The following is a 453,006-nucleotide window of genomic DNA, read 5'->3' on the forward strand; positions in this document are numbered from 1 at the left end:
TGCTCTCCTTCTTCCACTTACTCAACCGACAGGTCCGGCGCCGCCATTGCAGCCTGCGCCTGACGCTTTCGGAAATAGATCGGCGCGAACGCCTGCTTCTGGTTGATCTCCATCTCGCCTTCGCGAACCAGCTCGAGGGCGGCAGCGAAGCTCGAGGCGAACACCGTCGCCTTCTGCTTGGGATCGGCGACGTACTTCATCAGGTACTCGTCGAGGCAGCTCCATTCCTCCGCAAGGCCGACCAAGCGCTCCAGCGAGGCGCGCGCTTCCGCCAGCGACCACACCGTCCGCTTGGCCAGATGCACCGAGGTCAGCACGCGCGACGCGCGCTGCGTGGCATAGGCCGACAGCAGGTCGTACAGCGTCGCGGTGAACTTCGGATGCTTGATCTCGGCGATCGATTCCGGATTGCCGCGCGGAAAGATATCGCGCTGGAACTGCGGTCGGTTCATCAGCCGGTTCGCCGCCTCGCGGATCGCCTCCAGGCGCCGCAGCCGGTTGGCAAGCGCGGTGGCCATTTCCTCGGCACTCGGCCCCTCCGCGGTCGGCGGCTCGGGCAGCAACAGCCGCGACTTCAGGAAGGCAAGCCAGGCCGCCATCACCAGATAGTCGGCCGCAAGCTCGAGACGGATTTTGCGCGCGGCCTCGATGAACGACAGATATTGGTCGGCGAGCGCCAGGATCGAGATCTTCGACAGGTCGACCTTTTGCTGCCGCGCCAGCGTCAGCAGCAGGTCGAGCGGGCCCTCATAGCCCTCGACGTCGACCACCAGCGCCGGCTCGCCGTCGGCGAGGTCAGCCGGCCGCCCGGTCTCGAATGATAGAATTTCAGCGGTCATGCCGTCCCTACCCGATCCAACAACGCATCCAGTTCAGCCCGTGCCGCCTGCCGGTCGAGCGGCTGAGGTGGCTTCCGCGCGGCGAGCGTCGCCTCGGCCCGCTCAAGCGCCTTGCCGGCCAATTCCGGCGTCTCTCGTGCGACCTCGCGCATTTCGTCGATGTTGCCGTTGCAGTGCAGAACCATGTCGCAACCGGCGCTGACGATGGCGCGGGTCCGCTCGGCAATCGATCCGGCCAGCGCATTCATCGACACGTCATCACTCATCAACAAACCCTGGAACCCGATCCACTCGCGAATCACCTGATCAATGATTGTCGCAGAAGTCGTCGCCGGATGGACGGGGTCGAGCGCGCTAAACACAACATGTGCAGTCATCGCCATCGGCAAGTCCGCCAGGGGCCGGAAGGCGGCAAAATCGGTCCGTTCCAGCTCGATTTTGGCGGTATCCACCGTTGGAAGCCGGAAATGGCTGTCCGCCGTGGCGCGGCCATGGCCTGGAATATGCTTGAGAACCGGCAGCACCCCGCCCTGTTCCAACCCGTCCGTGACCGCACGCGCGATCGTCGCGACCTGCTCCGGCTTGGTTCCATAGGCTCGGTTGCCGATCACCGCATCTGCGTCGGCCACCGGAACGTCGGCCAGGGGCAGGCAATCGACGGTGATACCAAGATCGATCAGGTCGGCCGCAATCAGCCGTGAGGTGAGGCGGGCTGCGGTCAGGCCGAGCTTCGGGGCGATGTCATAGAGCGCGCTGAAGCTCGCGCCGGGCGGATAGAGCGGCCAATGCGGCGGGCCGAGCCGCTGCACCCGCCCGCCTTCCTGGTCGATCAGGACCGGCGCATCGGCCGTATCGGCCGCCGACCTGAGTTCCCCAACAAGAGCCGCCACTTGAGCAGGACTCTCGATGTTGCGCTTGAACAGGATGAAGCCCCATGGCCGCTCGGCGCGAATGAATTCGCGTTCAGCGTCGTTGAGGATCAGCCCGGATACGCCCGTGATGAATGCGCGGCTCGCCATCCGGCCGATTAGGCCGTATGCAGCTCACGGGTCAAGGAAACTGCCCTTAATTTCTTTGGATGAGGCACTGCGGCCCACCGGCCGACATCAGGCTCCGGCACAGCTGGTTCGCCTCTTCCGACGACGCGAATGGGCCGGCAAAGGCGCGGTAGTAGACGCCTTTCTCACCGAGATCGACGCGTTTCACCACCAAAGGCTGCGATCCGAGTACGCTGCGATACTTGCCTTGCAGGGTCCGATAGGACGCCTGCGCGTCCGCCTCGTTCTTCTGCGACGACACCTGGACCAGATACCCCCCGCCACCAACCGAGGCGGTCGAGGTCGACGCCACCCGGGTCGGGGGCGCAGCGGGAGCCGCGTCAGCCTGACCGGGAACCAGCGACATCGGCGCGTTCACGCTGGCGTTGGCCGCCGAAGGGTTGCCATGCGACACCGGAGGCTTCCCAGCGACAGCGGGCCTCGCCGGCACGGCGGCCGCGGCCTGCGCGCCATCGGGCGAATCGCCCTTGACCGCGAGCGTGCGGATCTTGCGCGGCTCGTTGTTCGGCAGGGTTCCGTTCGCGGTGATCGGCGCCGGCGCGGGCTGCGCGGTCTGCACGCTGGCGGCCGGCGGCGGATTCGCATTGGCATTCAGTGCAGGAAACACGACGCGCGGTCCGGCAGTCTTCGAATTTACGTCGACCGGCGTCTCTTCCCGCGACACGATCTTCTCGGTGCCGTCGCCGGTCGCCATGCGGTCCGGCGCCTTCGCGGGCGCATCGGCCTGGGCCGGGATCACCTTGGTCGGCGTGTTGTCGGCCTTGATGATCGGCGGCTCACCCGTGCGGGGCGAGCCGACATAAGTCCGGTAGGCATACGCGCCACCGACGCCGAACACGCCAAGCGCCAGGACGGCGGCGACCGTCATCAGGCCGCTACTCCGGCGGCGCGGTTCGGGTTCTTCCTCGTCGGCCTCGTAGGCATAGGGATCATCCGGATAGGATGGATCGCGCTGCAGATCCTGTTCGCCGGCTTCCAGCTGGCCGTAGAGCGCATCGTCGTAGCGCGACGGATCATGGCCCTGGTCGCCGCTCTGGTAGGGCGGCTCGTCGTCAAAGGCCTCGGGTTGTCGAGGGGGCTCGACCGGCCGATAGGTTGCGACCGGCTCGGGCGCAGGCGGTTGCGCCTGCTGGGCCGCATACCGATGCAACGGATGCACCGGCTTCGGCTGGTAGTCCGGTTCGGGTTCTTCGTACTCGGTGCGCTGCACGGGCGGCGGAACGACAGTCTCCTGCCGTGCGCGCTGCATCCACGGCGGCGGACCCGCGGGCGGTGTGTCGTCCTCATCCGCTTGCGGCTCATATTGTTGCGGCCGCGCGTTGGCGCGCGACAGCGGACGCGGCGGCGGCTTGTTCGCGGAGCCGAACGGATCCGTCTGGCCGATCAACCGGGCCAGTTCGGCCAGCGGATCGCTCTCGGCCTTGTGGGCCGTGTCGGTGGAAAAAAGTCGGTCCTGATATCGATCAGCCATCGTGATGATGCATCCCCTTCGGGACAGCGCCAAGATCGCCGGCACAGCCGGTCCGAACGAGTTGGCCCCTGCCAGATGCCCTCACAAATCCCCACTCGTGAAGGCCTAATGCCCCTGCCTACCGCATCTCGGTTGGAGCGTGGACGCCTAGAACAGCTAAGCCCGATGCCAGAACCGAGACGACGCCCTGAACCATTGCCAGTCGCGCCCTCGTGATCTCTGCATCATTATTGATAATGAAGCGTAAATAGGGCAAATCGCGCCCCTTGGTCCACAGCGCGTGAAATTCACTGGCCAAATCATATAGATAAAAAGCGATTCGGTGCGGTTCATGTGCCACCGCGGCAGCCTCGATCATCCGGGGATAAAGCGCAAGCCGCCTGAGCAGGTCGAGCTCGGCCGGGTCGGTCAACCGTTCCACCGCAGCGCTCCGCAGATAGGCCAGCCGCGCCTCGTCGGTCTCGGGCAGATCGGGAACCGCCTCCTCCCGCGCGTTGCGGAATATCGAATGGCCACGGGCGTGGCCGTACTGGACGTAGAAGACCGCGTTGTCCTTCGACTGTTCGATCACCTTGGCGAGGTCGAAATCGAGCACCGCGTCGTTCTTGCGGAACAGCATCATGAACCGCACCGCGTCCGAGCCAACCTCGTCGACCACTTCGCGCAGCGTGACGAAATCGCCGGACCGTTTCGACATCTTCACCGGCTCGCCGTCACGCAGCAGCTTCACGAGCTGCACAATCTTGACGTCGAGTGTCGCCTTGCCGGCGGTCACCGCCTTCACTGCCGCTTGCATCCGCTTGATGTAACCGCCGTGATCGGCGCCGAACACGTCGATCAGGTTGGTGAAGCCGCGCTCGAACTTGTAGCGATGGTTGGCGATGTCGGATGCGAAATAAGTGTACGAGCCGTCCGACTTGATCAGCGGACGATCGACGTCGTCGCCGTACGCGGTGGCGCGGAACAGCGACTGCTCGCGGTCTTCGTAATCCTCGACCGGCTTGCCCTTCGGCGGCGGCAGGCGGCCTTCGTAGATATCGCCCTTGGCGCGCAGGAAATCGATCGTCTCGGCGACCTTGTTGTTGCCTGACGTGATCAGCGAACGCTCGGAGAAGAACACGTCGTGATGGATGTTGAGCGCGGCGAGATCGCCCTTGATCATCTCCATCATCATGGCGATCGCCTGGTCGCGCACGATCGGCAGCCACGCGGCTTCGTTCATGTCGAGCAGTTTCTCGCCGTAGTCCTTGGCGAGCGCCGCGCCGACCGGCACGAGATAATCGCCGGGATAAAGCCCTTCCGGGATCGCGCCGATATCCTGCCCGAGCGCCTCGCGGTAACGCAGGAACGCTGAGCGCGCGAGCACGTCGACCTGGGCGCCGGCATCGTTGATGTAATATTCGCGGCAGACGTCGAAGCCCGCGAATTGCAGCAGGCTGCACAGCGCATCGCCGAACACCGCGCCGCGGCAATGGCCGACATGCATCGGCCCTGTCGGATTGGCGGAGACGTATTCGACATTGACCTTCTCGGCCTTGCCGATGTCGCTCTGCCCATAGGCCGAGCCGGCGGCCAGCACGGCGCGCAGCGCGTCGGCCCAGACCTGCGGCTTCAAAGTCAGGTTGATGAAACCGGGTCCCGCGACGTCGACGGATGCCACCAGCGCATCGGCGCGCAGCCGCTCGGCGATCTTGTCCGCGAGCTCGCGCGGCTTGGCCTTGGCCTCCCTGGCGAGCACCATCGCGGCGTTGGTGGCCATGTCGCCATGGCTGGCATCGCGCGGCGGCTCGACCACGACGCGGGTGAGATCGATGCCCGCCGGCCAGTCGTCCTCGGCTGCGACAGCGGCACAGATCGCGTGCACGCGCGCCAACATGTCGGCAAAAAGGTGTGATGGTGCAGTGGTGTCGGCCATGGCAGGGCGCTAACGCAAATCCGGGGTCGAGTCAAAAAGCCTTTGGTGCTCGATCAGGGCAAAACGGTCGGTCATCCCGGCAATGAAATTGCCGATCCGCCTGTTCCGCGCGCTGCCGGTCTCCTGCACGCTGCCCTCGATCCATTCCGCCGGCAGGTCCCCCGGCGATTGCCGGTAGCGCTCATACAGATTGCGCACCACCTGCTCCGCCTCCCGCATCACAAGCATGACCCGCCGGTGGCGATACATCCGCCGGAACAGGAACGCCTTGATCGCCGCCTCCTGCTCGGCCACCTCGGGCGGAAACGCGATCAGTGGCGCGTTGTGGTGGCGCACGTCTTCAGCCGATTGCGGCTGGGCGGCCGCGAGGCGCCGGGTCGCCTCGTTGAAGACAGCGCTGATGAAATGTGAGATCAGCTCACGTACCAGCTCGGCGCCGCGCCGGACCTCGTCGAGCCCGGGATAATGGCGATCGATCTCGGCGATGATCTCCGCCGTCAGCGGCATCTCCTTGAGGTCGTCGACCGCAAACAGGCCGGCGCGCAGGCCGTCGTCGATATCGTGCGCGTCATAGGCGATGTCGTCGGCGAAGGCCGCGATCTGCGCCTCGAGCGAGGCATAGCTCCAGAGCTCGAGGTCGTAAGTCTGGTTGTAGTCGGCGATCCCGATCGGAAGGCCGCTATCGAGGTAACGACCGCGAGGTGCGCCGTTGCGTTCGGTCAGCGGCCCGTTGTGCTTGACGATGCCCTCGAGCGATTCCCAGGTCAGGTTCAGCCCGCCGAATTCGGGGTAGCGATGCTCCAGCGAGGTGACGACCCGCAGCGCCTGCGCATTGTGGTCGAAGCCGCCGTCCTCCTTGAGGCAGTCGTCGAGCGCCCGCTCCCCGGCATGCCCGAACGGCGGATGGCCGAGGTCGTGCGCCAGCGCCAGCGTCTCGGTCAGATCCTCGTCGACCCCGAGCTGGCGGGCCAGCGCGCGGGCGATTTGCGCGACTTCCAGCGAGTGGGTCAACCGGGTGCGGTAATGATCGCCCTCGTGGAAGACGAAGACCTGGGTCTTGTGCTTGAGCCGACGGAACGCGGTGGAATGGATCACCCGGTCGCAGTCGCGCCGGAATGGGCTGCGGGTCCGGCTCGGCGGCTCCGTGACAAGCCGGCCGCGGCTGCGGTCGGGGTCGCAGGCATAAGGCGCGCGGGGGGCAGCCATTCCGACCGACACGGTATTTTAGTCCTTATCCATTTGATTCCATGGTTCGACGCACTTAACTATGCCTGAGGCGGCCGACCAAATGAATTGGGCATGACGCCGGGCATGATCCGATCAGACCATGCTCAAATAAGGTTTCGGAGACCGACATGACTGCTGCCATCACCGTCAGCGAACGGGCCGCCCGCCGGATCGGGCAGATCCTCAGCAAGGAAGGCGCCGGCGCCAAGCTGCGCATTTCCGTCGAGGGCGGCGGCTGCTCCGGTTTCCAGTACAAGTTCGACGTCGAGCGCACCCAGGCCGATGACGACCTCGTGATCGAGCGCGACAGCGCCGTGGTGCTGATCGACCCCGCCTCGGTGCCGTTCCTCGCGGGCTCGGAAGTCGACTTCGTCGACGACCTGATCGGCGCCTCGTTCCGCGTCGTCAACCCGAACGCCACTGCTTCCTGCGGCTGCGGCACCAGCTTCTCGATCTAACGCTTCCGCATCCTGGGTGGTTTCTTCGCGAATCGTTTTGCGGCTCGCGCGGCACGGCTGACTATTCCGCCGCGACCACCTGCGGCCGCTCGACGTCGCCATCCGCCTGCGGATCGAGCTTGCGGCGCAGCCGGCGGTCGATGCGGTCGAGATAGATGTAGATCACCGGCGTGATGAACAGCGTCAGCAGCTGCGACACGCAGAGGCCGCCGACCACGGCGACGCCGAGCGGCTGACGCAGTTCGGCGCCGGCGCCGGCGCCAAGTGCGATCGGCAGCGTGCCGAAGATCGCCGCGAACGTCGTCATCATGATCGGGCGGAAGCGCAGCAGCGCCGCCTCGCGGATCGCGTGCTCGGCGCTGAGGCCGACGCGGCGGCGCTCCAGCGCAAAGTCGACCATCATGATCGCGTTCTTCTTGACGATGCCGACCAGCATCACGATGCCGATCATCGCGATCACGGACAGCTCCATCCCGAACAGCATCAGCGTCAGGATCGCGCCGATGCCGGCCGACGGCAGGCCGGAGATGATGGTGATCGGGTGGATGAAGCTCTCATAGAGGATGCCGAGGATCACGAAGGCCGCGAACACGGCGGCGAGGATCACGACACCCTGCCCGCGCAGCGAATCCTGGAACACCTGCGCGGTGCCGGAGAATCCGGTCGCAATCGTCGGCGGCAAATTCGCGTTCTGCTCGAGCTCGGTGATCTTGTCGACCGCGTAGCCGAGCGAAATGCCAGGCGCCAGATTGAACGAGATCGTCACCGCCGGCTGCTGGCCCTGATGGTTGATCTGCAACGGCCCGACCGTCGGCACCAGCTTCGCCACCGCATCGAGCGGAATGGTCTGGCCGTTCGCGGTCTTCATGTAAAGTTTCGACAGATCCGACGGGTCGACGCGGAACTGCGGCTGCACCTCCAGGATGATCTGGTAGTCGTTCGACGGCATGTAGATGGTGCCGACCTGCCGCGCGCCATAGGCGTTGTAGAGCTGGTTGCGGACCTGGTCGACGGTGACGCCGTAGACCGCCGCCTTCTCGCGGTCGATGTCGACCGTCATCTGCGGGTTCTTGATGTAGAGGTCGGTGGTAACGTCGAGCAGCCCTGCGATCTTCTCGATCTTGTCGCGCATCTCCGGCGCCAGCCGGTACAGCGCCTCGGTATCGCCGCTCTGCATCACATACTGGTACTGGCTCTTGGAGATGCGGCCGCCGATGTTGAGGTTCTGGACGCTCTGGAAGAACGCCTGCATGCCCGGGATCTCGCGCGCCTTCTGGCGCAACCGCCCGATCACCACGGCGGCATTGTCGCGGGTTTTCTGCGGCTTCAGCGCGATGAACAGGCGGCCGTAATTGGTTGTCGGATTGGGACCGCCGGAGCCGACGGTCGAATTGATGTAATCGATCGCCGGATCGGTGCGCATCACATCGACCAGCGCCTGCTGGCGCACCTTCATCGCCTCGAAAGAGGTGTCGGTCGCCGCTTCCGTTACGCCGATCAGGAAGCCGGTGTCTTCCTGCGGGAAGAAGCCCTTCGGCACGATCATGTAGAGATAGACGGTGCCGCCAAGCGTCGCCAGCGTCACGATCAGCATCAGGGCCTTCTTGGCCAGCACCCAGTCCAGCGCCCATTCATAGGCGCGCAGCCAGGCCTCGAACATCGCCTCGAACGCCCGCAGCACGATATTCGGCCGCTTGGTGGCGTCATGCGCGCGCAGCACGCGGGCGCACAGCATCGGCGTCAGGGTCAGCGACACGAAGCCGGAGACGATGATCGCGACCGAGATCGTGACGGCGAATTCGCGGAACACGCGGCCGACGATGCCGCCCATCAAGAGCACCGGGATGAACACGGCGATCAGCGAGAAGGTGATCGAGATGATGGTAAAGCCGATCTCGCGGGCGCCCTTCAGCGCCGCCTCGAACGGCTTCATGCCGTGCTCGATATGGCGCACGATGTTCTCCAGCATGACGATGGCGTCGTCGACCACGAAGCCGACCGAGAGCGTCAGCGCCAGCAGCGTCATGTTGTTGATCGAGTAATCCAGCGCGTACATCGCGGCGCAAGTGCCGAACAGCGAGATCGGCACCGCCAGCGCCGGGATGAAGGTCGCCGACGCCGAGCGCAGGAACAGGAAGATCACGAGGATCACCAGCGCGATCGCGATCAGCAGAGTCTCCTCGACGTCGCTGACCGCCTGCCGGATCGAGACCGAACGGTCCATCATGACCTGCATGGTCACCGAGGGCGGGATCGCGGCACGCAGCGACGGCAGCTTGGCTAGCACGGCGTCCACCACCGCCACGGTGTTGGCGTCGGGCTGCTTCTGGATCGCGAGCACGATCGCCCGCTCGTCGTTCATCCAGGTCGCGATCTTGTCGTTCTCGACGCTGTCATAGACCTTGGCGATCTCGTCGAGCCGGACCGGCGAGCCGTTGCGCCAGGCGACGTAGATCTGGCGATAATCTGCCGCCTTGTCCATCTGGCCGGAGGCCTGCAGCGCGACGTCCTGCTTGGGGCCGTTCAGCGTGCCGACCGGGGTCGAGGAATTGGCGCGCGACACCGCCGCGCGGATGTCCTCCATCGAGACGCCGCGGGCGGCAGCAGCCTCCGGATCGGCCTGGACCCGGATCGCGAATTTCTGCGCGCCGTAAATCAAGACCTGGGCGACGCCCGGCAGCTGCGACAGCGCCTGTCCGATCGTGATGTCGCCATATTCGTTGACCGACGACAGCGGCAGCGTCGCCGAGCCCAACGAGACGAACAGGACCGGGAAATCGGCCGGGTTCACCTTCCGGAAGCTCGGCGGAATTGTCATCTCGATCGGCAGCCGGCGCTGCGCGATCGTCAATGCGGTCTGCACGTCGAGCGCGGCGGCGTCGATGTTGCGGTTGAGGTCGAACTGGATGGTGATGACGCTCGTGCCCTGCGAGGAGTTCGAGTTCATCGAGGAGATGCCGGCAATGGTCGAGAGTTGGCGCTCGATGATGCCGGCGACCGAGGCGGCCATGGTGTCGGCGCTGGCGCCCGGCAGCGTGGCGGTGACCGCGATGGTCGGGAAATCCACTTTGGGCAGCGCCGAGACCGGCAGCAGACGGAAGCCGAACACGCCGAATGCGATGATCGACGCCGTGATCAGCGTCGTCATCACCGGACGGCGGATGCAGAGCTCGGACAGCGTCATCGGTCAGGCTCCGGCCTTGCGTGCCCGCAGCTCGACCCGCGATCCCTCCGACAGCAGCAATTGGCCGTCGACGACGACGCTTTCATCGCCCGCCAATCCGTCCGAGATCACCGACGAGCCCTGGAAGGTGCGATCGACCTTGACCGGCCGGACCTCGGCTGTGCCGTCCTGGACGACGAAAACGAAATTGCCGTTCTGGCTGCGCTGCACCGCGACCGTCGGCACCACGACGGCCTCCTCGCTGCGGATGATCAGCTTGGTCTGCACGATGGTGCCGGGCCAGAGCGTCTCGCTCGCATTGTTCATGATGCCGCGCACCGTGACCATGCCGGTGGTGGCATCGACGGCGTTTTCGACCATCGCGACCTTGCCGCTCTCGGAGCGCTGGTGGCCGGGAATGGTCGCGATCACCTGGGAATCGCCCTTCGCCATGGCGTCGCGCAGATCGACCAGCGCGCGCTGGGGAATGGCGAAGGTGACGTAGACCGGTGCCATCTGGTTGATGACCGCGAGCGGCTGGGTGTCGGCGGGGCGGACGAAGTTCCCGACCTTGACGTTGGCGGCGCTGATCCGGCCCGCGAACGGTGCGCGGATCACGGTGTAGCTCTTCTGGACGCGGAGGTTTTCCAGCGCGAACTGGTCGGCCTTGATGGTGCCGATCAGGACGTCGGACTGGGTTTTTGCGTTATCCAGATTGACCTGGGTGGTGGCGCCCTTGCCGACCAGATCGGTATAGCGGCGGAGGTCGCGCTGGGCGCCCTCGAGCTGGGCCTGGTCGCGGGCCAGCACGCCCTCGGCCTGCTCGATCTGGGCCTCGATCTGCCGCGCGTCGAGCATGAACAGCAGGTCGCCCTCATTGACCTTGGCGCCATCCTCGAAATGCACCGAGACGATGGTGGTCTCCAGCCGCGACTTCAGCGCCACGCTGGAGATCGGCGTGACCTGTCCGATCGCGTCGACATCGACCGGCACCGATTTGCGTTCAGCCTTGGCGAGATCCACCGAGACCACCCGCGGCCGCGGCGTCCCCTGCACGGTGGAGGCGTTGCCCCCCATCCATGAAGCGCGGATCACGTAAGCCGCCCCGGCCGCAATGCCGAGAACAGCGACAGTCAGAACCAAATTGCGTTTTTTCATACGTCTTGCACGTGCGCCGCCGACTATCCTTGAAGGCCGGGACGCCTCGCAACTCCCCCATCGGCAATTGTTACGCCTTGTTTCTGGGGAGGGTTAGCACAGGCGGACAGCCCATGGTATGCCACCTAAGAAAAATCCTGCGGCTCCCCCGAATCGCGACCTTATGTCCAGCTCCGTTCTTGTCTGCACCTGGGAAGAGGCCCGCCAACGCTCCCGTGCCATCCGCTACAGCGTCTTCGTCGAGGAGCAGCGCGTGCCGGTAGAACTGGAATGGGACGACTTGGACGCGTCGAGCTGGCATGCGCTGGCGTTTGCCGATGACGGCATGGCGGTTGCGACGGGCCGGCTGCTGCCCGATGGTCATATCGGCCGCATGGCCGTGCTCAAACCAGCGCGCGGCACCGGCATCGGCGCCCGCGTGCTGGACGCACTGATGGCCAAGGCGGCCGAACTCGGCTATCCCGAACTGATCCTCAACGCGCAGACGCACGCGGAACCGTTCTACGCGCGCGCCGGGTTCGAGCGGGTCGGCGATGAATTCGAGGAAGCCGGCATCCCACACATCGAAATGCGGAAGCGCTTGGTCTAAGCGGGGGCTCGGTCGCGTGTCCCATCAATGAAGGAAGTCCGATGGCAGTTCGCATCGCTACGTGGAACGTCAACTCGGTCCGGCAACGGATCGAACTTCTGGTCGCCTGGCTGAAGGAGTGCTCCCCCGATATCGTCTGCCTGCAGGAGATCAAATGCGTCGACGACGCGTTTCCCCGGCTCGAGGTCGAGGCGCTCGGGTATAATGTCGTCACCCACGGCCAGAAGACCTTCAACGGCGTCGCGCTGCTCTCCAAGCTGCCGTTCGACGAGACCAAATCGGGCCTCGCCGGCGACGACGAGGACGCCCATGCCCGCTTTCTCGAAGGCGTTGTCACGCTGAAGCAGGGCGTGGTGCGGGTGGCGTGCCTTTACCTGCCCAATGGCAACCCCGCCAATACCGACAAATACCCCTACAAGCTCAAATGGATGTCGCGGCTTCTTGAGTACGCGCGGGAACGGCTCAAGGCCGAGGAGCCGCTGATCCTGGCCGGCGACTTCAATGTCATTCCGGCCGCCCGCGACGTCTACAATCCGGCTGCGTGGGCCGACGATGCCCTGTTCCGGCCTCAGACCCGCGAGGCCTTCCAGTCGCTGCTCGGCCTCGGCCTGACCGATGCACTGCGCGCGGTCAATGACGAGCCCGGCCAGTACACCTTTTGGGACTACCAGGCCGGCGCCTGGCAGAAGAACTGGGGCCTGCGCATCGACCATCTCCTGATGTCGGCGCAGGCAAGCGACCGGCTGATCGATGTCGGGATCGACAGCTATGTCCGCGCCTGGGAGAAGCCGTCCGACCATGTCCCGGTCTGGGCCGATCTCGATTTCGAGACACCCTGAGCCTTGCGGATCAAACGATTGGGGCCGCCCGGAACATCAATCCCGGCCTCTAATCGCGACGACCCTGCACCCAATGCTCGAGCATCTGCAGCGCCATCGCCCGGTCGTCCTCGGACGCCTTGGCGATGGCCCGGTTGTAGCTTTCCTTGATCCAGGCCTCGTCGGGCGTTGCGCTGTCGCGCGCCAGGGTCAGCCACATCAGGCCACGGGCCCGCTGCGGCGGCAGCCGGTCGCCGTTGAACAGCATCTGGCCAAGCAGCGCCTGCGCCTGATGCTGGCCCTTCTGGGCCGCGAGCCCGAGCCAGCGTGCGCCATAGCGGAAATCGTCCCGCGAGGCGTCAGGCGTCTTCAGGTACAGCCGGGCAAGGTCGTACTGGGCGTCGGCATTGCCGAAATAGGACGCGGCATAGGAGAACATCTCCCGCGCCCGCTCGGTGTCCGCCTTCACCTTGGAATTGGGGATGCCGCTCAGATAATAGCGGCCGAGCGCCACGAACGCGTTGGCCACGATCGAGGCCTGCGGCGCCGACGGCGAATCCTCGGCATGCGCATTGGCGATCCGGCTGAAATACTCGAAGGCGCGCATGTCGTCCTGGATAACGCCGTCGCCCTCGGCGTACATCTTGCCGAGCTTCCACTGCGCCACGGGGTGACCGCCCTCGGCCTGGTACTGCAGCGTGCTGAAGGACGAGGTCGGCACGGTCGCCGCGGGGGCAACCGGCGTCGTGGCCCGCTTCAACGCGCTGGCCGTACCGGGCTGCGGCGCGACCACCGGAAGAACGGTATCCTGGGGGCTGACCGGGGCGCCGTCGAATCCGAATCCGGGGCCCGCCACCGGAATGGCCCCTAACGCAAACGCCAATATCGTACGCCTAAACGTCCGCATAACACTGTTTCTCGTGCGCGCCACCCGGATGGGTGACTGCGCCATCCACCGCCGGCCCCACTTGCTCGGCGTACTTCCACAGCGCACCAGATGTGTGGTTAGTCGCCCGAGGGGCCCATTTGGTCTTACGATTTGCGAGCTCGGCGTCGCTCAATTTTACGTCAAGTGTGCCGGCGACCGCATCGATCTCGATGATGTCGCCGTCCTGCAATAGCCCGATCGGCCCGCCGACGGCCGCTTCGGGTCCAATATGGCCGATGCAGAAGCCACGGGTGGCGCCGGAAAACCGGCCATCGGTGATCAGGGCAATCTTGCCGCCCATCCCCTGCCCGGTCAGCGCCGCCGTGGTCGCCAGCATCTCCCGCATCCCGGGACCGCCCTTCGGCCCCTCGTAGCGGATCACAATCACTTCGCCTTCCTTGTAGGTGCGCTTCTGCACCGCCTCGAAGGCGTCTTCCTCGCGGTCGAAGCACCGGGCCGGACCGGTGAACTTCAAGTTGGACATTCCCGCGACCTTCACGATCGCACCCTCCGGAGCGAGATTACCCTTCAGTCCGACAACGCCACCTGTCACGGTGATCGGATTGTCGGCGGGCCGCACCACGTCCTGGTGCGGATTCCATTTCACGCTTTTGAGGTTTTCGGCGATCGTTCGGCCAGTGACGGTCAGGCAATTCCCGTGCAGGTGGCCATTGTCGAGCAGCGTTTTCATCAGCAGCGGAATGCCGCCAACTTCAAACATGTCTTTGGCAACATAACGGCCGCCCGGCTTCAAATCCGCGACGTAAGGAGTCTTTTTGAAGATTTCGGCAACGTCGAACAGATTGAACTTGATGCCGCACTCATGGGCGATCGCCGGCAGGTGCAGCGCAGCATTGGTCGAACCACCTGAGGCTGCAACCACGGCCGCAGCATTTTCAAGGGCTTCCCGGGTGACAATGTCGCGGGGCCGGATGTTTTTCTCGATCAGCTCCATCACTTTCTCGCCTGCGGCGGCGCAGAAGGAGTCGCGGATCTCGTACGGCGCCGGGGCCCCGGCCGAATACGGCAGCGCGAGGCCAATCGCCTCGGAGACGGTCGCCATGGTGTTGGCGGTGAACTGGGCGCCGCAGGCGCCGGCCGACGGGCACGCCACCCGCTCGATCTCGTCGAGGTCCTCGTCCGACATGGCGCCGACCGAGTGCTTGCCAACCGCCTCGAACATGTCCTGTACGGTGACCGGCTGCCCGCGGAAGTTGCCCGGCAGGATGGAGCCGCCATAAATGAAGATCGACGGCACGTTGAGGCGGACCATCGCCATCATCATGCCCGGCAGCGACTTGTCGCAGCCGGCGAGCCCGACCAGCGCATCATAGGAATGGCCACGGACGGTAAGTTCCACCGAATCGGCGATGCATTCGCGTGACGGCAGCGACGAGCGCATGCCGTCATGGCCCATCGCGATGCCGTCGGTGACGGTGATGGTGCAGAACTCGCGCGGCGTGCCGCCGGCCGAAGCCACGCCCTTCTTCACCGCCTGGGCCTGGCGCATCAGCGAAATGTTGCAGGGAGCAGCTTCATTCCAACATGAAGCAACGCCGACAAACGGTTGATGAATCTGGGCTGTCGTCAGCCCCATCGCATAGAGATAGGAACGATGCGGCGCGCGTTCGGGGCCTTCCGTCACGTGACGGCTCGGCAACCTGCCCTTGATGTTCGTCTTGCCGTCCACCTTGGCGTCCATCGCGACCCTGTTCCCGACGCTCTTTCCTCCAACAACGCCGGAACCGACCAAAAGTCCCGTTGTCGCGAGCGCTGGCTATTCAGCTAGGTGAATATCCTTTCATGTCAGGGTGTGGCCAAAAAGCGGCGTGACTACGGACCAGCTGTGTTTAGGGTTAAATGCCGAGTAACTGTTGCGATGACGCAACAATCGTGGCTCCCGGGCAACCATGTATTATCGGTCCTTATGGGAACCTGACCGGTGCCTCGCCAAATGACCCTAACGTTGCCATCCCTCGAAGAAACGCGCCTGACTTGTGGATTTGTGCCCTCGCTACGCGGACAAGTAGCTCCACCCTTCCTGCAATCTACTCAGCCGCCAGCTTCGGCGGCGCCGGAGGCGCCCAGCACTCAACGCGATTCCGGCCGCGGTCCTTGGCCTGGTAGAGCGCCGCATCGGCGGCCTTCATCAGCGCCTCGATCCCGGGCATGCTTGTGATGGCCTCGGCAACGCCGATGCTCACCGTCAGTCGCATCGGACGATCGTCCGCCCGCAACGCCAACCCTTCCGCCCTCCTGCGAATGCGCTCGGCGACGGTTCGGGCGCGCGACAACGTCGTTTCCGGCAGCAGAACCGCGAACTCCTCGCCTCCGACGCGGCCGACAACATCGGACTTGCGCTTGCCGCGCGTGCAAATCTCGGCGACGGCCTTGATGGCCTCGTCGCCGGCCGCGTGACCGAACCGGTCATTGATGCTCTTGAAGTAGTCGATATCGACCATCAGGACGGAGACGGAGCGATAGTAGCGCTGGAACCGGCTCCACTCTGCATCCAGCGTGGTCAGGAAGTGCCTGCGGTTGAACAGCCCGGTGAGCGGATCGGTGGTCGCGAGCACCTCGAGCTGACGCGCGTTACCGACAAGATCTGTCACGTCGACAAAGGTCAGCATCCGGCCGCCGTTCGCCATCGTCGAGCAATGGATCCTGATGTTGCGGCCATCAGGCGTCTGCACGTCGCGCTTGTGATCGCCCGCCTTGATCTCCGCGATCCGCTTTGCCGGAAAGGCTCTGATCTGCTCCGGGGTCGAGCCCGTCGGGACTGCCCGGCGATTGCGCGTGAGCAGCGTCATGTAGGCCGGATGCCGCTCCACTTCCTCCTCGCTCACCTCCCAGAATTCACGCATTCGGCGGTTAAGGAAGACCGCATTGAGATCGCGGTCGAGGAGGACGACGCCGTCCTCCACGTTCTCGAGCGCGCCGGTGAGCACCTTCAACTTGTCCGATGCGCGCACGATATCGGTTACCGGCGTGTAGCTCACCATCCGGCCGCCGTCGGGCAGCGGCGTGCACTGACACCGCACCACATCGCCGTTGCTGCGCCTGAGATCGATCGGGTTTGCGTCGCCGACGGCGACGAGGCGGACGCGTTCGGCGACGTAGGCTTGAAGCTGCTCAGCCGGCAGCTCATAGGCCATGATCTTGCAGCCGTGATGCATCAGATCGGTGAAGCTGGGGTTGCGGTCGGCCACCGCGTCCGGAAGCTGCCACATGTTCCGGAACGCGCGGTTGATGAAGAGAGCTTTCAGCTCTGCGTCCAGGAGCAGGATGCCGACCGGGATCTGATCGAGCGCCGCACGCAGCGCCAGCATGTGCCCGCGCAAGATATCGCCGGCGCGCCGCTCCGGCATGGCCGATGGCGCAGGAACGGCAGACACGGCAGCCGCAGGAGCCGCAGCGGTCGCCTGCTGCGCCTCGAAGGCCAGGCCGAGCTGGCGGTCCGACTGCCACAACCGCTTGCATGGTCGCACCTGATTGGTGCCGACGATCAGCAATTGGACCAGGTCGGGAATGCCGACCACACTTTCGAGTTCCACGGTCGCGCCCGTATCGGTGAGCTGCCGGACCGTGCAATCGAAGGCCGAGCGGCCGAAATTGAAGACGATCTTTCCGGCCAGAAACGTTCGGCCGCGGGAAGCTGACACCTGTCCGGACATGGCGAGACGCACCTGGAGCAATTGCGAGCCCGCTCACATCAGCATGTTTGAGTCACCAAGCCATGAACGCTTTCGAGGCGTTTTGACCCAGAGCAAAAGGCGGTGTGCGCTGCAAAACAGGTTCCATCATTCGATTCCTGGAACCCGTGCGTTGGAGGACTACGACCCGCCGAGCCGCTTCCGCTTTGCGTTCAGCGCGCAGGCGACGCGGCTGACCGGCGGACGGCCGAGCAAGCCGGCGACCTCGTTCGTCGCAGCCAGCAGCTTCTCCATGTCGACACCGGTGTTCACGCCCATGCCTTCGAGCATATAGACGACATCCTCGGTCGCGACGTTGCCGGTGGCCCCGGGCGCGTAGGGGCAGCCGCCGAGGCCGCCGGCGGCGGCATCGATCACGCGAACGCCCTCCTCCATGCCGGCATAGAGATTGGCGAGCGCCTGGCCATAGGTGTCGTGGAAGTGCATCGCGAGGTTGGCGACCGGCAGCTCGGCGCCGACCGCGCGCAGCATCTCCTTGGCCTTGAGCGGCGTGCCGACGCCGATGGTGTCGCCGAGCGAGATCTCGTAGCAACCGAGATCCCAAAGGGTCACTGCGAGATCGGCGACCGCCTTCGGCTTGATCTCACCGTCGAACGGACAACCCAGCACGCAGGAGATATAGCCGCGCACCTTGACGCCATCGGCCTTGGCGCGCGCCAGCACAGGCTTGAAGCGCTCGATCGATTCCGCGATCGAACAGTTGATGTTGGCGCGCGAGAAGCCCTCGGAGGCCGCCGCGAACACCGAGACGATCTGGGCGCCGGCCGCGCGCGCGGCGTCATAGCCCTTCTCGTTCGGCACCAGCACGTGGAATTCGGCGCCCTTGATGTGGCTGACGCCGCGCAGCACCTGGTCGGAGCTCGCCATCTGCGGGATCGCCTTCGGCGACACGAAGGCGCCGACCTCGACGGTGCCAAGCCCCGCCGCCACCAGCGCCTCGACAAAGGCGATGCGCGCCTCGACACTGACCGGCGTCTTCTCGTTCTGCAGGCCGTCGCGCGGCCCCATCTCGACGATGTGGATCTGATCGCTCATGACGCGGCCGCAGCCTCGACTTCGGCAAGCTCGACGCCCTCGCCGACGATGTCGCCGACCTTGCATTTGAGCTTCTTCAGCACCCCGGCATAGGGCGCGCGCAGGGTCTGCTCCATCTTCATGACTTCGAGCGTGAGGATCGGGGCGCCCTTCTCGAGCGTCGCGCCCTCCTCGGCCAGCAGTGCGACCACGGTGCCCGGCAAGGGCGCCACGATCTTGTCCTCGCCGACCTGCTCCTCGCTCTCGCCGCCGAACGGGTCGACCCAGTGCAGGTCGAAGCGGCCGTTGCGGGTACGCAAGTAGAGCTCGTGGCCCTCGATCACAGAGGCGACGCGCGATTTGAGGCCGTCGAGCGTCAGGTCGAAGCCGTCATCACCGGATGACGAAATCGCAAGGGCAAGCTCGCGCCCGCCGACGGAGAGCGTCGACGGTCCGTTGCCATAGTGCAGCGTGATGGTGTGGGCGGGCTCGTGGCCCTGCCGGAACGAAAACACCCGCTGGCGACGGCCGACCGGCATCCAGCCGAACGCCTGCCAGGGCGAGTTCGCCTCGCGCCGCGCCGCCGTCTGCTCGGCGTTCACGATCGCAGCCGCCGCCGCGCACAGCTCGAACTCGCCGGCCGCGCCGGCGCCTGATGTCAGGTTCTTCAGCTCGCGCTCGATGAAGCCGGTATCGATCGCGTTGGCCCTGGTGGCGGGATGCGTCACCAGCGCCGACAGGAATGGGATGTTGGTGACGATGCCGCGGACGTCGGTCTGCTCCAGCCCACGGTTGAGCTTCTCGATCGCGCCTTCGCGCGTCGGCGCCCAGGCGATCACCTTGGCAAGCATCGCGTCGTAGTACGGCGAGACGTTATCACCACTGCGGTAGCCGGCATCGATGCGCAGGCCCTCGCCCTCGGGCGGCGTCCGCCAGGTCTTGATGCGGCCGACCGAAGGCATGAAGTTCTTCTGCGGATTTTCTGCGTAGACGCGCGCCTCGATGGCGTGGCCATTGAGCTTGATCTCGTTTTGCTTCAGCGGCAGCGCCTCACCGAAGGCGACGCGCAGCTGCCATTCGACGAGATCGACACCGGTGATCAACTCGGTGACGGGATGCTCGACCTGCAGGCGGGTGTTCATCTCGATGAAGAACACGTCCTTGCCGTCGGAGACGAACTCGATCGTGCCGGCGCCGACGTAGTCGACCGCACCGGCCGCCTTGCGCGCGGCCTCGCAGACCGTCTCGCGCTGCGCGGCGTTCAGCGTCGGCGACGGCGCCTCCTCGATCACCTTCTGGTGCCGGCGCTGCAGCGTGCATTCGCGCTCCCACAGCGAGAGCAGATTGCCGTGGCTGTCGCCGATGATCTGCACCTCGATATGGCGCGGGTTCTGCACGTATTTCTCGATCAGCATGCGGTCGTCGCCGAACGCCGCCTTGGCCTCGCGCTTGGCGCTGGTGATCGCGGCGGACAGTTCGCCCGCAGAATTGACCACGCGCATGCCGCGGCCGCCGCCGCCGGCCGACGCCTTCACCAGCACCGGGAAGCCGATCCGGTTGGCAGCCTCCGCCAGGATCGCCTCGTCCTGCGCCTCGCCGTGATAGCCGGGCACCAGCGGCACGCCGGCCTTCTCCATCAGCGCCTTCGAGCCGGATTTCGAACCCATCGCGGTCATCATCGCGGCGGTCGGGCCGACGAAGACCAGGCCGGCATCGAGACAGGCCTGCGCGAACTCGGCATTTTCGGACAGGAAGCCGTAGCCGGGATGCACCGCTTCCGCGCCGGTCTGCTTGGCAGCGGCGATGACGCGCTCGATGTTGAGATAGCTGTCGCGCGCCCGTGCGGGCCCGAGCAGCACGGCCTCGTCGGCGAGCGCGACATGCATCGCATCGCGATCGGCCTCGGAATAGACCGCGACGGTGCGCAGCCCCATGGCACGCGCCGAGCGGATGACGCGGCAGGCGATCTCGCCGCGGTTGGCGATCAAAAGCGTGCGGAAACGCCGGTAGAGTTTTGAGCGGTCCATGGTCAGATTCCGGGTCACATCCTGAACAGGCCGAACTTCGTCGGCTCGATCGGCGCATTGGCGGCGGCCGACAGGCCGAGCCCGAGCACCAGGCGGGTATCGGCGGGATCGATCACGCCGTCGTCCCAGAGCCGCGCGGTAGCGTAATAGGGATTGCCCTGCTTCTCGTATTGCGCGCGGATCGGCTCACGGAACTTGTCTTCCTCCTCCGCCGACCAGCTCTCGCCCTTGGCCTCGATGCCATCGCGCCGCACCTGACTGAGCACCATCGAGGCCTGCTCACCGCCCATCACTGAGATGCGGGCGTTCGGCCACAGCCAGAGGAAGCGCGGGCTGTAGGCGCGGCCGCACATGCCGTAATTGCCGGCGCCGTAGGAACCGCCGATCACGACGGTGAATTTCGGCACGCCGGCGGTCGCAACCGCCGTCACCAGCTTGGCGCCGTCGCGCGCGATGCCGCCGGCCTCGTATTTCTTGCCGACCATGAAGCCGGTGATGTTCTGCAGGAACACCAGGGGGATGCCGCGCTGGCAGCACAGCTCGATGAAATGAGCGCCCTTCAGCGAGCTCTCGCTGAACAGGATGCCGTTGTTGGCGATGATGCCGACCGGATAGCCCCATATATGGGCAAAGCCGCAGATCAGCGTGGTGCCGTAGAGCCTCTTGAACTCGTCGAATTCGGAACCGTCGACGATCCGCGCGATGATGTCGTGCACGTCGAACGGCTTGCGGCCGTCGGCGGAGACCACGCCGTAGATCTCCTCGGCGGGAAACAGCGGCTCCTGGACCGGACGCATGTTCAGCGGTGCCTTCGCCGGCTGCTTCAGCGTGCCGACGATGCGCCGCGCGATCCCGATCGCATGGGCGTCGTTCTGCGCGTAGTGATCGGTGACGCCCGACTGACGGGAGTGGACGTCGGCGCCGCCGAGCTCTTCGGCGGTGACCACCTCGCCGGTCGCGGCCTTCACCAGCGGCGGGCCGCCGAGGAAGATCGTGCCCTGATTGCGCACGATGATGCTCTCGTCCGACATCGCCGGCACATAGGCGCCGCCCGCCGTGCAGGAGCCCATTACGATGGCGATCTGCGGGATACCCTGCGACGACATCTGCGCCTGGTTGTAGAAGATGCGGCCGAAATGCCGCTCGTCGGGAAATATCTCGTCCTGCAGCGGCAGGAAGGCGCCGCCGGAATCCACCATGTAGACGCAAGGCAGATTGTTCTGCCGGGCGATGTCCTGGGCGCGCAAATGCTTCTTCACCGTCATCGGGTAATAGGTGCCGCCCTTGATGGTGGCATCATTGGCGACGATGATGCATTCGCGCCCCGAGATGCGCCCGACGCCGGTGACGACGCTGGCCGAATGCACGTCGCCGCCGTAGAGCCCGTTGGCGGCGAGCGGCGACAGTTCGAGGAACGCCGTACCCGGATCGACCAGCAGATCGACGCGATCGCGCGCCAGCATCTTGCCGCGCGAGGTATGCCGCTTGCGCGAGGTCTCGCCCCCGCCGCCGGCCACCTGCTTGAGCTTGTCGCGGAGCTCCGCGACAAGGCTGCGCATCACATCGGCGTTGCGGGCGAATTCGGAGGATGTGGGATCGATCGTCGAATGAAGCGGCATCGGTGTTGCACGTTTCGTTGGAGGAGCCGACAGGATTTTGGGAAGGCGGGCCGTCGCGCGAGAGGCGCGACGGTGCGCAGGTCAAGCGGTCTTGGCGAACAGCTCGCGGCCGATCAGCATGCGGCGGATCTCGCTGGTGCCGGCGCCGATCTCGTAGAGCTTTGCGTCACGCAGCAGCCGGCCGGTTGGATAGTCGTTGATGTAGCCGTTGCCGCCGAGCAGCTGGATCGCATCCAGCGCGCATTGGGTGGCCTTCTCGGCGGCATAGAGGATGGCGCCGGCAGCATCCTCGCGGGTGGTCTCGCCGCGGTCGCAGGCTTTCGCCACCGCGTAAACATAGGCGCGCGAGGCGTTCATCGTGGTGTACATGTCGGCGATCTTGCCCTGCACCAGTTGGAACGAGCCGATCGGCTCGCCGAACTGCTTGCGCTCGTGGACGTAAGGCAGCACCACGTCCATGCAGGCCTGCATGATGCCGATCGGTCCCGCGGCCAGCACCGCGCGCTCATAGTCGAGGCCCGACATCAGCACGTTGACGCCGCGGCCGACCTCGGAAAGCACGTTCTCCTCCGGCACCTCGCAATCCTCGAACACCAGCTCGCAGGTGTCGGAGCCGCGCATGCCGAGCTTGTCGAGCTTCTGCGCGGTGGAGAAGCCCTTCATGCCCTTCTCGATGATGAAGGCGGTGATGCCGCGCGGACCGCCGTTCGGATCGGTCTTGGCATAGACCACCAGCGTCTCGGCGTGCGGGCCGTTGGTGATCCACATCTTGCTGCCGTTGAGCACGAAGCGGTCGCCCTTCTTCTCGGCGCGGGTCTTCATCGAGACCACATCGGAGCCGGCCGACGGCTCCGACATCGCCAGCGATCCGACATGCTCGCCGGAGATCAGCTTGGGCAGATATTTGCGCTTCTGCGCCTCGTTGCCGTTGCGGCGGATCTGGTTGACGCAGAGGTTGGAATGCGCGCCGTAGGCCAGCCCGACCGAGGCGGACGCCCGCGAGATCTCCTCGACTGCGATGCAGTGCTCGAGATAGCCGAGGCCCGAGCCGCCGTACTCCTCCTCGACCGTGATGCCGTGCAGGCCGAGTGCGCCGATCTTGGGCCAGAGGTCGCGCGGAAAGGTATTGGAGCGATCGATCTCGGCCGCGCGCGGCGCGATCTCGTTGGTCGAGAAATCATGCACCGTCTCGCGGATCGCATCCGCGGTCTCGCCAAGGTCGAAATTGAAGATTGCCGCCCGGTTCGAGGCCATGATCCCTCCCATGAGATTCATCTTGCAATTAAACGATCATACGTTTTTTTCTTGGCTTCGCAAGCGACTGTGCTATGCTTTTACCTGTGAAATCCGCAGTTCATTGAATTTACTGGGATTTCATGCGATATACATACGGTCGTTTGCTTGTTTCCGGCTGTCCCTGGCAAGCCACATCCCTCCGAGGCCCTGATGGCACGCACGATCGGCTCACACGGCCCCACGACGCTGGAGGCGATCCGCAAGGCCGGCGTGCGCCTGATCTTCGAGCGCGGCTATGAGGCGATGAGCCTGCGCCAGCTCGCCGCCGAGGTCGGCATCCAGGCCGGCTCGCTCTACAACCATATCTCAACCAAACAGGACCTGCTGTTCGATCTGGTGCGGGAGCATATCAACGATTTGCTGCGCGAACTCGATCTCGCGCTGGAGGGCAAGGCCGATCCGGTCGAGAAGCTACGAGCCTTCGTGGCCTTCCACGTCAGCTATCACATGACCCGCAAGCGCGAGGTCTTCATCGCCAATTCCGAACTGCGCAGCCTCGAGGCCAAGAACTACGACGCCGTGGTGGCGTTGCGCGGCGCCTATGAGCACCGGCTGGCGCAGATCCTGACCGACGGGGTCTCGGAGGGCGTGTTCGAGGTCGTCGATATCCAGGTCGCGACCTTCGCCATCATCGCGCTGCTGACCGGTCTTTGCACCTGGTACCGCCCCGGCGGCCGCCTGACTCGCGACGCCATCATTGCCGCGCATGAGAAGCTGGTGCTGTCAGGCGTCACACCGCAAGCCGCGCTTGGTCGGGTCGGCAGCCCTCGGACCGCGGTGGCGGGCCTGTGACTGTGACAGAGCGCCCACGGCTCGATGACATTGATCTGCGGATCCTGTCCGAGCTGCAGCGGGACGGCCGGATCAGGATCAACGAGCTGGCCGAGCGCGTCGGCATATCAGCCCCGCCCTGCCTGCGCCGGGTCCGCGCCTTGCGCAGCCGAGGCGTGGTGCAGGCGATCCGCGCCACGCTCGACGAACGATTGCTCGGCTATGAGGTGACGACCTTCGTCCTGATCCAGCTCGACAGCCAGAACCGGGTTGCGATCGAGACGTTCGAGGCCGCGGTGGCCGCCGTGCCGCGCTTCCTGCAATGCTGGCGGATCTCAGGCGATGCCGATTTCATGCTGAGATGCGTCGCGCCCAGCGTCGACGACATGCGTCAACAGCTGCTGCAATTCGCCGGCCTGCCCAACGTGCGCAAAATTAGAAGTTTTCCGGTGCTCGGAGTTTCCAAGGACGCGCCGCTGCCGATCCCGGGGGCGCTGGCCGCGCCAAACCCTGCGAGCTGATCGCCTGCCCTAGTGCGTCCACGGCTCCCAGCGGCGGAACGCAAAGTTGTCGGCATAGGCGACCTGGCGGTGCGCCGAATCCTTTGGCTCGATCACCTGGTAGGCGATGCCCTTGCGCTCGCAATAGGCGACCGCCTCCTCCTTGGTCTCGAAGTGCAGCGTGAGCTGCTGCTTCATGTCGGTGGACGACGTCCAGCCCATCAAGGGCTCCACGGTGCGCGGCTGCTCCGGCTCGTAATCCAGTTGCCACGCTTTGGTCTTGGCACGTCCCGATTGCATCGCGTTTTTGGCGGGCTTAAAAATGCGTGCGGTCATGGATGGTCGGCCCCGTGGGATGTGCAATATGGAAGCGATTTGAAGGAAACCGCCGGGATAGTATAGAGACACCGTTCTACGCACTGATCGGTGATTCCTCGATCTCGGAGGCAGCCTTCGCCGGACCGGTATAGTCATTCTACCGCGCTGTGACAATCTGGCCCCGGGAGGCCTCCTTTGGAGACCCCTCGGGCCCGCGGCGCGTTCTCGACAGCATCACATCGAGGAAGCGGGGCTCCATGGAAATTCACGCTCATTTGCCCGAAAAAGGCCGTGACCTCCGGCTCGACCTGTTCCGCGGGATCGCGAACTGGGCGATCTATCTCGATCACATCCCCGACAACATCGTAAACTGGATCACGACGCGGAACTACGGCTTCAGCGATGCCGCCGACCTGTTCGTCTTCATCTCCGGCTACACCGCATCCTTCGTCTATGCCCGCATGATGCTGGAGCGCGGCTTCATCGTCGGCGCGACCAGGCTGACCAAGCGGGTCTGGCAGCTCTATGTCGCCCACATCATCCTGTTCGTGATCTACATCGCCTCGATCAGCTATCTGGCGCTGCGCTTCGGCGATTCCGAGATCATCAACGAGTTCAACGTCGCCGGCCTCGTCGACAACGCCACCGAGACGCTGCGCCAGGGCCTGTTCCTGAAGTTCAAGCCGGTCAATCTCGACGTGCTGCCGCTCTACATCGTGCTGATGGGGCTGTTTCCGCCGGTGCTGTGGTTCATGCTGCGGCAGCCGAACTGGGCCATGCTGGCCTCGCTCGCGCTGTGGCTGGTGTCGCGGCACATGGGCTGGAACCTGCCCGCCTACCCGGCCGGGACCTGGTACTTCAATCCGTTCGCGTGGCAGGTGCTGTTCGTGTTCGGCTCGTGGTGTGCGATGGGCGGCGCGCGCGCCAACATGCACATCATCAATTCGCGCTACACGCTGTGGTTCTGCGTCGCCTATCTGATCTTCGCCCTGATCATGACGATGGCCGGCCGCTTCCCGGACTTCGGCGCGATGTTCCCGGACTGGCTCTATTCGACCTTCAACCCGAACGACAAGACCAACCTCGCGCCCTATCGCTTCCTGCACTTCGTGGTGATCACGATACTCGTGATCCGCTTTGTCCCAAAGGACTGGTCGGCGCTGGAGTGGAAGGTGTTCGATCCCCTGATCGTCTGCGGCCAGCAGTCGCTCGCGGTGTTCTGCGTCGGCGTTTTTCTGTCCTTTGTCGGACATTTCGAGCTCTCGATGAGCTCGGGCTCGCTGTTCGCGCAGATCTTCGTCAGCATCTCCGGCATCGCGATCATGACGATCGTAGCCTATTACATCTCGTGGTCGAAGCGGCAGGACAAGCCGATCAAGCCGCCGGCGCAGAAACCCGCGGCACCGGCAAAGGCAGCGTAAGCCCTCTTACCTGAGCGTGGCCTACGCGCAAACGCTTCGCGTTTGTCGCGGGGAAAACCGCATCACACTTTTCCGGGTTACGCTGTAGCTTCAGGCGCCTCCCCGGCTGCCGTCCTGCGTCGTCGAGGAGACGATGGTGGCGACGTCGCCGAACGTCGTCATCACGGGCGTGACAACCTTGTGCATGGCGGTCTTCGACACCAGCGTGTCGTGCAGCACGAGGTTGTCGATGCCGGTGGTCAGGAAGCAGCTCACCGCATCCTGCGGCGTCTCGACGATCGGCTCGCCCTTGACGTTGAACGAGGTGTTGATCAAGACCGGTACGCCGGTCAGCGCCTCGAACTCCTTCAGCAGGCGATAGAGCACCGGGTTGGTTTCCTGCCGCACGCTCTGCACCCGCGCCGAGCCGTCGACATGCACGATCGCCGGGATCTTGTCGCGCCATTCTGGCCGCACCGGCTTGGCGATCAGCATATAGGGCGAGTCCTCCTCGCCCTCGAAGATCTCCCTCATGCGCTCGGCCAGTACGATCGGCGCAAACGGGCGGAAGGCCTGGCGGTGCTTGACGCGGCTGTTGAGGATGTCCTTCATCTCGGCGTTGCGCGGATCGGCGATCAGGCTGCGGTTGCCGAGCGCCCGCGGACCGAATTCGGAGGGACCCTGGAACCAGCCGATCACGCGCTGATCGGCGAGCAGCTTGGCGGTGTCCCGGCAGATATCGTCGCTGCGCTTCGCGTTGACCTGGATGCGCACCAGAAAGCTTTGCAACGCGGCCGCAACCTCGGCGTCGCTGTAGCGCCGGCCGACATAGGCATGGTCCATCACGAACGAGCGGCGCTGCTTGAGGATCTCGAGCCAGCCGTAATAGGCGCAGCCGATCGCGATGCCGTCGTCGCCGGCGGCGGGCTGGATCCAGACGTTCTCGAAGCCGGCCTCGCGCGCAATGCGCCCGTTGGCCACGCAGTTCAGCGCGACGCCGCCGGCGATGCAGAGGTTCTTCGCCCCCGTGGTCTCGCGCAGCCAGCGTGCCCTCGCCAGCAGCACGTTCTCGGTGTCGTCCTGCACCCGCCAGGCGATGTCCTCCCAGTGCCGCATCGTCGGGCTCTTTTCCCAGCTGCCGCTGTCGAGCACGAAGGGCTGCCGGTTCTCCTCGCCCCAGAACGGCACGTGGAGTTCGCCGTCCTTCATCTCGAGCAGATGGCCGACCTGCCCACGGCGGCCATAGGGCGCAAGCCCCATCAGCTCGCCGCACTTGTTCCAGTCGCCGAACACATAGGTCGAGACCCTGCTGTACAGCGCCCCCAAGCCGGGCATGTTGTAGAACTCGTCCGACAACAGGCCGCGTGCCGGCTCCATGAAGACCTTCTTCAGGCATTCGAGTTTGGTGTCGTCGAACCTGTAGTAACTCTCGGACTCCCGGGCGAGCGGCGAGGCCCCATCCTGCGGATAGGACTCCATCGCGTCGGCCCGATAGTTGCCGACGCCGTCGACGATCATCACGACGCCGTCCCTGAACGGCGACACCGCGAACGCGCTGTAGGCATGCGCAAGGTGATGCGAGACCGACACCACCTTGTCGGACTTGGAGCGAAACAGCGGATGCTTGATCGCCTCATTGCGTTCGGCGATCGGCAGGAAGCCCGGCATGTCCTGATGGAGCATCCGCTCCTCCATCTCGGGCACCGGCAGGATGTAGCTGTTGCGCACCACGAGGTCGACATCGTCGAGCGTGATGCCCTCTGCAGACAGGCAGTAGTCGACGACCTCCTTGTAGAAGCCGGAGGCGTGCTTTTCGCGGGTGATACGCTCCTTGGAGATCGCGTAGGCGATCGCGCCGTCACGCAGCAGGCAGGCGCTCACGTCATGGTCGTAGACGTTGAGACCAAGGACGTAGGTGTGTTGTTTCGGCATGGGCACTCTTCAGGGAGGATTCTCAACGCTCAGAGAACATGATCGTGTCGACTTCAAGTTCTCGACGGCATTTTCCGCGGCTCGCAAATCTCTGCTTCTGCGATGCACAAATCAAATCGGCGCCAAGTCGATGCAGTGCAAGATGAACAGAATGAACGGCGGATGAACGACAAGATGAGCGTAGCAACCACATCATCCTTTGCAGACAGGAACGTAACTTGACCTTACCTGTTGGTCTCAATAGAGTCGTTAAAGCTCGCAAGAACCTTAGTGAAAATATTGTCTTAGCATGCGCGAACCGGACGCCGGTCTCACGCGTCTAAGCGAGACAGCCAGCATCGGTTCTGATGTTTGGAAGTGACTGGAGATCTTCAGAATGACTAAACGCTACAATATCCTGACTCGTTGCCTCGCAGCGGTCGCTTTGTTGTTCGTCTATGTCGCAAGCACCTCCGCCATCCTGGTCGGCGCAACCACCTCTTCCGCGCAAGCGCAATGGCGTGGACGCGGCTACTGGGGTCGCGGCCGCGGATGGGGCTATGGCCGCGGATATTATGGCCGTGGCTACGGTTACTACGGCGGCTACGTCGGTCCCCGCTGCTGGTGGACCCCGCGTGGTGTTCGCGTTTGCCGGTGGTAACAGCCCCCGACGCACAAGCGATATTGAAGGCATGAATCAGGTGCGTCGGTTCCGGCGCACCTGATTTTCTTTGAGGGGTTGGTGCACGCGCCGTGGCTTGGCGCGCCTGCGGCACGCAAGAAAGAGCCCCGGAAGACGCCGGGGCTCTAGTCACGGGAGAGAACGCTTTCGGCAATCGGGACGCGAGGACGAGCCGCCGGCCCGATCACCCAATGCATCTACGACGTGCATCAGAGCAGATTCATCTGCCTTAGGCTGTAGCGGTGCCGCAACACCCGGCGGAATGAACGCCCTGTCCACCGGTTCCGACCGGCCGAAAAACCGATAGCGGCTAGCCGTCGAGGATCGCAACCGCCCTCGTCCACCCCGCCGATGCACGCTCGATCTTCACCGGGAAGCACGACACCATGAACCCGGTCGACGGCAGTTGCTCCAGATTGTGCAGCTTCTCGATGTGGCAGTATCCGATGTGGCGTCCGGCCTTGTGGCCTTCCCAGATCAGGCTGGCGTCCCTGGTCTCGGCATATCTCTTCGCGGTGAAAACGAACGGCGCATCCCAGCTCCAGCCGTCGATGCCGGTCAGCCGCACGCCGCGGTCGAGCAGATACATCGTGGCCTCGTAGCCCATGCCGCAGCCCGAATTGACGTAGTCGGCCTGGCCATACTTCGGGCCGGCACTGGTGTTGACGACGACGATCTCGAGCGGCGACAGCGTGTGGCCGATCCGCTTCAATTCGGCCTCGACATCGCCTGCGGTCGCGACGTAGCCGTCAGGCAGATGCCGGAAGTCGAGCTTCACGCCGGGCTGAAAGCACCATTCCAGCGGCACCTCGTCGATCGTCCACGAGCGTTCTCCGCGGTTCATGGTCGGATGGAAATGCCAGGGCGCATCGAGATGCGTGCCGTTGTGGGTGGAGAGCGAGACCTGCTCGACGGCCCAGCCCTGCCCGTCAGGCAGATCCGCAGCCTTCAGCCCATCGAAGAACTGCAGGATGCGCGGCAGCCCTTGTTGATGGTCGATATACTGGATAGTCGGATGGTTGCCCGGCGGATCGGCAGGAACATCGTTCTGCAAGGGAACCGAGATATCGATCAGTCTGCGCGCCATGGTGCCTCCTCGCGGATTGGTCTTGTCAGGCTGAAGCAACCTGCCAGTCCGCGCGCACCATCGGCAAGCCACATCCGCTCGAGATCAGGGCCTGCCCCGGTCGCCGGCAGCGGTAAGGCGCCGCGGCGTTGAACCTATTTCCCGCGCGGACGACCCATGGGCACTGGGGATTTCAGGGCCCAGTATTCGGCGACGCCGTCTGGGCGAATATATTCCGTCCAGGCGGCGTTGTTGCGTCCGGTGTGGCATCGCGGCCGAAGCATGGCTACCCCTGCCAGAACGCCGTTCACGCACAGAGAGCCGCAGAAACAATCCGTGTGCTGATGTCGGGCGGTTTGCCGGTGGTGTTGCCACGACGATACAGAGATACCCCTGCAACGATGCTAACCAACCTGCATCTGAACCAAGACGGGGTTGCGTCGTGTCGGGATTTGATCACTGGAACGGTGCAAATAGAGCCTACTCGTCCGCGGACGCGCCACATCTGCGCGATCAGCAGCAGCAGTTCGACCGCTATCACAAATTCGACGACGCGATCTCGCGACCATCGGCGAGCGGCTCAAGAACCGTGATCCTGGATCGCTACAACCCGCCGGCTCGTTGATCTGGTCAGCGCCCGGGCGGCTGGAGTTGCAGCGAGCGGGAGCCGCGAGGCTTCAGTCCGGCGCTCGATTTAAATGGTCGGGGCAGCTGGATTCGAACCAACGACCTGCAGTACCCAAAACTGCCGCGCTACCAGGCTGCGCTATACCCCGACATTTCCGAGAAGCCCGTGGATACACGCTTCAGCCAGCGCCAGCAAGGCACCGGTGCGGGACCTCCGGCTCGAAGATTGGCAGCGGTTTCCTGGCCGGAAAGCGCAAAGGAACAGAGAGCCTAGTGGCCGCCGAACAGCGGGTGGCCGACCCGGTCGCCGGGCTGGATGCCGTATTTCTGCGCGGTGCCGGCAATCACCTCAAGAACGCCCTTGGCGAGCCCGCGTGATGGAATGATCTTGGTCGACATCGGCTCGGTGTTTTCGGCGATCCGCAGGATGCGCCCGTCGGCGCGGATGAAGATCATGTCGAGTGAGATGTAGGTGTTCTTCATCCACATCGACACCTCCTGCTCCGGCGTGAAGTCGAACAGCATGCCTTTGCCGTCCGCGAGCTCCTTGCGGTACATCAGGCCGGTCTCCTTCTCCTGCTCAGTGGTCGCCATTTCGACGGAGAAGACGTGCACGCCTGACTTGGTGACGATCTCGAGCGGCTGGACGCTGGCCGCCTGCGCGGCCGGGACCAGCAGCGCGCCGAACACCATGACGAGGGAGGCCAACAGCCACGGGCGGAGCCGCCCAACCATGCAATCGAAATTCATCGACAAATACTCACACCGGGGAAGATTTTCCGGCGGACCCTAACCCGATGATTGCGGCAAATGCCAGAGCTCAGACGGCTCGCCGGAGGCTCACGTTTCCGTCAGGGCGTCCGGCTCCGGGCTCAGTGCGACGACAGCGCCGAGGGGCCGGTCTCCGGGTGGATCTCGGCGGCCATCATGCCCTTGGAGCCGGGCCCGAACCGCACCAGCACATACTGGCCGGGGCGCAGCTCGGTCATGCCGAAGCGGCGCAGCGTCTCCATGTGCACGAAGATGTCGGGCGTGCCCTCCCCGCAAGTCACGAAGCCGAAGCCGCGCAGTCGGTTGAACCACTTGACCTGTGCACGCTCGAGCCCGCTGGTCGCGGTCACGGTGACATGGGTTCGCGGCGGCAGCATCTGCGCCGGATGGATGGCGGTCGACTCGTCCATCGAGACGATGCGGAAGGCCTGGTAGCCCTTCGCGCGTTGCACGCATTCGACAACGAGCCGCGCGCCCTCATAGGCGGTCTGGTAGCCGTCGCGCCGCAGCACCGTCACGTGCAGGAGGATGTCAGGCCAGCCATTGTCGGGGACGATGAAGCCGTATCCCTTCGACGCATCGAACCATTTGATGACGCCGGAGACTTCGACGAGGTTGGCCGCGGCGTCGCCGAGACCGGAGAAGGCATCCAGCGCCGGATCGCGCGGCGCGCTGCCATACTCGCCTTGCGCAATCCTGCCTTGCCCAACTCCGCCGATCGGCGGTCCGCCGAGCTTCTTGGACTCAAATCCGTCCGACCCCATGACCCCGGACCCCACACGTCAAATGCAGAGCGCCGACGTTGCGGCGCACCCTGTACACGCTGCTTTCCATGACCAACTCATTTGGACGCTGCGCGAATCTCTCAACCAAAAGATAACACTCCCGCTTGCGGGGCATAGCTAAAAAACGATTCTTGCGGGAACTATGAACAGGCTTGCACAGCCGCGAATCAATCAGGCGTCAATTGCCTGCGAAAGGACCAAGCGTGTCGCCAATGTCATGGCGGATCACCAGGTCGGCGACGTCGTCCTGATCGGTCGGCTCGTTGTTGATGATCACGAGCCGCGCACCGCTCTCCTTCGCCATCATCGGAAAGCCTGCAGCGGGCCACACCACCAGCGACGACCCGATCGCAAGGAACAGGTCGCACTGCCGCGAGAGTTCCGCCGCGCGGCGCATCGCATCCTCGGGCATCGACTGCCCGAACGAAATCGTCGCGGTCTTCACCGGATCGCCGCACTCCGCGCAGTCCGGCGCACCACCGGTCTTGTCGAAGTGCAGCTTCACCCACGCAAGATCGTAGTCCTTGCCGCAACCGATGCAGCGGGCGTAGGTGGTGTTGCCGTGCAGTTCGATGACATCATCGGCCTTGAAGCCCGACGCCTGATGCAGATTGTCGATGTTCTGGGTGATGATGCCAGGAACCTTGCCGGCCCGGTAAAGCTGCGCGAGTGCGCGATGCCCGCGCCCCGGCTTGGCGGCCGCAAATGTCGGTTCCATCGCGAAGCGCCGCCGCCACGACTCGTCGCGCGCCTCCTGACTGGCCACGAACTCGTCGAACGGAATCGGGCGGTTGCGCGTCCACAGCCCGCCAGGCGAGCGGAAATCGGGAATGCCGCACTCGGTGGAGATACCCGCCCCGGTGAAGGGCACGATCGACGATGCCTCGGCAATCATGTTGCCGAGCTGCTCGACGCCGCTGCGCAAGTCTTTTGCAATCACTGGGAATGATCCGGTTGACCGGCGGCGACTATAGCATGGCCGGAGCGATTGCGCGCTCAACCCTCACGCGCGCGATCGGACTGCGACGACGAGCTGCTCCGCCGGCTCATCGGCTGCGTCGCTCCTCTGCCGCCCCAGCATCATCACAATCCCGCACTGCCCGCTCCGCATTGACGCCCAATTCATCGACGCCAATGCGCCGGGATAGGACCACGACCAAGAGGATGGGCAATGACCGATCTGGAAAACCGTGTCGCGCGCGAGCGCGAAGAGATCGTCGCACGCGTTGCCAGCTTCCGGGCGACGCAGCAGAAGTTCGAGCGCGATCGCCAGGAGTATTACGACAATACGCTCGGCAATGTCTGGAGTGGATTGCAACGCAAGAGCGCGTGACGTCGCGCCGACCGGGCGCTCGCCGGCGAATAGCTGCGAATGCGCTGACGCGCGATCACACCATGACGCGCAATTGAGAAAGCCCGGAGCGATGTGCTCCGGGCTCCTCGCCGTCACCAGTAATGGCGATAATAGTGGTGCCGATAGTACGGACCGCGATAATAGGCGTACCCGTCGTCGTAGTAGCCGTAACGCGGGCCATAATAATAGCCATAGTCGGGACCGTAATAGCGTGGGCCGTAATAAGCACCGGCCGCGCCTGCGGCCAGTGCGCCGGCGGCCAAGCCGAAAGCCAAGCCGGGTCCGATATGACGCGCCTGCGCCGGCGCGCTGACCATCGTTGCGCCCACCGTCGCAACCGTCGCCAAAACTGCCAATGTCTTTTTCATGGCAAACCTCCTCACGTGGTTATGGGCATCAACGCGGGCACACTGGGATGGTTGCAGCGAAATGGCGGTTCGGGTTCCGCAGCCATGCGATGGCGCAAATCTACCATCGGTTATCGTTGGAACAAAAACACAACCTCAATGGTAAGCTTGAGTTGAGTGAGGTTGGCATCGATGCCGGCGTGGATGGAACTGCTGCTGAACGTGATGGGCTTTGCCGGCTTTGTCGGCATCGCGATGTATCACGGGCACCCGAACGGGAAGCTGCCGGACTGAGCGCCGAGGGCGGCTCAGCTTGCCAATTCTAATTTGACTTGCGCGCCTCTCCCGCCGTGCGGACCAGCCGGTCCGCTTTCACCAGTATCTTGCCACCCTCAGGCTGCGGCCGAAGCCAGAAGCTGATCGCGACAAAGGCTAAGCAGAGCAGCAAACCCACCACCATCACGCGTCGGTGGGTCGGTCTGTCAGCGCTATGGAACGACGGCGTCATGGCTGTCACCTGCAGCCATCTCAACTGCAATTGCAGGTGGTGACAACGCGATGCCGCTCTTAACCTAACCCGGTAGGGTTAGCGGTGGCCCGGTATCGGGTCGCCGGGCGATGTGTCGCGACATTCCACAACGATATCCCGGGCCTGTCCGCAGCAAATCCACAGCTTCGGCGAAGCCTTTTGCCTAGCAAAATACGGAGCTTGCTGCGCACTCGTCCACAGCTCGCCGCAATCAGGCGTCGGCCAGCCTTTTCAGGGTTGCATGAAAGCTCAGGCTGCGGGTTCCAACCAGCACTGTCCCGAACACTTCGGCCCGGTCACCGCTGAAGGTGCCGGAAAAGCCGCTCGTCACTTCCTGCCCCGCGAACAGCGGCCGGGCAAACGGATCGGAAAGCGGGGAATGCTGGTTGGTCCTGAGATGCCCCTTCCAGGTGCCCTCACCCACCGTATAGGCGCCGATCGACCAGAAATACGGTCCGCCTCCGAGCAGCAGGCCATCGCGCAGGATCAGGACACCACTGTCGCGGCCCCGCACCCCGTCCAACATATGGATGTGGATCGAATAGAGCCCGTTCCTCATCGATCGCGCCGTCCGGTCCCAAACGGCCCCCAGTATGGCCCCAGGCAGGGCGGCAGGCGAGCGGCCGGCCGCCGATTCGAGCCGCAGGCGCCGGTTCACGCGCTTACAAATCGTTAAGAAAGCCCTGACAGGCTTCGACAGCCGGAGGGAGAGAGCCATGCTCATTTACCCCGTACCTGTCGAAGTCACGCAAGCCAGAGTGCACCTTGTCGTCGATCAAACGGCGAAGCAGCAGCCGCACGTCATCAGCGAGGACGTGCTCGACGTCTTCGCCGCCAAGAACAAGGCCGATCGCGATGCCGTCGAGACCCTTCTCGACATCAAGGTGTGAGATCGCAACCAGCTTTGCGGCGCTTGCACTGTACACCTGGCAGCGCGCCGACACATGGCGCGCGTGACCTCGGACCCACCGTCCCGGCAGCCGTTGGGCGGCGCCGCAAATCCCCTCGCCGGGCTTTCCTTTGAACCTTTTGCGCGGTGCCAAGACATATGTGCGCTGGGGATTTCAGGGCCCAGTGTTTGGCGCAGCGCTGTGGGACGAGGATATTCCGTCTACGCGGCGCTGTTGCATTTTGTAAATTCAACCTTAAGTTTGGTCCCCAACAGTTGACGGCTCACGCCCTGAGAGATCCCCAGTCCGTCAACTGGGAAAGCCCCGCATCCAGCCTGCGGGGCTTTCTATTTTTGGGATGCTGGAACCTGCCGGCGCGAGCATCGTTGAGTATTCGGTTGCCGGCACGATCTCCCCAAGGCCGGCCGGCATCAGACCTCGCGAGCCCCGCTCGCGGGGTTTTACTTTTAGATGAGGTCCAACTCGCGCATCCTTGATTGGCCGTGATGGGCATTCGATGAGATAGATGGCCGTGCCTCCAAGGCTCGACCACGAAAGCCCCGTTCCAGAATTTTCCTGGGCGGGGCTTTCTCGTATCGCGTGCGGCATGCGCACGTCGCCGGTCGCTCAATACAAAGGCTCGCGAAAGCTTGAGAGCCCAACCGCTGCGAACGGTCGGCAAAAGTCGTGCAAGCCCCTGCCCGGCGTCGCGTTTTGCTGCTATTTCTTGACCCGTCTCGCCCGAGCCAAACAAAATCTCGCAATTCCCAGGAGGACAAGAAAATGCGCTATCTGCACACCATGCTGCGCGTCCGCAATCTCGATGTCGCGATGAAATTCTATCAGGACGCGCTGGGGCTGAAGGAAGTGCGCCGCATCGACAATGACAAGGGCCGCTTCACGCTCGTGTTCCTCTGCGCGGAGGAGGACCTCCATCTGCTCAAGTCGCTGCCGCCAAGTCGCGGCGCGCCGCTGGTCGAATTGACCTACAATTGGGACGAGGAGAAATACGGCGAGGACCGCTATTTCGGCCATCTCGCCTACGAGGTCGACGATATCTACGCGACCTGCGAGAAGCTGATGAAGATGGGCGTCACCATCAATCGTCCACCGCGCGACGGCAACATGGCGTTCGTGCGTTCGCCGGACCTGCACTCGATCGAGATCCTGCAGAAGGGCGATCCGAAGGCACCGGCCGAACCATGGGCCTCGATGCCGAACACCGGGCACTGGTAAACGCCGCGCCCGCGCGCACGTTCCTAATCCGTGTCTTTCCATCGGCGATGTGCGGAGCGATCGCGAGGAACATGGCACTTTGGTTGACGTTGCCTCCTCACAAGAGGAATGCGAGGAGGCAATGAGATGGGAAAAGGACTTTTGCTTTGGCTGTTGGGTGTGCCGATCCCGGTGATCATCGTGCTGTGGTTGCTGTTCGGCCACTGACTGCGCTTTGACTGATCTCGACGAGGCTCTGCCGTACGCGGCGGAGCCTCTTTTTTTGCGCTCGGTACAATTCAACCCGCGATTTTCGGTGACGGTTCGGCTAACAACGCGCGCAAAGCGCAACAGCGGGAAGAAGACGCGTGATGGACAGCAAGCCGCAACTGACGATCTGGGGCCGGCCCAATTCGGTCAATGTGCAAAAGGTGCTCTGGTGTCTCGCCGAGCTCGAGCTGCCCTATCAGCGCATCGATGCCGGCATGCAGTTCGGCAAGAACGATCAGCCTGATTATCTCGCGATGAATCCCAACGGCCGCGTCCCGACGCTGGTCGACGGCGACTACGTGCTGTGGGAATCCAATTCGGTGATGCGCTATCTCTGCCTGGCCTACGGTCAGGGCTCGCCGATCTATCCGCAGACGCCGAAGACGCGCGCCGCCGTCGACCGCTGGCTCGACTGGACGCTGTCGACGCTGCAACCGGTCGAGCGCCCGCTGTTCTGGGGACTGGTGCGCACGGCGCCGGACAAGCGCGACATGATCCAGAGCCAGAAGGACGCCGATGCCGCCGGCCTTGTGTGGCGCGTCGTCGAGGCGCAGCTTGCAGGCCGCCGCTATGTCGAGGGCGATCAGTTCACGATCGCCGACATCGCGCTCGGCGCCTTTGCGCGGCGCTGGTTCGGTGTCGAGGGCGTGACGAGGCCGAAGCTGCCGCATCTCGAACGCTGGTTCGGAGAGATCGCGCAGCGGCCGGCCTTCGTTCGCATCGTCGCGCCGCCGATGTCGTGAGCGGCAAGCCGCTCAGCGTCCGCTGGACACCCCCGCACCGACACTAACGGCCCCACCGAGCTTCACGCAGGTGTCCGAGCCCTCGACCTTGACGAAGCCCGGTCCGAACGACGCGCAGGGATTGCTCCGCGTCGCGGATTTCGACGGCAGCGTCCGGCCGGCATCGGGCGGTGTCTGGAAGTTGCGGCGGTCGCCGGCTTGCGCGAACGCAGCGGCGGGAAGCAGCACGGCGAGGATGGCGAAGCAGCTCTTGCGCATCCCGCCTTTTATCGCGCGTCGGACGATCAGGCTAGCGCACGAATCTGACGCCGAACGTCCTGCCCTCGCGCCAGACCACTTCGCAGGCGCGCCCGGTGCGGGCATCGCGCGAAAACGCCAGCCGCAGCTTGGCCGGCAGCGTGTTGTTGTCCTCAACGGTGATCTTCGCGCCCGACGAGGAAATATCCTCGACCACGCAAGGCCGCGCGGCGAATCCGCCGTCGAGCGTGATCCAGCCGGATTGACGCAGCGATTTGCGCGTTTCGCGCTTCTTGGACCCTAAAGCCATCACATCATCCCCGGCCCAGCCGTATCGCCGCGGGCTTACCAAAGGGTTGAGAAAGATCGACGGATTGCAGTGATCGTACCGTTGTTCACAGCGAGCCGAACCGCATGGCAAGGCCTTCGCCGGCGCGATAATTCGTTGAGTCTGCTGGATTTCCCGTTTGGCGCTTGTGGCGCTCCCTAGCGGAATCGAACCGCTCTCTCCACCGTGAAAGGGTGGCGTCCTAACCGATAGACGAAGGGAGCAAAACTCCCGGCAAATCAATACGTTAGACGTGAGATAGGCCGGACTGGCCGTGACCTGCACCCGGCCGCGACGGGCGAACGTATAGTGGCGATTGGGCGGACGGGCAAGCGTTCAGAACGCTTTTCCGGGATTGCCGCCCGGATCACCCGCAGACCATCGCCCCTGAGGTCACTTGCAGGACAATCCGGCCTCGATCGAGGTCCAGAAGCCGCAATGCGACGGCACATGGGCATGAGCCCGCGAACCGCCGGCATGAATCAGGATCGCGGCCGCAAGCGCGACGACGATGGCGGGAACAATGAATCGACGGAACGACATGGGCCTGCGCATCGAACGATATCGTGGCCTAACTATGGCCTGCGGGCCGGATGGATGCCGGCAACGGCACGCGCGGTACGCAGCCGCTCACCCGCTGTGCCCGGCCGGCTAGTGATTGCTGGCGACGTCCTGACGATTGCTCGGCTGCGCTGCCGCCACCGCCGGCGTCTGCTTGATGCAGGTGCTACAGATCACGAGCTTGCGCGCCAACCGGTCGTCGGCATCCCCTTCCGACAATTGCGTCTCTGCGGCCGGTGACGCATTCCGGGTATGGCGTCGCGTTGGCGGGCGGTTGGGATCCTGCCCGGCGCCGTCCCAGGCGAGCGGACCGGCTCCCGGCGGCGGGGTCGTCATGCTGTATTGCTGCGAATATTGCGCGCAGGCGCCGAGCGCGATCGGAAGAAACAGCACAGCGGCCTTGCCGGCCCAGTTCCTGAATGCAGACATGATCACACTCACACGCTATTCGTACCGCGACATCAGTCCTGCGAACTAAGAGCAGAACCGCTAAGAAATCGTTCACCCTGATTGTTCCGTCGCATCCAACCGCGACCGCATCAAGACGGGATTGAGGCACCAAGACGCTAATCCGGAGTAGTCCAACCATGCCAGGCATCAACGGTCGCTTCGACGGCAAGCGCGTGCTCGCCGATCTCAATGCGCTGCGTGCGATCGGCGCCTACAAGACCGGCGTACACAAGCCGACATTTTCGGAGCCGCATCTGCGCTCGCTCGACTGGCTTGCGACGCACCTGCCCGATGCCGGTCTCACCGCGACGATCGACGGCATCGGCAACGTGTTCGGCACCAGCGCGAAAGCGGGACCGAAGCTGCTCGCTGGTTCGCATCTCGAAAGCCAGAACCATGCAGGCTGGCTCGACGGGCCGCTCGGCGTGATCTATGCGCTGGAGGCCGCGCGCGTCATCAACGGCGATCCCGGCATCGACGGCGCGGTCGAGGTCGCCGCTTGGTGCGACGAGGAGGGCCATTTCGGCAGCTTCCTCGGCAGCCGGTCGTTTGCCGGTGCGGTGACCGAGGCCGACATCGAGGCGGCGCGCGATCGCTCCAGCGATCGCACCATGCGAGGCGCGTTGCACGATGCGGGCTTCGCCGGCCGCCCGCGCGTCACCGCTGAACAAGGTCGCCATATCGGCTATCTCGAAGCGCATATCGAGCAAGGCGACACGCTGGAAAGCAGCGGACTCAAGATCGGCGTCGTCACCTCGATCGTCGGCATCTGGCAATATCGCATCACCTTCGCCGGCGAGCAGAACCACGCCGGCACCACGCGAATGGCGGTGCGCCGCGATGCCGGCCTGGCGCTGGCGCGGTTCTGCGTCGCGATCGACGACAGCTTCCCTGCCCTGTGCGGACCGCGCACGGTCTGGACCACCGGCCGCATCACGCTGGACCCCGGCGCGCCGAGTATTATCCCAGGCCGCGCCGAGATGCTGTTCCAGATCCGCGACGACAATCCTGCGGTGGTCGCGCGGCTCGAGGCGCACCTGCATCAGCTGGCGAAAGACGCCAACGCGCAGGGCCGCTGCGGCGTGAAGGTCGAGCGCATCCGCACCGGCGTGCCCGCGATGATGACGCCCGCCTTTCAGGATGCAATCGAGGCTGCGAGCGCGGCCTGCGCCGGCGGCAAATCAATCCGGATGCCGAGCGGCGCCGGCCACGACGCCCAGGTCCTCGCCACCATCATGCCGGCCGCGATGCTGTTCGTGCCGTCGATCGGCGGCATCAGCCATCACTGGAGCGAGAACACTGACGACGCCGATATCGTCACGGGCGCCGAGGTATTCGTCGAAACCTGCCGGCGCCTGCTGGCAGGTTAGAGCGCCTTCGCGCGAGGTGGAAAAGCTCTAGCCACCTTGCGAACGCCGCCCCGCGGCATTGTCGGCATCAGGTTGGGCCGCCCCTAGGCCGGATCTCATCGGCGCCAACGCGTGCGGGCCCTGCGCGATCCCTCTCCGCGCGGTGAAGAAGACATACAACAAGCAGATGTCGATCAGGATCGTGCCGGCCATGACGCTGTAGGCCCACGGGCTTCCCACCAAATTCACTTCGACCAACACGCGCGACAGACCGAATCCCACGACCCACGCATCGAAGCTCATGCAGATCCGGCGAAACGTCTCGGCATCCAGCCGCCGGATCATCCAGGCCCCGAACGGAATGCCGACGACCACGCAGGGAACGAGCACGAACAAGATGCTCCGGCTCTCCTCGATGAACAGACCGAGCTTGTAGTACGCGATCGCGGTCAGGCCGGACTCCGTCACCCGCACCAGTGCGAGACCGGCCCGAAACTCGTCTTTCACCAGGCCCTGATTGTTGAAGAGGATCGCCAGCGGCGGTCCCGAGATGGTCGTGACCGAGTACAGCACTCCGAGCGCCGTTCCGAACGGCAGGCCGACGAGCCACTTCGACTGGATCGGCTTCCGCCAGCCGGCTGCCTGCACCAGGATCAGCGGCAGAATGATCGAGTAGGTGGCGAATTTGATCCAGCCGGGTTGCAGTGACGTCAGCGCAAAAGCTCCGACGGCGATGCCGGGCAGCATGCCGATGAGAATGGGCAGCACGCGTCGCCACACCGCCGGAACGCCGCTCAGATTGATGCACAGAACATACAGATTGACGAAGACTTCGACGATGACGACCGCAGGATTGAGGACACGGTTGGTGTAGAAGACAAGCGCGACCGGCACGGTAAGCGAGGAAAACCCGTAACCCAGCGCACCGTTTACAAACGCCGCAAACAGGGCGATCACGGCAAGAACGATCACAGCGGAATCAATCGAAGACATCTTTAGCTTTTACCGGATCAGTCGCCTTGCCCGCGACATTATAGCCCACGGAAAGCCACGCGGTGCCGAAACTTGCCGCCACCACGTCGCGCTGCGGCCACGCGCCGTGAAGTTCGCCCCATCTGCGGGTCGGTGATCTCATCGTGCCGAGAGCCACCTCGCTGTGCCCCCGATCTCACCCCGACACGACGTCGGCGCGCCGCTCGCGGCATTCAAGCAAGCTGGCTGGCTGGACCGACGGATCGTCACCCGATCACAGTTCGGTGCTGAGGTTCTGCGCCTGGTACGCCGCACGGGGCGTTTCGCTGCCAGGAACTGCCCGGCAGCCGGCCGTCGGCCCTTGCTTTGAGCCGATCGAGGCTCACGCCGCGCTTTCGCCGGCAACCGTGGCATATTGGACACGAGAACGGCATCAGCCGAGCCGATTTCCCGGTTGTCTGATTTGCAATCCGCTGAACTTGCTGCCATTTCTTCAATACGCATCGCTTTGGTGCCATAAAAGGGGCCTTCCGGCTCATGTTGTTGCTTGAGTCGCTTCCGACTGTGATCGGCGCTGCCGCCATCGCACCCGCACTGCTAGTGCTGTGGCTGGTGATTGCCGCCGACGAGCGTCCGGGGCCGCCGGTGCAGGTTTGGCTCGCCTTCGTGCTCGGCGCGGCCAGCATCTCGCTGCTTGGGCTGGCGCGAATTCCTTTCAACGCGCTGCTCGCCATTCCCGACAATCCCTGGGCGACGCAGGCGGTCCGCGCGCTGTTCGGTGTCGCGGCGCCGGAGGAGATCGTCAAGGTTCTCGTCATCGTCGTGATTTCGACGCGGCGGCGCGCCTTCGCCGATCCGATGGATACGGTGGTCTATGGCGCGGCCGCGGGCCTCGGATTTGCGGCTTACGAGAACCTCGCCTATCTCGTTCAGCACAAGGACATGTGGCGCGCGCTTGCGGCGTTGCGCAGCGTGCTCACCGTGCCGTTTCACGGCGCGCTCGGCATCATCGCCGGCGCCTACCTTGCGATTGCGCGCTCGGGTGGCGCGCTTGGCGCGTACCGGGGTCACCGCGACTGGGCGCGCATCACCAACTGGACGCTGGTGCTGGTCGCGCCCGTCCTGCTGCACGCGGCCTTCGACTTTCCGCTGCTCTCGCTGCAGCGGATTCCCGATCTTAGCCCGACCACGCGCCTGCTGCTCGGTTCGGCGAGCGTCTTGGTCGGCTTCTCCTCGATCGGCTTTGCGATCCGCCTGGTGCGCCGCCTCGGCCGGCATCATGCCCCGCGCACCGACGTTGCGCGCGAGCGGCTCAGCCAGTTGCGGCGGATGTGGGCGCTGCTGCTGGTCGGCGGCGGCGCCGGTTTTGCAGGAGTCGCCTTCCTGCTCACGTCGCTGCATCACTGGTACGTCAATCCCGAGCGCAATGCGTCGTTCATCCTGGTCCCGATCGGCTTCACCTCGATCCTGATCGGGCTGGCGCTGCTGATCGCGACCACCGCCGTGTATTTCCTCGGCCGCAACCGGATGCGAACCGCCGCGGAGGGCTTTCCGTCCGCGCCGGGCCAGAGCTAGGATACGCTGCACGCCCGCAGACTTTGCCGTTGCAGACTTTTCAGTTGCAGATTTGGAGAGCCGTGATGACCCTGTCCAACGATCTCGACAAACTGCGATCGGAGATGCAGGCGGCGGTCAAGCAGCACTGGAAGGCGTTCCTGTTCGAAGGCATGCTGCTCGTCATCCTCGGCATCGCGGCGATGATCGTGCCGACATTCGCGAGCCTCGCCGTCACGGTCTTCCTCGGCTGGATGTTCCTGATCTCAGGCATCGGTGGGCTGATCGTGACCTTCTGGGCGCGCAACATACCGGGCTTCTGGTGGTCGCTGATCTCGGCCGCGCTCGCCGCATTGGCCGGCATGGTGCTGCTCGCCCACCCGATGCAGGGCGTGCTGACGCTGACTATCGTGATCGGCGCCTATTTCGTCGCCGAGGGCGTCGCTACCATTATGTACGCGCTGGAGCACCGCCGCGAATTGTCGGGACGCTGGTCCTGGCTCTTGATCGCCGGCCTGATGGATATCCTCGTCGCCTTCTTCATCATCGCGGGCCTGCCTGAGTCGGCGGGCTGGGCGATCGGGCTTCTGGTCGGCCTCAATCTGATGTTCGGCGGCGCCACCCTCATAGGTATGGCGTTGGCCGCGCGCAACACCTGACGGCGAACTGGCTCCCCTCCCGGATTTGAGGGGTGACAGGTCGAAATCCCTGGGCTATAGAGCCGCCCATGATCACCGTCGCCACCAGCTATTTTTGGTACTTTAGCTACGACAGCTCGCTGGCGGCAGGAGGATCGCGCTCAATCTGAAGAATTGCAGCAAACGTCCAAAACAAGCCGCCAGACCTGGCGGCTTTTTGTTTGCCGGCAGGTCCCAAAAATCCAAAGGAGCCAGCCGTGTTGAGTACGACAGACGATCTTCGCATCAAGGAATTGAAAGAGCTGAGCACGCCCGAAGAGGTGATGCGGGAGGTCCCGCGCACCCTGACGGCGACCCGCGTCGTGATGGGCGCCCGCAACGCCATCCACGCGATCCTGAACGGCACCGATGACCGCCTGCTGGTCGTCGTCGGCCCCTGCTCCATTCACGATCCCGCGGCGGCCGTCGATTATGCCGAGCGTCTCGCCAGCCTGCGCGAACGGCTCACCGACCGCCTCGAGATCGTGATGCGGGTCTATTTCGAGAAGCCGCGCACCACCGTCGGCTGGAAGGGGCTGATCAACGACCCCGATCTCGACAACAGCTTCGACATCAACAAGGGCCTGCGGCTCGCCCGCAACGTGCTGTCGGCCGTGAACAATCTCGGCCTGCCGGCCGGCACCGAATTCCTCGACATGACGACGCCGCAATACATCGCCGACCTGGTCTCCTGGGCCGCGATCGGCGCGCGCACCACCGAGAGCCAGATCCACCGCGAGCTGGCGTCCGGCCTGTCGTGCCCGGTCGGCTTCAAGAACAGCACCGACGGCGGTGTGCGGATCGCGGCGGACGCGGTGAAGTCGGCCTCGCACCCGCATCATTTCATGGCGGTCACCAAGGGTGGCCGTTCGGCGATCGCCGCGACCAGCGGCAACGAGGACTGCCATGTCATCCTGCGCGGCGGACGCGTGCCGAACTATGATGCAGCGAGCGTCGATGCGGCCGCCATCGAGCTCGGCCACGCCGGTGTCGCAGCGCGGCTGATGATCGACACCAGCCATGCCAACAGCAGCAAGAAGCCGGAGAACCAGCCGGTCGTTGCCGCCGACATCGCCAAGCAGGTCGCAAGCGGCGAGCAGCGCATCATGGGCGTGATGATCGAGAGCAACCTCGTTGCCGGACGTCAGGACGTCGTGCCGGGCAAGCCGCTGACCTACGGCCAGAGCATCACCGACGGCTGCATCGATCTCGCGACAACGGCGGATGTTCTGAAGCGGCTGGCCGATGCCGTCGACGCCAGGCGCAGCGTGCGGCGTGACGGACTGCAGGAGCGTTCGGCCTGACGTGGCCGGACGGATTGAGCGTTGCCGGCGGAGCGTGCGTGCATCGCGCTCCGCCGATCTCTTCCGCAGCCTAGCAGCCGCGGCAGATGCTCTTGATCTTTTTGTCGAGCGCCGCGTCTTCCTTGTTGGCCTGACTGTTCGGATCGCTGATATTCTTCTCATTGCCAACGTCGCCGCGGCGCGGCTGACGATGTCCGATCGGCGCTTCCGGTACGCCGCCCGAATTCTTCTGCATGGAGGACGATCCGCCCTGCTGCTGCGCCCATGCCTGGGACGTTCCAACCTGGGGCGCTCCAACCGCAACCGCCATCAGAGCCATCAACAAAACTGTCTTCCGCATCTCGCGTCTCCGCTTCTCAATCCTATCGCGCCCGTTCCGGCACCTCGACGGTAGCACAGTTGCGTCGCCCTTGCGCTGCGCAATCCTGGACCTTCCGTATATCGGCCATCGCGCCAAGGAGCCAGATTGCCGCGGCGACCAGCACCACAAAGAAGCCGAACATCACAGCATTTTCCACGCTGCGGCCGCCCTCGTCCTCGGGTGGCTGCTGCCGTCCATCCCCAGCCCCGCCCATCACCCCTCAGGATTGCGGCGGGTAGAGATGAACGTCGCCGCAATAATCGACGATGCGGTACTGCCTTTCCGGCGAATCTTCACGTTCGCGGGAAGCTGGCTGCGACAAATAGGTCGGACCGATCGGCGCCTTGCCGTAGCCGCCGGGAATGTCGAGCACGTAATCCGGCTGGCACAATCCGGAGACGCGTCCGCGCAATGCCCGCATCAAGTCCTGCCCGGCCTCGATCGTGGTGCGCAAATGCGCGGTGCCGGGCGCAAGGTCGCCGTGATGCAGATAATAGGGCTTGATCCGGCACTCGACGAAGGCGCGCATCAGCGCCGCGAGCGTCGCGGCATCGTCATTGACGCCGCGCAGCAGGACGGACTGGCTCACCAACGGGATGCCGGCGTCGGCAAGGCGCGCGCACGCCGCGCGGGGATTGGCGGCGAGTTCACGCGGATGGTTGGCGTGGATCGCGATCCAGGTCGTCGCCCCCTCGACCCGTAGCGCAGCGACCATGTCGGGCGTGATGCGTTCGGGATCGGCGATCGGGACGCGACTGTGCAGGCGGATGATCTTCACATGATCGATGGCAGCGAGATCGGCCATGATCTCGGACAGCCTGCGCGGTGACAGCATCAAGGGATCGCCGCCGGTCAGGATCACTTCCCAGACTTCCTGATGGGCACGGATGTACTCCAGCCCGGCGCGGTAGGCATCGTCGGACAAGGCCGAGGCCTTGCCCGGCCCGACCATTTCGCGCCGGAAACAGAACCGGCAATAGACCGCGCAGACATGGACGAGCTTGAACAGCACCCGGTCCGGATAGCGATGCACGATGCCGGCGACCGGCGAATGCGCATCGTCGCCGATCGGATCGGCGTTCTCGCCCGGCTGCTCCACGAGCTCGTCAGCGCTCGGGACAAACTGCCGCGCGATCGGGTCGTTGGCGTCGTCCGGGTCGATCAGCGCCGCGAGCTCCGGCGTCACCGCGACCGCGTAGCGCGCAGCCACCTGTTCGAGCTCGGCAAGTGCTGCGAGCGGCACGAGGCCGGCATCGGCCAGCTCTCGCGGCTGGCGCAGCGTCGCCGCAAGTTTCGGATCGATCCTGTTCATGGCTCTCCTGCAGGTGGCGTCCAGACCACCTGGTCAATTCTTGGCGCGCCGCTCGCCAGCATCACCAGCCGGTCGAAGCCGAGCGCGACGCCGCTCGCTTCCGGCATCTGGCCGACGGCGGCAAGGAAATCGTCGTCGAGCGGGTAACGCTCGCCGTAGCGGCGGGCCTTCTCGTCCATCGCTGCGGTGAAACGATGGCGCTGCTCGGCCGCATCGGTCAATTCGCCGAAGCCGTTGGCAAGCTCGACCCCGCAGGCATAGACCTCGAAGCGCTCGGCGACACGCGGCTCGCCCGCCTTGGTGCGCGCCAGCGCAGCCTCCGGCGATGGATACTCGAACAGCACCGTCAGGCGGCCCTGCCCGAGATGAGGCTCGACATGCTCGACCAGCACCTTGCTGAAAATATCAGACCAGGTGTCGTCATCGGCGATCCGCACCCGCTCCCGCGCGGCAGACGCCAGCACCGTTCGGTCGCCCTCGCCGCCCGAGATCGTGGCGAGCAGGTCGATGCCGGCGAAGCGCTCGAAACCTGCGGCAACCGTCAGCAGCTCCGGCTCGGCAAACGGATCGGCGGTCCTGCCGCGGAAGGAAAACCGGCCGATCCCGGTCGCCTGCGCCGCATGGGCGATCACCACGATCGTGTCGGCCATGATGGCGTCGTAACCGGCATTGACGCGGTACCATTCCAGCATGGTGAATTCAGGCAGATGCAGGTCGCCGCGCTCGCGATCGCGGAACACCCGCGCGAACTCGTAGATCTTTGGCTCGCCGGCGGCGAGCAGCTTCTTGCAGGCGAACTCGGGCGAGGTGCGCAGATAGCGCGGCGCAGCTGAGCCATCGGGGCGCCTGAGCTCGGTGCGCGGGGCGTGCAGATGCGTCTCGTTGCCCGGCGAGATCTGCAGGATGGCGGTCTCGACCTCGGCAAAGCCCTGCTCCTCGAACCAGACCCGGAGCGCCCGCGTGATCGCGGTCCGCGCCTGCAGGAAGGGCCTGCGGTCTGCGTACCTTGACGGCGTCCACCACGCCGAGGGCTGGTCATGGGCTGTCATCGACCGGCAACCCCGACGGTTGTGGATTCGACATCAACAAGCCACCGCTCCGAATGAAGAGCCCGGCGCAAATCCTTGATTCCATACGAATACATGGTCGACACGCCCTTGGTCGCAGCGGAACTCAGCGAAGCGTGTCCCTTCTTGTCGAAAGAAGCCCGCATTGTCCATGCGCAGCCTCGGCTAGCGGCCTGGATTCGGGCGGCTGGAACGGCCGGCAAACTGCCGAATTCGGCCGCAAAAGACTGGCATCTCAGGGACAAATCAGTATGTTGCAGCCCGAAATCGCCGCCACGGCCGAGGGGCTGCCGGTCCGGTTTGCGCCCCCGCTTCTCAAATTCAGGAAAACACCTTTGAAAGTCATCGCCAGTTCCATCCGCAAGGGCAACATCATCGAGCAGGATGGCAAGCTCTATGTGGTCCTCTCCGCCGAAAACATTCATCCCGGCAAGGGCACGCCCGTCAGCCAGATCGAAATGCGCCGCATCGGCGATGGCGTGAAGGTGTCGGAGCGCTACAAGACCACCGACCAGGTCGAGAAGGCCACCGTCGAGGACCACAATTACAACTACCTCTATGAGGACGCCGACGGCTTCCACTTCATGAACAACGACAGCTACGACCAGGTCCAGGTCTCCAAGGAGATCGTCGGCTCGTCTGCGCCGTATTTGCAGGAGAACATGACCGTGAAGCTCTCGATGCACGAAGGCAATCCGGTCGCGATCCAGCTGCCGCAGCGCGTGACACTGGAAGTGGTGGAGACCGAGCCCGTCACCAAGGGCCAGACCGCCTCCTCGTCGTACAAGCCCGCGGTGCTGTCCAACGGCATCCGCACCGGTGTGCCGCCGCACGTCTCCACCGGCACGCGCATCGTCGTCATGACCGAGGACGGTTCCTACGTCGAACGCGCCAAGGATTGAGCCACGGATCGAGCGCAAGGATTCGAGCGCGAGGCGCGGTGGTATTCGCAACGAACCTTCACCGCGCATCAGGCTGTTGTTAAAGCTCAAACTTTCCGGAAAACTGCTGCACACTTTTCCGAAACTTGCTCTAGTCTCTCACGATCAGACATGACCCGGGGAGTGCGGTGAACAGGACGGTCGTCAGCTTCATCAGTTGCTGGCTGGCACCCCTGCTCTTGCCTCCTCCCGGCGCTCATGCCGACGAATTCCGGACGCCTTCGATCTCGGCCATGCGGGTCGAATGGCGCTCGGTGCTCGACCAGCTCCGGCAAGAGATCACCTCCCGCCCGGCCATCGCCGCCAGCTTCACATTCGCCGGACAGCGCCGCGTTCCGGCCTCCGATCCGCGCGCCGTGCCCGCGCTGGTGCAGCTGAACGCGGTGACGTCGCCGCTGTTCCCCGGCATTGGGCGCAGCCCGATCCCGGTGTTGCTGCCGTTCGACCCCGCAGGCTATCTCGACGCCCGACAGAACGGCGCACCGGCCAGCCTGCCGGTCGCACGCTACCAGGCCGACTTCCGCGCGGCTGACGTCTTTCACGCCGGCGCGTCGGGCTATGACGCGGTGTTCTCGCTCGACCCGGGCGCTGGCGACGGCATGCCGCCGCGGACCTTTGCAAAACCGGTCGAGGTGCAGATCTCGGGCTCGATCCTGGTCTACGACTTCGCCGACCGGCTGGGCGGCAAGGGCGAACCGGTCAAGACGCTGGCCGCGCAGTTTCCGGACCTGCGCCGCTTCATCCGGGAAGGCTATGTCCGTTACGCCTTCACCCGCTTCGGGATTCCCTATGTCGTTTCGATCCAGTGCCTCGACAGCGCGCCGCGGCCGAAGCGGCTGGCCTGCCGCGAGGCCTATCCAGTCGCCGAGCGCTTCCTGAAGGCATTGCGCATCGCCGGCGGAGAGCCGTCGCGGCCGCGCAGCGACGTCGCCTCCGGCATCGCCGAGCGGCCGCTCGCTCAGTCGGCGGACTTCACCTACCGCCCGAGCGGCGACATCGTCGCGGGCAGCGGCAGCCGCAGGCAGCAAGGTGGCCACGCCGACTTCACGGTGTACTCGCAGATCCGCTTTCCGCTGCAGAAAGCGCCGGCCTTCGCGCACTCGCAATCCTTCGCCAGGCGCAAGGCAGGCGCTGTGGTCGACGAGTATCCCTGGCAGGACAATTTCTGCGAGGCGCGCAGCTTCGAGGTCGGCCAATGCGCCAGCGGCTACGGCCATCAGGGCCAGGATATCAGACCGGGCGCGTGTCCGGCCGACAGCAAGAACACTTGCGACCCCAGGCAGCAGGCGGTCGTCGCGGTGCGCGACAGCATCGTGATCCGCTCGGCGCAGCAACAGGCCGCGACATTGCAGGTCAACACCAGCACCGAGCATATCCGCTTCCGCTACATGCACATGAACCCGTCGGTGATGGATGCCGACGGCCTGCTCAACGGACGCCAGGTCAGCGAGGGCGAGAAGATCGGCGTGGTCTCGAACTATCTCGACCATCCCAACGGCACGTCGCGGCATCTGCATTTCGACGTGCAGGTGTTCACACGCGACGGCTGGCTTTGGGTCAATCCCTACACCACGCTGGTGTCGGCCTATGAGCGACTGATCCGCGGCCGCGGCCGCGAGATCGGACCGGAGCCGGGGCCTGCGGCCGCCGTGGCCCATGCCCTGCCCGACGATGTCGTGCATCGCATCGACACCCAGGAAGGCGGCGGCAATTAGGGCGAGCGAACCGCGGTTCGCGGGCGCACTGCCAAAATATCGAAAACAACCCCATGCAAAGTAGCCGGAGGCTGCCGTCATCGGACACGGCAACTTGACACGTCGGGCAACTCAGGGGTATTTTTCCATTATTCCGAAATCGTGCAGCCGCCGCTAGCCTGGGAGCCATGGCCATGGCTCCGTCGACACCACTTTCCGGAACTTCCGTTCCCGTGGGTCACATCGGCCTGCAGGATGGCTGCGGCGCGATCATGGACGATAGCCACGAAACATCACCCCCTATTCGCAGAGCGCTGATGAAGAAGCTCCGCGTGCCAGAGCGGTCACGGCGATCCTCGCAGCGTATTGAGCCGAGAGGCCGGCGCCCTGCTCTGCGAGAGCTGGAACGCGAAGATGTGGGCCGGCGGCGGCTCGGTCGATCCGCTGCCCTCGATCGACTATGCCATCAACGCCGGCTACACGTCTGCGAGACACTCGCGGAGATCCTCGACGGTTTGAGCAGTGGGCGCTCACATGCTGTCGTATTTTTTTTTGCGAAGAGCTCTTGACACTTTCTGAGCCCGATCTAATTCGTGACACGTCGGTCCGCGTGGCCGATCACCTGGACGCCGGTCGGGTCCAGGCGTAACGGGCACCGGTCGTGTCCGGTGCTTCTCATACCCATCTTGCTCTTTGGAGGATTTGGCTATGCGCACGCACGATTTCTCTCCCCTCTTCCGGTCGACGATCGGGTTCGACCGTCTCTTCGATCTGGCCGAGACCGCTCAGCGGGCCACCGAAGACAACTACCCGCCCTACAACATCGAACGACTTGCCGAAGATCGCTACCAGATAGCACTCGCGGTTGCAGGCTTCTCACCGGACGATATCTCGGTTACGGCCGAGCAGAACGTCCTGACGGTCGAGGGCAACAAGGTCGAACAAGCAGACCGCGACTATCTCTATCAAGGTATCTCGACCCGTCGATTTAGGCGGCAATTCAGCTTGGCGGACCATGTCCTGGTGAAGAACGCCGCGTTCGACAATGGTCTGCTCAGGATCGAGCTGGCACGCGAAATTCCGGAAGCGATGAAGCCGCGGCGGATCGCGATCAACGCAACGCAGCCGAACCGGCCGCAACAGCTCGAATCAGCTGCAGCGTGACACACAAGCAGCCGCGTTCGGAACGCCGAGCGCGGCCTCAACATTCAATTCTCGTCTTAGAACGGAGGCAAACATGCGGCCGACGACCGCCGAAGTCATTTGTTTGAGACCTGACCGCAGTAAGGCGCGGTTCAATCATCCCCGGGATGTCCTGGCAGATCTCTCGCTGACCACGGAAGAAAAACGCGCTCTCCTGGCGTCATGGGCCTCTGGTGCTGCCGCAGTCCGGTGTCGTCCGGACTTGCGGGCGCCAACAGAGCGATCAGCAGTAACCATCGACGCTGTTCTCGACGCGCTATGTCGTCTCGACAGCGATCCCCATCGTCCGCCGGGCGGCAAGCCCAATCGACTTCGCTCAACGGTGCGTCCGCTGGCGGCGTAGGAGGGTGATATGACCGACATCAATCTTCCGAAACACATCGTAGACAGAATCGAAGCCCGCTGGTGCGCAAGGCAGGAAAAGCGCGAGATCGTCGACCGCCGGCTCGAACAGCTTCGGGCGTATCGCAACAACATCCGACGGTATCGACGGTTACTCAGCACCAAGCTGAGCGACCTTGAGCGCCAGTTCATCGAACGACGTCTTTCCGAGGAATCCTCGGCGATGGGGGCGTGGCCGCCGACATGACACCTCTATTGCATGAACGGCCATCGCTGAGCGTCGGTAGATGGGAAGGCGCCTCGCCATGAGCACGACGCAGTTTCTGATACGCGGAAGCGAGAAGGTAATCAGTCACTATCAGTTCTTGCTCGACACTGCCAAATCGGATCAGGAACGGGAGAAGTTCGCAAGAAGGATCGACGAAGAGAAGCGCAACCTGGAACGGCTGTACGCTGATCTCCCTCGGGTGGCCCAGGCCGCCTGATCGGGTTGCCCAGGGACAACGTGTGGATGGCGAGGCTCAATGATGAGAACGCCAATTTCGGCAAGAGATCTCGAGTTGATTGCGCTGCGCGAAATACGCAGTCTTCCCGGCGGGGAGCACGTATGCCACGTGGAAATCGTCTCAGCGAATGCGGACTGGAGCCTTCATGCATCGGTACGGGACGGTGCAGATCTCAACCGGATCCAGCACGCGACGAGCGTCACGGCGACCCGCCTGAAGAATCGGTATCAACTGCGAACCGATTGGTGAGTAACGACACGCTATGGAGCGGGACGTCGGCAAACGCGGGGACCGATCCGGCCATAAAGCCGATCAGGACGAACGACGCACCCGCGAGCACGCGCTGGAGGGCGGCCCGCATGGTGAGCCGCGTTCGCCTATTTCTTCCAGGGCGTATCGCCGCGTGCCGCGGCGTCTGCGAAGATGCCCTGCTCGTAGTCGATGAAGGCGCGTACCATTGCGCGATATGCGGCTTCCGCAACCTTCGGCGACAGCCCGTCCGCTTCCGCAAGCGCCATCGCCTTCTTCACGACAGCCTCGGCGCGCTCCGGCGCCTCGACCTGCGCGGGGTTGGCCTTGAAGCGCGCGGCCTCATGGACGTAGCGGCCGCGCTCGGCCATCAGGCGGACGATCTCGCGGTCGAGCCGGTCGATATTGCTGCGCACCTCGCCGAGCGTCTTGCAGCAGGCGCCGTTGTCGACGGTGGGACTGCCCCACAACGCCGGCGCATTGGTCACGGGCTCCTCGGCCCACGCCATCGCGGGGATCAGAAGCGTCAACAGAACCACCGGCAATCGCATCGAACGCCTCCGTGTCAGCAAGCTCGCCTGTCGACGGTTATGCCGATTTTACGCACCGATGGAAGCCACCATGGCGGTCGAGCGACCGCGAACGCCCTTGCGAACCGCGTCGATGCGATCAACCGAAATCCATGCCGGCCAACACGTCACGGACCTTGTTCTGGGCATCCGGGGGCAACGGCAGGATCGGACGCGGAGGCTCTGCCGCACAGATCCTCCTGAGATTGGCGATCGCGTAAGCCACCCGCACGCTCGAGAATGTCTTGAACAGCTGCCAGACCGGTTGCAGCCTCGCGTCGAGCTGCCGGGCCCCGGCGGCATCTCCGCATTCCACGGCACGGACGATGTCGACGCAGATCTTGGGGAACACTCCCGCGAGAACGCTGTACCAGGTCTCGCCACCCGCCAGCAGCGCCTCGGTGCAGTTCCAGTCGGCGCTGTAGCCCAACGAGAAGCCGCTCGGCACCACAGCCCGCAATTCGGCGATATGGCCCGGCACTGCGGCCGCGTCCAGTGCGGGACTCTTCACCGCGACGATTCCTGCAACGTGACTCAAACGGCCGACCAGGTCAGGCGTAAATCGAAAATGCGTCGTGCCCGGATTGTCATAGATGCAGATCGGCAATCCGCTTTCACGCGCCACCGTTTGAAAGTGCTCGAACACCTCGTCATCGGTCAGCGGCGTATAGGACACCGGCGCCAGCAGGCCTGCCGCCGCGCCTGCATCGCGCGCATCCTGCGCCAGCTTCACCGCATCATCGGTGCGCAGCGCACCGACGCCGACCAGGAGCGGCGTCTTGCCATCTGCGAGCGCGGCGGCCACCTGCACCGCACGCCGCCGCTCGTCGCGGCTGAAATAGGGATATGAGCCGGTGCTTCCGAGCAGCCCGATCGAATCCACCTTCGCCGCGACCAACGGCTCCAGCAATGCGCGAAGCGCTCCCGCGTCGACCTGCCCATCCCGGTTCGAGGGCGTGATCGGAAAGGCGGAAAGCCCCTTGAGATTGGCCATCGGTTGCTCCTGTTCGGTGACCGCCGCGCGAACGGCGCCATCGCGTTGCGGTCGGCGCCGCAGCGCCATCAATCACCACGCCCAATTCCGCTTGCAAGGTCCAGTTTGCTGCGGACTTCACGGCAAACTGGTCCAGTGCGCAGCGATGGCTATTCCAGCATCGTGGTCAGTTGCGCGCCCTCGTCGGCGACGAACACCACGATCAGTTCCGCCGGCTCCGTGGTGCTGGCATTGGCCGAGACCATGTGGGTCGAACCCGGCGGCTCGAAGAAGGACTGGCCGACCTTGAAGGTTTCGACCGGCCCGCCGCCGAGCTGGGAGCGGATCTCGCCCTTGCTGATGTAGGCCGTCACCGAGCCCGAATGGCGGTGCGGCGGCGTGAAGCCGCCGGGACCATAGAACACGCGCACCACCGTGACGCGTTTGCCAGCCACGTTGGGCAGCGCATGCGAGGTGATGACCTCGACCTTGTCGAGCGGCGACGCCGCATTGGCGCTGGCGCAGAGCGGCGCGATCACCGCGGAGATCGCATCCATCGGGGTCGGCAAGGCTTTTCCGATTACGAAAGCTGACGCCAGCCCCGCAATCACGGCCAGCGAGACCGCGCGCGGCGGCCGCGCGAATGAAAGAGATGGTGTCATCGCCATCGAGGTCATCGGCCGTTCTCCCTTGTCGATTGCTTTCGCGCCGTCTCACGAAGCCGCCGCGGCCGTCCGCTGCCGGCGCGGCGGCGGCGTCCAGCGATAGGCGGCGCCGAACCGGTTCCAGACGTTGATCGAAGCGATCGCCGAGGTCAGGTAGGTCAGCTCCTTTTCCGAGAATTCAGCGGTGACCTCGGCATAGACCGCGTCGCTGACGCCGTTCGGCAAGGTGGTCAGCGCCTCGGTCCAGGCCAGCGCCGCGCGCTCGCGCGCCGAGAACTGCGCCACCTCGCGCCACACCACGACGAGGTTGAGCTTATCTGTGGGGACGCCGAGGCTCTCGCCTTGCAGGATGTGATACTGCACGCAGAAGGCGCAGCCATTGATCTGCGAGGCGCGCAGCTTGACCAGCTCCAGCAGCTGCTTGTCGAGACCGGCCTTCGCCGCGAACTGGCCGAGCTCACGCACGACGGCGAAGACATCGGGCGCGAGCTTCTCGAAGTCGAGATATTCCTTGCGGGCGTGTGACATCGGCCTGGCCTCATGTTATCAGTATACTGACATATTATCAGAGCTCTGATATAGAGCAAGACGCAGACATTCGCGAAGGCAACATGGCGGGAATGCACAAACGTGGGAAATCCGGTGCCGCTGCGCGGTGGCCGGCGGGAAAAGCACCGGCGGGCAAGGTCGCGAGCGGAGCAGAAGCGGACGCCCTGCCCGCCTCGGCGGTCCCGCCGCCGGGCGAAGGCAAGCGCGGCGAACAAGGCTATCTCGCCTATCTGCTGCGCCAGGCGCATGCCGCCTCGCGGCTGTCGATGGAGCGCGAACTCGAATACCTCGGCGTCACGTCCCCGCAATTCGTGGTGCTGACGATGCTGAAAGCCTATCCGGGGCTCTCCGGCGCCGATCTGGCCCGGGTGGCATTGCTGACGCCGCAGACCGTCAGCGTGATCATCCGCAACCTCGAGCGCGACGGCGCGATCCGCAAGACGCCGCATCCGGTGCACGGCCGGGTGCTGCAATGGACGCTGACCAGCCATGGAACCGGGCTGCTGGAGAAATGCCGGCATATCGCCCAGGCCCAGGAGCGGCGGCTCGCCGCCAGCCTCGATGCCAGATCGGAACAGATTGTCCGGCAATGGCTGTCAAAAATCGCCACAGATTTGCAGGATAGCTAGTTCTTGCGGCGTCATGGCTTTTGGCCCACCCGGACGGCGCCGCTAGACTGGGCGCATGAAACAGCCTGATTCTTTGAATTTCCCTGCCCGCCGCGCCGTGCTGAAGGCAGCACTTGCCGCGGGCGTGACACTCGCCAATCCATTCGGCGCACTGGCAGCCACGCCTGCTGGCTTCGACCAGTGGCGCGACAATTTTCGCGCCCGCGCACTGGCAAAGGGCATTTCGGAGGCGACCTGGAATCGCTGCATGGGACGGGTCGAGCCCGACATGAGCGTGTTCAAGCAGATGCGCAACCAGCCCGAATTCCATGAGCAGATCTGGCAGTACATCAACCGCCGCGTCTCCGACTGGCGCGTCATCCACGGCCGCGAGGCGCTGAAGAAGAACGAGGCGCTGTTCGGCCGGATCGAGCGCGACTTCGGCGTCGAGCGCGGCACGCTGCTCGCGCTGTGGGGTGTTGAATCCGCCTATGGCGATCCGCTGGTGCAGCAGAACCACATGACGCCGGTGTTTCCCTCCCTCGCCGCGCTCGCCTGGAACGAGCCGCGGCGCAAGGCCTATTGGGAAACCGAGCTGATCAACGCGATGAAGATCGTGCAGCGCGGCTGGAGCACGCCCGAGGAGATGAACGGCTCGTGGGCCGGCGCGATGGGCCATTCGCAGTGGATGCCGGAAGTCTGGCTCAATGTCGGCTTCGACTATGACGGCGACGGCAAGGTCTCGCCGTTCGGCCGTCCCGACGACGCGCTCGGCTCGACCGCGAAGTATCTGGTCAATCGCGGCAAATGGCACCGCGGCGAGCACTGGGGCTACGAGGTCCGCGCGCCGGGCGGTGGCGCCAGCGGCAGTCGCACCTATGCGGCCTGGGCCAGCGCCGGCGTCGTGCGCGCCGACGGACAACCGTTTCCGCAGCCGAACGCGTCGGCGCAGCTCTGGATTCCCGTTGCCGGCGGCCCGGCCTTCCTGCTCGGCCCGAACTTCAATTCGGTAAAGAGCTACAATCCGTCGATGAACTACGCGCTGGCGATCTGCCATCTCGGCGACCGCTGTCTCGGCGGGCCGCCCTTCATCCAGCCGTTCCCGGGCTCGGAGCGCGCGCTGACGCTGGCCGAGGTGCAGGAGATGCAGACGCGTCTGACCAAGGCTGGCTTCGACACCGGCGGCACCGACGGCCGCGTCGGCAACGACACCATGCAGGCGATCAAGGATTTTCAAATCAAGGCGGGCCTGCTGCCCGCCGATGGCTACGGCGGGCTCAAGGTGCTGGCGCGGCTGCGGCAAGGCGGATAGCCGCCGCCGTCATTGCGAGCGGAGCGAAGCAATCCATCTCTCCGCGTACGCGGGACTATGGATTGCTTCGTCGCTTCGCTCCTCGCAATGACGGAGACTATTTCGCAGGCTGCCGCACCACGCCGCCGGCGTTCATGCCGCCGTCGATCACGAGCTCGGTGCCGGTGACGTAGCGCGACGCATCCGAGGCGAGATAGAGCACGCCCTGCGCGATCTCGATCGCCTGGCCGGCGCGGCCGAGCGGCGTGGCGAACCTGGCGCGCTCCTCAGGATCGATCGGTGCGTTCTGGCCGGCGCCCGTCGCGCCTGTCGGAATCTTGCCCCAGATCGGCGTGTCGATGATGCCGGGATGCACGGAGTTGACACGGATGCCGTCATTCACCTGCGCGCATTCCATCGCGATCGACTTGGCGAACAGCCGCACCGCGCCCTTGGTCGCGCTGTAGCCGGAGAGCGTCGCTGCACCGCGCAGGCCGGCCAGCGACGACATCATGATGATCGAGCCGCCGCCAGTCTTGCGCATCAGCGGGAGCGAATGCTTTACCGACAGGAACACGCCGTCGATATTGATCGCGGTCTGCCTCCGCCAGTCCGCGAGCGACATCTCGACGATCGAGGGCGCCCCGATGCCGATGCCGGCGTTGGAGACCATGATGTCGAGGCGGCCATAGCGCTTGCCGATTTCGGCGACGACCTCGATCCAGCGCTCCTCGCTGGTGACATCCTGCGGCAGGAAAAGCACCTCGCGGCCGGCCTTCTTGAGCCGCGCGGCGAGCTCGGGTCCCCGCAACTCGTCGATATCGGTCGCAACGACCGTCGCACCTTCCTGCGCGAACAATTCGACGATCGCCTCGCCGATACCCGACGCGCCACCGGTCACCAGCGCGACCTTGCCTTCAACCTGTCCTGCCATGTCCACTCCCGACGTTTCTTATCTGATCACCGCCGGGCCCTGATCCGGTGCCGCGACGTCGAGGACACGGAATTGCACACGTTCGGTGCCTTGCCAACGGTCGACTGCCAGAGAGCCCGCCACGTGCAATTGCTGGCCGCGATTTTGCGTCAAGGCGCTGCCGAGCTTCTGTCCGACCGAGCGGAATGCGATACCGTTGACGATGGAACCATCGCCGGACTTGAAGCGCAGCCGCAAATGCGCCTGCCCGACCTCGTCGGCATAGACCAGCTGATGCGACGGCAGCGCGATCACCGGCTCCGGATTGGCGGCGCCAAATGGTCCCGCCCGATTGAGCGTCGCGGCGAATTCCGGCGTCACCGCGCGCGCCGTCACGGCGCCATCGATGAACAGCTCGTTCTCGTGGCGCGAGTTGGCGACGTCGGCTGCCAGCGCGCTTTCCATGTAGGCGCGGAATTCGGCGAGCTTCTCCTTGCGTAGCGTGACGCCGGCCGCCATCGCGTGGCCGCCGCCCTTCATCAGAAGGCCGTCATGCACCGCCTGCCGCACCGCTTTGCCGATGTCCACGCCGCCGATCGAGCGGCCCGATCCGGTGCCGATGCCGCCCGGCTCGAGCGCGATCGCAAACGCCGGACGCGCGAACTTCTCCTTCAGCCGCGCCGCGACCAGCCCGACCACGCCGGGATGCCAGCCTTCCGCCGCAGTGACGATGACGGCGCCCTTGTCCTCGAGCCCGAGCGCGGCCAGCGCCTCGGCTTCGGCCTGCGCCTCGGCCGCCTGCTCGATCACCCGCCGCTCCGCATTGAGGCGATCGAGCTCGGCCGCGATCCGCGCGGCCTCCGAGACATCGCCTTCGAGCAGCAGCCGCACGCCGAGGTCGGCGCGTCCGATGCGGCCACCGGCATTGATGCGCGGCCCCAGCATGAAGCCGAGATGCCAGGCCTCCGGCGGGCCATTGAGCCGCGCCACATCCATCAGCGCGGTGTGGCCGACATGGTCGCGGCGCCGCATCGCGATCAGACCCTTGGCGACGAAGGCGCGGTTGAGCCCGATCAGCGGCGCGACGTCGGCGACAGTGCCGAGCGCGACGTGATGCAGCACGCTGAGCAGGTCGGGCTCCGGCATCACGCTGGTCCAGAAGCCGCGCTGGCGCAATTCGCGGTTCACCGCGACCAACGTGACGAACACCAGACCGACGGCGGCGAGATGACCGAGCCCGGAGAGGTCGTCGGGCCGGTTCGGATTGACCAGCGCGTCGACCTCGGGCAGTTCGTCGCCGGTCTGGTGATGATCGATCACCACGACCGACATGCCGAGCTTCCTGGCTTCCGCCAGCGGCTCGATGCTGGTGGTGCCGCAATCGACCGTGACGAGCAGCGTCGCGCCCTTGGCCGCCAGGGCGCGGACGGCGTCGACGTTCGGACCGTAGCCTTCGAAGATGCGGTCTGGGATGTGGATCAGCGGGTCCAGCCCGCAATGGCGCAGATGCCAGGTCAGCAACGCCGCCGAGGTCGCGCCGTCGACGTCGTAGTCACCGAAGATCGCGACCTTCTCGCCACGGACAGCGGCATCCGCGATCCGCTTGGCCGCATGCTCCATCTCGGTGACGGTGTGCGGGTCCGGCATCAGCTTGCGGATGGTCGGATCGAGGAAATCAGGCACCTCGTCGATCGCGACGTCGCGGCCGGCCAGCACGCGGGCCAGCATTTCCGGCAAATTGTGCCGCTGCACGATGGCGAGCGCCCGCGCCGCCCCGCGCGCATCCAGCCGGTCGCGCCAGAGCTTTCCGGTCAGCGACCGCGCCACGCCAAGGAACGCCTGCGGCACCTCGACGGGCAATGCGGATGCGTGGAGCGTCATGATTCCTTTCCAATCAGGCAGGAATCGTAGCGCCTCAATGAATCCCAAGCCAGTTCTAGCAACCCATCCGGGTGGCGATTTCCCCGAAATCCTTGGCTACGATGTCCCAGCTTCCGGTGGCCTCGAAATCGACTTTCTGCAACGGACCGTATTCGGTCGGCCGCGCCACGAACGCCGTCTTCAGGCCGTGCTTCTGGGCATGCTTCAGATCGTAATTGTGCGCAGCGACCATCATCACCTGCTCCGGCGGCAGGCAGAGCAGCTTCGCGGCGCCGAGATAGGTTTCCGGATCGGGCTTGTAGTGCTCGAACAGTTCGGCCGACATCACGAGGTCCCAGGGCAGGCCTGCGAACTTCGCCATGTTGGTGAGCAGGGCGACGTTGCCGTTTGAGAGCGGCGAGATGATGTATTTGCTCTTCAGCCGGGTCAGTCCGGCGACGCTGTCGGGCCACCCGTGCAGGCGGTGCCAGCCCTTCGTCAGATGCTGCAAATCGTCCTCGGAGAGGCCCTTGATGTCGAACTGCGTGACCAGCTTGTCCAGCGAGCGGCGGTGCAACTCATCGAGGATGACGTAGCCGTTCTGCGGATTCTTGCGCACCTCGTCCATCGAGGCCGCGTAGACCGCGCGCCAGCCATCGACCAGCGCCGTCCAGTCGGCCTTGATCCCACGCTTCTCGCCCCATGTCGTGAAATCGTTGATCAGGCTGGTGCGCCAGTCGACCACGGTGCCGAACACGTCGAACACCAGGGCCTTGACGCCGGAAAGATCGGACATGGGTGCTTCCCCTTTTGTTGTTCTTGCTTGCGCTAGATCTCTCCTCGTCATTCCGGGATGCACCTCTTGGCGCAGGCCCGGAATGACGTGTCTGTCAATCCAGGTGGAATTTCTCCAGCTGGCGGTGCTCGGCCTTGATGTAGCGCACGGTGCCGGTGACGGAGCGCATCACGACCGTCTCGGTCTCGATCACGTCCTTCTTGAACTTCACGCCTGACAGCAGCGAGCCGGTGGTGACGCCGGTGGCGGCGAACAGGCAGTCGCCCTTGGCCATGTCCTCGATGCCATAGATCATCTTCGGATCGAGGACACCCATCTTGTGGGCGCGCTCGCGCTTCTCCTCGGTGTCGAGGATCAGGCGGCACTGCATCTGGCCGCCGATGCAGCGCAGCGCGACGGCTGCCAGCACGCCTTCGGGCGCGCCGCCGGTGCCGATATACATGTCGACGCCGGTCTCATCGGGTTTGGCGCAGTGAATGACGCCGGCGACGTCGCCGTCGGTGATCAGCTGCACGGCAGCGCCCGTCGAACGCACGCTGTTGATGATGTCGGCATGGCGCGGACGGTCGAGCACCAGCACGTTGATGGCGGTGGGATCGACGCCCTTCGCCTTGGCGAGCCGGCGGACGTTGTCGGCCGGCGGCGCGTCGAGCTCGATCACGTTCTTGGCGTAGCCCGGACCGATCGCGATCTTCTGCATGTAGACGTCGGGGGCGTGGAGAAGCGTGCCGCCGTCGGCCATCGCCATGGTGGCGATCGAGCCCGGCATGTTCTTGGCGCACAGCGTGGTGCCTTCGAGCGGGTCGACGGCGATATCGACCTTGGGGCCGGCATTGAGGCCGACCTTCTCGCCGATGAACAGCATCGGCGCCTCGTCGCGCTCGCCCTCGCCGATCACCACCGTGCCCTCGATCGGCAGCTTGTTGAGCTCGCGCCGCATCGCGTCGACCGCGGCCTTGTCGGCGGCCTTCTCCTGGCCGTGGCCGCGCAGCCGCGCGGCCGACACCGCCGCGCGCTCCGTCACGCGCACGATTTCGAGCGTCAGGATGCGCTCGAGCAGCATCTGCGGCGGAACGGAAATATGGGTCGACATCGGCGTACTCCTTAAGCCTTTGGGACAGGCCAGCCTGCCCGCATCAATCGTCTCACGCCCGACCCGTTCAGGCCATGCGCTAGTTTTTCTCGATCCGGATCACCTGCGGCCGGCCGCTGATGACCTTATCGCGCTGCACTGCGGCCAGCGCACGATGCACCGCATCCTCGCTGGTCGCATAGGTAATCAGAATGACCGGGACCGGTGAAGGTTTTTTGGCCGCTCCGTTCACATCGACGCCATCCGGATGCCGCTGCACGATGGACTCCAGAGATATCTTCTGTTCCGCGAGCCGGGTGGCGATTGTTGCGGCAGTGCCTGCAAGATCGCGCGCCATCAGGCGGATATAGTAGCCACCCTCGTGGCGTTCCATCGGCGCCTTGGTGGTGTCGCGCAACCGCTCCACTGGACGCCCGAACGGCTTGGCACGGATGCCGCGGGCGACATCGGCGATGTCGGCGACCACCGCCGAGGCGGTCGCGCCACCGCCGGCGCCGGGGCCGACCAGCGTGATCGGGGGAATCCCCTCGCCGTCGATTGCGACGGCATTGGTGACGCCCATCACCTGCGCGATCGAGGATGATTTGGGCACCATGGTCGGATGCACGCGCTGCTCGATGCCCTTTGCGGTGCGCACGGCAACCCCGAGCAGTTTGACACGGTAGCCGAGTTCCGATGCGGCCTTGAGGTCTTCCGGCGTGATCGAGGAGATGCCTTCGACATAGACCGCGCTTTCCGCGACCTTGGTTCCGAAAGCGAGGCTCGCCAGGATCGCAAGCTTCTGCGCGGTGTCGTGACCATCGACGTCGAATGAAGGGTTGGCTTCGGCATAGCCGAGCCGCTGGGCGTCCTTCAGGCATTCCTCGAACGACAAACCCTCCTGCTCCATCCGGGTCAGGATGTAGTTGCAGGTGCCGTTGAGGATGCCGTAGACGCGGTTGACGCTGGTGCCGGCGAGGCCCTCGCGCAGCGTCTTGATCACCGGGATCGCCGCACCGACCGCCGCTTCGAAATTCAGCGCGCCGCCGTGCTTCTCGGCCGCGGCGGCAAGCCGCAGCCCGTGCTTGGCGATCAGCGCCTTGTTGGCGGTCACGACCGACTTGCCGGCCTTCAGCGCGGTCTCGATCGCGGACAGCGCGGGATCGCCGGCGCCGCCCATCAACTCGACGAAGCAATCGATGTTGGGATCCTCGGCCAACGCTTGCGGGCTCTTCGCCCAGGCGACGCCGCGCAGGTCGAGGCCGCGCTTCTTGGCTTTCGAGCGCGCGGCGACGGCGACGACGCGCACGGGCCGGCCGCTGCGCTCGGCCAGCGCCCGTCCTTGCGTTTCGATGAGGCGGACGACATCGGCACCGACGGTGCCGAGCCCCGCTATGCCCACGTTCAGGGGTGCGACCATGAGATAAAGCAACCTGGAAGGATTAGCGTCGGTTGGCGAGAGGAACGACGTTGTGCAACGTTTCGATGCCGCTTTCAAGGAAGCGGCGCACGCCGCGCGCGGCCTGCCGGATGCGCTGCTCGTTCTCCACCATCGCGATGCGGACATAGCCTTCGCCATGCTCGCCGAATGCAACGCCGGGCGACACCACGACGCCGGATTTCTCCACCATCAGGGTCGCGAACTGCATGCTGCCGACCGTCTCGAATGCCTTGGGCAGCGGTGCCCAGGCGAACATCGACGCCTGCGGCGGCGGAATGTCCCAGCCGGCGCGGCCAAATGACTCGACCAGCGCGTCGCGGCGCTTGCGGTAGGTGTCGCGCATCTCGCGGATGCAGTCATCGGGGCCGTTCAGCGCGGCGGTCGCCGCCACCTGGACCGGCGTGAAGGCGCCGTAATCGAGATAGGATTTGACCCGCGCCAGCGCCGCGATGATGCGCTCATTGCCGACCGCAAAGCCCATGCGCCAGCCGGCCATCGAGAACGTCTTCGACATCGAGGTGAATTCGACCGTGACGTCGAGCGCGCCGGGCACCTGCAGCACCGACGGCGGCGGATTGTTCTCGTCGAAATAGACTTCCGCGTAGGCGAGATCCGACAGGATGAAGATGTCGTGCTTCTTCGCGAACGCGACCAGATCCTTGTAGAAGTCGAGGTCCGCGACATAGGCGGTCGGGTTCGATGGATAGCAGACGATCAGCGCGATCGGTTTCGGAATCGAGTGCTGGATCGCCCGCTCGACCGCCTCGAAGAACTGCGGCGTCGGCTCCGACGGCACCGAGCGAATCACGCCGCCCGCCATCAGGAAGCCGAACGCATGGATCGGGTAGCTCGGATTCGGGCACAGCACGACGTCGCCGGGCGCGGTGATCGCCTGCGCGACGTTGGCGAATCCCTCCTTCGAGCCGAGCGTCGCAACCACCTGGGTATCGGGGTTCAGCTTGACCCCGAAGCGGCGCCCATAATAGGCGGCCTGGGCCTTGCGCAGGCCGTTGATGCCACGGGAGGCCGAGTAGCGGTCGGTCCGCGGCTTGCCTAGCGTCTCCTTGAGCTTCTCGATCACATGCGGCGGGGTCGGCAGGTCGGGGTTCCCCATGCCCATGTCGATGATGTCGGCCCCGGCATTGCGCGCGGCCGCCTTGGCCTGGTTGACCTTCTCAAAGACGTAAGGCGGCAGACGGCGAATGCGGTAAAAATCTTCCATGGGACCCTTGCTCCGACAACCGCGATGCCAGAATCGTCCCCCTTGGTAGATTTGCGGAAGCCGGCTTGGCCTCTTACAGAAATCGCACTGAATCAATGACTTAGGGCGAATTCAGGCGCACGATCAGGGGGCTGCGGCCGGATCTGCGGTTGAATTGGGTTTCTTTTAGCACGGACGCCGGGCGGCGCCAGCGCTGATCGGCCAAACTGGCGCGCTCACTTCCCGCTTTGGGCGGCCGTCGCGGCCTGAGCCTGGGCCTGGCGATCGCGTGCGGCAATCAACTCCTGCTCAATCTTGGCCTGATCCGCCGGCTTGATGGTCGGATCGGCGCGGTCGGGCGGAATATCGTGGACCGGGAGGTAGCCGTTGGCATCCTTTTGCCGCGCTGGCGCATCGGCCGGCATGGCCATATCGGCGATCGTGCTCGAGCACCCGCTCAGCGCCAGCATCGACGCGAGCAGCGCTGCGGCCGCGAGCCCCCTGTTCATTCGATCGATCGGCATGCGCCGAATTGTCCCCAACAAGCTAGCGCGCACGTCGCACGTTGCCGACACGGGTCGCACTGGTACGAGCCTTGCAGCGTCCCCGCTGCATCAATCCTGGCTTTAGCCGTTTCAAACCATTGTCGCCCGAAACGCTTAAAGCGTGAACAACAAAGGCGACCCCTGAGGCTTCAATATGACGGAACAAAGATTTTTTTATCGCACCGCAGCAGAGCGAAACATCGGCTTTTGACTGATTTCCGCTACCGCACCGCGCGATGACGCCCTCCAAACGACGCGATATTGTCCCTCAGATGAGCAACGTCAATACCGACACCCAAGCCGCCCCGAAATTCAACGCCGAAGCCTTCGCCATGAATATCGCCCGGGCGATGGAGAGCAGCGGCCAGGCGCTGGCAGCCTATCTCAAGCCGCGCCAGACCGGGGAAGTCCGCGACAAGCCGCCGAACGAGCTCGGTGAGGTCATCAAGACCTTCAGCGTGATCGCCGAATACTGGCTGGCCGACAAGGAGCGGGCCTCGTCGCTGCAAATGCAGCTCGGCAAGGATTACCTCGACCTCTGGGGATCGGCCGTGCGCCGCATGGCGGGCGAAGCCGATGCCAAGCCCGCGATCGTGCCGGCCCCGCGCGACAAGCGCTTCCAGGATCCGGAATGGAAGTCGAATCAGTTCTTCGACTTCATCCTCCAGCTTTATCTGCTGACCGCGAAATGGGCGCAGCAGCTCGTCCACGACGCCGACGGGATCGATCCGCACACCCGCAAGAAGGCCGAGTTCTACGTCCAGCAGATCACCAACGCGCTGGCGCCGTCGAATTTCGTGCTGACCAATCCGGAAGTGCTGCGTGCAACGGTCGAGACCAATGGCGACAATCTGGTCCGCGGCATGAAGATGCTGGCCGAGGATATCGAGGCCGGCCGCGGCACGCTGCGGATCCGCCAGTCCGATTCGAGCAACCTCGAAGTCGGCGTCAACATGGCGACGACGCCGGGCAAGGTGATCTACCAGAACGAGCTGATGCAGCTGATCCAGTATTCGCCATCGACCGAAAGGGTGCTGCGCACGCCGCTCCTGATCGTGCCGCCTTGGATCAACAAGTTCTACATCCTCGATCTGCGCCCCGAGAAATCCTACGTCAAATGGTGCGTCGACCAGGGCATCACGGTGTTCGTGATCTCCTGGGTCAATCCGGACAAGGAACTGGGCAAGAAGACCTGGGCCGACTACATGACCGAAGGCCCGCTCACGGCGATGGACGTGATCGAGAAGGTCACCGGCGAGTTGAAGGTGCACACCGCCGGCTATTGCGTCGGCGGCACCCTGCTCGCCTCGACGCTCGCCTATCTTGCCGAGAAGCGCCGCCAGCGTGTCATGTCGGCGACGTTCTTTGCCGCGCAGGTCGACTTCACCCACGCCGGCGATCTGCTCGTGTTCGTCGACGAGGACCAGATCTCGGCTCTGGAACGCGACATGCAGGAATCCGGCGTGCTCGAGGGCAGCAAGATGGCGATGGCCTTCAACATGCTGCGCTCGAACGACCTGATCTGGTCGTATGTCGTGAACAATTACCTGAAGGGCCAGCCGCCCTCCTCGTTCGACCTGCTGCACTGGAATTCGGACGCGACGCGGATGCCGTCGTCGAACCACTCCTACTATCTGCGCAACTGCTATCTGGAGAACCGGCTGTCGACCGGCACGATGGTGCTCGACAACACGCTGCTCGATCTGTCGAAGGTGAAGGTGCCGGTCTACAACCTCGCGGCACGCGAGGATCATATCGCGCCGGCGGAATCCGTGCTCTACGGTTCGCAGTTCTTCGGCGGCCCGGTGAAGTATGTGCTGTCCGGCTCCGGCCATATCGCCGGCGTGGTCAATCCGCCCGCCTCGAAGAAGTACCAGTACTGGACCAACGACAACATCAAGGACATCAAGCTCGCCGATTGGCTGAAGGGCGCCGAGGAACACAAGGGATCGTGGTGGCCCGACTGGCGCGACTGGCTGGAGAGCCACGACCCCGAAACCGTGCCGGCGCGCATCGTGGGCGCGAACGGGGTGTCGGTGCTCGAGGACGCCCCGGGCAGCTATGTCCGGGTCCGCGCGTAGCGCCAAGTCTTCGCGCGGTGCAAAGGCTTCGCGTAGCGCCAAGTCTTCCGCTCAGCTATAAACGGATGATCCCGACGGTCGGGAATCGAATTCACGTGAGGGGGAGACGATGACGCGCGAACTGTTCTGGCTGTCGCTGACGGTGATCCTGACCGGCATACTGTGGATCCCCTACACCATCAACCGCTGCCAGGTGCGCGGCCTGTCCGGCGCCATGGCCAATCCCTCGCGCAACGACAAGCCACAAGCGGAATGGGCCAACCGGTTGATGTTCGCCCATGACAACGCGGTCGAGAACCTTGCGATCTTCGCACCGCTGGTCCTGATCCTCAACGCCGCCGATTACTCCACCAAATGGACCGTGCTGGCCTGCGCCGTCTATTTCTGGGCCCGCGTGGCGCATTTGATCGTCTACGCGCTCGGCGTGCCGGTGTTCCGCACCGTCGCCTTCACGGTCGGGTTCCTCGCGCAGGCCGTGCTGGCGCTCGCGATCTTCAAGATCCTCTAGAGCCACACATTCGCGCCAGCGCGGTGACGGCCGCGCCGGCGCTATTCCCCGCTCTTGCGCACCACGATATGCAACATCGTCGCAGGCGCCTCGTCGAAGCTCTTGATCTCGCTGGTATCTGACGAGACTTCAACCCACGCCCCTGACGCGGCGTAGGTTGCCGCCAGCCAATCGGCCGGCGGATAATTGTAGTAGCGGCCGATGCTGTCGCGGCCGTCGCCATGGCCGACCTTGTAGCTCGCGTAGAACATGCCGCCGGGTTTCAGCGCGCGACGGATGCGGCCGAGGATGCCGGCCAATTCGTCGCGCGGCACATGCAGCAGGCACGCGCTGGCCCAGACGCCGTCATAGGCCTCACGATCCTCGAGTTCATCGAACAGCATCGCCTCGACGGGATGGTTGATGCGTCGAGCCGCGACCTCAGCCATTTCAGGAGAACCGTCGGTGGCGCGCAGCACGAAACCTTGAGCGAGCATGACCGCGGCATGATTGCCGGCGCCACAGCCGAGTTCGAGGATCGCGCCGCCCGGCGGCAGCAGCTTGAGAAAACCGATCAGCCGGGTGGACGGTGCTTTCGCCCACCCGGCATAGGCCTCGGCATTGCGCCGGTAGAATTGCAGCGTGGCGTCGTCCACGATGCGCCTCTCGCCGTCAGCTGTCGGCGAGCCCGAGCATCAGCCGCATGTTCTGGACCGCGGCGCCCGAGGCGCCCTTGCCCAGATTGTCGAGCCGCGCGACCAGCACCGCCTGGCGGTGCTTGTCGCTGGCGAACACATAAAGCTCGAGCTGGTTGGTCTCGTTGAGTGCCTCCGGCTCGATCTTGCCGTCCTTGCTGGCCTCGTTCTGCAGCGGCATCGCCGAGACGTATTTGCTGCCGGCGTACCACTTTGCCAGCACGGCCTGCAGATCGGCACCATCGGGCTTGCCCGGCAACGCGTCGAGCTGCAACGGCACCGAGACCAGCATGCCCTGCCGGTAGTTGCCGACCGACGGGACGAACAGCGGCCGCCGCGTCAGATGCGAATAGAGCTGCATCTCCGGCACGTGCTTGTGCTCGAAGCCGAGGCCGTAGAGGTGGAAGGCTGGCGCCGACCCGTCCTCGAAGCTTGCGATCATCGACTTGCCGCCGCCCGAATAGCCGCTCACCGCGTTGATGGTGACGGGATAGTCGGCCGGGAGCAGGCCGCCGTCGACGAGCGGCCGCAGCAGCGCGATCGCACCGGTCGGATAGCAGCCCGGATTGGAGACCTTTTTCGCGGTCCGGATCTTGTCGGCCTGGCCGGCTGCGAGCTCCGGGAAGCCGTACGCCCAGTCGGGTGCGACCCGGTAGGCGGTCGAGGCGTCGAGCACCTTGGGCGCGGCATTGCCCATGGTGTCGATCAGCGCGACGGTGTCCTTGGCCGCGTCGTCAGGCAGGCAGAGGATCACGAGATCCACCTCCTCCATCAGCGCGCGCTTGGCGCCGGCATCCTTCCGCTTGTCCTCGGCGATGTGCTTCACCGCGACGTCAGGCAATAGCCGCAGCCGCTCCTGGATGCCGAGGCCGGTCGTGCCGGAACCGCCGTCGACGAATACGGTCGCCGTGGTCGCACCACTCCTGGTCGTCTGATTGGTATCGGTGAGGGTCATGGCACGTTCCTTTCAAGCTCATTCGTTTCGTTTGCTAGCACATCTGGCCGCGCCCGCACCGCCAATAGATTGAGCGCATCCCCGTCCGCGACAACACCTCCGCTCACGGAAACAGCGCGATCTGCTCCAGTCCGGTGGTTTCGGGCAGGCCGAACATCAGGTTCATGTTCTGGATCGCCTGTCCGGCCGAACCCTTCACGAGATTATCGAGCGTCGAGAGCACGATGGCGCGGTTCGTGATCCGGTCGGCGACGACGCCGATCTGAACATAATTCGAACCGCGTACGTTCTGCGTCTGTGGCAGCACGCCCTTCTTCGTCACATAGACGAACGGCTCATTGGCGTAGGCCCTTTCCAGCTCGGCGCGCAAATCGTCCGGCGTAGCCCCGTTGAGCTTGACATAGGATGTGCAGAACTCACCCCGCGCCATCGGAATGAGATGCGGGGTGAAGTTCACCGTCACAGGAGAGCCAGCGGCTGCGCCGATTTCCTGCTCGATCTCCGCCGAGTGTCGATGGCTTCCGATCGCATAGGGCGACAACCCTTCGCCGGCCTCGCTGAATAGCGTGTTCTGCTTCAGTCCGCGTCCGGCGCCGGTGACGCCCGACTTTGCGTCGATGATGATGTCGTCGACGTCAATCAGCTTTGCCTTCGCCAGCGGAACAAGCGCCAGCAGCACCGCCGTCGGATAGCAGCCGGGACACGCCACCAGCCGCGCGGCCGTGACCTTCTCCCGGTAGAGTTCGGTCAGCCCATAGACGGCCTCGTCCTGCAATTCGAGCGCCCGGTGCTCATGGCCGTACCATTGCGCGTAGCTGTCCTTGTCGCGCAGCCGGAAATCCGCGGACATATCGAGGATCTTGATTCCGGGATTGGCGTTCAGCACCGCGGCGATGATCTCTTGCGTCGTCCCGTGCGGCAGTCCGCAGAACACGGCATCGAGCCGGGTCCAGTCGACCTTTTCCCATTCCACGAGTTTTGGCAGGTCGAGCATGAAGAAGTGAGGAAACACCTCGCTCATCGCCTTGCCGGCATGGGTGTTGGCGGTAAGCGCGGTGATTTCGGCATTCGGGTGCCGCGCCAGCAGACGCACCGCGTCGGCGCCGGTGTAGCCGGACGCGCCCAAGATTCCGATATTCTTCTTCGTCATTACTCGCTCCCCGGAAGCGTCGTCATCTCGGCCTGTGTCGTTGCGAAAGCCTGCGGGCGCACCTCGCGCATCAAGGCCGCGATGTCCCGGGCACCGGCTTCGGCCTGCAATGCGAGCGTGTTGCCGACCGCCGCGAAATCGATTTCAGACTTGTGCTGGTTCAGCTTGAAGCTGCCCTCCACCTCTTCCACCGTCATCTCGAGACCGACGATGGCCCTCTTCATTGCTTCCAGCCGCGCGGCGGTCATCTTGCCCGACACCCACGGCTTTTTCGGCAGCAGCCGCTCCTCGAACTTGGCGCTCAGTGTGTCGATCTGAACGGCAAGCTCGTCATCCGACAAGGTCCGCACCGGCCCGGTCAGATGCACCGCCTGATAGAGCCAGGTCGGTACCTGATCGGGTGACACGTACCAGTCCGGCGAAACATAGGCGTCGGCGCCGGTGACGGCCAGCAGCCAGGACGAGCCACCCGCCAGCTTTACCAGCGGATTGTGACGAGCAACATGAAACAGCGCCCGCGGCGTGCCGTCGGCGGCGAAAGTCAAATAGAACGGCAGCGCGGAAGCGATCGGCTTGGCACCGTCCCACGCGCAGGCAACGCCGAAACCGCGCGCTTCCGCGAACGCAAGGCTCGCGGCACGGTCGGGCTTGAAAGGCGGTGGCGTATACATGGTCGAAAACTCCTGCGTGACGAAGGAGCCGCCAGATCGAACCGCGTGTCTTTTTCAGGAGAGCGCCGCGGGATCAGGTCCGGCGGCAGAGGCGTCTTAAACGCGAGCGACCGCCCAAACCGCGAGAATGCGGCGGCGGCGGGCGATGATGATGGTCGCTGCGTTGATCATGGGCGCGGCTATAAGGCCGCGCCCGTTTTGCGTCAAGGAAAACCGTTCAGATCGCCGGATTCCACGGTGCCGGCACGACGCGGTAGCCGCTGCCGTCCTTGACCACATTGCCGAGGCCCGGGAACGGATAGTGGAAGCCCTGCACCTGGAGCCGCTCCGCGACCACCATGTCGTAAATCCGCCGCCGGGTCTTCTCGGCCACGTCGCCGTCCTGGTCGAAGAATGCATGCCAGCCGGGATTGGCCGCAAACAGGTTCGGATTGTTGGTGACGTCGGACTGGATGAAGACCTTGTCCGGACCCGAGACCAGCACATAGGAGGTATGGCCCGGCGTGTGGCCGACGGTCTCGACCGAGGTCAGGCCCGGCGCGATCTCCTTGCCCCATTCATAGGGCGTGACCTTCTTCTTCAGGCCGGCCTCGAAGATGTTGCGGTTGTTCTTGAACAGGCCCGCCATGCGGCCGGCCGGCGCGCGGCTCATCTCGCCGTCGTCCATCCAGAACTTCCATTCGGTCGCCGGCACCAGCACTTCGGCATTCGGGAATGCCGGCGTGCCCTCGGCCGTCAGCAGACCGTTCACGTGGTCGCCGTGGAAGTGCGAGATCACGACCATGTCGACAGCCTTGGGATCGAAGCCGGCTGCGACGAAATTGTCGGCGAACAGGCCGTTGGCGCCCTTGCTGCTGGCCTTCGCCAGCGCGCCATTGCCGGTGTCGATCACGACCAGCTTGCCGCCGGTGTTGAGCACCAGCGGTGCGAACCAGATCGTCACCATGTCGCGCGGCATGAACGCCTTCTCCAGCGCCGCGTTCACCTCGTCGCGTTTCGCATTCGGGATGAAGCCGTCTTCCAGCTTGAAGACGTTCTTGCCGTCGGACACCACGGTGACGAGGATGTCGCCGACCTTGTAGCGATAGAAGCTCGGCGCCTGCTTGTCGGCTGCGGGCGCCGCGGCGGCTGCAGGAACGGCTGAAAGCAACGGTGCGGCGGCAATGCCGGCCAGAGCGTGACGTCGTGTCAATTCCATGTGGTGTCCTCCCAGTGAAACGGCGCCCGGTGAATTCGCGTTTGGTGGGCGAGGTTGTATCAGCGTTTCGATGCGCGTGCGATGACGACGGCGCTAGCAGTTGTCTTCCCGCCTAACCCCTGCCCTAAAGCGTTATTCCGCGCGGCCCTACGCCGCCCGCCACATCCACTCGATGCCTTGCCCGATCACGTCGCCGAACAGCAGCAGCGCTGCCGACCAGACCAGGGCGGAGACGAAATTGGCGATCTGGAATTGCCAGTACGACATCTCGAAAATGCCGGCTGCAAGCGGCACCGAGGCGCGCAGCGGGCCGAAGAAGCGGCCGATGAAGATGCTCGGCACACCCCATCTCTTCACGAAAGCCTCGCCGCGCGGCAGGATCTCGGGATAGCGCGACAGCGGCCACATCTGCGCGACGTGCTCCTTGTAGCGATAGCCGAACCAGTAGGAGACCCAGTCGCCGAGCGCGGCGCCGACGCCGCCGGCGATCCAGATCGGCCAGAAGTTGATCCCGCTGACGCCGATCAGGGCGCCGATCGCGACCAGCGCGCCCCAGGCGGGCACCAGCAACGAGATGAAGGCGAGCGATTCTGCGAACGCCAGCAGCAGGACGATCGGAGCGGCCCAGGCCTGATGATGGCGCACGAATTCGGCCAAGGCCTGCGCAAGCTCTTCCATCTCGTCGTGTGCCTTCCCGCTCCGTTGAACCTCGAATGAACCTTTCTAGCCGCACGCAGCCTAAGAACAGGTAAGCCGGCCCATTGCGTGACATCAAGTCACAAAGGCGGGGATCAAACGTGATTTCCCGTAAGGCCCCCGCGGTCGGGGCTGGCTCGCATATCCCTCACAAAAAAGGAATCACTTGATGATCGGGTCACTGATGATGTGCGTCGGCGTGCTCGTCTTGCTGTTCGGAATGCTCGCGGGCATCGCCATGGGTATCCAGCACGACTTCACGTTGGGGCCGGCGCATGCGCATCTCAATCTCGTCGGCGGCGTGCTGCTGTTCCTGTTCGGGCTCTACTACCGGCTGGTGCCGGCCGCGGGAAGCATGCTGCTCGCCAAGGTCCAGGGCTGGCTGCATATCGTCGGTGGCGTCTTGTTTCCGGCCGGTGTGGCCGCCGTGCTGTTGAAGGGACCCTCATTCGAGGCCGCGCCGATCGTCGGATCGCTGATGGTGGTGGCCGCCATGGCCCTGTTCACGGTCATTGTATTCCGCACCTCGCGGGCGTAATCGCGGGCTCCTATCTACACAGGCGGCTGGGCCTGGAGGCGCGGCCGCCCCCATTTGGCAGCCCATCCGTGGCATAGTCAGAGCAACCGATTCGCTGCGCCCAGATCGGCGCATCACTTGAAGAACCATGTCCAAGCCACTGAAATCGAACGCAAAAAGCAAATCTGCCGACGACCTGTTCGGAGCCCCGGAGCCGAAGGGACGAGCCCCGGCGAAGGCTGCCTCGCGACCCGCTGGAGGCGCCGAAGCCGGCTATACGGCGGCTGACATCGAGGTGCTGGAAGGGCTGGAACCGGTCCGCCGGCGGCCCGGCATGTATATCGGCGGTACCGACGAGAAGGCGCTACACCACCTGTTCGCCGAGGTGATCGACAACTGCATGGACGAGGCGCTCGCCGGCCACGCCACCTTCATCGACGTGGAGCTCACCGCCGACGGCTTCCTAACCGTGACCGACAATGGCCGCGGCATTCCGGTCGATCCGCATCCGAAATTTCCGAAGAAGTCGGCGCTCGAAGTCATCATGTGCACGCTGCATTCGGGCGGCAAGTTCGACTCCAAGGTCTACGAGACCTCGGGCGGTCTGCACGGCGTCGGCGTCTCCGTCGTCAACGCCCTCTCCTCACGGCTCGAGGTCGAGGTTGCGCGCAGCGGGCAGCTGCATCGCATGACGTTTGAGCGCGGCCATCCCAAGGGCAAGCTCGAAGACCTCGGCAAGGTCAACAACCGCCGCGGCACGCGGATCCGGTTCAAGCCGGACACCGACATTTTCGGCGCCAAGGCGGCCTTCAAGCCGCAGCGTCTGTTCAAGATGACGCGCTCAAAGGCCTATCTGTTCGGCGGCGTCGAGATTCGCTGGCATTGCGACCAGGAGTTGTTGAAGGGCGTCGAAGACGTCCCGGCCGAAGCCAAATTCCACTTCCCCGGCGGCTTGAAGGACTATCTCGCCGCGGCGATCCACGCCGACACGCTGGTGCATCAGGACATCTTCTCCGGCAAATCCGGCCGCAGCGGCGCGCATGGCGCCTGCGAATGGGCGGTGGCCTGGACGGCCGATGCCGACGGCTTCCTGTCGTCCTACACCAACACGGTGCCGACACCCGATGGCGGCACGCATGAATCGGGGCTGCGCAGCGCACTGCTGCGCGGCCTGAAGGATCACGCCGAGCGCGCCGGTCAGGGCAAGCGCGCGGCCTCGATCACTTCGGAAGACGTGATGGTGGGCGCGGCCGTGATGCTCTCGGTGTTCGTGCGCGAGCCTGAATTCCAGGGCCAAACCAAGGACCGCCTCGCCACCGCCGAAGCGCAGCGCATCGTCGAACAGGCGATGAAGGATCCGTTCGACCACTGGCTGTCGGGCAATCCGAACCAGGCCAACCGGCTGCTCGACTTCGTGATCGATCGCGCCGAGGAACGGCTGCGCCGTCGCCAGGAGAAGGAAACCGCGCGCAAGACCGCCGGCAAGAAGCTGCGCCTTCCCGGCAAGCTCGCGGATTGCTCCGACGCCGGCACCGAAGGCTCCGAACTGTTCATCGTCGAAGGCGACTCGGCCGGCGGCAGCGCCAAGCAGGCGCGCGATCGCAAGACGCAGGCCGTTCTGCCGCTGCGCGGCAAGATCCTCAACGTCGCCTCCGCCGGCAAGGACAAGCTGACCGCCAACGCGCAGCTCTCCGATCTCGTGCAGGCGATCGGCTGCGGTACGCTCGCGCACTACCGCGAAGAGGATCTGCGCTATCAGCGCATCATCATCATGACCGACGCCGACGTCGACGGCGCGCACATCGCATCGCTCCTGATCACCTTCTTCTACCGGCAGATGCCGCGGCTGATCGACGAGGGACATCTCTATCTGGCAGTGCCGCCGCTCTACAAATTGAAGCACGGCACCAAGTCGGTCTACGCGCGCGACGACGCGCACAAGGAAGAGCTGCTCAAGAGCGAATTCAACGCCAACGCCAAGGTCGAGGTGAATCGCTTCAAAGGCCTCGGCGAGATGATGCCGGCGCAGCTCAAGGAGACCACGATGGATCCGGCCAAGCGCACGCTGCTGCGGGTGGTGCTGCTTGCCGACGATCGTGAAGGCACCGCCGACTCGGTCGAACGGCTGATGGGCACGAAAGCGGAAGCCCGCTTTGCCTTCATCTCCGACAAGGCCGAATTCGCGAGTGACGACCTGCTCGACGTCTGAGGCCAACCGACTGATTTGAAATGGTTTTCCGGCCGCCCACCGATCGGGGCGGCCGTTTTCATTCGCGCTTTCGGAGCGTGCCTGCGGTTTCGTTTTCGGGCGGTTGTGTCTCACCCGCAACAGCATTTCCGGCGGGACCACGTATAGTCCGAGCATGAATTTCGGGAATCGGTGCCACCGCGCCCCAGTCAGCGACCCGATCGAACGCTAAAGTCGAGGATTTGGAAATGAAGAAGATTTTGCTCGCTCTGACCGCGGTTGCTGCGATGACGGGTTCCGCGTCGGCGGCCGATCTGGCCGCCCGACCCTACACCAAGGCGCCGGCCCCGATCGCGGTGGCGCCGAGCTGGACCGGCTTCTACATCTTCGGCGGCGGCGGCGGTGGCGTCTGGGACGCTGATACCGGCACCCAGTCGACCGCCACGGGCGCACCGATCCTCGGTTTCAACCAGCGCCAGGGTGGTGACGGCTGGTTCGGCACCGTCGGCGCCGGTTACGACTGGCAGACCGCCAACAGCTGGGTCATCGGCGTGTTCGCCGACGGTCAGTTCGGCAGCCTGAAGGGTACGATCCAGGATCAAACGGCGTTCCTCGCCGGCAACATCAAGAACGACTACAGCTGGGCTGCCGGTGCGCGCCTCGGTTACCTGGTCGCTCCGAACGTCCTGTCCTATGTCAACGCCGGTTATTCCGACGCGCACTGGAAGGGCACCACGCTGTTCAACACCGCGTCCGCGCTTCCCTCTGGCCTGCACACCAACGACTTCGATCGCGGCGGCTGGTTCGTCGGCGGCGGCGTCGAGAACAACCTGAACATCTTCGGCATCACGGCGCCGGGCTGGTTCATGAAGACCGAATACCGCGCTGCCTACTACGACAAGAAGAGCATCTCGGAGCGGGTCGACGGCACCAACGCGCTGGCCGGCACGGACATCACCTTCAAGCCGCTGGTCCAGACCATCAGCACCTCGCTGGTCTACCGCTTCAACTGGACCGGTCCGGTTGTTGCCAAGTACTGAGCTGCGCACTGATCTCTGCTGATCAAGCAGACTAAAAGCCCCGGCATCGTCCGGGGCTTTTTTGTTGCCCGCTGGCTTCGGGAACCGTCCCGCGCGCGCCGGCCTATGCAGAGCCGCCCGGCCCCGCCCGATCTGGTCAGCGCTGTGGCGATCAGGCACTCTCGCGACCGGATTCAAACCACAGCGGACAACAACAATGAGAAACGGACAGTTTGATCTCTCGGGCAGGGTCGCGATCGTCACCGGCGGCAATGGCGGCATCGGGCTCGGCATGGCGCGCGGCCTCGCGGACGCCGGCGCGGCGGTTGCCGTGGTCGGCCGCAACGATGCGAAATCGAAGGCCGCCGTCGAGGATCTCGGCAAGCGCGGCGTCAAGGCGATTGCGGTCGCCACCGACGTGACCGACAAGGCCGCCATCGCGGCGATGGTCGAGCGCGTCGTCGGCGAGCTCGGCCGGATCGACATCCTCGTCAACAATGCCGGCATGAGCATCCGCAAAGCCCCGCACGAGCTCGAGCTCGACGAGTGGAGCCGCGTGATCGATACCAACCTCACCAGCGCCTTCCTGTGCTCGAAGGCGGCCTATCCGGCGCTCAAGGCCTCGGGCCACGGCAAGATCATCAATATCGGCTCGATGATGTCCATCTTCGGCGCGAGCTTCGCTGCGGCCTATGCCGCGAGCAAGGGCGGCATCGTGCAGTACACCCGCGCCTGCGCCAACGCCTGGGCCCCCGACAACATCCAGGTCAACGCCATCCTTCCCGGCTGGATCGACACCGATCTGACCAAGGGCGCGCGCCAGCAGGTCGCCGGGCTGCACGAGCGCGTGCTCGCGCGCACGCCGGCGGCCCGCTGGGGCACCATCGACGACTTCTCGGGGATCGCCGTGTTCCTGGCCTCGCCGGCATCGGACTTCGTTACCGGCACCGCGATCCCGGTCGATGGCGGCTATTCGGTGATGGTCTGAAACACAGGAGCCCCGGCAAGCCGGGGCTCCTGCGTCCTGTTCGCCTCAGTGCAAATTCAGTAGCGCGCGATCACCGGCGCGTCGAATTTGTAGTTCATGCGCACCACCGCCCACTGAATGTCGCGCGGCTTGCCGTCGAACGTGTAGGTGCCCGCCGCGGTGCCGGCGAGCTGATAGGTCTGCCGCTCGAAGGCCGCGTAATTGTATTCGACGCCGATGGTCCAGTTGCGGGTGATGCCGTATTCCCAGCCGGCGCCGACCGTCCAGCCGCTGGCCCAATGGGTCTGGCTGCCGGAGCCGGTTGCCGGCGGAACATTGTCGACGACGGACAGGCGGTTGTTCACGCCGGCATAGCCGCCCTTGAAATAAAGCAGATTGTTCTGGATCGCGTAGCCGGCGCGACCGACGATCGTTGCCATGACGTTCGTGCGCCAGCTGAATTGATCGTCGCGGCCGACGCCGAACACCGTGTTGGTGACGCGGCCGGAATTGTCGAGCCCGGAGATCGTGCCCTCGACGCCGAACACGAAGTCGTTGGCCTGCCAGTTGTAGCCGATCTGGCCGCCCCCCATGAAGCCTGAGCCGCGCTGCCGGAAGCCCTGGCCGGGCGCGAGATCGCCGAACGCCGTCGTGTTCGCGCTGTTGATCCACTGCTGGTTGGTCCAGGCGCCGCCGAGATGGCCGCCAATGTAGAAGCCGGACCAGTTATAGAGCGCCTCCACATAGGCCGGCGCCTTGGTGTACGGACGGGCGGCAAGATCGGCGGCCGATGCGGCACTGAGGCCGAGCGCCGTGGTCACGGTGAGCGCGGCAATGAATTTGGCATGAGACATGGTGACATCCCCAGATTGTCCGATGGGGAGAGCTTTCCCAGAGAGACCCTTACCAAAAGCAACCCGCGGGAACCGGCGGTGCGGAATCCATGTGCGCCGGTTTCGAATCATGTCTGTCTGTTGCAATCACGCAACTTCCAACGGTCCCTTTAAGCAGCTGTTATCCTTGATAATTTCCTTCTCTGCAACGATGCCTGTCAGTTCGCGGCCGGCGAATGGACGTGCTCCGGCCGCACCCCGACCGCGACAAGACGCGCCGTCAGCCCTTGCAGCCAGGGCATCGCGGTGATCAACCGCAACGCGAACGGCACCGGTTGATGGCCGCCCTTCAGCGCGGCGCTGATGATGTTGTTCTGCGCGATCACCTGCATGCGCTGCGTCACCCGCACCGGGAATTCGCGCCGACGGCGCACGGCATCGAGCTCGTGCTCCGTCGGACAGCCTTGTGCGAGCCTGACCGCCAGGATGTTTGCGGTCGCGACCGCGTCTTGCACCGCGAGGTTGACGCCGACGCCACCGATCGGCGACATCGCATGCGCGGCGTCGCCGATGCAGAGCAGTCCGGGACGGGTCCAGCGCGTCAGGCGATTGATCGCGACCGTGAGCAGCTTGACGTCGTCAAAGCTTTTCACATCGGCAATGCCGGCCTTGAGGATCGGCGCGAGCCGCAGCACGTCGTCGAGCAGCGCCGGCAATCCCCTCGCCTTCACGGCCTCGTACTGTCCCTTGGCGATCACATAGGCGCATTGCCAATAGTCGCCGCGATCGAACGTCACCATCATCTTGCCGTGGTCGATGCGGGCGAACAGATTCTCGGTCTCGTCGGGGCGCCGCCCGACCCGAAACCACAGCACGTCCATCGGCGCCCCGATCTCCTCGACGACGAGGCCGGCGCGCTCGCGCACGATCGAATGGCGGCCGTCGCAGCCGATGGTGAGATCCGCCTCGATCTCGATCGGGCCATCGGGGGTGTTCACATGGACGCCCGCAACAGCATCGCCGCGCCGAATCAGGTCGGTCGCCTCGGCGCTCATCAGCACCTTGAGCGAGGGGAAACGCCTGCCGCTCTCGCGCAGGAAATTGAGGAAGTCCCACTGCGGCATCATCGCGATGAACGGATATTTGACGCTGAGACGGCTGAGGTCGGCGATCCGCACCGCGGTGCCACCGAACATGCCGTCGAGCTTCTGGATGTCCTGGTGCGGCAGCTTCAGGAAGCCATCGATCAGTCCGAGTTCATCCATCACCTGCAGGGTCGACGGATGCACGGTATCGCCGCGGAAGTCGCGGAAGAAGTCGGCGTGCTTCTCCAGCACCACGACATCGACCCCGGCGCGCGCAAGCAGATAGCCGAGCATCATGCCGGCCGGCCCGCCCCCGACCACGCAGCAGCGCGCCTTCATCTGACGCGTGTTCGATCCTGCCTGATTGCCTGCATCCATGATGCCGTCCGTAGCGTTGCCTCACCGCCTCCACTGTAACGCGGAGCGGACGACAAGGATGCAAGGCTATCGCCTGAAGGTCTTGATTTCCGACACGCTGCCGTCGCGGTAGGTCAGTTCCACCGAGACCGACTTGGTCTGCGGCGCGAGCTTCAGATAGGGCTGCGCATCGGACGGGATTGCGCCCGGATCGCGCGAATTGCAGGCCGGCATCTTCAGCACCTTGTCCGGCACCGCGGTGTCGATGCCGATCCGCACCTCGCGGATCGCGCAGCGATACGACATCAGGTGGGTGTAGTAGACGAGCAGCCCGTTGAACTCGCGGAACGACAGCCAGCTCGTCGCGGTCATGTCGAGGATCTTGCGCTGGTCGCGGATCAGCGCGGCGTCGGGATCGAACTTGATCGGGAACGGCCCCTGCATCTCGCCTTGCGTATCGACATAGCGGAGCTCGATCGTCGCCGCCGGCGCGTCCGCCGGCAGCTCGATCGAGGGATTGGGCATCCGCTTGCGAGTGCGCGGATCGAGCGTGTCCATGAAGCCGGTTTCGCGGAAGTCGCCGCTGTCGCCGATCCGCCAGGAGATGCCGAGCGTCGGATCGGCGATCGAGAACACGACGGTCCAGCCGCCATTGTGCCGCGAGAAGCTCGCGATCGGCGCGTTGATCGAGTCTTCCTTCGGCAGCTTCGGCACCGAGACCGGCGGCAGCGCGGCCACCTGCTGCGGCGGAGCCGACGGCTTGGCCGCCTCGGCCAGCGCCTCTGCCTTCCCTTTGGCAATCCCGTTCAGGAAAACGTCGTCGACCATCTGGTCGAAATAGACCGGGATCTGCTTGTGCTTCACCGTCTCGGCCATTTCGCTGACCAGACGCCGCGTGCGCTGCGCGACCTGCACCAGGTTTTCGCCGGGCTGCAGCAGCTCCTTGGCGAAGGTTCGCGTGAATACCGAATTGGGATTGGCGTCGTCGTTCGAAAGGCGGTCGAGCGCGGTCTGGCGCGGCCCTGCCGAAAACACCGAGAACACGCCTTCAGGCAGTTGCGTCATCGGCGCGAGGCCACCACCGCCGGCAACCGCCCGCGTGCCGGCGCGCTCGAACGGATTGTTGCGGCAGGCGTCGAACACCAGGATCGAGGTCCGCGCCTTCTTGTTCTGCAGCCGTTCGATAATGCGATCGGCGAGCACCGAGGCGTCGCGCACCAGCTCCTCTTGCCCTTCGGTGGCGGCCGGCACGTCGGTCGGCAGCAGGAAATTCTGGCCGGCGATCTCGAAGCCGTGGCCGGCATAGAAGAAGAATGCAGTGTCGCCCGGCTCCACGGTGCGGTCGAAGGCGAGCAGCGTTTCGGAAAACGCCTGCCGGTTCAGATTCTCGGCCACCATGACGTTGAAACCGAGCTGCTTGAGCGTGTCGCCCATGGTGCGGGCGTCGTTGACCGCCTTCTGTAGCTTGGGCACGTTCCTGTAATCATTGTTGCCGATCACCAGCGCGACGCGCTTTTGGGCCTGGGCGGGCGCCGCCGATGCGACGAAGGCGACCGCCAACAGCGTCGCGGAAAGTCTCGAAAGCCAGCTCTTCATCCCAATTCCCGCTTGCACGACACCTGCGCCGCTCGTGCGACCGCCGCCTAATAGTCGGATCAGCCGTTTGGCGGGTTCAAGGCCGACGCCGGATGGCCGCCGTGACCGCCGCCTGGCGACCTTCTTGGCCACCATGGGGCGCCCCGTCGGTCTCAGGTCAAGTTTCTTTTTACGGCCCACGTGATAGATTCCGTCCTCCATCCGGCGCGAACTCTCCGCACGTCCCAAGGGCACTCCAGGGGCTTTTCCGTGTACACATGGTCTACTGAGCAAGTCGATCCCTGTGATCGCTTCGACTATTGGCGCGAGGTGCGCGCCAAGGGGTTGTTCGGCGTCACCGCGGAACTCGAACCCGAGCGCCGCCGCGACTTTTTCGGCGAGTTCTCGCTGCGCCAGCTCGGCGACGCCGGGCTGGTCGAGCTGCGTGCCTCGCCCTACCGCGTCGAGCGCCGCGCCGGCGACATCGCGGACGCCCGCAGCGACAGCCTGTGCATCTATCAGCAGCTCGGCGGTGGCGGCTGGTTCGGCGGCGCGCGGCTCGATGAATTCGCGGTGCGCGATGGCATGTTCGCGACCAGCTATTCGGACCTGCCCTATCGCACCACCCCACTGCACGATGACGGCTTCCATCTGCGCATCATCAAGATCCCGGTCACGAACGTCGTCCCGCCGGGTGCCGAGCTCGGCGAATTGGTCCCGAAGCCCGTGCAGGATGAGACCGCGCTGCAGCCACTGCTGGAATCCTGCTTCCGCGACCTCGTCGAACGCCATGACGCCAGCGCGGCGGATGCGGCCCCGATGGTGCAGGCACTTGCCCATATCGCGCTGATCGAGCGCGGCATCATGCGGCCGAAGAGCCGGCTTGCGCAGCAGGCCCTGCGAAGCGCCCATCTGTCGCTGGCTCGCCGCCTGATACGGCGGCATCTATCGAGTGCGGCGCTGACGCCAACCCTGATTGCCGGCCTGCTCGGCATCTCGGTGCGTCACCTGCACATCCTGTTCGAGGAGACGGAGAAGACCTTCTCGGAGACGGTCACCGCACTTCGGCTCGCGCAAAGCCGCCGCCTGCTCCGCGAGCAGTCCGGGCAGACGATCGCCGAGGTCGCGTTCGCCTGCGGCTTCGAGAGCCTCGCGACGTTCTACCGCCTCTTCAATGCGTCCGAAGGGATGACACCGGGCGATTACCGGGCACGGGTGGCCTGAGCGCGGACGGGCCTCGCAATGTTGGCGGGCCGGCACTCGGGCGCTGGTGAGACAGATCGACCGGCGGTTCTCGATAACGCCAAGCCGACATGGCCTGCTGATCAGCTAAAGAGTCGGTCGCTACGTTCGGGGCGGAACTGCTTCATTAGCCAATCTGACTGCATCGTCGTCGGCTTTTTTCACAAGTTCAGGCCATCGCGCCACCGAAATGCGACGAGCAAAATAGAGGGCAGCTGGGGCAGCCAGAGGAACGCGAAAAGCGCAGAACCACGCTCACTGATTCCTCGCGACATCATCTCACAGGCGATGGCTAGAAGCGTTGGCACAAAGATGCAGAGCGCAATCAGCAGGGTTCGTTCGCGGACCTGCATCTGCTCGGCGGACCAACTTCCTTTTATAGGAACCGCATCTATCCACCAGAAGCCACGAACCCAGAATTCGTTGGTTGGCAGATGCACACGTCCGCCGAGCCGCTAGGCAGCCGCATCGTCACCTCTCATCACCTCCCGCGGGAACAATGTGCTGGCGAGGCCGCGCAATCCGGGCAGGTTAAGTGGCCACGCAGCGATCAGCCATACAATCAGGCTGCGCTTGGAGCCAAGCTGCAAATAATCGTTCAAGAAGTCTGAAAGTCCGCTCCGGGTCACAATAGCGGACTTCGTGCGCCTTTCCCGCAATGACCGGCCCGCCGGCCGATCCGAAGCTCTCACGACCGAACTGAACAGCCTGCGCGCATTGAGAAGATATTTTCCGGCGATTTCGCCAGAACAATGCAGGCGCTTCGCCCGGTCGCGGCACAGCAAATCTCCTGACCGGCGACGCGCGCGCTCACGCGGAGCGAGGGATCACGCACGATGCGCGGTAAGCGCCAGGAACACAGCCCGGAAGGCTTGGTTGGCATACGCGTGTCTGACGCCGCGGGCCTGCAGGCGGATCCAACTTCGGCCCCCCGGCCGGCTCGTCAGGACGCTCCGACGACAAGCGATCGGGGCTGGGCGCCGTTGCTCGAAGCCTGCCTTGCCGACTTCAACGAAGCCACCGAGGCCGGTGATACCGCTCGCATTTCCGCGCTGGTCAAGATCGTGGCGGAGCTCGCGCTGATCGAGCGGGGCGCGATCAGGCCGGGCAGCCGCCGCGCCCAGCAGGCGCTGCGGGTCGGCCGGCTCAGCCTCGCACGCCGCCTGATCACGCGTCATCTCGCGAAGCCGGCGCTGTCGCCAGGCATGGTCGCCGAGATGCTCGGCGTCTCGGTCCGCTACCTGCACGTCCTGTTCGAAGCGACCGGGGCGAGCTTCTCGCAGACCGTCACGGCCCAGCGCCTGAGCGAGAGCCGCAGGCTGCTTCGTGAGAAGCCGCCTCGGCCGATCGCCGATATCGCGCTCGCCTGCGGGTTCGGCAGCCTCGCCACGTTCTACCGGATCTTCAGTGCCTCCGAAGGCCTGACGCCAGGTGAGTACCGGGCTGCGGGGCACTAGCGCCTGGCGGCGCTGCCGCGCGGCCGAAACGCTCCGTGCAGCATGATGCCGGGCAGCCACACCTGAACGCATTTTCGCAGCAGCCGCATTTTGGATCGACGGTATGCGCGCACTGAGAAGACGCCGCGCGACGGTTGCGCCAGAAACATACGGTTACAATATTGGGGGCATGGTCATGATCGGCATCGGCGGCAGGCTGAGGATGTGGCGCGGCGCGCTGCTCGGCTCGGCGTCACTGATTGCGATGGCCTCCACGGCCGAGGCGACGGCCCCCTGCTCTGGCGTCGGCACCGCCGACGTGCTCTGTGACGCCGCCCATCCGTCGGACGGCGGGCTCAGCGTCAATTTCGGCGGCGATCTCACCGTGAACGTCAATGCCGGCGCAGGGATCAACTCCCGTGGCGCCACCGCGAACAGCGGCGGCAACCTGACGTTCAATCACAACGATCCCGCCGGCATCACGTCATCGTCCATTTACGACGGCATCGGGCTCAGCGCCCAAGGCGCGATCACCTACAGAGGGTCAGCCGACGTCACCTCCAATGGGTATGCGATCAGTGCCCAGATGGGCCTCGGTCCGGTCTCCATTACGCAGACCGCCGGCACGATCAGGGGCGGCACCGGCATCGAGGTCACGGGCTTAGGAGCGGGCAACAGCGTCAATATCAACACGACCGGAAGCCAGATCGTGGCGGGTCTGGGAATCTACCTTCGGACCGATGGCCCACAATCCGACGTCACGATCGCGACAGGCACGATCACCAGCACCACTCCGACGTTAGGCAGCGCAATGTTCGTCCGGACGGGACAGATCACCCACACTGCGCGCAACCTGTCCGTGACGACGAACGGCGCGGTCACCGGCAACATCGATCTGCAGAACGGCGGCGTCGGCACCGTCGACCTCACCACCAACGCGAGCGTCGCGGGCAACATCACCCTCGAGAGCAACAATTCGGCCAATAGCAGCGCGTTCACGGCGAAGCTCAATCAGGATGTCAGTGGCTCCGTGAGCTTGCAGAACTACGGCACCGGCACCATGACGGTCCGAACGCGCGACATCACGGGCGGCACGCTGTCCGTTTACGACGCGGGCGGCGCCAACAACAGCCTCGTCGTGGACGGCAATATTGCCAAGGGAAACCGCCCGGACACGGCCTACTACGGCGCCCTGGCGACCGTCAGTTTCTCTGGTGCCAGCGGCACCAACACGGCGACCTTCAATGGCGACATCTCCGGAGTCTTTGACACTAGAACTTCGACCTCCGCTTCGGCCGGTGGCAGCGTCGCCGGTCTTTCCGCCGGATTGGGAAGCACATCCAGCGACGGCTCGGCGGCGCTGAACGTCAACGGATCGATCACGGTTACCGGCATGACGCCGTCCGGCAAGGTCGCAAATGTCACCGGAGCGTCCCTGGGCGCCTCCGGTGTGGTCCCGATCGACTTCAATCTGCACGGCGCAGTGACGGCAACCTCGATCAGCGATACCGCCTCAAACGTCATCGGCATCAGCGTCGCACAGAACAATCTGACCACGACCCGGTTGACGGTCGATGGCGCCGTGACGGCCACCGCCATCGGCACCGGCAGCACGGCGACCGGAATCACGGCCTCAACCCTCAGCCTTCCGCCGACCCTCATCGGCACCGGCACGCTCACCGTTCGCGCCAATGGCGACGTGACCGCTGCCTCCGACGGTGCCGCGACCGGTATCGCGCTGAGCCGCGGCATTTCCAGGTTCTCGACCCTCACCGCGGGACTCGGCGGCATCGATCTCGACACCAAGGGGACTGTGAGCGCGACCTCGACGAGCGCGGCGGCGATCGGCATCAGCGGCATCATCACCCACGGCGCCGACAATGCCGCAACACTGGCGCTGCGCGCGGAAGGCAACGTCATTGCGAACGGCACGGCCGCCGGCAGCTACGGCATCCTCGCCCAACGCGACGGTCTCGGCGACATCAAGATCGATGCGCTGGCCGGTGTGCAGAGCAGTGGCATCGGCATCTCCGCGTCGCGCTCGACCCCCGGCAACATCTTCATCACGACAGGCACCTTCGTCACCGGCACCACCGGCATCAAGACGTCGGGCGGCACGACCACGCTGATCGCCAACGGCACCATCACCGGCACCGGCGGCACCGCCGTGCAGTTCGGCGGCACCAACGATTTGCTGCAAGTCCAGTCCGGCGCCGTGTTCAACGGCAACATCGTCGGCAGCGGGACCAGCATCGTGCAATTCGGCGGCACGACCGCTTCGAGCTTCGACCTGTCGAAGCTCGGCACCGGCTTCGTCAATTTCGGGGTTCTTGCCGGCTCGAACTGGAGCTTCACCGGCAGCTCCAACTTTGCCGGGTCCGTCAATGTCGACAGCACCTTCATCCTCAACGGCGCGATGCCGAACGCCAGCGTCACCGTCGGCCCAAACGGCACGCTCGGCGGCAACGGCACCATCGGCAACACGGTGATCAGCGGCACACTGTCGCCCGGCAACTCGCCGGGGACGATCACGATGGCAAGCCTGACCATAACGGCCGCGGCGACCTATCTGGTGCAGGTCACCAACACGATCAGCGACAAGGCGATCGTCACCGGCACCGCCAACCTTGCCGGCAATGTCGTCGTCGAGCCGCTCGAGCGGATCACGAAGAAGACCACCTACACGATCGTCAATGCGGGAACGCTGAGCGGCACGTTCGGCTCGGCCAGCCTGTTGCTTGCCAACGACCTCGCACGCAATCCGGTGCTGAGCTATGTCGGCAACGACGTGCTGCTGTCGGTCGATCCCGGCCTGCTCTCCCCGATCCTGCCGGCCAACGCCAGCATCAACCACAGAAGCGTCGCCGGTGCGATCGACAACAGCCTACTCGGCGGCGCCAACCTCTCCAACGCCTTCAGCGCGATCTTCAAGGTGTCGGGCGACAATCTCCTGAGCGGCCTGACCCAGCTCTCCGGCGAGAGCGCCGCCGGATCGCAGCAGACCACGTTCAACGCGATGAACCAGTTCATGGGTACGCTGCTCGATCCATTCATCGACGGCCGCGCCGCGACGGCGATCCCGGCCGGCGCCCCGGCCTACGCTGATGACAATTCGCTGGCTTATGCCGCCAAGCGCTCGACCAGCGATGCCTATGCCGCGATCTATCGCAAGGCGCCGATCGCCGATAGCCATGATCCACGCTGGAGCATGTGGGCGGCAGCCTACGGCGGCTCGCAGACGACTAGCGGCAATACCGCGCTCGGTTCGAACAACACCACAAGCCAGCTGTTCGGCACCGCTGTCGGCGCCGATTACCGGTTCTCGCCGAACACGATAGCCGGCTTCGCGCTCGCCGGCGGCGGCACCAATTTCGGCGTCGCCAACAGCGGCGGCGGCCGCTCCGACCTGTTCCAGGCCGGCGGCTTCATCAGGCACAATATTGGCGCGGCTTATCTCGCCGGTGCGCTGGCCTATGGCTGGCAGGACGTCACCACCGACCGCACGGTGACCGTCGGCAGCGTCGATCGCCTGCGCGCCGAGTTCAAGGCCAACGCATGGTCGGGCCGCGCCGAAGGCGGCTATCGCTTGGCTGCGCCATGGATCGGCGGCATCGGCCTGACGCCCTACGCCGCCGGCCAGTTCACGACGTTCCAGCTGCCGGGCTACGCCGAGCAGACCGTCGTCGGCGCGAGCACCTTTGCGCTCGCCTACAACGCCAAGAGCGTCACCGACGCGCGCGGCGAACTCGGCCTGCGCGCCGACAAATCCTTCGCGCTGTCAGATGCGGCGCTGACGCTGCGCGGCCGTGTTGCCTGGGCGCATGATTTCAACCCGGACCGCAGCATCGCCGCAACGTTCCAGACCCTGCCCGGCGCCAGCTTCGTCGTGAGCGGCGCGGGACAGGCCTCCGAGTCCGCTCTCACCACCGCCTCGGCCGAACTGAAATGGGCCAGCGGCTGGTCGGCGCTCGCAAGCTTCGAGGGCGAATTCTCCAACGTGACCCGGTCCTACGCCGGCAAGGGCGTGGTCCGTTATGCATGGTAGGCAGCCGCCCGCGCGGGACCGGCGCGGCGGATTTTTGGCGGCAAAGCCGCGCGAACGCCCCTCGCCGAGGTCTCGTCTCCAGGTTCCGGGACAGCGATTCATTTGACCGCCAAATGACGGAAACGACGGTTATTTTGGCGAAAACGTTAAGCTTTTTCGGCTATCCGGCCGGTTCCCAGATTGACTTTGCCGCTTTCCCCCCTATGTTGCGGGCAACGCGGCCCTCGGATCGAAACGCGATTCGTCAGGTTTGCCGTCCGTCAGCGTTAGTCAGAGCCCCCGAGCTTTATCGAAAAGCGAGCCGTTTCGGGGCCGAACGCGACAGCCTTTTACCTGCGATGCCGAACGGCGGTTTCGACCAGAGGCTCAATGTCTTTTTCCAATCTAGGCCTGTCCGATAAGGTCCTCGCCGCAGTTGCGGCCACCGGTTACACCAACCCCACCCCCATCCAGGAACAGGCAATCCCGCACGTCCTCGCCCGGCGCGACGTCCTCGGCATTGCGCAGACCGGCACCGGCAAAACCGCTGCCTTCGTTCTCCCGATGCTCACCTTGCTCGAGAAGGGCCGCGCGCGGGCACGCATGCCGCGCACCCTGATCCTCGAGCCGACCCGCGAACTCGCCGCGCAGGTGAAGGAGCAGTTCGACAAATACGGCGCCGGTCAGAAACTGAACGTCGCCCTCCTGATCGGCGGCGTCTCGTTCGGCGACCAGGACTCCAAGCTGATGCGCGGCGTCGACGTCCTGATCGCAACCCCCGGCCGCTTGCTCGACCACACCGAGCGCGGCGGATTGCTGCTCACCGGCGTCGAGCTGCTGGTGATCGACGAAGCCGACCGCATGCTCGACATGGGTTTCATCCCCGACATCGAACGCATCTGCAAGCTCGTCCCGTTCACGCGGCAGACCCTGTTCTTCACCGCGACGATGCCGCCGGAAATCAGCCGCATCACCGAGGCCTTCCTGCACAATCCGGCCCGGATCGAAGTCTCCAAGCCCGCGACCACCGCCGTCACCGTGACGCAATTGCAGGTCCCGGCCGGCCGCGAGGCGCATGACAAGCGCGAGATCCTCCGCCGCCTGCTGCGCGACGCCAAGGATCTCAACAACGCGATTATCTTCTGCAATCGCAAGCGCGAAGTCGCCGTCCTTCACAAATCACTGCAGAAGCACGGCTTCAGTGTCGGCGCCCTGCACGGCGACATGGATCAGTCCGCCCGCACCGCGGCGCTGGATCAATTCCGCAAGGGCGAGATTCCGCTGCTGGTCGCCTCCGACGTCGCCGCGCGCGGTCTCGACATTCCCGCGGTGAGCCACGTCTTCAATTTCGACGTGCCGCACCACCCCGACGACTACGTCCACCGCATCGGCCGTACCGGCCGCGCCGGGCGCACCGGCACCGCGATCTCCATCGTCACCTCGCTCGACAGCAAGTCGATGACCGCGATCGAGAAGCTGATCGGCCAGCCGATCCCGCGCGCCGAGGGCGACTACACCGTTCACAGCGAGGCTTCCGACGAGGACGGCGCACCGCGCCGCTCGCGCAGCCGCGAAGGCTCGCGCGATGGTGCCCGTGGCGGTCGCAAGCCGCGACGCGAGCGCGAAGCGCGTCACGGTGAACGCGAGCCGCGTCACGGTGAACGCGAGCCGCGTCAGGACCAGGAGCCCCGCCAGGAGCGTGCAGCCAGGCCGGAGCGCGAACCGCGCCACGGCCGCAACTCCTCGCCCCAGGCCACCCCGTCGCACGTGCCGTCGATCGGGCGTGCCGAGCCTCGGCGGCCGCAGCGCGAGGTGGACCGCGAGCCCGGCGATCATTCGCACCTGCCCGCCTTCCTGCTGCGACCTGTGCGCGCGCGCGCCTGAGGCCGGCTCCGATACCGCCGCGCCAGCGGCGGTATCCTTCGGAATCCGTGTCGCCGCCGGCGACCAGCGCCCAGGCTGATTCCTCGCGTTTGACGCAAATGCGCGCAGTTTTCGCAGCGCAAAGGGGGAGCGAGCGAAAAGCTTGCGAGAGCCGCGCGCGATCCGCGATGGGATCGCGCTCGTACGACATTCGTCGCGACGAAATCCCCGTAGTTCCACTGTTTACCTTGCCTTCATCCTCGTCCCGTACCCTCGCACCAATAATTTAGTCATTGCTGCCGGGCACGACCGGCATTGCGTGCATTGAGGACGTAACAGTGGTCAAGCTGCTGGACGAACACGAACGTACGTTGGCTTTTGCCGAAGTCGCGCTTGGCCAGATCCGCTCGCTTCGCCAGACCGCCGTCCCTCGCAACTATGAGATCTGGTACGTCTATGCGACCGGGTACAACGCACCGCTCAACAAGGTCATCAACGAGACGCTGACGCGCAGCGGCAAGCTCTCTGAATCCGACCTCGAGCAGATCTACGAAACCTATCTCTCGCACATCAAGACTTCGGACCGCATCGACAAGGTCGGCGCGCGCGTCATCGGCGAGATCGATGCCGTCATGCGGCTAATCACCGATGCGCTCGACGTGTCCGCGACCTACGACGCGAACCTCGTCGGCGCCAGCGATCGGCTCTCGACCGCGACCACGCGCGACCAGATCAAGATCATCGTCGAGGCGCTCGCCAAATCGACGCGCGAGATGCGCGAGACAAATCAGGCGTTGGAGAACCGGCTTGCGCTGTCGAAGTCGGAGATCAGCGACCTGCAACACAGCCTCGAGGCGATCCGCGCCGAGAGCCTGACCGATCCGCTCACCGGCCTCGGCAACCGCAAATATTTCGACCGCTCGATCGACATGGCGGTGCAGGCCGCTTTGGCCAGCGGCGAGCCGCTGTCGCTGCTGATGTTCGACATCGATCATTTCAAGTCGTTCAACGATTCCTACGGCCATCTCACCGGCGATCAGGTGCTGCGGCTGGTGGCACAGTCGCTGAAGCAGAACATCAAGGGCCAGGACATCACCGCCCGCTACGGCGGCGAGGAGTTCGCCGTCGTGCTGCCGAACACCGCGCTGCGCCAGGCGCTGACGGTCGCCGACCACATCCGCCGCGCCGTGATGGCGAAGGAGCTGAAGAAGAAGTCGACCGGCGAGATCCTCGGCCGCGTTACGATCTCGGTCGGCGTCTCCATGCTGAAGCCGGCGGACGACACGGATTCCCTGATCGAGCGCGCCGACGCCTGCCTCTATGCCGCCAAGCGCTCCGGCCGCAACCGCGTGATCTGCGAAGCCGACCCGGAATACAGCGCCGAGACCCAGACCCGGGTGGCGTGATCCCTCACGTCAGGAGGATCGCTTCCGTGCCGATCGCTCCTTCCTGGCCGACGGCTTCTTCGCCGCCGCCTTCCTCACCGCTGCCTTCTTGGCCGCTGCCTTCTTGGCCATAGCCTTCTTCGCCGGCGCCCTCGCCTTCCTCGGCCGCTTGCGCAGCGCGGCGCGCTGGGCGGCGCCGAGCGCCAGGCGCGCCCAGACCGCAAGCTCCTCGGAATCGTCGAACAGCCGCGCCGGCAGTTGCCAGTATGAATTCACCTTCACCGTCTTGGCGCGGGTCTGGTACTGGAACGGCCCGCAGCCTTCGGCCTCGAACTGCGCGATAGTCTCCTCGTCGGCACGGAAGTAGAGCCCGGCGCGCAGCGCAAGCGCGAAGTTGGTGCCGTCAACGGAGATGCCGTAGCCGGAGAACATCCGGCGCAGCGTGACCGGGCCAAAATCGGCGAACAGGTCGATCAGGAATTCGCGGTCCATGTGCCCACCTTCGTTCCAGCGCGGCCGAACGCGCCTGCCGCAGCCCGTTGGCAGCGCAGTATGGTCGACGACCGCGTCGACATGCAACGATGGTGGGCGGCGGGTAACGCGCGAGCGCGATCGCGCGCTCGCCAGGCGCAGCGATCAGACCGTGGCCGGCTTGAGCTGTACCGATTCGCCGCAACCGCAGGCGGAGACCTGGTTCGGGTTGTTGAACACGAATTGGGCCTGCATCCTGTCGGCCACGTAGTCCATCTCGGTGCCGAGCAGGAAGAGCACGGCCTTCGGATCGACCAGGATCTTGACGCCCTTGTCCTCGACCACTTCGTCGGTCGGGCGGATCTCATGGGCGTATTCGACCGTGTAGGACTGGCCGGCGCAGCCGCCGTTTTTGATGCCGACGCGCAGGCCGACGATCTCGGAATCGGCGCGCCTGGTCAGCTCGGTGATCCGCTCCGCCGCGGCATCAGTCAGTTTCATGACCTGCGGGCGCGGCCGCTTCGGCTTGGCTGGGGTTGGTGAAGCTTGCGTCATGTCACTCATGTGGTCAGTCCCGGCGGCAAATCAATTGCCGATATTCCAAGGTTAAGCCCGATACGCATCACCACATATTGAGGACGAGGCGAGCCTCGTCCGACATCCGGTCCGGCGTCCAGGCCGGATCCCACACCAGATTGACGTTGACGACACCGACACCGGGGACGCTGGCAACCGCGTTCTCGACCATCGTAGGCAATTCGCCGGCGGCCGGGCAGTTCGGCGTGGTCAGCGTCATCAGGATGTCGACCGAGCGATCGTCCTTGAGGTCGACCTTGTAGATCAGGCCGAGCTCGTAGATGTCGGCCGGGATTTCCGGGTCGAACACCGTCTTCAGCGCCGCGACGATCTCGCCGCTCATGCGCTCGGTCTCCTCGGCCGGCAGTGCCGAGGTGGTTTCCATGGTGGCCGTCTTGACTTCGGCTGTATCGGTCATGCGAACAATTCCCGCGCCTTGATCAGCGCCTGCGCCAGATGGTCGACTTCTTCCCTTGTATTATACATCCCGAAGGATGCACGGCAGGTGGCCGTGACGTTAAACCGCTCTAAAAGCGGCATCACGCAATGGGTGCCGGCGCGCACCGCGATGCCCTGGCGGTCGATCACGGTCGCGACGTCGTGGGGGTGCGCCCCCTTCATCTCGAACGAGATCACCGGACCCTTGTTGCGGGCGGTACCGATCACGCGCAGCGAGTTGATCTCGCGCAAACGATCCTGCGCGTAGGTGAGCAGCTCACGCTCATGCGCAGCGATGCGCTCCTTGCCGATCGAATTGACGTAGTCGATCGCGGCCCCCAGCCCGATCGCCTCGACGATCGGCGGCGTCCCGGCCTCGAACTTGTGCGGCGGATCGCCATAGGTGACCCAGTCCCTGGCCACTTCACGGATCATCTCGCCGCCGCCGTTGAACGGCCGCATCGCCACCAGATGCTCGTGCTTGGCATAGAGCGCGCCGATGCCGGTCGGCCCGTACACCTTGTGGCCGGTGAAAGCGTAGAAATCGCAGTCGAGGTCCTGGACGTCGATCGGCAGGTGCACCGCCCCCTGCGCGCCGTCGACCAGCACCGGAATGCCGCGGGCGTGAGCCAGCCGGATCACGTCCTTGACCGGAACCAGGGTGCCGAGCGCGTTCGACATCTGGGTGATCGCGACGATCTTGGTGCGCGCCGTCAGGAGCTTCTCGAACTCCTCGATCAGGAAGTTGCCCTCGTCGTCGACCGGCGCCCACTTGATCACGGCACCCTGGCGCTCCCGGAGGAAGTGCCACGGCACGATGTTGGAGTGGTGCTCCATGATCGAGAGGACGATCTCGTCGCCCTCTCCGATGTTCACCCCGCCCCAGGACGACGCCACGAGGTTGATCGCCTCGGTGACGTTGCGGGTGAAGACGATCTCTTCGCTGCGGCGGGCGTTGATGAACTGCGCGACCTTGCCGCGGGCACCCTCATAGGCCTCCGTCGCCGCATTGGCGAGGTAATGCAGGCCGCGATGCACGTTGGCGTATTCGCTTTTGTAGGCCTCGGTCATGCGGTCGAGCACCGCATTCGGCTTCTGCGCCGAGGCCGCGTTGTCGAGATAGACCAGCGGCTTGCCGTAGATCTGCATGGCGAGCGCCGGAAAATCCTGCCGCACCAGGGCGACGTCGTAAGAACCGTTGGCGACCGCCTTGTGCATGCTCACGCCCTCGCCTGAAGCCAACGCTGTGCGGCGGCAATTGCGACCTCGCGCAACGCGTCGCTGGCAATGGTCTCGATCGCCTCACCGACAAAGGCCTGGATCAGAAGCGCTTGCGCTTCCTTCTCCGGCAGTCCGCGGGCCCGCATGTAGAACAGCAGGCTCTGGTCGAGCGCACCGGTGGTCGCACCGTGACCGCAGGTGACGTCGTCGGCGAAGATTTCCAGCTCCGGCTTGTTGTCGGCTTCTGCGTCGTCGGACAGCAGCAGCGCGCGGGTCATCATCTTGGCGTCGGTCTTTTGGGCGTCCGGACGAACGATGATGCGGCCCTGGAACACCGAATGGGCGCGGTCGTCGACGACGGCACGGAAGATTTCGCGGCTCGCGCAGTGCGGCACCGCGTGATCCATGAACAGCGTGGTGTCGGCGTGCTGCTTGCCGTTGATCAGATTGACGCCGTTGGTCTCGACCTTGGAGCCCTCGCCGGCACAGGTGATCGTCAGCTGGTAGCGGCTGACATGACCGCCCGAGGTCAAACTAAACGTGTTGAAATGCGCATGCGCGCCGAGCGACACCGTCGCCGAGGAAATGTTGAACGCGTCGACGGCGTCCTCGACCAGCCTGACGTGATCGAGCCGCGCATTGTCGCCGATCGCCACGACCAGCCCGTCATGGGTCTGGTAAGCCTTGGCGCCCTCGCCGGCGAGATAGCTCTCCACCAGCGTCACGCCGGTATCGCGACCGAGGCGGAGCAGCGAGCGCGTGAACGTCGAGGCCGGCGCCGTGCCGGACGCGACGTGGACGATGTGCAGCGGCTGGGCCAGCACCGCGCCATTGGCAATTTCGATGACGACGCCATCGGTCGCCATCGCGCCGTTCAACGCGATCATCGGATTGGAGATGTCGGAGGCAAAGGCCTGCGCGGAGAGCGCGCCATCGCCGGCGTCGAGCACCTCACGCAGCGGGCGGATGCTGAGGCCCTCTTCGGGAGTGCCGAGATCGGAAAGTTCAGGCGCAAACGCGCCGTCGACCAGCACCAGGCGGCGCACGCCGTCGATCGCCCGCAGCTTGACCGCGTCGGCAGCCCGCCCCAGCGCTGCGGCATCCGGCGCAGGGGCCAGCGGCAGCACTTCTCGCATCAGCGCGCGCAGGTCGGTGTATTTCCAATCCTCGATCCGGCGATGCGGCAGGCCCAACCGTTCATAGGCCTCGAACGCCTCGCGGCGTTGCTCGGCGATCTTGCCCTTGCCCGGCAGACGGTCGCGCGCCGCAGCGAATGCATCGCCCAGCGCGCGCCCGGTCTCGGTCTTTGCGACAACGTTCATCTGAGAACCCGTATTTGTCAGGCAGCGTCTTCGAACTGCGCGTAGCCGGACTCTTCCAGCTCCAGCGCCAGTTCCTTGCCGCCGCTCTTCACCACCCGGCCCTTCGACATCACGTGCACGACGTCGGGCACGATGTAGTTGAGCAGCCGCTGATAGTGGGTGATGACGACCATCGCGCGCTCCGGCGAGCGCAGCGCGTTGACGCCGTCGGCCGCGATCCGCAGCGCGTCGATGTCGAGGCCGGAATCCATTTCATCGAGGATGCAGACAGCCGGCTCGAACAGCGCCATCTGCAGGATCTCGTTGCGCTTCTTCTCACCGCCGGAGAAGCCGACATTGACGCCGCGCTTCAGCATGTCCTGCGGGATGTTCAGCGACTTGGCGACCTCGCGGACCTTCTTGAGGAAGGCCGGCGACGAGATCTCGTCCTCGCCGCGCGCCTTGCGCTGGGCGTTGAGCGCGGCATGCAGGAAGTTCCAGGTGGTGACGCCGGGGATTTCCACCGGATACTGGAACGCCAGGAACACGCCCTTGGCGGCGCGCTCGTTGGGATCCATCTCCAGGAGGTCCTCGCCCCTGAACAGGATCTGGCCGCCGGTGACTTCATAGCCGGGCTTGCCGGCGATCACGTGGGAGAGCGTCGACTTGCCGGAGCCGTTCGGCCCCATGATCGCGTGGACCTCGCCCGGGTTCACGTTAAGCGACAGCCCGTGGAGGATTTCGCGTTCCTCGACACGAACCTGCAGATCTTTCACTTCAAGCAGAGACATCTGATTTTTCCTGAGCATCACCCCGGGGCGCGTCGGCCGCGCCCTCAAGCGGGATGGATTAGCCAACCGAACCTTCAAGGCTGATCGAGATCAGCTTCTGCGCTTCCACCGCGAACTCCATCGGCAGTTGCTGCAACACGTCCTTCACGAAGCCGTTGACGACGAGGCCGACGGCTTCTTCCTGCGAGAGCCCGCGCTGGATGCAGTAGAACAGCACGTCCTCGGAAATCTTCGACGTCGTCGCTTCATGCTCGAACGTCGCCGAGGAATTCTTGGCCTCGACATAGGGCACGGTGTGCGCGCCGCATTTGTCGCCGATCAGGAGCGAGTCGCAGGCGGTGTAGTTGCGCGCGCCGGTGGCCTTGCGATGGGCGCTGACGAGGCCGCGATAGGTGTTCTGCGACTTGCCGGCGGCGATGCCCTTGGAGATGATCCGGCTCGACGTGTTTTTGCCGAGGTGGATCATCTTGGTGCCACTATCGACCTGCTGGAAGCCGTTCGAGATCGCGATCGAGTAGAACTCGCCGCTCGAATTGTCGCCGCGCAGGATGCAGCTCGGATATTTCCAGGTGATCGCCGAACCGGTCTCGACCTGGGTCCAGGAGATCTTGGAATTTTTGCCACGGCAGTCGCCACGCTTGGTGACGAAATTGTAGATGCCGCCCTTGCCCTCGGAATTGCCGGGGTACCAGTTCTGTACCGTCGAATACTTGATCTCGGCGTCATCGAGCGTGACGAGCTCGACCACCGCGGCATGCAGCTGGTTCTCGTCGCGCTGCGGCGCGGTGCAGCCTTCGAGATAGGAGACGTAGGAGCCCTTGTCGGCGATGATCAGCGTGCGCTCGAACTGGCCGGTGTTGCGCTCGTTGATGCGGAAATAGGTCGAGAGCTCCATCGGGCAGCGCACGCCCGGCGGCACGTAGACGAACGAGCCGTCGGAGAACACTGCCGAGTTCAGCGTCGCGAAGTAATTGTCCGAGGTCGGCACCACGGTGCCGAGATATTTTTGCACCAGCTCCGGATGCTCGCGGATCGCCTCCGAGATCGGCATGAAGATCACGCCGGCGGCCTTCAGCTCCTTCTGGAAGGTGGTGGCGACCGAAACCGAATCGAACACGGCATCGACCGCGATCTTGCGGTTGGCCGACGGCGGTCCGCCGGGCGGCGGCTCGACGCCTTCGAGGATCGCGACCTCGCGCAGGGGAATGCCGAGCTTCTCGTAGGTCTTGAGGATTTCCGGATCGATCTCGTCGATCGAGGATAGCGTCTTCTTCGGCTTCGGCGCCGCGTAATAATAAATGTCCTGGTAGTCGATCTTCGGATAGTCGACGCGCGCCCAGGTCGGCTCGGTCATGGTCAGCCAGCGGCGATACGCCTCAAGGCGCCATTCCAGCATCCACGGCGGTTCGTTCTTCTTTGCCGAGATGAAGCGGACGGTGTCTTCCGACAGCCCCTTCGGGGCCTTGTCGGACTCGATCTGCGTCTCAAACCCATATCGATACTGGTCGACGTCGATGCGCCGGACGCGCTCGACCGTCTCTTGTACAGCAGGCATTCAATCCTCCGCTCGCGGTTTCAAGGACCGCGGTGGATCTCAAGTTCAGAAAAATCGCTTACGATGCTTTGAACACGAAATCACTGGCTTAGAACAGTTCAAGCTGTGTTTCGTCGTTCCCCCTTAACTAAGGTATCGGCGAGCTTTCGCCAAGCCTTGAGGGTCAAATCCACGTCTGTCTCCGTGGTAGACCAGCCAAGACTAAGCCGCACCGCTCCCTGGGACATCTCTGAACGGTATCCCATTGCCTCCAAGACATGGGACGGTTGAACCTTGCCCGACGAACAGGCGGAACCGGAGGAGACCGCGATTCCCCCGAGGTCGAACCCGATCACGGCCGTTTCGGCCTTCATCCCCGGCGCAGTGAAGAGAACGGTATTCGGCAACCGTTTCACATCATCGGAAAAGACCACGACGTCCGGCGTCTGCCGCAGTCCATGTTCGAGCCGGTCGCGCAGCTCCCTGACCCGCGCGGCGTCGGCCTTCAGCGCCGCCATCGCGGCCTTCGCAGCCGCGCCAAAGCCGGCAATCCCGGCGACGTTCTCGGTCCCTGCCCGCCGCCCGAGCTCCTGCCCGCCGCCACGCAACAACGCTTCCAGTCCTTCAACGCCTTCAGCAAGCACCAATGCGCCTACGCCCTTCGGTCCACCGATCTTGTGCGCCGACAGCGTCACCAGATCGGCCTGCGTCGAAGCGAGATCGAACGGGATCTTGCCGAACGCCTGGATCGCATCGACATGCAGCAGGCCGCCGGCCGCGTGAACGATCCCGGCGACGTCGGCCACCGGCTGGATGGCGCCGGTCTCGTTGTTCGCCAGCATCACCGAGACCAGCGCGGTCGCGCCATCCGCCAGCAGCGCACGCAGATGATCGAGATCGATCACGCCGGCGCGCGTGACATTGATCGCGAAGGTCGCCGCGCGCGCAAACCGTCCGCCCGCGAGGACCGACGCATGCTCAATCGCGGACACCAACAGCCGCCCGACCGGCGCGCCGGCGCCTCGGCGCAATCCCGGCGTCAATGCGAGCGCATTGGCTTCCGTCCCGCCGGAGAGAAACACGACGTCCTGGGGCCGGCCGCCGACCGCCTTCGCCACCGCACCGCGGGCATCCTCGACCAGCCGGCGCGCGCGGCGTCCCTCGCTGTGCACCGAGGACGGGTTGCCGCTCAACTCCCACGCCGTAGCCATCGCCGCCTTCGCTTCCTGGCGAAGCGGCGTGGTGGCGTTCCAGTCGAGATAGACGCGATCGGCCATCGAGCTTGTCCGCAGCAACCACCGTGGTTGCGTCCTCCACCGCGAGATAACGACAGCCGGGCACCGAGACCAGATCAGAGTCACCAATGCGGGAGATTTTTCACCGGACGTCCCGCCGTGTTGCCAGGCAAGACATTCGTCTGCGTGCAAAGCGCGATGGCAACATGACAAACCAAAGCTTCAGGCAGCCAACGAACAATTCGACGTACTGACCCGGATCGCCGGCGGCGCGCGGCGCCGAGCGGGTTAACCTCTGCCAAGCGGCACAATTTCCTTGATTTTTGCCCCTTGCGTCATGCTAGAAGGCCCTCCAGCGTGCCGCCCGACGGCGCCTGCGCCCGATTTCAACACGAGCCGCTCTGCTCGCGCCCGTCGCCGAAGATGGCTCCAACCGGTTGATTGATCGACGTCAATCAAGGGAACGCGTCAATCAAGGGAACACAATGCCTGAAGTCATTTTCACCGGCCCTGCTGGCCGTCTCGAAGGCCGCTACCACCCGGCCAAGCAGAAGAACGCGCCGATTGCGATGATCCTGCATCCGCATCCGCAGTTCCACGGCACGATGAACCACCAGATCGTCTACCAGTGCTACTACGCGTTCGCGCATCGCGGCTTCTCGGTGCTGCGCTTCAACTTCCGTGGCGTCGGCCGCAGCCAGGGCTCGTTCGATCACGGCACCGGCGAATTGTCCGACGCGGCGAGCGCGCTCGACTGGGCGCAGGCGATCAATCCCGAGGCGCGCGCCTGCTGGGTCGCGGGCTTCTCGTTCGGCGCATGGATCGGCATGCAGCTCTTGATGCGCCGGCCCGAAGTCGAGGGCTTCATCTCGATCGCACCGCCGGCCAATCTCTACGATTTCTCGTTCCTCGCGCCCTGCCCGTCGTCGGGCCTGATCGTGCATGGCGACAAGGACGCCGTGGTGCCGCCCAAGGACGTCAACACGCTGGTCGAGAAGCTGAAGACGCAGAAGGGCATCGTGATCGACCAGCAGGTCATCCCCGGCGCCAACCATTTCTTCGACGGCAAGCTCGAGCCGCTGATGGAGACGGTGACCGGCTATCTCGACATGCGCCTCGCCAACGTGCGCTGAGGCGATCTTGTAGCCCGGATGGAGCGCAGCGAAATCCGGGACCCACTTGTGGCACGACTGATCCCGGATTGCGCTTCGCTTCATCCGGGCTACGACGCCACTTATTCCGGCGCAAACTTCAGCGCGGCAATGCCGACCAAGACCAGCGCGATCCCGGCCACCTTCATCGGGTTCAGCGCCTCGTTGAACAGCAGCACGCCCATCGCGAGCGTGCCGACCGCGCCGATGCCGGTCCATACCGTGTAGGCGACACCGACACCGAGTACCTGCAACGCGCGCCCGAGCAGGAACACGAACGCGGCGAGCAGCGCCAGCGAGACCAGCGTCCAGCCCAGGCGCGTATAGCCTTCGGCATATTTCATCGAGATCGCCCAGCCGACGTCGAGCAGACCGGCGACCACCAGCGCGATCCAGGCGATGGAATGCGACATGGCTTACGCGGCAAGTTTCAGCATGTGCGCGCGATGGCCGACCAGGAACGCGTGCAGCAGCGCGGGATAATCAGGAGAGACCGCGCTGCGCACGCTCGGCCGCTGTGCCAGCGCGCTGCGCCAGGCGCGAAGCTTTGGCGTGTGGGTGAACACGGCGAGATCGGTCAGCTGGTCGAACAGATCGAAATAGCGGAAGACCGGCGCGAACACCGCATCCACCAGACTGAACTTCTCTCCGGCAAAGAACGGACCCGCGCCGAGCGCCGTCTCGACGCGCGCGAACTTTGCGGCCACCGCCTGCCGCTTGCTCTCGAAGGTCGCGGCATCGGTCGCAGTCTCGAGCCCCCAGAGGTCGCCGAGAATGGCGGAGCCGAATTCCATCCAGGCGCGATGCTCGGCGCGCGTCAGCGCATGCTCCGGATGCAGCTTGGCGCCGGCTTGTGTCTCCTCGATGTATTCGCAGATCACGTTGCTCTCGAACAGCGCGACTTCCCTGCCGTCGTCGCCGGTCACGACCAGCACTGGCACCTTGCCGAGCGGCGAGATCTTGAGGAACCAGTCCGGCTTGTCGGCGAGATCGATGTCGATCCGCTCGAACGGCACGCCCTTCTCGCGCAGCGCGATCACCGCGCGCTGCACATAGGGACAGAGCTTGTGGCTGATCAGCTTCAGGGCGGCCATGGACGAACCTCGCGTTCAATGCATCTGCATCCAACTAAATGCAGCGGCATAGAATTGTCAAGGTAGATGCATTTGCATCTAAATCACGGTCGCGCGATGATGCCCCCGGTCATCGGGATCGGCACCCCCGTGGTGGCCGGGTAGCTCAGCGGCAGCCCCTTCATGCCGCGCGCGGCGAGGAAGCCGAACGCCTGCGCCTCGATCGCGTCCGCCGCCCAGCCGAGCGCCTGGGCCGGCTCGACGGTTGCCGGCGCCAGGCGCTCGCGCAGCATCCGCAGCATCGTGAGGTTGGAGGCGCCGCCGCCGCAGATGATCCAGTTCTTCGGCCGCTTCGGCAGCAGCGGCACGATGCGGGCGATCGCCGCGGCGGTGAACGCGGTCAGCGTGGCCGCGCCATCGGCCGGCGCCACGGCGCCGAGCTTGAGGCCGGCGAAGTCGTTGCGGTCGAGCGATTTCGGCGGCGGAGCCGAGAAGAACGGCAGCTTCAGCGCGTCGGCAATCCAGGCCTCGTCAGGCCTGCCCAGCGCGGCGAACTTGCCGGCAGTGTCGAACGGCTGATGCATCTGACGGAACATGAAGTCGTCGAGCAGCGCGTTGCCGGGCCCGGTGTCGCAGGCGATCAGCGTGTCGGTTCCGTCGATATAGGTGATGTTGGAGACGCCGCCGATATTGACCACGACGATCGGCCCCTCGCGGTTCAGCGACTGCGCCAGCGCGCGGTGATAGACGGGCACGAGCGGCGCACCCTGCCCGCCGGCTTCGACGTCGGCGGCACGGAAATCATGCATCACCGGAATGTGGATCGCCCTGGCGAGCGCCAGGGCGTCGCCGATCTGCACCGTCAACTTCCGCTCCGGGCGATGCAGCACGGTCTGGCCATGGAACCCGACGATGTCGATGTCCTGGGCGGAGATCCGGGTCTGCGCCGTGAAGCTGGCCACCGCCTCGGCATGGGCGGTCGTGACGGCCTGCTCGGCCTGCCGCAAGATACCCGGCCGTGCATCGCGGTGCGACAGATGAACGGCCTCGGTCAGCGCCTGGCGCAGCAGGCTGCGCTCGCTTTCGGTATAGGGGCGATAGCCCGTAGGTCCGAAGGTCTTGATCTGGCGGCCGTCGGTCTCGATCAGTGCCACGTCGACCCCGTCGAGCGAGGTGCCGCTCATCAGACCGAGTGCCGTTAACATCATCGTGGAAGCGCCCCAGCCGGGAACCCCCGGCTTGTCTCAAACAAGTACATCCTATAATGCCACTGCGCGTCTGCCTGCGGCAGCCGGAGCATCAAGGTTCCGCAAATAGATGCAAAAACCGTAAAACAAGAATGATCTGGCTCGCCGACAAATGACTGCATTTAAATCGGATTTCCTGAACACTCTACAGGAACGCGGCTTCGTCCACCAGTGCTCCGATTTCGAGGGCCTCGACGCGCTTGCCGCGAAGGGCGAGGCAACCGCCTATGTCGGCTATGACTGCACCGCGCCATCGCTGCACATCGGCAACTTCCTCACCATGATGATGCTGTACTGGCTGCAACAGAGCGGCAACAAGCCGATAACATTGATGGGCGGCGGCACCACGATGGTCGGCGACCCCTCCGGCAAGGACGAGACGCGCGCGATGCGCACCGTCGCGGAGATTGAATCCAACAAGGCGAGCATCCGCGGCGTGTTCGCCAAGGTGCTGCGCTATGGCAATGGGCCCTCCGACGCCATCATGCTCGACAACGCCGAGTGGCTGACCAAATTGAACTGGATCGAGATGCTGCGCGACATCGGCCGGCACTTCTCGGTCAATCGCATGCTGACGATGGACTCGGTGCGGCTCCGGCTCGAACGCGAGCAGGAGATGAGCTTCATCGAGTTCAACTACATGGTCTGCCAGGCCTACGACTTCGTCGAGCTGTCGCGCCGCACCGGCTGCCGGCTGCAGATGGGCGGCTCCGACCAGTGGGGCAACATCGTCAACGGCGTCGATCTCGGCCGCCGCATGGGCACGCCGCAACTGTTCGCGCTGACCACGCCGCTGCTCACCACCGCTTCCGGCGACAAGATGGGCAAGACCGCCAAGGGCGCGGTCTGGCTCAATGCCGACCAGTTCTCGCCGTACGATTTCTGGCAGTACTGGCGCAATACCGAGGACGCCGACGTCGTCAAGTTCCTCAAGCTGTTCACCATCCTGCCGATGAGCGAGATCAACAAGCTCGCGGCGCTCGGTGGCAGCGAGATCAACGAAGCCAAGAAGGTGCTGGCGACCGAAGCGACCGCCCTGCTCCACGGCCGCGATGCCGCCAATGAAGCCGCCGAGACCGCGCGCCGTACCTTCGAGGAAGGCGCGCTGGCCGAAACCTTGCCGACGGTGGAAATTCCGCGCGGCGAATTTGAAGCCGGCGTCGGCGTGCTCGCCGCCTTCGTCAAGGCCGAGCTGGTCGCGTCCAATGGCGAAGCGCGGCGGCAGATCAAGGGCGGCGGCCTTCGCGTCAACGATGTCGCCGTCACCGACGAGAAGATGGTCCTGACGCCGGCCAATCTGACGCCGGAAGGCGTCGTCAAGCTGTCGCTCGGCAAGAAGCGCCACGTCCTGCTGAAGCCTGCATAGGCGCATTCGGATTTGTCGGTTGTGGGGAGTGCGGAAAGCGCGCTCCCTGCTTCCCAAATGGACCAGACCACGACTCCGAACGACACACTTTCCGCGCCTGCGAAGCAGTCCCGCGTCGCGCTGAACGTGCTTGCGCTCTGCTTCGTGCTGTCGGTGCTCGGGCGCGGCCTCAGCGACAGCTTCACGGTGTTCCTGAAGCCGATCTCGGAAACTTTCGGCTGGGATCGCGCCTCCGTCGTGTCGGTCTATTCGCTGACCTGGCTCGCCAGCGGCCTGACCGCGCCGCTGGTCGGGCGGCTGTTCGATCGCTCGGGTCCGCGCGTGGTCTATGCGCTCGGTCTGTCGCTGCTCGGTTGCGCGTTTCTCGTCGCATCGCGCGCGCAAGCGCTGTGGCAATTCCAGCTCAGCGTCGGCCTCTGCGTCGGCTTCGGCACCGCGCTGATCGGCAACGTCTCGAACTCGATCCTGCTCGGCCGCTGGTTCGGCCCAAAGCTGCCGACGGCGATGGCCGTGATGTATTCGGCGACCGGCGCCGGCCTGCTTTTGCTGCTGCCGCTGTCGCAAGTCTTGATCGACCGGATCGGCTGGCGCGAGGCCTACCAGGTGTTCGGCGTCAGTGCGCTCTGCCTGCTTGTTCCGCTCGTGTTCCTGCCGTGGCGGTTGCTCGCGGGCGGATCGCCGCACATCCTGAAGAAGGCTGAGACCGGCTTGATCGATGAAGGCTGGACGTTGCTGAGCGCGATGCGCCACCACGCCTTCTGGGCGCTGTTCTCGACCTTCTTCTTCACGGCGATCGCGATGTATGCGCTGACGGCCCAGATCGTCGCCTACCTGATCGATGTCGGCTTCCCGCCGCTGCAGGCCGCCACCGCCTGGGGCTTCTCCGGGGTCGCGCTGTTCGTCGGCATGCTCGGCGTGTCGACCCTCGATGGCATCATCGGCCGCCGGCCCTCGGTGCTGTTCAGCTACGGCGTCTCGATCCTCGGCATCATCCTGCTCTGGCTGCTGCAGTGGTATCCGAACTACGGGCTCTTGACCGGCTTCATCATCTGCTTCGGCAGCATGATCGGCTCGCGCGGCCCGCTGATCACCGCGACCGCGCTGAAGATCTTCCGCGGCGAGCGCGTCGGCACGATCTACGGCACCATCATGATCGGCAGCGGTCTCGGATCGGGGCTCGGGTCATGGAGCGGTGGCCTGATCCATGACTGGACTCACAGCTACAATCCGCTGATCGCCTTCGCGCTGGTGAACGTGGTGCTCGGCTTGATCCCGTTCCTGGTGGTGCCGGCGCTGCGGCGCTAGCGCTGCGTTCGGAGCATACGCAGCAGATTGCACTCAGCGCCAAGCAGACGGATATTGTTGCAACCGCCGGCCCGATCTAGGCTTCCGCAGCCGAGGTCCTCGAATGGATATCAAGCGAGCGCTCCCCCACCCAGAACTTCGCGGCGTTCTGCGCTCGTTCGAGGAAAGGCGCATGGACCTTGGGAGCGCCGTGCTGGCCTGGCCGGTCGCCGCGCGGCCGCATCAGATCCTCGATATCCATTTGGCTGAACCATATCGCGTGTGCATCGACGGCGGCAGGGCCAGTCCGACGGCGGACGTCGGACTGGTCGGACCACAAACCTATCGCCGCGCGCATGTTTGCCTGTCGGGCTCGGTGCATGTCTTCAACATCCTCTTTCAACCGACCGGCCTCAACCGGTTGGTCGGGATCGACATGACCACCTTGGTCAACCAGGACCCGGCGGCCTCCGACGTTCTCGGCCGATCCGCCACGTTGCTGGGTGATGCCGTGCGCAGGGCGCCAGACTTCGATCTGCGTGTCGCTGCGGTCGAACGCTGGGTCGAGGCCATGCTCGAGACGCGCGGTCCCGACTGCGCGATCGCCGCCGCGGCGCGCCGGATGATCGCCGTCCGGGGGCGCACGCGGATCGAGGACCTCGTTGCAAAGTCCGGCTTCAGCACCAGCCAGTTCCAGCGTCGCTTTGCGGCGCAGGTTGGAATGACGCCAAAGCTGTTTGCGCGCACGATCCGGTTCGACCGGGCATTGGTCGCCCGTCGTGACGCCCCGAACCGGTCCTGGACCGACATCGCCCACGAACTCGGCTATTTCGACCAGGCCCATTTCATCCGCGACTGCCACGCCTTCGCCGGCTTGCCGCCCAGCAGCCTGATCGGCGAGTGGGACAACATTTTTTTCCCCGCTTGATGACCAAAATCTACAAGCGCTGTCGCGAGCGCTTCCCGCATGGTCCGGCTTCGCAGGGAGGCGAGCATGGCGGTGAGAATGACGCGGCGCGAGTTCGGCGGCGGCGTCGTGATCGGAATCGCGATCGCCGGCCCGGGAGCCGGAGCCATGAACATGTCGACCAATCTGGAGCGCTTCAAAGCCATCGTCGAACGCGGATTTTCTCAGGGTGATCTGACGGTCGCAGACGAAATCTGCGCCGAAACGCTGATCGAGCACGAGTATCTGTCGAAGACCGATATTCCGGGCCCGCAGATCCTGAAAGCGCAGATCGCAGATGCGCGGCGCAGCATCAGGGACTTGAAGCTCACGATCGAGGCGATCGTGGAAACGCGCGATACGGTGTGGGCGCGAAGCAAGGCAACGGGCGTCGACCCGCACTCGGGAAAGCCTGTTGCCATCGATGTCATCGACATCTGTCGATTTGCCGACGGCAGGCTCGTCGAGCACTGGGGCGTGCCCGACCGGTTTGCGCTGCTTCATCAGATCGGAGCGCTGCCGCCTCCGCCGCAAGGCCGGCGCTAGCGGGAGGCCGGACGGCGCAATGATCCGCATGGTAGATAGCCCCTCCCCACAGGCACATGGGGAGAGGCCGAAGGCTACGACGTCTTTCGCTCAGTCGATATCGTGGCAGTCGTCGCCACGATGGTCATGGCCGCAGGAGCCGTGGTCATGGGCTTCCTCCCGGCCATCGCCGGTGCCCGGCGTGAACGACACGCCGCGCAGCGCCTCGCCGGAGTTCGCAGTCCGCAGCGTGACGAAACGCTCGCCGGCCGGCAGCGTCGTCGCGGAAAGCGTGTCCGTGATCATCACGAGCTTGTTCGGATCGGCACCCTGGTCGCCGCTGCCGCTCACCGTGGAGGTGATCGCCCAGATCGACACGCTGCCGTCGCGATTGACCCGGCCGGTGATGTTGCGCAGGCCATCGGTCGCCGGCGACCACGGCTTGCCGGTCGCGGCGTTGTTGCCGGTCGGATAGCCCTGCACCGTGTAGGGCACACCGAGGTCAAGTCCCGCCTGCAAGGTGTAGGCCTGCTTCCAGGCGCCGGCCTTGCTGTCGAACACCCACTTCTGCAATCCGGCCGTGGTCTGCGCTTTGGCGGCGGTGTAGCTGTTCGATGTCGGATCGAATGTCGCGGTGCCGTTGCCTTCGTCGGCGACGTAGAGCGTATTGGCGTCGGCGAACCAGATGCCGAACGGGAACGAAGTCGTGCTCTTGAGCGCCGTCGGGAAGCCGCTCAGCACGCACATGTTGTAGGGCGTGACGCCCTGCGTCGCCAACTTCGAGCCATCGAAGAAGATCTGCGTCGTCGGCAGCGATGCAGACGCGGCCGGCACGCCCACGCCGTTCGGGCACGCCTTCGGGTTGCCGTTGGCGGCGTTGCCGGTGGTGTCGATGAAGTAGACGGTGTTGATGCCGTTACCGCCGCTGCCCGTGGTCGTGTAGATCACGTTGTTGAACACGGTGAGGCCGCGGAAGTTGGTGTCCTTGCCGATCTTGTCGGCCTTCTGGCCGAGCTCGGTGATGTTGAAGCTGCCGAGCGGGAACGGACCGCCGGGATCCGGCTGCCGGGCGAGCGGCGCGTCGGCCTCTCGCGCGATCTGCATGCCGGCGCCGGTGATGACTCCGGCCGGCTGCGGATTGCCGCCATTGCCCGCATTGCCGGCAGTGTAGAACACACCGGCGCCGTGCCGATCGTTGAAGACCGCGGCGCGGCCGTTGTTGCCGCTATAGCCGTTCACCTTGGTGAAGTGGAAGCGACCGTTCTCGTCGACTTCGGCGACCAGGCGATAATAGGTGCCGGGCACCGGATTGGTCGGATCGATGACGTCAGGCGTGTTGGAGTTCGACACGTCGATGGTGCCGATCGGCGCGAGATAACCCATGAAGGTCACGCTGCGGTGATCCAGCGACAGATTGAGCGCCAGCTCGGATTTCGACGAGAAGCTGGTGACCATCTGGTCCTTGTTCGGGGAGATGCCGCGCTGGGTGCTGTTCGGCACTTCGAGCGACTGCACGTGCCTGCCGTCGAGACGCAGCTCGTCGAGCAGGATCTTCGCGGTCAGGCCGAACGAGCCGTCGACGCCGTCGTTGTTGAACACCGTCGGATAGGTGCCATCGGCCGTTGCGGTCACGCAATTGGGCGACACGCAATTCGGCGGCAACTGCGTCACGCCGGGCGTGATGGTGACGGCGTTGTTGACGAACACCGCACGGCTCAACAACAGATGACCCGGCCGGAAATGAACGTCGTCGCCGTCGGCGTGCGCAAGACTGCTGGCGAGCGCCGTGGAGGCGAGCAGCGTCAACGCAAAAACCGGCCGAGACAGCGGAAGCCCCACAGGCGGGCGCAATCCTTTGGCGATCATTGCTTTTCTCCCAATGTAAGATTTTCTCAGAAAACGAGGGGGGCGTAGCCACCCGCCATGTCGGCGGCTGGCGCGCGCAATCTGCGGGCGGACTGTTACGGGCGTGCGACAATCGACCGCATGTCCACTGCGGCGTCACGCTCGTCACGATGGATGATCAGTCGGTTATGCCCGGCAATTTCGTCCCGGGCCCTCGGCCGCGGCCGAGGGAATGTGCCGACGCGCTAATTGTTCGTCGTCGGCAGGTCGTTCGGGCCGTACTGCTTGAACTCGAAGATTTTTCGCGTCAGGCCGGGCGCCAGCGCCGAGATCGGGTTGACGCGCAACACCGGCTGGCTGGGCGTGCCGACCACTTCATAGGTCACGCCGATCAGGCCTTCATTGCTGCCGGCGCCGAGGAAAATTCCGAAGAACGGGATCTGGCCGAACATGTTGTTCAGCCCGTACATCGGAATGAAGGTGCCGTTCATCCGCACCTGGTTACCGAGATAATCGATGCTGCCTTCGATGGTCGCGCCGATGCTCGGTCCCTTGACCACGCCGTTGCGGATCGAAAGCTGGCCGCTCTGGCGCGTGAACTCGGCGCGCAGCGCGTCGAACCCGATGCCGTTCTGGGTGCTGACCGGCCCGCCAGCGACGGCGCGGTCGAGCTGGGTTTCGCCCTTCACCGAGAAGCCCGTGATGTTGAGCAGTCCTTCCCGCGGGCCCGGATCGGGAATCGGCGGCTCCATCGCCAGCATGAGCTGGCCGCCGACCACCTTCGAATAGGTGTCGATGAAGCGCAGGAACGCGCCGGCGTCAGCGGTCTGCAGGTAGATCACCTCGCGCGCCTGCTGGCGCCGCAAGTCGGCGCTGACCGGGGTATCGCGGCCAACCCTGCCGCTCAGCGTGAACGTCTTGAAGTACCCGTTGCGACGCGAGACCTTGGCGTCGACCCCGCGCAGCGCCTCGCCGTTGAAGCCCGCCACCGCGCCGAGCTTCAGATCGACATCGAAATCGATGGTCTTGGCCTTGTTCTTGGGATCGCTGTCGCGGCCGGAGATCGCCGATTTCAGGAAGCCGCGGCCATCGAACACGTCGCCGCGCATCGTCACCTTGATCACGCCGTCAGGACCGCGATCGGCCCGCAGTGATGTCTTGTCGCCGTCCGACGGTGCATAGGTCGGGAAGTTCGCATTCATCAGGTCGCCGTTCTGGTCGACCTCGAGCGCGCCCTTGATCGAGACGCCGCTGCCTTCGATCGAGACATCCTCGAACCGCGTCGACTGCCCCTTCGGCACCACGTTGAAGGTCGCCTTGCCGGCCCTGCCCTGCGCCTTGACCCATCCAGGCAGGATGTTGTCGAGCTTGAGCTGGGTCAGGTCGGCCTCGACGCCCAGCTTGGTGGTCGGATTATCGCCGCTGCCGAGCTTGCCGGAGAGCTTGATCGGGATCGCGCCCGACACTGCGGGGCCGAGATCAAGCCCGAGCCGCGCGCGGCTCGCATCGTCCAGCGTCGCCTGCAGCTTGACGTCGGCATCGCCGTCGGCCGGCTTGCGGTAGTCGAGCGAGGCGGCCTGGCCGTTGATCTTGACGTCGCCCTTGACCTGGAAGCCGGCGTTGCTCGCAATCACCTTCAGCGTGTTGGCCTCGAGCTTCTGATTCATCACCAGCTTGTCGACGGCAACGCCGGAGATGTCGGCGGTGACGGAATATTGCGTGTCGGCCTTGGTCAGCCCGCCCGTCACCGGCATACCGAGATTGATCGCGGCCGTGACGTTGCCCTTGCTGGTGCTGGGATCGATCGGCGGACCGGAGAGATCGCTGAGCCGATCGGATGCGAGGATTTCGGCGGCGGCCGGCACCGGACAGTCGACCCGGAACCTGACCTTCGACGGCGACGGCTTCGGCGCCATGTCCGGCACCTCGAAGGTGAAATCCGACAGGGTGATCTTGCGGCCGGCCGGCGTATCGGCAACGCCCTGGTTGATCGTTACGGTCGCCGTGCGGCCTGTCACCCTGGCCTTCAGATCCGCATCATGCACCGCGGGCATCTTGTCCACCGGGCGTACCGTGACACCCGACGCGACGATGTTGACCGAGAGGCCGTCATCCGGGATCGGCGGTCCCTTGCGCGACAGATTGTGCACCGGCGAGTTGACGCCGACATCGATGCGCTGGAGCGTGCCGCGGTCAATCCGCTCGAGCACCCATTCGCGCACCTCGGGCACGACGATGATCGGCCACATCCGCTTCAGGGCGGAGGCCGACATCGGCGTGCCGGCGAAGCCGAGCTGCAACCGCGGCTCGCCCGAATAGTCGATGCTGCCGGTGCCGGCCACCCCGATCTCGCCGTTGCTGATATCGGCCTGGGTCAGCAGCACCCGCTTCTTCTCGGTGTCGAACCGGAAACCGATGTTGATGCGATTGAAGATCAGCGGCGGTTCGTCCTTGTCGGCGCCGGCCAACACAATGGTGCCCCCGGATAGGCCCGCCTGCCAATCGGTGACATTGTCGTTCGGCGGCTCGAGATGGCCGAGCAGCGTGATGCGGTTGGCGCCCGAGACGATCTTGATCGGCGCCAGCAGCACGCGGCGGCCCGAATCCCATTCGACGCTCATCTCGGCCGAATCGACCGGCATCGGATAGTCTGGCGTGTCAGTGTCGATGATGTTGCCGGCGCCGACATTGAGCTTGCCGCGGAAATAGGTCGGCAGGCCGTCGCGGCCGAGCTCGCCCCTCATCTCGCCCGAAAGCGGCAGGTCCGCGGTGTAGGTGAGGTCCTTGGTCCTCATCGCGAGCAGGATGTTGCGGGTGGAAACCTTGTCGGCCTTGATGTCGACCGAGCGCACGCCGTTCTGCTGCGGCCCAACCAGGACACGCACCGACCAGGGCTTTGGCCCGTCCTCGCCGAAGCTGAGCGCAACCCCGCCGCCGCTCGGGCGCCGCAGACTCAGGCTGATATTCTCAAAGCTCCATTTGTTGCCGCGCTGCTGGTCATCGACGACGAGATTGCCGTTCTTGAGGCCGATCTCGTTGAGGTTCTGACCGTCGAGGCCGGTCATGCTGAGGCTGTCGAGCCAGTCGAGGCCGGCGAGCAGCCCGCTCTGGGCCGAATCGGGGGCGGCCAACGGAGGCCCGGAGGCAACCGGCGGGGCAGTCGGCGGCTGCGGAGCTGCGGGTGCAGGCCGCGGGAATGTCGGCGGCAGCCCCGCCTCCCGTTTGGATGCAACCCCGGTGGCAAGCGGTTTTGCGGTGTCGCCGGCAGACACGGTGACGTTGCCATCGGGCGTGATGCGCACCGACAGTTCCGCATCGACCAGATTGAGGCTCTCGGCCCGCAACTGGCCCATCAGCAATGCCGTTCCGGACAAGCGCACTTCGGCTTTCGGCGCGCTGGCGACGACCGCGTGGTCGCGGTCGCGGACGATGATGTCGCGGATGCGCACCGCGATCCTGACCCGGCCGGCGCGCTCGATCTGCGTTCCGCCGACCTCGACCGTGTTGCCGTGGCCGATATTCTCCTCGATCGCCGCGGCAAGCCATGGCGTCGCCATATCCAGATTGATCGGACCGGCACCGAGCCGCCACCACAGCGCGCCGAAGCAGGTCGCGAACAACACGACCAGCACCACGAGGACCAGCGCGATGCGACGAATCCAGCGCTCGCCGTTCAGCCAGCGCTGCATGCCGGAGCAGAAGTCGGTGAAACGATGCAGGTTGGTGTTGGAACGCGCCAGCAATTGCCGCGCACGGTTGCCCGCCGCCTCATCCTGCTCGTCCCACGCGGCGGCGTCTTCCCATTGCGAGAAGTCGGTCCCGGCGCGCGGATTTGGACCCTGCGGCGACGTGTTCCTTGCCATTGCCTCTCGGTGCTGACGGCGAAGCTGATCACCGCCATCGGGGCGCCCGTCGACGACTATCGAGCGCTCCCTTGCCGGCATCGCCGCCTATCCTCGCCTAATCATGTTACTCGCCGATGGCCCCAAGAACGGACCAAAAGAACGGACCAAACCAATCAAATCGAAAGCCAATTCAGCAAGCGGACGGGTAACGCATCGAATTCCTTGTCACCATACTCCGTGGCCATCAAACTTGCCCAGCGGCCGATGCGAATCCGGCCGCTGCGAATGAGACCCGCAATACCCCAATGGTTGAGCTTCGGAAAGCGACGAAAGGAAGGCGTATGTCCAAGAAAACGCGCAAGAAATCCTCCAACACAACCGGAAAGCGGGTCGCAACAAAGGTTGCGCGCGCCGCAAGCGCAAGCACTGGGAAGTCCGCGACCAAAACCCGCACAACGGTTGCGAAGAAGGCCGCGGCCAAAGCAGCGAAGACCAAGTCCGTAGCGGGTGTTCAGGAGAAAGCCTTGCACAAGGCTGCATCGAAGCCGTTAAAGCCGAAGGCGGCCGCGACCGTGACCAAGTCGTCATCCGTCACACTCACCGAAGGCGCCCCGGCGCCCGGCTTCGACCTGCCGCGCGACGGCGGAGGCAGCGTTTCGCTGAAGGATTTTGCCGGCAAGAAGCTGGTGCTGTTCTTCTATCCCCGCGCCGACACCCCCGGCTGCACCAGGGAGGCGATCGACTTCACCCGGCTCAAGAGCGAGTTCATCGCAACAGGGGCGGAGGTGGTCGGCATTTCCGCCGATACGGTGAAGGCGCAGGAGTCATTTCGAAACAAACACCAGCTGTCCGTGCCGCTGGTCTCGGATCCTGCCCATCAGATGCTGGAGGCGTATGGTGCCTGGGGCGAAAAATCCATGTATGGCAAGACTTTCATGGGAATTGTTCGCACCACGGTTCTGGTCGATTCCAGCGGAAAAGTCGCCCGCATCTGGCGCCATGTGAAGGTCGACGGCCATGCCGAAGCGGTATTGGAGGCCGCCCGCGCGCTCTGACCGGACGGTTCCGTTTCCTGAAAATTAACCATGACGGGCTCAAATCGGCCTCGCAATTAAGCCGTACGGAGCTTGGTCCGACCGGCCGCGGGAGTGCCGATGTCGAGCCGGTCCGGTCATCACCAGAAACACCATCATCCTCAAGACCATGGCCGGACGCCGGCGCGCCGTCCGGTCGCCCGGCAAACGGCCGCCGTTGCCGCCTCCGGCGAGGGCTATACGTTGGTCCATGCCGGCAAGCAGGTCCGCTTCGGACCTGTAGTGTTCTGGATCGCGGTCGGCACCGTCGTCCTGCTCGGCATGTGGTCGGCGGCGACCGCGACGTACTTCGCGTTCCGTGACGACGTCCTGACCCGGCTGATCGCGCGCCAGGCCGAGATGCAATACGCCTATGAGGACCGCATCTCGGAACTCCGTGCCAAGGTCGACCGCACCACCAGCCGCCAGCTGCTCGACCAGGAACAGTTCGACCAGAAGCTCGACCAGATCATGAAGCGGCAGTCGATGCTGGAATCGCGCGCCACTGCGCTCGGCACCATGCCTGACGTTACGACCACCGGATCGATCAAGCCGCAGGGCCGCGCCGATGCCGCGCCGTCATCCGGCACACCAAAGCCCTCCCCGATCAGCGACACCGTGATCTTCGTGGCGCCGCCGGATCGCGAGGCGCGGCTGGAATCGCGCGCGCCTTTGATCGCCAAGGCGCAGCCGAACCAGTTCGCCAAGGCCCAGGGCGTCGACAACGTTTTGGTCCGTCTGCAGACCTCGCTCGACCAGGTCGAGCGGCGCCAGGTCGCCGCGCTCTCCTCGGTCGAGGACAGCATCGAATCTCGGGTGCGCCGGATGCGCGGCGTGATCTCCGATCTCGGCCTCAACATGGCGCAGCTCGAAGCCGCAACCCCGCGCTCCGGCATGGGCGGCCCCTTCGTGCCGGTGAAGCTCGCGCCCGACGCCGGGGCGTTCGAGCGCCAACTCTACCGCATCAACATCAACCGCGCGCAGATGCAGCGCTTGAACCAGACGCTGGCGCTGGTGCCTTACCGCAAGCCCGTGGTCGGCGAGGTCGAGTTCACCAGCGGCTTCGGCGTGCGCTCCGATCCGTTCCTCGGTCGTCCGGCGATGCACACCGGGCTCGACTTCCGCGCCGCGCAGGGCGATCCGGTGCGCGTCACGGCCAACGGCAAGGTGGTGTCTGCGGGTTGGGCCGGCGGCTACGGCCGCATGGTCGAGGTCGATCACGGCAATGGGCTGTCGACGCGCTACGGCCATCTCTCCGAAATCGGCGTCAAGGTCGGTGAGTACGTCAAGATCGGCCAGGTCATTGGCGCCGTCGGCTCTACCGGCCGCTCCACCGGTCCGCATCTGCACTATGAGACCCGGATCGACGGCGAAGCCGTCGATCCGCAAAAATTCCTCCGCGCCGGCGTCCGGCTCAGCGCGGGCTAGCTCAATCTCACAACGATCGATCTGAACATCGGCGCAAGCGGCCCTGCTTGCGCCGATCGCGTTTGTGGCTCAGCGGCGGCCGCCGATCGTGCGCCAGACGGGCTGCCTCCGCCGAACCGCCGCAAGGTCCGAACGGTCCACCGCCGCTGACCGCGTAGTCGGGTCGTTGCTTCGCAGGGACGACAATGGCGGCTGGCACGAACAATCGCTTGACCGGCGAGTTCCTACCGCGTCGCATCGTGCCCGACCTCGCCGGTGATGACGTCGCCGAACAACTCCCACGCCACGCCGTTGAATCGCATCAATTGCATTTGCTCGATCGGGTAGTAGTCGTCGGGCGAGGTGTTGACCATGATACCGGGCAGCATCAGGTCGGAGTGAAAGTTCTTCAGGCTGGCGGCCTGCTTCATGACGTTCTCGCGCGTGAGATTGTCGCCGCATTGCTTGAGCACCTGCACCATCGCCTCCGCCTGGACATAGCCATAGACGTTGTTGAAATTGGCCTTGTCCCCCTCGGGATAGTATTTATCCATGAAGCCGCGCCACTTCACGACCGCGGGGTCCTTGTCCCAGGTTGGGTCGGTCGGATCCTTCAGGTACTGGGTCGAGATGATGCCCTTGGCATATTCGAGCCCCGCCGGCTTCAGCACCGAGGCGACCGTGGTCGCGGTGTTGGCGAGGAAGAACTTCGGCTTCCAGCCGAGCTCGCCGACTTTGCGGATCGCCTGCGCCGATCCCTTCGGCGCCGCCCAGGAGAAGAAGATGTCGGCGCCGGAATCGTGCAGCGCGACGATCTGCGAATCGATCGAGGGATCGGAGACCTCGTAGGATTTGTCGGCGATGATCATGCCCGCCTTGTCGCCGAGCCCGTCCTTCAGGCCCTTGAACTGATCCTTGCCGGCGTCGTCATTCTGCCAGAACACCGCGATCTTGCTGTCGGGGAATTTGTCGCGAATGTATTTCGCATAGATCCGCCCCTCGCTCTGATAGTTGGGCTGAAAGCCCATCGTCCAGGGAAAGTTCTTGGGGTCGCCGAATTTGGTGCCGCCGGAGGCGACGAACAATTGCGGCACCTTCTTGGCATTCATGTATTTCATGATTGCCGAATTCGACGGTGTGCCGAGCGCCTGGAAGATCAAGAGCACCTCGTCGCTCTCGACCAGCTTGCGCGCCTGCTCGATCGCCTTCGGCGGCGAATAGGCGTCGTCGTAGCTGATGAAGTTGATCTTGCGGCCATTGATGCCGCCCTGCTCGTTGATCATCCTGAAGAACGCGGCTTCGGTCTTGCCGATCACGCCGTAGGACGACGCCGGGCCACTATACGGCATGATGTTGCCGATCTTGATTTCGGTATCGGTCGCGCCCGGATCGTACTTCTTCTGTGCGGTGGCCGAGGTCGTGATCAATGCGGCACTTGCGAAGGCCACGATTGCGCCAATATATCCAGAACGAGCCGGCATCGTTTTCTCCCGATTTTTTTCGTGGTTTTGACGACAAGTCTCGCAAGAGACGCATGTGCTGGCAAGCGCTGGGATTTTCCGTTGGGCGAAACGGCATTGTTGCCTGGCGCTGTTTATGATTGAAGGTCGACTGGGGATCACGAGTCGAGGCGTCTGATTGCGTAAACCGGACATTCGTACCGGTCCACGGCATCCGCGTATTGCGGCCGCGGGCTATGAGATCACGCGCCGCCTCAGCGAGTCCGCGTTGGCGAAGCGTGGCCTGCACAAGGTCAATGGTGAGTTCGCACAACGCACGATCGCCTCGATCCGCGAAAAGCTGCAGCGCGGCGAGACCGTCTACATCGCCGGCCTCGCCTGCCCCGGCACCCACAACACCGGCGTTGCACTGGTCGAGGTCACCCAGAACGACGGACCGCGCCTGATCGTCAACAACGAGGAAGAGCGCTTTTCCGGCAAAAAGCACACCAACGAATTTCCGCAACACGCGCTCGACGACATGCGCAAGGTGCTGCAACGGATGGGCCGCGACATCGGCGACATCGCGGCCTTCGTCACCACGTGGGATTATCCAGCGCTGCTGCCGATGCTGATCCGTACTTCGCTCGAGGAAGCGCCGGCCAGCATCAAATTGCTGCGCGCGCCGATCGCGCCGGCGATCAACCTGCGACAGATGGACCAGGTGCGGCGCATCGCGCGCAGGCTCGGCAATATCTACGGGCTCGGCGAACAGCTGCCGCTGATCTGCATGCCGCATCACGACAATCACGCCTGGTACTCGTTCACCGCATCGCCGTTCGCCGACCTACGCGAGCGCGTCGCGATCGCGGTGCTCGACGGCACCGGCGACGTCGGCTCGATCTCGCTCTATGTCGCCGAGAACGGCGAGATGAAGCGGCTCTATTGCAATGAGAGCCTGTTCGATTCGCTCGGCGCCTTCTACACCGTGATCTCGTCGAGCCAGGGCGGCTGGACCTGGCTCTCCAGCGAGGGCCGCTACATGGGCGCCGCCGCCTGGGGCGACATGAACCGCGCCACCAATCCCTATTATCAGCGCCTGAAGGCGGTATTGCAGCTCGGGCCCAATGGCAGCGTGCAGCTCAATCGCGCGATGGCCAATTGGTACGCCGACCCCGCCGACGCCCCCTATCATCAGCCGCTGATCGACATTCTCGGCCCGCCGTTGCGGCCCGACCAGCTGTGGAATCCCGACGCCGTGCTGCGCGTCGAGGATATCAATCACCGCCCCGACACCAAGGACAGAGTCGACAAGGCCGCCGCCACGCAAATGGTGTTCGAGGATGCGATGATCCACGTCATCGATCACCTCTTGCGCATCACCGGTACTGACCGTTTGGTGCTGACCGGCGGCGTGGCGCTGAACGCGCTCGGCAACATGCGGCTACTCGAGCACTTTGACGAAGCGTGGTTCGAACGCGTGCAGCAGCGCAAGACGCGGCTGCATATGTGGGTGCCGCCGGTGCCCGGCGATCCCGGCGTGCCGATCGGCGCGGCCTGGCTGTTCGCGCATCTGGCGGGCGCGGCGCGCGGCGCGCCGCTGTCGCACGCCTTCTATTGCGGCCTGCCGCCCTCGAACGCCGACATCACCGCGGCGCTCGCCGCCGACGACATCGCCTCGACCGTGATCGGCAATGTCGCGACATCGGAGGGACGCGACGCGGTCGCCGACCTGATGGCCAGCATGGTGGCGCAAGGCGGCGTGATCGCGATCTATCAGGGCGCCGCCGAAACCGGTCCGCGTGCGCTCGGCCATCGCTCGATCCTCGCCAATCCCTGCGACCCCGAGGTCCGCGAGCGGCTCAACGAACGCGTCAAATATCGCGAGGCGATCCGGCCGCTGGCGCCGATGGCGACCTTGCGGGCCGCGCGCGACTATTTCGATCTTGAGGACGGCGCATCCGACGCCGACTACAACGCCTACAACTACATGGTGCTCACGGCGCATTCGAAGCCGGAGGCGCGGGCGAAGATTCCCGCCGTCGTCCACGCCGACGGCACCGGCCGCATCCAGATCGTGCGCGAGGCCGACGATCCCCTCACCTACGCCTATCTGAAGGCGCTCGGCCGCCATATCGGCGTCGAGATGTCGGTCAACACGTCGTTCAACGTCGCAGGGCCGATCGCGCAGACGCCGATGCAGGCGATGGACACGCTGCGGCGCTCCAGGGGGCTCGATGCCGTGGTGCTGGTCGCCGACGACGGCACCACGTATGCCGCCTGGCATGGCGGCGAGCGCGACAGCGGCCACTTCAGCGGATGGTACGCGGCGTGGAAGCAGGCGCGCGGCTGAACCAGCTCAAGACACGGCCGTCGATCAGCAGCAGGGCGCTCGCGATCACGAGCGCGCCGATCACCTCGCGCGGCGCCACCGGCTCGCCAAGAATGAAGAAGCCGAGCAGCATCGCGGTGACCGGAAGCAGCAGCGTCACCAGCATCACATTGGTCGCGCCGGAGCGCTGCAGGATCTGAAAGAACACGATGTAGGCCAGCGCCGTCGACAGCGCCGCGAGCCCGAGCACGGCGAGCCACGTGGTCGGATGCGGCATCGCGAGCTGCCAGGGCCGTTCGGTGACACCGGCGACGACCGCCATCATCACACTGGAGGCCATCATCTGGAACGTCGCCGTTCCGAGCGGCGGTACGCGCTGTGGCAGTCGCCGCCCGACCAGCGCTGCGATGCCGTAGCTCAAGGCGCCGGCGAGGCAGAGCAGGATGCCGATGCCCTGCCGGCTCTCGAAGCCGAGCGCATCACCATGCAGGATCGCAACCCCGATCAGTCCGACCACCACGCCCGCCACGCGGCGCATTTGCAGCCGCTCCTCGCCAGCCACAGCCATCACGACCACTGCAAACAGCGGCGTCGTCGCATTCAGGATCGAGGCCAGCCCGCTCGGAATGTAAGTCTGGCCGAACACGATCAGCGAGAACGGCAGCGCGTTGTTGAACAGCCCCATCGCGGCGAACGGCGCCCAGCCGGACAGGCCGCGCGGGAATTCGATCTTCCGGGCCCGCAGCAGCGGCAGCAGGATGAGCGCGCCCAGCACGACCCGCAGCAGCACCAGGGTCAGCGGCGGCAATTCGCGCAGGATCACGCCGTTGAAGAAGAACGAGCCGCCCCACAGCACCGACAGAAAGAGAAGCAGCCCCCAGTCGCGGCGATCAATCTTGTTGTCGGCGGAAGGCATGGCGGGCACTCATCTGCGAAGGCGCAGATGCCTAACCGGGTGTGGTGGCGGTGGCCACCCGATTTCCATGAATGGCAGCTCTGCCTATTTCGGCCGCGACACGATCTCGATCATCTGTCCCTCGTCGCCATCGGGCGCGTGGGCCTTGGCCTTGTCGTAGGCGGCGAGCGCAGCGCGGCTCACGGGCACACCGGGCAGCAGCGTCTCGGCGAGCCGCACCGCGTAGTCGGCATCCTTGTGGCGCAGCGCCGCCGTGAATGACGCCCCGGAGAAGTTTCGCTCGATCATCCGCTTGGAGTGGCGGATCACCTGCGGGCTTGCGATCGCGCCGGTCCCCAGCGCCTCGGCCACCAGTTTCATGTCGAGGCCGGCCTGCTCGGCGATCGCAACGCCCTCGGCGAGGCTTGCAATCTGCACCGCGCCGATCAGATTGTTGATCAGCTTGAACACTGTCCCGGCGCCGACCGCGCCGAAATGACGGATCGTGCTGCCGATCGGCGCGAGGAACGGCTGCGCCCGTTCGAGATCGGCCGGATCAGCGCCCACCAACAGCGTCAGCTTGCCGGCAGCCGCCGCCTCCGGCAGTCCGGTGACGGGGCAATCGATGTAGATCAGCCCACGGCTCTGCAGCTCGCGCGCCATGTCGAGCGTGTGCTGGTACGAGACCGTGGAGCACTCGATCGCGAGCGTCCCGGCCTTCATGGTGGCGGCGGCGCCGTCCCTGGTCAGCCAGACCGCGCGCGATGCCTCGTCGTCGGCAACCATGGTCACGACGGCATCGGCATCGATCGCGGCATCCTCCGGCGAGGTCGCCCACAGGGCGCCGCGCGCGATCAGATCGTCGGCCTTTGCCTTGCTCCGGTTCCACACTGCGACGGTGAAGCCGGCATCGAGATAACGGCCGGCCATGCCGTGGCCCATGCGTCCCAATCCGATGAAGGCGACGCGCGGCATGGCCTAATCCACATCCTCGACGGAGCCGGGCCCAGTGCCGAAAGCACGCTGCGCCAGCGTCGCCGCCATGAATTCATCGAGATCGCCATCGAGCACACCCGAGGTGTCGGAGGTCTGCACGCCGGTGCGCAAATCCTTCACCATCTGGTAGGGCTGCAAGACGTAGGAGCGGATCTGGTGACCCCAGCCGATATCGGTCTTGGCAGCCTGATCGGCAGCGGCCTGCTCCTCGCGCTTTTTCAGCTCGATCTCGTAAAGCCGCGCGCGCAGCATGTCCCAGGCCTGCGCCCGGTTCTTGTGCTGGGAGCGGCCGGCTTGACAGACCACTGCGATGCCGGTCGGGATGTGCGTCAGGCGCACCGCCGACTCGGTCTTGTTGACGTGCTGACCGCCGGCGCCGCCCGACCGCATCGTGTCGGTGCGAACGTCCGACTCCTTGATCTCGATCTTGATCGAGTCGTCGATGACCGGGAAAATCTGCACCGACGAGAACGAGGTGTGCCGCCGTGCATTGGAATCGAACGGCGAGATGCGCACCAGGCGATGCACGCCGGCCTCGGTCTTCAGCCAGCCATAGGCGTTGTGGCCGGAGATCTGGATGGTCGCGGATTTGATGCCGGCCTCTTCACCCTGGGACTCCTCGAGGAACTCGATCTTGAAGCCGTGCTTCTCCGCCCAGCGCGTGTACATGCGCAGCAGCATCTGCGCCCAGTCCTGGCTTTCGGTGCCGCCGGCGCCGGCATGGACTTCAAGATAGGAATCGAACTTGTCGGCCTCGCCCGAAAGCAACGCTTCCAGCTCGCGCCGGGCAACCTCCTTCTTGAGGTCCTTCAGCGCCTTCTCGGCTTCGGCGACCACGGCCGCATCGTTCTCGGCCTCGCCGAGCTCGATCATGCCGATATTGTCCTCGAGCTCGCGCTCGACCTTGCCGATGCCCGACAGCGCGTCCTCCAGCGAGGTGCGCTCCTGCATCAGCCGCTGGGCCTTCTGGGGATCGTTCCAGAGATTGGGGTCTTCAGCGAGCTTGTTCAGCTCAGCGAGGCGTGCCGTCGATTGTTCGACGTCAAAGATGCCTCCTCAGCAGCCCGACTGACTGCTTGATCTCTTCAACAAGGCGTTCGATTTCCGCGCGCATGATCTTTCAGGTGTTGGCGAAACAGTTCCGGGGATGTAGCGACCGGCGCGGCAAAGCGCAATCGGCTTGGCTGGGGCTATACCGCCGATTCGGACATAGAGACGGCTAATACAGCCCCCCGGTTCCCGGCCGCATGAAGAAGCCGCCATCGGACTGGCCACCGCTCTGCGACGGCTGCGGGCCGGGCGCTGGGCCGCGGCCATCGGCATCGGCGACGCCGATCACCGAGTAGTTCTCCGGCGGCGCGGTGCCCGGCTTGAAGGCCTCGAGGATGGTGTTGCCGCCATCGCCCGGTCCGGCGCGCATGCCGGTCTTGGCGTCGACGCGGATCAGCTTGATGCCGGCCGGAACCTTGAATGGCGTCGGCGGCTTGTCGGCGAGTGCAAGCTTGAGGAAGTCGCGGGCGATTGGCGCCGCGACGTGTCCGCCGGTGGCCGTGCGGCCGAGATTGCGCGGCTTGTCGTAGCCCATATAGACGCCGACCGCGAGATCCGGCGAGAAGCCGACGAACCAGACGTCCTTCTCGTCATTGGTGGTGCCGGTCTTGCCGGCGATCGGCTTGCCGACCTCCTTCACGACGGTCGCAGTGCCGCGCTGGACCACGCCTTCCATCATCTCGGTGATCTGGTAGGCGGTCATCGGATCGAGCACCTGCTCGCGGCGGTCGACGAGTTGCGGCTCCGGCTGGTTCTTCCAGCCCCCCGGCGCATCGCAGCCGCGGCATTCGCGGGTATCGTGCTTGAAGATGGTGTGGCCGTAGCGGTCCTGGATGCGATCGATCAAGGTCGGCTTCACCCGGCGGCCGCCATTGGCGAACATCGAATACGCCGTGATCATGCGCATCACGGTGGTTTCACCGGCACCCAGCGCATAGGACAGATAGTTCGGTAATTCGTCATAGACGCCGAAGCGTTTTGCATACTCGCCGACCAAGGGCATGCCGATGTCCTGCGCGAGCCGCACCGTCACTGTGTTGAGCGAGCGCTGCAACGCGTTGCGCAGCGTGGTCGGGCCGTAATACTTGCCGGTCGAATAATTCTCGGGACGCCACACGCCGGCGCCCTGCCCCTGATCGATCTCGATCGGCGCGTCGATCACGGTGGTCGACGGCGTATAGCCATTGTCCAGCGCCGACGAGTACACGATCGGCTTGAACGACGAGCCGGGCTGCCGATAGGCCTGCGTCGCGCGGTTGAACTGGCTTTGGTCGAACGAGAACCCGCCGACCATCGCAAGCACGCGGCCGGTCCACGGATCCATCGCCACCATCGCGCCGGAAACCTCAGGCAATTGCCGCAGTCGATATTGGCCCTCGACCGCAGTGCCTTCCTTGGTCACCAGCGGGTCGGCATAGATCACGTCGCCGGGCTGCAGCACCTGCGAGACCGCCGTCGGCGCCTTGCCCTTGGTCTTGGCCCAGCGCACGCCGTCCATCGTGATGATGCCGGTCTGCCGCTCCTTGCTGACCGCGCCGCCGAGCTCGCGGCCCGGCTGGAAGCCGATCCGCGCCGACTGATCGCTGGTCTCCAGCACCACCGCCATCCGCCACGGCGAGATGTCGGAGAGCGATTTGACGTCGGCAAGCTTGACGCCCCAATCGCCGGAAATGTCGAGCTTGTGGACAGGACCGCGCCAGCCCTGCGCTTCGTCGTAATTCACGAGACCCGCGACCATGGTCTTGCGCGCCATCACCTGGATCTTGGGATCCAGCGTGGTGCGGACCGACAGGCCGCCCTCGTACAGCTTCTTCTCGCCGTAGCGCTCGAAGATGTCGCGGCGGACTTCCTCGGCGAAATATTCGCCGGCGAAGATATGAGCGCCGTTGGAGCGGTTGGTGACGTTGAGCGGATCCTTGCGTGCCTTGTCGGCGTCGGCCTGCTTGATCCAGCCGTTCTCCAGCAGGCGGTCGATCACATAGTTGCGGCGCTCGATCGCGCGGTCACGGTTGCGGACCGGATGCAGCGCGGCCGGCGCCTTCGGCAGAGAAGCGAGATAGGACGCTTCCGCGATCGTCAGCTCGTTGACCGACTTGTCGAAGTAGACCAGCGACGCGGCCGCGATGCCGTAAGCACCGAGCCCGAGATAGATTTCGTTCAGATAGAGCTCGAGGATGCGGTCCTTGGAATAGGCGCGCTCGATGCGCATTGCCAGCAAGGCTTCCTTGATCTTGCGCGCGAACGAGACTTCGTTGGTCAGCAGGAAGTTCTTGGCGACCTGCTGGGTGATGGTCGAGGCACCCTGCGGGCGGCGGTTGGAGCCGTAGTTCTGGGCATAGAGGATCGCGGCGCGCGCCATGCCCTGATAGTCGATGCCGCCATGCTCGTAGAAATTCTTGTCTTCGGCGGCGAGGAACGCGTTGATCACGAGTTTCGGCACCGCCTGGATCGGCAGATAGAGCCGTCGCTCCTTGGAGTACTCGCCGAGCAGCGCGCCGTCGGCGGCGTGAACGCGGGTCATCACCGGCGGCTCATAATCCTGCAGCTGCGAGTAGTCGGGCAGATCCTTGGAGAAATGCCAGATGGCGCCGGCGACGGCGGCGACACCGACCAGGAACACCACGGTTCCGGCGGCGAACAAGAAACCCATGAACCGCACGAGCAGGCGCATTATCGACGTTCCGTTCCTACCCTCGGGCGCCTAATGGTTCGAAGCGCCTGTCCAAAAGTGCGAAAGCCTCACAGAGCACGCCTCCACAGCGAGGCTTCCAACAAACGAAGTTTTGACCCAGCGAGCCGCCTTGCGCAGGCGAACAAACAAAAGACACCGGACAATATGGTCGATTCTGCGGACCTGCGGTCCTTTAGTCTATAGCGTTGCCGCTGTGGCCAAACTAGGGCTTCCGGGCAACGGCCCCGGCTTTTCAGACGGCCAGTTTCACTTTGCCGGTCCAGCAGTTGCCAGCCGTTTGGCGAAGAACGTGTCGATCGCCTGGACCATCGATCCGACGGCCTTGTTCCGCCAGTTCTCGGAGACCAGATGCTCGAGGTCGCCTTTGTTGGAGACGTAGCCGATCTCGACCAGAACGGACGGCACGTCGGGCGCCTTCAGCACCCGGAAGCCGGCCGATTTCAGCGGATGCTTGTGCATCCGCACCGTGGTCTTCATCTCGTCCATCAAGAGACGGGCGAAGCGGTTGGAGAACGTCTTGGTTTCGCGCTGCGCGAGGTCGATCAGGATGTCGGCGACCTCGGTCGGCTCGTCGGTCAGGTTCACGCCGGCGATCGCGTCGGCCTTGTTTTCCGTTTCCGCCAGCCGCTCGGCTTCGGCGTCGGAAGCCTTGTCCGAGACGGTGTAGATCGTGGCGCCCTGGGCATCGCCCTCGCGGCGCGGCAGGGCATCGGCGTGGATCGAGACGAACAACGCCGCGGATTGCGAGCGGGCGATCTTCACCCGGTCGTTGAGCGGGATGAAGGTGTCGTCCGACCGGGTCATCACCACCCGATATTTGCCCGACTTCTCGATCCGGTCGCGCAAGGCAAGACCGAAGCCCAGCACCAGGTTCTTCTCGGTCTGGTCGCCGGACTGGGTGCCGTTATCGATGCCGCCGTGACCGGGATCGATCACGATCAGGGGACGCGGGTCGGTGGTCGTAACCGGCGGCAATGCCGCCGTGGTGACGGCGGGGATGCTTGCCGTATTGCCTTCGGAGATCGCGGGCTTCAATTCGGGCCGGCTTTCCGGCGCCAGCGACTGCACGAAGCTGGTGCGATCGACCTGCTCGAAATCCAGCACCAATCGGGGGGGCTGGCCGTTGGCGGCATCGAGCACATAGGAATTGGCGACCTTCACCGGGCCGGTCATGTCGAACACGATCCGGGAGCCGCCGGGCATCACGAGGCCGTAGCGGAACGCCTTCACCAATCCCCGCGCCGCCGAGCCGGTGCCGGCGGCGAGTTGGAAATTGACCTGCGGGATGTCGACCACAACGCGGTAAGGGTCGGCCAACGGGAAGGCCCGAAACGCGATCTTGCGGTCGAGATCGAGGATGAATCGGGTCTGCTTGTCGTCGCCAGCGAGCCTGGCGCCTGATGCGACCGGGAAATCTGGAGCGCTGGCGGTGGAGGCACTTGCAGCCGGCGCCGCCTGCCCATCCTGCGGTCCCTCGGCCGCGCTCGGGGCGCTGGCCACCGGAATCGCCAATGCTGCAGCGCACAACAGCCCGCATCCCAGGAAAACAAGGTGTTTTGCGCGGTTCTCCACCCGATTCGGAGCCTCCCAGCTGCTTCTTACCGCATTAGAACCACACGGTTAATCGCAGGCTAATGACGCGGCGGCGAAAAGAACCGAGTGTTGCGGCGGCGTGACGCTTCCCTTGCACGCGGCGGGCAATCCACGTATGTACGGGGTGCTGACGGCTAGTACTCCCGGTTGTGTCGCGTTCAGCCTCCCGGTGCAGCGGTGGAACCTTCCAAGTTGAAGATCCCGCCGTGTTTTTCCGGTCCCTCCCCAGCCAGCGCCGCGCGCGGCTGACACGGAGAGGCGGATTCAAGCCCGAGCGGCGTCCGGTCCCAGACACACTCCCTCGCCAGAGGGGCGGTTTGAGACACGGCGTAACCGATTATCCGGCCCCCTGGTGGATTCCTTGGGGCCTCGATATGCGATGGCCGGCAGGCGCTTCGGCGCCAGGCGGGGCCTTCAGCAAAAGATACGGCGGTCAATTTCGCCGCCAACATGTTTAGACGGGCCGACGCTTAATGCGCCAGACTGCATTGCCGACCAGGATCCCCCGAATGATCGCGCTGACGCGAGGTGAAAACCTCGCCCGTCGCATCATCCCGGTGGGTTCCCGTCCGGCGCTGCGCCGCGAGACGCGTTTTGGCCTTCCCCTCACCCCCGAATCAGGTGGACCGTCGCGTCACCGGGCGGCGCAGTTTGCGCGCGCCATGATCCGCGCCCGCCGCCGTCAAGAGTTCCAAAATGCCCAACAAGATGTTGATCGATGCCACCCACCCGGAAGAGACCCGGGTCGTCGTGGTCCGTGGCAATCGCGTCGAAGAGTTTGATTTCGAGACCGCCCAGCGCAAACAACTGCGCGGCAACATTTACCTCGCCAAGGTTACGCGCGTAGAGCCGTCGCTGCAGGCTGCCTTCATCGAGTATGGCGGCAACCGGCACGGCTTCCTGGCCTTCAGCGAAATCCATCCCGACTATTACCAGATCCCGGTCGCCGACCGTCAGGCGCTGATCGAGGCCGACGAGCGCGCCCATCGCGAGGCCGAGGAAGAGCACGAGAACCGCGGCCATCGCCGCCGGTCGCGCCATCGCAATGCCCGCCGCCGCGGCCATGGCGAGCGGGTCCAGAGCGAGGTGATCGAGGGTGCCGTCGACGCGCAGGCGCAGCCCGTTGCCGAGGCTCACGAGCATCCCGTCGATGCCGAGCATCACGAACATGATGCCGGGCATCACGAGCATGGCGTCGCCGCCTACGAGGGTCACGAGCATGAGGCGCATGATCATGCGCATCACGACGACCATGAGCATCACCACGATCACGAGCACCATGACCATGGTCACGACGATCATGGCCACGATGATCACGATCATGATCGTCACGACCATGATCATGCGCACGATCACGACCACGCCCCGGTCACGAGCGAGGCGCCGGCAGCCGACGCGCCGTCCGATCCCGTCGTCGCGGTGGTCGAAGCCTCCGTTGCGTCGGCCGCGCCGGAGACCGTTGAGGCCTCCGAGGTCAATCGTGAGCCCGAGCGGGCGCATGAAGAACAAGTCGAGGAAAACGCCGCCCATGCCGACGACGCGCCGTATATGGCCGCCGACGACGTTCTCGCCGCGGCCGATGAGCATGGCGTCGCAGAATACGCGGCGCTCGCGGACGTCTCCGCACCCGAGGCCGTGCATGGCGACGAGGCCGGCGAAGACGACGACGAGGATGACGGCGAGGAAGAGGATGTCGTCGAGTCCGTCGGCGGCGACGACGTGCTCGAGGAGGTTCCGGAGCGCGCGTTCCGCCCCCGTCGCCAGTACAAGATCCAGGAAGTGATCAAGCGCCGGCAGGTCATGCTGGTGCAGGTCGTCAAGGAAGAGCGCGGCAACAAGGGCGCCGCGCTGACCACCTATCTCTCGCTCGCCGGCCGCTATGCCGTGCTGATGCCCAACACCGCGCGCGGCGGCGGCATCAGCCGCAAGATCACCTCCGCCCAGGACCGCTCGCGGCTGAAGGAAGTGGTGCAGGACCTCGACGTGCCCGAGGGCATGGGGATCATCCTGCGCACCGCCGGCGCCTCCCGCAGCAAGCCGGAGATCAAGCGCGACTTCGAATACCTGATCCGGATGTGGGAAACGGTGCGCGACCTGACGCTGAAGTCACAGGCGCCGACCCTGGTCTACGAGGAAGGCTCGCTGATCAAGCGCTCGCTGCGAGACCTCTACAACAAGGAGATCGACGAGATTCAGGTGGCGGGCGAAGCCGGCTACCGCGAAGCGCGCGACTTCATGAAGATGCTGATGCCGGCCAATGTGCGCGCGGTGAAGCAATATCGCGACGGCCAGCCGCTGTTCTCGCGCATGGGCGTCGAAAGCCAGCTCGACGCGATGTTCTCGCCGACAGTGCAACTCCGCTCCGGCGGCTACATCGTGATCAACCAGACCGAGGCGCTGGTCTCGATCGACGTCAACTCCGGTCGCGCGACGCGCGAGCACCATATCGAGGACACCGCGCTCAAGACCAATCTGGAAGCCGCGGAAGAAGTCGCGCGTCAATTGCGTCTGCGTGACCTCGCGGGCCTGATCGTCATCGACTTCATCGACATGGACGAGAAGCGCAACAACCGCGCGGTCGAGCGCAAGCTGTCCGACTGCCTGCGCCAGGACCGTGCCCGGATCCAGGTCGGCCGCATCTCGCATTTCGGCCTGCTGGAAATGTCGCGCCAGCGCATCCGCGCCAGCGTGCTGGAGAGCTCGACGGAGCCCTGCCCGCAATGCGGCGGCAGCGGCCACGTCCGCTCGGTCTCGTCGGTGGCGCTGCAGCTGCTGCGCGGCATCGAGGAGATCCTGATGAAGGGCGCGACCCACAATCTGGTGGTCCGCACCCGCACCGACGTCGCGCTCTACGTGCTCAACCACAAGCGCGGCCATCTGCGCGACCTCGAGGACTCCTTCCGCGTCTCGCTGTCGATCGTGGCCGACGCCACGGTGCACGGCCAGCAATCCTACGTCATCGATCGCGGCGAGCAGGTGCATACGCTCGAAGCCGCCAAGGCGTTGCTGGCCGCGCAGGCCGCCGCAGCTCCGGCGCAGGCCGAAGAGGCCGATGACGAGGAAGAGCTGTTCGAATACGAGGCCGAGATCGAGACCGACGAGACCGAAGGCCTCGCCGACGACCGGGCGACCGGCGAGGAATCAGGTGCCGCCGAGAGCGAAGGCGACGGCCAGCGCCGCAAGCGCCGCCGCCGGCGTCGCGGCCGTGGTGGCGCCAATGAGCCGCGTGACGGCGCTCAGCAGCCGCGCGAGGACGGCGATCTGATGCATGTCCTGCCCGAGGGCACCGAGGCGGTTGCCGTGGGCGAAGCGGAAGGCGATGAGGACGAAGGCGACGAAGCGCAGGGCGCAGGGCGTGACGATCAGGCCGCCAACGGCGATCGCCGCCCGCGGCGTCGCGGACGTCGTGGCGGCCGCCGCCGTCGCGGCAGTGGCGGACCGGACGACGGTCTCGCCGGATCGATCTCCGACGAGTTGAGCCCGGCGGCAGCGCCCGAGGCGGCCGATGCGGTCGCCGATTTCGACAGCCATGACACCGAGCCGGCTCCCTCGCTCGCGCAGCCGGAATTGGTCTCGCCGCCGGACTGGCAGCCGGTCGAGACCGCGCCTGTCGCATCCGTTGCAGCACCTGCGCCGGAGGCACCGCGCGCAGCCGCCGACGACACGGCCGCCGAAAGCGACCGCGCGCAGCGGCGCCGCTCGACGGTGCGTGAAAAGGTCAGCTTCGGATCGAGCCCGCAGCCCGAGGCAGCGGCACCCGCTCTGGTCCAGAGCCCCGCAGAAGAAGCAGCTCCTGCGCCCGAGCCCGCCGCAGCGGAGCCGGCGCCAGCCGCCGCGGCCGAGGCGCCGGCCCGCAAGGGCTGGTGGTCGCGCCGGTTCGGCGGCGGCAACTAGCACCACCCGCAAGTCAAAACGCCCGGTTCACGCCGGGCGTTTTTATTGGACAGGCCATCCGTTCGTCAGACACCGGCGTGGCGGAGCCTGACGGAGACGGATCCCGATGCAAAGCGCGATCGTTCTTGGCGGCGGCATGGTTGGCGTCAGCACGGCGCTGCACCTGCAACGCCGCGGCTGGTCGGTGACGCTCGTCGACCGCAAGGAGCCTGGCCGCGAGACCAGCTACGGCAATGCCGGCATCATTCAGAGCGAGGCGGTGCGGCCCTATCCGATGCCCCGCGATCCGGCTGTCCTCGCCAGGATCGCGATGGGGCGCACCAACGACGTGCGCTATCGCCTGGCCTCGCTGCCGCAGCACGCCGGTCCACTGCTGCGCTACTGGTGGAACTCGACGCCCGAACGGCATCGCGAAGCCACCATCGCCTGGGCGCGCCTGATCGCCTATGCCACCGCGGAGCACGACACGCTGATCCGCGATGCCCATGCCGACAATCTGATCCGCCGCGCCGGCTATCGCCTCCTGCATCGCGACCCGGCGGCGCTGGCGCAGGCGATCGCGGTCGCCGAAGAGAACCAGCGCGACTTCGGCGTGACGTTTCGCGTGCTCGATGGCCGCGAACTCGCCAAGGCGGAGCCGTTGCTGCGCGACGACCTGCCCGGCGCCATTCACTGGCTCGGGCCCTGGACCGTGTCGGACCCCGGCGGTCTCGTCTCGGCCTATGCCGGACTGTTCGAGCGTCTGGGCGGGACGCTGCTACGCGGCGACGCGCAGACATTGGCGGAGACCGCCACCGGCTGGTCGGTCGAGACGACCGGCGGCCGGATCGATGCCGCCCATGTCGTCGTCACGCTCGGGCCGTGGTCACCACAATTGTTGCGCAAGTTCGGCTACCGGATCCCGCTGGTACGCAAGCGCGGCTACCACATGCACTACCAGGGCGGCCGCTCGCTCGACCTGCCGCTGGTCGACACCGCGAATGGCTATGCGATGGCGCCGATGGCCAAGGGGATCCGCATCACGACCGGCGCGGAGCTGACCAGCCCCGATGCTCCGGCGACGCCGATCCAGCTTGGCTATGCCGAGACGGCGGCGCGCGAACTGATCGAGATCGGCAGCCGGGTCGAGCCCGAGCCGTGGTTCGGCACCCGCCCCTGCACCACCGACATGCTGCCGGTGCTCGGGCCCGCGCCGCGACATCGCGGGCTATGGGTGAATTTCGGTCACGGTCATCAGGGCTTCACGCTCGGCCCCGCGACGGCGCGGGTGCTGGCCGAAACGATGAACGGCGAGGCATCCTCCGTGGACACCTCGCCGTATCGGTTGGACCGGTTCTGACGTCGAGCTTAGTCCGTCGTCAGCGCGGTCTCCATGTCGGTCGGGTCGATCTGCCGGGAAAGATTGGCATTGAGCTTGTCGCGATCGAGCTCGCCCTCCCACCAGGCGACGATCACGCAGGCGACGCCATTGCCGCACAGATTGGTCAGCGCGCGGCACTCGCTCATGAACTTGTCGATGCCGAGCACGATCGCCATGCCCGGCACCAGCCGCGGATCGACCACGGCAAGCGTTGCCGCCAGCGTGATGAAGCCCGCGCCGGTGATGCCGGAGGCGCCCTTCGAGGTCAGCATCGCCACCACCAGGATCGTGAGCTGCTGGCTGAACGAAAGGTCGTAGCCCAGCGCCTGCGCGATGAACAATGTCGCCAGCGTCATGTAGATGTTGGTGCCGTCGAGGTTGAACGAATAGCCCGTGGGCACCACGAGGCCGACTACGGATTTGGAGCAGCCGAGACGTTCGAGCTTTTCCATCAATGACGGCAGCGCGCTCTCGGAGGACGAGGTGCCGAGCACGATCAGCAGCTCGTCCTTGATGTAGGCCAGGAACCTGAAGATCGAGAACCCGGCGATCCGCGCGATGATGCCGAGCACGACGAGCACGAACAGCGCGGCGGTCAGATAGAACGTCGCAATCAGCCCCATCAGATTGAGGATCGCGCCGGTGCCGAACTTGCCGATGGTGAAGGCCATCGCGCCGAACGCACCGATCGGCGCCGCCCGCATCACGATCGAGATGACGCCAAACACCGCGTGCGCGGCATCGTCGATGAACGAGCGGATAGTGTGGCCGCGCTCGCCGAGGCCCATGATCGCAAAGCCGAACAGCACCGAGAACAGCAGCACCTGCAGGATCTCGCCCTGCGCGAACGCGCCGACCACGGTGTCCGGGATGATGTGCAGCACGAAGTCGACGCTCTTCTGCGCCTCCGCCTGCTTGGCATAGCCGGCAACCGCCTGCGCGTTCGCCGCCGCGCCGCCGAAGCCCGCGCCCGGCTTCACGATGTTGCCGACCAGCAAGCCGATCACCAGCGCGAAGGTCGAGACGATCTCGAAATAGACCAGCGCCTTGACGCCGATCCTGCCGACCTTCTTGGCATCTTGTATATGCGCGATGCCGGAGACCACGGTGCAGAAGATGATCGGCGCGATCACCATCTTGATCAGCTTGATGAAGCCGTCGCCGAGCGCCTTGATCCACTCGTTGGTGGCAAGCGACGGCCAGAACGCGCCAACCAGCGCGCCGAGCACGATCGCGATCAGAACCTGCACATAGAGAATCTTGTACCACGGCTTGCTGCCGGCAGGCGCCGGTGAAGCCGTGGCAACGGTTGCCGTTGCCATGTGTCACTCCCCCTCAGAAATGGCGGAAATAGCCAAGATCAACTTGGCCGTTCGAGTCAAACCGGAACTGTTGGCGCCTGCCGCTTATCCGCGACGATCTGCCGCGCACCGCGCAGCCGAAAACACGGCGCCAGATGCGAAATCGATCAGTCTGACAAGACGGAAGGCTGTCGAACTTCGCGGGCTATTTAAGCCAATGCGCGATCCGCGCAACCGCTTCCTGCATCTCCGCCGCCGAACGCGCATAGGAAAATCGGATGAAGGCGCGGCCGTGGATCGGATCGAAATCGACGCCGGGGGTCGCCGCGACATGCGCCTTCTCGAGCATCTCACTGGCGAAGGCGAAGCTGTCCGAGGTGAAGTCGGAAACGTCGGTATAGAGATAGAACGCGCCGTCGGCCGGCAGGAACTTGGTCAACCCGGCCTTGGGAAGGCCTTCGATCAGGATGCGGCGGTTCTCCTGATAGCCGCGCTTGATCGCTTCCATCTCCTCGCGGCCCTCGAAGGCCGCTTCGGCGGCGATCTGCGACAGGGTCGGCACCGAGATCGACAGGTTCTGCTGCAGCCGCTCGATCGGCCGCGCCAGCACCTCGGGCACCACCATCCAGCCGACGCGCCAGCCGGTCATGCAGAAGTACTTCGAGAACGAGTTGATGACGAGCGCGTTCGGCGACAGCTCTGCCGCCGTCACCGCAGGAAACGCGTAGTCGAGGCCATGATAGATCTCGTCGGAGATGAAGCGGATGCCCGCGCTGTCGGCGGCGGCCATCAGGCTCGACAGCGCCTCGCGCGACATCATCGTGCCGGTCGGATTCGCGGGGCTGCCGACCAAAACGCCCTTCAGCGGCGCCTTGCTATGGGCGGCCAGCAGCGCCTCCCCGGTCAGCGCATGGCGGGTGTCGCCGGAGGTCTCGATCAGCACGGGCTCGCAGCCGAGCGCGGTCAGGATGTGCCGGTACGGCGGGTAGCCGGGCACGGTGACGGCGACCCGGTCGCCCGGCTCGAACATCGCAAGAAACGCCAGGATGAAGCCACCCGACGAGCCGGTGGTGACGATGATGCGCTCCGGATCGATCGCGCAGCGATACGTGTCGCGGTAATGCCGGGCGATGCGCGCGCGCAGGCTGGGAATGCCGAGCGCGGAAGTGTAGTCGATTCGCCCGCCGGCCAGCGCGGCCTGCGCGGCCGCGATCGCCGGCTTCGGCGCACCCTCGGCGGGCTGCCCCACCTCCATGTGGATGACGTGGCCGCCCGCGGCCTCGATTCGCGCCGCGGCGGCCATCACGTCCATCACCATGAACGGTGGAACGTCGCTCCGGCCGGACGCTGTCAACAGGCTGTTCAGGCGGTCTCTCGGTGTCGATTCACGCATGGATTTCTGCTATTGCACGGCCGCTGCCGAATTCGGGTTCCCGTTACCGGCTACCGCCCCAGACTGGCCGCATTCGGTGGCTCCTTATAACGCTTTCAGGCCAAGTGCATACCCGGTTCGCGTGAAGAAGAACTGCAAAAACAACAGACTGTGCCACGCGCCTGATCCGGTCGGGTCGGGAACCGGACCTTGCCGCGGCGCGGCCAGCCATCGCCGATAGATCGCCCATGCTGCTCCGCCTCACGCTGCGCACCAAGACCTCCAAGCTGACCGCATTATTGACCGCGGCTGCGCTCGCCGTCGGTCCCATCGTCCCTGCGCGGGCCCAGCAGAAGGGTCCGCCGGTGCTGCGCGACACCGAGTCCGAGCAGCTGCTGCGCGAATACACGCGGCCGATCCTGCGCGCCGCGGGTCTCGAGAAGCAGAACATCCAGATCGTGATCATCAACGACGGCTCGTTCAACGCCTTCGTCGCCGACGGCCGCCGCATCTTCGTCAATTACGGCGCGCTGCTGCAATCGGAGACGCCGAACCAGATCATCGGCGTGCTGGCGCATGAGACCGGCCATCTGGCCGGCGGCCATCTCGCCAAGATGCGCGAGCAACTGGCGCAGGCGCAGACCCAGATGATCATTGCGATGCTGCTCGGCGTCGGTGCGCTGGCCGCAGGCGCTGCGGGCGGCGGCGTTGGCAACGGCCTCTCCAGCGCAGGAGCCGCCGCGATCTCGGCACCGCAGTCGGTCATTCAGCGCACGCTGCTGTCCTACCAGCGCCAGCAGGAGGAGAACGCCGACCGCGCCGGCGTCAAGTTCCTGAACGCGACCGGGCAGTCCGCCAAGGGCATGTACGAGACGTTCAAGCGCTTCACCGACGAGAGCCTGTTCGCCGCGCGCGGTGCCGACCCCTACCTGCAATCGCACCCGATGCCGGTCGATCGTGTCTCGGCGCTGGCGGAGATGGCGCGGTCGAGCCCCTATTGGGACAAGAAGGACGATCCGGCGCTGCAGCTGCGTCACGACATGATGCGCGCCAAGATCTCGGGCTTCATGGAGCGGCAGGACACGGTCTACCGCCGCTATCCACTGTCCAACACCAGCCTGCCGGCGCGCTATGCGCGCGCGATCACCACCTATCTGCACGGCGACCTGCGTTCAGCGATCGCGCAGATCGACGGCCTGATCCAGGTCCAGCCCAACAATCCCTATTTCTATGAATTGCGCGGCCAGGCGCTGCTCGAAGGCGGCCGGCCCGCCGAGGCCATCGCGCCGCTGCGCCGCGCGGTGCAGCTCTCAAACAGCTCCCCGCTGATCGAGATGCTGCTGGGTCAAGCCCTGGTCGCCTCCGACAACAAGGCCTACACCGACGATGCGATCAGCATGCTGCGCGCCGCCGTGGCGCGCGAGCCGGAGGCGCCGCTCGGCTATACCCAGCTCGCGATGGCCTACGGCCGCAAGGGCGACTATGCCCAGGCCGACCTTGCTTCGGCCCAGGCCGCCTATCTGCGGGGCGACAACAAGACCGCCCGCGAACTTGCCTCGCGCGCCAAGACGCGGTTCGCGATCGGTACGCCCGGCTGGGTCAAAGCTGACGACATTGTGAGCGCCAAGCCGATGCCGGGTCAGAAAAACAACTAGAAATAAACCGTAGTTCCATACAACGATCACCGAAACCGGCCCGCGGCCCTGCCGTATTTCGGGCCACCTCGAACAAGGATTTTGTCATGCCAGCGCTTCGTTTTCTCGCCCCTGCCTTGCTCGCGCTCGGCATTTGCGCCACGCCGTTGACTGCGTCCGCGCAGAGCTTCAACGACACCCAGCGCGGCGACATCGAGACCATCGTGCGCAACTACCTGATCGCGCATCCCGAGGTGCTCGAAGAGGCCATGAACGAGCTCAGCAAGCGGCAGGCCGCCGCCGAAGCCGAGAAGCATGAGCAGAGCGTCGCAAAGAACGCCGACACGATCTTCAACTCGCCGCGTGGCGTCATGATCGGCAACAAGGACGGCGACGTCACCTTCGTCGAGTTCTTCGATTACAATTGCGGCTACTGCAAGCGCGCGATGTCCGACATGCTCGACCTGATGAAGTCGGATCCGAAGCTCAAGGTCGTGCTGAAGGAATTCCCGGTGCTGAGCCAGGGCTCGGTCGAGGCGGCGCAAGTCGCGGTCGCCGTGCGCATGCAGGATCCGACCGGCAAGAAGTATCTCGAGTTTCACCAGAAACTGCTGGGCGGCCGCGGCGCCGCCGACAAGGCGCGCGCGCTGGCGGTCGCCAAGGACGTCGGTCTCGACATGACCAAGCTCGAGAAGGACATGGCAAGCCCCGAGGTCAAGGCGACCATCGAGGAGAACTTCCGCCTCGCAGAATCCATGGGCATGAACGGCACGCCGAGCTACGTGATCGGCAAGCAGGTCGTGATCGGAGCGGTCGGCGTCGACGGCCTCAAGGAGAAGATCGGGATTGCCCGCTGCGGCAAGGCGACCTGCTGATCGTTGCTTCGACACAGCTCGTTCACCCGACAAGATCCGGCTGCCTCTGGCAGCCGGATTTTTTATTGGCGGCATCGAACCTGCTCCATGCCGGCCGCAAGAGGCCTCGCCAACAGTGAAAGCCGCGCGCATGCCTTCGCCTCGCAACGCGCGACGACGGTCCCAATAGCAACGGCCAGCTCGATCTTGCGAGCATGGAGTTCGACTGGGCCCGCGGTTGAAGCGCAGATTGTTCATCGCGCATTCACACAAGAAACAAACCGCAGGGAACCGCAATTCAACAGGAACATCGCACATCCTCTCCCGTTGTCGGCGCGGGCAATGCTGAACTACGAGGAGGAATTACGATGTCTAAACGCTTTCTGATTTCGGTCGCTGCGGCGGCCCTGATCGCCGGCACCGGCTTCGCGAATGCACAGGGCGCCGGCGGCGCCAACAGGGAATCCGGGGCCGGCGGCGGTGCGACCATGCAGCACTCTGCACCGTCCGGTGGTGCATCGTCCGGCACGATGCAGCACGAATCGGGCGGCATGAAGGGTTCCGAGCATTCCACGACGGGTCAGTCCCCGAGCGCGAAGGGCGCCGAGTCCGAGAAGTCGGGAACGGCCACCAAGGGCGCGGAGGACAGCACCCAGAAGTCGAAGGGCATGAGCTCGGAGAACGAGGCCACCAAGGGCTCACGCGAGAGCTCGAAGGAGATGAAGGCGGAGGGCCGCGACAAGAGCGGTACCATGAAGGCCGAGGAGCGCGACAAGAGCGGCAAGATGAACGCGGAGAGCCGTGAGGGCCGCGAGCGCAACAACGCCGCGGAAAATCGCGACAAGAGCGGCGCCACCACCAACCAGAACGCTCAGACCAAGAGCCCGACCGACACCAATCGCGCGCAGACCAACGACACAAGCCGCACGCAGACCACGACCGGCAACGCTGCGACGTCGGCTACCGCGGCTCCGCCGGCCGAGAAGCGCACCCAGATCTCGACCGCAATTAAGTCGGAGCACGTCACCGAAGCCACCAACGTGAACTTCAACGTGGCGGTCGGCACCCGAGTCCCGGCTGACGTTCACTTCTATCCGCTGCCGGAGCGGGTGGTGTCGATCTATCCGCAGTGGCGCGGCTACGAGTTCATCCTGGTCCATGGCCGCTACGTGATCGTGCAGCCGGAGACCCATGAGATCGTCTACATCATCGAGGGCTAACCCGGCCTCAGGCGCGAGGGTGCCGCCACGGGTCCTCGCCCATTCGCAACCCCGCCCCATTGGGGCGGGGTTTTGCGTTCGGCCACGGCCCCAGACGGCAGTGGATGGCTGCGCAGCGCGCTCCATGAGGCTACATTCCGCAGGATTTGGTTAATCAGCAATTTCCGCAGGTTACGGCAAGTACCTGACAGCCTGGGAGAAGTTGTTGGACACGTTCCGATTCCACCTAAAGACTTCCCCTGCGGCCGGTTGTTACCTATAACCCGGCCCACTTCACCCCTTGTCGGAACCCTTATCGGGACCATTGGCCGGAACCTCTGGCAGGAAATTTTGGCAGGAAATTTTGGAATGGCTGCTGCCGGAACGATCTATGTGCTGAACGGCCCGAACCTCAACCTGCTGGGGACGCGCGAGCCGGAGACGTACGGCCATGCCACCCTCGCCGACGTCGAGAAGCTGTGCGCGGACACTGCGCGCCAGTTCGGGCTGACCGCCGACTGCCGACAGTCCAACCGCGAGGGCGAACTGATCGACTTCATCCATGAGGCCCACGCCAAGAAAGCGGTCGGCATCGTCATCAACGCCGGCGGCTACTCCCATACCTCGATCGCGCTGCATGACGCGCTGGTCGCAGTCAAGATTCCCGCCGTCGAGGTCCATGTCAGCAACATCCACGCCCGCGAGAGCTTCCGGGACCACTCGTTCACTGCTAAAGCCGCCTTCGCGTCACTTTGCGGCTTCGGGATCGACGGCTACCGGCTTGCGATCATCGGCCTCGCCACCAGAATCGGTGCGAAGGCAAAGACTTAATCGTCAATCCTGACGTTCCCCGTCACCAGACAGAGATTTCGGATCAAACAACATGGCGCGCCAGCCAGACGACAAATCAGCCGCAAAGTCCAAGAACGACACCAAGAGCGACGACAGCGTCCTCATTCGCGAGCTCGCGCTGCTGCTTGCCGAGACCAACCTCACCGAGATCGAGATCGAGCGCGCCGGCCTGCGCGTCCGGGTCGCACGCAACATCAGCATCGCCGCATCGGTGCCCACTGCCGCCGTGCATGCGGTCGCTGCGCCGGCCGCCGTGGCGGTTCCGGCTGCTGCCGCTGCTGCCGCCACCGACCTCGCAAAACACCCGGGCGCCGTGCCCTCGCCGATGGTCGGTACCGCCTATTGGGCGCCGGAGCCCGGCGCCAAGCCGTTCATTGAAGTCGGCACCAGAGTGACGGCCGGCCAGACACTTCTGATCATCGAGGCGATGAAGACGATGAACCAGATCCCGTCGCCGCGCGCGGGCACCGTGACGCAGATCCTCGTCGAGGACGGCCAGCCGGTCGAATTCGGCGAACCGCTCGTGATCATTGAATAGCTTCCGTCAACGTCAGGCGCTGCGATGTTCGACAAGATCCTCATAGCCAATCGTGGCGAGATCGCGCTTCGCGTGCTCCGGGCGTGCAAGGAGCTCGGCATCTCAACCGTCGCGGTGCATTCCACCGCCGACGCAGACGCCATGCATGTGCGGCTCGCCGACGAGAGCGTCTGCATCGGCCCGCCGCCGTCGAAGGACTCCTATCTCAACGTGCCGGCGCTGCTGGCCGCCTGCGAGATCACCGGCGCCGACGCCGTGCATCCCGGCTACGGCTTCCTGTCCGAGAATGCGCGCTTCGCCGAGATTCTCGCCGACCACAATCTGGGCTTCATCGGGCCGAAGGCCGAGCACATCCGCCTGATGGGCGACAAGATCGAGGCTAAGAAGACCGCGAAGCGCCTCGGCATTCCCGTGGTGCCCGGCTCGGACGGCGCAGTGACGGCGGACGACGACGCCATGGCGATCGCCAAGCAGATCGGCTTCCCGGTGCTGGTGAAGGCGGCGGCCGGCGGCGGCGGCCGCGGCATGAAGGTCGCCCACACCGAGGCCGATCTCGCGCTGGCGCTCACGACCGCGGCCAACGAGGCCAAGTCGGCATTCGGCGACGCCTCGGTCTACCTCGAGAAATACCTGCAGAAGCCGCGCCACATCGAGATCCAGATTCTCGGCGACGGCCGCGGCGGCGCTATCCATCTCGGCGAGCGCGACTGCTCGCTGCAGCGCCGTCACCAGAAGGTCTGGGAGGAAGGCCCCTCGCCCGTGCTCGCGGCCGCGGCGCGCGCCAGGATCGGCGAGACCTGCGCCAAGGCGATGCGGGACATGAAGTATCTCGGCGTCGGCACCATCGAATTCCTCTACGAGGACGGCGAGTTCTATTTCATCGAAATGAACACGCGCATCCAGGTCGAGCATCCCGTCACCGAAAGCATCACCGACATCGATCTGGTGCTGGAGCAGATCCGGATTGCCGCCGGCGGCGAGCTGCCCGCCAAGCAGAGCGATATCGCGATCATCGGCCACGCCATCGAGTGCCGCATCAATGCGGAGAACCCGCAGACGTTCCGTCCCTCGCCCGGTCGGATCACGCAATTCCATCCGCCGGGCGGCCTCGGCGTGCGGATCGATTCCGCCGTCTATCAGGGCTACGTGATCCCGCCCTATTACGACTCGCTGGTCGGCAAGCTGATCGTGCACGGCAAGACCCGCGGCGAATGCCTGATGCGGCTGCGCCGGGCGCTGGACGAGATGGTGGTCGACGGCATCGAGACGACGCTGCCGCTGTTCCGCGCGCTGGTGCGCGAGCCTGACATCATCGAGGGCGACTATCACATCCACTGGCTGGAGCAGTACCTCGCCGGCCAGCCGTCCGACGCCTCGAAATAGTTTGGAACCCGGTGGAACCGAGAGCCCTGTACAAGCGTATTTGAGGGGTATTGGCTTTCCACGGGGACGCATTGAATCCCACTCCCGCGAAGAGACCGTCGTGACACTGGTTTCACGACGCCGGTCCACGCTACAGATCCTGCTGCTTTCGGCGGGATTTTTCGTGCTGGTCGCGGTCAGCGTGGCCTCCGTCCTGCTGGTCAACAAGGCGCGTGAAGACAATGCCTTGGTGGTCCATACGGTCGAGGTGGAGAGCCAGGTTGCCAATCTGCTGCTCGACATCAGGCGCGCCGAAAGCGCGACCAGGGCGTATCTTTTGACGTCAGCACCACAGTACCTGTCCGAGTACCGGTCGGCTGCAGGCGGGCTTCCGGCGGCGCTCGGCCATCTCCAGATGATGACCGTCGATAATCCGGCGCAGGTCGCCAATGCCGCGAAGCTAAAGGCCGCCGTCGAGCAGCGGCTGGCCGAGTTCGCCCTCAGCATCGAGCGCGTCAACAACAACGACACCGCGACCAGCATCGACATCCTGCGCAAGGGCACATCGACCGACGCGCTGGAAGTGATCGCCCGGATCGGCCGCGACATGCGCGCCGAGGAAGATCGCCTGCTGGCGACGCGCACCGCGACTGCGGACAGGACCCAGGTGCTGGCCTCCTCCGTCACCATCGCCGGCTCCTGCATGGTGCTGGCGCTCGCCGCCCTCTCTCTCGTGCTGCTGCGGCAATCCTCGCGGGCGCGCGACGAGGCCGAGGCCAAGCTGCGCGACAGCAACGTCAATCTCGAAGCCATCGTCAACGAACGGACGGCCGACCTGCGCGAGGCCAACGAGGAAATCCAGCGCTTCGCCTATATCGTCAGCCACGACCTGCGCTCGCCGCTGGTCAACATCATGGGCTTCACCAGCGAGCTGGAGGAATTGCGCGGCGATATCTTCAGGCGCATTGCCACGCTCAATCGCACTGTGTCGCTGACGCCAACGATGGAAGACGCGACCGACGTGGCCGAGCCCGAGCTCGAAGGCTCCGACAAGCGGTTATCCGACGAATTCAACGAATCGCTCGGGTTCATCAAATCGTCGATCGCCAAGATGGACCGCCTGATCAGCGCGATCCTCAATCTCACCCGCGAGGGCCGCCGCGAGTTCAAGCCAGAGCGGATCGATCTGCGCGAGCTGATCGACGGCATCGTCAAGACGGTCGCGCATCAGGCGGCCGAGGCCAATGCGACCATCGAGGTCCGCGCCTTGCCGAATATCGTCAGCGACCGCCTCGCGCTGGAGCAGATCTTCTCCAACCTGATCGACAATGCGCTCAAATATCTCAAGGACGGCGTCCCCGGCGAGATTACGATCGAGGGCCGCACCAAGCTCGGCTTTGCGATCTTCGAGGTCACCGACAACGGCCGCGGCATCGATCCGAAAGACCATCAGCGTATCTTCGATCTGTTCCGCCGTGCTGGGACCCAGGACAAGCCCGGTCAGGGCATCGGGCTTGCCCATGTCCGCGCACTTGTGCGCAGACTGGGAGGCACCATGTCGGTAGCATCGGAACTTCACGGCGGCAGCACGTTCACGATCACGCTGCCTATCAAATGGTCAGGCAAGAACTCAGACAAGCACCGGGATAAGGAATCATGAGCGATCCAGTCACCATCATCATGATCGAGGACGATGAGGGCCATGCGCGCCTGATTGAGCGGAATATCCGGCGCTCAGGTGTCAACAATGAGATCGTCCCGTTCACCAACGGTACAGAGGCCGTGAACTACCTGTTCGGCAAGGACGGCAGCGCGGCGGAGCGCAAGAACCAGGCCCTGCTCATCCTGCTTGATCTCAATCTGCCTGACATGACCGGCATCGACATTCTGAAGCGGGTCAAGGAGAACAAGCATCTCAAAGCGACGCCGGTGGTCGTACTGACCACCACCGACGACTCCCAGGAGATCAAGCGCTGCTACGAACTCGGTTGCAACGTCTACATCACCAAGCCGGTGAACTACGAAAGTTTTGCCAACGCCATTCGCCAGCTTGGCCTGTTCTTTTCCGTGATTCAGGTGCCGCCAGCTTCCCTATGACCAGCGCAACGCCGACACTGCTCTATATCGACGACGACGCGGCGCTGGCGCGCCTGGTCGAACGCGGGCTGACGCGCGCGGGCTACAAGGTCGTGCACGCCGCAAGCGGCCAGGAAGGCCTCGACCGCCTCGCGCAGGGCGGCATCGACGTCGTCGCGCTCGACCAGTACATGCCCGGCCTGGACGGGCTGGAGACGCTGGAGCAGATCCTCAAGATTGCGGACGCGCCGCCGGTGGTGTTCGTCACCGCCTCGCAGGATTCGGCGATCGCCGTCACCGCACTGAAGGCCGGCGCGGCGGACTATCTGGTCAAGGACGTCAGGGGCGAATTCATCCCCCTGCTCCAGGTCGCGGTGAACGGCGCGCTGCGGCGCGCCGCCATCCAGAAGGCGCGCGACGAGGCCGAGGCCGAGGTGCACGCCTCCCGCGACCGCTACGCCGCGCTCGCCGCCGAGCGCGAGGTGCTGCTTCGCGAGGTCAACCATCGCGTCGGCAATTCGCTGCAGATCATCGCCTCGCTGCTGCATCTGCAGGCCAATTCCGCGAGCCAGCAGGACGTCAAGGCGGCGCTCACCAATGCGATGGGCCGCGTCGCCGCCGTCGCGCAGGTGCATCGCCGCCTCTACACCTCGCACGACTTCAAGACGGTGATGCTCAACCAGTATCTCGAGGCGCTGCTCGAGGATCTCAGGCGATCGGCCGAAGGCAACAAGATGTCGCGGCTGACGCTGAAGGCCGACCCGATCGAGATCGATCCGGATCGCGCGGTCGCGATCGGGATCATCGTCAACGAGCTGGTGATGAACGCCGTAAAATACGCCTATCCCGACGGCGCCGGCCCGATCCATGTCGAGCTGAAGCCGCAAGCCGACGAATTGCAGCTTGCGATCAGCGATGAAGGTGTGGGCTTCTCCGACAAAGCCGATCCGCGCGGCACCGGCATGGGCCAGCGCATCGTCGCGGCGATGGCCGCCAAGCTCGACGCCAGCGTCGAGCGCGACCCGGATCACAAGGGCACCCGTTTCGTGGTGCGGTTCGCCCGCGTCACCCCCGCGCCGGCGAAATCGACAAGCGCCGCCGCAAGTTAGGCCGCTGACGGCAGCGAATCGGTCGATTTTCGCGTTGGCCTTAACGGCCGGGTCACCCTGTTGTTCGATCGCCGCCGCTTGCCCTGACCGATTAAGACAAATCTGGGCATTGTTTGCCATGCTTTTCCCCCAACTTGGCAGGAACGGCACGATGTTCGAGCGCAGGGTGGTTTTCGGAAAGAAGCAGGCGACCTCGGGCGAGCTCAAGAAGCCCTTGCGTCCGGCGCCGGATGCCGCTGGCGCGGCACCCGCCTTTCACAAGAAGCAGTGGGAAGATCCGCGGATCGGACCGATGCTGCGCGATGCGGGGTTCGCACCCGACGACGCAGCCAGCATCGCGCCGAGCGCTGACAATCGCCTCGCCGTGTTCGCTGCGGCCAGCCAACGGCTGCAGGAGCGTACCGAGAGCTTCAACCGTGACATGACGGCGCGCCACGGCTACTGCCACGCGTTGCCGTTCCTGGTCATCGACCACAAGATCTGGGATGGGCCGCACGGCGCGTTCCTCTACGCGCAGCTGGATCTGATCGGCTACGACCAGTGGAACGTGATCATGCTGGCGGCAGATCCGCAGACCACGGAAGCATGCGGCCTGGCAGGCCATCCCGGCTTCCTGCCGGCGGTGACGCAAGCCATGACCGAGCAAGTGATCGCATGGGAGGTGCGGCACAACGTGCTGCTCAAGACGCTCGGAACCACCGCGAGCGGCGACCGTGACACCTCGCGCGAGCAATATGAGATGGAAAAGGACGCGTTGCGCAGGGAGATTATCGACAAGGCCGGCTGGATGAAGCCGCGCATTATCGAAGATCTACTGCGCAAGAGCTAGAAGTGTCGATCTCCCGAGCTCCTCACTCCTGCCGGTCGCGGTGCCGCCGCGTGCGCTGCGGACGGCAATCCTGGCATGGCGCGCCGAAGGTCACCTGCGACGGATAGGGCCGCGTCGAGTGATACGGCGTCGAGCCGAACAGGCCCGCCGCGCCGAAGCCCGCGCTGAAGGGATCGGCGGCGAAGCTGCCCGGAAACGAGCCGTTGCTGCGGAAATCGCGGTCGTCGTTCCTGCCGTCGAAATACGCACCGCCGGTGCTGCCGTAGCGCAGCGGCCGTCGCCGCTCCAGGTTCTGGGCTGACGCAGCAGCAGCGCTGAGCGCGATGGCTGCGCAGGCGATCAGTATTCTGATGGCGGTCATGGCCAAGGCCTTCATTGCGGAATGGTCCCCCAGTCACCCTTCCAGGCGATCAGGCGCCCCTTCCCGAACTGCAGATAGAGCCCGTCGCTGCGCCGCGACAGCACGCTGCCCCTCACATTGGGCAGCGCGACGAACAATTCATTGCCCGGCGTGCCGCGAACGTAGTTCAGGGGAACACCGAGCGATTGGCTGGCCTGGTCGGCGCTCATGCCGAAGGCGAGCGGAATGCTGTTCGGTGGCCGCTGCTGCGCACGGACCGTGCCGGCCGGCGCGCCCAGCGCGATGACGAGAATAACGACGAAGAGCGTGACGAACCGCTGCATGACCGACCTCATGGCACTGCCGTCGCGAGCGTGCCGGCCGGCGTCCAGCCGCCGCCGAGTGCCTGGAACAGACTGCTCGCCGCCAGCAGCTTGTTGAGCCGCACCGACACCAGATTGAGTTCGGCCGTGAACAGCGTCTGCTGCGTCTGCAGCACCGTGATGAGATTGACCGTGCCGCCGCGCAGCTGCGTCTCGGAGACCTCGAACGCCTTGCGCGAGGCGGCGACGACGTCGGACTGCAGCCGCTCCTGCAGGGTATACTTCTGCAACGCGATCAGCGCCTTCTCGACATCGGCGAAGGCCGACAGCACCGCCTTGCGATAGGCCTGCAGGTTTTGCAATTGCTGGCCCTTGGCGAGCTTGAACTGGCTCTCCAGCAGGAAGCCGTCGAACAGCGGCTGGGTCAGCCCGGCGGCGAGCGTGTAGTACCAGGCGCCCGGCGCAAACAGCGAGGCGAGCGCCGCGCTCTGGAAGCCCGTGGTGCCGGTCAGCTGGATCTGCGGGAAGAACGCCGCGCGCGCCGCGTCGACGCTGAAATTGGAGGCCGCGAGCTGCGCCTCGGCCTGGCGGACGTCAGGCCGCTGGTAGAGCAGTTCCGACGGCATGCCCGGCGTGATGCGCGGCACCGAGATCTGCGTGGTGCTGCCGCCGCGCACCGAGAAATCGGCCGGCGCGCGCGCCACCAGCAGCGCGAGCGCGGCCGTGTTCTGCCCCAGCGTCACCTCGAGCGGCGGGATCGCCGCGCGCTGCGTGGCGACCAGCGCCTCCTGCTGCGACAGGTCGAGCTGCGAGGCCGTGCCGCCGGCGAATTGCGACTTGATCAAGGCCAGGATGCGCTCGGCCGCCGCCAGATTGCGCCGGGTGGCCTTGATCTGGTCCTGCGCCGCCAGCACCTGGAAATAGGTGTTGGCCACCGTCGCCATCGTGGTCAGCGCGACCACCTCGCGATTGTAGCGGGAGGCCGTCGCGCTCTCTTCCGACGCCGACAGCGTCGCGCGGTTCTTGCCCCAGAAATCCACGATATAGCTCGCGCTCAGCCCCAGATTGTATTGCGAGAACGTCCCGCTGCTCCCGCCGAGCGACGAACTCGATCCCGTCGCTACCTTCTGACGCTCCGCATTCGCTGATCCCGAGATCGACGGCAGCAGCGCGGCGCCGGACACGCCGGTCTGCGCGTCGGCCTGCACGATCTGGGCGATCGCCACCGCGATATCGAGATTGTATTGCTGCGCGGATTCCATCAGCCCGGTCAGCTCGGGCGAGCGGAAGCCGCGCCACCAGGCGAGCGCCGGAACGGCGGCGTCGGCATCGCCCTTGGCCGCGGCGCGATAGCTCGCCGGCACTTCGAGGCTGAGCTCGGGCTTCTCAACCCCGGGAATGCAGCCGGTCAGGCCAAGGCTCAGACCAAGGCCGAGCCCGCCGAACGCCGCCACGCGGCGAAACCGGACCGGTTTCCCCAATATTCGAAAACTATGCAACGCTGCACCTGTGGGCATTTACTCGCCCGGTTGAAGTGAGGAGCCCGGCATCGGCATGGCGCTGCCGCGGCGGACGCGCTGGGCCCACAAGCGGAACCGGTCGAGATAGAGGTAGATGACCGGCGTCGTGTAGAGCGTCAGGACCTGACTCAGGATCAGGCCGCCGACGATGGCGATGCCGAGCGGCTGCCGCAGCTCGCCGCCGTCGCCCATCCCGATCGCGAGCGGCACCGCGCCGAGCAGCGCGGCCATCGTCGTCATCATGATGGGACGGAAGCGCAGCAGGCAGGCCTCCTTGATCGCCTCGAGCGGCTCCAGCCCGCGCCTGCGTTCCGCGTCCAGCGCAAAGTCGATCATCATGATGGCGTTCTTCTTCACAATCCCGATCAGCAGGATGACGCCGATCAGCGCCATGATACTGAACTCGGTCTTGAATGCCATCAGTGCCAGCAAGGCACCCACACCTGCCGAGGGCAGTGTGGACAAGATGGTCAGCGGATGGACATAGCTCTCATAGAGCACGCCCAGCACGATGTAGATCGTGACGATCGCGGCCAGGATCAGGAACGGCTGGTTGCTGAGCGAATCCTGGAACGCCTTCGCGGAGCCCTGGAAGGTGCCGCGGATCGTCGCCGGAACGCCGATCCGGTTCATGGTCGCGTCTATGCTGGCGACCGCGGTGCTCAGCGACACGTTCGGCGGCAAGTTGAAAGAGATGGTATTGGCGACCAGGAGGCCCTGATGGTTGACTGCCAGCGGCGTCGCGCCCTGCTTGAACGCCGCTACGGCCGACAGCGGGATCATGGTCTCGCTGTTGGTCGAGACGGCCGATCCGGTCGACGCCGCGCCCTTCCCGGTCGAGCCGATCGAATTGGTGGCCTGGTTGCGCGCGGCCTGGGCATTGGCTGAACTGGCCGCGCTCGAGGTTCCCGGCGCCACCACGGTGCCGGCCACCGCGTTGGTCGATTGCGAGCCGCCGACCGACCCGCCCGACGTGCTGATGTAGACGTCCTTCAGCGTCTCGGGGTTCTGCCAGTAGCGTGGCGCGACCTCCATGATCACGTGGTACTGGTTGCGCGCGACATAGATCGTCGACACCTGACGCTGGCCGAAGGCGTCGTAGAGGGTGTTGTCGATCTGGCTTACCGTGATGCCGAGCCTGGCCGCGGCGTCGCGGTCGATCACGAGTTCGGATTCCAGGCCCTTGTTCTGCTGGTCGCTGTTGACGTCGGCGAGGTTCGGATCGCGCTGCAAGGCTGCCGCAATCTTCGGCGTCCAGTCATTGAGCTCCTCCAGCGTCGAGCCCTGCAATGTGTATTGATATTGCGCGTTCGAGGCCCTGCCCCCGACCCTGATGTCCTGTACCGCCTGCAGGAACAGGCTCGCGCCGGGCACCACTGCCATCTGGCGGCGCAGCCGTGAAATGACACCGTCGGCGCCGATCTTGCGCTGGTCGAGCGGGCGCAGCGAGACAAATACGAAGCCGGAATTGGTCTGGCCGCCGCCGGTGAAGCCGACCACCGTCTCCACCGCCGGATCCTTCTGGATGATGCCCACGAACTGCGCGAGCTTCTGCTGCATCAGCTGGAACGACACGCTCTGGTCGGCCTGGATCGAACCGACCAGCCGGCCGGTGTCCTGCTGCGGAAAGAATCCCTTCGGGATCACGTCGTAGAGATAGAAGTTGAGGCCGAACACCGCCGCCAGGGTCAGCATTACCGACAGCGGGTGCTGCAGCGCCGCGGTCAGCGTCCTGCGATAGAAATTCAGCATCGCCTCGAAGAAGCGCTCGCTGGCCCAATAGAGCCGGCCGCGGCCGCCGCGGTCCGGCTTGAGCAGCACGGCACACATCATCGGCGTGGTCGCCAGCGAGACCGCGAGCGAGATCAGGATCGAGATCGAGATCGTCATCGCGAATTCGCGGAACAGCCGCCCGACGATGCCGGCCATCAGCAGGATCGGGATGAACACCGCGATCAGCGAGATGCTCATCGACAGCACGGTGAAGCCGACCTCGCCTGCGCCCTTCAGCGCCGCCTGGAGCGGGCTGAGGCCCTCCTCGATGTAGCGGGTGACGTTCTCCAGCACCACGATGGCGTCGTCGACCACGAATCCGGTCGCGACCGTGAGCGCCATCAGCGACAGATTGTCGAGGCTGTAGCCGAACAGGTACATCGCCCCGAAGGTCGCCACCAGTGACACCGAAACCGCCACGACCGGAATGAAGGTGGCGCGCAGATTACGTAGGAACGCGAACACCACGATGATGACGAGCAGCACCGCCAGCACCAGCGTGCGCTCGACGTCCCTGAGCGAGGTGCGGATGGTTGTCGAGCGGTCGACCGCGAGGCCGATGTCGATCGCCGGCGAAATCGAGGCCTGCAATTGCGGCATCAGGCCCTTCACCAGGTCGACCGTCGAGATGATGTTGGCGTTCGGCTGGCGATAGAGGATCAGCAGCACGGCCGGCTTGCCGTTGGCGAGCCCGGCATTGCGCAGGTTCTCGACGCCGTCGGCTACCTCGCCGACGTCGGAGAGATGAACCGGGGCGCCATTGCGGTAGGCCACGATCAACGATCTGTAGTCGTCGGCCTTGTTGGCCTGGTCGTTGGCGTAGACCTGATAGCGCTGGTCGCCGACGTCGATGCCGCCCTTGGGGCTGTGGGCGTTGGCGCTCGACAGCGCCGCGCGCACGTCTTCCAGACCGATGCCGTATTTGTAGAGCGCCTGCGGGATCAGATCGACGCGCACGGCAGGCAGCGAGCTGCCGCCGACCACCACCTCGCCGATGCCCTCGACCTGCGACAGCTTCTGCGCCAGCACCGTGGAGGCGGCATCGTAGAGAGCGCCGCGCGTCAGCGTGTCCGACGTCAGCGTCAGGATCAGGATCGGCGCGTCGGCCGGATTGACCTTGCGGTAGGTCGGATTGCTGCGCAGGCTGGTCGGCAGATCGGCGCGCGCCGCGTTGATCGCGGCCTGCACGTCCCGCGCCGTGCCGTCGATGTCGCGATTGAGGTTGAACTGCAGCGTGATCCGGGTCTGCCCGACCGAGCTCGACGACGTCATCTCGCTGACGTCGGCGATCTGGCCGAGATGCCGCTCAAGCGGGCTGGCGACCGTGGTCGCGACGTCCTGCGGACTGGCGCCGGGCAGCGTCGCCTGCACCGAGATGGTCGGAAAATCCACCTGCGGCAGAGGCGACACCGGCAGCTTGAAGAACGCGACGAGGCCCGCCGCCGCAAGCCCGAACGTCAACAGCGTGGTTGCGACCGGCCGGCGGATGAAGGGCGTTGACGGATCCATGGCTCAACGCGACCCGCTCGCCTCGCCGACCTCGTCCGCCCGCCCGGCAAACCGCAGCGCGAGGCGATCGAACCAGAGATAGATCACCGGCGTCGTGAACAGGGTCAGGAGCTGGCTCACCAGGAGGCCGCCGACGATCGAGATGCCGAGCGGATGCCGCAGCTCGGAGCCGGCGCCGCTGCCGAGCATCAGCGGCAGCGCGCCGAGCACCGCTGCCATCGTCGTCATGATGATCGGCCGGAACCGCAACAGGCAGGCCTGGTAGATCGCCTCCCGCGGCGGCTTGCCCTCGTTGCGTTCGGCATCGAGCGCGAAGTCGATCATCATGATCGCGTTTTTCTTTACGATGCCGATCAGGAGGATGATGCCGATGATCGCGATGATGGTGAGATCCTGCCCGGCCATCATCAGCGCCAGCAACGCGCCGATGCCGGCCGACGGCAGCGTCGACAGGATGGTCAGCGGATGGATGAAGCTCTCATAGAGCACCCCGAGCACGATATAGACCGTGATGATCGCGGCCAGGATCAGGAACAGCTGGTTGGAGAGCGAGGACTGGAACGCCAGTGCCGCGCCCTGGAAGCTCGTGATCATGCCGAGCGGCTGGTTGATGTCGGCCTGCGCCTGCTTGATCGCGGTGACCGCGCCGCCGAGCGAGGCGCCCGGCGCCAGGTTGAACGAGACGGTTGCCGACGGGAACTGGCCGAGATGCGAGACCTGCAACGGCGCGGTCTCGATCCGCATCTTGGCCATAACCGACAGCGGCACCGGCGTCGAGCCCACCGATGAGGGCAGATAGATCGACGACAGCGAGTCCAGCGAGGTCTGCAGCGACGGATCGGCCTCGAGGATGACGCGGTACTGGTTCGAATTGGTGAAGACGGTGGACACGATGCGCTGGCCGTAGGAATCGTAGAGCGCGTTGTCGATCGTCGCCGGCGTGATGCCGAACCGCGCGGCCTGATCGCGATCGATGTCGACGAACACCGAAAGCCCCTGCGCCGAGATGTCGCTGCTGACGTCGCTGAGCTCGGGCAATCCCCTGAGCTTGTCGACCAGCTTCGGCGTCCACTCCGCAAGCTCGTTCGGATCGGCGTCCTGCAGGATGAACTGATACTGCGTCCGGCTCACGGTGCCTTCGATGGTGAGGTCCTGGACCGGCTGCATGTAGAGCGTGATGCCGGTCAGATCGGCGGTGCTGGCCTTGATCCGGTCCATCACCGTCGCGACGCCGGCCTTGCGCTGCGCATGCGGCTTCAGATTGATCAGGATACGGCCGCTATTGAGCGTGGTGTTGGTGCCGTCGACGCCGATGAAGGACGACAGGCTCTCGACGTCGGGATCCCTGAGGATCGCGCTGGCAAGCCGCTGCTGCCGCTCGGCCATCGCCGCATAGGACACCGATTGCGGCGCCTCGGAGATCGCCTGGATCACGCCGATGTCCTGCACCGGAAAGAAGCCCTTGGGGATGACGACGTAGAGCAGCGCCGTGAGACCAAAGGTGGCGAGCGCGATCAGCAGGACGAAGGTCTGGCGATCCAGCACCCAGTTGAGCATCCGGGCGTAGATCGCGATGACATGATCGAAGCCTTCCCGGCTGAGCCGCTGGAAGGTGTTCTCCCGCGTCATGCTCTCCGGCTTCAGCAGCTTGGCGCAGGCCATCGGCACCAGCGTCAGCGACACCACGGCGGAGATCAGGATCGTGACCGACAGCGTGATGGCGAATTCGCGGAACAGGCGGCCGACGACGTCGCCCATGAACAGCAGCGGGATCAGCACCGCGATCAGCGATACCGTCAGCGAGATGATGGTGAAGCCGATCTGCTCGGAGCCGCGCAATGCCGCCTCGAGCGGCGACTCGCCCTCCTCGATGTAGCGCGAGATGTTCTCGATCACGACGATGGCGTCGTCGACCACGAAGCCGGTCGCGATCGTCAGCGCCATCAGCGACAGATTGTTCAGGCTGAAGCCGAACAGATACATCGCACCCAGCGTGCCGACCAGCGACAGCGGCACCGACAGGCTCGGGATCAGCGTCGCGCGGGTCGAGCGCAGGAACGCGAAGATCACGAGCACGACCAGGATCACCGCAAGCGCCAGCTCGTATTCGACGTCGCGGACCGAGGCTCGGATCGTGACGGTCCGGTCGGTCAGGATGTTGAGATCGATCGCCGCCGGCAGCGTCGCCTGCAGCTGCGGCAACAGGTCCTTGATGCCCTGGACCACCGAGATCACATTGGCGCCGGGCTGGCGCTGGATGTTGAGGATGATCGCCTGCGTCTCGTTCATCCAGGCGCCAAGCTTGTCGTTCTGCGGGCCGTCGACGACGTTGCCGACGTCGCTGAGGCGAACCGGCGAGCCGTTCTTGTAGGCGATGATCAGCGAGCGGTAGTCGCTCGCATTGCGGATCTGGTCGTTGGCATTGATGGTGTAGGCGCGCATCGCGCCGTCGAAATTGCCCTTCGGCGTATTGACGTTGGCGTTGCCGAGCGTGGTGCGGAGATCGTCGATGTTGAGCCCGTAGGCCGCGAGCTTGCGGATATCGGCCTGGATCCGCACCGCGGGCCGCTGGCCGCCGCTGATGCTGACGAGGCCGACGCCGGGCAGCTGCGAGATCTTCTGCGCCAGCCGGGTGTCGACGAAGTCCTGGACCTGCGTCAGCGGCATGGTCTTCGAGGTCAGGCCCAGCGTCAGGATCGGCGCGTCGGCCGGATTGACTTTGGCGTAGATCGGCGGCGCCGGCAGGTCCGACGGCAACAGGTTGCCGGCGGCATTGATCGCGGCCTGTACCTCCTGTTCGGCGACATCGAGCGAGATCGACAGGCCGAACTGCAGCGTGATGACGGATGAGCCGGCCGAGCTCACCGAGCTCATCTGGTTCAAATTCGGCATCTGGCCGAATTGCACCTCGAGCGGCGCCGTCACCGACGACGTCATCACGTCGGGGCTCGCGCCCGGATAGAAGGTCTGCACCTGGATGGTCGGGTAGTCGACCTCAGGCAGCGCCGCGACGGGGAGGAATCGGAACGCCAGCATGCCCGACAGCATGATGGCGATCATCATCAGGGTCGTCGCTACCGGCCGCAGGATGAATGGCCGCGACGGGTTCATTTTGTCTGCCCGTCCGCAGGACCTTTGCGGTCGCCGCCTCCAGGCTTGTCGGGAGCAGCCCCGCCTCCCTTCGCCGCGCCGTTCGCGGTCCCCTTAGCTGCACCAGCCGGGTTCGCGGCGTCGGTGGCGGAGCGCACCACCACCTTGGCGCCCTCGCGCAGCTTGTCGGCGCCGTCGATCACGATGCGGTCGCCGGGCACCAGCCCCGAGAGCACCTCGACACGGTCGCCGTCGGTGACGCCGAGCTTGACCGGCCGCACCGAGACCGTGCTGTCGGCATTGACGAGATAGACGAAGGTGCCGGGCACGCCGCGCTGGATGCCGGCGGTCGGCATCGTCGTGGCATCCTTGTGCGTGTCGAGCAGCAAGCGGATGTTGACGAACTGGTTCGGATACAGCGTGCGCTTGTCGTTCTCGAACTGGGCACGCAGCTTGATCGTGCCGGTGGTCGCATCGATCTGGCTGTCGAAGGTCTGCAGCGATCCCTCGGCGAGCTTGTTGGCGCCGCTGCGGTCATAGGCCGCCGTCGGCAACACCGCGCCCTCCTTCAGCCGCTTCGCGACCGCCTGCAGATTGTCCTCGGGCAGCGTGAACAGCACGCTGATCGGTTCGAGCTGCGTGATCACGACGAGGCCGTTGGTGTCGCCCGGCGTCACGTAGTTGCCGAGGTCGACCTGGCGCAACCCGACCCGCCCGTTGATCGGCGACACGATGTGGCAATACGCCAAATTCACTTCGGCCGATTTCACCGAGGCCCGGTCGGCCTCGACCGTGCCCTGATACTGCGCGACCAGCGCGACCTGGGTATCGAGCGTCTGATGCGGCACCGCGTTCTGCGCCGCGAGGTTCTGGTAGCGGGTGAGATCGACCTGGGCGCCCTTCAGCTGCGCCTCGTCGCGGGCGAGCTGCCCCTTTGCCTGCGCCAGCGTCGCCTCATAGGGACGCGAATCGATCTCGGCGATCAGATCGCCCTTCTTGACCTCGTCGCCCTCCTTGAAATCGATCTTCATCAGGTAGCCGCTGATCTGGCTCCGGATCGTCACGGTGGCGAGCGACGTCACGGTGCCGAGCGCATTCAGGCTGACGCCGATATCGCCCTTGCCGACCGCCTCCGGCACGATCGACATCGGCCCGGCGTTGCGCCCGCCGCCGGCCTGCGGCGGCGCAGCCTGTTGCCGCGTCCACCAGACGATGCCGGCGAGCACCGCCAGCACGATACATCCCGTCAGAAAGCCTCGCCAGCGCGACGGCCGCCTGGTTTGTTCGGGCGCCACGATCGACGGGTTCTTGATATGCTGGTCCATAAACTTGCCCACGAAGAAACACGAACGAGCTCGCGCCGTCCCAAGTGTCCCCTGACGTTCGCGCGCGCCACATCCGAGGAAGCATTTTGGACGCTTCCGTCAGACAAAGCGCGTTAAGAATCGGAAAGGATAGCCCTCCTTCCCGCTCGGCCGCTGTTTCTCGCTGGATTGTGGCTATTTTACCCGATCGTCTGTAGCCAGGGCAACACGATCAGCAACAATCCGGCAAAGTAGATTACGCCGAAGATCAGCCCGAACTTCCAGAAGTCGCCTTTGCCGATATAGCCGCTGCCGTAATACATCGGCGCCGGCCCCGTCGCGTAGGGCGAGATCACGCCCATCAGCCCGAGCGAATAGACGCACAACAGCATCAGCGTCTGCACCGACAGGCCGGGAATGCTGGAGCCGACGGCGAGCACCACCGGCAGCACGGCGGCGGTATGCGAGGTGATGCTCGAGAAGAAATAGTGGATCCAGAAAAAGAAGGTGACGAGCAGGATCATTCCGACCAGCGGCGACGTCCCTGCGAGCGGCTTCGCATAACCCTCGGCCACCCATTTGATGAAGCCGATCTCGTTGAGACCCGACGATAGCGTGAGCAGCGAGGTGAAATAGAAAAATACCTCCCACGCGCTCTTCTCCGCGACGATGTCCTCGAACGCGATCACGCCCGACAGCAGCATCAGCGAGATCACGACGAACACCACCGTGGTGGCGTTGATGAAGTTCGAGCCGAGCAGCGGCACGCTGATGTTGGGATTGGAGCCGCAGATCCACAAGAACATCGCGAGCAGCACCAGCACCGCCATGATCCATTCCTGCCGCGACGGCGGCCCCATCTTGGCGAGTTCGCCCTCGCTCCAGGTCACGATCTCCGGGCTCGCCTTGATCTCGGGCCGGCAGACCATGTAGCTCAGCAGCGGCACCAGCAACAGCAAGAGGATGCCCAGCGGCGCGAAGCCGATGAACCATTGCGACCAGCCGACCTCGACATTGACGAGCTTCTTGGCGATCGAGAGCGCGGCGGCGTTCGGCGCCAGCGCCGTCAGAAACAGCGAGCTGGTGACGGCCGTGGTCGCAAACGCCGTCCACATCACGAAGGTGCCGATCTTGCCTGCGGTCGGACCGGGCTCGGAGCCGTAGATGCGCGGGATGTTGCTGACGATCGGATAGATGGTGCCGCCCGAGCGCGCGGTATTGGACGGCGTCGCCGGCGCCAGCACCAGATCGGAGAACGCCACCGCATAGCCGAGGCCGATGGTGCGGCGGCCGAGCCCGCGCACGAGGAGCAGCGCCAGCCTTCGGCCGAGCCCGCTCTTGCGGTAACCGATCGAGAACACGAAGGCGCCGACGATCAGCCACACCGTGCTCTCGGAAAAGCCACTGAGCATCCAGCGCAGCGACTTGTTCGGGTCGGGCTCGACATAGCCGCCGACGCCGGCGACCGTGAGGCCGATCAGCCCCACCGCGCCGACCGGCATCGATTCGAGGATCAGCCCGGTGATGACGGCGGCGAACACCGCAAAATAGTGCCACTGATTGGCGTTCAGCCCTGACGGCACCGGGACCAGATAGATCACCAGCCAGACCAGCAACGGCGCAAACGTGCGCCATGACGATTTCATGCAGCGTCCCCCTCACCTGTGTTGATTGTCAGGCGCAAGCCGCCATGTCCCGGGCGGCGGCGCCATATTTTGTGGCAATCTAGCATGGCCGCGCAGTCCGTCTCGGGAAACTGCGGCGGAATGGCGCGGCTTGTGGAGGAACCGGCGCGCTTCGTCAACACGTCGCAACCCCGTAGCCGGCCCCATCGCAAGACCGCCCGCGCTTTGCTATCTTCGCCAGCATGACCTCACGCGACTCCGCCTCCTCCGAGATCACGCCCGAGGTGCTGCTGCGCGCCTATGCCTGCGGCATCTTCCCGATGGCAGAGAGCGCCGACGATCCGACCCTGTTCTGGGTCGAGCCCGAATTGCGCGGCGTGATTCCACTCGACGGCTTCCGTGTCGCCTCCCGCCTCGCGCGCACCGTGCGCTCGGATGTCTTCACCGTCACCGTCGATACCGCGTTCAAGGCCGTGATCGCCGGTTGCGCGGCGCCGCAGCCCGGCCGTGACGACACCTGGATCAACAAGCGCATTCGCGACCTCTATGTGGGGCTGCACATGTCGGGCCATTGCCACAGTGTCGAGGTCTGGCAGGACGACAATCTGGTCGGCGGCCTCTACGGCGTCAGCCTCGGCCGTGCCTTCTTCGGCGAGAGCATGTTCCACACCGCGCGCGACGCCTCGAAGGTCGCGCTGGTGCATCTGGTGGCGCGGCTGATCGCCGGCGGGTTCGAGCTGCTCGACACGCAATATGTCACCGAGCATCTGAAGACGTTCGGCGCCGTGGAGATTTCGCGCCGCCGCTATCGCGCGCTGCTCGACAAGGCGATCGCTGGCGCGCCGGCGGACTTTGGCAAGCTCGACACCACGCAGCCGGTCAAGGGGGCCGACGCACTGGCGATCATCGCAGAGCGCAATTGATCTTGCGACGCATGTAGCCCGGGACGACGCCATCCGCGCAGAAAGAACCCGGATTTCGCTGACGCTCCATCCGGGCTACGCAGTGCCGATCAATTTCCGAACAAGCCGCCGAACAATCCGCCCGGCCGCTGCTGCTGGGGCGGCGGAGGTGGCGGCTGCTGCTGGTATTGCGGCAGCGGTTGCGGCGGCGGACGCGGCGCGGCCTGCTTCGGCGGCGCACGCTTCTGGGCCGGCGGCGGTGGCGGCGTCGGCGCCTTGGGCGGATCGGGCGCCGCGGTCACGATGGTCTGGTCCGGCCCTTTGCAGTCGGTCAGCCAGATGTCGTAGATCGGATGTTCGACGCCATGCAGGCCGGGGCTCGCCGCGAACATCCAGCCCGAGAAGATCCGCTTCACCTCGCCCTGCAGCGTGATCTCGTCGACCTCGACGAAAGCGTCGGTGTTGGCGGCTTCCGTCGACGGCCTGGTGTAGCAGGCATCGGTCTTCACCCGCAGCGCGCCGAACTGCACGGTCTCGCCGATATCCTCGTCGAAATTGATGATGCGTCCGGTGATCTTGTCGAGGCCGGAGAAGCTCGCCTTCTTGTTGGTGATCTTGGTCGACGGCGGCTCCTGCACGACCTCGTCGCCCGGCTGCAACGCGGCAGGCGTCTGCGGTGCCGTGCCCGGAGCGGTGCCCTTGGCCGGCGGACGCTGCCCCGGCGCCGGATTGGCTCCGGGCGGCGTGTTGGCGACGGCCGGCCCGCCCGGTTGCGGCGGCTGCACCGCAACGCCGGGCGGAGCGACTGTGCTGCCGGGCGGCGGCGCCAAAGGCTGCGACTGCACGCTGCCGGGCGGCGGCACCGCCTGGCCCGGCGGCAACGCCCGCGGCTGGGTCGGCAGCAGGCGGCCGCGCGGCAGTTCCGGCACTTCCTCATCGTCGTCGCTGGGCGGCGCCGCCTGGCCGCGCGGGATCGCGCCGGGCGGACGCGGCGGCGGATCGGAGAAAATCGTTCCGATCTGCGCGCGCGCAGGCTGCGCAAGCGAGATGGTTGAGGCGGCAACCAAGGCCGCAAAGCCAGTCAGGGCAATGGTTCGAAGCATCTCGCGCGGCTTTAAAGGGCGAATCGGGCTCGCGACAGTCTACCTAGATATCGGCCGCTCGCAGGCCACCGGTTAACACGCCGAATACGGCGGGGAAAGGGCGCCCGGCCGGCCCTCCCCGCACACTGGCCACCCCTGGGGACACGTGTGATAGTCCTCACGCTGAAGCCACGCGGCAACGCGTGAAAACCTGAGAAAATCCGGATCGAACCAGACCAGCCAGAGGAAACCCAATATGCCAGCTCGCATCAGGCTCGACGGTCCGGGTCACCGGCGCTGCCGGCGTCATCCAAACCGCTAAGCTCCGCCTGATACAACCGTCATTCCGGGGCGGTCCCGCAGGGCCGAACCCGGAATCTCGCGCTTCCGGGTTCGACGCATCGCATCGCCTTGGAATGACACAACAGAAATCAAGAAGGTCCCCGCAAATGCCCGTCGTTCTCGATCCCGATGCCGCCGCCGTCTACAAGGCATTCCAGGAGGCCGGCCGCCCCGCCTATGAATCGCTGACCGCACCGGAAGCGCGTGAATATTACCGGGCCGCCCGCATTGTCTCCAATCCCGAGCCGCCCGCGCTTGAATCGAGCAAGGCGCTGGCGATCCCGGCGCCGCACGGCGCGATCCCGGGACGCATCTACACGCCGAAGACGCTGCGCAAGACGGACGGGCTCGCGCCGTGCCTGGTGTTCTTCCATGGCGGCGGCTGGGTGATCGGCGATCTCGATACCCATGAGGTGGTTTGCCAGAAGCTGGCCCATGAGGGCGAACTGATCGTGATCTCGGTCGACTATCGCCTCGCGCCCGAGCACCGCTTCCCGGCGGCGGTAGACGACGCCGTCACCGCGACCAGATGGGTCGCCGCCAACGCTGCGGAGCTCGGCATCGATGCGTCGCGCCTGATCGTCGGCGGCGACAGCGCCGGCGGCAATCTGGCGGCGGTGGTTGCCCTCACCGCCCGCGACGGCGGTCCGAAGCTCGCGGCCCAGCTGCTGGTCTATCCCGCGACCGATTTTTCGCGCAAGCATTCCTCGCATCGCGAGCCCGAGACCAGCATCCTGTTGACGCATTCGGTGATCGGCTGGTTCGGCAACCACTATCTCGGCGATGCCGACAACAGCGACTGGCGCGCCTCGCCTGCGCGCGCAAAAAGCTTTGCCGGATTGCCGCCGGCCTATGTGCTGACCGCCGGCGCCGATCCGCTGCGCGACGAAGGCGACGAGTACGCGAAATTCCTCACGGATGCCGGCGTGCCCGTCACCTACCGGCATTTCCCCGGCCAGTTCCACGGCTTCTTCACCATGGGCAAGCTGCTCAACCAGGCCAATGTCGCGGTGACCGAGATCAGCGCCTGGCTGAAGACGCTGGGCTGATCGTGTCGTCCTCGATCGAAATCGCCAGGCACACGCTGCTATCATGCGGCCTGATCCTGGCGATCGGCACGATTGCCGCGCTCTTCGCTCAGAAGGTCAGAATTCCCGACGTCGCGGTGTTCCTGCTTACCGGCATCGCGATCGGGCCGCATGCGCTCGGGCTCGTGCACATCGGTGCCGACTCTGCGCTGAACCAGATCATCCTGCTGTTCGGCGCGAGCTATATCCTGTTCGACGGCGGGGCAACGCTTCGGCTCGCTGTGCTGAAGCAAGTGTGGATCACCATCGTGGTGATCGCAACGTTGGGCGTGATCATAACGGCGGCGATCACGGGCTTCGCCGCGCAATACATTCTCGGCGTTCCCCCGATCGTGGCGTTCCTGCTGGCGGCGACAGTGGCCTCGACTGATCCGGCGACACTGGTGCCGATCTTCCGCCAGATCCCGATCCGCCACCGCGTCGCCCAGACCGTGATGAGCGAATCCGCGTTCAACGATGCCATGGGTGCGATCATCACCCTCACTCTCCTCGGCCTTGCGACCGGCAGCGCGTTCTCGCTCTCGGCCTCGCTGAGCCAATTGATCACGCATTCCATCATCGGCATCACCGCCGGCATCGTACTGGGCTATCTCGCAACGATCTTCATCGCCCATGAGAAGTGGGCCTTCCTTGCCGAATATGCCCCCGTCGTCACAGTGGTTGCGGTGATTGCCGCCTACTTCGCAGCCGAGGGCCTGCATGCCTCAGGCTTCATGGCGGTGTTCGTGTTCGGCATCATGCTTGGCAACAAGGAGACCTTCGGCTTCGCGATGGAGCCGGGCGAATCTCAGAAACTCAGTGAGTTCGTCCTGACCACCGCTTTCATGCTGCGCCTGTTCATCTTCATCCTGCTCGGCGCGCAGGTGGATTTTGCGCTGATGCAGCAATATTGGCTCAGCGGCATTGCGGTGACGCTGGTGCTGATGTTCGTGGCCCGCCCCATCACCGTGTTCCTGTGCGCAGCGCCGGATCGCCGCGCGCGCTGGAGTCTTGCGGAGCTGCTGTTCATGTGCTGGACGCGCGAAACCGGTGTCATCCCCGCCGCGCTCGCCGGCCTGTTGCTCGGCATGAAGGCGCCGGGCGCGGAGATGATCGCCTCCGTCACTTTCGTCGCGATCCTGACCACGATCCTGGTCCAGGCCTCCACCACGCGCTGGCTTGCGTCGAAGCTAGGGCTGCTGGAAACCGATGAGAGCTAACGCTGACACTTATTCCGCATTTATAACGCCGGCTTGGCGTTCGTCTCGCATTCCTATGCGATCGGCTTGATATTGCATGAGGCAATCAGCGCGTAGCTTTCACGCGCATGGGAACTCTCTCCCGATTTGGTGCTGACATGTCGCAAGAGAACAATCGGACCCCCTACTCTCTGCCGGTGTGCATCGCGGTTCTGCTGATATTCGGTGCAGCAACCCAGCTCAACATGCTCGCGAGCTGGCTGTGATCGCCAGCCCTGGGCGCGGAACCACCAGGATGATTATCGATTGTTCCGGCGAGAGCGCGGATGATCTTCGATTAGTCACTCGCCGCTGGCCTGCCTGTCGACTTGATCTACGCCCTGCTGAGGCCTGAGCGGTTCTAGCGCCGAAAGCCACGTTGGTCCGAAGTCGCCTCCCAGCGATATGGCAAACGGTCGCAGGACGCCCGAATAGGGTTGCCCTATGCCCGTCGCTGTGCAAAACGGGCTATGGGTGTCAGCTGCATGGCGCAGCGACAGGTGAAGCGATGGTCGGGCCACCACGCCGAGTGCGTGCGCCCGATGGATCACCGACTGCCCACCCAAGACCTGCCACGAGCCCAACTGCTTGCCGAACGAGCGTTCGCCACGCTCCAGCGCTTCCTGCACGTCGAGGCTGTCGGCGGCGGCGTACTGCTGGCCGCGGCAGCCGCTGCAATGATCTGGGCCAACTCGGCTTTCGCCGACAGCTATCACGCTCTCTGGCACCAGCAACTCTTGATCGGGTTTGGCGACTTCGTCAGCTCCCGATCGCTGCATTTCTGGATCAACGACGGGCTGATGACGATTTTCTTCCTCGTTGTCGGCATGGAGATTCGGCGCGAAATCCATGAAGGCGCGCTGAGCAGGTTCGACCAGGCGCTGCTGCCCGTGATCGCGGCAGCCGGCGGCGTCATCGCCCCCGCGCTCATCTACATTGGCCTGAATGCCGATCCCGTGCGCGGCCAGGGCTGGGCCGTACCGACGGCGACGGACATCGCCTTTGCCGTGGGGGCGCTCGCTTTGCTGGGACGATCGATCCCGGTCAATCTACGGGTGTTCCTGCTGGCGCTGGCGATCATCGACGACGTCATCGCGGTGTTGATCATCGCCTTCGTCTACTCCAGCGGACTGGAGCTGAGCGGGTTTATCGTGGCGGCGCTCGGCATTCTGATGGTGGTCGGGCTTCAGCGGATCGGCATCGGCTCCGCCCTCGCCTACGTTCCGCCGGGAGCGCTGGTCTGGACCGGGCTGCTGATGAGCGGAGCGCATCCGACCCTTGCCGGCGTCGTGCTCGGCCTGATGACGCCGGTGCGGCCGATGCCGCTGCGGGAGCCGCCCCTGCAAATGGTGTCGCGCGTGATCGCGGAGTTGCGCGACAGCGATGCGGCCTGGAAGGATACCCATCGCCTCAGGTCACGGCGCCGTACGCTCCACGTCGCGAATCGCGAAATGTTGCCGCCCGTCGTGCGCGTGCAGACGGCGCTGCATGGCTGGGTCGCCTTTGGCATCATGCCCCTGTTCGCGTTGGCGAACGCCGGCATCAGCCTCACAGCTTCCGGCCTCGGTTCCGGAGCTCAGTCCGTGATGCTGGGCGTCGGGCTTGCCCTTGCCTTGGGAAAGCCGGTCGGTGTGATCGGTGCCACCTGGCTTGCGGTCAAGTTGGGCTGTCGGCTGGCACCGGGCATTACGTGGGGCGGCGTCTGCCTCATCGGCCTGTTGGCCGGAATCGGTTTCACCATGTCTATCTTTACCGCCATGCTCGCCTTCCCCGACGAGGCCCTGCTCAACGCAGCAAAGCTCGGGGTGCTCGGGGGCTCGCTCGCCGCCGCCCTGTTTGGGCTCGGCTGGGGAGTGGCCCACGCGCGTCGCCAGCACAAAGAGGCAGCTGCGCACCCGTGACGCTTCGCGGACGGCAAACGAACCTGATCCCCCGACGCCTCGTTGGCTCGCGCGCGATGCCCGGCGCAGCGATTGCGGCGCAGGATTCGCTATGCTGCAACGCACAATTGGACTTCTCCTAAACTTGTGGAAAAGCGAGACAAATCCGTTGACATTGCTAAACTCCACTTGCTGTAACAACTTATGGAGCCTTCGCATGAGTGTGAGTGCAGAAGTCCTCGCCCGCGCCCCGTTGGAAACGACGGAGAGCGAAATCGACACGGTGAGTACGCATCGCCCACGCAGCAACATTCGGCCTCTCTCGCCGATGCCGGACTACGTCGAGCACCGCAACGGCGTCAACGAGGTCGGCAAGCTATCGGCCGAGGCGGTCGTGCGCGAATACGAAGCGGCGGTGAGAGAGATCGAGGCCCTTGGATCGGAACTGCAACTGGCCGCCAAGAACTGCGAGGTCATGGTGGCGGGCGTTCATGACATGATCGCGGAAATCAAGGAATTCGCCGCGGGTTACCGCGATCAGGGCAAGCGTTTCTTCCTCCAGATCGAAGCCGTCTCGCTGATGACCACGGAGGTCCGGAATACCTGCGAAGCACTCAAGAAGAAGATCGCGACCGATACATTGAGCAATTGATATCTCGCCGTCCGTGGATTTTCAGTGATCGTACTGATCGTTTGCAAGGTGAATGGCTGCGCTATTCCGGCGCGGCGGAACCGTTAGTTCTATTCAGACCAAGTCGTTTTGAGATCAAGTCGTGCAGGATCAAGTGGTTCAACATCTTGCCCCGCCTTCGGCGGGGCGTTTGTCCTGCGCTAATCTCTGCGCGCGGCCTATCCGAGAACCGGCCGGATCTGCGTCGATGACCGGTTTAACGCTCCTCAGGTGCGCGCTCAGTCATGTTTATTGCCGGGGGCAAAGCTGAAATCGGGGACCAGCGGTCGCTGAAATCCCTAGCCGGGAGCGGGCCCGTCTCGACGACAACGCCATCGCTTCGGGGCAGGTGTGACCGGATCGTCGCGGCGGTTGCAGTGACAGCCAGCAGGGTGACGGCCACGAACCCGGTAATCGTTCGATGCTTTGTCATGTGGAACCTCCTCGGGTCCGCAACGCCCCACCTAACGTGGGTCACAGGAACCTTCGCGCGGGTTCATCGGTGCAACGACTGAATGAATCGTGTGAGACCGGACAACGAGCTTGTCCCAAACTCAAATTGCCGCTGCCGGTAACGCCGGTGAGCTTGGCGACGGTCCTTCATCGGCAACCGCGTTGGCTTCGCCGTGGAATGATTGCCCTATCTTTCCAACAACGCGCCGCGATTGCGCACGTCCGCGGCCTACCCCGCGCGCGATGCCCGGCGCAGCGATTGCGGCGGCTGGCCGAAGGCGCGGATGAAGGCGCGGCGCATCCGCTCCGGATCGCGGAAGCCGGTGATCTCGGCGACGCGTTCGATCGCCTCGCCCGACGACTGCACGCGCTGCCGCGCCACTTCGATCCTCAATCGCTCCACCGCCTTCGATGGTGTGGTACCGGTCTCTGCGATGAAGGCGCGGGTGAAATGCCGCGAGCTCATCCCGGCCTTGTCGGCGAGATCCTCGACCGTCAGCGGCGCGTCGAGATGTTCGCGCGCCCAGGCGAGCAATGGCCCGAACCGGCCGTTCGGCGCCTTCAACTCCAGCAGCGAGGAAAACTGCGACTGCCCGCCACTGCGCCGATGGTACAGCACGAGCTGCCGCGCGGTGTTCTGCGCGACCTCGTCGCCGTAGTCCTCGGTGATCATCGCGAGCGCGAGGTCGATGCCGGCGGTGATTCCGGCCGAGCTCCAGATATTGCCGTCGCGGACGAAGATCTGGTCCGGCTCGAGCTTGACCTTCGGATAGGTCTTCACGAAGTGCGGCGTCCGCTGCCAATGCGTGGTGGCGCGGCGGCCATCGAGCAGGCCGGCCTCGGCCAGCACATAGGCGCCCGAGCAGACGCTTGCGACGCGGATGCCGCGGCTCGCCATTCGCCGCACGAATGACAGCGTGACAGGACACGTCGCCGGCGTGCGCACGCCGTTGCCGCCCGCGATGATCAGCGTCGTGATCGCCGCCGACGGCCTGAAGCCGCGCGCCAGCATCTCGATGCCGGACGACGAGCGCACCGGTCCGGCCTTCACCGCGATCGTCTTGATCGCGGGCGGGTCGTTGGCGAAGCGCGCCGCGATCTCGAACGCCGCGATCGGGCCGGCCGCATCGAGCAGCTGGAAGTCGGGAAAGATCAGGATGCCGATCATCTGCCAGATCCTTGCAATGCCAAATCCCCGGAGGCGGCGGCAACGTCCGAAAATGAGGGAATTACGCCATTTTGGACAGAAAGCCATCATGGCATCGTGGTTCCGTCAAGCGCTATTTGGAGAGCTCCGATGTCCGAACCCCTGCAGATTGGATTGCTCGTCTTCCCGAAGGTGACCCAGCTCGACCTCACCGGGCCGCTGCAGGTGTTCTCCTCGGTCCCCGGCGCCAAGGTGCATTTGATCTGGAAACGGATCGAACCCGTTCCGACCGACTCCGTCATGGTCCTGACGCCGACCACGACCTTCGCCGATTGCCCGCAGCTCGACGTGATCTGCGTGCCGGGCGGATTCGGCACCGACGACATGGTCGGCGACGAGGAGATGCTGGCCTTCCTGCGCAAGCAGGCCGAGGGAGCGAAATACGTCACGTCGGTCTGCACGGGCTCGCTGGTGCTCGGCGCCGCCGGTCTCTTGAAGGGCTATCGCGCCACCACGCATTGGAGCGCGATCGATTTCCTGTCGGGGTTCGGAGCCATCCCGACCAAGACGCGGGTCTGCGTCGACCGCAACCGTTTCACCGGCGGCGGCGTCACCGCCGGCATCGATTTCGCGCTGACGCTGGTCTCCGAGCTCGTCGATCGCAAGACCGCCGAAGCGATCCAGCTCAGGCTCGAATACAACCCGGCCCCGCCGTTCAATGCCGGCTCGCCCGATACCGCGCCGGCCGAGGTCCTCGCCTCCATGAAGGAGCGGATGGGACCGGCACACGCGCGCCGGGGCGAATTGATGAGCCAGGCGGCCGCACGGCTGCCCTGACTGATCGTGAGACAACGAAATTGCGAGGCAAAGAAAAAGGCCGCCCGGTTTCCCGAGCGGCCCTTCCTGTCTCACGGTAGCCTCACATTTGCGGGCGATTTCAGGACGTCTGTGCCGGGGGCCTATCTCCCGGCCGCATCCAACTCGGAGGCCGCTGCTCATCGGGACAGTCGCGATCTGGAGCCCGATCCGACGCGATGGTTTCCCATCTCCGTAAGATGGCTTCATTGAGCCGCGAAGACGTGCGCAGCGCAAGCGGACAGCATCGGACACGCACAGCTGTCCCCGCTGTTACCGTTGTCCACAGGCACGCACTCGCGTTGCCACAGGTGCGTGTGCGGTGCACGCGCGCTGTTACACGCGCCGCGTCCGAAACAACAATGCGTGAAGCTCAGCTTCCCGGCGTCCAGGCGTGATAGTCGCCGGTCGCCTTGGGGCGGCGGCCGCTCGCCAGCGTCGAGCCGGACGGACGGTAAGCCTGCGCGGTGCCGGTCATGTTCGGCAGATGCGGCTTTTCCCACTCCCGGGCCACGTACTTCTCGTCGGTCGGGGGCACATCGACCGTGTGATGCAGCCAGCCGTGCCAACCGGACGGGATCCGGGACGCCTCGGCATAGCCGTTATAGACCACCCAGCGGCGCTCGAAATGCAGCGTCGGGTCGATCTCGCCGCCCTTGGTCCGGTAGTAGCGATTGCCCTGCTCGTCCTCGCCGACCAGCTCGCCGTAGCGCGAGGTCCACAATTGCGTGCCAAAGGTCTGGCCGTTCCACCAGGTGAAGAATTTCAGCAGGAATTGTTTCATGCGTGGCCGGTCGTCGGTTCGAGGCAGTCCGGCTCTGATGCCACCTGAATCTGCAAATGTCCAGTCGCCGCCAAGGTAGCCGGACACTCCCGAATTACACCCGGCTTGCGGGTCCTTTGGCGACCAAATGACGCGATCGCGAGGAGTTTTGTTCACCCGCCATACATGCGCCGCCGGTCAAGCAAAGATGACGGACAATCAATGTCGAGCACTGGAACGCCCGACCGCAGAGATGGTTAGACATTGTCCGTTTTGATGGAGTCCAAAATGATCAATATGAAGGTTCTGAGCACCGCCGCGGCGCTGGCGCTTGCGCTGCCGTTGGCTGTGGCGCCGACCGTTTCGTTCGCCCAGTCTGCCGCGCAGATGGGCGCGATGGGCGGTGGCGGTGGTGCGCGCGGCGGCGGCGGCGGTGGCGGTGGCCATATCGGCGGCGGCGGTGGTGGTGGCTTTGGCGGCGGCCGTGGTGCTGCGATGGCCGGTGGCGGCGGCGGTCATTGGGCCGGTGGTGGCGGCGGCCACTGGGCCGGTGGCGGCGGCGGTGGTTGGCACGGCGGCGGTGGCGGCTGGCACGGTGGCTATCACCGTGGTGGCGGCTTCTGGCCGGGCGCGGTTGCCGGTGCAGTCGTCGGCGGAGCCCTCGCCTCCGGCGCGTATTACGGCGGCTACGGCCCCGGCTACTATGACGACAGCTACGGCTACTACGACGAACCGTCTGTCGCCGTGGAGGCGGTGCCGGGCGGCGACGCGAGCTACTGCGCGCAGCGGTACAGGTCCTACGACCCAGCCTCGGGCACCTATCTCGGCTATGACGGCCTGCGGCACCCCTGCCCGTAATTACGGGCTGAGTGCTTGAGTTGGCAAAGGGCGGCGGCAACGCCGCCCTTTTTCATGTCCGCAGCGCCACCGCGACGGCTGCGAAAGTCACTACCAGCGCGATGATGTCGCTCGCGCTGAGCGGCTCGCGCAGCATGACCGCGGCCGCCAGCACGCCGACGACGGGTACCAACAGCGTGCCGATCGACGCGGTCGCCGCCGGCAGCCGCTCCAGCGCCGCGAACCAGCAGACATAGCAAAGGCAGAACTGGATCAGCGTCATGTAGACCATCGACGCCCAGCCGAACTGCGACAGCGCCGCGAGCTGCGGCTGCTCGATCAGGACGCCGGCGATCGCGATCGGCACGCAGCCGATCGCAAGCTGCCAGGCCGCGAGCGACAGCGGCGGCATTGCGAGCTTGAAGAACTTGGTCAGCACGGTGCCAAGCCCGACGCAGAGCGCGCCCGCGAGCGCGAACAGGATGCCGGGCAGCTTGCCGAGGCTCGCGTCGAGACCGCCACCGCCGATCAGCGCGGCGATGCCAGCGAGCGCCACGGCAAGCGCGAGCGCACGCGGCAGCGAGACACGCTCGCCGAGCACCGGCCAGGCCACCAGCGCAACCCACACCGGGATCGAGATCCCGAGCACGGCCGCCTCGCTGGCGCGCAGCCAGATCAGCGCCAGGCCCATGGACGCGACCCAGCCGCCGATCGACAGCGTCGACACCAGGACGAGCCGCAACCACATGCCGTCGGGGACGCGCAGTGGCTGTCCGCGCGCGATCGCCACCAGGCCGAGCGCGAGCGCGCCGACCACGCCGCAGAGCCCGCGCGACGACAGCGGCGGCCACTCGCTAAGCAGGAACTTCATGATCGGGAAATTGAGGCCCCAGCCGGTCGATGCGACCACCAGGAATGCGAGGCCGAGCGGTGACGGCGGGGTGCGGCCGTCGACTGGAACTGCGGTCATGGACCCGTCGCAATGTGGGCGGACAAATACAAGTGATGGTGTCAGGGCTAGCTGGAAATCTGCTTGTCAGCAAACAGCATATGCATTTTATGATACAGACTTTCCGTCCAGGTTCCGCCTTAATCGGGAGACTGGCCAAGCGAGTCGCCGGCACGCGAGGCCGCAGCAAGAGGATGCATCGTGCCGAGCGTTCTCGTGGTCGATGATGACCCGATGGTGTGCGTCGCCATCGAGGTCTGTTTGCAGCGCCAGGGCTTCGACGTCACCGTCGCGGATGGTGGCGAATCGGGTCTGCGCGCGCTGGACAAGGCATCATTCGACGTCATGCTGGTCGACGTCTTCATGCCGCATATGCGCGGTTTCGAGGCGATCCGCATCTTCCACGAACGCGCGCCGCATATTCCCGTGATCGCGATGTCGGGCTATGCCTTCGCCAATGCCGACCGTGCGCCGGATTTCCTGCGGATGACGATCGAGCTCGGCGCGTCGGCCTGCCTGCGCAAGCCGTTCACCCCGCAGGCGCTGGTTGCCGCGGTTAACGAATGTCTTGCGAAGTCCGCTCCTTCTGCTCGTCTTTCCAAATAATTGCTCGTACTAATCGTCGATGGCTTCCCAGCGTCTCATCCTTGGCAGTGGCCTTGCGATCCTCCTCGTCATCAGCGCGGCGTCGATCGGGCTGGACGTCAAGTCGCGCAGCGAGATTGATTCGGTCGATCACGCACTCGGCGTCCTCAAGCGCATTTCGGATGCGCGTTCGCTGCCGCGCGGCGTCGAGAGCGCGGCGCGCGGTTTCGCGCTGACCGGCGACGCCTCCTTCGCGGACGAGTTTCGCGAGCAGAGCACCGCCCTCAGCGCCGCGTTCGACGATTTGATGGCTGCGGTGAAGTCGGCCCCGGAGGAAGCAAAGCTGATCGAGGGCACCCGAGGACAGGTCGAGCGCGCCATTGCGCTTGGTGCCGAACTGATCAGGTTGCGCACGGCGGGCGACACGGCCGGCGCTGCGGCGCTGATCTCGGCGGACGAGAGCCGCGCGCTGATGGACAAGGTCGGGGCGGCGCTCGACCGCCTGGTCGCCGAGGAGCGCCGCCTGCTCGGGATTCGCACCGAACAGTCGAAGACCAATGGCCGGCTGTTGCTGGCGGTCGACCTTGCCGGCGTGGTGATGATCCTGCTGCTCGCGGTCGCGCTGACGTTGACGGCGCGGCGCGTCAGCCGCGAACTGCAGGGCGCGCTCAGCGCGACCAAGGCGACCAATCTGTCGCTCGAGGGCAAGGTGGCCGAACGCACCAAGGATCTCGGCGCAGCCCTCGAAGAGCTCCGCCGTTCCACCTCGGTGATGGAAACCACCTTCCGCACCATGGCGGAGGCGGTGCTGGTGATCGACAGCGGCGGCACCGTGCTGCTCTCGAACCCGGCCGCCGAGAAGATGCTGCGCTACAAGCCGGGTATGACGGTCCGCGAATTGCGCGCCATGAGCACCGTGTTCCAGGCCGACGGCGTCACGCCGATGCAGACCAACGACATGCCTTCGGCCAGGGCGCTCCGCGGCGAGGAATTCGACGGGCTGGAATTCGTCGCCCGGCCGGTGCGCGGCGCGCCGGAAATTCACCTCGTGGTGTCGGGCCGGCCGCTGCGCGACGGCGACGGCACCATCACCGGCGCGGCGCTGATCTATCACGACATCACCGCCTCGCGCGAAACCGAGCACAAGCTGCAGCAGGCGCAGAAGCTCGACGCCATCGGCAAGCTGACCGGCGGCGTCGCGCACGACTTCAACAACATGCTGACGGTCATCACCGGCACCACCGAGACGCTGGTCGACAGCCTGCGTTCGCAGCCGAAGCTTGCGCAAACCGCCGAGCTGATCGACCGCGCCGCCGAGCGATGCCGCGAGTTGATCCAGCATCTGCTCGCCTTCGCCCGCCGCCAGCCGCTGGAGCCGCGCACCGTCGACATCAACGGCACCGTGGTCGATATCGCCAAGTTGCTGCGGCCGACGCTCGGCGAGCAGATCGAGATCGACTCCATGCTCGCGCCCGATGTCGCCAGCGTCCATATCGATCCGTCGCAGCTTGCCAACTCGCTGCTCAACATGGCGATCAACGCCCGCGACGCGATGCCGAACGGCGGCAAGCTGCTGTTCGAGACCAGTAACGTCGTGCTCGACGACGCCTATGCGGCCACCAATCCCGACATCACGCCGGGCCGCTACGTGCTGCTCGCGGTCAGCGACACCGGCACCGGCATGTCGCTCGCGGTGCAGGACAAGGTGTTCGAGCCGTTCTTCACCACCAAGGAGGTCGGCAAGGGCTCCGGACTCGGCATGAGCATGGTCTACGGCTTCGTCAAGCAGTCCGGCGGCCATATCAAGATCTACAGCGAGGAAGGCCACGGCACCACGATCAAGCTGTATCTGCCCCCTGCCCGCGGCCAGGTCGAGGTGGAGGCGTCTGCGCCGGAGCCGGCGCGGCGCGGCAGCGAAGTCATCCTGGTGGTGGAAGACGACCAGCTGGTGCGCAACTACGTCGTCACGCAGCTCGGCAGCCTCGGCTACAAGACCATTGCCGTTCCCGACGCCCGCGCCGCGCTGGCGCTGGTCGACAAGGGCGAGAAGTTCGACCTGTTGTTCACCGACGTGATCATGCCCGGCGGAATGAACGGCCGCCAGCTCGCCGACGAAGTGAGAAAGCGGCGCCCCGGCATCAAGGTGCTCTACACCTCGGGCTATACCGAGAACGCGATCGTGCATCACGGCCGCCTCGACGAAGGTGTGCTGCTGCTGGCAAAGCCCTATCGCAAGGCGCAGCTCGCCAGCATGCTGCAGCAGGCGCTCGGCGAGTGATGTGAGCTACCGCGTCGCCAGCGCGACGCCGGCGAGCGTGAACAGCAGCGCGGTGATCTGGGTCGGCCCGAGCGGCTCGTGCAGCGCGATCGCGGAGGCGATCACGCCGATGACCGGCACCGCCATGGTGCCGATCGCCGCCACCGAGGCCGGCAGGCGGGCCAGCGCGGCGAACCAGGCGACATAGGCGACGCAGAACTGGATCAGCGTCGAATAGACCAAGAGCCACCAGCCGACCGTGGTGACGCGGTCGAGATGCGTGGTCTCGATCATCAGGCCGATGATCGCGATCGGCACGCAGCCGAGGCCGATCTGCCAGGCCGCGGCCGGGATCGGCGGCATCACCAGCGGATATTTCTTCGCCAGCACGGTGCCGAGCGCAAAGCCGAACGCGCCGCCGAGCGCCATGATGATTCCCGGCAGCTTGTCCTTGCTCGCGGAAATGCCGTTGCCGCCCATGATCGCGGCGAGCCCCGCGAACGCCATCAGCAGCGCGATGGTCCGAAGCCACGTCGGCCGCTCGCCGAGCACCGGCCAGGCCAGCAGCGAAGCCCACACCGGCATGGTGTAGGCGATCAGCGCGGTCTCGCTCGCCGGCAGCCAGAGCAGCGCCAGCCCCATCAGCACCATCCAGCCGGAGACGTTGAGCGCCGCATACAGCAGGAGGCGCGGCCACAGCCTTGCCTCGACATGCAGGCTCTGGCTACGGAGCAGCGCCAGCACAGCCAGCAGCACGGCGCCGATCACGCCGGTGATGCCACGCAAGGTCAGCGGCGGCAGCTCGCTGAGCAGGAACTTGGTGGACGGCCAGTTGAACCCCCAGCCCACCGAGGTGATGGCGAGGAACATCAGGCCGGCGGGCGCAAGGCGCGTCCGCCCGGAAGGTTTCTGGTCTGTCATGGAACCCGGCAAGGGTGTGAAAGCAAAGGAGTGAAGACGACGTGAGTCGGCCACACCTTGCCCGCGATTTTGTCGCCCGACCATCACGGCTCTGACATGCCTGATCCCTAAGTTGCCCGTACGCTTACGTGAGTCCCCAAGATTCAATCCGCCGCGGCGAATAAAAACTTCGCCTGTGAACAGCGGGGCGAAACTCCAATCCACAGGGACCAGGAATTTTTTTGGCTTGGGAATCCCTGAGGACTCACCGATAGTTGGCTCGATCACAGGCGCGGCACCGACCCCTGTTATCCCCCTCCTTCCACCATATTTAGTGTTTGATTCAGAAACTCGTACTAGTCCTTGACGGGCGCAACGGACATGGCCTAGCTTTCAACCTGTTCGGCGCGAGTGTGTTTGGGTCCCCGCCGGTCGCTCCCACAAGGGTTCCAAAATGACCACTCCGCCAGGCCTTCGGGCCGCGGGTGAAGGGCTTGTCTGCCCTGATTTTGGGCCCGAGGTCTTTCGAGTCCGGGACGACAAACGGGCCGAGAAGGACCCGGAAACAGAGGCCGTAACCGGCCCGCAAGAAGCGTACGCGTGACGTGTCGCGTGAGCGTTTGGGGCGTTGAATGCATGACCCGGAGGACCCGACCAGTCGGGCGCCGCCCCGGGATCATGCCGCCGCCGGGCCGGGTCAAACCGGCGCCTGGCGGATGAGAGAAAACAGGCCGGGTCCACCGGCTGAGCTGCGGATGACGGGAGGCGTGCCACGCGTGTTCCCAAAGTCTGCGAACAGACAACAATTCCGGCAACCTGCGGGAAACGTGGGACCGGGCAGAACAAGAGACGGGGCTCGACCATGCGAATCGAACGACGCAACACCACCAGCGGACAATCTCCCTACGCCGGGATCAATTTCCGCCTGACCACCTCGGAGATCCGCAACCCGGACGGCTCGGTCGTGTTCCGCGCCGAGAACGTCGAGGTTCCGGAGTTCTGGTCGCAGGTCGCCTCCGACGTGCTGGCGCAGAAGTATTTCCGTAAAGCGGGCGTTGCCGCGCGCCTGAAGAAGGTCGAGGAAGAGACCGTCCCGTCGTGGCTGTGGCGTTCGGTGCCGGACACCGAGGCGCTCGCGACCCTCCCCGAGAACGAGCGCATCGTCGGCGAGACCAGCGCCAAGCAGGTGTTCGACCGCCTCGCCGGCTGCTGGACCTATTGGGGCTGGAAGGGCGGCTACTTCTCCACGGAAGAAGACGCCCTCGCCTTCTTCGACGAGCTGCGCTTCCAGCTGGCCAAGCAGATGGTCGCGCCGAACTCGCCGCAGTGGTTCAACACCGGGCTCCATTGGGCCTACGGCGTCGACGGTCCCGGCCAGGGCCACTATTACGTCGACTGGAAGACCGGCAAACTGACAAAATCGAAGTCGGCCTATGAGCATCCGCAGCCGCATGCCTGCTTCATCCAGGGCGTCGGCGACGACCTCGTCAACGAGGGCGGCATCATGGACCTCTGGGTCCGCGAGGCGCGCCTGTTCAAGTATGGCTCCGGCACCGGCTCCAACTTCTCGAGCCTGCGCGGCGAAGGCGAGAAGCTGTCCGGCGGCGGCCGCTCGTCGGGCCTGATGAGCTTCCTCAAGATCGGCGATCGCGCCGCGGGCGCGATCAAGTCGGGCGGCACCACGCGCCGCGCCGCCAAGATGGTCGTGGTCGATGCCGATCACCCCGATATCGAGACCTATATCGACTGGAAGGTGAAGGAGGAGCAGAAGGTCGCGGCGCTGGTCACCGGCTCCAAGATCAACCAGAAGCACCTCAAGGCCGTGATGAAGGCCTGCGTCAACTGCGAAGGCAGTGGCGACGACTGCTTCGATCCCGAGAAGAACCCGGCGCTGCGCCGCGAGATCAAGCTCGCGCGCCGCAACCTCGTGCCCGACAATTACATCAAGCGCGTCATCCAATTTGCAAAACAGGGCTACAAGGACATCCAGTTCGACATCTACGACACCGACTGGGATTCCGAGGCGTACCTCACCGTCTCCGGCCAGAACTCCAACAACTCGGTGTCGCTGAAGGATGACTTCCTCCGCGCGGTGGAAACCGACGGTGACTGGAATCTGGTCGGCCGCACCACCAAGAAGGTGACGAAGACGCTGAAGGCGCGCGACCTCTGGGAGAAGATCGGTTACGCCGCCTGGGCGTCCGCCGATCCCGGCCTGCACTTCAACACCACGATGAACGACTGGCACACCTGCAAGGCGTCCGGCGACATCCGCGCCTCCAATCCGTGCTCGGAATACATGTTCCTGGACGACACGGCGTGCAACCTCGCCTCGGCCAACCTGCTGACGTTCTACAGCACGTCAACCAAGCGGTTCGACATCGAGTCCTACGAGCATCTCTGCCGGCTCTGGACCATCGTGCTCGAAATCTCCGTGATGATGGCCCAGTTCCCGTCGAAGGCGATCGCCGAGCTCTCCTACGAGTTCCGCACCCTCGGCCTCGGCTTTGCCAATATCGGCGGCCTGCTCATGACCATGGGCCTGCCCTATGACAGCAAGGAAGGCCGTTCGCTGTGCGGCGCGCTGACCGCCGTGATGACCGGCATCTCCTACAAGACGTCGGCCGAGATGGCGGCCGAGCTCGGCACCTTCCCGGGCTACAAGAAGAACGCGAGCCACATGCTGCGCGTGATCCGCAACCACCGCCGCGCCGCCCACGGCAACGCGACTGGCTACGAAGCGCTCGCGGTGAATCCAGTGCCGCTCGATCACGCCTCCTGCCCGCAAGCCGACATCGTCGCGCATGCCAAGCTCGCCTGGGACGACGCGCTGGCGCTCGGCGAGGTCAACGGCTATCGCAACGCGCAAGTTACTGTCGTGGCGCCGACCGGCACCATTGGCCTGGTAATGGATTGCGACACCACCGGCATCGAGCCTGATTTCGCGCTGGTCAAGTTCAAGAAGCTCGCCGGCGGCGGCTACTTCAAGATCATCAACCAGGCGGTGCCGTCCGCGCTGCGCGCGCTCGGCTATCGCGAGAGCGAGATTGCCGAGATCGAGGCCTACGCCGTCGGCCACGGCTCGCTCTCGAATGCACCCGGCATCAACGCCTCGACCCTCAAGGCAAAAGGCTTCACCGATGAAGCCATTGCCAAGGTGGAGAAGGCGCTGCCGACCGCGTTCGACATCAAGTTCGCCTTCAACAAGTGGACGTTTGGCGAAGACTTCATCCGCGACCAGCTCGGCATCGGCGCCGAGGCGATCGCAGCCCCCGGCTTCGACCTGCTCCAGGCCGTCGGCTTCACCAAGCGCGAGATCGAGGCTGCCAACGTCCACATCTGCGGCGCGATGACGGTCGAAGGCGCCCCGCATCTGAAGGCCGAGCACTACCCTGTGTTCGACTGCGCCAACCCCTGCGGCAAGATCGGCAAGCGCTATTTGTCAGTCGAGAGCCACATAAGGATGATGGCGGCCTCGCAGCCGTTCATCTCGGGCGCGATCTCGAAAACCATCAACATGCCGAACGACGCCACGGTGGAGGACTGCAAGTCCGCCTATCTGTTGTCGTGGAAGCTGGCGCTGAAGGCCAACGCGCTGTACCGCGACGGCTCGAAGCTGTCGCAGCCGCTCAACTCGCAGCTCATCTCCGACGACGAGGACGAGGACGATGCGGTCGAGGCGCTCTACGAGAAGCCGATGGCCGCGCGTGCCGCCCAGGTCTCGGAGAAGATCGTCGAGAAGCTGGTCGAGCGCATCGTCGTGATGCGCGAGCGCGAGAAGATGCCCGATCGCCGCAAGGGCTACACCCAGAAGGCGGTTGTCGGCGGCCACAAGGTCTATCTGCGCACCGGCGAATATGACGACGGCCGGCTCGGCGAGATCTTCATCGACATGCACAAGGAAGGCGCGGCGCTGCGCTCCTTCATCAACAACTTTGCGATCGCGGTCTCGCTCGGCCTGCAATACGGCGTGCCGCTGGAAGAATATGTCGACGCCTTCACCTTCACCCGCTTCGAGCCCGCGGGTCCGGTGCAGGGCAACGACTCGATCAAATACGCGACCTCGATCCTCGACTATGTGTTCCGCGAGCTCGCGGTGAGCTACATGAGCCGCTTCGATCTGGCCCATGTCGATCCGAACGAGTCGGGCTTCGACGCGCTCGGCAAGGGCGTCGAGGAAGGCAAGGAGCAGCCCGAAGAGGCGCCGCACCACCAGGCGACGAAGTACCTGTCGAAGGGCCTCACCCGGTCGCGCACCGACAACCTTGTCGTCATGCGCGGCGGCTCGGCCGCTGTCAGCAGCAATGCCGACAACGCCCCCGCCGGCGGCAGCCGCGTCACCGCACTCGCCTCCCACGGCGCCACCGCGCGCGGCGCCTCCGACACCATCGAAGGCGCCGTCGCCCTGAAGCAGGAAGTCAGCCACGACCTCTCGCCGACCGAGAAGCTCGAGGCGCTGAACTGGAGCAAGCCCGGCACCGCCGCAGCCGCCGCCCCGTCCAAGGCGGAGCGTCGCGCCGAAGCGAAAGCCAAGGGCTACGAAGGCGAGATGTGCTCGGAGTGCGGCAACTTCACGCTGGTGCGAAATGGGACCTGCATGAAGTGCGACACTTGCGGCAGCACGACGGGATGTTCGTGAGGGATGATCGACGACGAAGAACGGTTCCAGTCTGAGCTTTTCTAAGGCATGCATGAAGGGCGGCCGGCGGGCCGCCCTTATTATTTAGCCGCTCCAAGGCACTCCACGGTTAACCAACTTCGGGTTCTCCGCTCACGCGCCCCGCAAGTGGCTACGGATGTTTCTGGCCCAATCAACAACGTCGCCGTCTATCAGCTTAACCACGAGATTCATGCACATCTTGGCTTCTTCAGTCATGTCCGTGATGTCTTGCACTTTGCCGAAATAAGCGACCGCCTTCAGGCTCGTGCGAGATACATGAGACGCGCCTTCGTCATCCCACGTGCCATGCACCAATCTCACTCGCGCGTCGTTAACACGAAAGCATCTATTAAAGACCTGCGTAACCTCTGTTTCTGTTGGCTCGCCAGGCTCCAACAACGTGTGAATAAAGGCTGATGTTACTCGACAAAGAGCCGCAAAATCGTAAGACGCAGTCACGATGTGGAATTGATCAGGAGTTAACTCCAGGAGATCGCTGAGTAAGTGCCGAATTGCGAACTCTAGCTGAGAGAACTGATAGACGAATTTTCCGATCGCCTGATAAAGAACTGGATCATCCAGGAACTCTTTGATTTCTCCTTTGGGTCCCTTCATCGACATTCCCTCCGACCTATCGGCAATACTCTCTCCTACCACGTGCACGGAAAGGGTGCTAATGGGGGCTATTTCAACCGAAGCGCCCAGCCCCTGCTCCCCTTCAACACTGAAGCAAGCCTAGCTCGGATGAGCGAAGCGGAATCTGGGACCGGCACATAACTCGCAAGGTCAGTCCCGCATATCGCATGCGCTCATCCGAGCTACTTGCCGCCAATGACTTTCAGGAGAAATTTCCATTATGGATTCGCCCTCTGAATCAGTGCCTTCACTTGAAACTCATCCCTACAATTGCCACGCAATTCCCCAGGCCACGCGAGTCTTAATTGTTGGGACTGCGCCTCCGCCAAGATTTTCGTTGCCACGCGCGCAGCATGCGGGACCGAAGAAAGACTTTGATGCTGATTTCTTTTACGGGTCTGGAAGTAACTATCTATGGCTGTACTTGGAAAAGGCCACGGGTGAGCAAGTCTTCGCAAATCCTGGTAGTCCGGAGGCAGCGGCCGAACCCACCGAATATCTAATGCATGACTTCCTGCGGCGCCATCGCATTTGGATGCGCGACGTTCTTCAAACCTACAAAAGGAAGAAAGGCCATGAAGCCAGTTCGTCGGACGAGCATATCGACATAAACAATAGAGAAACAACCTTCCTGAACTTTCCCGCCGTACTTGAAGCCGCTCCGAACTTGAGCAGAGTCGTTTTTACCAGCGTCCGAGCTGCTGACTGGTTCTTCAATAGGGCGTTGGCAGTTGGAGCCGCCTCTGACGGTTCCCAAAACTATCGCCAGATGTTTGTTGCCGCCAACAGCGCAAGAAGCGAACGCAGCGGAAGAAGGCAAGTCGAACAATTTTGCGAAGCAGAGTTCAACGGCATGGTTATCGGATTCTACGTTGCGCCCTCTCCGTCTGGCTCCGCGCGCCACGGTCTCAACACAGGCCAGTGCGTCGAGATCTATCGAAGTATCATCTTTGACAACCGCTAATGCTGCTCGATAGCCCGAGCGCGCAAGGGCGCAGCGGGGTTGGGCAAAGCAAGCGTAGCCCGGATGAGCGAAGTGATATCCGGGACCAGCACGCAGACCGAAAGATCAATGCCGCATATCGCTTCGCTCACGCGGGCTACTCGCTGACGATCAAGACGGCACCGTCTACCGCGAGCCATGCGCGCGCTTTTCGAGAAGCAGCGTGCGGTCGGCGATGTCCTTCAATTCGAACGCCTGGGAGTCGAGGAACGCGACGGACCCGTTGTTGGGGTCCGCGGCGAGGCGATGGGTTTCGCTGAGATGATGCTTCAGCCAGGCTCGCTGCTCGCTGAGCAATTGCGCGTGCGCCTCGCCCTTCGAGGTGGGGAGAACGGCTTGATAGGCGGTGTTGAGCCGCATGTCCCACTTGCCGATTTCGGCCTTGCCGCAATCGAGCATCTTCGTCGACACCCCTTCGGCCTTGTCCATGCACGCGTCAAACTCGGCGCTTTGCTGCGCGCCGGCCGATAAGGTGCCGAGCACGAGCATGGCCGCAACAATGACAGGCCTCCGCGAAAGCATCACCACGTCCAAATCACCCCGCCTTGCGTCTCTCGACAACCATCGCCGCACAAAAGCGTCCGAAATGAGATCAAGGCAAGCGAAGGGCGGATTAGGACTACCGCGTCAGAGTACTCCCTCCGCCGTCACTGCGAGGAGCGACAGCGACGAAGCAATCCATCTATCCGCGTTTGCGGCGGAATGGATTGCTTCGCTTCGCTCGCAATGACGGCTGGCAGCCTCCGCAGCCCTCACGCCGCCTTCGCGGTCTTGCCGTCCGCCGGCGCCGTCTCCATCGCGCGCATGTAGAGATCGAGCAGGCTTTCACGCTCGTCGCGCTCGTCCTGGTCCTGCTTGCGCAACTTGATGATCTCCTTGAGGATCTTGACGTCGAAGCCTTCTCCCTTGGCTTCCGAGAAGACTTCCTTCTTCTGCTCGCTCAGTTCCCCGATTTCGGTGTCGAGGTTCTCGATCCGCTCGACGAAGGAACGAATTTTTCCGCCGGGAATGGTGATGTCGGACATGGTGCCTCCTGCTGAATGAGGTCGTGAAAATGAGAGCAAAGAGATGACCAATGTCTTAAGCAAACGCGATCGCGGAGGCGTCTCGATCGCGCTCGGCCAAAAGTCGTAAAGCTCGTCCGCCAATGTCGCTATTCAGTTACGCGAAATCCAAGCTACGATCACCTTGGGAACCGCTCCTTATATGTCCAAGTGGCGGTAGGGAATGAAACAGCCTGCATGCAAGATTTTGATGATCGTTGGGATGGCGCGTCTATTCCTAGCGAACACTGGCACTTTCATCGGCGCTTGCTGCAGCGATACGGAGTCGTGCTCGGGCCCGGAGAGTACTCCGGCATCGTTAGGGCGCTTCGCAAAAAAGAAGCTATTGTCGTCGAAGCGAGGGGCAAAGGTCTGGCAATATATCGCGTCAGGCTGAACATATCGAGAGAGCGCGTCTATGTACTCGCGAAAGGACAGCAAATTCTCAGCGCCTTTCCACCACAGCGTTTCCGGAGACGACGGACGCCGGAGGTGAAGAAGGGATACCTCGACATTCCAGGAAAGCCCTCCATTCAAGTTTTCTTTCGAGTGCTAAAATCATAGGCTCTAACCGCGTCATCCGCCACCCGCAACGTGATCCGCGTCAATTCGGAGGGACGGCCGAGCCGCAAGGCAAAACCCGGCCACAGCGCGGTGCCGTTGTTGACGTAGAGCGTCATGCCGTCGACGTCGTAGCGGCCCGAGACGAAGCCGGCATTGGCGGGTGCGGCGAGACGATCGATTCCCCAGATCAAGCCGCCATGGGTGTGTCCGGAGAGTTGCAGGGCAACGCCGAGCCGAGCGGCGTTGCGGGCGTCGCTCGGCTGGTGGTCGAGCAGGATGACAGGCGCGCCCGCAGGCGCGCCGTCGAGCACCGCGGCAAGGTCGCGGATCGAATGGCCGCGGTGGCGCGAGGCGCGGTCGGTAATCCCTGCGATCACCAGGCGGCCCTCGCCGCGTTCGAGAACGATGTGCCGGTTCTCGAGCGAGCGCAGGCCGAGCGCTTCGTAGTGCGCCATCCAGCCGTCATAGCCGAAGATATATTCGTGATTGCCCGAGATCACGTAGACGCCATCGGCGGCCATCAGGTCGCGCAGCGGCGCGATGTCGCCCCGCCGCGCATCGATGGTGCCGTCGATCAGGTCGCCGGTGATCGCGATCAGGTCGGCGCCGAGCTTGTTCGCTCGCTCGACCACGGTGCGCGCCCATGGCGCGGGAAACAGCCGGCTGATGTGCAGATCGGTCAGCTGCAGGATGGTGTAGCCGTCGAACGCTTGCGGAAGTCCCGGGATACCGACCTCGACATTCTTCAGCGGCGGAATGCGCATCGCCTGATGCACGCCGATCGCGGCGGCGACGCCCGCCACGCCGGCAAGTGCGTAGCGGACACTGTCGGGCGCGCCGACAAAGCCGCCGTGGATCAGCGCTGCGACCAGCAGGCCAGCATCGAGCGCCAGTTGCAGCAGGGCGAGCAGCATGACCGCGCCGAACGCCCAGTTGAACAGCGCCACCACCGGGCGCGGAAACTCCGGCGAGAATTCCGATCCCGACGACCATCTGTTCCAGCGATGAAACTGCAAGGCGACCAGCACCAGCAATGCGGCGACGATCTTGGCCGCAAGCGGCCAGTCGAGCGGCCAGATGAAGCGGGTCAGGATCAAGAGGCTGATCAGGCCGAAGATGAGTTGGGGAATAGGTTCGCTCCGAATCGGATCGGCGGGACTGTGCGGGCGGCGCGCAGCGAAGGTAGGGTGGATCGGCCGCGGGTGGTAGCGGTCGTCATTAATAACATTTTCGCCAGGTTGCACGGCGCTAAAGCGCCGGTGAGCGTGGCCTCGCTGTGGGGCAAGGCTGACGTGGCATGGCGGCGGGCGCCTGCACCATTTCGGAATAATGGAAATTTACCGCTGAGTTGCCCGACGCGTCAAGTCGTTTCTTCGGGCCGCCCCTCGCCATTGCTACTGTGCATGGGGTTGTTTTCGATATTTTGGGACCGGCACGGGCGGATTGACCGGGGTGGCGACCATATCCATATGCATCTGCATGAACCGGCTGCGCCCCGCCGTTTCGCCCTCGCCTGGACATAGCCAAATACCACCGGCGCCGTCCCCAACGTTCCGGAGCTCCCGTGGCCGCCCTTTCCATCCTCGATCTCGTCCGCGTCACCGAAGAGACCGACGCGCGCGGCGCGCTGTACAATGCGCGCGATGTCGCCCGCCATGCCGAGGCGCTCGGCTATCGCCGGATCTGGGTGGCGGAGCATCACAACATGGCCGGGATCGCGAGCGCCGCGACGTCGGTGGTGATCGGGCATATCGCGGCGGGCACCAAGACCATCCGGGTCGGCGCCGGCGGCATCATGCTGCCGAACCACGCGCCTTACGTGATTGCCGAGCAGTTCGGCACGCTGGCGCGCCTGTTTCCGGATCGGATCGACCTCGGCCTCGGCCGCGCGCCGGGCACCGATCAACTCACCCTGCGCGCGCTGCGCCGGACGCCGGAATCCGCCGAGAACTTTCCGCAGGACGTGCTCGAGGTGCAGGCTTTCCTCGCCGCTGCCGGGCCCAACCAGCGCATCCAGGCGGTGCCGGCCGCCGGCACCGACGTGCCGCTGTGGATTCTCGGATCGAGCAATTTCGGCGCGATGCTGGCCGGCGAGCTCGGCCTGCCCTACGCCTTCGCCTCGCACTTCGCCCCCGAGTTGCTGCTGCAGGCGCTGCAGATCTACCGCGCGCGCTTCAAGCCGTCGGAGCAGCTCCAGCAACCGTACACGATGGTCGGCGTCAACATCATCGCCGCCGACACCGATGCGGAAGCGCGGCGGCTTGCCACCACGCAGCAGATGTCGTTCACCAACATCTTCCGCGGCGCGCGCGGCCTCAGCCAGCCGCCGATCGACGACATCGAGACTTACTGGTCGCCCGCGGAGAAGGTCCAGGCGATGCGGATGCTGGAGCGCTCCATCATCGGCTCGCCTCAGACGGTGCGCGCCGGCATCGAGGCGCTGGTCGCGGAGACCGGCGCCGACGAATTGATGATCGTGTCCGACGTCTACGACCACCAGAAGCGGCTGCGATCGTTCGAGCTGATCGCCGAGGCCGGCGGGATCAAGCCGCAGACGTAGCGGCAGGATGGGGGAGCGAAGCGCTACCCATCCTACACGCTCACACCTTGCTCAATGCCTGCGCGATGTCGGCGATCAGATCGGAGGGATGTTCGATTCCGATCGAGAGCCGGATCGTCGTGTCGAGCACGCCGATCTTCTTCCTGATATCGGCCGGCACGCCGGAATGCGTCATCGTCGCCGGCAGGCTCGCCAGCGACTCGGTGCCGCCCAGGCTCACCGCGAGCTTGAATATCTGCAAGCTGTTGAGGAATTTCTCCGCCGCCTGTTGCCCGCCGACGATGTCGAACGAGAAAGTCGAGCCGGCGCCGCTGCTCTGGCTCGCGAACACTCGCCCCGCCGGCGACGCCGGATCGTGATGGCCGAGATAATGCACCTGCGCCACCTTGGGATGGTCGCGCAGATAGTCGGCGACGATGTGCGCATTGCGATCGGCCTTTTCCATGCGCAGGCTGAGCGTTTCCAGCGAACGGCTGATCATCCAGCAGGAATGCGGATCAAGCTGGGTGCCGATCGCGCCGCGCAGCGCCTTGACGTCCTTCATCAGCTTCTTCGAGCCGAGCGCCGCGCCGGCGATCAGATCGGAGTGGCCGCCGACATATTTGGTCAGCGAATACAGCGAAAGGTCGGCGCCGTGTTCGATCGGCCGCTGAAACACCGGCCCGAGCAGGGTGTTGTCGCAGGCGATGATCGGGGTGAAGCCCTGCGCCTTGCCGATCGCGTCGGCGACGCGCCTGACAAGCGCGATATCGACCTGGCCGTTGGTCGGATTGGCCGGCGTCTCGATGAAGATCATCGCGACGCGGCCCTTCTTCATCGCCTCGTCGGCGGCGGCGCGGACGACGCGCTCGTCGAGGCCGTCGGCAAAGCCCACGGCTTGAATCGAGAACCCCGCCAGCGTCCTGGTGAACAGCGTCTCCGTGCCGCCATAGAGCGGCTGCGAATGCAGGATCACGTCGCCGGGCCGCGCGAAGGCCAGCACCGTGGTCGAGATCGCCGACATGCCGGATGAGAACAGCGCGCAACTCTCGGTGCGCTCATAGATCGCAAGCCTGTCCTCGACGATCTCGCTGTTCGGATGATTGAAGCGCGAATAGACCAGCCCGGCTCCCATGCCTTCCGGAGGCTCGCGCCGGCCCGCGACGAAATCGAAGAAATCCTTGCCGTCCTCGGCAGTCCTGAACACGAAGGTCGAGGTCAGGAACACCGGCGGCTTGACGGCGCCCTCCGACAGCTGCGGATCGTAGCCGTAGTTGAGCATCTGGGTTTCTGGATGCAGCAGATGGTTGCCGATGTGGGTTCTGGATGGAAACGGTTTTGTCATGGCCGGTCTCCTGGTCACGGGCCGCCGCGCTGGCGGCGATTCCCGGAATGATGCGACCAGCATACCCCAGCTTCATGCCATCAAGCCAAAGCACGGCATCAGACAGTTCTGGATAACGAACGGCCGGCGAGCGCCTTGCACCGCCGGCCGTTGCGGATTTCCCGCTGCAGTGAATATGCGGCTACCAGCTGCGATCCACGTTGCGCACCTCGCCGGTACGCGCATCGACATCGACCTGCATCCAACGGCCGAGCCTGTCACGGCCCTCGACCTCCCACTCGTCGCCGAGGAACTGGGTGTTGGACACCGTCACGACGCCGATACTTGTCGCAACGTCGAGGGCGGCCTCCATCGAGATCTGGCTGCCGGAATCATAGGCCATCGCCGGCGTCGCTGCGCCGATCGCCAAGGCCGCAATTGCGGGAATAATCAAGCTTCGCATCAGTCACTCCTCATGGAACGGGATGTCATGTCGCATCAAACGAGCAGCGCACCGGATCAGTTCCAGGAACAGCAACGACGGAACGGCGTGAAACTTCGGCAGTTGCGGCAATTCGGTGGCAGTTCCAGTTTCATCGATGCACGCCGCGCGGCTTGCGCGCGCTCTTCTTCCACATCCGGAATCCACCCTCGAATGCATTGGCGTTGTCGCCGAACCTCACCTTGGGCGGCGGGTTGTCGACCTTGTCGGCATTGCCGCCGCCGAGCACGATGTAATCGGGCTCCAGCGCCGCCGACAGCCGCGCGATGACGTCGTCGACACTTTTGCGCCATTTCTTCCGGCCGCGCCGCTCGAGGCCGGCAGCGCCGACATAGTCCTCGAACGTCCCGTCCTTGCGATAGGGCAAATGCCCAAGCTCCATCGGCTCGCACACGCCCTCCACGATCATCGCCGAGCCAAGCCCCGTGCCGAGGCCGAGAAACAGCATCCGTCCGCCCTGATAGCTGCCGATCGCCTGCATCATCGCGTCGTTGACGACCTTGACCGGCCGGCCGAACGCGCCGTGAAAATCGAAGCCGGCCCAGCCGCGGCCGAGATTGTGCGGCTCCGTCAGCGGTCGGTCGTGAACCACCGGTCCGGGATAGCCGATCGAGATCACATCATAGGACCAGTCCCTGGTCAGCGCCTTGACCTGCCGCACCATCTCGGTGGCGGACAATGCTGGACCCGACTCGAATTCGCGCTTGATGCGCTCCTTGTCGGTCATGACCTTCACATGCGTGCCGCCGATGTCGATCGCCAGCACCGTCCGCCGCGACGCGGGCCTTGCCCTTTTCTTGTTGGTCTTCCTGCTTGTCTTGTTGGCCATCAATGCACTTTCTCTTGCGCGCACCGAGTGGAGCAGAGAAACGCATCGTACGCCACCACCCGTTCTGCATCTGACTCCAATTTGTTCGCGAAGAACGAATCGGAATCGATAAAATCGGTGCGGCTCAAGCATTAACAGGACGTATGCATCCGCAGCATCTGAGGAGCCGATGTTGTACCGGGATGGGAAAATTGCTCCCGGCACGGAATATCTCCGCGCATTTCGAGTGCATTGCCTTCGATTGCCTCAGCGATCAAGCGACGCCTCGCATCACAATCACGTTCCCCATCCGACTCCAGTTTGTTCGCGGGGAACGAATCGGAATCGAAAAATCAGCACGAAGCGATTCTTAACAAGGCGTTTCTGCTGCCCGGCGTTCACATTCTCAATGTCGAGCAGGCGGATCGATTCAACAATGAGGTCGCGCGCTTCTTGCAAGGCGCCCCCCTAACCGTTCTTCATCCGACTCCATTTTGTTCGCAAAGAACGAATCGGAATCGGACAAATCAGCGCGAAGCAAATCTTAACAACACGTTTGCGATTTCGGTGCCGGTCTACTTTGTAGGGCGACCAGCCGAAGGCGTAATCCGCCGTCCACGCAACAAAGATGGCGGGTTACGCGGAGCCTGTCATACCCGGATCCCGGCGAGCATCGCCTCGCGCTTGCCGGGCTCCATCTGCGTGAGGTCCCATGGTCGCTTCAGGCGAGACGTACCAGTCGTTCGAGATGTAGGCATCATCGCCGGAGACGATCAGCAGGAAACGCCTTGTGCCGTCGGCGAGTTCGACCAGCGGGTTCTTCGCGGTGAGATGAGTCTGCCAGGTCACGCGATCCTCGCGCCGCGCGATCACGAACGGCACATGCGACGCCCGCGGGCCGCGCGCATCGGCGGCGACGATGGCGCCGAAGCCGCGCGCTGCGGCAAAGGCCAGCGCGCGGTCGTCCTCGATGCGAAACTGGGGACGGAGGATGTGCATGGCGGCGGCGCTCGCGGCTGGAGGGAGACGGCCCAGCGAAGCCAGCGCAACTTTTGCCGGAGATCACCGCCATGCACCGTCCGGCTCAACAGATCATGGCATTGTCGCCGTGATCGCAGACGCCGCCAGGCTGGTCCCGGGGCAACGTTTCGAACTCGCCGTAGCGCGGCACGGCCATGCGCGGCGGTCCGCCGCCCCAGCGGCCGGCTGCCGCGGCATGTCCTTTTGCCAGCGCAGATGGGCCAGCCGGGACTTCGCGCGCCATGGCGGATGTCGTCAGCATGCCGAGAGCGAGCAAGCCCGCCGCGACGTGTTTGATCGTGGTCATCGAGCGTCTCCTGCCGGATTCAACAGGATCGGACCTTCTCGCCGGCCTGCTGAAGCGTTTTCGCTAAAGCCATGACGCGCGATGCGCCCCGATTATTCCGCGCCCACACAGCGAATTTGCGCGTTCTGCGGCTCGGTTCGACACATTCGATTGATCGGAGCGTGAGCGCCGGGACCTAAGGTTCGAGCGGCCGCACTCCGCTGTCGTCCCGGCGAAGGCCGGCGCGTTGGCAATCGCCTCGGCACGCCATCAGCCTCATCAAGGATATCGAGGCGCTTCGTGGAGATGTCGCTTCCGACGTAACGAAGAGCTATGATCACGGTGCCTGTCCCGGTGAGGCGAGGTCTGTTGGCGCAGCCTCGTGCACCTTGTTGCGCGACATGGGAACGACGAGTCCCGTTCGCAACGCCGGCTGCGGCGTATGGGTTCCGGCCTTCGCCGGGACGACGAATGGAGATAGATCCGCGCTCCAACTCCATGGCCGTCATTGCCGCGATACCGATCCGCCGTTGAACTCGCGGCGACTCGCGGGTTACGCTGCCGCCAATCGCGCCCTCTCGCTGGAAGGACCACCATGAACGGCAATCGATATTATGGCGTACGCGTCGAAGGTGCGAAATACGGCGTGGGATTCGGCTCGGCGCTGGCGATCGCGATCTCCTACACCAAGAACCATTCGATCCTGTGGGCGATCATCCACGGTATCCTGGGCTGGCTCTACGTGATCTACGCGGCGCTGTTCGGGTGATGCGAACAAGATGACCGTCATCTCGATCCAGTCACAGGTCGCCTGGGGCCATGTCGGCAACAGCGCGGCCGCCTTTCCGATCCAGCTGCACGGCATTGACGTCGTCGCGGTGCCGACCACGCTGCTCAGCAACCGGCCGGGCTATCCGACGATCCGCGGCCGCGTGCTCGACGTCCAGCTGGTCGCCGACCTCTTGCGCGGCATCGAGGAGCGCGGCGCGGTCGAAAGCGCCCGCATAATCCTGTCGGGCTATCTCGGCTCGGCCGACATCGCGATCGAGGTCGCCGACTTCGCCGCCCGCGCGAAAGCGGAGAACCCCACCCTGCTCTATTGCTGCGATCCCGTGCTCGGCGACCGCGACCGCGGCATGTTCGTGCGAGCCGATATCCCGCCGCTGGTGCGCGACCAGCTTTGTCCACTGGCCGACATCATCACGCCCAACCATTTCGAGTTCGAATTCCTCTGCGGCGCACGCGTGGCGACGATCGATGACGTCATCGCGCAAGCGAGCGCGCTGACGGCGCGGGGCCCTGCGACCGTCGTCATCACCAGCGCCGAGCTTGCCGGCACGCCCGACGGCGAAATCGAGACGCTGGCGATCGAGCGCACCCAATCGGGCAAGATTTGCGCCTGGCGCGTGCGTACCCCGCGCGTGCCGATCAGCCCGTCCGGCACCGGCGACCTGTTCGCCGCGCTGTTCATCGCCGGCCGCGCGCGTGGCCTGGCGACGCCGGAGGCGCTCAGCCACGCCGCCTCCGGCATCCACGGCGTGCTGGTGCGCACCGCGGAGCACGGGACCGAGGAAATGCGCATTGTCGAGAGCGCCAATGTGATGCTTGATCCGAAGCCGCGCTTCGCGGCGGTCGCCATCCCCGCATCCTGACATCCGGGACATTACTCATGATCGACATCACCACCCTCCTCACCTACGCCGCTGTCGTGCTCGGCCTGTTCCTGATCCCTGGGCCGGCCGTGCTGCTTGTGCTCGCGCGATCGATCACCGGCGGACCACGCGTCGGCGTCGCGACCGGGTTCGGCATCGCGCTCGGAGACCTCGTCCACACCGCGATGGCGACGTTCGGTCTGTCGGCCGTGCTGATGACCTCGGCGCTGGCGTTCTCGATCGTCAAATATGCCGGCGTGATCTACCTGATCGTGCTCGGCGTGCGCGCCTTGTTCGAGAAAAACCACGACCTGCATCTGCCGACGGCACAGCCGGTCGATCCGCGGCGTGCGTTCCGGCAGGCGATCTGGGCGGAAATGCTCAACCCGAAGACCGCGCTGTTCTTCCTCGCCTTCCTGCCGCAGTTCGTGCATCCCGGCCACGGCTCGGCCGTGGCGCAGTTCGCGACCCTCGGCCTGATGTTCGTCGCGATGAGCGCGGCCTACACCTCGCTGCTCGCGCTCGCCGCCGGCCAGATCAGCCCGTGGATCCGGCAGCATCGCCGCATAGGCCAGTGGCAGGGCCGCGTGGTCGGCACCATCTACATCGCGCTCGGCATCCGCCTCGCGTTTCAGGAGCGCTGATGTCGCCGCTCAAGCCACAAGCCAGCTACGACGACTTCGCCCGCCTCGACATCAGGATCGGCAAGGTGCTCGAGGTGCAGCCGTTTCCACGCGCCCGCAATCCCTCCTACAAGGTCGGCGTCGATGTCGGCGCCGGGCGGATCATGTGGTCGAGCGCGCAGATCACGAATTATGAGGCGGCGGCGCTCGTCGGCTCGCTGGTGGTGTGCATCTGCAATCTCGGGCCGAAGAACATCGCCGGCTTCACCTCTGAACTGCTGATCCTGGGCGCGAAGAGCGCCGGCGGCCAGGTGATCGTGCTCGGCCCGCGGAGCGAGGTGGCAGTCGGCGAGCCGATCTACTGACTTCGCCCCGATCACGGCCGCGTGATTCAAATCCTCTGGATTCCCCGTAGTTTACCGATGGGGGATCACCCGGATTCTAACTGCCCGCGCGCGCTGCTATGCCAGCACACGAGAATCGCTTCGGCATGGGAATCGGAAGATGTCTGCAGTTTACTTTCACTGCTCCGACGACAAGCACGTCATCATGGATCGTATCGGCGCCGCGATGGATTTTTCGGAGGTGCGGGTGCACGCGGAGCAGCTGGCGCGCAGCTTTGTCATGACACCGAGTGTGGAAGACTGGCGCAACTGGGCGGTCCACGTCACCGACGATATCGGTACCGAGATCTTCGAGCTGCCGTTCACCGCCATCCTCGGCGAATTGCACTGAGGCGTGCCATGAATCCGATGGAACTCGCCCTGCAGCCCTTGCGGCGGCGCGTCGCCCGCCTCGTTGCGCGCTGCGTCGCGCTGATCGAGGGTGTCGTCAACCCCTATCGCCCCGAACTGTACTACATGCGCGGGCCGGGTCCGAAATGCCGCGCCAGGCGTCAGGCGATCCTGCGCGACTAGTCCAAGGGCTTGAGCGACGAGAAAAGGCCGATGGGCGTTACGCCACCGGCCTTCTCCTGCGAGTGCCGGTTCCCGGAGTCCGGTTCCGCCGCAATTCCACTTGCTCCCAAGCTTGCGACGACAGTTTTAATCAAATCTTAACGGCATGGCGGTGAGCTGGGTGGCAGAACTCCTTCGCCGTGCAGCGCAGCTTCATCGTTCATCGTGCCTGATACGCTGCACATCGTTTTTGCGCCGATCGCTCGACGATTGTGCGCGATGCATCTTAGGGAATGCACGACTCAGTGTTACCCTGTGATGCAAACCGAAACGGAGAACTTCGGAATGCCGTACTACACCTTCGATCTCGTGGTGGGGGACGAGTTCCGCAATCAAGGAACGATCATCCTCGAAAACATCAACCTCGCTTCCGATCGCGCCGATCAGCTCGCCAACGAGCTGTCGCAGGTCAAGCCGGAGTTGAAGGCGCGCGGCTGCGCCGTGCGCGTCACCGACATCGACCGGCGCGAGCTCTACCGGACGCCGCTCGATCCTGTGCCGCGGTGGCGCAGGGCCGGCTAGCAGGGCCGGCTAGCACCGGCAGGCTTCGGAGTCTGTTGACCGCGCCGGTCGGCGCGCGGTCCTGGCCTTGCTGCGCATAGCGGCTGAGGTCGCCGCCTCAACAAGACCAGTCGGCGGCGCGCGGCCGATCACTTCTTCATGTTCAACCGGCCAATGAAGTCACGTTTGCCGAGCGGCGCGCCCTTGTGGCGGAGGATGTCGTAGGCGGTGGTCGAGTGGAAGAAGAAGTTCGGCAGCGAGAACGACATCAGGAATCCCTCGGCCGTGAACGGCATCGACCGGTCGCCGACCCTGAACGTCACTTCGCGCCCGACCAGCACATTCACGGCGTCCCGCGTCAGCGCCGACAATTCGCTGTGCGCATCCTTCACCAGCGCCTGCAGCGCGGCGAAGTCCAAATCGGGCTTGCCGGACGGCGGGACAAACACGCCGTTCCTGGCGGCTTCCATCGCGCCGCGGGAGTGATGGGCGAGCGAGACCACCTGGAAGCGGAACGGCAACATGTCCGGAAACAACCGGGTCTCGACGATCTCGGCCGGATCGATGCCGTTGTCCTTGAAGTGCGCAAGGCTCTTGTCGAGAAAGCCCGAGACGGCGCCGAGGATCTGCAGATAGTTGGCAACGGTCGCGTCGTAGAGTGAAAAGGTCATGGCGAATTCCCCCTAACAGAATTTGTCTGCTGCTTGCGGGAACAGAGTTCCCGGAATTTCCCGAGAAGGCAAGCAGAACAGGGAATTCGCAAGTCGATGAGTCCAGCGCGCCGCGCCGGATCACCCGATCAGGTGTTGCGGCTTCCGCCGTCAGCTCTGGTGCGGCCCGCGCATCATCTTCAGCGCGTCCTCGATATGACGCCAGTCGCGGGCGTCTTCGGTCTCACCCTTGCGCTCGCAGGCCACCGCGTTCTGCGCGGCCTGGGCGATCGCCTCGGGACCGTGCCTCAGCAGCATCTGCCGCGCGATGGTGTGGATCTGCATCTCGGCTATCATGACGCTCTCCTCGGCTGTCGACTGCTGACATCAAAAACCGCCGAAAGCCGTGTCTGGTTCCAGCCGCTCAGCCGGGCACTGCACAATCAGCGGTTCCCACGTGCCGCGGCGGCGGTTACAGAGAGACGAATTCCGTCGCTGCCCTGACTTGGCTGAGCCATGGCCCAGAACATCTATGACGATCCCACCTTCTTCGCCGGCTACAGCCAGCTACCGCGGCAGGTTCGCGGGCTGCGCGGGGCGCCCGAATGGCCCGCGATCCGCGCCATGCTGCCCGACATTTCAGGCAAGCGCGTGGTCGATCTCGGCTGCGGCTTCGGCTGGGTGTCGCGCTGGATGCGCGAGCAAGGCGCCTCGGGCGTGCTCGGCGTCGACCTGTCGCAGAACATGATCGCGCGCGCCACGGCGATGACGCAGGATCCGGCCGTCACTTACGAAATCGCCGACCTCGAGACGCTGGAGCTGCCGAAGGCCACCTTCGATCTCGCCTACAGCGCGCTCACCTTCCATTACATCAGGGACTTCGATCGGCTGGCGCGCATGCTCTATCGCACGCTGGTCCCGGAGGGACATCTGGTCTTCACCATCGAGCATCCGATCTACATGGCAGCCGCCCATCCCGACTGGGGACTGGACCAGAACGGCCGCAAGACCTGGCCGGTCAACCGCTACTTCATCGAGGGCGAACGCCGGACGGATTGGTACGTCAACGGCGTGCTGAAATATCATCGCACCATCGGCACCACGCTGAACGCGCTGATTGGCGCCGGCTTCACGCTTCGCCATGTCGAGGAATTCTCCCCGACGCGGGAGCAGATCAAGGCGATGCCGGAACTCGCCGACGAACTGGAGCGACCGATGATGCTGCTGGTGTCGGCGCAGCGCTAGCACTATGCCGCGAGCAGCTTGTCGAATTCCTCCGGCGGGTATGATTTTCCGTCCTTGTCGGTGATCACCACCTGCCATCCCTCGCTCGCCCAGACCTTGGCCTTGGCGATGATGATGAAGGTGCTCTCCCGCTCGATCCTGACCGTTTCGTTCTCGCGTTCTGCGATCATCTTGTAGGCCAACGCTTGTCCCTCGCCGACGTCATCCATTCGGCGGTGTGTTGGCAGCGGCGTTGGGCCGCAATTCGCCGGCAGCATGACAATTTGATGGAAGCACAGGCGCCGGATAGCGCACAGCGCAACGTACGGTCGCGGCTAGCTCAACTTACCCATCAAGGTCGGCATATCGAGCGCGTGCTTGGCGCACTCGGCGCGCAAAGAAGAAAACCCGCCTCGGTGGGACGCCAAGGCGGGGCAGAAGTTCATTGGGTAGAAATCCACGCGCCTTGAAAAGGCGAGCGCGAGGAAGTAGCGGCGACAATTCTATTTGCGGCTAGCGTTCGGACAACAGGATTAAAGCGCGCGCAGAGCCGGGACTTTTTCCCGATCCACCCGGCAAAATTCCCGAACCCGGCTTGCGGCGCGGCTCACTGCACCACGTCGAGCCTGACATTCGCGACGCCCTTGCCGATCATGCCGAGCGACTGTGCGGCAGAATACGAGACATCGACGATGCGCCCGGGAACGTAAGGCCCGCGGTCATTGACACGCACCGTGACCGAGCGACCGGTCTTGACGTCGGTGACGCGCAGCTTGGTGCCGAACGGCAGTGTCGGATGCGCGGCGGTCAGTTCGTGCGCGTTGAATTTCTCGCCGCTCGCGGTCTCCTGCTCGTCGCTGTAGAAGCTCGCGACGCCCTGCGATGCAATCCTGGTGCTGCCGCTTTTGCGTGCGGCGTAAGGCGTGTGCTTGCGCGCGGTTGCGACATGTGCGCGCGGCGCCGATGACGCAGCCCGGACCGGCTCGGCCGATGCCGACCGGCTCGCGAGCGCCTGCGAACGCTGGCTGACGACCGAGGACTGCGCACAGGCAGCAAGTGACGCAGCGCCGATCACGACGGCGAACAGCCGCAACGGCTTTGGGGCATGCGAAAACAGGATCGGAGGCGCAGCGCCGCGCGCGCTGCGGTTGACGCCGACGTAAGAGATGACTGCATCGTCGCGTGACATGTTGCACCCCCAACTTGCGCCCCCAGCCCAAGCCGAAAATCCAACACCCGCATCGCCGAATCCAATCGGGGCGGAACGGAGGCGGAGCGCGGCCAGACGCACCACAGACAGCCCGATTTCCCCTCCGGTGTGGTGGATGCGCCACACAACCGTGGAGATTCACCCGGCAATGCGATCCCCGAGCATCCCCGGGCGCGCCGGTCGGCGCCCGCTCCCTCGGCTCCCGGTTTTGTTCCCGAAACTCCCCAACCTCTCCACCCTCTCGCCTTGCTTTGGTCAAACCGGACTGGAGTCGTGGGGACAGGGCCAGGGGTGGACCAGAGGGTCAATACAGAGCTCAAATTGCCGGCCGCCCATTTGCGGTTGACCTTGGACTGAAACGGGGACCGCCATGCAATCGACACTGAAAGACGCAGATCCGCACGACATTTTCGCGATCGAACCTAGCTTCGCACCGGCACGCCCGGACAGCGCCACTGCGCCGGCACCTGCCGGCAAGGCAGGGCCGCGCGAGCCATGGTTCGGCCCGAGCCTCGCGCCCTCTGCCGCGCCACAGGTCGCGCCCGCCGCCACGATCGCCTCGGTGCCACCGGTGACGCCGATACCAGTGTCGGCGCCGCCGGCCACGCCGGAATACAGCACTGCGAGCCATGACGGCAGGCTGGACGACATCAGGCTGGAGCGCGCGCCGCGTCCGACCAGCAAATGGGCGATCCGCGCCTTCTGGTTCATGTTCGCGATCGTCGGCGCCATGGGCACCGCGGCGTGGCAACACTACGGGCATCGCGTCAAGCAAATGGTGGCGGAGTACGTGCCGCAGGTCGAGGCGCTGACGTCGCTGCTGCCGGGCAAGGCTACTCCCGCTGCCGATCAGGCGAGCCCGCCCGTGCAGGCGGCTGCCGCGGATCAGCCGGCTGAGGCTGCTCCGGCGGCTCCGCCGCAGGACGTCGCCACAGCCGCGCCCGCTCCTGCTGCTGCACCCGCTGCCGCAGCGGCGCCGGTTGCAGCTGCCGCCCCGGCCGCAGCAGCCGCAACCGCACCTGACCAAACGCAATTGCTGCAGTCGATGGCGCGCGATCTCGCGTCGATGGGACAGCAGATCGAGCAGCTCAAGACCAGCATCGATCAGCTAAAGGCGAGCCAGGATCAGTTGACGCAGCGGGTCGCACGGACCACCGAGACGAGGGCCGTCGAACCGCGGCCGGTTGCGCCGCGCCCGCGCGCCGCGATCGCACCGCCGCCTGCGGCGCCACGGGCGGCTGCCGCTCCACCGCCGGTGCGCCGGTCGTACCCGCCGGCACAGGCCTACATCCCGCCGCCGCCGGCTGCATCATCAGCGGCCCCGCTGCCGGCGCCAGTCGCGGCCGCGCCGCAGACGGTAGCACCGCGGCCGGTTCAGCCGCAGCAGTCCTCTGTTGTCGATGCCGATGATGACGGCCCCGTGGTTCGACCGCCGATGCCGCTGCGCTGACGACCAGCTGACGGACGGGTGAAAGAAAAGGGGCGCCGATCGCGATGACACGCGATCGGCGCCCCTACATCTCTATAGGCGAATTACGCGCTCTGTCCCGGCGGCAGCACGACCACGGTCGCGCCCGGCTTGACGTGCTGGTAGAGGTCGATCACGTCCGCGTTGTTCATGCGGATGCAGCCCGACGAGATCGCCTGCCCGATATATTCGGGCTGGTTGGTGCCGTGGATGCGGTACAGCGTGTCCTTGTTTCCCTGGTAGAGGTAGATGCCGCGGGCACCGAGCGGATTGGCCGGTCCACCGGCGACACGCTTCGGATACGGCCCCAGCCGCTCCTGAATATCCTGGGTCGGGACCCAATCGGGCCACTCCGCCAGACGGCCGACCGTGGCCACGCCGGAGAACGCCATCGCCTCCTCGCCGACGGCGACGCCGTAGCGGATCGCCTTGCCGCCGGGCAACACGTAATAGAGGTAGCGCGCGTCGGTATCGACCAGGATCGAGCCCGGCTGCTCCTTGCGCGTGTAATCGACAATGTGGCGCTGGAACTGATCCGGAATTTTGGCCTCCGCATAAGGCGGATGCGCCAGCAATTGCCGATCGCGCGGCGTCATCGCGGCATCCGTCACCGGCGACAGCGTCGCCTGCATGCAGCCGCCAAGCGCAAGCGAACCCACCAGCACCGCAGCAAGCCCCAACTTCGACACGATCATTCTCCCCTGCGTCAACTTGTGGCACTTGCTGCCGAAATCGTGCTGAAATCGTGGCAGCTCGAACTGGAACACGGCTGTTTGATCGGTTCCTTCGGCAAGTGTGTCCTTACGGTTGCAGTCGGTTGCCGCGGACGCTAGCCTTGCCACAAAATGGCTAAAACACCGGGAGGAATTCGATGCGTTACGCCCTGCTGATCGGCGGCCTGATCGTCGCGGCTAACCCGGCCCATGCCGACCCGCGAGCGGCCTATGTCACGATGGTGCTGCAGGCCTTTGCCGCCAAGGTCGAGTGCCCCGGCACCGATCTGGTCTATCAGGACCTCGTGCAGCGCGCACAGGACATGCACCTGCCCGACGGCACCACCGAACAGGTGCGCAAGGCGATCGCCTACATGCACACCGGCGGCAAAATGGGCGAGAAGCAGGCCGACGACCTGATGACCGAAGTCGCGATCGCGACCCAGACCACCGACCTCGACCAGCGCCGCATCGGCATGACGACCTGGTGCAGCGACCAGAAGGCGCGGCTCGCGGGCTACATCAGGAGCAAGGAGTAGAAGCGCTTTCGCGCGAAGCTGTCCCGCACGCAATGCGGCGAGCCCGATCGGAGCGAGATCGTCAGCCCGACCAAGACCTGCGCTCAGCAAGACCTGCGCTCAGTATGGTGGCGCCTTGCGCGCCCGCTGCGCCTTGGCGGCTTCGATCCACCAGGTGAAGTCGTCGGCAAAGCGTGGGAAGGCGCGTTCGAGAGACTTGCCGCCCTCGCCGATCGGCTTGCCTTCGGCCGAGAGAGTTTGCGCGATCGGCCCCGCGCTGATCGTGCTCGACACCACCACCATGCCCATCTCCGACAGCGTGCCGTGCCAGGCGGTCGCAGCCCGCGCACCGGCGAACCGCCCCGCCGAATAGCTTGCGATCGCCGCCGGACGCCAGAACCATTCCTCGAGGAAATGATCGGTCAGGTTCTTCAGGCCGGGCTGAATGCCCCAATTGTATTCGCCTGTGACGAACAGGAAGCCGTCGGCGTCACGGATCTTTCCGGCGAGCGTCTCAAGCGCGGCCGGCGCCTGGCCCTTCGGATGTTCCTTGTACATCCGGTCGAGCATCGGCAGGCCGACCTCCTTGGCGTCGATCAATTCGACATCGTCGCCGCGCGCGCGAAAGCCGTCGACGACGAAATGCGCCAGGCGGATGCCCATGCGATCCGAACGATAGGAGCCGTAGAAAACGAGAATGCGGTGGGTCATGGCGCGATCCTACCACGGCGCAGCGACTGCCGTCCCGCGACCTTGGCGCGCTGACCCGGCGCCGCCCGGCGCCGCAGACGTTAACCGCCATACGCGGGGTATTTTCCCGGCGGTTAAGCAATTGGTCGCAGGCTCGCCGCGATGGCCAAAAATCGCCAGATTTGTTTTCTGGATATGTCGTCGCTTCGAGAAAGGAGACCCCGACATGCCGATCGCAAGGCTGGTTTTTGCAGGTTCGCTCGCGGCCATCGCCGCCATTGCCACACCGGCGCTCGGCAAGGGTGCCGAGCGGCAGAAGGCCGACGAGAAGTCCGCCACCGCCACCCCGAGCGGCTGCCAGGCCTACCAGCAGGCCCCTGACGGCACCTGGAACCAGCTTCCCTGCGGGGAAGCGGGCTCCAATGGCTCAACCCAACACCGCGCCACGACCAAGAGAGCGGACGACGACGAGCACTGACCGTCGCGCCGTCCGGTGTCGTCTTGCGAAAGCAAGGACCCTATAACCACCGAAGGTGATGATCGCACGACGCGGGGGGCACAGCGCTCTCCAACAACACGCCCCTGTGGTTATGGGTCTCTGTTCGCAGGAACGACAATCGGGATGCCGGCCGCGCCACCCACGGCTCCCGTATCATAAACCCAAGCTTAATGCGCGCCCGGTACGGTTGAGGCCCCTCCTCTTCCGTCAAGAAATGGCGCGCATCTCATGAAAATCGGTACTCTCCTGACGGCCGCGATCGTCTCGTTGTCCGCGGTCGGCGGCGGCCTGGCGGCCTATGTCGCGGTGACCAAGTACCAGACCATGGACAAGGTCTCGACCGCGCAGAGCCGGCTCGAGATCGTCCGCGCCGTCGGCGACATCCCGCGCTACATGAACCCCGAGCGCGGCTACGCTACCAACCTGCTGCTTGGCGGGGCCACGATCGATCCGAAGCAGGTCGCAGAACTCGACCGTCAGCGCCACCTGACCGACGGCGCGCTGGCCAAGGTCAACCAGGTGCGCGCCACCCTGCCGGGATCGCTCGACGACGGCGAGGCCGTCGCGCGCGAGATCGACTCGCTGAAGGCGAAGTTTGGCGGACTGCGCGACGCCATTGCGGCTGCGATCGCCGGACCGGCCGATGCGCGCCGCGCGGCGGCCGGCAAGATCGTCGCCGACAATTCCGTGTTCAATGCCGGGGTCACCGCGCTGCTCGACGAGCAGGTGCGCCGCCTCGCCGGCCTCGACGGCAATGCCTATCGCCAGGCCAGCTACGCCAACGTCGCCTGGACGCTGCGCGACATCGGCGGCCTCAACGCCAGCCTGCACAAGGCGCTGGTCGGCGCCAAGCGCGTTGCGACCGATCAGGAGAAGATGGAGCTCTATCGCTCGACCGGCCGCACCGAGCAGATCCTCTCGACGTTGCTGGAGCTGCGCAACAATCCGGCGACGCCGGCGAACGTCATGACCGCGCTCGGCAAGATGCAGGCCGACTATGTCGAGCGGTTCGGCAAGGCGCTGAAGTTCGCCAAGGAAGGCGCAGTAACCGGCAAGTATGAGCAGGATCTCGACGCCTACTATCCGGAGTCCCAGGTCGGCCTCGCCGCCATCATCACCGTGCGCGAAGCGTTCTACGAGAATGCCGAGCAAGTGCTAGCGAACGCCTATTCGTCGGCGCGCCTCAGCTTCGTGATTGCCCTGATCGGGCTGCTCGCGGTCATCGCCGTCAGCGCCGGCCTTATCGTCGTGGTCCGCCGCCGAATCCTGAGCCCGATTGCCGCCCTCACCGGCCGGATGTCGCGCCTTGCCGCGGGCGACGTCGCCGAGGCGATCCCGGGCGCCGCACGCAACGACGAGATCGGGGCGATGGCCGCCGCCGTGCAGGTGTTCAGGGACAACAGGATCGAAGCCGATCGCCTCGCGTCCGAGAAGGAAGCCGAGAGCGACGTCAAGATGCGCCGCGCCCGCGTGCTCGACGATCTGACCCGCGCGTTCGAAGCCAAGGTCACCGAACTGGTCGGCGGACTGTCCGCGGCCTCATCGGTGATGGAGGACACCGCGCAATCGATGTCGGCCACCGCGGCCGCCACCAACCGCCAGGCCGCGGTCGTCGCCGCGGCGTCGGATCAGACCTCGACCAACGTGCAGACGGTGGCGAGCGCGACCGAGGAGCTGACCTCCTCGATCTCGGAGATCGCCCGCCAGGTCGCGACCTCGACAGAGATCGCCGCGCGCGCCGTCGATCATGCCCGGCGCACCGGCGACACCGCGCGCTCGCTGGCCGAGGGCGCCCAGAAGATCGGCGATGTCGTGACGCTGATCCAGAGCATCGCGGCGCAGACCAACCTGCTCGCGCTCAACGCCACCATCGAGGCGGCCCGCGCCGGCGAGGCTGGCCGCGGCTTTGCCGTCGTCGCCTCGGAGGTGAAGTCGCTGGCCGGCCAGACCGCGAAGGCGACCACGGAAATCTCCGAGCAGATCACCGCGATCCAGACCGCGAGCGACGAGACCGTGACCGCGATCCGCAGCGTCGTCGACGTCATCACCGAGATCGACCAGATCGGCACTGCGATTGCCGCCGCGATCGAGGAGCAGGGCTCGGCGACCAAGGAGATCTCGCGCAGCGTCCAGGAAGCCGCGCGCGGCACCCAGGAGGTCAACTCCAACATCTCCGGCGTGCAGCGCGCCGCCGACGACACCGGCGCGGCGGCAACCCAGGTGCTGGGCGCCGCCGAGCAGCTATCGACGCAGTCCAAGGACCTCGCCGGTCAGGTCAACCGCTTCCTGTCGGACGTGCGGGCGGCGTAGTCGCGGGGCCGCGCCGCTCGCGGAACGGCCACGGTTTTGTCCGCGTCATTGCGAGCGCAGCGAAGCAATCCATCATGCCGCAAGTGGAGGCGTGGACTGCTTCGTCGCTGTCGCTTCTCGCAATGATGTTAAGAACCTCGCGGCTCTCTAACCTCCCCGCAACCCGAGCACGCGGCGGGCGATCGCCTGGCGATGGACCTCGCTCGGGCCTTCATACACCCGCATCAGGCGGGCCTTCTGCCAGAGCGCGTTCAGCGGCAACTCCAGCGTCACGCCGAGCGCGCCGAGCGTCTGCATGGCGTGGTCGCAGGCGTCATAGGCCATCTCGGTTGCGAACACCTTGATCATCGAGGCCTCGTGGCGGATGTCCTCGCCGCGATCGGTCTTGTCCGCGGCTTCGCGCACCATCAGCCGGCAGGCGTGCATGCGCGTGGAAATGTCGGCGATCCACCACTGGATCGCCTGGCGCTCGGCGAGCTTGACGCCGAAGGTCTCGCGCTGCTTGGCGTGCTCGCACATCATGTCGAGTGCGCGCTTGGTGATGCCGACGCAGGTCGACCCCATCTCGAGCCGCCGCGTGCGCAGCCGCAGCTGCATCGGCGCATAGCCCTTGCCGACCTCGCCCAGCACCGAGTCCTTCGGCATGCGGCAGTCCTCGAACACGATCTCGTAGGTCGAGCCGCCGCCGACCATCGGAATCTCGCGCTCGATGATGAAGCCCGGCGTGCCCTTCTCGACGATGAAGGAGGTGATGCCGCCCTGGCGCTGGTCGCTGCCCACGCGCGCCATCACGATGATGAAGTCGGCGGCGCGCGCATTGCTGATCCAGATCTTGCGGCCGTTCAGCACCCACTGTTCGCCTTCGAGCACCGCGCGCGTCTTCATACCCGCGGGATCGCCGCCGGCGCCGGGCTCGGAGATCGCGATCGCCGACGCCATCCGGCCCTCGATATAGGGTTGCAGATATTTCTTCTTCTGCGCGTCGGTGCCGACCGCCTGCAGCATGCGCAGGTTCGGCGAATCCGGGGGCAGCACGAACGGCACGCAGCTGCGGCCGAGCTCTTCATGCACCGCGGCCATCGTGCGCGTCGGCAAATCGTGGCCGCCGAGATCCTCGGGTGCATCGAGGCCCCAGAGGCCGAGCTCCTTGGAGACATCGCGCAGCCGCTTGCGCTGCTCTGCGGTGAGCTCGGGATGATCGCTGCCGGGCAGTTTCGATTTCAGATATTGCGGCTCCAGCGGGATCAGTTCGCGATCGACGAATCTCGCGACGGTCTCGCGGATCATGGCTGTCTGTTCATCGTCGCTCATCTGGGATTCCTCGCATGTGCTGTTTCGCTTCACAAAACCAGTAGCGCATTTTTTATCGGCACGAATAGCGGAAATGCGCGCGCACACTCACTGTCGCGCGAGGGGTTTCATCAAGCGGAATTCAATATCCCGCGGCGCGGTCAGCACGTGCGCAATTGAGCTCGCACGCGCGGCCGCGTCGACCGAGCGATCACGCAGCGCGGCGTTCTTGGCAGCAAGCAGGCGATCTAGGTGCGGGCGTGCCCTACTCGGCAAAGCCGACATAGCGGACGAAGTCGCTGTTGGCCTCGCGGTCCGACCGCACCGCGTTGGCGGCAAAGCTGTCGTCGGGATAGCCCATCGCGACGCAGGTCATGATCACCTGGTCTTCCGGGATGTTGGCGACCTCGCGCACGATGTCGGAGCGCATGATGCCCTGGCCGTTGATCACGCTGCCGAGGCCGCGATCCCACGCCGCCAGCACGATGCCGTAGCAGAGCGCGCCGAGGTCGAAGTGGCAGACCGCGCCGGGATCGAGGATCCGGTCGTAGGTCAGGACCAGCGAGACCGGGGCGTCGAACTGGCGGAAGCCGCGCAGCACCCAGTCCTGCCGCATCGGCTTGTCGTCGCGGGCGATCCCCATCGCCCCGAACAACTTCTTGGCGATGTCGACCTGGCGGCCGCGGTGCACGCCCTGGTATTCGCCGTGGCTGACGATGTCGCGCTTCGCCTTGGCGCCGGCGAGCATCTCCTCCATGTTGCGGCGCCGCACTTCCTCCAGCGGCGCCCCGGTCAGGACATGGACGTGCCAGGGCTGGGTGTTCATCGAGGACGGCGCGCGCTTGGCCACCTCGATGATCTCTTCGACGGTCGCCCGGGACACCGGCTGCTTCTTGAACCCGCGCACGCTTTTGCGTGTCTGTACCAGCGTCTCGAATTCCATTCCGCGTTTCCCCCATTTTGTTCCGCGCTGCACACGGAATTTTCTCACGGTTATCCGGGCATTTTATAGACAAATTCGGCCGTGGGAACTTGATCGAGCCAAGAATCCGATATCCAATCCGTCCACTGGTTTGGTTTAGGGAGAACCCAGATGAAGCGGATTTTCTTGGCGGCCGTGATCGCGACCTTTGCCGCCGGTTCGGCATTTGCTCAGGACGCCTCCTGCGAGACGAAGGCCGTCGGCAAGGACGGCAAGCCGCTGGCCGGCGCGGCCAAGACCTCGTTCATGAAGAAGTGCATGACCGACGCCTGCGAGACCAAGGCAGTCGGCTCCGACGGCAAGAAGCTCGCCGGTGCGGCCAAGACCTCGTTCATGAAGAAGTGCCAGAGCGGCGCCTGAGCCCTCGCCGGCGCTTATTTAGCCCCCTTTAATCGGGACAGATCATCGGGTCGCGCAGGCCGCGGCCCGAGCCGTTGTTGACCGGTGTCCTCAGAACGAGACGCCGACCCGGACCCCCTTGCTCCAGACCCGCCGGACGCGCTTGCGGGTGTTGCCGTGAAACATCTCGAAGCGTTCAGGCAGCTGGACGGGCTTCGAAAACTCCAGGCAGGCCCCGCCGGCGGAATAATCCACCAGCCGGCATTCGATCAGCGGCGCCTTCGGTTCGAGCTGGAGCTTGACCACGCTGGAGACGCATCCTGTCGGACGAACACGCGCAAATCGTCGGGGATGCATCAGGCCGCCTCCGGTGGAATCGTACCCACAGATTCGCAACCGCCCGTTAAGATTCCGTTCAGGCGAATTGTTACGATTCGTGTTTGCCGCCGGCCGGCTCGGCCGGCCCGACGCCAGCACGGCGCGAGACCGCCAGCGTCTCCGATGGCGCTTCCCCGAACTGCGATCGATAGCTCCGCGAAAAATCGCTGAGGTGCCAGAACCCGTAGGCCAGCGCACAGGCCTTGACGCTGGGCGCACCTGCAAGGAGTTGCTGGCGCACCAGCCAAAGCCGGCGCAGCCGCAGATAGCGATGCAGGCTGATGCCCCGGTACCGCTGGATCGCATCATGCAGCGTGCGCACCGACACGCCGATCTGCCTGGCGAGTTCGCCGCTGTAGATCGGGTGAGCCACGTCGCCAGCCAGGATGGCGCGCGCGTCGTTGAAGACCTTGAACTGGCGCGTCGTGTTGGCCCGCGTCGTCCACTTGGCCGGCACGATCTCGGCGAACGCGTTGTCGATTGCGGTGAGCAACGTCTCCTTGATCGCCGCGCCCGTTGCGAACTCCGCGATCGTGACCTGATCCGACGTGACGAGCAGAACCTGCCTCACCACTTCGCGCAGCCGATCCTGCGCGCGCTGAGAGATCTCGTGAATGCTGAAATGGAGACCAGGTTCCGGCCAGCCGCGGTCGACAATCTCGGGCGTGAACATCATCGAGACGTACTGGCGGGGCGTCTCCTCCACCGAGGTGTAGAACGCGCCGCCGCCGCCGAGCACGATCACCGCACGATCGCGCTCGACGCCGTTGAACCGCATCGGAACGCCGTCATCCATCGTGAAACCGACCGCTGTCGTATGCCGCGCGAGCTGCGCGTCGACGATCCGCGGGAACGACTGTGTGTAGTTGAGCTCGCATCCCGGCAAACTCAGGATGATCTGCTCGGCCGAAATCTTCCGTGCGAGTGGCGTGAAATCAACATCCAGATCCCGGATCGAACTCCGGAATGCGTCGACATCGTCAAAACGAAAGACTCTCGGCAGCAGCAATTGCGCCGTCAAATGGCTGCTCCTGCGAAATGATTTCTAAAATTGGCGCCCGACGCCGCGCATAGCGCGCCGGCCGCATTGATAAATTGCATGCACAAAATGCGAATCGTCCAAAGTATTCGATCAAGAAAAATGCGATCCGTCGGTCGAACCGGACAATCTGGCAAAACAGTGCCGCTGCCGAATTTCGATAGTGTTTGCCAGGATATCCACCGGCTAGGTCAACCTCCACATCAAATTCTATACCCCTATTAAAGATTTGGGGAGCAGATTGACATCGGGAACGATGATGTTCTCCGTCGCGGAACATTTTAGAGACCGCAATGACAGCCATTGCCTCGCCTGACCTTATTGCCAAGCTCGACCATATCTTGAGAGCCGGTTCCCCGGACCTCCGCGCGCGCATGCTGCAGGAGGTGGCCGGGCTGTTTCTCGACGACGCTCACCGCCTCAGCGAGCATCAGGTGAGTTTGTTCGACGACATCCTGATCTGTCTGACCGAGAGCGTCGAGCTGCGGACCCTGACCACGCTCAGCCGCTCGCTCGCCGACTTGCATCTGGTGCCGCGGGAGCTCGCCCGTCGCCTCGCCAACCATGACGATGCCGATGTTGCCGCTCCGATCCTGCGAACATGCGAGTGCATTCCAGACGCCGATCTGATCGACATTGCCTGGATGCGGGCCGAGGGACATCTCTGCGCGATCGCGGGACGCAAGGCCGTCAACCAGGAGCTCACGGACATTCTGCTGATGCGCGGCGACGGCAACGTGCTTCGCGCGCTCGCGCGCAATCCTGGCGCCGACATCACCAGCGCAGGCCTTGCCATGATGGTCGACGCCGCCGAGCGCGACGCGGAGATCGCAGCCGCACTGGTTTCGCGCGAGGACCTGCCTCACCACGTGCTTGCCGACCTCATCAAGCGATCCACGCCGCGCCAGCAGGCCCGATTGCTCAAATGTGCACGCCCCGAGTTTCGGGACGCAATCCGCGCCGCGATCGATGCCGGCCTCGCTGCGAAACCCGTTCAGGCAGTATGAGTGGCGTCATGACGTATGGTGACCGCAGGGCGGAGCGCGTCAAGCTCGAGACGCGTCATCCCGTCAACCTCATGGGGGTCGACGGCACGTGGCGGCGAAGCTGCATCCTGCTCGACGTCTCGCAAAGCGGTGCCCGACTCGAGGTCGATGGAACGCTTGATGTGCTGAAGGCCCAGGAGTTCTTCCTTGTGTTGTCCTCGCGCGGATTGGCGTTCCGCCGCTGCGAGCTGGTTCGGGTCGACGGCACCGAGATCGGCGTGCGATTCATCGAAGAGCGAAAGCGAAAGGGACGAGCCGTCATTCCGAGATGAGGATTGGCGGCAACCTGCCATCAAGGAAAGTTGACGACATGACCATGCACAGAGCAACCAACATCGCGGTATCGGCCGTCTCCGCCGCACCATTACGCGGCACCATCGCAATCGACTGTTCCGGCACCGTCGCGACGTTCGAGATCGACGAGGAGCTTGCCCATCGCCTCTGCAGCGATCTCGAGCGGTTTCTAACCCAAGTTCCGCGCCAGACCAGCACGACGCGGTGACCTCGAGCCGCCGACTGCCGCGCCCTACTCGCGCTTGAAGCGATAGTCGAAGCGGTCGCCATCCGCCCTAATCAGGCCGACGGTCGGGGCCGGAAAATGGATCGGCAGGATCAATGTGTCGGTCCCGGCAACCGATGCAAAGAACTTTCGCCGTGACACCGCCGATTGCTTCGGGTCCCAGTCGGGCTTGGCCGACCACTCCGGCTCGCGGCACTGGATCGCGTGGTGCATCAAGTCGCCGGCGACCACGGCGCGCTGCCCCTTCGAGAAGATGTTGACGCAGCAATGGCAGGGCGAATGGCCCGGCGTCGGCGTCAGCGTGACGGTGTCGTCGAGTGCGTAGTCGTCGTCGACCAGCAGCGCCTGCCCGGCCTCGACGATCGGAAGGCAATTGTCGCGAAACACCGTGCCGGGCGGATTGGCGCCCTTGGCGTACTCGGCCTCCCAGGCCGCATACTCGCCCTTGTGGAAGACGTATTTCGCGTTCGGGAAGGTCGGCACCCAGCGCCCGTCGCGCAGCGTGGTGTTCCAGCCGGTGTGATCGATATGCAGATGCGTGCAGAACACGTAATCGATTTGCTCATAGGAGATGCCGAGCGCGAACAGCTCGTTGCGCCAGCGCTCCTTGCCCGGGAAGTCGAACGGTGGCGGATGGCCCTTGTCCTCGCCGGTGCAGGTGTCGACCAGGATGGTGTAGCGCGGCGTCCGCACCACGAAGGTCTGGTATGTGATCATCATCATGCCGCGCGCGGCGTCGAAGACTTCCGGCTCCATCGTCTTCAGATGATGCCTGAACACACCGTCGTCATAGGTCGGGAAGAAATCCTGCGGCCGCCGCCACGGCCCTTCGCGCTCGATCACCGCGTCGATCGTGATGTCGCCGATCCTGATCTGCTTCATGTTTCACTCCCGCTTTTTTATGAAGCGTAGCGAGCGGGACCGAACCCCACAAGGCGCGCGGCACGCAGTGCGCTATGCGCCCAAACTGCTCCGCGAGCAGCGCGGCGCTCGGCCTGCTGCCCTTGTCATCTCGCCGTAATAGAAATCATGCGACTGAGACGGCTCGCCGCATCGAGGACAACGCTATGAACGCACCGAAGCCTTCCCGCCCCAAGCTTGCCGAAACCGTCATCGAGCCGACGGTCAAGCTGCGCGAGGTCAAGGTCGGCCGCTGCTGCGAAGTGCTCGGCGACACCGCGATCGAATACACCGAGCTCGGCGATTACTCCTATCTCGGCAGCGGTTGCATCGTCGCCGATGCCGTGATCGGCCGGTTCTGCGCGATCGCGGCGCAGGTCAGGATCGGCGCGCCCAACCATCCGGTCGAGCGCCCCTCGCAACATCGCTTCACCTACTGCCCCGAATACTACGCGGCCACGGCCGAGCGCGATCATGGCTTCTTCAGCGACCGGCGCGCGGACCGCGTCGTGATTGGCAACGACGTCTGGATCGGCCACGGCGTGATCGTGCTGCCCGGCGTCACCGTCGGCGACGGCGCGGTGCTGGCGGCCGGCGCGGTGGTCTCGCGCGATGTCGCGCCCTACACCATCGTCGGCGGCGTCCCGGCGCGGCCGATCAAGGAGCGGTTCAGCCGCAAGATCGCGGCCGAGCTATCACAGATCGCCTGGTGGAACTGGCCGCCCGAGACCATCTGGGAGCGCCTGCCGGAATTTCAGTCCGGCGACGTCGAAGCCTTTTGCGCGCGGTGGCGGGCGTGAACCCCTAGGACTGCCCCGGATTTCGCTTCGCTTCATCCGGGCTACAGAATAGAGCCATTTGACTTCGTAGCCCGGATGAAGCGAGGCGAAATCCGGGGTAATCTATCCGCATGGTGCACTATCGACGTAACTTCTTGCCAGGCGGAACGTTCTTCTTCACGGTGACATTGGAAGACCGGTCGTCGTCGTTGCTTGTCGATCATATCGAACTACTGCGTGCTGCATTTCGTGCAGCACGCGGCAAAAAGCCGTTCACGGTCGATGCCATTGTGATTCTGCCCGAGCACCTGCACGCGGTGATGACCTTGCCGTCCGGCGATGCCGACTTCTCGGATCGATGGCGGCAGATCAAGAGCTACTTCACTCGCGGGCTGGTTGCCGCTGGTGCACCACTCTCAGCCAATCATCGTGGCGAATACGCCCTCTGGCAGCGGCGGTTTTGGGAGCACACTGTCCGCAACGAACGCGACTTTGAGCGTTGCGTCGACAACATCCATTACAATCCCGCCAAGCACCGGCTGGCCTCGTCGCCTGGGACTGGCCGCACTCGTCGCTTCATCGATACATCCGCCAGGGTGTATTGCCGTCCGATTGGGGCGGCAACGGAGCGACAGACAACGACGACTTTGGCGAGCGGAAGGACTGACCTGGATTTCGCTTCGCTGCATCCGGGCTACAAGACTGGCGCGCTTGATCGCAATCCTAGCTCCGCAATCCCGGCGCTTCATGGCCGGTGCGGGCGACGTATTCGGTGTAGCCGCCGCCATATTGGTGGATACCCTCGGGCGTCAGCTCCAGCACGCGGTTGGAGAGCGCGGCGAGGAAGTGCCGGTCGTGGGACACGAACAGCATCGTACCCTCGAACTCGGAGAGCGCATTGATCAGCATCTCCTTGGTGGCGAGATCGAGATGGTTGGTCGGCTCGTCCAGCACCAGGAAATTCGGCGGATCGAACAGCATCTTGGCCATGACGAGCCGCGCCTTCTCGCCGCCCGAAAGCACCCGGCACTTCTTCTCGACATCGTCGCCCGAGAAGCCGAAGCAGCCGGCCAGCGCGCGCAACGAGCCCTGCCCGGCCTGCGGAAAGGCATCCTCCAACGACTGGAACACGGTGCGCTCGCCGTCGAGCAGATCCATCGCGTGCTGGGCGAAATAGCCCATCTTGACGCTGCCGCCGATCGCGACCGCGCCGTCATCCGGTTCGGTTGAACCGGCGACCAGCTTCAAGAGTGTCGACTTGCCGGCGCCGTTGATGCCCATCACGCACCAGCGCTCCTTGCGGCGGATCATGAAGTCGAGCCCGTCATAAATGCGCTTGCTGCCATAGGCCTTGTGGACGTTCTTCAGGCTGACGACGTCCTCGCCGGAGCGCGGCGCCGGCTGGAATTCGAACGCCACGGTCTGCCGCCGCCGCGGCGGTTCGACCCGCTCGATCTTGTCGAGCTTCTTGACCCGGCTCTGCACTTGCGCTGCGTGCGAGGCGCGCGCCTTGAAGCGCTCGATGAACTTGATCTCCTTGGCGAGCATCGCCTGCTGGCGCTCGAACTGCGCCTGCTGCTGCTTGTCGGACAGCGCGCGCTGCTGCTCGTAGAACTCGTAATTGCCGGAGTAGCTGGTGAGCTGGCCGCCGTCGATCTCGACCACCTTGTTGATGATGCGGTTGATGAACTCGCGGTCATGCGAGGTCATCAGCAGCGCGCCCTCGTAGCCCTTCAGGAACTGCTCGAGCCAGATCAGGCTTTCCAAATCAAGATGGTTGCTCGGCTCGTCGAGCAGCATGACGTCGGGCCGCATCAAGAGGATACGCGCAAGCGCAACCCGCATCTTCCAGCCGCCGGAGAGTTTGCCGACGTCGCCGTCCATCATCTCCTGGCTGAAGCCGAGCCCCGAGAGCGCCTCGCGCGCGCGGCCATCGAGCGCGTAGCCATCGAGTTCCTCGAACTGATGCTGCACCTCGCCATAGCGCGCGATGATGTCGTCCATCTCGTCGGCCTTGTCGGGGTCGGCCATCGCGGCCTCGAGTTCCCGAAGCTCGGCTGCCACCACGCTGACGGGTCCCGCCCCGTCCATCACCTCGGCGACCGCGCTGCGTCCGGACATTTCGCCGACATCCTGGCTGAAATAGCCGATCGAGATGCCGCGATCGAGCGAGACCTGGCCTTCATCGGGGATATCCTGGCCCGAGATCATCCGGAACAGCGAGGTCTTGCCGGAGCCGTTCGGGCCGACAAGGCCGATCTTCTCGCCCTTCTGGAGCGCCGCGGAGGCTTCGATGAAGAGGATCTGGTGGCCGACTTGCTTGGAGACGTTATCGAGGCGGATCATGCTCAAATATTGGGGAATTAAGGGGTTGCGGCCTCTTATTCGATCTCGGACGCCGGTGGAAGCCCATTCCGCGGGTTTCGCTCCGCGCGCCAATGCATGCCACGATCGTTGCAGATCGAATATGACAGGAAACCGTTCGGCGACCGGTTCTGGGGCATCGCATGCAAGTCTGGCTTCTCTATCTCCTCGCGCTCGGCGCCGGCATCGCGGTGGCCGTTCAACAGGTCCTGAACGGCAACCTCCGCGCCGCGCTGAACTCGCCGGCCTGGGCCGGCCTCGTCAGCTATCTCGGCGGTCTCGTGACGATGGCGGTCGTGCTGGTGGCAACGCGCGAGCCGGTGCCGTCCTGGAAGCTGGTCTCGGCTGTGCCGTGGTGGGCCTGGAGCGGCGGCATCCTCGGCGGGGTCTTCATCCTGCTGATGATCCTGCTGCTGCCCTCGCTCGGCGCCGCGACCCTGCTGGCGCTGGTGGTTGCGGGTCAGATGATCGCGGGCATCGCGATGGACCATTTCGGCATGTTCGGGCTGACGCAGCATCCGGTATCGTTCTCGCGGCTGGCCGGCATCGCGCTGATCATCGGCGGCGTGCTGCTGATCAAGGATTGAGGCCATCGACAAGCCGGTCGACGCGATTGATTCCCTGAATGAGAAAGCCCCGCTGAATCCGGCGGCGACTGACGTTATGATGCAACCTCCGGGGTCATCTCCGGGTGTGGACACCCGCCGATTCGTCGCTTAGCTGTAAGCACCCGCCTTCTTCGTGTTGCGTCATGCGGGACCGACCATCCCTGTTCATTTGCGTCAAAGAAGTATTGAGCATCCCCCCAGTGTCGAGAGGCCGCATCGCGGGCTTCGGCGCGGGTCGGAGGCTGCGAGGAGCATCACATGACCCATCGTTTGCATTTGGTCACTGCGTTGGCGCTGCTGCTCGGCAGCACTGGCGCCGCGCTCGCCCAGTCGCTGCCCGACTACATGGCGCCGATCTCGGGCAAGACCGCATCGACGCCGGCCGATGTCGCGACCAAGGACGTGCTGGCGCTCAACACCGGCATGTTCGAGCTCTATGGGGATGCGGCGCGGATCTTCCAGAAGAACATCCTCGACAAGCATCCGGTTATCCTCGGCCTGTTCTCGGGCGCCGGCGGCCGCCTGATCCTGTACCGGCCGGGCAAGCCACCGACCGAGGCGCCGCAGGTGCCGGTGGTTTATCAGCTGCTCAAATCGGTCGGCCACAGCACGATGGCGCTGGCGGAGGTGGTCGGCCCCTACGTCGACAATCCCGACGACAAGGCGTGGCGCGGCTCGATGCAGGCCTATCGCAGCCGGATGCAGTCGGCGCTCGACGGGCTCGATGCCACGCCGATGCAGGCGGACTGGCGCGACAACAATCGCGCCATCCTCAAGAACAACATCGCCTTCATGGACGAATGCCTCAGCGCCGGCGCGATCCCGTTCGCGACGCTCGAGGCCTTCGGCAAGAAGCAGGCGCCCTTGCTCGCCAGGAACGTCGCCTGGGCCGCGCAGACCCAGGTCGCGCACTGGATGGGCGTCATGGCCGACTGGAAGACCCAGCTCGGCCCGGACTGGGACAAGACCTATGGGGCGAGCAACACGATCTATGTGGCGCGGCAGAACAACGTGATCTTCAGCGTGCTGGCGCAGTTCTTCGGCCCTGACGCCATCAACGACCGGCTGATGCTGATCGAGACGATCTCCTTCACCACCACGCCGTCGGACATGCTGGAATCGCTGACGCGGATCATTGCCGACCGCTCGGTGGGCGCGCTGTTCTTCGGCAGCTATCATTTGATGGATTATGAGCTGATGGGAGGCGACGCGCGCGAGGCGATCATCGCCGAGACCAAGAAGCGGGGCATGACGGCCTTCCTACCACCGCTGGTGCCGTTCGGTTCCAAGCAATGGCCGACGCTGATCACATCAGGTCCGGGACCGGCCACCATCGCCGACCTCAAGTGAGGTCGCGGCTACGACCTATTGCGACATTGCGATCGCATTCGCTTTGCCGCAACACTGCAGCTTGTATTGCACAGTTTATTGAACCTTGGCGCGATATGCCGTCGAGGTGTTGATGAAAGATCAGACCATGCAGCCCTCGCGACGCGAATTCGTGAAGTGGTTGTCGGCAGGCGGCATCTCGGTCAGCCTGTCGCATCTGGCGCTGGCAAAGGAGCCGGCCTTCGCGGCTCGCGAGACGCTGCCCGGGCGCGGCCATTTCAATCCGGCGGCCAGGGGCGCCGGCCGCGTCGACGGCGTCGCCAAGGTCACCGGCGCAAAACTCTACGCCTCCGACTTTCGCGCCATCGACATGCCGGGCTGGCCTGCGACCACCTCGCACGCCATTTTGGTCCGCGCCGACGACGCGACACATGTCTATGCCGGCTTGGACCTCGCCCGCCTCGACGGTCCCGCAAAGCCCGCGGTCGTCGTGACAGCGGCAGATCTCGACCGGATCGGGACCCGGGTGCCGGAGTTCTACACCGGCGATCTGTTCTGCCCGGTCGGCAAAACGCCGCTCTATCTCGGCCAACCCGTCGCGCTGTTGATCTTCGAACGGTTCGATGCCTTCGATCGCGCCCGCCTTGCGCTGCGCGATGGCGGCTTCGTCAGGTTCGGCGACGAGACCGGGCCGGTCGTCCTGCCGGACTTCGGCGCCTATCGATTCACGCGCGTCGCCGGCGCCACGCCTGGGGCACCCGACATCTACTCGCCGATCCAGGCCGGGTGGGTCTCACCGAGCCGCATCCAGAACGCGGCGTTGCCGGTCTGGCTGCCGCTCGCCAAGGAGACCAAGGCGGACTACGCCAAAGCCGCGATCCATGGCGAAGCGATCCGCGCCCAGCTCGCCAAGGACGATCCGTCGCAGCTCGTGCTCGACCGCGAGTTCGAGACCCAGTCGGTCGATCCGATGTTCCTCGAACCCGAGAGCGGGCTCGCCTGGTACAGCGACAACAGCGGCAATCTCGAACTGGTGCTCGGCGTGCAGTCGCCCTATGAGGCGACCGAGTCGATCGCGCATCTGCTCGGCAAGGCCCGCCCGCCATTCCGCCCCTCGCATATCAACGCGCAGTTCGCCCATGTCGGCGGTGGCTTCGGCGGCCGCGACCACACCCCGTTCGTGCTTTACGTGGCGCTCGCGGCGATGTTCTTCCCGGGACGGCCGGTGCGGCTGGCGCACGACCGCTACCAGCAATTCCAGGGCGGCATCAAGCGCCACCCGATCAAGATGCGCTCGCGGATCGGCATCGATCGTGCAAGCGGCAGGATCACGGCATTCGCCGCCGACCACGTGCTCGACGGCGGCGGGCTCGCCAATTTCTCCGCCAATGTCGCGGTCGTGGCCGCGACCGCCGCGATCGGCATCTACGACATCCCGAAGGTCGACGTCACCACCGTGGCAGTGCATTCGCGCGGCGTCACCGCCGGTTCGATGCGCGGCTACGGCACGCTGCAGACCATGACCGCGCTCGAAGTGCTGATCGACGAGGCCGCCAGCGAGCTCAAGGTCGATCCGATCGCGTTCCGCCGCAACAATGCGCTGAAGCAGAACGGCCGGACCATGACCGGCAATCCCTACATCGTGTCGGTGCGCACATCCGACATCCTCGACAAGCTCGAGACGCATCCGATCTGGCGGCAGCGCGCCGACTTCAAGCAGAAAGTGCCGGAAGGCCGGCTGGTCGGCACCGGCGTCGCCTGCGTCACCAAGGATTACGGCTCGGGCGCGGATTGCTCGCTCGGCCGGGTCGAGATCGATCCCGAGGGACGGATCGCGATCCATTGCGACCACGTCGAGATGGGCAATGGCGTCGGCACCGCGCTCGCCAACCGCGTTGCGGGCCATCTCGGCGCCGTGGCCGACGAGGTCGCCGTCTCCCGGGTCGACAGCTACGACGCGCTCGGGCTCGTAACGTCGGGTGATCCCTACACGATGGATCAGAAGACCCAGGACCTCGCCGAGAAGAACCCGCGCTGGGTGCCCGCGATCAGCTCGGCAACGAGCGCGTCGATCGGCGCCCATGTCGGCACGCATTCGTCGGCCGAGGCAGCCCGCGTCATCTTCCGCTTCGGCCTGTGGCCGGCCGCGCTCGAGCTCTGGCACGTCGGCAAGGCCGATCCCCGTGCCGGGCAATGGAACAAAGCGCGCTGGAGCGATGGCCAGCTCGTGCTCGATGATCTCGCGCCGCTGCCGCTGCCAAAACTTGCGGCGACCGCGCATGCGCGCGGCTTCGTCACCGGCGCAATCGCGCACAGCTTCTCGCGCTGGGCCTGGTCGCGTGCGCGCTTCCCGCTGTTCGGCGAGCAGTACCGCGCCGAGATCGATGCACTCGCGATCCGCCGCGGCCACGGCCGGTTCGAGCGGATCGACCGCGTCAGCGTCAAGTTTCCGCCGACCGACAACAACCGGATCGGCACCGCCTACACCTCGATGTGCGGCACGCTGGTGCGTGTCGAGATCGAGCGCGCGACCGGCATCTTGCGCATCGCCAAGGCCTACAGCGTGTTCGAATGCGGCCAGGCGCTGGTGCCTGAAGTCGTGCTCGGCCAGGCGCATGGCGGTTTTGCCATGGGGGTCGGCTACGCGCTGCTGGAAACCCTGCCGCCGTTCGAAGGCGGACCCGGCAACGGCAAATGGAATCTCGGCCAATACCTGATCGCGCGCGGCTCCGACCTGCCGCTGCACGAACTCGAGATCGAGATGCTGCCGCCGCTGACGCCGGACGAACCGCCGAAGGGCATGGCCGAGGTGGTGATGATCCCGATCGTGCCGGCGCTGCTCAACGCCATCAACGATGCCACCGGCCACCGTTTCCGCTCATTGCCGGTGACAACGAGCCTGCTCAAGGGGGCGCTTGCGTGACGACGCTCAACCTCACCATCAACGGCCAGAAGCACGGCCCGATCGAGGTCCGCGACGACCTCTCGATGAACGATTTCCTTCGCGAGATGCTCGGGATGACCGGCACTAAGTTCGGCTGCGGCGCCGCGCAGTGCCTGAGCTGCGCTGTCATCATCGATAACCCTGATGGCACGAGCTACACCAGCCCGACCTGCGTGGTGCCGGCGGCGAATTTCGACGGCAAGGCGATCCGCACCGTCGAGGGCCACGCCAAGGACGGCGAGCTTTCGCCCTTGCAGCGCGCCTTCATCGACCATTTCGCGTTCCAGTGCGGCTATTGCACGGCCGGCTTCCTCAACGAAGGCCAGGTGCTGCTCGAATTGCTGGCCAGAGAGCCTGTGCCGCGCGACCGGCTCGAAACCGTCATCGCTGATGCGCTCGACGGCCATCTGTGCCGCTGCACCGGCTACATCAAATATCATCAGGCGGTGCGCGACGTGATCCTCGCCGATGCCACGCGGTATCTGACCGCCAACAAGTGAGCCCACGCGCGATGACATCGGAAACGCGGTTTCGGATCATTGCGGTGCTGACGGCGCTCGCGACCAGCCTGTGCGCCGGCTATGCGGCGTCGGAGAGCGCGAGCCACGCCCTCGCCTCACCGGAAAGCTTTGCCGGCATACAGAATATCGAACAGCGCTCGGCGGCGATCTTCACCGAGCTCGGCAAGGTGCTGACTCATCCGCGCTGCACCAATTGCCATCCTGCCGGCGACAGCCCGCGGCAAGGTGATGTCAGCCGCATGCACCAGCCCCCGGTCACGCGCGGCGCCGACGGCCACGGCACCACCGCGATGCGCTGCTCGATCTGCCACCAGCGCGCCAATTTCGATCCCGGCCACGTGCCGGGTCATCCCGAATGGCATCTCGCGCCGCGCGAGATGGCTTGGGCCGGCAAGACCATCGGCGAGATCTGCCAGCAAATCCGCGACCCTGCGCGCAACGGCGGCCGCAAGGTCGAGGAGCTGATCGACCATATCGGCAAGGACACGCTGGTCGGCTGGGCCTGGCATCCCGGCCTCGGCCGCTCGCCGGCGCCCGGCACGCAGGCAGAGGCCGGCGCGCTGGTCGAGGCCTGGGTCAAGACCGGGGCGGCCTGCCCGCCGTAGCGTACACGCTTAGTGGCGCTTGAAATACTGCACGTCGCGCTCGTGCTTCTCGGCCGCGGCGCGCGACTTGAAGGTGCCGAGATTGCGACGCTTGCCGGTCTTCGGATTGACCTTGCGGGAATACAGCCGGTGCTCGCCGGAACGCAACTTACGGATCATGACAGCGCCTCGCCGATGTCTTTCGCATGTCAACGACCAGCCGCGGCGAGCGTTCCAGTTTGACTAGAAGCAGAGGTTGGTCACGGCATTGCCGCGCTTGTCCTTGATCACGTAGGGACAGCGGGCGCGCTCCAGCGCCTTCTTGGCGTCCTCGTCGCCAAGCGCGGCCGCCCGTTCGTAGTAGGCTTTTGCCGCATCGCTATCCTTAGGACCGCCGCGGCCGGCCTGTGCGAAGGCGCCCATCCGCTCCAGCGCGCCCGGATGGTTCTGCGCCGCGGCCTTCTCGAACAGCGCCCGCGCGCCGGCATCGTCCTGCGCGCCGCCCTTGCCTTCCGCCAGCATCAGGCCGAGCTGGTACTGCGCCTCCGCGTTGGTCTCGGCCGACCTGGCGAGCAATTCGCGCGCACGTGCCGGATCGGCAGCCGCGCCGCCGCCGCCGAGCGCGGCGAGATTGCTGACGCCGCGCGCATTGCCGGCCTGCGCCGCGCGCTCGAACAATTTGCGCGCCTGCGCCTCGTCTCTGGCAACGCCGGTGCCATTACCGTAGAGCACGCCGAGCTCGACCATCGCCGATGTCGAGCCCTTGTCGGCTGCCCTGCGCCAAGCCGACATGGCTTCCGCGGTCTGCCGGTTGGCGGCATAGGCCCGGCCGAGCTCGTACATCGCGCGGCGCGACGATTTTGCGGCAACTGCGCAATACTTGATCGCGGTCGCGACATCTGCCGGCGCGATTTCAGGCACGCCCTTCACGTCGGCCGGCTTGTCGGGATCGGTGGGATCGGCGGCGAGCCGGTCGCACAGCACGAGGTCGGCCGATTGCGCATGAGCCAGCACAGGCGCGGCCAGCGCCGCGGCAAGGACGATCGCATGGAGAGGTCTGAACATGACCGGCAGGTTGCGTCGCGGTGCAGGCAAATTCAAGGCTCGAGCCAAGACTCGAGCCCAGTCTCGCGCAACACCGGCGCGACATCGGCCGACGCGAGGTACCGCAGCAAGTGATCGGCGGCCGATGCGCGCTCTGAGGCGACCATTCGGCCCGCCGAGAATACCGCCGGCGTCTGCAGGCCCGAGGGGATTGGCCCGACGATTTCGATGCCATCGATCTGCTTCAACTCGCTGATCTGCTGGATCGCAAGATCGGCTTCGCCGCTGACGAGCTTTTCCGCCGTGAAGCCGACCGGAATGATCACCGCACGGGCGTTGATCACCTCGGCAATGCCGAGACGCGCGATCAGTTGCGCAAACAGGACGCCGCTGGCGCCGAGCCGCGAATAAGCCACCGCCCGCGCACCGAGCAGCGCCGCACGCAATGCGGCTTCGCTGCCGATATCGGGATGCGCAGCGCCTGCCCGCACCGCGACACCGACGTAGGAGCGCGCGAGATCCACAGCACTGTCCCGCGCGATGCGGCCCTCGCCGGTCATCTCGTCAAGGCCCTCGCGGGTCAGGATCACGAGGTCGGCGGCCTCGCCTTCGCGCAGGCGTTCGAGCAGCGCCAGCGTCGGCGCGAAATCGGCATCGATCCGCACGGCGCTCGCCGCCTGGTAGGCCGCGGCAAGGCGCGCGACCGCGCCCTTCAGCGCCAGCGTCGAGAGTACGCGAACCGAATTGTCCATCCCGCTTACGCCCGCCGCATCAGCTTGAGGGTGGCCTTGAGGCGGAGGCTGCGCTTGCCGGCGAGCGCCGTTGCCTCGAGCACGGCGCCTTCCGCGTCGCAGGTCCCGGCAAAGCCGATGCCGACCTCATGGCCGCCGAACACCGGATTCTCGCTCATCGCCGAGGTGTGCTCCTGATTGAGGATCTGGCCCTTCCAGCGGCCTTTCTCGGAGGTGTAGGTCCCGAGGTAGTAGAAGAACGCGTCGCCGCCGAGGATGCGACCGTTGTTCAGCAGCATCACGCCCGTGAGATTGCCGTCGACACCGTCGAGCAGCTGGATGTGGATTGAATACAGCCCGTTGACGACGCCTCCCTCGCCGACCCCGCCCGCGATCGGGGCCTCGTCCTCGGTGATCGGCGTCATCACCGACTGGAACGGCACGCCGGGCAATTCCTTGAGCTCGCCCTTGAAGCGGTAGAGCTCGCCGTCCGGGCCGCCCTTGGCGAGCAGCGTCGCATCATCGGTGCCGGCCATCGCGCGGTAGTTCGGATCGGGGTTGTGGCGGACGGTCTGGATCTCGACCGCGACCTCGTCGCCGGTCTTCTCGTAGGTGCCGATATGGGCAAAGGCCGAATTGCCGCCGAGCATCTTGCCGTCGCCGACATACATCACGCTGCGGCCGACGGCGCCGCCCAGCTCGAACCGAACCTTGTAGAACCCCTCAAACAAGCGCCGCGTCCCCGGCAGCCAAGATACAACCGTTGTCTAGCGCGGTTCATAACGCAGCGAAACCGCTTTCGGCGGCAGGCCCGCCGCAAAGACTGTCGTTAAAATGCAAAGGTCCGCCGAGGCAGTCGCCCTGGCGGACCCGATTGCGATACCGGATGGCTCCATCCGGCTCCGATAGCTGCTTAGGCCGCAGCCTTGGCGCCGGTCGGAACCTCGGAGATCGTCTTCAGGATCTGCGAAGCGATCTGGTAGGGGTCGCCTTGCGAGTTCGGACGGCGGTCTTCCAGATAGCCCTTGTAGCCATTGTTGACGAAGGAGTGCGGCACGCGGATCGACGCACCACGATCAGCCACGCCATAGCTGAACTTGTTCCACGGCGCGGTCTCGTGCTTGCCGGTCAGGCGCTTGTCGTTGTCCGGGCCGTAGACGGCGATATGATCCATCAGGTTCTTCTCGAACGCCTTCATCAGGCTCTCGAAGTACTCCTTGCCGCCGACTTCGCGCATATACTTGGTCGAGAAGTTGGCGTGCATGCCCGAGCCGTTCCAGTCGGTGTCGCCGAGCGGCTTGCAGTGGAATTCGATATCGATGCCGTAGCTCTCGGTGAGACGCAGCATCAGATAGCGGGCCATCCACATCTGGTCAGCGGCGGTCTTGGAGCCCTTGCCGAAGATCTGGAATTCCCACTGGCCCTTCGCCACTTCGGCGTTGATGCCTTCGTGGTTGATGCCGGCCGCGAGGCAGAGATTGAGATGCTCTTCGACGATCTTGCGGGCGACGCTGCCGACGTTCTTATAGCCGACGCCGGTGTAGTACGGGCCCTGCGGAGCCGGATAACCCTCTTCCGGGAAGCCGAGCGGGCGGCCGTCCTTGTAGAAGAAGTATTCCTGCTCGAAGCCGAACCAGGCGCCGTCGTCGTCCAGGATGGTGGCGCGCTTGTTGGACACATGCGGCGTCTTGCCGTCGGGCATCATGACTTCGCACATCACCAGCACGCCGTTCTCGCGCGCGGCGTCGGGATAGCAGGCGACCGGCTTCAGCACGCAGTCAGAGCTGTGGCCTTCAGCCTGCTGGGTGGACGAACCGTCAAAGCCCCACAGCGGAAGCTGTTCGAGGGTCGGGAACGACGCGAATTCCTTGATCTGCGTCTTACCGCGCAGGCTCGGCGTCGGCGTATATCCGTCGAGCCAGATATACTCGAGCTTGTACTTGGTCATTGAACCTCTCTGTTGATGATGCAAAACCGTGAGGAACCGAAAGCCAGTCGGCCGCCGCACGCGTACCCGGCCACCATCGGCCAGCTCTTACTAAGCAATTAAAATGCCAGTCGCTGCACTGCGGCACCCGCCCTCCTCGCGGATGTCCACAGCGGACATCGCATTTTCAGCTGCGACAAAGCAGCGCAGCCGGCGCGCACCACCGTCGGCCAAAATCTTCTCTCAGCGCCCTCCGCCGCCCGTTTCTGCAGCAAATTCAGCTACGGCGTCGGCCGCCGATTAATGCAGCGGCAGCGCCGTGTGACAGTCCGTGTCCAGCCATCGGGCGCCGAGCAACCATCCGCTCGGCCCAAGCGTTGGTCAGCTGCATCCTGCCTCGCAGGATGCAAACGACGATTTGCACACGATTTAGACAGCTGACGACTATTTCTTGGTCAACTTGCACCCCGCCGAGCCGGGGCCGATATCAAAATGACGGTAACGACACGCGAATGAGTCGGGCGCACCATGGAGGCTCGCTCCGGCCATAGGAGACTTTGACATGATCACGACGGGCCAAAATCAGGGATCGGCAACGATCTATCAATTCCCGGCAGGGGGCCGCGCGGCTCTCGGCGGACGACGCTACGGCGAGATGCGGACGGCGCGCGAGCTCGCCGCTGAGGTCGAGACCTCCGCCTGCAGCGAGAGCTGGTACCATCAGGCGGCCATCGACGACGCCAAGCCGAGCCGCGATCACTGATGTGGATCAGGCAGAGAGGCGCGACGCAAAAACGTCAGACAGCAACAGCCAAGTAAGAGAGGGTCGGAACGCAGCGTTTCGGCCCTTTTTTCATGCCGGCTCGCAGGCCGTCACCGGCCGCTTCGCGTGCCGGAGCCGGGTCAGTCCAGCCCGCGTAATCTCGAGCGTGACCCCACCGCCTCTGTAGCGCATGCCCGTCAGCGCCAGACGCTTCGTCAGTGTCACCGCCTTGCCGTCGAGTTGCAGATGCGCGCGGGTATCCCCGCCGAAGAACGCCGCAATGAATTGCGTGCCGTCGGCACAGTGATAATTCCGGAAGGCGGATTGCGCCGGCGCTGCCGAGGGCCCAAGAATCTCGAAAAGAATTACGCCTGCGAGAATGGCGCCTCCGCGATAAGTCATATTCTCCCCCCGAGAGGCTCATTATAAACCTGTCTGCGCCGACACCCCTGCGCCAGGATTTCTGCGCCAGGATATTTGCGCCAAGAGCTCATGAGCTGCAACAGGCCCGCCCGATGTCAGAAGCCCCTGCCCGTCACCTCAATCTCGCCGGCGCCAGCAATTTTCGTGACCTTGGCGGCTACCAGACACGCGACGGCCGGACGGTGCGCTGGCGGCAGATTTTCCGCTCCAACCATCTTGCCTATCTCACCGAGCAGGACGTCGCCGTGGTGCGCTCGCTCGGGGTCAAGAGCGCGTTCGACTTCCGCGGTGTCGCCGAGCGCGCCGATGCGCTGTGCAGCATGAGCGACGTGACCGTGCATTCACTGCCGGTCGAGCCGACGGTGGTTGCTTCGCTGCGGGCGATCGCCAGCAAGCGGCAGCTATCGGCAGCCGATGCGATCGACGTGATGCGGGATTCCTACCGGGGCTATGTGCAGGACAACACACAGCGCTACCGCACGCTGTTCGCCCATCTGCTCGAGGACAGCGCCCCGCTGGTGATCCATTGCACCGCAGGCAAGGACCGCACCGGCTTTGCCTGCGCGCTGATCCTGCACGCGCTCGGCGTGTCCGGTCAGGTGATCGCGGACGACTATCTCCTGACCAACCAGTTCTACAAGCGAGACCCGGCCCACAGCACCGAGCTGCCTGATGACGTCAAGCAGGTGCTCGGCACCGTTCGCGCGGCGTTTCTGGAGGCGGCGTTCGAGGCGATCGATGCCGATTATGGCAGCCTCGACGGATATTTCCGCGAAGGCCTCGGGCTTGGCCAGGCCGAGCGCAAGGCGCTTGAGGGCCGCTATCTGCAGGCCTGACTATTTTACTTCGCTCAGGCCGCCGCGGCCTCGAGCTCGAGCTCCGCATCGAGGTCGGCAATCACATCCTCGAACGCCGAGATTGCCTGCTGAATTGCTGCGATCTGCATCAGCTCCCAGCTGCCCACGGGTCCTTTGCGGTTTTGCAGCGCCACCACGAGATCGCGCCGCTGCTCCTTAAGCTGAACAAGCGGTAAACCGTGATCCGGAAGATTTCCCATTCGCGTAACCCCTACCTTGGCTGGAGTTCCGCTTCTAAGCAAAGGGTTCTGAAAACGACTTACAGAACTGCTGCAAATTTTATCGAACCGGCCCACCTCCGTAGTCTTACGTAGTCAGCGTTACGTGATCGCCTCCGGCTTCAAGGTTTCGTCGATCGCGCCGAACAGCGACTGGGTCACGCAATTGGTCGCCCATTCGCTGGTGTGAAGCTGGCCGCCATCGTCGAGCTCGCCAAGCGGAATCCCGGCATCGGCCCACCGCTTCATCAGCGCGAAACGGCTGAACAGGTTGACGCCCTTGCTCGAGGTGACGTCCGCGATCATCGGCATGATCGCGTTGGCGAGGTTGAGCGCAGCGTCCGTTCCGACGATCGCCTGCGTGTATTGTGAATCCATCACGATCACGTCGAGCGGCTCCGCCGCGAGCACGTCGAGCCCAGCCTCCAGCGTGGCGCGCACTTCGGCCGGATTGTAGCTCTTGTAGACGGCGTTGGTGCCGACCTGCCAGATCACCAGCGCCGGCGCCTCGGCCGTGACGTCGGACTCGATGCGCGAGTATTCCTCCGGCGCTTCCTGGCCGCCGATGCCGCGGTTGATCACATCGATCATCCGGCCGAAGAAGCGTTGCCGCAGCAGGATTTCGAGCCGCGGCGGAAATGGCAGGATGTTGTCGGCGCCCGCGGTCGACGATGATCCGAGCGTCACCACCTTGATCTTGCGCTGATGCCGAAGCGCTTCCGCGAAGTGCGGCAGCCGATGAGCGAACTTGACGAGTTCGAGATGGGTTTCGCACGGCCTTGATGTCGGCATCGCAAACATCCTTGAGGCGAATGAATTGATGAATGCGCGCAGTAGGAGACAAAATTGGCGGCATTGCAAATGAAATCCGCCTGATCATAGTGGGCAGCAACCTGTTGCTGATACGGAGACCGCCATGAAGGGAAAAGCCATCGTCATCACCGGCGCGCTCGGCGCGCTTGGCAAAGTGGTCGCCGAAGAAGCCCTGGCGCGCGGCGCGCGCGTTGCCGGCATCGATCATGCGGCCTCGCAGCTTGCCGCGACGGCCGATCGTATCGAGCTCGGCAATGTCGATCTCACCGACACCGCGCAGGCGACGGCTGCGATCGACAAGGCGGCGTCGCATTTCGGCCGACTCGACGGGCTGATCAACATCGCCGGCGGCTTTACCTTCGAAGCGGTGAGCGATGGCGATCCCGCGACCTGGCAGCGCATGTATGCGATGAACGTGATGACCGCCTTCAACACATCGCACGCGGCCATTCCGCACCTGATCAAATCGGGCGCCGGACGGATCATCAATATCGGTGCACTCGGCGCCTTGCAGGCCGCGGCCGGCATGGGTCCGTATGCGGCCTCGAAAGCCGGCGTACATCGCCTCACCGAGTCGCTCGCGGCGGAACTCAAGGGCAAGGTCACGGTCAACGCCGTCCTGCCATCGATCATCGACACCGCAGCCAATCGGGCGGCGATGCCGAAGGCCGACATCTCCAAATGGGTGACGCCGAAGGAACTCGCCGAGGTGATCCTGTTCCTCGCCGGCGATGCCGCCAGCGCCGTCACCGGCGCGCTGCTGCCGGTCAACGGGCGGGTTTGAGCCTGTCGCTGCCGAACGGACCCGCTACCAGAGATCGCGATAGTTCGCGAACTTTCGGAGGGTCTCGTCGTAGCGGGCCGGTACGATCCAGGGCAACAGCAGCCTGAAAATCGCATTCAGAAGCGGAGAGCGAAAACGCGCATAGAGGTCGAGCGGATCGAGCTCATGCCGCATCCGGAATTTCGGCTCGTAGCTGAGACCTGTGCTGCGAAACCACCTGTAACCGTTGGCGATCGCCCAGTTCATCATGTCGCGAATGGTGTAGTAGTAAAGATGGAGGTCAAGGGCGACAGCATAGTCCAGCCCGACATACTCCCAGAACAGGCTGTCGCCTTCGACCATGCAGAGGCTGAAGGCAATCACCTTCCCGCCCCGCCGCCAGATGAAGAAGCGGGCCGTGTCCTTCATGTCACTGCCGACCCGGCGCAAATACTCGGCTGTCAGCTTCTCGAAACGGAATTTCGAACGGTCGAAGACCTGCAGATAGAGCGGATGGATGTCGTCGACGGCATCCCCGGCATCATCGGTGACGGTGAGGACAAGGGGTACGCCGTCGGTCGCCTTGAATTTCTTGCGAAGCTGCCACCGCGCCGATCGCGGCAGCGCATGTTGCATGTAGGCGTCGAAATCCTCGTGCTCGATATTGAGCACCGTCATCGGCATGCTCGGCGCGCGGGCAAAGCCGTGCCGGACGAAGCAATCCAGCACCGGCCGATAGCGCGCAGGGAATTCCTTCAGGACGATGAGCTGCGCCCGGCACGATCTAGCGAGATTGACGATCTCGCGGCAGAGAATCTCCGCCATCTCGCCTGGTGGGACCGTGTCTGATGCGCCGAGATGTCCTTCCCCGGCGAAGCATCCAACCATCAAGGTGCGCATCTTGAGAAATCGGGGAACGAAGCGCCGGATGCGCGCCAGCCAAACCTGCCATTCCGCGCCAAGTCCTTCGAGAATGTCCTGGTCGAGAAGAAAGAACGGCTGGACGGCCTGGATGCAGCCGGCCCGGTCGACGATCGCGACGTAGCGGTACTCAACGCCGTCGCGGAGCGTATCCTCCAGGATTTCGTAGTAGCGACGATCCTTGCGCAGGGCAGCGAAGGTGTCAGCCCAGGCGCGGCAACCGGCGAGTTCGCCGCGCGTCATGATCTTCACGCCGAACCGCGCGGCAGCAGCCGCGGCGTCGGCGACACTTGGTGTACCAGACAGGCTGACGGTGTCCGACATCACGCTTGGCCCCAGTGATGCTTAACCTTCCAAGTCCGGGTTGGAACTTAATCGATCTGGGCTGGGGCCCCTGTGCCATCCGCGCAACAAGCAGTAACATTTCAATCGGTGTCACCAGGCGGACAAGGCTAGCAAGAAAGCCGTAGGTCAATCGCGCGCGACCCGGACGCCGCGGGGCGGCCGATGTCCCCGACCGCGACCTTGCAGGCCTGGCTCGGCGTCTTAGTCGGCAACCAACAGCCGCAGCTTCGACCTGAAGCGGATGCTCTGCTTACCGGCGAGCGCCATGCCGTCGCCCTCGGCGGTCTGGTCGGTATAGGTGCCGGTGAAGCCGATGGTCACCACCTTGCGTTCCCACACCGGGCGCTCGCCATAGGTCGGCGAGTGCTCCTCGTTGGTGACCTCGCCCTTCCACTTGCCGTCGGCCGCGGTGTAGCTGCCATGGGCAAAGAAGAACGAGTCGCCGCCGCGCATCTGGCCGTCGCGCAGCACCATGACACCCTGGTTGCCGCCAGAGACGCCATCGAGAAATTCGACGGTGATGTGATAAAGGCCGTTCCGGATCATGAAATGGTCGCGCCCTGTCCGGTCCAATAATAGCCGCCTGGCCGCGCTTTGGGCAAATTCCATCCGGCTTAGGGAGTACCATTCCGCGCTATGCTGGGCACCTGAGTCGCGGCAGGATGCCGCAGGAGCCTGCCTGTTGGAAACCGCGCTTTATCTGCCCGTCAAACACTTCCTGGAAAAGCTCGGCTTCACGGTGAAGGGCGAGATCGGAGGGTGCGACCTCGTGGCGCTGAGCGACGGCGATCCGCCTGTCGTGGTGATCGGTGAGCTGAAGCTCGCCTTCAATCTCGAATTGATATTGCAGGCGGTCGATCGCGCCGCGGCGGCCGATGAGGTGTGGATCGCGGCCAAGGTGTCGGCCCGCGGCAAGGGCCGCGAGAGCGACGCGCGGTATCGCAACCTGTGCCGGCGGCTCGGCTTCGGGATGCTCGGCGTCACCGATCGCGGCGACGTCGAGGTGCTGGTGCCGCCACCAACCGCGGCACCGCGCCGCAATCCGAAGAAGCGCTCGCGCCTGATCGCCGAGCATCGCAAGCGCAAGGGCGATCCCGCCATGGGCGGATCGACGCGGGCGCCGATCATGACCGCCTACCGGCAGCAGGCGTTGGCCTGCGCCTGTGCACTGTCGGATGGCCCCCGGCGGGTGCGCGACCTCCGCGTCGAGATTCCTGACGCCGGCAAGATCCTGCTGCATAATGTCTACGGCTGGTTCGATCGTGCCGAGCGCGGCATCTATGTACTCAATGATGCCGGCCGCGCCGCGCTGAAGCGCTGGCCGCAGCCGATGAGCGCGTCAGGGGCGGAAGCCGCTCCATAACAACAGGGGGGAGATCATGATCGTCGTCACCGGCAGCGTCACCGCCCGCTCCGACTCGTTCGACGAGGTGCGGCGATTGAGCCTCGCGCATGTCCATCGCTCGCGCACCGAGCCCGGCTGCATTTCGCACGCGGTTCATGTCGACTGCGAGAATCCGCTCAAGCTGGTATTTTTCGAGCAATGGGCCGACCGCGCCGCGCTGGCGGCGCATTTCGCGGTCCCCGCGTCACGCGATTTCGTCCGCTCCCTGCAATCTCTTGCGGCCGCGGCGACCGCCATCGAACTTTACGACGCTCACAAGATTGAGAGACTCTAGCTGCATGGCTGGATTGCCATCTCATATTCATATTGCAATGCAACATTGGGGACCTTACGTATCTCCCGCGATTCAAAGATGAGGCGGCGATGAGCGGAGACTGGAATACCAAGTACGGCACAAGGCGCGTGCGGCATGATCCGCCGACGCTGGAGGAGGCAATCTTCGCCGCCATCGGCATCACCGATGACGTGGAGGCCCAGGCCGAGATCGCGTCGTCGCTGATGGGGCTACCCTATGAAGAGGTGCTGGCCGAGGTGAAGAAGACCGCGCGCGTCAGCGCCCGCACCGGCACGGCGACCCGTGTGATCGCCGGCGAGCAGGGCGCGCAGCGCTCGGTCGTGGTCGAGCGCCGCGTGGTCCGCCGTCTCGCGCCCGCCAAGCGCACCGGCACCTGAAATACAACATCCGATTGCTCAAAGAAGAAGGGCAATCCGCTGAGCGGATTGCCCTTTTTACGTTAGATCTAAGACCGATGGCTCAGGCAGCCCGGCCCCAGCCGGACATCTGCATCACCATTCGCCAATAGGCGCGGTTCATGTCGACAATCGCGCGCGCGGCCTCGACCGGCGTTACCGGGGCAATCGCCGGCGCGGGCTCCGGCTGGTGCTGCTCCGTTAGGTCGATGCTGCCGGTGGACTCACCGTGACGGAAGCTCAGCTGCGCCCCGAACTTGGTGGCGAGCGCGCGCATCGCGTCGTTCTGCGCACCGGTGGTGATGCGCAGGCTGCCGTAGCCCTTGGCATGCGCCTCGGCGATCAGCTTGCGGAACAGCGTGCTGCCGACTCCCTTGCGCCGCACCGACCGCTCCACGCTGAAGGCGATCTCGGGCTGCGCGTCCGGTGACTGCTCCGGCGGATGCAGTTCGGCCGCGCCGCGGACTACGCCATCCTCGAAATAGGCGATGATGACGGTGCCGTCGTTGGCGCAACGCTCGGCGTAGCGACGGATGAAACTGTCGTCGATGAAGCCATGAAAACGATCATGGCGGCTGGTACGATCCAGTCGCAGCAAATGATCGCGCAGCAGAGGAAGCTCCTCCTGCTGGCTCAACGTCCGCACGGTGCCCTTCGCGGACGTCGGACGGATGGAATCATAGTTCATTTCATAACTCCTCTTGGTAGCCCTCGAGGAGGCGTCGAGTCCCTAGCAGCTCCTATATTGTGCGTCGCACCATATATTCAAGTACCAAGATTCATTTAAGTAAACAATGATGTGATCTCCAAATCACATCCTTGCCTCATCATAATACCAGTTGCGTTTGGGTGACGACGGCGACCAGCCTGCCGTCTTCGGTCTCCAGCCTGGTCTGCCAGACTTGGGTCCGCCGGCCCCGGTGAACTGGGGTTGCCGTCGCGATCACGATGGTCCCCTCCTTGGCCCCGCCGATGAAGTTGGTCTTGCTCTCCAATGTCGTAGTGCCCTTGGCATCCTCGGGCAGGTTGACCACGGTGGCGGCGGCGCCGACCGAATCCGCAAATGCCATCACCGCACCGCCATGGACGGTGTGATGGAGGGTGCAGAGGTCCGGCCGTACCACCATCTTGGCGATCACCCGATCCTTGCTGGCCTCGGTGAAGATGACGCCCTTCAGTTCTGCAAACGGCATCTTCATCGACTGGATCTTCTCGAGCGGTGTCATCAGGTTCCTCCGGTTTTTCTGGCGTCATACGCGGGCTTGACCCGCGCATCATCGTTCTTCGTGGGAAGCTTGCTCTGCATGATGGATTGCGGGGTCAAGCCCGGCAATGACGTGCGAGGTAATGGGGCGAATGACGTCATGGCCGTCGTGACATTGCCGTGACAATCCTTGGCGAGTCTGCCTACCGTCCGCGATGCGTGACTTCCCTCCCCGCCGGATCGTCTGCCTGACCGAAGAGACGGTCGAGACGCTTTATCTGCTCGGTGAGCAGGACCGCATCGCTGGCGTCTCCGGCTACGCGGTGCGGCCGCCGCAGGTCCGTCGCGAAAAGCCGCGGGTCTCGGCCTTCATCTCCGCCGACATCCCGAAGATCCTGGCGCTCGACCCCGACCTGGTACTCGCCTTCTCCGATCTCCAGGCCGACATCGTCGCCGACCTCGTGCGGGCCGGTGTCGCGGTCCATGTCTTCAATCAGCGCGACGTAGCCGGCATCCTTGCGATGATCCGCACGTTGGGCGCGATGGTCGCCGCCGCCGATCGCGCCGGGCAGTTGGCACAAAGCCTCAAGCAACGGCTCGCCGCAATCGCAGCAACGCCGCGTCCGGCTCCGCGGCCAAAAGTCTATTTCGAAGAGTGGGATGATCCGCTGATCAGCGGCATCGGCTGGGTGTCCGAACTGATCGAGATCGCCGGCGGCGAAGACGTGTTGCCACATCTGCGTGCCCAGAAGGCGGCCAAGGACCGCATCGTCACGCCTGATGCCGTACGTGCGGCGATGCCCGACGTGATCCTGGCATCCTGGTGCGGCAAGAAGGTGGTGCCCGACCGCATCCGTCAGCGCCCTGGCTGGAGTGACATTCCGGCCGTACGCAACGACCGGATCGTCGAAATCAAATCGCCGCTCATCCTGCAACCGGGCCCCGCCGCGCTAACCGATGGGCTCGATGCGATCGTCAAGGCGTTGTGGCCGAAGGGCGCATGATCTGACCGCCGTCATTGCGAGGAGCGAAGCGACGAAGCAATCCATGTCTCCGTATGTGGTGAAATGGATTGCTTCACTTCGCTCGCAATGACGAGCGGACAACGAAGCTACGCCTTCTCCACCCCGCACCATTCCGCGACGAACAGCGCCATGGCCTTGGTCGCCTTCCGCAGCGAGTCCAGCTCGACATACTCGTTGAAGCCGTGCATCGCCGCGCCGCTGGCGCCGAAGCAGAGGCTCGGGATGTCGTAGTTCAGGCCGTAGAAGCGCGTGTCGGTCAACGCCGTGAAGGCGCGATCTTCCACCGCGCCGCCATAGACCGCGTGATGCGCCCCGGCGAAGGCGGCTTCCGGCGCCTCAGAATTCACCAACTCATAGCCTTCCGAGAGGAAGCCCGACCATTCGACCTGCGGCGGGTTGTTGGAGAGGAAGCGATGGTCGCGCGCCGCGGCCGACACGCAGGCCAAAATCTCCTTCTGACACTCGGCGATAGACCAGCCCGGCAGCACCGCGATGCGGCAGTCGACATCGCACCAGGCCGGCACGCTGGAGGCCCAGTCGCCGCCCTTGATGATGCCGGGATTGAAGTTGATCGGATGATTGACGTCCTTGAAATGGCGGTCGGCCTTGGCGCGCTCGTTCCAGGTGATCTCGAGCTTCTCCAGCGCGTGCACCAGGTGATACGCCGCCATGATCGCGTTCGAGCCCGCACCGGCCTCGAACACATGCACCGGGAAGCCGCGCACCTTGAGGCGGAACCAGATCACGCCGACCTGCGAGCGGATCATCTTGCCGCCCGTCGGCTCCGGGATGAAGCAGGCATCGGCGCGATAGCCGCGCTGCAAGGTCGAGAGCGCGCCGACCCCGGTGCTCTCCTCCTCGATCACGGACTGGAAGTGAATCCGCGCCGTCGGCTTCAGGCCGGCCTTCTTGATCGCATCCAGCGCATAGAGCGCGGCGATGGTGCCGGACTTCATGTCGCAGGCACCGCGGCCGTACATCCTGCCTTCCTTGATCACAGGCGAGAACGGCGGCGTCTCCCACATCTCGAGCGGCCCGGTCGGCACCACGTCGCAGTGGCCCTGCAGGATCAGCGATTTGCCGGCATTGGTCGCCGGGCGGTAGGTGCCGACCACCGTGCGCGCCTTCGAGAAATCATGCTCGATCGGGCCGAAGCCGCGCAGGTCCTTCAGCTCGTCGAGATTGATGTGCCAGTCGTCGACCTCATAGCCGCGCTCGCGCAGGAGATCGCCGATCATGTCCTGGCACGGCCCCTCGGCGCCGCGGGTCGAGGGGATCGCGACGAAGGCCTGCGTGGTCGCAAGCTGCGCATCGAATCCCTGGTCAACGGCATCAAGGATTCGTTGTTGAGTCTCGGCAGTCATGCGGCAGCTCCATGGGGGACATCAGAAAAGGCGGGAGCCGCACCGTAACCCGATTTATCCCTCCGGGTATTGCGCAAAATAGGCATCTCGCAATGCATCTTCGAGCAGACGGCCTTCCGAATAGCCATCGAGCGTCGCAGGCCGCGTCACGCCGTCGAGCAGCCGCGGACACGGCTCCGGCGCGCCGAGCACGGTGCGCACCGGAATGCGCTCGGCATAGATCGGCAACTCGTAATCCTCATCGTCGTCGGCGACGCCCTTGGCGCGTACCTTTGCCGAGGCCTCCTCGATCTCCATCGCGATGAACGAGGTTGCCTTGATCTCCTGCTTGCTGCTGGCGCGCAGGCTCGCCGTGCGCTCCGGAAAGAAGCGGTCGACCATCGCGACGATCGCGCGCTCCTTCTCCTCGGGATCGGTGACGAGATAGGCCGAGCCGAACGCCATCACCGCGCGATAATCGGCAGAATGGTTGAAGCCGCAGCGTGCCAGCACCAGGCTGTCGAGATGCGCGACCGTCAGGCACACACGCTGGCCTTCCGACTGGTTCTCCAGCATCCGGCTCGCGCTGGAGCCGTGCCAATAGAGCCTGGTGCCCTCGCGCCAGAAGAAGGTCGGCGTGCAATAGGGCTGGCCGTCGATCACATAGGAGACGTGGCACAGCATCGAGGCGTCCAGGATCCTGTGCACGGTGGCGTGGTCGTAGAATCCGCGGTCATGGCGGCGCTTGACCCGGTTGCGGGACGACATGGGGTAGGACGGAGTGGACGCGCCTTCGGTCACGGCAGTGCCTTTCGAAATCTGGAATCTGTCCAGAGTTGTAGCGGCCCATTTGGTCTGCGATAGTGCCAATTCCATGCGAAAAATTCCGACCAATTCCCGCAAGCCCGCAGCGCGCAAGGCGGAGCTGCCGCTCGACCTCACCGGCCCGCACATCACGCAGGGCGCGGCCTCGCAGCAGCGGCTCTACCAGGCGCTGTGCCACACGATCGTCGGCGGCCTCGTCAAGCCGGGTGAGCCGCTGCCGCCGTCGCGCGCGCTGGCCAAGCAGACCGGCTTCCGCCGCAACGCGGTCACCACGGCCTATGAGCGGCTGATCGCCGACGGCTTTGCGGTGGCGACCACGGGCTCCGGCACCTTCGTCGCCGCGCGCATTCCGGCCCAGGCCAGCGCGCCGCGGCGTGCGAGGATCGAGATCGAGCCGCCGCAGCACAATGCGCTCTCGCTCGGCTGCACCCATATCGATGACCGCGCGCTGCAGCGCTTCCGCGCCTTTGCCGGCCGCAGGCTGCGCGCCTTCGGCGCCGAGCATCTGCACTACGGCGATCCCCGCGGCAGCAGCGAATTGCGCGCCGCGATCTCGGACCATCTGCTGTCGGCGCGCGGGCTGCGCTGCGATCCCGACCAGATCATTCTGGCCTCGGGCACGCTGCATGCGCTGCGCATCGTGCTCGGCGCCATCCTCAAGCCCGGCGACCAGGTCTGGTGCGAAGACCCCGGCTATCCGGCGGCGCGGCGCGCGATCGAGCATTGCGGCTATCGCCCGGTGTCGGTGCCGGTCGATGGCTCCGGCATGCGCATCGACAAGGGACGCGCATCCGCTTCCGCCGCGCGCGCCGCCTATGTCACGCCGTCACACCAGTTTCCGCTCGGCGTGCAGATGTCGATGCCGCGCCGGCTCGAACTACTCGACTGGGCACGAGATGCCGGCGCCTTCGTGTTCGAAGACGATTACGACAGCGAGTTCCGCTATGACGGCGCGCCACTGCTGTCGCTCGCCGGCATCGATCATCTGCGCCGCGTAATCTACATGGGCACGTTTGCGAAGACGCTGTTTCCGGGATTGCGGATCGGATACTGCGCCCTGCCCGAAGCCTTGATCGGTCCAGTGACTGCGGCGCGCGCCGCGCTCGATCGCTTTCCCGGCACCTTGATGGAAGGCGCGGTCGCGGACATGCTGAACTCCGGCGCCTTCGCCGCGAACCTGCGGAAATCGCGAAAGCTCTATCGCGAGGCACGTGACGTGCTGGCGTCGACACTCACCCGTGCATCCGAGGGCGAACTCACGGTTCCGGTGCCGTCGCAAGGCCTGCATCTCGTGGCGCGGCTCGATCCCGCAACCGATCCGCTGGTTGCCGCGCAGGCCAAGGCCAGTGCCGGCGTCGGCGGCTGGCTGCTCGCCGAGACTTATCACCGCGCGCGGCCCCTGCCCGGCTTCGTGCTGGGATTCTCCGGTCACCCGGTTCCGCAACTTGTCTCTTCGGCGGAACAACTGGCAAGGACAACGCTGACTGCGCTGCGCGCGACGCGCAAGATATCCGTCAAGGCATCCGCCGCGCCGCGGCGCTCTAGGAGAATCGCAACCACCTGACTAAGGTCGCCCGCGTTGAGTCGTCGAGTCAGTGTCCGCCTAAGGAGATACCGGATGCCCAATCGCAACGTCCTGTATCTCGTGATCGGCGCGCTGGTCGTGATCGCGGGCATGCTCGGCTACAATCTTTACCAGGCGAAGAAGCAGCCGGAAGGCCTGCAGATCAATGTCGGCCCCGACGGGCTCAAGATCCAGAGCAAGTGAAGGAGGCTCGGATGCTGCGCTTCGGATTGGTCGCGCTGATCGGCACCGTCGCCATCGGTGCGATGGCTCACTCCGCCTCCGCCCAGCAGGCCGTGATGCGCGAAGCCGACATCGTCGATCTCCGGGTCGGCCAGCGCGTCCTGGTCGATGACGGGTCGTGCCCGGCCGGACAGATCAAGCAGATCGTTGGTTCCAGACTGAGTGAGAACGGCGTCGTGCGCACCAGCAGCTGCGTGCCGCGGCTCGCCAAAAGGTAAAGCGCCTCGCTGTCGCGAGGCGCTTGCTGCATCACTGCGCCTTGTCACGTTGCTCAGTTCGAGATCGGCTCGAACATGCATTGCAGCGTCGGCTTGGCGATCTTGGTGAAGGTCGGGCCGATCTCGGCCTGCTTGGAGGGCGGCACCCAATCGGTCTCGATGGTCGGCACGCCGGTTTCGCTGATGCCGCGCAGCAGCGCCTGGCGCAGATCGGGATCGTCCACGGTCGCAGCAGCATGGTCATGCAAGCAGCCGCACACGGCTTCGGGATGCGCCCAGCGCCCGAGCATATGCGGCGCGCACTGGCGCACGAATTCATCGCGCGGTTCTGGCACCCGGTAGAGCGAGCGGATCTGCATCGACTCGAGTGGAAGTTGGGATTGGGCCTGCGCGGAACCGGCCAGAGCGAGCGATGCCAGGAGCGCGGCGGAACAGATACGGAGCGACATGGGGAGCTTTTACCGGCAGTTCTGCTTTTTACGTCGCGCTCAGTTGACCAGCGCCATCACCATCGGGGCCGAGGCGACCACCGGCGAGCCGTTATAGGAGAAGGTCCCGATACCGGGCAAACCGTTGTCCGGGGCACCAGCCATCGACGAACCCACCATCACGAAAGCGAAGGCGAGGATCAGGCTCATGGTCCGCATCTGACAGTCTCCGTCATTCCGGTTCGGCGCCCGGCGCCGTTGTGTTGACGGTTTGATAACGATCTGCCGTTTCCGGAGTTCTGCGGAACAAGCAGAAAATGGTTTCGTCGCCGGGACAATTGTTTCGTCGGCGGGCAGCCCACGAAACATTCGCCGGAAAACCCCAATGTTTTCAGTAGCCGCGACACTGCAGCCAGCCTGCTCAAGATTTCGAGCGTTCAACCTGCCGGGCAGTGGAGGGTTCGATTATGCGTGCAAATCGAGCGTCCTACCGCGTTTTCTTAACTTTCCTCTGCTGAGACAGGAAGCGGCCCAGCAAGGGGACGTGAACCGGTCGGCGGTTCGGCCGACTCATCTGGGCGTCGTGCAACCATCTTCGTGGTGGCGCGTTGTGGTGATTCCCGATCCAACGGTTGTTGTGATCCGATCCAACGAAGGATGTCAGTCGTGGGAAATGGCAACATCGGTGTTGGCAATGAATCCGCGGCGAGCAAATCCGGCCAGCAGCAGCAGATGACGGCCGCGATGCCGCAGCAAGGCGCTTATGTGATGGGCGACAATGAGTGCGCGCAGCAAAAGCTGGTCCGCCTGGTCGGTTGCCGCGACTCGAAGGTCAAGCCAGGCGTCAGCATCGGTGCGAAGCAGTTCGGGCAAACCAAGCGCTAGCTCGCCCGCCGCTTCAGCCAACAGGGCCAAGTCCCTGCTCCAGCTACTGAATGAACTCGCCGCACTTCTGCACGGCGGTACTGTCGGCCGCGCCCCAAGGCATGATCGGGACCGACGACGTCGAGTTCTTCGGGGAGCCCTCGATCAGCTTGTCGGAATAGACCATGTAGACCAGCACGTTGCGCTTGGCGTCGCAGCCCCGCACGATCTGCATCTTCTTGAAGAACAGCGACCGCCGCTTGCTGAACATGTCGTCGCCCTGGCCAAGCTTGCTCTTGAAGCGGATCGGTCCGATCTGGCGGCAAGCCAGCGAGATGTCAGAGACTTCCTCGGCAAGGCCGAGCCAACCCTTGAAGCCGCCCTTCTCCGGCACCGTGAAGTGACAGGCGACGCCCTCGACCTCGGGGTCGTCGACGCCATAGGTCGCAAGCTTGTCGTTGGGGCTCACCCATTTGAACACCGTCGAGCGGCGAAAGATCAGGTCCGGCTCGTCGGCCGCGGCCGCGGGAACTGGCTGCCCCAAAGCCAGCAACATCAGCAGCACCGCGCCGCCCAATCGAGGCAACAGCCGCACGTCACACAAGCTCACATTTCTCATCGAGGTCTCCGGCCGGGTGGTTCCCGCCTATGTAGTGCGCAAACGCCGCACAGGAAGGCGCTGACAGTTCGGTGAACGGACCGGGCGCTTTAACCTCCTGTGAGGCTTTTTTGCTACTCTTTCGTCGAAAATCCGCCCCTCACGGAAGGGTTAGATCGCTTGCGCTGGTGAACGTGTTCGGCGTCTGCGACAACCAACAGATAGCTTGGACTGGGATTCGGAATATGCGCGCAAGCGGACGTCGGATTTCGATTTTTGATTCTGCGAATGGGCGGTTCTGGCAGTTTGCAATTCTGACGGCGGCCGGCACTGTGGCCTCTTCCTCTCAGGCCGATGCAGCCTTGTTCTACTGGAACCGTGACTCCGCCTATTACGGCGAGGTCGAGCCGATGCTGCCGCAGCAGCCCCGGCCGAAGCCGAAGCGTAATACAGCCAAGAAAAGTCCGGCGATCGAGAAGGAGGCTGGCCGCAAGCCGCAAGGCCCCCTGATCATCTCGGTCTCGATCGACCAGCAGCGGGTCAGCATCTACGACGCCAACGGCCTCTACGCCGAGAGTCCGGTATCGACCGGCATGAAGGGGCATTCGACCCCGATGGGTGTCTTCAGCGTCATCCAGAAGCAGAAGTACCATCAGTCCAACATCTATAGCGGCGCGCCGATGCCGTACATGCAACGCATCACCTGGTCGGGCATCGCCATGCACGCCGGCGTGCTGCCCGGCTATCCGGCATCGCATGGCTGCATCCGCATGCCGATGTCGTTTGCGGTCAAGATGTACAACTGGACGCGGATGGGCGCCCGCGTATTCGTCACGCCGGGCACGATCTCGCCGGAGAATTTCTCGCATCCGCTGCTGGTGACGCAGAAGGTCGCGCCACAGCAGCCGGTTGCCGAGGACATCCTGAAGATGGATGCGCCGCTCGGCGTGAAGAGCGACAAGGGCGCGGACAAGCCGCAGACCGACCTCGACCTGCGCAGCAGCGTCGGCCATGCTGCCGCATCACTGCGCGACAACACCCACACCGCCGACGCCAGCAGCGCGATGCCGGCGGCAAGCGCGTCGGCGACGATGTCCGATGCGTCCTCCTCCGCGCGCGACGCCATTGCGCAGAAGATCGCGGCTGACAAGTCCGAGGCGAGCGCGACCGAGACTGCCGCAGCCGACAAGCCGGCCGAGGCCAATTCCGCCGCTGGCGACGACAAGACCGTCGGCGAAGTCACCGGCAGCACCGACACGGCGAAGTCCGAGGTTTCCGCAAGGGACCCAGTGAAGGCCGAAGCCAAGGCCGACGAGCCGAAGGCAGACGCCGCCAAGCCCGGCGTTGCCGACGCGCCCGGAACGGATACATCGAAGTCGGATGCAGCCAAGACGACGGATACCGCCAAGGCCGCTGCCAGGCCATCTGAGGCGGCAACCGCGGCCGACACAGCCGACGTCAACAAGGATGTGGCCAAGGATCCGGCGCGGCTGCCGGGCGTCGCCAGGATCGACGTGTCGAAGCGCGCCGGCCAGATCGCGGTGTTCATCAGCCGCAAGGATTCCAGGCTCTACGTGCGGCAGAACTTCGCGCCGCTGTTCGAGGTGCCGGTGACGATCGCGGCAAGCGACCGGCCGCTCGGCACGCATGTGTTCACCGCGGAAGCCGACAAGACCGATGCGAACCTGCTGCGCTGGTCGGTGGTGACGCTGCCGACCCGCAGCGCCGCCCGCATCGACGTCGAGGAGCGCGCCTCGCATCGCCGCAAGGTGGCGGCCGCAGCCCCGGTCGAGGCGAAGCCGCAGCCGGCGACCGACACCCCGGCCGAGGCGCTCGATCGCATCTCGATCCCGGCCGACGTGATGGCGCGGATCAACGAAGCGCTCGGCACCGGCGGATCGATCATCGTCTCCGACCTCGGCGTGAACCAGGGCGAGACCGGCGAAGGCACCGACTTCATTCTGCCGCTGCATTAGACCCGGACATAACGCCTTCTTGAAGGCCTACGCCTCCACTCTGGATTATGATCCCTGGGAGCATCTGTTCCGGGGACGAGACCATGATGGACCGCAGGACACTGATCGTGGCGGCGTTCGCCGCGGCTGCAGGATCCCGTGCGCTGCATGCGGAGCAACCCGCGATGAGCCGGATCACAGCCTACGCCTTCTCATTTCCGGCGCTCGCCGGCGGCGACATTCGGCTTGCCGACTATGCCGGCCATCCCTTGATGATCGTCAACACGGCCTCGCTCTGTGGCTTCACGCCGCAATATGCCGGCCTGCAGCAATTGTGGACCGAATTCCGCGACCGCGGCTTTGTCATCATCGGCGTGCCGTCCAATGATTTCGGCGGCCAGGAGCCCGGCGGCCCGACCGAGATCGCCGAGACCGCGCAGCATCAATACGGCGTCACCTTCCCGATCGCGGCGAAAGCCGTGGTCAAGGGCGCGAACGCACATCCATTCTACCGCTGGGCGGCGGAGGCTCGGCCCAGGGACGTGCCACGCTGGAATTTCCACAAATACCTGATCGGGCGCGACGGCTATATCGCCGAGGTCTTCCCTGAGTCGGTGACGCCGGACGACACCCGTATCAAGACCGGGATCGCACGGGCATTGGCCGCGGCCTGAGGGGCTAGGGTAATCCACGGAATTAACTGGGATTTCGGACACCCCCCCGCCACGTTCATTGCCTTGGCGTCGCCACTGCGACTAGGGTACGATGAGTTGGGGGTGAAGCGGTCCGGTTGCGGCAATACCGCGATCTGGAGCGCGATCAGCAGGGAACACGCCATGCGCATTGCGGCAGGTCTGATTTTCGCAGGGACCGTATCGTTGCTCGCCTCGAGCGCAGCTTGGTCGCAGACGCCACCTACCAAGGGCACCGCCGCGGCGCCGGCGGCAGCACCAGCGGCCGCAGCCCCGGCCCCTGCTGCAGCAGCGCCTGCGCCCGCCGCAGCGGCCGCTCAAGTGCCGCCGAAGCAAGCGCCGCAGCCGGCGCGCGCTGCCTGCAACAATCCGAACGCGCTCGGCGTCGCGCGCACGGTCGAGATCGACACGACAGGCGGTCCCGGCTTCGGCTTCGAGCATTTCAAGCAGCTCGACTTCCTGCGCGATCACGAAGTGGTGCTGACCTTCGACGACGGTCCGTGGCCGGGCAACACGCCGGCGGTGTTGAAGGCGCTCGCGGATGAATGCACCACGGGCATCTTCTTCCCGATCGGCAAGCACGCCACCTATCACCCCGAGATCCTGCGCCAGGTCTATGCCGCCGGCCACACCGTCGGCTCGCACACCTGGTCGCACGAGAATCTGAACAGCAAGAAGCTGACCGAGGACCAGAAGAAGGACGAGATCGAGCGCGGCCTGGCTGCGGTCAAGTGGGCGCTCGAGACGTCACCCTCGCCGTTCTTCCGCTTCCCGGCCCTGCAGCACCCGCCGGAGATGGTCACCTATCTCGGCAACCGCAACATCGCGATCTTCTCCTGCGACCTCGACTCCTTCGACTTCAAGTCGAAGAACCCGCAACAGGTGATCGACACCGTGATGAAGAAGCTCGCCAAGCTCGGCAAGGGCATCATCCTGATGCACGACTTCCAGAAGCACACCGCGGAAGCCCTGCCGACGCTGCTGACGCAGCTCAAGGCCGGCGGCTACAAGGTGGTGGCGATGCGCGCCAAATTCCCGGCGACCGTGTTGCCGCAATACGAGCAGGAGCTCGCCAAGGACGTCAAGCTACCGACCGTGAGCTCGCGGCCGGTGAACAGCGTCGTGACGACAGTCGATCAGTAAGCGCGCCGGCGATATTTCCAGTGTCTGGGTTGCGTATCGAGGGCTTCGTCATCGTCTCCGCCGATGGCCGGCTGGCGAACGCGCGGAATGTGATGCCCGACGACCTCAAGATCGAGGGCGACAAGCGGTTCTTCACCGCCGCCCTCGACCGTGCCGATCTCGTCGTGCATGGCCGCCACTCCCAGGAAGAGCAGCCGAACGCGCCGAAACGGCGCCGCCTGATCCTGACCGGCAAGGTCGCGGCGATCGCACCCGACCCGGACAATCCGAAGGCGCTGCTGTGGAATCCCGCCGGCTGCCCGTTCGAGACCGCGAGCCGCGAGGCCGGCGTGAGCTCGGGCATGGTCGCGATCATCGGCGGTCCCGCCGTGTTCGGCATGTTCATGGACCGCTACGACACATTCTGGCTCTCGGTCGCGCCGAAGGTGCGTATCCCTGACGGCGAGCCGTGCTTTCCCGGCGTCCCTGCCCGCACCCCGCAGCAGGTGCTAGCGGCGCACGGCCTTCACGCCGGCACGCCGCAGCTGATCGATGCGGAGCACGATGTCAGCGTGACGCCGTGGCGGCGCGCGGATTAACGGAGGGCACGACCCTCGTCGCTCTCGCCACGTCAATCGACCGAAACCCGTCAATTGCCTGAAACTGGTACCGCCGCCGGCCAGCGAAAAGCCGGCTCGCACAATATGCCAAGAGCCAGCAATCGGCCCCGACGGCGGTCCCAAACCAGCGGCTTGTTCCGTCTCTCGAGGAAACCAGAGCGCAGGCCTGCGTCGGTGTCCGACGCGCGCCGAGCTATAACCGGCATGGGATGAATATCGTCAATACAAGCTGATGCTCGCGAAACGCCAGATCAATAGACTGAGACAAAAACGCAAACTGGGGTATCGCGACGGACGAGCGATCGCCCCTGCCGCGCGGCCATGATCTTGATGGAACATGACGAGGGTCGCGCCAAACGGCCCGCCGGCGACTTTCCGTTCCGACAGCGGCGACCTATACCCGGGTCTTCAGAGACGATTCATCAAGGGAATGGCACGACCTGCGGCCTATCCCCCGAGCCGGATGCGAAATCGAATTCCCGAGAAGACTGGGCTCCTGCCACAATGACCGACGACCCCACCACGACCGGCGAGCGGCCAACGGCCGAAGCAGCCGGCGATGCTGCCTCCGTGTCGTCCCTGCTACCGACCTTCGGTTTTGCCGCCGCACGGATGGGTCCGGATGAAAACATCGCAGCCTGGCAGGAAGCAGTCGCCACGCTGTTCGACGTCGACGAACTGGCGCGCGGCGAACCTGCACCATTCTCGGCGGATCTCTGTTCCTATGCGATGGGACCCCTGCTGATAGGGTTCAGTCGCGCCAGCGGCCAGCGCTTCCTGCGCACCGCCGCGACGGTGGCGCGGTCCGGTGTCGATCACATCATCCTGCAGCTCTATCTGAAGGGCGGCTTCGACGGCGTTGCCGGCGCAATGCCGGTCCGCGTGCGCGCCGGCGACATCTGTGCGTTCGACCTCGCCCAGACGCTGGAGACCAGAGCGACCGCTTTCGAGAACGTGACCCTCGTCGTGCCGCGGCCGATGTTCGCGGCCCACATCGTGCAGGTCGATGCCCTGCACGGCCTCGTGCTACCGGCGAGCAGCGCAGTCGGACGCCTGCTGGCCGGGCATCTCACGGCCTTGTTCGAGTTCGCGCCGCGCATGACATTCGAGGAATACCCATCGGTGGTCGAAGGCACGATCTCACTGCTCTCAGCTTGCCTCAGGGGCCAGCTCGAGCGGGGCGATGCCGACCGTGGCGTCACCGCGAATGCATCGCTGATGCGGATCAGGCAGCATATCGAGGCGAAGCTCGGTGACGAACAGCTCTCGGTCGCGTCGCTCGCGGTCCATTTCGGCCTGTCCCGGGCCTCGCTCTACCGGCTGTTCGCGCCGGTGGGAGGCATCGCCGAATACATCCGCAGCCGACGTTTGCATCGGGCACTTTTCGACCTTGCGGGGTCGGACGGACACAACCTGAGGATCAGCGAAGTCGCAAGGCGCTGGCACCTCGGCACCGACGCGCATTTCACCCGCTCGTTCAAGACCGCCTACGGCATCACGCCCCGCGCAGCGCGTGCGGCCGCGTTGCTCGGCACCCGCATCGACCGAACAGCGGCCGATGCCGACAGCGCGACGATCTCGAGGTGGATGCGGGAAATCGCCCCGCCCCGCATCGCGGACTGATTGCCGACCGCTCTCCCGGCCTGCCTGACCAGTGCTCCGGCGCGCTACACGTCCCCATACGCCGGGTCGTCGCGGCGTGGGCCGCGGCCGTAGCCGGCGATGATGAACAGCGCGCCGATCAGCGACAGGTTCTTCAGCGCGTCGATCAGGGTCTTGGCGTTGTCGGGCGCCGGCTGATTCCAGAAATCATGGAAATAGAAGGTTGTGAAGCACACGAAGATGATCAGCAGGATCGCGAAGAATCTTGCCAGTACGTTCACCGCGATCATCAGCCCCGCGATGATCTCGAAGCCACCGATCGTGATCGCCAGCAGCTGCATGAACGGCATCCCGACGAAGGTCTCGATCTGCTGCGTATAGGGCGCGACGATGGCGGGGATCGTCACCTTGGCCGTGAGGAGATCCGCCGTTGCCTGGATGCCGAACAGCTTGCTCGCCCCCGAATAGAGGAACAGCACGGCGAACAGAATCCGTCCGAAGGTGATGAACGCTGGCATGGGTCGGCCTCACTGGATGGCAGAAATCGGACGAAGCAGGCGGGGCGAGTATGGCCGCCCCGCCTGCTTCGATCAAATCGAATCCGTCCGACGTCGCTGGTTCACCCGAACAGCGTCGGCTGCGCGCGACCGGCGCGCTCCTGGGCCTCGACCGCGGCAACCGCGGTCATGTTGAGGATACCGCGCGCCGTGACGCCGGGCGTGAGGATGTGCGCCGGGCGCGCCGGACCGATCAGGATCGGCCCCACCGGCAACGCGTTGGCCAGCGACTTGATCATCTGATAGGCGATGTTGGCGGCGTCGAGGTTCGGCATGATCAGGATGTTGGCCTCGCCTTCCAGCCGCGATTGCGGCAGGACGAGCTTGCGCGCAACCGCCGACAGCGCGGTGTCGCCCTGCATTTCGCCGTCGGCCTCGAGCTCCGGATGCTTGTCCTTCAACAGCTGGGTGGCCCGCCGCATCTTGCGCGAGGACTCCGTATCATAGCTGCCGAAGTCGGAATGTGACACGAAGGCGACCTTCGGCTTGAAAGCGAAGCGCTGGACATGGATCGCCGCGAGCGACGCCACTTCGGCGAGTTCCTCCGCACTCGGGTTCGGCCGCACCTGGGTGTCGGCGAGGAAATGGGCGCCGGTGGAGGTGATCATCAGCGCCAGCGCGGCATAGTCGCTGACCCCCGGCAGGAAGCCGATGATCTCGCGGACATGGCGCAGATGGCTCATATAGCGGCCTTCGACGCCGCACAGCATCGCGTCGGCTTCGCCGCGCGAGACCGCCAGCGCCGCGATCACCGTGTTGTTGGTGCGGACCACCGTTCGCGCGGCCTCGGGCGTCACGCCGCGACGGCCGGCGACGTCGATATAGGACTGCACGTAGGAGCGGTAGCGCGGATCGTCCTCGGGATTGATCAGGTCGAAATCGCGGCCGGCCTTGATCGACAGGCCGAAGCGCTTGATCCTGGTTTCGACCACCGACGGGCGGCCGACCAGGATCGGCCGCGCCAGCTTTTCCTCGAGCACCACCTGAGTCGCGCGCAGCACGCGCTCGTCCTCGCCTTCGGCGTAGATCACGCGGACCGGCTGGGTCTTCGCCTTGGCAAACACCGGCTTCATGGTGAGGCCGGAGCGGAACGCGAATCGTTCGAGGCTGGCGGCATATTCGTCGAAGTTGGCGATCGGCCGGGTCGCGACGCCGGACTCGATCGCGGCCCTGGCGACGGCCGGTGCGATGCGCAGGATCAGGCGCGGATCGAACGGGCTCGGGATCAATGACCCCGGGCCGAAGCCCTGCGTCTCGCCGCTCTCGAAACCGTGGGCCACCGCATCCGACGGCGGATCGCGCGCGAGCTGCGCGATCGCATCGACCGCGGCATGCTTCATCGCCTCGTTGATCGCGGTGGCGCCGACATCGAGCGCGCCGCGGAAGATGAAGGGAAAGCACAGCACGTTGTTGACCTGGTTCGGATAGTCCGACCGGCCGGTGCAGATCATCGCGTCGGGACGCGCCGCGCGCGCCTCTTCCGGCATGATCTCCGGCACCGGATTGGCAAGCGCCATCACCAGCGGCTTGTCGGCCATCTGCTTGACCATTTCAGCCTTCAGCACGCCCGGCGCGGACAGCCCGATGAAGATGTCCGCGCCCGGAACGACGTCGGCCAGCACGCGCGCGTCGGTCTTCTGGGTATAGACCGCCTTCCAGCGGTCCATCGTGGTGTTGCGGCCCTCATAGACCACACCGTCGATGTCGCAGACAAAGATGTTCTTGCGCTGCGCCCCCATCGAAACCAGGAGATTGAGCGTCGCGATCGCGGCCGCGCCAGCGCCGGAGCAGACGATCTTCACGTCGGACAGTTGCTTGCCGTTCAGCAGCAGCCCGTTGACGATCGCGGCCGCGACGATGATGGCGGTGCCATGCTGGTCGTCGTGGAACACCGGGATCTTCATCCGCTCCTTGAGCTGGGTCTCGATCTCGAAGCACTCCGGCCCGCGGATGTCCTCCAGATTGATGCCGCCGAAGGTCGGCTCCAGTGCCGCGACGGTCTCCACCACGCGCTCGATCGTGTCGGCGTTGATCTCGATGTCGAATACGTCGATGCCGGCGAATTTCTTGAACAGCACCGCCTTGCCTTCCATGACGGGCTTGGAGGCCAGCGGGCCGATATTGCCGAGCCCGAGCACGGCCGTGCCGTTCGAGACCACCGCCACCAGATTGGCGCGGGCGGTCAGCGTCGCCGCCTCGGCCGGATTATTGGCGATCTCGGTGCAGGCGGCGGCGACGCCCGGCGAATAGGCCAGCGCCAGGTCGCGCTGGTTGGCAAGCGGCTTGATCGCCTGGATCTCGAGCTTGCCCGGTCGCGGCAGCCGGTGATAGGCGAGCGCGGCGTTATGGAGTTCTTCAGACGATGACGACATGCGTGCTCCCCGCGTTTCCGGCCCAAATTTCTTGTTTCTGTGCTAATCCAGGCAAAAGTCAGTTGTCCGGTAAATCGAGCCGGATGTGAAGCATGTCCCGCCGCTTGGATGCAACATCGGATACTGTCCTCGTCAACAGGCCCGGGCGGGCCCCTTCATCGATGCTGCACCTTCCGACCGCCGATTGGCAATTTTTTTTCCTCGATGATCCGGAGTTGACCGAATGAAGAAAATTCTGCTCGGCCTGGTCGCCGTCGCAGTCCTCGCGGCCGGCGGCTATTTCGGTCTCGACTTCTATGCCCAGCGCCGGGTCACCCGCGACGTCGAGGCCGCCTTCGAGCAGGTCCGCGCCAACGGCGCCAAGGCGAGCCACGGCAAGATCGCGTTAGACACCAGGAGCCGCACCCTGACGATTTCGGACATTGCCACCGAGTCGGGGACGCAGCCCCCGATCAACGTCAGGATTGCCAGCCTCACCTTGACGGGCCTCGGTCAACTCGACGCGGGCCGGATCTCCGCCGACAATATCGCATTCAATGACGTCGAGATCGGCGCGACGGGACCGACGGCGACCATCGCCATCCTGACCTACAAGGCGCCGCAGATCACGGTGAAGGACTATTCCGGTCCCGCCTCCCTGCCGCAGCTGCCGGCCTCATCGTCGCTCATCGAGCTGTACCGGTTTGCATTCGCCCAGGTCGCGAGCATCAACGCCTCGTTGGTGACCATCCCCACATTGAGCGGAACGATGACCTTCAGCGCCGCGGCACACGCGGGCGACGGCGCCGGCGGCACGTTCGACTATTCGGGCCTTGTGATCGAAAATCTGAAGGACGGAAAGATCGCGTCCAGCAAGACCGACAAGGTTGCGTTCAGGATCAATACGCAGCCGCAGGCGGGCAAGCCGGTCAGGATGACCGGCGAGCTCGCCAATATCGCCACGACCGACATCGACGTCGCTGCGATGGCGGCGATGTTTGATCCGGCCAAGGCCAACGACGACCGGGACTATCGGGTTCAGGGCCGTGTTTCGGTCGGTCCCTATGTCATATCGGCCAAAGCTGATGGCGTCGCTGCCATGCCTGGCCTGAACATGCGGATCGAGGGCGTCACCGTCGACGACGTCAAGATCAACCCGTCGCGGATGCAACTGCCGGCGCTGTTGGCGATGATCCCGCCGCAGGGCAGCGCACCGCCGAGTCCGGCACAGGCGCGCGAGGTGCTGGAAAAGGTCGCGCGCCTCTATTCGGGCGCAGGAATCGGCAATGCCGAAATCCGCGGTCTTTCGGTTGAAACCCCGGAGGGTCCATTCAAGCTGTCCTCGGTGCGCTTCAATCTCGAGCATGGCAAGATCGGCGAGCTTGCGATCGAAGGGCTCGATGCGCGTGCGCCGAACGGCCCTCTCAAGGTCGGACGCTTCGCGCTGAAATCGCTCGACCTCGCGAGCCTCATGCGGCTGTCGGCGCAGTTCGCCGCGCAGAAGCCGTCGCCTGAACAGGCGCTCGCGCTGTTGCCGCTGATCGAGGGTGTCGAAGTTAAGGGCGTCACGTCGCCCTACAAGGCGACCGGCAAGCCCGTCAACATCGACGTCCTCAGTCTCGACTGGGGTCAGTTCGTCGGATCGATCCCGAGCAAGCTTCGGCTGGTCGCGAAGATGGCGGCGCCGCTGGATGCGGCCGATCCGCAGCAACAGGTGCTCGCCGCCGCCGGAATCGACCGGATGGCCGTCGATGCCGATCTCGGCGCGGTCTGGACCGAGGCGTCCCGCTCGTTCGCGCTCGAGCCGGTCAAGCTCGACATGGCCGGACTGTTGAATGCGTCGGCGAAGGTCGCGCTCGCCAACGTGCCGCGCGAGGCATTCTCGGCCAACGCCGCGGAAGCGATGGGCGCGGCCGCACAGATCGAGGCCGGCGCGATCGAGCTCGCGGTCCACGACCTCGGCGCCATCGACCTTGCCATCGCCCAGTATGCGCGCTCCCAGAATGTCAGCCGCGACGAGGCGCGCAATGCCGTCCTCGACGGCATCAAGGCGCAGGGCGAAGCGATGAGCGGAGGCAGTGCCGATGTCACGGCGCTCGTCACCGCCATCAGCCAGTTCATCGAGACGCCGGGGCAGACGCTGGTGATCAAGCTGACGCCACGCGCAAAGGCGCCGGCGCTTCAGCTGATGCAATTGCTCAAGACCGATCCGCCATCGGCGCTGGCGCAATTCAAGATCGAGGCCTCGACGGGGTTGTGATCACACTTCCCCTTCCGTAGCGCGGATGAAGCGGAGCGCAATCCGGGGCAGTATCTCCATCGGAAAGGCCGCCCCGGATTTCGCTGCGCTTCATCCGGGCTACGCACCTCTCCTTCCAACCTATCCCTTCGCCGGCAGGTTGGTGCGGATGTGCAGCTCCTTGAGCTGCTTGGGCGTCGGTTCCGACGGCGCGCCCATCAAGAGGTCCATGGCCTGCTGGTTCATCGGGAACAGCGAGATCTCGCGCAGATTGTTGGTGCCGCAGAGCAGCATCACGATGCGGTCGAGACCGGCCGCCATGCCGCCATGCGGCGGGGCGCCGTACTGGAACGCACGGTACATGCCACCGAAGCGGTCGATGACCTCCTGCTCGCCATAGCCCGCGATCTCGAACGCCTTCACCATCGCTTCCGGCTTGTGGTTGCGGATGCCGCCGGAGGCGATCTCGTAGCCGTTGCAGGCGATGTCGTACTGGAACGCCTTGATCGTCAGCGGGTCCTGCGTCTTCAGCGCGTCGAGGCCGCCCTGCGGCATCGAGAACGGGTTGTGCGAGAAGTCGACCTTTTTGTTCTCCTCGTCATACTCGTACATCGGGAAGTCGACGATCCAGGCGAGCTCGAACCGGTCCTTGTCGATCAGGTTCAGCTCCTCGCCGAGTTTTGTCCGTGCAAGGCCCGCGAACTTCCAGAATTTCTCGGGATCGCCGGCGACGAAGAAGGCCGCATCGCCTTCCTTGAGACCGAGCTGGTCGCGGATCGCGGCCGTGCGCTCTGCTCCGATGTTGTTCGCGAGCGGACCGGCACCCTCGCCGCCCTCGCGCCACATGATGTAGCCGAGACCGGGCTGGCCTTCGCCCTGCGCCCAGGAGTTCATGCGGTCGCAGAACGCGCGGCTCCCGCCACCGGTGCCAGGGATCGCCCAGACCTGGTTCTTCGGGTCTTCCAGCATCCGCGCGAACACCTTGAAGCCGGAGCCGCGGAAGTGCTCGGAGACCTCCTGCATCACGATCTTGTTGCGCAGATCGGGCTTGTCGGAGCCGTATTTGCGCACGGCTTCCGCGAACGGGATCCGCGGCCAGTTCTTCGTCACCGGCTTGCCCTTGGCAAAATCTTCAAAGACGCCGGTGATCACCGGCTCCATCGCCGCGAACACGTCGTCCTGGGTGACAAAGCTCATCTCGACGTCGAGCTGATAGAACTCGCCCGGCAGGCGGTCGGCGCGCGGGTCCTCGTCGCGGAAGCACGGCGCGATCTGGAAGTAGCGGTCGAAGCCCGACATCATCAGCAGTTGCTTGTACTGCTGCGGCGCCTGCGGCAGCGCGTAGAACTTGCCGGGATGGATGCGCGACGGCACCAGGAAGTCGCGGGCGCCCTCCGGCGACGACGCCGTCAGGATCGGGGTCTGGAATTCGAAGAAGCCCTGCTCCTTCATCCGCTTGCGCATGGAATCGACCACCGCGCCGCGGGTCATGATGTTCTGGTGCAGCTTCTCGCGACGAAGGTCGAGGAAGCGGTACTTGAGCCGGATGTCCTCAGGATATTCCTGCTCGCCGAACACCGGCAGCGGCAGCTCGGCCGCCGGGCCAAGCACCTCGATCTCCTTGATGTAGATTTCGATCAGGCCGGTCGGCAATTCCGGATTGTCGGTGCCGGCGGGACGGCGGCGCACCTTGCCGTCGATCCGCACCACCCACTCCGAGCGGAACTTCTCGACTTCGGCGAACGCCGGCGAGTCTGGATCGGCCACGCACTGGGTGATGCCGTAATGGTCGCGCAGATCGACGAACAGCACGCCGCCATGGTCGCGGACCCGGTGGACCCAGCCTGACAGCCTGGCCGTCTGGTCGATATCGCTCTCACGGAGCGCGCCGCATGTGTGTGACCGGTAGCGATGCATATTCGTTCCAAAACTGATGTCGGAGGGTCGAATCGCGACAGGGCCAAAATGCCCTGTCCGAAGTTGCGGAGGGTTTACCCGACGAGGCCGGGTGCGGCAACCAATGGAACGCCCGCTTTTGCCCCGAAACTGCACATTTTGCGGCGGCCCGGCGCCAATCGTTTGCCTATTCGCCCCGCAGGCCTATCTTCCCGATATGACCATCCATTTCCCGTTCCAGAACACCTATTCGGCGCTGCCGGCGAACTTTTTCGCCCGCGTCGCGCCGACCCCGGTCGCCGCCCCCCGGCTGATCAAGCTGAACCGGCCGCTCGCGGTCCAGCTCGGGTTGGATCCGGACCTGCTGTCGACGGCCGAGGGCGCCGAAATCCTTGCCGGCAAGCGGCTGCCTGAAGGCGCCGACCCGATCGCCATGGCCTATGCCGGCCACCAGTTCGGGCACTTCGTGCTCCAGCTCGGCGACGGCCGCGCCATCCTGCTCGGCGAGGTTGTCGACAAGGACGGCGTCCGCCGCGACATCCAGCTCAAGGGATCGGGCCCGACCCCGTTCTCGCGCCGTGGCGACGGCCGCGCCGCGCTCGGCCCGGTGCTGCGCGAATACATCGTCAGCGAGGCGATGTTCGCGCTGGGCATCCCGACCACGCGCTCGCTCGCCGCGGTCGTCACCGGCGAGCCGGTGATGCGCGAGACCGCGCTACCGGGTGCAGTCCTGACCCGGGTCGCCTCGAGCCACATCCGCGTCGGCACCTTCCAGTTCTTCGCCGCGCGCGGCGACACCGACGGCGTGCGCGCGCTGGCTGACCATGTCATCGCCAGGCACTATCCCGAGCTGAAGGACGCGGCCCAGCCCTATCACGCGCTGCTCGCCGGCGTGGTCGCGCGGCAGGCCTCGCTGGTCGCGCGCTGGCTGCTGATCGGCTTCATCCACGGCGTGATGAACACCGACAACACGTCGATCTCGGGCGAGACCATCGACTACGGCCCATGCGCCTTCCTCGACGCCTACAATCCGGCGCAGGTGTTCTCCTCGATCGACGAGATGGGCCGCTACGCCTATGCCAACCAGCCGCGCATTGGCTTATGGAATCTGACCCGGCTCGCCGAGTGCCTGCTGCCGCTGTTCGATGCCGAGCAGGAGAAGGCGATCGAGCAGGCGCAGACGATCCTCGGCGAATTCCCGGAAAAGTTCACCGCGGCCTATCAGGCCGGGCTGCGCGCCAAGGTCGGCCTGTTCACCGCGCGCGACGGCGACGAGGCGCTGATCCAGGACCTGCTCGATGCGATGGCGAAGAATGCGGCCGACTTCACCTTGACGTTCCGCCATCTCGGCGCAGCCGCGTCCGACGACGCCGCCGACGTCCGTGCACAATTCACCGATCCCGCAGCGTTCGACGAATGGGCCGTCCGGTGGCGGGCTCGTCTCGCGCTGGAACAGCAGACGCCGGCCGAGCGCAAGGCCGCGATGGCTGCCGTCAACCCGGCGTTCATCCCGCGCAATCATCGGATCGAGGCGGTGATTGCGGCCGCCGTCAACAGCGACGACTATACCCCGTTCGAGGAGCTGCTGACGGTGCTGGCAAAGCCGTTCGAAGACCAGCCGCAATTCGCGGCCTACGCCGACCCGCCGCTGCCCGAGCAGATGGTGACGCAGACGTTCTGCGGGACGTGAGCCGAAGATTTGCAGGTGGGTGGAGCGCAGCGAAACCCATCAATCGCGCCGGCGGAACCGCCGATGATCGGGTTCGCTTCGCTTCGCTCCATCCATCCTACTGTCACACGGTCACCACGATCTTGCCGAACTGCGCGTTCGACTCCAGATAGCGGTGCGCCTCGACGATCTCCTCGAACGGAAATGTCCGCGCGATGATCGGCTTCAATGCGCCGTCGGCAAGCCCATCGAGAACGAACGCTTTCGCCGCGGCGAGCCGCGCGGGATCCTGCACGATCTCGTGAACGCGGTAGCCGCGCAGGATCAGGCTCTTGCTCAGCACGGTGAACAGCGGAAACGGCGTCGGCTCCTCGCTGAGCCCGCCATACTCGATCAGGATACCGCCATGCGCCATCGCCGATGTCAGCGGCATGAAGACGGGGCCGCCGACCGGATCGAGCACCACGCGAACGCCGTTCGGCCCTGCGATCTGCTCCAGCCTTGATTGCAGGTCTTCCTCAGTGGAGGCGATCACGTGCGCAGCGCCGGCCTCGCGCAGCGCTTGCACCTTGGCGGAGGTCCGCGTCACCGCGATCGGGATTGCACCGATGCGGTTCGCGATCTGGATCGCGGCGAGCCCGACGCTGCTCGATGCCGCCGTGATGACGACGAACTCCGCACGGGCGAGCTTCGCAATATCGATCAGGGCGCCGTAAGCCGTGAGATACTGCATCCACACCGCTGCAGCCTCCTGAAAACCGAGCGCCGGCGGATGCTTGGCGACCAGTTCGGCCGGAAATGTCGCGAGCTCGCCATAGGCCGGCCACCGCGCCATCGAGATCGGCGGCACGATGCTGACGGCATCGCCCGCCGCAAAACCGCCAACGCCCTCGCCGATCGCTTCGACGATGCCGGCGGCCTCGAGGCCGAGGCCGGACGGCAATGTCGGCGTCTCGATGTAGCTCCCCCGCCGCATCAGGGCCTCGGCGCGGTTGAGTCCGAGCGCCTTGATGCGGATTTGGACCTCGCCACGCGCGGGCGGCGCGATCGTAACGTCCTCGATGCGCAGCACCTCGGGACCACCGGTTTGATGAAAACGAACCACACGCGCCATCGGCAACACTCCTGAATTGCAAAACAGTTCAATTGAATGAGCTATGCCAAGGCCAATTCCGGGGATAAATCATCGCGCAGACGGAACAGTCAAAACCAGGAGTTTCGAATGATGGACCGCCTGACCAGCATGGCCGTGTTTCTCAGGGCGGTCGATCTCGGCTCGTTCGCGGCCGCTGCCGAGGCACTCGAGATGTCGGGCCCGATGGTCGGCAAGCATGTCCGCTTCCTCGAGGAGCGGCTCGGCGTCCGCCTGATCCATCGCACCACGCGGCGTCAGAGTCTGACCGAGTTCGGGCAAGCCTATTACGAGCGTTGCCGCGCGGTGCTCGCCGAAGCTGATGCCGCTGACGCGCTCGCAGCCGATCAACTCTCCGAACCGCGCGGACGGCTCAAGGTGACGATGCCGGCGCTGCTCGGCCGACGCTGCGTCGCGCCGCTGCTGCTCAAGCTGGCACAGAAGTATCCCGCGCTGGAGCTCGATCTCTCGTTCGGCGATCCGGTTGCCGATCTGATGGAGGGCGGCTACGACCTTGCGATCAGGACCGGCGATCTCGACGCGCAATCCGGCGTGATCACCCGGCGGCTCGCCCGTCAGCGCATGGTGGTGTGCGGCTCGCGCGCGTATCTGAAGGCGCACGGCAGGCCGCGCGGGCTCGACGAGCTCGGCCAGCATCAGGCGATCGTCTATCGCCGCCTCGGACGCGCACGCCCGTGGCTGTTCCCGCGCGACGGCCAGCCACCGCGCGAGGTTTGGCCGGCCGGACGGCTCAGGCTCGACGATCTCGAAGCCATCGCCGACGCGGCGGCGCGCGGCATGGGGCTCGCTTGGCTGCCCTCCTGGCTGGTGCGCGTACGCCTCGACGACGGCGCGCTGGTTCGCGTTCTCGGCAGCGAAGGCGAACTGCCATACGATTGCCACGCGGTGTGGCTGCCGACACCGCGATTGCCGCCCAAAGTCCGGCTGGCGGTGGACGCGCTCGCAGCCGCGCTGCCGAAGCTCGTCGCGTAGCGCTTCGCGCCGCGCTGGTCCCGTAGGATGGGTAGAGCGCGGCGCAAACCATCGATCTCACACGCGGACGGACGGAATCCGCTACGCAGCACGCATGACGCCTATTGTGAGCGTTAACTCACCTTCCACCATGCCGGGAGCCTCGCGGCGGTAACCATAAGGCTTAACAGCGCGTCAACGCTCCCCCAACAAGTCTAATTGTTTCTAATGGGGGAGAATGGCGCGTGGACACATTTGCATTCGAATTCATGGGATTGGCAATGATCGCGCTGTGTCTCGTCGTGCTGGCGATGCCTGCGGCGCGGCGGCCGTCGAAGAACATGCGCTACGAGTGAGCCGAGCAGCTTAAGTCCCTCGCCCTCAGCACTTGTTTCGCGATGGCCGGACAATATCGCGCTCACGCGTCATCGAATGACGATATGATCGCCCTGATGAGTCCTGACACGGGACGCAAGTCAGGGAATTGACGCTTGAACGACACCGACGTCCGGAAGCCTGCCACGCCGGCCTCCACCCCGAGCTCAGCACATTCGCCGCTGGAGGTGCTGCTCATTTTCCTCAAGCTCGGCGTCAGCTGCTTCGGCGGCCCGATCGCCCATATCGGCTACTTCCGCGACGAGTTCGTCATCCGCCGGCGCTGGCTCGACGAGCAGGCCTATGCGGACCTGGTCGCGCTCTGCCAGTTCCTGCCCGGCCCCGCCAGCAGCCAAGTCGGCTTTTCGCTCGGCCTGATGCGAGCCGGATATCTGGGCGCGCTGGCGGCCTGGACCGGCTTCACGCTGCCGTCCGCGATCGCGCTGGTGCTGTTTGCCTCCGGCGCCGGCGGATTGAGCGGTCCGGCCGGCACAGGCCTGGTGCACGGCCTCAAGCTGGTGGCGGTCGCGATCGTCGCCCAGGCGGTCTGGGGCATGGCGCGCTCGCTCTGCCCGGACCGCGAACGCGCGTCGATCGCGACGGTCGCGGCACTCCTCATCCTCGCCAGTTCATCATCGATCGCGCAGATCGGCGCCATCGTACTCGGCGCCGTCGCCGGGCTTTGGCTGTGCCGGGCGCAACCGACCAACGGCGTCACCCATATCGCGATGCCGGTGTCGCGCCGCGTTGGCGTTGTGGCACTGATCCTGTTCCTTGTCCTGCTGGTCATGTTGCCGCTGCTCGCCCGAGCATGGCCCTCCCTGGGCCTGTTCGAGGCTTTCTATCGCTCGGGCGCGCTGGTGTTCGGCGGCGGCCATGTCGTGCTGCCGCTGCTCCGCGAGGCCGTGGTGACGCCGGGCTGGATCGGCGACGATGCGTTCCTGACCGGCTACGGCGCCGCGCAGGCCGTGCCGGGCCCGCTGTTCACCTTCGCCGCCTATCTTGGCGCCGTGATCGGCGGCGTGCCGGGCGCGATCACGGGCCTCGTCGGCATCTTCGTGCCCGGAATTCTCGTCCTGCTCGCAGCGCTGCCGTTCTGGGATGGCTTCCGCAAACTGCCTACCGCACAGGCGATGATGCGTGGGGTCAACGCCGCCGTGGTCGGCATCCTCGGTGCGGCGCTCTACAATCCGGTCTGGACCAGCAGCGTGCAGCGTCCGCTCGATTTCGGCATCGCGCTGGCGGGCTTCGTGCTGCTCACGGCCTGGCGGACGCCGCCGCTCGTGGTGGTCGTGCTCAGCGCGGCCGCCGGCATCGCCGCTGGCCTCCTCCAATCGTGAACGGCTGCACCGGCCCTCGCCAGCACGATTAAGAACGCTTTCATGCCTCGCCGCCATGATTGACGGCGCATGCCGAGCGTACCCAAACAACCGGATCCGAACCGGGTGCCCGTGCTTGACCTGCTGCGGCTCGCCGCGGTCGGGGCCGTGATCCTGTATCATTACGGCTTCTGGGGCACGGCATCGCACGGCGTCCAGAAGGTGGCGTTGCCCTCCCTTGCTCCGGTCGCCCAATACGGCTTCCTCGGCGTCCCCGTGTTCTTCGCAATCTCCGGCTTCGTCATCGCCTATTCGGCCGAAGGCCGCACGCCGGTCGGTTTCGCGATCGCCCGCTTCAGCCGGATCTATCCGACCTTCGTCATTTGCATGACGCTGACCTTCCTCACCACGCTGCTGCTGGGCCACACCTGGTTTCACGTGACCTGGAGCCAATGGCTGGCAAACCTGTTCATCGCGGCGCCGATGATTGGTCAGCCCTATATGGACGACGCCTACTGGTCGCTGGTGATCGAAGTCGTGTTCTACGGCTGGGTCGCGCTGTTTCTGGCCTTTGGCATTTTTCCGCGGAAGATCGACACCATCATCCTGGCGTGGATCGCCATCACCTTCGCCAACGAGCTGACGCTGGATGTTCCGCTGTTCGAGAAGCTGTTCATGGCCGACGACAGCGGCTTCTTCGCCGTCGGGCTGCTGATCTATGAACATTACCGCGGACGACGCGACACCAGACTCTACAGCCTGCTGACATTGGCGATGGGCACCGCGACGTTCCAGGCCGTGCACAAGCTGGAGCGGCTCGGCGTCCACACCCATGGCAGCTTCGATCCGGGCATCGTCACCGCGATCTGCATCGTCTCGCTCGGCATCGTGTTCGCCGCCACCCGCATCAAGTCCGTGCCGCTGCCGGCCAGCCTGGTCAGGGCCGTGGGCGGCATCACCTACCCGCTCTACCTGCTGCATCTGCAGCTCGGCTACGTGATCCTGCTCCTGATGACGCCAGTGCCGGACGCGTTCTCGACAGCGTTCGTGGTGGCCGGCATGGTCGCGCTGGCGTGGTTCGTCTGGCGCTTCCTCGAAGGCCCCGCCCACTATTTCGTCAGGGACGCGTTGACGATGCTCGCCGCGCGCCATGGATGGCCGTCGCGCCTCGGGCGCCCCCGCGACGCCTTGCTCACGGACGGTTGATCCGGTCCGATCGATTGGAACGTCGCGATCCGCTGGCCGTTGATCGCCATATCGTCGGACTCTGTCCCGACCCGGCGGAGCCGTACCAGCAGCAAGGAGGCTCGACATGGCAAGTGCGACAGATCGTGATCCGCGCCATCACACACAGAAGATGCAGAAGGCGCTCCATGACATCCGCAATCACCTGCGCGAGGACATCCAGAAAGTCAACGAGCCGCAGTTGAAGGCGATGTTTGAAACGTCCGCCGAGGTTCTCGGCGGCCTCGAGAAGGCTTTCAAGGACTACGAGCAAAAGAACGAGAAGGCCTGGCGCTGACGCGCTGGAGGGCTGACCAACGGTCCCGCGCTCTGGCAGCAGGAGTGTCGCCATGGAAGTCGTCAAGCCAAACAAGCGCCGGCTGCTCCTGCTCGGAGGGGTGCTGGCCACCACGATCGCGGCGCCGGCGATTCTCACCAGGCCGACTTGCGCCGAACCGAAAGGCGTCGGCGAGAAGTTGAAAGATGCGGTCGCCGGCAAGACGGACGCGGAGGTCACGCCGCCCGAAGACCTGATGCGCGAGCATGGCGTACTCGATCGTGTTCTCCTGCTCTACGAAGCGGCGATCCGAAAATTGTCCGCCGGCGAGGACTTCGACCCCGTCCTGATCACGCAATCGGCCGCGATCATCCGCGATTTCATCAACAACTATCATGAGAGATCGGAGGAGGAGCATGTCTTCCCGCGCTTCAAAAAAGCCGGGCAGATGACGGACCTTGTGGACACCCTGCTGCGCCAGCACGACGCCGGCCGGAAAGTCACGGAAACGATCCTGAGGCTGGCGCCTTCGGGCAGGAGCAATGCGGACGATCGCCGGCAACTGATGGGCTCGATGCAATCCTTCATCACGATGTACCGGCCGCATGCGGCCCGGGAGGACACTGATCTGTTCCCGAAGCTGAAGGACGTGGTCTCATCCAACGAGTACGACGCGATGGCGGAGGATTTCGAGAAAAAGGAGCACGAACTGTTCGGCGAGGACGGCTTCGAGAAGACGGCGGCCCGTGTCGCCCAACTGGAGCAGCAGATGGGCATCCACGATCTCAACCAGTTCACGCCGCGCTGATTGCCGCATTTGCAGATCATGGCACGTATGATCAATCCGGTAAGCCGGCGTGAGAGGTCATCGTCAGATTCCGCCGCCTCCTGCACCTCACTAGGCGCTCTTGCTCGGTTGGTCCGCGCGGGAACGGCCCGTCAAGGACACCGATCTAGTTCGGTCGCCCGATCTTTTGCCGAAGATCTGCAGTCGTCACATCGACGAACAAGTTCGGAATGTCGTCGGCGCGGTGTAGCAGCCACGCCACGACGATCATGATCCCGATTCCGGCCGCGCTCACCGCGAGCTGTGCGATGACCGTGCCGCTGTATTGGATCAAGACCCAATGGGCGGAGAACGAAAGCAAGACCCCGAGGCAAAAGATCGGAAGCGAATGCTCGCCGCACAAGGTCAGTGGACGCATCGATCGGAATTTCAGCGGCGGCCAGTCCTGCGGAATCAGGCGATGGACGATGACTGCGAGCGCGAGGAAGTGGGTCAAGCGCAACATGTCCAGATCGGTCTTGTCGATCGGGTAGATGAACTTCATCATCCATCCCGGTATGAACGCCTCCAGCGCATGAAAATGCCAGGTCATCACGATAAGGAACGCAAAGATCAGCCAGGCAATTGCCACCGCCGCGACGATCCGCGACTGGATAAAGCTGGCGATCTGGGACCATGCGCCCACGCCGCACCACTGGCCGAAGACAAAGAGCAACTGCCAGCAGAATGGATTGAAGTACCACGTTGTGCCTGGGGGGTAGGAAGCGATGTTCCAATCGAACCATCGCGCCAGCACGTAGAGAACAATCGAGGCCAGCAAGGTGAGATTGGGACGGCGCACCAGGCCCCAGATGACCAGTGGGGACGCCAGCAGCAAGACAATGAACAGAGGCAGCACGTCGAGATCGACGGGCTTGTATCGCAGGGTGAGTGCCTGCCCGATCAGGATATCCGGATGCTGGAGGAAATTGAAAACGTTGAATTCGTTTTCATACATCGGATTGTCGAGCCGTCGGGAGGTTCTCGCGACCTGGGCCGTGAAGATCAGGAACAGCATGATATGCGCCGCGTAGATCTGCGCGGCTCGCGTCCACAGCCGCTTCGCCGCGGACAGCACGAAGCCCGAAGCGATGATCGGGCCGTAAATGAAACCGGCGAGGTAGCCCGAGATGAAAACGAAGAACTCCGCAGCGTCGCTGAAGCCGTAATTGCGCAGCGTAATCCAGCCGATGGCTCCGTCGTTGGGGATGTGATCCAGAAAGATCATCCACAACCCAAGCCCTCTGAACAGGTCGAGCCGAACATCACGTTCGATCGTTTCCTCGATCTGGTTCGCGTGGTGGAGCTCCATCGGGACGATCCTCGGCTGCTTCTGAGATCGCGATAGGTGCGCCCGTCGGTGCCTTGCTGCGCGTCAGGCTGGAATGCGTTAGCCGACAGCAAATCCGGGTCGACAGGCGAAGATCAAAGACATCCTTATACTCCCGCGTGACATCGCCGTCCAAGTGCCGCACCGGCATGCTTGGGTCGGGCCGACCCGGCGCGTTCGGTCCGAGTTGCGTGCCGGCGCAAGTTTGCGCATCATTGCCAACGCAGCCTCGCCGCTCACCGCCGCGACCAGCGATTGCTCGCCCATCCGGCGCAGAACACCGCATCGGCGCGGTCGGGAATCGTCTGCGCGAACCAGCGGTCGACATCCGGCGAGGTTTGGGTCGTCGGCTCAGCGCCGTAGCGAAGCTGGCCATAGGCTCCCCGCATCGCCATTCTGTACGAAGGACGACGGCCTGGCCTGCGCACGCCAGAGCTTGACGCCAGAAATTTCCAGATTGCGTAATCTCTGCATCACAAAGGCAGACAGCAGGTGGCCCGGTGCAGTGCCTGCCCAAATTGCTGCTTCCCCTGCCCCCTGAGGCAATCGCATATGGCCACGGCCGCGTTTCATCGCCAGGAGCGGCGCCCCGCACCATTTCCGAATAATCGAATTAAGCTACTGATTTTGCCCGACATCTCAAATTGCCGCGCCGAACGCCCGCCGCTGTCGCCGCTACTGTGCATGGGGTTGTTTTCGATGTTTTGGCGCTGCGCCCCAACAACGGCGGACTATCGCCTGTGGCGCTGAGCGCACCCTTCGTCTTGCCCGGTCGAGCCGGCCGTTGACACCGAGGGTGGGGTCACCGGCACGAAGGACGGATTCACGGCACGATCGTGCCGAAAACACCCCCGAATCGCGCCGGATCAACTCAAAAATGCCCGGTCCCTCACCTCGCGCAGGGCCAAAATCCCTGCAAGACCCTTGACATAGCTGCCCTTTCGGCAGAACGCGTGGGGTCAAGCCGTCATGGACTGTTCATGGATCTGATTAGCACGACCTCCGACCTCGCCGCCGCCTGCGACCGGCTCGCCAAACACAAGGTCATCACCGTCGACACCGAGTTCCTGCGGGAGACGACCTACTATCCGCTGCTCTGCGTCGTGCAGATGGCGAGCGCGGATGAAGCCGTCGTGGTCGACGCGCTGGCGCCCGGCATCGACCTCAGGCCGTTCTTCGATCTGATGTCGAACGAGGCCGTGCTGAAGGTTTTCCACGCCGCGCGGCAGGACATCGAAATCGTTTGGCACCTCTCCGGCACGATCCCGCATCCGATCTTCGACACCCAGGTTGCGGCCATGGTGCTCGGCTATGGCGACAGCATCGCCTATGACCAGCTGGTCGATCGCGTCACCGGCCACCGCCCCGACAAGACCCACCGCTTCACCGACTGGTCGCGCCGGCCGCTGAGCGAGGAGCAACTGCATTACGCCGTCTCCGACGTCACCCATCTGCGCGAAGTGTTCGCGGCGCTCGATGCCGATCTAAAGAAGCGTGACCGCAGCGACTGGGTCAGCGAGGAGATGGAGGTCCTGACCTCGCCGAAGACCTACGACTTCCATCCTGAGCGCGCCTGGGAGCGGCTCAAGACCCGCGTCCGCAAGCCGCGCGAGCTCGCGGTGCTGATCGAGGTTGCCGCCTGGCGCGAGCAGGAGGCCCAGAGCCGCGACGTGCCGCGCTCGCGCGTGCTCAAGGACGATGCGGTCGGCGACATCGCCACCCATGCGCCGACCTCACTGGAGAAGCTCGGCAATCTGCGTTCGCTGCCGAAGGGTTTCGAACGCTCGAAATGGGGCGCCGACATCATCGCCGCCGTGCAGCGGGGGCTCGCCCGCGACCAGGCCACGCTGCCCAAACTGGAAAAGCCGAGAAACAATTCCAATGGAGCTGCGACCGTCGAGCTGCTGAAGGTGCTGCTCCGCATGACCTCGGAGCGCCACGGCGTCGCCAGCAAGGTGATCGCCACCGTCGACGATCTCGAACAGATCGCGGCCAGCGATCAGGCCGATGTCGGCGCCCTGCATGGCTGGCGGCGCGAATTGTTCGGCGAGGCCGCGCTCAAGCTCAAGCACGGCCAGCTCGCGCTCGCGATCGACAAGGGCCGCGTGGTGCGGGTGGATCGGGGCTAGCGCACGCCGCGTTGCAACGCGAAGTTCCGTCCCGCAATCGTCGGCCAATAGCCGGAACGCCGCGCCAGCAACCGCGCGGCACAGGTTGAGGTTGCATCACGCAAAACCAGCCCGCTTGCTAAGGGGCAATTTTCGTGTTGCAATCCCTTCACAATCGGATTGCGGCCGTTCGACTGTGCGTTTCACGACGTCGAAATCCAAGGCTTCAATGGCTTCGAGAGGCGAAACTTCGGACTTGAAGACTTTGGATCTGAAGACCCGGGAATTGAACAGACGGCGGAAAGCCCGCTTGTGGCGTGGCACGTGGAAAACGTGGCCGCGTCTTTTTTATGTCTAGACTGGGAGAGAGACGATGCCGAAGGGTACCGTCAAATGGTTCAACCCGACCAAAGGCTACGGGTTCATCAAGCCGGCCGTCGGCGACAAGGATGTGTTCGTTCACATCTCGGCGGTCGAACGCGCAGGCCTCAGCACACTCAACGAGAACCAGACCGTCGAATACGAGTTGGTCGAGAACCGCGGCAAGGCGTCGGCAGAGAACCTCAAGGTTCACTGAACGCCGCTGCTGGCGGACTTCATTCTGACGCCTCCCCCGGCCGCATCACCCCGGGGGATCGCTCTCGGGGATCTCTTGCGCAACCACGGGCTAGGGCGCCGGCGCGATCAGCGTGCTGCCGGTTGCCGCGCTGCCCTGCGTCTTGCAGACGTCGCCCTCAAGCTTAAGCCGGCCGCTCGCCAGAAGCCGCAGCGCCTCCGGATAGATGCGATGTTCGATGGTGATCACGCGTGCGGCGAGCGTCTCGGGCGTGTCGTCGTCAGCCACCGTGACCGCGCCCTGCATCACGATCGGTCCGGCATCGGTCTCCGGGATCACGAAATGCACCGTCGCGCCGGACAGCTTGACCCCAGCACGCAGGGCCTGGCCGTGCGGATCGAGGCCGGGGAAACACGGCAGCAGCGACGGATGGATGTTGAGCATCCGCCCGTACCAGTGTCGCACGAAGTCGCCGGTGAACAGCCGCATGAAGCCGCCGAGGCAGATCAGCTCGACCTTTCTGTCGTCGAGCGCCTTCTGCAGCACCGCCTCGAAACCGGCGCGGTCCTTGCCGAACGGCTTGCTCTCGATGACGACGGTCGGAATGCCACTCGCGGCCGCCTTCGCGAGCCCGGGAGCATCGGCGCGGTTGGAGATCACGGCGACGATCTCGGCTGGAAAATCCGCAGCCTTCGCGGCCTCGATCAGCGCGGCCATATTGGAGCCGCGGCCGGAGATCAGGATGGCTGTGCGGCGCTTCATCTGGAGAGATCGAGATGACCGTTATAGACCACGCGATGCTCGCCGCTCGCCTCGATCACCTCGCCGAGCAGCGTCACGGTCTCGCCGCCGGCGGTGAAGGCCTCGGTCACCGCATCGATCGCATCGGCCTTGACGATCGCGATCATGCCGATGCCGCAGTTGAAGGTGCGCAGCAGTTCGAGTTCGGCGATGCCGCCCTGCTCGGCCAGCCACTTGAACACCGGCAGCACCGGCAGCCGCGCCAGGTCGATGCCGACGCCGAGATGCTTCGGCAGCACGCGCGGGATGTTGTCGGTGAAGCCGCCGCCGGTGATGTGGGCGAGGCCCTTCACCGCACCGGTCTCGCGGATCGCGCTCAGGCAGGACTTCACATAGAGCCTGGTCGGCGTCAGCAGCGCCGCGCCGAGCGTCATGACCGGCGCGAACGGCGCCGGCGCATCATAGGCCACGCCGGACTGCTCGACGATCTTGCGCACCAGCGAATAGCCGTTGGAGTGCACGCCGGAGGACGCCAGCCCGATCACGGCATCGCCCGCCGCGATGTCCCCCGTCGGCAGCAGGGTGCCGCGCTCGGCCGCGCCGACCGCAAAGCCGCCGAGGTCGTAATCGCCATCCTTGTAGAGGCCGGGCATCTCGGCGGTCTCGCCACCGATCAGCGCGCAGCCGGATTCGCGGCAGCCCTCGGCGATGCCGGCGACGATCTGCGCGGTGGCCTCCGGATGCAGCTTGCCACAGGCGAAATAGTCGAGGAAGAACAGCGGTTCCGCGCCCTGCACGACCAGGTCGTTGACCGACATCGCGACGAGGTCGATGCCGATGCCGCTGTGGATGCCCGTCTCGATCGCGATCTTCAGCTTGGTGCCAACGCCATCGGTCGCGGCCACCAGAACCGGATCCTTGAAGCCCGCAGCCTTGAGGTCGAACAGCCCGCCGAATCCGCCGATCTCGGCGTCCGCGCCGGGCCGTGCGGTGGCCCGCACCATCGGCTTGATCAGATCGACCAGACGATTGCCGGCGTCGATATCGACGCCCGAATCCGCGTAAGTGAGCCCGTTTTTGCGCTCGGTCATGCCCAATTCCAGATGATCAGGGGCTGGTTACGAGGAATTCCGCCCCCGCGCAATGGCTCGCGGGCGGCTAGCCGCGATACTATGTAGATAACAGCCGGCCGCCGCGCAAAAGAGCCGGATATCGAGTAAAATCAGGCTTCTAGCCGGGAAGCGATTCAAGTTGAGCATTCCGAACATCATCACCCTCGCCCGCATCATCCTGGTGCCGGTGATCGTCTGGGCCATTGTGTCGAGCCAGATGGAGATCGCGTTTGCGATCTTCGTGATCGCCGGCGTCTCGGACGCGGTCGACGGTTTCCTTGCCAAGCGCTTCAACATGGCAAGCGAGCTCGGCGCCCTGCTCGACCCGCTCGCCGACAAGGCGCTCTTGGTGTCGATCTATGTCGCGCTCGGAATCTGGGGCGCGGTGCCGCGCTGGATCGTGATTCTCGTGGTGTCGCGCGACATCATGATCGTCTCCGCCGTGATTGTGTCATGGTTGTTCGACAAGCCGGTCGAGATGAAGCCGCTGATGGTGTCGAAGCTGAACACGGTGGCACAGGTGGCGTTCGCGGCCCTGGTGCTGGCCTCGCTCGGCTTCGGCTTTCAGCCGCATCCCTACGACCTGATCCTGATGGGTCTGGTCACGATCTTTACTTTGGGTTCGGTGTCGCTCTATCTCGTGGAGTGGGTGCGGCACATGAGCACGATCGAGGCTCGGTAGCACCTGATCCGGAAAAGTGGAAAGCGGTTTCCCGCGACAAACGCGAGGCGTTTGCGCTGGGATGATGCTAAAATAAAGTGGTTTGGAGATTTGCGTGGCCGGTAGCGTTCAACCTCGTCAATTGGCCTTGGCCCTGCCGCACGAGGAGAAGCTGACCCGCGACGATTTCCTCGAGGGGCCCGCCAACGAAGCCGCGCTCGCGCTGATCGACGGCTGGCCCGACTGGCCGAACCGAATTATGCTGCTGGTGGGGCCCGACGGCTCCGGCAAAAGCCACCTCGCCGCGATCTGGGCCGAGTGCGCCGGCGCGCGCGCGACCGCGGCGCATGCGCTGACCGCCGACACGGTGCCGGCCGCGCTCGCCACCGGCGCGCTGGTGGTCGAGGATTTGAGGCCGGCGGATTTCGACGAGCGCGCGATGTTTCACCTGCTGAATCTCGCCCGCCAGGACGATGCCTTCGTTTTGATCACGGCACGCATCCCGCCGTCGGCATTCGAGATCGAGCTGCGGGATCTACGGTCGAGGCTGCGTGCGGTGCCGACGGTGGCGCTGCTGCCGCCCGACGACCAGCTGTTCCGCGGCCTGATCCTCAAGTTCTGCGCCGACCGCCAGATGAGCGTGGACGAACCGCTCGTCAGCTACCTGACCACCCGGATCGAGCGCTCCTATACCGCGGTCCGGCAGGCAGTCGAACTGCTTGACACCGAGGCGCTGCGGCTCGGCCGGCCGGTGACCCGGGCGCTGGCGGCGGAGCTGTTGCGCGATGCCTGAGCCATGCCGCGGCTTGACGGCGCAGCCGGGCGGAACATCAATGTCATCGAAACGTCATCGCAATATCACATGGTCGGCGCGGCACTCGGCTAGACCGCTCCGGCCCCTGCCCCGAATTGGACCAGCACTTGATGGACTCGGCACAAGCACCTGAAATCAAAGAGAAAGAGGCGGAACTTCCGCCCGTCCCCGCGATCGCAACCAGCCCCGAGCGGTTCATCAACCGGGAGCTGTCCTGGCTGCATTTCAATCGCCGGGTGCTCGAGGAATCGGTCAATCCCGGCCATCCCGTGCTGGAGCGGGTGCGCTTCCTGTCGATCTCGGCGAATAACCTCGACGAGTTCTTCATGGTCCGCGTCGCCGGTATCAAGGCGCAAGTCCGCGAGGGTATTACCGAGCGCAGCCCGGACGGCCTGCTGCCAGCCGAGCAGCTCGTGATGATCAACAAGACGGTGTCGCAACTCGCCGCCGACCAGCAGGCGATCTGGAGCGAACTGCGCGACATCCTGTCCAAGGTCGGCATCCAGTTGGTTGACGGGCGCGACGTGACCAAGTCCGAACGCACCTGGATCGAGGATCACTTCCTCCACAACATCTTCCCGCTGCTGACGCCGCTGGCGATCGATCCGGCGCATCCGTTCCCGTTCATCCCGAACCTCGGCTTCACGGTCGCGCTGCAATTGTCGCGGATCGCCGACGGCAAGGCGATGAACGCGCTGATCCGCATGCCCGGCAAGATCGACCGCTTCATCCGCATCCCCTCTACCAAGGAAGGTGCGCCGGCGCGGCTGATTACATTGGAGCAAGCCACCGGTCTGTTCATCGGCCGCCTGTTCCCCGGCTACACCGTCAAGGGCCAGGGCGCGTTCCGCATCATCAGGGACTCCGAACTCGAGATCGAGGAAGAGGCCGAGGACCTCGTCCGCTTGTTCGAGACCGCGCTCAAGCGCCGCCGCCGCGGATCGGTGATCCGGCTCGAGATCGAGGCCACGATGCCCGAAGAGCTGCGCATCTTCGTGCAGCACGCATTGTCGGCGGCGGACGATGAAGTGATCCTGGTCGACGGCGTGCTCGCGATGAACGAGCTGTCGCAGCTGACCCGCCTCAATCGCCCCGACCTCGAATTCCCGCCCTACGTGCCCCGCCACCCCGAGCGCGTCCGTGACCATGGCGGCGACATCTTTGCCGCCATCCGCCAGAAGGATCTCGTGGTCCACCACCCCTACGAATCCTTCGACGTCGTCGTCCAGTTCCTGCAACAGGCGGCGCGCGATCCCGACGTGGTCGCGATCAAGCAGACGCTCTATCGCACCTCGAACAACTCGCCGATCGTGCGCGCGCTGGCGGAAGCCGCCGAAGCCGGCAAGTCGGTGACCGCGCTGATCGAGCTCAAGGCGCGCTTCGACGAGGAAGCCAATATCCGCTGGGCCCGCGACCTCGAACGCGCCGGCGTGCAGGTCGTGTACGGCTTCATCGAGCTGAAGACGCACGCCAAGCTGTCGATGGTGGTGCGCCGCGAGGGCGGCAATCTCACGACCTATGTGCATACCGGCACCGGCAACTACCATCCGGTCACCGCGCGCATCTACACCGACCTCTCCTACTTCACCTCGGATCCGATCATCGGCCGCGATGTCGCGCGGGTGTTCAACTACATCACCGGCTATGCCGAACCGAGCGACATCGAGAAAATGGCGGTATCGCCGCTGACGCTGCGCAAGCGGATCATCGAGCACATCCATGACGAGATCGCCCACGTCAAGCATGGCCGGCCCGGCGCGGTCTGGATGAAGATGAATGCGCTGGTCGACCCCGACATCATCGATGCGCTGTACGAGGCCTCGCAGGCCGGCGTCTCGGTCGAGCTCGTGGTGCGCGGCATCTGCTGCCTGCGGCCAGGGCTGCCGGGATTGTCGGAGAACATCCGCGTCAAGTCGGTGATCGGCCGGTTCCTGGAACATGGCCGGATCTATTGCTTCGGCATGGGCCAGGGCCTGCCGAGCACAAAAGCTGCTGTGTATATCTCGTCCGCCGACATGATGCCGCGCAACCTCGACCGCCGCGTCGAGGTGCTCTGTCCGCTGCAAAATCCGACGGTGCATCAGCAGGTTCTCGAGCAGATCATGGTCGCGAACCTGAAGGACAATGAGCAGAGCTGGCAATTGTTGCCGGACGGATCGTCAACGCGTATGAAGGCCGCGAAAGGCGAAGAGCCCTTCAATCTGCATGACTATTTTATGACAAATCCGAGTCTGTCCGGCCGTGGTAAGTCTCTCAAGGAATCTTCACCGCGCCGTCTCACGCGTCGCAACGAGCGTCAGCAGCCATCGTCTTAAGGGGGCTTTACGGTGAAGCGGCCGCGGAAGCGCGCTTCCAGCGTCGCTGTGATCGATATCGGCTCGAACTCGGTTCGTCTCGTGGTCTACGAGGCGATGGCGCGCAGCCTCGTCACCATCTTCAACGAGAAGGCGTTGTGCGGGCTCGGACGCGAGGTGCAGAGCACCGGCCTGCTCGCAACCGATGCCGTCAACAAGGCGCTCACCGCGCTGCGCCGCTTTCGCGCGTTGTGCCGGATCCAGCAGGTCGGCCGCGTCTACGCGATCGCGACCGCGGCCTGCCGCGACGCCAAGAACGGACCGGACTTCATCGCCAAGGCAGAGCGCATCTGCGGCGCCAAGATCGAGATTCTCACCGGACCGCGCGAAGCGAAGCTGTCTGCGCTCGGCGTCGTCTCGGGCGTGCACAATCCGAACGGCATCGTCGGCGACCTCGGCGGCGGCTCGCTCGAACTGATCGACGTCCGGGGCAACCGCGTGCGCAGCGGCGTGACGCTGCCGCTCGGCAGCCTTGCACTGCAGGACCTCTCGAACAAGTCGCTCAAGCGTGCTGAACGCATCGTCAAGAACGAATTGCTCGGCGTTGCCCAGCTCAAGACCGGTCGCGGTCGCACCTTCTACGCGGTCGGCGGCACCTGGCGTGCGCTGGCGCGCATCCACATCATCCAGAGCGGCTACCCGCTCAAGGTGATGCACGGCTATTCGATTCCGGCCGCCGACGCGCTCGACTTCGTGCAGCGGCTGCGGCGGCTCGCGGCCACCAACATGCTGGCCAATATCGAGTCGATCGCCGACGCGCGGCGGCCGCTATTGGCCTATGCCGCGCTGGTGCTCGAATACATCATCCGCGTGGCGCAGCCGAAGAGCATCGTGTTCTCCACCTTCGGCGTGCGCGAGGGCCTGCTCTACGAGATGCTGCCGCCGGCCGAGCGCGCCAAGGATGGGCTGCACTGCGCCGCGCAGAACCTCAACGAATTGCTGTCGCGCTCCGCCCGTCACGCTCAGGAGCTGACGGCGTGGACCGACCGGCTGGTGCGCGTCGTCCGGCTGCGCGAGACCGAAGAAGACCGCAGGCTGCGTCACGTCGCCTGCCTGCTCTCCGATATCGGCTGGCGCGTCCATCCCGATCATCGCGGCGAGGAAACCCTCAGCCTGATCATGAACGGCAATTTCGGCTCGATCACCCATCAGGGCCGCGCCTTCGTCGCGCTGTCGGTGTTCTATCGCTACGCCGGCCTCAGCGAGGAGAACGAGCCGCCGCCGCAGATCCGCGCGCTGGTGACGCCGGCGATGGACGAGCGCGCGCGTGTGCTCGGCGCGGCGTTCCGCGTCGCGCATCTGATCACGGCGGCACGCACCGGCGTGCTGCCGCTGACGCATTTCCGTACCCAGGGTCGCAAGCTGATGCTGGTGTTCGAGCATCGGATGGTGGATCTGGTCGCCGACCGCGTCGGCAGCCGCTTCAAGCAATTGGCGCGGCTGGTCGGGCGCGCCGGCTCGATCGTGCGACGCTAATAATACCCCTCACGCCGCCTTGGCGGCGTGCTTGGCTTTCCGCTGCGCGTGGCGGCGCCAGATCGATCCCACAACCAACACGACGATGATGCCGAGCACGGCGAGCGCGATCTCGCCGCCGTTGCCGCCATGGGCGAATTGCGGCGACATGCCGAGTGAGTTCAGCCAGGAATCCAGCCTGGCACCGAGCGGTCCGGCGAACAGCGCATCCAGCCTCGGATGCACCGCCGGATCGGTCGCGATGACGTCGCCCGCGATCCAGCCGAGCAGCGCGGCGCCGGCCCAGACCAGGACCGGCAGCTTGGTGAGCAGCGCCATGATCAGCGCCGCGCCGGCAACGATCAGGGGAACGCTGATCGCCAGCCCGAGCACCAGCAGCGGCACGCTGCCATTGGCGGCGGCGGCGACCGCGATCACGTTGTCGAGGCTCATCACGATGTCCGCGACCACGACGATCTGAACCGCGGCCCACAGATGCGAGGCCGCGTGCACGCTGTCCTCGTCCTCCTGCTCTGGCACCAGCAGCTTGGCGGCGATCACGATCAACGCGAGGCCACCGACCAGCTTCAGATAGGGAAGCTCCATCAGGCTGGCGACGATGCCGGTGAAGATGACGCGCAGCAGCACCGCCGCGGCGGCGCCGAGAATCATGCCCCACAGGCGCTGGCGCGGCGCGAGCCCGCGGCAGGCGAGCGCGATCACGAGCGCGTTGTCGCCCGACAGCAGAACATTGATCCAGATGATCTTGCCGACGGCGACCCAGAAGGTCGGGGTCGCCATCTCGTTCTTGAACTCGGTGAAGAACGCGCCGATGTACGCCGGATCAAAGATCTGCCACAGCCAGTCCACAGCGGGTCCTATTCGGCCTTGCGACCGCCCCTGGCGGCGGTGGTCCGCCGCTCCCCGGTTCATTCCTACGCGGTCTCGTCGGGAGACCGCGTCATTCCCAATTGTGCGGCGTCAGCCGACGATCTCGTTGCCGGCGAAGAACTGCGCGATCTCGATCAACGCGGTCTCCGGCGCATCGGAACCGTGCACCGAATTCTCGCCGATCGACTTCGCATAGAGCTTGCGGATGGTGCCTTCGGCGGCCTTCGACGGATCGGTCGCGCCCATCACATCACGGTACTTCAGGATGGCGCCCTCGCCCTCCAGCACCTGGACCACCACGGGGCCTGAAGTCATGAAGTCGACCAGCTCGCCGAAGAACGGGCGCGCCTTGTGGACGGCATAGAAGGTCTCGGCCTGGCCGCGGGTCATGCGGATGCGCTTCTGCGCCACGATCCGCAGGCCCGCCTTCTCGATCACCGCGTTGACCGCGCCGGTCAGGTTGCGCTCGGTGGCATCGGGCTTGATGATCGAAAAGGTGCGTTCAATCGCCATGATTTCGTCCTTGTAAACGGTGGCTGGGAGTTGCCGGGGCTTATATCGGCGCGATGGGGTAACGGCAAGCGACCCTGTGACGCGTTAGCCTTTAGTTTTGAGGGATCTTCACGACAAAAACCGTTGTCCGGGCGGTCTCCGGGCAGAGACAGGCTCGGCCAACTTACCGCGATTTCACTTAGGTGAACCCATTCTGACAGCGCCGTGCCGCTGCCGTTCAGCTGCAGCCGCCTAGGCTCTCCACCGATCGGACGCCTTGCTGGCCCCCCATCCGCAAGCCTCACAGGACGTCTCGGGAAACGATGTCACCGCGGGCGCGACATGCGCGCCCATACCTCGAGGAGACGATCATGCTACGCAAATTATCGCTCGCTGCCGTTGCCGCAATTTCGCTCGGTGCCGCCGCGCTCGCCCCGACCTCCGCCTCGGCCTGGGGTGGCTGGCATGGCGGCTGGCACGGTGGATGGCACCACGGCTGGTGGGGCGGCCCGCGCGTCATCGTCGGAGGCCCGGCCTATTATGGCGGATACGGCTATGGCTATGGCGGCTGCTATGTCCGCCGCGTCGTGCCGACCCCGTGGGGTCCGCGCTGGCGCCTGGTCAACCGCTGCTACTGATCCATCCGTTCTGTCGACTGCTCCCCCAACTGACTCAGCCCCGGCCTCGCGCCGGGGCTTTTTTCATGCCCGCAGGGGAACCGGCCGCGTGACGCCGCTCACCACCACCCCAAGGCGAGAGTAAGGCGGCGCGGAAACCAAATTCAGGGTCGCGACTTGTCATGGCAAGAATTTATTCGAATACGCGAGGTGGAACTCGCCAACAACCATACCAAGAGATCGACCATGACGATGCCCATGACCCAGATCGAAAATGATCCCGATCAGATGGATCACAAGACCTGCCGTTACATCTGCGACGCCGTGGGTGAACGGCTACAGCAAAGCATGCGGCCAGAGCCCGCGCTGTCCTCCCGCCTGCAGCAGCTCCTGGACGAGATGCAACGACGCGAAGCCGATCGCCATTAATGCCATTTAATGTTAGAGGCTGACCAGCAGCCAATTTGCGCTTTTGCAACAGCTACCCGGAGAGATTTACGGGTTGCGTTTCGCAGCGGGTCCGGTGACAACGCTGCATGCTCTCCATCACTGACATTTCAGTCCGGATCGCCGGGCGGCTGTTGATTGATCACAGCTCTGTGCAAATCGCGCCCGGCGCGCGGGTCGGATTTGTCGGCCGTAACGGCGTCGGCAAGTCGACGCTGTTTCATGCCATCCGGGGCGACCTCCCGATCGAGAGCGGCAGCATCGCGCTGCCGCCGCGGTGGCGGATCGGCAGCCTTGCGCAGGAAGCGCCTGACGGCCCCGAAAGCCTGATCAACGTCGTGCTGAAGGCCGATCTGGAGCGCGACGCGCTGCTGCGCGAGGCCGAGACCGCGCACGATCCGCACCGGATCGCCGAGATCCAGACCCGGCTGGTCGACATCGACGCCCACTCCGCCCCTGCCCGCGCCGCGGCGATCCTCGCCGGCCTCGGCTTCTCGACATCGGACCAGGCACGGCCGTGTGCGGAATTTTCCGGCGGCTGGCGCATGCGCGTGGCGCTGGCGGCGACGCTGTTCTCCGCGCCCGATCTGTTGCTGCTGGACGAGCCGACCAACTATCTCGATCTCGAGGGCACGTTGTGGCTCGAGAACCACCTCGCCAACTACCCGCGCACGGTGATCGTGATCAGCCATGACCGCGATCTCCTCGACACTTCGGTTGATCAGATCCTGCACCTCGATCGCGGCAAGCTCACGCTCTACAAGGGCACCTACTCCTCGTTCGAGGAGCAGCGCGCCGCGCGCGAATTGCTCGACGCCAAGCACGCCAAGCGGCAGGCCGATGAACGCAAGCGCCTGCAGGACTTCGTCGACCGCTTCAAGGCCAAGGCCTCCAAGGCGCGGCAGGCGCAATCGCGCGTCAAGATGCTGGAGCGGATGAAACCGATCACCGCGCTGGTGACCCAGGACGTTCGCGAGATTTCGTTCCCGGCGCCGGAGAAGCTGCTGTCGCCGCCGATCATCGCGGTCGATGACGTCTCGGTTGGCTACGAGCCGGGCAAGCCCGTGCTCAACCGCGTGACGCTGCGCGTCGACACCGACGACCGCATCGCGCTGTTGGGCGCCAACGGCAACGGCAAGTCGACGCTGGTCAAGCTGCTGGCGGGCAAGCTCGCGCCGTTCACCGGCAGGATCACGCGGGCGGATAAACTGTCGGTCGGCTATTTCGCCCAGCATCAGGTCGACGAGCTCAATCTCGACGGCTCGCCCTATGATCACATCCGCAAGCTGATGCCCGAGGCGCCGGAGAGCAAGGTGCGCGGCCGCGTCGGCGCGATCGGCTTCTCCGGCAAGGCCGGCGACACGCTGGTGAAGAGCCTGTCGGGCGGCGAGAAGGCGCGGCTGCTGCTCGGGCTGGCGACGTTCTACGCCCCCAACATGATCATCCTGGACGAGCCGACCAACCATCTCGACATCGACAGCCGCGCGGCACTGGCGGAGGCGATCAACGAATTTCCCGGCGCCATCATGATGGTCTCGCACGATCGCTACCTGATCGAGGCCTGCGCCGACCGCCTGTGGGTCGTGGCTAACCAGACCGTGACGGCATATGACGGCGATCTCGACGACTATCGACGCATGATCCTGTCGGCCAATGACGGACGGACCGTGTCGCGTGAGCGCGTCAAGGAGCCGGCACGGCCGGAACGCGCCCGCAATGAGAAGCGCGCTTCACCGAGGCAGCGCGTCGCACAGGCCGAGAGCGAGATCGAGCGCATCAACGGCATCATCGCCAAGATCGATACCGCGCTCGCGCTGCCCGATATTTTCACCCGCGATCCCAAACAGGCCGCACAGCTGACCAAGGCGCGCGCCGGCGCCGAGAGCGCGTTGCAACGCGCCGAGGAGGAATGGCTGGAAGCGAGTTCCGAGCTCGACGAAGCCGCAAACTAGATTTGATCCGCCGGACGGAGCTGCGGCGAAAATGCCCTAACCGTGCGCGGTCTTTTTCTTCTTCGGCTTCGCGGGCTTCGGCTCGGGCGCAGCATCCGGGCCACGCTCGACCGATGTCAGGCGCCCCGAATTGAACGTGTAGATGCCGGCGCGCGCGCCGCGCGACCAGGTCACGACCGCGACGCGCTCGCCGCCCGGCGCGCTGGACAGGTTCACGCTGTCGGGGGCGCCGATGCCGCGCACGACGTCGCATTCGGTGTGGCCGAGTGCGACGCTGCCGCCGGTCGGCTGCGGCGGCGCACCGGGCGCCTGCGCGTTGGCGTCAGCGGCACCCGCGGGCGGCGCCATGCCGGGACAGCTTCCGTCGGCGCTGACGAGATCGTCGTTGGTCACCGGCTTGTCCGGCGTCAGCGGCGGCGATTCGATCGAGATGTTGCGGATGAACACCCGTCCAGGGCGCGAGAACCAATCCGCGTCACGCGAAAAGATGTCGGATGCGCTCGAGCAGCCGGCAAGGCCAGGTGCAAGCACCAGCAACGCCAGCAGCGACTTCCGACTGAATGTTCCGTCTCGCACGATCGACAAGGCTCCTCATCCCTCTACCTAAGGGCTTGTCCGAACATCACTTTGCGGCATGACCGTGACCCGCCCCAAGCCCCGTCTCAGGAAACGTCGAATTATCATTAATTAGTCGATATCGCTATTGGCGCCGCTGCCAGCGTCCCCGCTCGTCGGTCTGCCAATAGGTGACCTCGAAGCCGCGTGCCTTGCAAGCGGTCCAGCTCTCCCGCGCCGAAGCTACCGCGTCCGGGTCGTCGCCGTTGAACACCAGGACGATCCGCTCGTAGCTGTCGCAGTCGGCCGGGAGCGCCGCATTGTCGACCAGGAACCGGACATTGGCCCGATTCGGATTGCCCTCCTCGATCGACAGGAGGATCGGCTGATCCTGCGCGTCGGCAACGCGGGAGCTCGCATGCGGCAGGAACGAATCGTCGCTGTAGGTCCACAAATGCGCGTCGAGCGTCTCGGCGCGCTCCTGCGACGTCGATTGTACGACCACCCGCCAGCCGCGCTCGAGCGACTTCTCGAGCAGCGGCGGCAGCACGCTCTCCAGCGTCATGTTCTGCAGATGGTAGAACAGAACCTCGGTCATGCTCCGGCCGATACTCTATGATTTCCTGGCTTCATAATATTCGGAGACGAGCCGATCGAGCAGCCGGACGCCGTAACCCGAGCCCCAGCTCTGATTGATCTCGGTCTTCGGCGCGCCCATCGCGGTGCCGGCGATATCGAGATGAGCCCAGGGCGTGCCGTCGACGAAACGCTGCAGGAATTGCGCCGCCGTGATCGAGCCGCCATTGCGTCCGCCGGTGTTCTTCATGTCGGCGAATTGCGAGTCGATCTGCTTGTCGTATTCGGGACCGAGCGGCATGCGCCAGACTTTCTCACCGGTCTCCAGACCGACCTTGGTGAGGCGCTCGGCGAGCTCGTCATTGTTGGAGAACAGGCCGGCGTGATCGGTGCCGAGCGCGACCATGATCGCGCCGGTCAGCGTTGCGAGATCGACCATGAATTTCGGCTTGCACTTCTTGGCGACGTACCAGAGCACGTCGGCGAGCACGAGGCGCCCCTCGGCGTCGGTGTTGATGATCTCGATGGTCTGGCCGGACATCGAGGTGACGATGTCGCCCGGACGCTGCGCGTTGCCGTCGGGCATGTTCTCGACGAGCCCGATGGCGCCGACCACGTTGACGCGGGCCTTGCGCGCCGCCAGCGCGTGCATCAGCCCGACCACACAGGCCGCACCGCCCATGTCACCCTTCATATCCTCCATGCCGCCGGCCGACTTGATCGAGATGCCGCCGGTGTCGAAACAGACGCCCTTGCCGACGAATGCGACCGGCGCCTCGCTCTTCTTGCCGCCGTTCCAGCGCATGATCACGGTGCGGCTGGGCCGGACCGAGCCTTGCCCGACGCCGAGCAGCGCGCCCATGCCGAGCTTGGTCATCGCCTTGACGTCGAGCACCTCGACGGTGACGCCGAGCTTGCGCAACTGGCTGGCGCGGCGCGCGAACTCCTCGGGGTACAGCACGTTCGGCGGCTCGTTGACGAGCTCACGCGCGAGGTTCACGCCATCGACGATGGACGATTCGGGCGCAAACGCCTTCCTGGCAGACGCGACGTCGTCGACCGCGATCGAGACATCGGCCTGCACGGTGCCGTCCTCGCCGTCCTTCTTCTTGGTCTTGTAGCGGTCGAACTTATAGGCGCGCAGCCGGATACCGGTGGCGATCGCGGCCGCCTGGTCAGCTGTCATCGCCGCATCGGGCAGTTCGGCGATGATGGTCATCGCGCCGCTGCCGGCGTTCAACTTGCCGGCCGCCACGCCGCCGAATTTGAGCAGATCCTTCTCCTTCAGCTCGGCCGCCTTGTCGGTGCCGATCACGATCAGCCGGTCGACCTTGATTCCCTCTGGCGCCAGGATATCCAGGGCCGCCCCGCTCTTACCCTTGAACTGGTTGGCTGCCGCGGCGCGCTTGACCGTCTCGGCGGCAGCTCCCAGCGCCTTCCGGGTGGCGGTTCCCAGCTTCAATTGCTGATCGCAGAAGGCAACCAGAATGCCGCGGGCAGGCGCGGAGAACGGGACAAAGCCGACCTTGACGGCGTCGGACATAGGAAAATCCTCCAAAACTCAGGGTGTTGCTCGGGCCTGAGGCGGCCCTTCCGGCACGCGGGGGTGAGCATTGCGATGGCGGTCCGGGGCGACCCGGACCAAGCTTCCGATACATTATGACCCGCGGGCTGCGCCGCTGCCAAGCACCGGAGTGGCCGGAAGGCCACAAAAGCGATTAATTAACCATAAATTAAGCGCGCCTTGGCCCGGCCATTTTGTTGACGGATCAAAGGGATGGTAGTGAGATTGTGAACAGAGAGTGAGCCGGACGAGTCCGCGGCTCGACCATAGGGGAACCCGGGTTGACGGGATTGGTCGAAAGCCGTGCGTCTGGTTGCGTGCAGGGGTCTTTGGGGGTCGTGCGGTAGCGATGGGGTCGATCGACAAGTACATCTTCAAAACGACGCTGGCGTCGTTTGCGCTTGTCCTGGTCAGCCTTACCGGCGTGATCTGGATTACGCAGGCGTTGCGCGGCATCGACCTGATGACCAGCCAGGGTCAGACCATCCTCACCTTCCTCGGCATCACCGGCCTCGTGATCCCGGCTTTGGTCCTGATCATCGCCCCGATCGCGCTGATGATCGCGATCTCGCACACGCTGAACAAGCTCGCGACCGACTCCGAAATCATCGTGATGAACGCGGCGGGCTTCTCGCCGTTCCGGCTGTTCCGACCGTTCTTCTTCGCCACCTGCGTGGTGGCGGCGCTGGTCGCCTTCATCGGCGCCTATCTCGCCCCCGACGGCATGCGCCGGATCAAGCAGTGGGACGCCGAGATCACCGCCGACGTGCTGACCAACATCCTGCAGCCCGGCCGCTTCGCCCAGCTCGATCAGAACCTGACGATCCGGATCCGTGAGCGCCTGCCCGGCGGCGTGCTCGGCGGCGTTTTCGTCGACGATCGGCGCGATCCGCAGCAGCGCGTCACCATCGTCGCCGACCATGGCACCGTGCTGAAGAACGAGAGCGGTTCATACCTCGTGCTGGAAGACGGCAATCTCGAGCGATTCGAGGTCGGCAAGCGCGACCCGACGCTGGTGGTGTTTCAGCGCTACGCCTTCGACATGTCGAAATTCTCGCAGGGCCGCGACGTCACGCTCGGCATTCGCGAGCGCTACCTCTGGGAATTGATGTGGCCGGACGAGAACGACCAGACCTATCAGCAGCTGGCGGGCCAGTTCTTCGCCGAGCTGCATGATCGCTTCATGGCGCCGATCTATCCGTTCGCGTTCGCAGCCCTCACCTTCGCCTTCCTCGGCGCACCGCGCACCACGCGGCAAAGCCGCAATTTCTCGATCGGCGGCTCGGTGTTTGCGGTGTTCGGCCTGCGCATGGTCGGATTCGCCTGCTCGGTCATGGCGGTGAAGACGCCGCTGGCGGCGCTGGTGCAATACCTGATGCTGTTCGCCGGCATCGGCGTCGGGATCTGGATGATCGTCGGCGGCGTGGTCGTCGAACCGCCGCCGGCGCTGATGGAAGCGATCAACCGGAACAACGAGCGCATTGCGCGCCTCTTCCGGAGGCCTGCCACCGCATGAGCATGGTCACAAATACGCTCGGGCGTTATTTCGCCGGCCGCTTCGTCGTCGCGGCGGTGGGCGTGTTCGCGGGCATCTTCGTGCTTCTCGTGCTGGTCGACTACATCGAGATGGTGCGCAAGACCTCGAGCCTGGTCGGGGCCTCCGCGATCACGGTCGCGGAAACCTCGCTGTTCCGCGTGCCGCAGTTGCTCGAGAAGCTGATGCCGTTCTGCGTGCTGATCGGGGCGATGACTTGTTATCTTGCGCTGTCGCGGCGGCTGGAGCTCGTCGTCGCACGCGCTGCCGGCGTCTCGGCCTGGCAATTCATCTCGCCGGCGCTGGCCAGTGCGATCGTGCTCGGCATCTTCGCGACCACCGCCTACAATCCGGTGTCGGCCAATCTGCGCGAACTCTCCAAGCGGATGGAGGCCGAACTGTTCGGCTCGGCGCCCGGCGGCGGCATCCAGGACGCGTCCGGCTTCTGGCTCAACCAGATCAACGACGAAGGCCAGGCGATCATCAATGCGGCGCGCAGCGAGCAGCAGGGCATCCGGCTGACCGGCCTCACGGTGTTTCGATTCGATACGGCGCTGCAGTTCAAGGAGCGAATCGAAGCGCGCGAAGCGACGCTCGAAGAAGGCCGCTGGGCGTTCACCGGAGTACGCCGATACACCCTCGACAAGGCTCCGGTGGATCAGGACACCTTCTACCTGACGACCACCCTCACCCCGGCGCAGGTGCGCAACAGCTTCTCCACCCCCGAAACTGTGTCCTTTTGGCAACTGCCGAACTACATCCGTTCGTCGGAGAGTTCAGGGTTCGCGACGGCTGGCTATCGCTTGCAGTATCACAAGCTCATCGCACAGCCGTTTTTGCTGGCTGCGATGGTGATGTTGGCGGCTTCTGTGAGCCTCCGCTTCTTTCGGATGGGCGGCGTGCAGAAGATGGTTTTGAGTGGCGTGGGCGCAGGCTTTCTGCTCTACGTGCTGTCGAAAGTAACTGAAGATTTGAGCAAGGCTGAGTTGATGCATCCCATCGCTGCGGCGTGGTTGCCTGTCGTTGTGGGTAGCCTCACCGGTTTCTTGGCCTTGTTGTACCAGGAGGACGGGTAGTGGCTACTGTCGCCGCCCGCCAGTTGAGGTCGCCTGCATTCGGGCGGCGCAGTGTACTGCGCCGTCAACGGAGCTGCTTGGCCCCGTTTGGCGTTTCGATCTCTGCTCTCGTTGCCGCGTTCTTCGTGGTCAGCGCGCTCGATGTCGTCGCATCGACGCCGGCTGCCGCGCAGGCATTCACCTACAATCCGCGTCCGCCGAAGCCGGTCCGCCCGCCGGCCAAGAATGACGGGCAGATGCTCGTTCAGGCGACCGAGGTCGATTACGACTACAACAACAGCCGCATCTCGGCCGTCGGCAACGTCCAGATGTTCTACAACGGCACCAGCGTCGAGGCCGACAAGGTCATCTACGACCAGAAGACCAAGCGTCTTCATGCCGAAGGCAACATCCGCATGACCGATGCGGAAGGCAAGATCACCTACGCCAACATCATGGATCTCAGCGACGACTACCGCGACGGGTTCGTCGATTCGCTGCGCGTCGATACTGAAGACCAGACCCGCATGGCGGCGACCCGCGCCGATCGGTCCAGCGGCAATTACACGGTGTTCGACAACGGCGTTTATACCGCCTGCGCACCCTGCAAGGACGATCCGAAGAAGCCGCCGCTCTGGCAGGTCAAGGGCGCGCGCATCATCCATGACCAGACCGAGAAGATGCTCTATTTCGAGAACGCCCAACTCGAATTCTTCGGCGTTCCGACGGCATATCTGCCCTACTTCTCGACGCCCGATCCGACCGTGAAGCGCAAGAGCGGCTTCCTGATGCCGGGATTCACCACTTACACGGCGTTCGGCTACGGCGTCGAAATCCCCTATTATTGGGCGATCGCGCCTGACATGGACGCGACGTTCAGCCCGCGCGTCACCACGAAGCAGGGCGTGCTGCTGCAGACCGAATTCCGCCAGCGCTTCGCGGACGGCTCATATCAGTTCCGGCTTTATGGCATCGACCAGACCGATCCGCACGCCTTTGCCGGACAGCCGGGCGATCGCCAGTTCCGCTGGGGCGTTGACACCAAGGGTCAGTTCGCACTGAATGACAAATGGGTCTGGGGCTGGGACGGCGTCGTGCTGTCCGACTACTTCTTCATGTCCGACTACCGGCTCGCCCAGTACAAGGACCCGTTCGGCTCGTTCCTGTCGCTGCCGACGGAAGCGATCTCGCAGCTTTATCTGACCGGTGTCGGCAACCGCAGCTTCTTCGACGCGCGCGCGATCTACTATCTCAGCTACTCGGGCAACCAGAACCAGGTCCCGGTGGTCGCCCCTGTCATCGACTACAACAACGTGATCAACAACAACATCCTGGGCGGCGAGTTCAGCTACAAGATGAACTTCGTCAACCTGACCCGCGAAACCGCGGTGTTCGACCCGATCACGGCACAGGCCGCCAACCCTCTCAATCCGTTGTGCACGACCACGTCCGCCGATCCGATGGCGCGCACGCCGTCGCAGTGCCTGCTGCGCGGCATGCCGGGCACCTACACCCGCCTGACCGCCGAGGCACAGTGGCGCAAGTCCTACACCGACCCACTCGGCGAGATCTGGACGCCGTTCGCCAGCGTCCGCGCCGATGCCATCAACGCCGACATCTCGAACCAGCCGGGCGTTTCCAACTTCCTGCCGGTCGGCGACACCCAGACGGTGCGCCTGATGCCGACCGTCGGCTTCGAATACCGCTACCCCTTCATCAACGTGCAACCGTGGGGCACGACCACCGTCGAGCCGATCGCGCAGGTCATCATCCGGCCCAACGAACCCAATGCCGGCAAGCTTCCGAACGAGGATGCGCAGAGCCTGGTGTTCGACACCAGCAACCTGTTCGCGGTCGACAAGTTTTCCGGCTACGACCGCGTCGAGGGCGGCAGCCGCGCCAATGTCGGCGTGCAGGCCACCACGCAGTTCGACCAGGGCGGCAGCATCAAGGGGATGTTCGGACAGTCCTACCAGATGTTCGGGTTGAACTCGTTCGCGGTCGCCGACGTCACCAATACCGGCATCGACTCCGGTTTGCAGAACCCGCGCTCGGATTACGTCGCGAGCCTCGCCTATTCGCCAAACCGCACCTACACCTTCAGCGTCCGCTCGCGGATGGATGAGGCGACCTGGAACATCAACCGATTCGAGGCCACGGCGAGCGCGAATTTCGACCGCTGGTCGATCGCCGTGACCTACGGCGATTACGCAGCTCAGCCGGAACTCGGCTACCTGACCCGCCGCGAGGGCATCCTCACCAGCGGATCGGTCAAGGTGGCGTCGAACTGGGTGGTTCAGGGTGCGGCGCGCTGGGACCTTGAAGCGAACAAGATCAACCAGTATGCCGTCGGCGCGGGCTACGTGGACGACTGCTTCGTGCTGGCAGCCAACTACATCACGTCCTACACCTATCAGGCCGGTTCGCAGCCGCCCGTCCTCAGCCACGCGTTCATGTTCCAGATCGGGCTGCGGACGATCGCCCAGACCTCCACGACCAGCAGTTCGGCTGGCGTGCAGTAACGAGCGGGGGCTTGTATTGCCCGTGGGCCTGCGGCCCCGGTTTGAATGGTTTAAACGGCTGACATGACAACTATGACGACCGCTAGCCTGCCAACGCGCCGCTATCAGCTGGTGTTGAGCTCCCTGCTGGCTCTTTTCCTCCTCCTGGGGGGCGGTGCACGGCTGCATGCCCAGACCATCGCCGTGATGGTCAATGGCGAACCCATCACCAATTTCGACATCGAGCAGCGCGCCAAGCTGAACGCCCTGACCGGCGGCAAGAATCCCGATCGGAAGGCCATCCTCGATGAGCTGATCGACGAGAAGCTGAAGATCAAGGAAGCCAAGAAATTCGGCGTCGATCCCACCGCCAACGATATCGAACAGTCCTATGGTGGCATGGCCCAACGGATGCGGCTGAACAACGACCAGCTGACCAAGGTCCTCGAGAGCAAGGGCATCCGCCCCGATACGCTCAAGCAGCGCATCAGGGCCGACATGGTCTGGACCAGCCTGGTCCGCGGCCGCTTCAAGGAAAGCCTGCAGGTCGGCGAGAAGGACGTCGACACCGCGGTCAAGGGGACCGGCGAGGCCCCCGACGCCGAAGCGTTCGAATACCGGATGCAGCCGGTCGTTCTGATCGTTCCCCGCGGCTCTCCGCAATCCGAATTCGAGAGCCGTCGCAAGGAAGCCGACACCCTGCGCGAGCGCGTGACCTCCTGCGAGGAGGCCAACACCTTCTTCAAGTCGATGCGCAACGCCGCGATCCGCGAGATCGTCGTCAAGACGTCGGCGGACCTGCCGCAGTCGCTGCGCGACATCCTGGACAAGACCCCGGTCGGCCACCTCACCCCTCCCGAACTCACCAAGCAGGGCATCGAGATGGTCGCCCTCTGCGGCCGCAAGGCAACCACCGTGGACACGCCGAAGAAGCGTGAGATGCGGGACAAGATGTACGTGCAGAAGTACGAGGCGAAGTCGAAGGCCTACCTGCAGGAAGTCCGGAAAGCCGCGATGATCGAATATCCAGGCGGGCGATGATCGACTATCGTTGACGCATGGCTCAACCTCTCGCACTGACATGCGGCGAGCCCGCAGGCATCGGCCCCGACATCACGCTCGCCGCCTGGCTGCGCCGCCGCGAACTCGATCTTCCGCCGTTCTATCTGCTCGGTGACCGCGCGGCGCTCGCCGAGCGCGCCAGGATGCTCGGGCTTGCCGTCGAGTTTGCCGAGGTCACCGCCGAGGAGGCATTTGCAGCATTTGAACGGGCGCTGCCCGTCGTTGCGACCGGCAAGGTAGCGACGGCGCGACCGGGCAAGCCCGATGGGACCAGCGCGGATGCCGCGCTGGTATCGATCCGTCAGGCCGTCGCCGATGTCGCCTCGGGCAAGGCCAACGCCGTCATCACCAATCCGATCGCCAAGAACGTGCTGTACCGCGCCGGCTTCCGCCATCCCGGCCATACCGAATTCCTCGCCGAGCTTGCCGGTCGCGGCGGGCCCGCGCCGCAGCCGGTAATGATGCTGTGGTCGCCGGCGCTCGCCGTCGTGCCGGTGACGATCCATGTGTCGGTCCGCGAGGCGCTGGCGCAATTGTCGACCGACCTGATCGTCTCGACCGCACGGATCTTGGTCGCCGACATGAAGGCGCGGTTCGGCCTCGCCTCGCCCCGGCTTGCCGTCGCCGGCCTCAACCCGCATGCCGGCGAAGACGGCACGCTCGGCATGGAAGACGTCGAGATCGTCGCGCCCGCGGTCGAGATCCTGCGCCGCGACGGCATTGCCGCCCGAGGCCCGCTGCCGGCCGACACCATGTTCCATGCAGCCGCGCGCAAGACCTATGACTGCGCGCTCTGCATGTATCACGACCAGGCGCTGATCCCGATCAAGACCGTCGCGTTCGAGGACGCCGTCAACGTCACGCTGGGCCTGCCCTTCATCCGGACGTCGCCCGATCACGGCACCGCATTCGATATCGCCGGCACCGGCAAGGCCAATCCCTCGAGCCTGATCGCCGCCCTCCGGCTCGCCGCGCGCATGGCCGCGGCATCAAGCTAGGTGAGCGCGATCGACGATCTGCCGCCGCTGCGCGACATCATTCGCGAGCATTCGCTGTCGGCGCGCAAATCGCTCGGCCAGAACTTTCTGCTCGATCTCAATCTCACCGCACGCATTGCCCGCGCCGCGGGCCCGCTGGAAGACTCCACCGTGATCGAGGTCGGGCCCGGCCCCGGCGGACTGACGCGCGCGCTGCTTGCGATGGGCGCCAGGCGCGTCATCGCCATCGAGCGCGACGAGCGCGCGATCGATGCACTCGACTACATCGTCAAGCGCTATCCCGGCCGCATCGAGATCGTGCATGGCGACGCGCAGCACTTTGACCCACGTCCCTTGCTTGATGGGGCTAAGGCCAAGATCGTCGCCAACCTGCCCTACAACATCGCAACCCAGCTGCTCGTCGACTGGCTGTCGATCGAGCCATGGCCGCCCTGGTACGACACCATGGTGTTGATGTTTCAGCGCGAGGTCGCCGAGCGCATCGTCGCCCATGAGGACGAGGAAGCCTATGGCCGGCTCGCGGTGCTCGCCAACTGGCGCGCCGAGACCAAGATCTTGTTCGACATTTCGCCGGCGGCCTTCGTGCCGCAGCCGAAGGTGACGTCCTCGGTGGTCCGATTGATACCGCGCGCCGCGCCGGAGCCGTGCGACCGCCGCATGCTCGAGCAGGTCGCCGCTGCCGCCTTCGGCCAGCGCCGCAAGATGCTGCGCCAGAGCCTGAAATCACTGTCGGTCGATCCGGCGCGGCTTGCCGCCGCAGCGCAGATCGACGCGACGCGGCGCGCCGAAACCATTCCGGTCGCGGGCTTTGTTGCCATGGCCAGGGAATTGGCCGATATACGGTCCACAAAATAGAACATCAGGAGAAAACGTAATGGCGCGAATGGTTCGCCAATCCCTCGTCAAATTCGATGCACCGCTGTGCGAAACCATCGTCGACACGCCCAAACCGCAGGGACGCGAAGTGCTGGTGCGCATCGAACGCTGCGGCCTCTGCCATTCCGATCTCCACATCCAGGACGGTTACGCCGATCTCGGCGGCGGCAAGAAGCTCGACACCACCCGCGGCATGACCCTGCCCTTTACGCTCGGCCATGAGATCGCGGGCGTCGTCGACGAGGTCGGCCCCGATGCGCCGAAGGATCTGGTCGGAACGAAGAAGGCGGTATTCCCCTGGATCGGCTGCGGCCAGTGCCGCGACTGTCTCGCCGGCGACGAGAATCTCTGCGTCAAGCAGCGCTTCCTCGGCGTCTCCATCGACGGCGGCTTCGCCACCCACGTGCTGGTGCCTGACGCGAAATACCTGCTCGATTACGATCCGCTGCCGGTCAATCAGGCCGCCACGCTGATGTGCTCCGGCGTCACCGCTTACGGCGCGCTGAAGCGCCTGGTCGATCGTCCGCGTCAGCGCAATCTGCTGCTGATCGGCCTCGGCGGCGTCGGCATGATGGGCCTGTCGTTCGCACAGGCGATGTTCAAGCAGCCGATCACCGTTGTCGATCTCAGCCCGGCGGCGCGCGAGACCGCGTTGAAGAACGGCGCGGCCGCGGCCTACGATCCCGCGGAGCCCGACGTCGTCAAGCGCATGCTGAAGGAGAGCGACGGCGGCTTCGACGGCGTCGTCGACTTTGCCGGCAACGAGAAGTCGATGGCGTTTGCGGTATCGACGGTCGCGCGCGGCGGCAAGATCGTGGTGTCGGGCCTGATGGGCGGCAACTTCTCGCTGCCGATGGTGCAGTGGGTCTACAAGCGCATGACCATCGAAGGCTTCATGGTGGGCACGCTGGCCGAAGGCCAGGAGCTGATGGCGCTGGCCCGCGCCGGCAAGATCAAGCCGACGCCGATGAAGGAAGAGCCGATGGCCGACGTCCAGAAATGGATCGACGAGCTGCGCGCCGGCAAGGTCGTGGGACGTATCGTCCTTAAGAACTAAGGCACGGATCCGGGAAGGTGCGCAGCGGTTTGTCTGCGACAAACACGAAGCGCTTCCACGAAGATCATGTTCAGACAAGACGTCGCGCCGGCGTTGCCATCGCCGGCGGGACGCAACGGTCTTGCTGCAGTAACGCCAGTTCTGGCCCGTCGGAACCTGACAGCCGACCGGGCAATCATTCAGCTCGCGTCCCAGCCTCCAGCGCGCCGCAATTGCGGTACGCCGCGAGCCTCAATTAAGCCCCACCCGTTCCGGATTTGCGGCGCATTGCGACCCAACTCTTTACCGAGATTGGCGTCACCAGCGTTTTGCGTAAAAAAGAATACCGGGGACGCGTATGTCAAATCGTTCAGCGAAATTCGCGGCCGCGCTTGCCGCCAGCATGTTGGCCGGCGCCTTCAGCGCCATGGCCCAGAACGCCGCCGATACGGCGAGCACCACTACTGCGAATGCCAAGACGGCTGACAAAACGGCTGACACCTGTCAGTCCGCGCCGAAGGGAACCGCACCTGCGGGAAGCCACTGGTTCTATCACCTCGACCGCAGCACCCAAAAGAAGTGCTGGTATCTCGGTGACGCCAAGGCCAAAACCGTCGCCAAGGCCGACGCCAAGACCAACGCGAAGACCACGACAGCGCAGCAGCAGCCTGCGGCCGCGCCCGACACGGCGACGGCCGACGCAACCCCGCCACAGGGCCAACCGGCGCCCCAGCCGGCCATGCGCAAGTCCGTCGCCGATGCCCATGCCGAATGGCCCTCACCGCAGGCCGTGGCCGCGCCGGTCGCCCCTGCCGGTCAAGCCGGCGGTGCGGCAGCGACGACCGATCCGGCGGCGTCAGGCACGAACGCCCAGGCGTCCGATGTGAACGCCAGATGGCTGGATGCGTCGAGTATGGCCGGCACCAACGGAACCCGTCACACCGCGGACCAGCCGACCGTGCTCGCGCAGGCCGATACGACGGCGCAACAGGCGGCCGCGCCGGCACAGGCCACCGCCCCCGCGACAGCGGAGGCGTCCCCCGACAAGTCTTCATCCTCGACCCAGATGCTGCTGATCGTGATGGTCGGCGCGCTGGCACTGGCCGGCCTGGTCAGCGCGCTGGTGTTCCGGCTGACCCGCACCCGCACGCCGCCTTACGAGATCAGCGACGAATGGCGTGCGCCCTGGGATTCACTCCACACCGAGCCGGCGCCGCCGATGGCAGTCGTCAGCCGCGACCGTCCGCTGCGCCTGTCGGAGGCCGCGCCGCGCCGGTCAGAGACACCGGTTCCGCGCCGCGCCGAGACGCCGGCTGCTCGCCGCGAGACGACGGCGCGCGAGCCGGATCAAACCGAGCAGGACAACAAGCAGATCGCCGCGATGCTGCAGCGGCTGGCGCGCAGCGCGGCGAATTAGAGGGCAGATGAGACATGATGCGATCCCCGGATCGCATCATGGTTCCGAAGCGTTACTTCTCGAGCTGACGCTGCAGGCCGCGCACGAACTCGGTGAGGCCGGTGCGGCGTTCTCGCTTGAGACGCTCGGCCTTCAGGATCGACTGCACCTCGGCAAAGGCGTCGTCGACGTTCTGGTTGACGACGATGTAGTCGTATTCCGCCCAGTGGCTCAGCTCATGGGTGGCGCGGTTCATCCGCCCGCGGATGACCTGTTCGGAATCCTGCGCACGGGTGTGAAGCCGCTTCTCGAGATCGGCGGCTGACGGCGGCAGGATGAAGACGCTGACCACGTCGGCGCGCGCCTTCTCGCGCAACTGCTGGGTGCCCTGCCAGTCGATGTCGAACAGCACGTCCTCGCCGGCCGCGAGCGCAGCCTCGACCGGCGCGCGCGGCGTGCCGTAGCGGTTGTCGAACACGGTGGCCCACTCCAGCAGCTCACCCTGCTTGGCCATCGCCTCGAACTTCGCCTTGTCGACAAAGAAGTAGTCGCACCCCTCGACCTCGCCCGGCCGCTTCGGTCGCGTGGTCGCCGACACCGACATCCTCAGCCCCGGCATGCGGTCGATCAGCATGCGCGACAGCGTCGTCTTGCCGGCGCCCGAGGGCGACGACAGAACGAACATCAGTCCGCGCCGCTCAACGCCGTCAAAACCCTGCGCCGTCATCTCTCACTCCAGATTCTGGACCTGTTCGCGGAACTGCTCGACCACGTTCTTCATCTCAAGACCGGTATTGGTCAGCTCGACGTCGTTCGACTTCGAGCAGCAGGTGTTGACCTCGCGGTTGAACTCCTGGGCGAGGAAGTCGAGCCGGCGCCCGACCGGTCCGCCCTTGCCGATCATCTCGCGCGCCTGGCCGATGTGCGAGGCGATGCGGTCGAGCTCCTCGCGGATATCGGCCTTGGTGGCGATCAGGATCGCCTCCTGGCTCAGCCGGTCGGCATCGAAGCGATCGGAGGTCTCCAGCAATGCCGCGATCTGCTCGGCGAGCCGCGCCTTGATCGCCTCGGGCCTGCGGCCGGGAGCCGCCTCCGCGCGCTTGGCGAGCCGCTCGATCTCGTCCATCCGCTGCATCAGGATCTGGCCCAGCGCATCGCCCTCGCGGCGGCGCATCTCGACGAGGCTGCCGAGCGCCTGCTCGAACGCCTTCGCCGCCGCCTCGCGTGCCGCCTTGTCTTCGTCCTCATCGCTCGCAGGCTCGACCACCTCGACGACGCCCTTGATGCCGAGCAGTCCGTCGATGCTCGGCGCCACTGCGTCGATCCGCTGCGCGAGCTCACCCGCGACCTTCACGACCGCGGCGAGCACATCCTCATTGATCCGGATGGTCTGCGCCGCATCGGTGCGCTTGACGCTGAGATTGGCGTAGACCGTGCCGCGCGACAGCAACTCGCTGGCCCGCTTCTTGGCGAGGGCTTCCAGTTCGTCCCAGCCCTGCGGCAGCCGCAACCGCAGGTCAAAGCCCTTGGCGTTGACCGACTTCAGCTCCCACTCGAACGTATAGGGACCACTCGCGCCATGGCTTCGGGCAAAGCCGGTCATGCTCGATAGCGCCATCGCGTGGACTCTCCAACAGAAGGATATGGGACTCACCCCGGAGACGACGAGACTCGTGGGCAGCCGGTGCGACCTTAAAACGGATTCCGTGAAAGTGGAATTACGTTCCACCCTCACAATGCAGAGCTACAGCATGATCCGGAAAAGTGTGAAGCGGATTTCCGAAAGACCATGCTCGAACAAGAAGCTAAGGCGCGATGATCGCATCGCGCTTTAGCGCTGCACGACGGGCGGCGAAGTGGTCTGCTGGGCTGCGCCCTGGCGACCGCTGCGCGGCGGCTTCTTCTGATTGGTGGGCTTCGGCGGCGTGGCCGCCGTGGGATTGGTGTCGGCGGCCCCGGGCGCCGCGGCGGCGGGCGCCGGATCATCCGCGGGTTCGACGGTGTCGTTCTGGATCTGCTTTTCCGATGCGCGCAGCTTGGCGACGTTCTTGGCGTGCTGGTCGTAGGTTTCGGTAAAGGCGTGGCCGCCGGTTCCGTCGGCAACGAAGAACAGGTCGCGCGTGCGCGCCGGATTGGCGGTCGCCTCCAGCGAAGCGCGGCCGGGATTGGCGATCGGCCCGGGCGGCAGCCCGTCGATGACATAGGTGTTGTAGGGCGACGGCTGCGTGATCTCGCTGCGCTTGATCGGACGCCCCAGCGTGCCCTTGCCGCCCACCAGGCCGTAGATGATGGTCGGGTCGGACTGCAGCTTCATCCTCTGCCGCAGGCGGTTGACGAACACCGCGGCAACACGGCTGCGCTCGTCGGCGCGGCCGGTTTCCTTCTCGACGATCGAGGCCAGCGTCACCAGCTGGTCCGGCGATTTCAGCGGCAAGTCGGTGTTGCGGCGTTCCCAGATCTCGGCAAGCACACGCTTCTGCGCCTGCTGCAAGCGCTGGATCACCTGGTCGCGCGTGGTGCCGCGCGGGAATTTGTAGGTCTCCGGCAACAACGTGCCTTCGCGCGGAATCTCGCGCACCGAGCCGGTGAAGATGTCGTTGTCGGACAGCCGCGTCACGATCTGCTCCGAGGTCAGACCTTCCGGGATCGTGATGGCGTGCTGCACCACCTTGCCGTCGACGATGGTCGCAATGACGTCGCGCAGGCTCGCGTTTTTCTGGAACGAATATTCGCCGGGCTTGAGGTCGGAGCTCGCCTTCAGCGCAAACACGCTGCCGATGAAGACCCACGGATTGACGTTGATCACGCCCTCGCGCGACAGCACGTCGGCGATGTCACGCTTGCCCGCGCGCGCGGGGATGTTGACGATCTTGTCCTCCTGCAGCGGCCCCGGCGATTCCAGCGTCTGCTTGCCGTAATAGTAGGTGGCACCGGCGCCGATCATCAGGATGATCAGGATGGTGAAGATGGCATTGCCGACGATCACGAAGGGATTGCGGGCACGATCCGAGCGCTTGGGCGGCGGCGGAACCTGTTCGGGCTCCAGCGCGGCACGTGGACTCCTTGGAGAAATGGGCGGCCTCTCACTCATCGATGCAAACCAATATCCTGCCGGTTGAATCGTGGCCGGACAAACCCCTGCCCTGCCAATAGCATACGCCCGCTATTAGGAGTCACCGCGGAATACGGCAAAACGGTGGACTAGTTCTAAAGTCCCGTTCCGATCGAATCGAACCGGGACTTTAGATTGTTTTTGACGCGTTTTCCTCGCGCGAACCGGTACCCACTTCGCTCGAAAACGCTCTAACGACCTACTAATTGGTCACGCGCTGCACGATCACGGAGGCGTTGGTGCCGCCGAAACCGAAGGAATTGGACAGCGCCACATTGACGTCACGCTTGCGCGACGTATGCGGCACAAGATCGATCGCCGTTTGCACCGACGGATTGTCGAGATTGATGGTTGGCGGCACCACATTATCGCGAATCGCCAGCACCGCGAAGATCGCCTCGATCGCACCGGCCGCGCCGAGCAGATGTCCGGTCGCGGACTTGGTCGACGACATCGAGACCTTCGAAGCCGCATTGCCGAGCAGACGCTCGACTGCGCCGAGCTCGATCTCGTCGCCGACCTGCGTCGAGGTGCCGTGCGCGTTGATGTAGTCGAGATCGGAGGCCGCCAGGCCGGCGCGCTTCAGCGCCATGCTCATGCTGCGGAAGCCGCCATTGCCGTCCGGCGGCGGCGATGTGATGTGGAAGGCATCGCCCGACAGGCCGTAGCCGGTGACCTCGGCGTAGATCTTCGCGCCACGGCGCTTGGCGTGCTCGTATTCCTCGAGCACGAGGACGCCGGCGCCCTCACCCATCACGAAGCCGTCGCGATCCTTGTCGTACGGCCGCGATGCCTTTTGCGGGGTGTCGTTGAAGCCGGTGGACAGTGCGCGCGCCGCGCAGAAGCCGGCGATGCCGATGCGCGAGATCGGCGATTCGGCGCCGCCCGCGACCATCACCTCGGCATCGCCGAGCGCGATCAGCCGGGCTGCGTCACCGACCGCATGCGCGCCGGTCGAGCACGCCGTGACGACCGCATGATTGGGGCCCTTGAGGCCGTGCTCGATCGAGACGTAGCCGGACGCCAGATTGATCAGGCGGCCCGGAATGAAGAAGGGAGAGATCCTGCGCGGTCCACGCTCCTTCAGCAGCACCGCGGTCTCGGCAATGCCGGTGAGGCCGCCAATGCCGGAGCCGATCATCGTGCCGGTGGCGAACTGGTCCTCATCGGATTTCGGATGCCAGTCGGCATCGTCGAGCGCCTGCTTGGCCGCGCACATCGCATAGAGGATGAAGTCGTCGACCTTGCGCTGGTCCTTCGGCTCCATCCACTGATCGGGATTGAAGGTGCCGCCAGAGCCGTCGCCACGCGGAATGTAGCAGGCGACCTGGCTCGGCAGGTCGGACACTTCGAAGGTGTCGATCTTCTTGCAGCCGCTGTCGCCGGCGAGGATGCGCGCCCAAGTCGCGTCAACGCCGCAGCCGAGCGGTGTAAGCATGCCCAGCCCCGTGACGACAACTCGTCTCATTTCCACGTCTCCGGCCAGCAATGCGCGGCTCATAATAAGAAGCCGGGGGACCGCTCGATCACGGTCCGTCCGGCCCCGTCAACTTCGCGATCGGCGTCAGCTCTTCGCGTTCTTCTCAAGAAACTTGGTCGCGTCGCCCACGGTCAGGATCGTCTCCGCCGCGTCGTCGGGAATCTCGCAACCGAATTCTTCTTCGAAAGCCATCACGAGCTCGACCGTGTCGAGGCTGTCGGCGCCGAGGTCATCGATGAAGCTCGCGCTATCGACCACCTTCTCGGGTTCGACACCAAGGTGCTCGACCACAATCTTCTTAACCCGCTCGCCAATCTCACTCATCGTTCAACCTCGTTGTTCCATTGGACCCGACCCCAAGACGATACGAGCCATCGTGGTCGTCTCGATTACTCAGTCGCGCATAGTCTTGATTCGGCCCGGTCGTAGCCGACTAAAGCCCCGGCGAACGGCAGGCGTCGCCACGCCAATATACAGGGTTTCAAAATCCTGCAATGGCGTTCTTTGCCCATCCATGGGGGGTTCAGCTATCATACTTCCCAAGCCTTGACTACACGCCTGAACCGGCTCCCGAAAACGGCTTTTCGCCGCATTGCGAGAACCGGCAACCAGCTCAAATCATAGCCATCCCGCCGTTGACGTGAATCGTCTGTCCGGTGACGTAGGCGGCCTCGTTCGAGGCCAGATAGACGGCTGCCGCAGCGATATCCTCGGGTGTTCCGAGCCGCGCCGCAGGAACCTTCGCCAGGATGGTTTCGCGCTGCTTGTCGTTGAGCGCATCGGTCATCGGCGTCTTGATGAAGCCCGGCGCGATGCAGTTCGCGGTCACGCCGCGCTTGGCGTATTCGGCGCCCAACGTCTTGATCAGGCCGATGATGCCGGCCTTCGACGCGGTGTAGTTGCCCTGCCCCGGATTGCCGGTGACGCCGACGATCGAGGTGATCGCGATGATGCGGCCGAAGCGCTTGCGCATCATCAATTTGGTCGCCGCGCGCGCCAGGCGGAACGTCGCGGTCAGGTTCACCGCAATCACGTCGTCCCAATCCTCGTCGCGCAATTGCACGAACAGATTGTCGCGGGTGATGCCGGCATTGGCGATCAGGATGTCGACCTGCCCCATCGCGGCCTCCGCCGCCGGCACCAGCGCCTCGACATCATCCTTGCTCGAGAGATTGCACGGCAGCACGTGAACGCGCTCGCCGAGCTTGGCCGCAAAGCCGTCCAACACCTCGCGCCGCGTCCCCGAAATCGCGACCGTCGCGCCCTGCGCATGCAGCGCCTGCGCGATCGCGCCGCCGATGCCGCCGGTTGCACCCGTCACGAGCGCCGTCTTGCCAGTCAGATCAAACATCGAATTCTCCTTCCGGCTGCTTCAGGCCGATGCTGCCAGCGCGTCCTTGGCCGCAGCGATATCGTTCGGGCCGCCGACCGACACGCCGACCGCACCATCTGCGATGCGCTTGACGAGGCCGCTCAGCACCTTGCCGGCGCCGATCTCGAAGAACCGCGTCACGCCCTGGCCTGCCATATAGGCAACCGACTCGCGCCAGCGAACGGTCCCGGTGACCTGCTCGACCAGGCGGCGGCGGATCTCATCAGGATCTGATATCGCGGAGGCCAGCACGTTGGAGACGAGCGGCGATGCCGGCGCCTTGATGGTCACGCCGGACAGCGCCTCCGCCATCGCATCGGCCGCCGGCTGCATCAGCTTGCAGTGGAACGGCGCCGACACCGGCAGCAGCATGGCGCGCTTTGCCCCCTTGGTCTTCGCGATCTCGACCGCGCGATCGACGGCCGCCTTGTCGCCGGAGACCACCACCTGACCGCCGCCATTGTCATTGGCGGCCTGGCAGACCTGGCCCTGCGCCGCCTCGTTGGCGACCGCGACCGCCGCCTCGTAATCGAGGCCGAGCAGCGCCGCCATCGCACCGGCGCCGACCGGCACCGCCTTCTGCATCGCCAGCCCGCGGGTGCGCAGCAGCCGCGCGGTGTCGCTGATGCTGAGGCTGCCGGCGGCGGCGAGCGCCGAATACTCGCCGAGCGAGTGCCCGGCCACGAAGGCAGCGTTCTGGCCGACCGAGAAGCCGGCCTCGCTCTCGAGCACGCGCAAGGTGGCGATCGACACCGCCATCAGCGCCGGCTGGGCATTTTCCGTCAGCTGCAACGTCTCGCCCGGACCGTCCCAGATGATCGCGGTCAGCTTCTCGCCGAGCGCGGAATCGACCTCGTCGAACACGGCTTTGGCGACCGGAAAGGCCTCGGCCAGGGCCTTGCCCATGCCAACCGCCTGCGAGCCCTGACCGGGAAATGTGAATGCTGCCGTCATCGGCGCTCCCTACCTTGTTGAGCGTGATCCCCGCGCAAGCGCCGCGCCTGCCGCAGGGGAAAACGGTATCCCGTCGCGCGAAACGCGCCACAGCGGGTCCGGACCAATTCCCTGCAACCAAATCTTGCAACTGGCCCCGGACCGGGCCGTAAGACACTGATGGGGGGCGCGATGTCAAGCCGCGCGCGCGGAACCCTGGGGATGCCGGGGCCGGCCCGGCCTAGAATCCACCGGCATTCTGGTCGGCGTTAACCTCGGCGCCCGCCCTCGCCCGGCGCGCGCTGTTGACCAGTTGGCCCTGGCGGTCTTCCCGATTGGGCCTGGCGGTCGCCAGCCGCAGCACGGCGGCATAGCCGGGCTGGACTTCCATCCGGTCGGCATAGCGGCTTCCGCTCAGGATACGGTGGACGCGCGGCAGGTTGTAGCACGGCACGTAGAACAGCAGGTGATGCTCGAGGTGGTAGTTTACGTAGTACGGCGCGATGAACAGCCGCTCGAGCACATTGGCCCGCGTGGTGCGGGTGTTGCGCAAGGGATCGGCGCTGTCGGGCACGACGGCATGTTCGGCGATGTTGCGGATCCGCGTGATCACCATCATCCAGGTCAAGAGCGGCACCAGCCACAACAGCGGATAGGCCCACCACACGCCGGCGGCGGCAAGGCCTGCGAACAGCAACGCGTTGGTGACGCATTGCGGCCCGAGCTTCTGCCAGAAATTGGCGGCGCGCCGCGATAGCGGCCAGTCTTTCGGCCCGATCGCATTGAGCAGTTGCGCCTTGCGCTGCTGGTAGCCGGTCTGCCCGGTGATGTCGCGGAGGAATTTCCGGCGGTAGCTCATCTTCGTGATCGGAAACGGCGCCGACAGCACGAGGTCCGGATCATCCTGCTGCTGCGTCCTTGCATGGTGCTGCAGATGATAGCGGCGATAGCCGCGGGTTTCCGCGAAGATCGGATAGGCGCAAAACCACTGGCTCAGCGTCAGATTGGTGTTCTCGTTGGCGGAAAGACAGCCATGCGCACCGTCGTGCATCAGGATCGCAAGCCCGAGCTGGCGCGAGCCGATGATCGCGACCGCGAGCAGATAAGTCAGCGGATTGGGCCACCATGCGACCAGCGCGATCGCGCCCAGGATCAGCGCCCAGGCGTGCACGATCAGGGCTGCGCCCTTCCACGTCGTGCGTTGCCGGACGGCGACCAGTTCGTCCTCGGTGAGGAAATCGCGGGCACGCATGCGAAGCGCGGTCATGAGCTGGTCTCCCCGTCCGTTGCGGATGAATGATCGCGGTCGCCGACGATGCGCAGCCGCGATCCATCATTCATCGATGGCGATGTCGCCTGCTCGCCGAGCGCGCGCAGCAATTCGCGGCACATCTCCTCGGCGGCGCGCCCCATCGCAAAACCCTCGACGATCACGCCGATCGCAATCGCCCAGAACCGCCGCGAGCTCTCCTCGGGCGCGCGCAGCGAGCGCCAGCCGTGCCGCTCGACCTGGCCCGCATAGGCGCGCGCTCCCTCGCTGTGCAGACGTTCGATGGTGCGCTCGACCAAAGGCGCGAGGTCCTGCCGGCGCCGTGTCAGCGTCAAAGCCTCGGCGAAGAAGGCGACCGTGTCGGTCGCGGTCACGGTCTCGGCCAGGGCGCGGGTGTAATCGCGCGGCGTGTGGGCCTTCAGGGCGGCCTGCTCGGTCGCGCGCGCGAGGTAAAGCATGTCGCGGCTGGCGGCTTCGACGAACAGCGCTTCCTTGGTGCGGAAGTAATAGGTGATCTGGCTCGGGAAGGCGTCTGCCGCTGCGGCAATGTCGGAGATCGACGTGCCCGAGAGCCCGCGCTCCTTGAACAGGCGGCTGGCGGCATCGAGCAACAGCGAGCGCATCTTGCGTCCCGCCGACCGTGTCGCGCGGACCGCGTGCTTCGGATCGGGCGCGGGCATGCCGCTGGCGGTCTCCGAACCCATCGATCATCCTCCCGTGAGATATTTGTATGACATACAAACAAAGAAATCAACTCGGAACTCCGCGAAGTTGCGCCGAGCGGCCCGGAGGGCTACGACCCCTCGCAAATCCAGGGGCCAGCCCGCTCTGCGGACCCTTGCGTTCGCGGCCAAAATCCGTATAAGCGCGCCATTCGTGGGCTCCGGCCGGGAGCTGAACGGACGGTCTCAGCAGATTCACCCTTTCATTTTGATGTGGCGATTTTGATGTGGCAGGGCCAGTCGGCCCGTCGTCCCGTGCTCCCGCCTTCTGAGCAGCTCGAGTCCTTTCCGAAGGTCTCGAAGGGCTTGTCGCCGGAAACCGCGCCAACTTTAGGAAAGGACAACCATGCCTCTTTATGAGCATGTTTTTCTCGCGCGTCAGGATGCGAGCACCCAGCAGGTGGATGAACTGACGGCCCAGATGACGGGCATCGTCGAACAGGGCGGCGGCAAGGTCACCAAGACCGAGAGCTGGGGCGTGCGCTCCCTCACCTACCGCATGAACAAGAACCGCAAGGCGCATTTCGTGCTGATGAACATCGACGCACCGTCGGCTGTCGTCACCGAGATCGAGCGCCAGGAGCGGATCAGCGAAGACGTCATCCGTTATCTCACCGTGCGCGTCGAAGAGCACGAGGAAGGCCCGTCCGCGATGATGCGCAAGGCCGACCGTGACCGCGAGCGCGATGACCGTGGCGGCGGCTTCCGTGGCGACCGCGAAGGCGGTTTCCGTGGTGACCGTGAAGGTGGTGGTTTCCGTGGCGACCGTGGTCCGCGCCGTCCGCGCGACGAAGAAGCTGCGACCGAGGAGTAATGAATCATGGCTGATGCTGGTGCCCGCCGTCCGTTTTTCCGTCGTCGCAAGTCCTGCCCGTTCACGGGCGCGAATGCGCCGAAGATCGATTACAAGGATTCCAAGCTGCTGATGCGTTACGTCTCCGAGCGCGGCAAGATCGTGCCGAGCCGCATCACGGCCGTGTCCGCCAAGAAGCAGCGTGAGCTCGCCCGCGCCATCAAGCGCGCGCGCTTCCTCGGCCTGCTGCCTTACGTTATTCGCTGACCGTTTCCGGCCGGCGGCGCCTGCCGCCGGCCGCTCATCTCATAAGGCTTCCGGGTCGTCCGGTCGCCGATGGTTGGGGTTCTCGAAGCAGAACCCCTAACCGCTCAAAGGGGGCGGGACAGCTGATGATCACGATACTCATTGTTGCACTTGTCGCCGGCGCCGCGTCGGCGTTGATGTTCGCCTCGATCGTTTCGGGCGCGGCGGTCTCGATATTGCTGTTCTATCTAGCGCCGCTGCCTCTGATGGTGACGGCGCTCGGCTGGGGCCCGCTCGCCGCCGCCATCGGCGGTATCGCTGCGGCGTCCGTGCTCGGCGTGCTGTTCGGACTTCCCTATTGCATCGCGTTTGCCATGATGGTCGCCCTGCCCGGCTGGTGGCTCGGCCATCTCGCTCTGCTCGGACGGCCGATCGCGGGCGCAGCCGCCGATAGCGCTGCCCAGCAGGCGCCTGCGCTCGAGTGGTATCCCGTCGGCCGTATCCTGCTCTGGATCGCGGCCTTCGCCATTGTCACCACGACCGCCGCGCTGCTGACGCTTGGCATGGATACCGACACGATCACCGGCACGTTGCGGCGCGGCCTGCTCAAGATGCTCAGCGCCGGCGAAGGTCAAGCCGGCAGTGACATCGAACGGGTCGTCGACGCGTTGGTGATCTTTGCGCCGCTCGCGGCAACGGTCATCGCGATGGTCACGCTGACGCTCAACCTGTGGCTCGCCGGCAAGATCACGCAAACCTCCGGGCGGCTGAACCGGCCGTGGCCGGAGCTCCGCGGCACCGCGCTCCCCGCCGTGACGCTGGTCGCGTTGCTGGTGGCGATCGCCGTCAGCTTCGTCGGCGGCATGCTTGCGCTGCTGGCGCAGATCGTCACCGCGGCGCTCGTGATCGCCTATGCGCTCGTCGGCTTCGCAGTGCTGCACACCCTGACGCTGTCGCTCGCCAATCGCGGCTTCTGGCTCGGCGGCATCTATGCCGTCGTCGTCATGTTCGGCTGGCCGATCGTCGCGATCTTCGCGCTCGGCATTGCCGACGCCGTGTTCGGACTGCGCCAGCGCTACCTGCAAACCAGGCCGCCGCCTTTGCCCGCGGCCTGACATTCGATCCAACCACGTAACCCCAATACTTAGCCTCTAAAGGAGAACGAAAATGGAAGTCATTCTGCTGGAACGCGTTGCCAAGCTTGGTCAGATGGGCGAGGTCGTGCGCGTCAAGGACGGGTTCGCCCGCAACTTCTTGCTGAAGCGCGGCAAGGCGCTGCGCGCCACCGAGGCGAACCGCGCCAAGTATGACGGCATGAAGGCCGAGCTCGAGGCCAACAACATCAAGGCCAAGGGCGAAGCCGCCAAGGTCGCCGAGAAGATCGACGGCCGCGACATCGTCATCATCCGCCAAGCCTCCGAATCGGGCCAGCTGTTCGGCTCGGTCACGGTGCGCGACATCGTCGCCGCGTTGGCTGCCGACGGCGTGCAGGTTGCCCGTCCGCAGGTCTGGCTCGACTCGCCGATCAAGGTGATCGGCCAGCAGAAGGTCACGATCGCGGTTCACCCCGAGGTCGAGACCAGCGTCACCGTGACGGTCGCCCGCTCCGCCGAAGAGGCCGAGCGGATCAAGCGCGGCGAGGACATCTCGACCCGCCAGGAAGACCAGGACGCTGCCGCCGAGGCGCTCGCCGCCGCCGGCGAATTCTTCGATCCGGAAGCCCAGCACGACGACGAGGCTGCGCCGGCTCCGGCTGCCGAAGAGAAGTAAGCGTCTCTTCATCGCTCCACCGACGAGAGCATCGGTTCTGAACCGATGCTCTCGATTCTGGTTTTGACGCGGTTTCTTCACGCGAACCGGTATCCACTTCGCTCGAAAACGTTACGAAGCCCGGCCCCATCAGGCCGGGCTTTGGATTCGCGCCGCCGCCTCATCGTCGAGCATCGCGATCGACGCCAGTGCGGTCGCGGTGTGCTTCTCCTTGCCGTCGATGATGCAGAACACGTCGGCCGCAACGACCGCGACCTGACGTCCCGGTTTGATCACGCGCGCGCGACAGATCAGGCGGTCGCCAGACGCCGGCGACAGCAAGTTCAGCTTGTACTCGGCCGTCAGCGCCGGCTGGCCACGCGACGTCGCCGCCGCGATCGTGGTGGCGTTGTCGACCAAGAACGCCGTCACCCCGCCGTGAAACAGGCCGTGCTGCTGCAGCAACTCAGGCCGGCGGTCGACCGCGAGCGTGCACGCACCGCGCGACAGTTCGGCCACTTCAGCTCCGACAAGACCCATGAAGCCCTGACGGCCGACATTGTCGCGAATCCGCGTGGCGATCGGCGCAAAGTCCGGATCGGCCTGGTTCATGACGTCCCTCCCGCTCGCTCCGGCGCACCCGGCGCCACCACCGCGCGCATCGCGCAGGCGATCAGCGTCTCGACCTGTTCGCGCGGGTCGCCATGATGGCGGCCCGACAGATAGGCGCGGCAGAAGATCTGCGCCGGCCCGATGATCTGGCTGAAGAACAGCACAGCGCTCATCGGTAGCAACTCGCCACGCGCGAGCAGCGGCGCGCGCCAGCGCTCGATGCCGTCAGTAAGCCGGGAGTTCTCGGTGCGCTGTGCGCCGCGCACCTCCTCGCTCCACTCGCTGCGCGAGATCTCGAACAGGAAGCGGGCCTCGCGCCTGTTGGTCACGACCCAATCGAGGTGGGCCCGGATCAGCCGCGCGACACCCTCGCCGGCGCCGTGCGTGTCGTCGACCGCGGTGATGATCGCGGCGTGATAGGCCTGCAGGATCTCCAGGAACAGGGTTCCGGCGAGCTCCTTCTTCGAGCTGAAGAAATGGAAGAAGCTGCCGTTGGACGCGCGCGCGCGGGAGCGGATCTCGGCGACCGTCGCTCCCTCGAACCCGTCGCGGTCGAACACCGCCAGTCCCGCCGCCAACAGGTCTTCGCGCGCCGTACTCAACGACCGCTCCGTTCACCGTTAGATCAATACTCTAGAGCTACACTCTAGCGGCAGTCAAATGATAACGCCGGACCTCACGGCCCGGCGTTGGCGATTACTTCGAGCTCGGCGCTTCCGGCGGACCGGAGCCCGGCGTCGTCGGGGGCGGCGGTGGCGGCGCGGCCGCGGTTACCGGCGGCGCGGCGGGCGCCGGCGCGGGAGAAGCGGCGGCGGCTGGCTCCGGCGCAGGGGAAGCGGCGGGAGCTGCGGGTGTCACCTGCGGAACGGGGTCCGATCGCACGGCAGCCGGCTCGCCACCCGCATTGCTCTTCGGCGCCTCGACCTTGGCCGTGTCGGGCTGGCTGGCAGGCCTGGCCGGCTTCTCGGCTTCACCCTTGTCCTCGCGTGTGACGGCGGTCTGGGATTTGGGCTGCTCGCCCGCCGCCTCGCCCTTGGGCGCCTCGTCGGACTTCGGCTCCTCAAGCGGCTTGCCGCGACGGCCATGCTTCTGGCGCGACGGCTTGCCTTCGCCGGCGGCCTGCGGGGCCTGGCCATCGTCCGGCTTGGCAGCATCAGGCGCCTCGCTCGGCCGCGCCATGCGGCGGCCGCGGTGGGCGGGACGTCCTTCGGGATTCAAGCCGTCGGCATCGGGCTTCGCGCCTTCCTGTGGCGCCGCACCCTGATGCTGCCGGCGCGACGGGCGTTCGGCCGGCTGCTCCGGAGACTGGTTTGCCTCCTGCCTGGCGTCGCGGCCCTTGGCGCCCCGGGGGTTATCCTTGGCCTGGTAGCGCGGATCGTTGGCGCCGTTGGAGATCAGATAGGACGCCAGCACGCCGGCCATGTCGCTCGACGTCGTGTAGTGCTGACGCAGGAAGCCCGGCAGCGAACCGGCCGGCACGGTCTTCAGGAGACCACGCGGGCTTTTGTGGCAGGCCGTGCAGGTGTTGGCGAAAATCTGGGAGGGGCTTTTGCCGGCCTCGAGGTTTTGCGCCTGCGCTGATACGGCCGACAGGCCAATCAGAAGCGTCACCGTCGCCAGACTGAGGGCTCGGCTCAACATTCCTTAAGTCTCCAGATTCCGGAAAAATCGCCGCCTGCGCCTCATGGATCGGCCGCGGCGGTCACCTTTTATCCGATTATCGCGCGAATGGAAGCGCGCGCGTGACGCATCCACGCAATTGTCACATTTTGGAATATCGGCTTTGAGCACAACGCAATAGCGCTATCCAATTCCCTGCCTATCTTTAGGTTGGGGACACATTGGAGTGATCAGCTCCGGTGGTGTCGGTGTGCAGCTTGCCGTTCCGTTGGTGTTTCGATGGACCGATTGTTGCGATTTTTCTTGGGGCGCTTCATCCGCCGCGGTTCGATCACGTTCACGACCGCGAGAGGCGCTCAATTCACCTGCGGCGATGGCACGGGCATTCCGGTCGCCGTGCGCTTCATGACCAGGGCGGCCGAACTGCGCGTACTGGTCGATCCCGAGCTTTACCTCGGCGAAGCCTTCATGGACGGCACGTTCGTGGTGGAACAAGGCACCATCGCCGACGTGCTGGCCGTCCTGATGGGCCAGGCTGCGATGTTGCCGAACTTCGCCCGGCTGCAGGCCTGGCTGCGCTTCCTCGGACGGCGCGCCCAGCAGATCAATGTGCGCGGCCGCTCCAGGAGCAATGTCGCCCGTCATTACGACCTCGACGGCCGCCTTTACTCCCTCTTCCTCGACGCCGACAAGCAATATAGCTGCGCCTATTTCGAGACGCCGGACACGACGCTGGATGACGCCCAGCTCGCCAAGAAGCGTCACCTCGCCGCAAAACTCCTGGTCAAGCCCGGCGACCGCGTCCTCGACATCGGTTCCGGGTGGGGCGGACTCGGGCTCTATCTTGCCGAGATGAGCGGCGCCGACGTCACCGGCGTCACCCTGTCGACCGAGCAGCTGCAGATCTCCAACGCCCGGGCGGCGGAAAAGAACCTGACAAATTCGGCGCGCTTCCTGCTACAGGACTACCGTGACATCCCGGGCCCGTTCGACCGCATCGTCTCGGTCGGCATGTTCGAGCATGTCGGGGTCGCCTATTACGAGACCTTCTTCAAGCGCTGCGCCGAGCTGCTGAGCGATGACGGCATCATGATGCTGCACTCGATCGGCCGCTCGACCGGTCCCGACGTCACCAGCCCCTGGATCCGGAAATACATCTTCCCCGGCGGCTACATTCCGGCGCTCTCCGAGGTCATGCCGGCAATCGAGAAGGCCGGATTGCTGATCTGCGACATGGAGATCCTGCGCCTGCACTATGCGGAGACTCTGAAAGCATGGCGCGACCGCTTCATGGCGCGACGGGAGGAGGCCGTGCGGCTCTATGACGAGGCCTTTGCCCGGATGTGGGAATTCTATCTGGCGGCCTCGGAGATGTCGTTCCGCGTGCAGAACATGATGAACTTCCAGCTGCAACTAACCAAGCGCCAGGGCATCGTGCCCATGACCCGCGACTATATCGGCCTTGAGGAAGGTCGCCTCCGGCTCAAGGAAGCCGGCGCCGCAAAACCCCGGCTGCAACTCGCCGGCGAATAGGTCCGAAAGCGCGGGTACCGCTAGTTGCGCAGGCTGTAGGTCGAGCCGCAATGGGCGAAGGTCGACGCCGGCGGGCGCGCCAAGTGAGCCGCAGCGGCCGAAATCAGACTGACATCGCAGGGCACGTGCCGGACCTCCGGACGCGCCGCCTGCTCCATGGCATCGACGAGCGCCGCCAGCCAGCGGCGGTCCATACCACCTGCCTGGCCGAGCCCAATTCGCACTGTCGGAAACTGCCGAGCCATCGTCACCGTATCTTTCCTTGGACGAGGACAACCCGGAATCCGCCAGGTCGTTCCCGCAAGCCTGCCGCAAAGAAAATGCGCCAGGTGTGATCTGCTTCACAGAGGTCTGTTCCGGGCTGTCGTAGTGGTCCTGAATGACCCGAGAACCGCACCAGACGATGCTGGACCCGCAGCGCGACCTCGTGACCGACTACGCCTTGATCGCAACCGGCGTGGCGGCCGCCTTGATCGCGCTGGCTTTCCTCATCCTGGTCTGAGCAACCGAGGCCAGCACCGACCTCCCTGCTGGTTGGGCGCGGCAGCCCGGAAAAAGGTTCAGGCCGTGGCGAATTTTCGCCGACGACGTCGCTGACCGGCCGAACCCCGCCGGTTTTCGACCGAATCCCCCGTCAAGCGGAATGCTCCCTGCCGTCCCGGATTCACACCTCGTGTTGTGTGAATCGTGCATAAGAAACATCCGTCCTTTCGCTTGGTGCCGGGCTGGCGCTTGATCGCGGCCCCACAGCCGAAAATCTCAGTAACGACGAAATCAGAAGAATAAGCTCGTCCATGGCCTTGATTGATTCGAACGTCCACAAGCTCGCGCCCGACGCCGCGTCCCCGACCTATCGGAGCGCGCCGCACAACATCGAAGCGGAACAGGGGCTGCTGGGCGCTATCCTGGTCAACAACGACGCCTTCTACCGGGTCTCCGACTTCCTGGAGCCGAAGCACTTCTTCGAGGCCATCCACCAGCAGATCTATGAAACCGCCGGCAGCCTGATCCGGATGGGCAAGGTCGCCAATCCCGTGACCTTGAAGACATTCCTGCCTGCCGACCTCGACCTCGGCGGCATCACGGTGAGCCAATACCTCGCCCGCCTCGCCGCCGAAGCGACCACCATCATCAACGCGCAGGACTATGGCCGTACCGTCTATGATCTCAGCCTGCGCCGCAACCTGATCCAGATCGGCGAGGAGATCGTCAACGTCGCCTACGACGCCCCCGTGGATTTCGCCCCGCGTGCGCAGATCGAGGACGCCGAACGGCAGCTCTACAGCCTCGCTGAAACCGGCCGCTACGATGGCGGCTTCCAGCGCTTTGCCGACGCACTCACGGTCGCCGTCGACATGGCAGCCAAGGCGTTCCAGCGCGACGGCAAGCTGTCCGGTATTTCGACCGGGCTGCGCGACCTCGACACCAAGATGGGCGGATTGCAGCCGAGCGACCTGATCGTGCTCGCCGGCCGTCCCGGCATGGGCAAGACCTCGCTCGCCACCAACATCGCCTACAACATCGCCAAGGCCTATGTTCCCGAAGTGCAGGCTGACGGCACCATCAAGGCGATCAACGGCGGCGCGGTCGGCTTCTTCTCCTGCGAAATGAGCGGCGAACAGCTCGCCACCCGTATTCTCGCCGAGCGCACCGGCATTCCCTCCAGCCATATCCGGCGCGGCGGCATCTCCGAGCTCGATTTTGAGAAGATCCGCGACTGCTCGATCGAGTTGCAGTCGCTGCCGTTCTACGTCGACGAAACCGGTGGCCTGTCGATCTCGCAGCTCACCGCGCGCGCCCGCCGCCTCAAGCGGCAAAAGGGTCTCGACCTGATCGTGATCGACTACATCCAGCTGTTGCAGGGTTCGGGCAAGAAGGGCAACGACAACCGCGTGCAGGAAATCACCGAGATCACCACCAATCTGAAGGCGCTGGCGAAGGAGCTCAACGTCCCCGTGATCGCGCTGTCGCAGCTCTCGCGTCAGGTCGAAAACCGCGACGACAAGCGGCCGCAGCTTTCGGACCTGCGTGAATCCGGCTCGATCGAGCAGGACGCCGACGTCGTGATGTTCGTGTACCGCGAGGAATACTATCTCGCGAACAAGGAACCACGGCCCGGCACTCCGGAGCACGCGACCTGGCAAGCCGAAATGGAGCGCGCGCTCGGCAAGGCCGAAGTCATCATCGGCAAGCAGCGCCATGGTCCGACCGGCACCGTCGAACTGCACTTCGAAGCCAGCGTCACCCGGTTCGGCGACCTCGCATCGGACGGACAGGTCCCGGATCGCCCCTCGTACTAGCGGAGCGGCGCAGTTGAAGGCCGCCCGCCCCGCGCGTACAACTGAGCCATGAACATCGTGACCGACGCAAAATCGCAGCTGACGCCCGAAGCCAATCTGCTGGCGGCCCATCCGACCGCCACCGGCATCCTCACCGTCGATCTCGACGCCATCATCGCCAACTGGCGCAAGCTCGAGAAGACCGCGGTACCTGCGGAATGCGCCGCCGTGGTCAAGGCCAACGCCTATGGCTGCGGCGCCGAGCAGGTGTCGCGGGCGCTGGCCAAGGCCGGCTGCAAGACCCTCTTCGTCGCCACCGTCGAAGAGGCCGCCGTGGTGCGCGCCGCCGTTCCGCAAGCGACCGTGTATGCGCTCGGCGGCTTCTTCCAGCAGACCGGCGACGCCTACGCCAAAATCGACTGCAAGCCCGTCATCGGCGATCTCAACGAGCTCGCCGAATGGGACGTGTTCTGCCGCCGCTCCGGCTGGTCCGGCGGCGCCGCCATCCATATCGACACCGGCATGAACCGGCTCGGGCTGACGGTCAGCGAAGCGCAAGGCATCATCCCGCGGATCAATGCCGGCGATCACGGCATCACGCTGGTCATGAGCCACCTCGTCTCCGCCGAATTGCTCAACAATCCCGCCAACGCCAGGCAGCTTGCGAGCTTCCGCGAGATCGCAAGCCTGTTCACCGGCGTGCCGGCCTCGCTGGCAAACTCCTCCGGCGTGTTCCTCGGCGCCCAATTCCAGTTCGAAATGGTGCGGCCGGGCTGCGCGCTCTACGGCGTCAACCCGACGCCGGAGGCGGACAACCCGATGCAGCCTGTGGTCGACCTCAAGGCGCGCATCGTGCAGATCCGCAACATCGATCGCGGCGAGACCGTCGGCTATGGCGGCACCTGGACCGCACGGCGGCCGACCCGGCTTGCGATCGTCGCCGCGGGCTATGCCGACGGCTATTTCCGCGCCGCCAGCGCCAATGACGGCACCCGCGGTGCCGAGGTCGTGGTCGCCGGCAAGCGCTGCCCGATCGCCGGCCGCGTCTCGATGGATCTGATCGCGGTCGACGTCACCGACCTCGACAAGAATGCCGTGCGGCGCGGTCACATGGTGACGCTGATCGGCGAAGGCATCACGGTCGACGAGGTCGCGCATCATTTCGGCACCATCGGCTACGAGGTGCTGACCAGCCTCGGCCGCCGCTTCGTGCGCATCTACAAGGGCGGCGATGCCGTCGCCGCGCGCAGTGACACGGTCGCCGAGAAGGGCGAGACAGCCGCCGAGAAGACCGAGCCCGCCGCTGCGCAAGCGGCGCCGCCAACCTTGCCGACAGCAGCGCCGCCCGCGCCGCCGCCATTGCCCTCCGCCTGACGACGTGACCAGTCGCGACTGCCTGACCGCATGAAGATCGCGACCTTCAACATCAACAATGTCAATCGCCGGCTGCCGAACCTGCTGCGCTGGCTGAAATCGGCCAAGCCCGACGTCGTCAGCCTGCAGGAGCTGAAGGCGAGCGACGCCGAGTTTCCAGCGGCCGCGCTCGAGAAGGCCGGCTACGGCGCGGTGTGGCAGGGCCAGAAGACCTGGAATGGCGTCGCCATCCTCGCGCGCAAGGCCGAGCCGGTCCTGATCCGCTCCGCCCTGCCCGGTGACGCCAGCGATCATGAAGCGCGCTACATCGAGGCCGCGGTGCGCGGCATCGTCGTCACCAGCCTTTATCTGCCGAACGGCAATCCGCAGCCCGGCCCGAAATTCGACTACAAGCTCGCCTGGTTCAAGCGGCTGCGCGCCCATGCCGCCAAGCTGCTCAAGCAGAACGTCCCCGTGGTGCTCGCCGGCGACTACAACGTCGCGCCGACGCCGCTCGACATCTATCCGACCCGCTCCTGGGACAAGGATGCGCTGATCCAGCCCAAGAGCCGCGCCGCGTTCAAGGCACTGGTCGATCAAGGATGGTGCGATGCGATCCGCACATTGCATCCGGATCGTCAGATGTTCACCTTCTGGGACTACAAGCGCCAGCGCTGGCCGCGTGATGCAGGTCTCCGGCTCGATCATCTGCTGCTCAGCCCGCAAGTTGCGGCGCGGCTCGCGAAAGTCGGCGTCGACCGCGACGTTCGTGGCGAGGAAGGCGCCAGCGATCACGCGCCGGCGTGGGCAGTGTTGCGGTGATCGCGCTCGAACCACAGTCACACAATCGACCCGGCGCAGGCTGGTCCGAGTCTCGCTGCGCTGCGCACGAACGCGTGTCGCTGGCTGGGCGGCACCCTTGCATCGTCTCCGACCATGGGGTCACACTGAGCCTTCGCTCTCGGGACGCATATCCTGAATGGCCCGGCAGCAGATCCGGAGTGCGCGTGGGCTTCCTGTTCGTCCTCACCGTCGGCCTGGTCGCCGGCACCATTTCCGGCATCGTCGGCACCGGCTCGTCGATCATGCTGATGCCGGTGCTGGTCTATCAATACGGGCCGAAACAGGCAGTGCCGATCATGGCGGTCGCCGCCGTCATGGCCAATCTGTCGCGCATCCTGGCCTGGTGGCGCGAGGTCGACTGGCGCGCCTGCGCCGCTTACTCGATCACGGGCATTCCAGCCGCAGCGCTCGGCGCGCGCACCCTGCTAGCCCTGCCCTCGCGCGCGGTCGACATCGCGATCGGCGTGTTCCTGATCGCAATGGTGCCGGTGCGGCACTGGCTGGCGCGACATGAACTGAAGGCCAATCTCTGGCATCTCGCAATCGGCGGCGGGCTGATCGGCTATCTCACCGGCATCGTGGCCTCGACCGGCCCGCTCAGCGTGCCGCTGTTCTTGTTTTACGGCCTCAGCAAGGGCGCGTTCCTCGCCACCGAAGCGGCGAGTTCGCTCGGGCTCTATGTCAGCAAGTCCGTGACCTTCGAGCGGTTCGGCGCGCTGACGCCTGACATCGCGCTGAAGGGCCTGATCGCCGGCGCCTCGCTGATGGCCGGCGCCTTCATCGCCAAACGCTTCGTGCTGCGGATGAAGCCGGAGGCGTTCCGCCTGATCATGGACGGCATCATGCTGGCAGCGGGGGTGTCGCTGCTATGGTCGGCTGCGGTCAGTTGAAGCTCGATCATCGACGGAAATGCGAACATGAAATCCTTCGAACTCTCGCTGTTCGCCGATTATTTTCAGTTCTACATCCAGGACGAACCTGCATCGGGCGACCTGTCCGCTGCGTGGACGGGGGAAGCGACCGATCGATTGCTCGCGACCGCGCCTGGAACGGTTGGAATCGGTACCGTAAGGAACATGGATGTTCCGGTCGCGGTGCAGTTGCTCGAGCGCGAGCCGGACGATGATTTTGCCAACTGGGATCATGTGGTCGAAGCCAGCCTCGACGTCGCATCCGGACGCATCGTGATCGCTGGTTGTACGGACTACTTGCCTGACGCGATGCGCATCGAAACCGCACCGGGGACCTATCGGGTCCGCGCGTCCTACGGCGCGCTCGACACGCTTTCGGAGGACGGCCTGGAGGGAAACGATCACTACAGGCTACAGCTGTGGCCCGCCCCGTCGATTGCGGTACGCATTGTGAAGCAGCGACCGACGCCGGCCAACTGACTCCGGTTCTTGACCGAACGTGCCTGGGCACGGCGACGACGTCGGAGGTTGCCGGCTCTTGATCCATGCTATGGAGAGAGAACGGAATCGAGCTCTTCTCCATGGCCAAATCCACCCTCTCTTTCATCTGCCAGAACTGCGGCGCGGCGTATAATCGCTGGCAGGGCAAGTGCGACTCCTGCGGCGAGTGGAACACGCTGGCCGAGGAAGACACCACGGGCTCGGTGCCGGTCTCGATCCGCTCGAAGCGCAAGGGGCGGACGTTCGCGCTGGAATCGCTGTCCGGCAAAACCCAGGACGCGCCACGGTTGTCGTCCGGCATGGCCGAGCTCGACCGTGTCACCGGCGGCGGCTTCGTCCGCGGCTCGGTGCTCTTGGTCGGCGGCGATCCCGGCATCGGCAAATCGACGCTGCTGACCCAGGCGACATCCATGATGGCGCGCGCGGGCCACCGCGCGGTCTACATCTCCGGCGAAGAAGCCGTCGCTCAGGTGCGGCTCCGCGCCGAGCGGCTCGGGCTCGCGGACGCGCCGGTGCAGCTCGCCTCCGAAACCTCGGTCGAGGACATCGTCTCGACACTGTCGGAAGGCGCGGTGCCGCGGCTGATCGTGATCGACTCGATCCAGACCATGTGGACCGACACGGTGGAGTCCGCGCCGGGCACGGTGACGCAGGTCCGCGCCTCGGCGCAGGCCCTCATTCGCTTCGCCAAGAAGACGGGGGCAACGATCATCCTGGTCGGGCATGTGACCAAGGACGGCCAGATCGCCGGCCCCCGCGTGGTCGAGCACATGGTCGATGCCGTGCTGTCGTTCGAGGGCGAAGGCTCGCAGCAGTTCCGCATCCTGCGCTCGGCCAAGAACCGCTTCGGCGCGACCGACGAGATCGGCGTGTTCGAGATGACCGGCCTCGGCCTGCGCGAGGTCACCAACCCCTCGGAACTGTTCCTCTCCGAACGCGAGCTCGGCAGCCCCGGCACGGCGGTATTTGCCGGCATCGAGGGGACCCGCCCGGTGCTGGTCGAGTTGCAGGCGCTGGTGGCGCCGACCTCGCTCGGCACCCCGCGCCGCGCCGTGGTCGGCTGGGACCCGAGCCGGCTGTCGATGGTGCTGGCGGTGCTGGAAGCGCATTGCGGCGTCAAATTGTCCGGACATGATGTCTATCTTAACGTCGCGGGCGGCCTGCGCATCCAGGAGCCGGCCGCGGACCTCGCGGCGGCGGCCGCGCTGGTCTCCTCGCTGGTGAATGCGCCCCTGCCGACGGATGCGGTTTATTTCGGCGAGATTTCGCTGTCGGGTGCGATCCGCCCGGTGGCGCAGACCCCGGCCCGGCTCAAGGAGGCCCTCAAGCTCGGTTTCGGCCGCGCCATCCTGCCCGAATCGGCCCGCGGCGATGGCGGCGGAGACAGCGGGCTTGCCCTCAACACGGTTGGCAATCTGACCACGCTGGTCGCCGAAATTGCGGCGCGCGGGACGCCGCGAGGTGGCCGGGCCGCGCCGAGGGACGACCAAGGCGGCTCCAGCGCCGCTGATCCCGTTGAGAAAAATGCCACACCGGCCCGATTCCGTCGCGAGACCAGCTAAAGCGGGCGTGACGTATCAGCCCCCCGCCGCTATACATCCGCCGCGCGGGACAGGTGGTGTTGCGGCCTTGCCGGATGCCCCCGATGCGCCTCAGTTAGGACGGCACCGACTTTGCCGATTCGCGAGAGCCCTTAACAGCGTAAGCCCCGTACCGAAACGTACCAGCGGACCTGACCAGCCGATGCCCATAACGATACTCGATCTCGTCCTGCTCGGCGTGATGCTGATTTCGGGCCTGCTTGCCATGGTGCGCGGCTTCATGCGCGAGATCCTGTCGATCGCGGCCTGGGGCGCCGCAGCCCTGGTCACGCTGTATGCTTTCTCGAAGCTGCTGCCGACCGCCAAAACTTACTTCAATAACGACACGGTCGCGGCCGTGGTGGTGGTGGCCGGCGTCTTCATCGGCACGCTGATCGTGGTCTCGATCATCACGGTGCGGATCTCGGACATGATCCTGGATTCCCGGATCGGCGCGCTCGACCGCACCCTCGGCTTCCTGTTCGGGCTCGCCCGCGGCCTCCTGATCGTGGTCGTGGCGTTCATGTTCTTCACCTGGCTGGTTCCGGACAAGCAGCGGCCCGATTGGGTCACCGGCGCGAAGTCCCGGGTGGTGCTGCAGGGAACCGGGGATTGGCTGATGGCGCTCTTGCCTGATGACCCCGAGAACACCATCTTAAAGAAGTTCAAGAAGAATAAGCCGGACGACGATTCTGCGGCTGATACCAACGATCAGGCGACGCCGGCGTCGGGCGATGGCTATAGCAAACCTGCGCGTGACAGCTTGAAAAAGCTGATCGAGAAACCCGCGGGCCGATAACGTATTTGGGCCCCTTGCGAGAGGCGATGAACGAGATGCAAACCCCTTCCGATCATGCCGCCCAACTGGATCTCGACCTCGGCCCGACGGAATTGCAGGAACATCTTCGACAGGAACATCTCAGGGACGACGATCTCAGATACCACCCCGATCTCGATGGCGACACGCTGCGTGAGGAATGCGGCGTGTTCGGCGTCTTCGGCCATCCGGAGGCCGCCGCGATCACCGCGCTCGGCCTGCACGCCCTGCAGCACCGCGGCCAGGAGGCCGCTGGCATCGTCTCCTTCGACGGCGGCCGCTTCCACAGCGAACGCCGCCTCGGCCTGGTCGGCGACGCCTTCTCCCGCCGCGAGGTGATCGAACGTCTGCCCGGCAGCGCCGCAGTCGGCCATGTCCGCTACTCCACCACCGGCGGCACCATCCTGCGCAACGTGCAGCCGCTGTTCGCCGAGCTCAGCGCCGGCGGCTTTGCGGTCGGCCACAACGGCAATTTGACCAACGGCCTGACCCTGCGCCGCGAGCTGGTCAAGGGCGGCGCCATGATGCAGTCGACCACCGACACCGAGGTGATCCTGCATCTCGTCGCGCAGTCGAAGCGCACCCACTTCATCGACCGTTTCATCGAGGCGCTGCGCACCATCGAGGGCGCCTATGCGCTTGTCGCGCTGACCAACAAGAAGCTGGTCGGCGCCCGCGATCCGCTGGGCATCCGTCCGCTGGTGCTCGGCGATCTCGACGGCCATCCGATCCTGACCTCGGAGACCTGCGCGCTCGACATGATCGGCGCGAAATATGTCCGCGACATCGACCCCGGCGAGATCATCGTGTTCGACGAGCGGGGGGCGCACAGCCACAAGCCGTTCCCGCCGAAGCCGGCGCGGCCCTGTATCTTCGAGTACATCTACTTCGCGCGCCCGGATTCGATCGTCGGCGGCCGCTCGGTGTACGACGTGCGTAAGGCGTTCGGCGCCCAGCTCGCCCGCGAGAGCCATCCCGAGGTCGACGTCGTGGTACCGGTGCCGGATTCCGGCGTGCCCGCCGCGGTCGGCTACAGCCAATATTCCGGCGTGCCGTTCGAGCTCGGCATCATCCGCAACCACTATGTCGGCCGCACCTTCATCCAGCCGACCCAGACCGTGCGCGAGCTCGGCGTGCGCATGAAGCATTCGGCCAACCGCGCCGCGATCGAAGGCAAGCGCATCATCCTGATCGACGACTCGCTGGTGCGCGGCACCACCTCGAAGAAGATCGTCCGCATGATGCGCGACGCCGGCGCCCGCGAGGTGCATTTCCGCCTCGCCTCGCCGCCGATCCTCTATCCCGACTATTACGGCATCGACCTGCCCGATCGCGGCGGCCTGCTCGCCGCGACCCATTCGCTCGAGGAGATGCGGGACATCATCGGCGCCGACTCGCTCGCCTTCCTGTCGATCGACGGCATGTACCGCGCGATGGGCTATGAGGGGCGCGATCCCGCCAATCCGAGATTCGCCGACCACTGCTTCACCGGCGCCTATCCGACCCATCTCACCGACCAGAGCGAAACCGAGGCCCCGCCGCGACAGCTCTCGCTGCTGGCCGAGGCAAGCTGACGGAGCACGCCATGCAGCCGATCATGGGCATCCTCTGTGGGGTGCTGCTGGTCGGCTTCATCGTGTTTGCGTTCAGACAGGGCATGAAGGTGACGCCCGACAATTCGGGCAACGGCACCAACAGCAGCAATATGGACCAGGGGCCCGGCCCCTAGCCGAAAGCGCAGGAATTCGTCATGGCCGGGCTTGTCCCGGCCATTTCCGTCTGTAATACCCGCCGCGAGAGATGGACGGACAGACAATGACAAAACCCCTCGCCTCCCGTATTGCCCTCGTGACCGGCGCCTCGCGCGGCATCGGCTATGCGACATCCGTCGCGCTGGCCAAGGCAGGCGCGCATGTGGTGGCGGTCGCGCGCACGCAAGGCGGGCTGGAAGAGCTCGACGACGAGATCCGAAAAGGTGGCGGCAGCGCCACCCTGGTGCCGCTCTCGCTCACCGATTACGACGGCATCGCCCGGCTCGGGCTCGCGCTGCATGAGCGCCACGGCAAGCTCGACATCCTGGTCGGGAATGCCGGCACGGCCGGCCCCTCCTCGCCGCTCGGCCATATCGAGCTGAAGCCGTGGAACGACGTGCTCGCGATCAACGTCACCGCGAACTTCCAGCTGATCCGCTGCATGGACCCGCTGCTGCGGCAATCCGATGCCGGTCGCGCGGTGTTCGTGACATCAGGCGTGGCGCACAAGGCCAACGCCTATCTCGGCCCCTATGCGGCCTCGAAAGCTGCGCTCGACGCGCTGGTGCGCTCCTGGGCCAACGAGACCGCCAACACGGCGTTGCGTGTCAATCTGTTCAGCCCCGGCCCGATCCGCACGCGGATGCGCGCGCAGGTGTTTCCCGGCGAAGACCCGATGACGCTCGATACGCCCGACATGGCCGCCGAATACATCGTGCCGATGTGCTCGCCCGAGTGGACCGAAACCGGCAAGCTCTACGACTACAAGGCGCGCACGCTGCGGAGCTTCCAGCCGCCGGCGTAGATTCGTTTCGCTCTCCCGTAGCCGGATGGAGCGAAGCGCATCCGGGATATCTTTACGCGGAGAAAACCGGCCCCGGATTTCGCTTCGCTCCATCCGGGCTACCCACCTCCTTGCAATTGACTCCTCCCCCGCCCCACGATTGACTGCCTCCTCAAGCGGGACGACCGCCAAGAAGAATCTCGGGAGGCATCATGACGCCGACGGTCAATCGCGCGCGCTCCATTCTGTCCGGATTGTTTCTCTCCGCCGGCATCGCATCATCAGCCCTTCTTGCTCAGCCGACGCCCGCCAGGGCCGGCGACGTCCCGACATTCGCGGTCGATGCGTCCTGGCCCAAGCAGCTGCCGAACAACTGGATCATCGGCCAGGTCGGCGGCATCACCGTCGACTGGCAAGGACATATCTGGGTCGTGCACCGGCCGCGCTCGCTGACCGACGGCGAGAAGGCTTTGAGCCTCACCCCGCCGCGCGCGAAATGCTGCGTGGCGGCGCCGCCGGTGCTGGAATTCGATGTCGACGGAAATCTGCTGCGCGCCTGGGGCGGCCCTGGCGACGGCTATCAATGGGTCGGCCGCGAGCACGGCATCGAGGTCGACGAGCGCGGCTTCGTCTGGATCGGGGGCAATGCCGACGACGACAGCGAGATCCTGAAGTTCTCGCTCGACGGCAAGTATCTCGGCCAGATCGGCAAGATCGCAGCCCGCACCAACAGCAACGACACCACCCAGCTCGGCCGTCCCGCCGAGATGGCGATCGACAAGGCGGCCAACGAGCTCTACATCGCCGACGGCTATGGCAACCGCCGCGTCATCGTCTACGACGCCACCACGCTGGCCTACAAGCGGCACTGGGGCGGCTACGGCAAGCTACCCACCGACGACAAGCAGCCGCCCTACGATCCAAGCGCCGCGGTGCAGGAGCAGTTCGGCAATCCCGTGCATTGCATCAAGATCGCCAATGACGGGCTGGTCTATGTCTGCGACCGCAGCCAGGACCGCATCCAGGTCTTCCAGAAGAACGGCACCTTCGTCAGGGAATGGTTCTACGAGAAGAACACGCGCGGCGACGGCGCGGTGTTCGATCTCGCGCTGTGGCCCGATCCGAAGCAGACCTATCTGCTGAATGCCGACGGCGCCAACAACGAGATCCGCGTACTGAAGCGCGACGACGGCAGCGTGGTCGGCACCTTCGGCCATAGCGGCCGCAATGCCGGACAATTCGCGCTGCTGCACGTCATGGCGGTCGACCAGAAGGGCAACGTCTACACCGGGGAGGTCGAGGGCAAGCGGATCCAGAAATTCAAGCTGACCTCGGATGCGCTCAAGTAAGGATGACGGCAGGATGACGCTTCGACGCAGCTCATCCGGCTTTATGCGGATTGCCGCTCGCCGAAGGAAAGGGTAAGCGGGAACCCGAACGACCGGCACAAGGCTCCACAAGAGGGCCCGTCCGGAAAAAAACATGGAGGGAATGTCTCATGACGACGACGCTCGCACGGCGCCACGCCGTGCTTCTCGCTTGCGCTGCACTCGGCCTTGCTACCCCCGCCTTTGCTCAGGACAAGAACGTCAAGATCGGCGTGCTCAACGATATGTCGGGCCTCTATGCCGACATCGGCGGGCCGAACTCGGTAGCCGCGGCCAACATGGCGGTGGAAGACTCCGGCCTGCGCGCCAAGGGCTGGAAGATCGAGGTGGTCAGCGGCGACCACCAGAACAAGCCCGACGTCGGCGTCAACATCGCGCGTAACTGGATCGACAACGAGAAGGTCGACATCATCACAGATACGCCGAACTCCGGCGTCGCGCTGGCGGTGAGCAACCTTGCCAAGGAGAAGAACTCGATCGTGCTCAACTCGGGCGCGGCGACCGCCGATCTGACCGGCAAGGCCTGCAACGCCAACACGATCTCCTACACGTTCGACACCTACATGCTCGCCAACGGCACCGGCAAAGCGCTGACCAAGGCCGGCGGCGACACCTGGTTCTTCCTCACCGCCGACTACGCCTTCGGCCATGCGCTGGAGCGCGACACCTCGGCGGTCGTCACCGCGAACGGCGGCAAGGTGCTCGGCGGCGTCAAGCACCCGCTCAACACCGCGGACTTCTCCTCGTTCCTGCTGCAGGCGCAGGCCTCCAAGGCCAAGATCATCGGCCTCGCCAATGCCGGCGGCGACACCACCAATGCGATCAAGCAGGCGTCCGAATTCGGCATCACCGCCGGCGGACAGAAGCTCGCGGCGCTACTGCTGTTCGTCAACGACGTGCACGCGCTGGGGCTGAAGATCGCGCAGGGCCTCACCTTCACCGAGAGTTTCTACTGGGACACGAACGACCAGACCCGCGCCTGGTCGAAGCGCTTCCAGAAGGTCTCGCCCAAGGGCTCGATGCCGTCGATGACGGTGGCCGGCGTCTATGCCGGCGTGCTGCATTACCTGAAGGCGCTCGATGCGATGGGCGGCAATCCGCATGACGGCGCCAAGGTCGTCGCCAAGATGAAGGAGATCCCGACCGACGACCCGCTGTTCGGCAAAGGTCCGCTGCGGATCGATGGCCGCCGCATCATCCCGGCCTATCTGTTCGAGGTGAAGAAGCCGGAAGAGTCCAAATATCCCTGGGACTACTACAAGCTGATCGCGACCATCTCGCCGGAAGACGCCGCCAAGCCGCTCGAAGCCAGCGACTGTCCGCTGGTGAAGAAGTAAGCGAGCTGCGACCACCGGAGCGGGTTAGGCGAAGTCGTAACCCGCCGCGTTCTCATCGCGGAGACAATGGCGGGTTACGCTGCGCTAGACTAACCCGCCCTACGCTCTCTTCGCCGTCGCACGCCACGCGATGGCGAGCGCGAGCAGCAAGAGCGCGCCGGCCAGGTAGAACGGCGCGCCGGGCATCTTGATCGGCACGTTGTCGCCGATGAAATACGCGAACGTCAGCGTGAACAGGAACGGGCCGATCAATTCCGACATGCTCTGCACGCTCGATGTCGCGCCCTGCAACTGGCCCTGCTGGTCGGCGGCGACGAGTTGCGTCGTCAGCGCCTGCGTCGCGGCGCCCGAGATACCCCACAGCGCCATCACGGGAATGCCGATCCAGAACAGCTGGCCGGTCGGCGCTGCACCGAAGATCACGAAGCCCAGGGCGCCGCAGACGAGGCCGAGGAACAGCGCGTTGCGCTCGCCGAGCAGCTTGACGATCGGGCCGATCGCCGCGCCCTGCACGATCATGCCGCAGAGGCCGACCAGCGCCAGCGTCGCGCCGACCGTGCCGGTGTCCCAGCCGTAGCGGTAGGTGGCGTAGAGCACGAACACCGACGGCAGCACGACATGCGCGAGCTGGCCGAAGAACGTCGCCAGCGACAGGCCGGCCAGCGTCCGGCTGGAAAGCAGGAAACGCAGCGCGCCGATCGGATTGGCGCTCTTCCATTTGAACGGCGCGCGCCGCTCCGGCGGCAGCGATTCCGGCAGGATGAACAGGCCATAGAGGCCGTTGGCGAAGCTCAGGCCCGCCGCGGCCCAGAACGGCAACCGCGGATCGATCTCGCCCAGCAGGCCGCCCAGCGCCGGTCCCAGGATGAAGCCGGCGCCGAAGGCAACCCCGATCTTGCCGAACATCGCGGCGCGCTGCTCCGGCGCGGTGACGTCGGCGATATAGGCGAACACCGTCGAGATGCTCGACGAGGTGATGCCCGAGATCGCCCGCCCGAAGAACAGCCAGATCAGGTTCGGCGCCAGCGCCATCAGCACATAATCGGCGGCAAGGCCGAAATTCGACAGCAGGACCACCGGCCGGCGGCCGAAGCGATCGGACAGCGCGCCCAGGATCGGCGAGCAGACGAACTGCATCAAGGCCCAGATCGAGCCGAACACGCCGAAGATGCGCGCCGCGCTCGCGGTGTCGTTGTCGACGAAGCCCTCGATCAGCTTGGGCAGGATCGGAATGATGATCCCGAGCGCGAGCATGTCGAGCAGCAAGGTGATGAAGATGAAGATCACCGCACCGCTGCGCGGTTGCGGAAGTCCCGTCGCGGTATTCTCGTTTTGACGCGTTTTCTTCACGCGAACCGGTACCCACTTCGCTCGAAAACGCTATGCCCGCTCACGACGGCCGCTTGCGCTTGTGGGCGAACGGATTGGCCTTCTCGCGCAGCGTGATCCGGATCGGCGTGCCCGGCAGATCGAAGGTCTCGCGCAGCGAGTTGGTGAGGTAGCGCAGGTAGGATCTCGGGATCGCGTCGGCGCGCGAGCAGAACAGCACGAAGCTCGGCGGGCGCGCCTTCACCTGCGTGATGTAGTTCAGCTTCAGCCTGCGGCCCGAGACGGCCGGCGGCGGGCTCGCCTGGATCGCCTGCTCGAACCAGCGATTGAGCGCGGCAGTCGGCAAGCGCCGATTCCAGACTGCATAGGCCTGCTGGATCGCGATCATCAGGCGGTCGATGCCCTCGCCCATCAGGCCGGAGACGGCGACGATCGGCGCGCCCTTGACCTGGGGCAGCCAGTGGTCGGCATCGGTGCGCAATTGCGAGATCTGGTTGGGCTTGCGCTCGACGAGGTCCCATTTGTTGACCGCGAGCACGATGGCGCGGCCTTCGCGCTCGACCAGGTCGGCGATGCGCAGATCCTGCTCCTCGAATTTGTTCTGCGCGTCCATCATCATCACGACGACTTCGGCAAAACGCACCGCGCGCAAGGCGTCGGCGACCGAGAGCTTCTCCAGCTTCTCCTCGATCCGCGAACGGCGGCGCAGGCCGGCGGTGTCGAACACGCGGAACTGGCGGCCCTGCCAGGTGATCTCGACCGCGATGGAATCGCGCGTGGTGCCGGCCTCGGGGCTGGTCAGCAGCCGCTCCTCGCCGAGCAGGTGGTTGATCAGCGTCGACTTGCCGGCGTTGGGCCGGCCGACGATGGCGACGCGGATCGGGCGCTGCGCGGCCTCCTCCTCCGAAATGTCCTCGTCGTCCTCGGCCTCGTCGTCTTCCTCCGAGGTCGCCGGCACCAGCGCGCTCAGCGCCTCGTGGAGATCGCCCATGCCCTCGCCGTGCTCGGCGGAGATCTGCACGGGGTCGCCGAGGCCGAGCGCGTAGGATTCCATCGCCCCTAACTCGCCATGCTTGCCCTCGGCCTTGTTGGCGACCAGCACCACCGGCTTGTTGGCCTTGCGGGCGAAGTCGGCGAAGGCGCGATCGGTCGGCGTCAGGCCGACACGGGCGTCGATCACGAACATCAAGGCGTCGGCGAGCTCGATCGCGGTTTCGGTCTGCTCCTGCATCCGCGCCGTCAACGAGCCCTTGGCGCCCTCGTCGAGGCCTGCGGTGTCGATGATGGTGAAGTCGAGATCGTAGAGCTTGGCCTGGCCCTCGCGGCGGTCACGCGTCACGCCGGGCTCGTCATCCACCAGCGCGAGCTTCTGGCCGACCAGCCGGTTGAACAGCGTCGACTTTCCGACATTGGGCCGGCCGATAATGGCAATCGTGAAAGACATGGATCATCCAGGCGCCGCGACGCGGCGCGCGTCAATGCATTGAAGCAGGAGCCTAGCGGCTAAATCCGCCGCTCGGTAGCGGCGCGGGGAACGCGCCGCCGGATTGTTGCGTGGTCTGGGTCTGCTGCTGCGCCGGCGCCGCAGGCTGCGCCTGCTGGTCGTCGGCGGGCGGCGCGGTGGTGCGGCGGCGGACGATCTTCTTCGGCTTCGGCTCGGGCGGCAGCGCGGCGGGTGCGCCCTCTTCCGGCGCCGCGGCGTCGGGAGCGGCGGCCTGATCCGCAGCCGGCGCGGCGCGTTTGGTGTGCTTCTTGGCGCCCTTCGGGGGCTCCGGCGGCGGCGCCGGCTGGGCAGCGGCCGCAGCCGCGGCGTTCTGCTGGTCGAGCTGCTCCTGCTGCGAGCCCTTGTACAATTCCTTCGGCACGCCCTGCTCGAGGCCGGGTACGCCTTCCGGGAACACCGGCTTGCGGTCGCCCTGCAGCTTCTTCTTGGTGTCGAGGAAATCCAGCAGGTCGCTCGGGTCGAAATTGGCCATGCCGCCACCGCCGCAGCCGGCCAGCGCGCTGCAAAGCGCTGTCAGAACTGCGGCTGCGATCAGGCGTTGCGAGCGGCGCATGGTCGATCTCTCACTCAAACTCGGGTTTCGCGCCAAATCAGCTTTTCGCGACCGGCGGCAACAGTGCCTGGAGCGCTTCGGCGCGCGAACGCAGGCTCGGCGGCGTCTCGCCGTCATTGGCAATCTGGTCGAGCCACTGCCGCGCGGCGGTGGCATCGTTGGCGCGCCAGGCCGACAGCGCCAGCAGCTCGCGCGCGGAGTGGCGGAACGTCGAATCCTTGGACGTCGCCATCGCCTCGAGCCGTTGCACCATGTTCGGATAGGTCGTGGTGTCCATCACCATCTGCGCGGCGCGGATCCGCGCCAGATCCTGATCGGGGCCGCCGACGCTGCGGTCGGCCGCGATCTCGTCATAGAGTTTCGCAGCGGCCGGCTGATCGCGGGTTGCGACCTCGGCGGCCATGCGCAGCCGCGCCAGGTTGCGGTAACCGGACGGCGCCTTGGTGATCAGGTCGGCGAACGCAGCCTCGGCCTCGGCGTGCTTGTTCTGGTCCGACAGTTCGACGGCGCGGTCGAACGCCGCACCGGCCACGGCGGCCTTCTGGGCCTCGAGATATTGGTAGCCACGCCAGCCACCGACGCCGGCGACCACCAGGATCGCCAGCGCGATGATGAAAAGCGAGTACTTGTCCCACAGCTGCTTGAGCTGATCGCGACGGACTTCCTCGTCGACTTCGTCAAATAATTCAGACACTTAAAGCTATCCCATCCCCTCGGGACCGCGAATCTCGGCGGAGCGCAGCCCCTACCTGATCCCCACATCGCGGCGGCGTTACCCTAACGGTGTGGCGGAGGCAAGGCAAAGCGAGGCGGATCAAAGCGTTAACCGGGGAGTTTGTCCTACGCCGCGCTACACCCCTGCCGAGATGCTCTCCCTGAGCTGGCGCTTGATCACCTTGCCGTTGGCGTTGCGCGGCAGTGGCTCTGACGTCAGCGCCATCGTCTCCGGCACCTTGTAGTCGGAGAGACGCTCGGCGCACCAGGCGCGCAGGCTCTCGGGACTCACCTCCGTGCGGGTCACGATCACGGCGTGGACGCGCTCGCCGAGCACCGGGCACGGTTTTGCGATGATCGCGCTCTCGATCACGGCCGGGTGGCCGGCCAGTACGGACTCGACCTCGGCGGAATAGATCTTCAGACCGCCGCGGTTGATCATGTCCTTCTGACGGTCGAACACGCGGACGAAATTGTCGGCATCGACCGAGCCGAGATCGCCGGAATGCCAGAACCCTGCGGTGAAGCTTTCCGCGGTCGCGTTGGGATTATTCCAGTAGCCCTTGATGACGGAGGCGCTGCGGATCCAGAGCTCGCCGATCTCGCCGCGCGGCACCTCGCGGCCGTCGGCGCCCATCACGACGATCTCGGCACCGGGACACGGCAGGCCGACGCTGTCGATATGGGCGGCGGTCAATTCGCCCGGCATCAAGGTCGAGGGCGACGTGGTCTCGGTCGCGCCGTAGCAGTTCGCGAGCTTGAGCCCGGGAATCTTGGCGTCGAGCTTTTCGATGGTCGCAACCGGCATCGGCGCGCCGCCGAAGCCGCCGATCCGCCAGCTCGACAGATCGGTGCTGTCGAAATCCGGCTGCATCAGGCAGAGATTGTACATCGCCGGCACCATCACGGTGTAGGTGACGCGCTCGCGCGCCGCGACCTTCAGATATTCCGAGGCCTTGAACTCCGGCATGATGATCAGCGCGCCGGCGCAGCGCGCCATGGTGGTGACGTTGGCGACCGCGCCGGTGACATGGGCGAGCGGCACCGCGGCGATCGAGCGATCGGCCTTGGTCAGTTTCAGGCACGATGCAAACACCATCGAGGAGTGAATGATGTTGCAATGGGCGAGCATCGCACCCTTCGGCCGCCCCGTGGTGCCCGAGGTGTAGAGGATCATCGCGGTGTCCTCTTCCCTCACCTCCGCCGGCGCTGGCGGTGGAGCATGGTCGCGCAAGGCAGCGAATTGCGACGCACCGTCGTCGCTGACCGAGACGCGATGCAAAAGGCCGGGAATGTCGGCAGCGTCGGGGACGCGGTCGGCCAGCGTCGCCTCATGGACCAGACACTTCGCGCCGCAATCGTTCAGCACATAGGCGATCTCGGGTTTCTGCTGGCGCGTCGAGAGCAGCACTGTCACCAGCCCGGCATGGGCAGCCGCGAACATCGTCAGCACGAACTCGATGCGGTTGCCGAGCAGGATCGCGACGCGGTCGCCGGGCACAAGGCCGAGCCTGGCAAAGCCGGCTGCGACCTTCGCGGATTGCTCGGCGACCTCGCGCCAGTTCAAGCGCTGATCGCCGCAGACCAGCGCCTCGCCGTCGCCGTTCTGCGCGACGGCATCCGCGATCATCGCCCACAGGCTGGCCGGCCGCTCGACAAACGCCGGCACGACGCGGTCGCCGAAGCGCGGCTCGAGCCGCATCGGCGGCAATGCGTGTTGCGACCAGTCCATATCAGCCTCGTCAGCTCTTCTTCATGCCGTAGACATGCTCCGGCCCTGGAAAGGCGCGGCTTTTCACGTCGCGCGCATAGCCTGCAATCGCTTCCTCGATCATCGGCCCGAGATTGCCGTAGCGGCGCACGAATTTCGGTGCACGCGGTGACAGGCCGAGCATGTCCTCCAGTACCAGCACCTGGCCGTCGCACGCAGCGCTGGCGCCGATGCCAATGGTGGGCACGGCGATCGATTGCGTGATCTTGCGCGCCAGCGGCTCGGCGACCGCCTCGACCACGATCGAGAAGGCGCCGGCTTCCGCGATCGCCTTGGCGTCGTTCTCGATCGGCGCCCAGCTCTCCTCCTCGCGGCCCTGCGCGCGGAACGAGCCGAGCGTGTTGATCGACTGCGGCGTCAGGCCGATATGGCCCATCACAGGAATACCGCGCTCCGACAGGAACGCCACCGTCTCCGCCATCCGCGCGCCGCCCTCGAGCTTGACCGCGCCGCACAGCGTTTCCTTCATGATCCGCACCGCCGACCGGAACGCCTGCTCTTTCGATTCTTCGTAGGAGCCGAATGGCATGTCGACCACGACCAGCGCAGCCAGCGAGCCGCGCATCACGGCACGGCCCTGCAAGATCATCATGTCGAGGGTAACCGGCACCGTGGTCTCGAAGCCGTGCATCACATTGCCGAGGGAATCGCCGACCAGGATGGCATCGCAATGGCGGTCGACCAGTGCTGCGGTGTGCGCATGGTACGACGTCAGCATCACGATCGGCTCGCCGTTCTTGCGGGCGCGCAGGTCGGGCGCGGTCTTGCGCTTGATGGCGGATTGAACAGACATAGTCAGGCTCCCATGACAGGCACGCCGATCACGACCGGGTGGAACGCAAACGCAAGCGCCAGGTAGACGATGACACCGACCGCGATCGCGATCAGGTCGTTGGTTGGGCCGCCCACCGGAATCGGCGGCGCGCCGGCATCCGCGCGGCGCTTCAGCGAGATGCGGTCATAAACCGCCCAGCCGAGAAACGAGCCGAACAGGATGATCGAGCCGAGATCGCCATTGGCGAGCAGATGCGCGAACGCCCACAGCTTCACGCCCGCCAGCATCGGATGCTTGACGGTGGTGTAGATGCGGCCGCGGATATAGGAGGCGACGACGAGGATGACGGCGGGCAACATCAGCGCCACCGTGATGTGGCGAAGCGCGGTCAGAAGACCTGCGGGCACTTTATCTTCCCACACGGGAATCATGCCCGTAGCACGGTACTGGCCGAAGCCCCAGATGATCAGGGCGAGCCCTGCGAACGACACCAGCGAATAGATGCCCTTATAGGCGCCCTCGCCCATCGCTTTGACGAAGCCGGCGCGCAGCTCGCGCAGACTGGTCAGCACATGGATGCCGAGGAACAGCACGAGACCCAGGATCATGACGAGCAGTCCCACGATGTTCCTCCCTGATTGTTAGTGTCTTCGCGTAACATCTTCGCCGGGCGGGTGGCAATGCGTCACGCCGGGTCGCGGATCACGGATTGCCGGCCGGCTTGCCACCCTGTATTCCGTTCTACCGCACAAGTGATCTATCGAGTCGGCGACCGAACCATCAACCTCGCGAGATAGTATCATATGAACTGGCAGGTTTTGTTATCAGCATTGATAGGCAGCTCTGTGCCGGGCTTGTTGATGGGCGTCTACTTCAACCGATCGCTGGAGCGCATGAAGGGCAACATGCAGCGTGACATTATTAAATCCACAAAATGGCACGAACGGCGTATCGATGCGGTGATTGCGATCTACGAAGCGTTCGAAACTCATCTCGAATTCTTACGCAAGCACCTCTATTGGAACGGCGAAAAAGGACCAGTAGATTCAATCCACGCATTCCCAAAAATCATCGCCAAAAATATCATGTTTCTTGACGACGACCTCGCAGAGACCGTCCTCAGTTATCAAGGTCAACTAGTTTCGTTTTGGAACGATACGATCGCCAATGACGCGGTTGCCGACGAACATACAAGGGAAAAGCTCGACTATGAGCTACCCGCGCTTTTACCGAAGCTTCGCCGAGCAATTAATAAAAGTATGGACCCCCAATTTAGCAATCCTAATCCAAAACACTTCATTCTAAAGTTTTGGGAAGCCGGAGAACCGACACCTTTCAACACTTAATGGATTCCGCCGAGTTGGACGGCAATCGTACCAGCCAAGTCACCAGACTATGATGTGCCGAGTTTCACACCGCCACTTATTGACGTTGTTTGTCTGTTGATTAGGACATGAAAAAAGAAACCGGCACTGCCCAAGCAGGTTCGATTATCATTGCGTGATTGGGAACAACTGCGCCGCGTCGCATTTCGAATGCACGTGCCGATGGCGACCCATCTTCTCGAAGATGATCAACGAACATCTATGAGCCAGGAAAGCCGCGTTATGGACATGCTCTCTGCTGGCTGGGTGTGCCAGAAGACGTTCTGGGATTCTTACACGCGAAGCCCGCGCAAGCGTCGCGCTGAAGCGGCAATCGAAGCTAAGCCCGAAATTGAAACGCGCAAATGCATCCACGGGCTCAAGAAGAGTTTTGACTACCGTTTTGTGCCGAAGGACCCAACTTTGTTCTCTTAAGCTCCGGCTATCCTGTTTCTCGGGTCAATCGACGGATCAGAGCCATCGCTGCCACGAACGCCGAAAGCGTCGCTGCATCGATCGTGAGGTGGAAGTTGTTGAGCAAGTTCACCGTGAGCATTCTTTTCTCCCTGTTCCAGGACTCAAGAATGCCGCTGACTCAGTTAAAATATTCTTCAGTATGCGGGCTGAAATCGATCACGACCTCGTGAAGTGAAAGGGATTTTTAACCGACGCACCGGAGAGAACGAACCAAGGCCCGGAGGCTTAAAAGAGACACTTCAGAATATACAGCTGCGTTATCAATGAGTTGCCTGCTTTAGTTCGCGGTTGTCGACATAGCGGATCATTATCGGGCGGCCGGCGAGCGCGCCGCCGAGCCCGCCGGTGAATTTCAGCGGCAGGCAGGCGCCGAGCGAGGCGTTGATCGCGTTGAGGTAGGTGGTGCGGGTATCGGCCGGGACGCCCCGCGTCGAAAACGTCAGGCGCGGCGCGCCGATCATTTCGCCGGATCGTTTGAAGCTGAAGCGCACCGACATCTGCATGCCCGCATGCGCGTCGTCTGGCGGCGGCGGCGCCCAGCAGGCGCGGAGCGCGGCAAAGAGGTCGCCGATGGTATTGAGATCATGATCCGGCTTGCGGTACTTCTCGGCCTGCCCCTCGGGCGGCACGGTCAGGATCGTGAGCTGGAGATTTTCGCCGTACGGATAATCCATCTCGGGAAAGCACGGCCCGTGATTGAACACGCTGCAATAGGACGGGACGCAAGGCCCTTCGTCGAGCACGCTGCAAGGCGTGTGTGCGAACGGCGCCGGGTCAGTCTGCTGCCGCTGCTGCGCCGAGGCGGCGCCTGCGAGCGTAAAGGCCAGCACGGCAAAAGCGAGACGGATGGCGAGGCGTCGGAGCATGCAGACGGACCCGGATTGCGCTCCGGGGAACATGGTACCGCGGCCGGACCGGAGCAAGCGGCGCCGGTTCACGTCCTCGCGCTTTTCTCGCCACAACCCCGCTGTCATCGCCCGGCTCGACCGGGCGATCCAGTATTCCAGAGACGGCTGTGATTGACCGATAGGCCGCGGCGTACTGGGTCCCCCGGTCGAGCCGGGGGACGACACTGAGGATGCGGCACGGCACCGCCTCTTCTCGTCCTCGCGCTTGTCTCGCCACAACCTCGCTGTCATCGCCCGACTTGATCGGGCGATCCAGTATTCCAGAGACGGCTGTGATTGACCGATAGGCCGCGGCGTACTGGGTCCCCCGGTCAAGCCGGGGGACGACACTGAGTACACTGGGCCTTACGCTTTCTTCTTCACGTCCTTGACGTTGGAGAAGGTGATGCCCTCGGCGCGCTCGCGGGTGTAGCCGAGATAGAACTCGTTCTTGGCCATGAACACCGGATCGCCGTCGACATCGTCGGCGATGCCGGAATTGTTGGCGGCGACGAAGGCCTCTAACTTCTTGCGGTCGTCGGAGGAAATCCAGCGCGCCAACGAGAATTCGCTGACCTCGAACTCGACCGGCAGCGAATATTCGGCGTCGAGCCGCGCCTTCAGCACGTCGAGCTGCAGCGGGCCGACCACGCCGACCAGCGCCGGCGCGCCGTCGCGCGGACGGAACACCTGCACGACGCCCTCCTCCGACATCTGCTGCAAGGCTTCCTTCAGCTTCTTGGCCTTCATCGCATCGGTCAGGCGAACGCGGCGGACGATTTCCGGCGCGAAGCTCGGCACGCCGACGAAGGTCAGATCCTCGCCCTCGGTCAGGGTGTCGCCGATCCGCAAGGTGCCGTGGTTGGGAATGCCGACGACGTCGCCGGCGAACGCCTCGTCCGCCACCGAGCGATCCTGGGCAAAGAAGAATTGCGGGCTCGACAGGCTCATGTTCTTGCCCGTGCGAACCAGCTTGGCCTTCATGCCGCGGCTGAGTTTTCCGGAGCATAGCCGGGCGAAGGCGATGCGGTCGCGGTGGTTCGGATCCATGTTGGCCTGGATCTTGAACACGAACGCGCTCATGCGCGGCTCTGAAGCCTCGACCTTGCGCAGATCGGAATCCTGCGCGCGCGGCGCCGGTGCGAACTTGCCGAGGCCTTCCAGCAAGTCGCCGACGCCGAAATTGCGCAGCGCGCTGCCGAAATAGACCGGCGTCAGATGGCCCTCTCGGAACGCCGCGAGCTCGAACGGCTTGCAGGCTTCCGAGACCAGCGCGAGCTCGTCCTTGACCTCGGCGACGTCGAGATTGGGGTTGCGCTTGCCGAGATCGGCGATGTCGATCTGCTCAGTGGCGCCGGTCTTGGCGCCGCCGCCCTCGAGCAGCCGCACGCCGCCATTGACGACGTCGTAGGTGCCGAGGAAGTCGCGGCCACGGCCGACCGGCCAGGTCATCGGCGTGGTGTCGAGCGCCAGCGTCTTCTCGATCTCGTCGAGCAGCTCAAAGGTGTCGCGGCTCTCGCGGTCCATCTTGTTGATGAAGGTGATGATCGGGATGTCGCGCAACCGGCACACCTCGAACAGTTTTCGGGTGCGCGCCTCGATGCCCTTGGCGGCGTCGATCACCATAACCGCGGAATCGACCGCGGTCAGCGTGCGATAGGTGTCTTCCGAAAAGTCCTCGTGGCCCGGCGTGTCCAGGAGGTTGAACACCAGGTCGTTGAACTCGAAGGTCATCACCGAGGTGACGACCGAGATGCCGCGCTCGCGCTCGATCTTCATCCAGTCCGAGCGCGTGTTGCGACGCTCGCCCTTTGCCTTGACCTGACCCGCGAGGTTGATGGCGCCGCCGAACAGCAGCAGCTTTTCCGTCAGCGTGGTCTTGCCGGCGTCCGGGTGCGAGATGATCGCAAAGGTGCGCCGGCGCGCCACTTCCTCAGACAGTGGCGAGCGGGACGGCGATTCGGTTGAAACAGCGGTATCGGACATGGCGGGGCAGCGTTTGGCAGGGAAAACGGGCGCAATCAAGGGCGTTTTGTCGCAATGCGGAATGGCCGCACCATCCTCATATAGGCATGGGAAGGACGACCTTTCCTCACCATACCATCCGCGGGGACGACCCTGCCTTATCCGGAGGGTTCGTCATGGCTTGGGCCATTCTGTTCACCGCGGGCCTGCTCGAGATCGGCTGGGCGATCGGGCTGAAATATACCGACGGTTTCTCGCGGCTGGTGCCGTCGGTGCTGACACTGGCGGCGATGGCCGGCAGCGTGATCCTGCTCGGCATCGCGCTGAAGACGCTGCCGATTGGAACCGCCTATGCGGTCTGGACCGGGATCGGCGCGGTCGGCACCGCGGCGCTCGGCATCATCCTGCTCGGCGAACCCGCAACCGCGATGCGGCTTGCCAGCATCGGGCTGATCGTCGCCGGCATCGTCGGGCTGAAGCTGGTCGGATAGTTATTTGAGGACCTGCACCGCCCAATAGGTCGCGGCGGCGACCGCGGCCGACGCCGGGATCGTGATCACCCAGGCATAGACGATCGAGCTCGCCACGTTCCAGCGCACGGCGGAGAGCCGCCGTGCCGCGCCGACGCCGACGATGGCGCCGGTGATGGTGTGGGTGGTCGATACCGGCACCCCGAGATAGGTCGCGATGAACAGGGTCGCGGCGCCGCCGGTTTCGGCGCAGAAGCCCTGCATCGGCGTCAGCTTGGTGATCCGCAGCCCCATGGTGCGGACGATCCGCCAGCCCCCCATCAAGGTGCCGAGCGCCATCGCGCTCTGGCAGGCGAGCACCACCCAGAACGGGATCTCGAAGGTGTCGCCGAGATGGCCCTGCGAATAGAGCAGCACGGCGATGATGCCCATGGTCTTCTGCGCGTCGTTGCCGCCATGGCCGAGCGAATAGAGCGAGGCCGAGGCGAATTGCAGGATGCGGAAGGCGCGATCGACCGCGAACGGCGTCGAGCGCACCGACAGCCAGGACACGATCGCAACCAGCACCAGCGCCAGCAGGAAGCCGACCAGCGGCGACAGCACGATCGCGAGCAAGGTCTTGGTCAGCCCGCTCCACACCGCCGCCGAGATGCCCGCCTTCGCCATGCCGGCGCCGACCAGGCCGCCGATCAGCGCGTGCGAACTCGACGAGGGAATGCCCAGCGCCCATGTGATCACGTTCCAGACGATCGCGCCGACCAGTGCAGCGAAGATCACGGTCGCGTCCACCACCGCCGGATCGATGATCCCGGTGCCGATCGTGTTGGCAACGTGCAGGCCGAACACCGCGAAGGCGACGAAGTTGAAGAAGGCCGCCCAGAACACCGCATATTGCGGCCGCAGCACCCGGGTCGAGACGATGGTTGCGATCGAGTTCGCGGCGTCGTGCAGCCCGTTCAGGAAATCGAACAGCAGCGCGACCGCGATCAGAATGGTCAGGACGGGAAGACCCAGCGTGGCGTCCAACTGATGGCCCTGCCCTAAACCTGTTCAATCACGATCGAGTTGATCTCGTTGGCGACATCGTCGAAGCGGTCCGCCACCTTCTCGAGGTGATCGTAGATCTCCGCGCCGACAATGAAGTCCATCGTGTTGGCGTCGCGGTGCTTCAGGAACAACTCCTTGAGCCCGATGTCCTGGAGATCGTCGACCCGGCCCTCGAGCTTGGTCAGCTCCTCGGTGATCTGGGTCAGCATCGAGACGTTATGGCCGATCGATTGCAGCAGTGGCAGCGCGCGGCCGACCAGATTGGCGCATTCGACGATCAGGCCGCCCATCTCGCGCATCGGCGGCTCGAACTCGCGCACCTCGAACAGCATCACCGCCTTGGCAGTCGCCTGCATCTGGTCGACCGCGTCGTCCATCGCGGTGATCAGGTTCTTGATGTCGCTGCGGTCGAACGGGGTGATGAAGGTGCGGCGGACCGCGGTCAGCACTTCGCGGGTGACGCTGTCGGCATCGTTCTCGAACTGATTGACGCGCTGGCAATAGACCGGCGTTTCCTCCCCGCCCCTCAGCATGTCCTGCAGCGCCTTCGCACACTGCACGGAGGTCTGGGCGTGGCGGGCGAACAGGTCGAAAAATCGCTCTTCCTTGGGCAGGAAAGCGCGAAACCAGCGCAGCATGTCTCAGTTCCATCGTTCCGGGACAGCCCTTTTAGCGACTGTCACAAAACTGTCATAGAACAAATTGCGCTGAATGCGCCCGGGCTTGACTGCCCGAATGGGCGGTCATCCACTGCTATATCGAAGGAGGCCGCGGTCCCCTGCCCCTAAAGCGACCGGCGCAGCAGGTGGGCCAGCTCGCCGACCAGGCCGCGCCGGAACAAGAGCACGCAGGCCACGAAGATCACGCCCTGGATCACCGTCACCCACTGGCCGAAACCGGCGAGATATTGCTGCATGGCAATGATCACGAACGCGCCGACCACCGGTCCGAAGATGGTGCCGAGGCCGCCGACCAGCGTCATCAGCACGATTTCACCGGACATCGACCAGTGCACGTCGGTGAGCGAGGCGTTCTGCGCCACGAACACCTTCAGCGAGCCGGCAAAGCCCGCCAGCGTGCCCGACAGGATGAAGGCCAGCAACTTGTACTGGTCGGTCTTGTAGCCGAGCGAAATCGCGCGCGGCTCGTTCTCGCGGATCGACTTCAGCACCTCGCCGAACGGCGAGTTGATGGTGCGGTAGATCAAGAGGAAGCCGGCGAGAAAGCCGACCAGCACGACGTAATAGAGCACGATCGGCTTGGAGAGATCGAAGATCCCGAGCAGGTGGCCCTGCGGGATGCCCTGGATGCCGTCTTCACCGTGGGTGAACGGCGCCTGCAGATAGAGGAAGTAGAGCAGCTGCGACAGCGCCAGCGTGATCATAGAGAAGTAGATGCCCTGCCGCTTGATCGAGATGTAGCCGGTGACGAGGCCGAGCAAGGCCGCCGCGGCGGTGCCGACCACGATGCCGAGCTCCGGCGACAGCCCCCACACCTTCAGCGCATGCGCCGAGACGTAGCCGGCGGTGCCGAGGAACATGGCGTGGCCGAACGACAGCAGGCCGCCATAGCCGATCAGGAGGTTGAACGCGCAGGCGAGCAGCGCAAAGCACAGCGCCTGCATCACGAAGAAGGGATAGACCCCCGTGAACGGCACCACCGCCAGCAGCGCCGCCATCACGGCGAATACGATCATCTCGTCGCGCATCGCGCGCGGCGTCATCGGAAGTGTATCGTCGGTCAATGCTGACATATCAGGCCGCCCGTCCCGTCAGTCCCGTTGGCTTCACCAGCAACACCACCACCATCAGGACAAACACCACGGTGTTGGAGGCCTCGGGATAAAAATACTTGGTCAGTCCCTCGATCACGCCGAGCGCGAAACCGGTGATGATCGAACCCATGATCGAGCCCATGCCGCCGATCACGACCACCGCGAACACCACGATGATGAGATCGGCGCCCATCAGCGGGCGGACCTGGTTGATCGGCGCCGACAGCACGCCGGCGAGCGCGGCAAGACCGACGCCGAGCCCGTAGGTCAGCGTGATCATGCGCGGTACGTTGATGCCGAAGGCCCGCACCAGCGTCGGGTTCTCGGTGGCCGCGCGCAAGTAGGCGCCGAGCTGCGTCTTCTCGATCAGGAACCAGGTCGCAAGGCACACCACCAGCGAGAAGATCACCACCCAGCCGCGATAGATCGGCAGGAACATGAAGCCGAGATTGACGCCGCCCTTGAGCTGATCCGGGATCGAGTAAGGCAGGCCCGAGGAGCCGAAATAGTTCTGGAACACGCCCTGCACGATCAGCGCGATGCCGAACGTCAACAGCAGTCCGTAGAGATGGTCGAGGCCGGCGAGCCATTGCAGCATGGTCCGCTCCAGGATCATGCCGAAGATGCCGACGATGACAGGAGCGATGAGCAGCGCCCACCAGTAGTTGATGCCGCCCAGATTGAGCAGGAAATACGCCACGAAGGCGCCCATCATGTAGAGCGCGCCGTGCGCGAAATTGATGATGTTGAGCATGCCGAAGATGACGGCGAGCCCCAGACTGAGCAGCGCGTAGAACGAGCCGTTGATCAGTCCCACCAGAAGCTGTGCGTAGAGAGCCTGCATCGAATGAGCTTTCGCTGGATAGATGAAGCCCGCCGGCCACGCGCATGGCCGGCGGGCATGATCGTCACTTCTTCAGAAGCGCACAGGCGCTCTTGTCGAGCGGCGTGAAGGCCTGGTTGCCGGGCACGGTGCCGACCAGCTTGTAGAAGTCCCATGGACCCTTGGACTCCGAGGGCTTCTTCACCTCGAACAAATAGGCGTCGTGGGTGACGCGACCGTTGGCCTCGACCTCGCCCTTGCCGAACAGCGGATCGTCGGTCGGGATGGTCTTCATCTTGGCGACCACCTTGGCGCCGTCATGCGGATTGCCGCCGAGCGCTTCCAGCGCCTTGAAGTAATGCAGCAGGCCCGCATAGACGCCGGCCTGCACCATGGTCGGGGGCGCGCTGTTCTTCATCCGCTCCGAGAAACGCTTGGAGAAGGCGCGGGTGTTGTCGTTGAGGTCCCAGTAGAAGGTCTCGGTGAAGTTGAGGCCCTGCGCGGTCTCGAGCCCGATCGCCTTGACGTCGGTGAGGAACAGCAGCAGCGCCGCGAGCTTCTGACCGCCCTTGACGATGCCGAACTCGGCCGCCTGCTTGATCGAGTTGGTGGTGTCGCCGCCGGCATTGGCGAGACCGATGATCTTGGCCTTGGAGGCCTGCGCCTGCAGCAGGAACGAGGAGAAGTCGGCGGTGTTGAGCGGATGCTTGACGCCGCCGACCACCTTGCCGCCATTGGCTGTTATGACCGCGGTGGTGTCACGCTCCAGCGCCGCGCCGAACGCGTAGTCCGCGGTCAGGAAGAACCAGGTGTCTCCGCCCGCCTTCACCAGCGCCTGGCCGGTGGCATGAGCGAGCATGTAGGTGTCGTAGGTCCAGTGCACCGTGTTCGGCGTGCACTGCGCGTTGGTGAGGTCGGAGGTCGCAGCGCCCGAATTGATGTAGACGCCGTTCTTCTCCTTGACGACGTTGTTGACCGCGAGCGCGACGCCGGAATTCGGCACGTCGACGATGGTGTCGACCTTGTCGACGTCGAACCACTGGCGGGCGATGGTGGTGCCGATATCGGGCTTGTTCTGGTGATCGCCGGAGATCAGGTCGATGGTCCAGCCCTTGGCCTTGAGGCCACTATCCTCGATCGCCATCTGCGCCGCCAGCGTCGAGCCGGGGCCCGCGAGGTCGGCATAGAGGCCGGACTGATCGGACAGCACGCCGATCTTGACTGTCTTGTCGTCGGCGGAGGCGACGCCTGCGACGGAGAGCACCATCGCGGTGCCGAGCAGAAGCGCTGAAATCGTATTCCTCATGGCGTATTCCCTCAGTTCTTAAATTTTCTGGCTTCGGCGGTTTCAAACGCCGAGATAGGTATGCAGCTTGTCCATGTTGGCCGACAGCTCCGAATTGGCGAAGCCATCGATCACCTTGCCGTGCTCGACGATGTAGTAGCGGTCGGCAACGGTCGAGGCGAAGCGGAAATTCTGTTCGACCAGCAGGATGGTGAAGCCCTGCGACTTCAGGCGCGCAATGGTGTGCCCGATCTGCTGGATGATGACCGGCGCCAACCCTTCGGTCGGCTCGTCCAGCATCAGAAAGCGCGCGCCGGTGCGCAGGATGCGCGCAATCGCCAGCATCTGCTGCTCGCCGCCCGAGAGCTTGGTGCCCTGGCTGGTGAGACGCTCCTTCAGATTCGGAAACAGCGTGAAGATCTGGTCGAGCGGCAGGCCGCCCGGACGCACCACCGGCGGCAGCATCAGGTTCTCGCGCACGTCGAGGCTGGAGAAGATGCCGCGCTCCTCGGGGCAGAATGCGATGCCGAGCCGCGCGATCTTGTCGGAGGTGGCGCGGATGATCTCCTTGTTGTCGAAGCGGATCGAGCCGGAGCGCTTGCCGATCACGCCCATGATCGACTTCAGCGTCGTGGTCTTGCCGGCGCCGTTGCGGCCGAGCAGCGTCACCACCTCGCCGGCCCTCACGTTGAAATTGATGCCGTGAAGAATGTGCGATTCGCCGTACCAGGCCTGCAAATCGCCGACCGTCAGCACCTCGGCGCCGGCCGCAGCCACGGGCCTCTCCGCCAGTTTTGCCTCAGCCATGACCCGCTCCCAGATAGGCTTCCTTCACGCGCTCGTCCTTGGAGAGGTCGGCGTAATTGCCCTCCGCCAGCACCTGCCCGCGCGTCAGCACGGTGATGATGTCGGAGAGATTGGCCACCACCGAGAGGTTATGTTCGACCATCAGGATGGTGTATTTGGCGGAGATCCGCTTGATCAGCGCCGCGATCTTGTCGATGTCCTCGTGGCCCATGCCGGCCATCGGTTCGTCGAGCAGCATCATCTCGGGGTCGAGCGCGAGCGTCGTTGCAATTTCAAGTGCGCGCTTGCGGCCGTACGGCATCTCGACCGCCGGCGTGTTGGCGAACTCGCTGAGGCCGACGTCGTTCAAGAGCTCATGGGCGCGGGGGTTGAAGCGGTCGAGCACGCTCTTCGAGCGCCAGAAATCGAATGACGCTCCGTGCTGGCGCTGCAGCGCCACGCGCACGTTTTCGAGCGCGGTCAGATGCGGAAAGACCGCCGAAATCTGGAACGAGCGGACGAGGCCGAGCCGCGCCACGTCGGCCGGCGGCATCGCGGTGATATCCTGGCCCTTGTAGCGAATCTGCCCGCCCGTCGGCTTCAGGAATTTGGTCAGCAGGTTGAAACAGGTGGTCTTGCCGGCGCCGTTCGGCCCGATCAACGCATGGATACTGCCGCGACGCACCTTCAGCGCAACGTCGCGAACGGCAAAGAAACCCGCGAATTCCTTGGTCAATCCGCTGGTTTCGAGAATGAACTCATCGGCCAAATAGATTCCCCCATACGCCATCGCCGCGAAGCCCGTCGCCCGCGTGGCCAGCTCTTTTTCGTGTCCGACAGGATGTCCGCAACGTCTTGGAAACCGTCCGGGTCCTGCCGCCTCCGGGCCGGAATATGCCGTCATCTGTGGCGGTTACGCAAGGTGGAAAGCTGTGCAGTGCAGTATTGGCACGACCAGTTCCGGTTGATCCTTAGTCGAATGGTATTTGAGCGCGCTTTGCGCCTCGGAAAGCCGGCGTTAAGCGTGTTTTGCTCCGGTCATTCCCTTTCATAGAATATTTCCGCCTCCCGCCGAAACTCCGGCCCATTGTATTGTGAACAGTCAGAGCCTTGCATTTCGCACGCGCCAATTCCTCCACCGTCAAATCGATCCGGCACCTTATGCCTTCGGTCAGACCCTCGACACGGCAGCACAGCCGCCGCAGCCACTTGAATTCGATTAGCCCATGCCATTCAAGAGTGCCGATCCATCGGTGATCAAATCGATCACGCAGCGGGTGCTGCTGAACGCCTGGCTGCGCGCGGTGCGTATGCCGGACGCCCTTCCGTTGCTGTGCGACTTCCATACCGACGGCAGCGCCGACGAGCGCGCCGACATGATGGGGTTCGACGTGGTCGGCAGCGGCGAGGACGCCCGCTTCCTGATCACGCAGGAAGGCGCGCGGCTGACGACGGCCTATGGCAACGAGCACGTCGAGCCACGGTTGCGCACCAACCGCTATCTCGATGACGCGATCGGCCCGGAGCGCTATGCCGGCGTCATCCTGTCCTATCGCGCCTGCCTCGCGCGCAAGCGACCGACCTACACCATTGCGGAGCTGACCGACGCCGACGGCAAGGATGTGTCCTACGAGCGGCTGCTGCTGCCGTTCGGGCGCGGCGACCGCGTCGACCACATCATCGGCTCCTACAAGGCGATCAGCATCGAGGGCGGCTTCCGGCTGCACGATCTGATGGGCGTGAAGGCGAAGTCGGTCCCGGTCGTCACGATGCGGGCGGTGATCGATCGCAGGTTCGTGCCGGCGGATCGGCCGGCGAGCCAGGATTCGGTCGAGCTGATCTAGGACGCGTCAGCCCTTCTTGCGCGCCTTCGCCGGCACTTCCTTGGCGTAGATATCCGGCTTGAAGCCGACCACGCGTTTGGACCCAAGGTCGAGCACCGGACGCTTGATCATCGAGGGCTGCTCGGCCATCAGCGCCAGCGCCTTGCGCTCGTTCAAACCTTCCTTGTCGGCATCGGGCAGCTTCTTGAAGGTGGTGCCGGCGCGGTTGAGCAGCGTCTCCCAGCCGACCTCGTCGCTCCACTGTTTGAGCTTGTCCTTGGCGATGCCGGCCGTCTTGTAGTCGTGGAAGTCGTAGGCGACGCCGTGATCGTCGAGCCAGCTGCGTGCCTTCTTCATGGTGTCGCAGTTCTTGATGCCGTAGATGGTGATGGTCAAGGCCGTTCCCCGCATGCGATTGCGGCGGGGAAACTAACCCCGCAGCAATGACAGCGCCAGATCAGAGCGTGCCGCTCTCCACACCGATCTTGCCGGTGCTTAATGCGCGTAGTGCGTGAAGACGAAATCGTGATCGCTGGCGTGGGCTTCGTGGCAGGCGAAGCAGGTCTCGTGCTGCGCGGCATCGACCGGCTTGCCGTCGATGAAGCGGCCGAACCCCCAGCCTCCGGTCGAAGCATATTTGACGGAGTCCTTGACCATGACCTGGACCGTGGTCGCCGGCCCCGTGATGAAGGCGCCGTCGAGGCCCGCAACCGGCTTGCGCTTCCAGGCGAGTTTCACCAGCACGGTGCCGTCGGGAAAGCGCGCAGCGCCGTCCTGATAGGCTTTCACGGCGGCCGCGTTGCCGAGCACGCCGCGCAGCTCGTCGAGCCCGGTCTCTTCGCCGACCGCGATCAGCTTCCAGTTGCGATAACCTTCGGGAATCTTCACGCCGAAGATCGGCGATGCCAGTGCCGCATCATCGGCATGCCCGACCGCAAACGGCAATGCCGCGCTAATGCAGGCTGCCGCGATCGCGGCAGCTGCCCATTTCACAACCTGTTTCATGATCCGGGCTCGGCTCAGATCTTGCTGACGTCGATGATGGCCTGGGTGAAGGCCTGCGGCGCTTCCTGCGGCAGATTGTGGCCGATGCTGCCGGGCAGCTGGCGATGCTCGTAATGCCCGGAGAACTTCTTGGCATAGGCCGCCGGTTCCGGATGCGGCGCGCCGTTGGCATCGCCCTCCATCGTGATGGTCGGGATCGCGATGACAGGCGCCTGGGCCAGCGCCTTCTCGAAGGCATCGTACTTCGCCTCGCCCTCGGCGAGACCGAGCCGCCAGCGGTAATTGTGGATCACGATGTCGACGTGATCGGGATTCTCGAACGCGGCCGCGCTGCGATCATAGGTGGCGTCGTCGAACTTCCACTGCGGCGAAGCCAGCTGCCAGATCAGCTTGTTGAAGTCGTGCCGGTTCTTGGCGTAGCCCTCGCGGCCGCGCTCGGTCGCGAAATAGAACTGGTACCACCATTGCAGCTCGGCCTTCGGCGGCAGCGGCATCTTGCCGGCGGCCTGGCTGCCGATCAGATAGCCGCTGACCGATACCATGGCCTTGCAGCGCTCGGGCCACAGCACCGCCATGATGTTGGCGGTGCGCGCGCCCCAGTCATAGCCGCCGAGCACCGCCTTCTCGATCTTCAAGGCGTCCATCAGCGCGATGATGTCGGCGGCGACCGCGACCGGCTGGCCGCTGCGCTTGGTATCACTGGAGAGGAAGCGCGTGCTGCCGTAGCCGCGCAGATGCGGCACGATCACGCGATAGCCGGCCTCCGCCAGCGCCGGCGCAACGTCGGCATAGCTGTGGATGTCGTAGGGCCAGCCGTGCAGCAGGACCACGGCGGGACCTGATGCCGGACCCATCTCGACATAGCCGGTATCGAGCACGCCGGCCTTGATCTGCTTCACCGGACCGATCGTGGTGTGGCCGGCCTTGACCACAGGCGATGCGGACTGCGCGCGGGCCGAACCGATCAAGCCGAACCGGGACGCGGCGAGGATCCCGCCGGCGATACCGAGGAAGCGGCGGCGTTGCGGATTGATGGCTTGCGACATGGCGATCTCCTTACGTCTGGTGTCGAAACTGACTATCGCAGAGACCGAGCCCGCCCGCTTTCAGAGGACATGGATTTGTCCTTCAGACCGTCGTGATTTTGGCTTCCGTCGGCCTGTGCTAGGTTCCGCCCCGGATTCAGCCGCCGGCCGTCGGACTCTTCGAATTGACCTACCATTTCAACGACTTGACCCTCGATTCCGAGCGCCGGGAGCTGCGCCGCGGCGCCGCCCTGGTGGCCGTCGAGCCGCAGGTCTTCGACCTCCTGGAATTCCTGATCCGTGCCCGCGACCGCGTCGTCAGCCGCGACGAGGTGCTGGCCGCCGTCTGGCACGGCCGGATCGTCTCGGAGGCGACGCTGAGCAGCCGCGTCAACGCAGCGCGGACCGCGATCGGAGACAATGGCGAGGCGCAGCGGCTGATCCGCACCCTGCCCCGCAAGGGTCTCCGCTTCGTCGGCGATGTCCGGGAGGACAGCGCGCCCGCTCGTTCGGTTGCCGACAACGCCGCCTCGCCGCGACCGAGCGAAGGCCCGTCGATCGCGGTGCTGCCTTTCACCAATATGAGCGGCGATCCGGAGCAGGATTATTTCGCCGACGGGATCGCCGAGGACATCACCACCGCGCTGGCGCGTTGCAGCCGCCTCACCGTGATCGCGCGCAACTCCGCCTTCACCTACAAGGGCAAGGCGGTCGATATCCGCCAGGTCGGGCGCGAGCTCGGCGTCGGCTATGTGCTCGAGGGCAGCGTCCGCCGCGGCGGCGACCGCTTGCGCATCACCGGCCAGCTGATCGACGCCGTCTCCGGCGCGCATCTGTGGGCCGATCGCTTCGACGGTGCTGCGACCGACGTGTTCGACCTCCAGGACCGCATCACCGAGACCGTGGTCGGCGCGATCGAGCCGACCATGCTGGTCGCGGAAGCCGAGCGGGTGCGGACAGCGCCACCCGACAAGCTCGACGCCTACGATCTGCTGCTGCGTGCCTACAGCCTGAGATACGAGTTCACGCCCGAGAGCATGGAAGCCGCGCTCGATTGCCTCGACCAGGCGCTGGCGCTCGACCCGGCTTACGCGCCGGCGCTGGCGGCGTCGGCCTATTGCCACGCGATGCGCCACGTCCAGGGGTGGCTGAAGCCGAACGACGCCTACCGGGAACGCGCGGTCGCGCAGGCCTGGCGCGCGGTCGAGCTCGCACCGGGTGATCCGCAGGTGCTGTGGATGGCGGCGTTCGCGATCTGGAACATGGCCGACGAGATCGAGCCCGCGCGCGAATTGTTCGAGCGGTCGCTGGCGATCAACCCGAACTCGGCGATGGCGCTGGTGCTCTGCGGCTGGATCGAGGCGATGCGCGGCAACCAGCAGGCCGGCCGCGCCATGATCGAGCGCGCGCAACGGCTGAACCCGCGCGATCCGCGCGGCTGGTTCGCCTCCGCGGCACTGGCGATCTGCGCGGTGCTCGATAGCAACTTTGCCGAAGCCGTGACGTGGGCCGACAAGGCGCTGGCGCAGAACCGCCGTTTCGCGGTCGCCCTGCGCGTCCTGATCGTGGCGCTGGTGAAGACCGGCGAGACCGAGCGCGCGACCCAGACCGCGCGCGAACTGCTCAAGGTCGATCCGGAGTTTTCGATTTCCGGATTCCTGTCGCGGATTCCCTTCCCAATGGAAGCGATGTCTGCGACCTATCGTGAGACCCTCACGGCCGCCGGCGTCCCGGATTGACGTCGCCCCGAGCACCCGACGATCATTCACCAGTGGTGGGCCGGACGAGCCGTCCGGCGAAACACGACCGAGCAGTGTCACCAGGTGATCAATGGAGCGCGATGCAGCCAAGCATCACTGCACAGTTGATCCAGAACGAACGCCGCAACGTCTTGTCGCGAGATGCTTCCGCCACGAAAGCCGGAGAGATCAGTCAGGGCTCGGACCTGTCCGCGGCCAGGCTTGTCGTTCAGGACGGAGGGACGCACGAGGACCCAGTCGAGACCGCTGTCCCTCACGATGGCTTCCTGCCTGTCCTTGTCGGCGTACACCTTCTTCAGCAGAAGCGGAAAGATCACCTTGTCGAACACGAAGCCGCCGTGCCCGCGGCTAACGCCGGCGCCGATCCCCGTGATGGTGACCAGGCGAGAGACATGCTCGGCCTTCATCGCCTGAACGAGCGCACGCGTCGCGGTCGATAACAGCGTTACTTCGCGGAATGGACTCGCCGGCGTGCCGAGCGCGCTGACGACGGCGTCCTGTGCGTTGAGAGCTTCGCGAAGCAACTTCGCGTCGCGCACATCGCCAACAACGAGGCGTGCGCCGCCCAGATCGCCGGCCTTTTCCGGTGACCTCACAAGCGCGGTGACCTGATGACCGCGGGCCAGCGCCTGCTTGACGATCTGACGTCCGGTGCCGCCGGTCGCTCCAAGTACCAGTATCCTGGCCAAGGACGTCTTCGCGCTGTTGTCCGTCAAAGTATTCATTGATGCCTCCATGAACAGGGGCGCCTTCCTGGAGGCGAACCCGCTGTCTCGATTTCGGTATGGGGTTGGGTCGCATGCGTGGGAGGCTTGCTCCCACGCGTGCAACGATCACGCTCGATCGACGAAGGGATAGTCGGTGTAACCTTCGGCACCGCCTCCGGCGTAGAACAGGGCAGACCTCACCTCGTTGAAGGGCGCGCCGGTCCTGAGGCGATCGACCAGGTCCGGATTGGCCAGCGCCATGACACCGAGCGCCTCGATGTCGGCAAGTCCCGCGGCCACATCCGCACCGACCTGCTCGCGCGTGCGGCCCGGACGGTTGACGATCAACGTGCCGCCAAGCGCCTTGCGGATGTCAACAAGAAGCGGATCGTTGCGCACGTAGAGGAGGTGCACATAGGCAAGGCCCATCTTGTCGAACTCCTTCGCCAGATGACGGTAGAGATCGTCGTTGTCCTGGCCCTCTGCGATGCCGTTGGTGGGGATGCCCGGCGAGAGGCGGATCGCGGTCTTCTCCGGGCCAATGGCATCCGCGATGGCGCGAACCACTTCGACGGCGAACCGCGCGCGATTTCCCATCGAGCCGCCATACCGGTCGGTGCGGTGGTTGGCGTTCGGCGCAAGGAATTGATGGACCAGATACCCGTTGGCACCGTGTACTTCGACGCCATCGGCCCCGGCTTCGACGGCACGTCTGGCCGCGTGCGCGAAGTCCGCAACGGTCTGCCTGACTTCGTCGGTGGTCAGTTCGCGCGGCTCGGGAATGGGCTGCATGCCCTTCATCGTGAACATGTCCACATCGGGCGCGACGGCCGACGGCGCGACCGGCTGCCGATGATGCGGCGTGTTGTCGGGGTGGGACATGCGGCCGACATGCATGAGCTGGACGAACAGGCGTGCTCCGGCAGCGTGGACAGCATTCGTGACCTTGCGCCAGCCGGCGACGTGGTCGCCAGTGTAGATGCCCGGCGTCGCCAGATAGCCTTGTCCGTCGGCAGATGGCTGTGTGCCCTCGCTGATCAGAAGGCCCATCGTGGCGCGCTGGGCATAGTATTCCGCCGCCAGATCGCCCGGCGTGCCGTCGGGCTTCGCCCGGCTGCGCGTCATTGGCGCCATGGCCAGTCGATGCGGCAACTGCATGTTGACCAGTTTGATCGGAGACCAGATATCGGTCATGTGACTTCTCCTGTGGTGCTTTGTTCGGCGTTCAAAGGGAATTGGTCAGAGCGCGCCGTCGGCGAGCAGCTCCCGGGTGCGCTTGAGCGTCGACACGAGAGCGGCCCTGTAGCCGTTGTCGCTATCGAACTGCGACTGCTCGGCCTGCTCCTCGGGACCGTCCGGCTGCTTTCGACGGAGGCCGAGGTAGCAGTAGAATGTGAGCAGCAGTTCGCCGGCCTCATTCTCAACGATCTCGTTGATAATGGCGCCCTCGCGCGGGCCGGTGGCCTGGAAGAACGTGACCTTGCTCTGCGGCTCGAGCGCTATGATCTCGCGCAGGTCAGCGCCGGCGATCGTTGCTTCTCGCACGAAGTGCGTCGTGCTCTCCTCGATGACGTCGCAGCGCGTGCAGAGGCCTGGTGGCAGGAACAGGCGGGCGTCACGCGCCTTGAGTTCGAGCCCCTTCCAGACCTGATCGCGGGTCAGCCTCGTTTCACCCTGCGGGTTCACCGGGACGGTGGCGGTCGAATAGATCATGACGATGGTCCTTGTTTCTGTGGTTGCGTGTTCGGCCACGACAGCTGCGCCGAACGGGTTGGCAGCCACGAAACTAGTGATCCATATGAGTGACGATAGCCGTCTGTTTTGGACACTTCGTCTCACCAGTGAGACGAACGCTGCGCTTGGTGCAATCGGCTCGTCAACCGCCTGCGCAGCTGAGCGTCGAAGCGGCCCTTCGCCCGCACCTTAAGAGGAGCAAACCCTGAGATTGTTCGAGAGCTGCGTGCTGGCGGCTCAAGCCGAGCCGCGCTGATCCAACGCGGTGCTCTGCTGTTCGGGCTCAAGGGCGCCACAACGCCAATGGCGGCCTGGCTGGATCGACAACGCTGCGGCGGTCGAGCCCTCGGCTGCCGCCGGTTACGATCGCAACCCTTTCCGATGTTCGAGAACAGTCATAGGACTCACTCGGACCGTTCGAGGTTAGTGAGCCCCCGGCAGGTTAGTGATCCGCGGTTTCGTCAAAATGCACTATATTTGCTCAGACCGTCTCAAGGATGGAACAAATGGATTTGCTTGCCCTCGCCGATTTCAACCTTGTCGCGCGGCACGGAGGCTTCGGGCGTGCGGCCCGAGCGTCCGGGCGACCGAAGGCCACGCTCTCTCGCCGGGTTTCCGAGCTGGAAAGCGGCCTCGACCTCCGGTTGTTCGAACGCGGAACACGCGCCTTGAAGCTCACCCAGGAAGGGCGTGCGCTTCACGAGCGGACTGGCGCGCTGCTCGCCGAGCTCGAAGAGAGCACGGCTGCGATCGCCTCGGGCGGCGACAAGCCGCGGGGACGGCTGCGGGTCAGCGCACCTCTGCTGTTTTCGCAAACCGCGATGGGAAAGCTCGCCGCTGCATTCTCACTGAAATATCCGGAGATCCGGCTCGAGATCACGACGGAAGATCGCTCCGTCGACATGATCGAGGAAGGCTACGATCTCGTAATCAGGGTCAATCCGGATCCGGACGAAACACTCGTCGGACGCGTCCTGATGCGCGACCGGCTGGTGGTGGTGGCGAGTCCCGAGCTGAAGCGTCCCAAGGCCGATCGCGCCGTTCCAAGCGTCGTAAGGGGTGCGAACGATCTCGGCCCTGCCTGGGACGTCACCGCACGAGGGCGGAAAGTTCGGATTGCGACCGATCCGGTGCTTCGCCTGTCGTCGCTCGTCATGATCCGCGATGCGGTCCGTGCGGGCGTTGGCGTCGCGCGCCTTCCCGTCTCGCTGGTCAGTCACGACCTTGGCGCCGGCAAACTGATCCATTGGGGCGACGTCGACGGGCCGCCAATCGCGCTCTGGGCGCTCTACCCGTCGCGCAGACTGCTAAGCGCCCGAGTGTCGGCCTTCCTCGACTTCCTCAAGGCGGCCTTTCCCGCCGGTACGCCAGAAGAACTCGCAGCCTTCATCGATTGAGTTTGCCGCCTCCTCCCGCTCTCCACCCCTTCGACGATTTGCATGGCGCGGGACGCGGAGCACGTCTACTCATAGCCCTTGCCCGTGAGGGACCTTTCGCAACTACTCAATCGGCCCTGCTCCGATGCTGCGGGCACTACAATCCCGGTGACCTCGCCGCCCAGGCCTTGGTGGCCTGGCAGCTTTCCATCGCTCTGAGGTAGGCAGGGCGTGCCGTCGTGCGGGCGAGATAGTCCCGCTCCGTAGAGCCGGGAACGTAGTTGCCGGTTCGCAGGCCAAGCAAGAGGGCGTAGCTCACCGAGATATCGGCCGCAGTGAATCGGTCGCCGGCGAGATAGGGGCAGTCCGCGAGGCGGCGGATAACCAACCCCAGCCGGCTCTCGAAGGTCTCGCGTGCCCAGCGGGTAACCCGGGCGTCTCGCTCGGCTTCGGGCGCCAGTTGGCGACCGACAATGACAGCGTTCATCGACCCGGCGAGCCCGGCCTCGCCCAAGTGGAGAAATTGCAGATAGGACGCGAAGGCGGGATCATCCGGCGCGACCGCAAGCGAACCCGAGCCGTGGCGGGCGAGCAGGTACTCGAGAATCGCGATCGATTCGACCATGATCGTCTCGCCGTCCTGCAGCACGGGAATGAAGCCGGCGGGATTGATCGCGAGGAAATCGCGATCCTTCTCGGCCGCGAGCAGATCGACCGGACGCAGCCGATAAGCCAATCCCAGTTCCTCGAGCAGCCAAACGACGCGGAAGCCGCGACCTTCGCCATAGACAGTGAGCATGGTTATGCATTCCTGGATTGGGCTGGTGGACTCTGTACTCATGAGCAATCAGCCATGTCTGCTTGCTCCGATACTTACGGCCTCATTACAACCGCTGCAAATGTCGGGAAGAGCCGGCAGGCGACGTTCGCTAAATCAAACAGGCGAGCAGCTCAGGCACCTTTCCTTCTTACGCATAGAGCGCACCGGTGAAGCTGCCGAGAGCAACGGTGAAGAGAACCGCAACCGCAGGGCTCGTGCTGGAAAACACGCAGTTAAAATGCGACGATAACCATGAGGGTTATGGTGATGCTGCGATTGCAGCCCAGAAGATCGCCCTGTTGATTCATGGCCGCGAGCCGAAGCAGACGTCGAATACTCGTCTTCAGCCGCCGCTTGTGAGATGACTTCGACAGCTGACCGACTGTTGGCGTGTCGACTAGCATCTCATGATCCTCTGCTCAGTTGCGCACGAAGTAGAGCGGCGTTCTGAGCGTCAGCTGGTAGGCGGGCTTCGGCACCCACATGATCTCGGCCGTCACGCCAAACAGGCGATTGTCGTTGTCATCCATCCGGTCGATATCGAATCGCAAGACGGGCTCGGTGAAGGACTTGACGAGCGTGACGTTCTGAAGCTCAGCGCCGCCGAACCACTGAAGGCCGACGCGGCCCGTGAATTTCCAATTGTTCGGCCATTGGTAGTAGCCGCCGACATAGCCGGTGATGCTGGGATGGATGCTTGCCAACGGGGAGTTGATCGCAACATGCACATCTTGCACGCCGGCCAGCAATCCCCGGGTTTCGTCCTTGTCGAACGCGTAGCTCAGTTCGAAAATGTTGTTGAATGTCGTCGTGCCAACCGGCCCATTCGGGATCGCCTGTGTAATGGTTGATTGCCAGGTCAAGGTCGGAATCGTGCCGCCGTTTTGCTTGTAGAGTTCGGCCTGAAATCCGATGTTCCAGCTCGTGATCGTCGCCTGCGACCAACCGGTGTCGGCGGTACCGGTTGAACTGGCTGACACGCCTGTGTAGAGCGACACACCATCGGTCACGTCGACGGTCATTGGAAGATCGACAACGACTGCCCGAGCCGAGGGCAGCGGCAAGCCGCTCGAACCTGTCGGGAGGCCAGTGGCCCTTGATAGCGCAAGTGATTGCAATGCCGTGACCAGAGCCGGATTACCAAATCCGATCGCCAGCGAGCCGGCAGGGATGCTCGCGAACGCTGTTCTCATATCGAGGTAGGTATTGGGCGCCTTGGATGCCTTATTCGCCCCGCCGTCGTCCTCATCATCCCCGGCAAGGACACGGCCGGCGAAGCAGACGCAGACAACACTAACCAGAGCTGCTTTCAGGCAGGCTGAAACAATGACGAATGTCCGGGTTCGGACTTTTGCAGCGGCCGACAAAATGCTCTCCCGAATGAAGCTCCGAAGCGTGGGATCGCTGGCAATGGATCGGGAGTTTAGCCAGGCCAGATCACCTACGCAATTGACCAGTGGTCCGTTCGATCCTTCTATGAACTCCGTCTTGATCGGCCAGCCAGATCGCGATCAACGCGCGATGTTTTGGAGACGCAAACTTGTGTGTCTCATAGGCGAATTCGGTCGGAGGACAGCGGCCTAGGCTGGGCCGCGAATACGGCGCATTCCCTCGCCCGCCTTCGAAGTGGAAGCCTCGGTTACAGAAGCCCGCAACGCCAAATGCGGCAGCGTTGGGCCGAGGGACACCCGGGTGATTTCGGAATATTAGAAATGTATCCCTGAGTTGCCCGACGTGTCAAGTCGGCATTCGAGCGCCGGCGGGCGCCCGCCGGCTACTGTGCATGGGGTTGTTTTCGACATTTTTGCTGGCGCCCCCGCGACGCCCCACAACTTCATATTGCCCTAGCCGGAGCCGCCCGGCTCCAGCGCCTCGCCGAGCTGGAGCGGATGGGCCATCGTCTCGTGCAGCGCGTCCTTGTCGAGCTCGCCCTCGGAGAGGCTGATCACGACGCAGGCGACGCCGTTGCCGATCAGATTGGTGAGCGCGCGGCACTCGCTCATGAACTTGTCGATGCCGACCAAGATCGCGATCGACTGGATCGGAATGTCGGGCACGATCGACAGCGTCGCGGCGAGCGTGATGAAGCCGGCGCCGGTGACGCCGGAGGCGCCCTTCGAGGTGATCATGGCGATGCCGAGGATGCCAAGCTCCTGCCAGATCGTCAGATGGGTGTTGGTGGCCTGCGCCAGGAACAGCGTCGCCAGCGTCATGTAGATGTTGGTGCCGTCGAGATTGAAGCTATAGCCGGTCGGCACCACGAGGCCGACCACCGAGCGCGAGGCGCCGAGATGCTCCATCTTCTGGATCATCTGCGGCAGCACCGTCTCCGACGACGAGGTGCCGAGCACGATCAGCAGCTCGTCCTTGATATAGGCGATGAAGCGGATGATCGAAAAGCCTGCCAGCCGCGCGATGGCGCCAAGCACGATCAGCACGAACAGGATGCTGGTCAGATAGAAGGTGGCGATCAGCGCCGCCAGATTCACCAGCGAGCCGAGGCCGTAGGCGCCGACGGTGAAGGCCATCGCGCCGAACGCGCCGAGCGGTGCGACGCGGACGATCATCCGGATGATGCCGAAGAACATCTTGGACGCCTTGTCGATCGCCTCGGCGATCGGCTCGCCCGGCTTGCCCATCAGGGCAATGGCAAATCCCGACAGGATCGAGATCAGCAGCACCTGCAGCAGGTCTCCGCGCGCCAGCGCGCCGAAGAAGCTGTCGGGGATGATCGCCATCAGATGCGCGACGATGCCCTGCTCCTTCGCCTGGGTCACGTAGGTGGAGACCGACTTCGGATCGATCGTGGCGGGATCGATGTTGAAGCCGCGGCCAGGCTGCAGCAGCTCGCCGATCAGCAAACCGACCGCGAGCGCGACCGTCGACACCGCCTCGAAATAGATCAGCGCCTTCAGCCCGACCCGGCCGACCCGCTTGAGATCGCCCATCGAGGAGATGCCGTGCACCACGGTGCAGAAGATCACCGGCGCGATCATCATCTTGATCAGCGCGATGAAGCCGTCGCCGAGCGGCTTCAGCTGCTTGCCGAGGCCGGGATAGAAATACCCGATCAAGACGCCGGCGAAAATCGCGATCAACACCTGGATGTAGAGGATCTTGTACCAGGGCTGGTGCTTGTGATGGGCGGCGGGCTTGATCGCGTCTGTGGTCATGAGGTGCCCCGGGCTGGAATGAACTCAACTGGTGATGCCATCTTGGCGGAGCCGTGCGCAAGCGACAATGGTCATTCGCGCTGCCGCGCGCGCACACGAATCTGTCATAGACTACGGCCGGCTCGCACCCGGAGGCTGAGATGGAATTCACCGCACTGTTTCTCGCCATCACCATCGCCATGCTGGCGGCCTGGCATGGCCCGCGTCCGGTCGCGATCGGGTTGTTCGCGGTGATCCTGGCCGCTTGCGTCGCGACGTTGCTGCACCACGCCACCGACCGGCTCACGCTGTCGTTCTGAGGCAAGCCATGACCGACACCCAAGCCGGGACCCTCAATGCCCTCGCGCTCTATGGCCTCGCGCTGCTGCTGGCCGCAGCCTTTGCGGCGCAACTCGTGCTGCACGAGCTACCCTGCCCGCTATGTTTGTTGCAGCGCATCCTTTTCGCCCTGCTGGCGATCGGACCGATCCTGAACATCCGCTTCGGACCGCGGCCGAGCCACTATGCCTTGTCGCTGCTGACAGCTGTCCTCGGCGCCGCGGTCTCGACCCGGCAGGTGCTGCTGCACATCCTCCCCGGCGACGCCGGCTACGGGTCGGCGCTGCTCGGCCATCATTACTACACGTGGGCACTGACCGGATTCATCGCCGCGATCGTCCTGCTCGCGGCCATGCTGCTGTTCGACCGCCAGTTCGACCATCGCGCGGCGCCGGGCGTCGCGCCCGGCAAATTCGCGCAGGGTGCGGTGTGGCTGGTGGTCGGACTGACGGCGCTGAACGTGCTTTCAACCCTGCTCGAATGCGGTTTTGCCGCCTGCGCCGACAATCCGATCGTCTATGAGTTGCTGAAGCAGGCGAGTTAGGGCCGCTTCGGAATATTGAGTCCACGTTCCACGGCCGGCCGCTTCAGACCGCGCTCCAGCCAGGCGGCGACGTTCTTGAACTGGTCGAACGCGACGAGTTCGCGGGCGCCGTAAAAGCCGATCAGATTGCGCACCCAGCCGAGCATCGAGATGTCGGCGATAGTGTATTCATCATCCATGAACCACTGCCGCCCTTCGAGATGGGTCTCCATCACACCGAGCAGGCGCGCGGATTCGGCGACGTAGCGCTGCAGCGGCCGCTTGTCCTCGTAGTCCTTGCCGGCGAATTTATGGAAGAAACCGACCTGGCCGAACATCGGCCCTAAGCCGCCGATCTGGAAATGCACCCACTGGATCGCCTGGTAGCGGCGCGCGGCATCCGTCGGCAACAGCTTGCCGGTCTTCTCGGCGAGATATTGCAGAATCGCGCCGGACTCGAACAACGGCAGCGGCTTGCCGCCGGGGCCGTTGGGATCGAGGATCGCCGGGATCTTGCCGTTCGGGTTCAGCGACAGGAACTCCGGCGTCTTCTGGTCGTCCTTGTTGAAGTCGACGAGATGGACCTCATAAGGCAGCCCGATCTCCTCGAGCATGATCGAGACCTTCACGCCGTTCGGCGTTGGCAGCGAATAGAGCTGCAGGCGGTCCGGATGCTGGGCGGTCCAGCGCTTTGTGATGAGAAAGGCAGACAGATCGGTCATGTCGACATTCTTTGCAGGGTTGTTGTCGAATGGCTAGTGTACGGAGTGAAGTGAAAGCCGCAAGGTCTGCAACCGGCCATGAACGATCAACAGACAAGCGCGACGCTCGGCCTCTCCGACGACGAACTCGCAACACATCCGACCGTGTTTGCGGCCGGCGCCTTGGCGGGTCAGGTGGTGGTCGTATCCGGCGGCGCCGGCGGCATCGGCCGCGCCATCGCATGGCTGTTCTCCCGGCTCGGCGCGCATGTCGTCGTGATCGGCCGCAATGCCGACAAGCTCGATGCGCTGGTCGACCATCTCGGCCATCGGGGCCTGAAGGCGTCGGCGTACGTTGCCGACATCAGGGATGCCGACGCGGTTGCTGCGATGTTCGACGCGCTGTGGACCACGCATGGCCGTATCGATCATCTCGTCAACAGCGCCGGCGGCCAGTTCCCGCAAGCGGCGATCGATTTCTCGATCAAGGGCTGGAACGCGGTCATCAACACCAACCTCAACGGCACCTGGTACATGATGCAGGCCGCCGCGCAGCGCTGGCGCGACCGCAAGCATCGCGGCAGCATCGTCAACATCGTCGTGGTCACGACGCACGGCCTCTACGGCATCGCGCACACGATCGCGGCGCGCTCCGGCGTGATCGGGCTGTCGCGCGCACTCGCAGTCGAATGGGCGCCGCTCGACATCCGCATCAATTGCATCGCGCCCGGCGCGATCGAGACCGAGGGCTGGAACGTCTACAGCGAGACGACGCGCGCCGCCTATCCGCGCTCCAACCCGATGATGCGCCCGGGCAACCCTGGGACATCGCGGAGGCCGCCGTCTATCTCGCCGCGCCCTCCGGCAAGTTCATCACCGGCGAGACGCTGACCGTCGATGGCGGCGGCCAGCATTGGGGCGAGACCTGGACCACCGGCAAGCCCGACTACTTCAAGGGCCACGAATAACGCACGCACACGCTGCCCGTCGCTCGTTCGATTACTTGCCGTCGTCGAAGCTGACGATGACGGCAGCATTCGCGATCAGGATCGGGTCGTTGCCGATATCCGACGGAATCTCGAGCCCACCCGCGATCGCCTTCACGGTCTTGGTGCCATAGGGCAATTCCTTGGCGACGGCCTCGATATCGACCGCTTCGGGATTCGGCACGGCGATCGTGACGTCGACGAACATGTCGTTGGCGGTCTTGCCGAGCATGCGGAAGAAGCCGAGGCTGGAATGGCGGATCGCGTCCGAGACCGCCCTCTTGGCGGCCTTGGTGGCGTCGCGGCCGTGGACGTCGACGCCCATGCCCATTTCGGTGATACAGCGCACGCGTGTCATGAGACTTCCTGTTGTCGTTGGCGTGAGAGACCTTCACTCCTTCGACCCCTGCGCGCGCGCCGTCAAGCCGGGTCACTCGCCTCGCTGACGCGCTTGTGATCGCTGCGCGCCAGCATCCAGGCCGCCAGACCGGCGAGGATTGCAGCGGCAACCACCATGACGCAAGCCGCGTTCCAGCCCCACGCCGAGACGACCGCGCCGACCGCGATGGGGCCGTCACCTGGCCGAAATTGCTGCCCGTCATCAACCGACCCATCATGACCGGCACCATCGGCGCCGACCCTGCCGCTGCGGGCGCGGTCGCGAGCAACGTGGCCGGGATCAGGCCGCCGGTCGCGGAGAACAGCAGGCACAGAATGAATGCGCCCTGCCCGCCGAGCACCGGCAGGAAGATGCCGAGCGCGGACGCGCCCATGACGACAGCGGCAACTGCAATCAACAGAGGCCGGCTCACACCGCGCGCGAGCAGATTTCCGGCTGCGAGATTGCCGACGACGTTGCCGGCCGCGGCCAGCGCACTGAGCCCGCCGGCGCCCTGGCTGGAGACGCCGAGCCGCTCGGTCAGAAGGATCGGCAGGAAGCTGAACACTGCAAAGAGCATCAGGCTGTAGAGCCCGAACAGCACCATCAGAAACGCTGGCGTACGGCGCCGCGCCAGCGCAGTTGCCTCTTGCATCAGCCGGCGCGTGCCGGGCCGGTGCGCGGTGAGACCTCCGGCACGATGACACTGGCAAGCACGAACAGCAGAGCGGCAAACGCGGCGCTCGCCCACCAGATCGCGCGCCAGCCGTCGAATATCGGACCTGCGACCAGCGCCAGCGCGATTCCGAACGGGATCACGCAACTCCACACCGCCATGGTGATGTCGCCCGCACCGACATCGACCACGCGATTGAGCAATGCGGGGGCGGAAACCATCACCAGCAGGAAGCCAAGCCCCTCCAGCAGGCGCGATCCCAGCAGCACCGCAAGCTGCGGCGCCAGCGCGCCCGACGCCGCACCGAGCGCAATCGCCGCAAGGCCGCACAGCAGCACCCTGCGCGCGCCGACCGAGGCAAGGCGCTGCTCGGCAATGCCCGCGACCTGTTGCTCCGGGCCGACGCGATGCGGGCGCGGGCGCACGGCCTGGCGAGGGAGTGGAATCGGAACTCGCGCTGGTGGTCGACACGCTGTTTCCGGTCGCCGCAGTCGACGCGGCGCTGACCGAAATGCGCTCGGCCTATCCGTCCGTGAGCGTGCGGCTCGCGGTCGAAGCGATGCGCGGCCCGATCGCAGCTTTGACCGAGCGGCGCAGTGCGCTTGCCGTCACCGTCGGCGAGGATTTTCGCGATCCCCGCCTTGCGCTCGATGCGATATGCGCCGTGCAGATCGTAGCCGTCGCCTCTGCCGACCATCCGCTCGCGCGCCGCGGCCGCAAGGGCGTCGCCGACCTCGCCGATCATCTGCAGATCGTGCTGTCGGATCCGACGCCGCTGTCGGAAGGCCGCAGCTTCGGCGTGCTCTCGCCGCAGGTTTGCAGGGTGAGCAATCAGGACACCAAGCACGCCATGATCCTGGCCGGGCTCGGCTGGGGCCGGCTGCCGCTCTGGCAGGTTTCGCGCGACCTGAAGGAGCGTCGCCTGCGTGTGCCCGGCTCATGGGAGCGATCTCGCATAATGCGAGGTCGACAGTCCGCCTTACACGGACCCTCCCGAGCCAGCCGCTCCGGAGGGTTTTTTGTTGTCCAAAGCACGGCTCATCTGAACTGCCCGGCGCAAGCCGGAACGGGAGACCCGGATCCCGGGGCCCGCGCGGACACGCGCGTGCCCAAGCGCGCGGGGCCTGCCGGAGGGAACGAGGCGATGAGCCGGACACCGATGGCAGAGTGAACTCCACGGAGTTCGCAAACGGCGGCGCGTCGACAGCGCCGCGACGAAATTTTCTATTCGGTTTGCCGCATCGCTGCGGCTCAACCGACGCTGGTGGTGAAGATACCGGATACTTCGCTCCCCGGTGGATGCGGGCTCGACGCCCGCGCTTGACGCACGCACCGGGGATGCGGCCTCGCGAGGGTTCGCGCGCGCCCCGGCACGGTCTACATCCGCGAGGATGATGCCGTGTTGCGTCGCCCACCAATCCGAGATCGCCTGTTCCCCAGCGTACCCTTCGCCGATGCGCAAGCATCGGTCTGGCGGTGGTGAAGATGTCTGTTACTTCGTGGTAAGGCACGTCGGTGCCGAGCGGGTTCGAGGCCCGCACGCCGAAAGGCGGTTCGCCCGCAAGGGCAGCGACAGCATCGCCTGTTCCCCGCCAACCCTCTCCACGCCCGTGGTGAAGATCGCTGTTACATCGTCTGTGAAACGAGAGGTCGCGGGTTCGACTCCCGCCCGGCGTCATGTGCGCTGGTAGCTCAGCGGTAGAGCGCTTCCCGATCGGCAGGGTAAGCTGCCGGCTGGGGTCTCAGCAATCGCCTGTTCCCGGGTCGTGGTGTTCGATCGTTGGCATGGCGTCCTCGCAAACGCTTTCCGTTTGCTAGGACGTCGTGCCGACAGCCGGTGGTGAAGAGTGCTGTTACTTCGGATCGCCAGTTGAGGGTTCGATTCCCTCCGGACCGAGTGTCCGCCGCTCGATGGTCGAGCAAGCGAAGCCCGCAAGGGCAGTCCAGGCTCGTCTGTTCCCCGGCACCACGTTCCAATCCATACTCACACAGAAAGGAGGCCATCATGGCCACGATCAACAAGATCATGCGCGCCTTCACCCGCGAGGGGGCGCGCGGCAAGCGCTTCACGCCCGAGATGGAGCTTCGGCGCGCGCTGCTGAACTGCCTCCTGTGGGAGAACCAGTTCTACGAGGATGGCGTCGCGATCGCCGATCGCATCAAGGCGCTGGTGCCGAAGGTCGAGCCAGCGCGTGTGGCGGAGCTCGCCATCGCCGCCCGCGAGACCATGAAGCTGCGGCATGCGCCGTTGCTGCGGCACGCGACCCACCGTGGCCTCGTCGCCGATACGCTGGCGCGGGTGATCCAGCGGCCGGACGAGATGACCGAGCTGCTTGCGATCTACTGGGCCGATGCGCTCGGACCGCAGCAGCAGCGCAAGCGTCAGCCGGTCTCGGCGCAGATCAAGAAGGGACTGGCGCGGGCGCTCACCAGGTTCGACGCCTACCAGCTCGCGAAGTACGATCGCGACGGCGCGGTGCGGATCAAGGACGTGCTGTTCCTGGTTCATGCCAAGCCGAAGGACGCCGCGCAGGAGAAGGTGTGGAAGCAGCTCATCGACGGCGAGCTGGCCTCGCCCGACACCTGGGAGGTTTCGCTCTCGTCCGGCAAGGACAAGCGCGAGACTTTCGAGCGGCTGATCGCCGAGAAGCGGCTCGGCGGGCTGGCGCTGCTGCGCAACCTGCGCCTGATGCAGAAGGCGGAGGTGCCGCGCCGGACCATTGCGGACGCGATCGAGGCGATGCGGACGGATCGTATCCTGCCCTACCGCTTCATCACGGCGGCGCGCTATGCACCCGACTTCGAGCCCGAGCTCGAGGCCGCGATGCTGAAGTCGGTCAAGGACTACGCGCGGCTGGACGGCCGCACGCGGCTCCTGATCGACGTGTCGGGTTCGATGTTCACGCCACTCTCGGCCCAGTCTGAAATGACCCGGGCGGAAGCGGCCTGCGGGCTCGCGATCCTCGCCCGCGAGGTCTGCGACGAGGTGGAGATCTTCACGTTCAGCAATGAGGTCGTGAAGCTGCCGCCGCGCCGTGGCTTCGCGCTGCGCGATGCGATCATCGGCTCGCAGCCGCATGGCGGGACGTATCTCGGCAAGGCGGTGACGGAGATCGACCGCAAGGGCGATCGCCTGATCGTCTTCACCGACGAGCAGAGCCACGACCAGGTGCCCGCCCCCAGGGGGCGCGGATACATGGTCAACGCGGCGTCCTACCAGCACGGTGTCGGACACGGCCCGTGGACCCGGGTCGACGGCTTCTCCGAGGCCGTGATCGCGTGGATCGCGGCGTCGGAAGCAACCGCACATTGACGTCTGCATCAACAACAACGGGCCCGGACGCGCGATGCGCGCCCGGGCCCAACATTTTTTTACGTGATCGCCGCGGAGGACCGCATCAATCCTCGATCTCGCCGCTGCGGATCGCGAGCCGGATGGCCTGCGCCGTCGTCGCGACACCAAGGCGCAGCCGCGCACGCCGCAAATGGTTCTCGACCGTGCGTTCGGAGAGCCCCAGCGAGGCCGCGATGTCGGCCTGGCGCCGACCGGCGGCGATCCAGCGCAACACCTCGCGCTCGCGCGGCGACAGGGTCGACGCACCGTTGGCCTCGCGCGCTTCCAACAACCGGCGGGCGGCGCGAAAGGCCGCGGAGCCGATCATCGTCAGGGCCACACGCGCCCGCGCCGACGCGTCGATCCGCGTTCCGGCGAAGCTCATCGCGCCCTCTAGGCCAGTACGCCCGAACACCGGGACCTGCAATCCATGGAAACCGGGCCCGCGCGGCGCGCGCACCACGCGGTATTTCTCGCCGCGCGCCGACATCACCTTGGTCCAGAAAAACGCCTCATCCACATTGAGGAAGTTGCGCGTGACCGGACAGTGCCGGACATAGGTCTCGGCATCGACCGTCACGCCTCTGCCGAACCAGTCGCCCTCGACCCAGTAGATCCTGTCGACCAGGTCCTCGCGTGAGGGGGACGCCGAGAACACCACGAAGCGGTCGTAGCCGAGCGGCCCGCTCGCCGACCGCACAGCCGCCTGAATCGCGGACAAGCTCCCGCTGCCCTCGATCGCAACCACGGCTTCGATGTAGTGGTCCATGCAGATGCCATCGTATCCCGGGAAACCCCGTCGAGCGCAACCGTGCCCGTTGAGGACTTTCTCCCAAGCCAGGTGGACCTGCAAGGCGCGCACCGTTGTCCGGCCGCGGGCGGCGTGGCGGGTTCGTCGTGCCGCCTCGAGCCGGGCCGATGGCCTCAACGCCCGCCAAGCGTATCGAGCAAGGCCTTGGCCGCTACCTTGCCGACATTGTTGGCGGCGAAGGGACTGTCTCCGGTGATCAGCTTGCGATCCTGATGCGTCTTGCCGGTGATGTCCTTGTTCAGGATCTCGACGCCGAGCGCCTGCAGCTCCTCGCCAAAGGCCCAGGTTAGCGCACCCGGCATGTAGCCGATGTCGGGCGTCGTCCGATCGATGGCATCGGGGAATGCGCAGATCTTGTAACCCCTGAAAGGATAGTCGCCCTTGGCTTCGCCGACTGCGGACGCCAGAAGTGCCGCCGGACCATGGCAGAGCGAGACGATATGCTTGTCGTTGTCGAGCGCCCATTTCAAGGTGGCCTTGACGTCGAGGCTTTCAGGAAGGCCGATCAACGCACCATGGCCGCCGGGAATGAACACCGCGATGTAATCGGAATCCTTGCCGAGCTTGCGTTCGATCACGTCGGAGAGTTTCAGCGGCTGCTTCAGCTTGCCGAGATACTTCTGGTAGATTCTCTTGACCGCGTCGTCCTGGTTCGGGAACGCCCACAGCTCAAACTTGACCGGATTGCCCGACAAGGTAGCGATGTCGAACTCGAAGCCGGCCTTGTCGAGATGATACATCGGCAACAAGGTCTCGACGGGATGGTTGCCGGTCGAGAACATCGTGCCGTTCTGCAACAGCAGATAGCGCTCGTCCGCGGCAATCATCAGAATTTTCCAGCGACCACCCCTGTACGCGTTGGGATAGTCCGCGCCGGACAGATCCGACTTGGCCGAGGTGAATTGCCCAAGCGAGTAAGGCGACGGAAAGAAGGCGTTGTTCTCCGCCCGATCGGCTACGGGACGCTTGTCCTGGGATTGCTCGGTCATCGAGATATCCTCTCTCGTGTGTTGCGGTCCGGCAAAGCTAAGCACGACGGGCGAAATCACGAATGAGGGATTTCCCTCAATCCACCTTGCCGAACACCCCTACCCCTGCTTTCGCAGCACGGTGATGTGCAGACGGCGGCGGATCTCCATGCCCTGGCGGCGGTAGAGCGCGATCGCCGAGACGTTGCTGGTGAAGACGTGCAGGAACGGAATCTCGCCGCGCGCCACGATCTGGCGGCCGACCGCCGACAGCAGCGCCTGGGCGTAGCCGCGGCCGCGATGGTCCGGATGCACGCAGACCGCGGTCATCTCGGTATAGTTCCCCGGCTTCATCCGTTCCCCGGTCATCGCGACCAGCTCGCCGCCGACGCGAATGCCGAAAAAATTGCCGAGTTCATGCGTCCGCGCGCTGAACGGTCCGGGCTTGGTCAGCGTCGTCAATGCCGTCATCGCCGGAACGTCGGCCGCGCCGAGCGTGACGATCTCGACACCCGGCAGAGAAAACTCCGCCGGTGTGCCGATCATCTGCTCGCCGGTCTCGGCCAGCAGCACCTTGAACTCCGGCGGCGCGGTGACTGGATCTGGCGTGAACAGCACCGCGATGTCTGGCCCCGATAACAGCGCGCCGAGTGAGGCAAAACTCCCTGGCGACATGTCGACCATGTCGGCGAAGGGAGCGATCGCAACGGGAAAGCGTCGCGCCTCAGTACCGCCCTCCGCAAGGTCCCGTTGCCTTGTGGTCAGCGCGCTCCAGATCGGGCGATCAAGCGGATGGATGGGAGGGACTTCGGACATGCGGCGCTTCGCTCCTGATTTTCTTCGAACAGAGCAAGAAGCGTCGACAAAATCCAGCGTGGCGGGATGTCGTTGCGGCTCACAATCACGCCAGCGGGATTTCGCCGGGCCGAACCGATCCTTAACCTACCTTCAGGCAGAGCTCGGTACCGCCCTTGAGCGGCAGCGTGATCGACACGAAGCCGTTCCTGGGGTCGCGCACGAACTCCAGGAAATCCGCCTCGGCATTGTCGTTCATGACATAGCCGCCGACGCGAAGCTGCGGGGCGACGATCTCGATCACCTGCCGTGCCAGCGTCGGTCCGCTGTCGCCCGGCCAGCCGTCGATCAGGATGAAGTCGACGAGACCACCGAGATCGCGCAGCGTCTGGCGCGCGTCGCCCTCGCGGATCTCGGCGTAGTCGGCAAGGCCGGCCTCGGCGAGATTGCGCTTCGCGGCCTGAACCTTGGCCGGCACGATCTCAGAGCCGATCACCGTGCCGCCGCCATTGTCGCGCATCGCGGCTGCGAAATACAGCGTCGACATTCCAACGGACGTCGCGAACTCGGCGACGCGTTTGGCGCGCAGGCCGCGGCACAGCAGATAGATCAATTCGCCCTGCTCCGGGTGGATCGAAAATCCCTGCTCGGCATAATCGTTCGGATCGCGGCTCATCGCTGGATTGCCGCGCGGACCGCCCGCAGCCGGCCTGGGGCGCGAGACCTGCAGGCGCGCGATGACGGCGGCAATGCGGGCGTCAACAATCGCACTGTGCGGTTCAGCGTTGTACATGAAGGGTCTCCTTTGCGATTGCGTCATTGCTGCAGGATTTCGGCGGCAGCACGGTCGAGGATTTTCGCGATGCGGCGCGCCTCGGCGGCATCGCAGCCGCGCTTCTGGCGCAGCGCGCTCTTCAGCGCATGACGGGCGCGGTGCACGTCGTCGGAAGCCTCGCCATCGAGATCGCTGACGCCGGCGAAGGCTTCGCGCACCTCGTCCATGCGGCGGCCGATCCGCGACAGCGCTTCGAGAATGGTGTCCGCGGTGGCGCGGTTCTCGGCGAGATGCGCCTTGCCCTGCTCGGTGATGCTGTAGAGCTTGCGCGCCGCATCCTGGGTGACGCTGGCATGGCCGATCTCCTCGAGGAAGGTCAGCGCCGGATAGATCACGCCCGGGCTCGGACTGTAGAAGCCGTCCGACCGCTCCTCGATCTTCTTGATCAGCTCATAGCCATGCGCCGGCTGCTCGCCGAGCAGCGCCAGGATGACGAGTTGCAGATCCTGCGACGAGAGCCGCCGCGATCCCGGAAAGTCGCCGCTGCCGCCCCGTCCAAAGAAGCCATGGCCGCCGCGGCCAAAGCGGTGACCGCCACGGCCGTGCCGGCCCATGGCGAAGAAGCCAAACCGGAAGCCGTCATCGTCCCGGCCGCCAAACATCGATCGTCTCATTTTCCGTTTCCTTACTGAAAACATATCTTACGATATATCGATAGATACTTTGGCGACAACCCACATTTTCGTGAGCTCCAGGGCAAATCGTCGGCCGGGACTGCCGGCTCACCCGAGACTTGTCGGCATTGGTGCAGCTGGCCTATGGCTTTGAAGTCGCCCAGTTCCATCGATTCATGCGCCCAAAAACCTTCGAAGCCCATTGCCTGCGCCTGCCCGCCGCCACCAAGGTCGTGCAATGGGAGGGCACATCGGTGTTCAAGGTCGGCGGCAAGATGTTCGCGCTGGCCGGCGGCTTCGTCGCGAGCACCGGCGGCTTCATGTTCAAGACCTCGAACATGGCCTATCAGCTTCTGATCGAGCAGGAACTGGCGCGGCCGGCGCCGTATCTGGCGCGCGCCAAATGGGTGCAATTGATCGGCAACGACGCCCTGCCCGACGCCGAGCTCAAGGCCTATCTCGGTCAGGCGCATGCGCTGATCGCATCCAAGCTGACGCGGAAATCGCGCAAGGCGCTCGGGCTCGACTGATCGGCGCGGCCGCGGTTCAGCCACCCAATGGCTTGTCGGAATCGCCCGACAGCAGTTTCGGAAACAGCTCCTTGAAGGCGAACTTGTCGTCGCCCTTGGCACGCTCGAAGCGCAGCACGACGTCGAAGCGGCTGCTCTCCCATTTGGTCGGCGGCTTGCCCTTGCTGACCGGGATCAGCGGCAGGATGTCGGCGATGATCGCCTTGTGCTCCCAGCACAGCAGCACGACACCCTTCAGCGCCAATATGGCCTTCATCAGCGCCGGCTCATCACCCTTGCCGAAATCTTCGTTCGGTGTGATGCCGCGACGTGCGGCGAGCGCCGAAATCGTCTCGGCGGGACGGCTCGACGGCGGCCGATCGGGCGTGGTGCCCGGCGTCGCGGCATAGATCGCATCGGGCTTGGCATAATCGCCGGTCGTCAGATCGGTACCGAACAATGCCGTCCATGCGCCGGCGCGCTGCCAGCCGCGGAGCACCAGCGACTCGGTATCGGACACACCGTCCGCGGTAAAGCCGGGTCCCGGCCAGGATTCGCCCGGCTTCTCGGCATGGCGGATGATGTAAAGCGTGAGCGCGTCCATGTCAGCCTCGCGTGACAATTGCATTGTTGCGAATAAATTCGGATAGGTTGACTCTATCGCAGATCCGGCTTCCGCTTCATGAACGGCGTCACAATCTGCGAAAACTCGCGCGATACTGCGCAGCCGGCACGCCAAGCCGTTCGGTGAACACGATGCGCATCCGGTCCGCCGAGCACGCGCAGTGCATGCGAGGCAGCAATGCGCGCGGTGTCGCTGCGGCATCGCGCAACCATGCGCGGTCTTCACGCTGCCGGAGGAATGAAGCTGTCATCGGAACAGGCGCAACCACGGCGCCAGGTGAAATGCGCTCATCAGCGCGTACATCGGGACCATGCCCTGCAACGAGAACGGTCCCTGCGTGGCACCACAGATCATCTCGGCCGGCGCCAGCGCGGCCACCAGCGCCATCGCGGCGAAGGTCGGCGCCGCCGCCAGCGACAGCCAGCGCGCGACCATGGCTCCGCGGCCGCTGATGCGGCCTTTCAACCAATCCTCACGTGTCTCTACTCCGGTCATCATTCGATCTCTCTGGAGATGATCCATGTCGCCATGTGCTAGGTTAGGATCGGTCTTCGGAGGGCAAGAGTGACAAGTGTGTCGGGATTCGAATGGATTCGCTGATTACGGCAGCGGCGCGCGCGCTCGCGGCGGGTGATCCCCTCGGCGCACTGAAACGGGTGGCCCTGCGCGACGATGCGCCGGCGCTGGCGCTGCGCGGCATCGCGATGGCCCGGCTCGGCGATTTCGCCCGCGCCAAGGAGCTGTTGCGGCGCGCGGGCCGCGGCTTCGGTCCGCGTGAAGCGGTCGCGCGGGCGCGCTGCGTGGTGGCCGAAGCGGAAATCGCGCTGGTGTCGCGCGACCTGTCATTTCCCAGCAAGAGCCTCGCCGCGGCGCGGGCAACGCTCGGGGCACACGGCGACGCGCTCAACGCCGCGCACGCCGGCTATCTCGAGATCCGCCGCCTGCTGTTGATCGGGAGCCTCGATGCGGCCGAGCGCATGCTCGATGACCTCGACCCGGCGCCCTTCCCGCCGGCGCTGCGGGTCGGGCATGAACTGGTGGTCGCCGGAATCGCGATGCGGCGGCTGCGGACCAAGCTGGCGCGCGAGGCGCTGGCACGGGCAAGGGATGCCGCACGGCGCGCCCGCATCGCCGCGCTTGCGGCCGAGGTCGAAAGCACCGCTCACCTGCTCGCCACGCCCGCGGCACGCCTGATCGCGCGCGGTCACGAGCGGCCTCTGCTGCTCGAAGAGGTCGAGGCGCTGATGGCATCGGAGGCACTCGTCGTCGATGCCTGCCGCTACGTCGTGCGCGACAGCGGCACCACGGTCTCGCTGACACGACGGCCGGTGCTGTTTGCGCTCGCCCGCGCGCTTGGCGAAGCGTGGCCGCAGGACGTCTCGCGTGCCACGCTGATCGCGCGCGCGTTCCGCGGCAAGCACGCCGATGAATCGCACAGGGCACGTCTGCGAGTCGAGATCGGACGGTTGCGCCGGGCCTTGCTGCCGCTCGCCGATCTCAGCGCGACGCCTGACGGCTTCGTGCTGGAGCCGCATGGCCGCCGCGAGGTCAGCGTGCTGGCACTGCCGGTCGAGGAGGAGCATGCGGCGGTGCTGGCCTTCCTCGCCGATGGCGAGGCCTGGTCGAGCTCGGCGCTAGCGGTGGCGCTGGGCGCGAGCCAGCGCACGGTGCAGCGCGCACTCGACGCGCTGGCCGCCACGGGCAAGGTGCAGTCGGTCGGCCGCGCCCGCGCCCGACGCTGGATGACGCCGCCGGTGCCGGGATTCACGACGACGTTGTTACTCCCTGCCCCGCTGCCGAACGGCTAGAATCAGGCAGCAATCAAAAGCGTTTTCGAGCGAAGTGGGTATCGGTTCGCGTGAAGAAAACGCGTCAAAACAGGAATCTGGAGCGCCGCATGAAGAAGTCCGAGGCCGAGATCATCCGGGAATATGCCTTCGAAGGCGTCGAGAGCGTGGGCGGCGTCAGCTTCGACGGCAAGCAGGTCTGGTTCGCGGCCGGAGGCCAGCTGATCGCCTTCGATCCCGACAGCGGCAATACCACCCGCACTCTCGATATCGCGGCCCATGCCGGCACCGCGTTCGACGGCAAGCACCTCTATCAGATCGCCGAGGACCGTATCCTGAAGATCGAGCCGAACAGCGGACGCGTGGTGTCCACGATCCCCTCGCCCGGCGGCGGCCGCGACTCGGGGCTTGCCTGGGCGGAAGGCTCGCTGTGGGTCGGCCAGTATCGCGACCGCACCATCGTTCAGGTCGATCCGGAAACCGGCAAGGTTTTGCGCACCATCGAAAGCAACCGGTTCGTCACCGGCGTCTCCTGGGTCGATGGCGAACTCTGGCACGGCACCTGGGAAGAGGACCAGAGCGACGTCAGGCGGATCGATCCGCAGACCGGCGAGGTGATGGAACGGCTCGAGATGCCGAAGGGCGTGTTCGTCTCGGGGCTCGAATCCGACGGCAAGGACCGGTTCTTCTGCGGCAGCGGCTCGACCAACAACAAGGTGCGCGCCATCCGGCGGCCGAAACGCAGCCGCGCGTGAAGCAGAGGGCTTGACACGCGCACCAGCCTCACGCTGGCACCGGCACCGCCGCGGGCCGCGCCGCCATCGGCCGGAAGGTCATCATGATCAGGAACGCGCCGAGGCCGACGGCCCAGGAGCCGACATAGAGCCACGTATAGCTCGCGAAAGTGTCGTAGATCAGGCCGCCGGCCAACGGACCAGTCGCCATGCCGAGGCTGCCGGCCATCGCTGTGCCGCCGATCACGGTGCCAAGCATCCGCAGTGGGAAATTCTCGCGGATCAGCACGGAATACAGCGGCATGGTGCCGGCATAGATGAAGCCGAAGATCGCCGCGACGGCGTAGAACGCGGCAAGCTCGCGCACGAAGACGTAGCCGAGCGCGCCGAACGCCTGCGCCAGCAGCCCCAGCACCAGCACGCGCTTGGCGCCGAAACGGTCACCGAGCAGGCCGAAGGCGATGCGGCCGCCCATGCCGGCGAGCCCTTCCACGCTGTAGATCGTCACCGCCGCGACCATCGGAATGCCGCAGGTGACCGCGTAGCTCACCGTGTGGATGATCGGTCCGGAATGGGTGGCGCAGCAGAAGAAATTGGTCGCGATCAGGATGATGAATTGCGGCGAGCGCAGCGCCTGCGCCAATGACATCGGCGGCTCACCGCTCGTGCTCGCCACTTCAGCATGGCCGCCATGCAGCGCCGGCGGACGGCGCACCAGAAACGAGACCGGGATCATGATCGCGCCGACCACGCCTGAGATGATCAGCATCGACGTCCGCCAGTCCTGATGGGAGATCAGCCAGGCCGCGAGCGGCGACATCGTCATCGGCGCCATGCCCATGCCGGCCGACACCAGCGAGACGGCAAGGCTGCGATGGGTGTCGAACCAGCCGGTGACGCAGGCCATCATCGGGGCGAAGATCGCGGCCGTCGCCGCGCCGACCAGCGCCCCGAACAGAAACTGAAATGCCAGCAGCGACGGTGCCTGGCTTGCCAGTGCGAGGCTCGCCGCCAACACGACCGATCCGGTCAGCACCACCGGGAGCGGCCCGAAGCGGTCGGACAGCGTGCCCCAGATCATGCTGGTGAAGGCCATTGCGAGGAAGCCGATCGTCATCGCGCTGGAGATGCCGGTCACCGACCAGCCGGTCTCCCGCGCCATCGGCTGCAGGAACACCGGCAGCGAAAACATGCCGCCGATCGCGACGCAACCAAGCAGGCCGCCGGCTGCGACAATCACCCAGCGATAGGTCGAGTTGGTCATTCCAGAGCTCCCATGCAGTGCGTTCCGGCTGAAAGACGAACGGACCGGCCTGGAACCGACAGCCACCGCGCGCGCCAGCTCATTTTTTTCGAAGTCGGAAGGCCGCAGCAGTTGAAACGCGATCATGGTGTCGGGCGGCCCCGCGACGGGAGGGGTTCCTTTTTGCGCGCCGCCGGTGTTTCCTCCATCACGGCGGAGAACGGGCATGCAGGGATCGCTGGGAGAGAAGATCGGCGATGGACTTTTCGCTGATGTCTACGCTTGGGCGCCCGGTCAGGTCGTCAAGCTGTCCAAGCCAGGTATCCCGCAATGGGTCGTCCAGCACGAGGCGCAAATGACCCCCGCGGTCTTCGCCGGCGGCGGCCCAGCGCCGGAGGTGCTCGGCGAAGTTGCCCTGGACGGGCGCTTCGGCATCGTGCTGCCGCGGTTCGATGGGCCGACCCTGATGCAGGCTACGCGCACCGGCGCCGTCACGCATGAACAAGCTGGCGCAATCCTTGCGGCGCTCTGCCTCGCCGTTCACAAGACGCGGCCACCGCCGGACGCACTCTCGTTGCGCGAGGCAATGGACGCCCGATTGCGGTTCGGCGGCAGCGTACTTCCGGAGCGCATCACCACTGGCGTCCTCGCGCTGATCGAGCACCTCGCAGCCGATGACGTGCTGTGCCATTCCGATCTTCACCCCGGCAACGTGATCATGACAGCGCAGGGTCCGAGACTGATCGACTGGCTCGGCGCGACCCGCGCGCCTGCCGCCTACGAGATTGCGCAGTGCCATGTCTTGCTCGCCGAGCTTGGCCCGGACTACGCCGACGATCCGGTGCGGGCCACGGTCAATTCGGCTCTGCAGGCGGAGTATGCGCGGCTGGCCGGCATGCCCCCTGCGGCGCTGACCGCGGCGATGCAGCCCTATTTGCCGATCGTCCGCGTCTTCCTTCTGCTCGGCGGGGCCTTGCCCGAGATGCGGGAGCGGCTGATCCAGCGCGTCGAGGCGGCCCTGCGCTCGGAAGACTGAATTGTGCTTCGCGTGGTGGAGCTTCTAGTCTCGCGCAGGTCGACCTAGCTGACGCCGGCCCAGGGTCCGCCACGGGTCACAAGACGATATCCCAGACGTCAGATTGGGTGTCGGCTTCGCCCCTGAAAGCGGGCGTCGGGCGTGCTGTCAGCGACCAGCCAGATTGCATCCAGGCTGCGGCGTTATGGCGCCGAGCGCACGGACCTGCACCAGTTCCGTCCCTTGCGTCCTGGCGATGAACATGTTCATCGCCACGTGATGATCCTGGCGGAGTGTCACCGGGCCGGTCGGCGATGCAATGGTGAGGCCGGCCATCGCGTCGATGATGGCCTCCTTGTCGAGCTTGCCGGCCTTCTCGGCCGCGGCCTTGAGCGCGATCAGGGTGTTGTAGTGCGTCATCACATAGTTCGACACCGCGACGCCGGGGTTCGCGGCAGCGCGGGCCTTCGCCACGAACGCCCTGACCGCGGGATCCGCGCTCGCCGCGACCGCCGGCACCACCGTGACCATGTTCTGACCCTTGCCGCGGAAGATGCCGAGATCGACCTCGGACAGTCCGAGGAAGGCCACGGTCATGTCCTTCAGCAATCCGGCCTCGTCGGCCTGCCGGATAAAGTCCATGCCGTCGCCCTTCAGCGCAAACAGCAGCACCTTCGCCTTGCTCGCCGCGATCTCCCTGATCAGCGGCGAGAAATCGGACTCGGTCCCCAGCGTATATTTGGTCTCGACCACCTTGCCGCCGAGCCGCTCGATCAAGGGCTGCGCGATGCTGAACATCTGATGCGGCCAGACCCGGTCGGCGCCGAGCAGGAAATACGTGTCGCCGTAGGTCTGCGTCATGTAGGGCAGCAGCTGGCCGAGTTCCTGGTTCGGCACCGCGCCGAACGAAAACAGATAGCGGCTGCATTTGCCGCCCTCGTAATTGGTGGCGTAGAGCAGCGGCGTCTTCGAACTCTCGGCAAGCGGCACCAGCGCATTCAGGTTGCGCGAGGTGATCGGACCGACCACCGCCAGCACGCCGTCTTTCTCGACCAGCGAACGCATCGCCTCGGCGGCCGACTCCGGCCGCGTCTTGTCGTCGGCATAGATCACCTCGACCGGCCTGCCGAGAATGCCGCCCGCGGCGTTGATTTCCCCAGCGGCGAGATCGAGCCCGAGCCTGGCCTGCTGACCGTAGAGCTCGACGCCACCGGAAAACGGCAACACCGCGCCGATACGGATCGGTTCGGCGGGGTCAGCAGCACGTGACGGCTGAAGCGTCGCGCCGCAGAGCACCAGTGCGAGCGTGATGCAGGTGATCGAGCCTGATGCCATGTGCGCCTTCCCTTCGAGCAGAATACAACGATGCTTGATCGAGATTATCGGCGCGGCGCTGAAGAATTCGTCAAGCGCACCTCGTTTGCGTCACATTCGATGCTATGCTCGTCATGCGCGTCGAGACATCTCCGCGCCTTCCCCAGGGCTTCAGGCTTATCGAGCAGCCCGCATCAGCGGGGCGCCGGCTTGCGCCTTGTGACGATTGATGAAAGGACATCTCTTGAACAGTCGCTTCGTCCTGATCTCCGGCTGCTCCGGCGGCGGAAAATCGACCTTGCTGGCCGAATTGCGCGGACGCGGCTATCCGGTCGTCGAGGAGCCTGGCCGCCGCATCATCACCGATGAGCTCGCATCCGGCGGCACGGCGCAGCCCTGGATCGATGCGGCGGCTTTCCTTCGGCGCGCCATCGACGTCGCGCTCAAGGACATGGCGGAGGCCAACGCCTATTCCGGATGGGTGTTCTTCGATCGCGGCCTCATCGACGCCGCATCCGCGCTGGAGGCATTGACGGGCGAGCCGGTGCTGCATCCGGTCTGCTCCAACCATCGCTACCACGCGCGCGTGTTCATGACGCCGCCATGGCCCGAGATCTACGTTAACGACGCTGAGCGACGGCACAGCTTCGAGGCAGCGACGGCGGAGTATCAGCGGCTGATGGAGACCCTTCCCAGGCTGGGCTACAACGTCATCAGCCTGCCGAAGATATCGCCGTCGGCACGCGCAGACTTCGTGCTGACAACGCTCGGCGGCGTCGAACTGCAAGCGACATGATGACACTCCTAGAACAACGTCCCGCCTCGGAATCTGAACTCCTACGCGATGGCCGGTTGCACCGTGGCGAAAATGCGGAACGACGCGGCGCGTATACAGCGCGTTACAATTTGGTACGGCAGCGCGGTGCGCCGGCACGCCGCCGCCGCAGCCTCAGGCCTTCTTCGAATCGCCGCGCGTGTGATTCAGCAGATTGTCACGCAGCCTGACCACACTCTTCTGCACGATCGGAAACTCGTCGCCGAGCCCGGTGGCCTCGACCAGCGACGCGTTGATCTCCTTGTCGAGCAGGCGCCGGCCGGCTGCCGTCAGGCTCACCCGCACCTGCCGCTCGTCGGCGGGATCTCTGACGCGGCTGATGTAACCGCTCTGCTCCAGTTTCTTCAGGATCGGCGTCAGCGTGTTGGATTCCAGGAACAGCTTCTCGCCGAGCTCGCTCACGGTCTGGTCGTCGGCCTCCGACAGCGCGATCAGGGCAATGTACTGGGTGTAGGTCAGGCCGACCGCGTCGAGGATCGGCTTGTAAGCGCGGCCGAAGGCCAGATTGGCCGAATAGACCGCAAAGCATAGAAAATTCGAGAGTTTTCGGCCTTTGGCCTCGGCCTTGGGGGAGCGGGTCACGGGCGCCTCCGGAGTTTGTGAAGTCCCAATCCATATAAATCGTATCCGATTAAATCGGAAGTGCTTGACATAGTCCAGTGCCGGAACTAATTCAACGCGCATCCGATTAGATCGGATACGATCTAACTTTATCCAAAAGGAGCGCATCATGACTGCCAATGCCAAGGTCCTTGTCACCGGAAAGACCCACGTCACCGCCGGCCCGAACGGCGCCGCCCGCTCAGGCGACGGCTTCCTCGACGTCAAGCTGCCGCAGCCGCACCCGGCCGCGGAGAACCTGTTCGCCGCCGCCTGGTCGGCTTGCTACATCGGCGCGATCCAGCTCGCCGCCGGACAGCGCAAGGTCAAGCTGGCGAGCGAGCCCGAGGTCGATGCCGAGATCGATCTGAACCAGGCCGGCAGTTCGTTCTTCCTGAGCGCACGCCTCAACGTCCGCGTTCCCGGCGTCGAGCGCGAGGTTGCGCAGCAGCTGATCGAAGCCGCGCACGGCATCTGCCCCTACTCCAAGGCAGTCCACGGCAACATCGACGTCGCGACCACCCTTCTCTGAAGCAGAGAGATGACGACCACCGACGCGGGCCGGCGCCTTGCCGGTTCGCGGTCGGGCACGTCCGGAAGACAAACCCAGGAGTTGAAGATGACGCGCAAGCTGATGATTGCGACGCGCCTGGTCGCAAGAGCAGCCCTGATCGTTGGAAGTTTCCTGACGACACCGACTGCCCAAGCTCAACCGCCGGCCGACTTCACGCGAACCGATTTGCAGCACCACGACCTCAGCGCGCCCGGACGCGAAGCCGTCCAGGTGCGTGTCGATATCGCGCCCGGCAAGGCATTCGGCCGCCATACGCATCCCGGCGAGGAGATCATCTATGTGCTCGCCGGGACGCTCGAATATGATGTCGACGGCAGAGCGCCGGCAACGCTGAAGGCGGGCGACGTGCTGTTCATTCCCGCAGGCACGATCCATGCGGCGAAGAACGTCGGCAACGTCACCGCCAGCGAGCTTGCGACCTATATCGTCGAGAAAGACAAGCCGCTGCTGACCCTCGTGAAGTGAATGTCGCCGGCCCGCCCCTTTCCGGGGGCGAGCGCGACGACGTCAGGTTCACTTGGTGCCCTGGGCTTCGGCCTGCCGCATCGGCCGCGCGTTGAAGATCAGGAAGCTGATCGCGGCCATGATCCATACGCCGATGCCGCCATAGAGCATCACCCAGCCAAAGCCGCTGGCCAGCGCCTGGTGTACGACAGCCCCTGTCAGTTCGGGCGCGGATACGGCATCGCCGGCCGCGATCCGTTCCACGATGACGCGAAGCTGCGCGCCATCCAGCGCGGGCAATACGGCCTTCAGATGCGCCAGCACGCCGCTCGCCAGGATGAAGCCCATCAAGGCGATGTTGACCGAAAGCGAGACCATCCGCGCGCTCATGTCGATGCCGGAGGCCATGCCGGCGCGGTCGCTCGAGACCGAGCCCGTCGTCGTGTTGGTCACCGGCGTATTGGTGATGCCGAGGCCAATTCCGGCGATCAGACAACCCGGCAGCATCGTCAACCAATCGGGCTGCGCGGCGGCGCTGCCGAACTTCATCAGCATGAAGCCGATGCCGATGGTGAACAGCCCCGCGGGGATGATCAGGCCGGGCTGATAGCGCAGCGACAGCCGCTCGGCGAAGGGCGGCATCACCAGCGTCGGCAGCGTGTAGGCCAGCAGCGCAAGGCCGGCGGACACGCTGTCATAGCCAAGGCCGGCGTGAAACCAGATCGGCAGATAGATCATGAACGGCCAGTAGCTGAGGTTCATCGCGGCCGAGCCGACGATCGAGCCGGAGAACGCCGGGATCCGAAACACCGAAAAATCGAACATCGGACGCCGGCTGATTCTTTCGGCAACCAAGAACGCGATGAAGCTCAGTGCGGAGACACCGAGGATCGCGAGCCCCTTCGGGCTGGCGAAGCCGAGATCCGGCCCCTGCGTGATGTAGAAGGCGAGGCAGAACACCGCGAGCGACATCGTGACGATGCCGGCAACATCGAGGCTGCTCGCCTTCGGGTCCTTCGATTCATGGACGCCGCCGATCGTGAGCACGAACGCGACCGCTGCGAACAACACATGGACCAGGAACACCCATTCCCAGCTCAGCAGCGCGACGACGGCGCCGCCGATGATCGGCCCGAAGCCGAGACCGATGCCGAAGATCACGCCCCACCAGCCCCAGGCAACGGCGCGTACCCGCCCGCCCTGGAATTCGTGCGACAGCACGGCGATCTGGCAGATCAAAAGCGCGCCGCCGCTCAGCCCCTGCAGCAACCGGGCGATGATCAGCATTTCGACGCTCGAGGCGACACCGCAGATCAGCGAGGTGATGCCGAACGCCGCGATCGCGACCAGGAAGATGCGCTTCCGCCCATAGCGATCAGCGATCGTCCCGATCGCCATCAGCACCGTGGTCACCGCGATCGTGTAGGCGTTCATGATCCATTGCAGCGACTTGAAGTCGGCATGCAACACCCGCTCCAGCGTCGGCAGGATCGCGGGGATGCTGGATATCTCCAATCCGAACATCAGGCAGGCAAGGCATACGGCGGACAACACGACAGCGCCGCGGCGGCTCAGTTCAGTAGACATGATCAGGCCTTTTGTTATGGCAAGCCAACGGGATACCGCACGCTGTTGCCAGGGTGCTGGCAGCAGCGACGGTCGATCGACTCACGATGTATTGAGGCAGCAACGGCAGGAATCGGGTGGCCGCGGCGCTTCACGGCCAAAAGCTAATCACGGCTTGAGCATTGTTGAATTGGATGACTAGATATTTCAGAGACAACAATTCCGGATGACTGACATGACCACCCTCGACGTCGACGCCGTGAAGGCTTTCGTGACCATCGCAGATCTCAAGAGCTTCACACGCGCCGCCGACGCGCTCGGCACCACGCAAGGGGCGATCAGCGTCAAGCTGAGGCGGCTGGAAGACCGGGTCGGCCAGAAGCTGGTCGAGCGAACCCCGCGGCTGGTGCGCCTCTCGGTGCAGGGAGCCGCATTCCTCGAGTCCGCGCGCGCCTTCCTTGCCGCACACGATCGCGCGGTCGCCGGGCTGTCGTCCGTTCGCCGCCGCTTCTCATTGGGGATCGCGACCCACGTCGGCGCGCCCGAGCTTCCGACCTTGCTGGCGCGGCTCAATGCGCATGATCCGGCACTGACGATCGAGGTCCGGCTCGACGATGCCCGTGACCTGCTGGAGGCCTTCGATCGCGGGACGATCGACGCAGTGATCGTGTTCCGGGATGACGATCGGCGCGACGGCGAGGTTCTGGGACCCGATCATTTCGGCTGGTTCGCCACGCCGAACTTTGTCCATCGCAAGGGCGAGCCATTTCGATTGGCGGCCTCCTCGCCGTCTTGTGGAATCCTCAACACCGCGACCCATGCGCTCGACACGGCAGGGTTGCCGTGGACCGAAACCTTCCTTGGCTGCGGAGCCTTTGCCGTCGCCGAAGCCGTCTCGGCTGGCCTTGCGATCTCGGTGTTCTCGCGCCGGGTCGTCCCGCCGGGCGCGGTCGAGGTCACCGAGAAGTTCGGCCTCCCCGCGCTGCCTCCATCCGAGATCATGCTGCTGTCGAAATTGTCGGACGCGAAGTCGCGTGCGACGCTGAAAACGTTGGCGAGCGCCTTTCGCGAACATCACCGTCCGCCTGCGGATCGCCCGGCACGGGATCTCCGCATCGTCACCGAAGCGGCCGGGTCCTGATCGATTGGCGCGCCCTACCCGCTACCGCCGCGCGTGGCCGGCTCGCCTGCCCTCGAACAGCGCGCGCTCCGACACCAGCGCCTTGGCCAGGAAATCGAGCGTGGCGCGGATGCGCGCGGTGCGTTTGATATCGTCATGCGTCAGCAGCCACAGCGCCGAGCGCGGCTCGGCGAGCGCCTTCGGTGTCAGGCGGCGCAGCGCCGGCGCGGGATCGCCGACATAGCAGGGAAGCAACGCAAGCCCCAGTCCCGCCGCCGCCGCATCGCACAGCGCCGGAAGCGCATCGACGCGGCAGGCGAAGCGCGCCGGGCGCAGGTTGTCGCGCATCCAGCCGGCGATCACGGTCCCCGCCAGCGCATCGTCGAGCCCGACCCAGTCGTGTGCCGACAGATCCTTGTCATTGCGCCGCGCGAGATAGGCCCGCGATCCGTAGACCGCATGCGCAATATCGGCGACGCGCCGTCCGACCAGCAGTTCGGACGGCGCCGGCGTCGGCCGGATCGCGATCTCGGCCTCGCGGCGGGTCAGATTCGCCATCGCATTGGAGATGATGATTTCCGGCTCGATCTCCGGATGCGCAGCGCGCATCGCGGGCAGATGCCGCATCAGCACCGCGCCGAGCGTATCGGTCGTGGTGATCCGGACCGGGCCTGATGGCCTGAGGTCCTGTCCCGCCAACCTGCGCTCAAGCGCGAGTACCTCATCCTCGAGCCGCGCCGCCGAAGCCGCCGCTGTCTCGCCGGCCGGGGTCGGCGCGTAACCATCGCGGAAGCGCTCGAACAGGCGTGTTCCGATCGCTGCTTCGATCGTGCCGAGGCGGCGGAACACGGTCGAATGCGTCACGCCCAGTCTGCGCGCTGCCCCGGATAGGCTGCCCTCGCGCGCTACCGCGAGAACGAGGCGAAGATCATTCCAGTCGAGCGGGCTGTGCATTTTTGCAAACTCGGTTCGCAGAGTTGGCGAATACCTTATCACGAACGGACAAGCCATCTTCCCGAAAAGTTCGGCCGACGGGCGCACCTCGAGTGCCGCACCGGCGACGCGGAGGAGCTGGCAGGTGACAAGCGAAACCACCGAGACGTTGCAGCTGCACGACACAAGGCCGGCAACGGTCGACCCGCGGCGATGGCTGGCGCTGCCCGTGCTTCTTACCGGCGCCTTCCTGCCGATCCTCGATTTCAACGTCGTCAACCTCGCGCTGCCGGCCATTCGCGACGATCTCGGCGCCACCCCAGGCGAAGTGCAGTTCGTGATCTCGGCCTATGCTGCGACCTACGCAGTGTTCCTGATCACCGGCGGCCGGCTCGGCGACCTGCTCGGCCGGCGGCGCATGTTCCTGACCGGCGTCGCCGGCTTCACGATCGCGTCGGTGCTGTGCGGCATCGCATGGTCGCCGGACGTGCTGGTCGCCGGGCGAATCCTGCAAGGCCTCACCGCGACCGTGATGGCGCCGCAGGTGCTCGCCTCGATCCGCGTGCTGTTTCCGGCGGCCGAACAGGGCCGCGCGCTCGGCTTCTATGGCGCAACGTTCGGTCTTGCCAACATCTGCGGCCAGGTGCTCGGCGGCGTCCTGGTCTCGGCCCATCCGTTTGGCCTCGCCTGGCAAGCGATCTTCCTGATCAACGTGCCGATCGGCCTTGCCGCCTTCATTGGCGGACTGCTGTTCCTCACGGACTCGCGCGCCGAGCATGCGCAGCGGCTCGACGTCGGCGGCGTCATCCTGCTCTCGTTGACGCTGGGCTTGCTGGTCTATCCGTTGATCGAGGGCCGGGAGTCCGGCTGGCCTATCTGGATCGTCGCAATGCTGCTGGCCTCTCCGCTGATGCTCGCCGCCTTCGTCCGCTTCGAGGCGCGCCTCGCAAGGCGCGGCGGCAACCCGCTGGTCGCGCTTCACCTTCTACGCAACAGCGATTTCGTCATCGGGCAGGTGATGGCGCTCGCCTTCTACATGCTGTCGTCGTTCTACCTCACCTTTGCGGTCTACCTGCAAAGCGGGCTGCATTTTTCCCCGCTGGCAGCCGGCCTCGCCACCCTGCCCTTTGCCACCGGCTTCTTCGTGAGTTCGCTGGTGTCGTCGCTGGTGATGCAGTGGCTCGGCGCGCGCACGCTGACGCTGGGCTTTGCGGTCCAGGTCATCGGCTTCGGTGTCGTGATGCTGTCGGTTAGTGGCATGTTGCCACAAAGCGCTGAATTCGGCCTGATCTGCGGCGGGCTCGGCTTCGGCACCGTGATGCCGTCGGTGATCAAGGCCGTGATCGGCAGCATCGAGCCGCGTCACGCCGGGCTGGCATCCGGGATGATGATCTCGACCTTCCAGATCGGCGCCGCACTCGGCGTCGCCATCATCGGCGGCATCTTCTACAGCCTGCTCGGACCGCATCCGCAGGCCGGCGATTACGCACACGCCTTCACGATCGCGCTCGGCTGCAATGTCGCGCTGCTGGCGCTCGGCGGCTGGCTATCGCTGTGGCTGCCACGCGAGCCGGCGGCAGGCTGAGATCGCAGCGACCGATGGTGAATGCCATGAAGCTCATGATCAACGGTCTCTGGCGAGGCGATGTCGATCCGACGCCCGAACTCAAGGCGCAACAGATGATCCATGCCGGCCGCTTTCGCGACCGCATCACCGCAGACGGTGCGTCGGGTTTCCGCGCCGAGCCGCGGCGCTATCACCTCTATGCCTCGCCGGCCTGTCCGTTCTCGCACCGGGTCCTGATCGTGCGCGCGCTCAAGCAACTGGAGGACATCGTCGGCCTCTCCGTCCTGCATCCGCATTGGGACACGCCCGACGGCTGGAGCTTTGCGGACACCGCCCTGTCGACCATCGACAATGCGGACAACGGCTTCCTGCATCTGCACGAGGCCTATCGCGCCTCGGCACCGAACTATACCGGTAAGGTCACCGTTCCGGTGCTGTGGGATCGCCACTCCCGCCGCATCGTCAGCAATGAATCGGTCGAGATCGCAGCAATGCTGAACGACGCATTCGATGCGATCACCGGCGATCGCGTTCTCGATCTCTGCCCGGCCGAGCTGAAGCCCGCGATGGACGACCTGAACGGCGAGATCGCACGCCGCTTGTCGGTCGGCGTCTACGCGGTGGCCGGCGCGACGCATCAACGCGGATACACCGCCGCGATGGATCAGCTATTCGGCTTTCTCGACGAGCTCGACGACCGGCTAAGCGATGGCCGCCGATTTTGCCTCGGCGAACGGCCAACGCTGGCCGATGTCCTGGTCTATTCGACGCTGGTGCGCTTCGATGCCGTGTACAATCCGCTGTTCCGCGCAAGCCGCAGGCGGCTCGTCGACTATCGGCACCTGCCGGATTTATTGAGGCGCGTCCACGCCCTTCCCGGCGTCGCTGCCACGCTGCGTTACGACCATATCCTCACACACTACTACGACGGCGATTGGGCGATCGCGACCCGCCGCGGCATCGTGCCGGAGCTTCCGGAGATGAATTGGCTTGCCCCGCACCGGACATGACGAATGGGAGAATGCCCATGAGCACACCATTGTACGACGCCTCGGTTCCGGTGTTCCGGCAGATGCTCGACGCGCTTGCCAATCTTCTGCGCAAGGGCGAGGCCCACGCCCGCGAACGCGGTCTCGATCCCGATGCCATGCTCGCGGCGCGGCTGGCGCCGGACATGCTGACGCTGGTCGGTCAGGTGCAACGGGCCAGCGATCACGCCAAGGGCGCCGCCGGGCGGCTCGCCGGTCTGAAGCCGCCGCCCTTTGCCGACGGCGAGCAGCGCCTCGCCGAGGCCTACGCAAGGATATCGCGAACGCTCGACTACATCGACACGGTCCCGATTCGGGCATTCGAGCGGGCGGCGGAACGGGTCATCACCTTGCCCTTCGGCGTCCCGCCAATGCCGGCAGCGCGCTATCTGTACGGCTTCGCGCTGCCAAGCCTGTTCTTCCACGTCACGACCGCCTACGCCATCCTGCGCCATCGCGGCGTGCCGCTCGGCAAGCGTGACTTCCTCGGCAACTACCTCTCGGAATGATTTCTATTTCTTCGCGACCTCGCGCAGCGTGGTGTAGACCCACTCCGCCCCCTGCTTGATCGCCTCGACGCCGATCCGTTCGTCGTTGCCATGCATCCGGCTCAGGATGTCGTCGTCGAGCGGATAGGGATAGATGCCGTAGACGGGTACGTTGCGCTCGCGCCAGGCGGTGGCGTCCGTCCCCGCCTCGAACATCGTCGGCACCAGGACGGCGTCTTTCCAGATCCGCTTCGCGTTGCGGTCCAGCGCCGCATAGAGCTCGGTATTGATGGGCGACGCCGGGATCCTGGAGCGCGTCAGATAGGCGTCCCGCGCGTCCTGTTGCGACAGCGACGTCACGATGCTGACCTCGATGCCGGGGTCGCCGATCACCCGCTTGATCTCCTCGATCATCTGATCCGTGGTGCTGCCCGGCAGCAGCCGCGTGTTCACCACCGCCTTGGCGTCGCCGGGGATGACGTTGGGCTTGATGCCGGCGTCGATCATGGTGATCACCATGGTATCGCGCAGCAGCGCGTGCAGCAGCAGGCTGTCCTTGGGATTGTCGGCGACCAGCTTCCTTCCCGCGGCATCGCGATCGCCCTGGTCCTTCGCAGCCAAGAGCTGCCTGATATCGGCTGCCGTCTGCTCCGAGCTGATCGGAAGCAGCGCCTTGAAATAGGCTTCGGTCGCCGGCACCAGCTTGACGGCCGGATCATGTGCCGCGAGCTTCGCCAGCGCCGCGATCAGGCGGTCGTTGGCCATCGCCCCCGCCGGGAACGGCCGTGAGGAATGACCGGAGGGACCGGTCGCCTTCAACGCAAACGTCGCCGAGAGCTTCTCTGCCGTCGTGATATTGATCTGGCGCACCGTGCCGTCGCGCTCCTGCAGCACATAGCCGCCTTCGTTCAGCGCGAATTCGGCGTCGATCTTGTCCCAATGGTTCTTCGCCAGCCACACCGTGCTGTATTGGCCTTGCTCCTCGTCGGCCTCGGCGAGGAAGATCACGTCGCGCGACAGCGGCGTCTTCTCCTCGGCAAGCCGCATCACCGCGCTGGCGAAGACCGCGAGCCCGCCCTTGAAGTCCATCGCGCCGCGCCCGTAGACGAAGCCGTCCTTCTCGACGCCGGCGAACGGCTCCACGGTCCATTTCTCGCGCTCGACCGGAACCACGTCGGCATGCGCGGCGAGCAGCACCGGCTTCCGCGAACCGTCGCCGCGCAGCCGCGCAATAAAATGTGCGGCCTTGCCGTTTGGGGCGACGAAGATGTCGACCTCGGCGCCGAGCGGCGCGAATTGCGATTTCAGATATTCGGCAAGTGCCCGCGTATCGCCCGGACCATTCGACGTGTCGAAGGAGATCAGCTTCTTGAGCAGCTCAACCGTGCGGTCGCCCGGCTGCTCGGCGTGTGCATCTCCCGCTCCGGCACAGCACAGCAATGCAGCAAGAGCAAACGCAGCGAAGCGGGTCTTGGTCGACGGCACCATGTTCTTCTTCCTCCCTTATCTGGATTTGAAGCAGGATAACTTGCGCCGCCTACCTCAGCGAGTCCCTGCGCTCAGGAAGTTCTGGGGAACATCACCTTCAGCATCGCGGCCGCGAGCAACGTCGTCACGGCGAGGCCGGTCGAGAGATAGAGCGCGCTGGCATCGCCGTAGCGGTCGATCACGATTGCATAGACCAGCGGCGCCGCCGCGGGCAGGATGAAGCTCGGGACGATCAGCCGGCCGACCAGCGTGCCGTAGCTGCGGTGATCGAACAGGATCAGCGGCAGCGTTCCCCTGGTGATGGTCAGAATGCCGTTGCAGGCGCCGTAGAGCAGCGCGAAGGCGATTCCCATCTCCTTCGCCGTTCCGCTGAACAGGCCGGCGATGAACGACAGCGGCATGATCAGGCAGGCCATCAGGTTGAGCGCCAGCGGATCGAGCCGTGCACCGAACAGGATCTCGCAGAGCCGCGCGGCGGATTGCCCGATGCCCCGGAGCGTTGCGATCCATACCGCCACGGTGATGGTGAGCCCGAGGCCGGTGAGCACCGCGATCATATGCGCGGACATGCCTGCATTGAGGAAGTTCGCACCGGTCATGATCACGGCGTAGAGCCCGCCGGCCGCCGCAAGCCGCGGACCGCCGGCGGCGCGCGGTTGCCTGGATGCCGGCGCTGCCGAACCCGACACGACGGCAAACCGCTTGTTCGGGATCAGCAGATGCAGCGGGATCGTCAGCAGTGCAAAGCCCGCATAGACCAGCACTGCGATGCGCCAGCCGAACTGTTCCGAAAGCATATGGCCGAGCGGCCAGAATACGGTGGCCGCCAGGCCACCGAGCAAGGTGATCCCGGACATCGCGCGGCGCGCTTCCGGTCCGCCGATCCGGGCCAGCGCCGCAAATGCCGCATCATACAGCGTCAGCCGCATGCCGAGGCCGAGAACGATCCATGACGTGAAGTAGGTGTCGATCTTGTGCGAGATGGCGAGACAGGCGCAGCCGAGCGCGTTGATCACGGCACCTGCGACCATGACCTCCCGGCCGCCACGGCTGTCCACCCATCTTCCCGCAAGCGGTGACGCCACGCCCATGACCAGCAGCGCCGCGGCAAAGCCGCCGTAGACAATGTCGCGCCCCCAGCCGAGATCCGCGGCGATCTGCTCGCCGAAGCCGCCGATCAGATAATAGGTCGCGCCCCACGAGATCAGTTGAGCCAGCCCGAGGGCGGCCACGACCCGGCGTGCGATCAACGCGCCGTTTCCGTGTCTGGCGGGAGCGTGGAGGCCCCCGGTCCAAGCGGCCGCTGCATCAGCACGGTGTCGACCCACTGCCCGAGCTTGAAGCCGACCGATTTCAGCGTCCCGACCATCTCGAAGCCCATGCGACGGTGCAGCGCGATCGATCCGACGTTGCCGCTGTTGCCGATCACGGCGATCATTTGCCGCCAGAGCCCCGCTTCCGCGCGCGCAATCAGCTCTTGCAGCAGCGCCAAGCCGATGCCGCGTCCGCGCAGCCCGTCGGCCACGTAGACCGAGTCCTCGATGGTGTGGCGATAGGCCGGCCGCGGCCGGTACGACGTCGCATAGCAATAGCCGACCACACGGCCATCCATCTCGGCCACCAAATATGGCAGCCCCGCCGCCAGCACCGCGGCACGGCGGCTGCGCATCTCGTCCGCCGTCGGCGGCACCTCCTCGAAGGTCGCGAGCCCATTGAGCACGTGATGGGTGTAGATGCCCTGCACGTCAGCCATGTCGCCGTCGGTCGCGTCGCGGACCACGACGCCGTTGATGCCTGCCATCACCTGTCTTCCTGCCTTGAGCCGTCAATGTTGCCCGAGCATGCGCCACGGCATTATATAAGTGAAGCTTTGATTGGTTATGCGTAGTATAAAAGATTCTTTGATGAAGAACCTCAACCTCGACTATCTCGAAAGCTTCGCCGTCGTAATCGACAGCGGTAGCTTTTCTGCCGCCGCCGAGCGATTGCAGCTCACGCAGCCGGCGGTGAGCCTGCAGGTGCGCCAGCTTGAGCGCAGCCTGAATGCGATCTTGATCGAGCGGGTCGGACGACGCGCCCGGCCGACCGCGGCCGGCGTTGCCCTGCTTTCGCACCTGGACCAGATCAACGCGGCCGTAACGTCGGCGGTCGACGCCGTCGCGCAGCAGACGGCGGGAACCGCAGGCCGTGTGCGGCTCGGTACCGGCGCGACCGCCTGCATCTTCCTCCTGCCACCGATCCTGAAGGAACTGCGGGCCACCATGCCCTCGCTCGAGATCACGGTGACGACGGGCAACACAGCGGAGATCTCGCGGGCCGTCGAAGACAACACGATCGACATCGCGCTCGTCACGCTGCCGGTGTCTGGGCGCAGCCTTGAGATCACGCCGGTCATGAACGATGAGTTCGTGCTGATCGCGCCCCGCGACATGAAGCTGCCGGCGCGGATCACGCCAGAGGTGCTGGCGACCCGGCCGGTGCTGCTGTTCGAGCCCGGCGGCAACACCAGGCGTACCGCGGATGAATGGCTGGCGCGTGGCGGTGTGTCGCTGAAACCGTTGATGTCGCTCGGCAGTGTCGAGGCGATCAAAGAGATGGTGCGCGCCGGACTCGGCTGCGCGATACTGCCCGAGATGGCGGTGCCCGCCAGGACCATTCAGCGCGACCTGAACCTCCGGTCGCTATCGCCAAGGCTCTACCGCCGGCTCGCGGTCGTGATCCGTCGCGACAAGCGCCTCGACCGCGGTCTCCGGCAAACGCTCTCGGCGCTGAAGACACTCTCGGTAGCGAAGGACAATGGCCGCTAAAGCGCGATGAGATTCGGTTGAATAACCTTCGCGCTTTAGCTCCTTGTTTGAGCATGATCTTTTCGGAAAACCGCTTCGCACTTTTCCGGGGAAAACGCCGCGCGTCCTCCCTGCTCCACCCGTCAAGTCGCCTTGCGTTCCTGCTCCGCGATCTTGCGGAACGCGGCCTCGCCGGCGTCGGTCACGGCCGCCCACTTCGCGTTCGGCGCGGTCTCCACCTCGTAATTGTCGTGCCAGTTCCACCATTTGTAGGTCGGGCCCTGCGGATACCCCTTGGGCGAGTCCTCCCAGAGTTCCTGGCGGCCGAACGGCGTGATGTCGAGATAGCTCCACACCGTACCCATCGCTTCATCGCCGCGGCTGTTGACGAGATAGGTGCGGAAGATCCGCTCGCCGTCACGGACGAACACGTTGTGGCCGTGCCACTCGGCAACGCCGAAGTCGGCGTCAAAGCTGTCTGTTATCGTGTACCACGGCATCTCCCACTCCATCCGCGCCTTCAGCCGCGCGATGTCGGCCTGCGGCGCGCGCGAGGCGTAGGCCAGCGTGGTGTCGCGCTGGTTCAGGTGGGAGAGATGGCTGACCTGGTCGGCGCCGAGCGAGCAGCCCCGACAGGCGTGATCCGGCCAGCCGAACACGCCGGGCTCGAAGAACGCGCGGTAGACGATCAGCTGCCGGCGGCCCTCGAACAGGTCGAGCAGGCTCGCCTTGCCGTTCGGCCCCTCGAAGACATACGGCTTCTCGACCGCCATCCAGGGCATCCGCCGCCGCTCAGCAGCAAGCGCGTCGCGCGCCCGCATTTGCGCCTTCTCCTTCACCAGCATCTCCAGCCGCGCCGCCTCCCACGCCTCCCGCGACACCACCGGCGGCGTCTGCATTGCCGCCAGTCCGCCGCGATCGTTCTCGGCCGATTTGGTCATGATGATCTCCATCTTTCGAATTGGACGAACTCCGCGACCACGACGCAGTTCCCGCGCCGAGGCCGTTCGTCATTGGCCATGCCGCAGTCTGACGCGGCGGCAGCGAATGATGGGAGTGACAAGTGTGTCGGGATTTCGCGCACGCACCCCATCGCTTCGATCTCCTTGCATTATACTTGCACATTGCAATTATTTGTGCGAGCCTCGCCGCCATGAAGCAAACCTTGGCCCCTGCATCCGATGATGCCCTGAAGCTCAGCGCCTGGCTCCCCTATCGCCTGTTCCTCGTCGCAGCCCAGGTCGCCCGCCCACTCGAGAGCTTCTACAGCGAGACGTTCGGACTGAGCCAGGCTGGCTGGCGCATCCTCGCCGTGATCGCCGAGCGCGATGCGGCCAACGCCTCCGAGATCGGCCGCGCCTGCGCGCTCGATCCGTTCGCGGTCAGCCGCGGCATCGGCCAACTGGTCGAGCTCGGCTTCGCGGTGCGCCGTCCGGGCAAGACCGACCGCCGCTTCGCGGCGGTGAGCATCACCCGCAGCGGGCGGACCGCGTTCAACAGGATCGCCGCCTTGGGCAGCGCGATCGAGGCGCGGCTGCTTGCGCGCCTGTCGGACAGCGAGCGGACAACTCTCGATTCCGCCCTCACCCGGCTCGAGGGCGAAAGCGCGCGGATCGACGCCGTCGGCTGGCGCGCGCTGCTCGACGACGCTGCAACGCCGTGACGGCCGCACTGTTCGCGCTGACCGCACTGCTCTGGGGTGGCGGCGCGCTGGCAACCGCGATGCAGGCCGGCGTCACGCCCGCGCCGTGGTCGGTAGCGCTGCGCATGGTGCTCGCGGGCCTCATCCTGGTCGGTTACAGCCGGCTGCGCGGCGTGCCGCTCGCGATCCCGCGCAAGGACCGGCTGGCCGTCGCGTTGCAGGGCCTGCTGTTCTTCGCCATCGCCTTCATCGCGTTCTATGAAGCGACCGCGCGGATGCCGAGCGGCCTTGCGGCGCTGGTACTGTCGACCTCGTCGCTGTTCGCGGCCGTGATCGCGCGAGCCGCGCTCGGTGTGCCGATCTCGTCGAGCTTCGTATGGGGCGCGCTGTGCGGCATCCTTGGGCTCGCGATCATCTTCCTGCCCGGCACCACCGCGCATGGCGTCGCGCCGCTCGCGGGTCTGGCCTGGGCACTTGCGGCGGCGATCGCGACCGGTGCCGGGACAACGGTCGGCGCGCGCAACCAGCGCGCCGGACTGCCCGTCGTCGCCGTGCTCGCCTGGGGCGCTTTCATCGGCGCCGCGGCGAGCGCGCTCTGGGCCGTCGCAACTGGAACGCCGTTTGCCGCCGATCTGTCGCTGTCCTACGGGCTGAGCTTCCTCTACCTCGCCGTCGCAGCCTCCTGCATCACCTTCATGCTCTATTTCGAACTCGTCCGCCGTCTCGGCCCCGGCCGTGCGGCGTACACGCTCGCACTGGTGCCGCTCGTCGCGCTGGTGCTGTCGGCGCTGTTCGAGCACCTTGCGCTGGGCTGGCCGGTGCTCGCCGGCGCCGCCGCGATCCTCGTCGGCAACGTGCTGGTGCTGGCGCGGGGCTAGACGTGCCTGCCTGATTGCGCAGCCTCTGCAATTGACGACCGGATGATGTCTGACTAAGGTCAGACATATGCTCGACCCGGTTTCCCGCGTCCGCCGCTTCAACCGTGCCGTCACCTCCGCGGTCGGCGCGCTCGACACCTCGTTCCTCGGCCGCGGCCGGCCGCTCGGCGCGGCGCGGGTGCTGAACGCGATCGGGCACGGCCGCGCCGACGTCGGCGACATTAGGGATTATCTCGGGCTCGATTCCGGCCTCATGAGCCGCCTGTTGCGCAGCCTCGAGGACGAGGGACTGATCGAGACGAGCGCGCACGGCGACGATGCGCGCCGGCGCATCGCGAAGCTGACCCCAGCGGGCAGACGCGAGTTCAACGCCTACGAGGCGATTTCCAACCGGCAGGCCAAGGACTTCCTCAGAGATCACACCCAACGCGAGGCGCTGCTGGCGGCGATGGATCTGATTGCCTCGGCGCTCGGGCGCGACGGCACTGCCCTGCACGAGATGGACCCGCGCAGCGAGGCGGCGCGCTACTGCCTCGGCGAATATTACGCCGAGCTCGCCCGGCGCTTCAAACAGGGGTTCGACGTCAAGCTGTCGCGCGATCCCAATGCCAAGGACATGGTCCGGCCCCGCGGCAGTTTCATCGTGGCGATGTCGGACGGCCTGCCTATCGGCTGCGTCGGGCTGAAAGGCACGAGCGGCGAGTACGCGGAGATCAAGCGGCTCTGGGTCGCGCCAGCCGCGCGCGGGCTCGGCCTCGGCCGCCGCCTCATGGACGCCGCAGAAAGCGCCGCCCGCGAACTCGACATCGCGGTGCTGCGGCTCGATACCAACAGCGCGCTGGCGGAAGCCGGCCAGCTCTATCGCAGGACCGGCTGGACCGAGATCCCGCGTTTCAACGACGATCCCTACCCCGACCTTTTCTTCGAGAAGCATCTCTGAACGACGCATCTCGCGGGGCCCCTGCTTGCGCGTGTTGTCCAGCGCCGTGAGCTGGCCTATGACACCGGCATGACCATCCGCCCCGTCGTCCGTTATCCCGATCCCCGGCTTGCGCTCCCGGCTGAGCCGGTCGACCTGTTCGACGACGCGCTGCGCGAGTTGGCGGCCGACCTGCTGGAGACCATGCATGCGGCGCCGGGCATCGGCATCACCGCGCCGCACATCGGTGTGCCCCTGCGCGTCGTGGTGCTCGAGCTCGATGCCGGCGAAGGGCCGCGGACCTATGTCAATCCGCAGATCATCTGGGCCTCATCGGAAATGATCCTGCACAAGGAAGGCAGCGTCTCGATGCCCGGGGTCGACGACGAAGTCGAGCGCCATGCGCGCGTCCGCATCCGCTATCAGGATCTCGACGGCAACATGCAGACCGAGGAGTCGGACGCGCTGCGCGCGGTGTGCCATCAGCACGAGATCGATCAGCTCGACGGCGTGTTCTGGATCAGGCGGCTGTCCCGCCTGAAGCGGGAGCGCCTGATCAAGCGGTTCGAGAAGATCTCGCGCACGTAACTCGACCTCACCCTCCCGCCATCAAATCCTTCGCCAGCGCCATGTAGGCCGGCAGCGTGACGGGGTCGTTTGCGGCATTGCCGGCGGCGTGATGCGAGGCGTAGCGCGCGATCACCATCTCGGCCTTCGGATCGATGTAGATGCCCTGGCCGTGCACGCCGCGCGCCATGTAGGCGCCGTGCGCATTGTGCGTCACCCACCACTGATTGCGGTAGGACGCGCCGGGCAAGGTGGTATAGCCGGCCGGCTTGAACCTTTCGGGATCGCCGCCCCGCGCGATGTCCTCGACGACGGTGGACGGCACGATCTGGCGGCCGTTGAAGCGACCATGGTTGCGGATCGTCTCGCCGAAGCGGGCGAGATCGCGCAGCGTCGTGGACAATCCGCCGCCGCCGCTTTCGGTGCCGATCCGATCGACATGATAATGCGCATCCTCCTCCGCGCCCATCGGCGCCCAGATCTTCTCGGACAGCAGGTCCGACAGGGTCATACCGCTGGCGCGCCTGATGATGAAGGCCAGCACGTCGGTGTTGACGGTCTTATAGGCAAAGGCCTTGCCGTGCTCGCCCTGCTTCTGCTGCCCGCACAGGAAATCGAAGATATTGCTGGCGCCCTCATAGCCTGGGGGAATCGGCGCCATGCCGTTGGCGCGCCGCAGCCCCCACACGTCGGAATTCCTGTCGGTATAGACCTCGGTGTATTTCAGCCCCGTGGTCATATCCATCACCTCATGCACGCGCGCATCGCCGAACGCGCTCGCCTTCAACTCCGGCACATAGTCGGTCACCGGCGCCTGCGGATCGATCTTGCCCTCGGCCACCAGCATACCGGCCAGCACGCCGGTGAACGACTTCGTCACCGACATCGCGATATGCGGCTTGTGCGGCTTCAGCGCGCCGAAATAGCGCTCGTAGATCAATTTGCCCCGATGCAGCACGGCGATGCCGTCGGCATAGCTGTCCTCCAGCATCTGCGCGAACGTCTGCGGGCGGCCGTCCATCGTCACCGACGCGGAGGCGCCGATGTCGTGATCCTCGCGCGGAAGCACCGAGGCCGGCCCCGCTCCGCGCCAGACGTTCACCGTCGGCACCAGCTGGCGGATATTGCTCCAGGCCCAGCGCAGTTCGGGAAAGCTGCGGAACGAGCCGTCCTGGAACGCGATCGTCTTGTCCCGCGGCGGCGGAAAGCCCTGCATCCAGCCAAGCGCCTCGGGATCGCTCTCGGCGGCGGTGGGGTTTGGTTGCTGATTGGCGGCGGCTGCGACGGACATCAAGGCTGGCTCCAGAGCTGCGGAACAAGATGCGTATCATGCGATGGCACGAGACACATCCTGCGTTTGCGCCGGGGTGACCGTCGCGGGGAGCGCACGCCGCGACGTGAAATGGCCGAGCCCCGCACAGACCGGCTCGATTGGACACCTGACTGTCGCGCTCGGGCCAAATCATTGCAGCGCGCGGACTATGCCGCAGCCGCCCGCTCGATCGCGGCGATGTCGATGTTCTTCATCGTCATCATCGCCTCCATCGCGCGCCGTCCGGCGGGGCGATCGGCGCCGTTGACGAGTTCGAGCAACCGCCGCGGCGTGATCTGCCAGGTAAAGCCCCAGCGATCCCGGCACCAGCCGCACGGCAATTCCTTGCCGCCATTGCCGGTGACCGCATTCCAGTAGCGATCGGTCTCCTCCTGGCTGTCGGTGAGCACCATGAAGCTGACGGCCTCGTTCGGCGTGTAGTTGGAACCGCCATTGAGTCCGACGAAGCGGCGGCCGAGCACGGTGAACTCGACCGTCAGTTCATCGCCCTGCCCGATGCCCGGGATCGGCGAGACATGCCCTGCATCGACATGGCTGTCGGGAAACGTCGCAGCGTAGAATTCCGCCGCTGCGCGCGCCTGGCCCTGATCGAACCAAAGGCATGTGACGAGATCGGTCATTTGCAGTCTCCTGGTTTTTGCGCCCAAAGGACGATTGGCGGCGACGCCAGCCGACACCGCGGCAAGACGCCGATGAAAATAATTCGCGGAACCGCGTTTGTCACAACACCGCCTCTACAGACGGCACTGTCGTCCTGGCGAAAGCCAGGCCGACGACAAGGATTTGAGCGGCATGGGCCGCGGCGTTGCGGCCAAAATAATCCGATATCGCTCGTCGGGCCGCGCGTCGCCCGTTCGTCCTCGGGACGCAAGGACATGGAGAGACACGATGACCCCCACCATCACCGCCTTCGAACGCTCCCCCGACGGCGGCAAGGGGCTGGCGCGCGATACCCGCGTTCGCTGGGCGCTTGAAGAGGTGGGCCAGCCTTACGAGGTTCGGCTCGTTTCGTTCCAGGCGATGAAGGAGCCCGCCCATCTGGCGCTGCATCCGTTCGGCCAGATCCCGACCTATGAGCACGGTGACCTCGCGCTGTTTGAAACAGGATCGATCGTGCTTCATATCGCCGAGCATCATGCCGGCCTGCTGCCCCGCGATGCCAACGCCCGCGCCCGCGCCATCAGCTGGATGTTTGCCGCGGTCAACACCGTGGAACCGCCGATCCTCGAACTCGCAACCGCCAGAATTCTGGAGAGCGACAAGCCATGGACCAGGGAGCGCCTGCCTCTGGTCATGGATCGCATCCGCGACCGGCTGAAGCAGCTCTCAGCCCATCTCGACGATGCCGACTGGCTCGACGGCACGTTCAGCGCCGGCGACTTGATGATGGTGTCCGTTCTGCTCAGGCTGAGAGCATCCGGCATCCTCGACGAATTTCCGGGCCTCTCCGCCTACATCGCGCGCGGCGAAGCGCGACCTGCGTACAAGCGGGCTTTCGAGGCGCAGCTGGCGGTCAACACACGGTAGCATCGACCGGCTGAGGTTGGCGACACGCGGGACAGCACCTCGTGCAGGCGCCCAACACCATCACACCGCATCCAGTTCCCGCACACGATCACGACCGTATCGTATCCCTCACGCAGCGTTGAGCCGGCGTGAGCAATGATTGCATTCAAATGCGCCTGCTCTGCGCACATCTATCTGACGAGGCCAGACTCCTTGGCCCCTTAAGCAAGACGGAGAAACTCAATGACGAACGTCAAACTGTTGTCGGCTGCTTTCATCGCGGTTGCCATGATCGCGACACCGGCGATGGCGCGCGAAACGCACGCTGTGTCCAGGCATGTCGCCGAAGCCAATGCCGCCGCGCCCACTGAGCCTGTCTATGTCGATGGTCGCGCCTGCATCCCGGCGCCGCGCGTCGGCTCGTTCGCGACTGCGCCGTGGACCGGCAACAACGTTCCCTGCGAACCGGGTCCGTATTGATCGCGCCTGCTGCCCGGCTGACGCGAGCGTCCCGCCACCAGGCTACAGCATTCACGTTTCAAACAGCATGAACGTCCGCGATCTCGCGACATGATCTGTCCGAGTTTTGTGCTTCGTTTCGCCCTCGCTGCCAGCAGAGGGCGCAGGGAAGACCGGGTGCCGATCGCACCCATGGGCCCCGAGCAAAAGGGCAAAAAGCTCGGGGGGTAGGACCACAGGTGTAACCGGAAACAACCCGGCCTTCCCTGCGCGATGGGCTACGGCTTACTTCGTGCTCTCCCCGGCGAGACTTGGCTTGCTTGTCACCGTCTTCGCAACGCGCGACCTGCGCAATCGGAAGAGACACCTGCCATTAGGGCGTCAGGACCACACGACTTCACCGTCCGCTTCATGCGCATTCGTCGACTGCGCACCCAGCGTCCACCGCATCCCACACCACGCTCGTGACGATCGCGAAGCGCCCTCGTGGCGGGTGGGACGCGCAGATTGAACATCTGAGTTGGGTCAAACGCCAAGCGGAATATTTTCTCAACCGCAGATTGACAGGTTTTGGTGAGTTGCCCGTCGGGGTGATTTGTCGCAGGGGACGGAGCGAGATTTGATTTGCGCGGGAGCCAACTCAGCGGCGCGGCGCGCAGCAAGTTGCGCGTCCTTAACATTGTCGGATCCGTCTCAAACCTGCCGCGCGTCAGTCGCGCGATAAAGACAGCCCGGCGAGGAGCGGTGCGTAGGCGGCGAGCCTGCGGGACACGAACTCAGTGAAGAGCCGCACACGCTTCGTCTTGCGTGTCTCCCCCTGTGTGAGAAGCCAGAGCGTTCCATACATGTGCAAGTCGGTGCCCGGCGCCCGCACCAGCAACGGGTCGGCATCTCCGACGAAGCATGGCAGCGTCGTCATCCCGATCCCCTGCCGCACCGCGACGATCTGCGCCTCGGCATCTGTAGCCCTGAACGGAACGTCGGCGGCGCGAACCTCGCCCTCGTGGGCCCAGTCCGGGATTCCATGAATGCTGATGACGATCCATCTGACGGGATCAGGCGCGCCCGCGCGCCACGCCGCCAGTCGATCGCGGGACATGTAGATGCCTCCGAACAACTCCGGTCCTTTCAATCCGTGAAGATTGAGCGGCAGGGTTTGGCGGTCGTAGACGACGCGGATCGCGACGTCGGCCTCCCGGTTGGTCAGATTTGCCAACTCGCCGGACGACAGGACCTCCATCTCGATGTCCGGATGCAGACGCGCGAAATCGGCGAAGTCCGGCATTAGCAGGTGGGTCGCGAGGGTCGGTGCCAGCGTCACCCGCAGCAGCCCGCGCACGCTCTGGTCGCGGCCGAAGACGCGCGTCTCCAGCTGGTGCGACGACACTTCCATCTGCTCCGCGAGCTCGAGAACCTCTTCCCCCGCGGCCGTCAGGCGGTAGCCGGAAGGCAGCTTCTGGAACATGTGTGCCCCGAGCCGTTCCTCCAGCTGTGCGACGCGTCGCAGCACGGTCGAGTGGTTCACGCCAAGGCGCTCGGCGGCAGCCCGCACCGAGCCTCCACGCGCGACGGCGAGAAAGTAGCGAACGTCATCCCAGTCGATCATGGTGCAATTCAGCACCGCCCGGGTGCGCCTTCCAAAGCCCCCGTCCAATCCATCGAACGGCTTCCCGCATACGGTTAGCACGCGCGCGCGGCCTGCGTCAGTCCAGCCGGATCGTTTTCGCACCACCCATGTGCACGCTTCCGCACTCAACGCCTGACGTCGGCCGGCCTACGTCGAGGTTGTCGGAGGCCATCTCGCACCGGAACAGAGATGCGGTTCGACACCACCAAAGGAGAAGTCATGGGAAAGCTTGAGGGTAAGGTTGCAGTCGTCACCGGTGGATCGAGCGGCATGGCGCTGGCGAGCGCCAGGCGGTTCGTTGAAGAAGGCGCTTACGTCTTCATCACGGGCCGAAGGCAGGAACTGCTCGACGAGGCCGTCAGGCTGATTGGCCGCAACGTGACCGGCGTGCGCGGCGACGCGGCCAATCTCGACGACCTCGACCGCCTGTTCGACGCTGTCAAGCGGGAAAAGGGCAAGATCGACGTCCTGTACGCGAGCGCCGGCATGGGCAACGCTGTGCCGCTCGGCGAGATTACCGAGCAGCATTTCGACGCGACCTTCGACCTGAATACCCGCGGCACGTTGTTCACGGTGCAGAAGGCGTTGCCGCTGTTTGGCGATGGCGGATCGATCTTCATGACCGGGTCGGTTGCTTCGGTGAAAGGCTTTCCCGGTTACGGCGTCTATGCGGCGAGCAAGGCGGCGCTGCGCTCGTTCGCACGCACCTGGCTCAACGAGCTGAAGGGCAGGAATATCCGGGTGAACGTACTGAGCCCGGGGCCGATCGCCACGCCGATGCAGGATCAGGTCCTCACCGAGGAAGCGAAGCGGATGTTCGAATCCCTGATCCCGCGGGGAACGATGGGTCGCCCCGAGGAAATCGCGGCGGCCGCGCTGTTCCTCGCCTCAGATGATTCGAGCTTCGTGAACGGCGTGGAGTTGTCCGTCGACGGCGGCTTCTCGGCGATCTGAATTCATCTCGCAACGCGATCGGAGAAGCATGATGAGCTATGCCATTGTAGGATTCGGCAAGGTAGGCCAGGCCCTCGCCCGCGCCTTCGCCCGCAAGAACATCGAGGTGACCGTCGCGAGCCGCCGGCCACCGGAGGCGTTGGCACCACAAGCGCGGGCGATCGGGCCCACGGTCGTCGCCAAGGCGCTGCGGGATGCACTCGAGGCCGACACGATCATCCTGGCGGTCCCGTTCGAGGAGCATCGTGAAGTTGCGAAGGCCCTGCCGAATTGGAAAGGCAAGACGGTCATCGACACGATGAATGCGTTACTTCCTCTTGAGGAACTGGACGGTCTGTTGTCCTCCGCCTTCGCCGCGAAGGCGTTCACCGGCGCCAGGTTCGTGAAAGGCTTCAATCACCTGATCGCGGCCAAGCTCGCTGCCGATCCGATCGTCGAGGGCGGGCACCGGGTCGTCTTCCTATCTGGTGACGACGAGAACGCGATCGCTGCCGTGGCAGCCCTCGCCAAACAACTCGGGTTCGCACCCGTCAAGCTCGGAAAGCTCAACGAGGGTGGCGCGCTGGTGCACGCACGCAGCCGCGTTTGGGGCCCGCTGATCTTCCAGGATCTGTTCAAGAAGGAGCCGTAGCGGATTGCGACGCTAGAAAATCCCGGATATCGCTGCGCTGATCCGGGCTACGCTTGCGATCTTGCCGATCCGCTCTCGCGTAAGCGCGAGAGCGGCCTTCGTAAGCTATGATCCCGATCAAGATGCCTCGATCGACTCGGACATCGTGATCCTGTTCCTGACGCTGGGACGCGCCTGCATCCGTGCATACCATGCCGAAAGCGCCTCGCACTCCGGCGGCACGGGCACGTTCACGAGTCCGGCGAAGATCAAGCCGCCTATGACGGTGATATCGGCCATCGTGAATGCGTCGCCGGCGACGAACGGCTGTCGCTTCAGAATGCCATCGAAGTAGTGCATCCCCCTGAGGGCCTTGTCGCGCTGACGGAATCCCCACTCAGCGTTCTGATAGATCTCGACATGAGGCCCAAGACCCGGCGTGGCGTGGTGGAAATAGACGCTGATGGCGTCGAGCAGTTCCAGCTCGGCGCGCTTGCTCATCATGTGGATCACGCCCTTTTCGCGCGGCGTCCTGCCGGTCAGCGTCGGCGCGCCATCGAGCGCGTCAAGATACTCGGTGATCGCCGTGCACTCGCCGATGAAGGTCCCGTCGTCGAGTTCGAGCACCGGCAGCGTGCCGGAGTAGTTCTTGGCGAGGAATTCGGGCTTCTTGTGCTCGCCCTTGTAGAGATCGACCAATACGAACTCCACCTGCGACCGCAGCTCCTTCTCGGCCAGAGCAATGCGAACGCGGGCCGGATATGGGCCGGTCGGCCAGTCGTAAATCTTCATTCAGGGCTCCTTGTCTACCTGTCACTTGGTAGGCTGAATAAGAATACTTCCCATTCGGCCGGTCAACGCCTATCTGTCACTTGGTAGATAACGAAGCAGTGAGGCGATGAGGTGAGCTCAAGCTCTCGGGAGGCCATCCTGGCGGCAGCAAAGCGAACCGCGCAGGCACGCGGCTATGCCGGCCTGAATTTCCGCGATCTCGCAGACGAGGTCGGGATCAAGGCCGCCAGCATCTATCACCACTTTCCGAGCAAGGCCGATCTCGGCGCAGCTGTTGCGCGGCGCTACTGGGAGGACACCGCTGCCCAACTCGAGACGATGCTGGCGGAAACGGCCGATCCGGTCCGCTGCCTGCGTCGATATCCCGATGTGTTTCGCAAGGCGCTCGAGAGCAACAATAGGATGTGCCTCTGCAGCTTCATGTCCGCCGAGGTCGACGACCTGCCTGATACGGTGAAGCTGGAGGTGCAGACATTTGCCGACGTCAACGTGGCGTGGCTGAGCAAGCTGCTGGTCGCGGCGCGCCTGGTCAGTGCAAGAAAGAGCGAACAGCGCGCCCGCGCCATCTTCGCCGCCGTCGCCGGCGCGCAGCTGATGGCCAGAAGCCGCGGCGATATCTCGCTCTACGACTCCTTGATCGACAGCTATCGCGCCGCCGGTCTGCTGCCGGCGTAGCTCATCCATGGCTCGATGATCGATGTGGTGCATCACGCCTCCCGGCCGATCCGCCCTGCCCGCTTCAATCGGCGCGCAGGCATGAAACCGCATTCTCGCGACTGAACCGTCCGAGCTTTGCTCTTGGTTTTCACCCTCGTTGACAACAGAGGGCGCAGGGAAAGCCGGGTGCCGATCGCACCCATGGGCCCCGAGCAATGGGTAGGAAGCTCGGGGGGTAGGACCACAGGTGTAACCGGAAACGACCCGGCTTTCCCTGCGCGATGGGCTACGGCTTACTTCGTGCTCTCCCCGGCGAGACCAGGCTTGCTTGTCACCGTCTTCGCCACGCGCGACCTGCGCAATGTGAAGAGACACCTGCCATGAGGGCGTCAGGACCACACGACTTCGCCGTCCACTTCATGCACACTCGTCAGTCGCGCATTCAGCGTCCACCGCATCTCGACCCGCGTTCGTGACGACCGCGATCCGCCCCTCGTGTCGGGTGAGACGCGCATATTGAACAGCTGAGTTGGGCAAACGCCAAGCGGAATATTTTCTTATTCGCGGATTGACAGGTTTTGCTGAGTTGCCCGTCGGGGTGATTTGTCGCAGGTGGTGCGACCAGATTTGATTTGCGTCGAAGGTGAGCCACCGGAGTGTAATACCTTTGAAGAAAGCATAGCGGTAAGGTCTACGGCCGGTCGTCAGCAACAGCACAAATTGTTTGGTTGTTCTGAAAATCCTGTAGCAAATCCAAAGCTCACCTCGACCCGTAAAACAGAATTCTGTCGTCCCACATGTATCGGCGAGTTAGAGGGGGCGAACGCCCATGCCGTCTCGGCGATTCTCCGGCTCACCTGAACCAGCCCGTCGCCGTGGCTACTCCTCAACAAAAAAGCGGGGCAAATGTATGCGGCCCGCCTCGCTACCTACGAATGTGCAGTAGGAACCTACACCAATCCGAGCTATGTATATGTTTTTGGGACAATTATATCAATGACAGCCGTGTCATTCGAAATTCTTATTGATGATGCTCTCGCCGGAATTACTTCCGTCTCTCAGCTCACCACTTTGGTGAACAAGCGGGTTCTTAGTTTAATTAACGACTTCGAGGACGCCGAGTGGCGGTACCTCAAATTCCAAAGTTACCTGTGGGACAATATAGCCCAAACCGCTCTGTCCCAAAGAGAGCGGTCCGCACTTGTGGACCAAAGTCACAGCAGCCTTATAGCGGCCGCTCAAAACCTTAGATTGACCGACAAGGACGAGCTGGGTCAGGGGAGCGAAATAGCTGAAGTGTTCCTATATGGACTAATGCGCCATCGTTTTGGCGCTTTACCTGTCGTTCCAAAGATATTTTACAAGCAGAATGTTCAGGACAATGCCAAGGGAGCAGACAGCGTACACATCGTCGTAGATGGTGACGACTTTACACTGTGGTTTGGCGAAGCGAAATTTTACAATTCCATCGCTGACGCTCGGCTCGATGCCGTAGTGACCTCAGTCCTGAACTCACTATCCACCGACAAACTGAAGAAAGAAAACGCAATCATCACCAGCGTGTCCGACCTGGACGGATTAGCGATCGCTCCGGGTCTTCGGGCGAAGATCAAATCTGCGTTGAGCAACCGTGAGTCAATCGACAATCTGAAGGCGAAGATTCACATTCCGATCCTTCTGTTACACGAATGTGCCACAACCGCAGCAGCGAACCAATTATCGGAGAGCTACAAGGCGGAGTTGACCGTCTTTCACACGGAGCGGGCTGAGTCTTACTTTTCGAAGCAGCTCGCAAAATCTAGCTCAGTTCATAAATATAATGATCTCAACTTCCACATCATTCTCTTTCCGGTCCCGAGCAAGAAAAAGATCGTTGATGCGTTTGTCCACGCCGTGGCCTTCTACAAAGGACAGAAGTGATGGAGATCTTTGAGACGTGCCAGGAGATCAATGGGCTACTGTCGGTCCAGAATGAGTTGGCTGCCAGAAATTTGCTAATACAACTGCTGGCAGACTTAGATCGGGCCAAGACGCCTTACCCGCAGTTAGTAAACCATATGATCCGGGCGACTGGCCTATTTCCTTATCTGCAGCTAGATAGCGCGTCGTGGGATCAGAAATATGTGCATCACGCATTTGAGGTCGACGTTGGCCGCCGGTTGGCAACTCTGCACCGAGAGCAATCCTCTGTACTAGCAAGGCTCCTGAACGGCGAGAACATTGCGGTCAGCGCCCCAACGAGCTTCGGAAAGAGCTTTATCATTGACGCATTTGTCGCAGCGAAGCACCCCGACACCGTTGTAATCATCGTTCCGACAATCGCACTGATGGACGAAACGCGAAGGCGGCTCTTCAAGAAGTTCGCCGAACACTACACGATTATAACCGCTCCAGACACACGGCTCGGACCCAAGAACATCTTTATCTTTCCGCAAGAGCGCGCCTTCGGTTATCTCACTTCCTTGCGGAAGATCGACCTTCTCGTCGTGGATGAATTCTACAAAGCAAGCCAAGAGCACGACCCCGAGCGGGCCTCTACTCTCATAAAGGCAATTCTAAAACTCTCGAAGAAAGCGAGCCAGCGGTACTACCTTGCGCCCAACATCAAGAAGCTCAACGACAATGCGTTCACTCGTGACATGGAATTTATCGAACTTCTAAATTTCAACACGGTGTATTTGAATATCCAAGAGCCTTACAAGGAATTTAAAGGAGACGCTGCTAAGAAAGGTGCGAAGCTAATTGAGCTGATCTCTCCAGGCGACCAGAAATCACTCGTTTACGCTGGCACGTACTCTGAAATCCGCAAGATTGCAGATCTCGTCATCAAGAACCTACCACGTGTAGATCGCATATACACCACTGCGTTCGCCAAGTGGCTAAGGGAAAACTACGAACACGACTGGCTCTTGGCCGACCTCGTCGAACGAGCCGTCGGGGTCCACAATGGCAGCATGCACAGATGCCTCAGCCAGCTACAGATCAAGCTTTTCGAGTATGAGGATGGATTTGACAGCATTGTTTCCACGTCCTCCATCATTGAGGGCGTCAATACTTCCGCTCAAAATGTGATTGTATGGCGCAGCAAAGTTGGCAGCACCAACCTTAAGGACTTTACATACAAGAATATCATCGGCCGCGGCGGCCGCATGTTCAAGTACTTCGTCGGCAACATCTTCCTGTTGGATGCACCGCCAAAGTCCGAGGATGCACAACTCGAGATCTCATTTCCGGACAAGATGCTAGGGACTCTCGACGAAGATGACGACGCGGACCAGCTGACAGATAATCAGATTGAGCGGATCGTCGCGTACAGGACTCAAATGTCCGACATCATTGGCGAGGAACAGTTCGTACGTCTAAAGAAAGAAAATGTTCTGCAGGACAGCGACGCAAATTTTCTGCTGAGCCTGGCGAAGAATATGAAAGACGCACCAGATGAGTGGAAGGGGTTCGGCTATCTCAACTCGTCAAATCCCGCTCAGTGGGACACTATGTTGTATAAAGTACTCAAACTCAAAGCCGGCGGCTGGGATAGTTCGTGGTCTAACGTGGTCAATGTCACCAAAGCAATTGCACACAATTGGCGTGACGACCTGTCCCACATTATTTCGTTGGTCAGACAGAGTGGCATAAGCATAGAGGACTTCTTCAAACTGGAGCGGACCGTTACCTTTAAGTTGTCTGCCCTCCTCGGGGATGTAAATGAGCTTCACAAGATCATTGTGAACCCTTCTGTCGATATCTCCGGGTTCGTAGGCAGAATGAGCCGCGCGTTTCTCCCTAGTGCGGTCTATCATCTTGAGGAGTACGGCCTGCCGCGCATGATATCGAAGAAGATCCATGCAGCCGGTCTGATCAATTTTGAAGATCCCGAAATGGATCTCATCAGAACACTTGAGCGATTCAAGTCTTTGGGGACTAATGCCGTGCTGGGGATCAGATCTCTTGGACCTTTTGATCGATACGTTGTGCGCTTCTTTTTCGATGGAATCACTCCTGACGAACCGCAGACGCCGGAAGACGCCTGATACGATGCGCGCCCCCCGATCCTGCTATCGCTCAAACCACCGCTGCACTTGACTAGCTGATCCTTCTGCTTGTCCATTTGCTGAATATGTCACCGAAGATCGCGCGCGCGTTTTGCGGCTTTGCAATGGGTTTAGTGGCGCGGACCCACGCGGACTTTGACGCGCTCAAGAAGGCAACGCCGTCGGGCGCTCCGCCTGCCCGGACTTCTGCGTTCCAACAGGAATCGAACGTACGGCCTCTTAAGTCGTGCAATTAGACGGGTGGCATAGTTCGGGACGGGCCTGAATCATTCCCACTCATTCGTTTCCGACAGAGTTTCGTCGTTGATTTGCAAGAACAATTTTTCGAATCCGACGGACAAATGCCGACGGCATACCCGCCGGAATTTTTTGGCTTTGAATTCACAGAAAAATTTGACCAGTTCGCACTCCCGGCGATTGCGCCAACTATCGGAGTCAATCGACTGATCAGCCCAGCCGGCGTGAGCAAGACTGCCCTCACCGCCCTCTTGTGGCGTATGTTTAAATACCGTCAGAGATCAGGAGCGCGCGCGCCAAGATCGATCGAGGTCCGCCGATGCTACTGCAAGAAGATCTCAGCTCCCTCCTGGTCTCTTGCAGATCGACAAGCCCAGGCACTCGCGCGGTATTAGGCACCGTTTTCCAAGGTCCGGAATTGGCAGCAATCGCTCTGCAATGGGGACAATCGCTCTGGGGCAGCGCCGCGGCCTGCTGACTACCATCACTGTGTCGACGCCAAGCAATGAGCGGAGGAACAAATGATGGTCTGGAGCAACCTAGTCAGCCAATCTGCGATACTTGCCTCCCGACCGAGAGTTCTCAGAACAACCTTCATGTGCGCCCTTTCCGCGACGGTTCGCTTCACGTCGACAATAGAGGAAGGACAGAAGATCCCGGGACCGTCCGTCGAAGCGCAAAATCCCATGGTCTTGATCACGGCCGCCGATGACGTGCCGGTCTTTTGCAGGAGCTCACGGCTGACGCGCCCCCAGCCCCCTGTATTCCTGCATCAAAAAAACTGCCGCGCGTGGCCGCTTTAGCAAGTCGATCGGATACATCGCCATGATCCGGTCCAATGCCGCCAAGCACGCGTCGCTCGTCGACGCCCTGAGAGCCATCAACGGGACCTCCTCGGCACGCGCGTGCTTTGCCGAGGGCCGCAACGTCCGGGGGACCTATATCCCCTCGGTTCGGGCCGACGAGATCACGACGTCCCAGAGCTTCACAAGACCATCCCGCGTGCTGGCGCGCTTCTCCGTGGACGGCTATCCCAACGGATCGGAGACCGACAATCTCGACCTGCGCGGCTTCAGTTTCAGGCTCGGGGACGAGGATCATCGCTCGGACATTCTCACGCAGAGTGCTCCGGTTCATTATGCGAGGACGCTCGATCAGATGCTGGCCTTCCTCGAGGCGCACAGTCTGCAAGTGGATGGAAGGCGGGACCCGGTGAAAGTCAGGGCATTCACCGCTACCCATCCCGAAACGCGACACCAGGCCGACTACATCGCCGCCCATCCGCTGCCCCCGAGCTTCGCCGACACCACCTATTGGGCCGTTCATGCGTTCCCCGCGACCAATGCGATCGGCGATACGCAGTTCATCAAATTCAAGGTTGCCCCGGTCGGCAGTGACGCTGCGCTGCCGAAAGGCGAGGTCAAGACAAGTTCGGCCGACGCCCTGCATAGGGACCTCGAAAGGCACATCGCTGACAGTGATATGCGCTTCAGCCTCATGGCGCTACTCGGCCGCCCCGACGACCCCATGCTCGATGTCACGGTCCGATGGCCCGATGAAGATAGCCGGGAAGCCATTCGGCTTGGTACCATCGTGATCACCGGTGTCGAGCCAGACGAAGCGTGCGACGCCTTTTTCTTCGATCCTGCAAACCTCGCTGAGGGCATCGGTTATCCGCCGGACGAGATCTTTGCAGCACGGCGGGCCGTCTACGCAATGCTACTCGCGCAGCGCCGCTGATCGAGTGGTCAGGACTCGCGGTCCCTGACGCCGAGCGCTTCCCGGCGCCATGCCGCCGGGCTGACACCGACGTGCGCCGAAAACACCTTCGTGAAGTGGCTTTGGTTGGCGAATCCCGCCGATATCGCAATCTCGGACAGCGTCAGATCACGCACGCTCATCAATTGCTTGGCTGCCTTCACGCGCTGGCGCAGCAGCCATTGATGCGGCGGTAAGCCTGTTGAGATGCGGAACGCTCGCGAAAAATGGCTAACGGAGAGACCGAGTTCAGCAGCGATCCGTTGCAATGACAATGTCCCACCAAGATCGGAATCGAGCCTTTCGCATGCCCGTCTCACCTGCCACGACGCAAGGCCGCCACGCGCCAGTTCGTTGATCGGCTGCAGTCCGCCATAGGTCTGGGCGACATGGGCGGTCAGCGCAAGCATCGTGTGATCGATGAACAGTTGATTGGCCTCGTCCTGCCGACGTAGGGCTTCTAGCAGCGACGCACCGAGATGACGCATGATCGCATCGTCATGACCGACGCCGAGCGGACAGGTCAGCTCGCCAATGCGGGGCGCGCCGAACTGTTCAGCAATACCGTCCAACGCCGAGCGCGGAACGTAGAAATGAAGCGAGTGAAACGGCTTGTCGATGACGTAGCGTGGATCGCGTTTGAGATCGTAAAGGTATGTCGCGCCGGCCCGGATATCCGCCTTAACGACGCACTTGCCATTATCCCAGAGCTCGCAGTCGGGGTAATCCTGAAGCTTCAGACTGACGTTGTAGGCGTCTTCGCGATAAGAGCCGCTCAGAGCTGGCTCTGGGTTATCGTTCCATGCTTCGGTAACAGCAACTTCGGTGCTGCGCAGTGAACGCGTAATCAGCGAAGATGGCACATTTTTCAAGCGCAAGAACTGCGCAAGCCTCTGACCATAGAAGCCGGTCTGTGCCATCTCGATCGCCATTCCAAAAGATTTTGACCCGCCAGGGCGTTACGCTCCACCACCCTAAAGTCAGCCCTCATTATCCGGTATCGGAGTGGGGCGGTCTAGGTTGACGGACGTTCAAACGTGCGATTGGACAAACGACAGCCTCGATCCTCAGAAGCGATTTTCCGTAGCTATTTCAACGCGATTTGCGATCTCCTCCCTCCGGTCGATCCGACAGAACGTCTTGTTCGACCGATCACAAGGTCTTGCAGCCGGCGCTTTGAGCAGATTTGGGAAAAGCGGCCCCGCTTTGGGAAAGACCCAGTAGTTCTCCGGGCATAGAACGCCCGCCAGCAGCTCGCGACACTCGCCGGTACCCGACGAGGGCAGACAGCAAGCAGCCGCCCTCGGGCCAGCCGCGAAGTCGAGCTCCGATGCTGTGACCGCAACGCCCTGAAGCGAGGACTCCAGCATGAGCCAGCCGATCGAGAATGCTGCTCCGGACGATTTGACGGCGGTATCCGAGCCGAGCCAAGGCCAACCGTCGACTGCCGGCCGGCGCCCCGCTGGTGCAGAGATGGCGCGCGTGCTCCACACCACGCCCTTCCGTATGGCCTTGGACGCCTCGGGCGCCGGCATCGCCCACTGGAAACATGATCCATTGCATGACGTCGTCGAACCCATGAGTCACCACGTCATCATGGCTTATAACGGCATGACGCAGCACATGGAGCGGCGGTCGGGAAGATCGGTTGCGAGAGGTACGTTTCGTCGCGGGGCCGTGATTATCATTCCAGAGGGATCAAGCTCCCGATGGGATATCCCGAAACCCGTCGACGTCGTTCAGCTCTATCTTCCTCACGCAACTCTGAGGCGCGTTGCCGACGAAGCAGTGACCGGCACAGTGACCGATCTCCTGGAGCGAACGGGGCATCCGGATCCAATTACGTCCCGATTACTCCTGAGCACAGTAACTGCCCTGGAGCGCAATGGCGCTCTCGATAACTTATTCAGGCACCAGCTCATAGACCTCTTGGCCATGCGCCTCCTGGCTGCGCACACCGGTTCGCCAACGACATTCCAGCCGATCGTCGGCGGACTTTCGCCGAAGGTCCTCTCCCGCGCTGTCGAACGTTTGCGCTCGGACAGCGATACCGACGTCTCTCTCGACGCCCTCGCCTCAGATGCTGGCCTGTCGCGTTCCCACTTCTGTCGCGCCTTCAAGGAGAGCACAGGGCTTTCGCCTCACGGCTGGCTGCGCCAACACCGGCTCCAGCAGGCCATGACCATGCTTCGCGACACCGACACATCGGTTGCCATGGTGGCAGCAGAGCTTGGCTACGCCTCGCAAACCGCCTTCGCCGCAGCCTTCAGGCGATTGAGCGGAGAGACGCCAAGCGATTGGCGGCGGCGCGTGCGTTAGCAACAAACACTCTCGACCTCGAAGTGTCTGCCGAATGCGAGGACCGCTTTATGGACAAGCCGATCCCACACGATCCTTTGGAGGCTCTGCTTGCCGCACCAAGCGCGCGCCCCAGTACCTCAGTGGCCGCCGAGCGACGAGCCGCCGATGCGGAGATGGCCCGTATCCTCAAGACAGCGCCGCTCCAGATTGCCTCGGATCCATCCAATGGCGGCATCGCGCATTGGAAGCACGGTGCTCTGCACGACGTCGTCCAGCCCATGACTGACCACGTCATTATGGCGTATCCGACGGGGGTCCAGCGCCTGGAGCGGCGCACGGGAAAGTCCGTGGCGATTGGAACGGCGCGTTCCGGAGTTGTGACGATCATTCCCGCGGGTTCAAGCGCCAGATGGGATATTCCCGGACCTGTCGACGTCGTCCAACTTTATCTTCCGCACGCGACACTTGAGCGCATTGCCCGCGAAGCCGACGCGCCGGCTCCCGGAGATCTCTTGGAGCGCACTGGGCATCCTGATCCCGTCACATCAGGTTTGTTGATGAGTGCGGCCGATGCGCTGGAGGGCAATGCCGTGCTGGACGCCCTGTTCAGACAGCGGCTGACTGATCTCCTGGCGACGCGCATCCTGGCGGAGCATTCCGGCGCACTAGCCGCCGCTGAGCCGATTAAGGGCGGGCTGGCTCCCCATGCGCTGCGGCGCGCGATCGAGCGACTGCGTTCGGACAGCGATTCAGACGTCTCTCTGGCAGCCCTCGCTTCTGACGCCGGCCTGTCGCGCTTCCACTTCTGCCGCGCCTTCAAGGAAAGCACGGGTCTTTCGCCTCACGCCTGGTTGCGCCAGCAGCGGCTCGAGCGCGCCATGGACATGCTCAAGGAAACCGATGTGGCAATCGAATCGGTGGCAAAGGAGCTTGGCTACGCGTCGCAGACCGCTTTCGCCGCCGCATTCAAGAATTTGACAGGTGAAACTCCAAGCGATTGGCGCAGGCGCGTGCGCTAACAGCAATCTCTCTGCAATCACATCAATCGCTCTGGCGCAGCAGCGGCTCCACTCCTGTAAATCTATGGCATCGAACACCGACAATGGATGGAGACGAACAATGGCCTGGAAGCACAGTGTCGCCCTCCTCGGGATGGCCCGGCCACGGAGGGCTATCGCAACAGCGCTGGTCTACGGGTTGTCACTCAGCGTCCGCTTCACGTCGGCAACGGGCGAAGAAGTCGAAATTCCGCCGGCTGCTGCGACGTCGATCGTGACCAGAAACGAAGCTGTCGCGTTCCACGACGGCGGGTTTTTACGCACAAGCGAGCCGATCGCCCTTCGGCTCGGCTGGCCGATGGCGTCACGAGGCTGTCACGCAGCATGCGAAACGCCGCTAACGCCGGACTGCAGCGCTCCATGAGCGACTAGCTTTCTTCGATTCACATCTTTTGCGTGTCGCAATCGCGGCAAGTCGTCTCCTTACCGGGGAGCGGCGGTGGTGACGCGCGTGTGTCCCGAGACGTCAAACCAGAGGAGTAGATAAAATGCGACTTGTTATCATTGGCGCTGGCTTCGCCGGCATGTATGCCGCACTTTCCGCCGCCCGCCTCCGCGACATCAGGGGCGCCACCCCCGAGGAGCTCGAGATCGCGCTGGTCGCGCCCGAGCCGACACTGGTAGTTCGTCCGCGGCTTTATGAACCGAAACCCGAAACGTTGACCGCGCCTCTGGCGGACGTCCTCAAATCCATCGACGTTGTTTATGTGCAGGGCAGCGCCGAAACGATCGATACCAATTCTCGCGCGGTAACTATCGCTACAGCGGAGAGCACGAAGAAGCAGTTAACTTACGATCGGCTGGTCGTCGCTAGCGGCAGCCGGCTTTTCCGTCCGAACGTTCCCGGCCTTTCCGAGCACGGCTTCAGTGTCGACCAGCTCGCCGATGCGGTTGCTCTCGACAAGCACCTCCATAGCCTTGCCAGCCGGCCGGCCACGAACGGGCGCGACACGGTTGTCGTCGCCGGCGGCGGTTTCACCGGCATCGAGGCGGCGACTGAGATGCCTGCGCGGCTTCGCGCGATCCTCGGCAAGGATGCAAAGCCACGCATCGTGATAGTCGATCGCAGCAAGGCGATCGCTCCCGACATGGGCTCGGATTCTCGCCCCGTCATCGAGGACGCCCTGAAGAAGCTCGGCATCGAGACCCGGATCGGCGCGAGCGTCGAATTGCTCGACGGATCCGGCGTCTTGCTCTCCACCGGCGAACGCATCGAGACCGAGACGGTGATATGGGCCGCGGGCATGCGCGCAGCGCCGTTGACCGCACAGATCCCCGCCGAGCGCGACAAGCTGGGCAGGCTGCTGGTGGACCGCGACTTACGCGTGCCTGGCGTCGCGGGGGTATTTGCTACCGGCGATGCCGCACGCGCCGCATGCGATGACGCCGGCAACTACGCGCTGATGTCCTGTCAGCACGCGCTGCGCATGGGTGCTTTTGCCGGCAACAACGCCGCCGCCGAGCTTCTGGGCGTGCCGACCAAACCCTATCACCAGGTCGCATACGCCACTTGCCTCGATCTCGGAGAAGCAGGCGCAATCTTCACACTCGGCTGGGAGCGGAAACTGAAATTCGTCGGAGACGAGGCGAAGAAGACCAAGCAGCAGATCAACACGGTGTGGATCTACCCGCCACGCGCCGAGCGCGCCGCGGCGCTGGCGTCGGCCGATCCAGAGCACGTCAGCGAGCTGTAGGGACCGTCGGGCCGCGCTTCTCTCGAAGGGCGCGGCCCGATCACAAGCGCTCAACCAGGATTTCCTCCAATGAAACACGACACCGTACGCACGGCGGCCTTCGCGATGCCGCTCACCAACCCGGCCTTTCCTGCCGGCCCCTACCGTTTCGTCAATCGCGAATACTTCATCATCCAGTACCGCACCGATATCGAAGCGCTGCGCCGTATCGTGCCAGAACCGCTGGAAGTAACCGATGCTGTGGTGAACTACGAATTCATCCGGATGCCTGATTCAACCGGCTTTGGCGACTACACCGAAAGCGGACAGGTCATCCCGGTGTCGTATCGCGGCCAGGCCGGCAGCTTTACCCATCAGATGTTCCTTAACGACCATCCGCCGATCGCGGGAGGTCGCGAGCTGTGGGGCTTTCCCAAGAAGCTCGCCCAACCTAAGCTCGCGGTCGAGATCGACACGCTCGTCGGCACTCTGAATTATGGCTCGGTCCGCATCGCGACCGGCACCATGGGCTACAAGCACCGCGCCCTCGATACCGAGATCGAAGCAAAGAAGCTTACCGCTCCCAACTTCCTGCTCAAGATCATCCCGCATGTCGACGGCACGCCGCGCATCTGCGAGCTCGTGCGCTATTACCTCGAAGACATCACGGTGAAAGGCTCTTGGACGGGGCCAGCTGCACTGGACTTGTATTCGCACGCACTTGCTCCCGTCGCCGAGCTTCCGGTTCTTCAAGTGTTGTCGGCCAAGCACCTCGTCGCCGACCTGACGCTCGGGCTGGGTACCGTGGTCCACGATTACCTCTCGCCAGGTCGGACCGCACGACAGCTCGACTCCGAAATCTTGATCGAGGCAAACGCGCGCTGACCGGAGCAGCCGCGATATCGGGAGTTTGCAACATGTTGAATGTGATGCGCGAGCAGACGAGTGCTGCGGCAGAGCAGTCCAGGTCCTTGCCCTATGACGTCGTCGCCTTGGTCTTGCAAGGGGGCGGAGCCTTGGGGGCCTATCAGGCAGGAGTCTATGAGGGCTTGCACGAGGCCGGCATACGGCCGAACTGGATCGCTGGCATTTCGATCGGAGCACTCAATGCGGCCATTATCGCAGGCTCGCCAGAGCCTGAACGGGTCGAACGGCTGCGTGAGTTCTGGGAGACCATCTGCGCGTGTCCAGCGGGATGGCCCGCCGGCGAAGGGCTGGGCGATGCCTTGCCGTTCGCATTCGACATGCGCTCGCTCAACAACGCTTTTGCCGCCATGCGGGCCTTGTTCCAGGGGCAGCCGGGCTTCTTCAAGCCGCGCTTTCCCTCGCCGCTCTGGTCACCCTTCTCGGGCGAAGCAGCGACGAGCTACTACGACACAGCACCGCTGAGCCGGACGCTCGAAAGGCTCGTCGATTTTGATCGCTTGAACTCGGGCGACGTGCGCGTCAGCGTCGGCGCGGTCAACGTGCGCACTGGCAATCTCACCTATTTCGACACTGCCGAACGCCGGCTGGGGCCGAAGCATTTCATGGCTTCCGGCGCCTTGCCGCCGGCATTTCCGGCAGTGGACATCGAAGGTGAACACTACTGGGATGGCGGCGTCGCCTGGAATACACCGCTGTCCCGCGTGCTATCCGGCGAGCCGGGCGAGACGCTGACGTTTCAAGTTGATCTCTGGTCCGCGCAGGGACGTGTCCCGCACGACATGATGGAGGTGTCGAGCCGCCAGAAGGACATTCAGTATTCGAGCCGAACGCGCGCCATAACAAATCAGGCGCTACGGATGCAGGAGATGCGCCGGGCGCTGCAGCGAACGATGGAGAAGCTGCCGGAAAGCGCAAAGCGGGATCCGGAAATTCGGGCTATTGCGGATTTGGCTCGCCACAGCTCCCACAACATCATTCATCTGATCTACCAGTCTAAGATCTACGAGGGCCACTCGAAGGACTACGAGTTCGGGCTGAGCGCGATGCGAGCTCATTGGCAAAGCGGCTTAGACGACATCCGCCGCACGCTGGCCGAGCCGCGGCGGCTGGACCCGCCCAATCCCGACCTCGGCATCGTCACCCATGACGTCCATCGCCACGACTGAGATCTGGCGTCCCAGAGCTTTCGGAGACAACCATGTCGACCACTTCTTACGCTCCCGAAGACAAGGTCAAGATCGGCCTTGCTCCATCGCGCCAGGCAATCCGGCGCGCGGCACTCGCATTCGCCGCAGCGCTCGGTGTCGCCGGGGCTACAGCCTACGGCCACTACTACCTCACGGCGGGGCGCTACCTCGAAACCACAGACGACGCTTATGTCAAAGCCGATTCCACGATCATCGCACCGAAGATCTCCGGCTACATCGCTGAAGTCCTGGTTACCGACAACGAATCGGTGAGAGCCGGCCAATTGCTGGCTCGCATTGACGACCGCGATCTCAAGACTGCGCTGAACCAGGCCAAGGCCGACGTAGCCGCTTCCGAAGCTACGGTGAGGAACATCGACGCGCAAATCGAATTGCAGGAGCCGCTGATTCAACAGCAAGCGGCCGAAGTCGATGCGACCGAAGCCGGTCTGAAATTCGCGCAGCAGGAGCGTGCCCGCTACGACGAGCTCATGAAGTCCGGCTCAGGGACAATCCAACGGGCCCAGCAGACCGATGCAGCGCTGCGCTCTCAGACCGCCCAGCTGCAACAAGGCAAGGCAGGATTGCTCGCGGCCAGCAAGAAGATCGAGGTGCTCGCGACCCAGCGGGCCCAAGCTGTCGCACAACTCGATCGGGCCCGCGCAATCGAGCACCAGGCCTCCCTGAACCTCTCTTATACGGAAATCGCAGCGCCTATGGACGGCACGGTCGGCGCACGGACGCTCCGCGTCGGCCAATATGTCCAGGCCGGGACTCAGCTCATGGCAGTGGTGCCGCTCGACGCGGTTTATGTGGTCGCGAACTTCAAGGAAACCCAACTCACCCACGTTCGCAATGGCCAGCCGGTCGAGTTGCGCGTCGACGGCTTCCACGCAACCAGGTTGAAGGGGCATGTCGACAGCCTATCGCCGGCGAGCGGCCTCGAGTTCGCCCTGCTGCCTCCGGACAACGCCACTGGAAACTTCACGAAGATCGTGCAGCGCGTCCCGGTGAAGATCGTGCTCGACGACCAGAGCCTGAACGGCAGCCTGCGCCCCGGCATGTCGGCGGAGCCGACCATCGATACCAAGTCGGCCGTTGTCGCGGAGAGCGAAGCTGAGAAGCGGCTCGCCTCGCGTGACGGCAAACCCCGCGGCTAACGAAGCCAACCTCTTTCGCACCTGAGCACACGGCCATGACGACACTACAAACCACGACCGATTCCGAGCCCAGTGACCATCGGTCGCCCGCCACCGCTCCCGGAGTATCCGCAAAAACCTGGCTCGCCGTGACCGGAGCGACGCTAGGTGCCTTCATGGCCGTCCTCAACATCCAGATCGTCAATGCCTCTCTTGCCAACATTCAGGGTGGGATCGGTGCGGGCATCGATGACGGCGGGTGGATCTCGACCTCCTATCTGATCGCCGAGATAGTGGTCATTCCCTTGAGTGGCTGGCTCGCCCAAGTGTTCTCGGTCCGCATTTATCTGCTCACCAATGCCTTCCTGTTCCTGGTGTTTTCGGCTGCCTGCGCGCTCGCCCAGAACTTGCCGCAGATGATCGTGCTCCGCGCCGTACAGGGCTTTACCGGCGGCGTCCTGATTCCCATGGCCTTCACCCTGATCATCACGCTGCTGCCGAAACCCAAGCAGCCGATCGGGCTGGCGATGTTCGCGATTTCCGCGACATTCGCCCCCGCGATCGGTCCGACCATCGGGGGCTATCTCACCGAGAATTTTGGTTGGGAGTATGTCTTCTACGTCAACGTCGTCCCGGGCGCAGTCATGATCACCATGCTCTACGCGTCGCTGGAACGGGCGCCTATGCGGCTTTGCCTGCTGCGCGAAGGCGATTGGGCCGGCATCGCCACGATGGCGATTGGGCTCGCCTCGCTTCAGACCGTGCTGGAGGAAGGCAACAAGGACGATTGGTTCGGTTCGTCCTTCATCGTTCGGCTGGCCATCGTCGCGGCGATTGCTTTGACGCTGTTCCTGGCCATCGAGCTCACTGCGAGGAAGCCGCTGCTCAACCTGCGAATCCTGTTCCGTCGCAATTTCGGCTTCGGCGTGCTCGCGAACTTCTTGCTCGGTGTGTCGCTATACGGCTCCGTCTATGTCCTGCCGGTCTATCTCTCTCGCATCCAGGGCTACAACTCCGAGCAGATTGGCATGGTGCTGGCGTGGACCGGCTTGCCGCAGCTACTGTTGATCCCGCTGGTGCCCCGCCTCATGCAACGGCTCGATCCACGCCTCGTCATAGGCATCGGCTTCGTGCTCTTTGGAGGGTCCAACTTCTTCAACATCTACATGACCAACGACTACGCGGCCGATCAACTCTTCTGGCCCAACGTTATCCGCGCCCTTGGGCAAGCCCTCGTCTTTGCGCCGCTCTCGGCGGTAGCCACCGCCGGAATCGAGGCCGAGAACGCCGGCTCCGCGTCCGCCTTGTTCAACATGATGCGCAACCTCGGTGGGGCGATCGGCATCGCCGCGCTTCAAACTCTCCTGACCAAGCGCGAGCAATATCATTCCAACGTCCTCACGCAGCAGGTCACGATGTTCGAGCAGGCTACCCGCGCGCGCCTCGACCAGCTCACCCAATATTTCATGAGCCACGGCGTGACCGACCGCGTCGATGCAGCTCATCACGCCTATGTCGCGATCGGCAGGATCATCCAGAAGCAGGCCTTCATCCTCGGCTTCAGCGACACTTTCTATCTGCTCGGCGTCTCGCAGATCGTCGCTCTGGCAGCCGCGCTGATGCTCAAAAAGCCCGATCGCCTCGACGCCGGCGGTGCCCATTGACCATCCTCCGCGCAGCTTCATTTCTCCCACACCGAAAAGGAACCCTCCATGTTGAAAAGCAAAGTCGCAATCGTCACCGGATCCACCAGCGGCATCGGGCTCGGCATCGCCAAGGAATTAGCCAGGCTCGGCGCAAACGTGGTGTTGAACGGCTTCGGCGATGCGAGCGAAATCGAGACGATCCGCAGCGACATCGAGCGTGAGCACGGCGTGCGCGTCATCTACGACGGCGCCGATATGTCAAAGGAACAAGCCGTGCGCGCACTGATCGCCAGAACGATCGAGACATTCGGTCGTCTCGACATCCTGGTCAACAATGCCGGCATCCAGTTCACTGCGCCCGTTGAGGAATTTCCTGCTGCCAAGTGGAACGCAATACTCGACGTCAACCTGTCCGCCGCGTTTCACGGGATCGCCGCGGCGGTGCCGCAAATGAAAAAGCAGCGGTGGGGACGCATCGTCAACATCGCTTCGACGCACGGCCTGGTCGCGTCGACCCACAAGGCGGCCTACGTCGCAGCCAAGCACGGGCTCGTCGGTCTGACCAAAGTGGTCGGCCTGGAGACGGCTGGCAGTGGCGTCACCTGCAATACAGTTTGTCCTGGCTGGGTACGAACGCCTTTGGTGGAAAAGCAAATCAGCGATATCGCCGCGCAAAAACACATAAGCCAAAAGGAGGCGGCCGAGGAGATTTTGGCTGAGAAGCAGCCGTCCCTCGAGTTTGTCTCTCCCTCGCAGCTTGGCGGGACGGTGGCCTTCCTCTGTTCGCCAGCTGCAGACCAGATAACGGGCACGGCAATCTCGGTCGATGGTGGCTGGACCGCGCAGTAACAGAACAAACGCGGCGGGCTCAGCCCGCCGTTCCGTCCAACATGGAGGCCCATCATGGGTACTAGTCAGAAAGTCGTGATCATCACAGGCGCGTCGCAGGGTATAGGTGAGGCGCTTGTCAGGGCTTATCGCGATCGCGATTTTCGCGTTGTCGCAAATTCCCGCTCGATCAGGCCGTCGTCTGATCCGGAAATCCTAGCCGTAGCCGGGGACATCACCGATCCAGCCACTGCGGAACGCATCGTATCGCTGGCGGTCGAGCGCTTCGGCCGCGTGGATACCCTTATCAACAACGCCGGCATCTTCATCGGAAAGCCATTCACCGAATATACGTCAAAAGATTATGCCAGTATCCTGGCGATCAATCTCAACGGCTTTTTCCACATCACTCAACGCGCTGTCGCGGAAATGCTCAAGCGAAGATCCGGGCATATTGTGCAGATCACCAGCAGTCTCGACGAGAACGTTGACAGCCGCGCACCGTCTGTTTTGGCAGCTTTGACGAAAGGCGGCCTGAACGCGGCTACGAAATCGCTCGCAGTCGAATATGCAAGCCGAGGAATCCGCGTCAACGCCGTCGCGCCGGGCGCGACGAAAACGCCAATGCATGCGCCGGAAATGTATGAATTCCTGGCCGGGCTGCATCCGATCGGACGCATGGGCGAAGTGAGCGAGATTGTCGATGCGGTGATGTACCTCGAGGGAGCAGGCTTCACCACCGGTGAGATCCTGCACGTCGATGGCGGACAGAGCGCGGGAAACTGAGGTTCCCTGAACGCCCCGTCCGCATGATTGCGGTGCCGCTTCGGACGTAGCAAACGCGGCAATGACATCGTCCTGCCGCACGGGATAACGTCGCCTGCTTCGACTGCTTCAGGCGGCGATCTCGTCTGTATGCCGGCAAGACAACAACCAAAAGGACTAACGCCAATCAACCAAGGTCCGGTTTCCGCGTAGCCGGCGCTCCTCCAAAAAGCAGTCCACGCCTTCAGCCTTTCTGCACGCTATGCTTCGCCACAGTACGCAGTCAGCGAAACTGAGGTGAAATGCCGGTTCGGATCGGGTTAAGTCGAGCCTCATAACTCGCGCCAGCGCCGGAATGTCGGAGCAAAGCAAAAGAGACCACCGTTCCGACTACTCCAAGGCGCGCAACAACAGCCAATCGCACTACGCCCACTCTATCATTTCAGCCAAAGTAGCATCGTTGATTTGGCAGCACAATTTTGCAAGTCTGACGGACAATGCCGACGGTATACCCGCCTCAATCTTTTGGTCTTGAATCCACAGAAAAATTTGGGTCGTCTGCGCTCTCCAAGATTTCACCACCTATCGGTGTCAATCGAGTGATCAGCGGGGCCGGCATGGTCAAGATTGCCGTTACCGTTCTGGTTGGGGTGAGCTCAAATACCGTCAGAGATTGGGAGCCCCCTGGTTTTGTCGTTGGCTTCATGTGCCGTCGCGGCGCCTCACAAGCTACGGGGCGCAGCTATCCATGAGAGTGTGGCCCGATATCAGCGCAGGATGTCTTGTCTCTCTTTGGGCACATCTCGGTAAAGACGTCCGCCATGAACCGTAGGCCGGCGTTTTGACCGGAGAACCTAGCTCTTGCTGTCGCGAGAGGCTAAGCTCGACGATGTCCTCTGTCGGTGATATGGCGTCAGAATAGGTGAGTCAGCAGCCCCGGGCCCCAAATTGTTGCTTGACCTGTTTTCCCGGATCGAGGCCTCCTAGTCGTTCAAGCTCCCTTTGCATAGGTGAAGCCAAACCTTTGCAACTCAACCAAGAAGGCTACTACGCTCGGGACTAAAACGGTGCCGGAAACAAGATGATTTGTCAGGTCCGCTGCCAGCGCGTCCGCGTCGGCTACATCTCCGCGGTCCAAGCGGGTGAGGTTTCGGGCGATGGCATGGATCGAGTCGTGGCACGCGATGAAGACCATGCCTCTATCCTGAAGCGTCGCTATGTTGTTGTTTTCCGGACCGTAGAATCCCATCGGATCCTGCAGACTATCCGACCGAGACGTCTTCCTCCTGGATTCGAAGTAGGAATTCGTCGTCGCGACGCCTCCCGCAAGCCTCGCCAATCCGTGTCTCTCCCATGCAGTTTGGTCGAATAGAGCAAGGTGGGCCGATCCGTGAACAGCTCCTGCGGCAAGGAATCCAGGATTTCCGTGTGCGAAAACCTGCCCGTTCAAGGCCTCTCTCATGAGGTTGAGCCATGGCGCGCCGAGTTCCGTGCACTCCCAGACCTGCCGCGCTCGGTTGCCGTATGAGAGTAGAATGGATGCTGCCTCATGGTCCCATTGCTCAACTGAGGTTACCACCAATGGTACCGAACCGAAGCTTCGCCGGCGAGGCGCAGACGCGAGCCTTTGCTTGAACAGTTCTAAATCGGCATCGAGCTCCTGATTGCCCGATGCGTCCGCTTTTCTCGCGACCGTTAACAGCGCCGCTTGGCTGAACAAGCCTAGGGCCGCTCGCCTGTTCAAATAGTTGAGTGCGAAAGACATGCGACTTCTCCAATCTCAAGGTTTGATCGAAACCGCGCAGATCCGCCCTTTGGAGCGTGCCCGGCAGTTGGTTCGATATTCCGGTTCTTGATGGCTGGCGTCAGCTGCGGCTCTAAACTGTCAGCTCGCGTGCCAACTAGCGGGCCGGGCTCGCCGAAGCCGCTGCCGAGACAACCGCCTCGATGCCCGCGCTCATTGCTCGAACCGCCTCCCGGGCGCTCGCATGGTGTCTCTCCGCCGCCCAAGCGGGAGCGTTGTAGGATACCCAAGTGACGCCGGTCTCGTCCTGCCAGACCAGCGCCTTGAGCGGCAGATCGATTCCAATTGTTTGAACCGATTGCATGAGCGGCGTGCCACCTTTTGGACTACCGAAGATGAGCAAATCTGTAGGCCGCAACGGCATTCCGACCTCCTTCGCCCCCGCCGCATGGTCAATCTGTGCGAAGATCGTCATGCCCTTGGAGCGAACGGCATCCTTCAGCCGCTCCATTGTTTCCGACGCACCGTATGCGCTCTTCACCGTCGTCAACCCTTCTGCAGCCATCTTCGTCTCTCCTGCCATCACTGTCGAATATAGAGCCACCGTCGACCAGGCGATCACGACCGCTCTCAGCCACCGCATGTTCTTCCAGACCATCGTCATTTCCTTTTCTGACGCAAATCGAACTCAGGATCCGGGACGAATCCGTCGCGATTGGGCATCTTGATTTTCGGCAACGAGTCCCTGTCGACCTTCCCATCCGCCGGGACGATCCCGTTGAGGCTCAGGATGTAGGCGGAGACGGCATAGGTCTCGTCGGTGCTGAGCGAGCCCGGGGTCGGATAGGGCATCGCGCGGCGGATGTAATCGAACAATGTCGTTGCATAGGGCCAGAAACTACCGACGGTCTTGATCGGCATGTTGGAGGCGAGCGTTCCCTGTCCGCCGACGAGACGATCCTTTATGCCGCCCTGGCCGTTCTCGCCATGACAGGCCGCGCAATTGTCGGCAAAGATCTGTTTGCCCTGTACGACGGTGCCGCCGCCGTCAGGAAGGCCCTTGCCATCGGGACCGACATCGATGTCCCATAGCTTGATCTCCTGGGGCGACGCAGGGCGGCCGAAGTCGGATGCAATCGCTGGGGCCGCGAGCAGACCAACGGCCAGGATGCCGGTGCCAAGGAGCTTCTTATGCGAGGACATTGCGGACCCTCCCTGCCTCGTCGATGCTCCAGGTCTGCTGGGCGTTGTAGTGAAACAGCGCGTTGGTCCCCGTGGCGGCGATAAAGGACGCCCGGTCTGGCTGAACATTGCCCTTCTCGTCGGTCGAGCGGCTCACGATCTTGGTCGGTTTGCCATCCCAGACCCAGTCCATCTGAAAGCGAACCTGCGCCTTGGACAGCACCGGCTGCGTCAATTGCGCCTGCTTCCAGGTTCTGGCGCCGTCGGTCGAGATCTCGACCTTGGCGATCTTGCCGTGGCCGCTCCATGCGAGGCCGGAGATACGGTTGTAGCCCGGCTGGATCTGCATCATGCCCGAAGGCTGGGTGATGACGGAGTTGGTCTCCATCCGCAGCTGAAACTGCCGCGCCTTGCCGTCCGCCAGTAGCTGCGTGTAGCGTGCGGTCTCCCAGCGGGTCATCCAGGGGGCCGCGCCGAACTTGAGGCGGCGCAGCCATTTGATGTGAAGATTGCCCTCGAAGCCCGGCATCAGCAGACGCATCGGAAAGCCGTGCGCGGGGCGCAACGGTTCCCCGTTCTGGCCGTAGGCAACGAACGCCTCGTTCATGATCTCCTCGGTCAGCGGAATACTGCGGTCGACTCCGGCGCCATCCCCGCCCTCCGCCAGCATCCAGTTGGCTCCCTTATCCCTGGCGACGAGGTCAACCAGGAACTTCAGCGGCACGCCGGTCCATTCGTTGGTACTGACGAGACCGTGGGTATTCTGCACAGTCACTTCGGGATCGGCCTTCTTCCAGTTTTCCCAGCCATTGCCGGTGCATTCGATGAAGACGATCCGCGTGATCGACGGCATACGCCTGAGATCATCGACGCTGAACACCAGCGGCTTCCCGACCATGCCGTGGATCAGCAGCCGGTGTTGCGTCGGGTCGATGTCGGGCACGCCGGAATGGCTGCGCTCGTAGTGCAGATCGGTCGGCGTGATGTTGCCGACCAGTTTCTGGTGAGGCGTCTTTGAATTGATGGCATCGCTCGGATCGATGTTCCGCTTGCCGGGTGTTGACTCCGGAATGCGGTCGAGCTTGGCGAAACGGGAGCGTTCGCTATGCGCGCCCAGATCGGCCCCCGGCCCCCGATCGGGCACGTCGGCCAAGGTCTCGGCGGAGGCGGCACTGGCGATGACCGCCCCCGCAGCCCCCGCCGTCGCCGTCAAGAACCATCGCCGCGAAAGCACTTCGTCTCTGTAGTCTTCCGGCATGGACATCCTCTCCCTCAAGGTCGATGAATTATTTTGACTCAGCGGATCAGTCGAAGGCCTGGTAGGTTGCAACGGCCGCGAGAAGCAGAATGAGTAGCGACGAAACGACCGAACTCGTGAGAACAGCCCTCGAGGCCTGCGGCGCGGCGTCGTCCAGCAGACGGCTGTTGCATGCGAAGCGCAGCGTCTGGATCGCTATCAGCGCGACGCCGCCGGCGACGAGGGCGATGCTCTCGTGCGGGCCCAGATGACCGGATATTCGCTCCAGTTGCGCTCTGCGCATCGCGTCGTTGGCTTGGGAAATCGCCAGCGTCTGGATGAACAGATCGAATTTCTCCACCACGATGCCGAACGACATGATGGCGATTCCGGTTCGTACCCACGCAAGGAAGGTTCGCTCGTTGGCCGCATGATCGCTGTAAGCCGGGATCATGGTTGCTCCCTTTTCTTGGCGGACGACTGATTCCTCGTGGTGCCTTCCGCGATGAGGCCAAGTGCTGCCGCCGCGGCGCCGGGTTGCGGTCGATTGTCGTCCGTCTTCTCGGCCGGCAGCAGCAGGGGCGGCTCGTCGTACCCTCCTCGACTGCTGTAAAAGACAAGTCCCATGAGGCCGAACCCGACGGCCAAGGAGAACAGAACCCCGAGTGCAAGCGCGACATACCCGGAAGCCGGAACGTCGGCCCCGCTTCCTGACGACCAGCCGAGGACCGCGATCACTAGCGTCCCGGCAAGCAGCAGCAGGAGCACCGTCACGATTGTCCAGCTACCGGCCGTCATCGCTCTCGGGCCTGGTTCGTCGCTCGAGTATGTCTCGATTTGCGGGGGCATGACGCTTTTTCCTTCGGTGTTCGCCGATGTCATGGCGCGTACCTCGTGAAGACGAAGTCGTGATCCTTCACGTTGGCCTGGTGGCAGCCGAAACAGGTCTCGTGCTGCGCCTGGTCGACGGGCCTACCATCTATGAACCGCCCAAAGCCCCATCCACCGGTGGAGGCGTATCTTCTGGAGTCCTTGACCATGATCTGGACCGTCGTGGCATGGCCTGGCACGAATGCTCCGTTAAACTCGGCAGAAGGCACGCGCTTCCAGGCGAGCTTGACCAATACTGCCCCGTCGGGGAACGGAAGGATCCCTTCTCGATAGGCCTTGACGGAAATGGCGTTGCCCACGATGCCGCGGAGTTCGTTGAAATTACCTTCTTCGTGCGAAGGCGCGATCATCTCCCATTGGCGATACCCTTCGGGGATGATCACTCCGAAGATCGGCGAGCCCTCCGGGTAAGCATGGACCGGCGTGTACAGCATCATCATGCCTGCTCTCAGCAGGACTGATGCTACGTGCTTCTTCATGGACGTCGGCCTTTTCGGAAACGGAACGTTGCGGAGGACACTTCGACGGACTGACTTCGTCAACAGGCGCTCTACACGCCTTGGTATACGAGCCTGGTGAAGAAGCCCGGATCGATGAGGAACTGACCGTATCGCTCGTCGTAGGCGGCCGTTGGTTTCGCAGCGACGGTCTCGTCGCGGGACATTCCCTTCTGCTTGAGCCTGGCGACCGCGTCCCGGATATCTACGAGCATGTCGCGCCACTGCTGCAGTTCGGCGCGGTTGCTGACGGGTTTTCCATGGCCGGTGATAATGATCGTGTCCTTTGTCGCCGCCGCGAGAGTGGCGTCAGATGCGGCGATCATTCCGTCGATGCTGCCGCCGGTCGAATAATCGATGAACGGGTAGATGTCGCTCCAGAAGGTATCCGCGGCATGAATGACGTCGGCCTCGCCGAAGATGGTGCAGATATCGCTGTCGGTATGCGCGCGCCCGTAGTATTTCAGCAGAATGGAGGCGCCGTTGATCTTCAGAGTCTTTTCTGTCGCGAAGACCTCACTCGGAATCCCGCCCTTCGGCATCGGAGGAAAATTGTAGTCCCAGTCCTCGACGCGCTGGAGCTCCGCGAGGTGTTTGCGTGTGTTTTCGTGAGCGATGATCTGAGCGCCGCTCTCGTTCAGCCAGGTATTTCCGTCAGTGTGGTCGAAATGCCAATGGGAGTTGACCAGGTGCGTGATGGGCGCGTCGCTCACGGTTGCGAGGGCCTTGGTCAACTGCGGTCGCGACACGCCGATGCCCGCATCGATCAGCAATTTGCCGTCCTTCCCGGTGAGTACGGCGATGTTGCCGCCGGATCCCTCGAGAACACTGATGTTGCCGCGCACCTTGTGGATGGCGATCGGCGATGTCGCCGCGCTATCCTTGATGAGGCTGACGATGCCTCTGGCCTCGGCGAACGCCTGCCGCGGCGTCAACCATCCGCCCGCCGCCATCGCAGCGCCGCCCAAGCAGCACAGGCAGAACCCGCGCCGGGACATGGTCTTCTGACTCCGGTGTTCCATGATCGTCCTCGCTTACATCTTGCAGCCAAGATTTCCTGTCGACCGCGATCTTGCGGTCTTCAGCGGCGGGCCGGTTCGCCCGTCGCTTCGCTCGAGGGGGCTTCAGCCCTGAATGAAGGCCAGCAGATCGCTGTTCAGCTGGTCCTTGTGCGTGGCGAAGAGCCCATGGGGCGCACCGGGATAGACCTTCAAGGTCGCGCCCTTGATGAGCTTCGAGGACAGCAGCGCCGAATCCGCGATCGGGACGATCTGATCGTCGTCGCCATGCAGCACCAAGGTCGGGACGTCGATCTTCTTGAGGTCGGCCGTAAGATCCGTTTCCGAAAAAGCCTTGATGCAGTCGTACGCACCTTTTTCTCCGGCCTGCATCGACCACAGCCAGAAACTGTCCTTGATGCCGCGCGACACCTTCGAATCAGGGCGGTTTGCGCCGTAGAACGGAAAGCTGAGGTCCTGGTAATACTGCGATCGGTCGCCCTTCACGCCGGCACGGATCTGGTCGAACACCTCGATCGGCAGTCCTCCCGGATTGGCCGGCGTCTTGAGCATCAACGGCGGGATGGCGGACACCAGCACGGCCTTGGCGACGCGCTTGGTCCCATGACGGCCGATATAGCGGGTCACCTCGCCGCCCCCAGTCGAGTGGCCGACCATGATGGTCTGCTTGAGATCGAGCGCATCCATGAGCTCGGCCAGATCATCGGCGTAGGTGTCGAGATCGTTGCCCTCCCACGATTGTCCCGAGCGGCCGTGCCCTCGGCGATCGTGAGCGATGCAGCGAAAGCCGTGGGAGGCGAGGAAGAGCATCTGGTCGTCCCAGGCATCCGCGTTGAGCGGCCATCCGTGCGAGAAGGTAATCGGCTGGCCCTTGCCCCAGTCCTTGTAGTGGATCGTCGTGCCGTCTTTGGTCGTGATCGTGCTCATCGTCGTGGTCCTCGTTTGGGTTGCGGGGTGTAGTCGGCGTTCCCTCAGCTCACGTCCTTCATGAAGCCGAGCAGATCGCCGTTGAACTGGTCCTTGTGGGTGAGCGTCAGCCCATGCGGTGCGCCCGGATAGATCTTGAGGGTCGCCTTTCCGATCATCTTCGATGAGAGCAAGGCCGAGTTAGCGATCGGAACGTTTTGGTCGTCCTCGCCGTGAACGATCAGCGTCGGAACGTCGAACCTCTTCAGGTCGGTCGTGAAATCGGTCTCCGAGAACGCCTTGATGCCCTCGTACGACGCCCGCAGTCCGACCTGCATGCAGCTGAGCCAGAACGCGTCCTTGGCCCCTTGCGAGACCCTCGAGCCCGGCCTGTTGGCCCCATAGAAGGGCCCGTCGCCGAGGTCTCGGTAGAATTGAGCGCGGTCGTTGGCAACGGCCGACCGGATGTTGTCGAACACCTCCATCGGCACGCCGCCCGGGTTCGCCGAAGTCTTCAGCATCAAAGGCGGGATGGCCGAGACCAGCACCAACTTCGCGACACGACCGGTGCCGAACCGACCGACGTAGCGCGCGATGTCGCCGCCCCCGGCTGAGTGGCCGACAAGCGTGACCTGCTCAAGTCGAAGCGTGTCGATGAGATCGGCCAGGTCGCTTGCGAACGTGTCGTAGTCGTTTCCTCGCCACGGTTGCCCCGATCGACCATGTCCGCGCCGGTCGTATGCGATGCAACGGAAGCCATGCGAAGCCAAGAAGAACATCTGGTCGTCCCAGGCGTCCGCATTGAGCGGCCAGCCGTGACTGAAAATGACGGTCGGACCACTTCCCCAATCCTTGTAGAAGATGTCGGTGCCGTCCTTCGTCTTGATGGCGCGCCCTGCGTGGCGGTCCGCCGAAGCGATCTCTCGCGGCCGAGCCGCGAGCGGCGCAGGTCCGATCAGGGCCAGCGCCGACGCTCCGGCCACTCCCCCAATCAGGACGCTGCGACGGGAGGCAAGATGCGACCCGATCGTCCGGTCGTTCGGATGTGTCATGTCGAATACTCCTGTGCTGCTTGACTCACGCGATGGGGACGTAGCGGTAGGAATTGCCGCGGGCCTCGACGAACCCAAGCCCTGGATAGGTCCAGTGGAATCCCAGGAGCTTTGTCTTGTCGGTCGATGCCCGATCGAGCAGCCGTCGCCTGTTCCGGACGGCTAGTTCTGGAATGCTGTCGTAACCGAAGTGCCAGTCGGGGTGCTCGACCCCGACGATCTCACTGGTCGCCGCGTCCGCAGCGATGATGAGCCCGACGTCCCCTGCGAGCTCGAATGACAGGTGCCCAGGCGTATGACCGGCGGTGTCGATCGCACGTATGCCGCTGATCACGTCATCCCCGGGCTTGAGCATGACCGCCCGGTCCCGGACCGCGCCCAGATCACGCTGCGCGCCCCTGCCGAATTCGTGAATTCCCTCTGGGGCCTTGCTGAAGAAGTCCGGATCCATCCAGTAGTCCCACTCCGCCGCGCCAACGAAGTAAGCGGCGTTCGGAAACAGGAGCGAGCCGTCGCAGGCGAGAGTGGCGCCCGTGTGATCCGGATGCGCGTGCGTGAAGACCACTTTGGTGACCGCGGCCGGATGGAAGCCGGCAGCCTGCAGATTATCGACGAGCCGGCCGTCGGTTGCCTGGTATCTCTGGCCGCCACCGACGTCGAACAGGATCACTTCGTCACGATAGCGCAGCACGGGGACATTAGTGGGCGCACGGACGATCTCTCCCGCCGTGTCGAGACGCTGGACGACCTCACTCTGGTCCCCAAGCGCCATTGAGGGCACAAAAATCTCTTCCGGGATCTCGAGGTATCCGTCGCTTATGATGCTGATCTCGAAGTCGCCGTGCGCGAACGCAAAGAACGACGTGCCGGGACGAACTTCGCACGGTTCGCTCGATTCTCGCGAAGATGCGTCCCACTTGGGACGATCTAAACTCTGAATGGCAACGCGCATCGTCGATCTCCGACTATCGTTCTCGATCGCTGCGATTGCGCGACCGACGATGCGAAGATGATCGGACAACCGCCGATGATCCATTGCACGAAGGTGTCGGTGATACCTTCGGATTGGTCGATGCCGTTCGATTTCGAAAAAGAACGACGAGCGCCTCGACGATACCATCGTGCAATGGATTCCGAGCAATTCGCTCGGCAGTTATGACGCAGCACGTCGGTCGTCGTGGCAGTCTCCACGACCGATCAGCCAGAAGCCTTTCAAGGAGGCGATCTTGTCGGAGGATGCGATGTCAGGAAATTTAGAGATGGGCACCGCCAGGCAAAGCCTGGCTTTGCGGCCGAACTACGATGAGATGGTGCTCCTGCGGGAGACCAATCATCGTTTCGCCAACACTCTGATGGTCCTTGCCTTCGCTCTTCGGCGCGAGTTCGCCGGTTCGGTCTCCGCCGAGACCCGGCGCTCCTTCGAGCGTTGCGAGGCCAGGATTGCTGCGTTCGGAATGCTGCACAGGTCTCTAGTCGTCGGTGGACTCCAAGGAAAGATCTCGCTTTCCGACTACATGGAGCAATTGTGCAGGTCTCTTTCGGAGGCACTACTCAGGCCGATGGGCGTCAGGTGCGAGCTAGTCACGGAAGTCGGTGATATGCCGGCCGAACGTTGCGAGAGGCTGGGGCTGGTCATCGCCGAACTCGTGACGAATGCCGCCCGCCACGCCTTCGGCGGGCGAGACAGCGGCACTGTTCGCGTAAGTATCCTCGAAGACGGCGCCTCCCTGGTCTGCATCGTATCCGACGATGGACGGGGAATGGGTATCGCCTTGGGGGGCGCGGGCTCGCGGATTCTGGATCAGTTGGTGCACGCGATGGGCGGCGAAATGGTCGTCAGGTCCGGACCGACGGGAACATCGGTCGTCGTGACGTGCAGGTGCGTCAGAGATTGAAGGGGTAAGCGGTGGACGGCGCTCGTTCGCCGACTGCCGCAAAATGCACGAGTTTCAAAAGGAGAAGGCCATGGGAAGATTGACTGGCAAGGTTGCCGTGATAACTGGCGGCAACAGCGGCATCGGATTGGCGACCGCCAAGCAGTTTGCTCTTGAAGGAGCGCGCGTTTTCATTACTGCACGGCGCAGGAAGGAGCTCGACGAAGCGACATCGATCATCGGCAACGGGGCTCGAGGCATCCAGGCCGACATCTCGAAGCTCAGCGACCTGGACACGCTCTATGAAATCGTCGCCGCTGAAGCCGGCACCATCGACGTGTTGTTCGCCAATGCCGGCGTAGGAGACTTCGCGCCGATAGGTGCCATCACCGAACAGCACTTCGATCGCATATTCTCCATCAACGTACGGGGCACGCTGTTCACCGTTCAGAAGGCACTACCGTTCCTGCGCAATGGCGCGTCGATCATCTTGACCGGGTCGACGACCGGCACGAAGGGCACTCCTGCTTTCAGCGTGTACAGCGCCAGCAAGGCGGCCATACGGAATTTCGCGCGTACGTGGGTTCTAGATCTGGCCGACCGTGCGATCCGCGTCAACGTGCTGGTGCCTGGCGCGACGTCTACTCCCGGATTGCACGGGCTTGCGCCGTCGGACGATGTGCACACCGACATGATCAAAGGGCTGGAGGCGACGACACCGCTAAGAAGGCTCGGAGATGCCAACGAGGTTGCCTTGGCCGCCGTCTTCCTGGCTTCGGACGACAGCAGCTTTGTGACGGGCAGCGAACTGTTCGTCGACGGCGGATCCGCCCAGATCTAGCTGAGGCGGTATGTCTTCCGCCTCGGTGTCTGGAAACGCTTCGGCGCGCCGTGAGCCCTGCTGGCCGGTTCTACCCTCACGTCTCCGTCGCGAAGGCCTAAGTCGCAGGCTACGATGAAGCCTAGTTCTGCGACTTCTCTTGCCTCAGCTTGGCGCCCATGATCACGAGGTCCGCCAAGGATCGCGCTCTCATTTTCCGCATCATCTTGCCTCGGTGGGCCTTCACGGTGATCTCACTGATCCCGAGCTCGTAGCCCACTTGTTTGTTCAACAAGCCCTTGACCACCAACGCCATCACTTCCTGCTCGCGCCGACTGAGCGAGCCGTGGCGTTCATGCAATTCGCGCAATTCCGCATCGCCACCTATCGCGGAATGGCTGCGAGCGAGGGCGAGTTCGATCGCTCCGAATAGCTCTCCGTGACAGAATGGCTTGGTCAGAAACTCCATCGCGCCGGCCTTCATCGCTTTGACGGTCATGGGTACGTCGCCGTGGCCCGTGATGAAGATGATGGGAATGCTGATGCCTTGGCTTACCAGGTGATTCTGAAGCTCCAGACCACTGAGCCCCGGGAGACTGACGTCGAGCACCAGGCAGCTCGGAACAAAGACCTGTGGCCGAGAGAGAAACTCTTGTGCCGTGGCGAACGTCTCCGTTTCCCAGCCTCTGGTGCTGATCAGCTCTTCGAGAGAATCTCGAACGGATGGATCATCGTCGACAACGAAGACCTTCGATTTGGAGGGGAGCACCAAGGAGCCCGCGTCAACCGCGCTTGATGTCGTCATGTCTCTTCCCTTTGGACTTCGATTCCGCTGACGAAGCGAGCGGTCCCTAGCTCATCAGGCCACAGACCGCGTCGTCTGGCTTTCCAAAAGACACGATGTTCGACGGCCTTGCGAGCCATGATGCGTCCGATCGTCAGTGATCCGGCAAGCGGTATTATGTGCTTTCAGGGGCTCCGGAGCAACAAACATCGCGCCGAAGCAACGCCACCGATACCTTGGTGCCATAGAGCCCGCTTGGGTCTCTTGGTACTCCTTCGTAGGTCATCACTCGTCGCAGGAAGGCTCGTCATGCAGTTCCGCTGCCAGAAAGGTTGCGCCGAGTCGGTCAACGATGCGGAATCCGACGGATCGACCCCGGATGGCCTTTCCGGCCACGTACTTCAAATCATTGGAGAAGATGACGATTTTACGCTGTTGAGGGGGCGCCGGTCCTCGGATGGTCGCCAAGTTCTGGTTCGGAAGCCGCGCAGCGCCTGGCACAATCCCGGATTGATGCAGCGGCTAGAGAACGAGTTCTCCATCGCCGGCGACCTCGATGCCGCCTGGGCGGTGCGTCCCATCGACTTGGAGCGTGGCGAGGGAGGACCGGCACTCATTCTCGACGACCCCGGCGGCATGCCTCTCAAGGAACGGCTCGGCCATGCTCTCGAAATCTCGGCTTTTCTTCGGCTGTCTGTGAGCCTGGCGGAAGCGCTGCGGCAAATACACCTGGCCGGCATCATCCATAAGAACATCAATCCCGAAAACCTGCTGGTGGACGAAAGGGACATTGTTCGCGTCATGGGTTTCGGTATCGCATCGCGTTTGACGCGCGAGCGAACAGTTGTCCCCTCGATCGACGCATACGCAGGCTCGCTTGCCTACATGGCTCCGGAACAAACGGGTCGGATGAACCGGTCGATCGATATCCGGAGCGATCTGTACTCCATGGGCGTCACCCTCTACGAGATGCTCACGGGGCGCCTGCCGTTCGAGGCGGCCGACGCCGTCGAATGGATGCACTGTCATATCGCACGACAGCCCCTCCGACCTGAGGCCCACATGGATGGCGTGCCCGCCCCTGTCGGCGACGTCATCATGAAGCTCCTCGCCAAGAACGCCGAGGACCGATACCAGACCGCTTCTGGCGTTCTCGCCGACCTGCGGCGTTGCCAAGACGATTGGCAGTCCCACCAGAGGATCGATGCCTTTTCGCCCGGCGAGAATGATGGTTTGGATCGTCTTCTCATTCCCGAACGGCTCTACGGTCGGAAATCAGACCTCGATTTTCTGCTCAACGCCTTCGAGAGGGTCGCCAATGGCGGCTCGACGGAAATGATCCTGGTGTCGGGCGGTGCAGGCGTTGGTAAGTCGTCGGCCGTGAACGAGCTCAACCGAGCCATCGCTGCCCGCCGGGGATCCTTCGCGCGGGTCAAATTCGACCAATACAAGCGCGATGTTCCGTACGCCGCTCTGACGCAGGCGCTGCGGGACCTTGTCCAGGGCGCGCTGGGTGAGAACGACGACGAATTGTTACGCTGGCGGGACCGTCTGATGGAGGCTCTGGGCCATAGCGCACAATCCATCGTCAGCCTGGTCCCGCAGCTGGAGGTGATCATCGGTAGACAACCGCAAGCCTCGGAGCTGTCGCCGGACGATGCACGGCTCCGCTTCCAGACATTGATCGGCCGGTTCATCGGCGCCTTCGCGCGGTCCGATCGTCCTCTCGTCATCTTTTTCGACGATCTCCATTGGAGCGATCCGGACACCCTCGACCTGCTCAGGAATCTCTGCGAGCGTAACCAGTCGGGGCACCTGCTTCTCGTGGCTGCCTATCGGGACGATGAAGTCGGCTCCGGCCATCCCCTGAAGACGACGCTCTCAGATATCGAGGAATCCAAGGTTCCTCTGCGCCGCCTCTCTTTGACAAATCTCGCGCTCGGAGAGGTCACCGAACTGGTGGCCGGGGCATTGCGGTGCCGTCTGGACCGCGCGCGGCCGTTGGCGCAGTTGGTGCACGCGAAAACCGGAGGCAATCCCTTTTTCGTCATCCAGTTCCTCACCTCGCTGGAGCACGATGGATTGATTGTGTTCGCGACCGATAGGGCGCGCTGGACATGGGACATCGGACAGATCGCGCGGAGGAAGTTCACCGACAATGTCGTGGACCTCATGGTGGCACGTTTGAATCGGCTGCCCAGTCACGTGCAGAAGGCCTTGAAGCACTTGGCCTGCATCGGCAACGGAGCGAGTACAGCCACCCTCGCTGCTCTCTACGGTGAGACGCGCGAAGCGCTTGAGGCTGCGCTTTGGGAGGGGGTCCGCCTGGAGTTCGTGTCTGCGAGCGCCGACGAATACTCCTTTGCTCACGATCGGATCCAAGAAGCTGCCTATTCGCGGATTCCCCTAGACGAACGCGCCCATCAGCATCTCCGTACGGCGAGAGTTCTCGCCCAAACACTCTCCCCGAAGGAAGTTGACGAGCGGATCTTCGATATTGTGGAGCAGTACAATCGTTCCATACATCTCATCGAAACGCCCCACGAACGCGAGCAGGTTGTCCGCTTCAATCTTTCGGCCGGGACCCGTGCCAAAGCATCCATCGCCTATGCAGCAGCCTTGCAATACTTCGCTGCGGCAGCGCTGGCGCTTCAGGGGATCGAACCTGGGCCGCGAAACCACGGCCTGAGCTTCGAGCTCGAATTGAACCGGGCGGAATGCGAATTGCTGACGGGCGCTCACGAGGAGGCGGAGACACGATTAGACCGTCTCGCGGATTTAGCCCTGTCGACGGTCGATCGGGCGGTGGTAACTCGCTTGCGCATGACCCTGTACACCACCATCGACAGGATGGATCGCGCGATCGCCGTTGGTCTCGAATGCCTGCGCCAAGCCGGCTTGGAATGGTCTTCCCATCCTTCGGACGAGGAAGTGGACCGGGAGCTTTCGAGTATGTGGCGTCTACTCGGCGAGCGGACCATCGAGGCGATGATCGATCTCCCTCTGCTGCAAGAGCCCGAACTGCTCGCGACCATCGACGTGCTCGCGGACTTCCTCGCGCCAGCCTCCTTCACCGACAACAACCTGTTCTATCTGGCGGTCATTCGCATGACCAACCTAAGTCTTGTGCACGGCAATTGCGATGCTTCCGCTTGCGCCTACGCGCTGCTCAGCATCGTCTTGGGATTGCGCCAGGACGATTATGAAGCGGCACTGAGATTCGGCCAGCTCGGCTGCGACCTGGTGGACAAGCGCGGCTTGGATCGCTTCAAGGCCAAAGTCCATACCTTCTTCGGAGCTCTCGTGCTGCCATGGGCGCGACCTTATTCGTCTAGCCGCGAGGTGCTCCGGCGCGCCCTAGAAGAGGCTTACGCATCGGGCGACCTTACATACGCGGCCTACAGCGTCAGGAGCTTGGTGGCCAATCTGTTGGCTTCCGGGGCCTCCCTTGCGGAGGTTGAATGGGAGCTCGAAGCGGCGCTGTCGTCGATGCGAGGCGCGAAATTCGGTCTGGCGATCGACTCGCTCGTCGCACAATTGCTTCTCGTTCGTTCGCTTAGGGGCGAGCAGACGGACGTCGGCCTGTTTCCCGAGGCTGACGGGAGCGAATTCGCGTTCGCTCGGCGCCTCATGCAATCCGGCGCCCGATCTGCCGTCGGAGCGGCCAGATATCACATTTGCAAGCTGCAACAGCACTTCATGGCAGGGAAAATTCCGGAGGCGCTTGCGGCGGCGCGGAACGCCAAAGGCCTGGTCTGGTCGACCGAACATTTTCTGGAGATCGGCGAGTACCATTTCTACGCCGCCCTGGCGCTGGCCGCTGCCTGCCAGGGAGTCTCGCCGTCACTGCGTCACGATTACGTCGAGGCAATCGAGGCGCATCGGCAGCGGATCGCGAGGTGGTCGAAAGGGTGCCAGGAAAACCAAGCACACCGCGAGGCTTTGTTGGCAGCCGAACTCGCGCGCCTTCGTGGAGAAACGAGTGAGGCGATCAAGTTCTACGAGATCGCCATCCGGTCTGCTCATGAGAACGGCTTCGTTCAGAACGAGGCGATCGCCGCCGAGCTGGCCGGTAAATTCTATCGGGCATCGGGAGCCGACACCGCGGCGGAGGGATATTTGAGGAGGGCCCGGGCGGGTTACCAGCAATGGGGCGCAATGCCGAAGGTTCGGCAGCTCGAAGAGCTCGATCCGGACGCGACAAAGCGACAATCTGCCGAGGAGGCGCGATCCGGCCATACGCCGGAGCATCTTGACTTGGCGGCAATCATGAAGACATCGCTTGCGGTCTCGGGCGAGATCGTTCTCGATCGCCTGATCGAGCGCATCATGGCAATCGCCCTCGAACATGCCGGCGCCGACCGGGGGCTACTGATCCTGTCGGGCAGCGCGGATGCGCGAATCGAGGCGGAAGCTCGAGTTGTGGGCGGGGTCGTAAGGGTCGAGCTTCGGAACGAGACTTCCTCTCCAAGCGAACTTTGCCAGCCGATCCTGCGCTATGTCTTGAGGACTCAGCAGACTGTCCTGTTGGACGACGCCATGGAGGGTCAATTCGCTGCCGACGCCTACATTCGCGGCCAGCGCATTCGCGCGTTGATGTGCCTCCCTCTGACGAAGCAATCGAATCTGGTCGGGGCGCTATATCTGGAAAACCGCCTGACGACGCACGCGTTCACGCCGGAACGCACCGCGGTACTTCGAGCCTTGGCCTCGCAGGCCGCCAACGCACTCGAAAACGCCCGTTTGTATGCCGATCTGAAGATGACCCAGGATCGTCTTCAGGCATCTCACGACCAAATGCAGATGCTGGTCTCGGTGGTCGAAAACAGCAGCGACTTCATCGGCTATCTGCCGTCAAAGGGGCGTGATGGATACATCAACGCGGGCGGAAGGCGCATGGTGGGTATCGAACTGGACGCCGATGTCTCCAGGGTTCAGATCAGCGACCTGAGGCCGGCCGAAGAAGACGACAGATATTTGAGGGAGATCCTCCCGGCTCTGGAGCGAGACGGCCGGTGGACCGGAGAACGGAATCTGAGACATTTTAAGACGAATGCGCCGATTCCCGTCCTGCAGAATCTTTTCTATATCGTCGACAGTACGACCGGAGAAAGACGAGGCACGGCATCGATCTGCAAGGATCTGACGGAGCAGCGGCGGACGGATGAAGCCTTGCGGAAGGCGCAGGCGGATCTGGAGAATATCGCCCGCCGCATGACGATGGGCGAATTCGCGGCCTCCGTCGCGCACGAGCTCAATCAGCCCTTGATGGCGATCGTCGCGAGCGGCGAAACCTGCCTGCTTCGCCTCGAGAAAAGCCCGCCCGAAGTCGAAAAGGCGCGAGCAGCCGCGCAACGCGTCGTCCGAGATGGCCATCGGGCAAGCGAGGTGATCAAGAGCATTCGCGCGCTACTCAAGAATGCCCCCTCTGAAAACCTGGAGTTCGACCCTGACCGAGCCGTCCGCGAGGTCATCGACCTGACGCAGGGGAGAATCCGCAAGGAAGGCATAATTCTCGATGTCGACCTTCGGGGAGCCGTTGGCGTCGTCGGCGATCGCGGCCAGTTCCAGCAGGTCGTGCTCAATCTTGTCGCGAATGCGATTGACGCGATGGTCGATGTCACCGGCAGAGCCAGATTGCTACGGATCGAGACGCGGGATGTCGCGGGAAATCTGATGGTCGGCGTGGAAGACACGGGACGGGGCCTCGACCCGGTCAGTTCGGCCAAAATTTTTGACGCCTTCTTCACCACCAAGCCGGACGGCATGGGTATGGGCTTGGCGATCTGCAGATCGATCGTCGAGATACATGGCGGACGTTTGTGGGCCGAGCCGAGGCACTCCGGCGGCACCAGGTTCATCTTCCAGATCCCAATCCTAGCTGGTGTCGCGCCTATCAGTTCTCTCGACCAGACCATCGTTGAAGGCGGCTTGCCCGGTGGCATGCCAAAGTTTTGAAGGAAACGCTCGTGACCAAGCCAACTTTGATCTCGTGCGTGGATGACGACCCGACGGTTTTGGAGGCATTGCAGGATTTGCTCGACGCTTCGGGTTTTGCGGTGGAAGGATTCCCCTCTGCTGAAGAGTTCCTTTCTCGCGGACGACTAGATGCGACGACTTGTGTAATCACCGACGTTAGGTTGGGCGGGATATCAGGCCTAGAGTTGCAAAGCCGCCTAGCGGCGACCGGCTCGAGGATTCCGGTCATCGTCATCTCGGCGTTCGCTGACGATCAAGTTCGCGCACGAGCGATCAAAGGGGGGGCCGTTTGTGTTCTTGGCAAGCCGGTCAGCCGGGAAAGTCTCATGGATTGCATCCGCCTCGCTCAGCATTGCAAGTGACGCACATCAGCCGGAGGCGGGGATTCTCTAAGACACGTTTATGGGCTGCCGCCGATCTCAAGGGTGATGACCTCGTTGGTGTCATCCTCACCCTTCTGCGGAGCTTCTTGGCGCTTAAGCCATTCGCCCTTGCGGCGTTTCTTGGGCCAAAAGATGCTGGCGGTGGAGCGGGGCGGCACGAACCTTCTTCTTCATGATCATCTCTAAGCGCACTGGCTCTTTCAGGCGATCTCCATTCTTGTACTCGACGATTTTGGGCCTGTGCGCCTGTGCTCCTTCGTATTCGAGCCCTATGGCGCGCTGGCGCAGTCGTCGGCGACCTGCACATCCTCCTTATACTTATGGGTGTAACGGTTTTGGCCAACTCTGCATCCGAACCTGCCTGGCCCCTTTATACGATCGAGCGCGCTGCGATACTCCATCAGTAAAGACGCATTGGATTTCGATCGTCTGCTGCGATAAACCAAAACACATCGATCGGAATTCTCAATGCGAAGGAGGCGATGCAAGTCAACTTACCTACGCAAAACTGCGCGATGTCAGCCGGCCGCACTACTCCCACTCAATCATTTCGAACGACGTCTCGTCGTTGATTTGCAAGCACAAATCTTCAAATCTGACGGACAAATGCCGACGGTATACCCGCCGCAAAGTTTTGGTCTTGAATTCACAGGAAAATTTGGCTGGCTTTGAGAGGTTGTACCTTCAGCAAGTATCGGAATCAATCGGGGCATTAGACGGGCTTCAAACTCGGAACGGCCTGCTATTGTGCTCTCCTCGACTTGCAGCAGATGCCGTCATCTGGCAATCGGACGGGCCTCAGGTTTGCGTCAACAGCGTCCACTCCTAACAACTCAGCAGCGCACGCTCCGGAGCATGTATGGAGTCGAATGCCGAAAACGTTCTGTCTATGCCATGGTGCGCTTTCCGAAGGGACTCGCCGGCCAAAGCAGCGCCTATGCCGAGTACGTCTGAACGGCACTAGGTTGTGATTTGTTTGATCAGGCTTGAGTTCCGCCATCGACCGGGATGATTGCCCCGGTCATGTAACTCGAGGCCGGCGAAGCCAGGAGCAGCGCGAGACCCTTGATTTCGCCGAGCTCAGCGAGCCGCCCGAGCGGCACAGTGCTCGCAAACAAGGCCGCCCCTTCCGCCGTGTGCATCCGGCCGTTGCCGATATTGGTCTTGAACGGTCCCGGCGCGATCGCATTCACTCGCACATTGTGCGGTCCAAGTTCGAGCGCCGCCGCGCGCACCACCTGCGCAATGCCGGCCTTGGCGGCATGGTAGCCGTAGCTCGGCGCTGCGGAGGCGCGAAGCGCGGCGACGGACGATGTCACCACGATCGATCCGCTTCGCCGCGGCTTCATGTGCTTCGCCGCGGCTTGCATGGTGTGAAATGCGCCATCGAGATTGACGCGCAGGCAGTTGTTCCAGAGCTCAAGGGAAGCCGTTTCTAGCACGCCGTCCGGCTTGCCGAAGCCGGGCCCGCCGCTGATTCCGGCGTTCGCGAACACACAGTCCAGCCTGCCGTACTTCGCGACACAATCGTCGATGGCGGCTGCGACCTCCCCGCCCTGGCGCACATCGACCACAACCGTGTCGACGCCCGCGCCCGCAGGCCGCACGCTGTTTGCGGCCCCGACAAGCCGATCTCCGTCGACGTCGATCATGACGACACGGGCCCCGTTGGCCGCGACAACCTGGGACGTCGCCAGACCGATCCCGGACGCAGCCCCCGTGACCACGACCACATGGCCGGTCAGATCGAACAGTGCATTTGCCTTCATTGATCTTGCGTCTCCACAGGAGGCGTCAATCGGCGCGGCCGAGCAGCGAGCCGCCGTCGATCACGATGTGCGTTCCGGTGATGTAGCTCGATGCCGGAGACGCCAGGAACAGCGCAAGTCCCTGGATCTCCTCGGGCCGGCCCACGCGATGCATGGGGCTTCCCGCCTCGAAGCGTTTCTGCAGCTCCGGCGTCGTGAGCTCGGTCAGGAACGGGCCCGGCAGGATCGCATTGACGAGAATGTTGTATCGCGCCAGCTCGAGCGCCGATTGCTTGGCCAGGTGCGCGACGCCCGCCTTCGAGATTTGATAGGGCATGCCGACGATGGCTCCCGGCCGAACGCCCGCGATCGAGGCCGTCAGAATGATGCGCCCGCCATTCTGCCGCTTCATGTAAGGCGCAGCCGCCTTGATCGTTGCGAACATCGACGTCAGATTGGTGTCGATGACCTTGTCCCAGAGGGCGTCGGGGATCGCTTCGATCGCGCCCTTCGGGTCCCGTTCGCCGGACATCGAAAGGAAGCCAGGGCCCGCATCGATGCCGGCATTGGCGAAGACCACATCCAGTCGGCCGCGCTTCTCGACCATTTGGTGGACGGCCGATGCGATCGCGGCGCGATCGGTGACGTCGACCGCGTTGCCGTCGACATCGCCCCGCGCGCTCAACTCGGAAACCGTTCGGTTCAGCGTTTCCCGATCACGATCGAACAGCGTGACGCGCGCGCCGTTGTCCACCATGGCTTCGGCGAACGCACGGCCAAGGCCCTTGGCCCCGCCGGTGATCGCCACGGACAGCCCCGCAACGTCGAAGAGCTCCTGCGACTTCATTTCGAGATTCCCGTCTTTAACGGCCAATGCCGGATCGGATCCGTGCCGTCCCAATCCTGTGCCGCGGCGAAGTAGCCGTGATAGATTCCTTCAAGCGCCTCCGGGGTCTCAATAATCTCCAACATCCCCGGCAGGTCTCGTCGCGTATCAACGTAGACGATCCGCACACCACGCGGGGAAATGTCGGAGAAGACGACGGGATAGCCGGCCGCTTCATAGCGCGCGACGTCCGAATCGAAATCCTTGGAGCAAATTGCCCAGTGGTGAAAGCCGTGTCCCTTCGCCTTGATGGTCTCCTGATAGACTGAGGGCTTGGTGTCGTGCTGCTCGATCAGCTCAACCATCATGTGACCGGTGAACGCGACGGCGAGTGTGAGGCTCATGTCGGTTGGTTCGCCACGGTAGAGGCCCTTGGCGGGGACAAAAGGCCCGCTCACGAACCAAGGTCCGATATTGAGCGCCTCGACGTAGTGCTGCATCGCGGCGCCGATGTTCTCGACCGTGTACGCGGCCTGAACAATCCCGCCGACGGGCTGACCGAAGGAAAGTCCCTTCATCGTGCAAAGAACTCCGTGCTGCCTTTGAGCCGCTCCTTGGCGACTACGAAATCGAGAACGGCCGGCTTGCCCTCAGCGTTGGCCGTCATTGCGCGCTGCAAGGCCCCTTCGATGCCGTTCGGATCGGTGATGCGCTCGCCATGACAGCCCGACGCCCTGGCGAGGCCGGCATAGTCGAGATCGAGCATGAAATCGGTGGCGATGAAGCGCTGGTTGAACGCCTGGACCTGGATGTCGCGGATCGAGCCCAGCGCACGATCGTTGAAGATGCACCAGGTGACGCCGAGCTTCAGCTCGGCGGCGACCGGCAGGATGTTCATCACCATCTGGAATGAGCCATCGCCAACGAAGCAGACCGCCGGCCGGTCCGGATAGACCAAGCGCGCTACGGGGAACGCCGAGGCCGAGAAACCCATGCCGTAGAAGCTCGACGGCACGATCGTTGCTCGCGGTTCGTAGATCTTGAAATAGGGATAGGCTCCGCCCATGCCCTGCGCGAGGACGCCGACGTCGATCGCAACCGTGGCGTCGCGCGGGAACGCCCGCCGGATCCTGTTGAAAATCCGGATCGGATGGATCGGCTGCATGTCGGAGCCGGCCATAACCTCGATTTCAGTCTCAAGTTGCGCGCGACGTCGCGACAGCTCATCGAGCCACACTTTCGTCTCTGCTCCCGGGCTGGACTTGGCGGGCCCCATCTCAGCGATCAAGTCCTGCAGCACCAGCCGGGCGTCGCCCGTGATGCCGATTGCGGCGACGATCGAGCGGCCGATCTCATTCGGATCGATATCGATCTGGATGTATGTGGCGGATGGCGCCGGTAGATAGTCCGGCTTCCAGTTGGTCTCCTGCTGCTCAAAGCGCGCGCCGACGCCGATGACGACGTCCGCGTTCGGAAGCAGGTATTTGGTCACGTCTTGACGGTGGTGGCCGATGCCGCCGGCGGCCAATGGATGGTCGTCCGGAAGAATGCCACGACCGGCCAGCGTGGTGATCACGGGGCTTCCGAGCGCTTCGGCAAGCTGTCGAAGTTCCGCCCAGGCACCAGCCGCGATCGCGCCGCCCCCGGCAACGATCAGCGGCCTCCGCGCGGCAAGCAGGGCGGCGGCCGCGGCCTTGATGCGCTCGTTGTCGCCTCTGACGGCGGCAGGCTTGCCGACCGGGCGATACTCGGCAAGTTCGATCTGCGCGGCGAGAACGTCCTGCGGGATATCGACCAGCACCGGCCCCGGCTTTCCGGAACGCGCGATCGTGAATGCCTGACGGAGGCTCTCGACAATCAGATCTGGCCGATCGACCCGAATGCCCCACTTCGTGATGGCGGCGAAGATCTTGACCTGATCGATCTCCTGGCTCGCGCCCCGGTGCGCGTTGCGGGTCGCGCCACGACCCGCGATGATGATCATCGGCAACGCGCCCACGAAGGCTTCCGCAACGCTCGTTACCAGGTTCGTCGCGCCCGGCCCGGCGGTGACGCAACATACGCCCGGCTCGCCGGTGAGTTGCGCGTATCCGGCAGCCATGCTCGCGGCATGCTGCTCGTGGCGCACGAGGATATGGGATATCTGCTGCTGGGCGTAGAGCGCGTCATAGATGCCGATGGTATGACCACCGGGCATGCCGAACACGAACTTGACTCTCTCGGCCTTGAGGACATCCACGACCGCCTGGCCGGCACTCATCATCGTCATGCATTCATTCCAGTTCTTGGTCCCCTCACCGGAAACACGGCGCGAGGCTTCGAGACGCGTCGATCGCTTTATTGCTTGCCCGAGGCCGCGCTCACCAAAGGACAGCCTCCTTGATCAAGCGGACGGAACGCCTGCTCTCCCGGCACCGTGGTGACCACGTTGTAAATGTCCCATTTGCTCTTGGATTCAGCAGGCTTTTTAACCTGCAACAGATAGAGGTTGCGCATCACACGTCCATCGAGGCGCACCTTGCCATCCTTGGTCGCGAAGTCGTTGACGGGAATCTCGCGCATCTTCGCCGCAACCGCGTCGGCGTCGCGCGTCCCGGCAGCCTTCACCGCCTTGAGGTAATGGAAGACGGCGCTGTATGCCATGGCCGGATCCCAGTCCGGTGGGTGGCCGATCTTCTCCTCGAAACGCTTCGACCAAGCGCGCGTTTCGTCATTGAGATCCCAGTAGAACGGATTTGCCAGCAGCAGCCCCTGCGCCGCCTTCAAGGTGATGCTCTGGACATGCTCGAGAAACAGCACATAGGCCGCGAAGGTGGCGCCATTGGACGTGAGACCGAATTCGACGGCCTGCTTGATCGAATTCACCGTGTCGTCGGACGAATTCGCAAGTCCGATCACATTCGGATTGGTCGGCTGCGCCTGCAACAGGAAGGACGAGAAGTCCGCCGTGTTCAGCGGCGCATAGACTGCGCCCAGCACTTTGCCGCCATTCGCCTCGATCACCGCGCTGGTATCGCGAACAAGCGCTCGACCAAAGACGTAGTCGGCGCCAAGAAAGAACCAGCGATTGCCGCCTCGCTTGAGCACCGCCGTACCCATCACATTTGCGAGCGAATAAGTGTCGACGGCCCATTGCGTCGTATAGGCGTCGCACTTCGGGCCAGTAACGTCCGAGCTCAGCGCACCGACGAAGAGCGAGATCTTCTTCTTGTCCTTGGCCAGGGACTGCACCGCGAAGGCCACCGCCGAATTCGGCACGTCGACTATCGCGTCCACTCCTTCCACTTCGTACCACCTCCGCGCAATGGTCGATCCCACGTCAGGCTTGTTCTGGTGGTCGGCGAAGACAAGCTCGACCTTCTTGCCGAGCACCGGGCCCGTGTCTTCGATGGCCATCCGCACCGCCTCGACGGTCTCGCGCCCGCCGGCAACGGCGTAGACGGAGGACATGTCGTTCATGACGCCGATCTTTATGGGGACCTCGTCCGCATACGCGGCGGCTGCGCAAAATAGCGCCGAGCCCAGCAACAAAGCATGTGCTCTCATAGACTTTCCCTCCCTCAACCGGCGGCGGCGAAGCTCGACTTCGCTCATTTTGTCATTTGTGATAACAAATCACAAATCTCATGACAAGCCATCAGCGCGAAATTTGTTGGCTTCTGCCGCTCGGTCGCGCGCATCCATTCCCGCGTTCGATGAACGCCGGCGCTCGCTGCAAAGTGAGATCAGAGCTTTCAGTCCGCGGGCTGCTTGTCCTGAATGAGGGAAGCGATGACGCGATCTCCACCCTTCATGAGATCCTCGGTGAGCGCCGCCCGCGCCGCTTTGGCATCGCCGGAGTTCAGGGCCGTGATGATGCGGTGGTGCCCTCGGGCACCTTCCGATGTGAGATTGATCGGGATTTGGTTGAATACAGGACCGATTTGAAGCCAGAGCGACTCGATCATCGAGAGCAACAACGGGCTCTTGGCCGCTTCATAGATGGTGAAGTGGAATTCCTGATTAAGCGCCCAAAACTGCCGCTGCTTGTTCGTGCCCAGCGACTTGATCTTCTCATGGACTCGCTTGAGTTCGGCAATGCCATCAGTGCCGATGTGCCCGCAGGCCAGCGCGGCTGCTTCGCCTTCCAGGAGAATACGCACGCGGCGGATCTCCAGGAATTCGTCGATCGTTATTTCGGGCACGATCACCCTATGATTGGGCAGCATTTTCAGCGCGCGCTCGACCACCAAGCGGCCGATGGCATCGCGAACAGGCATGAGGCTGACGTGCAGGCTTTGCGCCAAGGTCCGAAGCTTCATCTCGGCTCCAGGAACGAAGCCGCCCGACATGATCATCGTCCGTAGCTCGCGGTAGACCCGATCGTTCAGCGTCTCCCGCTCGACCGCGCGTATCGAGCTCTCGAAATTGGTTTTATCGCCCCCCTTGGATATCAACCGAACTGCCCCTCTTCGCCGATCTGCCGAATACTCATCTTAGCAAGAGACCCCTGCTAAACAAAATGGGGGGGGGCCATGGCTGTCCAATCGGGAGCCCTCGCCTACGATCATCTCCACATCCGTCGTTGAGGCACGTGGAGGCCATCTGCGCCGAAAACAGTTCGTCTTTGGGCGGCGCACGGTTTCGCTTCAAGCTACCAGCGATCGCGCGTGTCAAATCGGCGCCATGTTAGCAACTGGTCACCGGACGAGAGTGGCTGGACTTCCGATCAGCGCTTGCGACTTCCCGCCGTACCCTGCAATCGACGTGAATGAATGTTTTCGAGTTTGCTCGCAAAAAGAATATTGGACTAAACTGGTATCGCGGTAGCGCACCCTTGAAAAATCTTCCCCATGTTAAGGCTTGCAATTGCCTTCTTTCGGCTTCCCGTCGAATAGGTCGCGGGTCCAAGACAGCAGCTCCGGCGCAAGAGGGGAGTCCGCACCCACAAGCGAAAGGTGACTGCGACCTGCGTAGGTTCGAAAGCCAATTTTCTGGCCGGCCGAACAACGAGCGGTCACATATCGCTTCTGAACCTCGGGTAAGACGAGGTCATCCACTTCACCTTGCGCGATTAGCACGGGCGCCGGAATGATCCCCGTAGGTGTGTTCTCGCCGAGCCGATTTCCTAATGAACCCGTAGTTGGGTCGCGGGAAAAAATCCCCTCCGACGGAAACAGATTGGTTTCTAGCACCGAGAACAGAGCTCCGTATCCGCCGACACACCGTGAGGCAATATCGCTGGCGATGAGACGAGAAACACCACGAGCATAGTCACCGACTTGGACATCCGGATAAGCTTGTGAGTAGCTGCGCAAGATGAGGGCCGAGATAATCTTGCCGAACCTTCCACCTTTGGAGGCGGAAACAAGCCCCTTGAGATCACTTGCCGGTGCAAGAGCAGCAACACCGAGCAGCTTCAACTCCGGAGCATATTCTGTAACGCGCATTCCTGCCCAAAGTGCGGAATTTCCACCTTGTGAATGTCCCCAGACCACCAGTCGGTCGCCGAGGTTCGCGTCCCTCATTTGCCGCGCAGCACGCACAGCATCGAGAACGGCATTGGCGGCATCTTCGCCGACCAGGTAGGTGTGACCACCATCGGTGCCTAGACCGGGATAGTCGGCTCCTATGTAAGCCCATCCTTCACGCACCAGAGCATCGATACTGGGCAGATTATCGAAGGGTTTTTCCATCACTGACGGCGCACAGCCCGAAACGACGCCGGTCGTACCATGAGCCCACGCGATGATAGGTCTCGGCGATTGCGCATTTTGCTTCGCAACGACGATAACTGCGCTTGCAACGACGGGCTTGCCCACACGTGTCGTCACATAAAGTATGCGCCATCCCTGCGCTCCCTCCGGAACGGCCTTGCTGAATGGCTCGCTCTTCAGAAGGGTGCCAACGCGGGCGTCTTGAGGCAGCTGGTGGCTGTAAAACGCATCCGGTGTTGCCGGTCGGCAAGCAATCCAGACCGCAGCCGTAACAATCATGAGCATGACGACCAACATGATGATGACGCCGGTAAGCCGTGAGATCAAACCCCTCGGTTGGGCCGTTTCAGCTACCATGATCTCCTCCTTCATCCGTCATCTCGTTCTTGCTGAACGTCGCCCAGATCTTTGATTACCTCATGTTCTCCGCATCCGGCCCAAACCGCTCCCACTTTTCTCCGTCGAACCGAATGAGTTGCTCCTGCTTGATCGGCGCGAAGTCCGTCGGTGACGTGTTGATCGTTATTCCCGGAAGAAGCATGTCGAGCTTCAGATCCTTGAGGCTGGCCGCTTGCTTCATCACGTTCTCTCGCGTGAGATCGTCGCCGCACATCTTGAGCACCTCCGCCAGGGTCTGCGCGACCGAATATCCATAGACCGTGTTGGAATCGGCTTTGTCCGTTCCGGGCATGTATTCGTTCATGAACGTAAGCCAGTGCCGGTAGCCCTCGTCTCCGCTCCAGGCCGGGTCGAGCGGATCCTTCAAATAGGCGGTCGAGATCACGCCCTTGGCGTTCTCGAGCCCGGCAGGCTTCAAGACAGCGGCCACCGACGTGGAGATGTTGTTCAGGATATGCAGCGGCCGCCATTGCAGTTCACCCGTCTTACGAATGGCCTGCGCGGCAAATTTCGGCGACGTCACGTCGAAGAAAACGTTCGCGCCGGATGCCTTCAATTGCGACATCTGCGGGTCGATAGTCGGGTCCGTGATCTCATAGGACAATCTGGTTGTGGGCTCGAATTTGCCGCCTAGCCCCGCGACGAAGCCCTTGACGTAATCCCGTCCGGAGTCGTCGTTCTGCCAAAGTATCCCAATCTTTGCATCGGAAAGCGTTTGAGCGACATACCGACCATAAATCCGTCCTTCGGTTTGGTAGCTTGGCTGCCAGCCCATCGTCCAGGGAAAGTGCGCCGGGTCGTTCCATCGCTCCGCACCACTGGCCACGAACAATTGCGGCACCTTCTTGCCATTGAGGTACTTCTGCACAGCGGCATTGTGTGCGGTGCCGAGGATGTTGAAGGTCAGCAGAACTTCATCGCTCTCCACCAGCTTGCGGACTTGCTCGACGGCTTTCGGCGGACTGTAGGCATGATCGTACGAGATGAAGTTGATCTTTCGACCGTTGATGCCTCCGGTCTTGTTGATCATCTCGAAGTACGCCGCCTCGACTTTCCCAATCACGGAATAAGCCGATCCCGGCCCGCTATAGGGCATCAAATTGCCGACCTTGATTTCGGTATCGCTCGCGCCGGGATCATATTGCTTCTGCGCGGACGCGGCCGAAGAAAGCAAAGCGACGCTCAAGGCGACGAACGTCAAGGAGCAGGCGTATCTCATTGTCAAATCCTCTTCGCGGAGCCGATCAGACGAGTCCGAGTTCTTGCAGGAGAGCGTTGCGATCGGCATCGAGCTCTGGCGCAGGCCGATAGTTTGCGAATTGTTCGCCGGCGAACCGGATGGGACAGGCAGCGGTTTTCAACACCATGCCCCCGGGAGCCTCCAACGGGACGAACATGTCGCGCGCATTGAGCTGCGGATCACGCAGTACGGCGGCGATGTCATTCATCGGTCCGCAGGGAATTCCGGCTTGTGTCAGGATGGGGAGCCATTCCTCGGCGGTTCTAGCTGCCAGCGCCTCTACGATCCGCGCGGCGAGAACACGATGATGTTCGCATCGGGACGAATTGGAGAGGAATCGCGGATCGGCTTTGACGTCCCGCATCTGCAGCACATCGCAAAGATCTCTGAACTTCCGGTCGTTGCCGGCGGCGATGATGAGATGCCCGACCTTGCTCTTGAAGACGCCAAATGGCGTGATAGAGGGGTGCCTGGAGCCGATGGGCTCAGGAACGACTTGCTCGACTTGATAGCGGACAAGGGCATTCTCGAGCAGAGAGATCTGCGTATCGAGCATGGAAATATCGACGTGCTTACCGCGACCGGTGCGGGCGCGCTCGATCAACGCCGCCTGAACTCCGATCACCGCATGGGTGCCCGCGGCGATGTCGCCGATCGATACTCCGACGCGCGTCGGCGGGCCTCCCTCCTCGCCCGTCAAGCTCATGACACCGCCCATGGCCTGCACGACCATGTCGTAAGCCGGCAGTTCGCGGTAGGGCCCCGTCTGACCAAAGCCTGATATCGACGCCAGGATCAGCCGGGGAAAGCGCGAGCTGAGCGCCTCCCAGCCGTAGCCAAAACGGTCCATGGTACCAGGCGTAAAATTTTCCGCGAGGACATCGGCGTCCAGCAATAGTCGCTCGAATATCGCGCGGTCGGCAGCATCCTTGAGGTTCAGTGCGATCGATTCCTTGCTTCGATTGATCGAGAAGAAATAGCCCGAGCTTGGCAAGCCATCGGCGTTCGAGATGAAGGGGCCGATGTGCCGCGCGTCGTCACCGATGCCCGGCATCTCGACCTTTATGACCCGCGCGCCCAGATCCGCGAGCATCATGGTGCAATAAGGTCCCGCCAACACGCGGGTGAGATCGATCACGATCAACCCAGCGAGTGGCCCCTTTGACCGCGGCTTCAGCGCGGACGCCGGTGGTGAGTGAGGTCCGATCATCGGCCGTCCAGGTCGGCGCCGAAGCGCGGGGGGCGCTTTTCGGCGAATGCCGCGCTACCCTCGCGCAGCTCGGCGCCCACGAGACTCTCACGGTAACGCTGATCGGCAGCAGCAGGATCGAACGCGTTGCGGGCAATCTCGTTGATGGCCCGTTTCATGCCACGCATGGCGACCGGCGCATTGGCGGCGAGAACAGCGGCGAGCTCCTTCACGCGCGCATTGAGGCTGGCCGCAGGAACGGCTTCATCCAGATAGCCGATGCGCAGCATCTCGGCCGCGTCCAGTTTCAGGCCCGTGAGGAACAGCTTCTTTGTCGCCGCTACACCGAGCCGCGACGCAAACCGCATCAGACCGCTGCTGTAATAGTGAAGCCCGAGGCGCGAGGCCGGCATGAACATCTCGCAACTATCTACGCCGATCCTGAAATCGCAGGCGAGCGCAAGATCGGTCGCGCCGCCATAGACTCCGCCGTTCAGCCTGCAGATGGTTGGTATCGCCAGACTTTCGAGCTGATCGACGACGTTCGCAAAACCTGAAGCTTGAACATCTTCCTTGGACGAGTTTCGCGCAGCGATGTCTCCGAGGTCGTATCCGGCGCTGAACGCGCGTCCTTCGCCGGTCAGGATGAGAACTCTCGAACCTGCCTTCTCAATGCTGGCGAAGTGGCCCGACAACACGGCGAGATCGGCTGCGGTGATCTTGTTCATCTGCCGCGGCCGATCGAGCTGGATCGTCGCGATCGGCCCATCGGTCTTCAGCAAAGGGGCGCCGCTCAATTCCACGGAAGTCATCGGCGTTTCCTGTTGTCCTTGTTCCGTGCTCGGATTATATGTATTTTTTTAGAAGGTCTACGTATACATAAAGGCACAAGCGTATACATAAGGGCAGCCAATGCGGGTTCGTGTCTCCGATGAGCTTTGTCGACGGATCGAAAGCGATATCGCTGAGGGACGGCTGCTCCCCGGCGACAAGCTGGACGAGCAGAGCCTCGCCAGACGCTTTTCTGTCTCGCGCACGCCAGCGCGGGAAGCGCTGCTTCGCTTGGCCAATGAGGGTCTCGTTAAGTTCAGGTCGCGCCAAGGCGCGACCATCGCGAGCATGACGCCTCAGCGGGCGATCGGCATGGTGGAAATTCTCACTGCGCTCGAAGCAGAGGCTGCAGGTCTCGCGGCGCGCCGAATGACTGTCGCCGAACGAACCGACCTGCGTGAGATACACGAGCAGTGCGCACAAGCCGTGCACTCCGGCAATACGGCGCGCTACGTCGAACTCAACACCGCATTTCACCAAGCCATCTACGCTGGCGCGCGCAACACGCCCCTGGCCGATCTCGTGACTGAAACCCGCCTTCGCATGCGGTTCTTCCGGCATCAGAGCTTGTCGCGACCGGCCCGCCTCGCGGCATCATTCGGCGAGCACGCTCTGATCGTCCGGGCGATTGAAACAGGGAGCGAAAGCGAAGCACAGCAATCGATGCGCGCTCACATCATCGTCGGCGGCAACCTCTTTGCCGACATGGTCGCTTCCATCAAGTCCGAGTGACGGTTCGACTCACAGCGTAGCCGTGTACACCTGAGCCGCCCCTTAGAAAAAGAGCGATAATTTGCTGCACCGAGAGCCTTAAGCGCTCGGCCCTTCTGCACGATCGAGCGCGCTGCGATACTACGTCAGTGACGCCGCGATGGGATTTCGGACTTCCGCTACGATAAACCAAGCGCAACACACCGATCAGAATTCTCAACGTGAAGGAGGCGAGAAAACAGTTGGCTAAACTACCCTAAACTGCGCAATGCCAGCCGGTCGTACTACTCCCGCAACATTGTTCAAGGTGTCGCTAGCACGTTGATTTGTAAGCAGCAGTCGGCAAGGTCGACGGTCAAATACCGATCGCCAGTCCGTCAAAAATCCTTGCTCTTGATTCCGCAGAAAGATTTTCACTTTTCTTGAGGATCGATGGCATCACATCTATCGAGACCGGTTTGGCTATACCAACTTGGGTGGGCCGCGTTCGTAACGGTCAGCGCCCTGCCGTACTCTACCGTCGAAGCTGCAGTTCCTTCTGAAGTCGCCGATCAGTTTCGCGATCATGACGATCGGAGCGTGGACGCGCTTGCGTTCCGGCTATCCGCAGGGCACGGCAGTCACACGACTTTTGCGGCTCGTAGCGCCGCGACCTCGGCGTCGCTCTCCTATCAAGACTAAAACAATCTGTGCGGGCGGTCGAACAGGCAATCGCCGTCTTGAAGCCTTCTGACGGCTAACAAGCTCACGACGAAGATGTCTCCCCTGGCCTTCCTGTCCTCTTCGACCTTCGGAAATCAGAGTCCCTTTCAAGAAATGCCTCCAGCATGAACGGTATCAGTTCGGCTACTTCTTCTTTGCTGCCATACGTCTCTGCATAGAAGTCGGCATACTCTCTCAAGCGTTGTGCAAGGCTTGGCGTCAATAGAATGCTCATCTTCACCGGCGTCCGGTCAGGCAGCTTCGCAAGCTTCATCTCTCACCTTGTCTGAATTCCTGGTATGGCTTCAGCACCAGATCCTTCGAAACAATCACCCGCAGCGGCCAGCCCGGTCGCACCGTGATCGTCGGCTGCACGTCGAGCTCGCGCTCCACTAGGCGCTGGCCGGCACGATTGGTCGTTTGCTGCGTGCTTTCCCGCAGCGCCTTGACGAGATCGCTCTCGTCGTTGCCGATCGATAGCTGCGTCCCCACCCCGATCAGGGTCGCCAGGGCAACGCCCTTGAGCAACTGCCAGGTATGGAAGTCCACCTGGTCTTCAAGCCCGGCATAGCCTGCGATGTCTGTAGCCGGAAGGTTCTCGATCACGATCGAATTGCCGTTGGGCAGGATCAGGCGCGTCCAGACGACCAGCGCCCGCTTCTGGCCGAAGGCAACGACGCTGTCGTACTTGCCCACAAGCCGAGTCCCTTGTGGGATCAGAAGATGCTCTCCAGTCACCGTATCGTAGACGTTCTCGGTGACCTGGCCGATGGTCGCCCCCGGCAGATCCGAATTCAGTCCCGTGACGAGGCTCGCCGTGATGATTGACCCGGCCATCACGGCATAGGTGGATGGTGCCGGTTTGAGCGCATGGGGGTTGGTGGTCTCAGTGTCGGCTTTCGCTCCCACGAATGCGAGCTTTCGCGCCTGCGATGAGGGAATGATCTCGCTGGAGCGATCGACCATCGCCTGCGCCGTCTTTGCGAGTTCTGCAGCGGACGGCCCTGTATCGGGCGTTGAAGGCCGAAATGCGGACGGGAAAGCAGCCGGTGCTTCTGTCGTGCTTGCCTGCTTGCGCTTGTCCTGCTTCTCCGACAGGCGGATGAACAATCCCGACTCCTTTGCTTGCTGAGCAATCCGCGCCTGCCGGACTCGCTCGGTCCGTTCGGCGTCTTCCTCCGGGTTGGCCCGGAAGCCGGCGTCCGATGCCACGCCGGCCTTCTTCTCGTTTTCGGCAAAGGCCCGGCCGATGTCTCCAGGCGACGGCGGTCCAAGCCGTGGCGTCGATGGGGGCAACTCCTCATAGGACTTTGGCAGCTTGCTCAAGCCCTCGGCAGTCTGCTTGCGGTCCGTGTTGTAAAGCTCTGTCCGCTCCGACGGCTTGAAGGAGCGCGGCCGGAGTGCAATGAGCGCCGCCCCGGCAACGAACAGCGCGGCCATCGCGCAACCGATCATGAGAGCGCGCCTGTTGAGGCGCCGAACAGGCCGCGGCCGCGCTCGCAGCTCCAGGGGTTCTGGATCCTGATCCAATCCCGTCGTCATGACGCGCTCCCGGTGCCGAAGACCTGCGAGACCGGTCGCGCATCGATACGGATAATCCGGACGATGCGCTGCGGATCTTCACCAAGGCGAAGCTCGGCGGCACCGAACATCCGATCCACGATGTAATAGGATCCGCGAAGCCGGTAGTTGACGAGGTTCGGCCGGCCATCGGCTCCAGCAACAAACAACGGCGGCGCCTCGCCTTGCGACAGGCCGGACGGCATCTGGATATAGACCTTGCGGCCATCGTCGAAGGCGCGCAGCGGACGCCAGGGTGGATCGTCTCCTTCAATCCGATAGCGGAAATTCAGACTGTCGAGCCGGACGCCGCGGTCGGCGACCCGCTCTTCGCTCTCCTGAGCGACGACGTTCTGCTTGTGGAGCGCGACGAGCGTATCGGTCGGATACGTCCAGGAGATGGACGCCATATAGGTCTGCTTCGTCGAGACGAGTTCAAGGTGATAGGCTCGCCGGTCAGTCAGGACCACGAGGTTGGTCTGAATATCCGGCAACGTTGGCTTGACCAGGATGTGCACCCGCCGGGTGCTTCCCTGCCCGCTCGAAGTATCACCAACCACCCAGCGAACCGTATCGCCCGTGGATACGTCGATCAGCTCCTCGCCGGGTTGAAGTGCAATAGTCGAGACCTTTTCCGGGCTTGCATAGAGCCGATAGAGCGCACCTTCCGTCCAAGGGTAGACCTGGATCGCGTTGATGTATCCGGCGCGCGTCGGCTCCATCCTCGCCGCCTTGTTGGCCTTGGCGATCGCCTGCTCCGGCGGCAGTTTTTCCGCCTTGGCACCCTTTGCCGGAAGCGGCTTCAACTGGCCCGGCAACGGGAGGACTTTGGGCGTTTCGACGACTTGCACCGGCGCCGGCGGATCGGTTTCTGGAAGCGCTTTCTCAAAGGTCATCTCGTCGTAGGGCGCTTCGAGATTGAGTTTGGTTGCGCATCCTGCAAGCCCAAGCGACAATGCGAGGACGCTGGCCGACGCAAGCTTGGTGAGGGCTTTAGGATTCATTTGGCATCTCCGATGAGGTCGCGCGACCAGTTGAGGGAATGGACGTAGAGGCCGAGAGGGTTCTTCCGCAGCGTTTCGGCATCCGCGGTCGGCTTGAGGACCGTGGTGACGAGGCCGGTGAAGCGCTCTGTTTTTGCGATCGAGCCGTTCTCGTAGGTGTTCTCTTTCCAACGGATCTCGAAGCTGTCGCCCGACGCACGCACGACGGACGTAACTTCGGCGGTCACGGTCTTGGAGCCGATCTTCGTGAACGGGTCGGCTTCCCGCGCGTAGTCGTTCAAAGCCTGCGCGCCGCGATCGGTGACGAAGTCGTACGCATGCAGCCAGTTCGCCCGGACGATGACGGGATCGATGGACAGGGAGCGAACGTTCTCGATGAACCGCGCAAGGAAATGCGCGATCTGCGCATCCGACGGCTGGTAGGCCTCGAGCGCCGGCCCGACGGCTCGAACTTCGCCGAGCCGATCGACCTCGACCACGTAGGGAACGACACCCGAGCGAGCGATCTGGGTGAAGATCGCCAATCCGAGGACGCTGGACAAGCCGATGGCTGCCAGCGCTGCCAACCGCCAGTTGCTGGCCTGAACGCGGGCGGACCCGAGCCGCTCGTCCCAGACCTGCGCGGCTTTCTGATAGGGCGTGACCGGCTCTGGCGTCTCGCCATAGCGGACGGACACGCGCTGAAAGGGGTGACCAGCCATATCCTACTCCTCCCCCAGCTTCGGGCCCGACGAATGCCCGCCTTTGTCACCCTCTTTCAGAGTGTGAGCCGCGACTTGCGCCGCTTCCCGCGCGTGTCCGCGTCCTGACGGCGCCGCCGCACGGCTTGCGCCTGACGCGGCCGCTCCGTTTGGTGCTCCGCCGCTCGAGAGTTGATCCATGGCCGACGCCCGACCTGATGCGCCGGCGGCCGAAGACGCTCCAGTGAGCGCCGCCGCGGAGCGGACCGCAGTCATTGAGCCGCCTGCAGCAAGGCGTAGCCCGCCGGCGGCCATCGCGCCGCCGCCAATGGCGATAGCCGCTGCCCCCGCCACCGTTCCTGCGGCTGCACCCGCGCCCAGCTGAGGTGCACCTGAGACCAATCCCGCCGCGATTCCCGGGCCGAAGATTCCAAGGCCGAACAGCGAGAGCGCCGCCAGCAACAAGCTCATGGCCGATGCGATATCGACCGGCCGCGTCAGCGTGCTCGCGAGTTGGGCAAAGATGGTCGAACCGATGCCGATGATGATCGCAAGAACCATCACCTTCACTCCCGAGGCGATCACGTTGCCGAGCGTCTTTTCCGCAAGGAATGCGGTCTTTCCCCATAGCGCGAACGGGACGAGAATGAAGCTCGCGAGGGTCGTCAGCTTGAATTCGATCAGCGTGACGAAGAGCTGCACCGAAAGGACGAAGAACGCGAGCACGATCAGGATCCAGCAGAACAGCAGGATCAGGATCGTCGGCAGGTTGGTCAGGACATCAAAGCCTGAGAATTGGCTGGTCTCCTCCAGAAGGGGATGGGCGGCCGTAAAGCCGGCGGATGCGACAAAGCCAGGCCGTGCCAGGTCGGCGGCGCTCAAAGTTCCGCCGGAAGCCTTCAGGCCGATGCTGGAGAACGACGTAAAGACAATATCGGCGAGGCTCTTGAAGTTGCCGATGATGAACGCAAACGCGCCGACGTACAGCACCTTCTTGGCAAGCGTGACCAGGATATGGTCATCCGCGCGCATGCTCCAGGCAAGGCCGGCGAGCGTCAGGTCGATCCCGATCAACGTCGAGCTCAGGAATGAAACGTCGCCGGACAGAAGGCCAAACCCGGAGTCGATGTAGTGCGAGAAGGTCTCGGTGAAACGGTCAATGACGGAGAGATCAGCCATGGTGCCCTCACCTACTTGCCGCTTGTGTAGGCGTGGCCATCGCCGATGAAGCGATTGAAACGCTCCTTCGCGGCGGCCGACGAGGCTTGCTGTTCGGCAGCACGCAACGCGTCCGCGCGCGCCTGGGTCGCCAGCAGTGCCTGGGTCTGCAACGACTGCTTGATCTGGAGGCCGAGGAGCTCGTTGCCGGACTGTTGGGCCTGCAATGAGCCGACCGCCGCGGACGAATTCGCCATCAGGGTCCGAAGCGTCTGGCCGTCCTGATCGAGGCCGCTGACAATGGCGGACTGAATCGTGAGCGACTGTTTCAGTCCGTCGTAGCTATTGTCCCAGCGCGACGTCGCATCCTGGACCATCCTGTCCGACGAGACGGCTGAGGCGTATTGGCGAGGATAAAACCGCTCGAAATCCTGCTGGGTCTTCTGAACATCGAACGAGAGGTTCTTCGCTTGACCGATCAGCGTGTTCATCTGATTGATGGTCAATGTGAGCTGGCCGACGACGCTTGTCGGCAAGCTCGTAAGGTTCTTGGATTGATTGAGCAGCGACTGCGCCTGGTTTTGCAGGCTCCTGATCTGATTGTTGATCTGCTCCAGCGTTCTCGCAGCGGTCAGGAGGTTCTGACTGTAGTTGGAAGGATCGAACACGATATCGAACGCCCCGAGCCGCCGCGACCCATTCACGGCAATCACGAATGCTAGTATCGTGGTGACAATAATCCTTGAGGTTGTACCCAGGAACATGCGGCCGGTCGTTTCGAGCATGGAAGACTCCAGAGATTAGATTGAGGTCGAGGTCAGCCCTTGCGGGCTTGTTCGAAGGTGCTGATGAGGTTGGCGGCCCAGTGCAGACCGCGCTCGGCGAGGTAGCGCTCGGCGAAACGGCGAGGCCCGGTGCGGGCCAGGACCGTGTCGACGGCACGCTGATCCTCAGCCGAGGACGCCGCCACAAGCGCAAGCGCCACTGGACCGAGCCCGAGCTCGAACAAGCGATTTCCGGCGCGGGACTGCAGATAATAGTCGCGCTTGGGGAAGGCTTCCGCGATCAGGCGAACTTGCGTGTCGTTCAAGCCGAAGCGGCGATAGGTCTCGGTCTGGGTCGGCTCCAGCGCTCGGGGATTCGGCAGGAATATTCGGCTCGGACAGGATTCGATGATCGCAGGCGCAATCTGGCTGTCGGCGATATCGGCGAGCGACTGGGTCGCAAAGATTACGGCCACGTTCTTCTTGCGCAGGGTCTTGAGCCATTCGCGAATCCGGCTCGCAAACAGCGGGTCGTCCAGGAACACCCAAGCCTCGTCCAGCACCAGCAGCGTAGGCCGGCCGTCGAAGCGATCTTCGAGAGTATGGAAGAGATAGGTCAGAACTGGCGCGACCAGCCCCGGCAGCGCCATCAGTTCTTCCATCTCGAAGGTGAGCACGTCCGCGCCGGACAGGCGGTCCGTGTCTGCGTCAAGGAAGCGGCCGTACGGTCCTTCCAGCGTGTACGGCTGCAACGCCTGCCGCAGCGCGTCGCGGGCGAGCAGCGCCACGAGCCCGGTCATCGTGCGCTGCGAGACGGGTGCAGACCCGAGGCTCCTCAGCGCCGACCAGAGCGTCTCCTTGACCTCGGGGGTCACGGTCACGCGCTCATGGGCCAGCACGCCGCAGAGCCAGTCGAGCGCCCAGACCCTCGCTCCCTCGTCTGCCACATCCTTGAGGGGCTGAAAGGCGATGCCGCCTTTGGCGCCGAGCTCATACCAGGATCCCGACAATGCAAGCGTCGTGACCCGCGCCGACCGGCCCTTGTCAAACGTGATCAGCTGGGCGTTTGGGTAACGACGGAATTGCAACGCGAGCATCGAAAGCAGGACCGACTTGCCCGCGCCCGTAGGGCCGACGATGATGGTATGCCCGACGTCGCCGGCGTGGAGCGACAGCCGGAACGGTGTCGCCCCCTTGGTCTTGGCGATCAGAAGCGGCGGTCCATCAAGATGCTCGCACCGCTCGGGCCCGGCCCATACCGCCGACAACGGGCACATATGGGCGAGGTTGAGTGTGTGAACGATCGGCTGGCGGATGTTGGCATAGGCCTGGCCCGGCAGGCCGCCGAGCCAGGCTTCCACCGCGTTCACGCTCTCGCGGATAGCCGTGAAACCCCTGCTATTGATCACCCGCTCGACGGCGCGGATTTTCTCGTCCGCTTGATGCGAGTCCTCGTCGCTGACCGTGACAGTCGTGGTGATGTAGCCGAACGCAACCAGATCGTCGCCAAGCTCGGAGAGCGCAGCATCGGCGTCGAGCGCCTTGTTGCTGGCGTCGGTGTCGAGCAGCGCCGCCTGCTCGTTGAACATGACCTCTTTGAGGATCGCTCCGAGCGATTTCCGTTTGGCAAACCATTGCCGCCGGTAGCGCGCCAGGGTCGCGTTTGCCTGCGTGCGGTTGATCGGGATGAAGCGAGTGGCCCAGCGGTAGGCGACGCCAAGCCTGTTCAGCTCATCAAGCAACCCCGGAAACGTGACGTGCGGAAACCCAAGGACGGTCAACGCACGTAGATGGCTGCGCCCGATTGCCGGGGACAATCCACCGGTGAGCGGCTCATCGCTGAGGAAACAATCGAGATAGGCCGGAATCCTGGGAACCAGGACCGGATGGCGTTTGGTCGAAACGCAGCTATGAAGATAGGTGAGCGTTTCCTCATCATTGAGCGGCCAGATTTCGGGGAGGACCGACGAGAGCAGATCGATCGCCCGGTCAGTTTCCTGAATGAACCTCTGCAGATGCTCGCGATAGCCTTTGTCGTTGCTGCCGAATCTCTGCTGATCGTCAATCCCGCTCTCGTCCCGATCCTCCTGCGCAAGGCGTTTGGTCGATTGTTCTCGACGAATGCGCCGGTCCTTTCGTGCAATGCCGTGCTTGTCCTTGGGGCGCTCGAGGAAGAGACCTTCGAGGCGCGAGATCCGCTCGGCAGGCGGCAAGTACATCAGTGTCAGATGCAGCACGCTTTCGAAATGCTGGCCGCCAGGGCGAGACGGATCCTCCCATGCCGCCCCGGCGGCGCCTTCAAAAGCGGCCCGCCGCTCTTCGTCCACCAGCCAGGACACCGCATCGGGGAATTCCGACCGCGGATATTCACCGGTCGGGATGCGGGTGGCATCGAAGAAGAGAGCCCAGCCCGAGCCGAAACGCTTCAGAACGTTATTGACGCGTGAGGTGACGCTCATCAGCTCGGCTTCGGTCGCGCTGTCGAGGTCCGGTCCGCGGTATCGGATCGTCCGCTGACAGCTGCCATCCTTGTTGAGGATGACGCCCGGGGCGACCAGGCATGCCCATGGCAGCCAATCGGCCAGCCGATACGCATTGCTGCGGAATTCTCTCAGGTTCAGCATGCGAGCCGGCCTTTGTGCTTGGTGTGACGGATGGTGACTTCGACGAAGGCCGGATCGCGCTTGGCGAGCCAAACGGCGGCGCTGTGCCCAATGACCCAGAGCACGAGGCCTGCGAGCCAAAGGCGCAAGCCCAGCGCCAGCACGGCCGAGAGGGTGCCGATCAGAATGGCAGCAGCACGCGGGGCACCGCCGATCAGGATCGGCTCAGTCAACGAGCGGTGGAGCACGAGTTCAAAACCATCGGGGCGCATCAGATCAGTGCTCCGCCACCGAATGAGAAGAACGACAGAAAGAAGGAGCTCGCGGCGAAGGCGATCGAGAGGCCGAACACGACCTGGACCATCTTGCGGAAGCCGCCGGAGGTGTCGCCGAAGGCAAGCGAAATGCCTGTTACCGTGATGATGATGACGGCGACGATCTTGGCGACGGGCCCCTGCACGGATTCCAGGACGCGCTCGAGCGGCGCCTCCCAAGGCATGCCCGAACCCGCGGCCTGGGCCGAAGTGATGCTGAGGAGCATGCAGGCCGAGGCAGCGCCAAGCCCGACGAGCGGCAAGCCGCGAAATGAACAGTAGCCGCGAAGGCGCGAACACAGGTTTAGATGCAGTCGAATGGACATATGGCAGTCTCCTTCAGGTCACGGGCGATGGGCGGTGTTTGGAAGTCCGGGCGGGGTTTCGAGCAGGTAGTCGCCCGAGGGGTCGAGGCCTTTGAGCTCGGCGACGGTCTCGATGCGTCGTGCGGGCCCCCGCCCCTTGATGAACACGATCAAATCGATCGCCTCGGCGATGAGCCGGCGCGGCACCGTTGCGACCGCCTCCTGAATGAGCTGCTCGATCCGGTAGAGCGCAGCGCGCGCCGAGTTGGCATGGACCGTGGCAATTCCGCCGGGGTGGCCGGTATTCCAGGCCTTCAACATGTCGAGGGCTTCGGCGCCTCTGACCTCGCCGACGATGATGCGGTCGGGCCGCAGGCGTAGCGTCGAGCGGACAAGATCGGCAAGGCTCGCGACGCCCGGCTTGGTTCGGAGCGTCACGGCATCCTTGGCATCGCAGCGCAGCTCGCGGGTGTCCTCGATGATGACGACCCGCTCTTCGAGGCCAGCGATCTCCGCAAGCAGCGCATTGGCAAGCGTCGTCTTGCCCGAGCCGGTGCCGCCGGCGATCAGGATGCTGCGCGCCTCAGTAACGGCTGCGGTCAGCAGCTTCGCCGTCAATGGCGATGCAATCTGCGCCCTGACGTAATCGGACAGGCGGAACGTGGTCGTTGCGGGCTTGCGGATAGCAAAGCATGGCGCAAGCGAGACCGGCGGCAAGACGCCTTCGAAGCGTTCGCCGGTTTCGGGGAGTTCAGCCGAGATGATCGGAGATGAACCGCTCGCTTCGGCCCGCACGTGGCTCGCAACAAGCCGAATGATCCGCTCCGATTCCTGCGGCGTCAGAACGACGCCGGTGTCAGCCCGACCCGAGCCGTGCCGATCAAGCCAAAGCCTGCCATCGGGATTGACCATGACCTCGACGACATCGGCTTCCTCCAGCGCGAGCGCGATGGCAGGTCCCATCGCGGTCCGCAGCATGCCCCGGCGTCGCTCGCGGGTTTCGGGCGAGAGAAGATCAGACATGGCCGACCTCCTCCCGCCCCGCCGGAGAAGGCCCCGGCTGCCCGCCCGTCGCCTGCTGCGCACGGGATTCCGCTCCGGAAGCCTCTTTGGCGGCGCCGAGAGGTGCACCCTCCTCCAGATGCCGCATGAAGAGATCCGGATTTGACGTCGAGACCTGGTCCATGACGTCGGCGACCAGCCGCCCACCCGAGGCGACGCGCTTGCCGACCTGGGCTACGAACATCTCAAAGCGCTCGCGTCCGAGCGCGCGCGCTGCATCCTGATCGCCCGATGGCAGCGGCGGCGTGATCGTGAGGTAGTAGCGGACAAACAGGGCGATGGTTTCCGCCATGATCGACAGGTCGCGGTCCGCTCGATCGAGCTGCCGGCTCATCCGGTCGAGCCGGCGGAGCAACGCCGCATCGCCGCTTGTGTCCCTCTCCGGATTGAGAAAGCGGTCGAGCGCGGCATCGACGATCGCGGATTTGTTGGTGCCGGGCCGCTTGGCTGCGAGCTCGAGCCGCTCTGCCACGCTATCGGAGACATAGGCTGAGAGTTTTGGTTTCATGGGATCACTCGTCAGAATGAGGGGAGAAGATCGTCGTCATCGCGAGTGACGGCATGAGCGCTGCGGATGGAGTTCGAGGCGATTGCCGCGCGCTGCATCTGGCTCCGATCCGCAGCCGGATCGGCGTCATCATCGAGCAGCCGCTCTTCGGCAAATCTCGCCTGGTCAGCTTGAGGTGCGGGCTCCTCAAAGAGCGGCAGTTGCTGCTTGAGGCCGCCCTCCTCGGCTTCTGCCTGCATCAGGTCACGGTACGGAAGTGTCGCCAGCCGAAGATCGACGCCACGGACCTGAGAGGCCCAGTCATTGGGACGTGCGGCAGGCCGGTCGCGATACTGCGCGATGGCAAGCTGTGGCGGAGAGCGCAGCCGGGCAACGAAGTTGGCATCTTCATAGTGCTTGAGCTTCTGGGCGCGAACAGGTGGCAACCCTGAAACCAGCACGATGGCCTGATCAGCCGGCAGTTGCATCACTTCACCCGGCGTGAGCAGCGGGCGCGCGGTTTCCTGGCGGCTGACCATCACATGCCCAAGCCAGGGCGCGAGCCGATGGCCAGCATAGTTGCGCTGCGCTCTCAGCTCCGTCGCGGTGCCCAGCGCATCCGAAATGCGCTTTGCGGTGCGCTCGTCGTTCGCCGCAAAGGCAATGCGAACGTGGCAATTGTCGAGGATCGCGTTGTTCTCGCCGTAAGCTTTTGCGATCTGGTTCAGTGACTGCGCGATCAGATAGGTTCGAATGCCGTAGCCGGCCATGAAGGCGAGCGCGCTTTCGAAGAAGTCGAGCCGGCCGAGCGCAGGAAACTCGTCCAGCATTAGCAAGAGCTGGCGGTGCCTGACCTCGCCAGCTTTGCTGTTGAGCGACTCGGTCAGGCGGCGGCCGATTTGATTGAGGATCAGCCGGATCAAGGGCTTGGTGCGGCTGATATCCGACGGCGGCACAACGAGATAGAGCGTCACCGGTTTTTCGGCCCTGACGAGGTCGGCGATGCGCCAGTCGCAGCTCTCGGTGTTCCGGCTGACGACGGGATCACGATAGAGCCCGAGAAAGCTGACGGCCGTCGACAGAACGCCCGAACGTTCGTTCTCGGACTTGTTGAGGAGTTCGCGTGCGGTCGCGGCGACCACTGGGTGGACCTTCGGTTCGGCCTCCGTCCCGAGATGGTTGGTGGCCATCATGATCCGTAGGGTCTTTTCAAAGGACTGCGCTGGATCCGCCAGGATTTCGGTGACGCGCGTGAGCGTCTTCTGCTCTTCCGCGTAGAGGACGTGGAGGATGACGCCGACAAGCAGGGAGTGGCTCGTCTTCTCCCAATGTGTCCGCCGTTCCAATGCGCCTTCCGGATCGACCAGGATGTCGGCGATGTTCTGGACATCGCGCACTTCGGCAGCACCTTTGCGCACCTCGAGCAGCGGATTGTAGCGGGCGCTTCTCGCGTCGGTAGGATTGAACAAAAGGCAATGCGAGAAGCTCGAGCGCCAGCCGGAGGTCAGCTCCCAGTTTTCGCCCTTGATGTCGTGCACCACCGCCGACGAGGTCCACGACAACAGCGTCGGCAGCACGAGCCCGACGCCCTTGCCAGAGCGCGTCGGCGCAAAGCACATGACGTGCTCCGGCCCGTCATGCCGCAGATAGTTGTTTTCCAAGCGCCCAAGAAACACGCCCTTGGCTGCGAAGAGGCCAGCTTCCTTGATCTCCTTAGGACTTGCCCACCGCGCGGAGCCGTACGTCGTCACGAGCTGATTTTGCCGCGCCCGCCACACGGAGTTGAGGATCGCAAACAGTGCGCCCGCAACGCCGCCACCGGCTGCAATGGCTCCGCCCTCCTCAAAGATTTCCGAGGCATACGCCTCATAGGCAAACCACCACTCGAACAATCGCCAGGGCAGATAGACCGGATAGTCGGCGACCAGGAACCAGGGCGCGCCCAGCCTCTCCTGAAAACCGAGCGCAGCTGCCGTCCACTGAGTCGCTCCCCACGTCGAGACGACAACGATGCCGAACACGACCGTGATCTGACCGACGTAGATTTTCGCTGGATACATTCGCCGCCCCATTGGCCCGCGAGCGCGGACGGCGAGATGAAAACGGCGAAAGCGCCGAGCCTTCAATCGAAATAAAAAACGCTGCTCGCAGGATGCGCGAGGTTGATCAAGCTCGATCCGGTGGGACGTTCGAAGATCAAGGTCGGCACAGCATCATCCAACGCCTCAACAGCGCGTGAACAGTTGGCGCAAATGGTCTTTCGTTGCCGGTTCGGCGAACCGCCGCGATGATCTTCTGCTTACTGGTGGAAAGACCTTGCGCGATTCCGTGCAGTAAGGATTCGCAATGAGCGAGCGCCGTACGATCAAGTTTCTCCTATTTAGAAAGTTGTTCCCACGGAGCTTCGCCGCGACTCGCAGCGCCTGGCCGGCAAAGCGTGAGGTGGACATGTCGATGCTGCTGTCGGACATGGACATTTGCGCGGCTCACCGGGCAGTCCAAGCGGTGTTGCCAATGCGATCGGCATGCCGATGTCGGCATCATCGTCGGCGGCGCCCGCTTGATCGTGTCGATCGAACAGCGCCAGGTGCTGGCGTAGCTGCTGGCCATCAACTGACGTCGGCCGATTAGCGGCTATGACCCCCTGGGATATCCCGTTCTCAACTCATTTGCGACGGGAGCTCGTGGCTTCCTCGCCGGATGGTCCGTCATAGGCGGCTGCATCGGCGCCGAGCTCGGTGATGCCCTTTGCCAGTTCGAGCCGAAGCGAGTTCTGGAAGTCGTCGTCGTAGGTGGCAATGCTGGTGCGGATCGCAGCCTTCCACTGATCGCCACGATCCCACGCCTCCATGAACGCGCTGGCAAGATCGGCGTGCTGCCGGTCTGCGATCATCGCCTCGATGATCGATCTCGCCTGAAGTCGATCCTTTGCGCTCTTTGCGGTCGCGTCGCGATCTTCCTTGCGGCGGGATGCGACGATGAGCTTGTGGATGGCGTAGCGGTCCGGTGACGGGATGAGGACGGGCACGCCGGCGCCATGCAGCAGCACCGCTCGGATCGGCTGATAAATCAGATAGTCGAGAAAGCGCAGCGGAAGTGCTGCCGCCCCGCCCAGCGCCGGCATTGCGACTGGCTTGCCTGCCTGGTCGTCGGACCACTGATTGGGGGTGAGGAATTCCACCTTGAAGTTGTCCCGGGATACGAACTGGGTGGACACCCTGCCGTCGGCCTGGCTTGGAACCTCGCGAAAGGTCGGGTCGACCTCTCGAAGTACCTCGAGGATCGGAGGCATCGAATCCTTGATCGCCACCGAGATTTCATGGAATTGCGCAAAATCGGCATCGCCGGTCTGCATCGCAACCGCATCGAGCCGCCTTCCGAGCACAGCGGAGTAGCACTGGTAGGCAACGGTGCCGACGAGCACGCCGCGCATCCGGAAGAAGCCGGCCTTTGCCAGCGCCTCCACCACCTGGCCTGTCGTCTGCAAGGGGCGCGGCAGATAGGCCTCGCGCGTCAACGTGGAAACCAGCCGGCGGCGTCCTTTGAGGTCGGCCTTCAGATCCTTGAACGCTTCGACCCTCTTGGTGATGTCGGGATCGTCCACCGGGCCGACATAGCGGCGGTTCTGGCCACCGCCTTCAGCCTTGGGCGTGTCGAAGTACCAGTACTTCTTGCCCTTGACCTCGACGGCCACGAACCGGCCGTCGGAGGAAAACTCCGAGGTGAAGCTTTCATCGAGGCTGCGCTGGACCAGCTCGGAATAGAGCGTCTGGTAGCTGATATCGAGACGTTGGCCCGTTGCCACGGCCGGCCTCCATTATACTGTTTCCGCGAAAATAGTATAACTGTGGGAACCCGATGCAAGAACGTTATACTAAAATCGCTAATATAGTATAATTTCAGTATTCTCAACTACTTACGTTGGAACAGAGGCATCGTGAGGACCCTCTGGGCGCCGGCCCGCCCATCCAGACCACTTCAACGTCCGATCCCGCGCTTGATCCCGATCGACCAGGAGATGCCCTCGCCGCCCACGCTGCCGGCGACGAGCCGCCCGCGCGCCCCCTCCAGCACCGGTCGCCAGGGCACCAGGGCGAACTCGCGGGATCGCTCGATCAGGGCGAAGCGGCCGCTGTTCAGCGTCAGCATGCGCTTGTAGACGCCCGTGAGACTGTCGCCAGCCTTGACGTCGAGATGCTCAAGGCCCGTCCGCGCGGCAATTTCCGCGGCTGTCTGTCTGAGTTCACGCGCCTCGAGCGTTTGCAACAGATCCCGCGCATAGCGAATCTCGCCCTCCTGCTCCCGCGCAAGCCCCTGCTCGATCAGCCATTGGCGTCTTGCCCGCATGGCCGTCTCGACCTCGGCGCCCATTCCGCTCGGCCCGAGCGCCTCGCGCGTCCTGGCGACGAGCTGTCGATCGAGCCAGGTTGCGCCCACAGCCTGCGGCAGATCCTCGAGCCTCTGCCATGACAGCACTGCAATCCGGACTGGGTTGCGCGAGCGCTGACGGCTCTCATACTGAAGCGCCCGATCGAGATGATCTTCACCGACGGCCCAGCTGCCGTCATTGAGCCGGCTCACCATCGCCTCCTGCCGCATCGCTTCGAGGCGCCGCACATGGGCGGCGACATACTCGCCTGATGCCTGCGGATCGAACTGCCGATGAAGGCGGTCGCTGTAACGGCCCTCATGCGCGGCCGCGATCTGCGCGATGGTGCGATCAATCTGGCGGGGTTCTGCAGGGCGAGCGCTGAGCTCGATAATCGTGTTCCGGACTGGCGGTTCAGCCTGGCCTGAGAGGCTGCCGATCTCGGCATAGTGCATGCGCCCATCAATGCCATCCATCACGACATAGCGGCGCTCCTTCAGCTCATCCGAGAACCCCTCACCCACGACGCGCCCGACCAGCCTCGGGCTGCCCTGTCCCGGATCAAAGATCATGTAGCCACTGGCGGCGCGCGACAGGCCGGCTGCGGCAAGCTCGCGGTGCATGGTCTTGATGATGTCGCCGCGCTCGCCCATGCGCCTGAGTTTCGTCTCGAGACCAGCATCGATTTGCCAATGGCCGGGAGCGGCCTCCTCCGCAAGCCCCATCCGTTCGAGCGCTCGCAGCCGCCCCATTCGCGCGCTCTGCCAGACCGGCTCTCTTGCCGGCAGCGCGTTGAGTTCAAGGGCGCCATCCGGCGCATCGCGCAGGATGGCGCGGTCGAGCCGCGTGAAGCGTTCGGCGGTCACCTCCTGCTGGAGCTTGCGTGCGACCTCGATCTCCGTCTCTGGACCGAGCTCCCGCGTGATGAGATCGGCGGCCCGCGCGCGCAGGCCGTGAGAGATGTAATCGCGGGCGATCACGAGATCCCGTCCTTCGTCATCCTTTCCGCGCAAGACGACGTGGCTGTGGGGATGGCCAGTGTTGAAGTGATCCGCGGCGACCCAGTCGAGCCTGGTGCCGAGATCGTTTTCCATCTGCCGCATCAGGTCGCGGATGAAGGGCTTCAAGTCTGAGAGCTCCGCGCTATCCTCTGGCGCCACGATGAACCGGAACTGGTGGCGGTCGCCGGCGCTTCGTTCGGTGAACGCCTTGCCGTCTGCCCGATCGCCGTTTGCATCGTAGAGCTCGCCTGGCTCGCCCTCTCGCGTGACGCCGTCGCGTTGCACGTACCGCAAGTGTGCCCGGATGGCGCCGGGATCGCCGGCTTTGATGCGCACGATGCGTGCCTTGATCACGACGCGGCGCTGACTCTTGCTTCGCGCTCGACCGGCAAGCACCGTGCCTTGCGCGTTCCCGCGGCCGATCCGCTCCCCGGAGAAATTCGACATGCGATGGGTACCGGCGCTGGCCTTATCGGCTGCTTGCCGCACACGCCGAAGATAGCTGCTCGCTCGCCTGGTCTTGCGGTTGCCGATCCGCCCAAGCTTCACCTCGAATTCATCGTCGCCAACCCCGGCCATGACGCAAGTCCCCGTTGCAAGAGCGCGGATATGTAAACCTAACGCTCGACTGCAAGCCGCAGACGCAAACAATGAGCGCGATCGCCCGCTTAGAACTTGCCTGGCGACATCGCGGCCAGCCGTGTCGCCAACACTTGGATGTGCAGACAACGACTTGGGCGCCCTCAAGCGCCAGTGCTTTTATCTTGCCTTCCTAATCGGGCGGGCAAAGTCAACTCATTCCTACGCTTTTCTTCGACTCTTCCAAGTTCAGCCATGACCGACTCCCTGCATCGACAACGCACAAGCGTCACCACAACCGCGCTTGCGATCAGCATTCACCAGGCGGGGTCCATGCGTTCCTTCGCGTTCAGCACTTCGGCCGTCGCATGCTCTTCATCAGGTTCGTAAACAGGGCTGTCCAAGCAGTCCGGCGCTCTCGTCCCCGAAGGGCGGCAGCAGGCAAGAGATAGCGGACATTCCCCGTTTCGCGGCCCCGCCAGGGAACGCTCACCGCGCGCGCGGATCTCTACTTTCGCTCCTCCTCAACATGCCGGGCGCTAAACCCAGCGCTAATCCGTCGTCATCTGCACCGCGGCTACCGTGCAGGTTTCAACCGCAGCCGCTGCGTGACTTTGGCGCCAAAGCCAACGTGAAAATCGGTCTCGCTGACCCACATCCGGTGCAGAATGCTCGCGAGCTTGCGCGCGACCGCGGTGATCGCGCACAGCATGCTCGACCGTTTGGCGATCCGCAGGCCCCACGCCCGCAGTGCCGACCATTTCCTGACCCGCAGCAGCAGGCTTGCGGCCGCCTCGCAAAGCGCCTCGCGCACGGCTACGTCGCCCTGTTTGCTGATGCGTCCTTCGTAATCGATCGACGTGCCGGACTGGTGCCGCCTCGGCGCCAAGCCAAAATGCGCGCCTACCGTTCGCGATCTGGCAAAGCGCAGGGGATCATCGACGCCGACCTTGAACGACAAGGCCGCAACGGGACCGACGCCTGGAACCGTCATCGGGCGCCGGCAGACAGCATCATG

General features: G+C 64.3%; 436 protein-coding genes, 3 tRNA genes and 5 pseudogenes (1 of these 444 only partly in view). 200 read left to right on the forward strand and 244 right to left on the reverse strand.

Annotated features, from left to right (window positions below):
- Positions 1-17 precede the first annotated feature (17 nt).
- From AKN83_RS01400 to AKN83_RS01420, 5 genes are all read right to left on the reverse strand, one after another.
- Positions 18-839, reverse strand: coding sequence for a segregation and condensation protein A (locus AKN83_RS01400; RefSeq protein WP_050400530.1), 822 nt, complete (start codon positions 837-839; stop codon positions 18-20).
- Entirely contained in the window at positions 836-1,858 is a 1,023-nt protein-coding gene (gene nagZ, locus AKN83_RS01405) for a beta-N-acetylhexosaminidase (RefSeq protein WP_050400531.1), read from the reverse strand. The genes AKN83_RS01400 and nagZ overlap by 4 nt, the downstream gene beginning before the upstream one ends.
- A 46-nt stretch (positions 1,859-1,904) precedes the next feature.
- Positions 1,905-3,368, reverse strand: a complete 1,464-nt coding sequence (locus AKN83_RS01410; protein ID WP_063695141.1) for an SPOR domain-containing protein — start codon at positions 3,366-3,368, stop codon at positions 1,905-1,907.
- Positions 3,369-3,486: 118 nt separating this feature from the next.
- A complete protein-coding gene (gene argS, locus AKN83_RS01415; RefSeq protein ID WP_050400533.1) occupies positions 3,487-5,283 on the reverse strand; it encodes an arginine--tRNA ligase in 1,797 nt (598 codons plus the stop codon).
- 9 nt (positions 5,284-5,292) lie between these two features.
- On the reverse strand, positions 5,293-6,501 hold the full coding sequence (locus AKN83_RS01420; protein WP_083991873.1) for a deoxyguanosinetriphosphate triphosphohydrolase: 1,209 nt from the start codon (positions 6,499-6,501) through the stop codon (positions 5,293-5,295).
- 137 nt (positions 6,502-6,638) lie between these two features.
- Between AKN83_RS01420 and erpA the strand changes: the two genes are divergently transcribed.
- Positions 6,639-6,968 carry an iron-sulfur cluster insertion protein ErpA gene (erpA, locus tag AKN83_RS01425; protein ID WP_050400535.1) on the forward strand — a complete coding sequence of 110 codons (330 nt, stop codon included), beginning with the start codon at positions 6,639-6,641 and terminating at the stop codon, positions 6,966-6,968.
- 61 nt (positions 6,969-7,029) lie between these two features.
- Here the strand turns inward: erpA and AKN83_RS01430 are convergent, their stop codons facing one another.
- Positions 7,030-10,152, reverse strand: a complete 3,123-nt coding sequence (locus AKN83_RS01430) for an efflux RND transporter permease subunit (protein WP_050400536.1) — start codon at positions 10,150-10,152, stop codon at positions 7,030-7,032.
- Positions 10,153-10,155: 3 nt separating this feature from the next.
- Entirely contained in the window at positions 10,156-11,289 is a 1,134-nt protein-coding gene (locus tag AKN83_RS01435) for an efflux RND transporter periplasmic adaptor subunit (RefSeq protein WP_050400537.1), read from the reverse strand.
- Between the two features lie 163 nt (positions 11,290-11,452).
- Between AKN83_RS01435 and AKN83_RS01440 the strand changes: the two genes are divergently transcribed.
- Both AKN83_RS01440 and xth (AKN83_RS01445) read left to right on the forward strand, forming a co-directional pair.
- Entirely contained in the window at positions 11,453-11,878 is a 426-nt protein-coding gene (locus tag AKN83_RS01440; RefSeq protein WP_050400538.1) for a GNAT family N-acetyltransferase, read from the forward strand.
- A 41-nt stretch (positions 11,879-11,919) separates the two neighbouring features.
- Positions 11,920-12,717, forward strand: coding sequence for an exodeoxyribonuclease III (xth, locus tag AKN83_RS01445; protein WP_050400539.1), 798 nt, complete (start codon positions 11,920-11,922; stop codon positions 12,715-12,717).
- Positions 12,718-12,766: 49 nt separating this feature from the next.
- On the opposite strand, the gene AKN83_RS01450 is transcribed toward xth (AKN83_RS01445), so the two are convergent.
- The 7 genes from AKN83_RS01450 to AKN83_RS01480 all read right to left on the reverse strand — a co-directional run bounded on the left by AKN83_RS01450 (position 12,767) and on the right by AKN83_RS01480 (position 23,251).
- Positions 12,767-13,603 (reverse strand): tetratricopeptide repeat protein, encoded by an 837-nt coding sequence (locus AKN83_RS01450; protein WP_050400540.1) that lies wholly within the window; start codon positions 13,601-13,603, stop codon positions 12,767-12,769.
- On the reverse strand, positions 13,590-15,314 hold the full coding sequence (gene ilvD / locus AKN83_RS01455; RefSeq protein WP_050400633.1) for a dihydroxy-acid dehydratase: 1,725 nt from the start codon (positions 15,312-15,314) through the stop codon (positions 13,590-13,592). Before ilvD ends, AKN83_RS01450 begins: the two co-directional genes overlap by 14 nt.
- Before the next feature lie 358 nt (positions 15,315-15,672).
- A complete protein-coding gene (locus tag AKN83_RS01460) occupies positions 15,673-17,298 on the reverse strand; it encodes a sensor domain-containing diguanylate cyclase (protein WP_050400541.1) in 1,626 nt (541 codons plus the stop codon).
- Between the two features lie 159 nt (positions 17,299-17,457).
- On the reverse strand, positions 17,458-18,372 hold the full coding sequence (locus tag AKN83_RS01465; protein WP_050400542.1) for a hydroxymethylglutaryl-CoA lyase: 915 nt from the start codon (positions 18,370-18,372) through the stop codon (positions 17,458-17,460).
- A complete protein-coding gene (locus tag AKN83_RS01470; protein ID WP_050400543.1) occupies positions 18,369-20,378 on the reverse strand; it encodes an acetyl/propionyl/methylcrotonyl-CoA carboxylase subunit alpha in 2,010 nt (669 codons plus the stop codon). The genes AKN83_RS01465 and AKN83_RS01470 overlap by 4 nt, the downstream gene beginning before the upstream one ends.
- A gap of 14 nt (positions 20,379-20,392) precedes the next feature.
- The gene (locus AKN83_RS01475) at positions 20,393-21,997 is read right to left on the reverse strand and encodes a carboxyl transferase domain-containing protein (RefSeq protein ID WP_050400544.1); all 1,605 of its coding nucleotides are present in this window, start codon (positions 21,995-21,997) and stop codon (positions 20,393-20,395) included.
- 81 nt (positions 21,998-22,078) lie between these two features.
- Complete coding sequence (locus tag AKN83_RS01480) at positions 22,079-23,251, reverse strand: isovaleryl-CoA dehydrogenase (RefSeq protein ID WP_050400545.1); 1,173 nt, start codon at positions 23,249-23,251, stop codon at positions 22,079-22,081.
- Positions 23,252-23,443: 192 nt separating this feature from the next.
- On the opposite strand from AKN83_RS01480, the gene AKN83_RS01485 reads away from it, so the two are divergent.
- Positions 23,444-24,085 (forward strand): TetR/AcrR family transcriptional regulator, encoded by a 642-nt coding sequence (locus tag AKN83_RS01485; RefSeq protein ID WP_050400546.1) that lies wholly within the window; start codon positions 23,444-23,446, stop codon positions 24,083-24,085.
- 2 nt (positions 24,086-24,087) lie between these two features.
- Entirely contained in the window at positions 24,088-24,585 is a 498-nt protein-coding gene (locus AKN83_RS01490) for an Lrp/AsnC family transcriptional regulator (protein ID WP_050400547.1), read from the forward strand.
- A 9-nt stretch (positions 24,586-24,594) separates the two neighbouring features.
- On the opposite strand, the gene AKN83_RS01495 is transcribed toward AKN83_RS01490, so the two are convergent.
- Complete coding sequence (locus AKN83_RS01495; protein ID WP_050400548.1) at positions 24,595-24,900, reverse strand: ETC complex I subunit; 306 nt, start codon at positions 24,898-24,900, stop codon at positions 24,595-24,597.
- 239 nt (positions 24,901-25,139) lie between these two features.
- Here AKN83_RS01495 and AKN83_RS01500 point away from each other — a divergent pair, with 239 nt between their 5' ends.
- Positions 25,140-26,303 (forward strand): OpgC domain-containing protein, encoded by a 1,164-nt coding sequence (locus tag AKN83_RS01500; RefSeq protein WP_050400549.1) that lies wholly within the window; start codon positions 25,140-25,142, stop codon positions 26,301-26,303.
- Positions 26,304-26,393: 90 nt separating this feature from the next.
- On the opposite strand, the gene AKN83_RS01505 is transcribed toward AKN83_RS01500, so the two are convergent.
- Complete coding sequence (locus AKN83_RS01505; protein ID WP_050400550.1) at positions 26,394-28,214, reverse strand: carbamoyltransferase family protein; 1,821 nt, start codon at positions 28,212-28,214, stop codon at positions 26,394-26,396.
- Between the two features lie 376 nt (positions 28,215-28,590).
- Between AKN83_RS01505 and AKN83_RS38060 the strand changes: the two genes are divergently transcribed.
- A complete protein-coding gene (locus AKN83_RS38060; protein ID WP_083991875.1) occupies positions 28,591-28,854 on the forward strand; it encodes a hypothetical protein in 264 nt (87 codons plus the stop codon).
- A gap of 331 nt (positions 28,855-29,185) precedes the next feature.
- Here the strand turns inward: AKN83_RS38060 and AKN83_RS01510 are convergent, their stop codons facing one another.
- The gene (locus AKN83_RS01510; protein ID WP_050400551.1) at positions 29,186-29,962 is read right to left on the reverse strand and encodes a cyclase family protein; all 777 of its coding nucleotides are present in this window, start codon (positions 29,960-29,962) and stop codon (positions 29,186-29,188) included.
- A 421-nt stretch (positions 29,963-30,383) separates the two neighbouring features.
- Here AKN83_RS01510 and AKN83_RS01515 point away from each other — a divergent pair, with 421 nt between their 5' ends.
- Positions 30,384-30,566 carry a hypothetical protein gene (locus AKN83_RS01515; protein WP_063695142.1) on the forward strand — a complete coding sequence of 61 codons (183 nt, stop codon included), beginning with the start codon at positions 30,384-30,386 and terminating at the stop codon, positions 30,564-30,566.
- Positions 30,567-30,640: 74 nt separating this feature from the next.
- Here AKN83_RS01515 and AKN83_RS01520 read toward each other — a convergent pair.
- From AKN83_RS01520 to AKN83_RS01535, 4 genes are all read right to left on the reverse strand, one after another.
- Positions 30,641-30,717: transfer RNA gene (locus tag AKN83_RS01520), tRNA-Pro, on the reverse strand.
- Between the two features lie 121 nt (positions 30,718-30,838).
- Positions 30,839-31,318 (reverse strand): DUF192 domain-containing protein, encoded by a 480-nt coding sequence (locus AKN83_RS01525; protein WP_050400552.1) that lies wholly within the window; start codon positions 31,316-31,318, stop codon positions 30,839-30,841.
- Positions 31,319-31,440: 122 nt separating this feature from the next.
- Positions 31,441-32,103: a cold-shock protein gene (locus tag AKN83_RS01530; RefSeq protein ID WP_050400553.1), complete on the reverse strand. Its 663-nt coding sequence runs from the start codon at positions 32,101-32,103 to the stop codon at positions 31,441-31,443.
- Between the two features lie 199 nt (positions 32,104-32,302).
- Entirely contained in the window at positions 32,303-33,064 is a 762-nt protein-coding gene (locus AKN83_RS01535) for an SIR2 family NAD-dependent protein deacylase (RefSeq protein ID WP_050400554.1), read from the reverse strand.
- A 231-nt stretch (positions 33,065-33,295) separates the two neighbouring features.
- Here AKN83_RS01535 and AKN83_RS40385 point away from each other — a divergent pair, with 231 nt between their 5' ends.
- Entirely contained in the window at positions 33,296-33,457 is a 162-nt protein-coding gene (locus AKN83_RS40385) for a hypothetical protein (protein ID WP_172803462.1), read from the forward strand.
- A 113-nt stretch (positions 33,458-33,570) separates the two neighbouring features.
- Here the strand turns inward: AKN83_RS40385 and AKN83_RS01540 are convergent, their stop codons facing one another.
- The 3 genes from AKN83_RS01540 to AKN83_RS01550 all read right to left on the reverse strand — a co-directional run bounded on the left by AKN83_RS01540 (position 33,571) and on the right by AKN83_RS01550 (position 34,913).
- Positions 33,571-33,846: a hypothetical protein gene (locus AKN83_RS01540; RefSeq protein ID WP_050400555.1), complete on the reverse strand. Its 276-nt coding sequence runs from the start codon at positions 33,844-33,846 to the stop codon at positions 33,571-33,573.
- A gap of 301 nt (positions 33,847-34,147) precedes the next feature.
- On the reverse strand, positions 34,148-34,333 hold the full coding sequence (locus AKN83_RS01545) for a hypothetical protein (RefSeq protein WP_050400556.1): 186 nt from the start codon (positions 34,331-34,333) through the stop codon (positions 34,148-34,150).
- A gap of 232 nt (positions 34,334-34,565) precedes the next feature.
- Complete coding sequence (locus AKN83_RS01550) at positions 34,566-34,913, reverse strand: GrlR family regulatory protein (protein ID WP_050400557.1); 348 nt, start codon at positions 34,911-34,913, stop codon at positions 34,566-34,568.
- A 157-nt stretch (positions 34,914-35,070) separates the two neighbouring features.
- On the opposite strand from AKN83_RS01550, the gene AKN83_RS39365 reads away from it, so the two are divergent.
- From AKN83_RS39365 to AKN83_RS01560, 3 genes are all read left to right on the forward strand, one after another.
- Positions 35,071-35,244, forward strand: a complete 174-nt coding sequence (locus tag AKN83_RS39365) for a hypothetical protein (RefSeq protein ID WP_157113161.1) — start codon at positions 35,071-35,073, stop codon at positions 35,242-35,244.
- A gap of 783 nt (positions 35,245-36,027) precedes the next feature.
- Positions 36,028-36,480, forward strand: coding sequence for a VOC family protein (locus AKN83_RS01555; protein ID WP_050400558.1), 453 nt, complete (start codon positions 36,028-36,030; stop codon positions 36,478-36,480).
- A gap of 350 nt (positions 36,481-36,830) precedes the next feature.
- On the forward strand, positions 36,831-37,472 hold the full coding sequence (locus AKN83_RS01560; protein WP_050400559.1) for a glutathione S-transferase family protein: 642 nt from the start codon (positions 36,831-36,833) through the stop codon (positions 37,470-37,472).
- A 12-nt stretch (positions 37,473-37,484) separates the two neighbouring features.
- Here the strand turns inward: AKN83_RS01560 and AKN83_RS01565 are convergent, their stop codons facing one another.
- From AKN83_RS01565 to AKN83_RS01580, 5 genes are all read right to left on the reverse strand, one after another.
- Positions 37,485-37,730, reverse strand: coding sequence for a hypothetical protein (locus AKN83_RS01565; RefSeq protein WP_063695143.1), 246 nt, complete (start codon positions 37,728-37,730; stop codon positions 37,485-37,487).
- 31 nt (positions 37,731-37,761) lie between these two features.
- On the reverse strand, positions 37,762-38,019 hold the full coding sequence (locus AKN83_RS01570) for a PilZ domain-containing protein (RefSeq protein WP_050400560.1): 258 nt from the start codon (positions 38,017-38,019) through the stop codon (positions 37,762-37,764).
- A gap of 167 nt (positions 38,020-38,186) precedes the next feature.
- Positions 38,187-38,261: transfer RNA gene (locus AKN83_RS01575), tRNA-Glu, on the reverse strand.
- A 169-nt stretch (positions 38,262-38,430) separates the two neighbouring features.
- Positions 38,431-38,580 (reverse strand): hypothetical protein, encoded by a 150-nt coding sequence (locus AKN83_RS40390; protein WP_172803463.1) that lies wholly within the window; start codon positions 38,578-38,580, stop codon positions 38,431-38,433.
- A gap of 108 nt (positions 38,581-38,688) precedes the next feature.
- Positions 38,689-39,027 carry a hypothetical protein gene (locus AKN83_RS01580; RefSeq protein WP_050400561.1) on the reverse strand — a complete coding sequence of 113 codons (339 nt, stop codon included), beginning with the start codon at positions 39,025-39,027 and terminating at the stop codon, positions 38,689-38,691.
- A gap of 158 nt (positions 39,028-39,185) precedes the next feature.
- On the opposite strand from AKN83_RS01580, the gene AKN83_RS01585 reads away from it, so the two are divergent.
- Positions 39,186-40,418, forward strand: a complete 1,233-nt coding sequence (locus AKN83_RS01585) for a Zn-dependent hydrolase (protein ID WP_050400562.1) — start codon at positions 39,186-39,188, stop codon at positions 40,416-40,418.
- Between the two features lie 27 nt (positions 40,419-40,445).
- Here AKN83_RS01585 and AKN83_RS01590 read toward each other — a convergent pair whose 3' ends face one another.
- A complete protein-coding gene (locus tag AKN83_RS01590) occupies positions 40,446-41,369 on the reverse strand; it encodes a sulfite exporter TauE/SafE family protein (RefSeq protein WP_244521861.1) in 924 nt (307 codons plus the stop codon).
- 7 nt (positions 41,370-41,376) lie between these two features.
- Positions 41,377-41,532, reverse strand: a complete 156-nt coding sequence (locus AKN83_RS40395) for a hypothetical protein (RefSeq protein WP_172803464.1) — start codon at positions 41,530-41,532, stop codon at positions 41,377-41,379.
- Between the two features lie 374 nt (positions 41,533-41,906).
- Between AKN83_RS40395 and AKN83_RS01595 the strand changes: the two genes are divergently transcribed.
- The 3 genes from AKN83_RS01595 to AKN83_RS01605 all read left to right on the forward strand — a co-directional run bounded on the left by AKN83_RS01595 (position 41,907) and on the right by AKN83_RS01605 (position 44,904).
- On the forward strand, positions 41,907-42,944 hold the full coding sequence (locus tag AKN83_RS01595) for a PrsW family glutamic-type intramembrane protease (protein WP_050400563.1): 1,038 nt from the start codon (positions 41,907-41,909) through the stop codon (positions 42,942-42,944).
- Between the two features lie 65 nt (positions 42,945-43,009).
- Entirely contained in the window at positions 43,010-43,582 is a 573-nt protein-coding gene (locus tag AKN83_RS01600; protein WP_050400564.1) for an HdeD family acid-resistance protein, read from the forward strand.
- 236 nt (positions 43,583-43,818) lie between these two features.
- Entirely contained in the window at positions 43,819-44,904 is a 1,086-nt protein-coding gene (locus AKN83_RS01605) for a 3-deoxy-7-phosphoheptulonate synthase (RefSeq protein WP_050400565.1), read from the forward strand.
- Positions 44,905-44,974: 70 nt separating this feature from the next.
- On the opposite strand, the gene AKN83_RS01610 is transcribed toward AKN83_RS01605, so the two are convergent.
- The 4 genes from AKN83_RS01610 to epmA form a co-directional block, all read right to left on the reverse strand.
- Positions 44,975-45,244 carry a hypothetical protein gene (locus AKN83_RS01610; RefSeq protein ID WP_050400566.1) on the reverse strand — a complete coding sequence of 90 codons (270 nt, stop codon included), beginning with the start codon at positions 45,242-45,244 and terminating at the stop codon, positions 44,975-44,977.
- Between the two features lie 22 nt (positions 45,245-45,266).
- Positions 45,267-45,407 (reverse strand): hypothetical protein, encoded by a 141-nt coding sequence (locus AKN83_RS40400; RefSeq protein ID WP_244521862.1) that lies wholly within the window; start codon positions 45,405-45,407, stop codon positions 45,267-45,269.
- Between the two features lie 78 nt (positions 45,408-45,485).
- Complete coding sequence (locus tag AKN83_RS01620; protein WP_050400568.1) at positions 45,486-46,577, reverse strand: lysine-2,3-aminomutase-like protein; 1,092 nt, start codon at positions 46,575-46,577, stop codon at positions 45,486-45,488.
- Complete coding sequence (gene epmA / locus AKN83_RS01625) at positions 46,574-47,626, reverse strand: EF-P lysine aminoacylase EpmA (RefSeq protein WP_050400569.1); 1,053 nt, start codon at positions 47,624-47,626, stop codon at positions 46,574-46,576. Before epmA ends, AKN83_RS01620 begins: the two co-directional genes overlap by 4 nt.
- Before the next feature lie 353 nt (positions 47,627-47,979).
- Here epmA and efp point away from each other — a divergent pair, with 353 nt between their 5' ends.
- From efp to AKN83_RS01650, 6 genes are all read left to right on the forward strand, one after another.
- Complete coding sequence (efp, locus tag AKN83_RS01630; protein WP_050400634.1) at positions 47,980-48,546, forward strand: elongation factor P; 567 nt, start codon at positions 47,980-47,982, stop codon at positions 48,544-48,546.
- Positions 48,547-48,713: 167 nt separating this feature from the next.
- Positions 48,714-50,300 carry a M23 family metallopeptidase gene (locus AKN83_RS01635; protein WP_050400570.1) on the forward strand — a complete coding sequence of 529 codons (1,587 nt, stop codon included), beginning with the start codon at positions 48,714-48,716 and terminating at the stop codon, positions 50,298-50,300.
- A 345-nt stretch (positions 50,301-50,645) separates the two neighbouring features.
- Entirely contained in the window at positions 50,646-50,798 is a 153-nt protein-coding gene (locus AKN83_RS40890; RefSeq protein ID WP_157113162.1) for a hypothetical protein, read from the forward strand.
- A gap of 189 nt (positions 50,799-50,987) precedes the next feature.
- On the forward strand, positions 50,988-51,443 hold the full coding sequence (locus AKN83_RS01640; protein ID WP_050400571.1) for an Hsp20 family protein: 456 nt from the start codon (positions 50,988-50,990) through the stop codon (positions 51,441-51,443).
- A 391-nt stretch (positions 51,444-51,834) separates the two neighbouring features.
- A complete protein-coding gene (locus tag AKN83_RS01645) occupies positions 51,835-52,071 on the forward strand; it encodes a hypothetical protein (RefSeq protein WP_050400572.1) in 237 nt (78 codons plus the stop codon).
- A gap of 58 nt (positions 52,072-52,129) precedes the next feature.
- Positions 52,130-52,309 carry a hypothetical protein gene (locus AKN83_RS01650; protein WP_050400573.1) on the forward strand — a complete coding sequence of 60 codons (180 nt, stop codon included), beginning with the start codon at positions 52,130-52,132 and terminating at the stop codon, positions 52,307-52,309.
- 398 nt (positions 52,310-52,707) lie between these two features.
- Here the strand turns inward: AKN83_RS01650 and AKN83_RS01655 are convergent, their stop codons facing one another.
- From AKN83_RS01655 to AKN83_RS01670, 4 genes are all read right to left on the reverse strand, one after another.
- Complete coding sequence (locus AKN83_RS01655; protein WP_206600772.1) at positions 52,708-53,130, reverse strand: chorismate mutase; 423 nt, start codon at positions 53,128-53,130, stop codon at positions 52,708-52,710.
- Positions 53,131-53,248: 118 nt separating this feature from the next.
- A complete protein-coding gene (locus tag AKN83_RS01660) occupies positions 53,249-54,142 on the reverse strand; it encodes a dihydrodipicolinate synthase family protein (protein ID WP_050400636.1) in 894 nt (297 codons plus the stop codon).
- Positions 54,143-54,291: 149 nt separating this feature from the next.
- Entirely contained in the window at positions 54,292-54,798 is a 507-nt protein-coding gene (locus AKN83_RS01665; protein WP_050400574.1) for a cupin domain-containing protein, read from the reverse strand.
- A gap of 36 nt (positions 54,799-54,834) precedes the next feature.
- Positions 54,835-55,314, reverse strand: coding sequence for a carboxymuconolactone decarboxylase family protein (locus AKN83_RS01670; protein ID WP_050400575.1), 480 nt, complete (start codon positions 55,312-55,314; stop codon positions 54,835-54,837).
- Between the two features lie 83 nt (positions 55,315-55,397).
- On the opposite strand from AKN83_RS01670, the gene AKN83_RS01675 reads away from it, so the two are divergent.
- Positions 55,398-55,964, forward strand: a complete 567-nt coding sequence (locus AKN83_RS01675; RefSeq protein WP_050400576.1) for a MarR family winged helix-turn-helix transcriptional regulator — start codon at positions 55,398-55,400, stop codon at positions 55,962-55,964.
- Positions 55,965-56,019: 55 nt separating this feature from the next.
- On the forward strand, positions 56,020-57,255 hold the full coding sequence (locus AKN83_RS01680; RefSeq protein ID WP_050400577.1) for a lytic murein transglycosylase: 1,236 nt from the start codon (positions 56,020-56,022) through the stop codon (positions 57,253-57,255).
- 97 nt (positions 57,256-57,352) lie between these two features.
- On the opposite strand, the gene AKN83_RS01685 is transcribed toward AKN83_RS01680, so the two are convergent.
- The 7 genes from AKN83_RS01685 to AKN83_RS01715 form a co-directional block, all read right to left on the reverse strand.
- Positions 57,353-58,168 carry an SDR family NAD(P)-dependent oxidoreductase gene (locus tag AKN83_RS01685; protein ID WP_050400578.1) on the reverse strand — a complete coding sequence of 272 codons (816 nt, stop codon included), beginning with the start codon at positions 58,166-58,168 and terminating at the stop codon, positions 57,353-57,355.
- 18 nt (positions 58,169-58,186) lie between these two features.
- Entirely contained in the window at positions 58,187-60,028 is a 1,842-nt protein-coding gene (recJ, locus tag AKN83_RS01690) for a single-stranded-DNA-specific exonuclease RecJ (RefSeq protein WP_050400579.1), read from the reverse strand.
- A gap of 55 nt (positions 60,029-60,083) precedes the next feature.
- Complete coding sequence (locus AKN83_RS01695) at positions 60,084-60,803, reverse strand: haloacid dehalogenase type II (protein ID WP_050400580.1); 720 nt, start codon at positions 60,801-60,803, stop codon at positions 60,084-60,086.
- 94 nt (positions 60,804-60,897) lie between these two features.
- Positions 60,898-61,896, reverse strand: a complete 999-nt coding sequence (glpX, locus tag AKN83_RS01700; protein WP_050400581.1) for a class II fructose-bisphosphatase — start codon at positions 61,894-61,896, stop codon at positions 60,898-60,900.
- 79 nt (positions 61,897-61,975) lie between these two features.
- Positions 61,976-63,295: a homoserine dehydrogenase gene (locus tag AKN83_RS01705; protein WP_050400582.1), complete on the reverse strand. Its 1,320-nt coding sequence runs from the start codon at positions 63,293-63,295 to the stop codon at positions 61,976-61,978.
- Positions 63,296-63,317: 22 nt separating this feature from the next.
- Positions 63,318-64,538 (reverse strand): LL-diaminopimelate aminotransferase, encoded by a 1,221-nt coding sequence (locus tag AKN83_RS01710; protein WP_050400583.1) that lies wholly within the window; start codon positions 64,536-64,538, stop codon positions 63,318-63,320.
- A 215-nt stretch (positions 64,539-64,753) separates the two neighbouring features.
- On the reverse strand, positions 64,754-65,041 hold the full coding sequence (locus AKN83_RS01715; RefSeq protein WP_050400584.1) for a hypothetical protein: 288 nt from the start codon (positions 65,039-65,041) through the stop codon (positions 64,754-64,756).
- 293 nt (positions 65,042-65,334) lie between these two features.
- Between AKN83_RS01715 and AKN83_RS01720 the strand changes: the two genes are divergently transcribed.
- A complete protein-coding gene (locus AKN83_RS01720; protein ID WP_050400585.1) occupies positions 65,335-67,143 on the forward strand; it encodes a PHA/PHB synthase family protein in 1,809 nt (602 codons plus the stop codon).
- A 109-nt stretch (positions 67,144-67,252) separates the two neighbouring features.
- Positions 67,253-67,651 (forward strand): MAPEG family protein, encoded by a 399-nt coding sequence (locus AKN83_RS01725; protein WP_050400586.1) that lies wholly within the window; start codon positions 67,253-67,255, stop codon positions 67,649-67,651.
- 41 nt (positions 67,652-67,692) lie between these two features.
- Here the strand turns inward: AKN83_RS01725 and AKN83_RS01730 are convergent, their stop codons facing one another.
- From AKN83_RS01730 to AKN83_RS01755, 6 genes are all read right to left on the reverse strand, one after another.
- On the reverse strand, positions 67,693-68,286 hold the full coding sequence (locus AKN83_RS01730; RefSeq protein WP_050400587.1) for a class I SAM-dependent methyltransferase: 594 nt from the start codon (positions 68,284-68,286) through the stop codon (positions 67,693-67,695).
- Between the two features lie 16 nt (positions 68,287-68,302).
- Positions 68,303-69,280, reverse strand: a complete 978-nt coding sequence (gene argC / locus AKN83_RS01735; protein WP_050400588.1) for an N-acetyl-gamma-glutamyl-phosphate reductase — start codon at positions 69,278-69,280, stop codon at positions 68,303-68,305.
- A 103-nt stretch (positions 69,281-69,383) separates the two neighbouring features.
- Positions 69,384-70,430, reverse strand: coding sequence for an N-acetyl-gamma-glutamyl-phosphate reductase (argC, locus tag AKN83_RS01740; protein ID WP_050400589.1), 1,047 nt, complete (start codon positions 70,428-70,430; stop codon positions 69,384-69,386).
- Positions 70,430-71,101, reverse strand: a complete 672-nt coding sequence (locus AKN83_RS01745; protein WP_050400590.1) for an FMN-binding negative transcriptional regulator — start codon at positions 71,099-71,101, stop codon at positions 70,430-70,432. The genes argC (AKN83_RS01740) and AKN83_RS01745 overlap by 1 nt, the downstream gene beginning before the upstream one ends.
- A 217-nt stretch (positions 71,102-71,318) precedes the next feature.
- On the reverse strand, positions 71,319-72,299 hold the full coding sequence (locus AKN83_RS01750; RefSeq protein ID WP_050400591.1) for an MBL fold metallo-hydrolase: 981 nt from the start codon (positions 72,297-72,299) through the stop codon (positions 71,319-71,321).
- A gap of 147 nt (positions 72,300-72,446) precedes the next feature.
- Positions 72,447-72,977 carry a DedA family protein gene (locus AKN83_RS01755; protein ID WP_050400592.1) on the reverse strand — a complete coding sequence of 177 codons (531 nt, stop codon included), beginning with the start codon at positions 72,975-72,977 and terminating at the stop codon, positions 72,447-72,449.
- Positions 72,978-73,164: 187 nt separating this feature from the next.
- Between AKN83_RS01755 and AKN83_RS01760 the strand changes: the two genes are divergently transcribed.
- The 4 genes from AKN83_RS01760 (at position 73,165) to AKN83_RS01775 (ending at position 77,707) form a co-directional block, all read left to right on the forward strand.
- Positions 73,165-73,533: a hypothetical protein gene (locus tag AKN83_RS01760; protein WP_050400593.1), complete on the forward strand. Its 369-nt coding sequence runs from the start codon at positions 73,165-73,167 to the stop codon at positions 73,531-73,533.
- A 127-nt stretch (positions 73,534-73,660) separates the two neighbouring features.
- Positions 73,661-75,721, forward strand: a complete 2,061-nt coding sequence (parE, locus tag AKN83_RS01765; RefSeq protein WP_050400594.1) for a DNA topoisomerase IV subunit B — start codon at positions 73,661-73,663, stop codon at positions 75,719-75,721.
- A 227-nt stretch (positions 75,722-75,948) separates the two neighbouring features.
- Positions 75,949-76,740, forward strand: a complete 792-nt coding sequence (locus tag AKN83_RS01770; protein ID WP_050400595.1) for an outer membrane protein — start codon at positions 75,949-75,951, stop codon at positions 76,738-76,740.
- A gap of 196 nt (positions 76,741-76,936) precedes the next feature.
- Complete coding sequence (locus AKN83_RS01775; protein ID WP_050400596.1) at positions 76,937-77,707, forward strand: glucose 1-dehydrogenase; 771 nt, start codon at positions 76,937-76,939, stop codon at positions 77,705-77,707.
- Between the two features lie 56 nt (positions 77,708-77,763).
- Here AKN83_RS01775 and AKN83_RS01780 read toward each other — a convergent pair whose 3' ends face one another.
- From AKN83_RS01780 to AKN83_RS01790, 3 genes are all read right to left on the reverse strand, one after another.
- Entirely contained in the window at positions 77,764-78,540 is a 777-nt protein-coding gene (locus AKN83_RS01780; RefSeq protein WP_050400597.1) for an outer membrane protein, read from the reverse strand.
- Between the two features lie 197 nt (positions 78,541-78,737).
- Entirely contained in the window at positions 78,738-79,982 is a 1,245-nt protein-coding gene (locus AKN83_RS01785; RefSeq protein WP_193791646.1) for an FAD-dependent oxidoreductase, read from the reverse strand.
- Between the two features lie 66 nt (positions 79,983-80,048).
- A complete protein-coding gene (locus AKN83_RS01790; protein WP_050400598.1) occupies positions 80,049-81,557 on the reverse strand; it encodes a caspase family protein in 1,509 nt (502 codons plus the stop codon).
- 249 nt (positions 81,558-81,806) lie between these two features.
- On the opposite strand from AKN83_RS01790, the gene AKN83_RS01795 reads away from it, so the two are divergent.
- Positions 81,807-82,760, forward strand: a complete 954-nt coding sequence (locus AKN83_RS01795; RefSeq protein WP_050400599.1) for a helix-turn-helix transcriptional regulator — start codon at positions 81,807-81,809, stop codon at positions 82,758-82,760.
- A gap of 179 nt (positions 82,761-82,939) precedes the next feature.
- Here AKN83_RS01795 and AKN83_RS01800 read toward each other — a convergent pair whose 3' ends face one another.
- Positions 82,940-83,218 (reverse strand): hypothetical protein, encoded by a 279-nt coding sequence (locus AKN83_RS01800; RefSeq protein ID WP_157113164.1) that lies wholly within the window; start codon positions 83,216-83,218, stop codon positions 82,940-82,942.
- A 543-nt stretch (positions 83,219-83,761) separates the two neighbouring features.
- Here AKN83_RS01800 and AKN83_RS01805 point away from each other — a divergent pair.
- The 4 genes from AKN83_RS01805 (at position 83,762) to AKN83_RS01820 (ending at position 91,507) form a co-directional block, all read left to right on the forward strand.
- Entirely contained in the window at positions 83,762-84,235 is a 474-nt protein-coding gene (locus tag AKN83_RS01805; RefSeq protein ID WP_050400601.1) for a helix-turn-helix domain-containing protein, read from the forward strand.
- A gap of 175 nt (positions 84,236-84,410) precedes the next feature.
- Positions 84,411-88,259, forward strand: coding sequence for an autotransporter domain-containing protein (locus tag AKN83_RS01810; protein WP_172803465.1), 3,849 nt, complete (start codon positions 84,411-84,413; stop codon positions 88,257-88,259).
- Between the two features lie 369 nt (positions 88,260-88,628).
- On the forward strand, positions 88,629-90,122 hold the full coding sequence (locus AKN83_RS01815; RefSeq protein WP_050400603.1) for a DEAD/DEAH box helicase: 1,494 nt from the start codon (positions 88,629-88,631) through the stop codon (positions 90,120-90,122).
- A gap of 317 nt (positions 90,123-90,439) precedes the next feature.
- Positions 90,440-91,507 carry a GGDEF domain-containing protein gene (locus tag AKN83_RS01820; protein ID WP_050400604.1) on the forward strand — a complete coding sequence of 356 codons (1,068 nt, stop codon included), beginning with the start codon at positions 90,440-90,442 and terminating at the stop codon, positions 91,505-91,507.
- A gap of 9 nt (positions 91,508-91,516) precedes the next feature.
- On the opposite strand, the gene AKN83_RS01825 is transcribed toward AKN83_RS01820, so the two are convergent.
- From AKN83_RS01825 to AKN83_RS01860, 8 genes are all read right to left on the reverse strand, one after another.
- Positions 91,517-91,978: a TfoX/Sxy family protein gene (locus AKN83_RS01825; RefSeq protein ID WP_050400638.1), complete on the reverse strand. Its 462-nt coding sequence runs from the start codon at positions 91,976-91,978 to the stop codon at positions 91,517-91,519.
- 144 nt (positions 91,979-92,122) lie between these two features.
- Positions 92,123-92,512, reverse strand: a complete 390-nt coding sequence (locus AKN83_RS01830) for a HesB/IscA family protein (RefSeq protein ID WP_050400605.1) — start codon at positions 92,510-92,512, stop codon at positions 92,123-92,125.
- Positions 92,513-92,579: 67 nt separating this feature from the next.
- Positions 92,580-92,951 carry an SUF system Fe-S cluster assembly protein gene (locus AKN83_RS01835; protein ID WP_021081118.1) on the reverse strand — a complete coding sequence of 124 codons (372 nt, stop codon included), beginning with the start codon at positions 92,949-92,951 and terminating at the stop codon, positions 92,580-92,582.
- On the reverse strand, positions 92,948-94,195 hold the full coding sequence (locus tag AKN83_RS01840) for a cysteine desulfurase (protein ID WP_157113165.1): 1,248 nt from the start codon (positions 94,193-94,195) through the stop codon (positions 92,948-92,950). The genes AKN83_RS01835 and AKN83_RS01840 overlap by 4 nt, the downstream gene beginning before the upstream one ends.
- Positions 94,192-95,514: a Fe-S cluster assembly protein SufD gene (gene sufD / locus AKN83_RS01845; RefSeq protein WP_050400606.1), complete on the reverse strand. Its 1,323-nt coding sequence runs from the start codon at positions 95,512-95,514 to the stop codon at positions 94,192-94,194. The genes AKN83_RS01840 and sufD overlap by 4 nt, the downstream gene beginning before the upstream one ends.
- A 17-nt stretch (positions 95,515-95,531) precedes the next feature.
- Positions 95,532-96,284, reverse strand: a complete 753-nt coding sequence (sufC, locus tag AKN83_RS01850; RefSeq protein WP_063695228.1) for a Fe-S cluster assembly ATPase SufC — start codon at positions 96,282-96,284, stop codon at positions 95,532-95,534.
- Between the two features lie 58 nt (positions 96,285-96,342).
- Complete coding sequence (gene sufB, locus AKN83_RS01855) at positions 96,343-97,839, reverse strand: Fe-S cluster assembly protein SufB (RefSeq protein WP_063695144.1); 1,497 nt, start codon at positions 97,837-97,839, stop codon at positions 96,343-96,345.
- Between the two features lie 98 nt (positions 97,840-97,937).
- Positions 97,938-99,095: a cysteine desulfurase family protein gene (locus AKN83_RS01860; protein WP_050400608.1), complete on the reverse strand. Its 1,158-nt coding sequence runs from the start codon at positions 99,093-99,095 to the stop codon at positions 97,938-97,940.
- A gap of 443 nt (positions 99,096-99,538) precedes the next feature.
- On the opposite strand from AKN83_RS01860, the gene AKN83_RS01865 reads away from it, so the two are divergent.
- Positions 99,539-100,186, forward strand: coding sequence for an alpha/beta hydrolase (locus tag AKN83_RS01865; protein ID WP_016843213.1), 648 nt, complete (start codon positions 99,539-99,541; stop codon positions 100,184-100,186).
- Positions 100,187-100,287: 101 nt separating this feature from the next.
- Here AKN83_RS01865 and AKN83_RS01870 read toward each other — a convergent pair whose 3' ends face one another.
- The 3 genes from AKN83_RS01870 to AKN83_RS01880 form a co-directional block, all read right to left on the reverse strand.
- Entirely contained in the window at positions 100,288-100,617 is a 330-nt protein-coding gene (locus AKN83_RS01870; protein ID WP_050400609.1) for a DMT family transporter, read from the reverse strand.
- 3 nt (positions 100,618-100,620) lie between these two features.
- Positions 100,621-101,298: a glutathione S-transferase family protein gene (locus tag AKN83_RS01875; RefSeq protein ID WP_050400610.1), complete on the reverse strand. Its 678-nt coding sequence runs from the start codon at positions 101,296-101,298 to the stop codon at positions 100,621-100,623.
- 83 nt (positions 101,299-101,381) lie between these two features.
- Positions 101,382-102,485, reverse strand: a complete 1,104-nt coding sequence (locus tag AKN83_RS01880; RefSeq protein WP_050400611.1) for an anhydro-N-acetylmuramic acid kinase — start codon at positions 102,483-102,485, stop codon at positions 101,382-101,384.
- 151 nt (positions 102,486-102,636) lie between these two features.
- On the opposite strand from AKN83_RS01880, the gene tyrS reads away from it, so the two are divergent.
- The 4 genes from tyrS to AKN83_RS01900 all read left to right on the forward strand — a co-directional run bounded on the left by tyrS (position 102,637) and on the right by AKN83_RS01900 (position 106,666).
- A complete protein-coding gene (tyrS, locus tag AKN83_RS01885; protein WP_050400612.1) occupies positions 102,637-103,890 on the forward strand; it encodes a tyrosine--tRNA ligase in 1,254 nt (417 codons plus the stop codon).
- A 57-nt stretch (positions 103,891-103,947) separates the two neighbouring features.
- Positions 103,948-105,195 (forward strand): MFS transporter, encoded by a 1,248-nt coding sequence (locus tag AKN83_RS01890; protein WP_050400613.1) that lies wholly within the window; start codon positions 103,948-103,950, stop codon positions 105,193-105,195.
- A 190-nt stretch (positions 105,196-105,385) separates the two neighbouring features.
- On the forward strand, positions 105,386-106,102 hold the full coding sequence (locus AKN83_RS01895; RefSeq protein ID WP_206600773.1) for a helix-turn-helix domain-containing protein: 717 nt from the start codon (positions 105,386-105,388) through the stop codon (positions 106,100-106,102).
- Positions 106,103-106,255: 153 nt separating this feature from the next.
- On the forward strand, positions 106,256-106,666 hold the full coding sequence (locus AKN83_RS01900; RefSeq protein ID WP_172803466.1) for an ester cyclase: 411 nt from the start codon (positions 106,256-106,258) through the stop codon (positions 106,664-106,666).
- Between the two features lie 90 nt (positions 106,667-106,756).
- Here AKN83_RS01900 and AKN83_RS01905 read toward each other — a convergent pair whose 3' ends face one another.
- Positions 106,757-108,511 (reverse strand): hypothetical protein, encoded by a 1,755-nt coding sequence (locus tag AKN83_RS01905; RefSeq protein WP_063695145.1) that lies wholly within the window; start codon positions 108,509-108,511, stop codon positions 106,757-106,759.
- Positions 108,512-108,735: 224 nt separating this feature from the next.
- The gene (locus AKN83_RS01910) at positions 108,736-112,434 is read right to left on the reverse strand and encodes a YhdP family protein (protein WP_063695146.1); all 3,699 of its coding nucleotides are present in this window, start codon (positions 112,432-112,434) and stop codon (positions 108,736-108,738) included.
- Between the two features lie 206 nt (positions 112,435-112,640).
- On the opposite strand from AKN83_RS01910, the gene AKN83_RS01915 reads away from it, so the two are divergent.
- Positions 112,641-113,390, forward strand: a complete 750-nt coding sequence (locus AKN83_RS01915; protein ID WP_430641484.1) for a peroxiredoxin — start codon at positions 112,641-112,643, stop codon at positions 113,388-113,390.
- 99 nt (positions 113,391-113,489) lie between these two features.
- A complete protein-coding gene (locus AKN83_RS01920; protein WP_172803467.1) occupies positions 113,490-114,836 on the forward strand; it encodes a M23 family metallopeptidase in 1,347 nt (448 codons plus the stop codon).
- Between the two features lie 224 nt (positions 114,837-115,060).
- On the opposite strand, the gene AKN83_RS01925 is transcribed toward AKN83_RS01920, so the two are convergent.
- Entirely contained in the window at positions 115,061-116,296 is a 1,236-nt protein-coding gene (locus AKN83_RS01925; protein WP_050400616.1) for an ABC transporter substrate-binding protein, read from the reverse strand.
- Between the two features lie 157 nt (positions 116,297-116,453).
- Here AKN83_RS01925 and AKN83_RS01930 point away from each other — a divergent pair, with 157 nt between their 5' ends.
- Positions 116,454-118,607, forward strand: a complete 2,154-nt coding sequence (locus tag AKN83_RS01930; protein WP_050400617.1) for a carbamoyltransferase C-terminal domain-containing protein — start codon at positions 116,454-116,456, stop codon at positions 118,605-118,607.
- Here the strand turns inward: AKN83_RS01930 and AKN83_RS01935 are convergent.
- The 5 genes from AKN83_RS01935 to AKN83_RS01955 all read right to left on the reverse strand — a co-directional run bounded on the left by AKN83_RS01935 (position 118,567) and on the right by AKN83_RS01955 (position 125,791).
- Entirely contained in the window at positions 118,567-119,502 is a 936-nt protein-coding gene (locus AKN83_RS01935; RefSeq protein WP_050400618.1) for a DMT family transporter, read from the reverse strand. The two genes, AKN83_RS01930 and AKN83_RS01935, sit on opposite strands and share 41 nt — an antisense overlap.
- 84 nt (positions 119,503-119,586) lie before the next feature.
- Positions 119,587-120,456, reverse strand: coding sequence for an NAD(P)-dependent oxidoreductase (locus AKN83_RS01940; protein ID WP_063695147.1), 870 nt, complete (start codon positions 120,454-120,456; stop codon positions 119,587-119,589).
- Positions 120,457-120,459: 3 nt separating this feature from the next.
- Positions 120,460-121,591, reverse strand: a protein-coding gene (gene prfB, locus AKN83_RS01945) for a peptide chain release factor 2 (protein ID WP_157113166.1) whose coding sequence is annotated in 2 segments (ribosomal slippage) — positions 120,460-121,521 and positions 121,523-121,591 — 1,131 coding nt in all. Because the reading frame shifts where the segments join, the coding sequence is not laid out codon by codon here.
- A gap of 105 nt (positions 121,592-121,696) precedes the next feature.
- The gene (locus AKN83_RS01950) at positions 121,697-124,198 is read right to left on the reverse strand and encodes a penicillin-binding protein 1A (protein WP_063695148.1); all 2,502 of its coding nucleotides are present in this window, start codon (positions 124,196-124,198) and stop codon (positions 121,697-121,699) included.
- Positions 124,199-124,465: 267 nt separating this feature from the next.
- Complete coding sequence (locus tag AKN83_RS01955) at positions 124,466-125,791, reverse strand: N-acetylmuramoyl-L-alanine amidase (RefSeq protein WP_050404073.1); 1,326 nt, start codon at positions 125,789-125,791, stop codon at positions 124,466-124,468.
- Between the two features lie 717 nt (positions 125,792-126,508).
- Here AKN83_RS01955 and AKN83_RS01960 point away from each other — a divergent pair.
- Complete coding sequence (locus tag AKN83_RS01960; protein WP_063695149.1) at positions 126,509-129,706, forward strand: Rne/Rng family ribonuclease; 3,198 nt, start codon at positions 126,509-126,511, stop codon at positions 129,704-129,706.
- A gap of 106 nt (positions 129,707-129,812) precedes the next feature.
- Positions 129,813-131,045, forward strand: a complete 1,233-nt coding sequence (locus AKN83_RS01965) for an NAD(P)/FAD-dependent oxidoreductase (protein WP_050404072.1) — start codon at positions 129,813-129,815, stop codon at positions 131,043-131,045.
- An 8-nt stretch (positions 131,046-131,053) separates the two neighbouring features.
- Here the strand turns inward: AKN83_RS01965 and AKN83_RS01970 are convergent, their stop codons facing one another.
- Complete coding sequence (locus tag AKN83_RS01970) at positions 131,054-132,388, reverse strand: dicarboxylate/amino acid:cation symporter (RefSeq protein ID WP_050404071.1); 1,335 nt, start codon at positions 132,386-132,388, stop codon at positions 131,054-131,056.
- Positions 132,389-132,572: 184 nt separating this feature from the next.
- Positions 132,573-133,760 (reverse strand): pyridoxal phosphate-dependent aminotransferase, encoded by a 1,188-nt coding sequence (locus AKN83_RS01975; protein ID WP_050404070.1) that lies wholly within the window; start codon positions 133,758-133,760, stop codon positions 132,573-132,575.
- Positions 133,761-133,987: 227 nt separating this feature from the next.
- Here AKN83_RS01975 and AKN83_RS01980 point away from each other — a divergent pair, with 227 nt between their 5' ends.
- The 10 genes from AKN83_RS01980 (at position 133,988) to AKN83_RS02025 (ending at position 144,192) form a co-directional block, all read left to right on the forward strand.
- Positions 133,988-135,394, forward strand: a complete 1,407-nt coding sequence (locus AKN83_RS01980) for a M48 family metalloprotease (RefSeq protein WP_050404069.1) — start codon at positions 133,988-133,990, stop codon at positions 135,392-135,394.
- A gap of 86 nt (positions 135,395-135,480) precedes the next feature.
- On the forward strand, positions 135,481-136,248 hold the full coding sequence (locus AKN83_RS01985) for a DsbA family protein (RefSeq protein ID WP_050404068.1): 768 nt from the start codon (positions 135,481-135,483) through the stop codon (positions 136,246-136,248).
- Positions 136,249-136,595: 347 nt separating this feature from the next.
- The gene (locus AKN83_RS01990) at positions 136,596-137,447 is read left to right on the forward strand and encodes a DUF1236 domain-containing protein (protein WP_050404067.1); all 852 of its coding nucleotides are present in this window, start codon (positions 136,596-136,598) and stop codon (positions 137,445-137,447) included.
- A gap of 348 nt (positions 137,448-137,795) precedes the next feature.
- Positions 137,796-138,257: a type II 3-dehydroquinate dehydratase gene (gene aroQ, locus AKN83_RS01995; protein WP_050404066.1), complete on the forward strand. Its 462-nt coding sequence runs from the start codon at positions 137,796-137,798 to the stop codon at positions 138,255-138,257.
- A 52-nt stretch (positions 138,258-138,309) separates the two neighbouring features.
- Positions 138,310-138,816, forward strand: a complete 507-nt coding sequence (gene accB / locus AKN83_RS02000; protein WP_063695150.1) for an acetyl-CoA carboxylase biotin carboxyl carrier protein — start codon at positions 138,310-138,312, stop codon at positions 138,814-138,816.
- Positions 138,817-138,840: 24 nt separating this feature from the next.
- Positions 138,841-140,199 carry an acetyl-CoA carboxylase biotin carboxylase subunit gene (gene accC / locus AKN83_RS02005; protein WP_050401350.1) on the forward strand — a complete coding sequence of 453 codons (1,359 nt, stop codon included), beginning with the start codon at positions 138,841-138,843 and terminating at the stop codon, positions 140,197-140,199.
- Positions 140,200-140,305: 106 nt separating this feature from the next.
- A complete protein-coding gene (locus tag AKN83_RS02010; RefSeq protein ID WP_050401452.1) occupies positions 140,306-141,838 on the forward strand; it encodes a sensor histidine kinase in 1,533 nt (510 codons plus the stop codon).
- The gene (locus tag AKN83_RS02015) at positions 141,835-142,275 is read left to right on the forward strand and encodes a response regulator (RefSeq protein ID WP_050401351.1); all 441 of its coding nucleotides are present in this window, start codon (positions 141,835-141,837) and stop codon (positions 142,273-142,275) included. The genes AKN83_RS02010 and AKN83_RS02015 overlap by 4 nt, the downstream gene beginning before the upstream one ends.
- The gene (locus tag AKN83_RS02020) at positions 142,272-143,363 is read left to right on the forward strand and encodes a sensor histidine kinase (RefSeq protein WP_050401352.1); all 1,092 of its coding nucleotides are present in this window, start codon (positions 142,272-142,274) and stop codon (positions 143,361-143,363) included. The genes AKN83_RS02015 and AKN83_RS02020 overlap by 4 nt, the downstream gene beginning before the upstream one ends.
- A 34-nt stretch (positions 143,364-143,397) precedes the next feature.
- The gene (locus AKN83_RS02025) at positions 143,398-144,192 is read left to right on the forward strand and encodes a hypothetical protein (RefSeq protein WP_157113167.1); all 795 of its coding nucleotides are present in this window, start codon (positions 143,398-143,400) and stop codon (positions 144,190-144,192) included.
- 22 nt (positions 144,193-144,214) lie between these two features.
- Here AKN83_RS02025 and AKN83_RS02030 read toward each other — a convergent pair whose 3' ends face one another.
- The 7 genes from AKN83_RS02030 to AKN83_RS02060 form a co-directional block, all read right to left on the reverse strand.
- Positions 144,215-144,553 carry a BA14K family protein gene (locus AKN83_RS02030; RefSeq protein WP_244521863.1) on the reverse strand — a complete coding sequence of 113 codons (339 nt, stop codon included), beginning with the start codon at positions 144,551-144,553 and terminating at the stop codon, positions 144,215-144,217.
- Positions 144,554-144,564: 11 nt separating this feature from the next.
- Positions 144,565-144,876 carry a hypothetical protein gene (locus AKN83_RS02035; RefSeq protein WP_050401453.1) on the reverse strand — a complete coding sequence of 104 codons (312 nt, stop codon included), beginning with the start codon at positions 144,874-144,876 and terminating at the stop codon, positions 144,565-144,567.
- Positions 144,877-144,884: 8 nt separating this feature from the next.
- The gene (locus AKN83_RS02040) at positions 144,885-146,372 is read right to left on the reverse strand and encodes an efflux transporter outer membrane subunit (protein ID WP_050401355.1); all 1,488 of its coding nucleotides are present in this window, start codon (positions 146,370-146,372) and stop codon (positions 144,885-144,887) included.
- On the reverse strand, positions 146,373-149,657 hold the full coding sequence (locus AKN83_RS02045; protein ID WP_050401356.1) for an efflux RND transporter permease subunit: 3,285 nt from the start codon (positions 149,655-149,657) through the stop codon (positions 146,373-146,375).
- Positions 149,658-149,660: 3 nt separating this feature from the next.
- Entirely contained in the window at positions 149,661-152,768 is a 3,108-nt protein-coding gene (locus tag AKN83_RS02050) for an MdtB/MuxB family multidrug efflux RND transporter permease subunit (protein ID WP_050401357.1), read from the reverse strand.
- The gene (locus AKN83_RS02055; RefSeq protein WP_157113168.1) at positions 152,765-154,072 is read right to left on the reverse strand and encodes an MdtA/MuxA family multidrug efflux RND transporter periplasmic adaptor subunit; all 1,308 of its coding nucleotides are present in this window, start codon (positions 154,070-154,072) and stop codon (positions 152,765-152,767) included. The genes AKN83_RS02050 and AKN83_RS02055 overlap by 4 nt, the downstream gene beginning before the upstream one ends.
- 179 nt (positions 154,073-154,251) lie before the next feature.
- Positions 154,252-155,697, reverse strand: coding sequence for a DASS family sodium-coupled anion symporter (locus AKN83_RS02060; RefSeq protein WP_050401358.1), 1,446 nt, complete (start codon positions 155,695-155,697; stop codon positions 154,252-154,254).
- 221 nt (positions 155,698-155,918) lie between these two features.
- On the opposite strand from AKN83_RS02060, the gene aat reads away from it, so the two are divergent.
- Complete coding sequence (gene aat, locus AKN83_RS02065; RefSeq protein WP_050401359.1) at positions 155,919-156,599, forward strand: leucyl/phenylalanyl-tRNA--protein transferase; 681 nt, start codon at positions 155,919-155,921, stop codon at positions 156,597-156,599.
- Positions 156,600-156,688: 89 nt separating this feature from the next.
- On the opposite strand, the gene AKN83_RS02070 is transcribed toward aat, so the two are convergent.
- A complete protein-coding gene (locus AKN83_RS02070; protein WP_050401360.1) occupies positions 156,689-157,681 on the reverse strand; it encodes a DUF2155 domain-containing protein in 993 nt (330 codons plus the stop codon).
- 428 nt (positions 157,682-158,109) lie between these two features.
- Here AKN83_RS02070 and AKN83_RS02075 point away from each other — a divergent pair, with 428 nt between their 5' ends.
- The 5 genes and pseudogenes from AKN83_RS02075 to AKN83_RS02090 all read left to right on the forward strand — a co-directional run bounded on the left by AKN83_RS02075 (position 158,110) and on the right by AKN83_RS02090 (position 162,839).
- Positions 158,110-159,051 (forward strand): alpha/beta hydrolase, encoded by a 942-nt coding sequence (locus AKN83_RS02075; RefSeq protein ID WP_050401361.1) that lies wholly within the window; start codon positions 158,110-158,112, stop codon positions 159,049-159,051.
- Positions 159,052-159,053: 2 nt separating this feature from the next.
- Positions 159,054-160,289: a cation:proton antiporter gene (locus AKN83_RS02080; protein ID WP_050401362.1), complete on the forward strand. Its 1,236-nt coding sequence runs from the start codon at positions 159,054-159,056 to the stop codon at positions 160,287-160,289.
- Positions 160,290-160,615: 326 nt separating this feature from the next.
- Positions 160,616-160,672, forward strand: a pseudogene (locus tag AKN83_RS42005) (potassium-transporting ATPase subunit F); the annotation flags it as partial.
- A gap of 177 nt (positions 160,673-160,849) precedes the next feature.
- A complete protein-coding gene (nhaA, locus tag AKN83_RS02085) occupies positions 160,850-162,208 on the forward strand; it encodes a Na+/H+ antiporter NhaA (RefSeq protein WP_050401363.1) in 1,359 nt (452 codons plus the stop codon).
- A 196-nt stretch (positions 162,209-162,404) separates the two neighbouring features.
- Complete coding sequence (locus AKN83_RS02090) at positions 162,405-162,839, forward strand: hypothetical protein (protein ID WP_050401364.1); 435 nt, start codon at positions 162,405-162,407, stop codon at positions 162,837-162,839.
- Positions 162,840-163,539: 700 nt separating this feature from the next.
- Here the strand turns inward: AKN83_RS02090 and AKN83_RS02095 are convergent.
- Positions 163,540-164,478: a GlxA family transcriptional regulator gene (locus tag AKN83_RS02095; RefSeq protein ID WP_063695151.1), complete on the reverse strand. Its 939-nt coding sequence runs from the start codon at positions 164,476-164,478 to the stop codon at positions 163,540-163,542.
- A 129-nt stretch (positions 164,479-164,607) separates the two neighbouring features.
- Here AKN83_RS02095 and AKN83_RS02100 point away from each other — a divergent pair, with 129 nt between their 5' ends.
- Complete coding sequence (locus tag AKN83_RS02100) at positions 164,608-165,294, forward strand: DJ-1/PfpI family protein (protein WP_050401365.1); 687 nt, start codon at positions 164,608-164,610, stop codon at positions 165,292-165,294.
- Between the two features lie 391 nt (positions 165,295-165,685).
- On the opposite strand, the gene AKN83_RS02105 is transcribed toward AKN83_RS02100, so the two are convergent.
- Complete coding sequence (locus tag AKN83_RS02105; RefSeq protein ID WP_050401366.1) at positions 165,686-166,096, reverse strand: NADH:ubiquinone oxidoreductase subunit NDUFA12; 411 nt, start codon at positions 166,094-166,096, stop codon at positions 165,686-165,688.
- A 267-nt stretch (positions 166,097-166,363) separates the two neighbouring features.
- Between AKN83_RS02105 and AKN83_RS02110 the strand changes: the two genes are divergently transcribed.
- Positions 166,364-166,933 (forward strand): BA14K family protein, encoded by a 570-nt coding sequence (locus AKN83_RS02110; protein WP_050401455.1) that lies wholly within the window; start codon positions 166,364-166,366, stop codon positions 166,931-166,933.
- Between the two features lie 52 nt (positions 166,934-166,985).
- Here the strand turns inward: AKN83_RS02110 and AKN83_RS02115 are convergent, their stop codons facing one another.
- Positions 166,986-167,882 (reverse strand): DMT family transporter, encoded by an 897-nt coding sequence (locus tag AKN83_RS02115; RefSeq protein ID WP_050401367.1) that lies wholly within the window; start codon positions 167,880-167,882, stop codon positions 166,986-166,988.
- 180 nt (positions 167,883-168,062) lie between these two features.
- Between AKN83_RS02115 and AKN83_RS02120 the strand changes: the two genes are divergently transcribed.
- Both AKN83_RS02120 and AKN83_RS02125 read left to right on the forward strand, forming a co-directional pair.
- Positions 168,063-168,467, forward strand: a complete 405-nt coding sequence (locus AKN83_RS02120; RefSeq protein ID WP_050401368.1) for a response regulator — start codon at positions 168,063-168,065, stop codon at positions 168,465-168,467.
- Positions 168,468-168,486: 19 nt separating this feature from the next.
- Entirely contained in the window at positions 168,487-170,724 is a 2,238-nt protein-coding gene (locus AKN83_RS02125) for a CHASE3 domain-containing protein (protein WP_050401369.1), read from the forward strand.
- 6 nt (positions 170,725-170,730) lie between these two features.
- Here the strand turns inward: AKN83_RS02125 and AKN83_RS02130 are convergent, their stop codons facing one another.
- Positions 170,731-171,624, reverse strand: coding sequence for a DMT family transporter (locus AKN83_RS02130; RefSeq protein WP_050401370.1), 894 nt, complete (start codon positions 171,622-171,624; stop codon positions 170,731-170,733).
- An 841-nt stretch (positions 171,625-172,465) separates the two neighbouring features.
- On the opposite strand from AKN83_RS02130, the gene AKN83_RS02135 reads away from it, so the two are divergent.
- Positions 172,466-176,242 (forward strand): vitamin B12-dependent ribonucleotide reductase, encoded by a 3,777-nt coding sequence (locus AKN83_RS02135; protein WP_050401371.1) that lies wholly within the window; start codon positions 172,466-172,468, stop codon positions 176,240-176,242.
- 132 nt (positions 176,243-176,374) lie between these two features.
- On the opposite strand, the gene AKN83_RS02140 is transcribed toward AKN83_RS02135, so the two are convergent.
- Positions 176,375-176,878, reverse strand: coding sequence for a hypothetical protein (locus AKN83_RS02140; protein ID WP_050401372.1), 504 nt, complete (start codon positions 176,876-176,878; stop codon positions 176,375-176,377).
- Between the two features lie 358 nt (positions 176,879-177,236).
- On the opposite strand from AKN83_RS02140, the gene AKN83_RS02145 reads away from it, so the two are divergent.
- Positions 177,237-177,863, forward strand: coding sequence for a uracil-DNA glycosylase family protein (locus tag AKN83_RS02145; RefSeq protein ID WP_063695153.1), 627 nt, complete (start codon positions 177,237-177,239; stop codon positions 177,861-177,863).
- A gap of 165 nt (positions 177,864-178,028) precedes the next feature.
- Here AKN83_RS02145 and AKN83_RS02150 read toward each other — a convergent pair whose 3' ends face one another.
- The 3 genes from AKN83_RS02150 to AKN83_RS02165 all read right to left on the reverse strand — a co-directional run bounded on the left by AKN83_RS02150 (position 178,029) and on the right by AKN83_RS02165 (position 180,639).
- Positions 178,029-178,430: a lysozyme inhibitor LprI family protein gene (locus tag AKN83_RS02150; RefSeq protein WP_347336817.1), complete on the reverse strand. Its 402-nt coding sequence runs from the start codon at positions 178,428-178,430 to the stop codon at positions 178,029-178,031.
- Between the two features lie 224 nt (positions 178,431-178,654).
- Complete coding sequence (locus AKN83_RS02155) at positions 178,655-178,927, reverse strand: DUF2312 domain-containing protein (protein WP_050401374.1); 273 nt, start codon at positions 178,925-178,927, stop codon at positions 178,655-178,657.
- Positions 178,928-179,478: 551 nt separating this feature from the next.
- Positions 179,479-180,639, reverse strand: a complete 1,161-nt coding sequence (locus AKN83_RS02165; RefSeq protein ID WP_050401457.1) for a metallophosphoesterase — start codon at positions 180,637-180,639, stop codon at positions 179,479-179,481.
- A 434-nt stretch (positions 180,640-181,073) separates the two neighbouring features.
- On the opposite strand from AKN83_RS02165, the gene AKN83_RS02170 reads away from it, so the two are divergent.
- Positions 181,074-182,069, forward strand: a complete 996-nt coding sequence (locus AKN83_RS02170; RefSeq protein WP_050401376.1) for an LLM class flavin-dependent oxidoreductase — start codon at positions 181,074-181,076, stop codon at positions 182,067-182,069.
- Positions 182,070-182,109: 40 nt separating this feature from the next.
- Here the strand turns inward: AKN83_RS02170 and AKN83_RS02175 are convergent, their stop codons facing one another.
- From AKN83_RS02175 to AKN83_RS02195, 6 genes and pseudogenes are all read right to left on the reverse strand, one after another.
- The gene (locus AKN83_RS02175) at positions 182,110-183,393 is read right to left on the reverse strand and encodes a cystathionine gamma-synthase family protein (protein WP_050401377.1); all 1,284 of its coding nucleotides are present in this window, start codon (positions 183,391-183,393) and stop codon (positions 182,110-182,112) included.
- A gap of 181 nt (positions 183,394-183,574) precedes the next feature.
- A complete protein-coding gene (locus AKN83_RS02180) occupies positions 183,575-183,835 on the reverse strand; it encodes a PepSY domain-containing protein (RefSeq protein WP_050401378.1) in 261 nt (86 codons plus the stop codon).
- A 130-nt stretch (positions 183,836-183,965) separates the two neighbouring features.
- Positions 183,966-184,703 carry an ROK family protein gene (locus AKN83_RS02185; protein ID WP_050401379.1) on the reverse strand — a complete coding sequence of 246 codons (738 nt, stop codon included), beginning with the start codon at positions 184,701-184,703 and terminating at the stop codon, positions 183,966-183,968.
- Positions 184,704-184,979: 276 nt separating this feature from the next.
- Positions 184,980-185,141: a hypothetical protein gene (locus AKN83_RS39380; protein ID WP_157113170.1), complete on the reverse strand. Its 162-nt coding sequence runs from the start codon at positions 185,139-185,141 to the stop codon at positions 184,980-184,982.
- Positions 185,142-185,335: 194 nt separating this feature from the next.
- Positions 185,336-185,681: pseudogene (locus AKN83_RS02190) on the reverse strand (FMN-binding negative transcriptional regulator); the annotation flags it as partial.
- An 85-nt stretch (positions 185,682-185,766) separates the two neighbouring features.
- Positions 185,767-186,009, reverse strand: coding sequence for a hypothetical protein (locus AKN83_RS02195; RefSeq protein ID WP_050401381.1), 243 nt, complete (start codon positions 186,007-186,009; stop codon positions 185,767-185,769).
- 574 nt (positions 186,010-186,583) lie between these two features.
- Between AKN83_RS02195 and AKN83_RS40405 the strand changes: the two genes are divergently transcribed.
- From AKN83_RS40405 to AKN83_RS02220, 7 genes are all read left to right on the forward strand, one after another.
- The gene (locus AKN83_RS40405) at positions 186,584-186,757 is read left to right on the forward strand and encodes a hypothetical protein (protein ID WP_016840760.1); all 174 of its coding nucleotides are present in this window, start codon (positions 186,584-186,586) and stop codon (positions 186,755-186,757) included.
- Between the two features lie 10 nt (positions 186,758-186,767).
- Complete coding sequence (gene pdxY / locus AKN83_RS02200) at positions 186,768-187,640, forward strand: pyridoxal kinase (RefSeq protein WP_050401382.1); 873 nt, start codon at positions 186,768-186,770, stop codon at positions 187,638-187,640.
- A gap of 17 nt (positions 187,641-187,657) precedes the next feature.
- A complete protein-coding gene (locus tag AKN83_RS02205; RefSeq protein WP_050401383.1) occupies positions 187,658-188,284 on the forward strand; it encodes a LysE family translocator in 627 nt (208 codons plus the stop codon).
- A complete protein-coding gene (locus AKN83_RS02210) occupies positions 188,284-188,628 on the forward strand; it encodes a tRNA-binding protein (RefSeq protein WP_050401384.1) in 345 nt (114 codons plus the stop codon). Before AKN83_RS02205 ends, AKN83_RS02210 begins: the two co-directional genes overlap by 1 nt.
- A gap of 139 nt (positions 188,629-188,767) precedes the next feature.
- Positions 188,768-188,998 (forward strand): DUF6894 family protein, encoded by a 231-nt coding sequence (locus AKN83_RS02215; RefSeq protein ID WP_050401385.1) that lies wholly within the window; start codon positions 188,768-188,770, stop codon positions 188,996-188,998.
- 8 nt (positions 188,999-189,006) lie between these two features.
- Positions 189,007-189,180, forward strand: a complete 174-nt coding sequence (locus AKN83_RS40410; RefSeq protein WP_172803468.1) for a hypothetical protein — start codon at positions 189,007-189,009, stop codon at positions 189,178-189,180.
- A 324-nt stretch (positions 189,181-189,504) separates the two neighbouring features.
- Positions 189,505-189,741, forward strand: coding sequence for a hypothetical protein (locus AKN83_RS02220; RefSeq protein ID WP_050401458.1), 237 nt, complete (start codon positions 189,505-189,507; stop codon positions 189,739-189,741).
- A gap of 128 nt (positions 189,742-189,869) precedes the next feature.
- On the opposite strand, the gene AKN83_RS02225 is transcribed toward AKN83_RS02220, so the two are convergent.
- Together AKN83_RS02225 and AKN83_RS02230 are read right to left on the reverse strand one after the other, a co-directional pair.
- Entirely contained in the window at positions 189,870-190,391 is a 522-nt protein-coding gene (locus AKN83_RS02225) for a DUF1993 domain-containing protein (RefSeq protein ID WP_050401386.1), read from the reverse strand.
- Positions 190,392-190,541: 150 nt separating this feature from the next.
- Positions 190,542-190,727, reverse strand: coding sequence for a hypothetical protein (locus AKN83_RS02230; protein WP_083991883.1), 186 nt, complete (start codon positions 190,725-190,727; stop codon positions 190,542-190,544).
- Between the two features lie 159 nt (positions 190,728-190,886).
- On the opposite strand from AKN83_RS02230, the gene AKN83_RS02235 reads away from it, so the two are divergent.
- Positions 190,887-191,615, forward strand: coding sequence for a class I SAM-dependent methyltransferase (locus AKN83_RS02235; protein WP_050401387.1), 729 nt, complete (start codon positions 190,887-190,889; stop codon positions 191,613-191,615).
- Positions 191,616-191,617: 2 nt separating this feature from the next.
- Here AKN83_RS02235 and AKN83_RS02240 read toward each other — a convergent pair whose 3' ends face one another.
- Together AKN83_RS02240 and AKN83_RS02245 are read right to left on the reverse strand one after the other, a co-directional pair.
- Positions 191,618-191,824 carry a hypothetical protein gene (locus tag AKN83_RS02240; protein ID WP_050401388.1) on the reverse strand — a complete coding sequence of 69 codons (207 nt, stop codon included), beginning with the start codon at positions 191,822-191,824 and terminating at the stop codon, positions 191,618-191,620.
- Positions 191,825-192,201: 377 nt separating this feature from the next.
- A complete protein-coding gene (locus AKN83_RS02245) occupies positions 192,202-192,783 on the reverse strand; it encodes a septal ring lytic transglycosylase RlpA family protein (RefSeq protein WP_083991884.1) in 582 nt (193 codons plus the stop codon).
- A 391-nt stretch (positions 192,784-193,174) separates the two neighbouring features.
- Between AKN83_RS02245 and AKN83_RS02250 the strand changes: the two genes are divergently transcribed.
- Complete coding sequence (locus tag AKN83_RS02250) at positions 193,175-194,254, forward strand: hypothetical protein (RefSeq protein WP_063695154.1); 1,080 nt, start codon at positions 193,175-193,177, stop codon at positions 194,252-194,254.
- A gap of 83 nt (positions 194,255-194,337) precedes the next feature.
- Here AKN83_RS02250 and AKN83_RS02255 read toward each other — a convergent pair whose 3' ends face one another.
- Positions 194,338-194,967 carry a L,D-transpeptidase gene (locus tag AKN83_RS02255; protein WP_244521864.1) on the reverse strand — a complete coding sequence of 210 codons (630 nt, stop codon included), beginning with the start codon at positions 194,965-194,967 and terminating at the stop codon, positions 194,338-194,340.
- A gap of 176 nt (positions 194,968-195,143) precedes the next feature.
- Here AKN83_RS02255 and AKN83_RS02260 point away from each other — a divergent pair, with 176 nt between their 5' ends.
- Positions 195,144-195,524, forward strand: a complete 381-nt coding sequence (locus AKN83_RS02260) for a hypothetical protein (protein WP_050401390.1) — start codon at positions 195,144-195,146, stop codon at positions 195,522-195,524.
- Between the two features lie 99 nt (positions 195,525-195,623).
- On the opposite strand, the gene AKN83_RS02265 is transcribed toward AKN83_RS02260, so the two are convergent.
- Positions 195,624-196,214, reverse strand: a complete 591-nt coding sequence (locus AKN83_RS02265) for an NADPH-dependent FMN reductase (RefSeq protein ID WP_050401391.1) — start codon at positions 196,212-196,214, stop codon at positions 195,624-195,626.
- A 205-nt stretch (positions 196,215-196,419) separates the two neighbouring features.
- On the opposite strand from AKN83_RS02265, the gene AKN83_RS02270 reads away from it, so the two are divergent.
- Positions 196,420-196,671 carry a hypothetical protein gene (locus tag AKN83_RS02270; RefSeq protein ID WP_050401392.1) on the forward strand — a complete coding sequence of 84 codons (252 nt, stop codon included), beginning with the start codon at positions 196,420-196,422 and terminating at the stop codon, positions 196,669-196,671.
- Positions 196,672-196,920: 249 nt separating this feature from the next.
- Positions 196,921-199,002, forward strand: a complete 2,082-nt coding sequence (locus AKN83_RS02275; protein WP_050401393.1) for a methyl-accepting chemotaxis protein — start codon at positions 196,921-196,923, stop codon at positions 199,000-199,002.
- A 147-nt stretch (positions 199,003-199,149) separates the two neighbouring features.
- Here AKN83_RS02275 and AKN83_RS02280 read toward each other — a convergent pair whose 3' ends face one another.
- Both AKN83_RS02280 and AKN83_RS02285 read right to left on the reverse strand, forming a co-directional pair.
- Entirely contained in the window at positions 199,150-200,313 is a 1,164-nt protein-coding gene (locus AKN83_RS02280; protein WP_050401394.1) for an acyl-CoA dehydrogenase family protein, read from the reverse strand.
- A gap of 244 nt (positions 200,314-200,557) precedes the next feature.
- A complete protein-coding gene (locus tag AKN83_RS02285) occupies positions 200,558-201,235 on the reverse strand; it encodes a nitroreductase (RefSeq protein WP_050401395.1) in 678 nt (225 codons plus the stop codon).
- A 150-nt stretch (positions 201,236-201,385) separates the two neighbouring features.
- Here AKN83_RS02285 and AKN83_RS02290 point away from each other — a divergent pair, with 150 nt between their 5' ends.
- On the forward strand, positions 201,386-201,634 hold the full coding sequence (locus AKN83_RS02290) for a hypothetical protein (protein WP_050401396.1): 249 nt from the start codon (positions 201,386-201,388) through the stop codon (positions 201,632-201,634).
- A 90-nt stretch (positions 201,635-201,724) separates the two neighbouring features.
- On the opposite strand, the gene AKN83_RS02295 is transcribed toward AKN83_RS02290, so the two are convergent.
- The 3 genes from AKN83_RS02295 to AKN83_RS40415 form a co-directional block, all read right to left on the reverse strand.
- Entirely contained in the window at positions 201,725-201,970 is a 246-nt protein-coding gene (locus AKN83_RS02295; RefSeq protein WP_050401397.1) for a PilZ domain-containing protein, read from the reverse strand.
- A gap of 70 nt (positions 201,971-202,040) precedes the next feature.
- Positions 202,041-203,012: an AraC family transcriptional regulator gene (locus AKN83_RS02300; protein WP_244521865.1), complete on the reverse strand. Its 972-nt coding sequence runs from the start codon at positions 203,010-203,012 to the stop codon at positions 202,041-202,043.
- The gene (locus AKN83_RS40415; RefSeq protein ID WP_172803469.1) at positions 202,972-203,334 is read right to left on the reverse strand and encodes a hypothetical protein; all 363 of its coding nucleotides are present in this window, start codon (positions 203,332-203,334) and stop codon (positions 202,972-202,974) included. The genes AKN83_RS02300 and AKN83_RS40415 overlap by 41 nt, the downstream gene beginning before the upstream one ends.
- Here AKN83_RS40415 and AKN83_RS02305 point away from each other — a divergent pair.
- From AKN83_RS02305 to AKN83_RS02315, 3 genes are read left to right on the forward strand one after another with little or no spacing between them, the layout of a single operon-like run.
- Positions 203,324-204,037, forward strand: coding sequence for a DUF2336 domain-containing protein (locus AKN83_RS02305; protein WP_050401398.1), 714 nt, complete (start codon positions 203,324-203,326; stop codon positions 204,035-204,037). The two genes, AKN83_RS40415 and AKN83_RS02305, sit on opposite strands and share 11 nt — an antisense overlap.
- An 8-nt stretch (positions 204,038-204,045) precedes the next feature.
- The gene (locus AKN83_RS02310; protein ID WP_050401463.1) at positions 204,046-204,348 is read left to right on the forward strand and encodes a PilZ domain-containing protein; all 303 of its coding nucleotides are present in this window, start codon (positions 204,046-204,048) and stop codon (positions 204,346-204,348) included.
- 38 nt (positions 204,349-204,386) lie between these two features.
- Entirely contained in the window at positions 204,387-204,578 is a 192-nt protein-coding gene (locus AKN83_RS02315) for a hypothetical protein (RefSeq protein ID WP_050401399.1), read from the forward strand.
- 24 nt (positions 204,579-204,602) lie between these two features.
- Here AKN83_RS02315 and AKN83_RS02320 read toward each other — a convergent pair whose 3' ends face one another.
- A complete protein-coding gene (locus tag AKN83_RS02320; protein WP_050401400.1) occupies positions 204,603-205,478 on the reverse strand; it encodes an MBL fold metallo-hydrolase in 876 nt (291 codons plus the stop codon).
- Between the two features lie 185 nt (positions 205,479-205,663).
- On the opposite strand from AKN83_RS02320, the gene AKN83_RS02325 reads away from it, so the two are divergent.
- Positions 205,664-206,296 carry a DapH/DapD/GlmU-related protein gene (locus AKN83_RS02325; RefSeq protein ID WP_050401401.1) on the forward strand — a complete coding sequence of 211 codons (633 nt, stop codon included), beginning with the start codon at positions 205,664-205,666 and terminating at the stop codon, positions 206,294-206,296.
- Between the two features lie 110 nt (positions 206,297-206,406).
- Positions 206,407-206,942: pseudogene (locus AKN83_RS41025) on the forward strand (REP-associated tyrosine transposase).
- A gap of 56 nt (positions 206,943-206,998) precedes the next feature.
- On the opposite strand, the gene AKN83_RS02330 reads toward AKN83_RS41025, so the two are convergent.
- Positions 206,999-208,621 carry an ABC-F family ATP-binding cassette domain-containing protein gene (locus AKN83_RS02330; protein ID WP_050401402.1) on the reverse strand — a complete coding sequence of 541 codons (1,623 nt, stop codon included), beginning with the start codon at positions 208,619-208,621 and terminating at the stop codon, positions 206,999-207,001.
- A 161-nt stretch (positions 208,622-208,782) separates the two neighbouring features.
- Here AKN83_RS02330 and AKN83_RS02335 point away from each other — a divergent pair, with 161 nt between their 5' ends.
- The 5 genes from AKN83_RS02335 to AKN83_RS02355 all read left to right on the forward strand — a co-directional run bounded on the left by AKN83_RS02335 (position 208,783) and on the right by AKN83_RS02355 (position 214,646).
- Positions 208,783-209,226, forward strand: a complete 444-nt coding sequence (locus tag AKN83_RS02335; protein WP_050401403.1) for a DMT family transporter — start codon at positions 208,783-208,785, stop codon at positions 209,224-209,226.
- Positions 209,227-209,505: 279 nt separating this feature from the next.
- A complete protein-coding gene (locus AKN83_RS02340) occupies positions 209,506-210,597 on the forward strand; it encodes a hypothetical protein (RefSeq protein WP_050401404.1) in 1,092 nt (363 codons plus the stop codon).
- A gap of 127 nt (positions 210,598-210,724) precedes the next feature.
- Complete coding sequence (locus AKN83_RS02345) at positions 210,725-213,499, forward strand: xanthine dehydrogenase family protein molybdopterin-binding subunit (protein WP_050401464.1); 2,775 nt, start codon at positions 210,725-210,727, stop codon at positions 213,497-213,499.
- A complete protein-coding gene (locus AKN83_RS02350; protein WP_050401405.1) occupies positions 213,496-214,020 on the forward strand; it encodes a (2Fe-2S)-binding protein in 525 nt (174 codons plus the stop codon). The genes AKN83_RS02345 and AKN83_RS02350 overlap by 4 nt, the downstream gene beginning before the upstream one ends.
- A gap of 11 nt (positions 214,021-214,031) precedes the next feature.
- Positions 214,032-214,646: a hypothetical protein gene (locus tag AKN83_RS02355; protein ID WP_050401406.1), complete on the forward strand. Its 615-nt coding sequence runs from the start codon at positions 214,032-214,034 to the stop codon at positions 214,644-214,646.
- A 9-nt stretch (positions 214,647-214,655) separates the two neighbouring features.
- On the opposite strand, the gene AKN83_RS39385 is transcribed toward AKN83_RS02355, so the two are convergent.
- From AKN83_RS39385 to AKN83_RS02375, 5 genes are all read right to left on the reverse strand, one after another.
- Positions 214,656-214,805, reverse strand: coding sequence for a hypothetical protein (locus AKN83_RS39385; RefSeq protein ID WP_157113172.1), 150 nt, complete (start codon positions 214,803-214,805; stop codon positions 214,656-214,658).
- Between the two features lie 63 nt (positions 214,806-214,868).
- Positions 214,869-215,690, reverse strand: a complete 822-nt coding sequence (locus tag AKN83_RS02360; protein WP_050401407.1) for a tetratricopeptide repeat protein — start codon at positions 215,688-215,690, stop codon at positions 214,869-214,871.
- Positions 215,691-215,722: 32 nt separating this feature from the next.
- A complete protein-coding gene (locus AKN83_RS02365) occupies positions 215,723-216,421 on the reverse strand; it encodes a substrate-binding domain-containing protein (RefSeq protein WP_050401408.1) in 699 nt (232 codons plus the stop codon).
- A 5-nt stretch (positions 216,422-216,426) separates the two neighbouring features.
- The gene (locus AKN83_RS02370) at positions 216,427-217,131 is read right to left on the reverse strand and encodes a hypothetical protein (RefSeq protein ID WP_050401409.1); all 705 of its coding nucleotides are present in this window, start codon (positions 217,129-217,131) and stop codon (positions 216,427-216,429) included.
- A 182-nt stretch (positions 217,132-217,313) separates the two neighbouring features.
- Positions 217,314-218,348: a glutamine synthetase beta-grasp domain-containing protein gene (locus AKN83_RS02375; RefSeq protein ID WP_050401410.1), complete on the reverse strand. Its 1,035-nt coding sequence runs from the start codon at positions 218,346-218,348 to the stop codon at positions 217,314-217,316.
- 541 nt (positions 218,349-218,889) lie between these two features.
- Between AKN83_RS02375 and AKN83_RS02380 the strand changes: the two genes are divergently transcribed.
- Positions 218,890-219,090: a DUF2735 domain-containing protein gene (locus AKN83_RS02380; RefSeq protein WP_050401411.1), complete on the forward strand. Its 201-nt coding sequence runs from the start codon at positions 218,890-218,892 to the stop codon at positions 219,088-219,090.
- A gap of 90 nt (positions 219,091-219,180) precedes the next feature.
- Here AKN83_RS02380 and AKN83_RS02385 read toward each other — a convergent pair whose 3' ends face one another.
- A complete protein-coding gene (locus tag AKN83_RS02385; protein ID WP_050401412.1) occupies positions 219,181-219,492 on the reverse strand; it encodes an MliC family protein in 312 nt (103 codons plus the stop codon).
- Between the two features lie 113 nt (positions 219,493-219,605).
- Here AKN83_RS02385 and AKN83_RS02390 point away from each other — a divergent pair, with 113 nt between their 5' ends.
- Entirely contained in the window at positions 219,606-220,349 is a 744-nt protein-coding gene (locus AKN83_RS02390; protein ID WP_050401413.1) for a tyrosine-protein phosphatase, read from the forward strand.
- Between the two features lie 14 nt (positions 220,350-220,363).
- Here the strand turns inward: AKN83_RS02390 and AKN83_RS02395 are convergent, their stop codons facing one another.
- Complete coding sequence (locus tag AKN83_RS02395) at positions 220,364-220,570, reverse strand: hypothetical protein (RefSeq protein WP_035634033.1); 207 nt, start codon at positions 220,568-220,570, stop codon at positions 220,364-220,366.
- Positions 220,571-220,690: 120 nt separating this feature from the next.
- Positions 220,691-221,380, reverse strand: a complete 690-nt coding sequence (locus AKN83_RS02400) for an SGNH/GDSL hydrolase family protein (protein WP_050401465.1) — start codon at positions 221,378-221,380, stop codon at positions 220,691-220,693.
- A gap of 124 nt (positions 221,381-221,504) precedes the next feature.
- Here AKN83_RS02400 and fabG (AKN83_RS02405) point away from each other — a divergent pair, with 124 nt between their 5' ends.
- Entirely contained in the window at positions 221,505-222,185 is a 681-nt protein-coding gene (gene fabG, locus AKN83_RS02405; RefSeq protein ID WP_050401414.1) for a 3-oxoacyl-ACP reductase FabG, read from the forward strand.
- Positions 222,186-222,209: 24 nt separating this feature from the next.
- Here fabG (AKN83_RS02405) and AKN83_RS02410 read toward each other — a convergent pair whose 3' ends face one another.
- A complete protein-coding gene (locus tag AKN83_RS02410; protein ID WP_172803470.1) occupies positions 222,210-223,409 on the reverse strand; it encodes a GNAT family N-acetyltransferase in 1,200 nt (399 codons plus the stop codon).
- A 222-nt stretch (positions 223,410-223,631) separates the two neighbouring features.
- A complete protein-coding gene (locus tag AKN83_RS02415) occupies positions 223,632-223,976 on the reverse strand; it encodes a GrlR family regulatory protein (protein ID WP_050401415.1) in 345 nt (114 codons plus the stop codon).
- A gap of 136 nt (positions 223,977-224,112) precedes the next feature.
- On the opposite strand from AKN83_RS02415, the gene AKN83_RS02420 reads away from it, so the two are divergent.
- The 3 genes from AKN83_RS02420 to AKN83_RS02430 all read left to right on the forward strand — a co-directional run bounded on the left by AKN83_RS02420 (position 224,113) and on the right by AKN83_RS02430 (position 225,507).
- Positions 224,113-224,793 carry a DUF2161 domain-containing phosphodiesterase gene (locus AKN83_RS02420; protein ID WP_050401416.1) on the forward strand — a complete coding sequence of 227 codons (681 nt, stop codon included), beginning with the start codon at positions 224,113-224,115 and terminating at the stop codon, positions 224,791-224,793.
- Between the two features lie 16 nt (positions 224,794-224,809).
- On the forward strand, positions 224,810-225,109 hold the full coding sequence (locus tag AKN83_RS02425) for a putative quinol monooxygenase (RefSeq protein WP_050401417.1): 300 nt from the start codon (positions 224,810-224,812) through the stop codon (positions 225,107-225,109).
- Between the two features lie 89 nt (positions 225,110-225,198).
- Positions 225,199-225,507, forward strand: coding sequence for a hypothetical protein (locus tag AKN83_RS02430; protein WP_050401418.1), 309 nt, complete (start codon positions 225,199-225,201; stop codon positions 225,505-225,507).
- 82 nt (positions 225,508-225,589) lie between these two features.
- On the opposite strand, the gene AKN83_RS02435 is transcribed toward AKN83_RS02430, so the two are convergent.
- The gene (locus AKN83_RS02435) at positions 225,590-226,213 is read right to left on the reverse strand and encodes a GNAT family N-acetyltransferase (protein ID WP_050401419.1); all 624 of its coding nucleotides are present in this window, start codon (positions 226,211-226,213) and stop codon (positions 225,590-225,592) included.
- A gap of 139 nt (positions 226,214-226,352) precedes the next feature.
- Positions 226,353-226,751 carry a PaaI family thioesterase gene (locus AKN83_RS02440; RefSeq protein ID WP_050401420.1) on the reverse strand — a complete coding sequence of 133 codons (399 nt, stop codon included), beginning with the start codon at positions 226,749-226,751 and terminating at the stop codon, positions 226,353-226,355.
- 193 nt (positions 226,752-226,944) lie between these two features.
- Here AKN83_RS02440 and AKN83_RS02445 point away from each other — a divergent pair, with 193 nt between their 5' ends.
- Positions 226,945-227,733, forward strand: coding sequence for a cobalamin-binding protein (locus tag AKN83_RS02445; RefSeq protein ID WP_050401421.1), 789 nt, complete (start codon positions 226,945-226,947; stop codon positions 227,731-227,733).
- 107 nt (positions 227,734-227,840) lie between these two features.
- Here AKN83_RS02445 and AKN83_RS02450 read toward each other — a convergent pair whose 3' ends face one another.
- On the reverse strand, positions 227,841-229,118 hold the full coding sequence (locus AKN83_RS02450) for an ArgE/DapE family deacylase (protein ID WP_050401422.1): 1,278 nt from the start codon (positions 229,116-229,118) through the stop codon (positions 227,841-227,843).
- A 54-nt stretch (positions 229,119-229,172) separates the two neighbouring features.
- Positions 229,173-229,865 carry a pyridoxamine 5'-phosphate oxidase family protein gene (locus AKN83_RS02455; protein WP_430641499.1) on the reverse strand — a complete coding sequence of 231 codons (693 nt, stop codon included), beginning with the start codon at positions 229,863-229,865 and terminating at the stop codon, positions 229,173-229,175.
- Positions 229,866-229,971: 106 nt separating this feature from the next.
- Here AKN83_RS02455 and pdxR point away from each other — a divergent pair, with 106 nt between their 5' ends.
- Genes pdxR through AKN83_RS02465 form a run of 3 tightly spaced genes read left to right on the forward strand, consistent with a single transcriptional unit; the run spans position 229,972 to position 231,947 of the window.
- Positions 229,972-231,486, forward strand: a complete 1,515-nt coding sequence (gene pdxR, locus AKN83_RS02460) for a MocR-like pyridoxine biosynthesis transcription factor PdxR (RefSeq protein WP_050401423.1) — start codon at positions 229,972-229,974, stop codon at positions 231,484-231,486.
- A 54-nt stretch (positions 231,487-231,540) separates the two neighbouring features.
- Positions 231,541-231,690 carry a hypothetical protein gene (locus tag AKN83_RS40420; protein ID WP_172803471.1) on the forward strand — a complete coding sequence of 50 codons (150 nt, stop codon included), beginning with the start codon at positions 231,541-231,543 and terminating at the stop codon, positions 231,688-231,690.
- Positions 231,691-231,701: 11 nt separating this feature from the next.
- Positions 231,702-231,947 carry a DUF6719 family protein gene (locus tag AKN83_RS02465; protein ID WP_050401424.1) on the forward strand — a complete coding sequence of 82 codons (246 nt, stop codon included), beginning with the start codon at positions 231,702-231,704 and terminating at the stop codon, positions 231,945-231,947.
- Positions 231,948-232,000: 53 nt separating this feature from the next.
- Here the strand turns inward: AKN83_RS02465 and AKN83_RS02470 are convergent, their stop codons facing one another.
- The 4 genes from AKN83_RS02470 to AKN83_RS02480 all read right to left on the reverse strand — a co-directional run bounded on the left by AKN83_RS02470 (position 232,001) and on the right by AKN83_RS02480 (position 233,795).
- Entirely contained in the window at positions 232,001-232,396 is a 396-nt protein-coding gene (locus AKN83_RS02470; RefSeq protein WP_050401425.1) for a hypothetical protein, read from the reverse strand.
- Between the two features lie 39 nt (positions 232,397-232,435).
- Positions 232,436-232,594 carry a hypothetical protein gene (locus tag AKN83_RS40425; RefSeq protein WP_172803472.1) on the reverse strand — a complete coding sequence of 53 codons (159 nt, stop codon included), beginning with the start codon at positions 232,592-232,594 and terminating at the stop codon, positions 232,436-232,438.
- Between the two features lie 441 nt (positions 232,595-233,035).
- A complete protein-coding gene (locus tag AKN83_RS39390; RefSeq protein ID WP_157113173.1) occupies positions 233,036-233,290 on the reverse strand; it encodes a hypothetical protein in 255 nt (84 codons plus the stop codon).
- A gap of 13 nt (positions 233,291-233,303) precedes the next feature.
- Positions 233,304-233,795 (reverse strand): CreA family protein, encoded by a 492-nt coding sequence (locus tag AKN83_RS02480; protein WP_157113247.1) that lies wholly within the window; start codon positions 233,793-233,795, stop codon positions 233,304-233,306.
- Positions 233,796-234,082: 287 nt separating this feature from the next.
- On the opposite strand from AKN83_RS02480, the gene AKN83_RS02485 reads away from it, so the two are divergent.
- From AKN83_RS02485 to AKN83_RS02505, 5 genes are all read left to right on the forward strand, one after another.
- Positions 234,083-235,813, forward strand: a complete 1,731-nt coding sequence (locus AKN83_RS02485; protein ID WP_050401428.1) for a L,D-transpeptidase family protein — start codon at positions 234,083-234,085, stop codon at positions 235,811-235,813.
- 83 nt (positions 235,814-235,896) lie between these two features.
- A complete protein-coding gene (locus AKN83_RS02490) occupies positions 235,897-236,466 on the forward strand; it encodes a glutathione peroxidase (protein WP_050401429.1) in 570 nt (189 codons plus the stop codon).
- A gap of 162 nt (positions 236,467-236,628) precedes the next feature.
- Positions 236,629-237,627, forward strand: a complete 999-nt coding sequence (locus tag AKN83_RS02495) for a polysaccharide deacetylase family protein (RefSeq protein WP_050401430.1) — start codon at positions 236,629-236,631, stop codon at positions 237,625-237,627.
- A 20-nt stretch (positions 237,628-237,647) separates the two neighbouring features.
- Complete coding sequence (locus tag AKN83_RS02500; RefSeq protein ID WP_050401431.1) at positions 237,648-238,205, forward strand: dihydrofolate reductase family protein; 558 nt, start codon at positions 237,648-237,650, stop codon at positions 238,203-238,205.
- 525 nt (positions 238,206-238,730) lie between these two features.
- The gene (locus AKN83_RS02505; protein ID WP_050401432.1) at positions 238,731-239,849 is read left to right on the forward strand and encodes a helix-turn-helix domain-containing protein; all 1,119 of its coding nucleotides are present in this window, start codon (positions 238,731-238,733) and stop codon (positions 239,847-239,849) included.
- 44 nt (positions 239,850-239,893) lie between these two features.
- Here the strand turns inward: AKN83_RS02505 and AKN83_RS02510 are convergent, their stop codons facing one another.
- Both AKN83_RS02510 and AKN83_RS02515 read right to left on the reverse strand, forming a co-directional pair.
- On the reverse strand, positions 239,894-240,346 hold the full coding sequence (locus AKN83_RS02510) for a DoxX family protein (RefSeq protein WP_050401433.1): 453 nt from the start codon (positions 240,344-240,346) through the stop codon (positions 239,894-239,896).
- 101 nt (positions 240,347-240,447) lie between these two features.
- Positions 240,448-242,757: an NADP-dependent malic enzyme gene (locus AKN83_RS02515; protein WP_050401434.1), complete on the reverse strand. Its 2,310-nt coding sequence runs from the start codon at positions 242,755-242,757 to the stop codon at positions 240,448-240,450.
- A gap of 223 nt (positions 242,758-242,980) precedes the next feature.
- Between AKN83_RS02515 and AKN83_RS02520 the strand changes: the two genes are divergently transcribed.
- Positions 242,981-244,996, forward strand: a complete 2,016-nt coding sequence (locus tag AKN83_RS02520; protein WP_050401435.1) for a hypothetical protein — start codon at positions 242,981-242,983, stop codon at positions 244,994-244,996.
- A 120-nt stretch (positions 244,997-245,116) separates the two neighbouring features.
- Here AKN83_RS02520 and aspS read toward each other — a convergent pair whose 3' ends face one another.
- A complete protein-coding gene (gene aspS, locus AKN83_RS02525; RefSeq protein WP_050401436.1) occupies positions 245,117-246,892 on the reverse strand; it encodes an aspartate--tRNA ligase in 1,776 nt (591 codons plus the stop codon).
- Positions 246,893-247,088: 196 nt separating this feature from the next.
- Here aspS and AKN83_RS02530 point away from each other — a divergent pair, with 196 nt between their 5' ends.
- A complete protein-coding gene (locus tag AKN83_RS02530) occupies positions 247,089-248,561 on the forward strand; it encodes a protein adenylyltransferase SelO (protein WP_050401437.1) in 1,473 nt (490 codons plus the stop codon).
- Positions 248,562-248,664: 103 nt separating this feature from the next.
- Here the strand turns inward: AKN83_RS02530 and AKN83_RS02535 are convergent, their stop codons facing one another.
- Complete coding sequence (locus tag AKN83_RS02535; RefSeq protein ID WP_050401438.1) at positions 248,665-249,654, reverse strand: zinc-dependent alcohol dehydrogenase family protein; 990 nt, start codon at positions 249,652-249,654, stop codon at positions 248,665-248,667.
- Positions 249,655-249,765: 111 nt separating this feature from the next.
- Between AKN83_RS02535 and AKN83_RS02540 the strand changes: the two genes are divergently transcribed.
- From AKN83_RS02540 to AKN83_RS02560, 5 genes are all read left to right on the forward strand, one after another.
- Positions 249,766-250,665 (forward strand): LysR family transcriptional regulator, encoded by a 900-nt coding sequence (locus AKN83_RS02540; RefSeq protein ID WP_050401468.1) that lies wholly within the window; start codon positions 249,766-249,768, stop codon positions 250,663-250,665.
- Positions 250,666-251,135: 470 nt separating this feature from the next.
- Positions 251,136-252,359 (forward strand): chromate efflux transporter, encoded by a 1,224-nt coding sequence (gene chrA, locus AKN83_RS02545; protein WP_050401439.1) that lies wholly within the window; start codon positions 251,136-251,138, stop codon positions 252,357-252,359.
- Positions 252,360-252,470: 111 nt separating this feature from the next.
- Entirely contained in the window at positions 252,471-253,544 is a 1,074-nt protein-coding gene (locus tag AKN83_RS02550; RefSeq protein WP_083991960.1) for an acyltransferase family protein, read from the forward strand.
- Between the two features lie 106 nt (positions 253,545-253,650).
- Complete coding sequence (locus AKN83_RS02555) at positions 253,651-253,860, forward strand: hypothetical protein (RefSeq protein ID WP_050401441.1); 210 nt, start codon at positions 253,651-253,653, stop codon at positions 253,858-253,860.
- A gap of 52 nt (positions 253,861-253,912) precedes the next feature.
- Positions 253,913-254,647, forward strand: coding sequence for a hemerythrin domain-containing protein (locus tag AKN83_RS02560; protein WP_050401442.1), 735 nt, complete (start codon positions 253,913-253,915; stop codon positions 254,645-254,647).
- Positions 254,648-254,792: 145 nt separating this feature from the next.
- Here the strand turns inward: AKN83_RS02560 and AKN83_RS02565 are convergent, their stop codons facing one another.
- Together AKN83_RS02565 and AKN83_RS39395 are read right to left on the reverse strand one after the other, a co-directional pair.
- Positions 254,793-255,977, reverse strand: coding sequence for an OpgC domain-containing protein (locus AKN83_RS02565; protein ID WP_050401443.1), 1,185 nt, complete (start codon positions 255,975-255,977; stop codon positions 254,793-254,795).
- 254 nt (positions 255,978-256,231) lie between these two features.
- Positions 256,232-256,384 carry a hypothetical protein gene (locus tag AKN83_RS39395; protein WP_157113174.1) on the reverse strand — a complete coding sequence of 51 codons (153 nt, stop codon included), beginning with the start codon at positions 256,382-256,384 and terminating at the stop codon, positions 256,232-256,234.
- 591 nt (positions 256,385-256,975) lie between these two features.
- On the opposite strand from AKN83_RS39395, the gene rnd reads away from it, so the two are divergent.
- Positions 256,976-258,124 (forward strand): ribonuclease D, encoded by a 1,149-nt coding sequence (gene rnd, locus AKN83_RS02570; protein WP_050401444.1) that lies wholly within the window; start codon positions 256,976-256,978, stop codon positions 258,122-258,124.
- A 352-nt stretch (positions 258,125-258,476) separates the two neighbouring features.
- Positions 258,477-258,680, forward strand: coding sequence for a cold-shock protein (locus tag AKN83_RS02575; protein WP_021079877.1), 204 nt, complete (start codon positions 258,477-258,479; stop codon positions 258,678-258,680).
- Positions 258,681-258,770: 90 nt separating this feature from the next.
- Here the strand turns inward: AKN83_RS02575 and purN are convergent, their stop codons facing one another.
- Together purN and purM are read right to left on the reverse strand one after the other, a co-directional pair.
- Positions 258,771-259,421: a phosphoribosylglycinamide formyltransferase gene (purN, locus tag AKN83_RS02580; RefSeq protein ID WP_050401445.1), complete on the reverse strand. Its 651-nt coding sequence runs from the start codon at positions 259,419-259,421 to the stop codon at positions 258,771-258,773.
- Positions 259,418-260,491 carry a phosphoribosylformylglycinamidine cyclo-ligase gene (purM, locus tag AKN83_RS02585; protein ID WP_050401446.1) on the reverse strand — a complete coding sequence of 358 codons (1,074 nt, stop codon included), beginning with the start codon at positions 260,489-260,491 and terminating at the stop codon, positions 259,418-259,420. Before purM ends, purN begins: the two co-directional genes overlap by 4 nt.
- A gap of 160 nt (positions 260,492-260,651) precedes the next feature.
- Between purM and AKN83_RS02590 the strand changes: the two genes are divergently transcribed.
- From AKN83_RS02590 to ppx, 4 genes are all read left to right on the forward strand, one after another.
- Positions 260,652-261,194, forward strand: a complete 543-nt coding sequence (locus tag AKN83_RS02590) for a CDP-alcohol phosphatidyltransferase family protein (RefSeq protein WP_050401447.1) — start codon at positions 260,652-260,654, stop codon at positions 261,192-261,194.
- Between the two features lie 94 nt (positions 261,195-261,288).
- Positions 261,289-261,966, forward strand: a complete 678-nt coding sequence (locus AKN83_RS02595; protein WP_050401448.1) for a P-loop NTPase family protein — start codon at positions 261,289-261,291, stop codon at positions 261,964-261,966.
- A gap of 131 nt (positions 261,967-262,097) precedes the next feature.
- Positions 262,098-264,302 carry an RNA degradosome polyphosphate kinase gene (locus AKN83_RS02600; protein ID WP_050401449.1) on the forward strand — a complete coding sequence of 735 codons (2,205 nt, stop codon included), beginning with the start codon at positions 262,098-262,100 and terminating at the stop codon, positions 264,300-264,302.
- 12 nt (positions 264,303-264,314) lie between these two features.
- Complete coding sequence (gene ppx, locus AKN83_RS02605) at positions 264,315-265,817, forward strand: exopolyphosphatase (protein ID WP_050401450.1); 1,503 nt, start codon at positions 264,315-264,317, stop codon at positions 265,815-265,817.
- Positions 265,818-265,826: 9 nt separating this feature from the next.
- On the opposite strand, the gene AKN83_RS02610 is transcribed toward ppx, so the two are convergent.
- Together AKN83_RS02610 and ndk are read right to left on the reverse strand one after the other, a co-directional pair.
- The gene (locus AKN83_RS02610; protein ID WP_050401451.1) at positions 265,827-266,666 is read right to left on the reverse strand and encodes a TerC family protein; all 840 of its coding nucleotides are present in this window, start codon (positions 266,664-266,666) and stop codon (positions 265,827-265,829) included.
- Positions 266,667-266,777: 111 nt separating this feature from the next.
- On the reverse strand, positions 266,778-267,200 hold the full coding sequence (ndk, locus tag AKN83_RS02615) for a nucleoside-diphosphate kinase (RefSeq protein ID WP_063695155.1): 423 nt from the start codon (positions 267,198-267,200) through the stop codon (positions 266,778-266,780).
- A 350-nt stretch (positions 267,201-267,550) separates the two neighbouring features.
- Here ndk and AKN83_RS02620 point away from each other — a divergent pair, with 350 nt between their 5' ends.
- From AKN83_RS02620 to AKN83_RS02630, 3 genes are all read left to right on the forward strand, one after another.
- Positions 267,551-267,817: a hypothetical protein gene (locus AKN83_RS02620; protein ID WP_050406602.1), complete on the forward strand. Its 267-nt coding sequence runs from the start codon at positions 267,551-267,553 to the stop codon at positions 267,815-267,817.
- Positions 267,818-268,042: 225 nt separating this feature from the next.
- Positions 268,043-268,225, forward strand: a complete 183-nt coding sequence (locus AKN83_RS02625; RefSeq protein ID WP_083991961.1) for a hypothetical protein — start codon at positions 268,043-268,045, stop codon at positions 268,223-268,225.
- Positions 268,226-268,332: 107 nt separating this feature from the next.
- The gene (locus tag AKN83_RS02630) at positions 268,333-270,195 is read left to right on the forward strand and encodes an ABC-F family ATP-binding cassette domain-containing protein (protein ID WP_050406427.1); all 1,863 of its coding nucleotides are present in this window, start codon (positions 268,333-268,335) and stop codon (positions 270,193-270,195) included.
- Positions 270,196-270,231: 36 nt separating this feature from the next.
- On the opposite strand, the gene AKN83_RS02635 is transcribed toward AKN83_RS02630, so the two are convergent.
- The 3 genes from AKN83_RS02635 to AKN83_RS02645 all read right to left on the reverse strand — a co-directional run bounded on the left by AKN83_RS02635 (position 270,232) and on the right by AKN83_RS02645 (position 272,869).
- Complete coding sequence (locus AKN83_RS02635; protein ID WP_083991886.1) at positions 270,232-270,780, reverse strand: hypothetical protein; 549 nt, start codon at positions 270,778-270,780, stop codon at positions 270,232-270,234.
- A gap of 115 nt (positions 270,781-270,895) precedes the next feature.
- A complete protein-coding gene (locus AKN83_RS02640; protein WP_050406428.1) occupies positions 270,896-271,348 on the reverse strand; it encodes a DNA polymerase III subunit chi in 453 nt (150 codons plus the stop codon).
- Between the two features lie 15 nt (positions 271,349-271,363).
- Positions 271,364-272,869, reverse strand: coding sequence for a leucyl aminopeptidase (locus tag AKN83_RS02645; RefSeq protein ID WP_050406429.1), 1,506 nt, complete (start codon positions 272,867-272,869; stop codon positions 271,364-271,366).
- 370 nt (positions 272,870-273,239) lie between these two features.
- Here AKN83_RS02645 and lptF point away from each other — a divergent pair, with 370 nt between their 5' ends.
- The 8 genes from lptF (at position 273,240) to AKN83_RS02685 (ending at position 283,369) form a co-directional block, all read left to right on the forward strand.
- Complete coding sequence (gene lptF, locus AKN83_RS02650; RefSeq protein WP_050406430.1) at positions 273,240-274,406, forward strand: LPS export ABC transporter permease LptF; 1,167 nt, start codon at positions 273,240-273,242, stop codon at positions 274,404-274,406.
- Positions 274,403-275,500 (forward strand): LPS export ABC transporter permease LptG, encoded by a 1,098-nt coding sequence (gene lptG / locus AKN83_RS02655; protein ID WP_050406431.1) that lies wholly within the window; start codon positions 274,403-274,405, stop codon positions 275,498-275,500. The genes lptF and lptG overlap by 4 nt, the downstream gene beginning before the upstream one ends.
- Before the next feature lie 98 nt (positions 275,501-275,598).
- The gene (locus AKN83_RS02660) at positions 275,599-278,001 is read left to right on the forward strand and encodes an LPS-assembly protein LptD (protein ID WP_430641500.1); all 2,403 of its coding nucleotides are present in this window, start codon (positions 275,599-275,601) and stop codon (positions 277,999-278,001) included.
- Between the two features lie 72 nt (positions 278,002-278,073).
- Positions 278,074-279,021 (forward strand): SurA N-terminal domain-containing protein, encoded by a 948-nt coding sequence (locus AKN83_RS02665; protein ID WP_050406432.1) that lies wholly within the window; start codon positions 278,074-278,076, stop codon positions 279,019-279,021.
- 17 nt (positions 279,022-279,038) lie between these two features.
- Positions 279,039-280,040 (forward strand): 4-hydroxythreonine-4-phosphate dehydrogenase PdxA, encoded by a 1,002-nt coding sequence (gene pdxA, locus AKN83_RS02670; protein WP_050406433.1) that lies wholly within the window; start codon positions 279,039-279,041, stop codon positions 280,038-280,040.
- The gene (gene rsmA, locus AKN83_RS02675) at positions 280,041-280,895 is read left to right on the forward strand and encodes a 16S rRNA (adenine(1518)-N(6)/adenine(1519)-N(6))-dimethyltransferase RsmA (RefSeq protein ID WP_063695156.1); all 855 of its coding nucleotides are present in this window, start codon (positions 280,041-280,043) and stop codon (positions 280,893-280,895) included.
- Positions 280,896-280,914: 19 nt separating this feature from the next.
- A complete protein-coding gene (locus AKN83_RS02680; protein WP_050406605.1) occupies positions 280,915-281,973 on the forward strand; it encodes an alcohol dehydrogenase in 1,059 nt (352 codons plus the stop codon).
- Between the two features lie 337 nt (positions 281,974-282,310).
- The gene (locus AKN83_RS02685) at positions 282,311-283,369 is read left to right on the forward strand and encodes a hypothetical protein (protein ID WP_050406434.1); all 1,059 of its coding nucleotides are present in this window, start codon (positions 282,311-282,313) and stop codon (positions 283,367-283,369) included.
- Positions 283,370-283,421: 52 nt separating this feature from the next.
- Here AKN83_RS02685 and gmk read toward each other — a convergent pair whose 3' ends face one another.
- From gmk to AKN83_RS02730, 9 genes are all read right to left on the reverse strand, one after another.
- Positions 283,422-284,075, reverse strand: coding sequence for a guanylate kinase (gene gmk, locus AKN83_RS02690; RefSeq protein WP_050406435.1), 654 nt, complete (start codon positions 284,073-284,075; stop codon positions 283,422-283,424).
- Positions 284,076-284,078: 3 nt separating this feature from the next.
- Complete coding sequence (locus tag AKN83_RS02695) at positions 284,079-284,966, reverse strand: YicC/YloC family endoribonuclease (protein ID WP_050406436.1); 888 nt, start codon at positions 284,964-284,966, stop codon at positions 284,079-284,081.
- Positions 284,967-285,179: 213 nt separating this feature from the next.
- Positions 285,180-286,439: an endolytic transglycosylase MltG gene (mltG, locus tag AKN83_RS02700; protein WP_050406437.1), complete on the reverse strand. Its 1,260-nt coding sequence runs from the start codon at positions 286,437-286,439 to the stop codon at positions 285,180-285,182.
- A 223-nt stretch (positions 286,440-286,662) separates the two neighbouring features.
- A complete protein-coding gene (fabF, locus tag AKN83_RS02705) occupies positions 286,663-287,928 on the reverse strand; it encodes a beta-ketoacyl-ACP synthase II (RefSeq protein WP_050406438.1) in 1,266 nt (421 codons plus the stop codon).
- A gap of 96 nt (positions 287,929-288,024) precedes the next feature.
- On the reverse strand, positions 288,025-288,264 hold the full coding sequence (locus AKN83_RS02710; protein WP_002716125.1) for an acyl carrier protein: 240 nt from the start codon (positions 288,262-288,264) through the stop codon (positions 288,025-288,027).
- Positions 288,265-288,553: 289 nt separating this feature from the next.
- A complete protein-coding gene (fabG, locus tag AKN83_RS02715; RefSeq protein WP_024581467.1) occupies positions 288,554-289,291 on the reverse strand; it encodes a 3-oxoacyl-[acyl-carrier-protein] reductase in 738 nt (245 codons plus the stop codon).
- Positions 289,292-289,312: 21 nt separating this feature from the next.
- Complete coding sequence (gene fabD / locus AKN83_RS02720; protein WP_050406439.1) at positions 289,313-290,266, reverse strand: ACP S-malonyltransferase; 954 nt, start codon at positions 290,264-290,266, stop codon at positions 289,313-289,315.
- 220 nt (positions 290,267-290,486) lie between these two features.
- Positions 290,487-291,512 (reverse strand): fatty acid desaturase family protein, encoded by a 1,026-nt coding sequence (locus tag AKN83_RS02725; protein ID WP_050406440.1) that lies wholly within the window; start codon positions 291,510-291,512, stop codon positions 290,487-290,489.
- Positions 291,509-292,219, reverse strand: a complete 711-nt coding sequence (locus AKN83_RS02730) for a TetR/AcrR family transcriptional regulator C-terminal domain-containing protein (RefSeq protein WP_050406441.1) — start codon at positions 292,217-292,219, stop codon at positions 291,509-291,511. The genes AKN83_RS02725 and AKN83_RS02730 overlap by 4 nt, the downstream gene beginning before the upstream one ends.
- Positions 292,220-292,583: 364 nt before the next feature.
- On the opposite strand from AKN83_RS02730, the gene rpsF reads away from it, so the two are divergent.
- From rpsF to rplI, 4 genes are all read left to right on the forward strand, one after another.
- Positions 292,584-293,051, forward strand: a complete 468-nt coding sequence (gene rpsF, locus AKN83_RS02735; protein ID WP_050406442.1) for a 30S ribosomal protein S6 — start codon at positions 292,584-292,586, stop codon at positions 293,049-293,051.
- A gap of 6 nt (positions 293,052-293,057) precedes the next feature.
- A complete protein-coding gene (gene rpsR / locus AKN83_RS02740) occupies positions 293,058-293,297 on the forward strand; it encodes a 30S ribosomal protein S18 (RefSeq protein ID WP_016844287.1) in 240 nt (79 codons plus the stop codon).
- Positions 293,298-293,422: 125 nt separating this feature from the next.
- Entirely contained in the window at positions 293,423-294,391 is a 969-nt protein-coding gene (locus AKN83_RS02745) for a hypothetical protein (RefSeq protein WP_063695157.1), read from the forward strand.
- Positions 294,392-294,443: 52 nt separating this feature from the next.
- On the forward strand, positions 294,444-295,046 hold the full coding sequence (rplI, locus tag AKN83_RS02750; RefSeq protein WP_050406443.1) for a 50S ribosomal protein L9: 603 nt from the start codon (positions 294,444-294,446) through the stop codon (positions 295,044-295,046).
- Positions 295,047-295,175: 129 nt separating this feature from the next.
- Here the strand turns inward: rplI and AKN83_RS02755 are convergent, their stop codons facing one another.
- The 3 genes from AKN83_RS02755 to AKN83_RS02765 form a co-directional block, all read right to left on the reverse strand.
- Positions 295,176-295,637 (reverse strand): PaaI family thioesterase, encoded by a 462-nt coding sequence (locus tag AKN83_RS02755; protein WP_050406444.1) that lies wholly within the window; start codon positions 295,635-295,637, stop codon positions 295,176-295,178.
- The gene (locus AKN83_RS02760; protein WP_050406445.1) at positions 295,634-296,239 is read right to left on the reverse strand and encodes a TetR/AcrR family transcriptional regulator; all 606 of its coding nucleotides are present in this window, start codon (positions 296,237-296,239) and stop codon (positions 295,634-295,636) included. Before AKN83_RS02760 ends, AKN83_RS02755 begins: the two co-directional genes overlap by 4 nt.
- Positions 296,240-296,333: 94 nt before the next feature.
- Positions 296,334-297,278, reverse strand: coding sequence for a hypothetical protein (locus tag AKN83_RS02765; RefSeq protein WP_050406446.1), 945 nt, complete (start codon positions 297,276-297,278; stop codon positions 296,334-296,336).
- 258 nt (positions 297,279-297,536) lie between these two features.
- Here AKN83_RS02765 and AKN83_RS02770 point away from each other — a divergent pair, with 258 nt between their 5' ends.
- A complete protein-coding gene (locus AKN83_RS02770; RefSeq protein ID WP_050406447.1) occupies positions 297,537-298,790 on the forward strand; it encodes a cyclopropane fatty acid synthase in 1,254 nt (417 codons plus the stop codon).
- Positions 298,791-298,810: 20 nt separating this feature from the next.
- Here AKN83_RS02770 and AKN83_RS39400 read toward each other — a convergent pair whose 3' ends face one another.
- A complete protein-coding gene (locus tag AKN83_RS39400) occupies positions 298,811-299,041 on the reverse strand; it encodes a hypothetical protein (protein ID WP_157113176.1) in 231 nt (76 codons plus the stop codon).
- Positions 299,042-299,169: 128 nt separating this feature from the next.
- On the opposite strand from AKN83_RS39400, the gene AKN83_RS41680 reads away from it, so the two are divergent.
- From AKN83_RS41680 to AKN83_RS02825, 13 genes are all read left to right on the forward strand, one after another.
- Positions 299,170-299,292 (forward strand): hypothetical protein, encoded by a 123-nt coding sequence (locus AKN83_RS41680; RefSeq protein ID WP_256437482.1) that lies wholly within the window; start codon positions 299,170-299,172, stop codon positions 299,290-299,292.
- 292 nt (positions 299,293-299,584) lie between these two features.
- Positions 299,585-301,090 (forward strand): replicative DNA helicase, encoded by a 1,506-nt coding sequence (locus AKN83_RS02775; RefSeq protein ID WP_050406448.1) that lies wholly within the window; start codon positions 299,585-299,587, stop codon positions 301,088-301,090.
- Between the two features lie 48 nt (positions 301,091-301,138).
- Positions 301,139-302,443, forward strand: coding sequence for an alanine racemase (alr, locus tag AKN83_RS02780; protein ID WP_050406449.1), 1,305 nt, complete (start codon positions 301,139-301,141; stop codon positions 302,441-302,443).
- A gap of 30 nt (positions 302,444-302,473) precedes the next feature.
- On the forward strand, positions 302,474-303,244 hold the full coding sequence (gene xth, locus AKN83_RS02785; RefSeq protein WP_050406450.1) for an exodeoxyribonuclease III: 771 nt from the start codon (positions 302,474-302,476) through the stop codon (positions 303,242-303,244).
- Positions 303,245-303,429: 185 nt separating this feature from the next.
- Entirely contained in the window at positions 303,430-304,155 is a 726-nt protein-coding gene (locus AKN83_RS02790; protein ID WP_050406451.1) for a sulfite exporter TauE/SafE family protein, read from the forward strand.
- 27 nt (positions 304,156-304,182) lie between these two features.
- Positions 304,183-304,656: a hypothetical protein gene (locus AKN83_RS02795; protein WP_050406452.1), complete on the forward strand. Its 474-nt coding sequence runs from the start codon at positions 304,183-304,185 to the stop codon at positions 304,654-304,656.
- Positions 304,657-304,757: 101 nt separating this feature from the next.
- On the forward strand, positions 304,758-306,239 hold the full coding sequence (gene radA, locus AKN83_RS02800) for a DNA repair protein RadA (protein ID WP_050406453.1): 1,482 nt from the start codon (positions 304,758-304,760) through the stop codon (positions 306,237-306,239).
- A 181-nt stretch (positions 306,240-306,420) separates the two neighbouring features.
- Entirely contained in the window at positions 306,421-307,056 is a 636-nt protein-coding gene (locus tag AKN83_RS02805) for a CvpA family protein (RefSeq protein ID WP_050406454.1), read from the forward strand.
- 26 nt (positions 307,057-307,082) lie between these two features.
- On the forward strand, positions 307,083-308,648 hold the full coding sequence (purF, locus tag AKN83_RS02810; RefSeq protein ID WP_430641485.1) for an amidophosphoribosyltransferase: 1,566 nt from the start codon (positions 307,083-307,085) through the stop codon (positions 308,646-308,648).
- An 11-nt stretch (positions 308,649-308,659) separates the two neighbouring features.
- The gene (locus tag AKN83_RS40430; protein ID WP_172803473.1) at positions 308,660-308,803 is read left to right on the forward strand and encodes a hypothetical protein; all 144 of its coding nucleotides are present in this window, start codon (positions 308,660-308,662) and stop codon (positions 308,801-308,803) included.
- 86 nt (positions 308,804-308,889) lie between these two features.
- Positions 308,890-309,630 (forward strand): SDR family NAD(P)-dependent oxidoreductase, encoded by a 741-nt coding sequence (locus AKN83_RS02815; RefSeq protein WP_050406455.1) that lies wholly within the window; start codon positions 308,890-308,892, stop codon positions 309,628-309,630.
- 191 nt (positions 309,631-309,821) lie between these two features.
- Complete coding sequence (locus AKN83_RS02820) at positions 309,822-310,958, forward strand: NHL repeat-containing protein (RefSeq protein ID WP_050406456.1); 1,137 nt, start codon at positions 309,822-309,824, stop codon at positions 310,956-310,958.
- Between the two features lie 149 nt (positions 310,959-311,107).
- Complete coding sequence (locus AKN83_RS02825) at positions 311,108-312,334, forward strand: ABC transporter substrate-binding protein (protein WP_050406457.1); 1,227 nt, start codon at positions 311,108-311,110, stop codon at positions 312,332-312,334.
- 99 nt (positions 312,335-312,433) lie between these two features.
- Here AKN83_RS02825 and AKN83_RS02830 read toward each other — a convergent pair whose 3' ends face one another.
- The 7 genes from AKN83_RS02830 to AKN83_RS02860 form a co-directional block, all read right to left on the reverse strand.
- Positions 312,434-313,684 (reverse strand): MFS transporter, encoded by a 1,251-nt coding sequence (locus AKN83_RS02830; RefSeq protein ID WP_050406458.1) that lies wholly within the window; start codon positions 313,682-313,684, stop codon positions 312,434-312,436.
- Positions 313,685-313,724: 40 nt separating this feature from the next.
- On the reverse strand, positions 313,725-315,107 hold the full coding sequence (gene der / locus AKN83_RS02835) for a ribosome biogenesis GTPase Der (RefSeq protein WP_050406459.1): 1,383 nt from the start codon (positions 315,105-315,107) through the stop codon (positions 313,725-313,727).
- Between the two features lie 52 nt (positions 315,108-315,159).
- On the reverse strand, positions 315,160-315,720 hold the full coding sequence (locus tag AKN83_RS02840; RefSeq protein ID WP_050406460.1) for a hypothetical protein: 561 nt from the start codon (positions 315,718-315,720) through the stop codon (positions 315,160-315,162).
- Between the two features lie 37 nt (positions 315,721-315,757).
- Entirely contained in the window at positions 315,758-316,414 is a 657-nt protein-coding gene (locus tag AKN83_RS02845; RefSeq protein ID WP_050406461.1) for a tetratricopeptide repeat protein, read from the reverse strand.
- Between the two features lie 156 nt (positions 316,415-316,570).
- Positions 316,571-318,166, reverse strand: a complete 1,596-nt coding sequence (locus AKN83_RS02850) for a class I adenylate-forming enzyme family protein (protein ID WP_050406462.1) — start codon at positions 318,164-318,166, stop codon at positions 316,571-316,573.
- A 10-nt stretch (positions 318,167-318,176) separates the two neighbouring features.
- Positions 318,177-318,998 (reverse strand): 3-methyl-2-oxobutanoate hydroxymethyltransferase, encoded by an 822-nt coding sequence (gene panB / locus AKN83_RS02855; RefSeq protein WP_050406463.1) that lies wholly within the window; start codon positions 318,996-318,998, stop codon positions 318,177-318,179.
- 2 nt (positions 318,999-319,000) lie between these two features.
- Positions 319,001-319,603, reverse strand: a complete 603-nt coding sequence (locus AKN83_RS02860; protein ID WP_050406464.1) for an NnrU family protein — start codon at positions 319,601-319,603, stop codon at positions 319,001-319,003.
- 180 nt (positions 319,604-319,783) lie between these two features.
- Between AKN83_RS02860 and AKN83_RS02865 the strand changes: the two genes are divergently transcribed.
- On the forward strand, positions 319,784-320,326 hold the full coding sequence (locus AKN83_RS02865) for a hypothetical protein (protein ID WP_050406465.1): 543 nt from the start codon (positions 319,784-319,786) through the stop codon (positions 320,324-320,326).
- A 150-nt stretch (positions 320,327-320,476) separates the two neighbouring features.
- Complete coding sequence (locus tag AKN83_RS02870; RefSeq protein WP_157113177.1) at positions 320,477-320,779, forward strand: hypothetical protein; 303 nt, start codon at positions 320,477-320,479, stop codon at positions 320,777-320,779.
- Between the two features lie 302 nt (positions 320,780-321,081).
- Here AKN83_RS02870 and AKN83_RS02875 read toward each other — a convergent pair whose 3' ends face one another.
- Positions 321,082-321,687: a hypothetical protein gene (locus tag AKN83_RS02875; protein ID WP_050406467.1), complete on the reverse strand. Its 606-nt coding sequence runs from the start codon at positions 321,685-321,687 to the stop codon at positions 321,082-321,084.
- A 387-nt stretch (positions 321,688-322,074) separates the two neighbouring features.
- Positions 322,075-323,694 (reverse strand): peptide chain release factor 3, encoded by a 1,620-nt coding sequence (locus AKN83_RS02880; protein WP_050406468.1) that lies wholly within the window; start codon positions 323,692-323,694, stop codon positions 322,075-322,077.
- 155 nt (positions 323,695-323,849) lie between these two features.
- Between AKN83_RS02880 and sugE the strand changes: the two genes are divergently transcribed.
- A complete protein-coding gene (sugE, locus tag AKN83_RS02885; RefSeq protein ID WP_050406469.1) occupies positions 323,850-324,164 on the forward strand; it encodes a quaternary ammonium compound efflux SMR transporter SugE in 315 nt (104 codons plus the stop codon).
- On the opposite strand, the gene AKN83_RS02890 is transcribed toward sugE, so the two are convergent.
- The 7 genes from AKN83_RS02890 to AKN83_RS02920 form a co-directional block, all read right to left on the reverse strand.
- Positions 324,165-325,169, reverse strand: coding sequence for an inorganic phosphate transporter (locus tag AKN83_RS02890; protein ID WP_050406470.1), 1,005 nt, complete (start codon positions 325,167-325,169; stop codon positions 324,165-324,167).
- A 14-nt stretch (positions 325,170-325,183) separates the two neighbouring features.
- Positions 325,184-325,828: a DUF47 domain-containing protein gene (locus tag AKN83_RS02895; protein ID WP_050406471.1), complete on the reverse strand. Its 645-nt coding sequence runs from the start codon at positions 325,826-325,828 to the stop codon at positions 325,184-325,186.
- 146 nt (positions 325,829-325,974) lie between these two features.
- Positions 325,975-326,943 (reverse strand): branched-chain amino acid ABC transporter permease, encoded by a 969-nt coding sequence (locus AKN83_RS02900; RefSeq protein ID WP_050406472.1) that lies wholly within the window; start codon positions 326,941-326,943, stop codon positions 325,975-325,977.
- Position 326,944: 1 nt separating this feature from the next.
- Positions 326,945-327,808, reverse strand: coding sequence for a branched-chain amino acid ABC transporter permease (locus AKN83_RS02905; protein WP_050406473.1), 864 nt, complete (start codon positions 327,806-327,808; stop codon positions 326,945-326,947).
- A 64-nt stretch (positions 327,809-327,872) separates the two neighbouring features.
- On the reverse strand, positions 327,873-329,093 hold the full coding sequence (locus AKN83_RS02910; protein WP_063695159.1) for an ABC transporter substrate-binding protein: 1,221 nt from the start codon (positions 329,091-329,093) through the stop codon (positions 327,873-327,875).
- A 42-nt stretch (positions 329,094-329,135) separates the two neighbouring features.
- Positions 329,136-329,879, reverse strand: coding sequence for an ABC transporter ATP-binding protein (locus AKN83_RS02915; RefSeq protein ID WP_050406474.1), 744 nt, complete (start codon positions 329,877-329,879; stop codon positions 329,136-329,138).
- The gene (locus tag AKN83_RS02920; protein WP_050406475.1) at positions 329,872-330,627 is read right to left on the reverse strand and encodes an ABC transporter ATP-binding protein; all 756 of its coding nucleotides are present in this window, start codon (positions 330,625-330,627) and stop codon (positions 329,872-329,874) included. Before AKN83_RS02920 ends, AKN83_RS02915 begins: the two co-directional genes overlap by 8 nt.
- 457 nt (positions 330,628-331,084) lie before the next feature.
- Here AKN83_RS02920 and AKN83_RS02925 point away from each other — a divergent pair, with 457 nt between their 5' ends.
- Complete coding sequence (locus AKN83_RS02925) at positions 331,085-331,702, forward strand: hypothetical protein (RefSeq protein WP_050406476.1); 618 nt, start codon at positions 331,085-331,087, stop codon at positions 331,700-331,702.
- Positions 331,703-331,708: 6 nt separating this feature from the next.
- On the opposite strand, the gene AKN83_RS02930 is transcribed toward AKN83_RS02925, so the two are convergent.
- The 3 genes from AKN83_RS02930 to AKN83_RS02940 all read right to left on the reverse strand — a co-directional run bounded on the left by AKN83_RS02930 (position 331,709) and on the right by AKN83_RS02940 (position 333,732).
- Entirely contained in the window at positions 331,709-332,077 is a 369-nt protein-coding gene (locus tag AKN83_RS02930; protein ID WP_157113178.1) for an ArsC family reductase, read from the reverse strand.
- Between the two features lie 99 nt (positions 332,078-332,176).
- Positions 332,177-332,686: a cytochrome P460 family protein gene (locus AKN83_RS02935; protein WP_050406478.1), complete on the reverse strand. Its 510-nt coding sequence runs from the start codon at positions 332,684-332,686 to the stop codon at positions 332,177-332,179.
- 14 nt (positions 332,687-332,700) lie between these two features.
- On the reverse strand, positions 332,701-333,732 hold the full coding sequence (locus AKN83_RS02940) for an alpha/beta fold hydrolase (protein ID WP_050406479.1): 1,032 nt from the start codon (positions 333,730-333,732) through the stop codon (positions 332,701-332,703).
- Positions 333,733-333,896: 164 nt separating this feature from the next.
- On the opposite strand from AKN83_RS02940, the gene AKN83_RS02945 reads away from it, so the two are divergent.
- Complete coding sequence (locus AKN83_RS02945; RefSeq protein WP_050406480.1) at positions 333,897-335,450, forward strand: winged helix-turn-helix domain-containing protein; 1,554 nt, start codon at positions 333,897-333,899, stop codon at positions 335,448-335,450.
- Positions 335,451-335,527: 77 nt separating this feature from the next.
- Here the strand turns inward: AKN83_RS02945 and AKN83_RS02950 are convergent, their stop codons facing one another.
- From AKN83_RS02950 to AKN83_RS02960, 3 genes are all read right to left on the reverse strand, one after another.
- Positions 335,528-336,196 carry an NAD(P)-dependent oxidoreductase gene (locus AKN83_RS02950; RefSeq protein ID WP_430641501.1) on the reverse strand — a complete coding sequence of 223 codons (669 nt, stop codon included), beginning with the start codon at positions 336,194-336,196 and terminating at the stop codon, positions 335,528-335,530.
- A 108-nt stretch (positions 336,197-336,304) separates the two neighbouring features.
- Complete coding sequence (locus tag AKN83_RS02955; protein WP_050406482.1) at positions 336,305-337,372, reverse strand: alkene reductase; 1,068 nt, start codon at positions 337,370-337,372, stop codon at positions 336,305-336,307.
- Between the two features lie 45 nt (positions 337,373-337,417).
- Positions 337,418-337,891 (reverse strand): SRPBCC family protein, encoded by a 474-nt coding sequence (locus AKN83_RS02960; protein ID WP_050406483.1) that lies wholly within the window; start codon positions 337,889-337,891, stop codon positions 337,418-337,420.
- Between the two features lie 527 nt (positions 337,892-338,418).
- Here AKN83_RS02960 and AKN83_RS02965 point away from each other — a divergent pair.
- Entirely contained in the window at positions 338,419-339,309 is an 891-nt protein-coding gene (locus AKN83_RS02965) for a LysR family transcriptional regulator (protein ID WP_050406607.1), read from the forward strand.
- Between the two features lie 136 nt (positions 339,310-339,445).
- Here the strand turns inward: AKN83_RS02965 and AKN83_RS02970 are convergent, their stop codons facing one another.
- Complete coding sequence (locus tag AKN83_RS02970; protein ID WP_050406484.1) at positions 339,446-340,087, reverse strand: glutathione S-transferase family protein; 642 nt, start codon at positions 340,085-340,087, stop codon at positions 339,446-339,448.
- A gap of 188 nt (positions 340,088-340,275) precedes the next feature.
- Here AKN83_RS02970 and AKN83_RS39405 point away from each other — a divergent pair, with 188 nt between their 5' ends.
- Positions 340,276-340,473: a hypothetical protein gene (locus tag AKN83_RS39405; protein ID WP_157113179.1), complete on the forward strand. Its 198-nt coding sequence runs from the start codon at positions 340,276-340,278 to the stop codon at positions 340,471-340,473.
- A 54-nt stretch (positions 340,474-340,527) separates the two neighbouring features.
- Here AKN83_RS39405 and AKN83_RS02975 read toward each other — a convergent pair whose 3' ends face one another.
- Entirely contained in the window at positions 340,528-341,475 is a 948-nt protein-coding gene (locus tag AKN83_RS02975) for a hypothetical protein (protein ID WP_244521866.1), read from the reverse strand.
- Positions 341,476-341,952: 477 nt separating this feature from the next.
- Positions 341,953-343,281, reverse strand: a complete 1,329-nt coding sequence (locus AKN83_RS02980; protein WP_063695160.1) for a dicarboxylate/amino acid:cation symporter — start codon at positions 343,279-343,281, stop codon at positions 341,953-341,955.
- Positions 343,282-343,421: 140 nt separating this feature from the next.
- On the opposite strand from AKN83_RS02980, the gene AKN83_RS40435 reads away from it, so the two are divergent.
- Positions 343,422-343,580, forward strand: coding sequence for a DUF5993 family protein (locus AKN83_RS40435; protein ID WP_172803475.1), 159 nt, complete (start codon positions 343,422-343,424; stop codon positions 343,578-343,580).
- Between the two features lie 8 nt (positions 343,581-343,588).
- On the forward strand, positions 343,589-344,143 hold the full coding sequence (locus tag AKN83_RS02985) for a disulfide bond formation protein B (RefSeq protein WP_050406485.1): 555 nt from the start codon (positions 343,589-343,591) through the stop codon (positions 344,141-344,143).
- On the opposite strand, the gene AKN83_RS02990 is transcribed toward AKN83_RS02985, so the two are convergent.
- Positions 344,140-344,844, reverse strand: coding sequence for a glutathione S-transferase family protein (locus AKN83_RS02990; RefSeq protein ID WP_050406486.1), 705 nt, complete (start codon positions 344,842-344,844; stop codon positions 344,140-344,142). The genes AKN83_RS02985 and AKN83_RS02990 overlap by 4 nt on opposite strands.
- A 78-nt stretch (positions 344,845-344,922) precedes the next feature.
- On the opposite strand from AKN83_RS02990, the gene AKN83_RS02995 reads away from it, so the two are divergent.
- Positions 344,923-345,714 carry an SDR family NAD(P)-dependent oxidoreductase gene (locus AKN83_RS02995; RefSeq protein ID WP_244521867.1) on the forward strand — a complete coding sequence of 264 codons (792 nt, stop codon included), beginning with the start codon at positions 344,923-344,925 and terminating at the stop codon, positions 345,712-345,714.
- Positions 345,715-345,822: 108 nt separating this feature from the next.
- Here the strand turns inward: AKN83_RS02995 and AKN83_RS03000 are convergent, their stop codons facing one another.
- The 4 genes and pseudogenes from AKN83_RS03000 to AKN83_RS38080 all read right to left on the reverse strand — a co-directional run bounded on the left by AKN83_RS03000 (position 345,823) and on the right by AKN83_RS38080 (position 347,289).
- The gene (locus tag AKN83_RS03000) at positions 345,823-346,167 is read right to left on the reverse strand and encodes a Lin0512 family protein (RefSeq protein WP_050406487.1); all 345 of its coding nucleotides are present in this window, start codon (positions 346,165-346,167) and stop codon (positions 345,823-345,825) included.
- Positions 346,168-346,229: 62 nt separating this feature from the next.
- Positions 346,230-346,520, reverse strand: coding sequence for a hypothetical protein (locus tag AKN83_RS39410; protein ID WP_157113180.1), 291 nt, complete (start codon positions 346,518-346,520; stop codon positions 346,230-346,232).
- Positions 346,436-346,843: pseudogene (locus AKN83_RS42010) on the reverse strand (MFS transporter); the annotation flags it as partial. The gene AKN83_RS39410 and the pseudogene AKN83_RS42010, both read right to left, overlap by 85 nt.
- On the reverse strand, positions 346,843-347,289 hold the full coding sequence (locus AKN83_RS38080; RefSeq protein WP_172803476.1) for an MFS transporter: 447 nt from the start codon (positions 347,287-347,289) through the stop codon (positions 346,843-346,845). The gene AKN83_RS38080 and the pseudogene AKN83_RS42010, both read right to left, overlap by 1 nt.
- Before the next feature lie 35 nt (positions 347,290-347,324).
- Between AKN83_RS38080 and AKN83_RS03015 the strand changes: the two genes are divergently transcribed.
- From AKN83_RS03015 to AKN83_RS03025, 3 genes are all read left to right on the forward strand, one after another.
- Positions 347,325-348,035 (forward strand): substrate-binding domain-containing protein, encoded by a 711-nt coding sequence (locus AKN83_RS03015; protein WP_157113181.1) that lies wholly within the window; start codon positions 347,325-347,327, stop codon positions 348,033-348,035.
- A gap of 433 nt (positions 348,036-348,468) precedes the next feature.
- Positions 348,469-348,541 (forward strand) — tRNA-Ser (locus AKN83_RS03020).
- 328 nt (positions 348,542-348,869) lie between these two features.
- Positions 348,870-350,177 (forward strand): TROVE domain-containing protein, encoded by a 1,308-nt coding sequence (locus tag AKN83_RS03025; protein WP_050406490.1) that lies wholly within the window; start codon positions 348,870-348,872, stop codon positions 350,175-350,177.
- Between the two features lie 85 nt (positions 350,178-350,262).
- Here the strand turns inward: AKN83_RS03025 and AKN83_RS03030 are convergent, their stop codons facing one another.
- From AKN83_RS03030 to AKN83_RS03050, 5 genes are all read right to left on the reverse strand, one after another.
- On the reverse strand, positions 350,263-351,051 hold the full coding sequence (locus tag AKN83_RS03030; RefSeq protein ID WP_244521868.1) for a PA1136 family autoinducer-binding transcriptional regulator: 789 nt from the start codon (positions 351,049-351,051) through the stop codon (positions 350,263-350,265).
- Between the two features lie 71 nt (positions 351,052-351,122).
- Positions 351,123-351,998: a glyoxalase III HchA gene (gene hchA, locus AKN83_RS03035; protein WP_050406492.1), complete on the reverse strand. Its 876-nt coding sequence runs from the start codon at positions 351,996-351,998 to the stop codon at positions 351,123-351,125.
- Positions 351,999-352,097: 99 nt separating this feature from the next.
- The gene (locus AKN83_RS03040; RefSeq protein ID WP_050406493.1) at positions 352,098-352,793 is read right to left on the reverse strand and encodes a GNAT family N-acetyltransferase; all 696 of its coding nucleotides are present in this window, start codon (positions 352,791-352,793) and stop codon (positions 352,098-352,100) included.
- A 121-nt stretch (positions 352,794-352,914) separates the two neighbouring features.
- Complete coding sequence (locus AKN83_RS03045) at positions 352,915-353,565, reverse strand: O-methyltransferase (protein WP_050406494.1); 651 nt, start codon at positions 353,563-353,565, stop codon at positions 352,915-352,917.
- A gap of 23 nt (positions 353,566-353,588) precedes the next feature.
- Positions 353,589-354,209 (reverse strand): PadR family transcriptional regulator, encoded by a 621-nt coding sequence (locus tag AKN83_RS03050; RefSeq protein WP_050406495.1) that lies wholly within the window; start codon positions 354,207-354,209, stop codon positions 353,589-353,591.
- 188 nt (positions 354,210-354,397) lie between these two features.
- Here AKN83_RS03050 and AKN83_RS03055 point away from each other — a divergent pair, with 188 nt between their 5' ends.
- Positions 354,398-354,751, forward strand: coding sequence for an MmcQ/YjbR family DNA-binding protein (locus AKN83_RS03055; protein WP_050406609.1), 354 nt, complete (start codon positions 354,398-354,400; stop codon positions 354,749-354,751).
- Between the two features lie 16 nt (positions 354,752-354,767).
- Here AKN83_RS03055 and AKN83_RS03060 read toward each other — a convergent pair whose 3' ends face one another.
- Both AKN83_RS03060 and AKN83_RS03070 read right to left on the reverse strand, forming a co-directional pair.
- On the reverse strand, positions 354,768-355,334 hold the full coding sequence (locus tag AKN83_RS03060; RefSeq protein ID WP_050406496.1) for a hypothetical protein: 567 nt from the start codon (positions 355,332-355,334) through the stop codon (positions 354,768-354,770).
- Between the two features lie 267 nt (positions 355,335-355,601).
- Positions 355,602-355,811: pseudogene (locus tag AKN83_RS03070) on the reverse strand (hypothetical protein); the annotation flags it as partial.
- A 131-nt stretch (positions 355,812-355,942) separates the two neighbouring features.
- Here AKN83_RS03070 and AKN83_RS03075 point away from each other — a divergent pair.
- Positions 355,943-357,163, forward strand: coding sequence for a helix-turn-helix domain-containing protein (locus AKN83_RS03075; RefSeq protein ID WP_050406499.1), 1,221 nt, complete (start codon positions 355,943-355,945; stop codon positions 357,161-357,163).
- 89 nt (positions 357,164-357,252) lie between these two features.
- A complete protein-coding gene (locus AKN83_RS03080) occupies positions 357,253-357,897 on the forward strand; it encodes a Vgb family protein (RefSeq protein ID WP_050406500.1) in 645 nt (214 codons plus the stop codon).
- Between the two features lie 28 nt (positions 357,898-357,925).
- On the opposite strand, the gene AKN83_RS03085 is transcribed toward AKN83_RS03080, so the two are convergent.
- On the reverse strand, positions 357,926-359,140 hold the full coding sequence (locus AKN83_RS03085) for an MFS transporter (protein ID WP_050406610.1): 1,215 nt from the start codon (positions 359,138-359,140) through the stop codon (positions 357,926-357,928).
- A 205-nt stretch (positions 359,141-359,345) separates the two neighbouring features.
- Here AKN83_RS03085 and AKN83_RS03090 point away from each other — a divergent pair, with 205 nt between their 5' ends.
- Positions 359,346-360,155 carry an aminoglycoside phosphotransferase family protein gene (locus AKN83_RS03090; protein ID WP_050406501.1) on the forward strand — a complete coding sequence of 270 codons (810 nt, stop codon included), beginning with the start codon at positions 359,346-359,348 and terminating at the stop codon, positions 360,153-360,155.
- A 147-nt stretch (positions 360,156-360,302) separates the two neighbouring features.
- Here the strand turns inward: AKN83_RS03090 and AKN83_RS03095 are convergent, their stop codons facing one another.
- Complete coding sequence (locus AKN83_RS03095; protein WP_050406502.1) at positions 360,303-361,469, reverse strand: substrate-binding protein; 1,167 nt, start codon at positions 361,467-361,469, stop codon at positions 360,303-360,305.
- Positions 361,470-361,677: 208 nt separating this feature from the next.
- On the opposite strand from AKN83_RS03095, the gene AKN83_RS03100 reads away from it, so the two are divergent.
- Positions 361,678-362,244 carry an AAA family ATPase gene (locus AKN83_RS03100; protein WP_050406503.1) on the forward strand — a complete coding sequence of 189 codons (567 nt, stop codon included), beginning with the start codon at positions 361,678-361,680 and terminating at the stop codon, positions 362,242-362,244.
- A gap of 153 nt (positions 362,245-362,397) precedes the next feature.
- On the opposite strand, the gene AKN83_RS03105 is transcribed toward AKN83_RS03100, so the two are convergent.
- Entirely contained in the window at positions 362,398-362,865 is a 468-nt protein-coding gene (locus AKN83_RS03105) for a MarR family winged helix-turn-helix transcriptional regulator (protein ID WP_050406504.1), read from the reverse strand.
- A gap of 148 nt (positions 362,866-363,013) precedes the next feature.
- On the opposite strand from AKN83_RS03105, the gene AKN83_RS03110 reads away from it, so the two are divergent.
- Both AKN83_RS03110 and AKN83_RS03115 read left to right on the forward strand, forming a co-directional pair.
- Positions 363,014-363,415 carry an Ohr family peroxiredoxin gene (locus AKN83_RS03110; RefSeq protein WP_050406505.1) on the forward strand — a complete coding sequence of 134 codons (402 nt, stop codon included), beginning with the start codon at positions 363,014-363,016 and terminating at the stop codon, positions 363,413-363,415.
- Between the two features lie 102 nt (positions 363,416-363,517).
- Complete coding sequence (locus AKN83_RS03115; protein ID WP_050406611.1) at positions 363,518-363,922, forward strand: cupin domain-containing protein; 405 nt, start codon at positions 363,518-363,520, stop codon at positions 363,920-363,922.
- 48 nt (positions 363,923-363,970) lie between these two features.
- On the opposite strand, the gene AKN83_RS03120 is transcribed toward AKN83_RS03115, so the two are convergent.
- The gene (locus AKN83_RS03120; protein WP_050406506.1) at positions 363,971-365,488 is read right to left on the reverse strand and encodes an MFS transporter; all 1,518 of its coding nucleotides are present in this window, start codon (positions 365,486-365,488) and stop codon (positions 363,971-363,973) included.
- A 214-nt stretch (positions 365,489-365,702) separates the two neighbouring features.
- On the opposite strand from AKN83_RS03120, the gene AKN83_RS03125 reads away from it, so the two are divergent.
- Positions 365,703-366,608 carry a LysR family transcriptional regulator gene (locus tag AKN83_RS03125; RefSeq protein WP_050406612.1) on the forward strand — a complete coding sequence of 302 codons (906 nt, stop codon included), beginning with the start codon at positions 365,703-365,705 and terminating at the stop codon, positions 366,606-366,608.
- A 21-nt stretch (positions 366,609-366,629) separates the two neighbouring features.
- Here AKN83_RS03125 and AKN83_RS03130 read toward each other — a convergent pair whose 3' ends face one another.
- Positions 366,630-367,541, reverse strand: coding sequence for a LysR family transcriptional regulator (locus AKN83_RS03130; protein WP_050406507.1), 912 nt, complete (start codon positions 367,539-367,541; stop codon positions 366,630-366,632).
- Positions 367,542-367,665: 124 nt separating this feature from the next.
- On the opposite strand from AKN83_RS03130, the gene AKN83_RS03135 reads away from it, so the two are divergent.
- Genes AKN83_RS03135 through AKN83_RS03145 form a run of 3 tightly spaced genes read left to right on the forward strand, consistent with a single transcriptional unit; the run spans position 367,666 to position 370,624 of the window.
- Complete coding sequence (locus AKN83_RS03135; RefSeq protein WP_050406508.1) at positions 367,666-369,105, forward strand: MFS transporter; 1,440 nt, start codon at positions 367,666-367,668, stop codon at positions 369,103-369,105.
- 26 nt (positions 369,106-369,131) lie between these two features.
- On the forward strand, positions 369,132-370,097 hold the full coding sequence (locus tag AKN83_RS03140; protein ID WP_050406613.1) for a glutathione S-transferase C-terminal domain-containing protein: 966 nt from the start codon (positions 369,132-369,134) through the stop codon (positions 370,095-370,097).
- A gap of 17 nt (positions 370,098-370,114) precedes the next feature.
- Positions 370,115-370,624 (forward strand): DUF1993 domain-containing protein, encoded by a 510-nt coding sequence (locus AKN83_RS03145; protein ID WP_050406509.1) that lies wholly within the window; start codon positions 370,115-370,117, stop codon positions 370,622-370,624.
- Between the two features lie 3 nt (positions 370,625-370,627).
- Here the strand turns inward: AKN83_RS03145 and AKN83_RS03150 are convergent, their stop codons facing one another.
- The 3 genes from AKN83_RS03150 to AKN83_RS03160 all read right to left on the reverse strand — a co-directional run bounded on the left by AKN83_RS03150 (position 370,628) and on the right by AKN83_RS03160 (position 373,892).
- Positions 370,628-372,091, reverse strand: a complete 1,464-nt coding sequence (locus AKN83_RS03150) for a M20/M25/M40 family metallo-hydrolase (RefSeq protein WP_050406510.1) — start codon at positions 372,089-372,091, stop codon at positions 370,628-370,630.
- A 71-nt stretch (positions 372,092-372,162) separates the two neighbouring features.
- The gene (locus AKN83_RS03155; protein ID WP_050406511.1) at positions 372,163-373,341 is read right to left on the reverse strand and encodes an MFS transporter; all 1,179 of its coding nucleotides are present in this window, start codon (positions 373,339-373,341) and stop codon (positions 372,163-372,165) included.
- On the reverse strand, positions 373,338-373,892 hold the full coding sequence (locus AKN83_RS03160) for a GNAT family N-acetyltransferase (RefSeq protein ID WP_050406512.1): 555 nt from the start codon (positions 373,890-373,892) through the stop codon (positions 373,338-373,340). Before AKN83_RS03160 ends, AKN83_RS03155 begins: the two co-directional genes overlap by 4 nt.
- Positions 373,893-373,995: 103 nt before the next feature.
- Here AKN83_RS03160 and AKN83_RS03165 point away from each other — a divergent pair, with 103 nt between their 5' ends.
- Positions 373,996-374,898: a LysR family transcriptional regulator gene (locus AKN83_RS03165; RefSeq protein ID WP_050406513.1), complete on the forward strand. Its 903-nt coding sequence runs from the start codon at positions 373,996-373,998 to the stop codon at positions 374,896-374,898.
- Between the two features lie 122 nt (positions 374,899-375,020).
- Here AKN83_RS03165 and AKN83_RS03170 read toward each other — a convergent pair whose 3' ends face one another.
- Positions 375,021-375,818: a DUF899 domain-containing protein gene (locus AKN83_RS03170; protein ID WP_050406614.1), complete on the reverse strand. Its 798-nt coding sequence runs from the start codon at positions 375,816-375,818 to the stop codon at positions 375,021-375,023.
- A gap of 212 nt (positions 375,819-376,030) precedes the next feature.
- Between AKN83_RS03170 and AKN83_RS03175 the strand changes: the two genes are divergently transcribed.
- The 4 genes from AKN83_RS03175 (at position 376,031) to AKN83_RS03190 (ending at position 378,904) form a co-directional block, all read left to right on the forward strand.
- Complete coding sequence (locus AKN83_RS03175; RefSeq protein ID WP_050406514.1) at positions 376,031-376,540, forward strand: MarR family winged helix-turn-helix transcriptional regulator; 510 nt, start codon at positions 376,031-376,033, stop codon at positions 376,538-376,540.
- The gene (locus AKN83_RS03180; protein WP_050406515.1) at positions 376,537-377,397 is read left to right on the forward strand and encodes a DMT family transporter; all 861 of its coding nucleotides are present in this window, start codon (positions 376,537-376,539) and stop codon (positions 377,395-377,397) included. Before AKN83_RS03175 ends, AKN83_RS03180 begins: the two co-directional genes overlap by 4 nt.
- Before the next feature lie 67 nt (positions 377,398-377,464).
- Entirely contained in the window at positions 377,465-378,337 is an 873-nt protein-coding gene (locus tag AKN83_RS03185; RefSeq protein WP_050406516.1) for a bifunctional helix-turn-helix transcriptional regulator/GNAT family N-acetyltransferase, read from the forward strand.
- A gap of 69 nt (positions 378,338-378,406) precedes the next feature.
- Positions 378,407-378,904, forward strand: a complete 498-nt coding sequence (locus AKN83_RS03190) for a peptide deformylase (protein WP_063695162.1) — start codon at positions 378,407-378,409, stop codon at positions 378,902-378,904.
- Positions 378,905-378,911: 7 nt separating this feature from the next.
- On the opposite strand, the gene AKN83_RS03195 is transcribed toward AKN83_RS03190, so the two are convergent.
- Positions 378,912-380,174, reverse strand: a complete 1,263-nt coding sequence (locus AKN83_RS03195) for a serine hydrolase domain-containing protein (protein ID WP_050406517.1) — start codon at positions 380,172-380,174, stop codon at positions 378,912-378,914.
- Between the two features lie 188 nt (positions 380,175-380,362).
- Positions 380,363-380,836, reverse strand: a complete 474-nt coding sequence (locus AKN83_RS03200; protein ID WP_050406518.1) for a VOC family protein — start codon at positions 380,834-380,836, stop codon at positions 380,363-380,365.
- 268 nt (positions 380,837-381,104) lie between these two features.
- Between AKN83_RS03200 and AKN83_RS03205 the strand changes: the two genes are divergently transcribed.
- Together AKN83_RS03205 and AKN83_RS03210 are read left to right on the forward strand one after the other, a co-directional pair.
- Positions 381,105-381,743, forward strand: coding sequence for a glutathione S-transferase family protein (locus AKN83_RS03205; RefSeq protein ID WP_050406519.1), 639 nt, complete (start codon positions 381,105-381,107; stop codon positions 381,741-381,743).
- A gap of 222 nt (positions 381,744-381,965) precedes the next feature.
- Positions 381,966-382,202 (forward strand): hypothetical protein, encoded by a 237-nt coding sequence (locus tag AKN83_RS03210; protein ID WP_050406520.1) that lies wholly within the window; start codon positions 381,966-381,968, stop codon positions 382,200-382,202.
- Positions 382,203-382,890: 688 nt separating this feature from the next.
- Here AKN83_RS03210 and AKN83_RS03215 read toward each other — a convergent pair.
- Entirely contained in the window at positions 382,891-383,787 is an 897-nt protein-coding gene (locus tag AKN83_RS03215) for a LysR family transcriptional regulator (protein ID WP_050406521.1), read from the reverse strand.
- 240 nt (positions 383,788-384,027) lie between these two features.
- Here AKN83_RS03215 and AKN83_RS03220 point away from each other — a divergent pair, with 240 nt between their 5' ends.
- Both AKN83_RS03220 and AKN83_RS03225 read left to right on the forward strand, forming a co-directional pair.
- Complete coding sequence (locus AKN83_RS03220) at positions 384,028-384,762, forward strand: SDR family NAD(P)-dependent oxidoreductase (protein ID WP_050406615.1); 735 nt, start codon at positions 384,028-384,030, stop codon at positions 384,760-384,762.
- Between the two features lie 31 nt (positions 384,763-384,793).
- Positions 384,794-385,393 (forward strand): NADPH-dependent F420 reductase, encoded by a 600-nt coding sequence (locus AKN83_RS03225; RefSeq protein WP_050406616.1) that lies wholly within the window; start codon positions 384,794-384,796, stop codon positions 385,391-385,393.
- Positions 385,394-385,510: 117 nt separating this feature from the next.
- Here AKN83_RS03225 and AKN83_RS03230 read toward each other — a convergent pair whose 3' ends face one another.
- The gene (locus AKN83_RS03230; RefSeq protein ID WP_050406522.1) at positions 385,511-386,164 is read right to left on the reverse strand and encodes a glutathione S-transferase; all 654 of its coding nucleotides are present in this window, start codon (positions 386,162-386,164) and stop codon (positions 385,511-385,513) included.
- A 111-nt stretch (positions 386,165-386,275) separates the two neighbouring features.
- Between AKN83_RS03230 and AKN83_RS03235 the strand changes: the two genes are divergently transcribed.
- The 4 genes from AKN83_RS03235 to AKN83_RS03250 all read left to right on the forward strand — a co-directional run bounded on the left by AKN83_RS03235 (position 386,276) and on the right by AKN83_RS03250 (position 392,850).
- The gene (locus AKN83_RS03235; RefSeq protein ID WP_050406523.1) at positions 386,276-386,839 is read left to right on the forward strand and encodes a TetR/AcrR family transcriptional regulator; all 564 of its coding nucleotides are present in this window, start codon (positions 386,276-386,278) and stop codon (positions 386,837-386,839) included.
- A gap of 978 nt (positions 386,840-387,817) precedes the next feature.
- Positions 387,818-388,741 carry a HamA C-terminal domain-containing protein gene (locus AKN83_RS03240; protein WP_050406524.1) on the forward strand — a complete coding sequence of 308 codons (924 nt, stop codon included), beginning with the start codon at positions 387,818-387,820 and terminating at the stop codon, positions 388,739-388,741.
- Positions 388,741-390,852, forward strand: coding sequence for a DEAD/DEAH box helicase (locus tag AKN83_RS03245; protein ID WP_050406525.1), 2,112 nt, complete (start codon positions 388,741-388,743; stop codon positions 390,850-390,852). The genes AKN83_RS03240 and AKN83_RS03245 overlap by 1 nt, the downstream gene beginning before the upstream one ends.
- 1,083 nt (positions 390,853-391,935) lie before the next feature.
- Positions 391,936-392,850 carry a catalase gene (locus tag AKN83_RS03250; protein WP_157113187.1) on the forward strand — a complete coding sequence of 305 codons (915 nt, stop codon included), beginning with the start codon at positions 391,936-391,938 and terminating at the stop codon, positions 392,848-392,850.
- 8 nt (positions 392,851-392,858) lie between these two features.
- On the opposite strand, the gene AKN83_RS03255 is transcribed toward AKN83_RS03250, so the two are convergent.
- Positions 392,859-393,788, reverse strand: coding sequence for a helix-turn-helix domain-containing protein (locus AKN83_RS03255; RefSeq protein ID WP_050406617.1), 930 nt, complete (start codon positions 393,786-393,788; stop codon positions 392,859-392,861).
- Positions 393,789-394,236: 448 nt separating this feature from the next.
- Between AKN83_RS03255 and AKN83_RS03260 the strand changes: the two genes are divergently transcribed.
- The 9 genes from AKN83_RS03260 to AKN83_RS03300 all read left to right on the forward strand — a co-directional run bounded on the left by AKN83_RS03260 (position 394,237) and on the right by AKN83_RS03300 (position 404,413).
- Entirely contained in the window at positions 394,237-395,187 is a 951-nt protein-coding gene (locus AKN83_RS03260; protein WP_083991892.1) for a helix-turn-helix transcriptional regulator, read from the forward strand.
- Between the two features lie 50 nt (positions 395,188-395,237).
- Complete coding sequence (locus AKN83_RS03265) at positions 395,238-396,188, forward strand: helix-turn-helix domain-containing protein (RefSeq protein WP_050406619.1); 951 nt, start codon at positions 395,238-395,240, stop codon at positions 396,186-396,188.
- Positions 396,189-396,715: 527 nt separating this feature from the next.
- The gene (locus tag AKN83_RS03270) at positions 396,716-397,921 is read left to right on the forward strand and encodes an NAD(P)/FAD-dependent oxidoreductase (RefSeq protein WP_050406527.1); all 1,206 of its coding nucleotides are present in this window, start codon (positions 396,716-396,718) and stop codon (positions 397,919-397,921) included.
- A 69-nt stretch (positions 397,922-397,990) separates the two neighbouring features.
- Entirely contained in the window at positions 397,991-398,785 is a 795-nt protein-coding gene (locus tag AKN83_RS03275; protein ID WP_050406528.1) for an acetoacetate decarboxylase, read from the forward strand.
- 32 nt (positions 398,786-398,817) lie between these two features.
- A complete protein-coding gene (locus AKN83_RS03280) occupies positions 398,818-399,993 on the forward strand; it encodes a patatin-like phospholipase family protein (protein ID WP_050406529.1) in 1,176 nt (391 codons plus the stop codon).
- Positions 399,994-400,025: 32 nt separating this feature from the next.
- Positions 400,026-401,174, forward strand: coding sequence for an HlyD family secretion protein (locus tag AKN83_RS03285; protein ID WP_050406530.1), 1,149 nt, complete (start codon positions 400,026-400,028; stop codon positions 401,172-401,174).
- A gap of 35 nt (positions 401,175-401,209) precedes the next feature.
- Entirely contained in the window at positions 401,210-402,817 is a 1,608-nt protein-coding gene (locus tag AKN83_RS03290; protein WP_050406531.1) for an MDR family MFS transporter, read from the forward strand.
- A 48-nt stretch (positions 402,818-402,865) separates the two neighbouring features.
- Positions 402,866-403,648, forward strand: a complete 783-nt coding sequence (locus AKN83_RS03295) for a 3-hydroxybutyrate dehydrogenase (RefSeq protein WP_063695163.1) — start codon at positions 402,866-402,868, stop codon at positions 403,646-403,648.
- A gap of 54 nt (positions 403,649-403,702) precedes the next feature.
- Complete coding sequence (locus AKN83_RS03300; RefSeq protein ID WP_050406532.1) at positions 403,703-404,413, forward strand: SDR family NAD(P)-dependent oxidoreductase; 711 nt, start codon at positions 403,703-403,705, stop codon at positions 404,411-404,413.
- Positions 404,414-405,383: 970 nt separating this feature from the next.
- Here AKN83_RS03300 and tetH read toward each other — a convergent pair.
- The 11 genes from tetH to AKN83_RS03355 all read right to left on the reverse strand — a co-directional run bounded on the left by tetH (position 405,384) and on the right by AKN83_RS03355 (position 413,941).
- Positions 405,384-406,157 carry a thiosulfate dehydrogenase gene (gene tetH / locus AKN83_RS03305; protein WP_050406533.1) on the reverse strand — a complete coding sequence of 258 codons (774 nt, stop codon included), beginning with the start codon at positions 406,155-406,157 and terminating at the stop codon, positions 405,384-405,386.
- Between the two features lie 136 nt (positions 406,158-406,293).
- On the reverse strand, positions 406,294-406,794 hold the full coding sequence (locus tag AKN83_RS03310) for a DUF302 domain-containing protein (RefSeq protein WP_347336813.1): 501 nt from the start codon (positions 406,792-406,794) through the stop codon (positions 406,294-406,296).
- Positions 406,795-406,796: 2 nt separating this feature from the next.
- Positions 406,797-407,339: a c-type cytochrome gene (locus AKN83_RS03315; protein ID WP_050406534.1), complete on the reverse strand. Its 543-nt coding sequence runs from the start codon at positions 407,337-407,339 to the stop codon at positions 406,797-406,799.
- On the reverse strand, positions 407,326-408,576 hold the full coding sequence (soxC, locus tag AKN83_RS03320; RefSeq protein WP_050406621.1) for a sulfite dehydrogenase: 1,251 nt from the start codon (positions 408,574-408,576) through the stop codon (positions 407,326-407,328). Before soxC ends, AKN83_RS03315 begins: the two co-directional genes overlap by 14 nt.
- A 46-nt stretch (positions 408,577-408,622) precedes the next feature.
- Positions 408,623-409,009: a YidH family protein gene (locus AKN83_RS03325; RefSeq protein ID WP_050406535.1), complete on the reverse strand. Its 387-nt coding sequence runs from the start codon at positions 409,007-409,009 to the stop codon at positions 408,623-408,625.
- Entirely contained in the window at positions 409,006-409,437 is a 432-nt protein-coding gene (locus tag AKN83_RS41030; protein ID WP_244521869.1) for a hypothetical protein, read from the reverse strand. Before AKN83_RS41030 ends, AKN83_RS03325 begins: the two co-directional genes overlap by 4 nt.
- On the reverse strand, positions 409,434-409,886 hold the full coding sequence (locus tag AKN83_RS03335; RefSeq protein ID WP_244521870.1) for a cytochrome P460 family protein: 453 nt from the start codon (positions 409,884-409,886) through the stop codon (positions 409,434-409,436). The genes AKN83_RS41030 and AKN83_RS03335 overlap by 4 nt, the downstream gene beginning before the upstream one ends.
- Before the next feature lie 110 nt (positions 409,887-409,996).
- Positions 409,997-410,965: an MBL fold metallo-hydrolase gene (locus AKN83_RS03340; protein ID WP_050406537.1), complete on the reverse strand. Its 969-nt coding sequence runs from the start codon at positions 410,963-410,965 to the stop codon at positions 409,997-409,999.
- 102 nt (positions 410,966-411,067) lie between these two features.
- A complete protein-coding gene (locus AKN83_RS03345; RefSeq protein ID WP_050406538.1) occupies positions 411,068-411,889 on the reverse strand; it encodes an alpha/beta fold hydrolase in 822 nt (273 codons plus the stop codon).
- A gap of 44 nt (positions 411,890-411,933) precedes the next feature.
- On the reverse strand, positions 411,934-412,920 hold the full coding sequence (locus AKN83_RS03350) for an alpha/beta fold hydrolase (RefSeq protein ID WP_083991894.1): 987 nt from the start codon (positions 412,918-412,920) through the stop codon (positions 411,934-411,936).
- A gap of 25 nt (positions 412,921-412,945) precedes the next feature.
- Entirely contained in the window at positions 412,946-413,941 is a 996-nt protein-coding gene (locus AKN83_RS03355; RefSeq protein WP_172803477.1) for an MBL fold metallo-hydrolase, read from the reverse strand.
- A gap of 100 nt (positions 413,942-414,041) precedes the next feature.
- Between AKN83_RS03355 and AKN83_RS03360 the strand changes: the two genes are divergently transcribed.
- Together AKN83_RS03360 and AKN83_RS03365 are read left to right on the forward strand one after the other, a co-directional pair.
- Entirely contained in the window at positions 414,042-414,815 is a 774-nt protein-coding gene (locus AKN83_RS03360; protein WP_083991896.1) for a sensor histidine kinase, read from the forward strand.
- A 70-nt stretch (positions 414,816-414,885) separates the two neighbouring features.
- Positions 414,886-415,635 (forward strand): SDR family oxidoreductase, encoded by a 750-nt coding sequence (locus tag AKN83_RS03365; RefSeq protein WP_050406623.1) that lies wholly within the window; start codon positions 414,886-414,888, stop codon positions 415,633-415,635.
- A gap of 121 nt (positions 415,636-415,756) precedes the next feature.
- Here the strand turns inward: AKN83_RS03365 and AKN83_RS03370 are convergent, their stop codons facing one another.
- Positions 415,757-416,419 carry a response regulator transcription factor gene (locus AKN83_RS03370; protein ID WP_050406541.1) on the reverse strand — a complete coding sequence of 221 codons (663 nt, stop codon included), beginning with the start codon at positions 416,417-416,419 and terminating at the stop codon, positions 415,757-415,759.
- Between the two features lie 288 nt (positions 416,420-416,707).
- Between AKN83_RS03370 and AKN83_RS03375 the strand changes: the two genes are divergently transcribed.
- Both AKN83_RS03375 and AKN83_RS03380 read left to right on the forward strand, forming a co-directional pair.
- Positions 416,708-422,356, forward strand: a complete 5,649-nt coding sequence (locus AKN83_RS03375; protein ID WP_050406542.1) for an AAA family ATPase — start codon at positions 416,708-416,710, stop codon at positions 422,354-422,356.
- A gap of 11 nt (positions 422,357-422,367) precedes the next feature.
- The gene (locus AKN83_RS03380) at positions 422,368-422,739 is read left to right on the forward strand and encodes a response regulator transcription factor (RefSeq protein WP_063695232.1); all 372 of its coding nucleotides are present in this window, start codon (positions 422,368-422,370) and stop codon (positions 422,737-422,739) included.
- 1,001 nt (positions 422,740-423,740) lie between these two features.
- Here AKN83_RS03380 and AKN83_RS03385 read toward each other — a convergent pair.
- From AKN83_RS03385 to AKN83_RS03430, 10 genes are all read right to left on the reverse strand, one after another.
- Entirely contained in the window at positions 423,741-424,529 is a 789-nt protein-coding gene (locus AKN83_RS03385; RefSeq protein WP_050406543.1) for an SDR family NAD(P)-dependent oxidoreductase, read from the reverse strand.
- Between the two features lie 25 nt (positions 424,530-424,554).
- On the reverse strand, positions 424,555-425,355 hold the full coding sequence (locus AKN83_RS03390; protein ID WP_050406544.1) for an SDR family NAD(P)-dependent oxidoreductase: 801 nt from the start codon (positions 425,353-425,355) through the stop codon (positions 424,555-424,557).
- Entirely contained in the window at positions 425,352-425,912 is a 561-nt protein-coding gene (locus AKN83_RS03395; RefSeq protein WP_050406545.1) for a VOC family protein, read from the reverse strand. The genes AKN83_RS03390 and AKN83_RS03395 overlap by 4 nt, the downstream gene beginning before the upstream one ends.
- Positions 425,909-427,603 (reverse strand): thiamine pyrophosphate-binding protein, encoded by a 1,695-nt coding sequence (locus AKN83_RS03400; protein ID WP_050406546.1) that lies wholly within the window; start codon positions 427,601-427,603, stop codon positions 425,909-425,911. The genes AKN83_RS03395 and AKN83_RS03400 overlap by 4 nt, the downstream gene beginning before the upstream one ends.
- A gap of 68 nt (positions 427,604-427,671) precedes the next feature.
- The gene (locus AKN83_RS03405; protein WP_050406547.1) at positions 427,672-428,880 is read right to left on the reverse strand and encodes an ABC transporter substrate-binding protein; all 1,209 of its coding nucleotides are present in this window, start codon (positions 428,878-428,880) and stop codon (positions 427,672-427,674) included.
- 188 nt (positions 428,881-429,068) lie between these two features.
- A complete protein-coding gene (locus AKN83_RS03410) occupies positions 429,069-429,770 on the reverse strand; it encodes a GntR family transcriptional regulator (RefSeq protein WP_050406548.1) in 702 nt (233 codons plus the stop codon).
- Positions 429,771-430,169: 399 nt separating this feature from the next.
- Positions 430,170-431,402 (reverse strand): alpha/beta fold hydrolase, encoded by a 1,233-nt coding sequence (locus AKN83_RS03415; protein ID WP_050406549.1) that lies wholly within the window; start codon positions 431,400-431,402, stop codon positions 430,170-430,172.
- 40 nt (positions 431,403-431,442) lie between these two features.
- Positions 431,443-432,648 (reverse strand): ABC transporter substrate-binding protein, encoded by a 1,206-nt coding sequence (locus AKN83_RS03420; RefSeq protein ID WP_050406625.1) that lies wholly within the window; start codon positions 432,646-432,648, stop codon positions 431,443-431,445.
- Positions 432,649-432,673: 25 nt separating this feature from the next.
- The gene (locus tag AKN83_RS03425; RefSeq protein ID WP_050406550.1) at positions 432,674-433,879 is read right to left on the reverse strand and encodes a CaiB/BaiF CoA transferase family protein; all 1,206 of its coding nucleotides are present in this window, start codon (positions 433,877-433,879) and stop codon (positions 432,674-432,676) included.
- The gene (locus AKN83_RS03430) at positions 433,876-434,670 is read right to left on the reverse strand and encodes an enoyl-CoA hydratase/isomerase family protein (protein ID WP_050406551.1); all 795 of its coding nucleotides are present in this window, start codon (positions 434,668-434,670) and stop codon (positions 433,876-433,878) included. Before AKN83_RS03430 ends, AKN83_RS03425 begins: the two co-directional genes overlap by 4 nt.
- Positions 434,671-434,770: 100 nt before the next feature.
- Here AKN83_RS03430 and AKN83_RS03435 point away from each other — a divergent pair, with 100 nt between their 5' ends.
- Positions 434,771-435,421 carry a GntR family transcriptional regulator gene (locus tag AKN83_RS03435; RefSeq protein WP_050406552.1) on the forward strand — a complete coding sequence of 217 codons (651 nt, stop codon included), beginning with the start codon at positions 434,771-434,773 and terminating at the stop codon, positions 435,419-435,421.
- A gap of 724 nt (positions 435,422-436,145) precedes the next feature.
- Here the strand turns inward: AKN83_RS03435 and AKN83_RS03440 are convergent.
- From AKN83_RS03440 to AKN83_RS03495, 12 genes are all read right to left on the reverse strand, one after another.
- A complete protein-coding gene (locus AKN83_RS03440; protein ID WP_050406553.1) occupies positions 436,146-436,376 on the reverse strand; it encodes a DUF2274 domain-containing protein in 231 nt (76 codons plus the stop codon).
- Positions 436,373-437,644, reverse strand: coding sequence for a TraB/TrbI/VirB10 family type IV secretion system protein (locus AKN83_RS03445; RefSeq protein WP_050406554.1), 1,272 nt, complete (start codon positions 437,642-437,644; stop codon positions 436,373-436,375). The genes AKN83_RS03440 and AKN83_RS03445 overlap by 4 nt, the downstream gene beginning before the upstream one ends.
- Positions 437,641-438,666: a P-type conjugative transfer protein TrbG gene (gene trbG / locus AKN83_RS03450; protein WP_050406555.1), complete on the reverse strand. Its 1,026-nt coding sequence runs from the start codon at positions 438,664-438,666 to the stop codon at positions 437,641-437,643. The genes AKN83_RS03445 and trbG overlap by 4 nt, the downstream gene beginning before the upstream one ends.
- A complete protein-coding gene (gene trbF / locus AKN83_RS03455; RefSeq protein ID WP_050406556.1) occupies positions 438,663-439,367 on the reverse strand; it encodes a conjugal transfer protein TrbF in 705 nt (234 codons plus the stop codon). Before trbF ends, trbG begins: the two co-directional genes overlap by 4 nt.
- Before the next feature lie 3 nt (positions 439,368-439,370).
- Positions 439,371-440,525: a P-type conjugative transfer protein TrbL gene (gene trbL, locus AKN83_RS03460; RefSeq protein ID WP_050406557.1), complete on the reverse strand. Its 1,155-nt coding sequence runs from the start codon at positions 440,523-440,525 to the stop codon at positions 439,371-439,373.
- A gap of 11 nt (positions 440,526-440,536) precedes the next feature.
- Complete coding sequence (trbJ, locus tag AKN83_RS03465; RefSeq protein WP_083991898.1) at positions 440,537-441,289, reverse strand: P-type conjugative transfer protein TrbJ; 753 nt, start codon at positions 441,287-441,289, stop codon at positions 440,537-440,539.
- Positions 441,290-441,321: 32 nt separating this feature from the next.
- The gene (gene trbE / locus AKN83_RS03470; protein WP_050406558.1) at positions 441,322-443,892 is read right to left on the reverse strand and encodes a conjugal transfer protein TrbE; all 2,571 of its coding nucleotides are present in this window, start codon (positions 443,890-443,892) and stop codon (positions 441,322-441,324) included.
- A complete protein-coding gene (locus AKN83_RS03475) occupies positions 443,886-444,143 on the reverse strand; it encodes a VirB3 family type IV secretion system protein (protein WP_050406559.1) in 258 nt (85 codons plus the stop codon). Before AKN83_RS03475 ends, trbE begins: the two co-directional genes overlap by 7 nt.
- On the reverse strand, positions 444,143-444,412 hold the full coding sequence (locus tag AKN83_RS03480; protein ID WP_157113250.1) for a TrbC/VirB2 family type IV secretion system protein: 270 nt from the start codon (positions 444,410-444,412) through the stop codon (positions 444,143-444,145). The genes AKN83_RS03475 and AKN83_RS03480 overlap by 1 nt, the downstream gene beginning before the upstream one ends.
- A 117-nt stretch (positions 444,413-444,529) precedes the next feature.
- Positions 444,530-445,513, reverse strand: a complete 984-nt coding sequence (gene trbB / locus AKN83_RS03485; protein ID WP_050406561.1) for a P-type conjugative transfer ATPase TrbB — start codon at positions 445,511-445,513, stop codon at positions 444,530-444,532.
- Positions 445,506-446,060 (reverse strand): hypothetical protein, encoded by a 555-nt coding sequence (locus AKN83_RS03490; RefSeq protein WP_063695165.1) that lies wholly within the window; start codon positions 446,058-446,060, stop codon positions 445,506-445,508. Before AKN83_RS03490 ends, trbB begins: the two co-directional genes overlap by 8 nt.
- A gap of 11 nt (positions 446,061-446,071) precedes the next feature.
- Entirely contained in the window at positions 446,072-448,099 is a 2,028-nt protein-coding gene (locus AKN83_RS03495) for a conjugal transfer protein TraG (RefSeq protein WP_063695166.1), read from the reverse strand.
- Positions 448,100-448,201: 102 nt separating this feature from the next.
- On the opposite strand from AKN83_RS03495, the gene AKN83_RS41685 reads away from it, so the two are divergent.
- Positions 448,202-448,330 (forward strand): hypothetical protein, encoded by a 129-nt coding sequence (locus AKN83_RS41685; RefSeq protein ID WP_283807351.1) that lies wholly within the window; start codon positions 448,202-448,204, stop codon positions 448,328-448,330.
- A 374-nt stretch (positions 448,331-448,704) separates the two neighbouring features.
- On the opposite strand, the gene AKN83_RS03500 is transcribed toward AKN83_RS41685, so the two are convergent.
- The 3 genes from AKN83_RS03500 to AKN83_RS03510 form a co-directional block, all read right to left on the reverse strand.
- Complete coding sequence (locus AKN83_RS03500) at positions 448,705-449,844, reverse strand: nucleotidyltransferase family protein (protein ID WP_050406563.1); 1,140 nt, start codon at positions 449,842-449,844, stop codon at positions 448,705-448,707.
- A gap of 173 nt (positions 449,845-450,017) precedes the next feature.
- On the reverse strand, positions 450,018-451,988 hold the full coding sequence (gene rlxS, locus AKN83_RS03505; protein ID WP_050406564.1) for a relaxase/mobilization nuclease RlxS: 1,971 nt from the start codon (positions 451,986-451,988) through the stop codon (positions 450,018-450,020).
- Positions 451,989-452,565: 577 nt separating this feature from the next.
- On the reverse strand, positions 452,566-453,006 hold the 3' end of the coding sequence (locus tag AKN83_RS03510) for an IS110 family RNA-guided transposase (RefSeq protein WP_063695167.1). It continues 624 nt past the right edge of the window; the window shows 441 of its 1,065 coding nt (coding positions 625-1,065); its start codon lies off the right edge, out of view; it ends in the stop codon at positions 452,566-452,568.

It is taken from the genome of Bradyrhizobium embrapense (assembly GCF_001189235.2).
Taxonomy (GTDB): Bacteria; Pseudomonadota; Alphaproteobacteria; order Rhizobiales; family Xanthobacteraceae; genus Bradyrhizobium; species Bradyrhizobium embrapense.

Excerpts from the sequence above, each read along its gene's own strand:
- AKN83_RS01400 (WP_050400530.1), bottom strand. The coding sequence starts at position 839 with ATGACCGCTGAAATTCTATCATTCGAGACCGGGCGGCCGGCTGACCTC.
- nagZ (WP_050400531.1), bottom strand. The coding sequence starts at position 1,858 with ATGGCGAGCCGCGCATTCATCACGGGCGTATCCGGGCTGATCCTCAAC.
- AKN83_RS01410 (WP_063695141.1), bottom strand. The coding sequence starts at position 3,368 with ATGGCTGATCGATATCAGGACCGACTTTTTTCCACCGACACGGCCCAC.
- argS (WP_050400533.1), bottom strand. The coding sequence starts at position 5,283 with ATGGCCGACACCACTGCACCATCACACCTTTTTGCCGACATGTTGGCG.
- erpA (WP_050400535.1), top strand. The coding sequence starts at position 6,639 with ATGACTGCTGCCATCACCGTCAGCGAACGGGCCGCCCGCCGGATCGGG.
- AKN83_RS01430 (WP_050400536.1), bottom strand. The coding sequence starts at position 10,152 with ATGACGCTGTCCGAGCTCTGCATCCGCCGTCCGGTGATGACGACGCTG.
- AKN83_RS01435 (WP_050400537.1), bottom strand. The coding sequence starts at position 11,289 with ATGAAAAAACGCAATTTGGTTCTGACTGTCGCTGTTCTCGGCATTGCG.
- AKN83_RS01440 (WP_050400538.1), top strand. The coding sequence starts at position 11,453 with ATGTCCAGCTCCGTTCTTGTCTGCACCTGGGAAGAGGCCCGCCAACGC.
- xth (WP_050400539.1), top strand. The coding sequence starts at position 11,920 with ATGGCAGTTCGCATCGCTACGTGGAACGTCAACTCGGTCCGGCAACGG.
- AKN83_RS01450 (WP_050400540.1), bottom strand. The coding sequence starts at position 13,603 with ATGCGGACGTTTAGGCGTACGATATTGGCGTTTGCGTTAGGGGCCATT.
- AKN83_RS01460 (WP_050400541.1), bottom strand. The coding sequence starts at position 17,298 with ATGTCCGGACAGGTGTCAGCTTCCCGCGGCCGAACGTTTCTGGCCGGA.
- AKN83_RS01465 (WP_050400542.1), bottom strand. The coding sequence starts at position 18,372 with ATGAGCGATCAGATCCACATCGTCGAGATGGGGCCGCGCGACGGCCTG.
- AKN83_RS01470 (WP_050400543.1), bottom strand. The coding sequence starts at position 20,378 with ATGGACCGCTCAAAACTCTACCGGCGTTTCCGCACGCTTTTGATCGCC.
- AKN83_RS01475 (WP_050400544.1), bottom strand. The coding sequence starts at position 21,997 with ATGCCGCTTCATTCGACGATCGATCCCACATCCTCCGAATTCGCCCGC.
- AKN83_RS01480 (WP_050400545.1), bottom strand. The coding sequence starts at position 23,251 with ATGGCCTCGAACCGGGCGGCAATCTTCAATTTCGACCTTGGCGAGACC.
- AKN83_RS01485 (WP_050400546.1), top strand. The coding sequence starts at position 23,444 with ATGGCACGCACGATCGGCTCACACGGCCCCACGACGCTGGAGGCGATC.
- AKN83_RS01495 (WP_050400548.1), bottom strand. The coding sequence starts at position 24,900 with ATGACCGCACGCATTTTTAAGCCCGCCAAAAACGCGATGCAATCGGGA.
- AKN83_RS01500 (WP_050400549.1), top strand. The coding sequence starts at position 25,140 with ATGGAAATTCACGCTCATTTGCCCGAAAAAGGCCGTGACCTCCGGCTC.
- AKN83_RS01505 (WP_050400550.1), bottom strand. The coding sequence starts at position 28,214 with ATGCCGAAACAACACACCTACGTCCTTGGTCTCAACGTCTACGACCAT.
- AKN83_RS38060 (WP_083991875.1), top strand. The coding sequence starts at position 28,591 with ATGACTAAACGCTACAATATCCTGACTCGTTGCCTCGCAGCGGTCGCT.
- AKN83_RS01510 (WP_050400551.1), bottom strand. The coding sequence starts at position 29,962 with ATGGCGCGCAGACTGATCGATATCTCGGTTCCCTTGCAGAACGATGTT.
- AKN83_RS01525 (WP_050400552.1), bottom strand. The coding sequence starts at position 31,318 with ATGAATTTCGATTGCATGGTTGGGCGGCTCCGCCCGTGGCTGTTGGCC.
- AKN83_RS01530 (WP_050400553.1), bottom strand. The coding sequence starts at position 32,103 with ATGGGGTCGGACGGATTTGAGTCCAAGAAGCTCGGCGGACCGCCGATC.
- AKN83_RS40385 (WP_172803462.1), top strand. The coding sequence starts at position 33,296 with ATGACCGATCTGGAAAACCGTGTCGCGCGCGAGCGCGAAGAGATCGTC.
- AKN83_RS01540 (WP_050400555.1), bottom strand. The coding sequence starts at position 33,846 with ATGAAAAAGACATTGGCAGTTTTGGCGACGGTTGCGACGGTGGGCGCA.
- AKN83_RS01545 (WP_050400556.1), bottom strand. The coding sequence starts at position 34,333 with ATGACGCCGTCGTTCCATAGCGCTGACAGACCGACCCACCGACGCGTG.
- AKN83_RS01550 (WP_050400557.1), bottom strand. The coding sequence starts at position 34,913 with ATGAGGAACGGGCTCTATTCGATCCACATCCATATGTTGGACGGGGTG.
- AKN83_RS39365 (WP_157113161.1), top strand. The coding sequence starts at position 35,071 with ATGCTCATTTACCCCGTACCTGTCGAAGTCACGCAAGCCAGAGTGCAC.
- AKN83_RS01555 (WP_050400558.1), top strand. The coding sequence starts at position 36,028 with ATGCGCTATCTGCACACCATGCTGCGCGTCCGCAATCTCGATGTCGCG.
- AKN83_RS01560 (WP_050400559.1), top strand. The coding sequence starts at position 36,831 with ATGGACAGCAAGCCGCAACTGACGATCTGGGGCCGGCCCAATTCGGTC.
- AKN83_RS01565 (WP_063695143.1), bottom strand. The coding sequence starts at position 37,730 with ATGCGCAAGAGCTGCTTCGCCATCCTCGCCGTGCTGCTTCCCGCCGCT.
- AKN83_RS01570 (WP_050400560.1), bottom strand. The coding sequence starts at position 38,019 with ATGGCTTTAGGGTCCAAGAAGCGCGAAACGCGCAAATCGCTGCGTCAA.
- AKN83_RS40390 (WP_172803463.1), bottom strand. The coding sequence starts at position 38,580 with ATGTCGTTCCGTCGATTCATTGTTCCCGCCATCGTCGTCGCGCTTGCG.
- AKN83_RS01580 (WP_050400561.1), bottom strand. The coding sequence starts at position 39,027 with ATGTCTGCATTCAGGAACTGGGCCGGCAAGGCCGCTGTGCTGTTTCTT.
- AKN83_RS01585 (WP_050400562.1), top strand. The coding sequence starts at position 39,186 with ATGCCAGGCATCAACGGTCGCTTCGACGGCAAGCGCGTGCTCGCCGAT.
- AKN83_RS40395 (WP_172803464.1), bottom strand. The coding sequence starts at position 41,532 with ATGAGATCACCGACCCGCAGATGGGGCGAACTTCACGGCGCGTGGCCG.
- AKN83_RS01595 (WP_050400563.1), top strand. The coding sequence starts at position 41,907 with ATGTTGTTGCTTGAGTCGCTTCCGACTGTGATCGGCGCTGCCGCCATC.
- AKN83_RS01600 (WP_050400564.1), top strand. The coding sequence starts at position 43,010 with ATGACCCTGTCCAACGATCTCGACAAACTGCGATCGGAGATGCAGGCG.
- AKN83_RS01610 (WP_050400566.1), bottom strand. The coding sequence starts at position 45,244 with ATGCGGAAGACAGTTTTGTTGATGGCTCTGATGGCGGTTGCGGTTGGA.
- AKN83_RS40400 (WP_244521862.1), bottom strand. The coding sequence starts at position 45,407 with ATGTTCGGCTTCTTTGTGGTGCTGGTCGCCGCGGCAATCTGGCTCCTT.
- AKN83_RS01620 (WP_050400568.1), bottom strand. The coding sequence starts at position 46,577 with ATGAACAGGATCGATCCGAAACTTGCGGCGACGCTGCGCCAGCCGCGA.
- epmA (WP_050400569.1), bottom strand. The coding sequence starts at position 47,626 with ATGACAGCCCATGACCAGCCCTCGGCGTGGTGGACGCCGTCAAGGTAC.
- AKN83_RS01640 (WP_050400571.1), top strand. The coding sequence starts at position 50,988 with ATGCGCACGCACGATTTCTCTCCCCTCTTCCGGTCGACGATCGGGTTC.
- AKN83_RS01645 (WP_050400572.1), top strand. The coding sequence starts at position 51,835 with ATGACCGACATCAATCTTCCGAAACACATCGTAGACAGAATCGAAGCC.
- AKN83_RS01650 (WP_050400573.1), top strand. The coding sequence starts at position 52,130 with ATGAGCACGACGCAGTTTCTGATACGCGGAAGCGAGAAGGTAATCAGT.
- AKN83_RS01655 (WP_206600772.1), bottom strand. The coding sequence starts at position 53,130 with ATGCGATTGCCGGTGGTTCTGTTGACGCTTCTGATCCCCGCGATGGCG.
- AKN83_RS01660 (WP_050400636.1), bottom strand. The coding sequence starts at position 54,142 with ATGGCCAATCTCAAGGGGCTTTCCGCCTTTCCGATCACGCCCTCGAAC.
- AKN83_RS01665 (WP_050400574.1), bottom strand. The coding sequence starts at position 54,798 with ATGACCTCGATGGCGATGACACCATCTCTTTCATTCGCGCGGCCGCCG.
- AKN83_RS01670 (WP_050400575.1), bottom strand. The coding sequence starts at position 55,314 with ATGTCACACGCCCGCAAGGAATATCTCGACTTCGAGAAGCTCGCGCCC.
- AKN83_RS01675 (WP_050400576.1), top strand. The coding sequence starts at position 55,398 with ATGGCGGGAATGCACAAACGTGGGAAATCCGGTGCCGCTGCGCGGTGG.
- AKN83_RS01680 (WP_050400577.1), top strand. The coding sequence starts at position 56,020 with ATGAAACAGCCTGATTCTTTGAATTTCCCTGCCCGCCGCGCCGTGCTG.
- AKN83_RS01685 (WP_050400578.1), bottom strand. The coding sequence starts at position 58,168 with ATGGCAGGACAGGTTGAAGGCAAGGTCGCGCTGGTGACCGGTGGCGCG.
- recJ (WP_050400579.1), bottom strand. The coding sequence starts at position 60,028 with ATGACGCTCCACGCATCCGCATTGCCCGTCGAGGTGCCGCAGGCGTTC.
- AKN83_RS01695 (WP_050400580.1), bottom strand. The coding sequence starts at position 60,803 with ATGTCCGATCTTTCCGGCGTCAAGGCCCTGGTGTTCGACGTGTTCGGC.
- glpX (WP_050400581.1), bottom strand. The coding sequence starts at position 61,896 with ATGTCGACCCATATTTCCGTTCCGCCGCAGATGCTGCTCGAGCGCATC.
- AKN83_RS01705 (WP_050400582.1), bottom strand. The coding sequence starts at position 63,295 with ATGGTCGCACCCCTGAACGTGGGCATAGCGGGGCTCGGCACCGTCGGT.
- AKN83_RS01710 (WP_050400583.1), bottom strand. The coding sequence starts at position 64,538 with ATGGAAGATTTTTACCGCATTCGCCGTCTGCCGCCTTACGTCTTTGAG.
- AKN83_RS01715 (WP_050400584.1), bottom strand. The coding sequence starts at position 65,041 with ATGCCGATCGATCGAATGAACAGGGGGCTCGCGGCCGCAGCGCTGCTC.
- AKN83_RS01720 (WP_050400585.1), top strand. The coding sequence starts at position 65,335 with ATGAGCAACGTCAATACCGACACCCAAGCCGCCCCGAAATTCAACGCC.
- AKN83_RS01725 (WP_050400586.1), top strand. The coding sequence starts at position 67,253 with ATGACGCGCGAACTGTTCTGGCTGTCGCTGACGGTGATCCTGACCGGC.
- argC (WP_050400588.1), bottom strand. The coding sequence starts at position 69,280 with ATGACCCTCACCGATACCAATCAGACGACCAGGAGTGGTGCGACCACG.
- argC (WP_050400589.1), bottom strand. The coding sequence starts at position 70,430 with ATGACGAAGAAGAATATCGGAATCTTGGGCGCGTCCGGCTACACCGGC.
- AKN83_RS01745 (WP_050400590.1), bottom strand. The coding sequence starts at position 71,101 with ATGTATACGCCACCGCCTTTCAAGCCCGACCGTGCCGCGAGCCTTGCG.
- AKN83_RS01750 (WP_050400591.1), bottom strand. The coding sequence starts at position 72,299 with ATGGAATTGACACGACGTCACGCTCTGGCCGGCATTGCCGCCGCACCG.
- AKN83_RS01755 (WP_050400592.1), bottom strand. The coding sequence starts at position 72,977 with ATGGAAGAGCTTGCGCAGGCCTTGGCCGAATTCGTGCGCCATCATCAG.
- AKN83_RS01760 (WP_050400593.1), top strand. The coding sequence starts at position 73,165 with ATGATCGGGTCACTGATGATGTGCGTCGGCGTGCTCGTCTTGCTGTTC.
- parE (WP_050400594.1), top strand. The coding sequence starts at position 73,661 with ATGTCCAAGCCACTGAAATCGAACGCAAAAAGCAAATCTGCCGACGAC.
- AKN83_RS01770 (WP_050400595.1), top strand. The coding sequence starts at position 75,949 with ATGAAGAAGATTTTGCTCGCTCTGACCGCGGTTGCTGCGATGACGGGT.
- AKN83_RS01775 (WP_050400596.1), top strand. The coding sequence starts at position 76,937 with ATGAGAAACGGACAGTTTGATCTCTCGGGCAGGGTCGCGATCGTCACC.
- AKN83_RS01780 (WP_050400597.1), bottom strand. The coding sequence starts at position 78,540 with ATGTCTCATGCCAAATTCATTGCCGCGCTCACCGTGACCACGGCGCTC.
- AKN83_RS01785 (WP_193791646.1), bottom strand. The coding sequence starts at position 79,982 with ATGGATGCAGGCAATCAGGCAGGATCGAACACGCGTCAGATGAAGGCG.
- AKN83_RS01790 (WP_050400598.1), bottom strand. The coding sequence starts at position 81,557 with ATGAAGAGCTGGCTTTCGAGACTTTCCGCGACGCTGTTGGCGGTCGCC.
- AKN83_RS01810 (WP_172803465.1), top strand. The coding sequence starts at position 84,411 with ATGATCGGCATCGGCGGCAGGCTGAGGATGTGGCGCGGCGCGCTGCTC.
- AKN83_RS01815 (WP_050400603.1), top strand. The coding sequence starts at position 88,629 with ATGTCTTTTTCCAATCTAGGCCTGTCCGATAAGGTCCTCGCCGCAGTT.
- AKN83_RS01825 (WP_050400638.1), bottom strand. The coding sequence starts at position 91,978 with ATGGACCGCGAATTCCTGATCGACCTGTTCGCCGATTTTGGCCCGGTC.
- AKN83_RS01830 (WP_050400605.1), bottom strand. The coding sequence starts at position 92,512 with ATGACGCAAGCTTCACCAACCCCAGCCAAGCCGAAGCGGCCGCGCCCG.
- AKN83_RS01835 (WP_021081118.1), bottom strand. The coding sequence starts at position 92,951 with ATGACCGATACAGCCGAAGTCAAGACGGCCACCATGGAAACCACCTCG.
- sufD (WP_050400606.1), bottom strand. The coding sequence starts at position 95,514 with ATGAACGTTGTCGCAAAGACCGAGACCGGGCGCGCGCTGGGCGATGCA.
- sufC (WP_063695228.1), bottom strand. The coding sequence starts at position 96,284 with ATGTCTCTGCTTGAAGTGAAAGATCTGCAGGTTCGTGTCGAGGAACGC.
- sufB (WP_063695144.1), bottom strand. The coding sequence starts at position 97,839 with ATGCCTGCTGTACAAGAGACGGTCGAGCGCGTCCGGCGCATCGACGTC.
- AKN83_RS01860 (WP_050400608.1), bottom strand. The coding sequence starts at position 99,095 with ATGGCCGATCGCGTCTATCTCGACTGGAACGCCACCACGCCGCTTCGC.
- AKN83_RS01865 (WP_016843213.1), top strand. The coding sequence starts at position 99,539 with ATGCCTGAAGTCATTTTCACCGGCCCTGCTGGCCGTCTCGAAGGCCGC.
- AKN83_RS01870 (WP_050400609.1), bottom strand. The coding sequence starts at position 100,617 with ATGTCGCATTCCATCGCCTGGATCGCGCTGGTGGTCGCCGGTCTGCTC.
- AKN83_RS01875 (WP_050400610.1), bottom strand. The coding sequence starts at position 101,298 with ATGGCCGCCCTGAAGCTGATCAGCCACAAGCTCTGTCCCTATGTGCAG.
- AKN83_RS01880 (WP_050400611.1), bottom strand. The coding sequence starts at position 102,485 with ATGATGTTAACGGCACTCGGTCTGATGAGCGGCACCTCGCTCGACGGG.
- tyrS (WP_050400612.1), top strand. The coding sequence starts at position 102,637 with ATGACTGCATTTAAATCGGATTTCCTGAACACTCTACAGGAACGCGGC.
- AKN83_RS01890 (WP_050400613.1), top strand. The coding sequence starts at position 103,948 with ATGGACCAGACCACGACTCCGAACGACACACTTTCCGCGCCTGCGAAG.
- AKN83_RS01900 (WP_172803466.1), top strand. The coding sequence starts at position 106,256 with ATGTCGACCAATCTGGAGCGCTTCAAAGCCATCGTCGAACGCGGATTT.
- AKN83_RS01905 (WP_063695145.1), bottom strand. The coding sequence starts at position 108,511 with ATGATCGCCAAAGGATTGCGCCCGCCTGTGGGGCTTCCGCTGTCTCGG.
- AKN83_RS01910 (WP_063695146.1), bottom strand. The coding sequence starts at position 112,434 with ATGCCGGCAAGGGAGCGCTCGATAGTCGTCGACGGGCGCCCCGATGGC.
- AKN83_RS01915 (WP_430641484.1), top strand. The coding sequence starts at position 112,641 with ATGGTTGAGCTTCGGAAAGCGACGAAAGGAAGGCGTATGTCCAAGAAA.
- AKN83_RS01920 (WP_172803467.1), top strand. The coding sequence starts at position 113,490 with ATGTCGAGCCGGTCCGGTCATCACCAGAAACACCATCATCCTCAAGAC.
- AKN83_RS01925 (WP_050400616.1), bottom strand. The coding sequence starts at position 116,296 with ATGCCGGCTCGTTCTGGATATATTGGCGCAATCGTGGCCTTCGCAAGT.
- AKN83_RS01935 (WP_050400618.1), bottom strand. The coding sequence starts at position 119,502 with ATGCCTTCCGCCGACAACAAGATTGATCGCCGCGACTGGGGGCTGCTT.
- AKN83_RS01940 (WP_063695147.1), bottom strand. The coding sequence starts at position 120,456 with ATGCCGCGCGTCGCCTTCATCGGATTGGGACGCATGGGCCACGGCATG.
- AKN83_RS01950 (WP_063695148.1), bottom strand. The coding sequence starts at position 124,198 with ATGCGCCTGCTCGTGCGGTTCATGGGTTTCTTGTTCGCCGCCGGAACC.
- AKN83_RS01960 (WP_063695149.1), top strand. The coding sequence starts at position 126,509 with ATGCCCAACAAGATGTTGATCGATGCCACCCACCCGGAAGAGACCCGG.
- AKN83_RS01965 (WP_050404072.1), top strand. The coding sequence starts at position 129,813 with ATGCAAAGCGCGATCGTTCTTGGCGGCGGCATGGTTGGCGTCAGCACG.
- AKN83_RS01970 (WP_050404071.1), bottom strand. The coding sequence starts at position 132,388 with ATGGCAACGGCAACCGTTGCCACGGCTTCACCGGCGCCTGCCGGCAGC.
- AKN83_RS01975 (WP_050404070.1), bottom strand. The coding sequence starts at position 133,760 with ATGCGTGAATCGACACCGAGAGACCGCCTGAACAGCCTGTTGACAGCG.
- AKN83_RS01980 (WP_050404069.1), top strand. The coding sequence starts at position 133,988 with ATGCTGCTCCGCCTCACGCTGCGCACCAAGACCTCCAAGCTGACCGCA.
- AKN83_RS01985 (WP_050404068.1), top strand. The coding sequence starts at position 135,481 with ATGCCAGCGCTTCGTTTTCTCGCCCCTGCCTTGCTCGCGCTCGGCATT.
- AKN83_RS01990 (WP_050404067.1), top strand. The coding sequence starts at position 136,596 with ATGTCTAAACGCTTTCTGATTTCGGTCGCTGCGGCGGCCCTGATCGCC.
- aroQ (WP_050404066.1), top strand. The coding sequence starts at position 137,796 with ATGGCTGCTGCCGGAACGATCTATGTGCTGAACGGCCCGAACCTCAAC.
- accB (WP_063695150.1), top strand. The coding sequence starts at position 138,310 with ATGGCGCGCCAGCCAGACGACAAATCAGCCGCAAAGTCCAAGAACGAC.
- accC (WP_050401350.1), top strand. The coding sequence starts at position 138,841 with ATGTTCGACAAGATCCTCATAGCCAATCGTGGCGAGATCGCGCTTCGC.
- AKN83_RS02015 (WP_050401351.1), top strand. The coding sequence starts at position 141,835 with ATGAGCGATCCAGTCACCATCATCATGATCGAGGACGATGAGGGCCAT.
- AKN83_RS02020 (WP_050401352.1), top strand. The coding sequence starts at position 142,272 with ATGACCAGCGCAACGCCGACACTGCTCTATATCGACGACGACGCGGCG.
- AKN83_RS02030 (WP_244521863.1), bottom strand. The coding sequence starts at position 144,553 with ATGACCGCCATCAGAATACTGATCGCCTGCGCAGCCATCGCGCTCAGC.
- AKN83_RS02035 (WP_050401453.1), bottom strand. The coding sequence starts at position 144,876 with ATGCAGCGGTTCGTCACGCTCTTCGTCGTTATTCTCGTCATCGCGCTG.
- AKN83_RS02040 (WP_050401355.1), bottom strand. The coding sequence starts at position 146,372 with ATGCCCACAGGTGCAGCGTTGCATAGTTTTCGAATATTGGGGAAACCG.
- AKN83_RS02045 (WP_050401356.1), bottom strand. The coding sequence starts at position 149,657 with ATGGATCCGTCAACGCCCTTCATCCGCCGGCCGGTCGCAACCACGCTG.
- AKN83_RS02050 (WP_050401357.1), bottom strand. The coding sequence starts at position 152,768 with ATGAACCCGTCGCGGCCATTCATCCTGCGGCCGGTAGCGACGACCCTG.
- AKN83_RS02055 (WP_157113168.1), bottom strand. The coding sequence starts at position 154,072 with ATGGACCAGCATATCAAGAACCCGTCGATCGTGGCGCCCGAACAAACC.
- AKN83_RS02060 (WP_050401358.1), bottom strand. The coding sequence starts at position 155,697 with ATGAAATCGTCATGGCGCACGTTTGCGCCGTTGCTGGTCTGGCTGGTG.
- aat (WP_050401359.1), top strand. The coding sequence starts at position 155,919 with ATGACCTCACGCGACTCCGCCTCCTCCGAGATCACGCCCGAGGTGCTG.
- AKN83_RS02070 (WP_050401360.1), bottom strand. The coding sequence starts at position 157,681 with ATGCTTCGAACCATTGCCCTGACTGGCTTTGCGGCCTTGGTTGCCGCC.
- AKN83_RS02075 (WP_050401361.1), top strand. The coding sequence starts at position 158,110 with ATGCCCGTCGTTCTCGATCCCGATGCCGCCGCCGTCTACAAGGCATTC.
- nhaA (WP_050401363.1), top strand. The coding sequence starts at position 160,850 with ATGGATCACCGACTGCCCACCCAAGACCTGCCACGAGCCCAACTGCTT.
- AKN83_RS02090 (WP_050401364.1), top strand. The coding sequence starts at position 162,405 with ATGAGTGTGAGTGCAGAAGTCCTCGCCCGCGCCCCGTTGGAAACGACG.
- AKN83_RS02095 (WP_063695151.1), bottom strand. The coding sequence starts at position 164,478 with ATGATCGGCATCCTGATCTTTCCCGACTTCCAGCTGCTCGATGCGGCC.
- AKN83_RS02100 (WP_050401365.1), top strand. The coding sequence starts at position 164,608 with ATGTCCGAACCCCTGCAGATTGGATTGCTCGTCTTCCCGAAGGTGACC.
- AKN83_RS02105 (WP_050401366.1), bottom strand. The coding sequence starts at position 166,096 with ATGAAACAATTCCTGCTGAAATTCTTCACCTGGTGGAACGGCCAGACC.
- AKN83_RS02110 (WP_050401455.1), top strand. The coding sequence starts at position 166,364 with ATGATCAATATGAAGGTTCTGAGCACCGCCGCGGCGCTGGCGCTTGCG.
- AKN83_RS02115 (WP_050401367.1), bottom strand. The coding sequence starts at position 167,882 with ATGACCGCAGTTCCAGTCGACGGCCGCACCCCGCCGTCACCGCTCGGC.
- AKN83_RS02125 (WP_050401369.1), top strand. The coding sequence starts at position 168,487 with ATGGCTTCCCAGCGTCTCATCCTTGGCAGTGGCCTTGCGATCCTCCTC.
- AKN83_RS02130 (WP_050401370.1), bottom strand. The coding sequence starts at position 171,624 with ATGACAGACCAGAAACCTTCCGGGCGGACGCGCCTTGCGCCCGCCGGC.
- AKN83_RS02135 (WP_050401371.1), top strand. The coding sequence starts at position 172,466 with ATGCGAATCGAACGACGCAACACCACCAGCGGACAATCTCCCTACGCC.
- AKN83_RS02140 (WP_050401372.1), bottom strand. The coding sequence starts at position 176,878 with ATGAAGGGACCCAAAGGAGAAATCAAAGAGTTCCTGGATGATCCAGTT.
- AKN83_RS02155 (WP_050401374.1), bottom strand. The coding sequence starts at position 178,927 with ATGTCCGACATCACCATTCCCGGCGGAAAAATTCGTTCCTTCGTCGAG.
- AKN83_RS02175 (WP_050401377.1), bottom strand. The coding sequence starts at position 183,393 with ATGACAAAACCGTTTCCATCCAGAACCCACATCGGCAACCATCTGCTG.
- AKN83_RS02180 (WP_050401378.1), bottom strand. The coding sequence starts at position 183,835 with ATGCGAAGCTTGATTATTCCCGCAATTGCGGCCTTGGCGATCGGCGCA.
- AKN83_RS02185 (WP_050401379.1), bottom strand. The coding sequence starts at position 184,703 with ATGGCCAACAAGACAAGCAGGAAGACCAACAAGAAAAGGGCAAGGCCC.
- AKN83_RS02195 (WP_050401381.1), bottom strand. The coding sequence starts at position 186,009 with ATGACCACGATCAAACACGTCGCGGCGGGCTTGCTCGCTCTCGGCATG.
- AKN83_RS40405 (WP_016840760.1), top strand. The coding sequence starts at position 186,584 with ATGAACGGCAATCGATATTATGGCGTACGCGTCGAAGGTGCGAAATAC.
- pdxY (WP_050401382.1), top strand. The coding sequence starts at position 186,768 with ATGACCGTCATCTCGATCCAGTCACAGGTCGCCTGGGGCCATGTCGGC.
- AKN83_RS02205 (WP_050401383.1), top strand. The coding sequence starts at position 187,658 with ATGATCGACATCACCACCCTCCTCACCTACGCCGCTGTCGTGCTCGGC.
- AKN83_RS02210 (WP_050401384.1), top strand. The coding sequence starts at position 188,284 with ATGTCGCCGCTCAAGCCACAAGCCAGCTACGACGACTTCGCCCGCCTC.
- AKN83_RS02215 (WP_050401385.1), top strand. The coding sequence starts at position 188,768 with ATGTCTGCAGTTTACTTTCACTGCTCCGACGACAAGCACGTCATCATG.
- AKN83_RS40410 (WP_172803468.1), top strand. The coding sequence starts at position 189,007 with ATGAATCCGATGGAACTCGCCCTGCAGCCCTTGCGGCGGCGCGTCGCC.
- AKN83_RS02220 (WP_050401458.1), top strand. The coding sequence starts at position 189,505 with ATGCCGTACTACACCTTCGATCTCGTGGTGGGGGACGAGTTCCGCAAT.
- AKN83_RS02225 (WP_050401386.1), bottom strand. The coding sequence starts at position 190,391 with ATGACCTTTTCACTCTACGACGCGACCGTTGCCAACTATCTGCAGATC.
- AKN83_RS02230 (WP_083991883.1), bottom strand. The coding sequence starts at position 190,727 with ATGATAGCCGAGATGCAGATCCACACCATCGCGCGGCAGATGCTGCTG.
- AKN83_RS02235 (WP_050401387.1), top strand. The coding sequence starts at position 190,887 with ATGGCCCAGAACATCTATGACGATCCCACCTTCTTCGCCGGCTACAGC.
- AKN83_RS02240 (WP_050401388.1), bottom strand. The coding sequence starts at position 191,824 with ATGGATGACGTCGGCGAGGGACAAGCGTTGGCCTACAAGATGATCGCA.
- AKN83_RS02245 (WP_083991884.1), bottom strand. The coding sequence starts at position 192,783 with ATGTCACGCGACGATGCAGTCATCTCTTACGTCGGCGTCAACCGCAGC.
- AKN83_RS02250 (WP_063695154.1), top strand. The coding sequence starts at position 193,175 with ATGCAATCGACACTGAAAGACGCAGATCCGCACGACATTTTCGCGATC.
- AKN83_RS02255 (WP_244521864.1), bottom strand. The coding sequence starts at position 194,967 with ATGATCGTGTCGAAGTTGGGGCTTGCTGCGGTGCTGGTGGGTTCGCTT.
- AKN83_RS02260 (WP_050401390.1), top strand. The coding sequence starts at position 195,144 with ATGCGTTACGCCCTGCTGATCGGCGGCCTGATCGTCGCGGCTAACCCG.
- AKN83_RS02265 (WP_050401391.1), bottom strand. The coding sequence starts at position 196,214 with ATGACCCACCGCATTCTCGTTTTCTACGGCTCCTATCGTTCGGATCGC.
- AKN83_RS02270 (WP_050401392.1), top strand. The coding sequence starts at position 196,420 with ATGCCGATCGCAAGGCTGGTTTTTGCAGGTTCGCTCGCGGCCATCGCC.
- AKN83_RS02275 (WP_050401393.1), top strand. The coding sequence starts at position 196,921 with ATGAAAATCGGTACTCTCCTGACGGCCGCGATCGTCTCGTTGTCCGCG.
- AKN83_RS02280 (WP_050401394.1), bottom strand. The coding sequence starts at position 200,313 with ATGAGCGACGATGAACAGACAGCCATGATCCGCGAGACCGTCGCGAGA.
- AKN83_RS02285 (WP_050401395.1), bottom strand. The coding sequence starts at position 201,235 with ATGGAATTCGAGACGCTGGTACAGACACGCAAAAGCGTGCGCGGGTTC.
- AKN83_RS02290 (WP_050401396.1), top strand. The coding sequence starts at position 201,386 with ATGAAGCGGATTTTCTTGGCGGCCGTGATCGCGACCTTTGCCGCCGGT.
- AKN83_RS02295 (WP_050401397.1), bottom strand. The coding sequence starts at position 201,970 with ATGCATCCCCGACGATTTGCGCGTGTTCGTCCGACAGGATGCGTCTCC.
- AKN83_RS02305 (WP_050401398.1), top strand. The coding sequence starts at position 203,324 with ATGACAGCCATTGCCTCGCCTGACCTTATTGCCAAGCTCGACCATATC.
- AKN83_RS40415 (WP_172803469.1), bottom strand. The coding sequence starts at position 203,334 with ATGGCTGTCATTGCGGTCTCTAAAATGTTCCGCGACGGAGAACATCAT.
- AKN83_RS02310 (WP_050401463.1), top strand. The coding sequence starts at position 204,046 with ATGACGTATGGTGACCGCAGGGCGGAGCGCGTCAAGCTCGAGACGCGT.
- AKN83_RS02315 (WP_050401399.1), top strand. The coding sequence starts at position 204,387 with ATGACCATGCACAGAGCAACCAACATCGCGGTATCGGCCGTCTCCGCC.
- AKN83_RS02320 (WP_050401400.1), bottom strand. The coding sequence starts at position 205,478 with ATGAAGCAGATCAGGATCGGCGACATCACGATCGACGCGGTGATCGAG.
- AKN83_RS02325 (WP_050401401.1), top strand. The coding sequence starts at position 205,664 with ATGAACGCACCGAAGCCTTCCCGCCCCAAGCTTGCCGAAACCGTCATC.
- AKN83_RS02330 (WP_050401402.1), bottom strand. The coding sequence starts at position 208,621 with ATGATCCGCCTCGATAACGTCTCCAAGCAAGTCGGCCACCAGATCCTC.
- AKN83_RS02335 (WP_050401403.1), top strand. The coding sequence starts at position 208,783 with ATGCAAGTCTGGCTTCTCTATCTCCTCGCGCTCGGCGCCGGCATCGCG.
- AKN83_RS02340 (WP_050401404.1), top strand. The coding sequence starts at position 209,506 with ATGACCCATCGTTTGCATTTGGTCACTGCGTTGGCGCTGCTGCTCGGC.
- AKN83_RS02345 (WP_050401464.1), top strand. The coding sequence starts at position 210,725 with ATGCAGCCCTCGCGACGCGAATTCGTGAAGTGGTTGTCGGCAGGCGGC.
- AKN83_RS02355 (WP_050401406.1), top strand. The coding sequence starts at position 214,032 with ATGACATCGGAAACGCGGTTTCGGATCATTGCGGTGCTGACGGCGCTC.
- AKN83_RS39385 (WP_157113172.1), bottom strand. The coding sequence starts at position 214,805 with ATGATCCGTAAGTTGCGTTCCGGCGAGCACCGGCTGTATTCCCGCAAG.
- AKN83_RS02360 (WP_050401407.1), bottom strand. The coding sequence starts at position 215,690 with ATGTTCAGACCTCTCCATGCGATCGTCCTTGCCGCGGCGCTGGCCGCG.
- AKN83_RS02365 (WP_050401408.1), bottom strand. The coding sequence starts at position 216,421 with ATGGACAATTCGGTTCGCGTACTCTCGACGCTGGCGCTGAAGGGCGCG.
- AKN83_RS02375 (WP_050401410.1), bottom strand. The coding sequence starts at position 218,348 with ATGACCAAGTACAAGCTCGAGTATATCTGGCTCGACGGATATACGCCG.
- AKN83_RS02380 (WP_050401411.1), top strand. The coding sequence starts at position 218,890 with ATGATCACGACGGGCCAAAATCAGGGATCGGCAACGATCTATCAATTC.
- AKN83_RS02385 (WP_050401412.1), bottom strand. The coding sequence starts at position 219,492 with ATGACTTATCGCGGAGGCGCCATTCTCGCAGGCGTAATTCTTTTCGAG.
- AKN83_RS02390 (WP_050401413.1), top strand. The coding sequence starts at position 219,606 with ATGTCAGAAGCCCCTGCCCGTCACCTCAATCTCGCCGGCGCCAGCAAT.
- AKN83_RS02395 (WP_035634033.1), bottom strand. The coding sequence starts at position 220,570 with ATGGGAAATCTTCCGGATCACGGTTTACCGCTTGTTCAGCTTAAGGAG.
- AKN83_RS02400 (WP_050401465.1), bottom strand. The coding sequence starts at position 221,380 with ATGCCGACATCAAGGCCGTGCGAAACCCATCTCGAACTCGTCAAGTTC.
- fabG (WP_050401414.1), top strand. The coding sequence starts at position 221,505 with ATGAAGGGAAAAGCCATCGTCATCACCGGCGCGCTCGGCGCGCTTGGC.
- AKN83_RS02410 (WP_172803470.1), bottom strand. The coding sequence starts at position 223,409 with ATGTCGGACACCGTCAGCCTGTCTGGTACACCAAGTGTCGCCGACGCC.
- AKN83_RS02415 (WP_050401415.1), bottom strand. The coding sequence starts at position 223,976 with ATGATCCGGAACGGCCTTTATCACATCACCGTCGAATTTCTCGATGGC.
- AKN83_RS02425 (WP_050401417.1), top strand. The coding sequence starts at position 224,810 with ATGATCGTCGTCACCGGCAGCGTCACCGCCCGCTCCGACTCGTTCGAC.
- AKN83_RS02430 (WP_050401418.1), top strand. The coding sequence starts at position 225,199 with ATGAGCGGAGACTGGAATACCAAGTACGGCACAAGGCGCGTGCGGCAT.
- AKN83_RS02435 (WP_050401419.1), bottom strand. The coding sequence starts at position 226,213 with ATGAACTATGATTCCATCCGTCCGACGTCCGCGAAGGGCACCGTGCGG.
- AKN83_RS02440 (WP_050401420.1), bottom strand. The coding sequence starts at position 226,751 with ATGACACCGCTCGAGAAGATCCAGTCGATGAAGATGCCGTTTGCAGAA.
- AKN83_RS02445 (WP_050401421.1), top strand. The coding sequence starts at position 226,945 with ATGCGTGACTTCCCTCCCCGCCGGATCGTCTGCCTGACCGAAGAGACG.
- AKN83_RS02450 (WP_050401422.1), bottom strand. The coding sequence starts at position 229,118 with ATGACTGCCGAGACTCAACAACGAATCCTTGATGCCGTTGACCAGGGA.
- AKN83_RS02455 (WP_430641499.1), bottom strand. The coding sequence starts at position 229,865 with ATGTCGTCCCGCAACCGGGTCAAGCGCCGCCATGACCGCGGATTCTAC.
- pdxR (WP_050401423.1), top strand. The coding sequence starts at position 229,972 with ATGCGAAAAATTCCGACCAATTCCCGCAAGCCCGCAGCGCGCAAGGCG.
- AKN83_RS40420 (WP_172803471.1), top strand. The coding sequence starts at position 231,541 with ATGCCCAATCGCAACGTCCTGTATCTCGTGATCGGCGCGCTGGTCGTG.
- AKN83_RS02465 (WP_050401424.1), top strand. The coding sequence starts at position 231,702 with ATGCTGCGCTTCGGATTGGTCGCGCTGATCGGCACCGTCGCCATCGGT.
- AKN83_RS02470 (WP_050401425.1), bottom strand. The coding sequence starts at position 232,396 with ATGTCGCTCCGTATCTGTTCCGCCGCGCTCCTGGCATCGCTCGCTCTG.
- AKN83_RS40425 (WP_172803472.1), bottom strand. The coding sequence starts at position 232,594 with ATGCGGACCATGAGCCTGATCCTCGCCTTCGCTTTCGTGATGGTGGGT.
- AKN83_RS02480 (WP_157113247.1), bottom strand. The coding sequence starts at position 233,795 with ATGTTGCTGGCTTTGGGGCAGCCAGTTCCCGCGGCCGCGGCCGACGAG.
- AKN83_RS02485 (WP_050401428.1), top strand. The coding sequence starts at position 234,083 with ATGCGCGCAAGCGGACGTCGGATTTCGATTTTTGATTCTGCGAATGGG.
- AKN83_RS02490 (WP_050401429.1), top strand. The coding sequence starts at position 235,897 with ATGATGGACCGCAGGACACTGATCGTGGCGGCGTTCGCCGCGGCTGCA.
- AKN83_RS02495 (WP_050401430.1), top strand. The coding sequence starts at position 236,629 with ATGCGCATTGCGGCAGGTCTGATTTTCGCAGGGACCGTATCGTTGCTC.
- AKN83_RS02505 (WP_050401432.1), top strand. The coding sequence starts at position 238,731 with ATGACCGACGACCCCACCACGACCGGCGAGCGGCCAACGGCCGAAGCA.
- AKN83_RS02510 (WP_050401433.1), bottom strand. The coding sequence starts at position 240,346 with ATGCCAGCGTTCATCACCTTCGGACGGATTCTGTTCGCCGTGCTGTTC.
- AKN83_RS02515 (WP_050401434.1), bottom strand. The coding sequence starts at position 242,757 with ATGTCGTCATCGTCTGAAGAACTCCATAACGCCGCGCTCGCCTATCAC.
- AKN83_RS02520 (WP_050401435.1), top strand. The coding sequence starts at position 242,981 with ATGAAGAAAATTCTGCTCGGCCTGGTCGCCGTCGCAGTCCTCGCGGCC.
- aspS (WP_050401436.1), bottom strand. The coding sequence starts at position 246,892 with ATGCATCGCTACCGGTCACACACATGCGGCGCGCTCCGTGAGAGCGAT.
- AKN83_RS02530 (WP_050401437.1), top strand. The coding sequence starts at position 247,089 with ATGACCATCCATTTCCCGTTCCAGAACACCTATTCGGCGCTGCCGGCG.
- AKN83_RS02535 (WP_050401438.1), bottom strand. The coding sequence starts at position 249,654 with ATGGCGCGTGTGGTTCGTTTTCATCAAACCGGTGGTCCCGAGGTGCTG.
- AKN83_RS02540 (WP_050401468.1), top strand. The coding sequence starts at position 249,766 with ATGGACCGCCTGACCAGCATGGCCGTGTTTCTCAGGGCGGTCGATCTC.
- AKN83_RS02555 (WP_050401441.1), top strand. The coding sequence starts at position 253,651 with ATGGCAAGTGCGACAGATCGTGATCCGCGCCATCACACACAGAAGATG.
- AKN83_RS02560 (WP_050401442.1), top strand. The coding sequence starts at position 253,913 with ATGGAAGTCGTCAAGCCAAACAAGCGCCGGCTGCTCCTGCTCGGAGGG.
- AKN83_RS02565 (WP_050401443.1), bottom strand. The coding sequence starts at position 255,977 with ATGGAGCTCCACCACGCGAACCAGATCGAGGAAACGATCGAACGTGAT.
- AKN83_RS39395 (WP_157113174.1), bottom strand. The coding sequence starts at position 256,384 with ATGCGGGGAGCCTATGGCCAGCTTCGCTACGGCGCTGAGCCGACGACC.
- rnd (WP_050401444.1), top strand. The coding sequence starts at position 256,976 with ATGGATCTGATTAGCACGACCTCCGACCTCGCCGCCGCCTGCGACCGG.
- AKN83_RS02575 (WP_021079877.1), top strand. The coding sequence starts at position 258,477 with ATGCCGAAGGGTACCGTCAAATGGTTCAACCCGACCAAAGGCTACGGG.
- purN (WP_050401445.1), bottom strand. The coding sequence starts at position 259,421 with ATGAAGCGCCGCACAGCCATCCTGATCTCCGGCCGCGGCTCCAATATG.
- purM (WP_050401446.1), bottom strand. The coding sequence starts at position 260,491 with ATGACCGAGCGCAAAAACGGGCTCACTTACGCGGATTCGGGCGTCGAT.
- AKN83_RS02600 (WP_050401449.1), top strand. The coding sequence starts at position 262,098 with ATGGACTCGGCACAAGCACCTGAAATCAAAGAGAAAGAGGCGGAACTT.
- ndk (WP_063695155.1), bottom strand. The coding sequence starts at position 267,200 with ATGGCGATTGAACGCACCTTTTCGATCATCAAGCCCGATGCCACCGAG.
- AKN83_RS02620 (WP_050406602.1), top strand. The coding sequence starts at position 267,551 with ATGCTACGCAAATTATCGCTCGCTGCCGTTGCCGCAATTTCGCTCGGT.
- AKN83_RS02625 (WP_083991961.1), top strand. The coding sequence starts at position 268,043 with ATGACGATGCCCATGACCCAGATCGAAAATGATCCCGATCAGATGGAT.
- AKN83_RS02630 (WP_050406427.1), top strand. The coding sequence starts at position 268,333 with ATGCTCTCCATCACTGACATTTCAGTCCGGATCGCCGGGCGGCTGTTG.
- AKN83_RS02640 (WP_050406428.1), bottom strand. The coding sequence starts at position 271,348 with ATGACCGAGGTTCTGTTCTACCATCTGCAGAACATGACGCTGGAGAGC.
- AKN83_RS02645 (WP_050406429.1), bottom strand. The coding sequence starts at position 272,869 with ATGTCCGACGCCGTCAAGGTCGGCTTTGTCCCGTTCTCCGCGCCTGCC.
- lptF (WP_050406430.1), top strand. The coding sequence starts at position 273,240 with ATGGGGTCGATCGACAAGTACATCTTCAAAACGACGCTGGCGTCGTTT.
- lptG (WP_050406431.1), top strand. The coding sequence starts at position 274,403 with ATGAGCATGGTCACAAATACGCTCGGGCGTTATTTCGCCGGCCGCTTC.
- AKN83_RS02665 (WP_050406432.1), top strand. The coding sequence starts at position 278,074 with ATGACGACCGCTAGCCTGCCAACGCGCCGCTATCAGCTGGTGTTGAGC.
- pdxA (WP_050406433.1), top strand. The coding sequence starts at position 279,039 with ATGGCTCAACCTCTCGCACTGACATGCGGCGAGCCCGCAGGCATCGGC.
- AKN83_RS02680 (WP_050406605.1), top strand. The coding sequence starts at position 280,915 with ATGGCGCGAATGGTTCGCCAATCCCTCGTCAAATTCGATGCACCGCTG.
- AKN83_RS02685 (WP_050406434.1), top strand. The coding sequence starts at position 282,311 with ATGTCAAATCGTTCAGCGAAATTCGCGGCCGCGCTTGCCGCCAGCATG.
- gmk (WP_050406435.1), bottom strand. The coding sequence starts at position 284,075 with ATGACGGCGCAGGGTTTTGACGGCGTTGAGCGGCGCGGACTGATGTTC.
- AKN83_RS02695 (WP_050406436.1), bottom strand. The coding sequence starts at position 284,966 with ATGGCGCTATCGAGCATGACCGGCTTTGCCCGAAGCCATGGCGCGAGT.
- mltG (WP_050406437.1), bottom strand. The coding sequence starts at position 286,439 with ATGAGTGAGAGGCCGCCCATTTCTCCAAGGAGTCCACGTGCCGCGCTG.
- fabF (WP_050406438.1), bottom strand. The coding sequence starts at position 287,928 with ATGAGACGAGTTGTCGTCACGGGGCTGGGCATGCTTACACCGCTCGGC.
- AKN83_RS02710 (WP_002716125.1), bottom strand. The coding sequence starts at position 288,264 with ATGAGTGAGATTGGCGAGCGGGTTAAGAAGATTGTGGTCGAGCACCTT.
- fabG (WP_024581467.1), bottom strand. The coding sequence starts at position 289,291 with ATGTTTGATCTGACTGGCAAGACGGCGCTCGTGACGGGTGCAACCGGC.
- fabD (WP_050406439.1), bottom strand. The coding sequence starts at position 290,266 with ATGACGGCAGCATTCACATTTCCCGGTCAGGGCTCGCAGGCGGTTGGC.
- AKN83_RS02725 (WP_050406440.1), bottom strand. The coding sequence starts at position 291,512 with ATGACCGCGCTTCGCATGCGTGCCCGCGATTTCCTCACCGAGGACGAA.
- AKN83_RS02730 (WP_050406441.1), bottom strand. The coding sequence starts at position 292,219 with ATGGGTTCGGAGACCGCCAGCGGCATGCCCGCGCCCGATCCGAAGCAC.
- rpsF (WP_050406442.1), top strand. The coding sequence starts at position 292,584 with ATGCCTCTTTATGAGCATGTTTTTCTCGCGCGTCAGGATGCGAGCACC.
- rpsR (WP_016844287.1), top strand. The coding sequence starts at position 293,058 with ATGGCTGATGCTGGTGCCCGCCGTCCGTTTTTCCGTCGTCGCAAGTCC.
- AKN83_RS02745 (WP_063695157.1), top strand. The coding sequence starts at position 293,423 with ATGATCACGATACTCATTGTTGCACTTGTCGCCGGCGCCGCGTCGGCG.
- rplI (WP_050406443.1), top strand. The coding sequence starts at position 294,444 with ATGGAAGTCATTCTGCTGGAACGCGTTGCCAAGCTTGGTCAGATGGGC.
- AKN83_RS02755 (WP_050406444.1), bottom strand. The coding sequence starts at position 295,637 with ATGAACCAGGCCGATCCGGACTTTGCGCCGATCGCCACGCGGATTCGC.
- AKN83_RS02765 (WP_050406446.1), bottom strand. The coding sequence starts at position 297,278 with ATGTTGAGCCGAGCCCTCAGTCTGGCGACGGTGACGCTTCTGATTGGC.
- AKN83_RS02770 (WP_050406447.1), top strand. The coding sequence starts at position 297,537 with ATGGACCGATTGTTGCGATTTTTCTTGGGGCGCTTCATCCGCCGCGGT.
- AKN83_RS41680 (WP_256437482.1), top strand. The coding sequence starts at position 299,170 with ATGACCCGAGAACCGCACCAGACGATGCTGGACCCGCAGCGCGACCTC.
- AKN83_RS02775 (WP_050406448.1), top strand. The coding sequence starts at position 299,585 with ATGGCCTTGATTGATTCGAACGTCCACAAGCTCGCGCCCGACGCCGCG.
- alr (WP_050406449.1), top strand. The coding sequence starts at position 301,139 with ATGAACATCGTGACCGACGCAAAATCGCAGCTGACGCCCGAAGCCAAT.
- xth (WP_050406450.1), top strand. The coding sequence starts at position 302,474 with ATGAAGATCGCGACCTTCAACATCAACAATGTCAATCGCCGGCTGCCG.
- AKN83_RS02795 (WP_050406452.1), top strand. The coding sequence starts at position 304,183 with ATGAAATCCTTCGAACTCTCGCTGTTCGCCGATTATTTTCAGTTCTAC.
- radA (WP_050406453.1), top strand. The coding sequence starts at position 304,758 with ATGGCCAAATCCACCCTCTCTTTCATCTGCCAGAACTGCGGCGCGGCG.
- AKN83_RS02805 (WP_050406454.1), top strand. The coding sequence starts at position 306,421 with ATGCCCATAACGATACTCGATCTCGTCCTGCTCGGCGTGATGCTGATT.
- purF (WP_430641485.1), top strand. The coding sequence starts at position 307,083 with ATGAACGAGATGCAAACCCCTTCCGATCATGCCGCCCAACTGGATCTC.
- AKN83_RS40430 (WP_172803473.1), top strand. The coding sequence starts at position 308,660 with ATGCAGCCGATCATGGGCATCCTCTGTGGGGTGCTGCTGGTCGGCTTC.
- AKN83_RS02815 (WP_050406455.1), top strand. The coding sequence starts at position 308,890 with ATGACAAAACCCCTCGCCTCCCGTATTGCCCTCGTGACCGGCGCCTCG.
- AKN83_RS02820 (WP_050406456.1), top strand. The coding sequence starts at position 309,822 with ATGACGCCGACGGTCAATCGCGCGCGCTCCATTCTGTCCGGATTGTTT.
- AKN83_RS02825 (WP_050406457.1), top strand. The coding sequence starts at position 311,108 with ATGACGACGACGCTCGCACGGCGCCACGCCGTGCTTCTCGCTTGCGCT.
- der (WP_050406459.1), bottom strand. The coding sequence starts at position 315,107 with ATGTCTTTCACGATTGCCATTATCGGCCGGCCCAATGTCGGAAAGTCG.
- AKN83_RS02840 (WP_050406460.1), bottom strand. The coding sequence starts at position 315,720 with ATGCGCCGCTCGCAACGCCTGATCGCAGCCGCAGTTCTGACAGCGCTT.
- AKN83_RS02850 (WP_050406462.1), bottom strand. The coding sequence starts at position 318,166 with ATGGACTGGTCGCAACACGCATTGCCGCCGATGCGGCTCGAGCCGCGC.
- panB (WP_050406463.1), bottom strand. The coding sequence starts at position 318,998 with ATGTCTGTTCAATCCGCCATCAAGCGCAAGACCGCGCCCGACCTGCGC.
- AKN83_RS02865 (WP_050406465.1), top strand. The coding sequence starts at position 319,784 with ATGAACTGGCAGGTTTTGTTATCAGCATTGATAGGCAGCTCTGTGCCG.
- AKN83_RS02875 (WP_050406467.1), bottom strand. The coding sequence starts at position 321,687 with ATGCTCCGACGCCTCGCCATCCGTCTCGCTTTTGCCGTGCTGGCCTTT.
- AKN83_RS02880 (WP_050406468.1), bottom strand. The coding sequence starts at position 323,694 with ATGTCCGATACCGCTGTTTCAACCGAATCGCCGTCCCGCTCGCCACTG.
- sugE (WP_050406469.1), top strand. The coding sequence starts at position 323,850 with ATGGCTTGGGCCATTCTGTTCACCGCGGGCCTGCTCGAGATCGGCTGG.
- AKN83_RS02895 (WP_050406471.1), bottom strand. The coding sequence starts at position 325,828 with ATGCTGCGCTGGTTTCGCGCTTTCCTGCCCAAGGAAGAGCGATTTTTC.
- AKN83_RS02900 (WP_050406472.1), bottom strand. The coding sequence starts at position 326,943 with ATGTCAGCATTGACCGACGATACACTTCCGATGACGCCGCGCGCGATG.
- AKN83_RS02905 (WP_050406473.1), bottom strand. The coding sequence starts at position 327,808 with ATGCAGGCTCTCTACGCACAGCTTCTGGTGGGACTGATCAACGGCTCG.
- AKN83_RS02910 (WP_063695159.1), bottom strand. The coding sequence starts at position 329,093 with ATGAGGAATACGATTTCAGCGCTTCTGCTCGGCACCGCGATGGTGCTC.
- AKN83_RS02915 (WP_050406474.1), bottom strand. The coding sequence starts at position 329,879 with ATGGCTGAGGCAAAACTGGCGGAGAGGCCCGTGGCTGCGGCCGGCGCC.
- AKN83_RS02925 (WP_050406476.1), top strand. The coding sequence starts at position 331,085 with ATGCCATTCAAGAGTGCCGATCCATCGGTGATCAAATCGATCACGCAG.
- AKN83_RS02935 (WP_050406478.1), bottom strand. The coding sequence starts at position 332,686 with ATGAAACAGGTTGTGAAATGGGCAGCTGCCGCGATCGCGGCAGCCTGC.
- AKN83_RS02940 (WP_050406479.1), bottom strand. The coding sequence starts at position 333,732 with ATGTCGCAAGCCATCAATCCGCAACGCCGCCGCTTCCTCGGTATCGCC.
- AKN83_RS02950 (WP_430641501.1), bottom strand. The coding sequence starts at position 336,196 with ATGAATACTTTGACGGACAACAGCGCGAAGACGTCCTTGGCCAGGATA.
- AKN83_RS02955 (WP_050406482.1), bottom strand. The coding sequence starts at position 337,372 with ATGACCGATATCTGGTCTCCGATCAAACTGGTCAACATGCAGTTGCCG.
- AKN83_RS02960 (WP_050406483.1), bottom strand. The coding sequence starts at position 337,891 with ATGATCTATTCGACCGCCACCGTCCCGGTGAACCCGCAGGGTGAAACG.
- AKN83_RS02965 (WP_050406607.1), top strand. The coding sequence starts at position 338,419 with ATGGATTTGCTTGCCCTCGCCGATTTCAACCTTGTCGCGCGGCACGGA.
- AKN83_RS02970 (WP_050406484.1), bottom strand. The coding sequence starts at position 340,087 with ATGCTCACTGTCTATGGCGAAGGTCGCGGCTTCCGCGTCGTTTGGCTG.
- AKN83_RS02980 (WP_063695160.1), bottom strand. The coding sequence starts at position 343,281 with ATGACCACAGACGCGATCAAGCCCGCCGCCCATCACAAGCACCAGCCC.
- AKN83_RS40435 (WP_172803475.1), top strand. The coding sequence starts at position 343,422 with ATGGAATTCACCGCACTGTTTCTCGCCATCACCATCGCCATGCTGGCG.
- AKN83_RS02985 (WP_050406485.1), top strand. The coding sequence starts at position 343,589 with ATGACCGACACCCAAGCCGGGACCCTCAATGCCCTCGCGCTCTATGGC.
- AKN83_RS02990 (WP_050406486.1), bottom strand. The coding sequence starts at position 344,844 with ATGACCGATCTGTCTGCCTTTCTCATCACAAAGCGCTGGACCGCCCAG.
- AKN83_RS02995 (WP_244521867.1), top strand. The coding sequence starts at position 344,923 with ATGAACGATCAACAGACAAGCGCGACGCTCGGCCTCTCCGACGACGAA.
- AKN83_RS03000 (WP_050406487.1), bottom strand. The coding sequence starts at position 346,167 with ATGACACGCGTGCGCTGTATCACCGAAATGGGCATGGGCGTCGACGTC.
- AKN83_RS03025 (WP_050406490.1), top strand. The coding sequence starts at position 348,870 with ATGGCCACGATCAACAAGATCATGCGCGCCTTCACCCGCGAGGGGGCG.
- hchA (WP_050406492.1), bottom strand. The coding sequence starts at position 351,998 with ATGACCGAGCAATCCCAGGACAAGCGTCCCGTAGCCGATCGGGCGGAG.
- AKN83_RS03040 (WP_050406493.1), bottom strand. The coding sequence starts at position 352,793 with ATGTCCGAAGTCCCTCCCATCCATCCGCTTGATCGCCCGATCTGGAGC.
- AKN83_RS03045 (WP_050406494.1), bottom strand. The coding sequence starts at position 353,565 with ATGTACAACGCTGAACCGCACAGTGCGATTGTTGACGCCCGCATTGCC.
- AKN83_RS03050 (WP_050406495.1), bottom strand. The coding sequence starts at position 354,209 with ATGTTTGGCGGCCGGGACGATGACGGCTTCCGGTTTGGCTTCTTCGCC.
- AKN83_RS03055 (WP_050406609.1), top strand. The coding sequence starts at position 354,398 with ATGCGCCCAAAAACCTTCGAAGCCCATTGCCTGCGCCTGCCCGCCGCC.
- AKN83_RS03060 (WP_050406496.1), bottom strand. The coding sequence starts at position 355,334 with ATGGACGCGCTCACGCTTTACATCATCCGCCATGCCGAGAAGCCGGGC.
- AKN83_RS03075 (WP_050406499.1), top strand. The coding sequence starts at position 355,943 with ATGGATTCGCTGATTACGGCAGCGGCGCGCGCGCTCGCGGCGGGTGAT.
- AKN83_RS03080 (WP_050406500.1), top strand. The coding sequence starts at position 357,253 with ATGAAGAAGTCCGAGGCCGAGATCATCCGGGAATATGCCTTCGAAGGC.
- AKN83_RS03085 (WP_050406610.1), bottom strand. The coding sequence starts at position 359,140 with ATGACCAACTCGACCTATCGCTGGGTGATTGTCGCAGCCGGCGGCCTG.
- AKN83_RS03090 (WP_050406501.1), top strand. The coding sequence starts at position 359,346 with ATGCAGGGATCGCTGGGAGAGAAGATCGGCGATGGACTTTTCGCTGAT.
- AKN83_RS03095 (WP_050406502.1), bottom strand. The coding sequence starts at position 361,469 with ATGGCATCAGGCTCGATCACCTGCATCACGCTCGCACTGGTGCTCTGC.
- AKN83_RS03100 (WP_050406503.1), top strand. The coding sequence starts at position 361,678 with ATGAAAGGACATCTCTTGAACAGTCGCTTCGTCCTGATCTCCGGCTGC.
- AKN83_RS03110 (WP_050406505.1), top strand. The coding sequence starts at position 363,014 with ATGACTGCCAATGCCAAGGTCCTTGTCACCGGAAAGACCCACGTCACC.
- AKN83_RS03115 (WP_050406611.1), top strand. The coding sequence starts at position 363,518 with ATGATTGCGACGCGCCTGGTCGCAAGAGCAGCCCTGATCGTTGGAAGT.
- AKN83_RS03120 (WP_050406506.1), bottom strand. The coding sequence starts at position 365,488 with ATGTCTACTGAACTGAGCCGCCGCGGCGCTGTCGTGTTGTCCGCCGTA.
- AKN83_RS03125 (WP_050406612.1), top strand. The coding sequence starts at position 365,703 with ATGACCACCCTCGACGTCGACGCCGTGAAGGCTTTCGTGACCATCGCA.
- AKN83_RS03130 (WP_050406507.1), bottom strand. The coding sequence starts at position 367,541 with ATGCACAGCCCGCTCGACTGGAATGATCTTCGCCTCGTTCTCGCGGTA.
- AKN83_RS03140 (WP_050406613.1), top strand. The coding sequence starts at position 369,132 with ATGAAGCTCATGATCAACGGTCTCTGGCGAGGCGATGTCGATCCGACG.
- AKN83_RS03145 (WP_050406509.1), top strand. The coding sequence starts at position 370,115 with ATGAGCACACCATTGTACGACGCCTCGGTTCCGGTGTTCCGGCAGATG.
- AKN83_RS03150 (WP_050406510.1), bottom strand. The coding sequence starts at position 372,091 with ATGGTGCCGTCGACCAAGACCCGCTTCGCTGCGTTTGCTCTTGCTGCA.
- AKN83_RS03160 (WP_050406512.1), bottom strand. The coding sequence starts at position 373,892 with ATGGCAGGCATCAACGGCGTCGTGGTCCGCGACGCGACCGACGGCGAC.
- AKN83_RS03165 (WP_050406513.1), top strand. The coding sequence starts at position 373,996 with ATGAAGAACCTCAACCTCGACTATCTCGAAAGCTTCGCCGTCGTAATC.
- AKN83_RS03170 (WP_050406614.1), bottom strand. The coding sequence starts at position 375,818 with ATGACCAAATCGGCCGAGAACGATCGCGGCGGACTGGCGGCAATGCAG.
- AKN83_RS03175 (WP_050406514.1), top strand. The coding sequence starts at position 376,031 with ATGAAGCAAACCTTGGCCCCTGCATCCGATGATGCCCTGAAGCTCAGC.
- AKN83_RS03185 (WP_050406516.1), top strand. The coding sequence starts at position 377,465 with ATGCTCGACCCGGTTTCCCGCGTCCGCCGCTTCAACCGTGCCGTCACC.
- AKN83_RS03190 (WP_063695162.1), top strand. The coding sequence starts at position 378,407 with ATGACCATCCGCCCCGTCGTCCGTTATCCCGATCCCCGGCTTGCGCTC.
- AKN83_RS03195 (WP_050406517.1), bottom strand. The coding sequence starts at position 380,174 with ATGTCCGTCGCAGCCGCCGCCAATCAGCAACCAAACCCCACCGCCGCC.
- AKN83_RS03200 (WP_050406518.1), bottom strand. The coding sequence starts at position 380,836 with ATGACCGATCTCGTCACATGCCTTTGGTTCGATCAGGGCCAGGCGCGC.
- AKN83_RS03205 (WP_050406519.1), top strand. The coding sequence starts at position 381,105 with ATGACCCCCACCATCACCGCCTTCGAACGCTCCCCCGACGGCGGCAAG.
- AKN83_RS03210 (WP_050406520.1), top strand. The coding sequence starts at position 381,966 with ATGACGAACGTCAAACTGTTGTCGGCTGCTTTCATCGCGGTTGCCATG.
- AKN83_RS03215 (WP_050406521.1), bottom strand. The coding sequence starts at position 383,787 with ATGATCGACTGGGATGACGTTCGCTACTTTCTCGCCGTCGCGCGTGGA.
- AKN83_RS03220 (WP_050406615.1), top strand. The coding sequence starts at position 384,028 with ATGGGAAAGCTTGAGGGTAAGGTTGCAGTCGTCACCGGTGGATCGAGC.
- AKN83_RS03225 (WP_050406616.1), top strand. The coding sequence starts at position 384,794 with ATGAGCTATGCCATTGTAGGATTCGGCAAGGTAGGCCAGGCCCTCGCC.
- AKN83_RS03230 (WP_050406522.1), bottom strand. The coding sequence starts at position 386,164 with ATGAAGATTTACGACTGGCCGACCGGCCCATATCCGGCCCGCGTTCGC.
- AKN83_RS03240 (WP_050406524.1), top strand. The coding sequence starts at position 387,818 with ATGACAGCCGTGTCATTCGAAATTCTTATTGATGATGCTCTCGCCGGA.
- AKN83_RS03245 (WP_050406525.1), top strand. The coding sequence starts at position 388,741 with ATGGAGATCTTTGAGACGTGCCAGGAGATCAATGGGCTACTGTCGGTC.
- AKN83_RS03250 (WP_157113187.1), top strand. The coding sequence starts at position 391,936 with ATGATCCGGTCCAATGCCGCCAAGCACGCGTCGCTCGTCGACGCCCTG.
- AKN83_RS03255 (WP_050406617.1), bottom strand. The coding sequence starts at position 393,788 with ATGGCACAGACCGGCTTCTATGGTCAGAGGCTTGCGCAGTTCTTGCGC.
- AKN83_RS03260 (WP_083991892.1), top strand. The coding sequence starts at position 394,237 with ATGAGCCAGCCGATCGAGAATGCTGCTCCGGACGATTTGACGGCGGTA.
- AKN83_RS03265 (WP_050406619.1), top strand. The coding sequence starts at position 395,238 with ATGGACAAGCCGATCCCACACGATCCTTTGGAGGCTCTGCTTGCCGCA.
- AKN83_RS03270 (WP_050406527.1), top strand. The coding sequence starts at position 396,716 with ATGCGACTTGTTATCATTGGCGCTGGCTTCGCCGGCATGTATGCCGCA.
- AKN83_RS03275 (WP_050406528.1), top strand. The coding sequence starts at position 397,991 with ATGAAACACGACACCGTACGCACGGCGGCCTTCGCGATGCCGCTCACC.
- AKN83_RS03280 (WP_050406529.1), top strand. The coding sequence starts at position 398,818 with ATGTTGAATGTGATGCGCGAGCAGACGAGTGCTGCGGCAGAGCAGTCC.
- AKN83_RS03285 (WP_050406530.1), top strand. The coding sequence starts at position 400,026 with ATGTCGACCACTTCTTACGCTCCCGAAGACAAGGTCAAGATCGGCCTT.
- AKN83_RS03290 (WP_050406531.1), top strand. The coding sequence starts at position 401,210 with ATGACGACACTACAAACCACGACCGATTCCGAGCCCAGTGACCATCGG.
- AKN83_RS03295 (WP_063695163.1), top strand. The coding sequence starts at position 402,866 with ATGTTGAAAAGCAAAGTCGCAATCGTCACCGGATCCACCAGCGGCATC.
- AKN83_RS03300 (WP_050406532.1), top strand. The coding sequence starts at position 403,703 with ATGGGTACTAGTCAGAAAGTCGTGATCATCACAGGCGCGTCGCAGGGT.
- tetH (WP_050406533.1), bottom strand. The coding sequence starts at position 406,157 with ATGTCTTTCGCACTCAACTATTTGAACAGGCGAGCGGCCCTAGGCTTG.
- AKN83_RS03310 (WP_347336813.1), bottom strand. The coding sequence starts at position 406,794 with ATGGTCTGGAAGAACATGCGGTGGCTGAGAGCGGTCGTGATCGCCTGG.
- AKN83_RS03315 (WP_050406534.1), bottom strand. The coding sequence starts at position 407,339 with ATGTCCTCGCATAAGAAGCTCCTTGGCACCGGCATCCTGGCCGTTGGT.
- soxC (WP_050406621.1), bottom strand. The coding sequence starts at position 408,576 with ATGCCGGAAGACTACAGAGACGAAGTGCTTTCGCGGCGATGGTTCTTG.
- AKN83_RS03325 (WP_050406535.1), bottom strand. The coding sequence starts at position 409,009 with ATGATCCCGGCTTACAGCGATCATGCGGCCAACGAGCGAACCTTCCTT.
- AKN83_RS41030 (WP_244521869.1), bottom strand. The coding sequence starts at position 409,437 with ATGACATCGGCGAACACCGAAGGAAAAAGCGTCATGCCCCCGCAAATC.
- AKN83_RS03335 (WP_244521870.1), bottom strand. The coding sequence starts at position 409,886 with ATGATGATGCTGTACACGCCGGTCCATGCTTACCCGGAGGGCTCGCCG.
- AKN83_RS03340 (WP_050406537.1), bottom strand. The coding sequence starts at position 410,965 with ATGGAACACCGGAGTCAGAAGACCATGTCCCGGCGCGGGTTCTGCCTG.
- AKN83_RS03345 (WP_050406538.1), bottom strand. The coding sequence starts at position 411,889 with ATGAGCACGATCACGACCAAAGACGGCACGACGATCCACTACAAGGAC.
- AKN83_RS03350 (WP_083991894.1), bottom strand. The coding sequence starts at position 412,920 with ATGACACATCCGAACGACCGGACGATCGGGTCGCATCTTGCCTCCCGT.
- AKN83_RS03365 (WP_050406623.1), top strand. The coding sequence starts at position 414,886 with ATGGGAAGATTGACTGGCAAGGTTGCCGTGATAACTGGCGGCAACAGC.
- AKN83_RS03370 (WP_050406541.1), bottom strand. The coding sequence starts at position 416,419 with ATGACGACATCAAGCGCGGTTGACGCGGGCTCCTTGGTGCTCCCCTCC.
- AKN83_RS03375 (WP_050406542.1), top strand. The coding sequence starts at position 416,708 with ATGCAGTTCCGCTGCCAGAAAGGTTGCGCCGAGTCGGTCAACGATGCG.
- AKN83_RS03385 (WP_050406543.1), bottom strand. The coding sequence starts at position 424,529 with ATGAAGGCAAATGCACTGTTCGATCTGACCGGCCATGTGGTCGTGGTC.
- AKN83_RS03390 (WP_050406544.1), bottom strand. The coding sequence starts at position 425,355 with ATGAAGTCGCAGGAGCTCTTCGACGTTGCGGGGCTGTCCGTGGCGATC.
- AKN83_RS03395 (WP_050406545.1), bottom strand. The coding sequence starts at position 425,912 with ATGAAGGGACTTTCCTTCGGTCAGCCCGTCGGCGGGATTGTTCAGGCC.
- AKN83_RS03400 (WP_050406546.1), bottom strand. The coding sequence starts at position 427,603 with ATGACGATGATGAGTGCCGGCCAGGCGGTCGTGGATGTCCTCAAGGCC.
- AKN83_RS03405 (WP_050406547.1), bottom strand. The coding sequence starts at position 428,880 with ATGAGAGCACATGCTTTGTTGCTGGGCTCGGCGCTATTTTGCGCAGCC.
- AKN83_RS03415 (WP_050406549.1), bottom strand. The coding sequence starts at position 431,402 with ATGAAGGAGGAGATCATGGTAGCTGAAACGGCCCAACCGAGGGGTTTG.
- AKN83_RS03420 (WP_050406625.1), bottom strand. The coding sequence starts at position 432,648 with ATGAGATACGCCTGCTCCTTGACGTTCGTCGCCTTGAGCGTCGCTTTG.
- AKN83_RS03425 (WP_050406550.1), bottom strand. The coding sequence starts at position 433,879 with ATGATCGGACCTCACTCACCACCGGCGTCCGCGCTGAAGCCGCGGTCA.
- AKN83_RS03430 (WP_050406551.1), bottom strand. The coding sequence starts at position 434,670 with ATGACTTCCGTGGAATTGAGCGGCGCCCCTTTGCTGAAGACCGATGGG.
- AKN83_RS03435 (WP_050406552.1), top strand. The coding sequence starts at position 434,771 with ATGCGGGTTCGTGTCTCCGATGAGCTTTGTCGACGGATCGAAAGCGAT.
- AKN83_RS03440 (WP_050406553.1), bottom strand. The coding sequence starts at position 436,376 with ATGAAGCTTGCGAAGCTGCCTGACCGGACGCCGGTGAAGATGAGCATT.
- AKN83_RS03445 (WP_050406554.1), bottom strand. The coding sequence starts at position 437,644 with ATGACGACGGGATTGGATCAGGATCCAGAACCCCTGGAGCTGCGAGCG.
- trbG (WP_050406555.1), bottom strand. The coding sequence starts at position 438,666 with ATGAATCCTAAAGCCCTCACCAAGCTTGCGTCGGCCAGCGTCCTCGCA.
- trbF (WP_050406556.1), bottom strand. The coding sequence starts at position 439,367 with ATGGCTGGTCACCCCTTTCAGCGCGTGTCCGTCCGCTATGGCGAGACG.
- trbL (WP_050406557.1), bottom strand. The coding sequence starts at position 440,525 with ATGGCTGATCTCTCCGTCATTGACCGTTTCACCGAGACCTTCTCGCAC.
- trbJ (WP_083991898.1), bottom strand. The coding sequence starts at position 441,289 with ATGCTCGAAACGACCGGCCGCATGTTCCTGGGTACAACCTCAAGGATT.
- trbE (WP_050406558.1), bottom strand. The coding sequence starts at position 443,892 with ATGCTGAACCTGAGAGAATTCCGCAGCAATGCGTATCGGCTGGCCGAT.
- AKN83_RS03475 (WP_050406559.1), bottom strand. The coding sequence starts at position 444,143 with ATGCGCCCCGATGGTTTTGAACTCGTGCTCCACCGCTCGTTGACTGAG.
- AKN83_RS03480 (WP_157113250.1), bottom strand. The coding sequence starts at position 444,412 with ATGCTCCTCAGCATCACTTCGGCCCAGGCCGCGGGTTCGGGCATGCCT.
- trbB (WP_050406561.1), bottom strand. The coding sequence starts at position 445,513 with ATGTCTGATCTTCTCTCGCCCGAAACCCGCGAGCGACGCCGGGGCATG.
- AKN83_RS03490 (WP_063695165.1), bottom strand. The coding sequence starts at position 446,060 with ATGAAACCAAAACTCTCAGCCTATGTCTCCGATAGCGTGGCAGAGCGG.
- AKN83_RS03495 (WP_063695166.1), bottom strand. The coding sequence starts at position 448,099 with ATGTATCCAGCGAAAATCTACGTCGGTCAGATCACGGTCGTGTTCGGC.
- rlxS (WP_050406564.1), bottom strand. The coding sequence starts at position 451,988 with ATGGCCGGGGTTGGCGACGATGAATTCGAGGTGAAGCTTGGGCGGATC.